This is a genomic window from Streptomyces sp. V2I9 (assembly GCF_030817475.1).
Classification (GTDB): Bacteria; Actinomycetota; Actinomycetes; order Streptomycetales; family Streptomycetaceae; genus Streptomyces.
The window spans coordinates 1161981-1623353 of record NZ_JAUSZJ010000002.1 but is presented as its reverse complement, the minus strand read 5'-3'; the positions used below and the strand labels follow the sequence as shown (position 1 = coordinate 1623353).

Sequence of the window (461373 nt, the reverse complement as noted above, 5' to 3'; positions counted from 1 at the left end):
AATGCCGGTCCTAGATGGATGGCCGTCTCCCCGGCCGCCGCGAGGCGACCGGGCGACAGAACCCGGCGTACAGGCCGGCTCGTCTGCCGCAGAGCCACGGAGGGCCTCGGACCAGCTGAACCGGCTGGTCCGAGGCCCTTTGGCGATGGGGCTGTGCACCAGCCCGTCCATGCGATGTAGGCCGGGACGTCCTGGAAGGGGGCCCGGTCGTGATCAGGCGGCACTGCCGTAAGGGTCGCGGATGCGGTGCCGGGCGGCGGCCGTGGCCAGGACTTCCCGGGGGTAGCGGGCGCCAGGAACGTAGTAACGGCCCTTCGTATTGCCCACGGGTGTCAGCAACTCCCGGCGCATCAGGTGCTGCATATCGCGCTGCGCCTGTTGCTCGCTGATTCCTTCTGATTTCTCGTACCGTGAACGGCGCACCCGTCCGGTCATCGCGACTTCATGCAGAGCGGTGACCTGGCGCTCGGAAACATCAAGGGCGTCTCGCCGTTCGTCCAGCTCGATCCAGCACCTATTGGATCGGTTCACGCGATGCTGCACGCTCTGGGTCTGCTCGTGATAGGCGCGCAGGTTGAACCGTACCCACGGGGCGGTGTCCCGCTTCGGGCTGTAGACAGGCCCGCCGACCTCGCGCAGCACCTTGTAGTAGTCCCACGTGTGTCCGGGCATTCCCAGCCATGCCTCGATGGAGGAGAACTCGGGCGCGAGAACACCTTCTCGGGAGATCAGGAGAGTTTGCAAAGAACGGGACATCCGGCCGTTGCCATCGGCCCACGGGTGGATCTTGACGAGATTGAAGTGCGCCATCGCCGCGCGTACCAGCGGATCGGAATCCATGTCGCCGGTGTTGAGCCAGTCGGTCAGCTCACTCATCAGACCGGCCACATCGTCTTCGTGGGGCCCTTCGTATTCCGTAGCGTGAGGATCGCCGACCGCGGTGATGAAGATCGGGCCCCGCCGCCACTGTCCGGCGGGCTTACGAGGGTGGTGGTGCCCTTGCAGCATCCAGTGCAGGGCGTTGAGCAGGCCCTTGCTGTACGCGAAATCGGGAACGCCGTGCAAGGACTGGATGTAGGTCATGGCTTGCTGGTAGGCGACGGTCTCCGCGCGGTTCGCCTCGGTGACGTCCACCTTCTCCTGGGCGTCGTCCATGAGGTCGGCGACGTCGCGGGCATCTACTTCATAGCCCTCGATGGTATTGGAGGCTGCGATGGCTGATGCGGTCAGATGGCGCCTCAGGTCGAGGGTCCACTTGGTGGGTGCTTGCTGCACGGCGTGGTGCAGTTCGCGACGCATCTCCGCGATCTCGTCCAGGACGTGATGGTCAGCAGCGGTGAGGAGAGGCGTCTCGTACAGCATGATGAAATGATACCCACAGGGTGTCATTCTGTCGACGGGGGGAGGTGGGTCGGCATTCGGGCGGGAGCCGTGACGCGGCCGCCGCGAGGCGACCGGGCGACAGAACCCGGCGTACAGGCCGGCTCGTCCGCCGCAGAGCCACGGAAAGGGCCTCGGACCAGCTGAACCGGCTGGTCCGAGGCCCTTTCCGTGCGGGTTCGTCTCGTGTTCTGATCAGCCGTATGACGGGCTATGGGGCCGCGCGCCGGCTCGGACACGAGGGCGTACGGCTGCGCCCGGCCACCCTGCAGGATGCCGAAGCCGTCACGCGGGTCTTTCTGGACTCCCGCGCCGCCGCCATGCCGTATCTGGCGCGGGTGCACAGCGACGAGGACACCCTCGCCTGGATCACCCATGTCGTGCTGCCCACCAGTACCGGGGTGTGGGTGGCCGAGGAGCGGGAGGGCGGGGACCTGCTCGGGTTCGCCGTGCTCGCCGGGGATGACGAGCTCGATCACCTCTATCTGCGGCCCGACGCGCTGCGGCGCGGGATCGGCAGCCGGTTGCTGGCCGAGGTGCGCGGCGCGGCGAAGGGCGGGCTCAGCCTGTACGTGTTCCAGCGCAACGCCGCCGCCCGTGCCTTCTACGAGCGGCACGGGTTCACCGCCGTCGCGTTCGACGACGGCGGTCGCAACGAGGAGAACGAACCCGACGTGCTGTACCGCTGGAGCCCGTGAGTCCGTGAGCCCGTGAGTCCGTGGACGGGTGGGCCCGTCAGCCGGTGATCCGCTGAGCGCCCGCGCCCGCGAGGGGCGGGTCAGATGACCGGCGGGCGGCCCAGTCGCGTCATCCGCCAGACCGTGGACCAGCGCATCGGGCGCCGCTCCCCGCACGGGGTGCGGACGCCCTCCGCGAAACCGCCCGCCCAGGCCCGCAGGCCCTTCGGGTCGCGGGTGCGGGCGAGGGTGAGCAGGGTCCAGGTGCCGAGGTAGGCGGGGACCAGGGGGAGCGGCAGGTTGCGGCGGGCCAGCCAGACGCGGTTGCGAGCCGTCATCCGGTAGTAGACCGCGTGCCGGGCGGGGGACGTCTTCGGGTGCTGGAGCAGCAGCTCGGGGTCGTACTCGACCTTCCAGCCCGCGTCGAGCGCACGCCAGGCGAGGTCGGTCTCCTCGTGGGTGAAGAAGAACTCCGCGGGCCACAGGCCGGTCTGGGCCAGCATCTTCATGGAGAACGCGTGGCCGCCGCCGAGGAACGCCGTCACCGGGCCGCCGCGCATCGGGTCGCCCGCCCGCAGCCGGGGCACGTGCCGCCGCTGGGTCTCGCCGTGCTCGTCGGCGATCCGGAAGCCGACGATGCCGAGCCGGTCGTCGGCCGCGAAGTGGTCCCGTACCCGGCGCAGCACGTCCTTGTCGACCAGCAGTCCGTCATCGTCCAGCTCGACCACCACGTCCACGTCGCCGATCTCGGCGAGCCGGCGCAGCCCCTCGTTCCGGCCGCCGGGGCAGCCGAGGTTCTCCGGCAGCTCGATGACGGTCACCCCGCCGTCGAGGTCTTCCAGACCGGGGGTGGCGGTGTAGTCGGGGAGAGAGGTGCCGTTGCCGATGATCACGAGCCGGGTGGGCCGGACGTCCTGCATGGCGACCGACGCCAGCAGCGCCTCGACCGCCTGCGGGCGGTCTCCCATGGTCACGATGGATACGCCGATGCGTGGTGCGGACAAGTTCGGTACTCCTGGAGCTCGGCTGCCGGTCGTCGATGGCTGGTCGGCAGCGGTGCCCGCGATCGTAACGCCTCGCTGTTCAGTTCGCGGCCGCCGCCCGGCCATCCACGGGCCCGTCGGTGTTCAGGAGCGCGTACACGGCCATGTCGCGCCGCTCGTCGCCCACCCGCTGCCAACCCCGCAACAGCCCCTCCCGGCGGAAACCGGTCTCCTCGGCGATCCGGGCGGAGGCGGTGTTCCACGGCTCGATGTGGAGCTGGAGGCGCGGGACGCCGAGGTCGCGCAGGGCCCACCCGGACACCGTGCGCAGTGCCGCGCGGGCGACGCCCTGGCCGCGCGCGGACGGGACGAGCCAGTAGCCGAGCGAGGCGCGCCCCTCGGGCAGCTCGTGCAGCCAGAGCCCGATCGCGCCGACCGGGCGCCGGTCACGGGAGCGGACGATGGCGAACGGGTACCCCGCGCCGGTGGCCGCGCGGTCCCACTGGCGGCGGACGAACGCCTCGGCGGCCACGTCGGAGTAGCGGGCCGGGATCGTGGTGATGAGCGGGATGTACGGATCGAGGGAAGCCTCGCGGACCAGCGGGAGGTCGCTCATCTCCCAGGGGCGCAGGACGAAGTCGGGTCCCGCGGACATGCTCGGCACGGTCAGCGGCGTGCGGGCGGGGCCGGGGGCCGGTTCGGTGCCGCCGGGGTCGGCATCGGTGAGGGCTCGGGGTTCGGAGGCAGGCTCGGGGGCGGATGCCATGGGCGTATTGTCCCGCCGCCGAGCCTGGCCCGCCGCTCAGGCCGCGCCGGTCGCCCCCCGCGGGCGCTTCGCTCCGGTCAGGAAGTACCCGGTGAGCAGTGCGCCGAGCAGGACCAGGGCGGAGTTGACGAGGATGGCGGTGGAGACTCCGGAGAGCACCGCCTCCGCCCCGGTCGCCGCCCCCGTCCGGGCGGTGACCACCGCGCTCATCACCGGGATACCCAGGGCGATACCGACCTGCTGGGTCATCGTCGCCAGCCCGGTGGCCCGCCCCTGCTCCTCGTCCGGCAGCCCGGACGTGGCCGTCACCATGAAGCCGACGATCATCAGCATGTTGCCCACGCCGCCGACGAAGGTGGCCGCCAGCAGCAGCCAGATCCACGCGCCGGACGTGCCGAGCGCCACCAGCGTCAGCGTGGCCCCGGCCTGGACAGTGCCGCCCAGCACGATGGCCCGCCGGTTGCCGAACCGGCCCACCGCCCGTCCGCCGAGCACTCCGCCGACGACCGTGCCGATGCCGAGGACGCCGAACGCGAGACCGGTGGCCAGCGCGGAGTAGCCGAGGACCTCCTGGAGGTACAGGGTGAGCAGGAACACCAGCGAGGTCTCGGTGACGAAGGCGATCAGCCCGGCGGCGTTGCCCCAGACGACACTCCGCCGCTTCAGGATGTGCACCGGGACGAGCGGGGCGGCGGCCCGCCGCTCGATGGAGACGAACGCGGCGAGCAGCACGGCGCCGGCGGTGAGGGCGGCCAGGGTCGTGGGGGCGGTCCAGCCGGTCTCGGCGGCCTGGCTGAGCCCGAGGACGAGCAGCAGCAGTCCGCCGGTGACGGTGGCCGCGCCCGGCACGTCCAGCCGGGGCCTTCGCTCCGGCCGGGAGTCGGTGATGGCGGACGGGGCCAGGGCCACCACCAGGGCCGCGACCGGTACGTTGACGAAGAAGGCCCAGCGCCAGGAGAGCAGGTCCGTCAGGAGGCCGCCGAGGATCGCCCCGGCGGTGAACCCGGCCGACATCAGGGCCCCGTTGAGCCCGAGCGCGCGTTCCCGCAGCGGCCCCTCCCGGAACGCGGTGGTCAGCAGCGCGAGTCCGGCGGGGGTGACGGCGGCGGTGGCCAGCCCCTGGAGCACGCGGGCGGTCAGGAGGACCTCGGGCGAGGTGGCGAGGCCGCCCAGCGCGGAGGAGAGCCCGAGGACGGCCATGCCGCCGATGAACAGGTTCTTGCGGCCGACGAGGTCGGCCACGCGGCCGAAGAGGAGGGTGAATCCCGCCGCGGCGAGCGCGAAGGACGTGGCGATCCACTGGAGGTGGGACAGGGAGAAGCCGAGCCCTTCGCCGACGACGGGCAGCGCCACGTTCAGGATCGAGAAGTCCACCGCGATCATGAACTGGGAGCCGAGCAGCAGTGCCAGGACGAGCTTCTGGCGGCCGGTCATGCGAGGGCCCGCGGTGTGCGGGCCGGCTTTGGCCCGTGCGGTGGGGACGGGTTCGGTGTCGGCGGCGGCGCCGGGAGCGGTGCGGGATGCGGGCATGGCGGGAGCGCCTTCCTGGGCAGGGGAGCCCTAAACGGTCCTATGGTTCCGTTAGGGTGGTGTCACCGTAACAGGGGGAGTGGCTTTAATGGAACTGGAGACCCGTTATGACGTCTGAAGGTCCCGACGCCGAGGGGCTGGAGCCCGGCACGGTGCGTCCTGGCGGCCGTACCGCCCGCGTGCGGGTGGCCGTACTGCGCGCGGCCGGGGACGCGCTGGCCGAGCACGGTTTCGACGGGCTCGACCTGGCCGACGTCGCCCGGCGCGCCGAGGTCGGCAAGACGACCGTCTACCGGCGGTGGTCCCACCCCGCCGGGCTGGTGGCCGATCTGCTCTCGGACATGGCGGAGCAGTCGGTGCCGCGCGCCGACACCGGGTCGGTCGCCGAAGACCTCCGGGCCAACGCCCGCCTGGTGGTGAGCACACTCACCGACGCCCGGCAGGGAGCGCTCTTCGCCGCCGTGATCGCCGCCGCCACCTGCGACCCGCGGACCGCCGAGGCCCTGCACCGCTTCTACGCGGTGCGGATCGGGGAGTGGTCGGGCTGCGTCGAGGCGGCGGTCGAACGCGGCGAACTGCCCGTGGGCACGGATCCCGGCGAGGTCGTCGCGGCGGTGTCGGCACCCCTCTACTACCGGCTGCTCGCCAGCGGCGCCCCGCTCGACGAGGAGGCGGCCGACCGGGCCGCCGCCGCGGCGGTCGCCGCAGCACGGGCGGGGGCGTTCGTGCGGTGAGACCGCGAGCCCGTGCGGTGCCGGGGGCTTCGGGTGGCGGACCGGGCCTCCGTGCCATGCCGGGGGCCGCGTGCGGTGGGGTCGGGCCTCCGTGCGATGCCGGAGCTTCGGGCGGTGGGGAAAGCTCGGGGCGGTGACCGGCTTCGTGGTCCCGGCGGGGCGTCGATAAAGTGCGGGAATGATATTCGGTAAAGCCGGGTTCGGGGGTGCCGTCGCCGACTTCGAGTCCGCGGTGACGGCGCAGGACGCCAAGCGGTTCCGCAAGGCGTTCGGCCGGTTGCAGGAGACCTTCGGCCAGGCCCGTGAGCCGGAGCTGCTGGACGGCGGGCCGCGGCTCGCCGCCGTACTGGAGCAGGTGCCGCCCGGCCCCCGTGCCGTCGTCGCCGTCCTCGTCGGGGCCTGTGTCGAGCGCGGCGCCGATGCCGGGCGCTGCGCACCGGCCGTGCTGGCCGGGCTCCGGTGGGCCCTGGAGCAGGCCGCCGCCTTCGCCGAGGCGTGGGCCGCGACCGGCGGCGGAGCCTTCCCGGCGCCGGACGACGGGGAGCCGGGCGCGGAGGCCGTCGCACGTACGGGGCTCGATCCGGCGCTCGGCTGGTGGACGCTCCGCTCGTGGGAGTCGGCGGCCGTCTCCCTCCTGAACGACCGGACCGTACGCGACGGGCTCGACGGCCGGAGCGGGCTGCTGCGTCCGCTCGCCGCCGTGGCGGAGGCGTCCGGCCAGGCGTTCACCTCCCTCGCCTACGCCCTCAGGGTGCTGGACGACGAACCCCTCGTCGCCCTCCACCGGCCGAGCCGCACCGGCTACCTGCTGCGGCTCTCCGGCATCGGGGACAACTTCCAGCTGCACACCCTGCTCGCCGACGCGCTCATCGGCGGCGGGCACGTGGAGGGCCGCGCGCCGGCGCCGCAGGAGGCGGCCGTCTGCCGGGAGACCCCCGGACAGGTGGAGACCGAGGGCTCCTTCGACCTGGTGGCTCCGGGCGGCGAGCCGGTCTGGAACGAGGGCGCGCCCGCCGACATCCCGGTCGTCGACGGTGTCCGGCTGCTGGTCCTGGACGATCCGTCCTGCCGGCGGTCCTGGCCCGCGGGCCGGTTCTTCCCCGGCATGCGGGGCGACCTCCTGCTGGAGCGCACCCTCGACCCGGAGGAGGCGGAGCGCTGGTACGCCCACGTCTGTCCGGTCGCCTCCTCGGTCAGGGAGCCCGCCGGGGCCGAGGGCGCCGCCGGCTGACGCCGCGCGTGACGCCCCCGCCCGCGTCAGCCGATCCGGGTGCCCGTTCCGCTGACCCGGACACGGAGGTCGCCCGCCCGCAGTTCCACGGTGAGCGTGCCGGGGCGGCCCAGGTCCGCCCCCTGGTGCAGCGTCAGCACCGCCGCCTCCGGCACGAGTCCCCGCTCCCGCGCGTACGCGCCGAACGCGGCCGCCGCCGCGCCGGTCGCCGGGTCCTCGACGACCCCGCCCACCGGGAACGGGTCGCGGACGTGGAAGACCTCGGGGCCCTCGCGCCACACCAGTTGCAGGGTGGTCAACTCCAGCCGGTGCATCAGCGCTTCGAGCCGCGCGAAGTCGTAGTCCAGCCGCGCCAGCCGCTCCCGCGTGGCGGCGGCGAGCACCAGGTGCCGGGCCCCCGCGTAGGCGATCCGGGGCGGCAGCGCCGGGTCGAGATCGGCGTCCGCCCAGTCCAGGGCGGCCAGCGCCTCCGCCAGGTCCGCCCCGGCGACCTCCTCGACGTGCGGGGCCACGCTGGTGAGGGTGGCGCGCAGCTCGTCGCCCTCGCGTGCGACGGTGACCGGCACCGGCCCCGCCGCGGTGGCGAACTCCAGGGTGCCCGGACCGTCCCGCTCCGCCAGGGCCAGCGCCGTGGCCACCGTGGCGTGACCGCAGAAGGGGACCTCGGCCTTCGGGCTGAAGTAGCGGATCGTGTACGCGCGCTCGCCGGTCCGCTCCGTCAGGAACGCCGACTCGCTGTAGCCCAGCTCCGCCGCGACGCCGAGCATCCGCTCCTCGTCCAACCCGGCGGCGTCCAGGACGACACCGGCGGGGTTCCCGCCCGCGGGGTCGGCGGAGAAGGCGGTGTAGCGCAGGACTTCGGGCCCGGAGTCAGGTGTCATGCACCTCTCCAACCGCGTGGCCACGCCCGTCATTCCCGCCCGCCGTCATTCCCGCCCACGCGTCCGGCCCGTCGGCCGCCTGCTCGCCGGGCCCGTCCGGCTCCCCCTCCCGCCCGGCGTGCGCGGGCGGTGACGCGGCACGGTCCGGTACACGGCGGGGGGCTGGTCGCGGCCCCCGTTCCGCGACCAGCCCCCCCCGCCCCCGACACGTCTGCCGCGTACGGCCGGTCAGTGGCAGTTCTTGACGCCCTTGTTGGCCTTGGTGGACTTCCCCCAGGAGCAGGAGTCCTGGAGCTTCCCGTTGGGCTTGATCAGCCGGGCCGTGTCACCGGTGTTGTTCCAGACGTACGAGCCCCGGTTCCAGTGCACGGTGCCCGAGACGTTCTTGCCCTTGCCGGTGCGCAGCTCGACCGTCTTGCCCGCGCCGATCGTGTAGCTGCCGAAGGTGTAGGTGTAGCCGGTCCTGTCCTTCACCCGGTAGCCCTTGAGCTGGACCTTCTTCTTGCCGTTGTTGTGGATGTTCACCCACTCGGCGTTCAGCGACTTCTTCGACCGGTCGTCCTTGCCGGGGCCGTCGTACTGGACGGTGCCGAAGTGCAGCCCGCCCTGGTGGGCGGCCGCCGTGGCCGGGGCCGCCGTGGCGAGGAGCGAGCCGGCCAGTGCGGCGGCCAGGGGCGAGCGGCGCAGCGGTGCGTATGCGCATGCAGTGTTCCTTCTGTGTCGTTCTGGTGAAGGTGTAACAGGATGCGATCATACGGACAGCGCAGGCTTGCTCGGTCGTGAGCGGAGAAATATGTAAATCCGGCCACTCAATGGCCAGTCCGGGCATCTTTCGATCGCTTGCGGGCGCGCCTGCATCAGGCCGCGTGTCCGCTCCCCGCCGCGCGTCCGCTCCCCGCCGCGCGTCCCGGCCCGGTGCGGGTTGCCCTCAGCCGCGTCCGACGTACGGCATGGTCGTCGCCATCACCGTGGCGAACTGGACGTTCGCCTCCAGCGGCAGTTCCGCCATGTGCGTCACCGTCCGCGCCACGTCCGCCGCCGCCATCACCGGCTCCACCGCCAGCTCCCCGTTGGCCTGGAGGATGCCGGTCCGCATCCGCTCGGTCATCTCCGTCGCCGCGTTGCCGATGTCGATCTGGCCGCAGGCGATCCGGTACGGCCGGCCGTCCAGCGACAGCGACTTCGTCAGCCCGGTGATCGCGTGCTTGGTCGCGGTGTACGCGATCGAGTGCGGGCGGGGTGCGTGGGCGGAGATCGAGCCGTTGTTGATGATCCGGCCGCCCTGCGGGTCCTGCTCCTTCATCAGCCGGTACGCCGCCTGCGCGCACAGGAACGCGCCCGTGAGGTTCACGTCCACCACCGCCCGCCAGTCCGCCACGGCGAGGTCCTCCAGCGGCACGCCGCCGGGGCCGAACGTGCCCGCGTTGTTGAACAGCAGGTCCAGCCGGCCGAACCGCTCCCGTACGGCGGTGAAGAGCGCGTCCACCTCGTCGGCGTCCGTCACGTCCGTGGTGACGCACAGCGCCTCCGTGTCCCCGGCCCCGGCCGCCGTCTCCGCCAGCGGTTCGGCTCGCCGGCCGGCGAGCGCGAGCGACCAGCCCGCACCCGCCAGGGCCAGCGCGACGGCCCGCCCGATCCCCGAGCCCGCGCCCGTGACGACGGCGACCTTCCGGCCGGTCCCGTCGGCCCGCCCGGCCCGCTCCTCCCGTCGGGCCGTCTCGCCCTGCCCGGACCGCCCTGTCCGAACGGCCTGCTCCGTCGGAACGGCCTGCCCCGCCTGCTCGCTCTGCTCCGTCTGCTCCGTGTTCATGGCCCGGCAGCGTACGGGACAGGTCCGTGCGCAGGGCACGTGGTGCTCATCGACCCGCCATGCGGATGTTGTGCACGCGACAACGGTGCGTCGTCACGTCCGGCTGCCATGAATCCCGACAACATCCGGGCTGAGGAGGGGCATATGTCAGCCGCACACACCGTCATGACGCCCGATCAGGACACGAGGGCCACCGAACTCCGCGCCGCCGCACGGCTGCTCGAGCAGGGAGTGGGACGCAGACGCTTCCTGACCGTCACCGGGGCCGCCGCCGCGCTCGCCTTCGCGGTCAACCTGCCCGCCGCCGGGACCGCGAGCGCCGCCGAACTCGACGCCCGCAGGATCAGCGAGGACCCGTTCACCCTCGGCGTCGCCTCCGGCGACCCGCACCCGTCGTCGGTCCTGATCTGGACCCGGCTCGCGCCCCGCCCCCTGGAGCCGGGCGGCGGACTGCCCCGCGCGCGGGTCGAGGTGCGCTGGGAGGTGGCCCGCGACGAGCGCTTCCGCCGCATCGAGCGGCGCGGATCGGTCACCGCCCACCCCGAGTTCGCCCACAGCGTCCGCGCCGACGTCCAGGGCCTCGGCTCCGGCCGGATCTACTACTACCGCTTCCGCACCGGCGCCTGGACCAGCCCGGTCGGCCGCACCCGCACCGCCCCGGCCCCCGGAGCCCGCACCAGCTCCCTGGCCCTGGCCGCCGTCTCCTGCCAGGCGTACCACGACGGCTACTTCACCGCCTACCGCCACCTCGCCGGTGAGGACGTCGACGCCGTCTTCCACCTCGGCGACTACCTCTACGAGTACGCCGTCAACGCCACCGGCGGGGCGCGCAACTACACCGACCGACGCCTCCCCGCGCACGTCAACCGCGAGACCGTCACCCTGGAGGACTACCGGCTGCGGTACGCCCTCTACAAGACCGACCCGGACCTGAGCGCCGCCCACGCCGCCCACCCCTTCGTCGTCACCTGGGACGACCACGAGACCGAGAACAACTACGCGGGCGGCACCCCCGAGAACGACGTGCCGCCCGAGGAGTTCCTGCTCCGCCGCGCCGCCGCGTACCGCGCGTACTGGGAGAACCAGCCGCTGCGCACCCCGCAGCGCCCCACCGGACCCGACATGCGGCTCTACCGCCGCCTGACGTTCGGCCGGCTCGCCCAGTTCGACATCCTCGACACCCGCCAGTACCGCAGCGACCAGGCGTACGGCGACGGCTGGCGCACCCCCGGCCCCGAGTCCGAGGACCCCGCGCGCACCATGACCGGGGCCGCCCAGGAGCGCTGGCTGATCGACGGGTGGCGCGCCTCGGACGCCACCTGGAACGTCGTCCCGCAGCAGGTCACCTTCGCCCGGCGGCGCGACGTGCCCACCGACGCCTTCAAGCTCTCCATGGACTCCTGGGACGGCTACCCCGCCTCCCGGCAGCGGCTGCTCGCCGGGGCCGACGCCGCCGGGGTGGACAACCTCATGGTCCTCACCGGCGATGTCCACGTCTCCTACGCCTTCGACCTCAAGAAGGACTTCGACGACCCCGCCTCGCGCACGGTCGGCACCGAGATCGTCACCACCTCGATCGCCAGCGGCAAGGACGGTGCGGACCGCCCCGCCAACTGGGAGAACCAGACCCGCGCCAACCCGCACCTCAAGCACTACAACGGGCGGCGCGGCTACGCGCTGATCACCCTCGGGGAGAAGGAGGCCCGCGCCGACTTCCGCACGGTCGCGGCCGTCACCACCCCCGGCGCGCCCGTCACCACCGTCGCCTCGTTCACCACCGAGGCCGGGAATCCGGGGCTCACCCCCGCGTGACCGGGCGGGTTCAGCGGTCCGCCGGATAGCGGACGCCGACGCGGTCCCGTACCGCGTCGAGCGTCCGCATCACCGCCAGCGACCCCTCCAGCGGCACGAGCGGGGACTCCGGCTCGCCCGCCCGCACCGCGCGCGCCACCTCGGCCGCCTCGTACTGCATGCCCGACAACCCCTGCGGGCCCGGCCCCGAGGTGATCGTCTCCGGCTCCGCGCCCGCCCGCCGCAGTACGAGGTGGTCCGGGTGGAAGAAGTCGCGCGGTACGTCGATCCGCCCGGCCGTCCCGATCACGGTGGCCGCCGTCGGGTGGTGGCCGACGATCGAACAGGACAGCAGCGCGGACGCCCCGGAATCCCAGCCGAGCAGCATGCCGGTGTTCAGGTCCACGCCCTCCGGCGACAGCAGCGCGTGCGCCGCCACCCGGTCCGGCTCGCCCAGCAGCAGATGCGCGAACGACACCGGGTACACCCCGAGGTCCAGCAGCGCCCCGCCGCCCAGGTCCGGATCGCGCAGCCGGTGCCCCGGGGCGAAGTCGCCCGCGAAACCGAAGTCCGCCTGGACGGTCCGGATCTCGCCGATCGCCCCGTCCCGGACCAGCTCCGTCAGCCGGCGGACCACCGGGTTGAGATAGGTCCACATGGCCTCCATCAGGAACAGGCCCCGCTCGCGGGCCAGCGCCACCAGCTCCTCCGCCTCCCGGCTGTTGAGCGTGAACGCCTTCTCGCACAGCACGTGCTTCCCGGCCCGCAGCGCGAGCGAGACCGCCGCGTGGTGCGCCGAGTGCGGGGTGGCCACGTACACCACGTCCACCGCGTCGTCGGCGACCAGCTCCGCCCAGCTCCCGTACGCACGCCCGATCCCGTGCCGCTCCGCGAAGGCCCGCGCCGACGCCTCCGTACGCGACGCCACCGCCACCACCTCGGCGTCCGGGAGCCGCTGGACGTCCGCCGTGAACGTCGCGGCTATGCCGCCCGTCGCCAGTACGCCCCAGCGCACCGTGTCACCCGTGCCCGCGCCGCCCGCGCCCGCGCCCGCTGCCCCAGCCATGCCCGCCACCCCAGCCCGCCCGAAAAGGTATCGACCACTCCGGCCGAGCTGAGAGCATAGATGCGGATTCAACGATGTGGAGATGAGAATGCCGGAGAGCGGCGGCAGCCGGGCCCAGCACGCAGAGATACCCCCCTCCGGGGACCGTCCCGGAACCGACCGCGCACCGGTCGTCCAGCACGGCGACGCGGGCGCGCTCTCCGTCGACCCGGCGGCACCGCAGGTCACCGCCCCGGCCGGGCTGCCCGACCCGGCGGGACCCTCCGGTGCGGCGGGTCCAGCGGGCCCGGCGGCGAAGGCCGCCCGGCGCACCGGCCTCCTGGTCACCCTGGTCCTCGGCGGACTCACCGCACTGCCGCCGCTGTCCATGGACATGTACCTCCCGGCGCTCCCGGCGGTCACCGACTCCCTGAGCGCCCCCGCCGCCACCGTCCAGCTCACCCTGACCGCCTGCCTGGCCGGGATGGCCCTCGGCCAGCTCGTCGTCGGACCGATGAGCGACCGCTGGGGCCGCCGCACCCCCCTGCTGCTCGGCATGGTCGTCTACGTCCTCGCCACCGCGATCTGCGCCCTGGCCCCCACCGCCGGACTCCTCATCGGCTTCCGCCTCCTCCAGGGGCTCGCGGGCGCGGCCGGCATCGTGATCGCGCGGGCCGTGGTGCGCGACCTGTACGACGGCGTGGAGATGGCCCGGTTCTTCTCCACCCTGATGCTGATCTCCGGCGTCGCCCCGATCGTCGCGCCGCTGATCGGCGGCCAGGTCCTGCGGATCACCGACTGGCGGGGCATCTTCGTCGTGCTGACCGCCGTCGGCATCGTGCTCACTCTCGTCGTGTGGAAGTGGCTGCACGAGACGCTGCCGCCCGCCGACTGCCACACCGGCGGGGTCACCGACGCCCTGCGCACCATGCGCGGGCTGCTCTCCGACCGGGTCTTCACCGGCTACATGGTGGTCGGCGGTCTCGCCTTCGCCGTCCTGTTCGCGTACATCTCCGCCTCCCCCTTCGTCGTGCAGGAGATCTACGGGGCCTCGCCGCAGACCTTCAGCCTGCTCTTCGGGCTCAACTCGATCGGCCTGATCGTGGTCGGCCAGATCAACGGCAAGCTCCTCGTCGGCCGGATCAGCCTCGACAAGGTGCTCGGCCTCGGCCTCGCCGTGATCGTGCTGGCCGCCGTCGCCCTGCTGCTCATGACCCTCGGCGTCTTCGGCGAGGTCGGGCTCGTCCCGGTCGCGGCGGGACTCTTCGTGCTGATGTCGGCGATGGGCCTGGCCATGCCGAACACCAACGCCCAGGCGCTGATGCGGACCAAGCACGCGGCGGGCTCCGCCTCCGCGCTGCTCGGCACGTCCTCGTTCCTCATCGGGGCCGTCGCCTCCCCGCTGGTGGGGATCGCGGGGGAGGACACGGCCGTCCCGATGGCCGTGGTCCAGGTGGTCTGCGCGGTGGCGGCGGTGGGCTGCTTCCTGTTCCTGTGCCGGCCCTGGCAGCGCGCCGGGCGCGAGGCCGGCGGCCTCTGAGGCGGGGTGCGCTGCGGCCGGTACGGACTCAGCCCGTGCGCGGGTAGCCGATCAGATGCGTGCGGTCCTGCCGGTCCGTCCAGCGGAACACCCCGACCCCGGTCGTCTCCGTGCCCGGCAGCCGCGCGTTGCGCGACAGCCGTTCGGTGCTCCACGTGGCGAAGTCCATCGCCACCGGGATACCGCCGCCGGACAGCGCCTCCGAGGCGTCCCGCGCGTTCTCGGCCCCGTACGCGATGCCGTCGTCGGTCACCGTCGCCAGGGTCAGGTGGGCGGCCCCTTCCTCGTCCTCGTAGCAGCGGCCCTGCTTCGCCTCCAGGTCGAAGGCCAGGTTCCCGGCGATCAGGTACTCGCCCGAGGGGGAGAGGACGGCCTGCGGATAGCGCCCCGGCTTTATGGCCGGCTTGTGGCACTCCACCGAGGTGAGCACCTCGCCGGTCGCCGCGTCGTGCACCGCCCACAGTTCGTGGGTCCCCGCCCGCTTGGTCTTCTTCGCGGGCGCCCACTTGGCCAGCACCTGGCCGGGGGTCACCGACGTCACCACACCGCTGGCCTTGTCGGTCCCCTTGGGCGCGACGTTCCGGCTGAACCAGCCGCCACGCACCCAGAACTCCCGCGCCCCGCCCAGCAGCACGCCTCCGGGGGTCTGCCCGTGCACCTCGGTGAGCTGCTTGCAGCCCGTGCAGCCCTTGGGGTACTTCAGCTTGTCCGCGGTCAGTTCGGACACCTCACCGGTGACCGGGTCCACCAGGGTGCTGTTCGCCTTCGCGTCGCTGATCACGATGTCGGGGCCGGTCGTATGGACGTCCGGGGCGCCGGACCACGGCACCTCGACGCGCTGCCGGTTCCCGTTCGTCACGTCGTACAGGTCGAGCGCGATGAAGGTGCTCGACGGCGACAGGCCGTCGCCGACCTTCCCGTACGACCAGGTCACGAAGAACTGCCGGTCACCCTTGGCCACCGTGGCCAGCTTGGGGTGGTGCAGCGGGTCCGGCTGCCGCCACGCCTTGCCCCGCCAGCCCAGCTCGCCCGTGGCGGTGTCCACGGTGCGCAGCCGGAAGCGGTTGTCCTTCGTCCGCTCCAGATAGGCCAGCTGGCCCGTCGTGTGGGAGACGGTCACATCGGGGGAGGCGCCGATGATCTCCCAGCCCCGGTCCGTCGCGTACTGCGGCGGGACGGTCAGCCGGGTGACCGGCCCGGCGCTCGGCAGCGCGGGCTTCGGCGTACCGGTCGCCGCACCGTTCTTCCCGTCGCCGTCGGGGTCGCCGCCACAGGTGGCCAGCAGCAGGAGCAGGGCGAGAAGCACCACCCCGCCGACCAGCGTCAGCCGCACGATCTTCTGCCTCATGGCTCCCCTGCCGGACCCTCTTGATCTGGTGCCGTCCACGCGCGGGCCAGCGTAGCAACAGGCCGGTGACCGTGTGCAGTTCGCCGGATTCCCGTTCCGTACCCGTTCCCCGGGCCCCTGGTGCGGGCCCGGCGCCGGGCCCGCGCCGCCCGTGCGTGTGCCGCCGTGCTGTACGTACGCGTGCCGCCCTGCTGCCCGTGGGCGTACCCGCCGTGCCGCCCGTGCGCGGTTCCCCGCGTCCCGCCCGGCCCCGGTGCAGCGGAATGCGGCCCACCGGTCACCGCCGCCTACAATTCGGCGGTGAACGTCACCCTCCCCACCGCCCAGACCCTGCGTGCGGCGCTGGCCGGACTGCTCGACGGTCTGCCGCCCAAGCAGGCCGCGCAGGCCGTCGACCGGCTGATCGCCAGCTACCGCGGGGAGACCCCGACGGACGCCCCGATCCTGCGGGACCGCTCCGACGTCGTCGCGTACGCCGCGTACCGGATGCCCGCCACCTTCGAAGCCGTACGGTCCGCCCTCGACGCCCTCGTCGAGGCCGCGCCCGGCTGGACCCCCGCCACGCACACCGATGTCGGAGGCGGCACGGGCGCGGCGAGCTGGGCGGTGGCCGGGGCCTGGGAGGGCCCGGCCACCACCGTCCTGGACTGGGCCGAACCGGCTCTCGCCCTCGGCCGCGAACTGGCCGAGGCGTCCGGGGCGCCGGGCCTCCGCGACGTCCGCTGGCAGCGGGCCCGGATCGGGGCGGCGCTGGAGCTGGACCCGGTGGACCTGGTCACCGTCAGCTACGTGCTCAAGGAGCTGACCGCCGCCGCCAGGACCGAACTGGTCGACGCGGTCGCGGCGGCCGGGCAGGCCGTGGTGATCGTGGAACCGGGCACCCCCGACGGGTACGCCCGGATCATCGAGGCCCGCGACCGGCTGGTCGCCGCCGGGCTGCGGATCGCGGCCCCCTGCCCGCACAGCGCCGCCTGCCCCATCGAGCCGGGCGCGGACTGGTGCCACTTCTCGGCGCGGGTCAGCCGCTCCTCCCTGCACCGCCAGGTCAAGGGCGGTTCGCTCAGCCACGAGGACGAGAAGTTCAGCTACGTCGTCGCCACCCGCTTCCCCGTCACCCCCGCGCCCGCCCGCATCACCCGCAGGCCGCAGATCCGCAAGGGCCAGGTGCTGCTGGAGCTGTGCACCCGTGACGAGGGGCTGGCCCGCACCACGGTCACCAAGCGCCACGGCGAGCTGTACCGGGCGGCCAGGAACATCGCCTGGGGCGATCCCTGGCCGCCGGAGAACTCGGACTGAGCGGCGTCCTGCCGGTCAGACGCGCAGCTCCTGCGTACAGCACTTCACGCTGCCGCCACCCTTGAGCAGTTCGCCCAGGTCCATCGGGATCGGCTCGAAGCCCCGGTCCCGCAGCGGGCCCAGGAGCCCCGTCGCCCCCTGCGGCAGCAGCACGTGCCGGCCGTCGCCGACCGCGTTGAGGCCGAACGCCGCCGCGTCCGCCTCCCGTGCGAGCAGCGCGTCGGGGAACAGCCGCCGCAGGACCGCCCGGCTCCCGGCGGAGAACGCGTCCGGGTAGTACATGATCTCGTCGGTCGCGGCGTCCAGGACGCACAGCGCGGTGTCCAGGTGGTAGTAGCGCGGGTCCACCAGGTCGAGCCCGACGACCGGCAGCCCGAAGAACTCCTGGGCCTCCGCGTGCGAGAGCGGACTGGACCGGAAGCCGCGCCCGGCCAGCAGGTACGAGGCGGTGACGGCGAAGTCGCCCTCGCCCTCGTTGACGTGCTCCGGCTCGTGGATCTCGGTGAAGCCGTGCTCCCGGAACCAGTCCCGGTGCGCCCCGGCCTCCGCGTACCGCTCCCGGTACGCGAACAGCGCGCCGAGCACCCGGCCGCCGATCACCGTGGCCCCGTTGGCGGCGAAGACCATGTCGGGCAGGTCGGGGCGCGGGTCGAGGAGGTCCACGGTGTGGCCGAGGGCCCGGTAGCGGTCGCGCAGGCCCTCCCACTGGGTCTGGGCCAGCGGCAGGTCGACGGGCTTGGACGGGTCCATCCACGGGTTGATGGAGTAGGTGACCCGGAAGTGTGCCGGGGCACACATCAGGTAGCGACGAGGGGTGGCGTCACGGTTCAATTCGGGCTCCTCGCGATCGGCGGCGGTGGCCGCGGAACGGTGGGATGCGCACGGCGTGTGCGTCTGCCCATGGTGGGCCCCGGGCGCGGGATGCGCAGTGAACCGATCAGGTGGTTTATCGGCCGGCCCATCGGGGGCGGTGCGCGGGTGGCGACCGGTCGTGACTCCCGTGCGACGGCCGGTCGTCCCGGCCGGGGGCCGGACGGCCGCACCGTCACCCCGCAAGACGATACGTATCGGCTCGTTCGGCGTTAGGGTGAGGCATGGCATCCACCAAGGCCCCCGACTCCAGCCGCCGCAGCGACCGCTCCCGCCGCGCGATCCACGACGCCGCCCTCGCCCTCGTCGCGGAGGTGGGGTACCGGCGCACGACGATCGAGGGTATCGCCGCGCGGGCGGGCGTCGGCAAGCAGACCATCTACCGCTGGTGGCCCTCCAAGGCCGCCGTGCTGATGGACGCCTTCCTGGACCTGGCCGGCCGCACCGCCGAGGAGGCCGGAGAGGGGGCCGACGAGGGGGTCGCCCAGGGAGGGCGGGCCGGCGCGGCGCGGTCCGGTGAGGGGGTCACGGGCTTCCCCGACACCGGGGACCTGGCCGCCGACCTCAAGGCCGTCCTGCGCGCCACCGTCGACGAGCTGAACGACCCGGTGCTGGAGGCCGTCACCCGCGCACTGACCGCCGAGGGCATCGTGGACGCGAAGCTCGGCGCCGAGTTCGTCCACCAACTGCTCGACCCGCAGCTCGCGCTGTACGTCACACGGCTGCGGGCCGCCCAGGAGGCCGGGCACGTGCGCGCCGACGTCGATCCCCGGATCGCCCTGGAGCTGCTCATCGGCCCGCTGATGCACCGCTGGCTGCTCCGGACCCTGCCGCTCACCCACGCGTACGCCGACGCGATCGTCGACTACGCGGTCGGCGGACTCGCCCCCCGGTCATGATCACCGACCGGTCGGCGTATCCGGTATGTGGCGACATCGGGCGTGATGGTGCTCACTCGGTGCAGTGGTCCACGGCCCCGCTGGTGAGCTCTGGCCACCCGAACCGCAGGATGGTGCGACCATGGACGGACAACGCTGAGGTGAACTGCTGAGGTGAGGGGATAGATGGGCGCCGATTCCGGTCGTTTCCGCGGCACAGAGAGCAGGATCTCCCAGTGGCTGCGGCGACGCCCCAAACCGTCAGGGGCCGAGACCGACGAGACGGCCAGAGTCGCGCTGCTCCTGGCGGTCGCCGACGCGGGCATGCCCATCGCCCCCGCCGCCCACCCCCTCGGATACCGATGTTCGTGCGAGCGCATCGGCTGTCCCACCCCCGCCCGGCACCCCGTCTCCTTCGCCTGGCAGACGCAGTCGACCACCGACCGCGCCCAGATCGAGCGCTGGGCCGCCGGCCAGCCGCTGGCCAACTTCATCACCGCGACCGGCATGGTCCACGACGTGCTGGACGTCCCGCTCACCGCCGGCCGGGAGGCCCTGGAGCGCCTTCTCGACGCGGGCGTCCACGTCGGCCCGGTCGCCCAGTCCGGCGAGGACCGGATGCTGTTCTTCACCGCCACCCGCGGCACCCCCGAGGACGAGGACGAGTGGTGGCCCTGCGAGCTGGACTGCCACCCCGAGACCATGGACGCCCATCCGGGCCTGCGCTGGCACTGCCGGGGCAGCTACGTCCTGTTGCCGCCGGCCCGGCTCCCCGGCGAGCTGGACGTGCGCTGGGTACGCGGCCCGGAGCATGAACTGCCCGACCCGCTGACCCTGCTGGAGACGCTCACCGACGCCTGCGCGCGGTACGCGGGCAGCGCCGAGCAGAGCGAACTGGACCACGACGCGGTGGCCTGGCCGCTGAGCCGGTAGGCCGTTGACACGTGAGCCGGGGCCGGTGGCCCGCTGACACGTGAAGGACGCGTCGGCGGGCTCGTGGGGCGCTGCCCCACGAGCCGTGACCGGGCCGGCCGCCGACGCGGTGCCGGCCCCCGCCGCGCCGCTACTCGCCCTTCGCCGCGACCAGCCCCGGCAACCGGTTCAGCATCCGCACCTTGCCGCCGCCGCCCGCGTCCGAGCCGGAACCGGCCCCCGCGGCGCGCGGCGGCACGTACACCAGCTGGCAGGAGACCCGTTCCTTGGTGAGGCTGCTGTTCACCTCGCCGGTGAGCAGCGCCTCGGTGTCCGCGTTCACCTCGGGCCGCAGCCCCTGTGCCGCGGTCTGCCGCTCGAAGTGCCGGCTGCTGAAGAAGACCAGCGCCCCGCCGTCCTCGGTGCGCAGCCCGAGCGGGGCGAACGCCGCGTCCGACAGCGGCTGGTCGACGTACTGGTACGTGAACCCCGGCCGCTTGGTGGTGCGACGCGTCTCGCGCCACCCCGTGGTCGACGACGAGGGGGCGAACACGTCCGGGGCGCCGCTCTGCAGATAGCCGGTGTACGACGGGCTCAGCTCGGCCGGTGCCACGGCCAGCGACTCGTCGCGCGGCTCCACCGGGGTGGCGAGACCGGCCTCGTCCAGGGTGAACTCCGGTACCTGCGACGGCGGGACGACCGCGAGGTACGCCGCCTTCCACAGCGCGTCGGGCCCCGACCGTACGAACACCACCAGCCAGCGGGTGTCCAGCTTCCCGCCGTCCTCGTCCCGGTTGGAGTCGGTGTCGGCGAGGAACCAGCGCGGCCACCCCGCCTTCTTGGGAACGACGAAGGCCGCGTCGTCGAGCACCAGTGGCTGATGCCGCTCGTTGCCTCCGGGGTTGTACGTCCGCCGAGCCTTCAGACCGGCCTGGTTGATCGCGCCGAGCGAACCCGTCACCCGGTCCGCGTCCAGCGCCGGGTCGAACGCCTTGTCCGCCGCGTTGTAGGCGTCGGTGAAGTCCTTGAGCGCCTGTGCCGCCTCGGACTTCTTCGCTCCGGGCAGCACTTCCCGCTCCCCGTGCACCGTCACACAGCCGCTCGCCGTCACGCACAGCACCGTCGCCGTCGCTATACCCGCCGCCAGCCGGCCCAGCCCAGGGTGTCTCGTCATCCGTTGCTTCCGCGCCTTCTGCATCCCGTCGCCCGCACTGACCGTCGAAACCCTACCGGGGCCGCCGACGGCGTGCGGGCGGACGAGGACCGGATGCAGTCCCCGTCACCGGCGCGGGCCACGGTGCCGGACCGGCTCAGGCCTGCCGTACCGGCACGATCAACGGCCTGCCGGTACGCGGATGAGGGAAGACCTCCACCGGATGCCGGTAGACCTCGCCGAGCAGCTCGTCGCCGAACACTGCCTCCGGCGGGCCCAGTTCCGCGATCCGCCCCTGGTGCAGCACGGCGGCCCGGTCCGCGTACGCCGCGGCGAGCCCCAGGTCGTGCAGGACGACCACCACCGCGTCCCCGGCGGCGGCCCGCTCCCGGCAGACCCGCAGCACCAGCTCCTGGTGGCGCAGGTCCAGGGCGGCGGTCGGCTCGTCGAGCAGCATCAGCGGAGCCCGCTGCGCCAGCACCCGCGCCAGCGCCACCCGCGCCTTCTCTCCGCCCGACAACCCCGAGAACGGCCGCCCGGCGAACCGGGTCACGTCGGTGGCCGCCATCGCCGCCGCCACCGCCGCGTCGTCCTCGTCCTCCCGCTCCGTACCGGCCCAGGGCGCGCGCCCCATCCGTACGACGTCCTCCACCGGGAACGGGAAGGACAGCGCGGCGGACTGCGGCAGCACCGAGCGACGCAGCGCCAGTTCGGGCGCGGACCAGCCGGTGGCCGAGCGGCCGTCGATCCGCACCTCACCGGCCCCGGCGGGCAGATCGGCGGCCAGCGCGGCCAGCAGAGTCGACTTGCCCGCGCCGTTCGGGCCGACCAGGGCGACCACCTCGCCCGCGTGCGCGGTCAGCTCCACGGAGTCCAGCACCTGCCGCCCGCCCAGCCGCACCGACAGCTCGACGGCCTCCACGGCGGGGGCGCCGACGGCGACGGGCGAGGGCAGCCGCCGGGGGCGTACGGCGAACAGGTCTCGCAGCGTCCTCATGCCCAACCACCTTGCCTACGACGGGTCCTGCGCAGCAGCCAGAAGAAGAACGGACTGCCGAAGAGCGCGGTGAGCACCCCGAGCGGCAGTTCGGCGGGGGCGGCCACCGTACGGGCCGCGAGGTCGCCCGCCACCAGGACCAGTGCCCCGCCGAGCGCGCTGCCCGGTACGAGGAAGCGGTGACCGGGACCGTTCGCCATCCGCAGCAGGTGCGGGACCAGCAGCCCCACGAACGAGATGATCCCGGCGACGGCGACCGCGGCGGCCGTCAGCAGCGCCACCACCAGCACCAGCACGATCCGCAGTCGCTCCACGTCCACGCCCAGGTGGCGGGCGGGTCGCTCCCCGAGGGCCAGCAGATCCAGCTTGCGGGCGTGGACCGGGGCGACGAGGAGCCCGGCGAGCGCGCACGGGAGGACGGCGAGCACCTTGGGCCAGGTGGCCTGGGCGAGCGAACCGAGCTGCCAGAAGGTGATCTGGGTGATCTGCGCGTTGTCCGCGAAGAAGAGGAACAGCCCGATCAGCGCGCCCGCGAAGGCGTTGACGGCGATGCCGGTGAGGATCAGCGTCACCACCTCGGTCCGGCCGCCCGACCGGGAGAGCGCATAGACGAGCAGCACGGTGGCCAGGCCCGCGACGAACGCGCAGACGGTGATGGTCCAGTTGCCGAAGAAGCTCAGGCCGAGCGCGATCGAAGCGACCGCGCCGACCGCCGCGCCCGCCGAGATCCCGATGACGCCGGGCTCCGCGAGCGGGTTGCCGAACACGCCCTGCATCAGCGCGCCCGCGCAGCCGAGGGAGGCGCCGACGAGCAGTGCGAGGACGACGCGGGGGAGCCGTACGTTCCACAGGACGCTCTCGCCGACCCGGTCGAGCGCGTGGCCGCCGAGCCCGGCCCGGTGCTGGACGGAGGAGAGGACGTCCCCGAGCGGGATGCTGTACGCGCCGATCGCGGCGGACAGCAGGCAGCCCAGGAGCAGGGCGAGCGTGAGCGCCAGGGTGAGCACGAACGTCCTGCGGCGGCGGCGGGGGGCCGGGCGGTGCGCCGGCCACGTCCGGGGTCGCCTCCGGGGCCGTCGCCCGGACGGGTTCCGGGGCAGGGGCCGTCTCCGGCGGTGTCCTCGGGGGTTCCTCCACGGCTCCGCCGCGTTCCTCGTACGAGGCCGAGGTCGTCACCGGCCCCCGCCGCCCTTCGCGTACAGCTGCTCGACGATCTCGGTGAGCACCCGGTCGGTGCGCGGCCCGTAGTTGAGCAGCATCCCGTCGTCCACGGTGACGACCCGGCGGTCCATGCCGGCCGGGGTCTCCGCGATGCCGGGGATCTTCACCAGCCCCTCCATGCCGCCGACCGACGCGAACCCCTTGGTCATCAGCAGGATCGCGTCCGGCGCGGCCTTGGCGAGCGCCTCGCTGGTGATGGCGGTGAAGTCCTTGTCCAGCCCGGACTCCTTGCCGGCGTCCACCGCGCCCGCCGCCTCCAGCAGCGAACCGGCCCCGGACTCCGCGCCGCCCAGCAGATAGACGGCGGCCGAACCGCGCAGATAGAGGAAGGCGACCCGCGGCTTCCTCCCATCGGGGGTGGCCGGAACGGCCGCCCGGACGGCCGCGATCCGGTCCTCGGTCCGCTTCTTCAGCTCGGCGCCCGCCGACGGTACGCCGAGGGCCTCGGCGACGGTGTCGATGCGGCGGCCGACGTCGGCCAGTTCCGTGGCGGGCTCGACGACGAGCAGCGGGATGCCCGCGTCGCGGATCTGGTCGATCGCCTCGCTCGGCCCGGTGGTGGTGTCGGCGAGGACGATCGTCGGCTTGAGCGAGAGCACGCTCTCCGCCGACACGTCATGGGCCCTCGTCACCACCGGGAGCTTCTCCGCCTGTTCGAAGGTGGCGGTGATGTCGCGCGCGACCACCTGCCGGTCGAAGCCGAGCGTGAAGACGATCTCGTTGAGTGACCCCGTCAGCGGCACGATCCGGTCGGTGGAGTCGATCGTGACTTTCGTGCCGTCCGCCGAGTCGACCGTCACCGGCAGCCTCGGCACGGGCACGGCGGCCAGCGGCTCGACCCGGTCCGCTGCGGCGGAGCCCTTGACGGACGAGGATGCCGGGGTGGAACTCCCGCCTCCTCCGCACCCGGTCAGCACCAGCGCGAAGGCCACCGCTGTGGTGAGGGCGGCGACCGCACTGCCTCGGGCCGGACGGCGGCGGGCGGCTCCTCCGGCGTCCGGGCCCGCGGGCCCCCCGGTCGCCCAGGGGGCGAAGTCCTGCGAGATGTGCACGGGGCACCGTCCTGTCGTTCCGAGGCGCGCGATGGGGCGTACCGGTGGGCGTACCGATGGGGGCGTACCGGCCAGCCGTACCGATGGGGCGGGCTGATGGGGCGTACCGGCGTGGCCCGCTGATGGAGCGTGCTGATCGGCCGTGCTGCTGAGGGGTGTTGAGGGTGTGGCTGAGGGCGGGTGGATACGTCGGGCGGGTGGAGGAGCTGGAGGGGTTCCGGCGCGGCCGACAGTAGCTTAGGTTAGCCTTACCTTTGTATCTAGTCCTCGGAGGGTCCCTCATGCCGTCGTCCAGATTCATCCGTGCGCTTGCCGTCGTGCTCCTCGCGGTCCTGCTGGGGGCCCTGCTCCCCGCCGCCGCGCAAGCGGCGAGCCGCACGGTGCAGGGCGGCCGACTGGACTGGGGCATCAAGTCCTCCTTCCAGAGCTACGTCACCGGGCCCATCGCGGGCGGCAGTTGGAGCCTGACCGGCGGCGCGGCCACGGTCGGCGGCAGCCGGTTCCGCTTCCACTCGGCGACCGGCTCCTACGACCCGGCCTCCGGAACACTCGCCTCCGGCTTCTCCGGCGGAGTGCACTTCACCGGCCACCGGAAGGCCGACGGCGGCCATGAGCTGGACCTCACCATCAGCCGCCCCACGATCCGGATCAGCGGCGGCAGCGGCATGCTCCACGCGGACATGGCCAGTACGGAGCGGGGGACCGGCAAGGTCACCCGGCGCTCCCAGGTCCCGCTGGCCCGGCTCGGCCTCGGCGGGATCGACATGAAGGGCGGTTCCACCCCCGTCGTCCTCACAGGCGTGCCCACCACGCTGACCGCCGAGGGTGCTTCCGCCTTCGCCGGCTACTACACCGCCGGCACCCCCCTCGACCCGATCGACCTCTCTGTCGACACCCGCGGTGCGGCAGCCGAGCCGGAAGCGTCCGCCCCGGAGAAGAAGGACGACGGCGCGCAGGGCGAGAAGGCGACGGCGGAGAAGAAGGCGGGCCGCTTCGAGGACGCCGCCGTCGACTGGGGTGTCCGACGCACCTTCCGCGAGTACGTCACCGGCCCCATCGGCCAGGGCGCGTGGACGCTCACCGGCGGAGCGCGGGACGGCGGGGCCCTGTTCCGCTTCCCGCAGGGCAAGGGCACGTACGACGCGAAGAAGCAGACGCTCGACGCGGACTTCGGCGGCAGTGTCCGCTTCACCGGCGAACACGGCCTCGATCTGACGTTCGCCGCCGTCTCCGTCTCCGTCTCCGAGGGTGAGGGCACCCTGTCGGCCGACGTCACCAGCGAGGGCAGAACCACGAAGGACGTCCCGGTCGTCACCTTCGCCGCCGAGGACTTCGCCCCGAAGGACGGCCTCGCCGCCCTCTCCGAAGCCCCCGCCACCCTCACCGCCGAAGGCGCCGAGGCGTTCGGCTCCCTGTACACGGCGGGTACCGCGATGGACCCGGTCTCGCTCGCCGTGACCGTCGACGAGAAGGCCGAACTGCCCGCGCTGCCCGACCTCGGCAGCGAACCGGCCGCGGCCGCCGAACCGGCGAAGAAGGTGGCGGAGCGGCCCTCCGCCGCACCGGCCGCCGCCTCCTCCGGCCCCGGCTCCGGCTCCGGACCGGACACGAGCGTCTGGGCGGCCATCGGCGGCGGTGTGCTGCTGCTCGCCGCCGGGGCCTTCTTCGCTCTGCGCCGTCGCGGGTCAGGACCGAGCTCCGGGACCGGGGCCGGGACCGCCGCAGGCTCCGACGCCGCCGCCACCTCGGGCTCCGAGACCGACGCGACCACGGGCTCCGATGCCCCCACGACCTCCTGACCCCGGCACCTCTGCGCGCCCTCATGGGCCGTCATCTCCCCACGGCCCCCCGCCCCTCCCCGTTTCGCACGGCCTCCCGCCCCTCCCCGTTTCGCACGGCCCCCTGCCCCTCCCCGTTTCGCAAGGAGACCCACCGACATGGCAGCAACACGCCACCCCCTGACCCTCGCCGCCGCCGTCGCCACGGCCGCAGCCCTGGGCGCGACCTTCGCCCTGCCCGCCCTCGCCGCCGAAGGCTCGCCCGAGGCCGCGCCCGCCCCGAAGCTGGAGCTGGTGGACGGCACGCTGGACTGGGGCGTTCTCGCGGACTTCCGCAGGTACGTCGCGGGTCCCATCGCGCAGGGCAGGATCACTGTCACGGACGGCGCCGAACAGGCCGCAGGCAACGGGGTGTTCACCTTCACCGACGGCAAGGGCTCGTACGACACCTCGACGCACGACTCCGACACGGCGTTCCGGGGAAGCGTCCGGTTCGAGGGCCACCACGGCGTGCTCGACGTCAGGATCGGCGACCTCAAGGTCCGTTCGGGCCGCGAGAGTGGCACCATCACCGCCGACTTCACCAGCAAGAAGATGGACGGCACCGTCGTCACCAAGGACGACGCCGTCATCGCCGATCTCGACATGACCGCCGCCGAGCCCGGCGGCGGCGCGGACGGCGCGATGGTCTTCGCCGGCATCCCCGCCACGCTGACCGCCGACGGCGAGGACGCGTTCGCCGGCTTCTACGAGAAGGGCAAGGCGCTCGACCCGGCGACGCTCTCGGTCAAGCAGGCGCCCAAGCCCCCGGTCACGCCCCCGGCCACCCCTCCCGCGACGCCGCCGGCCTCCGGCGAGCCCACCGGCGAACCGGGCACCGCGCCGGCCCCGTCCGCCTCCCGCGCCGACGATCCCGTCAGCGGCCCCGTGGTGGACGGCACCCTGAACTGGGGCGTCAAGGAGCGGTTCCGCGCGTACGTCCTCGGCCCGATCGCGCACGGCAAGGTCGAGACCAGCGAGGGTGCCGCCGTCTCCGGCGACGGCTACCGGTTCGGCAAGGCCACCGGCCGGGTCGACGCCGACAAGAACACGCTGAACGCCGCCTTCCGGGGCAAGGTGCGCTTCCTCGGCCACGAGACCTCCGGCGCGTACGAACTCGACCTCTCCCTCAGCAACGTGAAGGTCGACGTCAAGGGCACCAGCGGCAAACTCCTCGCCGACGTCTCCACCAAGCCGCGCCCGAGCCGGGCGAACCCGGAGCCCGCGGTGAAGGTCCTCACCGGCGTGCCCTTCGCAGACCTGAAGGTGCCCGCGGGTGCGCTCGCCGCCAAGGACGGCATCGTGCACCTCAAGGGCGTCCCGGCGACCCTCACCGAGGACGGAGCCAAGGCGTTCAGCGGCATGTACCCGAAGGGCGAGCGGCTCGACGCGCTGAACGTCGCGGTCTCCCTCGACCGGGACGCCCGGCTCCCGGACGGCTCGAAGGGCGGCTACGAGAACTGCGCGGCGGCCGAGGCGGCCGGAGCGGCCCCCGTCAAGAAGGGCGAGGCGGGGTACTCGACCGGCCTCGACGCGGACGGTGACGGCGTCGCCTGCGAGCCGGGCGAGTCCACCGGCGGCTCCGGCTCCACCACCGGCGGTGCGGCCACCGGCGGCGGTGGCACGGTCGGGGGCGGCTCCGCCGGCGGTTCGGCGGGAGGCTCCGGCGCCCTCGCCTCCACCGGCTCCGACCTCCCGGCCGGCGCCTTGATCGCCGCCTCCGGCGTCGTCGTGGCGGCCGGTGCCGGTGTCGTGTTCGCGGCGCGCCGCCGCCGTGACGTCACCTCCTGACCCACCCGCACCACCCCGCAGGGCCGTACCGGCGGTTCAGCCTCCCGGTACGGCCCCGCCGGCCTGCCCCCGCTCGGTTCCCGCCCCGTCGTCCGGCAGTGCTTGAATGCCCCCGTGAACGACTACGGCGTACCCCACGGCATCGACGTCCTGCGGGTGTTCTGCGGACCCGACGGCCGGCACGGCAACGCCCTGGGCGTCGTACGCGACGGACGCGGCCATCCCGACGAGGCGTCCCGGCAGCGACTGACCCGGCAACTCGGCTTCAGTGAGACCGTGTTCGTGGACGACCCGGAGCGCGGGCGGGTGGACATCCACACTCCGGGGCTCCGGCTGCCGTTCGCGGGCCACCCGCTGGTGGGCGCGGCCTGGCTGCTCGACCTGGAGGTCCTGGAGTTGTCGGTCGGGGAGGTGTTCGCGCGCCAGGACGGCGAGTTCACCTGGATCACCGCCCGGCCCGAGTGGGTCCCGCCGCGCACGCTCCAGCAGTACGCGAGCGCCGCCGAGGTGGAGGCGCTGTCGGGGCCGCCGCCGGGCGAGGGGTGGCTCTACGTCTGGGCCTGGGAGGACGAGGCGGCCGGGCGGGTGCGCGCACGGGCCTTCCCGAGGCGCGGGGAGGAGTCCGGGATCATCGAGGACGAGGCGACCGGCGGCGGCGGCCCTGCTGCTCAGCGCCCAGCTGGGTCGGGCCCTCAACATCACGCAGGGCCGCGGCTCCCAGATCCTCACCGCCCCCGCGCCGGACGGCACGGTGGAGGTCGGGGGTCGTGTCCTGATGGCCGCCCGGGGCGGCCACGGGCGGGGAACGCGAACGGCTCCACCGGTGTTCGCGGTGGAGCCGTAGGCCGTCACGCGTGCGCGCACGCACGGGAGTCGGGGGTCGGGGAGGACGTCGGCCTGGTGCCACGGCCACGCGTGCGCGCACGCACGGGAGTCGGGCGTTGACCGGGGCCTCGGCCGCGCGGCGGGGCCGCGCCTGCGCACGTACCGGGTCGCCCCCGGCCGCACCGCAGGTCCGCACCCGCGCACGTGCGGGGGCCGGATGCGCCTCTCGTGGTGCGCCGCCGTTCACGCGCTCAGCGGGAAGACCTCGCCCAGCTCGCGGAAGACCGCGGTGTTCAGCGCGAACGCCCGCTTGCACTCCTCGACGATCCGCTGCTTCTCCAGGTCGTCCGCGTCCACCGCGTCCAGCAGCTCCCGGTAACCCCGCTTGAAGGCGGCCGGGTTGGTGATCCTCTCGAAGACGTAGAACCGGACGCCGTCGCCCTTGCGCTCGAAGCCCCAGGTCTTCTCCGCCTTGTCGCGGATGATCTGACCGCCCGACAGGTCGCCCAGGTAGCGCGTGTAGTGGTGGGCTATGTAGCCGCCGGGCCAGGTGCGCGCGCACTCCGCGACACGGGCCGCGTACGCCGCCGTGGCGGGCAGGGGCGCGAGGCCCTCGCGCCAGTCGGCCCCGCGCAGATGCGCGAGGTCGCGCTCCAGCTCGGTGGAGCGCTCCAGCTCGGGCTGGACGAACGGACCGGCGACCGGGTCGTCGCGCAGGGCCTCCGCGCCCTCCTCCAGGGCCCGGTACACGAACCACAGCTGCTCGGTGTAGCGCGTGTACGCGTCGACTCCCAGCCGCCCGCCGAGCAGGTCACTCATGAAGGTCGAGGTCTCGGCCTCGGTGTGCTGCTCGTGCGACGCGGTGCGGATCAGCGTCGAGAACGGAGTGACGGTGGCGGTTGCGTCCAAGGCGGGCCTCCGGGGACCGAGGGGGACGGGAAGTCCAGAAAGCGGACGGAAGGGCCGGCGACCGACCACTGCGGCGGTGGTGCCGGCGCGTCCGATCCTCCTGCTTAGGCTTACCTAAGTCAACTGGTTCCCGACGGCCTGTCGGTAAAAGCCCGGACGTGAAGGGGCCGAAGGCGTCCTGGGGGCGCCGTGGGGGTGGTTCACGGAAGGGTGAGGATGTCCGCCCCGGCCTCCGTGACCACCAGGGTGTGCTCGAACTGGGCCGTCCGCTTCCGGTCCTTCGTCACCACGGTCCAGCCGTCCTCCCACATGTCGTACTCGTGGGTGCCCAGCGTCAGCATCGGCTCGATGGTGAAGGTCATGCCGGGCTGCATCACGGTGGTGGCGTGCGGGCTGTCGTAGTGCGGGATGATCAGGCCGGAGTGGAACGAGGTGTTGATGCCGTGGCCGGTGAAGTCGCGGACGACCCCGTAGCCGAACCGTTTCGCGTACGACTCGATGACCCGGCCGATCACGTTGATCTGCCGCCCCGGCCGGACCGCCTTGATGGCCCGGTTCAGGGACTCCCGCGTGCGCTCGACCAGCAGCCGGGACTCCTCGTCCACCTCGCCGCAGAGGTAGGTGGCGTTGTTGTCGCCGTGCACCCCGTCGATGTACGCGGTGACGTCCAGGTTCACGATGTCGCCGTCGCGCAGCACGGTGGAGTCGGGGATGCCGTGGCAGATGACCTCGTTGACCGAGGTGCACAGCGACTTCGGGAAGCCCCGGTAGCCGAGGGTGGAGGGGTACGCGTGGTGGTCGAGCATGAACTCATGGGCGACCCGGTCCAGCTCGTCCGTCGTGACGCCCGGAGCGATGTGCCGGGCGGCCTCCTCCATCGCCTGTGCGGCGATACGGCCCGCGACGCGCATCCGCTCCACGGTTTCGGCGTCCTGGACCTCCGGGCCGGTGTACGGCGTCGGAGCCGGCTTCCCCACGTACTCGGGGCGCCGGATTTTTCCGGGTACGGAACGGACGGGAGTGATCTCCCCTGGTACGAGAAGCGACTGGCCAGACATGTCAGCGAGTCTAACCAGCGGTGTCGGGGCACCATGGCGGTAAGGAAAGGAGCCGTCGATGGCCTTGTTCAAGAAGCGCACGGTGGGCAAACCGGGCGAGTGGTACTACTGCCTGGAGCACAAGAAGGTCGAGGAAGGCCCGGAGTGCCCGGCGCAGAACCGATTCGGCCCCTACCCCTCCCGCGAGGCCGCCCAGCACGCGATGGACACGGCGCGCGACCGGAACCTGGAGTGGGACACCGACCCCAAATGGCACGACGAGGACAAGGGGCCCTCCCGCCCGTCCGACGACTGAGGCCGTCCCGCCCGGTCCGGTCCTCCCGGTCCGGTCCGGGAGGACCGGACCCGACGCCGGCGCCCGAGGGGCGGGGCGCGGGACGGAGTCCCGGAGCCCGCGCCCCCCGGCGAGGGTCATGCCTCCGCCCGCGCCGCCCGCCTCCGGACCGCGTCCTCGTCCGTCTCGGAGTCGTACCGCACCAGCTTCGGCAGGGCCGCCGTCAGCAGCGCGACCGACGCGACGCACGCCACCCCGCCCGTCCAGATCGCCGACCGGGTCCCCGTCCAGCCCGCCATCGCCCCGGCCCGCACCTGGCCCAGCTGCGGGCCGACGCTGTACGACAGCACCTCGATGCCCGCCAGCCGGCCCCGCAGCTCCTCCGGGATCGTCTGGTTCCAGATCGTCGCCCGCCCCAGGCCGCTCAGCATGTCGCCCGCCCCCGCCACGGCCAGGCAGACCAGCACCACCCACACGCTGGAGAACCAGCCCGCCGCGGCGATCGCCAGCCCCCACGCGGCCGCGCCGAACACCACGAACAGCCCGTGCCGGCGTACCCGGCCCGTCCAGCCGCTGGTCAGCCCCAGCGCCAGCGAGCCGACCGAGCCCGCCGCGTACATCAGGCCCAGCGACCACTCCGCGTCCAGCTCGTCCGCCAGGAACGGGAAGATCGTGTTCGGGAAGGCGAAGAACATCGCGGCCAGGTCGATCGCGTACGTCCCCAGCAGTACCGGGCGGCTCCAGGCGTACCGCGCCCCCTCGACGATCCCGCGCAGCGACGGCTTCCGGGCGTCACCGGCCGGCGGGGCGGGGGAGAGCCGCAGGCAGAGCACGACGGAGACGGCGAACGTGCACACCGTCACCCCGTACGCCGTGCCGTGACCGGCGTACGCCACCACCAGGCCCGCCAGCGCCGGGCCCGCGATGGCCCCGATCTGCCAGCGCAGCGAGTTCAGCGCGGCCGCGGCCGTCTGCTGGGCGTGCGGCACGATCCGCGCCATGAGGGAGTCCAGCGCGGGCCGCTGGAGCCCGGCCAGCGCGGACACCCCGCCGGCCACCACGTACAGCGGCCACAGCAGCGGCTCGGGCAGCAGGGAGTTCACCAGCAGGATCGCGGCGAGCACGCCGAGCCCCGCCTCGGTGAGCAGGATGACCCGGCGTCGGTCGGCCGAGTCCGCGAGCGCGCCCCCGTACAGCCCGAACACCACCAGCGGGACCAGCTCCACCGCGCCCATCGCCCCGACCGCGAGCGGGGAGCCGGTGAGCTCCTTGATCTGGAGCGGCAGCGCGATGAGCGCCATGAAGCTGCCGAAGTACGTGACGAGGCCCTGGACCCACAGCAGCCGGAAGTCGGCCGAGGAGCGCCACGGCGCGAGGTCCGGGAGCAGGGCGCGGATCCGCCCCGGCCGCGGCGGGGCCGGGTCGGGCGGGGGCGTGGAGGGAGAGGGAGAGGGAAGTGCGGAGGTCACGAGGGGTCATCATCCGCACAACCGGGTGCGCCGGGCAAACAGATATCCCGCCCGCGAGCCCGGACCGGCGGATCGGCGGATCGGCGGACCGGTGGACCGGTGGCGGGTCCCGGCCGGCGCGGCGCGGAACAGGGCGACGCGTACGGCACCCACGGCCCGGCATCCTGCCCGCTCCCCCCGTACCGCCTCGGCCCCTCCGCTCCCTCGCCACTTCGCCGCCTCGCGCCTCGCCCCCTCACCCGAACGGAGGGCGGCGGGCGGTCGGCGCCCGGGGCCCGGCGGCGGTATTCCGGGTGCTACCTGGCAGTAGGGTCGGCCCATGACTACACAGGACAGCGGCAACGCGCCCAAGCCCCCCGCCAAGGACCCCTGGGACCTGCCGGACGTCTCCGGCCTGAGCGTCGGTGTGCTCGGCGGGACCGGACCGCAGGGGCGGGGCCTCGCCTACCGGCTCGCCCGCGCCGGGCAGAAGGTCACCCTCGGCTCCCGCGACGCGGCCCGCGCCGAGCAGGCGGCGGCCGAGCTGGGCTTCGGCGTCGAGGGCGCGGACAACGCCGAGTGCGCCCGGCGCAGCGACATCGTGATCGTCGCCGTGCCGTGGGACGGCCACGCGGCGACGCTCCAGGCACTGCGCGAGGAGTTGGCGGGCAAGCTCGTCATCGACTGCGTCAACCCGCTCGGCTTCGACAAGAAGGGCGCCTACGCCCTCAAGCCGGAGGAGGGCAGCGCCGCCGAGCAGGCCGCCGCCCTGCTCCCGGACTCACGGGTCACCGCCGCCTTCCACCACCTGTCGGCCGTGCTGCTCCAGGACGAGACCATCGAGGAGATCGACACCGACGTGCTGGTCCTGGGCGAGGCGCGGGCCGACACGGACATCGTGCAGGCGCTGGCGAGCCGTATCCCCGGTATGCGCGGCATCTTCGCGGGCCGGCTCCGCAACGCCCACCAGGTCGAGTCGCTGGTCGCCAACCTGATCTCGGTCAACCGCCGCTACAAGGCCCACGCCGGACTGCGCGCCACCGACGTCTGACGGAACCGCCCACCCGGCGTCCGGCCGTGATCTGTGCCGTGTGCCGTATCAGTGGGCCGTGGGCCGTGGGCCGTGTGCCGTGTGGTGCGTGGAGCGGTCCGGGACGCTCCCCAGGGGCGGGGCACATCGGGGCATGGGGGACACTGGGCGGGACCGTGACCGTTCCCGACAGGGAACGCGACCCGTTCCGACAGGAGTCGACCCCCATGCCCCGCATCGCCCTCTACGCTCTCGTCGTCTGCGTCCTCGCCGTCGTGGCGGCCGTGGTCTCCTTCGCCCGGGGCAGCCTGCTCGGGATCGTCTGGGTGCTCATCGCGGGGCTCTCGTCGAACATGACCTGGTTCTACGTCCGCAGGCACCGGCTGGCCACCGGCTCCGCCGCCGCCCCCGACGCGGCCTGAGCCTCCGGCCGTCCGGCTCCCGCCGCCATCGCTGCGGCCCTCCGGCGATCCGAGCCGCGCCACCCCGGCCTCCGCGCGGGCCGGCCCACCGCGCAGCCCGGTCGCGCAGGTCAGCCCACCGCGCAGCCCGGATCCTGCTCGTCGAAGAAGCTCCGCCAGAAGCGGTACAGGTCGTAGCCGCAGTACCGCTGGAACTCCTCCACGCCCAGCCCCCGCAGCAGCGCGTGGACCGCGTCGAAGAACACCGCGTTCACCTCGGGGACCCACAGCAGCGCGAACACCGCGATCAGCCCGAACGGCGCGATCGGCTCCACCTGGCGGCGGACCGTGTACGAGAGCCAGGGCTCGATCACTCCGTACCCGTCGAGCCCGGGGATCGGCAGGAAGTTCAGGATCGCCGCCGTCACCTGGAGCATCGCCAGGAACGCCAGGGCGTACTGGAACGCGCGCGGCACCCCGTCGAGCGCGTCCAGCCAGAACGGGGCCGTGCACACCACCGCGAACGCCACGTTGGTCAGCGGACCCGCCGCCGAGATCAGGCTGTGCTTCCAGCGGCCCCGGATACGGCCCCGCTCGATGTACACCGCGCCGCCGGGCAGCCCGATCCCGCCCATGATCACGAAGAGCACCGGCAGCACGATGCTGAGCAGCGCGTGCGTGTATTTCAGCGGGTCGAGCGTCAGATAACCCTTCGCCCCGACCGTGAGGTCCCCGCTGTGCAGCGCCGTCCGCGCGTGCGCGTACTCGTGCAGGCAGAGCGAGACGATCCAGGCCCCGGTGACGAACAGGAAGACCGCGAAGCCGGTGGAGTCGGCGAAACCCGTCCACACCGCCCAGCCCGCCACCGCGGTGACGGCGGCGATACCGAGGAAGACCGGACTGATCCTCCGGTCGCTCCGGGTGGCTGCTGTGGTCATCTGCGTCGGCTCCTGGGGGTCGGGTGAGCGGGGGCGGGGCGATACGCGTGCGGTGCGGGCTCGGGCTCGGGTGATCGTACGGTTCGGACGCAGGACGGTGCCGCACGGTCCGCCGCAGGGGGGAACGCGCGGTCCGCAGGACGGGAACGCCGGCGACCGCTTGTGGAGTTCCCCCCGGCCACCGTCGGCCCGCCGCCCGTCACGGACAATGGGCCCGTGCACTACTGCGTCCTCGGCACCACCCGCGCACTCCGCGACGACGGCACGGCCGTGGCCCTCGGCGGGGCACGGCTGCGCGCCCTGCTCACCGTCCTCGCCCTGCGCCCCGGCCGGACCGTACCGGCCGGGACCCTCGTCGACGAGGTGTGGGACGGAGACCCGCCCGCCGACGCGGCCGGTGCGCTCCAGGCCCTCGTCGGGCGGCTGCGGCGCGCCCTGGGCCACGGGGCGGTCGAGTCCGCGGAGGGCGGCTACCGGCTCGCCGCCGCGCCGGACGACGTGGACCTGTACCGGTTCGAGCGGCTGGCGGGGGAGGGGAGCCGGGCCCTGGAGGACGGTGACGCGGACCTGGCCCTCGCGGTCCTGGGGAGGGCGCTGGCCCTGTGGACCGGGCCCGTCCTCGCCGACCTGCCCGACCGGGCGGCCACCGCGTCCCGCTGGGAGACCCGCCGGCTCGACGCGCGGCGGGCCGCGCTCGGGGCCCTCCTCGCCCTCGGCAGGCCGGGGGAGGCGCTGCCGGAGCTGGCCGTGCTCTGCGACACCCATCCGCTCGACGAACCGTTCCAGGCGCTGCGCATCCGGGCCCTGCGGGACGCCGGACGCCCGGCCGAGGCGCTGGCCGCGTACGAGGAGGTGCGCACCCTGCTCGACGACCGGCTCGGCACCTCCCCCGGCCCGGCCCTGCGCTCCCTGCACGCCGAACTGCTGCACCAGGAAACGCCGCCCGGCCGGGGAACACCGCTCCACCGGGAGCCGGCCGCCCCGCCTGCTCCGGCCGCCCCACCTGCTCCGGTCGCCTCCCCGGCCGCCCCGGCCTCCGCGCTCACGCCTCCTCCCGCGCCCGGCAACCTCCGGGCCCGGCTGACCAGCTTCGTCGGGCGGGACTCCGACATCGCCGCCCTGCGCGAGGACCTCGGCCGCTCCCGGCTCGTCACCCTGCTCGGACCCGGTGGCGCGGGCAAGACCCGGCTGTCCCAGGAGGCCGCCGAAGCCGCCGCCGAAGCGTGGCCCGACGGCGTCTGGCTGGCCGAACTGGCCCCCGTCGACGACCCGGACACCGTGCCCGAGGCCGTCCTGACCGCACTCGGCGCCCGCGAGACCGTGTTGCGCGGCGCCGGGGCCGAGGAGTTGCGGGCCGGCGACCGCACCGCCGCCGACCCCCTCGTACGGCTCACCGAGCACTGCGCGCCGCGTCGGATGCTGCTCCTGCTGGACAACTGCGAGCACGTCATCGGGGCGGCGGCGACGCTGGCCGACCACCTGCTCTCCCGGTGCCCGCAGCTGACCGTCCTCGCCACCAGCCGCGAACCACTGGGCGTACCGGGGGAGTCGGTGCACCCCGTCGACCCGCTGCCCGACCCGATGGCGCTGCGGCTGCTCGCCGAGCGCGGGGCGGCGGCCCGGCCCGGCTTCCGTACCGACGCGGACGAGACGACCGCCGCCGCCTGCGCCGAGATCTGCCGCCGGCTCGACGGGCTGCCGCTCGCCATCGAACTCGCCGCCGCCCGGCTGCGGATGCTCACCCCCCGCCAGATCGCCGACCGGCTCGACGACCGTTTCCGCCTCCTCACCAGCGGCAGCCGCACCGTGCTGCCGCGCCAGCAGACCCTGCGTGCCGTCGTCGACTGGTCCTGGGACCTGCTGGACGCCGCCGAACGCGCCGTCCTGCGCCGGCTCTCCGTCTTCGCCGGAGGCTGCTCGCTGGCCGCTGCCGAAGAGGTCTGCGCCCTCCCGGAACCGGCCGACGGCGTCACCGTGGACCCCCTGGACGTGGCCGCCCTGCTCGGCTCCCTCGTCGACAAGTCGCTCGTGGTCGCCGCGCCCGGCGGGGACGGCGAGATGCGCTACCGGTTGCTGGAGACGGTCGGCGAGTACGCCGCCGAGCGGCTGGAGGAGGCCGCCGAACGGGACGCGGTCGCGCGCCGCCATCTGACCCACTACCGGGAACTGGCCAGGACCACCGGGCCGAAGGTGCGCGGCGCCGGACAGCGCGAGGCCATCGCGGCCCTCCAGCGCGAGTACGAGAACCTCCGCACCGCGCTCCGCCACGCCGTCACCGTCAGGGACGAGCACGAGGCGCTGGTCATCGTGCTGTCGTTGGCCTGGTACTGGATGCTGCGGGACCTGCGCTCGGACGCCGGCCAGTGGAGCGCGTCCGTGTCGGCGCTCGGCCCCGACCCCTTCGCCGCACCCGGCAGCCCGGTCCCGTCGCTCCCGGAGCGGCCCATCGACCGGCCGCCGCCGATGGACGACGAACAGCTCGCGGAGGCCCGGCGCGGGGTCGCCCTGCTCCAGCTGGCCGGTGCGGACCACGCGATCAGCGCCTGGTCGAGCCCGGAGGGCAAGGCGCGCCTGCGGATCGTCGCGGACACCTACCGGCCCGGCATGCCGCAGACCTGCCGTCTGCCCGGCATGCTGTGGCTGTTCGCGATCATGCTCACCGGTGACGAGGACCGGCTGTACACGGTGCTCGATGAGACGGTCCGGGCCTCGCGGGTGCACGGCGGCGAGTGGGAGCTGGGCAACGCCCTCCACACCCGCGCCAACATCTCGTCCAACAGCCCCGAGCGGGTGGCGGACGCGCGCGCCGACGCCGACGAGAGCCTTGCGATCTACACCCGGCTCGGCGACGACTGGGGCGCCGCCGAGGCGCTCTCCGCGCGGGGCGAGGCCAACGAGCGGGCCGGTGACTTCGCGGCGGCCCTGGACGACTACCGGGAGGCCGTGGAGTACGCGCGGAAGATCGGCGCCCAGAGCCAGGCGGCGCTGTTGCGGGCCCGGTACGCCGGATCCCTCATCGAGCTCGAACGGCTCCCGGAGGCCGAGGCCATCCTGCGTGACGTCACCAACGGCCGGCTGTCGGGCCATGAGGCGACGCCGATGGCCCGGATGCACCTGGCGCTCGTCCTCGGGCTCCAGGGGCGGGTGGGCGAGGCCCGGCAGCAGGCCCAGCTGGTCCGGGAGGACTTCAAGGATCGTGATGTCGCCATCTTCGGCGGGTTCGTCCACGGCGTGCTGGCCTGGCTGGACAACCTCGACGGCGACCACGCCTCCGCGCTCTCCAACGCGCTGACCGCGCTGGAGAGCGCGCGGGAGCCGCTGTCGATGATGGTGGCCCCGCAGATGCCGTCGGCCCATCTGACCGCTGTGGCGCGGGCGCTCGCCGGGTTCCGCGGCGCCGACGCGGCGCGGGACGCCGCCCGGCTGCTGGGGTTCCAGGAGACGCTGCTGCCGCAGGGGCACGTGCCGACGGTGATGGAGCGGCGCAACCTGGAGCTCACCGAGCAGGCCGTCCGGGACCGGCTCGACGACGAGGCGTACACGGCGGCCTACGAACAGGGCGGTGGCCTCACCCTCGACGAGGCCACCGCCCTGGCGGAGACGTACCGGCGGGCGCACCCGCCGCAGTGACGCCCGGCGGGGCGCACGCTCCGGCGCCCCGTCCGGCGCCCTGTACGTTCCGGCGCGGCATCCCCGCGCTCATGCCTTCCGGCGGAACGTGGACACGGCCAGCGGCGCCATCGCCAGCGTGATCGCGGCGGCCCAGGCGAGCGTCACCCAGACGGAGTCCGCGACCGGGCCGCCCATCATCAGGCCGCGTACCGCGTCCGCGAGGTTGGACAGCGGGTTGTAGTCGGTGAACGTCCGGAGCCAGCCCGGCATGGTCGTCGGCGGGGCGAAGATGGAGGACCCGAACTGGAGGGGCATCAGCACCAGCATTCCCATCCCCTGGACCGCCTGGGCCGTCTTCATGGCCAGCCCGAGCACGATGAAGATCCACATGATGGAGGCGCCGAACACCGCCGACAGGGCCACAGCCCCCAGCATGCCGAGCACCGACGTGCCCAGGGTCATGCCGAGGGCGAAGCCCATCGCGAGCAGGATGGCGATGGCGACCATCATCCGGCCCAGCTCGACCACGATCTTGGCGATGAGCACCGAGGAACGGGCGATCGGCATCGTCCGGAAGCGGTCCATGACGCCCTTGCGGAAGTCGTCGTTGACGCCGGTGCCCACCGCCATGGCGATGTTCATGCCCATCATCGCCATCAACCCCGGCACCAGGTAGTTCAGGTAGTCCTGCCGGTCCCCGCCGAGGCTGCCGCCGACCGAGCCGCCGAAGACGTACACGAACAGCAGCGTGAAGATGATCGGCATCAGAAGGACGTCGAACATCGACTCCGGGTCCTTCTTGATCTGGAGCAGATTGCGCCGCGCCAGGGCCCCGATGTGCCGGAGGTGGGACCGCAGCCCGATCCGGCCCTCCTCGGCCACCGGCCTGACCGGTGCGGTGCCCGCGGACCCGGCCGGGGCGGGGGGCAGTGTCATGGTGCTCATGCGGCGGCCTCCTGGGGAGCCTGGTCGGTGAGAGGGGTGGCCTTGTCGCCGGTGATCGCGAGGAACACCTCGTCGAGGCTGGGCAGAGCGGTGGAGACATGGGCGAGGGAGAAGCCCCGGACGCCCAGCACCCCGATGACGGCGGTCAGCTGCTCGTCGCTGAGGATCGGCACGTACAGCAGCCCCTCGTCGGGCACGGCCTGCGCCCCGGCGATCCCGTCGAGCCCGGCCTCCCGGATCGCCTGCGCCATCGCGGACAGCTCAGCGGGGTCCGACGGCCGGATCTGGAGCGTGCGCCCGCCGACCTTCGCCTTCAGCTCGTCGACCCCGCCCCGCGCGATGATCCTGCCCCGGTCGATGACCGTCAGCTCCGTGGCGAGCTGTTCGGCCTCCTCCATGTACTGGGTGGTCAGCAGGACCGTCGCGCCCTCGGCGACCATCCGCTGCACCTCGTCCCACACCTCGTTGCGGGTACGGGGGTCAAGACCGGTCGTCGGCTCGTCCAGGTAGAGGACCGCAGGGCTGCCGATCATGGAGGCGGCCAGGTCGAGCCGGCGGCGCATCCCGCCGGAGTACTCCATGCACGCCCGCTTGGCGGCCTCGGTGAGCGAGAACCGCTCCAGCAGCTCGTCGGCACGGGCCCGCGCCTGTGTGCGGGACAGGTCGAGCAGCCGCCCGATCATGTAGAGGTTCTCCCGGCCGGAGAGCTTCTCGTCGACCGAGGCGTACTGGCCGGTGAGGCCGATGGTCCGGCGGAGCTGCCGGGGCTGCCTCACCACGTCGTAGCCCGCGACGACCGCGTGACCGGCGTCGGGGGTGACCAGGGTGGACAGGCAGCGTACGAGAGTGGTCTTGCCGGCGCCGTTGGGGCCGAGCACACCGAGGACGGTGCCCTCGCGCACGTCGAGGTCCACCCCGTCCAGCGCTCTGGTCGCGCCGTAGTGCTTGACCAGCCCCCGCACCTCGACGGCGTTCCGGCCGCTGCCGGCGTTCTTGTCGATTCGTTCCATGTCCACCAGCAGACCAGCGCCCGCCGACAGACCACCGACAGCCCGCCGACAGGGGCTCCGGACGTGCGACAGCCCGCCGATGGGGGATGTCGGCGGGCTGTCGGTGGTGCGGGAAATGGCTGGTGGGAGCGGGTCTGCGCCGGACGCCCCGGAGCCCCGCGCGGGCGGTGCCGTGATGCGGCGGAGACCACGACTCGGCCGGGGCCGACACCCGGTCCCGCCGGCACCCGGAAGCCGTTCGGGCCGGGGGCCGGGGGAGGCCGCGGCTCAGTGGAAGGTGTGCTCCGCCGCCGGGAACGAGCCCCCGACGACCTCGTCCGCGAACTCCTTCGCCGCGTCGCCGAGCACCTGGCGCAGATTCGCGTACTGCTTGGTGAAGCGCGGCACCTTGCCGCCGGTCAGCCCGACCATGTCCGTGTAGACCAGCACCTGCGCGTCGGTCGCGGACCCGGCCCCGATGCCGACGGTCGGGATGTGCAGCGTACGGGTGACCTCGGCGGCCAGCTCGGCGGGGACCAGCTCCAGCACGACGGCGAACGCGCCCGCGTCCTGCACGGCCTTGGCGTCGCGCAGCAGCTGCTGGGCGGCTTCCTCGCCACGGCCCTGGACCCGGTAGCCCATCGCGTTGACGGACTGCGGGGTCAGGCCGATGTGGCCCATGACCGGGATGCCGGACTCGACGAGCAGCCGGATCTGTTCGTGGGACCGCTCGCCGCCCTCCAGCTTGACCGCGCCGACGCCCGATTCCTTGATCAGCCGGGTGGCGTTGCGCAGCGCCTGGACGGAGCCCTCCTGGTACGAGCCGAAGGGCAGGTCGCCGACGATGAGGGCGCGCTTGGTGCCGCGTACGACGGCAGCGGACAGCATGGCGATCTCGTCCATGGTGACCGGCACGGTGGTCTCGTAGCCGAGGTGGCAGTTGCCCATCGAGTCCCCGACGAGCATGACCGGGATACCGGCCTCGTCGAAGACGGACGCGGTCATCGCGTCGTAGGCGGTGAGCATGGGCCACTTCTCGCCGCGCTCGGTGGCGGCGGCGATGTCGTGGACGGTGATGCGGCGGGTGGACTTCCCTCCGTACAGCGCCTTGCTGCTGTCGGCGGACGGACCCGCGGGGGAGGACTGGTTCTGATTGCGTGCAGCCTGAAGCGACATGGCCGGTGGCTCCTTCGTCATCTCGAGGCGCCCTGACGGCGTCCCCGGATCCCTTCCATGGTGGCATCCCGCCCCGCCCCCCGTGAAGTGGGCCCGCACACAGGGCCGGGCCGCCGGAGGAATCGCCGTGCCCGAGTGTGCTCGTTCTGTCACAAGGCCGTGTGCCCCGCCCCGGCCCGGAACCCCCGGTCCCGTCCCGGTCGTCCTGCCTTCCGTACGCGTCGTCGGGCATCCGGCGGTCCGGTCGGCCGACAGGCCGACGGGCCTGCGGGCGGGGTCGGCGGCGGGAAGGGCGCCCCTCATCGCCTAGGGTCGGGAACGCGGCGATGTGCAGGGCAAGGCAGTGAGGACAAGCGCGATGGTGCAGGCGTACGGAGCGGACACGGACAACGGCAGCGCGGAGCAGCCCGAGGCCCGCGATTCACGCTTCCGGGCCCTGGGGCAGCGCCTGAGGAACGACCGGGGCATCTGGCGGCGCGGCATCGTGCTCGCCCTCTGCTCGGTCCTGCTGACCCTGCTGATGGGCGTCCACGCGCGGGTCCCCAACCGCCTCGGCAACCTCGGCAGCCTCGTCGAGACGTTCCTGCCGTGGGTCGCGCTCCTCATCCCCGTCCTGCTGGTCCTGGCCCTGGTGAGGCGCTCCGCGACCGCCCTGGTGGCGCTGCTGCTGCCCGTCGTGGTCTGGCTCAACATGTTCGGCGGCCTGATCACCGACAAGTCCGGCTCCGGCGGCGACCTCACCGTCGCCACCCACAACGTCAACGCCGGCAACCCCGATCCCGCGGGCACCGCCCAGCAGGTCGCCGGCTCCGGGGCGGACGTCGTGGCCCTCCAGGAACTTCCGGGCCGGCAGGTCTCCACGTACGAGAAGTCGCTGGCCGGCCGCTACCCGTACCACGCGGTCCAGGGCACCGTGGGCCTGTGGAGCAAGTACCCGCTGGCCGACACCAGGCCCGTGGACATCAAGATGGGCTGGACGCGGGCGATGCGTTCCACGGTCACGACGCCCGAGGGCGAGGTCGCGGTGTACGTCGCCCACCTCCCGTCCGTCCGGGTGAAGCTTCGGGCCGGGTTCACCGCCAACCAGCGCGACGACAGCGTCGACGCGCTCGGCGAGGCCATCGGTCACGAACGGGTGGAGCGCGTCATCCTGCTCGGGGACCTCAACGGCACCATGAACGACCGCTCGCTGAACGCGGTCACCGCGCAGATGCGGTCCACCCAGGGCGCGGCGGGCGACGGGTTCGGCTTCAGCTGGCCCGCCTCGTTCCCGATGGCCCGGATCGACCAGATCATGGTCAAGGGCGTCGAGCCGAAGGCGTCCTGGACCCTGGCGGCGACCGACAGCGACCACCTCCCGATCGCGGCGCGCGTGCGGCTGTGACGGCGATCGCGTCCGGCCCGGAGCTGTGACGGCCACCGCGTCCCGCCCGGAGCCGTGACGGCGACCGCGCACGCGCAACCCGCCGTTCACCGCGCGGCACACATCCTCTGCGACAATTTGTTTCAGTCGAATACATAACGAAGGCCCAGCCGTCGCCCGGCGTCCCTCCGAGGCGGCGGTTCTTCGTTCTGCCCCTGAACCGCGCATGACCGCGAAAGGCCCCTTCTCCATGCCTCTGGCCCTCCTCGCCCTGGCCGTGAGCGCCTTCGGCATAGGCACGACGGAGTTCGTCATGATGGGGCTGCTCCCCGACGTGGCGGACGACCTGGACACGTCCGTGCCCACCGCCGGATACCTCGTGTCGGCGTACGCGATCGGCGTCGTCCTGGGCGCGCCCCTGCTCACCGGCCTCGGCTCCCGCATCCCGCGCAAGAAGATGCTGCTGCTCCTCATGGCCCTCTTCACCGTGGGCAACCTGGCCTCCGCGCTCGCCCCGGACTTCGGCTGGCTGATCGCGGGCCGCCTCCTCGCCGGTCTGCCGCACGGCGCGTTCTTCGGCGTCGGCGCGGTCGTCGCCGCCCGGCTGGTCACCGAGGGCCGTCAGGCGCGGGCCGTAGCGACGATGTTCCTCGGCCTGACCGTCGCCAACATCGTCGGCGTCCCCGCCGCCACCCTCCTCGGCCAGCACCTTGGCTGGCGGGCCACCTTCCTCGTGGTCGCGGCGATCGGTCTGGCCGCGATGGCGGCCCTCGCCCGCCTGGTGCCCCCCATCCCGGTCGAGGCGCACCAGGACGTCCGCCGAGAAGTGCGCGCCCTCGGCGACCGCCAGGTGGTTCTCGGCCTCCTCACCGCGGTCTTCGGCTTCGCCGGCGTCTTCGCGGTGTACGCGTACCTCTCGGCCATGACGACGAAGGCGATGGGCTTCGGCGAGTCCTCCGTCACCCTGGTCCTGGCCCTCTTCGGCATCGGCATGACCCTGGGCGCCCTGGCGGCGGGCCCCCTCACGGACCGGGCACTGCGCCCGACCCTCTACGGATCGCTCGGCGCGCTCGCGGTGGTCCTCGCGGTGTTCCCCTTCACGGTGCACGTGAAGGGGGTGGCGCTGGTGATGGTGGTGCTGCTGGGAGCGGTGGGGTTCATGACGACGACCCCGCTCCAGATGCTGGTCATGAACAAGGCGAAGGATGCCCCGACCCTGGCCTCCGCCTCCAACCACTCGGCCTTCAACCTGGCCAACGCGGGCGGCGCCTGGCTGGGCGGAGCGGCCATCGCGGCCGGCTGGGGCTGGACGTCCCCGGCCCCGGTGGGCGCGGTGCTGGCGGTGACCGGCCTGGCGATCGCGGCCACGGCGGGCCGGCTGGACCGGGGGCAGGGGCAGGAATCCTGTGTGGTGGCCCGAGCGGCCCGTCCGGCGTGCGAGGAGAAGGCGGCCACCGACGCTGTCCGTCCGTGACCGCCCACCCGTTACGACGACTCGCGCCACCGGTTCGTGATCGGCAGCCGCCGGTCCTTCCCGAACCCCTTCGGCGAGATCTTCGTCCCCGGCGGATACTGCCGCCGCTTGTACTCCGCCGTATCGACCATCCGCAGCGTCTTCGCCACCAGCTCCGCGTCGAAACCGGCGGCCACGATCTCGTCGAGACCCTGATCCCGGTCCACGTACCGCTCCAGGATCGCGTCGAGCACCTCGTAGTCCGGCAGCGAGTCCGTGTCGACCTGCCCCGGCCGCAGCTCCGCGCTCGGCGGCTTGGTGATCGACGCCTCCGGGATCGGCGGGACCTGGCCCCGCTCCTCGGCCGCCCGGTTGCGCCACTTCGCCAGCCGGAACACCGACGACTTGTAGACGTCCTTGATCGGCCCGTACGCGCCGACCGCGTCCCCGTACAGCGTGGAGTAGCCGACCGCCAGCTCGGACTTGTTGCCCGGCGCCAGCACGATCTGCCCCTCCTGGTTGGAGATGGCCATCAGCGTCGTGCCGCGCAGCCGGGCCTGGAGGTTCTCCTCCGCGAGTCCGGTGAGCTCCAGCGACCCCATGTACGCGTCGAACATCGGCGCGATCGACACCGTACGGAAGTTGAGGCCGGTACGCCGCGCCAGTTCGGCCGCGTCGCCCTTGGAGTGGTCCGAGGAGTACTTCGACGGCATGGACACGCCGTAGACGTTCTGCGCGCCGAGCGCGTCGCACGCGATGGCCGCGCAGATCGCCGAGTCGATCCCGCCGGAGAGCCCGATCAGCACACTGCTGAAACCGTTCTTCGCGGCGTACGCGCGCAGCCCGACCACGAGTGCGGAGTAGATCTCCTCCTCGTCCTCCAGCCGCTCCGCGTACCCGCCCGCCAACTCCGGCTCGTACGCGTCCACGGGGCGGTCGGAGAGCACCACGTGGTCGATGCGCAGCCCGTCGTCCACCATGCCGGACGGCGCCTCGGCGGCCGCGGCGGGCAGCTCCAGGTCGAGGATGACGCTGCCCTCGGAGAACTGCGGGGCACGGGCGATGACCTCGCCCTCCCGGTCGACGACGATCGAGTCGCCGTCGAAGACCAGCTCGTCCTGCCCGCCGATCATCGCCAGGTACGCCGTGGTGCAGCCGGCCTCACGGGCCCGCTTGCGGACCAGCTCCAGCCGGGTGTCGTCCTTGTCCCGCTCGTACGGCGAGGCGTTGATGGAGAGCAGCAGTCCGGCGTCGGCGGACCGGGCGGCCGGGACGCGTCCGCCGTCCTGCCACAGGTCCTCGCAGATCGCGAGGGCCACATCGATGCCCCGGACCCGCACGACGGGCATCGAGTCGCCCGGCACGAAGTACCGGAACTCGTCGAAGACCCCGTAGTTCGGCAGGTGGTGCTTGGCGAAGTTGAGCGCGATCCCGCCGCGGTGCAGCACGGCGGCGGCGTTGCGCGGGGAACCGGCGGGCTGCCCGTAGCGCGCCGCGGCGTGCTCGGAGCGGTCCAGGTAGCCGACGACGACCGGCAGTTCGCCGAAGCCCTCCGCGTCGAGCCGGGCGGCCAGCGCGCGCAGCGCCTGCCGTGAGGCCTCGACGAAGGACGACCGCAGGGCCAGGTCCTCGACGGGGTATCCGGTCAGCGCCATCTCGGGGAACGCCACGAGGTGGGCGCCCTGCTCGGCGGCGTGCCGGGTCCAGTGGACGATCGCCTCGGAGTTGCCGGCGAGGTCGCCGACGGTCGAGTCGATCTGATTCAGTGCGAGGCGTAGTTGAGGCACGTCCGCCAGTGTAATCGTCTTTCTGACGCAATGCCCGCGCGGCTCGGTCGGAATGTGCCCGAGGTCACGGGAATCGCAGGTCGGGGCCGGTGTCCGGACGGCTCCGGTCCCGACCTGCGTCACGCCGCGAGGACGGACCGGAGCGTCAGGCCCGGTACCCGAGCACCGTCATCATCCCCGCCTCGGCGTGGTACACGTTGTGGCAGTGGACCATCCACAGCCCCGGATTGTCGGCCTCGAACTCGACGGTCAGCGACCGGTGCGGGAGCACGATCGCGGTGTCCTTGCGGGCCCCGGCGGCGTTCCCGCCCAGCGCGAAGGTGTGCCCGTGCAGATGCAGCGGGTGCCACATGGGCGTCGCGTTGTCGAAGACGAGGCGCACCCGTTCGCCCGCCTCCACCGGCCGCCGCCGCTTCGCGTCGTACGGCTGCCCGTCGAAGGTCCAGTCGTACGCCGCCATCCCGCCGGTGAGCCGCATGCGGATCGTCCGGTCCGGTGCCCGGTCGCTCAGCGCCACCGACGGGTCCGGGACCAGCCGCCCCGCCTCCACCAGCTTCCCGTCCAGCTCCTCGGGCCGTGCGGAGGCGGCGGGCGCGGCCCCGCTCCCGGTCCGCAGCACGGCGAGGCCGGCGGCCTTCTTCCCCTCGGCGAGCGCGGTCAGCGGGAAGACGCCGTCACCGGCGGTGACCAGGACGTCGTACCGCTCGCCCATCCCCAGCAGCAGCGCGTCGCCCGTGGTGTGCCGGACCGGGAAACCGTCGGTGTGCGTCACGGTCATCCGGTGCCCGCCGAGCGCGACCCGGAAGGCGGTGTCGCCGCCGGCGTTGATGATCCGCAGCCGGATGCGGTCCCCGGGCCGCGCGGAGAAGGAGGCCGGGTCGTTCGGCACCCGCCCGTTGACGAGGTAGTACGGGTAGGCCACGTCACCGGCGTCGCCCCCGAGCAGCTCACTGCGGGCCCCCATCATCATCCGCGGGGGCCCGCCGCGGTCCGCTTCCCCCGCGCCGCTGTCACCGGACATGGTGTGCGCGCCATGGTCCATCCCGCCGCCCATGCCGCCGGACAGTTCCTTCAGGACGGCGTCCGGGGTGGACCCCTCCACCCCGTCGACCCAGTCGTCGAGGACGACGACCCACTCCTTGTCGTAGGCCAACGGCCCCTTCGGGTCCTCCACGATCAGCGGTGCGTACAGACCCCGGTCCTGCTGGACGCCGGAGTGCGGGTGGAACCAGTACGTTCCCGGATGCGGCACGGCGAACCGGTAGGCGAAGCCGGCCCCCGGTGCGATGCTCCGCTGGGTCAGACCGGGGACCCCGTCCATGTCGTTGCGCAGGGCGAGGCCGTGCCAGTGCAGGGAGGTGGGCTCCGGCAGATGGTTGGCGAGGGTGAGCGCGAGCGTGTCGCCCGCCGTCACCCGCACCTCCCGCCCCGGCAGCCGGTCCCCGTACGCCCAGGAGGCGACAGTCCGTCCGCCGCCGAGGTCGAGCGGGGTACGGGTGGCGGTGAGGGACACCTCGCGTACGGGACCGGAGCCGCGCGCCGCCTCGGCCGCGCGCACCTCCTCGCCGCCGGGGGAGACGTAGGTACCGGAGTCCCGCACCCCGCCGGGGGAGTGCGTGCCGCCGTGGTCGCCACCGGCGTCGGAACAGGCGGTGAGCGCTCCGGTTCCGGCGACGGCGAGGGCTGCGCCGAGGACGGCGCGTCGGGTAAGTCGTGCGGACATGCTGAAGACACCTCTGACGTGCTGGTGATTCTGGGACAAAGGGGAGGGCGGAGGTGAGGCGCCCACTCCTATCTGCGCAGCACCGACACGGCGGCGAGCACCGGTATCGGGGGCGGCGGATCCGGCCGCCGCGCCGGCGGGAGCCCCGCATCCACCGGCGCACCGGTGGACGGTCCGGCGGCGCGCCGCCCGCGCAGCAGCCGGGCGCCGAGGAGGGCGAGCCCCCAGGCGCCGAGGACGGCGAGGCAGACGGAGAGCGGGTCCATGCCGCTCATGGGGGCGTCGTCGCCGGGACCGTGACCGGAGGCGGTGTGGAGGGCGGGGGAGCGGTGGGGCGGGGCAGTCGCCGGCTTCCGGGCTCCGGCGGCCGTGTGCTCGCCGGCCACGACGGCGTACGAGCGACCGGCCGGGGCGGTGGACGAGGGGCCGGCCGGGGCGGCGTACGAGGGGCCGGTCAGGAGGGGCGTCGAGAACGAGGCGGCCCCCGGACCGCTGTGCTCGGCCGGATGTCCCACCGTATGCATGGTGAGGACGCCGAACAGCAGGGCGGCGAACAGCACCAGTCGCCCGCAGGTCACGCCCCTGCTCCGCACCACGCCCGCCATGCGGGCCACCCTACCCCCGCCGGGTATACGGACGAGCGGCGGCCCGGCTCCCGTCTCCTCGCCGCCGGAGCGGGTGACGGGCGCCGGGCCGCAGGCGTACCGGTGCCTCAGGTGCGGGAGTAGACCTTCTCCGCCCAGCCGGCGATCTGCTCCTCGGTCAGGTGCTGCGCCAGATCGGCCTCGCTGATCATGCCGACCAGCTTCTTGTTCTCGACGACGGGCAGCCGGCGGATGCGATGGGTCTGCATCTCCTCCAGGACCGCGTCCACATCGGCTTCCGCCTCGATCCAGCGGGGCGTGCCCTGGGCGAGGTCGCCCGCCGTGATCTTGGCGGGGTCGTGCCCCTTGGCCACACAGCCGACGACGATGTCGCGGTCGGTGATGATGCCGACCATCCGGTCCGAGTCGCCGTTGGCCGAGACGGGCAGCGCGCCCACGTTGTGCTCGCGCATCAACTGCGCAGCACGGTCGAGCGTCTCGTGGGCCGGGATCCAGCGGGCCCCGCTGTGCATGATGTCTTTGGCGGTCGTCATGGGGGGTTTCCTCCTGCGTGCCGATGGCACTGCCGTACGGCCCCGAGCGCCACCCATCGTCACCGGCCCGATGGTGCGGCGCGACCGCAATCGCCCGTTCGGGTGGGCGGGGTTCCGTACCGCCCGGCCCTGCGGCACGGAACCCCGCCGCAGGGTGGGGAAGGCCGGGGAACGGCCCGCGAACCGGCGTACGGACACGGGCCGGAAGCCTCCTGCCACCCGGCCGTCGCGCCCGTGCGCGGCGGCCGTCGACCGATGCGGGTGGCCGCGTGCTCCCTCTCACATCGGGTGCGTAATGTGGGTGAAATCCCGGGTCGTGATACTGGCAGTGTCCCCCTACCCCGGGCGGTGGTGCACGGACCGTCTGAACTGCAAGGATGTGGCAATGGACAAGCAGCAGGAATTCGTCCTCAGGACCCTTGAGGAGCGCGACATCCGCTTCGTGAGGCTGTGGTTCACCGACGTCCTCGGGTTCCTCAAGTCCGTCGCCGTCGCTCCGGCCGAGCTGGAGCAGGCTTTCGACGAGGGCATCGGCTTCGACGGCTCCGCCATCGAGGGCTTCGCACGGGTCTACGAGTCGGACATGATCGCCAAGCCGGACCCGGGCACGTTCCAGATCCTGCCGTGGCGCGCCGAAGCTCCGGGCACCGCGCGGATGTTCTGCGACATCCTGATGCCGGACGGTTCCCCTTCCTTCGCGGATCCGCGGTACGTCCTGAAGCGCATCCTCGCCAAGACGTCGGACCTCGGCTTCACTTTCTACACCCACCCCGAGATCGAGTTCTTCCTGCTGAAGAACAAGCCGGTGGACGGCACCCGCCCGACCCCGGCGGACAGTTCGGGCTACTTCGACCACACGCCGCAGAACGTGGGGATGGACTTCCGCCGCCAGGCGATCACGATGCTCGAATCGATGGGCATCTCGGTCGAGTTCAGCCACCACGAGGGGGCGCCGGGCCAGCAGGAGATCGACCTGCGGTACGCGGACGCGCTCTCGACGGCGGACAACATCATGACGTTCCGTCTGGTGATGAAGCAGGTGGCGCTGGAGCAGGGCGTGCAGGCCACGTTCATGCCGAAGCCGTTCTCGGAGTACCCCGGTTCGGGCATGCACACCCACCTCTCCCTCTTCGAGGGCGACCGCAACGCCTTCTACGAGTCGGGTGCGGAATATCAACTCTCCAAGGTGGGCCGCTCGTTCATCGCCGGTCTGCTGCGGCACGCGGCGGAGATCTCCGCCGTCACCAACCAGTGGGTCAACTCCTACAAGCGCATCTGGGGCGGCTCCTCGCGCGCGGCGGGCGCGGGCGGCGAGGCCCCCTCGTACATCTGCTGGGGCCACAACAACCGTTCCGCCCTCATCCGCGTCCCGATGTACAAGCCGGGCAAGACCGGTTCGGCCCGCGTCGAGGTCCGCTCGATCGACTCCGGCGCCAACCCGTACCTCACGTACGCGGTCCTGCTCGCCGCCGGCCTCAAGGGCATCGAGGAGGGCTACGAACTCCCGGCCGGCGCCGACGACGACGTCTGGGCCCTTTCCGACGCCGAACGCCGCGCGATGGGCATCGAACCGCTCCCGCAGAACCTGGGCGAGGCGATCTCCCTGATGGAGAAGAGCGAACTGGTCGCCGAGACGCTGGGCGAGCACGTCTTCGACTTCTTCCTCCGCAACAAGAAGCGGGAGTGGGAGGAGTACCGCAGCGAGGTCACGGCCTTCGAGCTGAAGAACCTGCTGCCGGTGCTGTAGCGCGGGCCGGAAGCGGTACGACCCCGGCGGGAGGGTTCGGGACGCGGCGGGCACTGTCGTCCCGGACCCGCTCCGGATCCGCGTGGACCGCCGGGCGTCCCTGCCCTTAGCCTGACCGTCGTTCGAAGATCAACGGGGCGGGCGGGTCTCCGGAACGCCGCTCGCGGGGGATGTGCCATGCACAGGTGAGGGAGCGCGTGATGTCGGGCAGAGCTGGGCTCATCAAGCCGCTGGTGGTGATCGGACTCGTCCTGGGGGCGGTCGGGTCCCTCACCGCCTGGTTCCTGTCGTTCGAGGGCTATCTGCCGGGCGACTCCATGGTGCGGACCTGGGCCACCGCGAAGGACCGGCCCAGCGACGACAAGCCGAACCGCAATTGGGTCGTCGGGGACGTCGCCGTCCGCAGCCGGTTCGACGCGGTGACCGGCTTCGGCATCGCCGACGGGCAGAACGGGAAGAAGCTCTGGGAGTTCGTACCGCCCGGCCGTTCCCAGATCTGCGGGAGTGCTCCTCGTGCTGACGAGGGGGTCCTGCTGGTCGCGTACGGCACCGAGAGCAACGCCACCGCCAGCGGCGGGACGGGTGCACCGGGCAAGGCCACGGACAAGGGCTGTTCGACCGTCCGGGCCTTCGACGTGAAGGACGGGCGGGAGCTGTGGAGCGTCCCGCGGGCCGTCTCTGACGGCCGGTTCCCCGGGGACGGGTTCCTGGAGGCCGGACACGGCCTCGCGTTGGTCCGCCACGAACGGACCGAGCAGGAGGTGCGGAGGCCGGGCGGCAACCGTGCCCTGCGCGCCTTCGATCTCCGCACGGGCAAGGCCCGTTGGACGGCGGCCGTGCCCGGTACGTGCGGGGTGTGGGACACGCTCGTGGGCAAGGACCAGGTCCACGCCGTCCTCGCCTGCGGCGGGGAGGACGCGGACGATCCGGTATCCGCCGACGGCGGGGACGTCGAGCTGACGGCGGCCGCCTTCGACCGTGGCACCGGCGCCCTGAAGTGGAACGTTCCCCTCGATGCCCGGCGTCCCGTGTCCACGGACTCCACGGTGGCCATCGAGTCGGCCGACCCCTTGGTATTGCGGGTCGTGCGGTCCTCGAACGGGAACTCGGGCGAGGAGACGGGCGCGTTCATCGCCTTCGGCCAGGACGGGCGTCCTGGGCCGGGGGTCGAGCTGAGCGGTGACTACGGCCAGATCGACCGGGCGGAGGTCGTCGGCGAGCGGATGTACGCGCTGGCGTGGACCTACCACAAGGGACGGCACTACCGGCTCGTCGCCTTCGACCTGAAGACCGGCGAAGAGGTGTGGAACGAAGAACTGGACGAGCCCGCCGCCGGGCTGGCCGTCCGGGGCGACCGGGTCTCCGTGCTGTGCGAGTGGTCGACCCAGGCCAGCGCCATCACCGAGCTGCTCGTGTTCGACGCCGGCGACGGCGAGGAACTCGACGAGCGCCATTTCCGTGACGAGGCGCCCAGCGGTCACTTCTTCGAGCACGACGGGCGCATCATCGTCACCGGGGCGGCCGGTGGCCATGCCTTCACCGCGTTCGAGCGCTGGTGACACGGCCTTCTCCCGCAGCGTGACAGGCTGCCGCCCGAGGCGCGCGCCCTCGGCCCCGACCGTCCGGGGCCGGGGACGCGGCGGCCAGGTCAGTACCGGTGGCCCGGCCAGTGCGGGTCCTCCCAGCGTGCCGGGCCGCTGAGACCGACCAGGCGGATGCGGTGCAGCAGCCCCTCGCATCCCCTCCGGGTGCGCAGCCGTGTCGGCGCGTGGCGGACGAGCCAGGTCGAGAGCGCGCCGCGCAGCCCGCTCCCGTCCTCCTCGTCCCATGGGTCCCACGGCAGTTGATCGCCCAGCAGGCCGTACTCCCACGCGGCGGCGGCCTCCGCCAGGTGCCGGTCGGGCACCTCGTCGTCGAGTGACTCCCAGACGGCGAGCCAGGGGTCCATCGTGCCCGCGGCCTCGGCGCAGAGAGCGAGGAGTTCGTGCACGGGCACGGCGGGTGCCGGGTCCAGAAGGCCGCAGGCCCACCACGCGTGCAGGAACTCCCGGACCGCGGCGCTCTGGCGCGCGGGCCACCGCTGCCAGTGCCCTCGGGCGAACGAGCGGCCGACCTCGTACATGCCGAACAAGGGCTTCACCTCGCCGCCCACCAGCGCCCGTGCGAACTGGGGCAGGATCCGGCGCAGCACCGCCCCGTGGTCGTTCCAGTCGGGGGCGTCCCAGGTGCGGCGGAGGAGATCCGGGGCGAGGGGCACGCCGGGGGTCTTCAGCAGGGCCAGTTCCTCCGGGCTGCCCCAGTGACACGCGCACTGGACCTCGTCGGCGCGCGCGGTCATGCCGCGGAAGGCGGCGGCCAGCCCGTCCAGGGCGCGGTCGAGCCGGAGTCGGGCGGTGGTGATGTCGGGAAGCATGGTGAACGGCACGGCCTCGCGGGACTCCAGCGGGCTTCCGCCGGCCGAAGATCGCCACCTTACCCAGCCGGGCCGGCCGTGTCGCCGGAGTTGTCCGCGGCCGTACCCGGACCTGACCCGTGCCCGTACGCGGACCTGACCCGTGCCCGTACGCGTCGCGGGACGGTACGGGCACGGGCACGAGGGGAAGGCGCACGCCTCCTAGACCGGCGGCGTTCCCGGTGGGGACGGGGCGGGGGGCGGGTTGGGCAGTGGGGGGCCCGGGTCCGGTGGCAGGTTCGGGGGGCCGCTGCCGTGTCTGCCGTCGTTCGCGAGCTTGCGCGCGGTCAGGCCGTAGACGCCGAGGGGCGGGAACAGGTCGACCCGGCGCGGGTAGTCGCCCTCCGCGCACTCCTCGCAGAGCAGGTCGCGGCCTGCGGGGGTGTGCCGGGCGGCGGTGACCGGGGCGTTCCAGCACGCCTCGCAGGTACGGACGTCCGTCGGGGAAAGGGTGATCATCCGGGCCTCCCGGGCGTTGCCGGTAAGGCCGGGCGGGTGCTGCGCATCAGGTACCTCCGTGATGGATGGGGCCGATGGATGCGGTGGGGTCGATGGAGCTGATGGGGCCGATGAGGCGGACGGGGCTCATCGCCGGGTGTCCCGCCAGGCGCGGACGAGCCGTGTGGCGTCGGGGCAGTTCACGCCGGTCCGGCAGGCGGTGCAGGTCGTCGTGTGGCCGAGCAGGGCGCGGTAGGCCGTGTCGGGGGATTCGGTCGGGGTCACGTTCGCCTCTCTGCTGATCTCGGCCCAGACGTATTCGGAGGTACGGGTCAGCGTGTGCCCGTAGCGGTCCGCCGTGGCCAGCGCGGCGAGCACGGCCGCGTGGGCCGCCTCGGTCAGCTCGGCGGGGAGGTCGGCCTCGACACGGAAGACGTCCAGGCCGGCGATCTCCCGCGGTTCGCAGTCCGTGGCGGCGGCAAGCATGCCGGTCAGCGCCGCAACCCGCGCTTGTGCAGAGTGCACACTTCTCCCCCGGGGCCTCTTGTCACTCCATGTAATGCTGAGTATTCAGCTTCAACCTGATGGGTTAGCTTTGTCAACAGCGACGCCCATATCGACGCCGAACACACGGAGCTGCTCAAATGCCACGTGATAAGTCGTACTTGAAGGTGGCGGACGAGCTGCGGGCTCGCGTGCGGGCCGGTGAATGGGCGGTCGGGGACAAGCTGCCGTCCCGTGCGCGGTTCGCCGAGGAGTTCGGTGTCGGTCCGTCCGTGGCGCAGCGGGCGATGGAGCACCTGATCGTCGAGGGCATCCTCGAAGGCCGCGCCGGTTCGGGCACGTACGTCCGCCGGCCCAGGGAGCGGCGGCGCATGGTCCGCTCACGCCACAGCGAGCAGCGCGGCTCGGGCCCCTTCGCCTCGAACATGAAGGAGCTCGACCACGAGGCGGACTGGGAGTGCACCAGCGCGGCGCGCGTCCCCGCCACGGAGGACATCGCCGAACGGCTGGCGATCGAGCCGGGCGACCCCTGCGTCGTGACGGACTACGAGTTCCTCGCCGACGGCATGCCCGTCCAACTCGCCAAGAGCTGGGAGCCGATGGCCATCACGGACGGGACGCCCGTCCTGCTCCCGGAGATGGGCCCGCTCGGCAAGATCGGCGTCGTGGAGCGCATGCGGTCCATCGGCGTGGACATCGCCACCGGTATCGAGCTGGTCCGCCCGGCCCGCGCGACGCGGGAACAGGCCAACCTGCTCGGGATCTCCGTCGGCGACCTCGTCATCGCGATCGAGCGCACGTACTTCGACGACGAGGGCCGCCCCGTGGAGACCGCCGACATCGTCGTGCCGGACATCCGCTGGGAGATCGCCTATGAGATCCGCGTGAGGCGGCCGGGTTCCTGAGCCGGGCGCGGCCGCTCGCCCACCGGCGCGGGTCTCCCCGCGCTTCGCCGACGGCGGGCCGTGCTCGTCGCCGCCCGTGACGTCCGACGGCTCAGCACCCCGAGCAGTCCCCCGGCCGACGCCGGTCGCCTCATGTCCACGACCGGCGAGGCCGAGCCGGTGGTCGTCGCCCGCTTCCGCACCTGGTCCGCGTGCGGAAGCGGGCTGTTGTACTGTTACGACCCGCGCAGGCCCCCCACCGGGCAGACCCGCGCGCGATCCCCGTACACCACGGGGACGACGTGACCGACCGAGGAGGTGAGACCCATTACCGCTGGATCAGGCTGGGTGCTCACCCCGCGCGATCACGTCGTACGACCGGTAGTGATGACAGCCGCACCAGCGGCCCGCCGGACGCACTAGGACGATCGCCGAGCGCCCATCGGTTTCCCCGAAAGGCTCCGCTCGTATGTCCGTTCACCCCATCGGTTCCCTCTCCGACACCGTCCTCGCCCTCCGCCGCGCCGGCTGCGTCTTCGCCGAGGACGAGGCCCGCCTCCTGCACGAGGCCGCCGCCACCCCTGACGACCTGTCCTCCCTCGTCGAGCGCCGCGCCGCCGGGCTGCCGCTCGAACACCTCCTGGGCTGGGCGGAGTTCGGCGGCCGCCGCTACGCCGTGGGCGCCGGCGTCTTCGTGCCCCGCCGCCGTACGGAGTTCCTCGTGGCCCAGGCCGCCGCGCTCGCGCCCCGGAGGGCCGTCGTCGTCGACCTCTGCTGCGGTTCCGGTGCCCTGGGCGTCGCCCTCGCCGCCGCGGCGGACACCGCCGAACTGCACGCGTGCGATGTCGAACCCGCCGCCGTACGGTGCGCCCGGCGCAACGTCGGCGAGCTGGGGCACGTGTACGAGGGCGACCTCTTCGGCCCTCTGCCCGACACCCTGCGCGGCCGGATCGACGTACTCCTGGCCAACGTCCCCTACGTCCCCACCGGTGACGTCGCGCTCCTGCCCCCCGAAGCCCGCGTTCACGAACCGCGCGTGGCCCTGGACGGGGGCGGCGACGGGCTCGACGTCATGCGCCGGGTCGCCGCCGAGGCACCCGGGTGGCTCGCGCCCGGCGGCAGCCTGTTCGTGGAGGCGAGCGAGCGGCAGCGGGACACGGCGGTCGAGATCCTGCGCGCCGCCGGGCTGAGCCCCCGCGTCCTGGTCTCCGAGGAGTTGTACGCCACCGTCCTCGCCGGGACGAGGGAAACGGCGAAGAGCGCGACCGCACAGCTCACCGGGGCCGCCGCCACCCCGAACGCGGCACCGCACGACTAGGCTCGAAGGGCTGTGACGCGGCGACGGGGCCGTGGCACCGCGACACCACGCTACGCATTCGGTTCGGCTGGCAGGAGAGCACGGGATGACGACCGCGCCGGGGCGCAGAAGCAGCACGTTCACCAGACTGCTGCGGCACGGATTCACCGACCCGTCCGCCGCCGAGCAGCTCCTCGCCCTGGACGCCCTCGCCTCCGTACGGTCCGATCCGGTCCTGCTGGAGGCGCTCGGGGCCACCGCCGATCCGGACCTGGCCCTGCGCGGCCTGGTCCGGATCGTGGAGGCGGGGGAGGAGGGCGACCGGCAGGTACTGCTGGACACCCTCATCACCGCCAAACCCCTGCGCGACCGGCTCCTCGGGGTCCTCGGCGCCTCCGAGGCCCTCGGGGACCACCTGGCCCGGCACCCGCGCGACTGGCAGACGCTCGTCACGTACGAGGCCAGCGACCTGCACCCGGGCATCGCCGAGTTCGAGCGCGGGCTCGCCGACGCCACGGACCCGGACGCGCTGCGGGTCGCCTACCGGCGGTGCCTGCTCACCCTCGCGGCGCGGGACGTCTGCGGGACCACCGGCATCGCCCAGACCGCCGCCGAACTGGCCGACCTCGCCACCGCCACCCTGCGCGCCGCCCTCGCCATCGCCCGGACGGCCGCTCCCGAGGACGCCGCGCGGTGCCGGCTCGCCGTCGTGGCGATGGGCAAGTGCGGCGGGCGCGAGCTGAACTACGTCTCCGACGTCGACGTGATCTTCGTCGCGGAGGCGCGTGACGGGACCGACGAGACCAAGGCCATGCAGGCCGCCACCCGGCTGGCCGCCCACATGATGCGGATCTGCTCCGAGACCACCGTCGAGGGCACCATCTGGGAGGTCGACGCCAACCTCCGCCCCGAGGGCCGCAACGGGCCGCTGGTGCGCACCCTCAGCTCCCACCTCGCCTACTACCAGCGGTGGGCCAAGACCTGGGAGTTCCAGGCCCTGCTGAAGGCACGCGCCGTGGCCGGCGACCCGGAGCTGGGCGCGGAGTACGTGGAGGCGGTCTCCCCGCTGGTCTGGCAGGCCGCCGACCGGGAGAACTTCGTCCCCGACGTCCAGAAGATGCGCCGCCGCGTCGTCGACAACATCCCCGCCGACCGGATCGACCGGGAGCTGAAGCTCGGCCCCGGCGGCCTGCGGGACGTCGAGTTCGCGGTGCAGCTGCTCCAGCTGGTGCACGGGCGCAGCGACGCCTCCCTGCGCAGCGGCTCCACCCTGGAGGCGCTGCGGGAGCTCGCCGAGGGCGGGTACGTGGGGCGCGCGGACGCCGCCCAGCTCGACGAGGCGTACCGCTTCCTGCGCGCCATGGAGCACCGCATCCAGCTCCACCGGCTCCGCCGCACCCACCTGGTGCCCGACGACGAGGCCGACCTGCGGCGGCTCGGCCGCTCGCTCGGGATGCGCACCGATCCGGTGGCCGAGCTGAACAAGGCGTGGAAGCGGCACGCCTCCGTCGTACGGCGGCTGCACGAGAAGATCTTCTACCGGCCGCTGCTGGACGCCGTCGCCCAGCTCGCCCCCGGCGAGTCCCGGCTCAGCGCGAAGGCCGCCGCGATCCGTCTGGAGGCCCTCGGGTACGCCGATCCGGCCGCCGCCCTGCGGCACCTGGAGGCCCTCTCCTCCGGGGTGACGCGCAAGGCGGCCATCCAGCGCACCCTGCTGCCGGTGCTGCTCGGCTGGTTCGCGGACTCCGCCGACCCGGACGCCGGGCTCCTGGGCTTCCGCAAGGTGTCCGACGCGCTCGGCAAGACCCCGTGGTACCTGCGGCTCCTGCGGGACGAGGGCGCCGCGGCGGAGAACCTCGCCCGGGTCCTCTCCGCCGGCCGCCTCGCCCCGGACCTGCTCATGCGGGCCCCGGAGGCGGTGGCGATCCTCGGCGACCGGGAGGGGCTCACGCCCCGCACCCGGCCCCACCTGGAGCAGGAGGTGCTGGCCGCGGTGGGCCGGGCCGGGGACGCGGAGTCGGCGGTCGCGGTGGTGCGCGGGGTGCGCCGCCGCGAGCTGTTCCGTACGACCGCAGCCGACATCATCGGCTCGTACGGCACCGAGGACAGCCCCGCCGAGCAGGACCGCGGGGCCCTCGTCGACCGCGTCGGCTCGGCCGTCACCGACCTCAACGCCGTCACCATCGCGGGCGCGCTGCGGGCCGCCGTACGGGAGCGGTGGGGCGACACCCTGCCGACCCGGTTCGCTGTCATCGGCATGGGCCGCTTCGGCGGACAGGAGCTGAGCTACGGCTCCGACGCGGACGTCCTCTTCGTCCACCAGCCGCGCGAGGGCGTCAGCGACGAGGAGGCGGCCAAGGCCGCCAACGCGGTCGTCTCCGAGATGCGCCGGCTGCTCCAGCTGCCGACCGCCGACCCGCCGCTGCTGATCGACGCCGACCTGCGCCCCGAGGGCAGGACCGGGCCGATGGTGCGCACGCTGAAGTCGTACGACGCCTACTACCGGCGCTGGTCGCTGGTCTGGGAGAGCCAGGCCCTGCTGCGGGCCCAGCCGGTGGCGGGCGACGCGGAGGTGGGCCGCGCCTTCGTCGAGCTGATCGATCCGCTCAGGTACCCGATGGAGGGCCTCGGCGAGGACGCCGTACGCGAGATCCGCCGGCTCAAGGCGCGCATGGAATCCGAGCGGATGCCGCGCGGCGCGGACCCCACGCTCCACGCGAAGCTGGGGCGGGGCGGGCTGAGCGACGTCGAGTGGACCGTGCAGCTGATGCAGATGCAGCACGGATGGGCGGAACCGGGGCTGCGCACGACGCGGACGCGCGAGGCGCTGGCCGCCGCGTGCGCCGCGGAGCTGATCCCGGCGGAGGAGGCGCAGACGCTGGACGAGGCGTGGGTGCTGGCGTCGCGGGTGCGCAACGCGGTGATGCTCGTACGGGGGCGGCCGGGCGACACGTTCCCGTCGGAGTCGCGGGAGCTGGCGGCGGTGGGGCGGTACCTGGGGTACGAGCCGGGGCACGTCGGGGACATGCTGGACGACTACCGGCGGATCACGCGGCGGGCCCGCGCGGTGGTGGAGGAGCGGTTCTACGGGGCCGTGTCGTAGGGCCCCGACCCCGGCCACGGCCCCGGACCGGGGCGGTGCTGCTGGCCCCTCGGCGGGGCCCCGCCCCGGCCCCCGCTCCTCACGCGCCTGACGCGCCGGGCAACCAGGGGCCGGACGAGCCGGGAACGGTGTCCTCAGACGCCTGACGGGCTGGAGGAGCGGCGGTCCGCGTCGGCCCGGTCCCCGTGCTTCTCCGGCGCGGGCTTCCTGCCCCCCAGTCCTCTCAGGCGGCTCCTGCCGTCGGGGACCCACCGTGGCAGGTGCTGCGGCAGCGAGCCGTACCAGACACGGGAGACCGCGTAACCGAAGGCGAGGCAGATCATCCCGCCCACCGCGTCCAGCCAGAAGTGGTTGGCGGTCGCCACGATGACGACCAGGGTGAGCGTCGGGTAGAGCAGGCCCAGGATGCGGGCCCAGGGCGCCGAGGCCAGGGCGAAGATCGTCAGGCCGCACCAGAGGGACCAGCCGATGTGCATCGAGGGCATGGCCGCGTACTGGTTCGACATGTTCTTGAAGTTGCCCGAGGCCATCGAACCCCACGTCTCGTGCACGAGCACGGTGTCGATGAAGTTCACGCCGTTCATCAGACGGGGTGGGGCCAGCGGATAGAGGTAGTACCCGAGCAGCGCCACGGCCGTCGTCGCGAAGAGGACCAGCCGCGTCGCCGCGTAGCGGCCCGGATGGCGGCGGAACAGCCAGACGAGGACACCGATGGTCACGACGAAGTGCAGCGTCGCGTAGTAGTAGTTCATCGACACGATCAGCCACGTCACGGAATTGACCGCGTGGTTGACCGATTCCTCGAAGGCGAGGCCGAGCGATTTCTCCGCCGACCAGATCCAGTCCGCGTTGCGCAGCGCCTGGGCCTTCTGCTCCGGCACCGCGTTGCGCACGAGTGAGTACAGCCAGTAACTGACCGCGATGAGCAGGATCTCGAACCAGAGCCGGGGCCGGCCGGGCGTCCGCAGCGAGCGGAAGCGGGCCATGAGTCCCGACGTCCCGGAGGCCGGGGGAGTGGTGGAGGGCGCGGGGGCGGTGTCGGTGACCGCCTCGGCCGCGATGGGTGAAGAACCGGCCGTCGACCGGCCCTCCTGCGCTGTCACCTGTGTTTCACCCATAGGCAGAGAGTCTTCCATAGAGATTCCCCTGCCTTCGATCATCCCCCGGTCGGGTTCCGGTCGCACGTCCTGCGCCTCAAGGACGAGGAGCCGGCCCTGAGCCGCCTGCGGGTCCCGAGGCGGTCGAGCCGCGGACCACCAGCTCCGGCATGAAGACGAACTCGCTGTGCGGGGCCGGGGTTCCGCCGATCTCCTCCAGGAGCGTGCGGACGGCGGCCTGGCCCATCGCCGTCACCGGCTGCCGGATCGTCGTCAGCGGCGGGTCCGTGAACGCTATGAGCGGGGAGTCGTCGTAGCCCACGACGGAGAGATCGCGCGGCACGTCCTTCGAGAGCCTGCGGGCCGCCCGGATCGCCCCGAGCGCCATCATGTCGCTCGCGCACACCACCGCCGTGCAGCCGCGCTCCATCAGGGCCGAGGCTGCTGCCTGACCGCCCTCCAGCGTGTACAGGGAGTGCTGGATCAACTCCTCCACCTCGTCCGGGGCGAGACCGAGCTGCTCCCGCATCGTCGCGTGGAAGCCCTCGATCTTGCGGCGTACGGGGACGAAGCGCTTCGGGCCGACCGCCAGACCGATCCGGGTGTGGCCGAGCGACACCAGGTGGGTCACCGCCAGCCGCATCGCCGCCCGGTCGTCCGGGGAGATGAACGGGGCCTGCACCTTGGCGGAGAAGCCGTTCACCAGGACGAAGGGGACGCCCTGGCCGCGCAGTTGCTCGTAGCGCTGCATGTCGGCGGAGGTGTCCGCGTGGAGCCCGGAGACGAAGATGATGCCGGAGACGCCCCGGTCCACCAGCATTTCGGTGAGTTCGTCCTCGGTGGACCCGCCGGGGGTCTGGGTCGCCAGCACCGGGGTGTAGCCCTGCCGGGTCAGCGCCTGGCCGATGACCTGCGCCAGCGCCGGGAAGATCGGGTTCTCCAGCTCCGGGGTGATCAGGCCGACCAGCCCCGCACTGCGCCTGCGCAGCCGCACCGGACGTTCGTAGCCGAGGACGTCGAGCGCCGCGAGGACGGATTCGCGGGTGGCCGCCGCGACTCCGGGTTTGCCGTTCAGGACCCGGCTGACCGTTGCTTCGCTGACCCCCGCCTGAGTTGCGATATCGGCAAGCCGTGCGGTCATGGACGGGACTGTACCGGGCCGGTGTCCTCTTGCCCACCGTGTGCGGGGCGCTGCGGAGGGGGGCCGCGGCGGGCTTTCCGGCAACGTCTTGCAAGGACTTGCGGCCCTGGATCGCGCCCTGCGGTCGGATCGTCGCACTGCGGATACACCCGCTCCCGCCTGCGCCTGCCAGGGGTGGGAGGGGAGCGTCAAGGGGGTTGACGGCAACCTTGAGGACACGCGAATGTAACGATCACCAGCGCTTGCAGAAATCTTCCGCAAAGTCTTTCGGTCGTCTTTCATCCTTGTTACGTTCACGTCGACCCGGCGCCGCGACGGAGCGGTACGGCAGTTGAAGGAGTTCAGATGCGACGTGGCATAACGGCCACCGCCCTGGTCGCGGCCCTGGCGCTCGCGGCGACCGCCTGCGGCAGCGACGACGAGTCCGGCGGCGGCAAGAGCTCGGGCGAGCTCTCCGGCACGGTGACCTGGTGGGACACCTCCAGCGTCGGCAGCGAGGACAAGGTCTTCAAGAAGCTGGCCGAGGGCTTCGAGAAGCAGCACCCGAAGGTCGACGTCAAGTACGTCAACGTGCCCTTCGGCGAGGCGCAGAACAAGTTCAAGAACGCCGCCCAGGCCGGTGACGGCGCGCCCGACGTGATCCGCTCCGAGGTCGCCTGGACGCCGGACTTCGCCAACCTCGGCTACCTGGCCCCGCTGGACGGCACCGCCGCCCTGAAGAACGAGGACGACTTCCTCAAGCAGGCCGTCGCCTCGACGAAGTACGACGGCAAGACCTACGCCGTCCCGCAGGTCATCGACTCCATGGGCATCTTCTACAACAAGAAGATGTTCAAGGAGGCCGGCGTCGACGCGCCCGCCGACCTGGACGACCTCAAGTCCGTCGCCAAGAAGATCAAGGACAAGACCGGCAAGACCGGCCTCTACCTGCGCGGCGACGACCCGTACTACTTCCTCTCCTTCCTGTACGGCGAGGGCGGCGACATGGTCGACGCCGCCTCCAAGACCGTCACCATCGACAAGCCCGAGGGCGTCAAGGCGTTCAAGGCGGTCAAGGACCTGGTCGACGACGGCACCGCGAAGACGGATGCCTCGGACGGCTGGGAGAACATGATGCAGTCGTTCAAGAACGGCGACGTCGCGATGATGATCAACGGCCCCTGGGCCGTCGCCGACACCCTGACCGGCAAGGAGTTCACGGACAAGGACAACCTGGGCGTCGCCCCGGTCCCGGCCGGCTCCGCCGCCCAGGGCGCCCCGCAGGGCGGCCACAACCTCGCCGTCTACGCGGGCTCCAAGAACCTCGACGCCTCCTACGCCTTCGTCGAGTACATGACGTCCGTGGACTCCCAGGCCACCGCCGCCGGCGAGCTGAACCTGCTGCCCACCCGCACCTCCGCGTACGCCAAGAAGGAAGCGGTCGACAGCGAGATCGTCGGCTTCTTCAAGCCGGTCGTCGAGACCGCCGTCGAGCGCCCCTGGATCCCCGAGGGCGGCAGCCTCTTCGAGCCGCTGCGCGTCGAGTACACCAAGGTCCTCACCGGCCAGACCACGCCGGAGAAGGCCGCCAAGGCCACCGGCGACTCCTACCGCAAGCTCCTGAAGGACTGGAAGTAACAGGAAGGTTGGCCGACTGATGGCTGTCCACACCAGCCAGTCGGTGGTGAAGGCCGCGGGCGGGAACACCGCCCGCGGCCGGAGCCGCGGTACTGGCACCCCACCACCGAACCCCGGCCGCCTGCGGCGGGCGCTGTCGGTCCACTGGTACGCCTGGGCCATGGTCGCCCCGGTCGTCGTCGTGATCGGCGTGATCATCGGCTACCCGCTGGTCCGCGGCGTCTACCTCTCCATGACCGACGCCGACGAGCGCAACGTCGCCCGCTCCATCGGGGTCAACGAGATCCCCGCCACCTACGAGTTCGTCGGGGCCGACAACTACGTCGACGCCCTGACCGGCTCGCAGTTCCTCGGCACGCTCGGCTGGACACTGGTGTGGACGGTCTCCTGCGTGAGCATCACGTTCGCCCTCGGCATGGCCCTGGCGAACATCCTCAACCGCCGCATCGCCGGCCGCTCCGCCTACCGCATGGCCCTCATCCTCCCCTGGGCCATCCCCGGCTTCGTCTCCGTCTTCGCCTGGCGCTTCCTCTACAACGAGGAGCGCGGCCTGCTCAACAAGATCCTCGGCGGCGCCGGCATCGACGCCGTGCCGTGGCTGAACGATCCCGGCTGGGCCAAGTTCGCGGTCATCGCCGTCAACGTCTGGCTCGGCGTCCCGTTCATGATGGTGGCCCTCCTCGGCGGACTCCAGTCCATCCCCTCCGAGCAGTACGAGGCGGCGGAGATGGACGGCGCGACCGCCTGGCAGCGCTTCCGCCACATCACCCTGCCCGGCCTGCGCCCGGTCTCCACCACGGTGGTCCTGCTCTCCACCATCTGGACCTTCAACATGTTCCCGGTGATCTTCCTGCTGACCCGCGGCGGGCCCGGTGAGGCGACCCAGATCCTGGTGACCCAGGCGTACAAGTTCTCCTTCGAGATCAGCCCGCGCGACTACGCGCAGTCCTCCACGTGGGGCGTGCTGATCCTCGTACTCCTGATGCTCTTCGCCGTCGTCTACCGGCGAGTCCTGCGCTCCCAGGGAGACAACTGGTGACCACCGCGACCGACACCCCCGCCCGGCACGCCGTGCGCAAGGTCCGGCTGCGCGGCGAGCGCTCCCCGCTCGCCTCCGTCGGCCTCCACCTCACCCTGATCACCGCCTCGGTGATCGCGGTCTTCCCGGTGCTGTGGGTCCTGCTCACCTCGCTCAAGCCCGCCAAGTACGCGACCACCACGGACTTCTTCCGCGAGACCACGTTCGTCAACTACACGAACCTCATCCGCGACACCGAGTTCCTCAACTGGTTCGCCAACTCGGTGATCATCTCCGGGCTCTCCACCGTGATCGGCGTCTTCGTCGCCGCCACCACCGGATACGCCGTCAGCCGCTTCCGCTTCCCCGGCAAGCGCGGGCTGATGTGGACGCTGCTGATCACCCAGATGTTCCCGGTGGCCGTCCTCATCGTGCCGATCTACAACATCATGTCGAGCCTGGGGCTGCTCAACCAACCCGCCGGACTCGTCATCACCTACCTCACCATCTCGGTGCCGTTCTGCGCCTGGATGATGAAGGGCTTCTTCGACACCATCCCGCGCGAGATCGACGAATCGGGCGAGGTCGACGGCCTCACCCCGTTCGGCACCTTCTTCCGGCTGATCCTGCCGCTGGCCAAGCCGGGTCTCGCGGTCACCGCGTTCTACTCGTTCATCACCGCCTGGGGCGAAGTGGCCTACGCCTCCGCCTTCCTGGTCGGCGACGAGAACCTCACGCTGGCCGGCGGGCTCCAGAAGTTCGTCAACCAGTACGGGGCCCAGTGGGGCCCCATGACCGCCGCCTCCGTGCTCATCGCCATCCCGGCCGCCCTGGTGTTCCTCTTCGCCCAGAAGCACCTGGTCACCGGCATGTCCGCCGGAGCCGTCAAGGGCTGAGGGCCCTGGCCGCCAGCACCCGCACGCACCACCGCACTCGGCACGGCGGCGCCGGAAACCCCGACCCGGTCACCGGCGCCGCTCTCCACCCAGACACCCCAGGGACGACATGACCCAGCACCTCGCTGCCCCCTCCACCGGCACGTCCGACGACGCCACGGGCCACCGCACCGGCTGGTGGCAGGACGCGGTGATCTACCAGGTCTATCCGCGGAGCTTCGCCGACGGCAACGGCGACGGCATGGGCGACCTCGCCGGCGTCACCGCCCGCCTGCCCCACCTGAAGGACCTGGGCGTCGACGCGGTCTGGCTCAGCCCCTTCTACGCCTCCCCGCAGGCCGACGCGGGCTACGACGTCTCCGACTACCGGGCCATCGACCCGATGTTCGGCAATCTGCTGGACGCCGACGCGCTGATCCGCGAGGCTCACGGCCTGGGGCTGCGCATCATCGTCGACCTGGTCCCCAACCACTCCTCCGACCAGCACGAGTGGTTCAAGCGCGCCCTGGCCGAAGGCCCCGGCTCCGCCCTGCGCGAGCGCTACCACTTCCGCCCCGGCAAGGGCGCGGACGGCGAACTCCCGCCCAACGACTGGGAGTCCATCTTCGGCGGCCCCGCCTGGACCCGTACGGTCAACCCGGACGGCACCCCCGGCGACTGGTACCTCCACCTCTTCGCCCCCGAGCAGCCCGACTTCAACTGGGAGCACCCGGCCGTCGCCGACGAGTTCCGCTCCATCCTGCGCTTCTGGCTCGACATGGGTGTCGACGGCTTCCGGGTGGACGTCGCCCACGGCCTCGTCAAGGCCGAGGGCCTGCCCGACCTCGGCTCCCACGACCAGCTCAAGCTGCTCGGCAACGACGTCATGCCCTTCTTCGACCAGGACGGCGTGCACGAGATCTACCGCAGCTGGCGCACCATCCTCGACGAGTACCCGGGCGAGAGGATCGCCGTCGCCGAGGCGTGGACCCCGACCGTCGAGCGGACCGCCAACTACGTGCGCCCCGACGAGATGCACCAGGCGTTCAACTTCCAGTACCTCTCCACCGCCTGGGACGCCGCCGAGCTGCGCAAGGTCATCGACTCCTCGCTCGACGCCATGCGCCCGGTCGGCGCCCCCACCACCTGGGTGCTCTCCAACCACGACGTCACCCGGCACGCCACCCGGTTCGCCAACCCGCCGGGCCTCGGCACCCAGATCCGCACCCCCGGCGACCGCGAGCTGGGCCTGCGCCGCGCCCGCGCCGCCTCCCTGCTGATGCTCGCCCTGCCCGGCTCCGCCTACGTCTACCAGGGCGAGGAGCTCGGCCTGCCCGACGTCACCGACCTGCCCGACGAGGCCCGCCAGGACCCCTCGTTCTTCCGCGCCGAGGGCCAGGACGGCTTCCGCGACGGCTGCCGCGTCCCGATTCCGTGGACCCGCGAGGGCACCTCGTACGGCTTCGGCGACGGCGGCAGCTGGCTCCCGCAGCCCGCCGGCTGGGGCGAGCTGTCCGTCGAGGCGCAGACCGGCGTGGAGGGGTCCACCCTGGAGCTGTACCGGGCCGCCATCGCCGCCCGCCGCGACCATCCGGGCCTCGGCGCGGGCACGGACGTCGAGTGGCTGGACGCCCCCGAAGGCGTCCTCGTCTTCGCCCGCCCCGGCTTCGTCTGCACCGTCAACACCACCGGCGCCCCGGTCCGCGTCGCCGCCCGCAGCCGGGTGCTGCTCGCCAGCTCCCCGGTCACCGTGGACGGTGCCGAGGCCGAGCTGCCGGCCGACACCACGGTGTGGTGGACGGTGTGACACTGCCCGCGCCCAGGGCCGGGGCGGCCCCCCGCCTCGCCGACATCGCCGGACAGGCGGCGGTCAGCGAGGCGACGGTCAGCCGGGTCCTGAACGGGAAGCAGGGCGTCGCGGACTCCACGCGTCAGCGGGTGCTCGCGGCGCTCGACATCCTGGGCTACGAACGCCCCGTACGGCTGCGGCAGCGCAGCGCCGGGCTGATCGGACTGGTGACGCCCGAACTCACCAACCCGATCTTCCCGGCGTTCGCGCAGTCCGTCGAACAGGTGCTGGCCGGGCACGGGTACACCCCCGTGCTCTGCACCCAGCTGCCCGGCGGGGCCACCGAGGACGAACTCGTCGAGCAGCTCGTGGAGCGCGGCGTCGGCGGCATCGTCTTCCTGTCCGGGCTGCACGCGGACACCTCCGCCGACCCGGCACGGTATGCCGCGCTCACCGAGCGCGGCGTGCCGTTCGTCCTGATCAACGGCTACAACGAGCGCATCAGCGCCCCGTTCGTCTCACCCGACGACAACGCCGCCGTACGGATGGCGCTCCAGCACCTCGCCGACCTCGGCCACCGCCGGATCGGCCTGGCCATCGGCCCGCAGCGCTACGTCCCCTCCCGCCGCAAGCGCGACGGGTTCGTGGAGGCGGCCGTCTCGGTGCTCGGCATGGACCGATCCGAGGCCGAACCGCTCGTCTGCTCCACGCTGTTCAGCGTCGAGGGCGGCCAGGTGGCGGCGGGCGCCCTGCTGGACGCGGGGTGCACGGGCATCGTCTGCGGCAGCGACCTGATGGCCCTCGGCGTGGTCCGCGCCGCCCGGGGGAGGGGGCTCGACGTGCCCCGCGACGTCTCGGTGGTCGGCTTCGACGACTCGCAGCTCATCGCGTTCACCGATCCGCCGCTGACCACGGTGCGCCAGCCCGTGCAGGCGATGGCGGCGGCAGCGGTGGGCGCCCTGCTGGAGGAGATCGGCGGGAGCCCGGTGCAGCGCACGGAGTACGTCTTCCAGCCGGAGCTGGTGGTACGGGGCTCGACGGCGGCGGTCCGCGCGGGGGACTGACCAGGGCCGGGACCGGCCGGGACGCGGGTCCGGCCGGGCTCGGGACACGTACAGGAGAGGCACCAGGAGTCGGCCCGGGAAAGGGCCGGCGGGGAGTTGAAGCGACTCCGGGTGCCTCTCTTGTCGTGACCGGCCCGGTCGGCCGGGCGCGTGGAGTCCGGGGCCCGCACAACGGGACCAGGCCCCCCGGCCGACCGGACCGGAGTCGTCTGCAACGTAACAGGCCCGCAATATCTTGCGAAAGACCTTGCAGCGAGAAAACCGCCCTGTTTCGTGGATGTGAGCGGGAGATGTCCAAAGGGTTGACCGGTGACGGGCGGGCTCGTACGGTCTGCTCCGCGGCAAGGTTTGCATTCTTGCAGCAAGAACCTTCAGGAGCCTTGAGGGCATGGCGCGTTGCCGACTGAGGCTGCACCGTCACCCGCGTTTCCCCCACCCGCAGGAGGAAAGACATGGCACGCAGGCCCCTGTCTGCCGCGCTCGCCCTCGTGGCCGGCGCCGCCGTCCTCGTCATCCCCACCGGATTCGGCGCCGCGTCCCCCGCGCGGGCCGCCGCTCCGGGCGACAAGGACGTCACCGCCGTGATGTTCGAGTGGAAGTTCGCCTCCATAGCCAAGGCGTGCACGGACACCCTCGGCCCGGCGGGCTACGGCTACGTCCAGGTCTCGCCGCCCCAGGAGCACATCCAGGGCGGCCAGTGGTGGACCTCCTACCAGCCCGTCAGCTACAGGATCGCCGGCCGCCTCGGTGACCGGGCCGCCTTCTCCGCCATGGTCAACACGTGTCACTCGGCGGGCGTGAAGGTCGTCGCGGACGCCGTCGTCAACCATATGGCGGCCGGCGACGGCACCGGCACCGGCGGCTCCGCGTACACCAAGTACGGCTACCCGGGCCTCTACTCCGGTGCCGACATGGACGACTGCCGCTCCCCGATCGGCAACTACAGCGACCGCGCCAACGTCCAGAACTGCGAACTGGTCGGCCTCGCCGACCTGGACACCGGCGAGGAGTACGTGCGCGGCAGGATCGCCGGATACCTGAACGACCTGCTCTCGCTGGGCGTGGACGGCTTCCGCATCGACGCCGCCAAGCACATGCCCGCCGCCGACCTGGCGAACATCAAGTCCCGGCTGAGCAACCCGAACGTCTACTGGAAGCAGGAGGCGATCCACGGCGCGGGCGAGGCGGTCTCGCCCTCCGAGTACCTCGGCACCGGGGACGTGCAGGAGTTCCGTTACGGGCGGAGCCTCAAGCAGGTCTTCCTCGACGAGAACCTCGCCCACCTGAAGAACTTCGGCGAGGGCTGGGGCTTCATGGAGTCCGGGAAGTCCGGTGTCTTCGTCGACAACCACGACACCGAGCGCGGCGGCGACACCCTCACCTACAAGAACGGCTCCGCCTACACCCTCGCCAACGTCTTCATGCTCGCCTGGCCCTACGGCTCCCCGGACGTCCACTCCGGCTACGAGTTCAGTGCCCACGACGCCGGACCGCCGAACGGCGGCCAGGTGAACGCCTGTTACAGCGACGGCTGGAAGTGCCAGCACGCCTGGCGCGAGATCTCCTCCATGGTCGGTCTCCGCAACACCGCACGCGGCCAGGGAGTCACCGACTGGTGGGACAACGGCGGCGACCGGATCGCCTTCGGCCGGGGGACCAAGGCGTACGTCGCCATCAACCACGAGGGCTCCGCGCTCACCCGCACCTTCCAGACCTCGCTGCCCGCCGGTGACTACTGCGACGTCCAGTCCGGCAAGGGCGTCACCGTGAACGGCTCGGGCCAGTTCACCGCCACCGTCCCGGCCGGCACCGCCGTCGCCCTGCACGTGAACGCCCGCACGTGCTCCGGAGGCGGCGGAACCGGCCCCGGCACCGGGACCTCCGGCGCCTCCTTCGGCGTCACCGCCACCACGCAGCTCGGCCAGAACATCCACGTCACGGGCGACCGGGCCGCCCTCGGCAACTGGAACCCGGCGAACGCGCCCAAGCTCGACCCGGCGGCGTACCCCGTCTGGAAGCTGGACGTGGCCCTGCCCGCCGGGACCACGTTCGCCTACAAGTACGTCCGCAAGGACGCGGCCGGAAACGTCACCTGGGAGAGCGGCGCCAACCGCACCGCCACCGTCCCCGCCTCCGGCAAGGTCGCGCTGACCGCCGACGTCTGGCGCGGCTGACCCGTACCCCCTCCCAGCGGGCCGGTGGCGCTGCCACCGGCCCGCCTCCGCACCGCCCCACCCGCCACGCGGCTCTCTCTCCCGACCCACCGGCCGCCCCACTCCCGACCGACCGATCACGCCCCGAGGAGCACCCTCCGTGACCCGAACCACCCTGAGACGAGGGGCGGTGGCCGTCCTGTGCGCGGCGCTGCTGCCCGTCGTCCCTGCGGCCACCGCCGCCGCCTCGCCCCGGCCGCCGGCCCCGCCGTCGGACGCGAAGCTCGCCCGTGAGGCGGCCCGGCACGACCTCACGCGCGAGCAGTTCTACTTCGTGCTGCCCGACCGCTTCGCCAACGGCGACGCCTCCAACGACCGCGGCGGGCTGACCGGTTCACGCCTCGACCACGGCTACGACCCCGGTGACAAGGGGTTCTACCAGGGCGGCGACCTCAAGGGCCTGACCCAGAAGCTCGACTACATCAAGGGCCTCGGCACCACCGCCATCTGGATGGCCCCGATCTTCAAGAACCGGCCCGTCCAGGGCACCGGCAAGGACGCATCGGCCGGCTACCACGGCTACTGGATCACCGACTTCACCCAGGTCGATCCGCACTTCGGCACCAACGCCGACCTGGAGAAGCTGATCGACAAGGCCCACGCCAAGGGCATGAAGGTCTTCTTCGACGTCATCACCAACCACACCGCCGACACCGTCGACCACGCCGAGAAGGCCTACGGCTACAAGCCGAAGGGCGCTTTCCCCTACCTCGACCGGGACGGCCGTCCCTTCGACGACCGCGAAGGCGTGAAGAAGGTGGACCGGGACTCCTTCCCGTACACCCCCGTCCAGGCCCCCGGCACCGCCGCGAAGGTGCCGTCCTGGCTCGACGACCCGACCATGTACCACAACCGGGGCGACTCGACGTGGGCCGGGGAGTCCAACGAATACGGTGACTTCTCCGGGCTCGACGATCTGTGGACCGAGCGTCCCGAGGTCGTGCGGGGCATGGCGAGGATCTACGAGAAGTGGGTCCGCGACTTCGACATCGACGGCTTCCGCATCGACACCGTCAAACACGTCGACCTGGACTTCTGGACCCAGTGGGCCACTGCGCTCGACGACTACGCCGCGAAGCGCGGCCGGGACGACTTCTTCCTGTTCGGCGAGGTCTACTCCGCCGACACCGAGATCACCGCCCCCTACGTCACCCGCGGCCGGCTGGACTCCACGCTGGACTTCCCCTTCCAGGACGCCGCCCGGCAGCTCGCCTCCCGGGGCGCGTCCGCCGACAAGCTCGCCTCGGTGTACGGGAACGACTACCGCTACACCACCGACAAGGCCAACGCCTACGAGCAGGTCACCTTCCTCGGCAACCACGACATGGGCCGCATCGGGACCTTCCTGAAGCAGGACAACCCGGACGCCGGCGACGCGGAGCTGCTGAAGCGGGCCCGGCTCGCCAACGAGCTGATGTTCCTCGGCCGCGGCAACCCGGTCGTCTACTACGGCGACGAGCAGGGCTTCACCGGGGCGGGCGGCGACAAGGACTCCCGCCAGACCCTCTTCGCCTCGAAGACCGCCGACTACCTCGACGACGACCAGCTCGGCACCGACCGCACCCACGCCTCCGACGCGTACGACACCGCGCACCCGCTCTACCGCTCCATCGCCGCGCTGGCGAAGCTCACCGGGGAACACCCGGCACTGCGCGACGGCACCCAGATCGAGCGGTTCGCGGAAGGCCCGGTGTACGCCGCCTCGCGTATCGACACCCGGCGTCCGTACGAATACCTCGTCGCCTCCAACAACGGCACGACCCCGCGGACGGTCCAGCTCGCCACCGAGTCGGCCGGCATGGACTTCCGTACCGTGTACGGCGGTTCGGAGGTGGTGCGCAGCGGCAAGGACAAGAAGGCCACCGTCACCGTGCCCGCCCTCTCCAGCGTCGTGCTGAAGGCGGACCGGGCCGTCGGCGCCCCCGCCGCCGAGCCGGTGGTCTCGCTGAAGGCCCCGGCCGCCGGCGCGACCGGCACCGTCGAGATCGGCGCCGACGTGGACGGCGGGCAGCTCAACAGGGTCGTCTTCGCCGCGCAGGTCGGCAACGGGAAGTGGAAGACGCTCGGTTCGGCCGACCACGCCCCGTACAAGGTCACCCAGTACCTCGACGGGACGGTGAAGGCGGGCACCCCGCTGCGCTACAAGGCCGTCGCCGTCGACCGGACGGGCCGCACCTCCGGCGCCCTCGCCTCCACCACCGCCGGGCAGGCCCCGCCGAAGCCGAGGCCCGTCGCCGTCGAGCGCGACCGGGCCGTGGTCCACTACCGGCGCGCGGACGGCGACTACGACGGCTGGCAGCTGAAGTCCGGTGGGAGGACGGCCGAGTTCATCGGACGGGACGCCTACGGCGCGTTCGCCTGGGTCGACCTGGAGAAGGGCACCGACTCCGTCGCGTACACCGTCGAGAAGAACGGCACGGCGGACGGGCCGCAGCGGACCATCGACCTCGGCGTGACCGGACAGGTCTGGATCGAGCAGGGCAAGGACGGCCAGAGGACCGAGGCCCCCGAGGCCCCGCCGCAGGACACCGCCAAGGCGGTCCTCCACTACCACCGCCCGGACGGGAACTACGACGGCTGGGGGCTGCACACCTGGGCCGGGGCGAAGGAGCCCACCGACTGGGCCGAACCGCTGATGCCCGTGAAGAAGGACGCCTACGGGGTCACCTTCGAGGTGCCGCTCGTGGACGGGGCCACCACGCTCAGCTACATCCTGCACAAGGGCGACGAGAAGGACCTGCCCAGCGACCAGTCCCTCGACCTCGCCACCTACGGCCATGAGGTCTGGATGCTCGGCGGCAAGCCCGGCTACCTCCTCCCGCAGGCCGGTGGCGGCGCCGCCCCCGACCTGTCCAAGGCCGAGGCGCAGTGGATCGACGCGAACACCGTGGTCTGGAAGGTGAAGACCACCGACGCCACCAGCCAGCAGCTCGTGTACGCCCAGGAGGGCGACATCTCCGTCGTCGACGGGGCGCTCTCCCACGAGGGCCAGTGGCTGCGGCTCACGCCGGCCGCGCTGAGCGACGCCCAGAAGGCGAAGCACCCGCACCTGAAGGACTACCCGGCGTTCACCGTGGACGCCCGTGACCGCGACCGCGTCCGGGAATCCCTGCGCGGCCAGCTCGTCGCCACCCAGCGCGCCGCCAACGGCGCCCTGCTCGCCGCCACCGGCGTCCAGACGGCCGGAATCCTGGACGACCTGTACGGGAAGAAGGCGGCCTCCGCCCGGCTCGGGCCGGTCTTCGAGAAGTCGACGCCCACGCTCTCCGTGTGGGCCCCCACCGCCCGGACCGTCGCCCTCGAACTCGACGGCCGCACCGTCCCGATGAAGCGCGACGACCGCACCGGCGTCTGGTCGGTCACCGGGAAGAGGAACTGGCAGGGCAAGCCCTACCGGTACGCGGTGACCGTCTGGGCCCCCACCGTCCAGAAGGTCGTCACCAACAAGGTCACCGACCCCTACTCCACCGCCCTGACCGCCGACTCCGCCCGCAGCCTCGTCGTCGACCTCGCCGACCCGAAGCTCGCGCCGCGCGGCTGGTCCGGTCTGAGGAAGCCCGCCGCCACCCCGCTGCGGGACGCCCAGATCCAGGAGCTGCACGTCCGGGACTTCTCCATCACGGACCGCACGGCCAAGCACCCCGGTGAGTACCGGGCCTTCACCGACACCCGCTCGAAGGGCATGCGGCACCTCCAGAAGCTCGCCGACTCCGGCACCAGCTACGTCCACCTGCTGCCCGTCTTCGACATCGGGACCGTCCCGGAGAAGAAGAAGGACCAGGCGAAGCCCGGCTGCGACCTCGCCGCCCACGCCCCCGACTCCGAGAAGCAGCAGGAGTGCGTGAGCAGGGCCGCCGCCGAGGACGGCTTCAACTGGGGCTACGACCCGCTGCACTACACCGTCCCCGAGGGCTCCTACGCCTCCGACCCGGACGGCACCGCCCGCACGGTCGAGTTCCGGCAGATGGTCCAGGGCCTCAACCGGGCCGGACTGCGCACCGTCATGGACGTCGTCTACAACCACACCGTCGCCTCCGGGCAGGACGACAAGTCGGTCCTCGACAGGATCGTGCCCGGCTACTACCAGCGGCTCCTGGAGGACGGCACCGTCGCCACCTCCACCTGCTGCGCCAACACCGCGCCCGAGAACACCATGATGGGCAAGCTCGTCGTGGACTCCGTCGTCACCTGGGCGAAGGAGTACAAGGTCGACGGCTTCCGCTTCGACCTGATGGGCCACCACCCCAAGGACAACATCCTCGCCGTCCGCGAGGCGCTCGACTCCCTCACGCCCGCGAAGGACGGCGTCGACGGAAAGAAGATCATCCTGTACGGGGAGGGCTGGAACTTCGGCGAGATCGCGGACGACGCCCGCTTCGTCCAGGCCACCCAGAAGAACATGGCCGGCACCGGCATCGCCACCTTCTCCGACCGGGCCCGCGACGCCGTGCGCGGCGGCGGCCCCTTCGACGAGGACCCCGGCGTCCAGGGCTTCGCCTCCGGCCTCTACACCGACCCCAACGCCTCACCCGCCAACGGCACCCGCGCCGAGCAGAAGGCCCGGCTGCTCCACTACCAGGACCTGATCAAGGTCGGCCTCACCGGCAACCTCGCTGACTACACCTTCACCGACACCTCCGGGCGCACGGTCAAGGGCTCCGACGTCGACTACAACGGGGCCCCCGCCGGCTACGCGGCCGCGCCCGGCGACGCCCTCGCCTACTCCGACGCCCACGACAACGAGACCCTCTTCGACGCCCTCGCCTTCAAGCTCCCGGCCACCACCCCGGCCGCCGAGCGGGCCAGGGCCCAGGTGGTGGCCATGGCCGCCTCCGTCCTCTCCCAGGGGCCCTCGCTCTCCCAGGCGGGCACCGACCTGCTGCGCTCCAAGTCCCTGGACCGCAACTCCTACGACAGCGGCGACTGGTTCAACGCCCTGCACTGGGACTGCCGCGACGGCAACGGCTTCGGCCGGGGCCTCCCGCCCGCCGCCGACAACCGCGACAAGTGGCCGTACGCCAAGCCGCTGCTGGCCGCGACCGGCACGATCGCCCCGCGGTGCGCCCAGATCGACGGGGCGTCCGCCGCCTACCGCGACCTGCTCACCATCCGCTCCACCGAGAAGGAGTTCTCCCTGCGCACCGCGGACCAGGTCCGGTCCGCGCTCTCCTTCCCGCTCTCCGGCACGGACGAGACCCCCGGCGTGATCACCATGCGCCTCGGCAAGCTGGTCGTCGTCATCAACGCGGCTCCCACCACCGCCGAACAGCGGCTCGCCGCGCCGAACGGCAGGACGTACGCGCTGCACCCGGTCCAGGCCGAAGGCGCGGACTCCACGGTCAAACGAGCCAGGTACGACGGGAAATCGGCCACTTTCACCGTTCCGGGACGCACGGCGGCCGTCTTCACCCTGCGCTGACCTCTCGCCGCATTACGGTGACGGCAGACGTCGGCGACGGAGCCGCGACTGCCGTCCCGGTCCACCGGGCCGGTCCCTCCTCCCCGCACGGGGAAGCGGGACCGGCCCGGTGCGCGTGGCGGTCCGTCCGGGGCGGCCGGCCGACGCTTCCTGCTCCAGCGCGCGGACGGTGACGATGACCACGGTGGGACACCTCCCCGAGGAGACCAGCAGCTTCGTCGGGAGGCGGGCCGAACTGGTCCGGCTGCACGCCGCGTTGACCGTTCACCGGATGACCACCCTGGTCGGCACCGGAGGCGTCGGCAAGACCCGGCTCGCGCTCCGGGCCGCGCGCGCCGCCGCCGGCCGCTACGAGGACGGCGCCTGGTGGGCCGACCTCTCGGCGCTCCCCGACCACGGGCTGCTGCTCCCCACCGTCTCGGACGCGGTCGGACTGGCCGACCACAGCCTGCGGATGCCCGTCGAGACGCTCTGCGAGTGGCTGGAGGACAAGCACCTCCTGCTGGTCCTCGACTCCGCCGAACACCTCCGCGTCCCCTGCTCCCATCTGCTGGCGGAGGTCCTGACCACCTCACCGGGACTGACCGCCCTGGTCACCAGCCGTCAGCCGCTCGGCACGCGCGGCGAGCACGTCATCGCGGTGCCGCCGCTCCCGGTCGACGGCGCGCCCGACGCCCTCCAGCTCTTCGCCGACCGGCTGCGCTCCGCCGACCCCCGCGCCGGTCTCGACACCCCCGGTGACGAGGCGGCCGCCACCGAGATCTGCCGCCGCCTCGAAGGCATCCCGCTCGCCATCGAACTGGCCGTCGCGAGCATCGGCCGGTACAGCGTGGCCCAGCTCGCGGCCCGCGTCGGCAGCCGTTTCGACGTCCCCGCGCAGCACGGCGGCGGGCCGGCGGCGTGCGGCGGCTTCCCGAGGACGCCCGCCGCCTCCGGCCCTTCCGCCGGGGCTCCCGCGGCCTCCGGGGCTCCTGCGGCCTCCGGGACCCCCGCCGCCCTCGGGGCTTCCGCGTCCGACACCTCCCGGCTCGACCTTCCCGCCGACGCGACGGCCTGGCCCCGCCGCCACCGCACCCTGCGTACCGCCATCGGCTGGTCGCACGAGCTGTGCACCCCGCTGGAACGCCTCCTGTGGGCCCGCCTCACCCCGCTGCGCACCGACTTCGACGCGGCCGTCGCCCGCGAGGTCTGCGCCGGGGGCCCGCTCACGGAGGCCGAGGTGGACCGGGCGCTCCAGGGTCTCGTCGCCCAGTCCGTCGTCCAGCGTGACGGCGACCGCTACCGGATGCTCGACACCCTGCGCGAGTACGGCCGGATGTGGCTCACCGAGCTGGGGGAGGCCCGTGCCGCCGCCGACCGGCATGCCGCCGGCTTCCTGGGCCTCGCCCGCCGCGCCCACGACGGGTGGACCGGGCCCGACCAGGTGTCCTGGTACCACAAGGTGTCCGACGCCCACCTCGACCTCTGCGCGGCCCTGGAGCACCTGCTCGCCCACGACGTCGCCGGAGCCCAGGAGATGGCGGGACGGGTCGGCTTCTTCTGGGCCTGCTGCGGCCATCTCTCCGAGGCCCGGAACTACGCGCAGCGCGCCCTGGACGCGGGCCCGGTCGAGGGCCCCCACCGGACCAGGCTGCAGTGGGTCCTCGGCGTCGCGGCCCTGCTCCAGGGCGACTTCGGGACCGCCGAGAAGTACGCGGCTCTCTGCAAGGCCACCGCCCTGTACGACCGGAACGACGAGGGCATGCTCGGCGCGACGTACCTCTGCGGCCTCACCCTGCTGATGACGGGGGAGCCGGCCGCCGCCCGGGAGGCGGCCGAGCGCGTCCTGCGGATGACCGGCAGCGTGCCCGCGGACTCCGCCCACCGGCTGCGCTGCCGCCTCATCACGGTCTTCGCGCTCACCGCGCTCGGCCGGCTCACCGAGTCCGAGGCGGCGGCCACCGCGCTGCGCCGGGCCTGTGAACGGGCCGGCGAGTACTGGACCCGCTCCTACGTCGACTACCAGCTCGCCCTCATCGCCCTGCTCCAGGGCCGCCCGGCCGCCTCCGCCGCGCACGCCCGGTCGATGCTCGCGGGCAAGCACCGGCTCCGTGACAGCTTCGGCATCGCACTGGGCCTGGACCTCCTGGCCGCCGCCATCGCCGCCCAGGGCGCGGGCGCGCAGGCCGCCCGGGTCTACGGCACCGGCCACGCGTACTGGCGCATGGTCGGCCACCCCCAGCGCGGTACGCCCGAGCTGGGGCCGATCCGCGAGACCTGCGAGCTCCAGGCGCGGGCGGCCGTGGGGGACGAGGCGTACCAGCGGGCGTTCGACCGCGGCCGGACGGACAACGCGGAGGTCGGCCTCGCGGCGGCGCTGGCCACCGACCTCCAGGTCTGAGCCCGCCTCCGCGCCGTGGGCCGGCGCGCACGCCCGCGTACACCTCACGCTCCTCCGGCCGCCCGCACCCCCGGTGGTGCGCCCGCGCACCCGGTCATGCGCTCGCCCCGGATTCGTCCGCACGCGCCCCGGACTACCCGCGTCCGGCCCGGATGGGTAAGGTTAGGCATACCTAAGTAGTCGCTCAGGTGTCATCGATCCCCCTGGAGGCCCCGGATGCGTCCCACCCGCCCCCGCGCCACGCAGCCGACCCGCGCCGAACGCGTCCGGTCGATCCTGGCCGTCGCCCACTCCATGACGGTGGTCAGCGACGGGCTGCACACCGAAGTGCGCCGCCTGGACGGCGAGACCGCGATGGGCCACATCCACCTGCACGCCCCGGACGGCGCCGGCCACGCGCCGAGCGCCGAACGCGTCCCGGCCCGCCTGGAGTTCACGGACATCGCCCCCACCTCCGTACGCGACCGGCTGCGCGCCCGCGTCACGGTCACCGGGCTGCTCGCCGCCCCGTACGGCACCGGCGCCGAGCGGAGCACCTGCATGGAGTTCGGGCAGGCCGTCCTGGAGGACGCGGAAGGGCGCACCTTCGTCACCCTGGAGGAGCTGGAGGAGACGGACGCCGACCCCATCGCCGCGTGCGAGGCGGGCATGCTCACCCACCTGGTCGACGACCACGCCGAACTGGTCCCCCTGCTCCTGCGCCTCGTCCGCCCCCGTCCCGAGCGCGGCATGACGCGGGCGCTGCCGCTGGCGATGGACCGCTACGGGGTCACCCTGCGGCTCGAATACCCGCACACCCACGAGGACGTCCGGCTGCCGTTCCCCCGCCCGGTCACCGAGATCGACCAGGCGGGGCCGCAGATCCACGCCCTGCTGGCCGCCGCCCGCCGCGTCTCCCACCGCAACGGCCTGCCCGCCTGACCGGGGGCGTCGAGGTCAGCGCGGCAGCCGCTGCACCGGTACGGCGGGTACCGCCGGGGCGAGCGCCGAGAGCCGCGACAGCAGCTCCCCGAACGGCCCGTCCGCCGGCTCCTGGGACAGCACCCGCAGCACGATGCCCGCCATCTCCTGGTCGTACGCCGCGCTGACCGCGGCGAGCGCCGCGAAATCGTGCACCAGCTGCAACTCCAGCTCGGCGCGCGGGACACGCCGCCCGTCCAGCCAGAGCAGCGCCGTCGACTCGGCGAGGGAGACCCAGGAACGGACCACCACGACCAGCCGGGCGGGCGGTTCGCTCACCCCGAGATGCGCGATGATCTGCTCGTACGCGGCCTGCCGCACCCCGTCGATCATCGCGTTCGCCGTCGAGGAGCCGACCGCCGGCCCCCCGCGCATCAGCGCCGAGAAGCCGGGGCCGTGCTCGTCGACGAAGTCGAAGAAACGCCCCATCACCCGCAACAGCCGTGCTCCCAGGGGACCTTCGGGCGGCTCCAGGAAGCGGGCCGCCAGCTCGTCGGCGGCCCTCCGCAGCGCCGCCTCGTACAGGCTCTGCTTGCCGGGGAAGTAGTGGTAGACCAGCGGACGGGAGATCCCCGCGGCGGCGGCGATCTCGTCGATCGACACCTCGTCGGGCGAACGGCGGCTGAACAAGTCCAGCGCCACGCCGATCAGTTGTTGCCTGCGCTCGTCGACGCCCATCCTGCGCCGCACCCCGGTCGTCATACCCGACAGCCTATCCGGGGCGCCCGCGCATGCCTCACCGGCCCGCGAGGGCGCCGCGCCGGCCGGCCACGCCCTACAGGTCCAGCACCAGGCGCTCCCCCCGGCAGCGCGAGACGCAGATCAGCATCGAGTCGCCCCGCTCGCCCTCGGTCAGCAGGTCGTCCCGGTGGTCGATCTCGCCCTCCAGCACCCGCTGCTGGCAGGTCCCGCAGAACCCCTGCTCGCAGGAGTACGACACATGGGGCACGGCCGTGCGGACCGCGTCCAGCACCGACTGTCCGGCGGCCACCGGCACCGTACGCCCGCTGCGCCGCAACTCCACCTCGAACGGCCCGGAACCGGCCCCCGCCGCGCCCCCCGTCGCGGCCGAGAACCGCTCCAGGTGCAGCGCGCAGCCCTCGGGGAGCGCGGTGGCGACCGCGTCCATCAGGGGCTCGGGCCCGCAGCAGTACACGGCGGTGCCCGGGGCGAGGCCGGCGAGCGCCCCCGCGATGTCCGGGTGCCCGGCCTCGTCGCGGGCCACGACCGTGACCCGGTCCCCGTCCGCGCCGAGCTTCTCGATCTCCTCCAGGAACGGCATCGACGCCCGCGACCGCCCCCCGTACAGCAGCCGCCAGTCGGCCCCCGACGCGGCCAGCGCCCGCAGCATCGGCAGGACCGGGGTGATGCCGATGCCGCCGACGACGAAGAGGTACGCCGGGGCCTCGGCCAGCGGGAAGCGGTTGCGCGGCCCGCGCACCTCGACCTCCAGGCCCTCCTGGAGCTGCTCGTGCACCTCCCGCGAACCGCCCCGGCCGTCCGCGACCAGCCGCGTCGCCACCGTGTAGGCCCCGGAGTCCTCCGGATCGCCGCACAGCGAGTACTGGCGCACCAGACCGGACGGCAGCACCAGGTCCAGATGGGCACCGGGCGTCCAGGAAGGCAGATCGGGTCCCTCCAGCCGGAGTTGGACGACGCCGTCGGCGATCACGGTCCGCCCGGTGATGAGCAGCCGGCGGACCGCCGTCGCGCGCCGCTTCGAGTGGCCCGACACGGGCTCGGGCAGGGCGGGCAGCGGCCACAGCGGGGACCGGGCGATCCGGCGCTTCAGCGCCCGCCGGGTCAGCAGTGCCGCGCCCGAGACCAGCACGACGGTACGGAGACGGGGCAGAGCCATGGGTCAGGCCCCCTTCGCGGTCTCGGCCTCGGCGGCGAGGGCGGCGGGGGAGCGGGTCAGGTACTCCACGGCCTGGGCCGTACTGCCCTCCTGCGAGGGGTGGTAGGACCGGCTCAGATAGGTGGGGACGGACCGCAGGATCGCCCCCGTGCCGGGCAGCGTGCCCTGCTTCCCGCTCGCGTGGAACGCCTTGAACGACGCCTTGCCCTCCAGCGGCGTCGGGTCGTTCTCCATGAAGAAGCGGACGCCGCGCTGCCACAGGAACACCAGCGCCGAGAACGCCGTCGCCCAGGTGCGCACCCGCCGCCGGTAGCCCCCGTCCACGTGCATGAAGACGTCGAAGGCCACCGACCGGTGCTCGACCTCCTCCGCCCCGTGCCAGCGCAGCAGGTCCAGCATGGTCGGGTCCGCGCCACGGCGGTCCAGTGCCTCGGCGTTGAGTATCCAGTCACCGAGGAACGCGGTGTAGTGCTCGATCGCGGCGATCAGCGCCACCCGCTCCATCAGCCACCACCGCGACGCCCGCCCCGGTGGCAGGGTCCGGTCGCCGAGCAGCTTCTCGAAGAACCAGTCGACCTGCGCGGTGTACGGGGTCGGGTCGAGGCCCAACTCCCGCAGATGCGGCAGGACGTCGTCGTGCGCCTGGGAGTGCACCGCCTCCTGCCCGATGAACCCGATGACGTCCTCGCGGAGCCGGTCGTCGTGGATGTACGGGAGTATCTGCCGGTACACATGGATGAACCAGCGCTCCCCGGCCGGGAGCAGGAGGTGGAGCACGTTGATGGTGTGCGTGGTGAACGGGTCGCCGGGCACCCAGTGCAGAGGGGTCTTCTCCCAGGCGAAGGACACCTTGCGGGCCTTGAGAGGCGTCCGCTCCGACGCGACCGCCGCTGGCTGCGTGTTAGACATGGTGTCAATGTACTGACGGGTATGCGGGGGGACCAGGGGCGTGCACCGACTTCCGCCCCCCCCGTTCCGTCGCGGAAATCCGGGCGCGCTCAGAATGGCCGGGCACCATGATGGCCCGTATGGCCAATCCTGTGCGGGCCCGCTCCTTCGACGCCGTCGCCGCAGCCTGCGACGCGCACCGCCCCTCCTGTCCGCCGGCCCTCTTCGACGCCGTCGAGGAACTGGCCGGGCTGCCGCTCGCGGGCGCTCGGGTCGCGGATGTCGGTGCGGGGACCGGACTCGGCACCGCGCGGCTGTACGGGCGCGGGGCCGAGGTCACCGCGGTGGAGCCGGGCGACGGGATGGCCGGACAGTTCCGCCGGAGCCTGCCGGACGTCTCTCTGGTCCGGGGCGACGGGAACAGCCTGCCGCTGCGGACCGGCTCCATGGACCTGATCACGTATGCCCAGTCGTGGCACTGGGCCGACCCCGCCCGCTCGGTCCCGGAGGCCCGCCGGGTGCTGCGGGAGGGCGGGGCGCTCGCCCTGTGGTGGAACGACGGCGACCCGGCCGTGGAGTGGCTCGTCGGCCAGGAGGACCGGATGCGGGCGTTCTTCGGGGTGGAGGCCCCCGCCGTTCCGTCGCATGAGGCCCGCTTCCGGGCCGCGCTGCCCGACGGGCTCGACTCCCGTACCCGGCGGGTGGCGTGGAGCCGCCGCGTACCGATCGAGCGGCACATCGCCAACCTGGCGGCCTACTCCGACTTCCTGACGGGCGATCCGGTGGCGGTCCGGTCGTTCCTCGACCGCGAACGGGCAGTGCTGGAGGCCCTGTTCCCGGGCGGCGAGGTCGAGGAGGCGTATGTCGTGAGCCTTGCCGTGGCCCACCGCTGAGCCCGCTTCCGGGTGTGGTGCGGAACGGTCCGGTGGCTGTCCGGTGACGGTGACGACGGCTGCCGGATCGGCCCGCGCCGCGACCGGTCGCCGGCGGTCCGGAGGCGGCCGCGAGGCCGTGCGGCCGGCTCGGGGCGCGGTGGGGACCGCCGGGCCGCGACTCTCAGGCGAACGTGGCCAGTTGCGCGTCCACCGGGGCGCCCGTGAGCCGGTTGGCCAGCGTCGAGAGGGTGTACGCCCCGATGCCCAGCACCACTTCGAGGGCGTTCTGCTCGGTGTAGCCGTACGCCAGGAACTCCCGCAGGGCCGTGTCGTCCACCGCTCCCGCCGAGGCGATCACCTCCAGCGTGAACCGCCGTACGGTCTCCAGCCGTTCGTCGGGCAGTGCGGGACCCTCGGGGTCGCGCAGGGCGGCGATCAGCGCCGGACCGGCACCGAGGGAGGTCAGCTTCGCGGTGTGCATCGCGACGCAGACGTGGCAGTCGTTGCGCGTGGCCACGGTCATGATCAGGACCTCGCGGGAGAGCGGGTCCAGGGTGCAGGACTCGAAGATCGCGCTGATCTTCAGGAAGCCGTCCAGGGTGTGGGGCGAGGCGGCGAGCCGGGCGATGGCGGCGGGCCGGTAGCCCAGCCGCTCCGTCACCGCCTCCATGGCGCGTCGCGAGCCGGGCGGGGCGGTCTCGGGGGTGAGGTCGGGAAAGGGCATGGCGGGGCCTCCTTGTTCAGGGGCAGCTAGAGTCGACAACATGGTTGACGAAAATAAGGTAAATCAGGTTGTCGAACTCCGCAACGGTTTCGAGCTGCCCGTGCTCCTCTTCGCGGGCTTCCGCTCGATCATCGACGCCCTGCACCGGGACCTCGCCGAGCACGGACACCCCGGAACCCGCCCCGCGTACGGCTTCGCGCTCCAGGCGGTGGGCCGCGACGGCGCGGCCATCAGCGAGATCGGGCGGCGGCTCGGGGTCTCCAAGCAGGCCGCCGGGAAGACGGTCGAGAAGCTGGAGGCGCTCGGCTACGTCGAGCGCGCCCCGGACCCCGCCGACGGCCGGCGCACCCTGATCCGCCTCACCCCGCACGGCCTCGACCTGCTGACCCGCTCCGCCGAGGGCTTCGACCGGCTGCGGGCGGAGTGGGCGCGGGCGCTCGGCGAGGACCGGCTGGCCGCCCTGGAGGAGGACCTGCGCGCGATGGCTCCGGGCGGTGCCTTCCGGCTGGACGCGGCGGGCTGGTTCACGGGTTGAACGAAGGCGGCTCGGACGCCCCACCGATCAGCCCCGGTCCAGATAGGCCAGCACCGCCAGCACCCGCCGGTTGTCGTCGTCGGACGGTGGCAGGTCCAGCTTCCCGAAGATGTTCGACGTGTGCTTGGCCACCGCCCGCTCCGTGATCACCAGCTGCGCGGCGACGGCGGCGTTCGAGCGGCCCTGCGCCACCAGCTCCATCACCTCCCGCTCGCGCGGGGTGAGCCCGCCCATCGGCTCGTCCCGCGAACGGCGGTTCAGCAGCTGGGAGATGACCTGCGGGTCCATCGCCGTACCGCCCGCCGCCACCCGGCGTACGGCGTCGATGAACTGGTCCGCGTCGAAGACCCGGTCCTTCAGGAGATAGCCCACACCGCCGTCGCCGTCCGCCAGCAACTCCCGCGCGTACAACTGCTCCACGTGCTGCGAGAGCACCAGCACCGGCAGCCCCGGCCGGGCCCGGCGGGCGGCCAGGGCGCACTGGAGGCCCTCGTCGGTATGCGACGGCGGGAGCCGGACATCGACGACGGCGACGTCCGGCTCCAACTCGGCCAGTGCTCGCGTCAGTTCGGGACCGGTCTCCACCGCCGCCACGACCTCGAAGCCGTACGCCTCCAGCATGCGCACCAGGCCGTCGCGCAGCAGGAAGAGGTCTTCGGCTAGGACAACGCGCAAGGGATCTCCATGGTCACCATGGTGGGGCCGCCCGCAGGGCTGCTGACGGCCAGGACGCCGTCGAATGTACCCAGTCGCCGTTCGATTCCGCTCAGACCTGAGCCCGCTCCGACGACCGCACCGCCCCTGCCGTCGTCCGTCACGGATATCCGCAGCATCCCCTCCGCGTGGTGCAGGTCCACGGAGACCCGCTCCGCCTCCGCGTGCTTCACCGTGTTCGTCAGGGCCTCGCTCACCGCGAAGTACGCCGCCGACTCCACCGGGGCCTCCGCCCGCCCCGGCAGCTCCACCGTCACCTCGGCGGCGACGGGCAGCCGCAGCGCCAGCGCCCGCACCGCGTCGCCCAGACCGCGTTCGGCGAGGACCGGCGGATGGATGCCCCGCACCAGGTCCCGCAGTTCGGCCAGGGCCTCCGCCGACGACTCACGGGCCATCGCCAGCATCCTCTTCGCCTGCGCCGGGTCCTTCTCGATCAACGCCTCGACCGTGCCCAGGTTCATGCCCATCGCGACCAGCCGCGCCTGCGCCCCGTCGTGCAGGTCCCGCTCGATGCGGCGCAGTTCCGACGCGGCGGTGTCCACGGCCTCGTGCCGGGTCTCGGTCAGCCGCTCGACGCGCTGCGCCAACTCCTCGTGGTGCGCAGGCCCCAGCAGCGTACGGGCGAGCCGGAAGTGCGACCGCAGCACCGGCTCGGCGGCCCGCATCCCGACGTGGAAGAGCACCACGCCCAGCCCGAGGGCGGCCAGCCCGGTCAGCTGGCTGTCCACCGGTACGAACAGGTACCAGTACGGATCCTCCCGGAACACCCGCCACAGCCCCGCCGCCAGGACCAGCGCCTCGACCGGGTAGAGCATCAGCCCGGCGGCGACCACGGCCAGGACCGCGCCCGCCGTCATGTCCACCAGCAGCCACAGCAGGTCCCGCCAGGTCGCCGGGTCCTTCAGCATCAGCGTGGTGCGCTCCACCTGGCCCGCGACGCCCGGCCGGAGGTCGCTCGGGAGGGGCCGGTAGGGGACCGGGATGCGCACGGACGACCAGGTCGCCGCCCACAGCCGCCGCTGGTTGGCGTGCCTGCGGACCGCCTCCAGCACCAGCGGGGTGGTGAACACCCCGACGCCCAGCGGGATGAAGGCGATCGAGAGCACCGCGAACACGTACAGGGTGATGGACACCGCCAGCCCGACCACGGACAGGAACAGCCCCCGCGCCGCCGCCAGCGACGCCCCCCGCAGCCGTCCCGAGAACACCTTCATCACGATCCCTCTCCCCTCGCCGGAGCCCGGCCGATTCCCACTCCGGAGGCCAGTCTCGCCCGGCCCGGCCCCGCCGCGTCAGCCGGTCCGCCACCCGGAGGGGGTGTACCTGGCACCACCCCCGCATGCGCCCCCTACGCCTCCGGGACCGGGGGCTCCGACGGCTGGGGCGGTCCGCCCCCGATTCCTAGATTCGAAGCGCTCGAACCACTTACCTGACGCTTACCTCCGGGGGAGAGACCGTATGAGGCGCAACCTCGCCGCACGCATCGGCGTGTGGAGCACGCACCACCGCAAGACCGCCGTATTGGGCTGGCTGCTCTTCGTCGTGCTCGCCACGGGCATCGGCGGAGCCACCGGCATGGTCGAGATGACCGACGCGGAGAACGGAGCCGGGGAGTCCGCCCGCGCCGAGCAGATCCTCCTCGACGCCGGACTCGACAAGCCCGCCGGCGAACTCGTCATGGTCTCCGCCCCCGCCGCGGGCGACTGGAAGCCGGCCGCCGAAGCCCTGGCCGCCGCCGTACGCGGGACCGGCGAGGCACAGAACATCGCGCCGCCCGTCCCCTCCGCGAACGGCGAGGACGCCCTGATCGCCTTCGAGATGAAGGGCGACGCCGCCACCGCCCCCGACCGGGTCCAGCCCGTGCTGGACGCGGTCGCCGCCGTGGGCGAGGACCATCCCGGCGTCGAGATCCACCAGTTCGGCGAGGCCAGCGCGGGCAAATGGCTCGGCGACCTGCTGGCCGAGGACTTCCGGAAGGCCGAGTTCACCGCCGTACCGCTGGCCCTCGGCATCCTCGTCGTCGCCTTCGGCGCGATCGTCGCCGCCCTGCTCCCGGTCGGGCTCGCCCTCACCGCGTGCATGGCCGCCTTCGGCCTCCTGTCGATCGCCAGCCATCAACTGCATCTGTTCCAGACCACGTACTCGGTGATGTTCCTGATGGGCTTCGCCGTCGGCGTCGACTACTGCCTCTTCTACCTGCGCCGGGAACGCGACGAACGCGCCGCCGGACGCGACGCCGAGACCGCTCTGCGCATCGCGGCCGCCACCAGCGGCCGGGCGGTCCTCGTCTCCGGCCTCACCGTGATGGTCGCGATGGGCGGCATGTTCCTCTCCGGGCTCCTGCTGTTCAAGGGCTTCGCGCTCGCCACGATCATCGTCGTGTTCATCGCCATGCTCGGCTCGGTCACCGTCCTGCCCGCCCTGCTCTCCTGGCTCGGCGACCGCGTCGACGCCGGCCGCATCCCGCTGCTGAACCGCCGCGCCAACCACGGGAACACGGGCAGCGGCCGTATCACCGGCCGGGTGCTCGGCCCCGTCCTCGCCCGGCCCCGCACCTTCGCCGCCGCCGCCACCGTCCTGCTGCTCACCCTCGCCGCGCCCGCTCTCGGCATGAAGACCGCGTCCCTCGGTCTGGAGCAGCAGTTCGGCTCCGACTCCCGGCTCTCGATCGCCCACAGCCGCATCACCGAGAGCTTCCCCGGCGGCCCGGCCCCCGCCCTCGTCGTGGTCACCGCCCCCGACATCACCGCCCCGGAGGTGGGCAAGGCCCTCGGCGGCTTCGAGAACGTCACCGTCCACCGCGACCGGAACGTCGCCGAGTTCGAGGTACCCCTCCCGCGCGGCGACGCCGACCTCACCGAACTGCGCGAGAAGCGGCTGCCCGCCGCGTTCGACGGCACGGCGGCGAAGCCCCACGTCACGGGGGAGACCGCCGGATCGGTCGACTTCACCGACCAGCTCCGGCGCGGCATCGTCCCGGTCTTCGCCTTCATCACGGCGGTGACCTTCCTGCTGATGCTGTTCTGCTTCCGCAGCTACGTCGTCGCCGTCACGGCCATCGTCCTCAACCTCCTGTCGGTGGCGGCCTCCTACGGGGTGATGACCGCCGTCTTCCAGCACGGCTGGGGCGCGTCGCTCATCGGCTCGGAGGGGGTCGGCGCGATCGAGGCGTGGATGCCGCTGTTCGTCCTCGTCGTCCTCTTCGGCTTGTCCATGGACTACCACGTCTTCGTCGTCTCCCGCATCCGCGAGGCGCGCGGCAGCGGTCTGGACAACCGGTCGGCCATCGAGACCGGTCTGCGCCGGACGGCCGGGGCGGTCACCGGGGCGGCGGCCATCATGGTGGCGGTCTTCGCGGTGTTCGGCACCCTGTCCATGCAGGACATGCAGCAGATGGGCGTCGGCCTCGCCGTCGCGGTGCTGCTGGACGCCACCGTCGTACGGATGGTGCTGCTGCCCTCCGTGATGCTGCTGCTCGGTGAGCGCAACTGGCGTACACCGCGCGGGCTTTCCCGCCTGCCGAGCCTGGAGCACGAGGAACCGGCCGAGCCGGTGCACACCACCGTACGGGTCTGAGGTCTCCCGGACACGGGCGAACGGGTGGCCCCGGAGCACGGTTGACGGGGAACCGGGCTCCGGGGCCGCCGGTCGCGCGTACCGGCTCCGCACACCACCGGGTTCGGCGGTGCGGTGGCCCGACCGGCCGGTCAGGGCGTGTACTTGTACCCCACCCGCCGGACCGTCTGGATCGAACGGCGGTGCTCCGCACCGAGCTTGCGGCGCAGTCGTGCGACATGCACGTCGACGGTCCGCCCGTCGCCCACATGTCCGTAGCCCCACACCGTCGTCACCAACTGATCGCGGGTGTGCACCCGGTGGGGGTGCGCCACCAGGTGGGACAGCAGCTCGAACTCCAGGTACGTGAGGTCCAGGGCGACGCCGTCGACCGAGGCCGTGCGCCGGGCGGTGTCGATCCGGACCGGACCGGCCGGGGAGCCGTCGGCGGCGGCCTGACCCATCTCCCCGAACGCGGGCGGGTGCGGGGACGGGAGGCCGCCCGGCAGCGGGTGCGAGGCGGCGGCAGCCCCCGCGTGCGCGGGCTGCTGGTCGGCCGGCACCAGCACCAGGTAGCCGACCATCGGCGGCCGGCCGGGCAGGGCGGGCAGGGTGTGCGGCGGGGCGGGCAGCCAGGTGGCCCCCGGCGGAAGGAACCCGGCCACCTCGGCCGGGGCCGCGACCTCGTCGCGGTCGACCGCGCGCAGCCGGTGCCGCTTCGGATGGGCGGGCAGGGGGTGGGTCGTGGGACGGGCCGCAGCGGGTGCCGGGGACGCCGCGGTGGCGGCGGACGCGGCGGAGAAGGTACGAGTGTTCGCCATGAGGGTCAGCTCTTTCGCGCGAGGAGTCGTCAGGGACGGACCTACGTCGTACGCGCGGACCGAAGGCCGGGGTGAGCGGCTTTAGTGGGCCTGCGCGTTCCACGCGCGGCAACACACTCGGTCGAAGTCATGGTGCTGACGGGAAGGCCAGAACGGTTCGAGGTCGCTGCGACCCGACGCGATGTGCTGGAAGCTGGCCATGTCTCCCATTGAAGCAGAGATTGCGGCACCGCATCAGACTCCTCTCACCCGTCGATACGGACCCTCGGCGTTACGTTCCTCACGCCGGGCCTCACGCCGGGCCGGAGAACCACCCGCCACCCCATGCGAGGGGGCCCGCCGGTACGCCGGCGGGCCCCCTCGTACACACGTGGATCGGCGTCGGAGATCAGACCTGGCCGGCCTTCTCCAGCGCGGTGCAGCAGGTGTCGACGATCAGCCGCGTGACGACGTACGGGTCGACGTTGGCGTTCGGGCGGCGGTCCTCGATGTACCCCTTGCCGTCCTGCTCGACCTGCCACGGGATGCGGACCGAGGCGCCGCGGTCGGAGACGCCGTAGCTGTACTCGTTCCACGGGGCGGTCTCGTGCAGACCGGTGAGGCGGTCGTCGATGCCCGCGCCGTAGTTCTTCACGTGGTCCATCGGCTTGGAACCCTCGCCCAGCGACTCGCACGCGGTGATGATCGCGTCGTAACCCCCGCGCATCGCCCGCGTGGAGAAGTTGGTGTGCGCGCCCGCGCCGTTCCAGTCGCCCTTCACCGGCTTCGGGTCCAGCGTCGCGGAGACGCCGAAGTCCTCGGCGGTGCGGTACAGCAGCCAACGGGCCACCCACAGCTGGTCGGAGACCTCCAGCGGGGAGAGCGGACCCACCTGGAACTCCCACTGGCCGGGCATGACCTCGGCGTTGATGCCGGAGATGCCGAGTCCCGCCGCCAGACAGTTGTCGAGGTGCTTCTCCACGATCTCGCGGCCGAAGATCTCGTCCGCGCCGACGCCGCAGTAGTAGCCGCCCTGCGCGGCCGGGAAGCCGCCCTCGGGGAAGCCGAGCGGCCGGTGCCCGTCGAAGAAGGTGTACTCCTGCTCGATGCCGAAGATCGGCGCCTGGCCCGCGAACTGCTCGGCGACCGGACGCAGCGCGGCCCGCGTGTTGGACGCGTGCGGCGTCATGTCGATGTCGAAGACCTCGCACAGGACGAGGACGTCGTCACCGCCGCGGATCGGGTCCGGGCAGGTGAAGACGGGCTTGAGCACCCGGTCGGAGGCGTGGCCCTCGGCCTGGTTGGTGCTGGAGCCGTCGAAGCCCCAGACCGGCAGGTCCGCCACGTCGCCGGACGGCGTCCCGCCCATGATCTTCGTCTTGGAGCGCAGCTTGGCGGTCGGCTCGGTGCCGTCGATCCAGATGTACTCAGCCTTGAACGTCACGGTCGCCATCCTTCGCGGGTGCAGCGGTCTCTGCGGCGCAGCTTGGCAAGACGCGATTTCCCGTCCGTTGCCCGGATGTGAACCCCGTGTTACCGAGGCTTCCGGGCGGTTCCGGCCGTTGCGGAGGCCACGCCGGCAGCCCGCACGTGGTGGGACACGCGCCCCGCGACGGCGGCGGTCGCGTGGCGCGTGGCCACGGCCGCAGGACACGGGGGCCACGGCGGCGGGCCCGGAGACGGCCGTGGCGCCGGGGCGTCTGCCGAGCTCAGACATCCCCCTTGAGCAGCGCCCCGAACCCGGCCGCCCGTATCCGGCGCACCAGCTCCTCACGGCTCGCCCCCAGCGCGGCGGCCGCCCGGTCCAGCTCCCGGTCCGCCCCGGCCAGGGTCCGCAGCAGATGGCCCCGCCGGATCTGCGCGTCGGAGAGCCGGAACGTCTTGAGGTAGGCGACACGCCCCTTGTGGTCGGTGATCGTCTCCCCGATGTGCTGGCCGCTCCCGTCCCGGACGAACGGCGGCAGGAACCGCCACAGGGTGAACGACTTCATCCGGTACACCCGGTCGAACGTGTACGAGGCGTCCAGCAGCTCCCGCGCGAACAGGGTGTCGTGCGCCTCCTCCCACTCCCGCTGCCGCGCCAGCGCCGCCGCCCGCAGCTCACCGAGTCCGCCGATGTGCTCCTCGCCCCCGATCCGCACCGGAACCTCCGCCACCGGGGCCCCGTACAGCGCGTACTGGTGCACCAGCTCCCCGTAGAGGTCCTCCACCAGCGAGGCGTGCAGGAGGCGGTAGTCGTCCGGGTGCGGGACGACGAAGGAGGCGGCGAGCGCGTCGGAGACGTACACCATCACCCCGCACTGGCCCGGGTGGATCTCGAAGATCCGCAACGCGTCACCGAGCCCGCGCACGGACAGCCCGAGGTACGCGTCCTCCGCGCGCGGCGACAGCCCGGCGCGCAGGGCGGTGCGCGACCACTCCTCCCAGGCCGTGGAGGGCCCGCCGAAGTGCAGCGCGAGGTATCCCTCCAGCGCCAGATGCAGCGGCAGGAACCGCAGCCGGTCGCCCGGCCGCCGCTTGGCCATCCGGTGGTGCGGCACCGGCGGCAGGGGTACGGCGCGGGGTGCGTCGGCCCCGCCGAACTGGGTGCCGTACGCCGCCGATCGCCGCCCTCCCGCCGGCGCGGCAGCGCCTCCCCCCGCCCGACCAGTCCGCGACCAGACCGTGCGGGATGTAGGAGAGGTAGCGCTCCCGCGGCCCCAGCTCGACGATCCCCGCGCCCAGCCCCTCGTACACCTCGCGGTGCAGGCGCAGCCCCTCCACCGGCGCCTCGCGCACCAGCGGGACCAGCCGGACACCGCCCCACACCTGCGCGGGCCGCACGGTGAGCCCGGTCAGCTCCAGCCGGTTCACGTCCCGCCTCCCACTCCGGTGAACCGGGCCACCCGCCGGTCCAGATACGCGGACAACTCCTCCGGCCCCGACCGCCCCTCCGCGAACCGGGCGATCTCCACCAGGGCGGGCAGATCCTCCGCGTCGCGGATCCCGGCCGTCGCCACTCCCGCCGCCAGCCGCCGCACGTCGAACCCGGCCGTGTCGTATACGGGGTTGACGTGCACGACCGCCGTCCGGCGCGCCGGATCCAGTCGCTGCCGCCACACCCGCAGCACCTCGCCCGCCAGGCCCGCCGGAGCGTTGTCCCAGCCGTCCGAGACGATCACCAGCCGGTCAGGGACGGCCGCGCCCGGCGATGAGGGCGTCGTGCCGATCGCCTCGGGCCCGCCGGATGCGGCCCGATCGCCACGGCACCCCCCGGACTCCAGCGCGTCCAGGATCCGCATGCCCAGCGGGGTCGGCCCCCACGGACGGACGAGCAGGGCGTCGCCCGCGCCCGAGGTCCACAGCCCCCGGTACGCCCCCGGCGCGGCCAGCACCTCCAGCAGATGGTGGCAGGCCAGCGCCACGGCGAGCGGCCGGCGCCGCTTCTGCCCCGACCCGGAGGAGGAGAAGCTGTCGTCCAGCACCGCGTGCACCCGCCCCCAGCTCCCCGCGTGCGCACCCGCCGCCCGCCGGGCCGCCGCGCGCAGGGCGCCGGTCAGCTCGGCCCGGCGTTCCGCACGCTGCTCGAAGCTGAGCGACAGCACGTACAGAGCGAGCCGGGTCAGCGGCATCACGGTCAGATCCACGTCCACCACGGGGGAGCCGGGCCGCCGGACCGCCGCCCGCACCTCCTGTGTGCGCAGCCGCTCCAGCCGGGTCATCCGGGGCGCGGCCCGCTTCAGGAACACCTCGCGCTTCATCCCGTGCCGGCCGGCGAACCCCTCCGCGACGGTGAACGGCAGCTCGGACACGGCCCCCTGCTCGTAGTGGGCGCGCCGCCAGGCGTCCAGCATGCCGTGCTCGTACCGGCGCAGCCGTCCCGGCCGGAACAGGAACGCCCCGATCTCGGCCAGCGGTCCGGATCCGTCCGGGCAGGGCAGGTGGATGTGCCGGACGGCCGTCTTCAGCCCGGTCCGGTACTTCACCGCGTCATGACCCAGATCCGGCCGCGCCGCCAGCCAGTCCCGCATGATCGCCCGCGTGCGCCGGTTGTTGACCTTGGCGCGGCGCAGCTCACCGAAGAGGCGGTAGACGCGGGGCGGCGGGAGCAGCGCCAGCCGGGCGGCGATCAGCCGCCCCTCGGTGCGCCGCTCCTCGGGGCTCGCCTCGCCCGCGGTCTCCAGCAGCCCGCGCACGATGAGCGCGGCGTTGTGGTGATTGATGTCCAGGGCCAGCGAAGCGGCGTACACCCGGCGGTAGTTGACCCGTACGTAGGTGTGCAGGAACTCCAGGGAGAGCCGCTGTTCGTCGGCGTCCGAGCGGAACTCGCGCTGCCCGGTCGCGGTGATCGCCGCGTTCACGAACAGGAGGACGTCCTCGGCGGCGACGAGGTCGGCGGCGGGGCCGGTGACGACACCCGCGACGGGCTCGGGACCGACACCCGCGACGGGCTCGGGCGTGCTCGGGGTCCGGGGCGTGTTCACGGCTTCCCCCGGGTGGCGAACTCTCCCCATGACTCACCTTGTCGGAAACGGCAACGGCAACAGATACGGCAACAGATACGGCAACGCAGGCGGATATGCGGATACGGCAACGGAAGAGGAGACGCCGGCCGGGGAATGGAGGCGCGAACAGCGAAATCGTTGCTTCATAGGCAGGTCCCGGAAGTCGCAGCCGGAGTCCCGCGGCCGGCTCGGGAAACGTAACGGGGGATGCCCGCTCCGCGCCACCGCATTCGGTCCCGGTGAGGCCCCGCACGAGGCGGCGGGCTCGTCCCGGCGGGGTGGCCGGACCTCCGCGGGCTCTCCGTACGGCCACCCGGACCACCGGGCACACTGGCCCCATGGACTCAGCTGCCGACACCACCGCCAGCCCTCTGCGCATCGGCCTCCTCGGAACCGGCCCCTGGGCCCGCAACACCCAGGCCCCCGCGCTCGCCGCCCACCCCGGTGTCGAGCTGAGCGGGGTGTGGGGCCGCAGGGCCGAGGCCGCCGACGCCCTCGCCGCCGCCCACGGCGCCCGCGCCTTCACGGGGGAGGAGGGCATCGACGCGCTTCTGGAGGCGAGCGACGCGGTGGCCTTCGCACTGCCGCCGGACGTCCAGGCCCCGCTCGCGGTCCGGGCGGCGGAGGCGGGCCGCCACCTGCTGATGGACAAGCCGGTCGCCACGACGGTCGAGGGCGCCCGCGCGGTCGCCGACGCGGCCGAGGAGGCCGGGGTGGCGTCCGTCGTGTTCTGCACGCTCCGGTTCGCCCCGGAAACCGCGGCCTGGATCGCCGAACAGGCCGCGGTGGACGGCTGGTTCACGGCACACGCCCAGTGGCTCGGCTCGCTCTACGCGGAAGGTACGGCCAGTGAGTACGCCGACTCCCCGTGGCGGCGGGAGAAGGGCGGACTGTGGGACGTCGGCCCGCACGCGCTCTCCGTGCTGATCCCGGTGCTCGGCGACGTCGAGCACCTGACCGCCGCGCGGGGACCGGCCGACACCACGCACCTGATCCTGCGCCACACCTCCGGCGCGTCCAGCACGGTCACCCTCGGGCTGAGCGCCCCGCCCGGCGCGGCGGGCGTCGAGATCGAGTTCCGGGGCGAGCGGGGCACGGCGTCGATCCCCGGCTGGGACGGCGCGGAGGCCGCGTTCCGGGGCGCGGTGGACGCGCTGGCCGAAGCGGTGCGTACGGGGGTGCCGCACGCCTGCGACGCCCGCTTCGGCCTCCACCTCACGGAGCTGCTGGTGGCGGCGGAGACACAGGCGCGGGGGTAGGCACGGCCGCGGACCGGGACGCGGCCGCGGCCGGATGCGGCGTCGCGGCAGCGCACGGCCCGGCCGCCGGCAGCACACGGCACAGGGCCTCCAACGCCTCCGGGTAGCCGGCCTCGGAGGGCGTCGCGTACCCCACGACCAGGCCGTCGCGGACGGGGGCTCCGGCGCCGCCCGCGTGAGGGGCGCGCTCCGCGCGCGGGTGCAGATAGTCGCCCAGGCCCTCCACCGCGAGCCCCTGCCGGGCCGCCGCACGGACCACCGGACGTTCGGTGCCGGGCGGCAGCTCCAGCACCGCGTGGAGCCCGGCTGCGATCCCGGTGACCCGGACGTGCGGGGCCCGCCGCGCGAGCGCCGCCACCAGCTGGTCCCGGCGGCGGCGATGGCGCTGGCGCATCCGCCGTACCTGCCGGTCGTACGCGCCCGACTCGACGAAGTCCGCGAGCGTCAGCTGCTCGGTGGCGCTGGACCACTGCTCGCGGTCGCCCTTGGCCGCGACGACGGGCCCCACCAGCCGCTGGGGCAGCACCAGCCACCCGATCCGCAGGGTGGGGGAGAGGCTCTTGCTCACCGACCCCAGCAGCACCACATGCTCGGGGTCGAGTCCCTGGACGGCCCCCACGGGCTGCCGGTCGTAGCGGAACTCCCCGTCGTAGTCGTCCTCGACGACGAGCCCACCGGTGGCCCGCGCCCAGTCGACGACGGCAGCCCGCCGCGCGGCGTGGAGCGGTCCGCCGGTGGGGAACTGGTGGGCGGGCGTGAGGAGTACGGCACGGTCGCGGCGGGTCAGCCCGTCGACCAGGGCGCCGTCCGCGTCCACGGCGAGCGGCCGGGTGCCGACGCCGTGGGAGGCGAGGAGGCCGCGGTGGAAGGGCAGGCCGTACTCCTCCACCGCCCACGGGCCGCCGACCACCTGCGCGAGCAGCCGCAGCGCGTGCGCGGCCCCCGAGCAGAGGACGATGCGCTCCGGACCGGCCCGTACCCCGCGTACCCGCGCCAGATAGCCCGCCAGGGCCCGCCGCAGTTCGGGCCGCCCGTGCGGATCGCCGGGCCCGAACGCGTCGTCGGGGGCGGCCGCCAGCGCCCGGCGCGCCGAGGCCAGCCAGGCGGTCCGCGGAAAGGCCGAGGGGTCCGGCCGCCCCTGGACCAGGTCGTGGAGGGGGCGGGCGGCGGGCTCGGGGGTGCGCGGCCGGTGGACGGGGGTGACCGGGGCGGCCCGCTCGGCCACACGGGTCCCGGATCCCTGGCGGGCGGCGAGCCACCCCTCCGCGACCAGCTCCGCGTAGGCGTCGGCGACGGTGTTGCGGGCGAGGCCCAGGTCGGCCGCGAGGGAACGGTACGGCGGCAGCCTGGCGCCCGGTGCGAGTCGCCCGCTGCGCACGGCGTCCCGGAGGGCGGCCATCAGGACGGCGCGGCGGTTACCGGTCCCGGTAAGTTCCAACGGCAGATCGCTGCCCAGGATCTCGGCGGAATTGACCCATGTACCCATCAGAGAAACACACCCCGTACCCAGTCGCCTGTCGTCCTGGATTCGTACCCATGACGACGGCGGAGATCAAGACGAACGACCGCACCGCCGCGCGACCGCCACCGTCCGGCGCAACAACGCCACCGTGCGGCGGTACGGAGGACCGGACCGTCCGGGACAACGGTGACGAGGCCGCCCGGCGTACGCGGCCACGGGCCGCTCGGCACATCAGGGACGCGGGTCGTCCGGCACCACGGGGCGCGGGCCGTCCGGCGCAACGGGGCGCGGGCCGTCCGGCGCAACGACGTCGCGGGGAGCGGGCGACCGGCCACCGCGAAGGCCTGCTCGGACCCACGCCCCGGCCGCCCCACCACCTCCCGTCAGGAGGGCCCTCCTCTACCACCGGCGGCCCCACGCGGAGGCCCACCCCCGCGAGGCGGTCCGACACGACCCCGCCCGGCGCGACCCGCCCGTGAGGTCAGACACCGCGCCCCAGCGCGTCCCGTACCGCTTCCTCGCTGCGTGCCACCACGGCCGTGCCGTCATCGGCGGTGATGATCGGACGCTGGATCAGCTCGGGGTGCGCGGACAGGGCGGTGATCCACCGCTCGCGGGAGCCGCCGTCCCGAGGCCACTCCTTGAGCCCCAACTCTCCGGCCGCCGCCTCCCGGGTCCGCGTGATGTCCCACGGCTCCAGCCCGAGCCGGTCCAGCACGTCCCGGATCTCCTCCGGCGACGGCACGTCCTCCAGGTAGCGGCGGACGGTGTAGGCGGCCCCCTCGGCGTCCAGCAGCGTCACCGCGCCGCGGCACTTGGAACAGGCGGGATTGATCCAGATCTCCATGGGGCCAAGGTTACGCGAGGGACCGCCGAAACCGCCTCTGAGCAGGGGCGATTGTCAGTGGGGGGCAGTAGGATGGAGGGAGTTCGTGAGGGTTCCACCACGCTGCCAGGAGGATGCCGAATGGCTGTTGCCGCAGTCACGACCGAGCCGCTCGACCGACAGCTCCCGATGCCCTTCCACCCGCCGCTGCCCACCTCGCCCCCGAAGAAGCGCCTGCCCGCGGGCCGCCCCCGCGAGTGGTACGTCTCGCACAACCGCCGCCTCAAGGCCATGCGCCTGGCCATCGCTCTGCTCGACAGCGGGGTCTACCAGCCCTCCAGCGCCGGCAACCACCGGATACGGATCACCGCCGAGCGCCTGGGCATCCACCGGCCGTCCGACACCACCTGCCGCATGGTCCGCGCTCTGATCCGCTACGGCCGCTGACCCGGACCGAACACCGGCCGAACCCCCGCCGTACACCGGTCGAACGCCGCCCCCGGACCGTCGCGTCGACGTGTTCGGGGGCGGCGGCGCGCCGCCGGCCCGTAGGGCACCACGGCCCCGACCGAACAGGGGAGGGACGAAGGGGCATCGTCATGGCTGCCGATCAGTGGACGTCGGTCGTCTCGCTCGCCGGGGTCGCGCTGGGCGGCGGCCTGACCGCGCTCGCCCAGCGCGCCACCCAGCGCTCGGCGGAACGCGTCGAGGAGCGCCGCCAGGCGGTGGCCACGGCGGAGAGCCGCAGGGCCGAACAGACGGCCGTGCTCAAGGAGTTCGTCGCCAGTGCCCAGGCCGCCGAACGCGCCGCATACGGCCGCCCCGACCCATGGGGCGACGACGAGGACGGCTGGGTGACGCGGACGGGCCCCGTCATGACCGCACTGTGGACCGCGTCCGGCAACGTCACGCTCCTGTGCGACGAGGCCCTGCGCGAGCCGGTGAGGACGTACGGCCACGCGCTGAACGCCGCCGTCTGGCGCGACATCGGGGACGTCGAGGTCAACGAGCACCTGGAGGAGGCCAAGTCGCAGTTCATGGACGCGGCGCGGGCGAGCCTCGCCGGCTCCTGACCGGCGGAGCCACGACGGGTAGGCTCCCAGCCCCATGAAGGCATTGATCTCGGTCGACATGGAAGGCGTCTCGGGGATCGTCCACTCCTGCGAGACCAACCCCGAGCGCTACGACTACCAGCGCGGCCGGGAGGTGATGACGGCCGAGGCGAACGCGGTCGTCGCGGGTGTTCTGGACGCCGAGCCCACGGCCGAGGTGCTGGTCGCCGACGCGCACGGCACCTTCCGCAACCTGCTGCCGGAGCTGCTCGACCGCCGTGCCCGACTGGTACGGGGCAGGCCGAGGGCGCTGAACATGCTCGCCGGACTCGACGAGGGGACCGACGCGGCGCTGTTCGTCGGCTACCACGTGCGGGCGGGGGAGGGGCCGGGGGTGCTGGCGCACACGATGAACGGCGAGATCCTCGACGTACGGGTGACCGGCCGCTCGGGCGAGGACGTCCGGGCGACCGGCCGCGCCCAGGACCGGAACGGGCGGGCGGCGGGCCGCTCCCTGGGAGAGATCGGGCTCAACGCGGCCATGGCCGGCCACCTCGGCGTACCGGTCGTCCTCCTCAGCGGCGACGACGCTGCCTGCGCCGAGGCGGCCGCCCTCCTCCCCGGCACGGTCACCGTCCCGGTCAAGGAAGCCCTCGGCATGGCGGCCGCCGTGACGCTGCACCCGGAGGAGGCGCGGGACCGGCTGCGCCGGGCGGCGGCGGACGCGGTGGCCCGCCGCGCGGAGATCCCGCCCCTGACCCTCACCGGCCCCCTGGACGTGGAGGTCGACCTGGCAGGACCGCACACCGTCGATCTGGCGACCCTCGTCCCCGGTGTCTCGCGCGCCGGGGGCGCCCGCACGGTCGCCTTCACCGCCCCCGACTACGGGACGGCGTACCGTCTGATCCTGCTGCTCGCCCAACTCGCCACGATCGGACCCGCCTAGCCGGGCCCGGTACCGCCGCGCATCTCGTCCGCCGAGGTGGTGATGATCTCGGTGGCCCGCTCCAACCAGTCGGCGAGCACGGCGATCTCGTCGGGCCCGTACTCCGCGAACAGGGCGGCGAACCGCTGGTAGTTGGGGCCGTACACCTCGAAGATCCGCGCGGTGGAAGTCGGTTCGGCGACCACCCTGACGCGTCTGCGGTCGGCCGGGTCGCTCTGCCGGCGCACGTACCCGGCGCGTTCCAGCCGGGTGATGACACCGGTGATGGCGCCGGTGGTGAGGTGGGCGCGCCGCGCCAGCTCACCGGCGGTCGCGGCCGTCCCCGTGCCCTCGGCCTCCAGGACGAATCCCAGGCAGGTCAGATCGGTGATGTTGAGCCCGAGGCGGCTCGCGATGTCGTGCTGGGCGACGATCCCCAACGCCATCAGCCGGTCCATCCGGGCGTGCGCCTGCTCCGGGGTGGCGCGCGGCCGTTCCCGGGCGGCGTTCTGCCGCGACTTGCCGTCCACGCAGAAATTCCCTTAGCATCTAAGTAACTTAGTTCGTGAGATAAGCGGTCTCTCGTTCAGCCTACTGTCCGCTTCCGGGGGAGAGTCATGAGTGCACACGGCCACGTCGACCTGGGCCACACCGTCGCCGGCTGGGCGGGTACGGGGGTGGCGATCGCCGGCCTGACGCTCACCGGCGTCGCCGTGGTCGCGGTCTCCGTACCTCTGGCGCTCACGGGCGCCGGCGTCACGCTCGGCGCGGCGGTCCTGACCTGGCTCCTCCACCTCGCCGGCTGGGGCAAACCGGGCGGCCCCCGTCCCGAGAGCGAGTGGCCCTGGCGGGTACGGGACGGCGCGGCCCGGCAGGGGCATCCGGGCTGCGTGGGCTGCCGGCTGGCCGGACGCGGCGCGCGCCGGTCCGAAAACGCCTCGAACACCGCACGGGTTGCCTCTACTGTGACCGGGTGACGACCCAGGTGATCGTAGTGAACGGCGGCTCCAGCTCCGGCAAGTCCGGCATCGTCCGCTGCCTCCAGGCGGAGCTGCCGGACCCGTGGCTCGCCGCCGCGATCGACGCCTTCGTCGACGCGCTGCCCGCGTCGCTGCGCACGACAGGCGAGGGCATCGCGTTCGCTGAGGACGGTGGCGTGACCATCGGCGAGGAGTTCCGGAGGCTGGAGGCGGCCTGGCGCGAGGGCGTCGCCGCGATGGTCCGGGCGGGCGCCAGGGTGATCGTCGACGACGTGTTCCTCGGCGGCCCGTCCTCCCAGGAACCGTGGCGGCAGGCGCTCGCGGGCCTGGACGTGCTGTGGGTGGGCGTCCGCTGCGAGAGCGAGGTGGCCGAGGCGCGCGGGATCGCTCGCGGCGACCGCCCGAGAGGCATGGCCGCCGCACAGGCGGAGACGGTCCACCGGGGCGTGGTGTACGACCTGGAGGTGGACACCACGCACACGGAGTCCCTGGCCTGCGCGAGGACGATCGCGGCCCGCGTGACCTGACCCACCGGCCTGCCCCTGCTGACCCGGCTGGAGCGAGATGACCGATCTGTGGACCGGCGAGCGGGTACGCCTGCGAGGCATCGAGCCCCAGGACTGGGAGGGCTTCCGAGCCCTGGCCCTGCACACCGTGGACGCCCGGAACGCCGCCGTGGTCGACCCCCCGCGCTCGGACGAGAGCTTCCGCGCCCGGGCCGCCGAACGCGCGGGCCGCACCCCGGACCCGTCCGCGTACCAACTGGTCATCGAGACCCGCTTCGAGCACGCCTTCGTCGGCGCGGTGTCGGTGGGCGAGACGGACGCCCGCGCCGGCCGCTCCCGCACAGGTGTCGAGGTCACCCGCGAACACCGTCGCCAGGGCTACGCGGCGGAGGCCACGGAACTGGTCCTCACCTATATGTTCGCCGAACAGCGCAGCCACAAATGCGAGGTGGAGGTCTACGCCTTCAACGACGCCTCCCTGGCCCTCTACCGCAAGCTCGGCTTCGTCGAGGAGGGTCGCCTGCGCCAGCACGAGTACTTCGCGGGCACGTACCACGACGTGGTGCTGCTGGGCATCACGGCGGACGAGTACTGGGCGGGACGGGCGCGGCCTTCGCTGCGGTGAGGAGGAGACCATAATCGGGCAGCCGTGTCAGTGAGCCTCTTCGAGTTGGTCCCCGATCGGGTGATGGGACGTGAAGTGCAACGAGCGAGGCCCCCGGGCTGTTGATCGAGATGTCTGACGTCTCCATCACGTTGCTCGGGGGCCTCGTTGGTCGTCCATCCTGCCGCACTTGACCTGCCGCATGCACTCGTGGAGTGGGTCACCATGCTGATCGTCACCCGTGAGGGCGACCGGCGCTGCAAGCTCCGTCCGTCCCAGCGCGCGATGGTGGCACTGGTGTACCTGCGCGAACACACCACTCTCGCGAAGATCGCCGCCGGGTTCGGGATCAGCGAGTCCACCGCCCACGCATACACCAGCGCGGTCGTCGACCTGCTCGCCGCCCGTGCACCGGGCCTGCTGAAGACGCTGCGCGAGCACGAACCCGACTTCGTCCTGCTCGACGGTACCCTCGCCGAGTGCGACCGGGTCGGCGACGGCCGGGCCGACCACTCCCACAAACACCGGCGCCATGGTGTGGCCATGGTGTGAACGTGCAGGTCGTCACCGACCCCGGCGGCCGGCTGCTGTGGCTCTCGCCCGCCCTGCCGGACCGCGCCCATGACCTGACCGCGGCCCGCACCCACCGGATCATCCGGATCTGCGAGCGCCAGGGCGTTCCCATCCTGGCCGATCTCGCCTACCAGGGCGCCGGCCCGTGGCTGACCACCGGCATCAAACGCCGGCCCCTGCAGGAACTCACCCCCACCGAAAAGACCCTCAATCAAGCACTGGCCGCAGCACGAGCGCCCGTCGAACGCGGCGTCGCGAGGTTGAAGTCCTGGCGGATCTTCCGCAGGTCCCGATGCAGCCCCAACCGCATGACGTCAATCGCCAAGGCCATCCTCACACTGGAGCAGCAACGCTGAAGAAGCTCAGTGAGGGCGAGTAGATGCGTGCTTTAACAACGGCTAACACAATGAGGTGCATAGGCCGTGGTGGCCGTGTCCGCGTCAGGAGTTGGGCGTTGTTCGGGCATGGGGACTTCGCCGTGGATCGTGTCGGATGACCTGTGGGAGCGGATAGAGCCGCTGCTGCCGCGCAAGGAACGCCGGTTTCGGCACCCGGGACGGAGGCCGCTGCCGGATCGGCAGGTGTTGTGCGGCATCCTCTTCGTGCTGCACACCGGCATCCAATGGGAGTTCCTGCCGCAGGAGTTGGGCTTCGGCTCGGGCATGACCTGCTGGCGGCGACTACGGGACTGGAACGAGGTCGGCGTCTGGCAGCAGCTGCACGAAGTGCTGCTGGCCGAGCTCAACGCGGCGGCCCGCCTCGACTGGTCGCGTGCAGTGGTCGACTCCAGCCACGTGCGCGCCATAAAAGGGGGAGCCAGACGGGACCGAGTCCGGTCGATCGTGGCCGAACCGGATCGAAACACCACCTGATCACCGACGGACACGGCACACCGCTCGCCGTAATCCTCACGGGCGGCAACCGCAACGACGTCACCCAGCTCATGCCCCTCATCGACGCCATCCCACCCATCAGAGGCAGGATCGGACACCCGCGACGCAAGCCGGACTCACTCTTCGCCGACCGCGGATACGACCACGACATCTACCGCGACCAGGTCCGACAACGCCGCATCGTGCCGGCCATCGCCCGCCGCGGCACCCTCCACGGCACCGGGCTGGGAAGCTACCGCTGGGTAGTCGAGCGCAGTTTCGCCTGGCTCCACGGCTTCAAACGCCTCCGCATCCGCTGGGAACGACGAGCAGACATACACGAGGCCTTCCTCAAGCTCGCCTGCTGCTGCATCACCCACCGACAGATCAGCTCATTGTGTTAGCCGCTATAAATGCGCGAGGCTGTCGTGGGTGTTCACCGCAGAGAGGCCGACCAGGAGGGGCAGCCCGTCCGCGTCCGACAGGACGTGCATCCTGGAACCCGGCTTGCATCGGTCCACAGGGATCGGACCTGTGAGTTCGCGCCCTCTTTTTAGGCCGCAGATGCGCAGAGTCGAGCACCGTGCAGTAGGGGTCGAGCGGCCCCGGACACGGGCTTTCGACCAGATCAGAAACCTACGGGGGCCGTCGACTTCGATACCCCGAAGCACGGTGGCAGCGCCCGCCAGGCACATCCACTGACCAGGACGTAAACGATTGCGGCTGGCAGCGTCTCATCAGACATGCTCTGCGTCTCACCGTCCTGCGGCCACACCTTCGACGGCGAGACAGCCGCTCCGCGATCTCCCACATTCATCCGGAACAATCCAAATCCGCATACCTTGCCCAATGCCGAGCCTGACGAGTCAGCCCCACATTGGACACAGCCCCAGGGGTGGGCCAGCCTCTGCAATTACACAAAAGGCTCATCATGTTATATGCTGTCGGTTATTTTGTTCGAGTCTTGGGAGAGTGGCGCCCTCAGGGGCTAGAGGAACTCTTCTATGTCATGCTTCAATGCCATACGAAGTGGCACCTGGAGATTTTGATGGTCGCGGCAATGGTAACGGCCTGTGCCAGCATGTTGATTGCTGTCATGGCCTACTGGCTCAATCATCGAGGAGAGACGCGTAGATCTTTGAGGGAAGCGCGATTCAATCGGGTGAGCAGCCAACTCAAAGACCTCTACGGTCCGCTTCTAGTTCTTACTGAAACGAATGAGAAAGCGTGGATTGAATACCGAAGTTGCTACATGCCTGCCGATGTTGGGTTGGTCGGTGTGCCTCTCACGGATCTAGCGGAAGCGCAGTGGCGTATGTGGGTGGAGTCAGTTTTCGCTCCGACTGCCCAGAAGATGCGAGAGGTCATTACCGCGCGGGGCGATCTGATCATTGGAGGAGAGATGCCACCCGTGGTCCTGGAGTTCTGCTCTCATGCTGCGACCTATGATGCTCTATTGGCGAACTGGGATGTGGCTGGGCCTAGGAAATCTACGCTGATTCGCCATCCAGGTAGCAGGTTCTTGTCCTATGTTCGTGAGTCTTACGGATCGCTCAAGGCGGAACAGGCGGACCTGCTAAGGGCGGCACGGTAGGAGTTCCTGATGATCGTGATCCGGCAAGTCAGGGTCGTTCGATCGACTGGCACCGGAAATGGGTGGAGGGTGCTGTGAAAGTTTTCCTGAGCTGGTCCGGAGAGCGTTCGAAGAAGACGGCTGAAGCCCTGTGGACGTGGTTGCCGGATGTGCTTCAGTACGTCAGTCCGTGGCTTTCTAGCCTGGATATCTCCGCAGGTAGGAGAGGTGTTCGGGAGATTACTGACGAGCTGGCCGAAGCGAATTTTGGGATCATCTGTGCAACGCCTGAGAATCAATCATCGAACTGGATACATTTTGAGGCCGGGGCGCTTGCCAAGCAGGTCGATAACGGATTTGTTGTCCCTTTCCTTATTGGCATGAGAACCACGGACCTCGTCAGTCCGATCAGTCAGTTTCAGGCTGTCGTGGGGGATGACAGGGCAGATGTGCAGAAGTTGCTTTCCGATATTAATAGCGCCTCTGGCGAGTTGGCTCTTCCTCAGGAAAGGTTGAATCGATCATTTCAGCGCAGTTGGCCCGAATTCGAGAGCAAGATGAGGGGCATCAAGGACATTTCGTTGGGGGTTGATCCCCCAGCTGCAGTCAAACGATCAGGGGCTGACATGACGGAGGAAATTCTCCTCCTCTCGAGGCAGTTTGATCAGCGTCTGGCAGATCTCGAACGGAACGCGCTCCTGGGGAGAGAGATGCCCAGAAGGCCGCCCCAGGAGATTCGCCGAATTAGCGAAGAAAAGTTCATTGCGTCCTCATTCGCTAAGATCGGCTGGGAAGCTGTTCGCTCCACCTGGGAGGAAGACCGGGTGCTGATCATAGTGCAAAGATCAGAGAGGGCATCGCAATCCATATCTCACGACTTCGTCGATCGGCTCGCAAGGTCTCTCGGCAGGGAGGTGGTCGTGCTCGGTGAGACCGAACGGTGGGTTCTTCGCAGCAGCGATCTGCCTTGACCCTGCTCAGTTGGTCTCACGGAATTTCACCTGGACTGGAATCGGCATCTTCTCGCCTTTCCTCAGGCGTCGCAGGTGCAGTTCTCCTGCCCTTTGGGGTTCGACCCATGCATTCCATGCTTTGATGTAGATCGCCATCTGGTCCTGCATGGTCATCCTGCGCCTGGGACCCCGCTTCTGCGTCTCCCTCGGCACCTCTCGCAGTGCGAGCCTTGCGTCCCCCTCCTCCAGGCTCGCACCTGATTTAAGGCCTGAGACCCAGTCATCCAGGTTTGCGGCAGGCGCCGCATAGGTAGTGACGAAATAGCTTGCTGCTACCGCAGTCGGGCTGGCGAACAGATGAGCGGAAAGCTCTCTGCTAACGACTACTGCCTCCGTGTACCTGTCCCTGTCCGCATTGTACGCAGACAGAATTCGGTCATTTGATACGTGAGCCCGAGAGCCCCGCCATGGTTCGTTGGGCATAGTGTTGAAAAGAGTTACATGACGGATGGTGGAAGAAAGGAGGGGGCGATGCTTTGCTCCGGTGGACAACAGTGTATCTGCCCCGCTTCGGGGCTTTCCTGTGTCAAGAACCGGGAAGATCTCTCTTGGGAACCCGTGGAACACGTACATCTGCACGGGGATTCCGGCCTCGACGATCGCATGGAGTCGGTGTTGGCCATCAAGGAGACTGCCGGTCTCGTCGAAGGCGATTCCCTGGTGGGTCAGTCTCCATTCTTTACGGCGAATGGCGTCCGCCAAGGCGGCTACCCGCTCGGTATTGAGGCGCCGGTTCAAAGAATCCCGAGAAAGGAAGCTTGAAGCAATCTCGGGGGTCACCCAGCTAATCTGTGAAGTTACTCCCGTGGGTGGGTCATGGGGTCCGCAGGGCTCTTTGGGCTCTTCTGGATGTGCCATGGTGATCGTCATTTTGTGATCATAGAGCGACGTTGAGGCAGCGCCTTACCTGCGATCGAGAATGATCACATGTGATAGAAAGATGAAGCTTGATCTCTTTTCGTGTCCTGAATTGGTGCAATGCGTCTGTCGGTTACGTATGGAGGCTCTCCAATCGCGACACAGTTTGCTGCTGAGCTCGTCGCGTGAAGAGACCGGGTCTCAGGCACAGGTTGCTCCGTGCCCAGATTGCGCTGTTGTGCGCGGAGGACTTGGTGGACAGGGCCGCTCCCGGGGAGCGCTGTAGAAGACCACTGAAGAGCAGGTAGAAGCCCTGGCCCCCAGGCGTTCGAAGGGAACGAATCGGAGATCGCCCGCGGGATCGCGCACGAGTGGTTGCGCATCAAAAAAGGGGGTCACCACCACGCGTGCCTGGGTCGCCTTCTCCTACGCATGGGGCACCCCCCAGATCCGCCGGACTCAGTGGCAGATGGGGCTTGGTGCTGTCGTGGGCGGTGGGACCAGTGCCAGGCGTGATCGATCGAGGTTGGTCCGTGGTAAGCGAGCGGGCCCACCCGGAGACGCAGTTTGGGAAGGCTCGCCGGAACTGGCCTGGAGGACTGCTGGAGCGAGTAGCAGAGCGGCTGAGCGTACGACCGAGGGCCGCCGTCTTCCAGCTGGAGACGGCGGCCCTCGGCACCTCGGGCGCGGCGGCCCGAAAGTCGTTCTAGAGGTCGAAGTACAGCTCGAACTCGTGCGGGTGCGGGCGCAGCTGGATCGGGGCGATCTCGTTCGTGCGCTTGTAGTCGATCCAGGTCTCGATCAGGTCCGACGTGAAGACGCCGCCCGCCTGGAGGTACTCGTTGTCCGCCTCCAGGGCGTCGAGCACGGCCGGGAGGGAGGTCGGGACCTGCTGGACGTTGGCGTGCTCCTCGGGAGCCAGCTCGTAGAGGTCCTTGTCGATCGGCTCGGCCGGCTCGATCTTGTTCTTCACGCCGTCCAGGCCCGCCATCAGCAGCGCGGAGAACGCGAGGTACGGGTTCGAGGACGGGTCCGGGGCGCGGAACTCGACGCGCTTGGCCTTCGGGTTCGAGCCGGTGATCGGGATGCGCATCGCGGCGGAACGGTTCCGCTGCGAGTACACCATGTTGACCGGGGCCTCGAAGCCGGGCACCAGGCGGTGGTAGGAGTTCACCGTCGGGTTGGTGAAGGCCAGCAGCGACGGGGCGTGCTTCAGGATGCCGCCGATGTAGTAGCGCGCCATGTCCGAGAGGCCGGCGTAACCCTGCTCGTCGTAGAAGAGCGGCGAGCCGCCCTGCCACAGCGACTGGTGCACGTGCATGCCCGAGCCGTTGTCGCCGAAGATCGGCTTCGGCATGAAGGTCGCGGTCTTGCCGTTGCGCCAGGCGACGTTCTTCACGATGTACTTGAAGAGCATCAGGTCGTCGGCCGCGGCGAGCAGCGTGTTGAACTTGTAGTTGATCTCGGCCTGGCCGGCGGTGCCGACCTCGTGGTGCTGGCGCTCGACCTGGAGGCCGTTCTTGTCCAGCTCCAGGGAGATCTCGGCACGCAGGTCGGCGAAGTGGTCCACCGGCGGGGTCGGGAAGTAGCCGCCCTTGTAGCGGACCTTGTAACCGCGGTTGTTCTCCTCCGACCCGGTGTTCCAGGCGCCGGCCTCGGAGTCGATGTGGTAGAAGCTCTCGTTCGCCGACGTCTGGAAGCGGACGTTGTCGAAGACGTAGAACTCCGCCTCCGGGCCGAAGTACGCGGTGTCCGCGATGCCGGTCGAGGCGAGGTACGCCTCGGCCTTCTTGGCGATGTTGCGCGGGTCACGGCTGTACTGCTCGCCCGTGATCGGGTCGTGGATGAAGAAGTTGATGTTGACGGTCTTGTCGCGGCGGAAGGGGTCCACCCGAGCCGTGGACAGGTCCGCGCGCAGCGCCATGTCCGACTCGTGGATGGCCTGGAAGCCGCGGATCGACGAACCGTCGAAGGCCAGTTCCTCGGCCGGGTCGAACGTCGCTGCCGGGATGGTGAAGTGCTGCATCACCCCGGGAAGGTCGCAGAACCGGACATCGATGAACTTGACGTCGTTGTCCGCTACGTACTTCTGCACTTCGTCGGCGTTCTGGAACATCCAACTCCTCCTACTCCCGACCCGGGAGGGGCGGGGTTGTAGCTCGTTGTGCGGCCAGTGCGGGTGGCACACGCTGGTCCCGACCCTAGGCAGGCGTGATTTCCCGAGCGTGACCCATTTGTTTCGCCCAAGTTAACCGGGGTGATCGTGTGCGGCATCTCCGCGACTGTTTCCGATGCCCCGCCCGGCCGGGGGCAAACACGGGCGCAGTACCGTGGTCGGGTGGACAACAGGCAAGCAATCGGATCGTGGCTCTCGGGGCCCCGCGCGGCCGCCGAGGAGATGGGCGCCGACTTCGGCTACCGGGGCAAGGGGCTGGGGCTGCCCGAGGAGGGGCCGGGGGCGATCGCGCCGCTCGGCCGGCGTTTCGGAGCCCTCTTCATCGACTGGACGCTCTGCATGCTGATCGCATACGGACTGTTCGCCCGTGGTGACCAGCAGGCAGCGGGGAACTGGGCGCTCGGGATCTTCCTCGTGATGAGCCTGCTCACCGTCGGCACCATCGGCTGCACCCCCGGCAAGCGCCTCCTGGGCATCCGGGTCGTCGCCGAGGGCGGCGGGCGGCTCGGGTTCGGACGGGTCGCCGTACGGACCGTCCTGCTCGTCCTCGCGATCCCCGCACTCGTCTGGGACCGCGACGGGCGCGGCCTTCACGACCGGCTGGCCCGGGCCGTCCAGGTCCGGATGTGACCTCCGCCTCCGCGTAGGAGAGGGACCGGAGCCCTCCGTGCGGGAGAGCGGTGGGAGGCGCCCCGCGTGGAGATGCCGAAACGGGGCGGCCCGTGACCGACGATCGGTCACGGGCCGCCCCGTTTCATACGCCCTCCGGCGCGGTCAGCGCATCTTTCCGCCGCGCGGCATCCGCATGCCCTTGGGCATCGGGCCCTTCGGCAGCGGCATGTTGCTCATCAGGTCGCCCATCGCGCGCAGCCGGTCGTTGGTGGTGGTCACCTGCGGGCCGGTCAGGACGCGGGGGAGCTTCAGCATCTTGGTGCGGACCTTCTTCAGGGGCACCTGGCCTTCGCCGTTGCCGACGATGATGTCGTGCACCGGCACGTCCACCACGATGCGGGCCATCTTCTTCTTCTCGGACGCCAGGAGGCCCTTCACCCGGTTCGGGTTGCCCTCGGCCACCAGGACGATGCCGGCCTTGCCGACCGCCCGGTGGACGACGTCCTGGCTGCGGTTCATCGCCACGGCGGGGGTGGTGGTCCAGCCGCGTCCGATCCGGTCCAGGACGGCGGCGGCCGCTCCGGGCTGCCCCTCCATCTGCCCGAACGCCGCCCGCTCGGCCCGGCGGCCGAAGACGATCGCCATCGCGAGGACGGCCAGCACGAAGCCCAGGATGCCCAGATAGACCGGGTGACCGATCGCGAAGCCGATGCCGAGGAGGACACCGAACGTGACGATTCCGACACCCGCGACGACAAGACCGATCTTGCTGTCGGTCCGCCTGGTCATCTTGTAGGTCAGGGCGATCTGCTTGAGCCGCCCCGCGTTCTCGGCGCTGTCCGCGCCTTCAGTTTTTGCCTTCCTCGCCATGTACCGAAGTTTACGTGGCGGGCGGGCGGGCTAGGAACGGTGGTCGGCCACCGCGTCCAGGACGTACTCGGCCTCCACCCGGTCCTTGGCGCGGCGGCGGTCCTCCAGGACGGCCGTCCAGGCGTTGCGGCGGGCCGTGCGCTGGCCGCCGCTCAGCAGCAGCGACTCCACGGCGCGCAGGGCGGTGGTGACGGACGGAAGGGCGTGGGCGCGGACCGGTGCGGCCTGCATCGTGGTGTTCCCCCTCGGAACGGATGCGCCTGCGGGGCGCGGATGAGTGCGGGAAGCGGTGACCGTGGCGGCTGCGGCGGTGCGGCCGCCTGCGTACCCAGGGTCACTGTTCGGTGTTACCAGTGCGTGACCGGGCGGTCAAACACCAATGAAGCCCTGATTCCGGTGGCGTGCACGCCGAAGCGGTCCGTACGCGTCCCCGACCTGGGGAGAGCGCCGGACCGCTGCGGCCTCGCGGCTACCGCGAGACGGTCGCTCGTGACCGGATTCACACAGTCGGCGCGGCCTGGACGGTCCCGGCGGCGGGGGTGCTCCCGGCGGCGTCGCGCGCGTCCATCGCCTGCTGGAACAGACGCCCGGCGCGGTACGAGGACCGCACCAGCGGGCCCGACATCACACCGGAGTAGCCGATCGCGTCGGCCTCGTCCTTCAGCTCGACGAACTCGTGCGGCTTCACCCAGCGCTCGACCGGGTGGTGCCGGACGGAGGGGCGCAGGTACTGGGTGATCGTGATGAGCTCGCACCCGGCGTCGTAGAGGTCCTGGAGGGCCTCGCTGACCTCCTCGCGGGTCTCGCCCATGCCGAGGATCAGGTTGGACTTGGTCACCAGGCCGGCCTCGCGGGCCCGCGTGATGACCTCCAGGGAGCGCTCGTAACGGAAACCGGGGCGGATGCGCTTGAAGATCCGCGGCACCGTCTCCACGTTGTGCGCGAGCACCTCGGGGCGCGAGGAGAAGACCTCGGCGAGCTGCTCGGGCTCCGCGTTGAAGTCGGGGATCAGCAACTCGACCTTGGTCGCGCCTGCCTCCCGCTCCGCGGTGAGCGTGTGGATCTGGCGGACGGTCTCGGCGTACAGCCAGGCCCCGCCGTCCTCCAGGTCGTCGCGGGCCACGCCGGTGATGGTGGCGTAGTTCAGGTCCATGGTGACGACGGACTCGCCGACCCGGCGGGGCTCGTCACGGTCCAGCGCCTGCGGCTTGCCCGTGTCGATCTGGCAGAAGTCGCAGCGCCGGGTGCACTGGTCACCGCCGATGAGGAAGGTGGCCTCGCGGTCCTCCCAGCACTCGAAGATGTTGGGGCAGCCCGCCTCCTGGCAGACCGTGTGCAGCCCCTCGCCCTTCACCAGCTGCTGCAGCTGCTTGTACTCGGGGCCCATCTTCGCCCGCGTTTTGATCCACTCGGGCTTGCGCTCGATGGGGGTCTGGCTGTTTCGGACCTCCAGGCGCAGCATCTTGCGCCCGTCGGGTGCGACAGCGGACACTCCGGCTCCCCTTTGCTTTCTGCTGCGTCGGATCCGCGGGCTTCGCGTGGGTTCAGCGAGGTACTCGCGCGGTATTCGCTTTCGATTCTTCGGCGGACCCCAGGGTACGCCCCTACATCAAATGGTCCTACGTCCGGCCAACCTGCGGGCGGCAGGGCCTATTCCCGGCCGCAGGTACCGATCGGGGCTACCGGTCGGTACGCACCGGGGCCACCGGCCGGGCGCGTACGCCGGTGCGTACGGCCGGGGCCGCTACGCCGGCGCCGCCGCCTTCGGCTGCCCGACCTCGCGCGGTGCGAGGTCCGCGTCCTCCAGGACGTCCCGCAGGTGCTTCTCGACGACCGGCAGCACCTGCTCGATCGTGATCTCCCGGCCCAGCTCGTCGGAGAGCGAGGTGACCCCCGCGTCCCGGATGCCGCACGGCACGATCCGGTCGAACCAGGTGTTGTCGGGGTTCACGTTCAGTGCGAAACCGTGCATGGTGACGCCCTTGGCGACCCGGATGCCGATCGCGGCCAGCTTGCGGTCCTCGCGGCGCTGGCCGGCGTTGGAAGGGGCGTACTCCGGGCCGTTCAGCCGCGGGTCGAACTCCTCGTCCTGGAGCCTCGGGTCGAAGTCCAGCGAGAGCCCGCCCAGCGCCTGGCGCCGCTCGACCGGGTCGCCGAGCACCCAGACCCCGCTGCGGCCCTCGACCCGCGTGGTCTCCACGCCGAAGTCGGCGGCCGTGCGGATCAGCGCGTCCTCCAGCCGGCGCACGTGCGCGACGACGTCGACGGGGCGCGGCAGCTTCTGGATCGGGTAGCCGACGAGCTGGCCCGGACCGTGCCAGGTGATCTTCCCGCCGCGGTCGACGTCGATCACCGGCGTACCGTCCAGCGGACGCTCGCTGTCGGCCGTACGGCGTCCCGCGGTGTAGACGGGCGGGTGTTCCAGGAGCAGGCAGGTGTCCGGAACCCGGTCCTCGAACCGGTCCGCGTGCACCTCACGCTGCTTCTGCCAAGCCTCCGTGTACTCGACGGCCTGTTCGCCGAAGCCCAGACGGACGAACCGCAGCTCGCTCACCGATGCCTCCCTACGCGGGCTCCGTGTGACCGGAGGGGTGTCCCCGGAACGACGGCGCCCTGCACTGATCGTGCCCGTATCCACTGTACGGCCGTCACCCGAACGGCTCCCCGGCAGGTGGAACGGCCGTCTCCCGCGCTTCCACGTCTCGGGCGTTTTCGTCAGCTCCGGCCGGAATCCTCACACGATCGGATGAACGTGGAGCAAAGGGCGGCCATGACCCGTCCGGGGGCCGCTACATTCGCGCCGTTCCCATGAGGGCTGACCGGTCGGCCCCGAAGGCAGGAGACCGTACAGCTGATGTCGGAACGACCCCCGCAGCGCACGCCCAACCGCCGGCTCGCCTCGCTCATCGCGGAAGCCGGGTTCTCGCACGCGGGCCTGGCCCGCCGCGTCGATCAGCTCGGCCTCGAACACGGACTGGACCTGCGGTACGACAAGACCTCGGTCACCCGCTGGCTCCGGGGACAGCAGCCGCGCGGCACCACCCCCGCCCTGATCGCGGAGGTCTTCACCCGGCGGCTGGGGCGGCGGCTCACCGCTCAGGACCTCGGGCTGGACGCCTGCGCACCGGTCTACGCCGGGCTGGAGTTCGCGGCCACCCCCACCGAGGCGGTCGACATCGTCAGCGGTCTGTGGCGCAAGGACTCCGGCACCCACACCGAGCTCCGCAAGATCGCCTTCACCCCGGCGGGGCTCGTCGTCCCCAGCCGCGACTGGCTGATCGGCCGGGCCGACGAATCGGTGGCCCGCGACGCCGGGGCCGCCCGCCGCGCCGGGGGAGAGGCCGGGGCCGCCGCGCACGGCCGTACGGACGGGACACAGCGCACCGAGGTCCGGAGCCTGCCGCGCCCACCCGCCGGACACCAGCGCCCCGCACCGCCCGGACCGGCCGCCACGCATCCGGGCGGCGGGCACCCGTCCGCCGGGGCGCTGCCCGTGGTCCCGCGCCAGCGCCAGACGGACCGGGGCACCGGCCAGCGGGTCGGCGCCGGGGACGTCGCCGCGCTCCGCTCGGTCGGGGAGCTCTTCCGCACCCTCGACCACGCGTACGGCGGCGGCCACGCCCGGCAGGCCCTCGTGCGGTACCTGGAGCACGAGGCCGAGCCGATGCTCCGGGGCACGTACGGCGAGACCACCGGGCGGCGGCTGTTCGCGGCGGTCGCGGACCTGACCCGGCTGGCCGGCTGGACCTCGTACGACATCGCCGCCCACGGCCTCGCCCAGCGGTACTTCGTCCAGGCGCTGCGGCTCGCCCAGGCCGCCGGGGACCGGGGCTACGGCGCCTATGTGCTGATCACGATGAGCCGCCAGGCGGTCTACCTCGGGCACGGCAGGGAGGCCGTCCAGCTCGCCCGCGTGGCCCAGCAGGGCATCGGCTCGGCCGCTCCGCCGCTCGTCCAGGCGCTGCTGCACGCGGTCGAGGCGCGCGGGCACGCCGTGCTCGGCGAGGCCCGCTCCTGCACCGCAGCCCTGAGCCGGGCCGAACACGCCCTGGCGACCGCGCGCCCCGGCGACGAGACGCCGCACTGGGCCCGGACGTTCGACGAGGCGCAGCTCGCGGACGAGCTGGGCCACTGCCACCGCGACCTCCAGCAGTACCGGGCCTCCGCCCAGCACGCCGAGCGGTCCCTCCAGCTGCGCGCCCCGGCGTACGCCCGCAGCAGGCTGTTCTGCCGGGTGGTGCTCGCCTCGGCCCGTCTGGGCCTCGGCGAGCTGGAGCAGGCATGCCAGTTGGGCGCGGAGGCGGCACAGCAGGCGGCGGAGATGCGCTCGGTGCGCGCCGCCGAGTACGTACGAGCCTTCGAGCGCAGCCTGGAGCCCTACCGGGACGCGGTCGCCGTACGCGGCTACCGCGACCGGGTCGCCGCCCTCGGCTGACCTCCTCGGCCGCCTCCTGCGGAACCACGCGCACGGGCTCGCGCGGCCTCCGGCCGGGGGCACGCGTCCCTTCCGCCCCGCGGAGACCTGTGGGGAAGCGGCCGTGGCCCCGACAGGGCCCTCACGCGGCCTTCGGCCGGCGCGGGCTCCCCTCGTGAGCGCCCGGTACGGCCAGGTCGGTGAGGATCGCCTCCGCCGCCCGGCGACCCGAGTGCAGCGCACCCCGGACCGTGCTGGTGTCGCGGTGGTCGCCGCACACGTACAGCCCGGCCAGCACCCGCACCGGGCGGCGCGGATCGTGCGGGGCCTCCATCGCGGGCACCGCCTCCGGGTCGTGGTGGGACGCCAGCAGCTCCCAGCGCTCCGTCGGCACCCCGTACAGCGTCGCCAGATGCGCCCGCACCGAGCGGTCCAGGTCCGCCGGCGGGGTCCCGAGCACCGTCGAGGTGACCAGCGTCCGGCCCTCCGGCGCCCGAGCGGGGTCGACCGCGCTCATCAGCGCGGTGTGCGCCACCGGACCCGACCGGTCCCCGTCCAGCACCAGCGACCGGCCCGTGGAGGGCGGGGCGGGCGCGGTGTGGTGCAGGACCGTCACGGGGTGGAAGGCCGGCACCCGCAGACCGGGCAGCAGTTCGGCCGCCGCCCCGGCCCCGGTCGCCAGCAGCAGGGAACGGCACCCCAGCTCACCGTGTTCCTTGGTCCGTACGGAGGTGATGCCGACGGCCGTCACATGGACGCCCGTACGGACCGTCCCCGGCGGCAGCGAGGCCGCCAGCAGCTCCGGCAGCGCGAACGAACCCCCGGCCGGTACGCACAGCCCGCCGCGCGCGTAGTCCCGCAGCGCGAGATCGGCGCACCGGCTCGACGTGGTGAGCTCGGGATCGCTGAGCAGCGCCGTGAGCAGGGGGCGCAGGACGCCGTCCACCGTGCGGGCGGGCAGCCCCACCCCCGGCAGGGCCTCGGCGACCGTCCGCTCCGGGCGGGCCAGCAGCCGGGCCTCGTCCGTGGCCGCCAGCCGGGACAGGGCCGCGCCCAGCCGGGCCCGGTCGATCGCGCCGGTCACCACGCCGCCCCGGCCGCCGCCGCGCACCGGGGTGGCCGGATCGGTCCCGTACGCGCGCTGTGCGGCCCCGCGAGGTCCGGCAGACCCGGAAGCCCTGGACGTCAGCGAAGCCCAGGGCGCCTGGGGCGACCGCGGGGCGCGGGACGACGGGCGGGGGTCGCCCGGCGTCCGGGGGGCGCGATGGGGCCAGGGGGCGCTCGATCGGGTGCGTGCCGCCTTGAGTGCGCCCCTCGCGCTCCGTATGTCGCCGGTGAGCTGGCGGCGGCCCTCGCCGTGGACCAGGACCCCCGGCGCGAACTCCCGCAGCTCCAGGGGGCCGAGCCCCGGAGTGCAGGTCAGTTCGGGCCAGGAGCCGCTCAGCAACGGACCGAGACGGTCGAGCCGGAACCCGTCCACCTGGTCGGTGGCCAGGCGGCCGCCCACGCGGGGCTCGGCCTCCAGAACACTCACGTCGAGCCCCGCCCTGATCAGCAGGTGGGCCGCTGACAGGCCGGCGATCCCGGCCCCGATGATGATCACGTCTGCGTGGTGTGCCGTGTTGCGCACGTGCCCCTCCCCGAGTCGGTGCGACTGGTGGAGGGTTATTCCCCCCAACAGGCCCCCGGAAAGCCGGAGTTCGCATCGAGGCTAGGAGGATGGCTGATACCGGGTCAGACGCGCGCCGGGGAGCACCGGGGCACGGGGTCGCACACCGCCGCCCCGTGGAGCTCGGCCGCCTCAGTCCAGCGCGGCGCGGATCGCCCCGTCGATGTCGGGGAAGGCGAACGGGAAACCGGAGTCCAGCAGCTTCGCCGGGATGACCCGCTGGCTGCCGAGCACGTCCTCCGCGAACTCCCCGAGCGCCAGCCGCAGCGCGGGCGCCGGGGCGGGCAGCAGCGTCGGGCGGTGCAGCACCCGGCCCATCGCGGCGGTCACCTCGGCGTTGGTGGCCGGTTCCGGCCCGGTCAGGTTCACCGGCCCGGTCAGCGACGCGGTGTCCAGGATGTGGCGCAGCGCCGCGACGTGGTCGTGCAGCGCGATGAAGCTCCAGTACTGGCGGCCGTTGCCCAACTTCCCGCCCAGCCCCGCCCTGAACAGCGGGAAGAGCCGCCCCCAGGCCCCGCCCTCGCGGCCGACGACCAGGCCGGTCCGGGCGTGCACGGTACGCACGCCCGCTTCCTCGGCGGCGGCGGTGGCCGCCTCCCACTCCTCGCAGACCGAGGGCAGGAACCCGTGGCCGGGCGGCGCGCTCTCGTCCACCGGGGAGTCCCCGGTGTCGCCGTAGTAACCGATGGCGGACCCGGCGAGCAGCACCCGCGGTGGGGCGTCGAGCGAGGCGACGGCCTCGGCGACGGCGGCGGTCCCCAGGACCCGGCTGTCCCGGATCTCCCGTTTGTAGGCGTCGGTCCAGCGATGGTCGCCCACCCCGGCGCCGGCCAGGTGCACCACGGCGTCGCAGCCGACGAGCCCGGCCACGTCCACGTAACCCCGCTGGGGGTCCCACTCGACCTCGTCGCCGGTTCTGGCGGGCCGCCGCACCAGGCGGGCCACCTCGTGCCCGTCGGCGCGCAGCGAGCGCACCAGCGCCGCTCCGATGAGTCCGGACGATCCGCTGACGGCGATACGGGAGCTCGGCATGGGCTCATCCTGCCCCATGAAAGGGCTCGAACACGGGGAGCACCGCGTGGCACAGTGCTCCCATGGCCGTACCCCCCCTCCTTTCCGTCCGTCCCGCCGCGCCCGCCGACGAGGCCGAACTCGCCGAACTCGACCGGTCCACCTGGTCGACCCTGCACGCCGTCCTGCCCCGGCCGGTGCCTCCGTACGATCCCTTCTTCGAGGAGGGGCACCCGCCGCAGGACTTCTTCGTGGCGGAGGCGGTGGAGACGGAGGGCGGCGCCCCGCGCATCGCCGGGTACATACGCCTGGTCCCGCCCACCCCGCTCGCCTGCAACGCCCATGTGCGCCAGATACGCGGGCTCGCCGTGGCGACCTGGGCGCGCGGGGCCGGTGTCGGGCGGAGCCTGCTGCGCGCCGCGTTCGACGAGGCCCGCCGCCAGGGCGCCAACCGGATCACCCTGCGGGTCCTCGCCCACAACGAGCCCGCCCGCGCGCTGTACGCCTCGGAGGGCTTCGCCGTCGAAGGGGTCTTCCCCGGCGAGTTCTTCCTGAACGGGCGATACGTGGACGACGTCTGCATGGGCCGCTCGCTCGACCCCGCCTGACAGGGCCCGGAGGGCGGCGGTACCGGGCTCAGTGGGGTCCGAAGCGGTCCCAGAGCTCGGGGAAGCGGGCCGCGAGCGCGTCCTCCTCCTCGAAGTCGACCGGGGTGCCCAGCGGCTCGGCGGGCTGCGGCGGCAGCCCCAGATCCGGCGCGACCGCCCCGGTGAGCTGCTCGTACGCCTCGTCGGCCGCGTACCCCAGCTCCTCCCCGTCCCCGTCGATCTCCTCGTCGAACTCCTCCAGCAACTCCGCCAGGTCGTCCGGATCGTGCAGCGCCCCCTCGAATACCTCCCGCCCCTGGCCGATCAGCCAGCACCGGAAGTAGTCGAACGCGTCGTCGCTCGCCCCGCCCAGCAGCACGGTCGCCGCACCCCAGAGGTCCCAGCGGTAGGCGCGGTTGTAGCGGGCCTCGAAGTGCCGGGCGAAGTCCAGCACGGATTCGGGATAGAGCTGCACCAGCCGTTCCACCAGCAGGTCGGCGTGGTCCTCGGGGTCGCCGTCGGCGGCCTCGCGGGTGCTGTCGATGATCTCCCAGAATTCCGTTTCGTCCATCACGGGTCCAGCATCCAGCCTGCCGGGTGCTCCCGCACGCTCAGCCGCCGAATTGAAGCCTTTCAGCGATACATCTCGCGCAGGCGTTCGGCCGCCTCCGAGAACCGTTCCCGCAGTTCGACGGGTGCCAGGACCTCCAACTCGGGCCCCAGCGCCAGCAGCTGGCCGAAGGCCACGTCCGGCGACTCCACCGGCAGCGTGAGCGTCCGCCACCCGTCCCGGTCCGGTACGGACGCCTCCGCGAGCGCCGCCGCGGACGCCGCGCGGTCACCGGTGTACGCCAGCATCCGCGCCCCGCGCTCGGACACCCGTACGGTCACCTCCGTACGCAGCAGGGACCGGGCGAACTCGGCGGCCCGCTCTTCCCAGAAGCCGGGCAGATCGAACGTCTCGTCGCGCTCGAAGCGTTCCTCCGACGGCTCCACGGCGGTGAAGCGGTCGATCCGGTAGACCCGGAAGTCCTCGCCCGCCCGCGCGCAGAGGTACCAGACCCCGGCCTTGAGGACGAGACCGTACGGGGCCAGCTCCCGCGCCACCTCCGTACCGTCGTGCTCGCGGCCCCCGCCCCGGCGGTAGCGGACCCGGACCGTCCGGTCGTCCCGGACCGCGTCCGCGATCGGGGGCAGCAGCTCGGGGGGCTCCGGCTCGTGGTACCAGGACGGCGCGTCCAGGTGGAAGCGGCGGGCGGCGGAGGAGGAGGCATCGCGCAGGGAGGGCAGGAGCGCCGCCGACACCTTGAGCCGGGCGGCCGAGGCCGCGTCCTCCAGCCCCATCTCGCGCAGCGCGGCGGGGAGTCCGGAGAGGAACAGCGCCTCCGCCTCGTTCCGGTCGAGACCGGTCAGCCGGGTGCGGTACCCGCCGACGAGCCGGTAGCCGCCGGCCCGGCCGCGCTCCGCGTACACCGGGACGCCCGCGTCGGAGAGGGCCTGCGCGTCCCGCGTGACCGTACGCTCCGACACCTCCAGCTCGGCCGCCAGCTCGGCGGCGGTCATCGCGGGGCGGGCCTGCAGGAGCAGCACCATCTTGATCAGCCGGGCAGCGCGCATGGGCCCATTGTGGCGTCGGTGAGCGGTGAGCGGTGAGCGGTGAGCGGCGAGAACCGGAGAACCCCCGGCCGCCGGGCGGGCGCGCTGTCGGACGCGCCCGCCCGGTGACCGGGGGTTTCGGCTCGGCGGGGCGGCGGGGCTCAGAGGCCGTACCGCTCCCGTGCCTCCTTGACCGCCGAGGCCGGGACCTCGCCGCGCTTGGCGAGCTGGGCCAGCGAGGCCACCACGATCGACGGGGCGTCGACGCCGAAGTGGCGGCGGGCCGCGGCGCGGGTGTCGGAGAGGCCGAAACCGTCCGTGCCGAGCGAGGACCAGTCCTGCTCCACCCACTGGCTGATCTGGTCCGGGACCTGGCGCATCCAGTCGCTCACCGCGAGGACCGGGCCCGGCGCGCCGGAGAGCGCCTGCGTGACGTACGGGACCCGCGTCTCACCGCGGAGGAGGGCCTCGTCGGCCTCCAGGGCGTCGCGGCGCAGTTCGCCCCACGACGTGGCGGACCAGACGTCGGCCGTGATGCCCCAGTCGGAGGCCAGCAGCTCCTGGGCCTCCAGGGCCCAGTGGATCGCCGTACCGGAGGCCAGCAGCTGGAGCCGCGGCGCGTCCGCCGCAGCGGGCACGCCCTCCTTGAAGCGGTACAGCCCCTTGACGATGCCCTCTTCGACGCCCTCGGGCATCGCGGGCTGGGGCTTCGGCTCGTTGTAGACCGTCAGGTAGTAGAAGACGTCCTCGGCATCGGGGCCGTACATCCGCCGCAGCCCGTCCTTGACGATCACCGCGACCTCGTACGCGAACGCCGGGTCGTAGTTGAGCGAGGCCGGGTTGGTGGCCGCGATCAGGTGCGAGTGGCCGTCCGCGTGCTGGAGGCCCTCGCCCGTCAGGGTCGTGCGGCCCGCCGTCGCGCCGACGATGAAGCCCTTGCCGAGCTGGTCGGCGAGCTGCCACATCTGGTCCCCGGTCCGCTGCCAGCCGAACATCGAGTAGAAGATGTAGAACGGGATCATCGTCTCGCCGTGCGTCGCGTACGACGTGGCGGCGGCGATGAAGTCGGCCATGGCCCCGGCCTCGGTGATCCCCTCGTTGAGGATCTGGCCGTCCTTGGACTCCTTGTAGTACATCAGCTGGTCGCGGTCGACCGGATCGTACGTCTGGCCCAGCGGCGAGTAGATGCCGGCCGAGGGGAACAGCGACTCCATACCGAAGGTACGGGCCTCGTCGGGGACGATCGGCACCCAGCGCCTGCCGGTCTCCTTGTCCCGCATCAGGTCCTTCACCAGGCGGACGAACGCCATGGTGGTGGCCATCTCCTGCTTGCCGGACCCCTTGTACAGGGCCTTGAACGCGCGCTCCTCGGGCTGCGGCAGCGGCGCCGAGGCGTGCAGGCGGCGGGCCGGGGCGGGACCGCCGAGGGCGGCGCGGCGCTCCTGGAGGTAGCGGACCTCGGGGGAGTCGGCGCCTGGGTGGCCGTAGGGGACGAGGCCGTCCTCGAAGGCGCTGTCGGGGATCGGGAGGCCGAGCAGCTCGCGCATGCCCTTGAACTCCTCGACCGACAGCTTCTTCATCTGGTGGTTGGCGTTCTTGGACTCGAATCCCTTGCCGAGCGTGTAGCCCTTGACCGTCTGGGCCAGGATCACGGTCGGCGCGCCCTTGTGCTCGATCGCCGCCCGGTACGCCGCGTAGACCTTGCGGGCCTCGTGGCCGCCGCGCGAGGTGGAGAAGCACTCGGCGATCACCGCGTCGGTGAGCAGCTTCGCCAGTTCGGCGAGGGCGGGCTCGGCACCGAAGAAGTGCTCGCGGATGTAGGCCACGTCGCGGGTGGCGTACGTCTGGAACTGCGCGTCCGGGACCTCGCGCAGGCGGCGGAGCAGCGCCCCCCGGGTGTCCAGCTGGAACAGCTCGTCCCAGGCGTTGCCCCAGAGCGTCTTGACGACGTTCCAGCCGGCCCCGCGGAACTGTGCCTCCAGCTCCTGGACCACGCGGAAGTTGGCGCGGACCGGGCCGTCGAGGCGCTGCAGGTTGCAGTTGATGACGAAGGTCAGGTTGTCGAGCTGCTCACGGGAGGCCAGCGCGAGGGCCGCCGTCGACTCGGGCTCGTCCATCTCGCCGTCGCCCAGGAAGGCCCAGACGTGCGAGCCGGCCGTGTCCTTGATGTTGCGGTTGGCCAGATAGCGGTTGAAGCGCGCCTGGTAGATCGCCGAGAGCGGGCCGAGGCCCATCGACACGGTGGGGAACTCCCAGAGCCAGGGCAGCCGCCGCGGGTGCGGGTAGGAGGGCAGACCGTCGCCGCCCGCCTCCTGGCGGAAGTTGTCGAGCTGCCGCTCGCTGAGCCGGCCGTCCAGGAAGGCGCGGGCGTAGATGCCGGGGGAGGCGTGGCCCTGGATGTAGAGCTGGTCGCCGGAGCCGTCCCCCTCCTTGCCGCGGAAGAAGTGGTTGAAGCCGGTCTCGTAGAGCCAGGCTGCCGAGGCGAAGGTGGCGATGTGGCCGCCGACCCCGTACCGGGCGCCCCGCGTGACCATCGCGGCCGCGTTCCAGCGGTTCCACGCGGTGATCCGCGACTCCATCTCCAGGTCGCCGTCGAACGAGGGCTCGGCGGCGGTCGGGATGGTGTTGACGTAGTCGGTCTCCAGCAGCTTGGGCAGCGCGAGACCGGCGCCCTCGGCGTGCTGCAGCGACCGGCGCATCAGGTACGCGGCACGGTGCGGGCCGGCGGCCTTGGTGACGGCGTCCAGGGAGGCCGCCCATTCGGCGGTCTCCTCGGGGTCACGGTCCGGGAGCTGGTCGAGCTCGCTCGGAAGCTTTCCTACGGGGTCGGTCATGATCGCCGCCTTCCGGAGAGGAGGGGGGTGGAGAAGGCCCTGGCTGGCAGGACAGGGCGATGGGGCCGGTGGGCCCGCGAAGTGAACTGTAAGGCTCTGATCGATGATCGATCAAAGGGTGGAGGGCAAAACTTCTCGATAGGAAGAAAAGTGGCATGGGGTGCCTCGAAAAGGGGCACGGAGTGACGCGAAATTACGCGCAAAAGGGGTGATGACCTGCACGGAAGAGCGGACGCGACAGCAGATGATCGGGTGCCGACCGCCGCAGCGGGGGTGCCGGGCGCTTTGGGGAGGTGCTCGCCGGTCCTGAGGCCCTGGGGTCTGAAGGCCTGAGGTCTGAGGCCCTGAGGTCCTGCGCGTAGGGTCGCGCGCTCGGCGGCCTACGCGGTGGGTGTGGCGGCCTCGGGGGCCGGGGCGCAGCCCAGGACGTGCGCCTTCACCAGGGTGCCGATGTGCGGGTCCCCGGCGAGGAACGCGTCGATGAGCGCCTGGTGCTCCTCCGCGTACGACTTCTGCACCGTGCCCAGCCAGCGGATCGACAGGGCCGTGAACACCTCGATGCCCAGCCCCTCCCAGGTGTGCAGCAGCACCGCGTTCCCGGCGGCCCGCACCAGCTCCCGGTGGAAGCCGACCGTGTGCCGCACCTGGGCCTCGCCGTCCGCCAGCCGGTCCGCCTCGTACAGCGCGGCCACATGGGGCTCCAGCGCCGAGCAGTCCCGGCCCAGCACCGGGGCCGCCAGCTCGGCGGCGATCTGCTCCAGGCCGGCCCGGACCGGGTAGCTCTCCTCCAGGTCGGCGGCGGTGAGATTGCGGACCCGGACGCCCTTGTTGGGGGCCGACTCGATCAGCCGGAGCGTCTCCAGCTCGCGCAGCGCCTCGCGCACGGGCGTCTGGCTGACCTCCAGCTCGGTGGCGATGCGGCGCTCCACGATCCGCTCGCCCGGCTTCCAGCGCCCGCTGACGATCCCCTCCACGATGTGCTCGCGGATCTGTTCGCGCAGCGAGTGGACGACGGGCGGGGTCATGGAAGGCTCCTTCAGCGCAGACCTGTGCTGCCTACATCATCACGGCGGCGGGTCGGCCTCCTGTGGTGGTTAGACAATACGGCGGCGCCCCCGCCCGGAGAGGTTCCGGGCGGGGGCGCCGCTGGTGAGGCTGGTTACAGCCGGGGCGTTCAGAGGCCGAGCTCGACCTCGAACTCACCCGCCTCCAGGATCGCCTTGACCGAGGTCAGGTAGCGGGCGGCGTCCGCGCCGTCCACCAGACGGTGGTCGTAGGAGAGCGAGAGGTACGTCATGTCGCGCACCGCGATGGTCTCGCCGAGGTCCGGGTGGTCGATGACCACGGGACGGCGGACCGTCGCGCCGATGCCCAGGATGGCGGCCTGGTTCGGCGGGACGATGACGGTGTCGAACAGGGCGCCGCGCGAACCGGTGTTGCTGATGGTGAAGGTGGCGCCGGACATGTCGTCCGGCGTCAGGCCGCCACCGCGCGCCTTGCCCGCGAGCTCCGCGGTCTTCTTGGAGATACCGGCGATGTTCAGGTCGCCCGCACCCTTGATGACCGGGGTCATCAGACCCTTCTCGGCGTCCACGGCGATGCCGATGTTCTCCGAGTCGAAGTACGTGATGGTGCCCTCGTCCTCGTTGATCCGGGCGTTGATGACCGGGTGGGCCTTCAGCGCCTGGGCCGCCGCCTTCACGAAGAACGGCATCGGGGACAGCTTGACGCCCTCACGGGCGGCGAACGCGGCCTTCGCCTGGTTGCGCAGCTTCATCAGCTTCGTGATGTCGACCTCGACGACCGAGGTCAGCTGGGCCTGCGAGTGCAGGGCCTTCATCATGTTGTCGCCGATGACCTTGCGCATGCGGGTCATCTTGACCGTCTGACCGCGCAGCGGGGACGCCTCCAGCTTCGGCGCGGCCTTGGCGGCGGCCGGAGCGGCGGCGGGGGCCGGAGCTGCTGCGGCGGCCTTGGCGGCCTCCGCGGCGGCGACGACGTCCTGCTTGCGGATACGGCCGCCGACGCCGGTGCCCTTGACCGAGCCCAGGTCCACGTTGTTCTCGGACGCGAGCTTGCGGACCAGCGGCGTGACGTACGCGCCGTCGTCACCGGAGGGCGCGGACGGAGCGGCCGGAGCCGGTGCGGCGGGCTGCGCCGGGGCGGGAGCCGGGGCCGCGGGAGCCGCCGGGGCCGCCGGAGCGGGTGCCTCCTGCTTCGGGGCTTCCTGCTTGGGGGCTTCCTGGGCCGGAGCTCCCTGCTTCGGCGCCTCCTGCTTCGGGGCCTCCGGGGCGGGAGCCTCCTGCTTCGGAGCCGCGCCCGGCGCGCCGATCACGGCGAGCTTGGCGCCGACCTCGGCGGTCTCGTCCTCGCCGACCACGATCTCCAGCAGCACGCCGGCGACCGGGGCGGGGATCTCGGTGTCGACCTTGTCCGTGGAGACCTCGAGCAGCGGCTCGTCCTCGGCCACCTCCTCGCCGACCTCCTTGAGCCAGCGGGTGACGGTGCCCTCGGTGACGCTCTCGCCGAGCGCGGGGAGGGTGACGTCGGTGCCCTCGGCGGAGGAACCACCGGTGGCGGGCTCGGCGGCCGGGGCCGGGGCCTCGGCCGGCGGGGCGGCGGGCGCTTCCTCGGCCTGCGGGGCCGGGGCGGCGGCGGGCTCGGCGGCCGGGGCCTCCTGGGCGGCAGGGGCGCCGGAGCCGTCGTCGATGACGGCCAGCTCGGCGCCGACCTCGACGGTCTCGTCCTCGGCGACCTTGATGGAGGTCAGTACACCGGACGCGGGGGCCGGGATCTCGGTGTCGACCTTGTCGGTCGAGACCTCGAGCAGCGGCTCGTCGGCCTCGACGCGCTCGCCCTCGGCCTTCAGCCAACGGGTGACAGTGCCCTCGGTGACGCTCTCGCCGAGCGCCGGAAGGGTTACGGAAACCGACATGGTTTCAGTTGCTCCTTACGAAAATGCGGAAGTGGTCGGTCGTCGCGCCCGGGACCGGGGGTCAGTCGTGGGCGTGGAGGGGCTTGCCGGCCAGCGCCAGGTGAGCCTCGCCCATCGCCTCGTTCTGCGTCGGGTGTGCGTGGATGAGCTGGGCGACCTCGGCGGGCAGCGCCTCCCAGTTGTAGATCAGCTGGGCTTCGCCGACCTGCTCGCCCATGCGGTCGCCCACCATGTGGACGCCGACCACGGCACCGTCCTTGACCTGGACGAGCTTGATCTCGCCCGCGGTCTTCAGGATCTTGCTCTTGCCGTTGCCCGCGAGGTTGTACTTGAGGGCGACGACCTTGTCCGCGCCGTAGATCTCCTTGGCCTTGGCCTCGGTGATGCCGACGGAGGCGACCTCGGGGTGGCAGTACGTCACCCGCGGCACGCCGTCGTAGTCGACCGGGACGGTCTTGAGACCGGCGAGGCGCTCGGCGACCAGGATGCCCTCGGCGAAGCCGACGTGGGCGAGCTGGAGGGTCGGGACGAGGTCGCCCACCGCCGAGATCGTCGGGACGTTGGTCTGCATGTACTCGTCCACCAGGACGTAGCCGCGGTCCATCGCGACGCCCTGCTCCTCGTAACCGAGGCCCTGCGAGACCGGGCCGCGGCCGATCGCTACCAGCAGCACCTCCGCCTCGAAGGTCTTGCCGTCGGCGAGCGTCACGCGGACGCCGTCCTGGGTGTACTCGGCCTTGTCGAAGAAGGTGCCGAGGTTGAACTTGATGCCGCGCTTGCGGAACGCGCGCTCGAGGAGCTTGGAGCTGTTCTCGTCCTCGACCGGGACCAGGTGCTTGAGGCCCTCGACGATGGTGACCTCGGTGCCGAAGGACTTCCACGCGGAGGCGAACTCGACGCCGATGACGCCGCCGCCCAGCACGATCGCGGACTTCGGGACGCGGTCGAGCTTCAGCGCGTGATCCGAGGAGATGATCCGGTTGCCGTCGATCTCCAGGCCGGGCAGCGACTTCGGCACGGAGCCGGTCGCCAGCAGCACGTGGCGGCCCTGGACACGCTGGCCGTTCACGTCCACCGAGGTGGGGGAGGAGAGCTTGCCCTCGCCCTCGATGTAGTGGACCTTGCGCGAGGCGATGAGACCCTGGAGACCCTTGTACAGGCCCGAGATCACGTCGTCCTTGTACTTGTTGACGGCCTCCATGTCGATGCCCTCGAAGGTGGCCTTCACGCCGAACTGGGCCGACTCGCGGGCCTGGTCCGCGATCTCGCCCGCGTGCAGCAGCGCCTTCGTGGGAATGCAGCCGTTGTGCAGGCAGGTGCCGCCGACCTTGCCCTTCTCGATCAGGGCGACGTCCAGGCCCAGCTGCGCTCCGCGCAGGGCCGCGGCGTAACCGCCACTGCCACCGCCGAGGATCACTAGGTCGAAAACGGTGCTGGCGTCGTTCGCCACGTCACGTCCTCCATGCATGTGCGCCGTACGCCGGGCCCCGTCGCTGGGGTGTGACCGGCCGGTCGGCTGGTGTGCGGCCGCTTTTGTCTTCGGCCCTGTGGTGGGGGCCCTGTCCTGCCGAGAACCCATCTTCGCACTTGTCGACGGTGGGCGGGACGCGGGGCCCGGGTCCGGGACGGATCATCGTCCGTTCCGGAGGGTTACTGCTGCGTAGATACCGGGGGATCGAGCCGGTGTTCGTCCAGAGCGAAACCCCGGTCTCTTCTTACCGGTCCCGCCCCGACAACACCTGCGGCCCCGGACGTATGCCCGGGGCCGCAGGTACCGGCTGGCTGCTCCGGCTCAGCCGAGGTCGCCGTCGGCGGTGCGCTCGGCGAGGCGCACCAGGGTGCGGACCGCGGAACCGGTGCCGCCCTTGGGCGTGTAGCCGTACGGAGCGCCCTCGTGGAAGGCCGGGCCCGCGATGTCCAGGTGCGCCCAGGCGATGCCCTCGCCCACGAACTCCTTCAGGAACAGGCCGGCCACCAGGCCGCCGCCCATGCGCTCGCCCATGTTGGCGATGTCGGCCGTGGGGGAGTCCATGCCCTTGCGCAGGTCGGCGGGGAGCGGCATCGGCCAGGACGGCTCGCCGACCTCGTCCGCGATCTCGTGGATCGACGTACGGAAGGCGTCGTCGTTGGCCATGATGCCGAAGGTGCGGTTGCCGAGCGCCAGCACCATCGCACCGGTCAGGGTCGCCACGTCGACGATCGCGTCCGGCTTCTCCTCCGAGGCACGGGTCAGCGCGTCGGCCAGGACGAGGCGGCCCTCGGCGTCGGTGTTGAGGACCTCGACGGTCTTGCCGCTGTACATGCGCAGTACGTCACCGGGGCGGGTGGCGTTGCCGGAGGGCATGTTCTCGGCCAGCGCCAGCCAGCCGGTGACGTTGACCTTCAGACCCAGGCGGGCGGCCGTGACGACGGCGGCGAACACGGCGGCGGCGCCGCTCATGTCGCACTTCATCGTCTCGTTGTGGCCGGCCGGCTTGAGCGAGATGCCGCCCGAGTCGTAGGTGATGCCCTTGCCCACGAGGGCGAGGGTCTTCTCCGCCTTGGGGTGCGTGTAGGCGAGCTTCACCAGGCGCGGGCCGTTCGCCGAGCCCTGGCCGACGCCGAGCAGACCGCCGTAGCCGCCCTTGACGAGCGCCTTCTCGTCGAGGACCTGGACCTTGATGCCGTGCTCCTTGCCCGCGGCGGTGGCCACGGCGGCGAAGGACTCGGGGTACAGGTCGTTCGGCGGGGTGTTGATCAGGTCGCGGGCCCGGTTGATCTCCTCGGCCAGCGCCAGGGCGCGCTCGACGGCCGCCTTGTACGCCTTGTCGCGCGCCTTGCCGCCGAGCAGGACCACCTCGGCGAGAGGCTGCTTCGGACCGCTGTCCTCGGACTTCGCGCCCTTGGGGGCCAGCTTGTTCTCGCCGCCCTGGTAGGCGGTGAAGGCGTACGCGCCCAGGAGCGCGCCCTCGGCGACGGCGGCGGCGTCCTCGACCGTGCCGGCGGGCAGTGCGAAGCCCGCCTTCTTCGCGCCGGACAGCGCTCGGGCGGCGGTGCCCGCCGCGCGGCGCAGCGCCTCGCCGTCGTACGCGTCCTCCTTGTCCGGGACCGGACCGAGGCCGACCACGACGACGACCGGGGCCTTGAGGCCGGACGCGGCGGGCAGCTTGGTCAGTTCGCCCTCGGCACCGGTGGCGCCGAGGGTCTCCAGGACGGCGGCGAGCTTTCCGTCGAACGCCTTGTCCACGGCCTCGGAGCCCGGTGCGAGGACCAGACCCGTCTTCGGCCCAGCGCCCTTGGCGACGCCGACGACGAGTGCGTCGGCGCGCAGCGTCGCCGCACCGGCAGTGCTGAGAGTGAGAGCAGTCACGGTGGTGAAATCTCGCTTCCGTTGAGTTCAAGTTCGGTCGAGGGGTGGGCCGACCCTGCCCGGCGCATCGTAGACGCCCCGACGATGTGCCGGGAATGAGCCTACGCGCGCACTTTCCGCTCGGTGACGGCGGCGGGTCCTCCCCGCGCCGTTTCCGGCCGGTGAGGTGGTCCGGCACGGCCCGGAACGCCCGCCGCGGCGGTCCCCCGTCAGGCCCCGAGCGCCAGCACCACCAGGGCCGCCGTCGCCGCGGTCTCCCCGACGCCTCCGAAGACGTCCCCCGTGACCCCGCCGAACCGCCGGACGCAGTGCCGCAGCAGCAGTTCGGCCGCCGCGAGCGCCCCGAGCACCGCCGACGCGTGGTGCAGCGCCCCGTACGGACCGAACACCGTGCCCGCCGCCCCGCACAGTGCTGTCGTCACCGCCGCCGCGAGCAGCGCCCACCGGACCGGGACCGTCGACGCCACCGCCGCCCCGAGCCCCTCCGGCCGGGCGGGCGGCACCCCCTGACGGGACGCCAGGGTCAGCGCGAGACGGGCGGCGACGGCCGCCACGACGGCCCCGAGCGCCCCGTGCGCCCAGCCCTCCCCGTACAGCTCGAAGAGGACCGCGACCTGGGCCAGCAGGACCAGGAGCAGCGTGATGACACCGAACGGCCCAATGTCGGACTGCTTCATGATCCGCAGTGCGTCCTCGGCCGGCTTGCCGCTGCCGAGGCCGTCCGCCGTGTCCGCCAGACCGTCCAGGTGCAGCCCTCGGGTGAGGGCCGCGGGCACCGCGACGGAGGCCACCGCCGCGAGCAGCGGCCCCGAGCCGGCGAGCAGCGACAGCGAGCCGAGGGCGGCGGCGAGCAGCCCCACGACGAGTCCCGCGAGCGGGGCGCACAGCATCCCGGTCCGGGCGGTCGCGCGGTCCCAGCGGGACACGCGGACGGGGAGCACGGTCAGGGTGCCGAAGGCGAAACGTATGCCGTGGCTGTTCAGGGAGGTCACCGCGCGCAGGCTAGCCGCTGGGCCCCACCGATAGATTGGGCGAAACGCGCCGAACGCTGCGAAACCTGACGTATCGGGAGTGGGTGGGATGGGTCACTGGTGGCACGACAACATCGTGGAGCCCGGCAAGCTGCCGCTGCTCCTCGCGCTGACCGCCTTCGTCCTGACCTTCGCGGTCACCCGCACCATCACCCGCATGATCCGTGCCGGGAAGGGCCCGTTCCGCGACATCACGCCGGGCGGGGTGCACATCCACCACGTGGTGCCCGGAGTCGTGCTGTCGGTGGTCGGCGGGTTCGGCGCGGTGGCCAGTGGGCAGCACGGTGCGACCGCCGGGGTGTGCGCGGTGGTCTTCGGGGTGGGGGCGGGTCTCGTGCTCGACGAGTTCGCCCTGATCCTGCATCTGGACGACGTGTACTGGACCGAGGAGGGCCGCCGGAGCGTGGAAGCGGTCGTGCTGACCGCCTCGTTGGTGGCCCTGGTCCTGGCGGGCTTCTCGCCGCTCGGCGTGGACGACGTCACCGACGAGGAGCAGCAGAGCAGGGTCGGCCTCATCACGACGTACGTGATCAACTTCTGCTTCGTCCTGATCGCCCTGTTCAAGGGCAGGACGCGGATGGCGGTGGTCGGCACCCTCGTCCCCTTCGTCGCCCTGATCGGCGCGGTCCGCCTCGCCCGCCCCACCTCGCCCTGGGCCCGGCGCTTCTACCGTCACCGCCACCGGGCGCGCTCCCGCGCGATGCTGCGGGCCTACCGCCACGACGTGCGCTGGGCCGGGCCGCGCCGGAAGTTCCAGGACCTCATCGGCGGCGCCCCGGACCGGGTACCGCCGCCGCCCGCGCCGAGGCCCTGAACCTCCCCGGAGTCTCCGGCGCCTGATTCCAGGGCCCTCCGAAGAGGGGGCCGGGGCCACGCGGAGCCGGGTGCCGTCCGCGGGACGCCGGTCCCGTCCGCACGGGGGAGACCCGACAGGGAAAGCCGCGAGCGGCCGGGGGCGGCGGCTCTCAGGCTCTGCCGGGAGCGGCGGACCGCGCCTCGGGCTCGTCGGGCTCCGTGTCTTCCTCGTCCTCCCCGTCCACGGGCTTCTCCGGCTCACGCTCGGGGAGTTCGGCGGCCAGCGCCGCCGCGGCCCGCACCAGGGGCAGGGCCAGCAGCGCGCCGCTGCCCTCGCCCACCGTCACCCCGTGGTCCAGCAGCGGGGTCAACGCCATCCGGTCCAGCGCCTTCGTCTGCGCCGGCTCCCCGCTGGTCTGGCCCGCCAGCCACCAGTCCGGCGCCCGGAACGCGGCCCGCTGCGCCACCAGCGCGCAGGCGGCCGAGACCACGCCGTCCAGAATCACCGGCATCCGGCGCACCGCGCTCTGCAACAGGAACCCCGTCATCGCCGCCAGGTCCGCCCCGCCGGAGGCGGCCAGCAGCTCCAGTTGGTCACCGAGCACCGGCCGGGCCCGGCGCAACGCGTCCCGGATCGCCGCGCACTTGCGCATCCACGCCAGGTCGTCGATGCCGGCGCCACCGCGCCCGGTCACCACGGAGGCGTCCGTACCGCAGAGCGCGGCGACCAGGGTGGCCGCGGCCGTGGTCCCGCCGACGCTGAGGTCGCCGAGGACGACCAGGTCGGTGCCGGAGTCCGCCTCCTCGTCGGCGACGGCCATGCCCAGGCGGACCGCCTGCTCGGCCTCCTCCGCGCTCATCGCGTCCTCGACGTCGATGCGCCCCGATCCCCGCCGCACCCGGTGGCGGACCACGGACTCGGGCAGCAGCTCCGGATCGCAGTCCAGGGAGACGTCCACGATCCGCATCGGCACCGCGTACTGCCGGGCCAGCACCGCGACCGGGCTCGTGCCGTCGAGGGCGGCCCGCACCAGCGCGTGCGCGCTGCCCGCCGGCCGCCCGGAGACGCCCAGCTCCGCCACCCCGTGGTCACCGGCGAAGAGCACCAGGCGCGGCTGCTGGACGGCCCTGACCGGCACGGACTGCTGGGCGGCGCTGAGCCACTCGCCCAACTCGTCGAGCCGCCCGAGCGCTCCCGGCGGTACGGTCAGCCGCTCGCGCCGCTCCTCGGCATCGCGCCGCACACCCCCGTCGGGGCGTTGGATCAGGTCGGAGAAGTCGTCCAGGTTCACGGGGGTCTGCCTCGCGGGTCGTCACGTCGGGTCCGGGCACGGGAACCCGGCGGCGGGCCCCTGCCCGGAACAGTACCGGTCGCCCCACGACACGGCCCCGGCCGAGACCGGCCCCTTCCCGGCGTACGGACCCGGAAGGAACAGCGCCTCCGGCGTCCCGCTCGTCGGCACGCACCGGCCCACCGGCCGGCCCCCGAAGGGCTCCTCACCCCCGCAGCACCAGCGCCTGTCCCGCCACCACCAGCAGCACCTGCTCGCACTCCGCCGCCACCGCCGCGTTCAGCCGCCCCAGCTCGTCCCGGAACCGGCGCCCCGCCGACGTCGCCGGGACCACCCCCGACCCCACCTCGTTGGTCACCAGCACCACCGGCCGCCGGGTCCCGCGCACCGCGGCGACCAGCTCCCCGACCCGCTCGCGCAACGCCGCCTCGCCGCCCCCGTCGTGCCAGCGCTCGTCCTCCCAGGCCCCCACCCGGTCCATCGCGTCCGTCAGCCACAGCGACAGGCAGTCGATCAGCAGCGGCGGCCCGTCCGCCCGCAGCAGCTCCGCCAGTTCGCAGGTCTCCTCGGTCCGCCAGGCGCCCGGCCGGCGCTCCCGGTGCAGTCCGATCCGGGCCGCCCACTCCGGGTCCCCGTCACGGCGGCCACCGGTCGCCACGTACACCACCTCCGGGAACGTCTCCAGGCGCCGCTCCGCCTCCACCGACTTCCCCGACCGCGCGCCGCCCGTCACCAGCACCCGGCGCGGTACGTCCGGCACCGCGTGGTACTCACCCACCACCAGCGTCGTCCCGTCCGGCACCGCCCGCGCCCCGGCCGCCGCCAGCCGCCGATCCAGGGCCGGGCCCGGCGGGGCGTCGTGGTCCAGGTGGACCGCGATCACGTCGGTCGTCGGACCCGCCGCCCCCGCTGCCCGCAGCCGCGCCACCGCGTCGGGCCGTCCGATCACATCGCAGACGACCATGTCCAGCGGCCGTTCCACCCGCTCGGGCAGCCCGGCGGGCGCCGCCCCCGGCGGCAGGTACAGCAGCCGCTCGCCCTCCGGGGACGTCACCTCGTACCCGGTCCCCGGCGCATCCATCGCCACCGCCCGCACCCGGTGCCCGCTGATCAGCGTCAGGACCTGACCGTCCGGCACCCGCCCGGGGGCCGGCAGTGTGGGCGGCAGTTCGACGGCGGGTCCGTCGTGGGGGTGGGTCAGCAGCACCTGGCGTACGGCGCCCAGCGAACGCCCCGCCCGTGCGGCCGCGAACACGGCCCCCGGTGTGAGGTCGAGCAGCAGCGCGTCGTCGACCAGCAGCGCGGTCGCGGCCCGCGCCCACGGGCCGCGAGCCGAGGCGCAGACCGCGCAGGGGCAGGAGGGGTGCGGCAGCCCCTCGGGGGCTCCGGTGCCGAGCAGTGTCAGTTCCACCCCTTGATCCTCCCGTGTCCCCGCGCGAGGTGCGCGTCCGGCTACGCTTCGGGCAGCAACGTGACCCGGGAGGCTGACATGGCGTGGACGTGGCGGTTCGAGAAGTCCGACGGTACGGAGACGGAGCCGGCGCTGCAGCCGGAGGAGTTCACCACCCAGGGCGACGCGGAGTCCTGGATCGGTGAGTACTGGAAGGAACTCCTGGAGGGCGGCGCCGCACAGGTGACGCTCTTCGAGGACACGACCAAGATCTACGGCCCGATGAGCCTCCAGGCCGACGGCGCCTGACGCCCGGCCACGGAAGCGGGGTGGTGACCGCCGGAGCCCCGGCGGTCACCACCCCGTTCCGCTGACCGGAATCCGCGGTGCCGGCCACCGGGCACCGCGCCGGGCGGACTCCGCCCCGGCCCCGCCCGGTGGCGGACACCACCTCACGAACCGCTCGCTCAGCCGTTCACGGCGGACTTGAGCGCTTCGAGGTACTGGCTCTCCGACGGGATCGTGTACAGGTTCAGGTCTCCCTTGAAGGTGACCATGACCGGGCAGCTGGTGTCCTCGCCGACCAGCTCGACCGGTTCCCCGACCTGGTCGCCGGTGCGCGCCTCGTACACCGTGATCTCCACGGTGGCGCTCCGCATCCCGACCGACTCGCTCGTGAAGTCGCAGGTGGCGACCTCCTCACCGGCGTCGCTGTGCTCCGTGCACGCGACGAGTTCCACCTGGTCGGGATCCTCCGGGTTGAACGGGTCGTCGCTCTCGCCCGCACGGAGCGACACCTGCGACTGCGAGCTGTCGTCCTTCCGGGCGCTCTCGAACACGACGACGGGGTGCGGTCCCGAACCGGGTTCGTAGGCAGGGGCTCCGGGTATCTCGCGTCCTCCGCAGAGGGTGCCGTAGTCGTCGAGGGTCTTCGCCACCTGGTGCACGGGCCGCTGCATCCACTGGACGACCGCGTAGATACCGGCGGCGGGGAGGCCGACCACGATCAGCAGGGCGAGCACGCACCCGACCGTCCGCTTGGCAGGGCCCCACTCCTTGTCCTGCGTGCGCGAAGGTTCCCTGGGCGGGGACTGCTCGTTCAACGACTTCCTTCTCTCCTGAGCGGATGATCCGGGGCGGAGAGAACAACGGGTCAGCGGGCGCCGGCGACCACCGCCGCCCCGCGGGCCATCGCCTCGTCTCCCCCGCGAGGCCACCCGAGACGCTAGATGATCTGTCGTACCGCGACAAGGGGCTGCCTGGTCGTCACGCCCCCGGCCTCACTGCCCGTCAAGCCCCCCGGCCCCACCACCGGAAACGTCGACGGCTCCGCACCCGTGCCGGTGTGACCGGTAGGGGTGCGGAGCCGTCGAGGATTCCGTGGGACCGCTCAGATCTCCCCGAGCGTGACCTCCGCCGTCCGGCTGTCGCCGTCGCGCGTGTACGTCACCGTCACCTTCTGGCCCGGCTCGTCGTTCGCCAGCGCCTCGGAGAGCGAGGTGATCGTGGTGACCTCCACGTCCCCGATCTTCGTGATGGTGTCTCCGGGCCGCAGCCCCGCTTCGGCCGCCGCCCCGCCCCGCTCCACGCTGACCAGCGCCACCCCGGCGGGGCGGTAGTCGTCGTCGACGACCGTGCGGCCGGTGATGTCGAGCGCGGCCCGTCCCGAGTCGGTGACCTTGCCGTCCTTGATGATCTGGTCCGCGACCGTCTTCACCATCGAGACGGGGATCGCGAAGCCGATGCCCGGCGCCGCGCTGTCGCCCAGCTGCGGGTCGGTCGCCGCCAGGGTCGGGATGCCGATCACCCGGCTGTCCAGATCGACCAGCGCGCCACCGCTGTTGCCCGGATTGATCGCCGCGGACGTCTGCACCATGTTGGCGATCGTCGCCCCCGTACCGCCGCCCGACCGGCCCTCGCTCACGGTCCGGCCGAGCGCGGAGACGATGCCCTGGGTGACGCTGCTGGACAGGCCCAGCGGCGAGCCCATCGCCAGCACGATCTGCCCCACCTCGACCTTCGCCGCGTCGCCGAACTCCGCCGGCTTCAGCCCGTCCGGCACCTCGTCGAGCTTGATCACGGCCAGGTCCTGCTCCGGATAGGAGGAGACCAGCGACGCGCTCAGCACCGCCTCCCCGGTGGCGACGCTGACCTTGAACTTCTCCTCGTCGCCGACCACATGGGCGTTCGTGACGATGTGTCCCTTGCCGTCGTAGACGACCCCGGAACCGAGCCCTTCCGAGGCGTCGATCTGCACCACCGACGGCAGCACGTCGTTGATGACGTCCTTGTAGGCGGTCTCCAGGTCGTCGGGGGCGCGCTTCACCGACCCCTGCGCGGTGCCCGACGCGCTCGCCTCGGGCGCCGGAGCCGCCGGGCCCGTACCGGAGCAGCCGCCCGCCAGAGTGATCGCGCAGACGGCGGCGGAGAGGGGGATCAGCAGCCTGCGCGCCCGGCTGCGGGAAGGGGATGCGTCCATATCCGGAGTCTGGGGCCGGGCCCGTTCGGGTGCCCGCGCTGATGGGCCGAACGGGCGCGCGGGGGAGGGCGCACCCGACCGCGTACGCCGGGGCCCGCCGCGCGCCGGAGCGTGTCGGCCGCGCACGGGTCGGCCACGCACAACTCGGCCGCGTACGCCGGGAGACGTCAGCCGCGTACGCCGCACAGGTGCAGCAGTGCCGCCACACCCCGGTACGGGTCGGTGCGTCCGGCCCGGTCCTCCAGGGTCAGCACCCGTTCCAGCTCGTCGGCCGGCAGCTCCACGTCGTTGTCCACGGTGTCCGTGAACACGCGGACCCCGTACCAGGCGTGCAGGGGAGCGGCGATCCCGGCGAGCGTGGCGCGCAGGGCGTCGAGCCGGTCCGCGCGCACGGTGAGGCCGAGACGGTTGGTGTACGTGGCGGTGTCGAAGGCGGTCAGGGCTCCGGCGAAGTCACCCGAGAGCCCCGGCCGCATCGCCAGCGCGTCCGCGTTCCGCACGAGCAGGGAGAGGAGCCCGCCGGGGGCCAGCATCCGGGCGAGCCCGGCCAGCATGGGGTCCGGCTCCTCGACGTACATCAGGACGCCGTGGCACAGCACCACGTCGAAGCTGCCGGGCAGGAAGTGCACCCCGGTCTCACGGCCGTCGCCCTCGACGAGCCGGACCCGCTCACGGATGCCCTCCGGCTCGGTCGCCAGGGACTTCCGGGCGGCGGCCAGCATCTCGGCGTCCGCCTCCAGGCCGGTCACCGAGTGGCCGGCCCGCGCGAGCCGCAGCGCCTGGGCGCCCTGGCCCATGCCCACGTCCAGGACGCGCAGCCGCTGTCCGACCGGGAAGCGCCCGGCCATCTGCTCGTCGAGCTGCCGGGCGACCAGCTCCTGGCGGACCGTGTCGCGTATGCCGCCGAGACCCGCCGGCCACGCCGAGGAGACCCCGGTGAAGCCGGAGGTGTCCGTGCTCAGGGCCGCTCTCCGCGCTTGACCTGCGGCTTGGGCAGCCGCAGTCGGCGCATCTGGAGCGTGCGCATCAGGCCGTACGCCACGGCACCGCGCTTCGGCGTGTCCGGGAAGCGCTCGCGGAGCTGCTTCTTCAGGCGGAACCCCAGACCGATCGAGTCGATCACGATCAGGACGATCACGCCGAGCCAGAGCATCATCACGATGGCCTGCATGTTCGGCACCTGGATCACGCTGAGGACCAGGATGATCACGGCGAGCGGCAGGAACCACTCCGCGACGCAGAAGCGCGAGTCCACGTAGTCACGGACGAAGCGCCGCACCGGGCCCTTGTCGCGGACCGGGAGGAAGCGCTCGTCGCCCGACGCGAGCGCCTCGCGCTGGCGGGCCATGTCGGCCCGGCGCGCTTCGCGCTGGCGCTTCACGGCCGCCTTGCGGTCCGCCGGTGCGGCGGACGCGGCACGGCGGCGCTGCGACTGGGCCTCGCTGCGCTTGGGGGTGGGGCGACCCTTGGGAGCCTGCGGGTCGCGGGGCTGCTGGGAGAGGTCCGCCGTCACCTTGTCGGTGGGGGCCTTCTCTGTCTTGGCGCGGCTACGGAACACAAAACCCAAGGGTACGGGGTCGGCGCGCGGGCCCGGGAACGCGGGCGGGAACGATCCGGCAACGGAGGGCCGCCGACCGGGCCAGGCGACGGCCCCGACCGGGTGATACGGGGGTCAACCACCTGTTCCCGCACCCGACACCGCGCGTCCCGGAGCTTCACCTACACCCTGGGCGGGATCGTTTCCCTCGCGTACTCGTCCTTGGGGAGGAGCACATCCGCGCCCGAACAGTGCGGTAATAGAGACAGGGCCCGTACTGTGGGTTCTATCGGGAGTGCTGGAGCTCAGTCCGTCAGAAGGGGGCGCGCGAAGCCCATGAGCGGTGTCATGAAGCGTATGGGAATGATCTTCCGCGCGAAGGCGAACAAGGCCCTTGACCGGGCCGAAGACCCGCGCGAGACCCTCGACTACTCGTACCAGAAGCAGCTGGAACTGCTGCAGAAGGTGCGTCGTGGTGTCGCCGACGTGGCGACGTCCCGCAAGCGCCTGGAGCTGCAGCTGAACCAGCTGCAGGGCCAGTCGTCCAAGCTGGAGGACCAGGGCCGCAAGGCGCTGGCGCTGGGCCGCGAGGACCTGGCCCGCGAGGCGCTGTCGCGGCGTGCGGCGCTCCAGCAGCAGGTCACCGACCTGGAGACGCAGCACAGCACGCTCCAGGGCGAGGAGGAGAAGCTCACCCTCGCGGCGCAGCGCCTCCAGGCCAAGGTCGACGCCTTCCGCACGAAGAAGGAGACCATCAAGGCCACCTACACGGCGGCCCAGGCCCAGACCCGGATCGGCGAGGCGTTCTCCGGCATCTCCGAGGAGATGGGCGACGTCGGCCTTGCGATCCAGCGGGCCGAGGACAAGACGCAGCAGCTCCAGGCGAGGGCCGGCGCCATCGACGAGCTGCTCGCCTCCGGAGCCCTCGACGACCCGAGCGGCACGGCGAAGGACGACATCGCCGCCGAGCTGGACCGGATCTCCGGCGGCAGCGACGTGGAGCTGGAGCTGCAGCGCATGAAGGCCGAGCTGGCGGGCGGCTCCTCGCCCTCGCAGCAGGCCATCGAGGGCGGCGCCCAGGGTGGTGCGCAGCAGCCGCAGTCGTCCCCGCACAAGTTCGACAAGCAGTGAGGGCAGCGTCATGATCGTACGGATCATGGGGGAGGGCCAGGTCGAGCTGGCCGACAGTCATGTCGTCGAACTGAATGAGCTCGACGACGTCCTGCTCAAGGAGATGGAGAGCGGTGACGGACCCGGTTTCCGCACCACCCTCCACGCGCTCCTGGACAAGGTGCGCGAGCTCGGCAGCCCGCTCCCGGACGACTCCCTGGAGCCGTCCGAGCTGATCCTGCCGGCGTCCGACGCCACTCTCGAAGAGGTGCGCGCCATGCTCGGCGACGACGGGCTCATCCCCAACTGACCCGACGGCCCGCCCGGCGGCCCGCGACAGCCGCACCGGCACTCCCCGCAGTACACCCTGCCCCGCGCCCGGTCCGCCGGAGCGGGGCAGCGGTGCGTCCCGGCCCCGCCCGCCCCGCCTCCGGCCGCTTCCCGCGAAGGCGTACGGCTCCGAGGGGCGGCCGCGTACGGTAGCTGGTCGTGACCACCCTCTCGTCCGGCTTCGCGCGGGCCCGCCGCTGGCTCCGGGACCATCCCCTCGCGTTCGACGCGACGCTGGCGTTCTGCACCCTCTCCGCGATGATCTGCGGTTCCTTCGCCGCTCCGGGCGACTATCACGGGCCCCCCACCTTCGGAACCCGCACCCCCGAACTCTTCAGCGTCCTCCTGATGACGCTCTCCGCGATCGCCCTCGTCCTGCGGCGACGGCGCCCGATGCAGGTCCTCGCCGTCACCGGAGCGCTCTCGGTCACCGAGTACGTCCTGATGGAGCCGCCCGCCCCGGTCGTCATGAGCACGGTCATCGCCCTCTACACCGTCGCCTCGCGCACCGACCGTCCCACCACCTGGCGGGTCGGACTGCTGACCATGGGGGCGGTCACGGCCACCGCCATGCTCTTCGGCTCCACCCCCTGGTACAGCCAGGAGAACTTCGGCGTCTTCGCCTGGACCGGACTGGCCGGAGCCGCCGGCGACGCCGTACGCAGCAGGCGCGCCTTCATCGACGCCATCAGGGAACGCGCCGAGCGCGCCGAGCGCACCCGCGAGGAGGAGGCCCGCCGCCGGGTCGCCGAGGAGCGGCTGAGGATCGCCCGCGACCTCCACGACGTCGTCGCCCACCACATCGCCCTGGTCAACGTCCAGGCCGGGGTCGCCGCCCATGTCATGGACAAGCGCCCGGACCAGGCCAAGGAAGCGCTCGCCCACGTACGCGACGCCAGCCGCTCCGCGCTCAACGAGCTCCGGGTCACCGTCGGCCTCCTGCGCCAGCAGGGCGACCCCGAGGCGCCCACCGAACCCGCCCCCGGCCTCACCGTCCTCGGGGAACTGGTCGACACCTTCCGCAACGCGGGCCTCCCCGTCGAGGTGGCCTGCGCCGACCGCGACCGGCTGCCCGCCGCCGTCGACCTCGCCGCCTACCGCGTCATCCAGGAAGCCCTGACCAACGTACGCAAGCACGCGGGCGCGGCGGCCGCCGCCGAGGTGAGCGTCGTACGGGTCGGAGCCACCGTGGAGGTCACCGTGCTCGACAACGGCCGGGGGAGCGCGGGGCGCCGCCCCGCGACCGGACCGGGCGACGGCGGACCGGGCGGCCACGGTCCGGACGGCGGCGGTCCCGACGACGGCGTCGGACCGGAGTGCGGCGGCCACGGCCTGGTCGGCATGCGCGAACGCGTCACCGCCCTCGGTGGGAGCCTCACCGCCGGGCCTCGGTACGGCGGCGGGTTCCGCGTCCATGCGATCCTTCCCGTCGAAGCCCGCACGGGAGAACCGGAGCGGCCGGGCACGGCGGGCGGAACGGGGCTCCGCCGATGACCCGACCGATACCGACACCTGCGGCCGAGGCGCGGGAGGCGCCGATCCGGGTGCTGCTCGCCGACGACCAGGCGCTTCTGCGCAGCGCGTTCCGGGTGCTGGTCGACTCCGAGCCGGACATGGTGGTGGTCGGCGAGGCGGCCGACGGGGCACGGGCCGTGGAACTGGCGCGTGCCGAGCGCGCCGACGTGGTGCTCATGGACATCCGGATGCCGGGCACCGACGGGCTGGCCGCCACCCGCATGATCAGCGCCGACCCGGAGCTGTCCGCGGTGCGGGTGGTCATGCTCACCACGTTCGAGGTCGACGAGTACGTGGTCCAGTCGCTGCGCGCCGGGGCGTCCGGTTTCCTCGGCAAGGGCGCGGAGCCGGAGGAGCTGCTCAACGCGATCCGGATCGCCGCGGCGGGGGAGGCGCTGCTCTCCCCGGCGGCCACCAAGGGGCTCATCGCCACGTTCCTGGCCCAGGGCGGCAGCGGTACGTCGGCGGGGCCGGACAGCGCGGAGTACGCGGAACGGCTGGCGGCGCTCACCGGCCGCGAACGCGAGGTGCTGGTCCTGGTCGCGGGCGGCCACTCCAACGACCGGATCGGCGAGCGGCTCGCGGTCAGCCCGCTCACCGTCAAGACCCATGTGAACCGGGCGATGGCGAAACTGGGCGCGCGGGACCGGGCCCAACTGGTGGTCATCGCCTACGAATCGGGCCTGGTGCGCCCTCGGGCCGACTGACCGGTGGAGCACGGCGTACGGCGGTGTACTCCAACTGCGGTATGCGCGGCGAAAGAAAGCAGCCCGAGGGGCGACGTTTCGGCTGCGGGGGGCGGCGATAGTGGGACGGGGCGGGAGGGGTGGGCCCTTCGCGTTCCCCTCCTCGCCGAGCCCTCTGCCGCGTACGCCACAGAAGAGAGACCCCACCCATGTCCTGGCTGTCCAGATTCAGCCTCGCGCAAAGGGCCCTGATCGGGCTGATCTCGATGGTCGCGCTGGTCTTCGGCGCGATAGCGATACCGCAGCTCAAGCAGCAGTTGCTGCCCACCATCGAACTGCCGATGGTCTCGGTGCTGGCGCCCTACCAGGGTGCGTCTCCCGACGTGGTCGAGAAGCAGGTCGTCGAGCCGCTGGAGAACACCCTCAAGGCCGTCGACGGCGTCGAGGGCATCACCTCCACCGCCAGCGAGGGCAACGCCCTCATCATGGTCACCTTCGACTTCGGCGACGAGGGCACCAAGCAGCTCGTCGCGGACATCCAGCAGGCGGTGAACCGGGCACGCGCCCAGCTGCCCGCCGACGTCGACCCGCAGGTGATCGCGGGCTCCACGGACGACATCCCGACCGTGGTCCTCGCCGTCGCCTCCGACGAGGACCAGCAGGTCCTGGCCGACCGGCTCGACCGCGCCGTCGTCCCGGCCCTCCAGGACATCGACGGCGTCGGCCAGGTCACCGTGGACGGCGTGCGGGAACTCCAGGTCTCCGTCGTCCCCGACGACAAGAAGCTCGCCGCGGCCGGCCTGAACGCGGGCACGCTCGCCGGGGCGCTCCAGTCCGGCGGCGCCACCGTGCCGGCGGGCTCCTTCTCCGAGTCCGGCAAGAACCGCACCGTCCAGGTCGGCGGCCCCTTCACCTCGCTGCAGCAGATCGAGGACCTCCAGGTCGTCGCCGAGGACCCGGCGGGCGGCTCGGGCGGACCGGCGAAGCCCGTGCGCCTCGGCGACGTGGCCGAGGTCGTGCAGGAGCCGTCCACGGCGGTCTCCATCACCCGCACCAACGGCAGGCCGAGCCTCGCCGTGATGGCGACGATGGACAAGGACGGCAGCGCTGTCGTCATCTCGGACGCCGTCCGGGAGAAGCTGCCCGACCTCCGCAAGGACCTCGGCAGCGGCGCCGAGCTGACGGTCGTCTCCGACCAGGGCCCCGCCGTCTCCAAGTCGATCTCGGGCCTGACCACGGAGGGCGCGCTCGGTCTGGTCTTCGCGGTCGTCGTGATCCTGGTCTTCCTCGCGTCGATCCGCTCGACGCTGGTCACCGCGGTCTCCATCCCGCTCTCGGTCGTCCTCGCGCTGATCGTGCTCTGGACCCGCGACCTGTCGCTGAACATGCTCACGCTCGGCGCGCTCACCATCGCCATCGGCCGGGTCGTCGACGACTCGATCGTGGTCCTGGAGAACATCAAGCGCCACCTCGGCTACGGCGAGGAGCGCCACGCGGCGATCATCACCGCGGTCAAGGAGGTCGCCGGAGCGGTCACCTCCGCCACCCTCACCACCGTCGCCGTCTTCCTGCCCATCGGTCTGGTCGGCGGCATGGTCGGTCAGCTGTTCGGCTCGTTCTCACTGACCGTCACCGCCGCGCTGCTCGCCTCGCTGGTGGTCTCGCTCACCGTGGTGCCGGTCCTGTCGTACTGGTTCCTGCGCCCGCCGAAGGGCACCCCCGAGGACGCGGCGGAGGCCCGCCGCCTCGCCGAGGAGAAGGAGGCGGCCAGCCGGCTCCAGCGGATCTACGTCCCGATCCTCCGCTTCGCCACCCGCCGCCGGGTCACCAGCCTCGTCATCGCCGTCGCCGTCCTGCTCGGCACCTTCGGCATGGTCCCGCTGCTGAAGACGAACTTCTTCGACCCCGGCGAGCAGGAGGTCCTGACCGTCAAGCAGGAGCTGGCCCCCGGCACCAGCCTGGAGGCCGCCGACGAGGCCGCGCGCAAGGTCGAGGAGGTCCTCGCCGAGGACAAGGGCGTCAAGGACTACCAGGTCACCGTCGGCTCCTCCGGCTTCATGGCCGCCTTCGGCGGCGGCACCGGCTCCAACCAGGCGTCCTACCAGGTCACCCTGAAGGACGCGGCGGACTCCGAGGACGCCCGGGACCGCATCGACACGGCCCTCGGCAAGCTCGACGGGATCGGTGACACCACCATCGCCGCCGGTGACGGATTCGGCTCCCAGGATCTGAGCGTCGTGGTCAAGGCCGCGGACGGCGACGTCCTGGCGAAGGCGGCCGAGGCCGTCCGCACCGAGGTCGCCACCATCGAGGACGTCACCGACGTCCAGAGCGACCTGGCGCAGAGCGTCCCGCGCATCTCGGTCACCGCCAACGACAAGGCGGCCGCCGCCGGGTTCGACTCCGCCGCCCTGGGCGGCATCGTCGCCGGAGCCGTACGCGGTACGCCCGCCGGCTCCGCGACGCTGGACGACACCGAGCGCGACATCGTCATCCGCTCGGCGAAGCCGGCCGCCACCATGGCCGAGCTGAAGGCCCTGCCCCTCGGCCCGGTCGAGCTCGGCGACATCGCGGACGTGAAGCTCGTCCCCGGCCCGGTCTCGATGACCCGGATCGACGGCCAGCGCTCGGCGACGATCACCGCCAAGCCGGTCGGCGACAACACCGGCGCGGTCAGCACGGACCTCGCCAAGAAGCTCGACGCGCTGGACCTCCCCGAGGGGGCCACCGCCACCATCGGCGGCGTCAGCGCGGACCAGGAGGAGGCGTTCGGCCAGCTCGGCCTCGCCATGCTGGCCGCCATCGCCATCGTGTTCATGCTGCTGGTGGCCACCTTCCGGTCGCTCGTCCAGCCGCTGATCCTGCTGGTCTCCGTGCCGTTCGCGGCCACCGGGGCCCTGGCCCTGCTGCTCATCACCGGCACCCCGCTGGGCGTCCCGGCGATGATCGGCATGCTGATGCTCATCGGCATCGTGGTCACCAACGCGATCGTGCTGATCGACCTGATCAACCAGTACCGCGCCCAGGGCCTCGGCATCGTCGAAGCCGTCATCGAGGGCGGCCGCCACCGTTTCCGTCCGATCCTGATGACGGCCCTGGCGACCATCTTCGCCCTGCTCCCGATGGCGCTCGGCGTCACCGGCGAGGGCGGCTTCATCTCGCAGCCGCTGGGCGTCGTGGTGATCGGCGGCCTGATCAGCTCCACGCTGCTGACCCTGCTCCTCGTGCCGACGCTGTACGCGATGGTCGAGCTCCGCAAGGAACGCCGCGCCAGGAAGAAGGCCGCCAAGCGCGCGGCCAAGGAGGGGACGACGCCCGAGGCCCGGACGGAGGAGCCCCGCGAGGCCGAACCCGCCAAGGCCTGAACCGGGGAAACCCGGCAGCCCGAAGGGGCCCGTCCCCCCACACGTGTGGGACGGGCCCCTTCGGGTTTCCCGTCCGCCCGGCCGAGGGGGACGAAGGTGTCCCCGCGCGCCGGCCGACGGCGTACCCGCGGTCCTCAGGCCTCCCCGCCCAGCGCCTCGATGATCCGGCGCCACGTCTCCCCGTGCGGCTCGGGGCGGCGGAGACTCAGCTCCACCGTCTCCCGGACCAGGCGGGCGCGGGTCTCCTCCGGGGCCGCGTGCAGGATCGCGGCGAGGTCGCCCGGCTCGAAGCCGCCGGACGCCCCCGCCAGGACCAGGGCCAGCTGTGCGTGGGTCAGGGAGGAGAGCCGGTCGCCGAAGACCTGGCTCTCGATGCCGCCCCCGTGCATCAGCGCGACGCCGTCCCCGGCCTCCAACGCCCGGTCCACGTACGCCTGGAGAGCCGTCCGGTCCTCGACGAGGCGGTACGCGGCGTCCAGCCCCTCGGTGCGGCCGATGTCGAGCAGCGCGACGTGGGCCGGCGGGGTGCCGTCCGGCGGCCGTACGTTCAGCAGGCGCGGGTTCTCCTCCAGGTAGGCCCGCGACTCCTTCCAGTCCGTGTACTCCAGCCACTGCGCCACCTGCTCCTGGAGGATCAGCGCATCGTAGGCGGCGGTCACCCCGTGGGCGAGCACGGAATCCCGGAGCAGGGCGTGCCGCTGTGCGTCGCGCGGGTTCAGGATCGCCAGCTCGTCGAGGGCCGTCGCCGCCGCCCGGCCGGCGAGGACCTCCGCGTGGCGGGACCAGAAGTCGCGTGAGCTGGGCCAGTTCGGGGCGAACATCCAGGCGCCGACGACGTCCAGCGTCTCCGGCGGCAGGGCCAGCCAGTCCGGCACCGGCGTGAACGTCTCCTCCTCCCACACGGTGTGCACCGTCGCGGGATCGCCGTACGCGCGCAGCGCCTGCCGGGCCCGTACGGTCACGGCGTCCGCGCCCGCACCGGCCTCCGCGTCCTCGTCCAGCCACGTCACCAGCTCGTTCACCCCGATGGCGGGGCCGGGGTCGGGGCAGCGCAGCAGAAAGGCGCTCCGCTCCACGGTCAAACGGCGGGCGGTCGCCGGACCGGTCCCCGTGAACGCCTCCACGGCCGCGTCGAACTCCTCGACCGCCGCAGCGTGTTCGCCGGTACGGGCGAGGGCACGGGCCAGGTCGTCGAGAGCGGAGGCCAGGGCTGCGACGGAGAGGTCGCAACCGCCCGCGTCCTCCAGCGCCAGCGACCGGCGGAGCGCCGTCGCCTCCCGGAGCGCCTTCACCGCCGCCCCGGGGTCCCCGTTCAGCTCCACGTACGTACCGAGCACCTGGAGGGAGTCGGCGAGATCGGCCCGTACGGTGTCCCCTTCCGCCCGCAGCAGCTCCACCGCCTCCCGCGCCGGGGGCAGCGCCCCGTGCGGGTCACCGGTGGCGGCCAGGCTCCGGGCGAGGGTGCGCAGGGCGGCGGCGAGGCCGGCGCGGGCCGCCCCGGGGCGCCCGGCCGCCGGCTCGCGGTGGAGGGCGACGGCTTCCTCCGCCGCCCGCACGCCCTCGGCCGGGTCGCCGGCCCGGCCGAGATGACGGGCGAGGCCCTCCAGCGCCTCCGCCAGCTCCGGGCGGAAGGCGTCAGGCCGCTCCCCGGCGAGCGCCCGGTAGCGGTCACGTGCCTCCCGCGCCGCTTCGACCGCTCCGGACGCGTCGCTCACGGCCGCGCGGTGGTGTCCGAGGGCGCGGAGGGCGGCGGCGAGCCGGGGAAGGAAGGCGTCCGGCTCCTCCTCGGCGAGTCCCCGCAGGAGACCGACCGCCTCCTCGGCGTGGGGCACGGCCGCCACGCCTTCCCCGGTGTCCGCCAGCCGCGTGGCGTAGGACAGGAGGGCGGCGGCGAGCGCCGGAACGGATGCCCCCGGCCGCCCCTCCGTCACCAACTCGCGCTGGAGCCGCACGGACTGTCGCGCGAACGGCACCGCACCCGCCCGGTCCCCGGCGGCGGCGATGCGTTCGCCCAGCACGCCCATGGCCAGCGCCGACTCCGGCTGGAACGTACCGGGGCGCTGCACTCCGAGTTCGACGTAGATCCTCGCCGCCTCCTCGGCAGGGGGCAGGGCGGCACCGTGGTCCCCGGTGGCGGCGAGCCGCTCCGACCACCGGAGCAGGGCCCCGGCCAGGCCGGGCAGCCCGGCGGGGTCCCGCTCGGCGTCGGCCCGCAACCGCCGGACCTCCGCCCCGGCACGGGCCGCGGCGGCGTCGGCGGCGCGGACGTCGGCCGCGGTGACATCGGTGGCAGAGGCGCCGGCCGCGGTGGTGTCGCCGGCGGTGACCTCGGCTGCCCCCGCCTCCACCGGTGCGCCGGTTCCCCCCGTACGCCCTCGCGGGCCGACGCCTTCCGTACGCACCCGCGCGCCGACCTCGCCCGCCCCTGTCGCGGCGGCGGTCTCCGCCACGCGGCTCGGCGCGCCGGCCTCCCGCGCGGGCGCCGGTACACCCGCCGCTCCCGTGCCCGCCCGCGCGCCGCCCGCCGCACCGGTCACCGTGCCCCCGTCACGAACCCCGCGCGCCTCGTCGCCCGCACCTGTCCCGTGGCCCTCGTCCATCACGCCCGCCCCACCGTCCTCGCCGCTCATTCCGGTCAGCCTCATCGGCTCCGCCCGCAGGGTGCTCCGCTGCGGTGGGTAGCAGCGTAGTTACAGGCCGGTGTCATCGGCTGCCGTACGGAGGAACTGCCGTACGGGGGAAGTGCCGTGGCCGGGGCTGCGGTGGGGAGGAGCGGGCCCAGCTCGGCATGGCCGGTACGTGGAAGCCCCGGCGTGCCGACCTGCGGCACACCGGGGCTTCCGGGCGTTGCGGAGCGGACAGGTGCTCGTTCCCGAGCGGAGGGACGCTACGGCAGCGCCAGCATCCGTTCCAGCGCGAGCTTCGCGTACTTCTCGGTCTCCGGGTCGACCTCGATCCGGTTGACCAGCTTGCCGTCGGCGAGCGACTCCAGGGTCCAGACCAGGTGCGGCAGGTCGATGCGGTTCATCGTCGAGCAGAAGCAGACCGTCTTGTCCAGGAAGACGATCTCCTTGTCCTCGTCGGCGAAACGGTTCGCCAGGCGGCGGACCAGGTTCAGCTCCGTGCCGATGGCCCACTTCGAGCCGCGCGGGGCCGCCTCCAGCGCCTTGATGATGTACTCCGTCGAGCCCACGTGGTCCGCGGCGGCGACGACCTCGTGCTTGCACTCCGGGTGCACCAGCACGTTGACGCCGGGGATGCGGGCCCGGACGTCCTCGACCGACTCGACCGAGAAGCGGCCGTGGACCGAGCAGTGGCCGCGCCACAGGATCATCTTCGCGTCCCGCAGCTGCTCGGCGGTGAGGCCGCCGTTCGGCTTGTGCGGGTTGTAGACGACGCAGTCGTCGAGGCTCATCCCCATGTCCCGCACGGCCGTGTTGCGGCCCAGGTGCTGGTCGGGGAGGAAGAGGATCTTCTCGCCCTGCTCGAAGGCCCACTCCAGGGCCCGCTTCGCGTTCGACGAGGTGCAGATCGTGCCGCCGTGCCGGCCGGTGAACGCCTTGATGTCGGCGGAGGAGTTCATGTACGAGACGGGCACCACCCGGTCGGCGACCCCGGCGTCCGTCAGCACGTCCCAGCATTCGGCGACCTGCTCGGCCGTGGCCATGTCGGCCATCGAGCAGCCGGCCGCCAGGTCGGGCAGCACGACCGCCTGGTCGTCCGCGGTCAGGATGTCGGCGGACTCGGCCATGAAGTGCACACCGCAGAAGACGATGTACTCCGCCTCCGGGCGGGCCGCCGCGTCGCGGGCCAGCTTGAACGAGTCGCCCGTGACGTCCGCGAACTGGATGACCTCGTCGCGCTGGTAGTGGTGGCCGAGGACGAACACCTTGTCCCCGAGCTTCTCCTTCGCGGCGCGGGCGCGCGCCACCAGGTCCGGGTCGGACGGGGACGGGAGGTCTCCGGGGCACTCGACACCGCGCTCGCTCCTCGGGTCGGCCTCCCGGCCGAGCAGCAGCAGCGCGAGGGGTGTCGGCTGTACGTCCAGGGGCTGGGCCGTGGTCACGTCACGCACCCTTTCTTCTCTGCGTTCTGCTCTGCGCTTCTGCGAACGCGCCTTTTCGTCTATTTGACGCTATCTATGATAGCCGCTTCGTGTCACTTTGACGATGCCGATAGCGTCGATGTGACGCATCCCCTGGGCGACCGGGTGTGCGAGCATGAAAAGGAACAGACAAGCGCTTGGCCCGGAATGATTACGCGGGTCTGGCGGTTGAACCGTCGGCAAGCAGTCCGTACAACCCGGGAGAGAAGCAGATGTCCGTATCGGACGAGACCACCACCGTGAGCGACGGCATCCTCCTGTCCGACGCCGCCGCCTCCAAGGTCAAGGCCCTGCTGGAGCAGGAAGGCCGCGAGGACCTGGCGCTGCGCGTCGCCGTTCAGCCCGGCGGTTGCTCGGGCCTGCGCTACCAGCTCTTCTTCGACGAGCGCTCGCTCGACGGTGACGTCGTCAAGGACTTCGACGGTGTCAAGGTCGTCACCGACCGGATGAGCGCCCCGTACCTGGGCGGCGCCTCCATCGACTTCGTCGACACCATCGAGAAGCAGGGCTTCACGATCGACAACCCGAACGCCACGGGCTCCTGCGCCTGCGGCGACTCGTTCAGCTAGGCGCTGCGAGCGGGAACACGCGGCATACGGAGGCGGCCCCGGGAATCACTCCCCGGGGCCGCCTCCGTCATGTCCCTGCGCCCGTCCATCCGTGTGCCCGGGGCTCAGCCGCGGGGCACCGCTCCGCCGGAGGCCGCGTCGATCACCGTGCGGTCGCCCAGCGGCTTGTCCAGCGTCACCGTCCGGGTCAGCTCCTTGGCGATCATGATGCAGGCCTTCTTGTCCTCCTGCGGCTTCTCCGTGACCGTGATCCGCACCTGGCCCGCGCTCTCCTGCGCGCTCGCCGTGTACGTACTGCACACACCGCCCCAGAACGTCACCTCAAGGGTCCGCCCGTCCGCCCCGTACGACGTCACCTTCCGGTCCCCGGACGGCGTCGGGGTCCTTGGCCTCTCGATGAACTCCGGGTCCACCGCGATCCGGGTGACGGTGTCCTCCGGGCCGCCCGGGGCCTGCCGGACCGTGAACAGCCAGGACGGCACCAGCGTCGGCCGGCCCTCCACGTGGTTCAGCGCCAGGCCGAACGCCGCGGCCTCGACCGTCCGCTCCACCGGCGCCCGCTTGCCGTTCGACGGCACGCACCGGAGCTCGGACGGGGGCTTCGGCTCGCCCTCCAGCGGGACGGGAGTGGCGCACCCGCCGACGTCCCGGCCACCGTCGCCCTTCCCCCTGTTCTCCGCGTTCAACTGCTTCAGCGCCTCGTCCGCGCCGACCGTCGGGTAGGTGTCGCCCTTCTCCAGCGCCTTGAGATGGCCGCTGCCGCCGGTCACCCTGCCGTCCGGACCCACCTGGACGCCGGTCGACCAGCCGTACGTCGGGAGGCCGTCGATCTTCGGATCGGCGTTCACCACGCGGACGTCGCCCATCACCTGGCCGGCGTTCAGCGCCGCGTCGTCCTGGCCGGCCGCCTTGAGGACCGGGGCCGCGGCCGCCTTCGCCGCCTTCTCGCTCACCGGCTCGCCGCCGCCCGGCCCGGTGGGCCCGTTCGCGCACATCATCCCCGGCTCGCAGGGCTCGGACGGGGTGGTCGCGGCGAACGTCCAGGTGCCCGGCGCCTGCTTCGCCACCTTCAGGAGCGCGCCCGGCCCGTCCTCGTCGCCGACCACCCAGGACGTCCCCCGTGTGTGCGGCGTGCCGGGGATGCCCAGCGCCTTCGCCAGCCGGGCGACGTCGGCCGGGGCGACCGTCCCCTTCGCCACGTGGACCGCTGCCTCGTCCGGGCCGTCCGGGAGGTCGCCCGAGGCCCGGTAGACCACGGGCGGGCCGGACGGGTCCGGTTCACCGGGGGCGATGCCCGGAGGCGGGGTGTCCGAGGCCGAGGAGGCGACCCCCCGCAGGTCGGCGGGGGCGTCCAGGGTGAGCGGCCGGGCCTCGTCCTTCGCCGCCGCCCCGCCGTCCGCCCTGCCGCCCTCGTCGGAGGCGGTCGAGGCCCAGTACGCCCCGCCGCCTCCGGCCAGCAGGACCGCCGCGGCCACCGAGGCCACCGCGAGGCGCGGCCGCCGTCGCCGGGGACCGGTCACGTCGTTGTCGGGTCGCTCGGTGCTCACCGGATCGCTCCTTCGACTGCGTTGCCGTCGCGGTGCCAACCGCGTGTCCCCGGACGGGGGCACCGGTGGGACGGAGCGGGGGAGTGCGCGGTTCCACCGGCCGGGGGAAGCCCGGACGCGAGCGCCGCGCGGATCGCGCCGGTGCCGGCGCGGAAAGGCCGAAAGGCGACGCCGTCCGGCCGGTCCCGGCCGGCGCTCAGTCCCCGTACTCGGACATGGCGTCGATCAGCCGCGCCGACGAGGGCGGTACCGTCACCCCGTTGATCAGGGACGGCTTCACCGGCGCGGCGGCGTTCTTCGCGGGCTTCGTCCAGTGCGGCGCCATCCGTGCGCAGTCCCCGCGCAGGGCGGCCAGGCTCAATTCCGACTCGGGCAGTGCGGTGTGGTTCGACATATCCGCACCGTAACCACGGCCATGGTCAGGTAGAAAGCCCTACTATCGGGTAGTTTTCCCTTTTCCGGTCGCGGGGCTCACCCGGTAGCGTGAACTGTCACGTCGTCCCGGAGGGCGCACTCACGGCCCTTCGCCTTCCGCAGGAGCAGTCTCCCCGTGCGTATTGCTGTCACCGGCTCGATCGCCACCGACCACCTCATGACCTTCCCCGGCCGCTTCGCCGACCAGCTGGTCGCGGATCAGCTGCACACGGTCTCCCTCTCCTTCCTGGTCGACAACCTCGACGTGCGCCGGGGCGGTGTCGCCGCCAACATCTGCTTCGGGATGGGCCTGCTCGGCACCCGCCCGATCCTGGTCGGCGCCGCCGGGTCCGACTTCGACGACTACCGCGCCTGGCTCGACCGCCACGGCGTCGAGACCGGTTCCGTCCGGATCTCCGAGGTCCTGCACACCGCGCGCTTCGTCTGCACCACGGACGCCGACCACAACCAGATCGGCTCCTTCTACACGGGCGCGATGAGCGAGGCCCGCCTCATCGAGCTGAAGAGCGTCGCCGACCGCGTCGGCGGCCTCGACCTCGTCTCCATCGGCGCCGACGACCCCGAGGCGATGCTCCGCCACACGGAGGAGTGCCGCTCCCGGAACATCCCGTTCGCCGCCGACTTCTCCCAGCAGATCGCGCGGATGGACGGCGAGGAGATCCGCATCCTCCTCGACGGCGCCACCTACCTCTTCTCCAACGAGTACGAGAAGGGGCTCATCGAGTCCAAGACCGGCTGGAGCGACGAGGAGATCCTCGCCAAGGTCGGCCACCGTGTCACCACCCTCGGCGCCCGCGGCGTCCGGATCGAGCGGACCGGCGAGCCGGTCATCGAGGTCGGCTGCCCCGAGGAGGACACCAAGGCCGACCCGACCGGCGTCGGCGACGCCTTCCGCGCGGGCTTCCTCTCCGGTCTTGCCTGGGGCGTCGGCCTGGAGCGCGCCGCCCAGGTCGGCTGCATGCTCGCCACCCTGGTCATCGAGACGGTCGGCACCCAGGAGTACACCCTGCGCCGCACCGCCTTCATGGACCGCTTCACCAAGGCGTACGGCCACGAGGCCGCCACCGAGGTCCGCCAGCACCTGGCGTGATCAGCCGAGCCGGCGGACCGCGTAGGCCCAGCCCCGGTCCGCCCGCTCCTCGCCCACGTACTCCTGGCCCCGCATCTCGCACCAGGCCGGGATGTCCAGCCGCGCCGCCTCGTCGTCGGCCAGCACCGTCACCGTGGCGCCCACCGGTACCTCCCCGATCACCTTTGCGAGCTCGATCACCGGGATCGGGCAGCGGCGGCCCCGCGCGTCGACCACCAGGGGCGTGGCGGGGGCGGGGGAGCGAGGCGCCGAGAGCGGGGCGGCAGGGGCGCCGAACCGTTCGCGTACGCCGGCGACCACCTCGGGCAGCACCTCCAGGAAGCGGTCCAAGTCGGCCCCCGCGGTGCCCGGCGGCAGCGACACCCGGACGTTCCCCTCGGAGAGCACGCCCATCGCCGTCAGGACATGGCTCGGCGTCAGGGTGCTGCTCGTGCAGGACGAACCGGACGATACGGAGAACTCCCTCCGGTCCAGCTCGTGCAGCAGGGTCTCCCCGTCGACATAGAGACAGGAGAAGGTGACCAGGTGCGGCAGCCGCCGCTCCGGATCGCCCACCACCTCCGCGTCGGGCACCCGCTCGGCCACCACGGTCCGGATCCGGTCCACCAGGGCCCGCAGCCGTACCGCCTCGGCCGCCGCCTCGCTCCGCACCGCGCGCAGCGAGGCCGCCGCCGCCACGATCGCCGGCAGGTTCTCGAACCCCGGCGCCCGCCCGGACTCCCGCTCCCCGGCCGGCCCCGCGGGAGCGAAGCGGACCCCCTTGCGGACCGCGAGCAGCCCGACCCCGGCCGGACCGCCCCACTTGTGCGCGCTCGCCGTCAGCAGCGACCAGCCCGCCGGGACCGGCCCCCAGCCCAGCGACTGGGCCGCGTCGACCAGCAGCGGCACCCCGGCCTCCGCGCAGAGCGCGGCGACCCCGGCCACCGGCTGCTCGGTGCCCACCTCGTGGTTGGCCGACTGGAGGCAGGCCAGTGCGGTGTCCGCCCGCAGCGCCCCGCCGTACGCCGCCGGGTCCACCGCCCCCGTACGGTCCACCGGGACCTCGGTGACCGAGCCGCCCGCCGCCCGGTGGGCCGCCGCCGCATGGAGCACAGACGAGTGTTCGACCGCGGAGTGGGCCAGATGGCGGCCGACACGCCGACGGCCCGAAAGAGCCCCGGCAATTCCCGCGTGCACCGCCGTCGTCCCCGACGAGGTGAAGACCAGCTCGTCCGGGCGGCAGCCGACGGCCTCCGCCGCCGCCTCCCGGGCCGCGTCCAGCAGCAGCCGTGCCCGCCGCCCCTCGCGGTACAGACGGGCCGGATCGGCCCAGCCCTCGTCGAGTGCGGCAAGCAGGGCCTGGCGTGCGACGGGATGGAGGGGGGCGGCGGAGGCGGCATCGAAGTAGGGCACCCGGCCACGCTAGCCCGCCCCCGGCCCCGCCTCGCCGCGGGCCGCTCCTCCCGGACGGGCGAGGGGTCGTCAGATGGGGGCCGGAGGCCCGGATTCCACTCCATGGGGGTGTCCGGCGGCGCGTTGGGCACCCTCCCCGCGCGACCCCAAATAGCGTCCAGTAGGGTTTGGTCCGCATAAACATCCAAACCCCTGCCCGCGTCAGGGCCGGCGACCGACCAGAGACATACGGGCGCGCCGAACCGTGCGGGCGAGACTCTCGGGAAGGCGCTACGTGAGTCCCAACGGCTCCGACCGCTCGTCGCGGCGCCCGATGCGGCGGAAGCTGCCGCAGGTGCTGACTGCGGGCCTGGTCCTGGCGACGGCCTCCGGTTGTTCATACAACTGGGAGGATTTCCCCCGCCTCGGAATGCCCACACCGGTAACGGAAGAGGCCCCGCGGATCCTCTCCCTCTGGCAAGGCTCGTGGGCGGCAGCGCTCGTCACGGGTGTCCTTGTCTGGGGGCTGATCCTCTGGAGCGTCATCTTCCACCGGCGTAGCCGGACCAAGGTGGAGGTACCTCCGCAGACCAGGTACAACATGCCCATCGAGGCGTTGTACACAGTGGTTCCCCTCATCATCGTCTCGGTGCTGTTCTACTTCACCGCGCGAGACGAGTCGAAGCTCCTGGAGCTCTCCGACAAGCCCGCCCACACCATCAACGTGGTCGGCTTCCAGTGGAGCTGGGGCTTCAACTACATCGAGAAGGTGGACGGGCAGCCCGCAGCGGGCCCCGAGTTCCCCAAGGAGCTCGACGCCATCCCCAACCGGTTCCGTGAGGACTTCCCCGAGGGCGCCGGCGGCGTCTACGACGTGGGCATCCCCGGCACCCGCAACCCGCAGAACGGCAACCCGGGCCCGACCCTGTGGCTGCCGAAGGGGGAGAAGGTCCGCTTCGTCCTCACTTCGCGTGACGTCATCCACTCCTTCTGGGTGGTGCCGTTCCTCATGAAGCAGGACGTCATTCCGGGCCACACCAACGCGTTCGAGGTGACTCCCACCCGCGAGGGCACCTTCATGGGCAAGTGCGCCGAGCTCTGTGGCGCCGACCACTCCCGGATGCTCTTCAACGTCAAGGTCGTCTCCCCGGAGCGTTACCAGCAGCACCTCAAGGAGCTGGCTGAGAAGGGTCAGACGGGCTACGTGCCGGCCGGCATCGCGCAGACCGACCCGGCCAGGAATGCGGAGAAGAACCAACTGTGAGCATCCTCAACGAACCTCAGGGTGCCGCTCCGGCAGACGACTCGTACGAGGACGAGCTGCCCGTGCGGCGCAAGCAGCCGGGAAACATCGTCGTGAAGTGGCTGACCACCACCGACCACAAGACGATCGGTACGCTCTACCTGGTCACGTCGTTCGTCTTCTTCTGCGTCGGCGGACTCATGGCGCTCTTCATGCGCGCCGAGCTGGCCCGTCCGGGTACGCAGATCATGTCGAACGAGCAGTTCAACCAGGCATTCACGATGCACGGCACGATCATGCTGCTGATGTTCGCGACGCCGCTGTTCGCCGGGTTCGCGAACTGGATCATGCCGCTGCAGATCGGTGCGCCCGACGTGGCGTTCCCGCGGCTGAACATGTTCGCCTACTGGCTGTACCTCTTCGGCTCGATCATCGCGGTGGCCGGCTTCCTCACCCCGCAGGGTGCGGCCGACTTCGGCTGGTTCGCCTACTCCCCGCTCTCGGACGCGGTCCGTTCGCCGGGCGTCGGCGCCGACATGTGGATCATGGGTCTGGCCTTCTCCGGCTTCGGCACGATCCTCGGCTCGGTCAACTTCATCACCACGATCATCTGCATGCGCGCGCCCGGCATGACGATGTTCCGCATGCCGATCTTCACCTGGAACGTCCTGCTGACCGGTGTCCTGGTCCTGCTGGCCTTCCCGGTCCTCGCCGCCGCGCTCTTCGCGCTGGAGGCCGACCGTAAATTCGGCGCGCACATCTTCGACGCGGCCAATGGCGGCGCGCTGCTGTGGCAACACCTCTTCTGGTTCTTCGGCCATCCAGAGGTGTACATCATCGCGCTACCGTTCTTCGGAATCATTTCCGAGGTCATCCCGGTATTCAGCCGCAAGCCGATGTTCGGTTACATCGGCCTGGTCGCGGCCACCATCGCCATCGCCGGTCTTTCCGTGACGGTGTGGGCGCACCACATGTACGTGACGGGCGGCGTGCTCCTGCCGTTCTTCTCCTTCATGACGTTCCTCATCGCCGTACCGACAGGCGTGAAGTTCTTCAACTGGATCGGCACGATGTGGAAGGGGTCGTTGTCCTTCGAGACACCGATGCTCTGGGCCGTCGGCTTCCTGATCACCTTCACCTTCGGTGGTCTGACCGGCGTCATCCTCGCCTCGCCCCCGATGGACTTCCACGTCTCGGACTCGTACTTCGTCGTCGCGCACTTCCACTACGTCATCTTCGGCACCGTGGTCTTCGCGATGTTCTCCGGATTCCACTTCTGGTGGCCGAAGTTCACCGGCAAGATGCTGGACGAGCGGCTCGGCAAGATCACGTTCTGGACGCTGTTCGTGGGCTTCCACGGCACATTCCTGGTGCAGCACTGGCTCGGTGCCGAGGGCATGCCGCGTCGTTACGCGGACTACCTCGACGCGGACGGCTTCACCGCGCTGAACACGATCTCGACCATCTCCTCGTTCCTGCTCGGCCTGTCGATGCTGCCGTTCTTCTACAACGTCTGGAAGACCGCGAAGTACGGCAAGAAGATCGAGGTCGACGACCCATGGGGTTACGGCCGTTCGCTGGAGTGGGCGACGTCCTGCCCGCCGCCGCGGCACAACTTCCTCACCCTGCCGCGGATCCGTTCCGAATCCCCGGCGTTCGACCTGCACCACCCGGAGATCACGGCGCTGGAGCAGCTCGGCCACGACTCCGAGTCGGACAAGGCCCTCGCCGGCGGCAAGGAGGCAGGCAAGTGAAGATCCAGGGACAGATGTTCATCTGGCTGAGCGTCTTCATCCTCGCCATGGCCATCGTGTACGGCGTGTGGTCGAAGGAGCCGGTCGGCACCACGGCGCTCTTCCTGGCCTTCGGGCTGGCCGTCATGATCGGCTTCTACCTGGCCTTCACGGCCAACCGGGTCGACGCGATGGCCCAGGACAACAAGGAAGCCGACGTCGCCGACGAGGCCGGCGAGCTGGGGTTCTTCTCCCCGCACAGCTGGCAGCCGCTCTCCCTGGCGATCGGCGGAGCCTTCGCGTTCATGGGCGTCGTCTTCGGCTGGTGGCTCCTGTACTTCTCCGCCCCTCTGCTCCTGGTCGGCCTCTTCGGCTGGGTCTTCGAGTACTACCGGGGCGAGAACCGCACCCAGTGACACCGCACACCGTGCCACCGCCCCGGCGGTGACACGCGCTACACCACGAAGGGCCCGCATCGCCGAGAGCGACGCGGGCCCTTCCCTCGTTTGCAGTCACAGAACGCGCTGGAACGGATGAATCTTCCTAGCGTGGACGGCATGAACCACACGCCGCGCATCCGCACCGTAGTGAGCTGCACCCTGCTGGTCGTGACCCTCGCCGCGGGTGCGACCGCCTGTGGCTCCTCCGACGGCCACCCGCTCTCGACGAAGCCCTTCGACGCGAGCGACCAGGTCACCTTCAACGGCCCCTCCAGCGAGGAGAAGGCCGACCCCGACAAGCCCCTGGAAGTCACCGTCAAGGGTGACGAGGGGCGCATCACCGATGTCAGCGCCGTGGACACCGGCGGCCGCCACCTCGCGGGGGAGCTCTCCGCCGACGGCAGGCGCTGGCGCTCCACGGCCCCGCTCGCGGCCGGCACCGGATACACCGTCAGGGTCGCCATGGAGAACGGCGACGGCGCCCCCGGTGTCCGTACGCTCTCCTTCGGCACCTCGTCGCCCAAGAAGCTGCTGAAGGTCGCCTTCGGCCCGGAGGCGGGCACCTACGGCGTCGGACAGCCCATCACAGCGGAACTCAGCGCTCCGATCACCGACAAAGCGGCGAGGGCCACCGTCGAGCGCGCCCTGAAGGTCCGCTCCACCCCGGCGGTCACCGGCTCCTGGCACTGGGTCGACGACAAGAAGCTCCACTACCGCCCGAAGGAGTACTGGCCGGCGAACGCCTCCATCGAGGTGCGGTCCAACCTGGCGGGCATCAAGGTGACCAACGCGCTCTACGGAGCCGACGCCAAGCCCCTGAAGCTCACCACCGGCGACCGGATCGAGGCCATCACCGACGCCTCGGACCACTCGATGACGGTGCTCCGCAACGGAGAAGTGATCAACACCATTCCGGTCACCACCGGCAAGCCCGGTTTCTCCACCCGCAACGGCGTCAAGGTGGTGCTCGCCAAGGAGCAGTTCGTCCGTATGCGCGGGGAGAGCATCGGCATCGCGGCCGGCTCCTCCGAGTCGTACGACCTGCCGGTCTACTGGGCCACGCGGGTGACCTGGAGCGGCGAGTACGTGCACGCCGCCCCCTGGTCCGTCGGCTCCCAGGGCAGTGCGAACGTGAGCCACGGCTGCACCGGCATGAGCACGAGCAACGCCGAATGGTTCTTCGACACCGTGCGCGAGGGCGACATCGTCAAGGTCGTCGGCAGCGAGGGCGAGGACATGGACCCGTTCGGCAACGGCTTCGGTGACTGGAACCTCTCCTGGGAGAAGTGGCAGCAGGGCAGCGCCCTCCACGAGGGGGCGCCGGACAGCCCGCAGACCCTCCAGGCGGCCCGGCTGCGTCCCCACGTATGAGACCGGGCCGCGAGGACGCCGGACGCCCCCCTCGGGCCGTGGGGGCCGCTCAGGCCCCCACGGCGAGCCGCTGCCGCAGCAGCGCCGCCAGCGCGTCGGCGAACTCCACCGGCTCCACCGGCAGCGTCACCGCCGCCTCCGCACGGCTCCAGGTGGCCAGCCACGCGTCCTGCGGGCGGCCGATCAGCAGGAGCACGGGCGGGCAGCGGAAGATCTCGTCCTTGATCTGGCGGCAGACGCCCATCCCGCCGACGGGAGCCGTCTCCCCGTCCAGCACGCAGACGTCGACGCCGCCGGCGTCCAGCGCCGCGAGGACGGCCGGGAGCGTCGCGCACTCCAGGAACTCCACCGGTGGAACGTCCGCGGCGGGCCGGCGACCGGCTGCCAGCCGCACCTGCTCCCGGATGTTGGCGTCGTCGCTGTAGACCAGGACCGTGGCGGTCGCCTGCATTGTTCCTCCGTGACATCGACGTCGTCGGGGCTCTGGGGGCATGAACCGATGCGCGGATCGTACTCCGCCCGACCCGCCGTCAGCACCGGTAATGACGACGTTCCGATGGGCCGTTCGGCGCAGGGCGCGACCCCTGCGGACGGTACGGACACACCGAACGGCACCCCCCGGGGTGAGGGCGGGATAAGCGACCGACATAATGTCGGTCGTGGCGACAGCAACGACAGTAGAAACCGGGCACGCGCACCCGTCGGTCAATCGGCCGAACCTCACCAGCGTCGGAACCATCATCTGGTTGAGTTCCGAGCTGATGTTCTTCGCGGCCCTCTTCGCGATGTACTTCACCCTGCGATCGGTGATGGGACCCGATTACTGGAAGGAGATGTCCGGCCATCTGAACTTCCCGTTCTCGGCGACGAACACCACGATCCTGGTGCTCTCCTCACTCACCTGCCAGCTCGGCGTCTTCGCCGCCGAGCGGGGCGATGTGAAGAAGCTCCGCACCTGGTTCATCATCACGTTCGTGATGGGTGCGATCTTCATCGGCGGCCAGGTCCTGGAGTACACCGAGCTGGTGAAGGACGCGGGGCTCTCCCTCTCGTCCGACCCGTACGGCTCGGTGTTCTACCTGACCACCGGCTTCCACGGTCTGCACGTGACAGGCGGTCTCATCGCCTTCCTGCTGGTCCTCGGCAGGACGTACGCGGCCAAGAGGTTCACCCACGATCAGGCCACCGCCGCCATCGTCGTGTCCTACTACTGGCACTTCGTCGATGTCGTATGGATCGGCCTGTTCGCAACGATCTACATGATCAAGTAACCGGGCTCGCACCCGCCCACCATCGACGCAGAAGATCCTGACACCGGGGTAATCCGTGAAAAAGCTCTCCGCACGACGACGCCATCCGCTGGCGGCGGTCGTCGTACTACTCCTCGCGCTGGCGGCTACCGGGGGGCTGTACGCCGCGTTTGCGCCTGCGGGCAAGGCGCAGGCCGATGAAACCGCCCAGTCCCTCGCCATCGAAGAGGGCAAGAAGCTCTACGCCGTAGGCTGCGCCAGCTGCCACGGCACCGGCGGTCAGGGCACCACCGACGGGCCGTCCCTCGTGGGCGTGGGCTCCGCCGCCGTGGACTTCCAGGTCGGTACGGGCCGTATGCCCGCGCAGCAGCCGGGCGCCCAGGTACCGAAGAAGAAGGTCATCTACAGCCAGGCGCGAGATCGACCAGCTCGCGGCGTACGTCGCGTCGCTCGGCGCCGGTCCGATCACGCCGACCGACAAGCAGGTCGACCCGGCGGGCGCGGACGTCGCCAACGGCGGCGAACTGTTCCGCACCAACTGCGCTCAGTGCCACAACTTCACCGGTAAGGGCGGAGCCCTGACGGAGGGCAAGTACGCACCCGACCTCGAAGGTGTGAGCCCGAAGCACATCTACGAGGCCATGCAGACCGGCCCGCAGAGCATGCCCTCCTTCCCCGACACGACGATGCCGGAGCAGGAGAAGAAGGACATCATCGCGTACATCGAGACCGTGAACGGTGATGAGACGGAGAGCCCCGGCGGTCTGGCCCTCGGCGGTCTCGGCCCGGTCAGCGAGGGTCTGTTCGCCTGGATCTTCGGACTCGGTGCCCTCGTCGCAGTCGCCGTTTGGGTCGCGGCCCACACCGCTAAGGCCAAGAAGTCATGAGTAGCCAACAGAATCCAGAAGACAACCTGCCCGATGAGCAGGAGACCGCGCACGGCGCGGTGGAGCGTGCGGACGACGCGTTCGCCGATCCGGGGCTGCCGGCCCACCAGCCGCGCATCCAGGACCTCGACGAACGCGCCGCGAACCGCTCGGAGCGGGCCGTAGCGTTCATGTTCACCCTCTCGATGCTGGCGACGGTGGGCTTCATCGCCTCCTACGTCATCTTCCCGGTGGACAAGATCGTCTACATCTGGCCCTTCGGCCATGTGAGCGCGCTCAACTTCTCCCTGGGTCTGACCCTGGGCGCGGCGCTCTTCTTCATCGGCGCGGGAGCCGTCCACTGGGCGCGCACCCTCATGTCCGACGTCGAGGTCGCGGCCGACCGTCACCCGATCGAGGCGACGCCGGAGGTCAAGGCCCAGGTCATGGCCGACTTCGCGGCCGGTGCCGAGGAGTCCGCGATCGGCCGCCGCAAGCTGATCCGCAACACCATGTTCGGCGCGCTGGCCCTGGTGCCGCTCTCCGGTGTGGTCCTGCTGCGCGACCTCGGTCCGCTGCCGGAGAAGAAGCTCCGCAAGACCCTCTGGGCCGAGGGCAAGCAGCTCATCAACATGAACACGATGAAGCCGCTCCGCCCCGAGCACATCACCGTCGGGTCGCTGGCCTTCGCCATGCCCGAGGGGCTCGACCCGGAGGCGCACGACTTCCAGACGCAGATGGGCAAGGCCGCCCTGATGCTCGTCCGCATCGAGCCGGACGACATCAAGGACAAGCGCCAGCGGGACTGGGCCCACGAGGGCATCGTCGCGTTCTCCAAGGTCTGCACCCACGTCGGCTGCCCGATCAGCCTGTACGAGCAGCAGACGCACCACGTGCTCTGCCCGTGCCACCAGTCCACCTTCGACCTTTCCGACGGCGCTCGCGTCATCTTCGGTCCCGCCGGCCACCCCCTTCCGCAGCTGCGGATCGGTGTCAACAGCGAGGGCAACCTCGAGGCGCTCGGCGACTTCGACGAGCCCGTCGGTGCTGCCTTCTGGGAGCGCGGATGAGTACTGCGACGACAAACCCCTCCGCCGCCGAAACGGCGAGCGGGCGCAAGGCCCCGGCGGGCGAGCGGGTCGCCGACTGGGCGGACGGCCGACTGGGCATCTACGGCCTGGCCAAGGCCAACATGCGCAAGATCTTCCCGGACCACTGGTCCTTCATGCTCGGTGAGGTCTGCCTCTACAGCTTCATCATCATCATCCTCACGGGTGTGTATCTGACGCTGTTCTTCCAGCCGAGCATGGGCGAGATCGTCTACCACGGTCCGTACGAGCCCATGCAGGGCATCCGGATGTCCGAGGCGTACGCCTCGACGCTGAAGATCAGCTTCGAGGTCCGCGGTGGTCTGCTCGTGCGGCAGATCCACCACTGGGCCGCGCTGATCTTCCTGGCCGGCATGTTCGTGCACATGATGCGCGTCTTCTTCACGGGCGCCTTCCGCAAGCCGCGCGAGATCAACTGGCTGTTCGGCTTCCTGCTGTTCGTGCTCGGCATGTTCACCGGGTTCACCGGCTACTCCCTCCCGGACGACCTGCTGTCCGGTACGGGTGTCCGCTTCACCCAGGGCGCGATCCTGTCCGTGCCGATCGTCGGCACGTACATCTCGATGTTCCTGTTCGGCGGCGAGTTCCCCGGCCACGACTTCGTGGCCCGGTTCTACTCGGTCCACATCCTGCTGCTGCCGGGCATCATGCTCGGCCTGCTGGTGGCCCACCTGATCCTGGTCTTCTACCACAAGCACACGCAGTTCGCGGGTCCCGGCCGGACCAACAAGAACGTCGTCGGCATGCCGCTGCTGCCCGTGTACATGGCGAAGGCCGGAGGGTTCTTCTTCCTCGTCTTCGGCATCATCGCGGTCATCTCGGCCATCGCCACGATCAACCCGATCTGGGCCATCGGCCCCTACCGGGTCGACCAGGTGTCCACCGGCGCCCAGCCCGACTGGTACATGGGCTTCGCCGAGGGTCTGGTCCGTGTGATGCCGGGCTGGGAGATCAACCTGTGGGGTCACACGCTCGTCCTGGGCGTGTTCATCCCGCTGGTCGCCTTCGGCCTGGTGCTCGGCGTCATCGCGCTCTACCCGTTCATCGAGTCCTGGGTCACCGGCGACAAGCGCGAGCACCACATCCTGGACCGCCCGCGCAACGCCCCGACGCGTACCGCGTTCGGCGTCGCCTGGATCACGGCGTACTTCGTCGGCCTCATCGGCGGCGGCAACGACCTGTGGGCCACGCACTTCCACCTGTCGATCAACGCCATCACCTGGTTCGTCCGGATCTTCTTCTTCCTCGGACCGGTCATCGCGTTCATCGTCACCAAGCGGATCTGCCTCGGCCTCCAGCGCCGCGACCGGGACAAGGTGCTGCACGGACGCGAGTCCGGCATCATCAAGCGCCTGCCGCACGGTGAGTTCGTGGAGGTCCACGAGCCGCTCAGCCCCGCGCAGCTGCACACGCTCACGGCGCACGAGCAGTACAAGCCGCTCGAACTCGGCCCCGCGGTCGACGAGAACGGCGTGAAGCGCAAGATCTCCCCGGTGCAGAAGCTGCGCGCCAAGCTCAGCAAGGGGTTCTACGGCGAGGGGAACCAGATCCCCAAGGCGACCCCCGAGGAGTACAAGGAGATCAGCGAGGGCCACGGCCACCACTGATCCCCTGAACCGATCGCCACCGTGAGAGCCCCGTCCAATCGCCGGACGGGGCTCTTCGCGGTCCCCGGCGCTGGATAGGGTGGAGCCGATCCTTCTGACCGGCTGTGGACCCTGGAGCGGACCATGAACGTGGTGACCCCGAGCGGCGGCGACGGCGTGGCGGCCCCTTCCTGGCCCGGCCTCCTGAACCCCCTGCTGCGCGGCGAGGACCTCAGCTCCGAGGAGACCGCCTGGGCCATGGACCGCATCATGAGCGGCGAGGCGACCGACGCGCAGATCGCCGGGTTCGCCGTGGCCCTGCGGGCCAAGGGCGAGACCGTCGAGGAGGTCACCGGGCTGGTCCGCGCGATGTACACCCACGCCAACACCATCGAGGTGCCGGGCCGCACGGTCGACATCGTCGGCACCGGCGGCGACCTCGCCAAGACGGTCAACATCTCGACCATGTCCGCGATCGTCATCGCCGGCACCGGCGCCAAGGTCGTCAAGCACGGCAACCGCGCCGCCTCCTCCGCCAGCGGCTCCTCCGACGTGCTGGAGAAGCTCGGCGTCAATCTGGAGCTGACTCCGCGGCGGGTCGTCGAGGTCGCCGAGCAGGCGGGCATCACCTTCTGCTTCGCCGTGAAGTTCCACCCCGCCCTGCGCTACGCGGCCAAGGCCCGCAAGGAGCTCGGCGCGCAGACCACGTTCAACATCCTGGGCCCCCTCACCAACCCGGCGCGGGTCCGCGCCCAGGCGGTCGGCGTCGCCGACGCCCGGATGGCGCCCATCGTCGCGGGTGTCCTGGCGGAACGGGGCAACAGCGCCCTGGTCTTCCGCGGCGACGACGGACTGGACGAGCTGACCACCACCGCCACCTCCCGCGTCTGGGTGGTCCGCGACGGCACGGTCCGCGAGGAGGCGTTCGACCCGCGCGACGTGGGGCTGCCCATCGTCCCGGTCGAGGCCCTGCGCGGCGCGGACGCCTCGTACAACGCCGATGTGGCCCGCCGCCTGCTGGACGGCGAGGGCGGTGCGGTACGCGAAGCGGTCCTGCTCAACTCGGCGGCGGCCCTGGTCGCCCTCGATCCGGGGACCGGGACGCTGGCCGAACAGCTCGCGGCGAAGATCGCGGTCGCGGCCGACTCCATCGATTCCGGGGCGGCCAAGCGCGCTCTGGAGCGCTGGGTGGCGGTCAGCAACGCCTGACCACGCCGGAGGGGCACTCCGGCGCACGCGGTATGAACGAGGGCGCGGTCCGGATGCCGGACCGCGCCCTTGCGCGTGTGCCCACGTATGGCAAGATGCTGCGCAGGTCATGAGTGACAGCGACTACGGCCCCGGCCCGCTGTCCGGCAACCCTCCGTCCGTGGCGGGGTGCCCCGGGTGAAGACCAGGCCGTAGGCAGCGAGGTCTGCGGCAAGCGCGGGCCCCTCGGCATCCAGCGGATGTCAGCCCCCGGGGTCCTGGTCCCTAGGGAGCCTTCTGTGAGCACGCGAATGCGCTAGGGCTTGTCGCCCTTCTTCCGCGCACCCTTCTTCCTTCCTCCTCCCTGCGCTGCCGCGTACCGCCGGCGCATGGATTTCGCCTGCCTGTTACGGGAGTTCGCCATGTCTGTCACCACCGCTGCCCTCGACCCGTCGGTTTGTGCCCCGCTGCCCGTTCTGGGCCAGGACGTCACCGTTCCGCTCGTCACCGGCGGTGAGGTCACCTACGCCGCGCTCGACTACGCCGCCAGCGCGCCGGCTCTCCAGCGGGTCTGGGACGACGTCGCCGCGTACGCCCCGTACTACGGCAGCGTCCACCGCGGCGCCGGCTACCTCTCGCAGCTCTCCACCGACCTCTTCGAGAGCAGCCGCCGTACGGTCGCGGAGTTCCTCGGCTGCCGCGACGACGACCAGGTGGTCTTCACCCGCTCCACGACCGACTCCCTCAACCTGCTGGCCGCCGCGCTCCCCGCCGACTGCCAGGTCTTCGTGTACGAGACCGAGCACCACGCCTCCCTGCTGCCCTGGCGCGACGCCCGCGTCACCTACCTCGACGCGCCCCGTACCCCGGACCGGGCGGTCGAGATCCTGGAGCGCGCGCTGGCCGGCCGCGACCCCTACGGTCCCGCCCTCGTCTGCGTCACCGGCGCCTCCAACGTGACCGGCGAGCTGTGGCCGGTGAAGGAACTCGCCGCCGCCGCCCACGCGCACGGTGCCCGGATCGTCCTGGACGCCGCCCAGCTGGCGCCGCACCACCCCGTGGACATCGCCGAACTGGGCGTCGACTGGGTCGCGTTCTCCGGCCACAAGCTGTACGCGCCCTTCGGCTCCGGCGTCCTGGCCGGCCGCGCCGACTGGCTCCGGGCCGCCGAGCCCTACCTCGCCGGCGGCGGCGCGTCCCGCACGGTCGCCCGCCGCGCCGACGGGGGCGTGGACGTGGACTGGCACACCACCGCCGCCCGCCACGAGGCCGGTTCGCCCAACGTCATCGGCGTCTACTCCATCGCCTCCGCCTGCAAGGCCCTGACCGAGGCGGGCTTCGACCACCTGGTCGCGCGGGAGCAGGAGCTGGTCTCGCGGGTCCTCGACGGGCTGGCCGAGGTGCCCGAGGTGCGGGTGCTCTCCCTGTTCGGCGACGACGCGCCGCGGGTCGGTGTCATCTCCTTCGTGGTGCGCGGCTGGAACAGCTCGCACTTCGCCGCCGCCCTCTCCGCGGAGTACGGCATCGGCGTCCGCGACGGCCTGTTCTGCGCCCACCCGCTGGTGCGCACCCTGCTCGGCAGCGACCCGCAGGAGCCGGGGGAGTGCGGGGCGCCGGAGGCGGAGCCGGGGGAGAGGTCCCTGAACGCGATCCGGGTGAGCTTCGGCGCCGGTACGCCCGACGAGCACATCGACCGCTTCCTGCGCGCGGTCACCGAGCTGGTCCGCGACGGAGCCCGCTGGAACTACCGCACCGAGGACGGCCGCTGCGTCCCGGACCGCGGCGAGGCCGCACAGGTCTGAGGGTCGGCCGCGGGGAAACACCCCGGCCGGGGGAACATCGGGGTCAGGGGGTGTACCGGCCCTGATCCGTCGGACGCCCCCTACGCGTCGAGGCCGATGGCGAAGGCGGCCTCCAGGTCGTGCTGGGAGTACGTCCGGAAGGCCACGTGGGTGTCGGTCCCCTCGACGCCGGGGATCTTGCTGATCCGGCCGGGGATGATGTCCGCGAGGTCGTCGTGCCGGGCGACACGGACCATGGCGATCAGGTCGTAGGTGCCGGTGACGGAGAAGACCTCGCTGACGCTGTCCAGGGCGGCGATGGCCTCGGCGATCTCCGGAATCCGGTCCACGCTGGTCTTGATGAGCACGATCGCGGTGATCACGGCTGGCTGTCTCCCTCGGTGGCCGTGGCTGGAACCTTCACTCTAGTCCTCCGCCCGTGGAGTCCCCAGGCGCACAGGAACCCGGCCGCGAACCCCGCCACATGCGCCAGATACGCCACCCCCGGTCCGCTGCCCGCGCTCTGCGCCGCCGCCCACTGGAGGGCGAACCAGAAGACCAGCACGATCCAGGCGGGGAAGCGCAGCGGCAGGAAGAACAGGAACGGGAACAGGCTGGTCACCCGCGCCTTGGGGAAGAGGTACAGGAACGCGCCGAGGACCGCGGAGATCGCCCCCGACGCCCCCACCAGGGTCTGCTCGGAGTCCACGTGCGCCGCCGCGTAGCAGACCAGCGCCGCATAGCCGCAGCCCACGTAGAACAGCGCGAACCGCACCCTGCCCATGCGCTCCTCGGCCATCGCGCCGAACACGTACAGGAACAGCAGGTTCCCCAGCAGGTGCAGCCAGCTCCCGTGCACGAACAGCGCGGTGAACGGCGTGATCAGCGCGTGTGCCGATCCCTCCCACAGCTCGGCGGGGATCACTCCCCACCGCTCGAAGTACGCGGCCCGGGCGGCGAGCAGCGCGTCCTCGCCCCGGTGGGTGACGCCGCCGAACCCGGAGAGCGGGCTGATCAGGAACACCACGCCGCAGGCGGCGATGAGTCCGTACGTGACCGGGGCGCCGCTCGCCGCCGCCGCGTCCCGGATCCTCCCGGCCGTGGTCCGCCGGTCCGCCTGCCGCCACTCGATCATGTACAGAGCATGACGTACCCGTGCGGACCGGGAGGGAGCGCCTCGCCGGGCCGGTGCCCATACGCGAGGCCGTAGGGTTACGCCAGGACTTCCGCAGTTCGACGGCGCACCGCGAGATCCTTGACGTAGACAGGTGGAGTCGCGGCGGCGCACCCGGCGCGGACTCCTGGCGACGACGAAAGAGGACGCAACGATGACGACGGTTCCCCTGCCGACCGACGGGACCCGCTGGCGCTGCACCCTGTGCGGCAATCTCACGCGCTTCGACGTGACCCGTTCGTCGAAGGTCGTGGAGTACGTCCACCTCGACCTGGCCGGTGAGCCGAGTGTCGAGGAGCGGGAGGTGGTCAGTGAGACCATCGAGTCGGTCCGCTGCCGTTGGTGCAATGCGGTGGACCAGATCGAACTGGTGGACAAGCCGGGCGCCGCTTCCTGAGGAGCGGGCCCTTCACGTATATGGGGTGACGGACGGTGGAACAGCCGACCAGCGGCGCCGGACCGGCCGATGAGGCCGACGGCGGTGCAGAGGTGCTCGGCCGTCCGCTGCCCGAGGGTGTGCGACGGCGGGTGATCGCCCTGGTCGCGGATGCCTTCGGTGGTCTGACCGTCTCCGAACTGCCCGCCCAGCTGCGGCAGTACGCCAGATTCACCCCGACCCGGCGCGCGAAGTTCGCGGGGAACGCGATGGCCGCCGCGCTGGCGGGCGACGCCGCCTTCCGGCAGCGGATCGGGGAGCGGCTCGGCCAGTCCCAGCCGGAGCTGGCCGCCGCCCTGGAGGCGGGTTCGCCGCCCGCCGCAGCAGATCCCCTCGATGTGGCCGCGGCCGCCTACGTGTTGCGCCCGGTCGGCTGGGTCAAGCTGGTCGAGGCCGCCGGCGAGGAGGCTCAGCGCGCCGACGCGGAGCGGGCGGACGAGGAGACCCGGCGCGAGCTGGACCATCTGCGCGAGGAGCTGGAGCGGGCCCGCGCCCACACCCGCGCCGAGACCGAACGGCTGCGCACCGAGCTGGAGGCGACCCGCAAGGAGGCCGAGTCGCTGCACCGCAAGCTGCGCAGCGCCCAGAGCGAGGTCAAGCGGGGCGAGGCCGCCCTGCGTCGCAGCGTGGCCGAGACCGATGCCGTACGGGCCGAGTCGGCCGCCCAGCTCTCCGCCGTGGAGAGCGAGTCGCGGCGGCTCAAGGGGCGGCTGGGGGAGGCCGAGGCGGCCCTGGAAGCGAGCCGCCGGGCGGCCCGCGAGGGGCGGTCGGTGGAGGACATGCGGCTGCGGCTGCTCCTGGACACCGTGCTGGACGCGGCCTCGGGGCTGCGGCGTGAGCTGGCGCTGCCCCCGGCGACGACGCATCCCGCCGACACCGTGGACGCGCTGGAGCCCGGCCGGATGTCGCCCAAGGACATCGCCGCCCGAGCTCTTTCGGAGACCGACCCGGCCCTGCTGGACCAGCTGCTGGCGCTGCCGCAGGCCCACCTCATCGTGGACGGCTACAACGTCACCAAGACCGGCTACCCCCAGATGCCGCTGGAGAAGCAGCGGTTGCGGCTGCTGGGCGGGCTCTCGGTGCTCGCGGCGCAGACCGGCGCCGAGATGACCTGTGTCTTCGACGGGGCCGAACTGGCCGCCCCGGTGCTGCTCGCGCCGCCGCGCGGCGTGCGGGTGCTGTTCAGCAAGCCCGGTGTCACGGCGGACGAGGTGATCCGCCAACTCGCCCGCGCGGAGCCGCCGGGACGGCCCGTGGTGGTCGTCTCCACGGACCGGGAGGTGGCGGACGGCGTGGCGAAGGCCGGGGCGCGGCCGGTCGCGTCCGTCTTGCTCCTCAAACGTCTTTCGCGCGTCTAAAGGAGTTTGGGTGGCATGTGTGACATGCCGGATTTCTGGGAACGTACCGTCAAGTCGCCGCTACACGCGGTGGGGTGAGAGTAAAGAAGTACCTGGTGTGACGAGAAAATTCCTGTGAGGATTTGAACTGATCACAAGATGGTCACTAGGGTCAGGCCTCGAACCTTCGCACGGTTGATCACCCATCGGGGGTGGCGGCGGAGGAACCGCCGAATCCGTCATGTGCACGGAGCCGGGGATTTCTTCCCCCACTTGCCCGGTAGGCGGCTGAGGAAGAAGGAGCTCGCCTCCGTGGCGTCCCACCGTCGTCCCAAGCAGCCGAGCCGTGCCCGTGTCACCGTGCTCACCGCGACTGCCGCCGCCGCCGTGGCCCTGACCTCCCAGGCCGCCCACGCCGACCCCAAGCCGAGCAAGAACGAAGTCAAGGCGAAGGTCGACAAGCTCTACCACGAGGCCGAGGCCGCCACCGAGAAGTACAACGGTGCCAAGGAGCAGCAGGACAACCTGAAGAAGGAAGTCGACGCGCTCCAGGACAAGGTCGCCCGCGGTCAGGCCGAGCTCAACACGCTGCGCACCGAACTCGGTTCGATCGCCACCGCGCAGTACCGCTCCGGCGGCATCGACCCCTCCGTGGCCCTCTTCCTCGCCTCGGACCCGGACAGCTTCCTCGACCAGGCCTCCGCGCTCGACCAGCTGACGGTCAAGCAGACGGAGTCGCTGCAGAAGATCCAGTCCAAGCAGCGCACCCTCGCCCAGCAGCGCAAGGAAGCCCAGGACAAGCTCGGCGACCTCGCCGACGTCCGCAAGGCGCTCGGCGAGAACAAGAAGAAGTACCAGGCCAAGCTCGCCGACGCCCAGCAGCTCCTCAACACGCTGACCCAGGCCGAGCGCGCCAAGATGAAGCAGGAGGAGCAGCGCGCCAGCCGCGACGCCGGCGACCGGGTCCAGCTCGGCAACGAGGCCCCCGCGTCCAACCGCGGCGCCGCCGCTCTGGCCGCCGCCGCCACCCAGCTCGGCAAGCCGTACGTCTCCGGCGCCACCGGCCCCAACGCCTACGACTGCTCCGGCCTGACCCAGTGGGCCTTCGCCCAGGCGAACGTCCACATCAGCCGGACCACGTTCACCCAGCACAACGACGGCACGAAGATCGGCCGCAGCCAGCTGAGGCCGGGCGACCTGGTGTTCTTCAACAACCTGGCGCACGTCGGCTTCTACGCCGGCAACAACCAGATCCTGCACGCCCCGAAGCCGGGCACCGTCGTCCGCTACGAGTCGATGGACTACATGGGCACCTTCCAGTTCGGCGTCCGTATCTGACGCCGGAGCGCATCCGGGAAACCCGCCACGGCACGCCCGAACGAGGGATCCCCGCGCACCACGCTGACACCCCCGCCCCGCCGGAGACCGAGGTCACCGGCGGGGCGGCGGCGTCGGGCCACCCTTGCGCGACCGGCGCGGTCTTTGGCCGCCGCGTAGTCGGCCGATTACTGTCTGGCTGCTGCGCAGCTCCCGGACCCCGTCCGCCCGCCCGGGCGGCAGGGGCTGCGCACCACCGCGTCAGCGGAAGGGAGTGCGGCTACCTGTGGTGTCCCATCGCCGTTGCACACAGTCCGGCTTCACGAGAGGCGTTCGCGTCACGGTCATCTCGGCGGCCGCCGCCACCGCGGCGGCGACGCTGACCGCGGCCCCGGCGAGCGCCGACCCGAAGGAGACGCGGCAGAGTGCGAAGGCCGCCGTCGACCGCCTCCACGAGGAGGCCGAGCGGGCCACCGAGCGGTTCAACGCGGCCGGGGAGCGGGTGGACCGGCTGCGCGGCGAGGCGGACCGCGCCCTGGACGCCACGGCCCGTGGCCAGGAACGCGTGAACCGGATGCGCAACGAGCTCGGCGCGATGGCGGGCGCCCAGTACCGCACCGGCTCCATCGACCCCTCGCTCGCGCTGCTGCTCTCCGCCGACCCCGACACCTACCTGGAGCAGGCCGCCGCCCTCGACCGGGCCGGGGCCCGCCAGGCCATGACCCTGGACAAGCTGCGGCACGCCCAGCGCACGATGGCCCAGACCCGCGCCGAGGCCACCCGCGCCCTGGCCGACCTGGAGCGCAACCGGGCCGCCGTCGCCCGCCACAAGCGCGCCGTCGAGGGCAAGCTCCGCGAGGCCCGCCGGCTGCTCGACTCGCTGCCGCCCGAGGAACGCGCCTCCTTCGACCGGGCCTCGCGCTCCGGCCGCGACGACGTGTCCGGCCTCTCCGGCCTCGGCCCCGCGTCCGGCCGCGCGATGTCCGCCGTCGCCGCCGTCCACCAGGCGCTCGGCAGACCCTATGTCTGGGGCGCCAACGGCCCTTCCGGATTCGACTGTTCCGGCCTGATGCAGTGGGCCTACGCCCAAGCCGGGGTGAGCCTGCCCCGCACCTCCCAGGCCCAGCGCTACGCCGGCCGCATGGTGCCGCTCTCCCGAGCGCAACCCGGCGACCTGGTCGCCTACCGGGCCGACGCCAGCCACATCGGCATGTACGTCGGCAACGGCCAGGTCATCCACGCCCCCTACCCGGGCGCAGCGGTCCGCTACGACCCGGTCGGCATGATGCCCGTCTCCTCGGTCACCCGGATCTGACCGTACGATCGGCTGGTGGCCCTACGAGGACGTGACGCGCGCGGGGGAGACCCCCGGACGCGGCGGCGCGCGGCGGGTCCGCTGCTCGCCGCGCTCCTGACCGCGTCCGCCTGCGCGTCCCCCGGCGATCGGGACGCCTCCCTCACCACCGGGGTCCTCGACGCCACCCTGGAACGCCGCGCCGCCGCCGTCCTCGCCCACGACCGGGCCGGCTACCTCGACGCCCTCGCGCCGGGGGCCACCGCGCTGCGGGCCGCCCAGCGCACCGAACTGGACCGGCTCGCCGACGTACCCCTGAAGTCCTGGACGTACGACGTCAGGGGCATCACGCAGCAGGACGGGCGGCGGGCCGCCGCCGAGGTGGAGCTGCGCTACCGGATCGACGGCTACGACACCGCCCCCGTCGCCACCCGCCGCGTCCTGGAGCTGAAGCGCGACGGCGACCGCTGGTACATCACCGCCGACCGGCCCGCCAAGGGCGCCTCCGGGCAGCTGTGGCAGCAGGGGGACGTGGAGGTCGTCGAGGGCGACCGCAGCATCGTCCTGGGCGTCGGCCGGAGCGCCGAGGAGCTCCGGCAGATCGCCGACACCGTGGACCTCGCCGTCCCCGCCGTCTCGGATGCCTGGCCGCGCCCCTGGACCCGCCGGGTGGTGGTCCTGGTCCCCGAGTCCGTGGAGGCCATGGCGAAGCTGCTGGGCTCGCCGGAGACGGCCTACCGGGGCATTGCCGCCGTCACCACCGGCGAGGTCGGCGGCACCGGTCGGCGTCCCGCCATCGCGGACCGGGTCATCGTCAACCCGCAGGCGTACGCCACGCTCGGCAGCTTCGGGCAGCGGATCGTCCTGACCCATGAGACGACCCATGTCGCCACCCGGACCAGCACCTCGACGGCCACCCCTGTCTGGCTCTCCGAGGGCTTCGCCGACTGGGCCGCCTACCGGGGCGAGGACCGGGCCGCCGACACGATCGCCCCCGAGCTGGCCGAGACCGTCCGCGCCGGCCGGACCCCCGCGGGGCTCCCCGCGGACCGGGACTTCGGCTTCGACGGCGACCCCGCGAAGCTGGCCGGGGCCTACGAGGGCGGCTGGCTGGCCTGCGCGCTGATCGCGGAGCGGTGGGGCAAGGAGAAGCTGATCGCCTTCTACGAGACCGTCGGCGCGCACGACGGGCGCGAGGGAGCGGTGGAACAGGCGCTGGAGGCGGTGCTCGCCACCACCCTCGACCGGTTCACCGCCGACTGGCGCGACTACCTGGCCACCCGGCTCGGCTGACCCCCGGCCACCGCCGCCCGGTCACCGGGCCTCCCCGGCACCGTCGACCGCCACAGCCGCCGCGCCGCGATCAGCGAGGCCGCCACCAGCAGCCCGTTCCGTACGACGAGGAGCGCCACGCCCCACGCGTCGCTCGCCACCACCTGGCCGAAGCCGATCGGGAACTCCAACAGCGTCACCCCCGCCGACACCACCACCAGGACGGCCGGCAGCGTCATCGCCGCGCCCCGGAACACCAGGCAGGCCGCGGCCAGCCCGACCAGCCACACCACGTACTGCGGGCTGATCACCCGGCTGGTGACCGTGAACAGCAGCACCGCCGTGAACGCCGCCTCGGCCGGGGTGTGCACCGTGAAGGTCCGGGCCCGCAGCCGCCACACCAGCAGCCAGACCAGCGCCAGGGCCGCGAGCCCCAGCGCAAGCGTCGACACCAGCTCCACGTGCGGTCCGAGGAACTCCAGCGAGCCGTACCGCAGCTCCACCCGACCCTCCCAGCCGAAGTGCCGCGCCACGTGGAAGACCAGCGCCCCCAGCGACTCGACCTCGGTGCCCCGGTCCCGCTGGAAGGCCAGGAACGCGAACGCCCCCGGCATCCAGAGCGCGAACGCCGCCGCGAGCCCCGCAGCGCCCAGCGCCGCCGCCCCCCAGGCCGCCCGTGTCGGCCACCCCTTGCGCACCCCCACCAGCAGCAGCACCGGCCACCCCTTCAGCAGCGCCCCGAACGCGGCCAGCACCCCCAGCGCGCGGGGCTCCCGCACCCCGGCCAGCAGCGCCGCCACCGCGACCGCCGTCACCATCAGGTCGTAGCGGGCGTAGACCGTCGGCCCCAGCAGCGGCACCCCCACGACCCACACCCACGCGCCCGCGGTTCTCGTGCCGGGCCGCCGCCCCGCGTACAGCAGCAGCACCACCACCAGCGCGTCGCAGACCAGCACCAGCACGAAGAGCGCGGTCGCGTACTCCCAGAACGGCAGCAGGGCGGGGGAGAGGATGGCCAGCGCCGCGCCGGGCGGGTACTGCCAGGTCACGTCGTCCAGCGGATACGTGCCGGTCAGCAGGGTCGCGTACCAGGCCCGGTAGATCACCGAGACGTCCACCGTGACGTCCGGGCCCGCCACCGTGACCACCTTGAACACACAGGCCAGCAACCAGGCGCGGGTCAGCGCCCAGACCGCGTACGGCCACGGCCCCGCGCCCGTGGGTGTTCGTCCCGTCATCGCCGCACCCGTCCGTCGTTCGTCCCGGTCGCCCCCCGGCGGCTCATGATGCCGACGGGAGTCCTCGGAAGCGGTGAAGCGCGGCCGTTCGGTACTGTCGGCGGCGATGGACAAGACCTTGATCGTGACCAACGACTTCCCGCCCCGCCCCGGCGGCATCCAGGCGTTCCTGCACAACATGGCGCTGCGTCTGGACCCCGACCGGGTCGTCGTCTACGCCTCCACCTGGAAGCGCGGTGAGGAGGGTGCGGCGGCCACCGCCGCCTTCGACGCCGAACAGCCGTTCACCGTGGTCCGCGACCGCACGACGATGCTGCTGCCGACCCCGCGCGTCACCCGCCGGGCCACCTCCCTGCTGCGTGAACACGGCTGCACCTCCGTCTGGTTCGGCGCCGCGGCCCCGCTCGGCCTGATGGCCCCGGCGCTGCGCCGCGCGGGCGCCCGCCGGCTCGTCGCCACCACCCACGGCCACGAGGCCGGCTGGGCGCAGCTGCCCGCCTCCCGGCAACTGCTGCGCAGGATCGGGGAGGGCACGGACACGATCACCTATCTCGGTGAGTACACCCGCTCCCGGATCGCCGCCGCCCTCACCCCGGACGCGGCCGGACGCATGGTCCAGCTCCCGCCCGGCGTCGACGAGAAGACCTTCGACCCGGCCTCCGGCGGGGACCGGGTCCGGGCCGGCCTCGGGCTCGCCGACCGCCCGGTCGTCGTCTGCGTCTCCCGGCTGGTGCCGCGCAAGGGCCAGGACACGCTGATCCTGGCCATGCCCGCGATCCTCGCGCAGATCCCGGACGCGGTGCTCCTGATCGTCGGCGGCGGCCCGTACGCCAAGGACCTGGAGCGGCTCGCCGAGGAGACCGGGGTGCGGGACGCGGTGCGCTTCACCGGTCCGGTGCCCTGGGCGGAACTGCCCGCGCACTACGGCGCCGGGGACGTCTTCGCGATGCCCTGCCGGACCCGGCGCGGCGGCCTCGACGTGGAGGGGCTCGGGATCGTCTACCTGGAGGCGTCCGCGACCGGGCTGCCCGTGGTGGCCGGAGACTCGGGCGGCGCCCCCGACGCGGTGCTCGACGGCGAGACCGGGTGGGTGGTGCGCGGCGGCAGCGCCGAGGACGCCGCCGACCGGATCGTCACCCTGCTCGGGGACCCGGAGCTGCGGCAGCGGATGGGGGAGCGTGGCCGGGCCTGGGTCGAGGAGAAGTGGCGCTGGGACCTGCTGGCGGAGAAGCTCAAGACCCTGCTGTGAACGGTGGCCGTAAGGACGCCGCAGGGGCCCGCGCCTGATCGCCAGGCGTGGGCCCCTGCGTACGCGTGGGACCGCTCAGCCGCGGTAGATCGACTCCACCTCGTCCGCGAAGTCCTTCGCCACGACGTTCCGCTTCAGCTTCAGCGACGGCGTGATGTGGCCCGCCTCTTCGGTGAACTGGGCGGGCAGGATACGGAACTTGCGCACCGACTCGGCCTTGGAGACCGCCGCGTTCCCGTCGTCCACCGCACGCTGCACCTCGGCCAGCAGCTCCGCGTCCTCGCGCAGCGACAGGGCCGTCGAACCGGCCGGCTTGCCATGCTCCTCGGCCCAGCGGCTCAGGAACTCCTCGTCCAGCGTGACCAGCGCGCCGACGAACGGGCGGCCGTCGCCGACCACCATGCACTCCGCGACCAGCGCGTGCGCCCGGATGCGGTCCTCGATCACCGCCGGGGCGACGTTCTTGCCGCCCGCCGTCACGATGATCTCCTTCTTGCGCCCGGTGATCGCGAGGTAGCCGTCCTCGTCGAGGGTGCCGATGTCCCCGGTGTGGAACCACCCGTCGGCCAGCGCCTCGGCGGAGGCCGCCTCGTTGTTCCAGTAACCGGTGAACAGGTGCTCGCCGTGGAGCAGCACCTCGCCGTCGTCCGCGATCCGCACCACCGAGCCGGGCAGCGGCTGGCCGACCGTGCCGATCTTCGGCCGGTCCCACGGGTTGAACGCGGTGGCCGCGCACGACTCGGTCAGGCCGTAGCCCTCCAGGACGGTGAAGCCGATGCCCCGGTAGAAGTGGCCGAGCCGCTCGCCCAGCGGGGCGCCGCCGGAGATCGCGTACTCACCCCGGCCGCCGAGGACGGCGCGCAGCTTGCCGAAGACCAGCTTGTCGAAGAGCTTGTGCCTGAGCCTCAGCCCCAGGGCCGGGCCCTGAGGGGTGCTGAGCGCCCGGCTGTAGGCGATCGCCGTGTCGGCGGCCCGGTCGAAGATCTTGCCCTTGCCGTCCGCCTGCGCCTTGGCGCGGGCCGCGTTGTAGACCTTCTCGAAGACCCGCGGCACGCCCAGGACCAGTGTCGGCCGGAACGCGGCCAGCTCGTCGGTGAGGTTCTTGATGTCGGGGACGCAGCCGAGCTTGATCGGGGCCATCACCGACGCCACCTCGACCAGCCGGCCGAAGACGTGCGCGGCGGGCAGGAACAGCAGGACCGAGCAGTCGCCCGTACGGAAGAGGGGCTTCAGCCGCTCCACCACGTTGCCGCACTCCGCGAAGAAGCTGCGGTGGGTGAGCACACAGCCCTTGGGGCGGCCCGTGGTGCCCGAGGTGTAGACGATCGTCGCCGGATCGTCCGCCTTGGCGCTGCGCATCCGCAGGTCAGCGGTCTCGTCCGAGACCTCGGCCCCCGCCCGGCCCAGCGCCTCCACCGCGCCGTCGTCGATCTGCCACACATGGGCCAGATCCGGCAGCGCGTCCCGTACGGAGGCCACCGCGGCGGCGTGCGCGTCGCTCTCCACGAGCACCGCCACCGCCCCGGAGTCGCCGAGGATCCACTGCACCTGCTCCGCGGAGCTGGTCTCGTACACCGGCACGGTCACCGCGCCCGCGCTCCAGATCGCGAAGTCCAGCAGCACCCACTCGAAACGGGTACGCGACATCAGGGCGACCCGGTCGCCGGGCTGCACCCCCGAGGCGATCAGTCCTTTGGCGGCGGCTCTCACCTCGGCCAGGAACTGGGTGGCGCTGACGTCCGTCCAGACGCCGGCCACCTTGCGGCTCATGACCGCGACATCGGGATGCTGAGCGGCATTGCGGCGGATGAGATCCGTCAGGTTGCCGTCCGTCGGGACCTCGTACAGGGCCGGAAGGCTGAACTCGCGCAAGACTGCTGCTCCTCATCGGGCTCCGGTGCCACGGCTCTGTGTGACGCACCGGCTGCTGTCCAGGAATGGCGGGTGCTCAGTGGGGTGAGCACGACTGGACTGCCCGGACGTTACCCACCGGTACTCGGTTCCGGATAGGGGGTTCCGGCCAGATGTCTTATGCATCACACAGATAAATGGCCCTTTCGCGCACAGTAGTCCACCGCTGTCCCGGCGTGGAAGTAACCGCAGGTCCGGGCGGTCTACCCACGGGCTGAGCGGGCGATCTAGGGTGATCCCATGCGAGGCAGCGAACCGGACGACGGGGGCTCGGCCGCCCGGTCCACCCGGATCCACGTGGTCAGCGACGTGCACGGCAACACCGAGGCCCTGGCCCGCGCCGGGGACGGCGCCGACGCCCTGATCTGCCTCGGTGACCTGGTGCTCTTCCTCGACTACGCGGACCACTCGCGCGGCATCTTCCCCGATCTGTTCGGCGTGGAGAACGCCGACCGCATCGTCGCCCTGCGCACCGCCCGCCGTTACGACGAGGCCCGCGCCTTCGGCCGCGCACTGTGGGCGGGCCGCGACCGCAACGCGGAGATCCTCGACGCGGTGCGCAGGCAGTACGCCGAACTCTTCGCCGCCTTCCCGACGCCGACGTACGCCACCTACGGCAACGTCGACGTCCCCGGCCTCTGGCCCGAGTACGCCCGCCCCGGCACCACCGTGCTGGACGGCGAGCGCGTCGAGATCGGCGGCCGGGTCTTCGGCTTCGTCGGCGGCGGCCTCAAGACCCCGATGAACACCCCGTACGAGATCAGCGACGAGGAGTACGCCGCCAAGGTCGAGGCGCTCGGCGAGGTCGACGTCCTCTGCTCGCACATCCCGCCCGAGGTCCCCGAGCTGACGTACGACACCGTCGCCCGCCGCTTCGAGCGCGGCAGCCCCGCCCTGCTGGAGGCGATCCGCGCCACCCGTCCTCGATACGCGCTTTTCGGCCATGTTCACCAGCCGCTGGTCCGCCGGATGCGCATCGGCGCCACCGAATGCGTCAACGTCGGCCACTTCGCCTCCACCGGGACGCCCTGGGCGCTCAGCTGGTGAACGCGGGGCACAGGGCCGTGGACCGCGGCGCCCCGCGCACGCGATAGCCTGCACAGCGGCAGGCTCCTGCCGAACGCGACCGGTTACACCGCACTGGAGGGCCACGGCGATGGCTGAACACACCAGCTCGAGCATCACGATCGAGGCGGCACCGGCCGACGTCATGGGCGTGATCGCCGACTTCGCCCGCTACCCGGAGTGGACCGGCGAGGTCAAGGAGGCCGAGGTCCTCTCCACCGACGGCCAGGGCCGCGCCGAGCAGGTCCGCCTCGTCCTGGACGCCGGCGCGATCAAGGACGACCACGTCCTCTCCTACACCTGGACCGGTGAGAACGAGGTCAGCTGGAGCCTCGTCAAGTCCCAGATGCTGCGTTCCCTGGACGGCACCTACGCCCTCACCCCGCTCGCCGGAGGCACGCGCACCGAGGTCACCTACCGGCTCGCCGTCGACGTCAAGATCCCGCTGCTCGGCATGATCAAGCGCAAGGCCGAGAAGGTCATCATCGACCGCGCCCTCGCCGGTCTCAAGAAGCGCGTCGAGTCCGCCCCGCGGGCCTGAGTCCCGTGCGCACGGTCCTGGTCACCGGCCCCGGCGGCGCGGGCCGGACCACCGTAGCGGCGGCCACCGCCCTGGCCGCCGCCGACGGCGGCGCCCGCACCCTGCTGCTCTCCGCCGAGGCCGTACCCGGCTTCCCGGCGGCCACGGCACCCGTCCGGGTCACGGACCTGCTCGACCACGCCCGCATCGACTCCGGCGAACACTTCCGCGCCGAGCTCACCGAGCTCCAGGACCGCGCCTCCGGCATCCTGGACCTGCTCGGCGCGGGCCGGCTCGACGGCGAGGAGCTGACCGAACTCCCCGGCTCCCCGCAGCTCGCTCTCCTGCACTCTCTGCGCCGCGCCGCCGTGGGCGACTGGTCCGGCTACGACACCCTCGTCGTCGACCTCCCGCCGACGGCCGAGGCCCTGGCCCTGCTCGCCCTCCCGGAACAGCTCCGCCGCTATCTGCGCCGACTGCTGCCCGCCGAACGCCAGGCCGCCCGCGCCCTGCGCCCCGTCCTCGCCCAGCTCGCCGGGGTCCCGATGCCGGCCCCGTGGCTGTACGAGGCCGCCGCCCGCAAGGACGCCGAGCTGGCCGCCGTACAGGCCCTCGTCGAGGACCGGGCCACCACGCTCCGGCTGGTCGCGGAGCCGGGCCCGGCCGCCGAGGACGCCCTGCGCACCGCCCGTACCGGCCTCGCCCTGCACGGGCTCCGAGCCGACCTGCTGGTCGCCTCCCGTGTGCTGCCCCGCCACTCGCCCGACCCCTGGTTCGCCGGACTCGCCGCACAGCAGGAGAAGTGCCTGGACCACTGGCGCCAGGACCTCGCCCCGGACCTCCCCGTGCACGAGTCCGCCCACGCGGGCCGCGACCCGTACGGCCCCGGCGACCTCGCCGCGCTGGAGATCCCCGCCCCCGACCGGCGGACGCCGGGGCGGGCCGGCGACCCCTGGTGGACCGAGGAGGAGCGCGACACCGAGGACGGGACCGCCACCCTCACCTGGTGCCTGCCGCTGCCGGGAGCCGTCAAGGAGCAGCTGCGCCTGGTCCGCCGGGGCGACGAACTCCTCCTGACCGTCGGCCCCTTCCACCGGATCGTCCGCATCGCCTCCGCGCTCCGCCGTTGCACCGTCTCCGGCGCGGCCCTGGCCGACGGAGTGCTGCGGGTGCGGTTCACACCCGATCCCGCCCTGTGGCCGCGCACCACCTGAACCGCGTGCGGCCGTTCGGGTAACGTCGGTGGTACGTGAACCGCAGGCCGACCGTCGGCCGCCCGCGTCGCAGGAGCCCGCCATGAGTGAAGCCACCGACCGTCCCGTGGACGGCGACGCGTGGGCCGACGCCTGCGCCGAGGACCTCGCCGCCGAGAAGGCCCGCCGCCGCGCCCGGTACGGCACCCCGCCCGGATCGGCCGCCGAGGAGCTGCGCAAGCTGGTCGACGCCGTCGCCGACAAGGTCTCCTCGCTCCGGACCCCGCTGCTCGGCGCAGCCGCCCAGGGCGCGGTCCAGCAGGCCATCCGCCAGGCCAGGTCCGCCGTCGAACCCGTCATCGAACGCAACCCGCAGGTCTTCGACCACCTCGCGGCCGCCGGCAGCGAACTGCTCGCCGCCTACCGTTCCGCGGTCGAGGGCCAGGAGGGCCGCTGGACCCGCACCACCGAGGGCGCCTCGGGGGCGGGCCCCGCGCGGAAGGCCGCCGACGGCCCCGCCGACCCCCGCGACGACGGCCCCTCCGGCACCGAACGCATCGATCTGGACTGACCGGTTCGCCGCTCCCCACCGCCCGGACGCGACGGCCGGGACCCACCGGCTCCGGCCGGGGCGGGGCGCGGCCTCGGGTACGGTTGGCCCTAGCGGGGCTCGACCGAAACTGAGGGATTCATGGGACTCACCATCGGCGTCGATATCGGCGGCACGAAGATCGCGGCTGGAGTGGTCGACGAAGAGGGCCGGATCCTCTCGACGTTCAAGGTGGCGACCCCGCCGACGGCCGAAGGCATCGTCGACGCGATCTGCGCGGCGGTCGCCGGGGCGAGCGAGGGGCACGACGTGGAGGCCGTCGGCATCGGCGCCGCGGGCTACGTCGACGACAAGCGCGCCACCGTCCTGTTCGCACCCAACATCGACTGGCGTCACGAGCCGCTCAAGGACAAGGTCGAACAGCGCGTCGGCCTGCCCGTCGTCGTGGAGAACGACGCCAATGCCGCGGCCTGGGGCGAATACCGCTTCGGGGCCGGCCAGGGCCACGACGACGTCATCTGCATCACGCTCGGCACCGGCCTCGGCGGCGGCATCATCATCGGCAACAAGCTGCGCCGCGGACGCTTCGGCGTGGCCGCCGAGTTCGGCCACATCCGGGTCGTCCCGGACGGTCTGCTCTGCGGCTGCGGCAGTCAGGGCTGCTGGGAGCAGTACGCCTCCGGCCGCGCCCTCGTCCGGTACGCGAAGCAGCGCGCCAACGCCACCCCCGAGAACGCCACTGTGCTCCTCGGCCTCGGCGACGGCTCCGTGGACGGCATCGAGGGCAAGCACATCAGCGAGGCCGCCCGCCAGGGCGACCCGGTGGCGGTCGACTCCTTCCGTGAGCTGGCCCGGTGGGCCGGTGCCGGACTGGCCGACCTCGCCTCGCTGTTCGACCCGTCCGCGTTCATCGTCGGCGGCGGCGTCTCGGACGAGGGAGAACTGGTCCTCGACCCGATCCGCAAGTCGTTCCGGCGCTGGCTGATCGGCGGCGAGTGGCGTCCCCACGCCCAGGTGCTCGCCGCCCAACTCGGCGGCAAGGCAGGGCTGGTGGGCGCGGCCGACCTGGCCCGCCAGGGCTGAGGTCTCCGCGGTACGACGCATCGGACGCCCGCCGCCGCCCTCCGGGGCCGCGGCGGGCGTCCGTCGTATCGTGGCCCGCATGGTCCTGACGCCCCTGCCCGACTCCCGTACCGAGGCGGACGGTTCAGCCGTCATCCGCGTGCTGAGCTACAACATCCGCTCGATGCACGACGACACCGCGGCGCTGGCGCGGGTCATCCGCGCCTGCGCCCCCGACCTGGTCCTCGTCCAGGAGGCCCCGCGTTTCTTCCGCTGGCGCAAGGCGGCGGCCCGGCTCGCGAAGAGCAGCGGTCTGGTGGTGCTGAGCGGCGGGGCCACCGCCGCCGGTCCCCTGCTGCTGTGCTCGCTGCGGGCGACCGTCGAGCGCACCGAGGACGTTCTGCTGCCGCTCACCCCCGGCCTGCACCGCCGGGGCTTCGCCACCGCCGTGGTGCGGATCGCCGGGGCCCGGCTCGGGGTGCTGAGCTGCCACCTGAGCCTCCAGGGCGACGAACGCCTCGCCCAGGCGGACCTGCTCCTGGAGCGGCTGGCCGCGATGGGCGTGGAGCACGCCGTGGCGGGCGGCGACCTCAACGACGTACCGACCGGGAAGGCGTTCCGGCGCCTCGCCGGGCCCCTCCAGGACTGCCGGGCCGTCGCCCCGTGGGGCGGCGAGCCGACGTTCCCGGCCGACGAACCCCGTAAGCGCATCGACGCGGTCTTCGCGACACCGGGCATCGAGGTGCTCGGCTGCGGGGCGCCGTCCGGGCTGCCCGGCGTGAGCGAGGACGACCTGAGGGCGGCCACGGACCATCTGCCGGTCCTGGCCGCCCTCAGGGTCCCCGCCGCGAGGTGACTACACGACCGCGCCGCGCCCCGGATCGTCGTAGCCGTCGTCATCGTCGTCGTGCGGCATCCGGGCCACCAGGGTGGCGAAGCCGCCGAGGAAGCCGCCGATGCACAGCGTGGTGAGCCACCACGTCATCTCCCACTGGAACAGCACCGCGACCAGCATCAGCACCGGCCCGCCGATCACCGCGAGCCAGGCGAACTTCGCCGTGACGTCGGCCTCCGGCAGCGGCGGCGGTTCCGGGGGCACGAAGTGGCCCTCGTCCCCGTCGTCCGGTGCGTCGACGCCGTCGTCCTTCGACTCGGGCAGCTCGTAGTCGCGCGGGCCGGCGACTCCGGGCGCGAAGACCACCGAACTGCCCAGCGGCTTCTTCTCCGGCGGCTTCGGGGGCGTCTTGCCGGACCCCTTGTCCACCGGGCTCCCGGCCGAGCCGTCCGGCCCCACCGCGTTGCGCTGGTCGTCGTCGAGCAGGGCCAGGTCCTCGACCGACTTGAACGGCTTGGCGCCCGGCGGGTCCGGCGGCTCCTCCCCGTACCCCGCGACGATCGCGGCCCACGCCGCGTCCTCGTCGATCGCCCGTTCCTGCTCCGCTCCCTCGGCCCCGGCCGGCTTCGCCGTCCCCTCCGGGACGGCCGCCGGCTCCGTGGGGCGCGGTTCGCGCTCCTCGTCGCCGCTCGTGCGCTCCGCGTCCTGCTCAGCCACCGGACGTGCTCCCCTTCATCCCGACGCTCGGTGCGAGACGGCCGATGAACCGGTAGCTCTCATCGAAGATCCGCTCCGCGTCATGGTCCAACGTCGCGACGTGGTAGCTCTGTTCCAGCAGGATCTCCTCGACGTCCGTGGACGAGATCCGGCTCAGGATCCGCGCGCTGTCGGCGGGCGGCACGACATGGTCCTGCGGGCTGTGCAGCAGCACCAGCGGCTGGGTCACCTGGGGCAGCTCCCGGTCGACCAGCGCCAGGAACGTCCGCAGCGAGTGGGCCGCGTGCAGCGGCACCTTGGTGTACCCCACCTCGTGCGATCCGGGCAGCGCGATGTCGTCGGCCACGCCCTTCGTCGTCCGCACCAGATGGCGGGCGACCGGCAGCGCGTACGCCGAGAGGCCGTGCACCTTGTTGGCCGGGTTGACCAGCACCAGGCCGCTGATCGCGTCGCCGTGCCTGGCCGCGAGCCGCAGGGAGAGCGCCCCGCCCATGGAGAGCCCGAAGACGAAGACCTGCTCGCACTTCTCCGCGAGGACGCGCAGCTCCCGGTCCACCTCCGCGTACCAGTCCTGCCAGCCGGTGACCGCCATGCCCTCCCAGCGGGTGCCGTGGCCCGGCAGCAACGGCAGCGAGACCGTCAGCCCGCGCTCGGCGAGGTGGTCGGCCCAGGGGCGCAGCGACTGCGGGGATCCGGTGAAGCCATGACAGAGGAGGACGCCGACCTCTCCGCCCTCGTGGCGGAACGGCTCGGCTCCAGGGAGGACCGGCACCAGGGTCTCCTGTTCGTGGGACGGGGCGGGGGGAGGACGCACCTGGGGGAGTGCTTGACGGATGACTTCACCGTACGCGACCGGACCGACACCGACCAGGGCCGTCACGGCCCCGTGAAGCGCCCGGTCCGGCCCCGGCGGGGGCCGGACCGGGCAGGGGCGGGGACGGCCTCACAGGCTAAGGTCTACGGACAGCACACAGGAGGCACCAGAGTTGATCTACGGCGCAATGAAGTTCTCCATCGGCGGGTCCCTGAAGCTCGCCTTCCGGCCGTGGGTGGAGGGCCTGGAGAACATCCCCGAGCGCGGTCCGGCGATCCTCGCGAGCAACCACCTGTCGTTCTCCGACTCGTTCTTCCTCCCGGCCGTACTGGACCGCAAGGTCACGTTCATCGCCAAGGCCGAGTACTTCACCGCCCCCGGCGTCAAGGGCAAGCTCACCGCTGCCTTCTTCAAGGGCGTCGGCCAGCTCCCGGTCGACCGCTCCGGAGCGCGCGGCGCGGGCGAGGCGGCGATCAAGGCCGGTATCCAGGTCGTCGAGAGCGGCGGCCTCTTCGGCATCTACCCCGAGGGCACCCGCTCGCCCGACGGCCGCCTCTACCGGGGCAAGCCCGGCGGTCTGGCCAGGGTCGCGCTGGCCACCGGAGCGCCCGTCATCCCGGTCGCCATGATCGACACCGAGAAGATCCAGCCGCCCGGCCAGGTGGTGCCCAAGCTCATGCGCCCCGGCATCAGGATCGGCAAGCCGCTCGACTTCAGCCGCTACCAGGGCATGGACGGCGACCGCTTCATCCTGCGCTCGGTGACCGACGAGGTCATGTACGAGATCATGAAGCTCTCCGGACAGGAGTACGTCGACATCTACGCCACCGCCGCCAAGCGCCAGATCGCCGACGAGGCGAAGGCCAAGGCCGAGGAGGCCAAGCGGGAGCGGAAGCAGGCGGCCGCGAGCGACGAGAACGGAACGGAACGGTCCGGCGCGTAACCGCGTCGTCCACCGTCCGAGGGGTGTGCCATGGCCAAGCGTGAGCGAGTCGTACGGATGTCGGTCGAGCTGCCGCTGTGGCGTGCGCTGACGGGTTACCGCGTGCTGACCGTGATCTACGCGGTGCTGCTCGCCGCCTTCGGGCGGGACAAGTTCGAGCGGCCCTGGGTGGCCGCAGCGTACCTCGGCTTCCTCGTCGTCTGGACGATCGCCACCCTGCCCAAGGTCCGCTCGGCGGCCAACTGCACCAAACGCTTCCTCGGCGCCGACCTCGTCGTCGCGCTGGCCGGCATCCTGATCACCCCGCTCGCCGACCTCGACTCCCAGACGTTCGACGGACCGACGCTGCCCTCGATCTGGACGGCGGGATCGGTCCTCGCCTTCGCCATCAAGGGCGGCTGGCGGTGGGCGGCCTTCGCCTCCACCTTCGTCGCCGCCGCCAACATCATCCAGCGCGGCGACCCCAGCCGGGACACCTTCCACAACGTCCTGCTGGTCTGGGTCGCCTCCATCGCCATCGGCTACGTCGTCGAGGTCGCCCGCGCCAGTGAGCGCACCCTGGCCCGCGCACTGGAGATCGAGGCCGCCACCCGCGAACGCGAACGGCTCGCCCGCGACATCCACGACAGCGTGCTCCAGGTTCTCGCCATGGTGCAGCGCAGGGGCACCGCGATCGGCGGCGAGGCGGCCGAGCTGGGGCGGCTCGCCGGGGAGCAGGAGGTCGCCCTGCGCACCCTGGTCTCCAGCGGTCTGGTGCCCCCCACGCGGGTCTCCGAGGACGCCGCCGACGGGGCCGTGGTCCGCACGGTCGAGGACGACGAGGACGACGGCCCCGGCGACGAGGCCGCCTGTGATCTGCGCGCCCTGCTCGCCCCGCACGCCGCAGCCCGTACGAGCTTCGCCGAGCCGGGCACCCCGGTGCTGCTCCCCGCCGCCTCGGCGCGGGAGCTGGCCGCCGCCGTCAGCGCCGCCCTGGACAATGTCCGGGTGCACGCGGGGCCGGACGCCCGGGCGTGGATCCTGGTCGAGGACGAGCCGGACGAGGTGATCGTCACCGTCCGGGACGACGGTCCCGGCATCCCGGAGGGGCGGCTCGCCCAGGCCGAGGGCGAGGGACGGCTCGGGGTGGCGCTCTCCATCCGGGGCCGGCTGCGCGACCTGGGCGGCACGGCAGAGCTGATCTCGGTGCCCGGACAGGGCTGCGAGGTCGAGTTGAAGGTTCCCAGAGCACCGAAGGTTCACCGGGGGAAGGCAGGATCGGCCCGATGAGTACGCGGAACGCAGCAAACACAGCACAGGACGAGCAGGGGGCCGGCGGCCGGCCCATCAGGGTCATGGTCGTCGACGACCATCCGATGTGGCGCGACGCGGTCGCCCGCGATCTGACCGAGTCCGGCTTCGACGTGGTCGCCACCGCAGGCGACGGGCCGGGCGCCGTCCGCCGGGCGGGGGCCGTGGGCCCGGACGTCCTCGTCCTCGACCTGAACCTCCCCGGCATGCCCGGAGCCCGGGTCTGCAAGGAGCTGGTCGGCGCCCTTCCGGGCCTGCGGGTCCTGGTCCTCTCCGCCAGCGGCGAGCACGCCGACGTCCTGGAGGCCGTGAAGTCCGGGGCCACCGGCTATCTGCTGAAGTCCGCCTCCACCCGCGAGCTGGTCGAGGCCGTCCGCTCCACCGCCGCCGGGGACCCCGTCTTCACCCCGGGGCTGGCGGGCCTCGTCCTCGGCGAGTACCGCCGGCTCGCCTCCGACCCCGCCCCCGCCGCGTCGAACGAGCCCAAGGCCCCGCAGCTCACCGAGCGGGAGACCGAGGTGCTGCGGCTGGTCGCCAAGGGACTCTCGTACAAGCAGATCGCCGAGCGCCTGGTCATCTCCCACCGCACCGTCCAGAACCACGTGCAGAACACCCTCGGCAAGCTCCAGCTGCACAACCGGGTGGAGCTGGTGCGGTACGCCATCGAGCGCGGCCTCGACGACGTCTGACCAGGCGGGCTCGGGGGCGGGGCCGTATATTCGCGCGTGTACGGCCCTGCCCGCGCACAGTTCCGGATCGGGAGACCCCGTGGAAGTCCTGGCCTTCGGTGTGCAGTCCGACGAGAAGCCCCTGATCGAGAAGGCGTTCGCGGGACTCCACGAGGTCCGCTGCCTGGACGTCTTCCTCAACCGGGACACCGCCCCCATCGCGGCCGGCTACGAGGTCATCTCCACGAGCGTCAACGCCGACCTGAGCGCCCCGGTGCTGCGGACGCTCGCCGCCGGCGGCACGCGGATGATCGCCCAGCGTTCCACCGGCTTCAACAACATCGACCTGGACGTCGCCGAGCGGCTCGGCCTGCGCGTCGCGCGGGTCTCGTCCTACTCGCCGTACTCGGTCGCCGAGTTCGCCTGGACGCTCGCCCTGGCCGTCAACCGGCGCGTCATCCGCGCCGCGAGCCGCACCCGCGACTTCGACTTCCGCCTCGACGGGCTGCTCGGCCGGGACATGCGCGGCCGGACCGCCGGGGTGCTCGGCACCGGCAAGATCGGTGAGGCCTTCACCCGCATCGCCCACGGCTTCGGCATGAAGCTGCTCGGCTGGGACGTGGCGGAGAACCCGGCCTGCGCCGAGCTGGGCATGGAGTACGTGGCGAAGGAGCGGCTGCTCGCCGAGGCCGACCTGATCAGCCTGCACGTACCGCTGCTCCCCGCCACCCGGCACCTCATCGACGCGGCCGCCCTGAAGGCGATGAAGGACGACGCGATCCTCGTCAATTCCAGCCGCGGCGGTCTCATCGACACCGCAGCCCTGGTCACCGAACTGCGCGCGGGCCGCTTCCTCGGCGTCGGGCTCGACGTGTACGAGGCGGAGACGGGGCTGTTCTTCCTCGACAAGTCCCTGGAGGGCATCGACGACGACACCCTGGCGAGGCTGGTGACCTTCCCCAACGTGATCGTCACCTCCCACCAGGCGTACTACACCGAGGACGCGGTGGGCCAGATCATCGACGCGACCGTCACCAACGTCGCCGACCACCTGGCCCGCCGCTCCAGCGAGAACGTCCTCGTGCCGAGGGAGTGACGCCCCTCGTCGCACAGCTCGCCTCCGACAGCCCCGCCGTGCTCCTCAGCCCGCCACCGGCAGCCCCGCCAGCAGCTCCGTCACGATCACCGAGCCCCGTACGGTCAGCACCGACTCCGGGTGGAACTGCACCGAGGCGAAGCCCGGTGCCCGCAGCGCGTGCAGCTCGCCGCTCTCCTCGTCGCGGCTCACCTCGATCCCGTGCGCGGCCAGCTCGGCGGCGGCCGAGGCGTCGCACCGCGCGGTGAAGCTGTTGTAGAAGCCCACCGTCTCCGGCCGCCCGAACAGCTCGATCCTGGTCTGCGCCCCCTGATACGGCACCGCCTTGCGGACGATGTCCAGCCCCAGCTCCGCCGCGATCAGCTCGTGTCCCAGGCAGACCCCCAGCACTCCGTGCCGGTGGTCCCGCACCAGCTCGGCCGCGATCTCCCGCAGCAGCCGCATCTTCGGGTCGGCCGGATCGGCCGGATTCCCCGGACCGGGGCCCAGCACCACGGGCCCCGCGTGCGCCCGGACCGCCTCCCGCAGTCCCGGCTCGTCATGGCGGCGCACCGAGACGTCCAGCCCGGAGGCCCGCAGCAGATGGGCCAGCATCGCGGTGAACGTGTCCTCGCCGTCCACCACCAGCGCGTGCCCGGAGAGGTCCTGGACGCGCTCCTGCATCCGCAGCCAGAACGGGGCGAGCGAGCCGCGCCGGCCGTCCAGCGCCGCCCGTACCCGAGGATCGGCGGCCAGCCGCGGCCGGTCGGCCTCCGCCGCCGGCCGGCCCGGCCGCACCCCGAGGGCGGCGAGCACACCGGCCGCCTTGGCGTGCGTCTCGGCGACCTCGCTCTCCGGGTCCGAGTGGCGTACGAGCGTGGCCCCGACCGGCACCCGCAGCGAGCCGTCGGGCGCGATGTCGGCGGTACGGATCAGGATCGGCGAGTCCAGCGTCTGCGCCCCGCTCGCGTCCCGGCCCAGCAACGCCAGCGCCCCCGCGTAGTAGCCGCGGCCCCCGGACTCGTACCGCTCGATCACCCGGCACGCGTTCTGCACCGGGGAGCCGGTGACGGTCGCCGCGAACATCGTCTCGCGCAGCACCTCCCGCACGTCCAGCGAGGACTTCCCCCGCAGCTCGTACTCGGTGTGCGCGAGGTGCGCCATCTCCCTGAGCCGGGGACCGACCACCACCCCGCCCCTGTCGCCCACCGTGCACATCATCTTCAGCTCCTCGTCGACCACCATGGACAGCTCCTCGCTCTCCTTGCGGTCCCCGAGGAACGCCAGCAGGCTTGTCGCCGTGGGCCCCCCGTCCGGGTAGCGGTAGGTTCCGCTGATCGGGTTCATCACGACCGTCCCGCCGGACATCCGCACGTGCACCTCGGGGCTGGCCCCGACCAGCGTCCTGGCCCCGGTGTGCACCACGAACGTCCAGTACGCGCCCCGCTCGCCCGCCAGCAGCCGCCGGAACAGCGCCAGGGCGTCCGCCCGCCCGAACCCGGCGATCTCACCCCGGAACGTCCGCCGGATCACGAAGTTCGCGCCCTCGCCCTGCCCGATCTCGTCGCGGATCACCCGCCGGACGATCTCCGCGTACTCCCCGTCCGGCACGTCGAAGCCGCGGTCCTCGACCCTCACGTCGTGGGCGGGCAGCGCCGCCAGCACCTCCGCGAGCCCCAGCTCGTGACTCTCCTCGGCGACCAGCACGCTCAGCGGGGTGCCGTCGTCGCGCACGTCGAAGCCGCGCTCGGCGATCTGCCGGAACGGCACCAGGGCCAGTGCCGGGGACGTGCCCACCGGCAGGTCGGCCAGCCGGTCCACCTCCCGCACCCCGCCGACGAGCAGTTCGACGTGATCGTGGTCACGCCCGGGGGTCCGGCGTCGCAGCAGGGCGAACGGCGGGGCGTCCTCGGCCAGCAGCCGCCGGACGAGGGCGGAGGCGGAGGGTGACGCTGTCTGGGACATGGGAGCGGGTTCCTTCCGGACGGCCCGTGCGGGGATCCGCGGGGGATCGGCACGGGTTCACTGGGAGAGGAACGGCCTGACGAACGCAGAGAAGGCCGCCCCTCGGGCGGCCTTCGCGAAGTGTCAGCGCGATGATTCAGCGGGCCGCCGGATGAGCGGTCCACCACCAGTTCTGGATCGAGAGCTGGATCTGTTGCGTCGACATGCCCCGACCCTAGCGGACGATCCCGGCGCCGGAGCGGGTGTCTCATCTGTTGAGCGATCGGATGGACGCCCTCCGCGACCCCGTAATGTTGGGCACGTGACCGTGAACGCCAATACCTCCGTCGCCGGTGGCAACACCTGGCGAGACCTTCCCGCGGCGCAGCAGCCCGAGTACCCCGACTCCGAGGCGCTGCGCGATGTACTCGCGGACCTCGCGTCGTATCCGCCGCTCGTCTTCGCGGGCGAGTGCGACCAGCTGCGCGCCCGTCTGGGAGCCGTCGCCCAGGGCGAGGCGTTCCTGCTGCAGGGCGGCGACTGCGCCGAGGCCTTCGACGCCGTGTCCGCCGAGCACATCCGGGCCAAGCTGAAGACGCTCCTCCAGATGAGCGCCGTGCTGACCTACGCCGCCTCCGTGCCGGTCGTCAAGGTCGGCCGGATCGCGGGCCAGTACTCCAAGCCGCGCTCCAAGCCGACCGAGACCCGCGACGGCGTGACCCTGCCGACCTACCGCGGCGACTCGGTGAACGGCTTCGCCTTCACCGAGGAGGCACGGATCCCGGACCCGGCGCGGCTGAAGCAGATGTACCACGCGTCCTCCTCCACGCTGAACCTGGTGCGCGCCTTCACCACCGGCGGTTACGCCGACCTGCGCCAGGTCCACGCCTGGAACCAGGACTTCGTGAAGTCGTCCCCGGCCGGCCAGCGCTACGAGGCCCTGGCCCGCGAGATCGACAACGCGCTCAACTTCATGAAGGCGTGCGGCACCGACCCGGCCGAGTTCAAGGCGGTCGAGTTCTACGCCTCGCACGAGGCCCTGCTGCTGGACTACGAGACGGCGCTCACCCGCACGGACTCGCGCACCGGCGAGCTGTACGACACCTCCGGCCACATGGTCTGGATCGGTGAGCGCACCCGCCAGATGGACGGCGCGCACATCGAGTTCGCCTCCAGGGTCCGCAACCCGATCGGCATCAAGCTCGGCCCGACGACCACCGTCGAGGAGGCGCTCGGCTACGTCGAGCGCCTGGACCCCGAGCGCGAGCCCGGCCGGCTGACCTTCATCGTCCGCATGGGCGCCGACAAGGTGCGCGACAAGCTCCCCGAGCTGGTCGAGAAGGTCACCGCTTCCGGCGCGACGGTCGTCTGGGTCACCGACCCGATGCACGGCAACACCTTCGAGGCCGCCTCCGGCCACAAGACGCGCCGCTTCGACGACGTCCTGGACGAGGTCAAGGGCTTCTTCGAGGTCCACAAGGCCCTCGGTACCCATCCGGGCGGCATCCACGTGGAGCTGACCGGCGACGACGTCACCGAGTGCGTGGGCGGCGGTGACGAGATCTTCGTGGACGACCTGCACCAGCGCTACGAGACGGCCTGCGACCCGCGTCTCAACCGCAGCCAGTCCCTCGACCTGGCCTTCCTCGTCGCCGAGATGTACCGCGACCAGTAAGGAATTCCCGGCATACGCACCTGTGGGGCACGGATCCATGTGATCCGTGCCCCACAGTCGTCTCCGGGCCTTTTACGCCGGTTGAGCGACGGGTAAGGTTAGGTTAGCCTCACCGTGGAAGCGGGACGGCACCCGTGACCGATCCGCAGGGAGGTGAACCGCATGTACGTCTGTTCCTGCTTCGGCGTCACGGAAGCCCAGGTCAAGAAGCATGCGGACGCCGGAGCCTGCACCCCCCGGCAGATCGCCTCCGCCTGCAAGGCCGGAACCGACTGCGGTGGATGCGTGCGCCGTATCCAGGCACTGCTCGGCCGGGGCGACTGCGCCCGCCGTGAGCTGCTCGACCAGCGGCAGGAGCCCGCCACCGTCGGCGCGGCCGGGGACGTACGCCTCCCGGAAGCGGCCTGATCCCTCAGCTCTCCGGCTGCTCGATCAGCTGCGCGATGTAGAGCGGCTCACCCAGCTTCTCGACCAGCTCCAGCTGTGTGTCGAGGTAGTCGATGTGGTGCTCCTCGTCCGCCAGGATCGACTCGAAGATGTTCGCCGACGTGATGTCGCCCTTGGCGCGCATCACCTCGATCCCCCGCTTGAGGCGGTCGATCGCCTCCACCTCGACCTGGCGGTCCGCCTGGAACATCTCGGTGACCGTCTGCCCCACCCGGACATGGAAGAGCCGCTGGTAGTTCGGCAGCCCCTCCAGGAACAGGATCCGGTCGGTGAGGATCTCGGCGTGCTTCATCTCGTCGAAGGACTCGGCGCGGGTGTACTTGGCGAGCTTGGTCCATCCGAAGTTGTCCTGCATCTTGGCGTGCAGGAAGTACTGGTTGATGGCGGTCAATTCGGCAGTCAGCTGCTCATTGAGAAACTCAAGGACCTCGGGGTCGCCCTGCATGGCAAAGGCTCCTTCCAACCGGTGATCGAACTGGCGAGTTGGCCAGATCCTCGCACCGCGCTCAGCGACCGTCCAGTAAGTGCACGCTTAGTACGAGTTGCCCCGATGGTGGTCCGCCCTGGTCATGACCACCCCTGCCTGTCTGTCACCATGGAGGCATGGGTCAGCCGGAAAGCCGGGAGAACCGCGCAGCAGAACAGTCGGAGCTTCCGCCGGGACAGCGACTGCAGCGCGGATGGCCGGTCACCCATTACGGGCCCGTTCCCAAGTTCAAGCCCGACCGCTGGGAGTTCCGGGTCTTCGGGGCCACCGCCGACGGCGGCAAACACTGCTGGGACCACCAGGAATTCACGGCGCTGCCGTTCTCCTCGGTCGTCGCCGACCTGCACTGCGTGACGAAGTTCAGCATGCTCGGCGCGGAATGGGGCGGCGTTCCCGCCCGCACGGTCCTGGAACTGGCGCCGCCCGCCCCCGAGGCCACCCATGTGATGGTCTGGGCCGAATACGGCTTCTCGTCGAATCTGCGCATGGCCGACTTCGCCGCCGACGGCACCCTCTTCGCCACCCACAAGGACGGCGAACTCCTCACCGCCGAACACGGCTTCCCGCTCCGCCTCGTCGTCCCGCACCTGTACGCGTGGAAGGGCCCGAAATGGGTCCGGGGCATCGAGTACATGACCACCGACCGGCGCGGCTTCTGGGAGGAACGGGGCTACCACAACATCGGTGACCCGTGGTCCGAGCAGCGCTACTCCTACCAGGAAGAACCCGGGGACGGCCCCGAGCTGTAGCCCCTACGGCCGGGGTGCGCCGCGCAGCTCCTTCAGGCGGGCCACGTCCGCCGCGTGCCCCTCCCTGCCGCCGGGCGTCTCGATGATCAGCGGTACGCCCTCGGTCGCCGGATGCGCGAACAGCTGGCCGAAGGGCTCCGCCCCGATGTGACCGGCCCCGATGTTCTCGTGGCGGTCCTTGTGGGCGCCCACGACGTCCTTGGAGTCGTTGGCGTGGATCAGCTTCAGCCGTCCCGCGCCGACCGTCTCCACCAGCAGGTCCAGCGTCTGCCGCATACCCGACGGGCCGGTCAGATCGTGGCCCGCCGCGTAGATGTGGCAGGTGTCCAGACAGATCCCCAGCTTCGGGTGGGAGTCCAGCGCCTCGAAGTACGGCCCGAAGTCCCAGGTCCGCGAGCAGAGCGAGGAGCCCTGGCCGGCCGTCGACTCCAGCAGCAGATCCGGGTCGTCGTCACGGGTCAGCTCGTCCAGCAGCGGGAGCATGTACTCCCGCACCTGGGCCAGCGCCTCCGCGCGCGGCCGCCCGCCGGTCGCGGAACCGGTGTGCACCACCACGCCCAGCGCGCCGATCTCCCGTGCCCGCCGCAGTGAGTGGCGCAGGGAGTCCACGGACTTCTCCACCGTGGCCCCGGTGTGCGAGCCGAAGTTGATCAGGTACGGGGCGTGCACGTACGCGGGGATCGAGGCGGCCGCGCACCCGGCGCGGAACAGCTCGTCCTGTACCGGGTTCCCGGCGGGCGTCGCCCAGCCGCGCGGGTTGGCCACGAAGACCTGCACGGTCTCCGCCGCCAGCTCGCGGGCGTACTCCAGGCCGACCTTGGCGAGGCCGCCGGCCACCGGGACGTGGCCGCCCACCGGGTTGCGCGGGGTGTGCATGTGGTTCTAGAGCCCCTTGGTCCTGATGGTGATCGTGGACCCCTCGGGGGCCTGCTCGCCGCCGTCCACGGACTGGTCCGCGATCGTGTCGCTGAAGGAGAGGAACGGACGGTCGACCTCCACCTCGAAGCCGGCCTCCTCCAGGGTGCTCCGCGCCTCGTCGACGTTCCGGCCGGTGACGTCCGGGACGTCCAGCATGCGGGGGCCCTTGGAGACGGTCAGCTCGATCGTGTCGCCCTCGGCGGCCTCGGTCCCCTCGCCGGGGGACTGCTCGGCGATGTCGCCCTTCGCCTCGGGGGAGTGAACCCGGCCGGGCAGCACCTCGGCCCTGAGCCCCTCGGCCTCCAGCTCGGCGGTGGCATCCTGGACGGAGAGCCCGGTGACGTCCGGGACGTCGATCGGGGCGCCCTTGCTGACGACGAGCGCCACGGCCGTGTCCGGGGTGCGGTCGGTGCCCGCGCGGGGGTCCGTGCGGACCACCTCGCCGCGCGCCACGTCCTCGCTGAACTCCCTGGTCACCATGCCGGGCGCGAGGCCCACCTTCTTCAGGGAGCGCCGGGCGTCCGCGAGGGAGCTGCCCACCACGTCGGGCACCCGCACGATCTCAGGGCCTCGGGAGATCACGAGCTTCACCGAACCGTTGCCCCGGATGCGGTCGCCCGGCGCGGGGTCGCTGCGCACGACCGCACCCCGCTCGACGCTGTCGCTGAAGACCCGGTCCACGCCCCGGAGGTCGAGCCCGGCCCCGGCGATCCGCCGCTCGGCCTCCTGCTGGGTCTGGCCGAGCAGCGAGGGCACCCGGGTGAACTGCCCGGAGTTGATGTACCAGACACCTGTGCCGATGCCCAGCGTCAGCAGGACGGCGGTGAGCACCAGGATCAGCGTGCGGTGCGCCCCGCCGAACGGGCCGCGCCGCAGGAGCGGTCGCCGGGGGGCGGGCCCCGCGGGCGGCGTCTCCAGGCGGCTGGTGCGGTGCACGGCCCCGGCGTCGTCCGCCGGGAGGGCGCGGGGGATCACGCTCGTGCGGTCGTCCGCGCCGTCATGCGTGTCCGACAGCGCCTGCGGCGGTACGGCGTCCAGCTCGGCCCCGGTCATCCCGGCGCGGGCCTCACGGGCCTCGGCCAGCAGCAGCACCGCGTCGTGCGGGCGCACCTCGGGATTGCGGGCGGTCGCGCTCGCCACCAGGCTGTCCAGCGCGACCGGGAGCCCGGGCACGACGGCGGAGGGGGGCGGGACGTCGGAGTTGAGGTGCTGGTAGATGACCTGGGCGGCGTTCTCACCGGTGTGCGGCTTGGCGCCGGTCAGCATCTCGTACAGCACGACGCCGCAGGCGTACACGTCACTGCGGGTGTCGGCCGAACCGTGCTCGATCTGCTCGGGGGCGAGGTACGACACGGTGCCCAGCAGCGAACCGGTGGTGTCCGTGGCCGTGCCCACCGCCCTGACCAGGCCGAAGTCGGCGACCTTCACCCGGCCGTCGTCCCCGATCAGGACGTTCTCCGGCTTCATGTCGCGGTGCACGAACCCCGCCCGGTGCGCCGCCCCGAGCGCGGCGAGGACCGGCTCCAGGATGTCCAGCGCGGCCCGTGGCCGCAGGGCCCCGCGCTCGCGCAGCACGTCCCGCAGGGTGCAGCCCGCCACGTATTCCATCGCCAGGTAGACGTACGCCCCCTGGGCGCCCTGGTCGAAGACCGCGACCACGTTGGGGTGCGCGAGGCGCGCCACCGACTTGGCCTCCCGGATGAAGCGCTCGACGAAGGAGACGTCGGTGGCGAGCGCCGGGTGCATCACCTTGAGGGCGAGCACCCGGTCCAGGCGGGTGTCCACGGCCCGGTAGACCGTGGCCATCCCGCCGACGGCGATGCGCGCCTCAATGCGATACCGGCCGTCGAGCAGCTGCCCGACGAGAGGGTCCTGGAGGGTCGTGTCCACCCCGAGAGTCTACGAGCCGCCTCCGACACCCAGGACGGGCCGGGGCGCTCCCGCGGCCGATCTGCAGCCGATCCGTGACAGGGACACGCCCGCGGTGGGCGGGGCCCCTGTCGGCGGGGGTGGGACCCCGGAACGTAGGGGAGACCTCAGAACGACGGGCGCTCCGGGTCGAGCACCGCCCTCCCCGCCACCGGGGACGACGCCTCGGCGAAGTGGCGGCGCGGAATCCGGCCCGCCCGGTACGCGAGCCGCCCGCCCTCCACCGCGTGACGCATCGCACCCGCCATCAGCTCGGGCTCCTGGGCGCGGGTCACCGCGGAGGCGAGCATCACCGCCGCGCACCCCAGCTCCATCGCCTGCGCCGCGTCCGAGGCGGTCCCGGCCCCCGCGTCGAGGATCACCGGCACCCCCGCCCGCTCCACGATCAGCTCGAAGTTGTGCGGGTTGCGGATGCCGAGCCCGGAGCCGATGGGGGAGCCCAGCGGCATGATCGCCGCACACCCCACGTCCTCCAGTTTCCGGGCCAGCACCGGATCGTCGTTGGTGTAGGGCAGCACCACGAACCCGTCGTCCACCAGCGTCTCCGCCGCGTCCAGCAGCTCGATCGGATCGGGCAGCAGGGTCCGCTCGTCGGCGATCACCTCCAGCTTCACCCAGTCGGTGCCGAGCGCCTCGCGGGCCAGCCGTGCGGTCAGCACCGCCTCGCCTGCCGTGAAGCAGCCCGCGGTGTTCGGCAGCACCTGGATGGAGAGCCGCTCCAGCACCGAGAGCACCGAACCCCGCACGCTCGGGTCCAGCCGGCGCATGGCGACCGTGGTCAGCTCGGTGCCGGAGGCGATCAGCGAACGCTCCAGCACCTCCAGGCTCGGCGCCCCGCCGGTGCCCATGATCAGCCGGGAGCCGAAGGAGGCGGGGCCCAGCGTGAAGACGTCGTCCGACACGGTCAGCCTCCCTGTACGGCGGTCAGGACCTCGACGCGGTCGCCCTCGCCGAGCGTGGTGGCGGCCCACCGGCCGCGCGGGACGACGCTCTCGTTGACGGCGGCGGCGACCCCGGCGCGGGCCGGGGTGAGCGTGGCGACCAGGGTGCCCAGGTCGGTCCCGGCGGGGACGGCACGGGCCGCCCCGTTCACGGAGACGGTGACGTCCCCTCCCGCGGCCTCCGGTACGGCGGCGGCTCCGGGCGCGGAGGCGGTCGCGGGAGCGGTGGCTACCGGTACGGCGGTGACTTCCGGTCCGGCGGGCTGCTGGTTCATGCGGGCTGCTCCTGGGGTACGAGGGCGGCGGCGGGCTCGAAGCGGCCGGGGGAGAAGGGGGCGGACCGCCCGGGGCAGCTCGCCGGTGGTCAGCGCGTCGGCCATCGCGTCCCCCGTGACGGGCGTCAGCAGCACCCCGTTCCGGTGGTGGCCGGTGGCGAGCAGCAGACCGGGCAGGGCGGTCGGGCCGAGGAGCGGGGCGTTGTCCGGGGAGGCGGGGCGCAGCCCGGCGCGGGTCTCGGTCAGTGGCAGTTCGGTGATGCCGGGCACCAGTTCGTGGGCGTCGCGGAGCAGCTCGTACACCCCGCCGGCGGTCACCGTCGTGTCCCAGCCCATCTCCTCGCTGGTGGCGCCGACGACCAGTTCGCCGTTCTCCCGCGGGACGAGGTAGAGGTCGCCGCCCCGGACCACGGCGCGCACGGTGCGGCTGAGGAAGGGGGCGTACGCCGGAGGCACCGTGAGCCGCAGAACCTGGCCCTTCACCGGGCGTACCGGCGGTACGAGCTCCGGCGGCAGCCCCGCGAGCCGGCCGCTGAGGCTGCCCGCCGCGAGGACGACCTGGTCGGCCGCGAACTCCGTGCCGTCGCCGAGCAGCGCCCCGGCCGCCCGGCCCCCGGCGACGGTGAGCCGCTCGGCGGTCGTCCGGCGGAAGGCGACCCCGGCCCGCTCGCACGCGGTCAGCAGCGCCGCGGCGAGGCGGCGGGGGTCCACCTGGTGGTCCCCGTCGACACGGAGGCCGCCCCGGACGCCCGGAGCGAGCATCGGCTCCAGGCGGCGGCACTCACGGCCGCTCAGCCAGACCGACTCCAGACCCGAACGCTCCTGGAGGGCGTGCAGTTCCCGCAGATGCGCCCGGTCGTCGGAGTCCAGCGCCACGGCGAGCGTGCCGCAGGTCCGGAAGCCGGTGTCCCGGCCGCTTGCCTCCTCCAACTCCTCGACGAACGCCGGATAGCGAGCGGCGGAGTCGAGGTTGAGGCCGAGCAGCAGCTGTTCGCCGTAGTGCAGTTCGGTGACGGCGGCCAGCATGCCCGCCGCGACCCGGGCGGCCCCGCCGCCCGGCTCCGGATCGGCCACGGTGACGGTCAGCCCGCGCTGGGCGGCCCGCCAGGCGGTGACCAGGCCGATGACGCCGCCCCCCACGACGAGGACGTCCGCTCCGTTCGGTCTCGGGGTTCGCGCGACCCCGGAGGTGTTTCCCGCGACGTGCATGGGTGTCCAGCCCCTCCCTTCGCCGGCATGACCCGGATCAGGTGCGTACGGTCGGAGGCCGGCCAGCCTCCCTCTCAGCCCGGTGCGTCCGGGCTCCCGCGAGTGTTCTACCGTGGCCACCCTAAACCCCGCCGCCCACCGCCCAGCAGGGAGAGCCAGCCGCCATGGCCCGTTCGCTCGACGGACTCGTCCTCGCACCCGTCGCCGACCAGGCTCCCGGCCAGGTCGGAACCCGCACCCGGTTCGCGTACCACGAGGAGGGCGGCCGGATCTGGGCCGAGTACGCGGGCGGCGACGTGATCCGCGGACACCTCGTCGGCACGCGCGACGGAGACGCGCTGGACTTCCGCTACGTCCAGCTCGAGCAGGACGGAAGCACCTCGTCCGGGCACTGCCTCTCCACCGTCGTCGACCTCCCGGACGGCCGGGTGCGGCTGGAGGAGCGGTGGGCGTGGGAGTCCCGCGAGGGCAGCGGGACCAGCGTGGTGGAGGAACTGCCGTCCTGACGCGCTGTCCTGCCCTCGCCCTGACGTCCGGGGTCCCGCCCTCCCGGGGTCCGGTGTCCCCGGAGCCGCCTGCCTGACGACTCGTCAGGTGATTAAGGTGGACAGGTGAGCGAGCAGCAGACGGAGAACAACCCCGCCCGGAACGTCGTGATCGTCGGAGCGGGGATGGCCGGTGTGCAGAGCGCCGTCGCCCTGCGCGAGGCGGGCTTCGCCGGGTCCGTGACCCTGATCGGCGCCGAACCCCACCAGCCCTACGACCGCCCGCCGTTGTCCAAGGCCGTGCTGCTGGGCAAGGCCGAGGACTCCGCCTTCGACGTCGACTTCGAGGCGCTGGACATCGCCCTGCGCCTCGGCCTGGACGTCACCGCCCTGCGCGCCGCCGACCATGTGCTGGACACCGTCGAGGGGCCCGTGCCGTACGACGCCCTGATCATCGCCACCGGCGCGGAGCCCGTCGCCCTGCCCGGCGCCGAGGGCGTGCCCGGAGTCCATCTGCTGCGCACGCTCGACGACGCCGCCCGGCTGCGGCCCGTCCTGGAGCGGCGGCACGACGTGGTCGTCGTCGGAGCGGGCTGGATCGGCGCGGAGTTCGCCACCGCGGCCCGCGCCGCGGGCTGCGCGGTCACCGTCGTCGAGGCCGCCGCCCGCCCGCTCGCCGGAACCCTGCCCGCCGAGGTGACCGCCCCGATGGCCGCCTGGTACGCGGAGAGCGGTGCCGAACTCCTCGCCGGGGTCCGCGTCGAACGCGTCGAGGAGGGGGCCGTCGTCCTCGCGGACGGCCGGACGCTGCCCGCCGGGGCCGTGGTCGTCGGCATCGGCGCGCGTCCCGCCACCGGGTGGCTGGCCGGCTCCGGGGTCGTGCTCGGCCCGGACGGCTCGGTCACCGCCGACAGCGCGCTGCGCACCTCGCTGCCCGACGTGTACGCGGTCGGGGACTGCGCCTCCTTCCCCTCCGCCCGCTACGGCACCCGGCTCCTGGTCCACCACTGGGACAACGCCCTCCAGGGCCCGCGCACCGCCGCCGCCTCGGTCATGGCTGCCGGGACCGGCGCGCCGCTGCCCGTCCACGACCCCGTCCCGTACTTCTGGTCCGAGCAGTTCGGCCGCTTCGTGCAGTACGCCGGCCACCACGCGGACGCCGACACCCTGCTGTGGCGCGGCGACGGCGCGGACGCCGCCTGGTCCGTGTGCTGGCTGCGCGAGGGCGCGCTGGTCGCGGTGCTGGCGGTGGGCCGCCCGCGCGATCTCGCCCAGGGGCGCAGGCTGATCGAGTCGGGGGCCGCCCTCGATCCGGAGAAGGCGGCCGACCCCGCCGTACCGCTGAAGTCCGCCGCTCTCTGAGAGGATCCGCCGCTCCCGGCGGCCCGTGGCCCACCGTGGTCCGCCCCCCTTACGGTCGGCCCGGCTACCGGCTGTCGGTCCTGGATGGCACGCTTGTCCTCGTGACCGAGATTGACGCAAAGACCGATGCTCTCGTCCCTGCCTGGCTCCACCTTCCCGACATCGCCGAGATGCTCGACATCGAGGTGACGCGTGTGCGCCAGCTGGTCAAGGAGGGCCAGCTCATCGCCGTACGCCGTGGGGAGAACCGGACGCTCCAGGTGCCCGCCGCCTTCATCGACGGCGACAAGGTGGTCAAGGGCCTCGCAGGCACCCTGACCCTCCTGAAGGACGACGGCTTCTCCGACGAAGAGATGCTGGAGTGGCTCTTCACTCCCGACCCGACCCTGCCCGGCACCCCCGCGCAGGCGCTGAGCGAGAATCGCGGGACGGAGGTGAAGCGCCGCGCCCAGGCGCTCGCCGTCTGACCGATACGACCGGAAGCGGAGCACGGGCCGCCCGAAGCGGCCCGTGCACCGTCACGACCACGGGGGAGCGCCACCGATGTCCACGACCCGCGAGCAGCTGTCCGACGCGCGCCTCTACCTGTGCACGGACGCCCGCAAGGACCGGGGCGACCTGCCCGCCTTCCTGGACGCCGTGCTCGCCTCCGGCGTCGACATCGTCCAGCTCCGGGACAAGGGCCTGGAGGCCGCCGAGGAGCTGGAGCACCTCGCCGTCCTCGCCGACGCCTGCCGCCGGCACGGCAAGCTCCTCGCGGTGAACGACCGCGCCGACGTCGCCCACGCCATCGGCGCCGACGTCCTCCATCTCGGCCAGGGCGACCTGCCGGTCCCCGCCGCCCGCGCGATCATCGGCGCTGGCCGGATCATCGGCCGCTCCACGCACGCCGAGGCCGAGGTCGACGTGGCCGTCGCCCAGGAGGGCGTGGACTACTTCTGCACCGGCCCCTGCTGGCCCACCCCCACCAAACCCGGCCGCCACGCCCCCGGCCTCGGCCTCGTGCGCTACGCGGCCTCGCTCGACCAGCCGCGCCCCTGGTTCGCGATCGGCGGGATCGACGCGGGCAACCTGGACCGGGTGCTGGACGCCGGGGCCCGCCGCGTCGTCGTCGTCCGGGCCGTCACCGAGGCCGCCGACCCGGCCGCCGCCGCCGCCGAACTGTCCCGCCGCATCCGGGCGCGCGCGCTCTGAGATCCGGGCGCGGGCGCCCCGAGTGCCCGGCCCGGCGACCCCCGCGCCGCGCGGGCGGCTGTCCGAGGACTGGACAACAGTCCGGCAAAACGAGACAAAGTTCCCCTCTCTGGTTGGGGGAGTGTCCACACCCTGGTTAACCTCCCCTCATGGCCCTCGGCACACCCTCCACCAGGACGGATCACGCGCGCACCGTGCGTGACCTGCTAGCGACCGGTAAGACGTCGTACTCCTTCGAGTTCTGGGCGCCCAAGACGGAGAAGGGCGAGCGGAACCTCTGGAACGCGCTGCGCCGGGTCGAGGCGGTCCGCCCGAGCTTCGTCTCCGTGACGTACGGAGCCGGAGGCTCCACCCGCGCCGGGACGGTCAAGGCCACCCAGGAGATCGCGGCGGACTCCACGCTCACCCCGGTCGCCCACCTCACCGCGGTCAACCACTCGGTCGCCGAGCTGCGCAACATGGTCGGCCAGTACGCGGACGCGGGCATCAGGAACATCCTCGCGGTGCGCGGTGACCCGCCGGGCGACCCGATGGGCGAGTGGGTCGAGCACCCGCAGGGCGTGAAGTATGCGGCCGACCTGGTACGGCTCATCAAGGAGTCGGGCGACTTCTGCGTCGGCGTCGCGGCGTTCCCGGAGATGCACCCCCGGTCCACCGACTGGGAGACGGACATCGGTCATTTCGTCGACAAGTGCCGGGCGGGCGCGGACTACGCGATCACCCAGATGTTCTTCCGCCCGCAGGACTACCTCCGGATGCGTGACCGCGTGGTCGCGGCGGGTTGCGAAACGCCGGTGATTCCCGAGGTCATGCCCCTCACGAGCGTCAAGCAGCTGGAAAAGTTCTCCCAGCTCAGCAACGCGACCGTGCCCGAGTCGCTGAAAGAGCGCATCCTCGCGGCCAAGGACGATCCGGCCGCTGTACGCTCCATTGGCATCGAGTTCGCAACGGAGTTCTGCGCGGAGCTGCTGTCCGAAGGTGTACCCGGACTGCACTTCATCACGCTCAACAACTCGACGGCTACGCTCGAAATCTACGAGAAACTCGGACTGCACAAGCAGTCGTGACCGGTCGTATCCGCCGCCGACGCGGCTACGGCCGCAGGAGGGGGCGGGCGTGGGCTGGACGGTCCTCTACATCGCATTCGGTCTGGTGGCCCTGTGGCTGCTGGGCGAGGTGCTGTTGCAGTACAAGGCGCGACTGCGGTGGCGGCTCCTCGCCTTCGCCGGGTTCCTCGGCGTGGTCGCCGGGGTGCTGCTGTCGTCGGTGCCGGTCATCGTCATCGGCACGCTCGCCTTCGCCACCGGCCAGGCTTTCGTGACGCTGTCCTTCCGGCGCGGCTTCTCCACCGGCTGGGCCATCGGCGGGAATCCGGGCGAGAGCCGCCGGCGCAGGTCCGGCGGCGAGGGCGCCGCGGTGAAGGACCCGACCCTGGAGGTCTCCGGCCTGGAGATCTCGGACGGCGAGCCCGCCGGGTACGACACGCCCCCGGCCGCGCCGCCCACGCCGTCCGTCTACGCCCCGCAGCCGATGCCCGACGACACCGGCCAGTACGGCGTCTACGGGGCCACCGGTCACGGCACGAACGCCGACGGCGGCCAGACCCCCGGCCACGACACCTCCCCTCCGGCCCAGCCGCAGTACCCCGCGTACGACCCCTACCCCGGCTACGAACCGCAGCCGGCCCAGGACCCCTACGCGGGAACGTACGACTACGGCGCCGACCCGCAGAGCTACGCCGCCTACTCCGACCCGTACATCGGCACCACCAACGGAGCCCCCTCCTACGGGGGTTACGACGGTTACGGCCACGACGGCCACAACGGCCAGGGCGGGCAGCAGAATTACGCCGACCCGTACGGCCGGAGCCACGGCTCGGAGCAGTACGCCACCGACACCCCGCCCGGCGGGGTGTGGGTCCCGCAGCAGCGTGACGCCGAGCAGTACCCCCCGATGCCGCCGGAGCAGCCCGCCGGGCCCACCCCGTACGGCAACGGCTACGACACCGGCCAGAACGAGCAGTACCGCTACTGAGACCGTTCCGCCGCCGGGGGCCGCGCCACCCGGCGGCGGAACGGTCTCAGCGGGAGCCCCGGAAGCCGTCGCCCTCCACCACGAGCCCGGCCACCAGGGCCCCCGACATCCCGGCGTGCGCGAGCCCGCCGCCGGGGTGCGCCCAGCCGCCCGCGAGGTACAGCCCCGGCAGCCGGGTCAGGTTGCCCGGATGCAGATACGCCCCCGCCGCCCCGGCCAGCGCGGGCGGCGGTACCGCACCGCCCTCGGCCCCCGTCTCCGCCTCGGTCTCCGCGGGCGTGCGGATCTCCGTGCGCAGGATCCGCTCCCGCAGCCCCGGAACGGCTGCCGCCGCCCGCTCCACCAGGACCTCAGCGAACCGCCGCCGCACCTCGGCGTCCCGCCAGTCCACCGGACCCTGCGGGGCCACTGTCGCGGTCAGCGTCACCGCCTCGTGCTCCGCGTCCGGCCGGGTCGCCGGATCGTCGGGCCGCAGCACGGTCACCGTGGGGTGCGCGGCGACCCGCCCCCCGAACACGGCCTCCTGCTCCGCCGCACCGCGGGCGCTGTGCACCACGGTCCGGTGCACCGCGTCCGCCTCCCGGCCCCCGCGCAGCGACAGCAGCACCGAGAACCGGCCCGCCGCGCCCGCGCCGGAACCCGGCCGGACCGCCACGTCGTCCGCGCCCCGCACCGGCCGGTCCGGCACCAGTCCCGCGTGCGGCCGGACCCCGAGCACCACCCGGTCGGCCTCGGCCACCGTGCCGTCCGCCAGCTCCACGCCGGCCGCCCGGCCGTCCTTCTCGACGACCCGGACCACCTCGGCCCCGAAGACGAACGCGACCCGGCGGGCCACGCACCGCTCGTACGCCGCGCGGGCCAGCTCCCGCATCCCGCCCATGACGTACCAGCTGCCGAAGGTCTGCTCCATGTACGGCAGCAGCGCGGCGCTCGCGGGTGCGGTGCGCGGGTCGAGACCGTGGGCGAGCGCGTACCCGTCCAGCAGGGCGGCCAGCCGGGCGTCCGCCAGTTCCCACGCGCCGATCTCCGCGACGGTGCCCGCCTGCCGGGCCGCGCGCAGCAGCCGCCGCTGCCGCACCGCCGGATACGGATCGCGCCCCAGTACCTGATGGTCGGAGCGCAGGGGCTCCTCCAGGAGCGGTCGCCGCGAGCGGTCCCAGGCGTCCCGCGCCCGGTCCATGAAGTCGCTCCAGCGCGCCCCGGCGCCCGCGCCCAGAGCCCCGTCCAGGGCGGCGGCCACGCCGGCCCGCGAGGCGTTGGGCAGGGACACCGCCGTGCCGTCCGCGAAGAGATGGCGGCTCGCCGGATCGACCTGGGTCAGCGTCACGCACTGCTCCAGGGACTCCTTGCCGGTCTTCACGAACAGGTCCCGCTGGACGGCGGGGAGGTGCAGCAGTCCGGGCCCGGTGTCGAAGACGAAGCCGTCGTGCTCATGGCGGCCGACCGAGCCGCCGTAGTTCGCGGACCGCTCGTAGACCGTCACCTTCTCGCCCGCGACGGCGAGCCGGGCGGCCGCCGCCATCGCGCCCGTACCGGCGCCGATCACCGCAATGCGTGCCATGCCGGTGACTCTACCGACCGGCGGCGAAGGCGTGGCCGGGAGGCCGGGCCCGCCCCCGGGCCAGGCGTTTCCCCTCCCGCCGCCGGACCCGGCGGCAGGAGAAGAGGGTGCGGGGCGGTGCCCTGAGTACCCGTACCTAGCACCACAGATGAGTACCCGCGCGGATGGGCCCCCACCGGCGCGGACGGCAGAGTGATGACCACGGAAGGGGCGCTGCGCCGGGACCGCCGGCACGGGGCGGCGGAACGGCGCGGTACCCCTGACGCAACGGGGGTGCACGACGGAGGCCCGGGGACCACGGGGGACATACGGGGTCACGGGGAACGGGTTTCCGGAGGTACGGAAGACGCCGGCACGGTGGAGTTCACGGGGGAAGCGAACTCCGGCGGCCGGCGTCTTCGACGTTGCCGTACGTACTCCGCGCCCGGTCGGGCGCTCCGGCGGGCTCCCGGACGGACCCGCCGTCTCAGCGCCCGCTGACCCGGCCGTGCAGCAGCAGGGACAGCGCCGAGTGCACCTCGTCGATCGAGCGCTCCGGCTGGAACGCCTGCCAGTCCAGCGCCGCCACCAACACCATCCCGACCAGGGCCGCGGCCGTCAGCGGGATGTCGATCTCCTCGCTCAGCTCACCGCCGCGCACCGCGTCCCGCAACACGTCCTCGACCACCGCGACGGCCTCCTGGCGCACCACCAGCAGCGTGGACTGCCAGGCGCGGGTTGGTGCGCCACAGCTCGGCCACGTACAGCTGGGTGAAGGCCGGGTAGCGGTCGATGAAGGCGAGTCCGGCGCGGATCATCGCGTCCAGCGCCTCGACGCGGGTGCCGCCGCGCTCCGCGCACTCCTCGGCGGCGGCCCGCAGCGAGGCGGTGAGCAGCCCCACGCCGTGCCGGAGCAACTCCTCGAACAGCTCGGTCTTGCTCTTGAAGTTGTAATAGACCGTGCCCTTGGCGACCCCGGCCCGCTCGGCGATCTCGTCGACGGTGGTGGTCGAGAAGCCCTTCTCGGCGATGAGCGTCACCGCCGCCTCGTAGAGCTTCTGCCGGGTGGCCTGGCGGCGGGTGCTGCCACTGCTTTCCATGGAGGGGATTCTTCCAGGCCGCGGGGCGACCGGCGGCTCGACCGCGGGCGCGCTCACAGGCTCAGCTCCGGGTGCAGCCGGCTCAGGCTCCACACCTGCTTGCGGCGGGCGGTGAACGCGGTCAGGGCGAGCGCGCCGACGGTGAAGGCCGCCAGCACCGCGCAGCCCAGCCAGACCGGGGTGAGCGGACCGCCCGTGATCAGCCTGCGCAGCCCCTCGACGACGTACGTCATGGGCAGGTACGGGTGGATCGCGCCGAAGAAGCCGGGGCTGGTCTGCACGGGGTACGTGCCCCCGGCCGAGGTCAGCTGGAGCATCAGCACCACCAGCACCAGGATGCGCCCGGCCGCCCCGAAGCAGGCGTTCAGCCACTGCACGATCGCGGCGAAGCAGCAGGTCACCAGCGCCAGGAAGCCGATCGTTCCGGCGGCGTGGGTCATCTGGAGGCCGAGGCCCCAGTGCAGGACGGCCATCAGGGCGCCGACCTGGAGCGTGCCGATCGCGGCGACCGGGAGCCAGCCGGCCAGCGCGATCCGCCAGGAGGAGGCCCCGGCGGCGAGCGCCCGCCTGTTGAGCGGCTGGATCAGCATGTACGCCACCATCGCGCCCACCCACAGGGACAGCGGGATGAAGTACGGGGCGAAGCCGGTGCCGTAGTTGGGGGCCTCGTGGAGGGACCGGGAGGCGAGCTTGACCGGGTCGGCCATGACCTCGGTCCGGGCGTCGCGGTCCTTCTTGTCGTAGTCCGGGATCTTGTCCACGCCGTCGTTGAGCCCCTGGGCCAGTGCGGTCGAACCGTCGCCGAGCCGGAAGAGACCGCCGTCCAGGTTCTCCGCGCCGGTCTTCAACTTGCCGACCCCGGTGTCCAGTTCGCTGGAGCCGGTCTGTGCCCCGCCGAGGCCGGTGTGCAGCGCCTGCGCCCCCTTGGCGACCTTGTGGGCGCCGGTGTTGAGCTCGTTGACCTTGGTCACGGCCGCCGCCAGGTCGTCGTCCAGCGTCGGTGCGCGCTTCGCGAGGTCCTCGGCCTGCTTCTGGAAGGCGGTGAGCTGGGTGCTCAGCTTCTTCAGGTCGCCGTTCTGGTTGGTGACCAGGGTGTTCACGTCGGCGGAGACCTTCGCGACGTCGGCGGCCGCGGTCTCGGCGCGCTCCAGTGCCGGGCAGGCGGTGGCGTCGGGCTCCTCGGCCTCCTCGCACTGCGTGCGGTGGATCTCGGTCAGCTCGTCGGCCGCCTTCTTCGCGCCGGACGCGGCGGTGGGCGCGCTCTTCACCAGCAGGTCGAGGTTGTGCCGCACGGCGGCGGAGGAGTCGGCGACCAGCAGGGCCGTGTCGCGGATGGACTTCCCGTTGTCCTGGAAGAAGGGCCGTACGTCACCGGCGATCCCGTTGACCTTGTCAGCCAGGACCTGGGTGCCCCCGGCGACCTGGCCGGAACCCGTGGCGAGCTCGCGCGAGCCCTGGTTCAGCTTGACGATGCCGTCCGAGAGCTTCTTGCTGCCCGCCTTGGAGTCCTTGAGGCCGTCCGCGAGGTCCTCGGAGCCCTTCTTCGCCTTCGATATGCCGCCCTTGAGGTCGTCGGCGCCCTTGGCCGCCTCGGCGGTCTTGTCGTGCAGATCGGAGAAGTTGATGAAGATGCGGTCCAGGAAGGACCGGGAGGCGTTCGTGGAGGCGGCGTTGCGGACCTCGCCGAAGACGGTCCGGGAGATCTGGCCGACGATGTAGTTGTTGGCGTCGTTCGTCCGGACCTGGAGCGCGCCGGTCTCGGGGGAGTCCCCGCCGCTGGAGGCGATCTTCCTGCTGAAGTCCGGCGGCATCGTCAGCGAGAGGTAGTACGTGCCCTCCTCGACGCCCTTCTCGGCCTCGGCGGAGCTGACCTCGTGCCAGTCGAACACCCGCGAGTCGAGCAGCTTCTCACTGATCTCGTCCCCGGCGGCGAGGCGCTTGCCGTCGGTGGTGGTCCCCTTGTCGTCGTTGACCAGGGCGACGGGCAGCTTGTCCAGCTTTCCGTACGGGTCCCAGAACGAGCACAGGTACAGGGCGCCGTAGAGCAGCGGCAGGAGCAGCAGGGCCACCAGCGCGGCGGCCGGCAGCTTCCCCCTGCCGAACCGCTTCAGCTCAAGCGCGGCCAGTTTCGGCGAACGCATCGGCCGTCTCCTCGTCGGTGGTGGTCGGGTCGTCGGTGGGCGTGGACGTCCGCACGTCGGCCGCGGACGTGTCGTCGGCCGCGCGGGCGGTGCGGACGACGAGCGCGTCCTCGGGGGCCTCGCTGCACACGGCGAGCACGGTCGTCCCGGCCTCCGCCACGGAGCGCAGCAACGCCCAGGCGTGTGCGCGTTCGGTGTCCGACAGCTTGAGGTCGGTGTCGTCCACGGCGAGCAGGCGCGGCTTGCCGATCAGCGCCAGCGCCACCGACAGCCGCAGCGCCTCCAGCCGCTCCAGATCGCGTACGGAGGTGCGTCCCGCCTTGGGGAGCGTGGCGAGGTCGAGGCCCGCGGCATCCAGGGCCTCGTCGACGCGGGCCTTCGCGGCGGCCCGGCGCTCGGCGCGCGGGCGCAGCAGGCCGCGCAGGGAGGCGGCGTAGCGGCCCTGGAGAAGGGCGCGTTCGCCCAGGTGCTCGGCGACCGTGAAGGCCGGATCCAGTTCGCTGACCATCGGGACCGGCCCCAGCGCGGCGATCGCGCGGACGGCGGCGGCCTGCCGGGGCAGCCGCAGGCCACCGGTCTCGGCGTGGCCCTCGGTGGTGCGCATCCGGCCGGTCAGGGCGAGCAGCAGGCAGGTGCGTCCCGAACCGGACGGCCCCTCGACGGCCACCAGCGTCCCCGGCTCGGCTCTGAACGTCACGTTCCGGAAGACCCAGCCGCGCGGTCCCTTCAGTCCCAAGCTCTCGGCGGCGACCGCCGCGCCGTGCGGGCTCTCCACAGACCCTCCCCTTTATGAACTGACCAGTCAGTGCAAAAACTAGTCCGAACACGCGCCCGAGGCAAAACGGGAGGTCAGCGGGGTGGAAGAACCGATTGTCAGTGGTGGTTGCCACCATGGACACAGACGGCCACGGAGCCGTCACACGACGACAGGAGGTTCGTCATGGCCAGCTCGTCCGCAGCCGCCGCCCCGCGGCGCCGCGCAGGCAGCCCTGCCCCCTCACTGACCGGTCCTGCCGGCGATGTCCACCCCGTCCTGCGCCGCACCACGGCGCCGCCCGCCGCCCTCGATCTGCTCGCCAAGGCCCGCTCCGGCCTCGACGAGGCCGCCGTGCTCCACGAGCCCAACGAGCGGTACGCCACCGCACACCTCGCCGCCCTGCGCACCGCCGCGGCCGTGCTGGCCGCCCGGGGCCGGCCCGAGACGAACAAGCGCCGCCGCGACCGCATCCGCAGCGCCTGGGAGGTCCTCCCGGAGATCGCCCCGGAGCTGACCGAGTGGAGCGCCCTCTTCGCTGCGGGGGCCGACCGCCGGGCCCGCGCCGAGGCCGGCATGCCGGGAGCCGCCAGCGGGCGCGACGCCGACGACGTGCTGCGCGACGCCGCGATGTTCCTGCGCCTGGTGGAACGGCTCCTGGTGCTCCAGCCCGCCCTGCCGCAACCACGCGCGGAGCGGCCGGGCGGCGGGTGATCCGGGGCCTGCCGCGGCACCACCGCCCTACGGCGGCGACGGCGGGCCGGCGCCGCACCCTCGGCGGCGGTGCGAGGCCATAGGGTGGTGACCGCTCACCACCACCGCACTGTCCACGCTCCGCCGTCCCCGGCGGCACCGTGTCGAGGAGTCATCTGCCGTGTCGGACCAGCCGCGCCCCCGCGCCTCCCTTCGTACCGCCGTGGTCTGGGAGGTCCTCAAGGACGCCCTGGACCGCCAGGCCGAGGCGGTCGGCAGGGACGCCCTGGACGTCCTGGACACCGGGGGCGGCACGGGCAACTTCGCCGTGCCCGCGGCCCGGCTCGGCCACCGCGTCACTGTCGTCGACCCCAGCCCCAACGCGCTCTTCGCGCTGGAGCGCCGCGCGGCCGAGGCCGGAGTGGCGGACCGGGTCCGGGGCGTCCAGGGCGACATCCTCGGACTGTTCGACGTCGTCGACCGCGACGGCTTCGACGCGGTGCTCTGCCACGGCGTCCTGGAGTACGTCGACGAGCCCGCCGCAGGCGTACGCAACGCGGCCGAGGCGCTGCGCCCCTCCGGCGCGCTCAGCCTGCTGGCCGCCGGAGTGGGCGGCGCCGTCCTGGCCCGCGCGCTCGCGGGGCACTTCACCGAGGCCCGCCAGGCGCTCACCGACCCGGCCGGCCGCTGGGGCGAGGGCGACCCGGTGCCCCGCCGGTTCACCGCCGATCAGCTCTCCGGACTGGTCTCCGACGCCGGTCTGGAGATCGCCGCGGTGCACGGCGTCCGCGTCTTCGCCGACCTCGTGCCGGGCGTCCTGGTGGACACCGAGCCCGGCGCGGTGGAGGCCCTCCTCAAGCTCGAAGCGGCCGTCGCCGAGCAGCCGGCCTTCCACTCCGTCGCCACCCAGCTCCACGTTCTGGGCGAGAAGCGCCGCTGATCAGCAACGCAGCGACGGGACGGAGTCGGGCTCAGGACCCCCGCACCGCGCGCGAGCCCCGTATGATCGGGTGACACCATCCGGCATGGCGGAACGGTCGTCGGGGAATCTACGCCTCAGCAGCCGAGCCGACATAGCGGTCCGGACTGGCTGAAGGCTAGAGGGCGGGTTTCACGGGGGCGAATCCCTGCCTATCCTGGAAGGGCCGCATACCGGTCGCCCCCGCGGCCGACGACGAGGAGGATCCCGTGCCGCTCTCGGAGCACGAGCAGCGCATGCTCGAGCAGATGGAGCGAGCGCTGTACGCCGAAGATCCCAAGTTCGCGACAGCGCTCGAGGGAAGCGGACTGCGTACGTACACCCGACGAAGGGTCTACCAGGCGGTCGCAGGCTTCCTGGTGGGTATCGCGCTCCTCATGGCCGGAATGGTCGCCCAGCAGATCTGGATCAGCGTGGTGGGGTTCCTCGTCATGCTCGGTTGTGCCGTGCTCGCGGTCACCGGATGGCGCAAGGCGCCCAAGCCCGGTGAACAGCAGCCGGCCGCCGCAGGCGGCGGGGACAGCGGCGCGAGCCGCCGACCGAGACAACGCCGGTCGATGATGAACCGCATCGAGCAGCGGTGGCAGCGCCGCCGCGACGAACAGGGCCAGTAGAACGCCACGGCCCTGTTCTTCTTCACAGGGTCCGGCGATGGCGCGAGGTACGACACCGACGGGTGAGGGGCGGCCGCAGGAATGCGGCCGCCCCTCACCCGTTGCCGGACGGAGCCGCCCGCGGTGGAGAGTGCCGCGGGCGCCCTCGGCCCGAGCCCCAGCGCCGTCGCCTCCGCCCTCCGCAGGGCGCGCCTCCGTTCCCGCCGGGCCGTCGCTCCCGTTCTCGCGGAGGCTCGGTCCGCCGTCCGCCTCAGCCGTGCTGGCGTGCGAGGCGGCGCAGCCGGGCCGGCCAGCGGCCGGCTCCCGGGCGGCCGGACCAGCGCTCCGCGAGCGTCGCCCGCCGGTCGGCGACGGCCCACACCACCCGGACGGACGATCGGGGCAGGAACATCGCCCGCAGCCGGTCCCCCCGGTCCGCCGCCGCCTCGAGACCCGCCCGTACCGCGAGGACGTCGTCGGCCTGCCCCGCCGTGGGGCGCGGCTCGGGGGCGTACAGCACCTGCTCCACCGAGCCCGCGATCCGGTGCACGGCCTCGGCCGCCCCGGTGTCGAGCCGGCCCAGCCGTACGATCCTGGCCGCCGCCTTCCGGGGCGTCAGCGACTCGTCCGGCGCGATGCCGTGGTCCCAGGCCGTGTCGGTGACCTCCCGCCAGGCGGCCAGCGTCCGCGCCGCGGCGTCGGCGGGCGACCGGCCCCCGGAGCCCAGCCGCCGGCTCCGCGTCCGGGTCCGCCACAGCAGCGGTGACAACGGCAGAACCAGCACCACGACCGCCGCGAGGGCGACCAGCAGCACCGTCCCGGCAGGGGTGCCCCGGTCGGAGGGCAGCGCCGCCCCCGGCTCCTGCGAGGGGCCGCAGCCACCCTCCTGGCGCAGCTGCGGCGGGCAGCTGTTCTCGGTGGAGGGCGCGGCGGACGGCTCGGCCGAGGCGGCGGCCGAGGGCTCGGCCGCTTCGCTCACGCTGTCCGTGGGCACCTCGGGCCGGGTCCACGACGGGGTGCTGCCCCGGCTCGGGGTGGGCTCGAAACGGGTCCACCCGACACCCTCGAAATACAGCTCGGGCCAGGCGTGCGCGTCACGCAGTCCGACCGAGATCGCCCCGTCCGACTTCATGGTGCCCGGAGTGAAGCCCACCGCGACCCGCGCCGGGATGTCCAGTGTCCGGGCCATCGCCGCCATCGAGAACGAGAAGTGGATGCAGAAGCCCTCCTTGTCCCGGAGGAACCGCTCGATGGCGGACGTTCCGGTCCCCGAGGTGACCGACGTGTCGTACGTGAAGCCGCCCTCCGAGGCGAACCAGTCCTGGAGCTTCACCGCCCGCTCGTAGGCGTTGGCCGAGCCCCCGGTGACCCGCTCGGCGGTCTCGGCGACCACGGCGGGCAGCGAGTCGGGGACCCGCGTGTACTCGCCGAGGAGCTTCTCCGGCGGCGCACCCGCGGCCGCGAGCTGCCCGGCCGTGGGCTCGACGACCAGGCTGCCGACCTCGTACCGCGCGCCGCGCGTGGTCTGCCCGTCGTCGCCGACCAGGGTGCGGCCCTCGGGCTCGTACCGCCAGCGCCCGCCGATCCGGACCTCGCTCGCCGGGTAGGGGAGCGGCAGATACGTCTGCTGGTAGGAGCGCGAGGCGGAGATGTTCGTCCGGACCTCGGTGACGGAGACGTCCCCGCCCAGCCCGTCCGGCTGGGGGAGCCGGTCCGGCACGTCCGTCAGCCGGCGGGTGGAGGAGCGCCACTCGCTGCCGTCGAACTCGTCCAGGGCCAGGATGCGGAGGTAGAGGTCCTGCGGGTTCTCGATGTTGCTGCGGTACGTCATCACCTCCCGGTTCTCCGGCTGGTTGAGGTTGTTCTGCAACGAGACCAGCGGGTTGACGGCGGAGATGGTGCCGCCGCCGCTGCCCCGGCCGTTCCCCGGTCCGCTGCCGCCCAGCAGGCCGTTGTCCAGGGCGGGCAGGGCCAGCGGGGCGACCAGGGCCACACCGAGCGCCACGGCACCGATCCGCCGGCCGGTGCGGACGGGGGAGGACCCGCCGCGCACCCCGGACAGCCCGTCCGCCAGACCTCCCGTGGTCCGCGAGGCGCCGCCGAAGACGCGACCCCACTGGGAGAGCCGGTCCCGGCCCTCGGCCAGCAGGAGCAGCAGATATCCGGCGGCGGCCAGCACGAACCACAGCCGGCCCGCGCCGCCGTCCGAGAGGCCGGCCGCGACCGAGTACAGCGCGAGGAGGGGCAGCCCGGCCGGGGCCGCGCTGCGGAAGGTGACCGCCATCGCGTCCACCGCGAGACCGATCAGGAGGACACCGCCGACCACCATCAGCTCGATGCCGTCGGTCAGCGGAGCCGGAATGGCGTACGTGCCGACGTCCTCCCCGCCCGCCACCAGCAGCTCGCCGAGCCGTACGACGGCGGCGGGCCCCGGCACCACGCCGAACAGAGCCTGGTCCCGCGCGAACACCAGCGTCAGCAGCACCAGCGTGACCAGCGTCTGGACGGCGACCGTCAGCGTCCTGGCCAGCGGCGCGCGGCGCGCGAGGGCACCCACCCCGCTCTGGACGCCGAGCAGCACGGCCGCCCGCACCAGCCAGCCGGCCTCCTCCACCAGCGGGATCAGCGCACCCGCCGCCAGCAGTGTCGCCGCGTAGGCACACAGCGCCAGCCTGGTCCGCCCGCTCATGACCATCCCCCCGCGAATCCCGTCGGCCCGCCGCTCGGGGCGGGCGGCGTGTCCGAGCGCATCCCGCCTGCCAGCTCCCACAGATCGGGCAGTTCGTCGCCCGGCTCCACCGGCACCGCGGTCCAGCCCGACTCGCGCAGCCGCCGCAGCCGCTCCTCGGCCCGCCCCGCCCCGCCCGCCTCACCGGCCCAGGCGGCGCTGTCCAGTACGAAGGCCACCCCCGCACCGGCGCGCTGCCGCATCCGGGCCGCCACCGCCGCCTGTTCCTCGTCCAGATCGCCGAAAAAGGCGATGAGCAGTCCCTCGTTGCCGCCGCGCAGCACGTCGTGGGCGCGGGAGAGGCCCCCGCCGTCGGAATGGCCGACCACCGCGAGCGTGTCGAGCATCAGCCCCGCCGAGTCCGCCGACTCCTGGGTCGATCCGGCGAAACCGCCGGTCCCCTCGCCGGGCACCGCGTTCCCGTCGTCGGTGAGCAGCCGGACGGCGAAGCCGCGCTCCAGCATGTGCACGAGGGCGGAGGCCGCCGCCGAGACCGCCCACTCGAACGCCGAGTCGGGCCCGGCTCCCCGGTAGCCGACCTGCCGGGTGTCCAGCAGGACCGTGCACCTGGCCCGCTGCGGCTGCTCCTCGCGGCGCACCATCAGCTCGCCGTGGCGCGCGGTGGAGCGCCAGTGGACCCGGCGCAGGTCGTCGCCGTGCCGGTAGCCGCGCGGAATGATGTCGTCCTCCCCGGCGAGGGCGAGCGAACGCTGCCGCCCGTCGCCGTACCCGGACGCCTCGCCCGCCAGCCGCAGCGCCGGCAGCGGCACCGTGCGCGGGATGACGACGAGGGTGTCGTACGCGCTGAAGGAGCGGGTCAGCTCACACATCCCGAACGGATCGCCGAGCCGCAGTTGCAACGGGCCGAGCGGATAGCGGCCGCGCAGGTCGGAGCGGACCCGGTAGGACACCTCGCGGCGGCCGCCCGCCTCCACCCGGTCCAGGACGAAGCGGGGGCGCGGACCCAGCACGTACGGCACCCGGTCCTGGAGCATCAGCAGGCCGGTGGGCAGCCGGGAGACGTTCTCCATCCGCAGGTGCACGCGGGCCTCCGCGCCCGCCGGCACGCGGGACGGTGAGAGCCGCCGGGTCCCCGTCACCCGGTAGCGGGTGCGGTAGAGCGCGGTCACGCAGACCAGGGGCAGCACGGCGAGCAGCAGCCCGACCCGCAGCAGATCGCTCTGGCCCAGGACATACGCGCAGGCGGCGGCGGCCAGACCGGCGGCCAGGAACGAGCGGCCCCGCGTGGTCAGTCCGCCCAGGGCCGTGCGGAGGCCGCCCTTCCGGTCACCGTCCTCGACGGCGCCGGGCTCGCCGGCCGCCATCACAGCCGCCGTGTCCCGGACTGCTGGTGGTACAGCGGACGGCCCTGCTGCCGCGCGGGCGGCGCGGTGCCGTCCGGCGAGGTCGGCACGGGGATGCGCTGGACGATCTCCAGCACCACCTGTTCCGCCGTGCGGCGGTTCAGCTGGGCCTGGGCGGTGGGCAGCAGCCGGTGCGCGAGCACCGGGGTGGCCAGCGCCTGGACGTCGTCGGGCAGGGCGTAGTCGCGGCCGCTGAGCGCGGCGGACGCCTTCGCGGCGCGCAGCAGGTGCAGCGTCGCGCGCGGGGAGGCCCCGAGCCGGAGGTCGGGATGGCTGCGGGTGGCCGCCACCAGCTCCACCGCGTAGCGCCGCACTGCTTCGGCGACGTGCACCGTACGCACGGCGTCGATCAGCTTCACGATGTCGTGGGCGTGGGCCACCGGCCGGAGGTCGTCCAGCGGGGAGAGGCCCCCGTGCACGTCGAGCATCCTGAGCTCGGCCTCGGGGCCCGGATAGCCGATGGAGACCCGCGCCATGAAGCGGTCGCGCTGGGCCTCGGGCAGCGGGTAGGTGCCCTCCATCTCGACCGGGTTCTGGGTGGCCACCACCATGAACGGGTCGGGCAGTTCGTAGGTGTGCCCGTCGATGGTGACCTGGCGCTCCTCCATCGACTCCAGCAGCGCCGACTGCGTCTTCGGCGAGGCGCGGTTGATCTCGTCGCCGATCACGATCTGGGCGAAGATGGCCCCCGGCTTGAACTCGAAGTCCCGCCGCTGCTGGTCGAAGATCGACACCCCCGTGATGTCGGAGGGCAGCAGGTCCGGCGTGAACTGGATGCGCCGCACCGAGCAGTCGATGGACCGGGCCAGCGCCTTGGCCAGCATGGTCTTGCCGACGCCGGGGACGTCCTCGATGAGGAGATGTCCCTCGGCGAGCAGCACCGTCAGCGATAGCCGTACGACCTCGGGCTTGCCCTCGATCACACTCTCCACCGACCTGCGCACCCGCTCAGCTGTGGTGGTCAGATCAGTGAGGCTCGCTCGATCGTCATAGGTCGTCACCCGGCCCTCCTCGGCCCTTCTGCGCAGGGGCCGCCGCGCGTGCCCGCGTGGCCCACCCCGAAGAAATCGGACACTCCGCGGAAGGCCCGGGGAACGTCACACCCGCATTCTTGTTGCCGTTACCGCTTCGTGTCACTCGCCCGTGGACAAGTGGGTGCGAAAAGGCGGTGTCTGTCACGATTCCGGCGCCGTGAGGCACGGCGATGCGTGCGTGAGGTGCGGTGGAGGGCCGGGAAGCGAGGGGGATCCGTTCAGGAAACGGAGTCGATCTCCCGCAGCAGACCGGTGGTCACGTCGAAGACGAACCCGCGCACGTCGTCGGTGTGCAGCAGGAAGGGCGAGGTCCGCACCCGCTGCATCGACTGGCGTACGTCCTGGTCGGCGTCCTTGTACGCCTCCACGGCCCAGGCCGGCCGCTGGCCCACCTCGTGCTCCAGGTCGTTGCGGAAGTCCTCGGTGAGGGACTCCAGGCCGCAGTTGGTGTGGTGGATGAGGACCACGCTGCGGGTACCGAGCGCCCGCTGGCTGATGGTCAGCGAGCGGATCACGTCCTCGGTCACCACGCCGCCCGCGTTGCGGATGGTGTGGCAGTCGCCGAGTTCGAGGCCGAGCGCGGCGTGCAGGTCGAGACGGGCGTCCATACAGGCGACGACGGCGACCTGGAGGACGGGGCGGGCGTCCATGCCGGGGTCGCGGAAGTCCTTCGCGTACGCGGCGTTCAGCGCGACGAGGCGGTCGGTGACCTGCCCCCCCTCGCGGACCGCCGGAGCGGAGGACGTCACGGACTCGGCAGGGGAGTGAGCGGAAGTCGACATGGTGACGACGGTAGCCCTCCCACCTGGCACGAGGGGCTGTGAGAGCGGACAAAGAACGTCAACACGACTTGTTGTGAGCTAACCCACAGGGCGTTGGGAAGCGTCCGTTCGGGTGAGGCCGCCGCATCCGTACGGGTGGCGCGACGCGCTGCGCGGTTCGTTGATCGCGCATCGATCGAGTGGCAGGGTGGACTAAAGTAACGCGAAGTCACCATCCACCTCCGTACGCACGGCCCATCGCACCACCCGCACCATCTGCACCTCCTGCATATTCCGTTTTTCCCCCGTGATGTGCGGCGTACGTGCGGCCCGGCCCTCTCCCGCTCCCGGTCGGCCGACGCCACTTCCCCGGCGCCGGCGGACCTCCCCTTCGGAGCGGGCGGGGACCAGGACGTACGTGCCGGCCGAACGGGACAGAGCCTGAGAGGGCGCATTGAGCCAGACCCGACACGTCCCGGTGATGCTCCAGAGGTGTCTGGACCTGCTGGCCCCGGCTCTCCAGGACCCGGACCACCCGGAGCCCGTGGTCGTCGACTGCACCCTCGGGCTCGGCGGCCACAGCGAGGCCCTGCTCGCGGCCTTCCCCACCGCCCGGCTGATCGCCCTGGACCGCGACAAGGAGGCGCTCCGCCTCTCCGGCGAACGGCTCGCCCCCTACGGCGACCGGGCCACCCTCGTCCACGCCGTCTACGACGAACTCCCCGAGGTCCTCGCCCGGCTCGGCGTCCCCAAGGTCCAGGGCGTGCTGTTCGACCTCGGCGTCTCCTCCATGCAGCTGGACGAGGCCGACCGCGGGTTCGCGTACGCCCAGGACGCCCCGCTCGACATGCGCATGGACCAGTCCACCGGCATGGGCGCCGCCGAGGTCCTCAACACCTATCCGCCCGGCGAACTGGTCCGCATCCTGCGCGCGTACGGCGAGGAGAAGCAGGCCAAGCGGATCGTCTCCGCCGTCGTCCGCGAGCGCGAGAAGGAACCCTTCAGCAACAGCGCCCGGCTCGTCGAGCTGATCCGTGACGCGCTCCCGCAGGCCGCGAAGCGGACCGGCGGCAACCCCGCCAAGCGGACCTTCCAGGCCCTGCGCATCGAGGTCAACGGCGAGTTGAGCGTCCTGGAGCGGGCCATCCCCGCCGCCGTCGACAGCCTCGCCGTCGGCGGCCGTATCGCGGTGCTGTCGTACCACTCGCTGGAGGACCGGCTGGTCAAGCAGGTCTTCGCGGCCGGCTCCGCCAACACCGCGCCCCCCGGACTGCCGGTCGTCCCCGAGCGCTACCAGCCCCGGCTGAAGCAGCTCACCCGAGGCGCCGAGCTGCCCACCGAGGAAGAGGTCGCCGAGAACCGGCGCGCCGCCCCCGCCCGGCTGCGCGGCGCCCAGCGCATCCGCGAGGAGGAGCGATGAGCACCGGACGCCGGCACCGCCCGACGGCCGGCGCCGAGGGAGCCGTGCGGTGAGCAGGCCGGCCGCACCGCTGAAGGGGCGGGCCGCGAGGCTCGCCCGGCTGATGCCGTCCACCGGGCCCAGCACCGCGGCCCGCACCCCCTTCGTCCTCCTGGTCGTCCTCCTCCTGGGCGGCGGACTGATCACCCTGCTGCTGCTGAACTCGGCCCTCAACGAAGGCTCGTTCCGGCTGAGCGAGCTCAAACGGGACACCACCGAACTCACCGACGAGCAGCAGGCCCTCCAGCGCGACGTCGACAGCCGCTCCCAGCCCGACGCCCTGGAGCGCCGCGCCCGCGAGCTGGGCATGGTCCCCGGCGGCAGCCCCGCCTTCCTCGACCCCGACGGCACGGTCCGCGGCAAGCCCACCGAGGCCACCGCCCCGCCACCGTCGCCGACCCCCAGCCCCACCCCGAGCGCCGACGCCCCACCGGACCCCGACGCGCCCACGCCCGGCCCCTCGGCCTCCGGCACGACCGCCGGACCCTCCGGCTCCGCTCCGCCCTCCGGGTCCGTACCGGCGCCCGGCCCGGCGGCCGCCCCTTCGGCGGCGAACAGCCCGACCCCGACGAGCCCCGGCAGGTGACGCAGTGCCGCCCAAGGATCCGCCGCGCCGCCGCGTACCCGGCCCGGCCCGCCCCCGCAGCTCGGCCCCCCGCTCCGGCGCGCGCCCGCAGGCCCGCCGCCCACGCCCCCCGGCGGGCGGCGCCACCCGGCGCGGAAAGGCACCGCGCTCCCTGCGGCTGGGCAGCCCGCGCCCCCGGCTGCGGCTGGTCGGCCTCGGGCTGACGCTGGTCATGCTCGCCTTCGTGGCGCGGCTCCTCCAGGTCCAGGCCGTCGACGCCCACGCGTACGCGGCCAAGGCCCAGAAGAACCGCTACCTGGAGTACACGGTCGCCGCCGAGCGCGGCGAGATCACCGACCGCAAGGGCGTCGCCCTCGCCACCAGCGTCGACGCGCACAACATCACGGCCGACCCCAAACTCTTCACGCCCGGGGAGAGCAAGGCGCCCGACGCCCCGCAGCAGGCCGCCGCCCTGCTCGCCCCGATCCTCGGCAAGGACGTCAGGAAGCTGACCGAACAGCTCTCGGCCAAGAGCCGCTACACCGTCCTCGCCCACCGGCAGACCCCCCAGGTCTGGAAGCAGATCAAGGACCTCAAGGCCGTCTTCGCCGAGAAGGCGTCCGAGGACAAGCTGAAGGGCGGGCCGGGGGCCAACGTACTGGCCGGCGTCCTCCAGGAGCCGACCACCCGACGCGTCTACCCCAACGGGGGCCTGGCCGCCGGGATACTGGGCTTCGTCAGCGCCGACGGCAAGGGCGGCGGCGGTCTCGAATCCCAGCTGAACAAGGAGCTCGCGGGCGAGGACGGCAAGATCCGCTACGCCCAGGCGGGCGGCCGCCGGGTCCCCACCGCGGGCAGCAGCGAGGTCCCGGCCGTGCCCGGCTCCGACATCGAGCTCACCATCGACCGTGACATCCAGTGGGCCGCGCAGAAGGCCATCAGCGACCAGGTCGAGAAGTCCAAGGCCGACCGCGGCTACGTCATCGTCCAGAACACGAGGACCGGCGAACTGCTGGCCATGGCCAACGCCCCCGGTTACGACCCCAACGACCTCTCGCAGGCCACCTCGGCCTCACTCGGGAACGCGGCCCTCCAGGACGTGTACGAGCCCGGCTCCACCAGCAAGGTCATGTCGATCGCCGCCGTACTGGAGGAGGGGGCCGCCACCCCCGGCACCCATGTGACCGTCCCCAACCGGCTGCACCGGGGCGACCGCCTCTTCAAGGACGACGTCGACCACCCCACCTGGTACCTCACGCTCAACGGGGTGCTCGCCAAGTCCAGCAACATCGGCACCATCCTGGCGACCGGTCAGCTCGGCAAGACCCAGGCGGAATCGAACAAGGTCCTCCACGACTACCTCCGCAAGTTCGGCATCGGCAGGAAGACCGGGCTCGGCTATCCGGGCGAGTCGCCCGGTCTGCTGGCCCACCCGAAGGACTGGTCGACCTCGCAGCAGTACACGATCCCCTTCGGCCAGGGCCTCTCCATCAACGCCGTCCAGGCCGCCTCGGTCTACTCCACCGTCGCCAACGGAGGCGTACGGGTCGCCCCCACCCTCGTCCGCGGCACCAAGGGCTCCGACGGCCGCTTCACCCCGGCCGAGGCACCCGAGGAGACGCGGGTGGTCAGCGAGAAGACCGCCAGGACCCTGGCGGCCATGCTGGAGTCCGTCGTCGACGACCGGGAGGGGACCGGCACCAAGGCCGCCATCCCCGGCTACCGGGTCGCGGGCAAGACCGGCACGGCCAACCGGGTCGATCCCGTCCGCGGCGTGTACAAGGGCTACACCGCCTCGTTCGCCGGCTTCGCCCCCGCCGACGACCCGCAGATCACCGTCTACTGCGCGATCCAGAACCCCACCAAGGGGAGCTATTTCGGCGGTCAGATCTGCGGCCCGATCTACAAGCAGGTCATGGAGTTCGCGCTCAAGTCGCTCCAGATCCCACCGTCCGGCAGCAAGCCGCCCCGGCTGCCGGTGTCCTTCGAACCCGGCGAGTGAACAGGGGGATGCGCGAGCATCTCCTCCAAGGGAACCCTCAGTGACAACCATCACCCCCGACCCCGGGAACCGGAACGCGAACCACCGGAACCGGGGAGCCTCGCTTCGCGGGAGCCCGCACCGGCCCGGTACGCTCACCGCCGTGCCCCACGCTGATCAGTCCCAAACCTCTCAGAAGGACGCGCCTGTGACCTACCCGGGAGCGCCCCGACCGGACCGGCTCCGGCCCACCCCCCTCGGCGAGCTGGCCGGCCGGCTCGGCGTCGAAGCCGCCGGGGACGGCGACGTCACCGGCATCACGCACGACTCACGGGCCGTGCGCCCCGGTGACGTGTACGCGGCCCTGCCCGGAGCGCGCCTCCACGGCGCCGACTTCGCGGCCCAGGCCGCGGGCCTCGGCGCCGTCGCCGTCCTCACCGACCCCGCCGGCGCCGAACGCGCCGCTGCCACCGGCCTGCCGGTCCTGGTCACCGAGGACCCGCGCGCCGTGATGGGCGAGCTGGCCGCCGACATCTACGGGCGGCCCGGCATCGGCCTGCTCCAGATCGGCATCACCGGTACCTCGGGCAAGACCACCACCGCGTACCTCGTCGAGGGCGGCCTGCGCGCCGCCGGCCGCCCCACCGGACTGATCGGCACCGTCGAGATGCGGATCGGCGACGAGCGCATCAAGTCCGAGCGCACCACCCCCGAAGCCACCGACCTCCAGGCCCTGTTCGCCGTCATGCGCGAACGCGGTGTCGAGGCCGTCGCCATGGAGGTCTCCAGCCACGCCCTGGTGCTCGGCCGGGTCGACGGCTGCGTCTTCGACGTCGCCGTCTTCAACAACCTCAGCCCGGAGCACATGGAGTTCCACTCCGGCATGGAGGACTACTTCCAGGCCAAGGCCCAGCTGTTCACCCCCGAGCGCAGCCACCGCGGCGTGGTCAACTTCGACGACGAGTACGGCCGCAGGCTCATCACCGAGTCCGGCGTCCCGGTCACCACCTTCTCCGCCGAAGGCCACCCGGACGCCGACTGGCACGCGGAGGACGTCGAGGTCGGGCCCCAGGACAGCACCTTCACCGCCGTCGGCCCCCGGGGGGAGCGGATCACCGCCCGCGCCCCGCTGCCCGGCCCCTTCAACGTCGCCAACACCCTCGCCGCGATCGTCACGCTGGCCGTCGCGGGCGTCGACCCGCAGACCGCCGCCGACGGTGTGGCCGCCGTGCCCGGCGTGCCGGGCCGGCTGGAGCGGGTGGACGCCGGACAGGGCTACCTCGCCGTCGTCGACTACGCGCACAAGACCGACGCCGTCGAATCCGTCCTGCGCTCCCTGCGCAAGGTCACCGAGGGCAAGGTGCACATCGTCCTCGGCTGCGGCGGCGACCGCGACACCACCAAGCGCGGCCCGATGGGCGCCGCGGCGGCCCGCCTGGCCGACACCGCCGTACTGACCTCCGACAACCCCCGCTCCGAGGACCCCCTCGCCATCCTCTCCGCGATGCTCTCCGGCGCCGCCGAAGTGCCCGTCCACGAACGCGGCGACGTCCTGGTCGACGCCGACCGGGCCGCCGCGATCGCCGCCGCCGTGGCCCGCGCCGAACCCGGCGACACCGTCCTGGTGGCGGGCAAGGGCCACGAGCAGGGCCAGGACATCCACGGTGTGGTCCGGGCCTTCGACGACCGCGAGGTCCTGTACGCAGCAATCGAGCGGTCCCTGGCGCATCCCGGCGCCGGCCGTGCCCCTCACCACGAGAACAACAGTCGGGGATGACCAAGTGATCACCCTTTCCCTCGCCGAGATCGCCGAAATCGTCGGCGGGCAGTCGCACGACATACCGGATCCGTCCGTCACCGTGACCGGGCCCGTCGTCATCGACTCCCGCGAGGTCGCGCCCGGCAGCCTGTTCGCCGCGTTCGCCGGCGAGCGGGTCGACGGCCACGACTACGCCCGGCGCGCCGTGGAGGCGGGTGCGGCAGCCGTCCTGGCGGCCCGCCCCGTCGGCGTTCCGGCCATCGTCGTGGACGACGTCGTCGGCGCGCTCGGAGCCCTCGCCCGTGCCGCCGTGGAGCGCCTCGGCACCACCGTCGTCGCCCTCACCGGATCGGCGGGCAAGACGTCCACCAAGGACCTGATCGCCCAGCTCCTCCAGCGCAAGGGCCCGACCGTCTGGACGCCGGGCTCCCTCAACAACGAGATCGGTCTGCCGCTCACCGCCCTGACCGCCACCCCCGAGACCGAGCACCTGGTCCTGGAGATGGGCGCGCGGGGCATCGGCCACATCCGGTACCTCACCGAGCTGACCCCGCCCCGCATCGGCCTCGTCCTCAACGTCGGCTCCGCGCACCTCGGCGAGTTCGGCAGCCGGGAGGCCATCGCGCAGGCCAAGGGGGAGATGGTCGAGGGCCTCCCCGAGGACGGCTGCGCGGTGCTCAACGCCGACGACCCCCTCGTCCGCGCGATGGCCTCGCGCACCAAGGCCCGCGTTCTGCTCTTCGGAGAAGCGCCCGAAGCGGACGTACGGGGCGAGAAGGTCCGGATGACCCCCGACGGGCGGCCCTCCTTCGAGCTCCACACACCCACCGGGTGCAGCGACGTGACCATGCGCCTGTACGGTGAGCACCACGTGTCGAACGCGCTCGCCGCGGCCGCCGTCGCCCATGAGTTGGGCATGTCCGTGACCGAGATCGCCGAGGCGCTCTCGGAGGCGGGCACCCTCTCCCGCTGGCGCATGGAGGTCACCGAGCGTCCGGACGGTGTGACCGTCGTCAACGACGCCTACAACGCCAACCCCGAATCCATGAGAGCCGCACTGCGCGCGCTGGCCGCCATGGGTCAGGCCCGAGGGGCCGACGGGGGACGCACCTGGGCGGTGCTCGGTCAGATGGCCGAGCTCGGTGACGCGTCGCTCGCCGAGCACGACGCGATCGGGCGGCTCGCCGTCCGGCTCAACGTCAGCAAGCTCGTCGCTGTCGGGGGGAGAGAAGCCTCCTGGCTGCAACTGGGCGCATATAACGAGGGTTCGTGGGGTGAGGAGTCGGTGCACGTGTCCGACGCACAGGCGGCCGTCGACCTGTTGCGCAGTGAACTGCGCCCGGGAGACGTCGTGCTGGTGAAGGCGTCCCGGTCGGTCGGCCTGGAGAAGGTCGCCCAGGCACTGCTGGAGAACTCGACCGAGGGCGAGGTCGCCGGCCGATGAGGCAGATCCTCTTCGCGGGGGCCATCGGGCTCTTCCTGACCCTGGTCGGCACCCCGCTGCTGATCAAGCTGCTGGCCCGCAAGGGCTACGGGCAGTTCATCCGGGACGACGGCCCGCGCACCCACGGCAGCAAGAAGGGCACGCCCACGATGGGCGGTATCGCCTTCATCCTGGCGACGATCATCGCGTATCTCCTTGCGAAGGTCATCACGGGTGAGGACATCCGCTACTCGGGCTTCCTGGTGCTCTTCCTCATGGCGGGCATGGGCCTCGTCGGCTTCCTCGACGACTACATCAAGATCGTCAAGCAGCGTTCGCTCGGCCTGCGGGCCAAGGCGAAGATGGCCGGGCAGCTGATCGTCGGCATCGCCTTCGCGGTGCTCTCGCTCCAGTTCCCCAACTCCATGGACTACACCCCGGCCTCCACCCGGATCTCGTTCGTCGAGGACTTCGGCTGGTCGATCGGGCCGGTGCTCTTCTGCGTCTGGGCCCTGTTCATGATCCTCGCCATGTCCAACGGTGTGAATCTCACCGACGGACTCGACGGACTGGCCACCGGAGCCTCGGTGATGGTCTTCGGCGCCTACACCTTCATCGGCCTCTGGCAGTTCCAGGAGTCCTGCGCCAACGCGGACAACCTGACCAACCCCAACGCCTGCTTCGAGGTACGCGACCCGCTCGACCTCGCCGTCGTCGCCGCCGCCCTGATGGGCGCCTGCTTCGGCTTCCTGTGGTGGAACACCTCGCCCGCCAAGATCTTCATGGGCGACACCGGCTCGCTCGCCCTCGGCGGCGCCCTCGCGGGCCTCGCGATCCTCTCCCGCACCGAGTTGCTGCTCGCCATCCTCGGCGGCCTCTTCGTGATGATCACCATGTCCGTGGTCATCCAGGTCGGTTCGTTCAAGATGACCGGCAAGCGGGTCTTCCGGATGGCGCCGCTCCAGCACCACTTCGAACTCAAGGGATGGTCCGAAGTCCTCGTCGTGGTCCGGTTCTGGATCATCCAGGGCATGTGCGTGATCGTCGGACTCGGCCTCTTCTACGCGGGATGGGCAGCCAAGAAGTGAACACCGTGGACTGGCAGGGCAAGCACGTCACCGTCGCCGGGCTCGGCGTCAGCGGAATCCCCGCCGCCAGGGCCCTGCACGAGCGCGGCGCGCTCGTCACCGTCGTCAACGACGGCGACGACGAACGCGCCCGCGCGCAGGCGTCCGAACTGGAGGCGCTCGGCGTCACCGTGCGCCTCGGCGACGGCGCGACCCTGCCGCCGTCCACGGAACTCGTCGTCACCGCCCCCGGCTGGCAGCCGGACAAGCCGCTCTTCCTGGCTGCCGCCGAGGCGGGCGTCCCGGTCTGGGGCGACGTCGAACTGGCCTGGCGACTGCGCGGCGACAACGGCAGGAAGCCCGCGCCCTGGCTCGCGGTCACCGGCACCAACGGCAAGACCACCACCGTACGGATGCTGGCCTCCATCCTGGAGGCCGCGGGCCTGCGCACCGCGGCCGTCGGCAACATCGGCGTATCGCTGCTGGACGCGGTCCTCGGGGAGACGGAGTACGACGTCCTCGCCGTGGAACTCTCCAGCTATCAGCTGCACTGGGCGCCCTCCCTGCGCGCCCACTCCGCCGCCGTCCTCAACCTGGCCCCGGACCACCTCGACTGGCACGGCTCGATGGAGGCGTACGCCGCCGACAAGGGGCGGGTCTACGAGGGCAACACGGTCGCCTGCGTCTACAACGTGGCCGACCCGGCCACCGAGGACCTGGTCCGCGAGGCCGACGTCGAGGAGGGCTGCCGGGCCATCGGCTTCACCCTCGGCACCCCCGGCCCCTCGCAGCTCGGGGTGGTCGACGGCATCCTCGTCGACCGGGCGTTCGTCGCCGACCGCCAGAGGCAGGCCCAGGAGCTGGCCGAGGTCGCCGACGTGAACCCGCCCGCCCCGCACAACATCGCCAACGCCCTCGCGGCCGCCGCCCTGGCCCGCGCCTTCGGTGTGGAGCCGTCCGCCGTCCGGGACGGGCTGCGCGCCTTCCGGCCGGACGCCCACCGCATCGAACACGTCGCGGACATCGGCGAAGTCGCCTACGTGGACGACTCCAAGGCCACCAACACCCATGCCACCGAGGCGTCCCTGGCCGCCTACGACTCCATCGTCTGGATCGCCGGCGGACTGGCCAAGGGCGCCACGTTCGACGAGCTGGTCACCGGCGCGGCGAAGCGGCTGCGCGGGGTCGTGCTGATGGGCGCCGACCGCGCGCTGATCCACGAAGCCCTGACGCGACACGCCCCCGAAGTCCCGGTGGTCGACCTCGACCGGACCGACACTGGGGCGATGTCCGAAGCGGTCGCGCGGGCCGCCGAACTCGCCCGGCCGGGCGATACGGTACTGCTGGCCCCGGCCTGTGCCTCGATGGACATGTTCACCAACTACAACAAGCGGGGCGAGGCGTTCGCGGACGCGGTCCGCGCACGCGCCGACGAGACCGCCTGACCGACCGGGCCTCCGCGCCCACGGGTCATGGGCCCCGGGCACGAGCAGTGGAGGGGACAGCGACCATGCCGGCCGACGAGAGATCCGCCGTACGGCGGTGGAGCGGACGAACCCCGGCTCCCCGCCCCCTCACCGCGGCGGCCGCCCCCGCCGGCGTACCCCTGCCTCCCGGCCTCGCCCTGCGCGGCCGGCTCGCCACCGGGTCCCGGCGGCCCGAGGCCCCTCGCGGCTCCGGACGCGGCGGGTCCGGCTCCCGCACCCCGCGCACCGGACGCGGCGGCGGTCCGCGCCGGACCTACGAGCGGGCACGGCGGGCCTGGGACCGGCCGCTGACCGCCTATTACGTGATCCTCGGCTCCAGTCTCCTGATCACCGTGCTGGGCCTGGTGATGGTCTACTCCGCCTCGATGATCCAGGCGTTGAACATCAGCAAGCCCGCGACGTACTTCTTCGGCAAGCAGTTCGTCGCCGCCGTCATCGGGGGCGGCCTGATGGCGGCCGCCGCCCGCATGCCGGTGAAGCTGCACCGCGGACTGGCCTACCCGATACTGATGGGCACCGTCTTCCTGATGGTCCTGGTCCAGGTGCCGGGGATAGGGATGTCGGTCAACGGCAACCAGAACTGGATCTACCTGGGTGGCCCGTTCCAGCTCCAGCCCAGTGAGTTCGGCAAGCTCGCCCTCATCCTGTGGGGGGCGGACCTGCTGGCCCGCAAGCAGGACAAGCGGTTGCTGACGCAGTGGAAGCACATGCTCGTGCCGCTCGTCCCGGTCGCCTTCATGCTGCTCGGACTGATCATGCTCGGCGGCGACATGGGAACCGCGATCATTCTCACGGCGATCCTGTTCGGCCTGCTCTGGCTGGCCGGCGCCCCCACCCGGCTCTTCGCCGGTGTGCTCGGATTCGCCGCCGTCATGGCGTTCCTGCTGATCTGGACCAGCCCCAACCGGATGTCCCGGCTCTCCTGCATGGGCATCGTCGGCGAACCCGATCCGGAGGACGGCTGCTGGCAGGCCGCCCACGGAATCTACGCGCTGGCCTCCGGCGGATGGTTCGGTTCCGGGCTCGGTGCGAGTGTGGAAAAATGGGGCCAACTCCCTGAACCCCACACCGACTTCATCTTCGCGATCACCGGTGAGGAACTGGGCCTGGCGGGGACGCTGTCCGTGCTCGCCCTGTTCGCGGCTCTAGGCTATGCGGGTATCCGCGTGGCCGGACGCACGGAGGACCCCTTCGTCAGGTTTGCCGCGGGAGGCGTGACCACCTGGATCATGGCCCAGGCCGTGATCAACATCGGTGCGGTGCTCGGCCTGTTGCCGATCGCCGGTGTCCCGCTCCCGCTGTTCTCCTACGGGGGGTCGGCCCTGCTGCCGACGATGTTCGCGGTCGGGCTCATGATCGCCTTCGCGCGGGAGGACCCCGCCGCGAAGGCGGCCCTGGCCATGCGGAAGCCCGGGGTGAGATGGAAGACGATGAGACGGCGCGTCAAGAAGCGTCCGTCCGGAGAGCGGTGAATTTCGGTGCATGTCGTACTCGCCGGCGGGGGGACCGCCGGACACATCGAGCCCGCGCTTGCCCTCGCAGACGCCCTGCGCAGGCAGGACCCGACCGTGGGAATCACTGCCCTCGGCACGGAACGCGGACTGGAGACCAGGCTCGTGCCCGAGCGGGGGTACGAGCTGGCGCTCATCCCCGCGGTCCCGTTGCCCCGTAAGCCCACGCCCGAGCTGATCACCGTTCCGGGCCGGCTGCGCGGCACCATCAAGGCGGCCGAGCAGGTCCTGGAGCGCACCAAGGCGGACTGCGTGGTCGGCTTCGGCGGCTACGTCGCACTGCCCGGCTATCTGGCCGCCAAGCGGGCCGGGGTGCCGATCGTGGTCCACGAGGCCAACGCCCGGCCGGGCCTGGCCAACAAGATCGGCTCGCGGTACGCGCACGGGGTCGCCGTCTCCACCCCGGACAGCAAGCTGCGCGGCGCCCGCTACATCGGCATCCCGCTGCGCCGCACCATCGCCACCCTGGACCGCGCGCGGGTCCGCCCGGAGGCCCGCGCCTCCTTCGGCCTCGACCCGAACCTGCCCACGCTGCTGGTCTCCGGCGGCTCGCAGGGCGCGCGTCACCTCAACGAGGTCGTCCAGCGGGTCGCGCCGCTGCTCCAGCGCTCCGGCATCCAGATCCTCCATGTGGTCGGCCCGAAGAACGAATTGCCGCGAACCGACAACATGCCCGGAATGCCGCCCTACATCCCGGTACCGTACGTGGACCGGATGGACCTCGCGTACGCCGCGGCCGACATGATGCTCTGCCGCGCGGGCGCGATGACCGTGGCCGAACTCTCCGCCGTCGGGCTCCCCGCCGCCTACGTCCCGCTGCCCATCGGCAACGGCGAACAGCGGCTCAACGCCCAGCCGGTGGTCAACGCCGGCGGCGGCCTGCTGGTGGACGACGCGGCGCTCACCCCTGAGTGGGTGCAGGGCAACGTCCTGCCGGTACTGTCGGATCCGCACCGGCTGTACGAAATGTCCCGCGCCGCGGCCGAGTTCGGCCGGCGTGACGCCGACGACCTGCTCGTCGGCATGGTGTACGAAGCGATCGCCTCACGCCGCTAGGCGTGCGGCGCGATGCGGTGCGGACCCGGGGCGCGCGTCCCGGGTCCGGCGAAGGAGCGAGCGTGGCCGGACCGACGACCGCCCAGCGCGGCGCAGCCGGACGGGCGGACAGCTCCGCCCGCCCGCCGCACATCGGCCCCGAGGGGCCCCGGATCAGCCGTCGTCTGCTGCTGGTCCTGATCGGCGTCGCGGCCGCCCTGCTCGCCGCGTTCGTGGTCTGGGCGCTCTACGGCTCCTCCTGGTTCCGCGTCGAGAAGGTCCGCACGAGCGGCGTCGAGGTGCTGACCCGTGAAGAGGTGGAAGCGGTTGCGGCGACTCCGGTCGGCGCTCCGTTGGCCTCCGTGGACATCGACGCGATGGAGCGCCGATTGCGCCAGAAGTTGCCTCGTATCGACACAGTTGATGTCGTTCGGTCATGGCCGGACGGAATCGGCCTTAAGGTGACCGAGCGGAAGCCGGTCCTGTTGGTCGAAAAGGACGGGAAGTTCGTGGAGGTGGACGCCGAGGGCGTGCGCTTCGCGACCGTGGCCGAGGCGCCGGAGGGCGTGCCCCTCCTGGAGTTGAAGCCCGAACCGTCCGCGAGTCTGCGTCGCTTCGGCGAGGACCGCCTGCTGCGCGAAGCGGTCCGGGTCGCGGGAGACCTTCCCGACGGCGTGGCCGCGGACACGGAGGTGGTCCGGGTCGTCTCGTACGACGACATCTCCCTGCGTCTCACCCGCGATCGTGAGGTGATGTGGGGGAGCGGCGAGGACGGGTCGGTCAAGGCGCGCGTCCTGGACGCGTTGATGATGGCGTCCCCCAAAGCAGGACACTTCGACGTAAGCGTCCCCACCGCCCCGGCGGTTTCGGCGAGTTGACGGGCATTTGTGCTGGCCAGCACCCTGGTTGGTCAGCGCTACGGGTGATCACATAGGGTGAAAAGAAAAACGGGAGGTTCGGCGTGTTCGTTGAACGTGCGCCACTTGTCGACTTAGTGTCCTGTTCGGAAGAGTCCAGGAAGCAGACACACTGTTAACCCTAAACTTGAACGTTAGGGTTTGGGTCGGCGTTCGGACCGTCCCCATCGACATCAGTCGTCGCCGCGGGGCCACCGCAGAGCGACGACACGTAACTCGAGGCGAGAGGCCTTCGACGTGGCAGCACCGCAGAACTACCTCGCAGTCATCAAGGTCATCGGTGTCGGCGGCGGTGGTGTCAATGCCATCAACCGAATGATCGAGGTCGGTCTCAAGGGCGTCGAGTTCATCGCGATCAACACGGACGCGCAAGCCCTGTTGATGAGCGACGCCGACGTCAAGCTCGACGTCGGCCGTGAACTCACCCGGGGCCTCGGCGCCGGGGCGAACCCGGCCGTCGGTCGTAAGGCGGCAGAGGACCACCGTGAGGAGATCGAGGAGGTCCTCAAGGGGGCCGACATGGTCTTCGTCACCGCCGGAGAAGGCGGCGGCACCGGCACCGGCGGCGCACCCGTCGTCGCCAACATCGCACGCTCGCTCGGCGCCCTGACGATCGGTGTGGTCACCCGCCCGTTCACCTTCGAGGGCCGGCGGCGCGCGAACCAGGCGGAGGACGGCATCGCCGAGCTCCGCGAAGAGGTCGACACCCTCATCGTCATTCCCAACGACCGCCTGCTGTCCATCTCGGACCGCCAGGTCAGCGTCCTCGACGCGTTCAAGTCGGCCGACCAGGTGCTGCTCTCGGGCGTCCAGGGCATCACCGACCTCATCACCACCCCCGGTCTGATCAACCTCGACTTCGCCGACGTCAAGTCGGTCATGTCCGAGGCCGGATCGGCGCTCATGGGCATCGGCTCGGCGCGCGGCGACGACCGTGCGGTGGCGGCGGCCGAGATGGCGATCTCCTCGCCGCTCCTGGAAGCCTCCATCGACGGCGCCCGCGGGGTCCTGCTCTCCATCTCCGGCGGCAGCGACCTCGGCCTCTTCGAGATCAACGAGGCCGCCCAGCTGGTGAGCGAGGCGGCCCACCCCGAGGCCAACATCATCTTCGGCGCCGTCATCGACGACGCCCTGGGCGACGAGGTACGGGTCACCGTGATCGCCGCGGGCTTCGACGGCGGACAGCCGCCGGCCCGCCGGGAGAACGTGCTCGGCGCGAACAGCGCCAAGCGGGAGGAGCCGGCCGCCCCGGTCAGGTCCTCCACCCCGGAGCCGGTGCGCCCGGTGGGCGGACTCGGCTCCGTACCGCCGCGCGAGGAGAGCCCGGCCCCGGCCGAGCAGCCCGCCCCCGCGCCGGCCGCGAGCGAGAGCACGCTGCCGCCCGTCTCCCCGCCGCACGTCCCGACGGCCCGTCCCTACCAGGACACCCAGGCCGAAGAGCTGGACGTACCGGACTTCTTGAAGTGATAGGGCAGCACCGGGCGGTGGCCGTCACGGGCAGCGCTCACTTCGCCTTCACCGACCGGTGGGGCGGGGTGAGCGCCGCTCCGTACGGTGAGCTCAACCTCGGCGGCGCGGTCGGAGACGACCCCGCCGCCGTCGGCGCGAACCGGGAGCGTGCCGCCCGTGACCTCGGCATCGATCCGGCCCTGGTCGTCTGGATGAACCAGGTGCACGGCCGGGACGTCGCCGTGGTGGACGGGCCCTGGGGAGCGGACGCGGAGATTCCGGCGGTGGACGCGGTGGTGACCGCCCGGCGCGGGCTGCCGCTCGCGGTCCTCACCGCCGACTGCACGCCCGTCCTGCTCGCCGATCCGGCCGCCGGAGTCGTCGGGGCGGCGCACGCCGGGCGGCCGGGACTGGTCGCCGGAGTCGTGCCGGCCGCGGTCGAGGCCATGGTCGCGCTCGGCGCACAACCCTCCCGGATCACCGCGCACACCGGACCGGCCGTCTGCGGTCGGTGTTACGAGGTGCCGGAGGCGATGCGTGCCGAGGTCGCCGAAACGGTTCCGGGCACCTGGTCCGAGACGAGCTGGGGCACTCCGGCGGTCGACGTCACCGCAGGGGTGCACGCGCAGCTCGACGCCCTGGGGGTCACGGACCGGCACTCCTCGCCGTACTGCACCCTCGAATCGGGCGACCACTTCTCGTACCGACGCGACCGCATCACCGGGCGGCTCGCCGGATATGTCTGGTTGGACTGATAGGGCATGACGGACCGTAAGGCTCAACTCGCCGCGAATCTCGCGCACGTGGAGGAAAGGATCGCCTCCTCCTGTGCGGCGGCCGGTCGCAAGCGTGAGGACGTGACCCTCGTCGTGGTCACCAAGACCTATCCCGCGAGCGATGTGCGGATCCTGCGGGAACTCGGTGTGCGCCATGTCGCGGAGAATCGTGACCAGGATGCCGCCCCCAAAGCCACCGCTTGTGCGGATCTGTCGCTGACATGGCACTTTGTCGGACAACTCCAGACGAACAAGGTTCGTTCTGTGACCAGTTATGCCGATATCGTGCAGTCGGTGGATCGTCTCAAGCTGGTCACCGCGCTCTCCGCCGCCGCGGTGCGCGGTGAACGCGAACTCGGCTGCCTGATCCAGGTGGCCCTGGACGCCGAGAGCGGCGCGCGCGGTGAGCGCGGCGGCGTCGCGCCGGACGGGGCCGAGGAGTTGGCGGCCGCGATCGCCGAGGCCCCAGGACTCCGGCTCGACGGTCTGATGACCGTGGCTCCGCTGGCCGGTGAGTACGCCGGGCGGCAACGGGCCGCGTTCGAGCGGCTGATGGAAATCTCGTCCCGCCTGCGCGCCGGTCATCCGGCTGCGAACATGGTCTCCGCAGGTATGAGCGGGGACTTGGAGGACGCGGTGGCGGCCGGGGCGACACATGTACGCGTCGGTACGGCGGTACTCGGAGTCCGACCCCGGCTCGGGTAACGTCGCGGAGCAGGTCGGACCACAGCAGAAAATATGGTCATTCCCGCTCTTGGCGGGCAGGCCACCGTGGATCGCGGGCACTTGGTGACGAATGCCGATCCATCACAGAGCGGAGGACTCGGAGCATGGCCGGCGCGATGCGCAAGATGGCGGTCTACCTCGGCCTCGTGGAGGACGATGGGTACGACGGTCCGGGGTTCGACCCCGACGACGAATTCGAACCTGAGCCGGAGCCCGAGCGCGACCGGCGGCGGCACCAGCCCCCGCACCAGGTGGAGCGGGACCGGGAGCGCGAACGTGAGCGTGAGCGCGAAAGGGACGAACCGGTACGAGTGGTGCAACCTCCCGCCCCGCGGGAGCCGGTTCAGCTCCCCGCGGAAAGCGTGCGACCCGCCCGGATCGCACCCGTGGCATCCATCACACCTGAACGCCCGAACATGGAGAAGAACGCACCGGTGATCATGCCCAAGGTCGTGTCCGAGCGGGAGCCGTACCGCATCACCACGCTGCATCCCAGGACCTACAACGAGGCCCGTACCATCGGGGAACACTTCCGTGAGGGCACTCCGGTGATCATGAATCTCACGGAGATGGACGATACGGACGCGAAGCGACTTGTCGACTTTGCCGCGGGACTCGTCTTCGGTCTCCATGGCAGCATTGAGCGCGTGACGCAGAAGGTGTTCCTGTTGTCGCCTGCTAACGTCGATGTCACGGCGGAGGACAAGGCCCGCATCGCAGAGGGCGGATTCTTCAACCAGAGCTGAGAACACGACACCGGGAACGACCCGGCCGAGAGGCCGGTGCCGGCCGCGAGGCCGGAGCTGACGAGAGCCAGGGGAGAGGGAAGCGCGAGACATGGGCGTCGCACTGGATGTGGTCTATATCGCGCTGATGTGTTTCCTCATCGTGCTGATCTTCCGGCTGGTCATGGACTACGTCTTCCAGTTCGCACGTTCATGGCAGCCCGGCAAGGCGATGGTGGTCGTTCTGGAGGCCACCTACACGGTCACCGATCCACCGCTCAAGCTTCTGCGGCGGTTCATCCCGCCGCTGCGTCTCGGGGGCGTGGCACTCGACCTGTCCTTCTTCGTTCTGATGATCATCGTCTACATCCTGATCAGCGTTGTGGTCAGGTTGTGAGCGATACGGTCTTGCCGACTGCCGACGACTACGTAGAGGTGAAGAAGAGATGCCGTTGACCCCTGAGGACGTGCGGAACAAGCAGTTCACGACCGTCCGCCTCCGAGAAGGCTATGACGAGGACGAGGTCGATGCCTTTCTCGACGAGGTCGAATCGGAGCTGACCCGTCTGCTCCGTGAGAACGAGGACCTGCGTGCCAAGCTGGCCGCCGCGACGCGTGCCGCCGCGCAGAACCAGCAGCAGCAACAGCAGCAGGGTATGCGCAAGGCTCCGGAGCCGCAGGACCGGCCGGGGGCCCCCGTGCCCGCCGCCATATCGGGACCGCCGCAGCAGCAGCAGCAACCGCAGATGGGTCCGCCCCAGCTGCCCGGTGGCGCGCCGCAGCTGCCCGCAGGTCCCAGTGGCCATGGCCCCCAGGGTGGCCACGGTCCCGGTCCGCAGGGCCCGCACGGCCCCGGCCCGATGCAGGGCGGTCCCATGGGTGGCCCGATGGGCGGCCCCATGGGTCAGCACCCCCAGCAGCAGATGCAGCAGCAGATGCAGCCGCCGCAGATGCAGCAGCAGGGCCCCGGTGGCGACAGCGCCGCCCGTGTCCTCTCGCTGGCGCAGCAGACCGCCGACCAGGCGATCGCGGAGGCCCGTTCCGAGGCCAACAAGATCGTCGGCGAGGCGCGCAGCCGCGCCGAGGGACTGGAGCGGGACGCCCGTGCCAAGGCGGACGCCCTGGAGCGGGACGCGCAGGAGAAGCACCGCGTGGCGATGGGCTCGCTGGAGTCGGCCCGCGCGACGCTGGAGCGCAAGGTCGAGGACCTGCGCGGCTTCGAGCGCGAGTACCGCACGCGGCTGAAGTCCTACCTGGAGAGCCAGCTGCGTCAGCTGGAGACCCAGGCGGACGACTCGCTCGCTCCGCCGCGGACCCCGGCGACGGCTTCGCTGCCGCCGTCCCCCTCGCTGGCCCCGGCCGGTGCGGGTGCGATGGGTCACTCCATGGGCAGCTCCAGCCACGGTGGTCACAGCGGCCAGCAGATGGGCGGCGGCCAGTCCATGGGCGGTGCGCCGTCCTACGGCGGGCAGCAGCAGATGTCGCCCGCGATGACGCAGCCGATGGCTCCGGTGCGGCCGCAGGCGCCGCAGCCGATGCAGCAGGCGCCGTCGCCGATGCGGGGATTCCTGATCGACGAGGACGACAACTGAGCGGAGCGCGCTCGCTGAGCGCGTAGCCGTCGGCAGGCTGAAGGGCCGGGCCCCGGGGTTTTCCCCGGGGCCCGGCCCTTTGCCGTGGGCGGGCGGCTGTTGTGGGCGAGGGCAGGGCCGGGGGGTGGGAGCGGGCCGGGGGGTGGGGCGCCTGCGGCGAGCTGCTTCCCCTACCCGCCCCTTCCCGAAACCGGGGCGCTGCCCCGGACCCCGCTCCTCACGCGCCGGAGGGGCTGGAGGGGGGTAGGGCTCGGCGCCGGGTCTCCCTCCTCAAGCGCCCGAGGGGCTGGGGGGTAGGGCGCTGCCCCGGACCCTGCTCCCCAAGTGTCGGAAGGGGCTGGAGCCAGGGCGCTGCCCCGGACCCCGCTCCCCAAGCACCGGAGGGGCTGTATGTTCCAGCCTCTCGGCGTTCGAGGCGCGGGGGTTCGAGGGCGGGGCCATTGAGCCGGGTACGCGGAGGGGCCCGCCGGAACGGATTCCGGCGGGCCCCTCCGGTCCTGCGGGCAGCCCCTACCGCTTGCGCAGGCGGAACGTGAGCGCCAGGCCCTCGTCCTCGAAGGGCTCGCCGTACGTCTCGTCGGCCTCGCCCTGCGCGTAGTCCGGGGCGAGCACCTCCTCGGAGATGAGGGGGGCGTGCTCGGTGAGGGCCTCGACCGTCGCGGGGGACGTCGAGGTCCAGCGGACGGCGATACGGTCCGCCACGTCCAGGCCGCTGTTCTTGCGGGCCTCCTGGATCAGGCGGATCGCGTCACGGGCCAGGCCCGCGCGGCGCAGCTCCGGCGTGATCTCCAGGTCCAGGGCGACCGTCGCGCCCGAGTCGGAGGCGACCGACCAGCCCTCGCGCGGGGTCTCCGTGATGATGACCTCGTCGGGGGCCAGGGTGATCCGCTCGCCCTCCACCTCCACCGACGCCGTACCGTCGCGCAGGGCCAGGGAGAGCGCTGCCGCGTCCGCGTTCGCCACGGCCTTGGCCACTGCCTGGACGCCCTTGCCGAACCGCTTGCCCAGGGCGCGGAAGTTGGCCTTCGCCGTCGTGTCGACCAGCGAGCCGCCGACCTCGGAGAGCGACGCCAGGGAGGTGACGTTCAGCTCCTCCGTGATCTGGGCGCGCAGTTCGGGAGAGAGCGCCTCGAAGCCGCTCGCCGCCACCAGCGCGCGGGACAGCGGCTGACGGGTCTTCACCCCCGACTCGGCGCGCGTGGCCCGGCCCAGCTCCACCAGGCGGCGCACCAGCGCCATCTGGGAGGAGAGCGCCGGATCGACCGCCGAGACGTCCGCCGTGGGCCACGACGACAGGTGGACCGACTCCGGGGCGTCCGGCGTGACCGGGACGACCAGATCCTGCCAGACCCGCTCGGTGATGAACGGCACCAGCGGGGCCATCAGCCGCGTGACCGTCTCGACCACCTCGTGCAGCGTGCGCAGCGCCGCCTTGTCGCCCTGCCAGAAGCGGCGGCGCGAGCGGCGTACGTACCAGTTGGAGAGGTCGTCCACGAACGCCGAGAGCAGCTTGCCGGCGCGCTGGGTGTCGTAGCTCTCCAGCGCCACCGTCATCTGGTCCACCAGCGCGTTGAGTTCGCTCAGCAGCCAGCGGTCCAGGACCGTGCGGTCCGCCGGGGCCGGGTCGGCCCCGGAAGGCGCCCAGCCGGAGGTCCGCGCGTAGAGGGCCTGGAAGGCGACCGTGTTCCAGTACGTCAGGAGCGTCTTGCGGACGACCTCCTGGATGGTGCCGTGGCCCACCCGGCGCGCCGCCCACGGGGAGCCGCCCGCGGCCATGAACCACCGCACCGCGTCCGCCCCGTGCTGGTCCATCAGCGGGATCGGCTGGAGGATGTTGCCCAGGTGCTTGGACATCTTGCGGCCGTCCTCGGCGAGGATGTGGCCCAGGCAGACCACGTTCTCGTACGACGACTTGTCGAAGACCAGGGTGCCGACCGCCATCAGCGTGTAGAACCAGCCGCGGGTCTGGTCGATGGCCTCCGAGATGAACTGCGCCGGGTAGCGGCTCTCGAAGACTTCCTTGTTCTTGTACGGGTAGCCCCACTGCGCGAACGGCATCGAACCCGAGTCGTACCAGGCGTCGATGACCTCCGGGACGCGGTACGCCTCCAGCTGGCAGTTCTCGTGCGTGCAGGTGAAGGTGATCTCGTCGATGAACGGGCGGTGGGGGTCGAGGGACGACTGGTCCCTGCCCGTCAGCTCCGTCAGTTCGGCGCGCGAGCCCACGCACGTCAGGTGGTTGTCCTCGCAGCGCCAGACCGGCAGCGGCGTGCCCCAGTAGCGGTTGCGGGACAGCGCCCAGTCGACGTTGTTGTTCAGCCAGTCGCCGAAACGGCCGTTCTTCACCGATTCCGGGAACCAGTTGGTCTTCTCGTTCTCCTGGAGCAGCCGGTCCTTGACGGCCGTCGTCCGGATGTACCAGGACGGCTGCGCGTAGTAGAGCAGTGCCGTGTGGCAGCGCCAGCAGTGCGGGTAGCTGTGCTCGTACGGAACGTGGCGGAAGAGCTTGCCGCGCGCGTCCAGGTCCGCGGCGAGCGTCTCGTCCGCCTTCTTGAAGAAGACGCCGCCGACCAGCGGCAGGTTCTCCTCGAAGGTGCCGTCCGGGCGGACCGGGTTGACCACCGGGAGGCCGTAGGAGCGGCAGACCACGAGGTCGTCGGCGCCGAACGCGGGGGACTGGTGGACCAGACCCGTACCGTCCTCGGTCGTGACGTACTCGGCGTTGACCACGTAGTGCGCCTCCGCCGGGAAGTCGACCAGGGCGAAGGGGCGCTCGTAGCTCCAGCGCTCCATCTCCGCGCCGGTGAACGACAGGCCGGTCGGCTCCCAGCCCACGCCGAGCGCCTTCTCCAGCAGTGGTTCCGCGACGACGAGCTTCTCCTCGCCGTCCGTCGCGACGACGTAGCGGACGTCGGGGTGGGCGGCGACCGCCGTGTTCGAGACCAGGGTCCAGGGCGTGGTCGTCCAGACCAGCAGCGACGCCTCGCCGGCCAGCGGGCCCGATGTCAGGGGGAAGCGGACGAAGACCGAGGGGTCGACGACCGTCTCGTACCCCTGGGCCAGCTCGTGGTCGGACAGGCCGGTGCCGCAGCGGGGGCACCAGGGGGCGACCCGGTGGTCCTGGACCAGCAGGTCCTTCTTGAAGATCTCCTTCAGCGACCACCACACGGAGTCCACGTACTCCGGGTCCATCGTGCGGTATGCGTCGTCCAGGTCGACCCAGTAGCCCATGCGGGTCGTCAGCTCGGCGAAGGCGTCGGTGTGCCGGGTCACCGACTCGCGGCACTTGGCGTTGAACTCGGCGATGCCGAACGCCTCGATGTCCTTCTTGCCGTTGAAGCCCAGCTCCTTCTCCACCGCCAGCTCGACCGGCAGGCCGTGGCAGTCCCAGCCCGCCTTGCGGCCCACGTGGTAGCCCTGCATGGTGCGGAAGCGGGGGAAGACGTCCTTGAAGACGCGGGCCTCGATGTGGTGGGCGCCCGGCATGCCGTTGGCGGTGGGCGGGCCTTCGTAGAAGACCCACTCGGGGCGGCCCTCGGACTGCTCCAGGCTCTTGGCGAAGACCTTGCTCTCGCGCCAGAAGTCGAGCACGGCGTGCTCCAGCGCGGGCAGGTCGACCTGGGCGGGTACCTGGCGGTACTGCGGCGATGTCATGTGCGGCTTCCTCCGGCGGATGTCTTCCACTTCCGTCGGAGGGACGAGAGCGTCTCGGCTCCCGCGGTACCACCCTCCTTGGCCGCGGGCGTGCGCCCGTGGCCCCCTCATTGGGGTGCGATGCCGGGTCTAGTGGCCCTGTGCCGTGGAATCCACGGTCCGGGGTGTTCTTCCGGCGGCTCCGGGGTGATCTTCACGACGCGCTCGCCCCCGGGCTTCCACCGTCCCCGGGTCGCTCACGGCTGCGTACGGCGCTACTCGTCCCGTCGATGCCTCTCGCTGGGGCCAGTGTACGGGCCCGTAGGGCGAGCGCCCACCGGGTTGTCGGGCGCGCGGGCGTGACCCGTGTGGCGGGACGGGGCGCGCGGACCTGCGGACGGGGCACGCGAGCCGGATTACCCGGCGGTGAGCTGGGCACAACGGTGGGAGGTGCGCCACGACCGGACGCGGGGGAGGGGGAGAGGGCGGCGTGCCCCGTTGCCGCGGGGCTGGAGTCGATTTATCGTCCCAGCACGATTCGCGTGCAAGATCACAATATGTGAAGGGGCCGCGGCCATGGTGGCGAAGAAGACGGCGGACGAGACCGCGGCCGAGCACGACGGCCCCCGCGAGCCACCGGCCGGGGAAGCGGCCGGGCCCGCGAGGAGGACGGCGAAGAAGGCCGCGAAGAAGACGGCCGGCGGGAGCGCGAAGAAGGCCGCCGCCAAGAAGGCGGGGGCGAAGAGGACGGCCGCGAAGAAGACCGCGGCACGGAGGACGACGGCCGGTACGAAGCCGGCCGGCGAGCAGGCCGCACCGGCGGCCACGGAGGCGGCCCCGGCCGCCGAGCAGATGGGAGCCCCCACGGTGGTAGCCAAGAAGAGCGCGAGCCGTTCCGCAGCAGGTGCGCAGGCCACGGCCCCTGTGCCGCCGGCCCGCGCCGCCGCCCCCGACGAGCTGGCCGTCCGGCCCGGCGAGGACCCCTGGACGCCGGACGAGGTCACCGAGGCGCGCACCCTGCTGACCAGCGAGATCCTGCGGCTCCGCAGCGAGCTGGAGGCGTCCGGCGCGGCGCTGGCCGGGCTGATGCGGGACTCCGGCGACGGGGCGGGCGACGACGAGGCCGACACCGGCACCAAGAACATCACCCGCGAGCACGAGCTGTCGCTGGCCGCCAACGCCCAGGAGATGCTGGAGCAGACCGAGCGGGCACTGGCCCGGCTGGAGGCGGGGACGTACGGGCTCTGCGAGGTGTGCGGCAAGCCGATCGGCAAGGCGCGGATGCAGGCGTTCCCGCGGGCCACCCTGTGCGTCGAGGACAAGCAGAAGCAGGAGCGGCGCGGCTGATCCGTACAGGTGTGTCGTACCCTCATCCGAAGGCAGGCACCTAGGGTTGAGGGACTCACGTGGCAGAGGCGGAGCGCATCATCGGTACGCCGGACGATCCCGAGGCCGAGGGCACGGGCGAGGGCGGCAGCACGGCCGCCGACGCCGCCGTGAACGCGGGCCGGGGCAAGCGGAAGATCCTCGTCCTGCTGAGCGTGGCCGTCGTGGCCTATCTGCTGGACCTGGTCACCAAGATGATCGTGGTCGCCAAGCTGGAGCACCAGCCGCCGATCGACATCATCGGGGACTGGCTGCAGTTCCGGGCGATCCGGAACGCGGGCGCCGCGTTCGGGTTCGGCGAGGCGTTCACGGTGATCTTCACCATCATCGCCGCCGGTGTGATCGTGGTCATCGTCCGGCTGGCCCGCAAGCTGCACAGCCTGCCGTGGGCCATCGCCCTGGGGCTCCTCCTGGGCGGTGCGCTCGGCAACCTCACCGACCGCCTCTTCCGGGCGCCCGGCGTGTTCGAGGGCGCGGTGGTGGACTTCATCGCCCCCAAGCACTTCGCCGTGTTCAACCTGGCCGACTCCGCCATCGTGTGCGGCGGCATCCTCATCGTCATCCTCTCCTTCAAGGGGCTGGACCCCGACGGGACCGTCCACAAGGACTGACCGGGCCGCGCGGGCGGCGTTCCGCGCAAGGCATACTCGACAGGTGAGTACGCACCCCGAGATCCGCACCCTGCCCGTACCGGACGGCCTGGAGGGCGAGCGCGTCGACGCCGCCATCGCCCGTATGTTCGGTTTCTCCCGCACCAAGGCCGCCGAGCTGGCCGCCGCCGGGAAGGTCCAGGTGGACGGTTCGGTGGCCGGGAAGTCCGAGCGGGTCCACGGCGGCGCCTGGCTGGAGGTGGAGATGCCGCAGGCCGCTCCGCCGGTCCAGATCGTCGCCGAGCCCGTCGAGGGCATGGAGATCGTCCACGACGACGACGACATCGTGGTCATCGTGAAGCCGGTCGGCGTCGCCGCCCACCCCAGCCCCGGCTGGACCGGCACCACCGTCATCGGCGGCCTCGCCGCCGCCGGCTACCGGATCTCGACGTCCGGCGCCGCCGAGCGCCAGGGCATCGTCCACCGCCTCGACGTCGGCACCTCCGGCCTGATGGCCGTCGCCAAGTCCGAGCGGGCCTACACCCTGCTCAAGGCGCAGTTCCGCGACCGGGTCGTCGAGAAGAAGTACCACGCGCTCGTCCAGGGCCACCCGGACCCGATGAGCGGCACCATCGACGCCCCCATCGGACGCCACCCCACCCACGACTACAAGTGGGCGGTCACCGCCGAGGGCAAGCCGTCGGTGACCCACTACGACCTGATCGAGGCCTACCGCTCCGCCAGCCTCCTCGACATCAAGCTGGAGACCGGCCGCACCCACCAGATCCGGGTCCACATGTCCGCCCACCGCCACCCCTGCGTGGGCGACCTGACCTACGGCGCGGACCCCACGCTGGCCAAGCGCCTCGGGCTGACCCGGCAGTGGCTGCACGCCGTCCGCCTGGGCTTCGAGCACCCGGCCGACGGAAGCTGGGTGGAGTTCTCCAGCGGCTATCCGGCCGACCTCCAGCACGCCCTCGACGTGATCGCGGCGGAGAGCCAGTGACGTCCGCGCCCTCCCCGTACACCGTCCGCAGGGCCGTCGAGGAGAGCGAGCTGGCGGCCTGCTTCCAGGTCCGCAAGGACGTCTTCGTCGGCGAGCAGAACGTGCCCGAGGAGCTGGAGTACGACACCTGCGACGCGACCGCGGTGCACGTCCTGGCCGTCGCGGCGGACGGCACCGCGCTCGGCACCGGACGGCTGCTGCACGGCGCGGACGCGGCCGGGAAGACCGGCGGCGACCCGGACGTCGGCTCGCTGGGCCGCCTTGCCGTGGGCCGGGAGGCCCGTGGCCTCGGGGTCGGGGCGGCGCTGGTGAGGGCCATCGAGGACGAGGCGCGCACGCTCGGTCTGACCGCCGTCGACCTGCACGCCCAGACCCACGCCCTCGGCTTCTACGAACGGCTCGGATACGTCGCGTACGGCCCCGAGTTCCCCGACGCGGGCATGCCGCACCGCGCCATGCGGCGGAAGATCCGCCCGGCCTGAGCGCCGGAAGAGGGGGGTATCGCCCGAATCGCGTACCGGGCGTGGCAGGGTGGATCCCTGTTCGGCCGCTTGTGACCCGCCGGACCCGCACGCTCCGGAAGGCCCTCCGTGGAACAGATGTCCCTCCTGCTCCTGCTGCTGCTCGGAGCCGTGGTCACGGTGCCGCTGGGCGACCGGCTCGGGCTGCCCGCGCCGGTGCTGATGACCCTCGCCGGCATCGCGATGGCCTTCATGCCGTTCGTGCCGAACGTCGACATCCCGCCGGAGATCATCCTCCCCGCCCTGCTTCCACCGCTGCTCTACGCGACGGTGCAGCGCACCTCCTGGCGGCAGTTCGCCGCCAACCGCCGCCCGATCTTCCTGCTGGCCGTGGCGCTCGTCTTCGTCACCACGGCCGCCGTCGCCGCGGTCGCCCACTCGATCGTGCCGGGGCTGCAGATCGCCGCGGCCGTCGCGCTCGGCGCGCTCGTCGCCCCGCCCGACCCGGTCGCCGCGACGGCCGTGGCGGGTTCGGTGGGGCTGCCGCGCCGTCTGGTGTCGATCCTGGAGGGCGAGGGCCTCTTCAACGACGTGACCGCCATCGTGCTCTACCACGTGGCCATCGCCGCCGCCGTCGGCGGCACCTTCTCGCTCCCCGAGGCGTTCGGGCTGCTGGTCCTCTCCGCCGTCGTCGCCGTGGTCGTCGGGCTCGCGCTCGGCTGGCTCACCATCAAGGTGATGAACCTGCTCGGCGACGCCACCCTCCAGGTCGGCCTGACCCTGCTGGTGCCCTTCGTCGCCTACGTCCTCGCGGAGGAGCTGATGGGCTCCGGCGTGCTGGCCGTCCTGACCGTCGCGCTCTTCCTCGCCGAGCACACCGCCGACGCCGACGACGTGCTGGGCCGGCTCACCGGGCGTACCTTCTGGGACATCGTCGACACCCTGGTCACCGGGGTGGCCTTCGGGCTGATCGGCCTGGAGCTGCACACCGTGTTCGGCACCGCCGACGGGCACGCGCTGGAGATGGTCGGCTGGGGACTCGTGATCGTCGGCGTCGTCGTCGGCGTACGGCTGCTGTGGCTGCTGCCCGCGACCTGGCTCGCCAAGCGGCTGCACACCCGGCGGGACGTCAGCGAGGAGATCCCCACCAGCTGGCGCGAGACCGTCGTGATGTGGTGGGCCGGTATGCGCGGGGTGGCCTCCGTCGCCCTGGCGCTGGCGATCCCGCTGGAGACCGACGACGGGCAGCCCTTCCCCGGCCGCGACGAGATCATCTTCATCGCCTTCGCCGTGATCATGGTCACCCTGGTCTTCCAGGGGCTCACCCTGCCCTGGCTGGTGCGCAAGCTGAAGGTCCGGGCCGACACCGCCGCCGAGGAGGCCCTGGAGCGGGAGCTCGCGATCCGGGCCGCCAAGGCCGCCAAAGGCCGCCTCAAGGAGATCCAGGAGGCCGAGGACTTCCCCGAGGACGTGCTGGAGCGGCTCCAGCGCGCCGCGTACGACATCGGGGCGCGGATCAGCCCCGACATGGTCGACGAGGAGCGGCGCGAGGCCTACGCGCAGCGGGCGAAGCGCTTCAAGGCCATCAGCCGGGTCCAGCGCGAGATGATGTCCGCCGCCCGCCACGAGGTGCTCTCCGCGCGCAGCGAGCCCGGCTCCGACCCGGAGGTCGTGGACCGGGTGCTGCGGTACCTGGACGTGCGCTCACTGCGGTGAGCCGAGGGCTCCCGCCCGTCGGGACGGACGGGCGCCCTCCGCGCCGGTCAGCCGCGGCCCGTGCGCGGGGCCGGGTCGGCGGACGACGAGGTCCCGTTGCGGCTCGCCCTGCCTTCCGCGCCCGTCAGCTCCGCCCACTGCTCACCCGGCGGCAGCACGGCCGGCGCGGTGGCGATCCGCGGCAGCGCGTACGGGTGGTGGTCCCGCAGCCAGCCGATCAGCTGCTCGCGCACCGCGCACCGCACCGTCCAGATGTCGTCCGCGTCCTTCGCCGTGACCACGGCCCGTACCTGGATCGTGGACGGCGTGGTGTCCGTGACCGCCAGCGACCAGTCCCGGCCGTCCCAGGCGGCGATGTCCCCGAGGAGGTCGCGCAGTTTCTCCCGCATCGCGGCGACGGGAGCGGAGTGGTCGAGGTGGAAGAAGACCGTGCCGGTCATCTGCACCCCGCCGCGCGACCAGTTCTCGAACGGCTGGCTGGTGAAGTACGAGACCGGCATCGTGATCCGCCGCTCGTCCCAGGTCCGAACCGCCAGGAACGTCAGGGTGATCTCGTCGATCGTGCCCCACTCGCCGTCCACCACCACGGTGTCGCCGATCCGCACCATGTCGCCGAACGCGATCTGGAGCCCGGCGAAGAGGTTGCCGAGCGTGGACTGGGCGGCGACACCCGCGACGATGCCGAGCAGACCGGCCGACGCCAGCATCGACGTCCCGACCGCCCGCATCGGCGGGAACGTCAGGAGCATCGCGGCGATCGCGACCACCATGACGATCGCTATGACGACCCGCTGGATCAGCGTCACCTGGGTACGGACCCGGCGGACCCGCGCCGGGTCGCGGGTGGCCGTCGCGTACCGGGCGTAACTCGCCTCCACGACCGTCGCCGCGATCCGTACCACCAGCCACGCCGAGGCGCCGATCAGCACCAGGGTCAGCAGCTGGCCGATCCCGGCCCGGTGCTCCCACACCCAGTCGATCCTCGTCTGGCGGTAGCTGCCGCGCAGCAGCGCCGTGATGATCACCACCTGCAGCGGAGGCCGGCAGCGGCGCAGCAGGCCCCACAGCGGGGTCTCGTGGTGACGGCTGTCGGCCCGCCGCAGCAGCCGGTCGACCACCCAGCCGACCAGCAGCGTGACCACCACGGAACCGCCGATGACGATCAGCGGGCGCAGCACGCTCTCCATTCGCTCGTCCTCCCAGAGGTAGGGCGGCCCATGAAGGGTGCGAATGGCACCATGGGCCTCATGAACATCATGCTCTTCCACTCGACGTACGGGCTGACGCCCGCCGTGCACGCGGCTGCCGCACGCCTCAGGGACGCCGGCCATGAGGTGCGCGTGCCCGATCTGTTCGAGGGGCACACCTTCGACACGGTGGAAGAGGGCATGGCCCACAAGGAGGAGATCGGCAAGGACGAGCTGCTCAGGCGTGCCGTGCTGGCCGCCGCGCCCTACTCCGACCAGGGTCTCGTCTACGCCGGCTTCTCCTTCGGGGCGGCGACCGCGCAGACCCTGGCGCTCGGCGATGCGAAGGCCCGCGGACTGCTGCTGTTCCACGGCACCTCGGACATCGCCGAGAACGCCTCGGTGGACGAGCTGCCCGTCCAGCTGCACGTCGCGGACCCGGACCCCTTCGAGTCCCACGACTGGCTGAACAGCTGGTACCTCCAGATGCAGCGCACCGGCGCGGACGTGGAGATCTACCGCTATCCCGGAGCCGGGCACCTGTTCACCGATCCGGACCGGCACGACTACGACCGGGCAGCCGCCGAGCAGACCTGGAAGGTCGCGCTCGGTTTCCTGGCCACGCTGTAGAGGCGCGGAGAACGCGGGAACCCGGCGTCCCCCGGCGGTCGGACCGCCCGGAAACGCCGGGTTCCACGGAGTCCCGGCAGGGCGTTACGCCTTGAGCGCCTTGTCGATGGCCTTGGTGAACTCGTCGGCCGTCATCGGAGCGTTCTCGCTGCCCTCGGCCGTGATCTTCTTGTCGTCCATCATCAGGGTCGGGGTGCCCTGCACCCCGCTCTTGTCGAACGTCTTGGACATCTTCATCGCCCAGGCGTCGTACGTGCCGTCCTCGACGTTCTTCCGGAAGTCCTCGTTGCCCTTCAGCGCGTCGACCGAATCCGCCACCTCGATCAGGTAGCTGTCCTTGGCGAACTTGTCGTCGCTCTCCGCGGGGTGGAACTTCGCCGAGTACAGGGCGGCCTTGTACTCCATGAACGCCTCGGGGCTCACGTCCAGCGCCGCGCCGAGCGCGCTCAGGGCGTTCTTGGAGCCCTCGCCGTTGTCGGTGTTGTCGATGAAGGTCGCACCGACGTACCTGACCTTGTACTTGCCGGCCTCGACGTCCTTCGAGACGGTCTCGCCGACGCCCTGCTCGAACGTGGCGCAGACCGGGCAGCGCGAGTCCTCGTACAGCTCCAGCGTCTTCTTCGCGCTCGGCTTGCCGACCACCACGGTGGTGCCGTCCTCGCCCGAGGTGTTCTTCGGCGCGGTGACGTTCTTCGCGTCGGCGGCCTCCTCCCAGGCGCCCGGCTTGTTCAGCTGCATCACGCCGAAGCTGATGCCGCCGATCACGGCGAGGGCCGCGACGACCGAGCCCGCGACGACGAGCTGCTTGCGGGTCTTGTCCTTCTTGGCCTGGCGCTCGCGCTCGGCGCGCAGCCGCTCGCGGGCCGCAGCCTTGTTCGCCTGGGTGTTGCGCTTGCTCATGATCGTTCTCCGTGGGTGCGTGTGGGGCGTGAAGGGGTGCTGCCGTCGTCGCGCCGCCGTGCTCTCAGGCAGCGGCGTACGTCACGGGTGGCGGGCCCCTGCGCCCCACGCAGTGCACGAGGAAACGGGTGGCCGCCGGCGGGTACGGCCGCCCGGCGGGCCGGGAGCGGCGGGCCGAGGACCGGACGCCCGCGCCGGCCACCGCGACCGCCGTCAGGAGCGGCCGGAACGCCAGCAGGGCCGCCGTGCGCACCAGCCCCGCGAGGGCCGCCTCGCCGCGCCGCAGCCAGGCCGCGGCGAGCAGCCCGACCGCCACATGCGCGACGAGCAGCAGCCACGGAACGGCCGGACCGGGATGGGCCAGCAGCGCCGCCGCGCGGTCGCCCGCCCCGGCCACGTCGGCCAGCGGGGTCCCCACCGCGCCGACGCCCGCGATCCGGGCGCCGCCCGTGCCGACCTCGCCGCCGCACAGCACGTCGAAGCCCACTGCGCGCAGCGGGCCCGCGACCGGGCCACCGGCCGCCCCGTAACAGAGGTGCTGGCCCGTGGTGAAGAGCGTGTCGGCGGCCAGCTCCAGCGGGACCAGCAGCCCCGCGATCGCGCCGAAGCCGCGTTCCCGGCCGGCCAGCGCGTAGGCCACGGCGAAGACCGCGGCTGCCAGCAGCGCGACCGCGGTCAGCGGCAGGGGGACGCGGGAGAGCAGCACATGGGACGCCGTGGACAGGGTGACGACGAGCGCGGTGAAGACCGCCGCGCGCGCGACCCTGAGCTGCGTCCCTGAGATGTCCATCGCCGGAAAGTGTGTCATGCGCCGAGGTAAGCGGACCTTAAAAGAGGCTGAGAGTCCGCAGGGCGGCCGGGGCCCATCGTGGCGGCCCCGCGGATCAGGCGGGCCCCCGCAGCCCCGGAATCCTCCCGTTGCGGAAGAGGTCCACGAAGATCCGGTGGTCCGTGCGGGCCCGTGCCCCGTAGCTGTGGGCGAAGTCGACCAGCATCGGCGCGAAGCCCTCCTCGTCGGCGGCGATCGCCGCGTCGATCGCCCGCTCCGTGGAGAACGGCACCAGTGAGTGCCCGCTCTCGTCGTCCGCCGCCGCGTGCATCGTGGCCGTCGCCCGGCCCAGGTCCGCCACGACCGCCGCGATCTCGTCCACCTCGTCGATGTCGGACCAGTCCAGGTCGACCGCGTACGGAGAGACCTCGGCGACCAGCTGGCCGGCCCCGTCCAGCTCGGTCCAGCCCAGCCAGGGGTCCGCGTGCGCCTGGAGCGCCCGCTGCGAGATCACCGTGCGGTGCCCCTCGTGCTGGAAGTACTCCCGCACGGCGGCGTCCGTGATGTGCCGGGAGACCGCCGGGGTCTGCGCCTGCTTGAGGTAGATCACGACGTCGTTCTCCAGGGCGTCGCTGTTGCCCTCCAGCAGGATGTTGTACGAGGGCAGACCGGCGGAGCCGATCCCGATGCCCCGGCGGCCCACCACGTCCTTGACCCGGTAGGAGTCGGGGCGGGCCAGGCTCGACTCCGGCAGCGTCTCCAGATAGCCGTCGAAGGCGGCGAGCACCTTGTAGCGCGTCGCGGCGTCCAGGTCGATCGCCCCGCCGCCCTCGGCGAAGCGGCGCTCGAAGTCCCGGATCACCGTCATCGAGTCCAGCAGCGAGAACCGGGTGCGCGACCGGGCCGCGCGCAGCGCGCCCAGCAGGGGGCCGTCCGCGGTGTCCAGCGTGAACGGCGGCACCTCGTCGTTCTTCGCGCCCGACGCCAGGGCACGGATCCGCTCGCGGTACGCGGCGGCGTAGATCCCGACCAGGTCGGTGATCTGCTCGTCCGACAGGGCCTTCGCGTACCCGATGAGCGCCACGGAGGCGGCGAACCGCTTCAGGTCCCAGGTGAAGGGGCCCACGTACGCCTCGTCGAAGTCGTTGACGTTGAAGACGAGGCGTCCGTTGGCGTCCATGTAGGTGCCGAAGTTCTCCGCGTGCAGATCGCCGTGGATCCACACCCGGCCGGTGCGCTCGTCCACGTACGGGCCGCCGTGCCGCTCCCGCCCCAGATCGCCGTAGAACAGGCAGGCGGTGCCCCGGTAGAAGGCGAAGGCCGATCCCGCCATCTTGCGGAACTTGACCCGGAAGGCCGCCGGGTCGGCGGCCAGCAGCTCCCCGAAGGCGGTGTCGAAAACGGCGAGAATCTGCTCCCCGCGCTGCTCCGCGCCGGTCTGCGTCTCCGACATCTCTGACTGCCTCCTGCTGTAGCTGGCGTACGGGACCGAACCGCGGATCGGCGTGACCGAGTGCATGACAAAACGGACACGGGTCCCGCCCTCTCCAACGCTCGGCGGGAGCCGGGAGTGCCCGTCGTCCGACTCCGTCACGTCGTAGACTTCCACGCTGTCCCCCCGTCCGTCATCGCCCGACTTCCCGGAGGCCCGACGCCGTGACCAAGCCGCCCTTCACGCACCTGCACGTTCACACCCAGTACTCGCTGCTGGACGGTGCGGCGCGGCTCAAGGACATGTTCGAGGCGGCCAACGAGATGGGCATGACGCACATCGCGATGACCGACCACGGCAACCTGCACGGGGCGTACGACTTCTTCCACTCGGCGAAGAAGGCGGACGTCACGCCGATCATCGGGATCGAGGCGTACGTCGCCCCGGAGTCGCGCAAACAAAAGCGCAAGGTGCAGTGGGGGCAGCCGCACCAGAAGCGCGACGACGTGTCCGGATCCGGTGGGTACACCCACAAGACGATCTGGGCGTCCAACAAGACCGGGCTGCACAACCTCTTCCGGCTCTCCTCCGACGCGTACGCCGAGGGCTGGCTCCAGAAGTGGCCCCGGATGGACAAGGAGACCATCTCCCAGTGGTCCGAGGGGCTCATCGCCTCCACCGGCTGCCCCTCGGGCGAGGTGCAGACCCGGCTGCGGCTCGGCCAGTTCGACGAGGCGGTCCAGGCGGCATCGGACTACAAGGACATCTTCGGCGAGGGCAAGTACTTCCTGGAGCTGATGGACCACGGCATCGAGATCGAGCGCCGGGTCCGCGACGGGCTGCTGGAGATCGGCAAGAAGCTGAACATCCCGCCGCTCGTGACGAACGACTCCCACTACACGTACGCCCACGAGGCCACCGCCCACGACGCCCTGCTCTGCATCCAGACCGGCAAGAACCTCTCGGACCCGGACCGCTTCCGCTTCGACGGCACCGGCTACTACCTGAAGACGACGGACGAGATGTACGCCGTCGACTCCTCCGACGCCTGGCAGGAGGGGTGTGCCAACACTCTCCTGGTCGCCCAGCAGATCGACACCACCGGCATGTTCGAGGCGAAGAACCTCATGCCGAAGTTCGAGATCCCCGAGGGCTTCACGGAGATCACCTGGTTCCAGGAGGAGGTCCGGGCCGGCATGGCCCGCCGCTTCCCCAACGGGGTCCCCGACGACCGGCAGAAGCAGGTCGAGTACGAGATGGACATCATCATCCAGATGGGGTTCCCGGGGTACTTCCTCGTCGTCGCCGACTTCATCATGTGGGCCAAGAACAACGGCATCGCGGTGGGCCCCGGCCGTGGTTCGGCGGCCGGTTCGATCGTGGCGTACGCCATGGGCATCACCGACCTCGACCCGATCGAGCACGGGCTGATCTTCGAGCGGTTCCTCAACCCCGAGCGCGTCTCCATGCCCGACGTCGACATCGACTTCGACGAGCGCCGGCGCGTCGAGGTGATCCGGTACGTGACCGAGAAGTACGGCGCCGACAAGGTCGCCATGATCGGCACGTACGGCAAGATCAAGGCGAAGAACGCCATCAAGGACTCCGCCCGTGTCCTGGGCTACCCGTACGCGATGGGCGACCGCCTCACCAAGGCCATGCCCGCCGACGTCCTCGGCAAGGGCATCGACCTCAACGGCATCACCGACCCCAAGCACCCGCGCTACAGCGAGGCGGGCGAGATCCGGGCGATGTACGAGAACGAACCGGACGTCAAGAAGGTCATCGACACCGCCAAGGGCGTCGAGGGCCTGGTCCGGCAGATGGGCGTGCACGCCGCCGGCGTCATCATGTCCAGCGAGCCGATCGTCGACCACGCCCCCGTCTGGGTCCGGCACACCGACGGCGTCACCATCACGCAGTGGGACTACCCGCAGTGCGAGTCGCTCGGCCTGCTGAAGATGGACTTCCTCGGCCTGCGCAACCTGACGATCATGGACGACGCCATCAAGATGGTGAAGTCCAACAAGGGCATCGACCTGGAGATGCTCTCCCTGCCGCTGGACGACCCCAAGACGTACGAACTGCTCTGCCGCGGCGACACGCTCGGCGTCTTCCAGTTCGACGGCGGGCCCATGCGCTCCCTGCTGCGCCAGATGCAGCCCGACAACTTCGAGGACATCTCCGCCGTCTCGGCCCTCTACCGGCCGGGCCCGATGGGCATGAACTCGCACACGAACTACGCGGAGCGCAAGAACGGCCGCCAGGAGATCACCCCGATCCACCCGGAGCTGGAGGAGCCGCTCAAGGAGGTCCTCGGCCTCACCTACGGCCTGATCGTCTACCAGGAGCAGGTCCAGAAGGCCGCCCAGATCGTCGCCGGGTACTCGCTCGGCGAGGCCGACATCCTGCGCCGCGTGATGGGCAAGAAGAAGCCCGAGGAGCTGGCGAAGAACTTCGTCCTCTTCGAGAAGGGCGCCAAGGAGAAGGGCTTCTCCGACGCGGCGATCAAGGCGCTGTGGGACGTCCTGGTGCCGTTCGCCGGGTACGCGTTCAACAAGGCGCACTCGTCCGCGTACGGGCTGGTCACCTACTGGACCGCCTACCTCAAGGCGAACTACCCCGCCGAGTACATGGCCGCCCTGCTGACCTCGGTCAAGGACGACAAGGACAAGTCCGCGGTCTACCTCAACGAGTGCCGCCGTATGGGCATCAAGGTGCTCCCGCCCAACGTCAACGAGTCGCTGTCCAACTTCGCCGCCCAGGGCGACGACGTGATCCTCTTCGGCCTGACCGCGATCCGCAACGTGGGCCAGAACGTCGTCGACTCGATCATCCGGTCCCGCAAGGCGAAGGGGAAGTACAGCTCCTTCCCCGACTTCCTGGACAAGGTCGAGGCGGTCGTCTGCAACAAGCGCACCGTCGAATCGCTCATCAAGGCCGGCGCCTTCGACGAGATGGGCCACACCCGCAAGGGGCTGGTCGCCCACCACGAGCCGATGATCGACAACGTCGTGCAGGTCAAGCGCAAGGAGGCCGAGGGGCAGTTCGACCTCTTCGGCGGCGGCGAGGAGGAGAGCGGCGAGCCGGGCTTCGGGCTCGACGTGGAGTTCTCCGACATCGAGTGGGAGAAGGCCTACCTGCTCGCCCAGGAGCGGGAGATGCTCGGCCTGTACGTCTCCGACCACCCGCTGTTCGGTCTGGAGCACGTGCTGTCCGACAAGGCCGACGCCTCGATCTCCCAGCTCATGGGCGGGGACTACTCGGACGGCTCCGTCGTCACCGTCGGCGGCATCATCTCCGGCCTCCAGCGCAAGATGACCAAGCAGGGCAACGCCTGGGCCATCGCCACCGTGGAGGACCTGGCGGGCTCCATCGAGTGCATGTTCTTCCCCGCCACCTACCAGCTGGTCTCCACCCAGCTCGTCGAGGACACCGTCGTCTTCGTCAAGGGACGCCTCGACAAGCGTGAGGATGTGCCCCGGTTGGTGGCCATGGAGATGCAGGTCCCCGACATCTCCAACGCGGGGACCAACGCGCCCGTCGTCCTCACCATCCCCACGGTGAAGATCACCCCGCCGATGGTCACCCGGCTCGGCGAGGTGCTCAGCCACCACCGGGGCGACACCGAGGTGCGCATCAAGCTCCAGGGCCCCCGCAAGACCACGGTCCTGAGGCTCGACCGGCACCGGGTCAAGGCCGACTCGGCCCTCTTCGGCGACCTGAAGGTGCTGCTCGGCCCGTCCTGCCTGGCCGGCTGAGCCAGGACCCGGAACACGCCATGACGAGGGGGGCGTCCCGCACGGGACGCCCCCCTCCGGTGTCCGGTGACCGCGAGCGGCCGACGCGTCAGTTGTGGCCGAAGCGCCGCTGGTGCTTGCGCGCCACGTCGGACGGGCTGCCCTGGGCCTGAGCCTGCGTCTGGGTCTGCGACTCGAACGACGTCGACTTGGCCTGCTCCGCACTACGCTCCGACGCGGACGCGCGGTCGTGCTGGCTGCCCTGCTTGCGGTTCTTGTTCTTGGCCATGGTGAATGCCTCCTGTGGGGAGTCCTGGCTGTCCAGGACCGCTGTCAGACTCACATAGCCCCGCAAACAGTGCATGTTGGATCATTACTGTGCGTAAGGTGCCTCGGGTGGCCGGCCGATTCCGGGGCGCCGCCCGGTCCGCGCGCCGCCCCTCCTCCGCCGTTTCGTCTTCTTTCCGCCTTCTTTCACCATTCCTCTCCCGATCCGCCACGCCGATGATCGAGTTCCGGCCGTCAAGCCCCGCGCGGTCGGGCAGACTCGAAGGAAACCCTGGGTAAGCGGGCCCGGTCACCCGGGAACGGGCCGCTGAACCGTTCCCGAGTTCTGGAAGAGGGTGGAACGCGTGGACCGTTGCGTCGTCCTGGTGGACGCCGGCTACTTGCTGGGCGCAGCCGCGAGTCTGCTGGCCGGAGAGCCCGCCCGTTCCCGCATCACCGTGGACCACACCGCCCTCATCCAGGGACTGCGCGAGCGCGCCGAGGCCGACACCCAACAGCCGCTGCTGCGCATCTACTGGTTCGACGGGGCCCCCGACCGGGTGCCCCAGCCCGAACACCGCCGGCTCCGCGTGATGCCCCGCGTGACCGTACGGCTGGGGGCCCTGACCCGCAGCGACGGGCGCTGGGCGCAGAAGGGCGTCGACGCCGCCATGCACGCCGAGCTGACCGAACTGGCCCGCAACCGGGCCTGCTCCGACATCGTCCTGGTGACCGGCGACGGCGATCTGCTGCCCGGACTGATGTCCGCCAAGGAGCACGGGGTCGCCGTCCACCTCTGGGCGGTCCAGGCGGCCGACGGCGACTACAACCAGTCCGAGGACCTGGTCGCCGAGGCGGACGAACGCCGGGTGCTCGACCGGGCCTGGATCACCAAGGCCGTACGCGCCAAGGACACCGGCGGCGCCTGCGCCCCGCAGCCCGTCACCCGGCCCGAGATCGCCGCGATCCTCTCCGCCCCGCTCCCCGAGGCGGCGCTCGCCGCCTCCGCCGAACGCGCCTCCGAGGCGGCCCGTGCCGCCTCGGGCGGGGGCGGCGCCCCGGTCCCGGCCGAGACCACGCCCGCCGCCGCGTCGGCCGCTCCCGAAGTGCCTGCCCCCACCGGCCACCGGGGCGTCCCCACCCCCAAGGATCTGGCCGCGCTGCGCGCCCATGCCGCCCACCCGGACCGCCCGCAGCCGACCCAGCCCGCCAACGCCACCCTGCGCTGGTCCTCCGACAAGGGGTGGGTGGAGCGCGGCGGCCTCGGCGAACCCCCGGAGACCGCCTCCCTGCCGACGCTCGCCCAGGTCACCAGCGCCGAACAGCGCTGGGCGGACCGGGAGGAGGACATCACCACCGTCGGCGGCGACCCCTTCGAGGTGGGCCAGGTCTTCGCCCGCCGCTGGATGGAACGCCTCCCGGAGACCGTCCACCTCCAGAAGCTCTCCACCATGTACCCGCGCATCCCGCACCGGATCGACGGCGAACTCCTGCGGTACGCGGCCCGCTTCGGGCTCCTCGCCCACAAGGACGACCAGATCGACGAGCACGACCGGTACGCGATCCGGGCCGGTTTCTGGCGGGAGATCGACGTGCGGGCCGCCGCCGAGCACGTACCGGCGGGGGAGTAGCCGCTCGCCCGGGAGGGCGGCGCGGGACGGCCCCGGGCGCGAACCGGGGCATGTGACCCCGTACCCTCGTACCTCGTGAGTACGGGCACAGCACAGGCGCAGCGGGACACCGGCACCGTGTGCGCGGTGCGCGATCTGGTCAAGACCTATCCCGCGACGCGGGGCCGCCGCGGCGCCCCGCCGACGCCCGAGGTCCGCGCCACGGACGGCATCGGCCTGGACATCGGGCGCGGCGAGATCTTCGGACTGCTCGGCCCCAACGGCGCCGGCAAGTCCACCCTGGTCCGCCAGCTCACCGGTCTGATGCGCCCGGACTCCGGCAGCGTCGAGGTGCTGGGCCACGACCTCGTACGCCACCCCGAGCGGGCCTCCCGGCTGATCGGCTACCTCGGGCAGGAGTCCACCGCCCTCGACGAGCTGACCGTCGCGCTCGCCGCCGAGACCACCGGCCGGCTGCGTGGCCTCCCCGTCCGCGAGGCCCGCGCCGAGCGCGACGCGGTCCTGGAGGAGCTGGGCCTCACCGCGCTCGCCGGGCGGCCCCTGAAGAGGCTCTCCGGCGGCCAGCGCCGCCTCGCCTGCTTCGCCGCCACCCTGGTCGGGGACCGGCCCGTCCTGGTCCTCGACGAACCGACCACCGGCATGGACCCGGTCGCCCGCCGCGCCGTCTGGGCCGCCGTGGACCGCCGCCGGGCGGAGCGCGGGGCCACCGTGCTGCTGGTCACCCACAACGTCATCGAGGCCGAGACGGTCCTCGACCGGGTCGCCGTCCTCGAACGCGGCCGGGTCATCGCCTGCGACACCCCCGCCGGACTCAAGGAGCGGGTCGCCGGGGAGGTCCGCGTCGAGCTGGTGTGGCGCGAACGCGCCCCGCTGGACGTCCCCGAGGTCGCGGCGCTCCGGCCGTCCGCCCAGGAGTCCGGGCGGCGCTGGGTGCTCCGGCTCGGCCCCGACGAGGCGCGGGCCGCGGTCGCCGCGGTGACGGGCGGTGCGGCCTTCGCCGCGCTCGACGATTTCACCCTGGCCACGCCCAGCCTGGAAGATGTCTACCTCGCGCTCGGCGGAGACGCGGCCGACGCGACCAAGGGGCTGGTGAAGGCGTGAGCGGCACGACAGGCCCGAGGAGTCCGGACGGCGCGGACCGCGCGGTGCCCGCCGGGGACGTACTCGGCCGGGACGGACACGACAGGTGGGACGGGTTGGACGTGTGCGTGGGGAGCGGCCGCAGGTGACGAGCATCATTCCGGCCAGGACCGCACCGTCGCGCGTCCGGCCCGCGCCCGGTCCCTCGGACCCGGCGTCCGCCGCCCGTACGGAACCGGCCCCCCTCGCCCCGCGCGCCCGGCTGCTGCCCTCGCTGGCCGCCGTCTACCGCGCCCAGCTCTCCCGTGCGCGGGTGGCCCGCATCCCCCTGCTGTTCGTGGCGACGTTCCAGTCCGTCGGGATCATGATCCTGATGCGGGGTGTCGTGGACGGCGGCGCGGAGGCGCGTGCCGTGGTCGCGGGTTCCAGCGTCCTGGTCGTCGCGTTCGTCGCGCTCAACCTGCTCGCCCAGTACTTCGGGCAGCTGCGCGCGAGCGGCGGACTCGACCACTACGCGACACTGCCGGTGCCGCCCGCCGCGGTGGTGCTCGGGGCGGCCGGCGCGTACGCCTCGTTCACCGTCCCCGGCGCGGTCTTCACCGCGATCACCGGAAGCGTGCTGTTCCAGCTGCCGCTGACCCATCTGTGGGTCCTGGTCGCCGTCGTCCCGCTCTCCGGCGCCGCCCTGGCCGGGCTCGGCGCGGCGCTCGGGCTGCTCGCCCCGCGCCCGGAACTGGCGACCCTGCTGGGCCAGCTCGGGATGTCGGCCGCCCTGCTGCTCGGGGTCCTGCCCGCCGAGCGGCTGCCGGGGCCGGTGGGCTGGGCGCGCGACCTGCTGCCCTCGACCTACGGGGTCGAGGCGCTGGCCCGCTCCTTCGACGCCCGCCCGGACTGGGGGCTCATCGCGTTCTTCCTGGTGATCTGCGCGGCGGTGGGGGTGCTGTCGCTGGCCGTCGCCACGTGGGCGTACCGGCGCGCGGCCGTACGGTAGCGCTCCCGTCGGTACGGGGCGCCGGTCTCCACGCGGGACGTACGGCGCCGGGCGGGCCCGTGTGCGGTATCCGGTGAGGCGCCGCACAGGGTGGCCTGGCACGATGGCACGGTGACCGCACCTCTGACGCCGCCCGACCAGCCCGGCCCCCACGACCCGTGGCAGGCCCCGCCCTCCGGCTCCCACCCCACGCCCTCCTCGGGCTCGCCGGACGACCCGGACACGGCGACGGAACTCCGTCAGGCCGCCCTCGTCGCGGTCCTGGTCGCGCTCTCGGGCATCGCGCTCGGGCTGCTGTGGCTGTGGCTCGCGCCGCGCGTCCCGCTGGTCTCGGACGACACGGCCGTCTTCCTGAAGAACAGCGAGGGCGAGGAGGCGATCGGGGCGGACGGAACGTTCGTGCTGCTGGCCCTCGGCTTCGGCGTGCTCACGGCGGCGGCCGTCTTCTGGCGGCTGCGGCGCGGAGGCGTCCTCGTGGTCATGGGGCTGGCCCTGGGCGCGCTGCTCGCCTCGCTGATCGCGTGGCGGGTCGGCGTCTGGCTCGGACCGTCCTCCGACGTGGTGGGGCGGGCCAAGGAGGCGGGCCGGGGCGTGACGTTCGACGCTCCGCTGGAGTTGCACGCGGTGTGGGCGGCGGTGCTGGCGTGGCCGTTCGCGGCGATGGCGGTCCATCTGCTGCTGACGGCGGCGTTCGGACCGCGGGACCCGGAGCCGGAGTGGGCGGGGTTCTCGGGGTACTACGACGGGGCCGTGCAGGGGCCCCTCGCGGGGCCGGGGTCGGCTTCCGGGCCGTCCGGAGGGTCGCCGTCGCCGCCGTCCGCGGGTGGGGGCGGGGCGGCCTAGGGTCGCCTGCGGCGGACCTGTTTCCCCTTCCCGGAACCGGAGACCCGTCTCTTCCCGGAACCGGGGCTCCGCCCCGGACCCCGTTCCTCAAGCGCCGGAGGGGCTGGAAAGCCGGCTCGGCGGCGGGGCCGGACAACCGGTCCGCCGGAAGGACCGTGGGGCTACGGGGGCCTCGCTCCTCACGCGCCCCGCGCGATCTCCGCGAACACCGCCCCCGTCAGCTCCGCCAGGTCCGTCGCCGCCAGCTCCACCTCCAGGCCCCGGCGCCCCGCCGACACGCAGATCGTGGCGTGGGCGCGGGCCGAGGCGTCCAGGACCGTGCGCAGGCGTTTGCGCTGGCCGAGCGGGGAGATGCCGCCGCGTACGTAGCCCGTGGTGCGTTCCGCGGCGGCCGGGTCCGCCATCGTGGCGCGTTTGCCGCCGACCGCCGACGCCAGCGCCTTGAGGTCCAGCGAGCCGGCCACCGGGACCACCGCGACCGTCAGCTCGCCGTCCACGTCCGCGACCAGGGTCTTGAAGACCCGGTCGGGGGAGACGCCCAGAGCCTCGGCGGCCTCCTCGCCGTACGAGGGGGACGCCGGGTCGTGGTCGTACGCGTGGACCGTGAAGGCCGTGCCCGCCGTGCTCAGAGCGACGGTGGCGGGGGTGCCGCCCGCCTGCTTCTTCGGCTTCTTCGCCACCGGGGGAGTCCTCGATCAGTTGGGGTGGGTGGGGGCCCGCGTCAGGTCGGCCGCGGGCAGCGAGGGCAGATGCCGGATGACCGCGGTCTCCTTGCGCAGCAGCGTCAGTTCCTCGCGCAGCCGGGTCGCGGTGTCCGGGGCCTGGAGCAGCCGCTGCTTGGTGGGGACGTCCAGGACCGTGGCCGCGGCGACCAGGTAGGAGACCACCGACGGGTCGTCGGGCAGCTCGGCGCCGGTCGCCAGCGAGCGTTCGCTCGCCCCGGCCAGCCGCTTCTGGTAGGCGCGGAAGGCCCGCAGGACGCCCTCGGAGAGCGCTCCCGCCTCGTCCCCCTCGTCCTCGCCGGGCGGTTCCTCCGTGACGTCCTCGACCTCGGCGGTCAGATACGGGCCGCTCGACTCGACGGACAGCAGCCTCACCCGCGTGGTGCCGGTGGCCAGGACCTCGAAGCTGCCGTCGGCGCGCTCGCGGATCGTCGCCGCGTCGGCCACACAGCCGACCCGGTGGAAGGTCTGGATCGGATCGGGGCCGAAGCCCTCGGCCGGGGCGCGCTCGATGATCGGGGCGGGCGCGGCGGGGTCCGGCATGCCGGTGCCCGTCGCGGCCGTCTCGCGGCCGTCGCGGATCGCGACCACGACGAAGCGGCGAGGCTCGTCCTCGTCACTTTTCAGCAGCTCCCGCATCATGGCGCGGTACCGCTCCTCGAAGACGTTGAGAGGCAGCACCAGGCCGGGGAACAGCACCGCGTTGAGCGGGAAGAGGGGAAGGCGGGCGGTGGTCACAACGCTCAAGCGTAATGGCCCCGCGGGCGTCCGTGGTCGGCCCGGCTGCGCGACGGGGCCGGGGAGGCCGCCCGGAGCCGCGCGCCGTCCCGTGCGTCGAGGAACCGGCCGAGCGCGTCGTCGGACACCGACGACCACGGGAACGACGTCGCGTGGCGGCCGATCATGTGGAACTGGTGCACCGCCTCCGTCCAGCGGCCACGGGCGAGCAGCACGTACGCGAGGAGGTTGCGGACCTCCGCCGGCCACAGGTCGCCCGGCCGGTAGGCGGCGGAGAGCCTGATCGCCAGGTCGGCCGCCGCGTCCACGCGGTCCTCCAGCACCGAGGTGGTCCGGCTCGCCGCCCGGGAGTCCAGGAGCAGCGCGAAGGCCGCCCGGACCGGCAGGGCCTGCACCAGGGAGTCGGGCCGCGCGTCCTCGGCGGCCCGCTCGGCGAAGTCGAAGCACTCGCGGTGCGAGCCGTACCAGGCGGCGGAGAGGTAGCGCAGCGCCGCCACGTGGCAGCCGTAGTGGTGTGCGGAACGCCGTACCGCCTGCTCCCACAGCGACTCGAAGGCGGTGTGGGTGGCGTGGGTGCCGCGCGCGTGGTCCAGGGCGAGCCGCCACGGCACGGGGTCGCGCGGGTCGGCGTCGGCGGCGGCGGTGATCAGCGGGGCGACCTCGCGCAGCCGTTCCGCGCGGGCGGGCGACTCCCAGGCCCGCCGGACCGACAGCTCCGCCTTGACCAGCAGGGCGTCCGGGTCGCGCGGGGCGGTGGCCAGCCAGTCGACGAGCCAGCCGTCCCGGTTGCGGGCGAAGGTGACGAGCCGGCCGAGGTAGCGGTCCCGGTTCTCCCAGTCCGCCGCCTCCCGCGTGGCGGCGAGCAGCCCGGCGGCCGGTTCGTGGTCGCCCAGGGCAGCGGCGACCAGCGCGGGGGAGAGCCGCTCGTCCGGGGCGTCGAGCAGCACCGCGTCATCCGCGGCCGCCGGCCCGGCGGACAGCGGAGAACTGTGCCGGACCATGCGCGCGGTACGGAGCAGAGCGCGAAGGAATGCCATGGTGCAGACCATTGAAAAGCGCTGGTGAAGGGCGCGCCAGAGGCATGCTGTGAAGCTTCTGTGCCGAGTGGAGGGGTTGTATCGGGCCGGGTCAAGAAAGGGCAAAGGAAATGCCCGTAGATGGCTTGATCACGCCCATCCGGAGTGCTGGCGCACCCCGCTGGACGCCGGGCCGGGGCGGCCGGTCCCCTCGGGCCCGATCGCCCGTGTCCGTGGGCCGGAGCCCCTCCGGCCGGGCGTCGCGCGCCCCGCGCGACGCCCTCCGCGTCAGCCCCTGCGGAGCATCCGGGAGGCTCCCGCCGCCACCGTGGTGGCCAGAACCCATCCCACCAGCACCAGACCGGCCGCGGCCCACTGCCAGGCGTCCTCCATCCGCCAGTAGCCGTCCTGCCCGAGGTTGATCACCGGGATCAGCAGATCCAGCGCGTACAGGGCCGGGTTCCACTGCGGATGCTCCGTGCCCTTGATCGACGGCGGATCGTGCTGCGCGAAGGCCGCCGTGCCCGCCGCCCACAGCACCGCCATCCAGACCGCCGCCCGCCCCGGCCGGTAGCCGTACGCCACCATCCAGTCCTGGAGGTACCCCCACGCCTTCGCGGCGGGTGGGAGCGTCTCGCGGCGGCGGCGCTGCTTGGCCAGCAGCACCTCGCGCGCGTCCGCGTCCTCCCCGCAGCTCCGCATCACCGCAGCCAGCCGCTCGTACGGCTCGGGGACGTACTCCGGCGTCGCGGCCTGCACCCACTCCAGCCGCCGGGAGAGCGGGAAGTGGCCGTAGGGGACCAGGTTCTCGTAGACGAAGCCGCCCATCGCCAGGCCGCCGGGGCCCGGCCAGCTCGTCGACAGGTCGATCAGCGTCACCACCTTCGCGCCGTTCAGCACGACCCGGCCCTCCTCCGGGCGCTCCGCGTTGAACCGCAGCTCAGGAGTGACGATCCTGCGCAGCGACAGCTCCTCCTGCCGCGTCAGGGTGAACCGGGCCTTGTGCAGGTCCACCGCGTCCCCGAACCGCCCGTCGTCCAGCCGCACCCCGCCCCGGCACTCGAAGATCTGCGACCGGGTGCCGCGCGCCGGGGTGGGGGCGTAGACCACGCCGTACGGGGGAGTGGTGCCCTGGTTCCCCGTGTCGACGCTCACCCACGCCTCGGTCATGTAGAGCGTGCGCTCCACCGTCAGCTGCGGGGCGTTCAGCGCCCGGCGGTCCTCCGCCGCGCGCAGCCGGCTGCCGCGCAGGGACAGCGAACCGCCCACCTTGGTCCCGCGCAGACTCAGCTCGCCCAGCGTCTCGATCATCTCCGCCTGGAGGTCCTGCGCGACCGTCATGCCGTCCCCGACGACGGCCCGCCCGTGCCGGTCCGGGCCGACGCTGAGCTGGTTGATCAGGAGGTCCGTCCCGATCTGGGCGTCGGTCAGCCGGATGCCCCGGTCGACCCGGCAGCGCGGCAGATGCAGATCGCCCTCCGTCTGCAGCCGCGCCGCCTCCAGCCGGGGCAGCGCGCAGCCCACCAGCCGCAACGTCGTGAAATGGCACTCCGGGAGCACCACCTCCTGCTCGAAGCGGCAGCCGGTCAGCTCCACGTACGGAGAGACCCGGCCGCCCGCCAGATCCAGCTTTCCGGTGATCCGCACCCCTCGGAGCTTCAGCGCCGCCACCCGGCCGGGCCGGGCGGGCGGGCCGCTCAGCAGCAGCCGCGCCACCGTGCGCGCGCCGACGCTCCGCTCCGGCCCCCAGGCGTGCGGGGCGAACGGGTCGTTGCGGGTCGGGTCGTAGGTCCGTAAGTCGTAGGTCGTCCCGTTGCGGAAGGACTGCCACATGCCCAGCTCCGCTGCGCTGAGGCCGTCCGGGATGTCGCCGTCGTGCGGCTCGGTCACGGCCGCTCCCTCCGTGCACACATGCTGTCGTGCCGTCATGCCTTCGTGGTGCACACATGCTGTAGGGCCGTTATTCCCGTGTGTGACGCCGTGGAAGCCCGTGGTCAGCGGTGACGGCCGGACATGGCCGAGACACGTATCAGCCAGTGGTGCGGACGGCCGGTATCAGCCAGTGATACGGACGCCCGGCGGCTCCGGGCGGTCTGAGAGAATTGCCGTGTGATCTCTCGAATCGATCTGCGCGGCGACGTCCTCCCCGAGGGCGGAGCCCTGCGCGACCTGCTGCCCCGTGCCGAGTTCGACGTGGAAGCCGCCCTGGAGACGGTACGGCCCATCTGCGAGGACGTACGCCATCGTGGTTCCGCGGCAGTGATCGAGTGGGGAGAGAAGTTCGACGGTGTCCGGATCGCGTCGGTGCGGGTGCCCGCCGAGGCCCTCACCCGCGCCCTGGAGGAGCTGGACCCGGCCGTCCGGGCGGCGCTGGAGGAGTCGATCCGCCGCGCCCGCCTCGTCCACCGCGAACAGCGCCGCACCACGCACACCACCCAGGTCGTCCCCGGCGGCACCGTCACCGAGAAGTGGGTCCCCGTCGAGCGCGTCGGGCTCTACGTCCCCGGAGGCCGCTCGGTCTACCCCTCCTCGGTCGTGATGAACGTCGTCCCGGCCCAGGAGGCGGGCGTCGAGGGCGTCGCCGTCGCCTCCCCGCCGCAGAAGGACTTCGGCGGCCTGCCGCACCCCACGATCCTCGCCGCCTGCGCCCTGCTCGGCGTCGACGAGGTGTACGCGGCGGGCGGCGCCCAGGCCGTCGCGATGTTCGCGTACGGCACCGGGGACTGCCCCCCCGTCAACCTGGTCACCGGCCCCGGCAACATCTACGTCGCCGCCGCCAAACGCCTCCTCAAGGGCCGTATCGGCATCGACGCCGAGGCCGGGCCCACCGAGATCGCGATCCTCGCGGACGCCACCGCCGACCCCGCGCACGTCGCCGCCGACCTGATCAGCCAGGCCGAGCACGACCCGATGGCCGCCGTCGTCCTGGTCACCGACTCCGAGGAGCTGGCCGCCGCCACCGAGGCGGAGCTGGCCGTGCAGGTCGCCGCGACCAAGCACGTCGAGGACCGCGTCGCGCCCGCCCTCGCCGGCCGCCAGTCCGCCATCGTCCTGGTCTCCTCGGTCGAGGACGGCCTCACGGTCGTCGACGCCTACGGGGCCGAGCACCTGGAGATCCAGACCGCCGACGCCGCCGCCGTCGCCGACCGGGTCCGCAACGCCGGGGCGATCTTCGTCGGCCCCTGGTCCCCGGTCTCCCTCGGCGACTACTGCGCCGGCTCCAACCACGTCCTGCCCACCGGCGGCTGCGCCTGCCACTCCTCGGGCCTGTCCGTGCAGTCCTTCCTGCGCGGCATCCACATCGTCGACTACACCCGCGACGCGCTCGCCGAGGTCACCCATCACGTCGTGGCCCTCGCCGAGGCGGAGGACCTCCCCGCCCACGGCGCGGCCCTCAAGGCACGTTTTGCCGAAGGCGAACTCGACGAACACCGTGGCTGGAAGGTCCCGCAGCAGTGACGAACGACCCCGCCCCCCGCGACGCCCGGGACGAGCTGCCCGTCCGCGACGAACTGCGCGGCCGGTCCCCGTACGGAGCGCCCCAGCTCGACGTCCCCGTACGCCTCAACACCAACGAGAACCCCTATCCGCTGCCCGAGGCCCTGGTCGAGCGGATCGCCGAGCGCGTCCGCGAGGCCGCCCGCGGCCTCAACCGCTACCCCGACCGGGACGCCGTCGAACTCCGCACCGAGCTGGCCCGCTACCTGACGCGGACCGCCGGACACCAGGTCACGGCCGCCCACGTCTGGGCCGCCAACGGCTCCAACGAGGTCCTCCAGCAACTGCTCCAGACCTTCGGCGGACCCGGCCGCACCGCGATCGGCTTCGAACCCTCGTACTCCATGCACGCCCTGATCTCACGGGGCACCGGCACCGGCTGGATCTCCGGGCCGCGCGACGACGACTTCACCATCGACGTGGACGCCGCCCGCGCCGCCATCGCCGAGCACCGGCCCGAGGTCGTCTTCATCACCTCGCCCAACAACCCCACCGGCACCGCCGTCGGGGCCGACACCGTCCTCGCCCTGTACGAAGCGGCCCAGGCGGCCGGACCCTCGATCGTCGTCGTCGACGAGGCGTACGGAGAGTTCAGCCACCACCCCTCGCTGCTCCCCCTGATCGAGGGCCGCCGCCACCTGATCCTCTCCCGGACCATGTCCAAGGCGTTCGGCGCGGCGGGGCTCCGCCTCGGCTACCTCGCCGCCGACCCGGCCGTGGTCGACGCCGTCCAGCTGGTCCGGCTGCCCTACCACCTCTCCTCCGTCACCCAGGCCACCGCCCTCGCAGCGCTGGAGCACACCGATACGCTGCTGGGGTACGTCGCCCAGCTCAAGGGCGAGCGCGACCGGCTGGTGGCCGAGCTGCGCGCCATCGGTTACGAGGTCACCGACTCGGACGCCAACTTCGTCCAGTTCGGCCGCTTCGACGACAGCCACGCCGTCTGGCAGCAGATCCTCGACCGGGGCGTCCTGGTCCGGGACAACGGCGTACCGGGCCGGCTGCGGGTCACCGCCGGCACCCCGGAAGAGAACGACGCGTTCCTCGATGCGGTACGCGAACTGAAGAAGGAGCACGACGCATGAGCCCCCGCGTAGGCCGCGTGGAACGCACCACCAAGGAAACGTCCGTGCTCGTCGAGATCGACCTCGACGGCACCGGAAAGGTCGACGTCGCCACCGGGGTCGGCTTCTACGACCACATGCTCGACCAGCTCGGCCGCCACGGCCTCTTCGACCTCACGGTCAAGACCGAGGGCGACCTGCACATCGACAGCCACCACACCATCGAGGACACCGCCCTCGCGCTGGGCGCCGCCTTCAAGCAGGCCCTCGGCGACAAGGTCGGCATCTACCGCTTCGGCAACTGCACCGTCCCGCTGGACGAGTCGCTCGCCCAGGTCACCGTGGACCTCTCCGGCCGCCCCTACCTGGTGCACACCGAGCCCGAGAACATGGCCCCCATGATCGGCGCGTACGACACGACGATGACCCGGCACATCCTGGAGTCCTTCGTCGCCCAGGCGCAGATCGCCCTGCACGTCCACGTCCCGTACGGGCGCAACGCCCACCACATCGTCGAGTGCCAGTTCAAGGCGCTCGCCCGCGCCCTGCGCTACGCCGCCGAGCACGACCCGCGCGCGGCCGGCATCCTGCCCTCCACGAAGGGTGCCCTGTGAACGGCCTCAACACCATCCTGATCGTCGTCGGCCTCTTCCTCGCCGGCGGCGTCTACTCCTTCGCCAAGCAGGGGATGCCCAAGGGCGTCATCGTGCTGCTGTCGATCGGCTCCGTGATGTGCCTGGTGGCGGGCATCCTGCGGATCCAGGGACTCTGGGACTGAGGGCGGGCACGTGATGAGCGAGTACGACAAGAAGGCCATGCCATGACCGACACCAAGAAGGTCGTCGTCTTCGACTACGGCTTCGGCAACGTCCGTTCCGCCGAGCGGGCCCTCGCCCGCGTCGGCGCGGACGTCGAGATCACCCGCGACTTCGACCGCGCCATGGCCGCCGACGGGCTGCTCGTCCCCGGCGTCGGCGCGTTCGCCGCCTGCATGGAGGGGCTGAAGCGCGCCCGCGGCGACTGGATCATCGGCCGCAGGCTCTCCGGCGGCCGCCCCGTCATGGGCATCTGCGTCGGGATGCAGATCCTGTTCGAGCGCGGCATCGAGCACGGCGTGGAGACCGAGGGCCTGGACGAATGGCCCGGCACGGTCGGCCCCCTGAAGGCCGACGTCGTTCCCCACATGGGGTGGAACACCGTCGAGGCCCCCGAGGACTCCCGGCTCTTCGCCGGTCTGGACGCCGACGCGCGCTATTACTTCGTGCACTCCTACGCGGCGCACGACTGGTCCCTCGAAGTCACCAACGCCAAGATCCGGGCCCCCCGGGTCACGTGGTCCACGTACGGCGAACGGTTCGTGGCCGCCGTGGAGAACGGCGCGCTGTGGGCCACCCAGTTCCACCCCGAGAAGTCCGGCGACGCCGGCGCCCAGCTGCTGACCAACTGGATCGAGACGCTGTAATGCCGAAGCTTGAACTGCTCCCCGCCGTCGACGTCCGCGACGGCCAGGCCGTCCGCCTCGTCCACGGCGAGTCCGGTTCCGAGACCTCCTACGGCTCCCCGCTGGAGGCCGCCCTCGCCTGGCAGAGCGCCGGCGCCGAGTGGCTGCACCTCGTGGACCTGGACGCCGCCTTCGGGACCGGCGACAACCGCGCCCTGATCGCCGAGGTCGCCGGGGCCATGGACATCAAGGTCGAGCTGTCCGGCGGCATCCGCGACGACGCCTCGCTCGCCGCCGCCCTCGCCACCGGCTGCCGCCGCGTCAACCTCGGCACCGCCGCCCTGGAGACCCCCGAGTGGGTCGCCAAGGTCATCGCCGAGCACGGCGACAAGATCGCCGTCGGCCTCGACGTCCGGGGCACCACCCTGCGCGGCCGGGGCTGGACCCGTGACGGCGGCGACCTGTACGAGACCCTCGCCCGCCTCGACTCCGAGGGCTGCGCCCGCTACGTCGTCACCGACATCGCCAAGGACGGCACCCTCCAGGGCCCCAACCTGGGCCTGCTGCGCGACGTCTGCGCCGCCACCGACCGGCCGGTCGTCGCCTCCGGCGGGGTCTCCTCGCTCGACGACCTCCGCGCGATCTCCCTCCTCGTCCCCGAGGGCGTCGAGGGCGCGATCGTCGGCAAGGCGCTGTACGCCAAGGCGTTCACGCTGGAAGAGGCGCTCAAGGCGGTCGCCGCATGAGCGGCGCCCCCGCCTCCGTACGCCGGATCTCCACCGGCGCCCCCCGGGAGGAGAAGTTCGGCTACTCGCGCGCCGTCGAACTCCCGAACGGGCTCGTCCTGGTGGCCGGCTGCACCTCCGTGATCAACGGCGAGATCGCCGCGGGCTCCCCGTACGAGCAGGCCGTCACCTCCTTCGACGTCGCGTTCGCCGCGCTGGAGCAGGTGGGCCTCGGCCGCGAGGACGTCGTCCGCACCCGGATGTACATCACGCACGCGCGGGACGTGGAGGAGGTCGGCCGCGCCCACAAGGAGCTGTTCGACGCCGTGCGCCCCGCCGCCTCGATGATCATCGTGTCCGGCTTCGTGGACCCGAGCCTGGTCGTCGAGGTCGAGGTCGAGGCGTACCGGGGAGGTGCCCGATGAGTCTCGCCGTACGGGTCATCCCCTGCCTGGACGTCGACAACGGCCGGGTCGTCAAGGGCGTCAACTTCCAGAACCTGCGCGACGCGGGCGACCCCGTCGAGATGGCCACGCTGTACGACGCCGAGGGCGCCGACGAGCTGACCTTCCTGGACATCACCGCCTCCAGCGGCGACCGCGAGACGACGTACGACGTGGTCCGCCGCACCGCCGAGCAGGTCTTCATCCCGCTCACGGTCGGCGGCGGCGTCCGCACCGCGGACGACGTCGACAAGCTGCTGCGCGCCGGGGCCGACAAGGTCGGCGTCAACACGGCCGCCATCGCCCGCCCCGACCTCATCCGTGAGATCGCCGAACGCTTCGGACGCCAGGTCCTGGTGCTCTCCGTGGACGCCCGCCGCACCCCGCAGGGCACCTTCGAGGTCACCACGCACGGCGGCCGCAAGGGCACCGGCCTCGACGCCGTCGAGTGGGCCCACCGGGCCGCCGAGCTGGGAGCGGGGGAGATCCTGCTCAACTCGATGGACGCCGACGGCACGAAGGACGGCTACGACACCGAGATGATCGAGGCGGTGCGGAGGCACGTCTCCGTCCCCCTCATCGCCTCCGGAGGCGCCGGCGGCCTCGCCGACTTCGCCCCGGCGATCGGCGCGGGAGCCGACGCGGTGCTCGCCGCCTCCGTCTTCCACTTCGGTGACCTCCGCATCTCCGAGGTCAAGGGCGCGCTGCGGGAGGCGGGCCACCCGGTCCGCTGAGGCGCCGCCGAGCGGTACCGGCGGTGTCACCGGTCCACCGAGACCGGTGATACCGCCGATGCGTGTCCACGGGACGCGGGGCGAGAGTGGCGACCGTCGGCGAGCGAACGCCGGCCGCCGCCACGGCGCGCGTCCCGCGGCCCTCGGACGAGGGGCCGCGGACCCGCGCGTGGTGTGGTCCGTCACCACCGAGAGGATCCCCCCGTGCAGCAGCACCTCCTCCCCTCCGGCACCCTCCCCCCGCGCCCTTCCCGCCCGAGCCGCGTCCGTACGCCGATGGGCCTGATGGCCGCCGGCGCGGCCACCGCCGGTCTCCTGATGACCGCCCTGGCCCCCGGCGCCCGGGCCGCCGACAACCCCTACGAGCGCGGCCCGGCCCCCACGAACGCCTCCATCGAGGCGAGCCGCGGCTCCTACGCCACGTCGCAGACCTCCGTCTCCTCCCTCGCCGTGAGCGGGTTCGGCGGCGGCACCATCCACTACCCGACCTCCACCGCCGACGGCACCTTCGGCGCGGTCGTCGTCTCGCCCGGCTTCACCGCCTACGAGTCCTCCATCGCCTGGCTCGGGCCGCGCCTGGCCTCCCAGGGCTTCGTGGTCTTCACCATCGACACCATCACCACGCTCGACCAGCCGGACAGCCGGGGCCGCCAACTCCTCGCCGCCCTGGACTACCTGACCCAGCGCAGCTCGGTACGGAACCGGGTCGACGCCTCCCGGCTCGGGGTGATGGGCCACTCGATGGGCGGCGGCGGCAGCCTGGAGGCCGCGAAGAGCCGCACCTCGCTGAAGGCGGCGATCCCGCTGACCGGCTGGAACACCGACAAGACCTGGCCCGAACTGCGCACGCCCACCCTCGTGGTGGGGGCGGACGGCGATACGGTCGCGCCCGTCGCCACGCACTCCGAACCGTTCTACGAGTCGCTGCCGGGCTCGCTCGACAAGGCTTACCTGGAACTGCGCGGCGCCTCGCACTTCACGCCGAACACCTCCAACACGACGATCGCCAAGTACAGCATCTCCTGGCTGAAGCGCTTCATCGACGACGACACCCGCTACGAGCAGTTCCTCTGCCCGCTGCCCGCGCCGAGCCTGACCATCGCGGAGTACCGGGGGACCTGCCCGCACACCGCGTAGGGTCCTTCGTGCCCCGCCGTCCCTGCCGCGCTGTGCTCCGGCACAGCGCGGCAGGGCCCGCACTGGGCGCGCGCACCGCACCGGGGAGTCCGCGCGCGCCACCCGGACGGGGCGCTTCCCGGCCCGCCGACGCGACCGTACCGTGCCGGTGTGACCTCATCGACGACCGTGCGCAGTCCGGGCCGGCTGTACGGCCGGGACGATGAACTCGCCGCTGTGCACAGCTTGTTGGACGCATCCTGGCGGGGCCGTGAAGGGGCGATCGTCCTGAGCGCGCCACCGGGCCTCGGCCGTACGGCACTGCTGCGCGCGGCCGCCGACGCACACCGGGACCGAGGTCCCGTGCTGTACGCCACGGCCGCCCGCCCCGACCGGTCCGCGACCGGTGACGGGCCGGACGGGTCGTTCGCCCCGCCGACCGCCGCCGCGTACCCCGTCATGTCGCCGGAGGCGCTGGCCGCCCGGCTGCGGGAGCCGCGGAAGCGGTGGGCACCGGACGACGGGCGGCCCCTGCTGATCTGCGCCGACGACACGCACGTCTGGGACCCGGCCTCCCGGACCACCCTGGCCGCCGTGGCCCACGGACCGGGCGCGGGCAGCCGGACCGCCGTCCTGCTCACCGCCGCCGACGGGGCCGCCCCCTTCGCCGGACTGCCCACGCTCCGCCTGGGGCCGCTGGACGCGGAGGCGGCCTCGGCGCTCCTGGACCGGCTCGCTCCGGGCGCCGGTACGGACGTGCTCGACCCGGTCGTGCGCGCCGAACTCCTCCGCGAGGCGGCCGGAAACCCCCGGCTGCTCGTCGGGCTCACCGACCGCCTCACCCCGGACGAACTCGCGGGACGGGCCCCGCTGCCCTACCCCCTGCCGGGCGGCGAAGCGGTACTGGCCGCCCACGCCGCACGCCTCGACGGCCTCCCGGCCCCGGCCCGCGCCCTGCTCCTGCTCGCCGCGGCGGCCCAGGAGCACGAGCCGGACGGCGCCGGGGCGGACGCTCTGCTCCTGCTGCGCGCGGGCACCCGCCACGGGCTGTCCCGCAGCTTCCTGGACCGCGCCCTGTCCGGCCTCACCGGCGTCGGTGGCCTCCTCCAACGCGCGGGCAGCCGCGTCCACTTCGCCCACCGCCTGATCGCCCCCGCCGTCCTCCGCCACACCCCCTGGCCCCACCGCCGCGCCGCCCACGAACTGCTCGCGGCCCTGCTGACGGAGGCCGCGGACCGGACGCCGGAAGACTCCGCTTCCGGCCGGGCCCGCGCGGCCGGCCCCGGCGGCCGGCCCTCCACGCGCGCCGGCGACGACCGGGTCCTCCCGGAACCGGCCGACCGGGGGGCCGGGGAGGCCGCCGCCCGAGCCTCCACGGAGGCTGCCGCCTCACGGACGCGGGATGGGGCTGCTCCTGTGGCCCCGCCGGACGGCCCCGCTGCCGGGTTCGTGCCGGGCGGTCCCCCTGCCGGGTTCTCGCCGGACGGCCCGGCTCCTGTGGCCCCGCCGGGCGTCTCCGCCCCCGTGCCTCTCGCCGCGCTCGTCCAGCGGGCCTGTGCCGCGCCGGGGCCGGACCCCGTGCTGGCCGCCCGGATCGAGGCGGCCGCCGTGGCCCCCCGGCCGCATGCCGAACGCTCCGCCGCCCTCGTCCGTGCCGCCCGGCTCTCCGCCGGACCGGCCCTGCGGGCCGCCCGGTTCGCCGCCGCGGCCGAGCAGGCGCGACTGGCGGGTGACCCGTCCCTGGCCCGCGCCCTGCTGGCCAGGACCGGGTCGCGGGCGGCCGGTGCGGCGAGCCCCTCGGGCGGGGGCTCGCGGGGCCTGGCGTCCTACGTCCACGGCATGCTCGCCCTGCGCTCCGGGCCCGCCGCCGACGCCCACGAAGCCCTGCTCGCCGCGGCCGAACTGCTCGGGCCCGACGACCCCCGCACACCCGACGCCCTCCTCGGTGCGGCCGAGGCCGCCTGGGCGGCGGGGGACGCGCTCGGCTACCTCGGTGCCCTCGACCGGCTCGCGCCCACCTCGCCGGAGGGGAGCCTGGAGGACTACCGGGCCGGTATGGCCGCCGTGCTGGAGGGCCGTACCGCCGAAGGCCACGCCCGGCTCCGCCGCTGCCTCGACCCCGCCGGGAGCCCCGCCCGGAACCCTGCCGGGGACGCCGGAGGCCCGGCCGAACTGCTGCGGGCCGGGGTCGCGGGGCTGGTGCTCGGGGACATCGGCGCCGCCTGCCGGGCGGGAGCGCGGGCGCTCGCCGCCCTCCGGACGCGGGGCCCCGACGCGCTCCTGCCCCAAGCGCTCGAACACCTCGCCTACGCGGAACTGCGGGCCGGGCGGCACGCCGGTGCGCGGGCCCACGCGTTGGAGGGGCTGCACGCCGCCCGGCGCGCGGGGCAGCCCAACAGCTCCGCCCGACTGCACGCCGTCCTCGCGCTCGCCGCGTCGGTCGAGGGCCCCGCCGAGGCGTGCGCCGCGCACGCGGACGCCGCGCTGGCCGGGGCCGCGCCGAACGGGCTGGTCCAGGCCGCCACCCTCGCCACCTGGGCGCGGGCCCGCGCGGATCTGGCGTCCGGACGGCCCGGCGAAGCGGCCGCCCGGCTCGCCCCCCTGATCGGGACCGGGCCGGGCCGGGGCCACTTCGCCGTCCGGACACTCGCCGTGCCCTGCTGGGTCGAGGCCGCGGTCCTGGCGGGACGGCCGCCGGAGGAATCCGGAGAACTGCACGCCGCCGTCGACGCGTTCGCCTCCTGGGCGGCCCGGACCGCCGATCCGGGAGCCCCCGCCCAACTGGCCCGCTGCCGTGCCCTGCTGGCCCCCGCCGACGAGGCCGACGCCCGATACGCGGAGGCCCTGGCCCACCACGGCCGGGCCGACGGCGACTTCGAGAGGGCCCGCACTCTGCTGCTGTACGGGCAGTGGCTGCGACGCCGCCGGCGTACCCGCGAGGCGCGCGGGCCGCTGCGCGACGCCCTGGTGGCCTTCCAGCGCTGTACGGCCCGTGCCTGGGCGGAACGGGCGGCCGGAGAGCTGCGGGCGGCGGGGGAGCCGGCCGGGAGCCCGCGGGACGCGGGGGACGAACCGCTGGCCGCACTCACCCCGCAGCAGCAGCGCATCGCCCGCTGCGTCGCCGAGGGGGCCACCAACCGCGAGGTGGGGCTGCGTCTTTCGCTCAGCCCGCGCACGGTCGACCACCACCTCCGCAATGTCTTCGCCGCCCTCGGCATCCGCTCCCGCACCGAACTGGCCCGGCTGCTGCGCCCCTGAGCCGCCGGGCGGCCCGGAGGTTGCCGGACCGTGATGACGAGTTCGCGCAGACCTCTAGGTACCGACCGGGCGGTATGCCATTCTGCGGGCGTCAGGATCGTCTCGCCGCGCTCATGCCCGCCGGGCCGGGGACGCCGTACGCCGGGCCCGCCGTTCGCGCGGCCGGCCGAATCCGGGTGGAGGCCGCCATGCCACAGGTCGTACGTTCGCGGATCGGGTCGCCGCACGGAAGGTACCCGGCGTCCCGCGCGCCGGTGCCTCCGTTGCCGGAGCGCTTCCGGTCGCTGGCCGACCGGGAGGCGGTCGAGGTGCTGCACCGGGCCGCCCGGGTCCTCGTCGCGTCCCTCCCGAGCCTCACCGACCGGCTCGTCGAGGCCCTGCACGCCGAGGAGCCCGCCTACCGTGCGGTGATCGACTCCGGCCGGGCCGAGATCTGGCAGGAGGTGCACCACTCGCTGCGGCACAACGTCGGCTCGCTGCTCCAGCCGCGGGAGTTCCGGGAGGCCGCCCACCGCACCTCCCGCTGGATCGGTGAGATCCGCGCCGGGCAGGGCATGCCGCTCGACGCGGTCCTGCACGCCTTCCGGATGGGCGGCGCGATGGTCTGGCAGGGCCTCGTGGACGAGACCGCGCGGCGCGACCCCGACGACGTGCGGCTGCTCGTCCATGTCGCCGCCGACGTGTGGAACTTCGTCGACGAACACTGCGGCATCGTCGCGGACGCCTACCGGCAGGCCGAGCGGCGGCTGACCTGGCGGCGCGAGAACCGGCAGCGGCTCATGGTCGCCGCCCTGCTCGACGGGACCGCCCGGATCGCGGACCTCGCGGAGGCGTCCGCGATGCTGGGGCTGCCGGAGCAGGGCCGGTACGCGGTACTCGCCGTGGCCGCCGCCGACGGGGGCAGGACGGTCCCCGCGGCTCCGGCCGGGCCGGGGAGCGCACCCGACGGACCGGGAACGGCACCGCGCGGGCCGGGGAGCGCACCCGACGGACCGGGGGCCGCGCCGGGCGGTTCCGGTTCCGCCGCCCGGCCGCCGCTCCTGCTTCCCGCCGCCTCGGGCGCCGCACCGCTCTGGCACCCGGGCCCGGACGCCGAGTTCGCGATCCTGCCGCTGACGGGAGGGCCCGGCGAACTGGGCGCGCTGGCCGCCGGGCTAGACGTACCGGCCGGACTCCGGGCCGGGATCGGCTCCGCCGTGGAGGGGCTGGCCGCGCTCGGCGAGGCCCGGCGGCTGGCGGAGACCGCGCTGCGCGCCTGCCCCGCGTCCGGGGGCGCTGTCCTGCTCGACGAGCACCTCCCGGACGCCATGGTCGTCGCCTCCCCGGACCTCGCCGGGGCGCTCGCCGACCGGGTGCTGGGGCCGCTGGACCAGCTGGACCCCGCCGACCGCGACGTCATCGTGGAGACCCTCACCGCCTGGCTGGACGCGGACGGCTCGGCGCAACGGGCGGGCGCGCGGCTCTACTGCCACCGCAACACCGTCCTCAACCGCCTCCGCCGCTTCGAACAGCTCACCGGCCGCTGCCTCACCCGCCCCCGCGACGCGGTCGAGATCTCCCTCGCCCTGGCCGCGCGACGGCTGCGCGGCGCGTGAAACGCACCCCACCACGCCCCGCCGAACCGGCCCGCCGCGCCGCTCCGCCCCGCCTCACAGCCCTCCGCCGCGCCGGGCCGCCCGGCCGAGGGCTACATCCCCAGCTCCGCCATCCGCAGCCGCTCCACCGCCGCCTCCTCGCCCTCCACCTGGACGTCCGCGGCGTCCTGCCGCCCGAACGCGTACAGCAGCAGCTCGCCGGGCTCCCCGGTCACCGTCACCACCGGGACCCCCTTGTGCGCCACCGCCGTCCGTCCGTCCGGACAGCGCAGCACCAGCCCCACCGGGGACCGGCGGCCCAGCAGCCGGGCCGTCTTCTCGAGCCTCGACCAGAGCACATCGGAGAAGACCGGGTCCAGTTCACGGCGCGACCAGTCCGGCTGGGCCCGGCGCACGTCCTCCGTGTGGACGAAGAACTCCACCGTGTTCGCCGCCTCGTCGATCTGCTTGAGGGACATCGGGGAGAACCGCGGCGGACCGGTGCGGATCAGCTGGATCAGCTCCTCGTAGGGCTTCGCCGCGAACTCCGCCTGCACCCGCTCCAGCCGGGGCCTCAACGCCCCGACCAGCAGCCCGCCCGCCGCGTCCGCGCGACGTTCGCGGACCACCACATGGGCGGCCAGATCGCGGGTCCTCCAGCCGTCGCACAGGGTCGGCGCCCGGGGACCGGCCGCTTCCAACAGATCGGCCAGCAGGAGACGTTCACGCTTCGCATGGGTCGACATGTCCGCCAGCGTACGACCGTGACCCGGCGTCCGCCCAGTGGACACCGGGCCGGGCGGCGTTCCCCGCCACGGCACAATGGGCCCATGACGAGCACGCCCGGCGCCACGCCGCCCGCCAGCAGCCTCGACCCGGCCGTCGCCGCCCGCCTCAAGCGCGGCGCGGACGGTCTGGTCCCGGCCATCGCGCAGCAGTACGACACCGGCGAGGTGCTGATGCTCGGCTGGATGGACGACGAGGCGCTGCACCGCACCCTCACCACCGGCCGCTGCACCTACTGGTCCCGCAGCCGCCAGGAGTACTGGGTCAAGGGGGACACCTCCGGCCACGTCCAGCACGTGAAGTCCGTCGCCCTGGACTGCGACGCCGACACCGTACTGGTCAAGGTCGACCAGACCGGCGCGGCCTGCCACACCGGCGACCGCACGTGCTTCGACTCCGACGTCCTGTCCCTCCTCGACCGCTAAGGTCCGGCCATGGATCTCGACACCTTCCGCAAACTGGCCGTCGACCGGCGCGTCGTCCCCGTCAGCCGCCGCCTCCTCGCGGACGGCGACACCCCGGTCGGGCTGTACCGCAAGCTCGCCGCCGAACGCCCCGGCACCTTCCTCCTGGAGTCCGCGGAGAACGGCCGGACCTGGTCGCGCTACTCGTTCATCGGCGTCCGCAGCGCCGCCACCCTCACCGCCCGCGACGGAGAGGCCCACTGGATCGGCGTCCCGCCCGTCGGCGTCCCGGCCGACGGAGACCCGCTGGAGGCGCTGCGCGCCACCGTCGAGACCCTGCACACCCCGCGCGACCTGGTGAGCGACCTGGGCCTGCCGCCGTTCACCGGCGGCATGGTCGGCTACCTCGGCTACGACATCGTCCGCAGGCTGGAGAAGATCGGCGAGCACGGCGGCGACGACCTGCGACTGCCCGAGCTGACCATGCTCCTCACCTCGGACCTCGCCGTCCTCGACCACCGGAACGGCACCGTCCTGCTGATCGCCAACGCGATCAACCACAACGACCTCGACACCGGGGCCGACCAGGCCTACGCGGACGCCGTCGCCCGCCTGGACGCGATGGAGCGGGACCTGCGCCGCCCGGTCGAGAGCGCCCCCGCCACCCTGCCCCCGTCCGAACTGCCCCCGTACACCGCACGCTGGGGCGGTGACGCCTTCCAGGACGCCGTCGTCGACATCAAGGAGCGCATCCGGGCCGGGGAGGCGTTCCAGGTCGTCCCCTCCCAGCGGTTCGAGACCCCGTGCACGGCGAGCGCCCTGGACGTCTACCGGGTGCTGCGGGCCACCAACCCGTCCCCGTACATGTACCTCTTCCGCTTCGACGGGTTCGACGTCGTCGGCTCCAGCCCCGAGGCCCTGGTCAAGGTCGAGGACGGCCGCGCCATGGTCCACCCCATCGCCGGCACCCGGCACCGGGGCGCCACCCCGCAGGAGGACCAGGCGCTCGCCGAGGAACTGCTCGCCGACCCCAAGGAGCGCGCCGAGCACCTGATGCTCGTCGACCTCGGCCGCAACGACCTGGGGCGGGTCTGCGAACCGGGCAGCGTCGAGGTCGTCGACTTCATGTCGATCGAGCGCTACTCCCACGTGATGCACATCGTCTCCACCGTCACCGGCCGCGTCACCGACGACCGGACCGCCTTCGACGTGCTCACCGCCTGCTTCCCCGCGGGCACCCTCTCCGGCGCCCCCAAGCCGCGCGCCATGCAGATCATCGAGGAGCTGGAGCCGAGCCGCCGGGGCCTGTACGGGGGCTGCGTCGGGTACCTGGACTTTCGCCGGGGACTCCGACACCGCCATCGCCATCCGGACCGCCCTGCTCCGCGACGGCACCGCGTACGTGCAGGCCGGGGCCGGGGTCGTCGCCGACTCCGACCCGGTCGCCGAGGACACCGAGTGCCGCAACAAGGCGGCGGCCGTGCTCCGCGCCGTCCATACGGCCAACCGGCTCCACGACCGCTGAACCGGTAGGGGATAGTGGAAGGCGTGAGTGCCGTCCCCGTACCCCAGCCCCGAACCGCCGACCCCGCCTCCGCCCCCGACCCGGCGGGGAGCCGCCGCAGTCTCGCGGCCGCCCTGCTCCTCGGCGCGGCCGGCGCGACCGTCGTCCTCCTCGCCTCCGGACAGACCTGGGCCGAGGGCGACGCGGCCACCGGCGGTGGAGCCCTCCCGCTCTCCGTCGACGGCCGGGACGTCACCGGCGTCCCGGCGGCCCTGGCCGTCGTCGGCCTCGCCGCCCTGGTCGCCGTCTTCGCCGTACGCGGCGCGGGCCGCCGGACCGTCGCCGCCCTGCTCGCCCTCAGCGGCCTCGGGGCCGCCGTCAGCGCGTGGGCCGGCGCGTCCGACAGCTCGGCCCTCGACGAGGAGGCCGCCAGAACCACCGGTGACACGGCGGCCACCATCGGCGCCCTCAGCCACACCGGCTGGCCCTACGTCACGGCCGTCGGCGGCCTGCTGATCCTGCTGGCCGGGCTCCTGGCGCTGCGCCACGGCGCCCGCTGGCCCGCCATGTCCGGGAAGTACGAGCGCGACGGCACCCCGCGCCCCGGCAGGACGCCCCGGACGGCCCCCGACCCGGACCGCCCCGAGGACCTGTGGAAGGCCCTGGACCGGGGCGAGGACCCGACGCGCGGGTGACCCCAGGCTCACCTCCCGCGGCCCTGTACGGGACAATGGGAGCGAGCCGTCCCCCGGGCGGCGGCCACACGTATCAGCGCCACCCACGGCGCAACACCAACGAGGAGCAACTCATGGCGGGCACGAGCCACGGACACACCCCGGCCGCCTGGACCGGTGTCATCATCTCGTTCATCGGCTTCTGCGTCGCAGGCGTCTTCATGGTCGCGGCCAACCCGCTCGGCTTCTGGGCCGGTATCGCCGTGATCTTCGCCGGTGGCCTCGTGGGCCTCGCCATGAAGGCCGCCGGTCTCGGCATGCCGAAGGAGTCGGCCGAGATGGTCGAGGCGCGGGCGCGTGCCGGCCGGGCGCAGGCTTCTCACTGACCCCGGCCGCCGGCCCGTCCCGGCGACCGACACGCGGAAAGGCGCGGCCCCACCGGGCTGCGCCTTTCCGCGTCGACGGGGGACAATCGGCGGGTGGACGCCTCGCCAACCCCCTCCGCCGCCGCCGAGTCGCCGGACCCCGACGCCGCCCCGCGGCCGGACGCCCCGCAGCCGGTGCCCGACCCCGCCGTCGGCCACGCCCCCGATCCGGCCCGCCCGGAGGCCGCCCCGCAGGGCGTCGGCCCCTGGAACCTGCCGCTGACGGTCTGCCCGGCCCCGGACGCGGCTCCGGTCCCGACCCCGTACGCAGCCCCCGATCAGCACGTCCCGCACGCCGCGCCCGGTACACCGGCGGCACCGGGGGGCCCGTACCCCGCCGGGGCCGCGTCTCCCGCCCCGTACGCCCCCGGTCTCGCGCGGGCCCGGCGGCCCGAGCCTCCGGCGCACCCCTCCCGGCTCCGCCGCCTCGCCGTCCCGGCGGGCATCCTCGCCGCGGTCGCCGGGGCCTTCGCGTACGTCGGCGCCGTGGACCCCAACGAGGGCGGGCACTACCCCGTCTGCCCGCTGCTCAAGCTGACCGGCGTCCTCTGCCCCGGCTGCGGCGGACTGCGCAGCGCCCACGCCTTCATCACCGGCGACCTCGGCGCGGCGTTCTCCGCCAACGCGATCGCCACCGCCGGCTACTTCCTCTTCGCCGCCGTCTGGGCCCTCTGGCTGGTGCGGGCCTGGCGCGGCCGACCGCTGCGGATCGGCCTGGCCCCCGCCCACCTGTGGGCTCTGGGCGCGGTCCTGGCGGTCTTCACCGTCGTCCGGAATCTGCCGTTCGGCTCGGCGCTGGCCCCCTGAAACGACCGGGCCGGCCACCCGGACATGCCCGGGTAGTGGGATGCGGTGTGGCCGGATGCGGGCCCCGGGCCCTGCTGCGGATACCATCGGTACGGCTGATCCTGTTCCCTCATCACCGTTCCGGAAGGGGGCCGCTCGCGTGAGTGTGCTCGACGAGATCATCGACGGCGTACGCGCCGACCTCGCGGAGCGGCAGGCGCGCGTCAGCCTCGACGAGCTGAAGGAGCGCGCCGCCCGCGCCCCCCGGGCCAAGGACGGAGTCGCCGCCCTGCGCGGCGAGGGCGTCACCGTCATCTGCGAGGTCAAGCGCTCGTCCCCGTCCAAGGGGGCCCTGGCCGCCATCGCGGACCCCGCCGCGCTCGCCGCGGACTACGAGGCGGGCGGCGCGTCGGTCATCTCGGTCCTCACCGAGGAGCGCCGCTTCGGCGGCTCGCTCGCCGACCTGGAGGCCGTCCGTGCCAAGGTCGACATCCCGGTCCTGCGCAAGGACTTCATCGTCACCTCGTACCAGCTGTGGGAGGCCCGCGCCTACGGCGCCGACCTCGCCCTGCTGATCGTCGCCGCCCTCGACCAGGAGGCCCTGGTCTCCCTGATCGAGCGGGCCGAGTCGATCGGGCTCACCCCGCTCGTCGAGGCGCACGACGAGGAGGAGGCGGAGCGCGCCGTGGACGCCGGAGCCAGGATCATCGGTGTCAACGCGCGCAACCTGAAGGACCTCAAGGTCGACCGCTCCACCTTCGAGCGCGTCGCCCCCGAGATCCCCGACCACATCGTCAAGGTCGCCGAGTCCGGTGTCCGGGGCCCGCACGACCTGATCGCGTACGCCAACGCCGGCGCCGACGCCGTCCTGGTCGGCGAGTCCCTGGTCACCGGCCGCGACCCGCGCGCCGCCGTCGCCGACCTGGTCGCCGCGGGCGCCCACCCGGCGCTCCGCCACGGCCGCGGCTGACCGGGGCCCGACGATCATGACCGACCGCCCCCCGCACCGCACCCGGCCCGGCCTCCGCCGTGCCGAGGTCCCGGTCCGGGACCCGCACGCCCCGCTGGCGCGCGGGTGCCGGCCGCGCGGCTGCCGCGCCCCCGCCCGGCGGGTGCACGGCCGACGCGTGCGGTACGTCATCGGGGACGAGCCCGGCCAGGTCAACGGCATGCGATGGCGCACGGGGTCCGCGCCGTAGCGAGCCCCGGCCGACGTACCGCACCACCCCCTTCTCCTTCCGTACGTACGACCGCACCTCCGTGACCGCACCCCGGTCGCGGAGGCGCTCGCTGCCCGGCGCATACGGTGAACCCACCCGCTGCCATGCCAAGGAGCACGCCGCATGTCGTCCGACTTCTTCATCCCGGACCCCGAGGGTCTGATCCCCAGCGCCGAGGGCTATTTCGGCGCGTACGGCGGCAAGTTCATCCCGGAGGCGCTCGTCGCCGCCGTGGACGAGGTCGCCGTCGAATACGACAAGGCCAAGGCCGACCCCGCCTTCGCCGCCGAGCTCAACGAGCTCATGGTGAACTACACCGGCCGCCCCAGCGCGCTGACCGAGGTCCCGCGGTTCGCCGAACACGCGGGCGGCGCCCGGATCTTCCTCAAGCGCGAGGACCTGAACCACACCGGCTCGCACAAGATCAACAACGTGCTGGGCCAGGCGCTCCTCACCAAGCGCATGGGCAAGACGCGGGTCATCGCCGAGACCGGGGCCGGCCAGCACGGCGTCGCCACCGCGACCGCCTGCGCCCTCTTCGGCCTCGACTGCACCATCTACATGGGCGAGATCGACACCCGGCGCCAGGCGCTGAACGTCGCGCGGATGCGGATGCTCGGCGCCGAGGTCGTCGCCGTGAAGTCCGGCTCGCGGACCCTGAAGGACGCCATCAACGAGGCGTTCCGCGACTGGGTCGCCAACGTGGACCGCACGCACTACCTCTTCGGCACGGTCGCGGGACCGCACCCCTTCCCCGCGATGGTCCGCGACTTCCACCGCGTCATCGGCGTCGAGGCCCGCCGCCAGCTCCTGGAGCGCACCGGCCGCCTCCCGGACGCGGCGGTCGCCTGCGTCGGCGGCGGCTCCAACGCCATCGGCCTCTTCCACGCCTTCATCCCCGACGCCGGAGTCCGCCTGATCGGATGCGAACCCGCCGGGCACGGGGTGGAGACCGGCGAGCACGCGGCGACCCTCACCGCCGGGGAACCCGGCATCCTGCACGGGTCGCGCTCCTACGTCCTCCAGGACGACGAGGGCCAGATCACCGAGCCGTACTCCATCTCGGCCGGTCTGGACTATCCGGGCATCGGCCCGGAGCACTCCTACCTCAAGGACGTCGGGCGCGGCGAATACCGCGCCGTCACCGACGACGCGGCCATGCAGGCGCTGCGCCTGCTCTCCCGCACCGAGGGCATCATCCCGGCCATCGAGAGCGCCCACGCGCTCGCCGGCGCCCTGGACCTCGGCAAGGAGCTGGGCCCGGAGGGGCTCATCCTGGTCAACCTGTCGGGCCGCGGTGACAAGGACATGGACACCGCCGCCCGCTACTTCGGGCTCTACGACACCGACGCCGCCGTCGAGGCGGACGCGGCCGGCGACCGCGCCGAGATCGAGGGGGACGCCAAGTGAGCGGCAACATCGAGCTGTTGAACACCACCCTCGCCGGTGCGAAGGCGGCGGACCGGGCGGCGCTCATCGCCTACCTCCCGGCCGGCTTCCCGACCGTGGACGGCGGCATCGAGGCGGTCAAGGCCGTCGTCGCGGGCGGCGCGGACATCGTCGAGGTCGGACTTCCGCACAGCGACCCCGTCCTCGACGGTCCGGTCATCCAGACCGCCGACGACATCGCCCTGCGCGGCGGCGTCCGGATCGCCGACGTGATGCGCACGGTCCGTGAGGCGTACGAGGCCACCGGCGTCCCGATCCTGGTCATGACGTACTGGAACCCCCATCGACCGCTACGGCGTCGAGCGGTTCACCGCCGAACTGGCCGAGGCGGGCGGCGCCGGGTGCATCCTGCCCGACCTGCCGGTCCAGGAATCCGCGCTGTGGCGCGAGCACGCCGGGAAGCACGGCCTCGCCACCGTCTTCGTCGTCGCCCCCAGCAGCCGGGACGCCCGCCTCGCCACCATCACGGCGGCCGGCAGCGGCTTCGTCTACGCCGCGTCCCTGATGGGCGTCACCGGCACCCGCGCCTCGGTCGGCGACCAGGCCCGGAACCTGGTGGAGCGCACCCGCGCCACCACCGGCATCCCGGTCTGCGTCGGCCTCGGCGTCTCCGACGCGGCGCAGGCCGCCGAGGTCGCCGGCTTCGCGGACGGGGTGATCGTGGGATCGGCGTTCGTCAAGGCCATGCTGGACGCCCCCGACGAGGCGGCGGGCCTCGCCGCCGTCCGCTCCCTCGCGGGTGAACTGGCCGAGGGCGTTCGAAAGCGCTGACCCCTCGCATCACCCGAACGGATGGATTGTGGGCCGGGGAGGCGCGTAGGCGCCTCCTCGGTTCGTTCCCCTGGGTGTGAGCGACAAGATCCCAGAGGGAAACAGAAGCGCGCGTGAGCGCCTGGCCCAGCAGCGCGAGCAGGAGAAGGGGCGCGAGAAGCGCCGTCGGACGCTGATCGTCGCCTCGGCGGTGGTCGGGGTGCTCGGCCTGGCCGCCGTGGTCGGCCTGATCGCGGCCAACGTGGGCAAGGACGGGGGCGAGGACACCGCGTCCGGACCCGCCATCGCCCCGTCGGGCGCGTCCGGCGAGGACGCGTTGACCCTGCCGGTCGGCGCGGCCGACGCCCCGTCCACCCTCACGATCTGGGAGGACTTCCGCTGCCCCGTCTGCGCCCAGTTCGAGAACGCACTCCGCGACGCCGTCGCGGAGCTGGTGAACGACGGCCAGGTCAAGGTGGAGTACCACCTCGCCACGATCATCGACGGCAACCTCGGCGGCTCCGGCTCGCTGCGCGCCGCCAACGCCGCCGCCTGCGCCCAGGACGCCGGCAAGTTCGCTCCGTACCACGACGTCCTCTTCAGCAACCAGCCGCCCGAGCCGGACGACGCGTACGGCAGGAACAGCCGGCTGATCGAGCTGGCCGGGAAGGTCCAGGGGCTCGACACGCCGGAGTTCCGCAGCTGTGTGGAGGACGGCGACCACGACAGCTGGGTGAAGAAGTCCGACACGGCGTTCCGCGAGGGCGGCTTCCAGGGCACGCCGACCGTGCTGCTCAACGGGGAGTCGGTCTTCCCGGCCAAGGACGGCGAGCAGATCTCCCCGGCGGCCCTGAAGAAGTGGGTCCTCGCGGCCAACAAGGGCAAGAAGCCGGGCACCGCCGCCCCGGCCGAGTCGCCGGGAGGAGCCGCCACGGCCGACGAGTCCGCCGACCCGGCCGCCCCGTCCCCGGCCGCCGGGCCCTGACCGGGCCGCGGACCCGTCCGTGACGCGGTCCCCGTTACCCAGACGTTGCCGGGTGGCTTGCCGTACCCACCGCCCGGCAGGGTAGCGTCGACCTCGCCATGAACCTTGCCTCCATTCCCAGTCCGTCGACCGGCGTGATCGAGCTCGGCCCGATCCCGCTCCGCGGCTACGCGTTCTGCATCATCATCGGTGTCTTCGTCGCCGTCTGGTTCGGCAACAAGCGCTGGATCGCCAGGGGCGGCAAAGCCGGCACCGTGGCCGACGTCGCCGTCTGGGCGGTTCCCTTCGGCCTCGTCGGCGGCCGGCTCTACCACGTGATCACCGACTACCAGCTGTACTTCAGCGACGGTGAGAACTGGGTCGACGCCTTCAAGATCTGGCAGGGCGGCCTCGGCATCTGGGGCGCCATCGCGTTCGGCGCGGTCGGCGCGTGGATCGCCTGCCGCCGCCGGGGCATCCCGCTGCCGGCCTGGGCCGACGCGCTGGCCCCGGGCATCGCCATCGCCCAGGCCATCGGCCGCTGGGGCAACTGGTTCAACCAGGAGCTGTACGGCAAGCCCACCGACCTCCCCTGGGCGCTGGAGATCAGCGAGGGCACGAACCGGGTCGCCGGGACGTACCACCCGACCTTTCTCTACGAGTCGCTGTGGTGCGTCGGTGTGGCGCTGCTCGTCATCTGGGCGGACCGCCGCTTCCGGCTCGGCCACGGCCGGGCGTTCGCGCTGTACGTCGCGGCCTACTGCGCCGGGCGCGGCTGGATCGAGTACATGCGGGTCGACGAGGCCCACCACATCCTGGGCCTCCGCCTGAACGTGTGGACCGCGATCGTCGTCTTCGTCCTCGCCGTCGTCTACATCGTGGTCTCCGCGAAGATCCGTCCGGGCCGTGAGGAGATCGTCGAGCCCGACCGGACCGCCCCCGCGAAGGCCTCCGACGAGGACGGCTCCGGCAAGGACGGTTCCGGCGAGGACGGTTCCGTGGAGACGGACGCCGCCGAGCAGGACGCCGAAGCGAGGAAGGACCCGTTCACGAAGGACGAGGCGGGGGAGCCGGGCACGGGCCTCACCGCCGGAAGCACCGAAGCGGCGGCCGAGAAGAGCTGACCGGGCGGTGGCCGGAAAGCACCGGCCGCCCTCCCCGCCGCACCACCCGCTCGCCGGGCGGGCCCGCAGTCTCAGGCCCGCCCGGCGAGCGCGATCGTACGACGGGCGGACGCCACCACCGCCGCGTCCACGAACCTCCCGTCCGGCAGGGCCAGCGCGCCCCCCTCCACCGCTGACGCCGCGACGATCTCCTCGGCCGCCTCCACCTCCTGGGCGGTCGGCAGGAACGCCCGCTCGATCACCTCCAGCTGGCGCGGGTGGATCGCCGCCCGGCCCAGCATCCCGAGCGCCCGCCCCCGCCCGCACGACGCCCACAACCCGTCCAGGTCCCGGACGTCCGGGAACACCGACTGGACCGGTGGCGGAAGGGCCGCCGCGCGGGCCGCCACCACGACCCGGCCGCGTGCCCAGTCCAGCCCGGCGTCGTCCCGCACCCCGAGATCCGCCCGCAGGTCCGCCTCACCCAGCGCGATGCCGTGGACGCGGTGGTGGGCCGAGGCGATCGAGTACGCGTGCTCGATCGCGAGCGCCGACTCCAGCAGCGGGTACAGCGGCACCCCCGGCGCCACCGCCGCCACATGGTGCACCGAGACCGCGTGGGTGATCTTCGGCAGCCGGAACGCGGCCAGGCCCGGCAGCCCCGCCAGCGCCCGGATGTCGTCCTCGCCGTGTACCCGGACATGGACCGGTACGGCGTCGGGGGCCGCGGTCACCTGGTCGCCGAGGAGCTCGGCGGTGGCGGCGCGCGCGTACTCCTTGCGGTCCGGGGCGACGGCGTCCTCCAGATCGACGATCACCACGTCCGCTCCGGACCCCAGCGCCTTGGCCACCACCTCCGGACGGTCCCCGGGCACGTACAGCCAGGTCAGCGGCGGCCGGACGGCGTCGGGCCGCGGGTCCTCCGGCAGCGGCGGGAGGGGTGGCACCCGGCCGGTCACAGCGCCCCCTGGTCCCGCAGCGCGGCGATCCGGGTCTCCGTGAGGCCGAGCCCGGTCAGGATCTCCTCGGTGTCCGCGCCGTGCGGGCGGCCCGCCCACCGGATTCCGCCGGGGGTCTCCGAGAGCCGGAAGAGGACGTTCTGCATCCGCAGCGGCCCCAGCTCCGGGTCGTCGATCTCCGCGAGGGTGCCCAGCGCCCGGTACTGCGGGTCCTCCATCACCTCCCGTACGTCCTGGATCGGCGCGACGGCCGCCTCCGCCTTCTCGAAGGCGTCCAGCACCTCGTCACGGTCGTGGCGGGAGATCCAGTGGCCGACCGCCGCGTCCAGCTCCTCGGTGTGCTCGGCGCGGGTGGAGCCCGAGCCGAACCAGGGCTCCCCGATCAGCTCCGGGCGGCCCACCAGGCGCATCACCCGCTCCGCGACGGACTGGGCGGAGGTGGAGACCGCGACCCAGTGGCCGTCGGCGGTGCGGTAGGTGTTGCGCGGGGCGTTGTTGCGGGAGCGGTTGCCGGTGCGCGGCTGGACGTAGCCGAGCTGGTCGTACCAGAGGGGGTGCGGGCCCAGCACGGTGAGGATCGGCTCGATGATCGCCAGGTCCACCACCTGTCCCGCGCCGGTCTTCTCCCGCCCGGCGAGCGCCGCCATCACCGCGTACGCCGTAGCCAGCGCCGCGATGGAGTCCGCGAGCCCGAACGGCGGCAGCGTCGGCGGCCCGTCCGGCTCCCCGGTGATCGCCGCGAACCCGCTCATCGCCTCGGCCAGCGTCCCGAATCCGGGGCGGTGCGCGTACGGACCGAACTGGCCGAAGCCGGTGACCCGTGCCAGCACCAGGCGCGGGTTGACCGCGTGCAGCTCCTCCGGGCCCAGTCCCCAGCGCTCCAGGGTGCCCGGCCGGAAGTTCTCGATGATCACGTCGGTTCCGGCGGCCAGCCGGAGCAGTACGTCCCGGCCGCCGGGCGCGGACAGGTCGAGGGCCAGGGTGCGTTTGTTGCGGCCGAGCAGCTTCCACCACAGGCCGACCCCGTCCTTGGCGGGCCCGTGCCCGCGCGAGGGGTCCGGCTTGCGGGGGTGTTCGACCTTGATCACGTCGGCGCCGAAGTCCCCCAGCATGGTGGCGGCGAGGGGTCCGGCGAAGAGGGTGGCGAGGTCGAGGACCTTCAGCCCGGTCAGCGGTCCTGCCATGGTGGCGCTCATGGGGCCTCGATCTCGCTGCGGTAGGGCATGGACGTGGACGCGCCGGGCTTCTGGACACAGAGCGCGGCGGCCGAGGAGGCGAACGCCACGGCCTCGGCCACCGGCCGCCCCTCGCCGAGGGCCACGGCCAGCGCCCCGACGAAGGTGTCCCCGGCCCCGGTCGTGTCGACGGCGGTCACCGAGGGGGCCTCGAACAGCACCGGCTCGCCGCCCCGTGCCGCGTACAGGCAGCCCTTCGCTCCGAGCGTGATGATCACCTCGGGCACCTTCCGCAACAGGATCTGGGCAGCGGCGTGCGGCTCGTCCTGCCCGGACAGCTCGGCGGCCTCGTGCTCGTTGGGGACCAACAGGTCGATGTGGTCGAAGAGTTCGTCGGGCAGCGGCTGGACGGGGGAGGGAGTGAGGATGGTCCGTACGCCCTGGGCGTGGGCGGCGCGGGCCCCTTCGACGACGGCGGGCAGGGGGAGTTCGAGCTGCATCAGCAGCAGTTCGGAGGCGGCGACGGCCGCGATCTCGCCGGGGCCGAGCGCGGTGACGGTCCCGTTCGCTCCGGGGACCACCACGATCGCGTTGGACCCGGTGTCGTCGACCACGATGTGCGCGGTGCCGCTGGGGCCCTCGGCGGTGTGCAGCAGATCGGTGTCCACCCCCGCGTGTTCGAGGCCGTCGCGCAACCGCGCCCCGTACGCGTCGTCCCCGACCGCGCCGATCATCATCACCTCCCCGCCCGCGCGGGCGGCGGCGACGGCCTGGTTGGCGCCCTTGCCGCCGGGGATCGTCCGGAACTCCCGTCCGGTGACGGTCTCGCCGCGTCCGGGGGCGCGGGCCGTGTAGGCGACGAGGTCCATGTTGGTGCTGCCGAGCACCGCGATGCGGGTCATGGGCGCAGAGCCTCCTGGTGGGTCAGTGCGGCGAGGGTGTCGAAGCCGACCCGGTCGAATCCGGGGACGGAGGTGGCGAGCCGGTTCTTCAGCGGAGCCGTCCACCGTTCGGGCAGGGCGTCCGGGTCCCCGGTCAGCAGTCCGGCGATGGAGCCGGCGCTCGCCCCGTTGGAGTCGGTGTCCCAGCCGCCGGAGACCGCGTTCCCCACGGACCGGGTGAAGTCGCCGTCGGCGTGGGTGAGGGCGGCGGCCAGCAGCGCGGCGTTGGGCAGGACGTGCACCCAGTGGTGCGTGTCGGCGTAGACGGCGTGCAGCCGGTCCACGACGGCGTCGAACTCCCTTTCCGTACGGGCTGTTTCGATGCCGAGGCGGATCGCGCGGGCGTAGCGGGAGTGCGGCGGCACCACCCGCAGCCCGGCGGTCAGGCAGCCGTGCACGTCGCTCTCGCCCCCGGCGGCGACGGCGAGCGCGGCGGCGATGAACATCGCTCCGTACACCCCGTTGCCGGTGTGGGTGAGGACCGCGTCGCGGTGGGCCTGGGCGGCGGCTCCGGCCGGGTCGCCGGGGTGGGTCCAGCCGTGCACGTCGGCCCGGATCTGCGCGCCGATCCACTCCCGGAACGGGTTGCGGCGGCGAGCGGTCTCGGGGGGCTCGACGCCGGCCAGGAGGTTGCCGTACGCGACGCGCTCGGCGGTGAAGGTCCGCCCGGCCGGAAGCTCGTCCAGCCAGAGCCGGGCCAGGTCGGCGGTGGTGAAGGCGCGCCCGTGCCGCTGGAGCAGCAGCAGGGTGAGCACAGGGTGGTCGAGGTCGTCGTCCTCCGGCATGCCGTCGATGTTCTCGGCGAGCGACGTGGAGGCCGAGCGACGGTTCCAGGGGTGGGCGGCGAGCAGTTCGGCGGGCACGCCGCGTCCGGTGAACCAGGTGGCGAGCGGCCAGTTGCCCGTGGCGCGGGCGAGCGCGCGGATGCCGTCCAGGGGCAGCTTCTCGACCGGCTTGCCGAGCAGGCAGCCGGCCGCCCGGCCCAGCCAGGCGGCGTGCAGCCGGTCCCGGCCGACCGTGAATCCGCTCTCCGGCGGGCCGGGCCAGTGCGGGCAGGCGGCCACGATCGCGTCCAGCCCGGTCGGCTCGTCGGCGGCCAGCGGCGACGTCGACAGGGCCAGCTCGTCGAGGAGCCGGACGGCGAGCGCGCGCAGCCGGGCCGGTGCGGGCGGCTCCGAGGCGCCGGCGCGGTCCGGGGCGGGGGAGCCGCCGGCCGCGTACCACCGCTCCGCGATCTCCCGCGCGTCCCGGCCGTCCTGCGCTGCCTGCCGCAGCTCGTGTCCGACCAGGTCCTCGGGCTGCACCCAGGTGAGGCGGACGTCCGGGGGGCGGGGCGGGCGGACGCTCACCGCTCACCGGCCAGCGCGGTGAACGCCTCCTCGTGGGACCGGCGGCGTTCCAGGTCGCGGGCGAAGACCTGCCGGGCCACACGGGCCAGGGTGCGGGCCGGAGCCTCCAGGTCCAGGCGGCTGGCTTCGGCCACCGCGGACGCCCAGTCGGCCGGGACCTCGCCGCCCAGCGCGCCCGCGATAGCGCCGCTCATCGTGGCGATGGAGTCGCAGTCGCGCCCGTAGTTCACCGAACCGAGCACCGTGCGCCGGTAGTCGCCGCCGCCGACCAGCAGCATCCCGAGCGCGATGGGCAGTTCCTCGATGGCGTGCAAGCGGGACGGGCGGCGCGCGCCGAGCCGGGGGCTGCGGTAGTCGGGGCCCACCGTGTCGAACGGTTCCACGGCCGCCCGCAGCGGGACGAGCGCGGACTCGGCGTCGTCGTGGTGCGCGGCGACGTCGCAGACCGCCTCGATCGCGGACCGGGTGCCGTCCTTGGCCAGGGCGAGGGCGGCGTCGATCACCGTGTCCGGGGTCGCGTCCGGGTGGCAGGCGGCGGCGACGGCGGCCGCGAAGACCCCGGCGGCCTCCCGCCCGTACGACGACTGGTGCGGCGCGGCGACCTCCAGGGCCTCGGCGTAAGCGGCCTCCGGGCGGGCCGCGTTGACCAGGCCGACCGGGGCCATGTACATCGCCGCCCCGCAGTTGACGATGTTGCCCGCGCCGGCCTCGCGCGGGTCCACGTGTCCGTAGTGCAGCCGGGCCACGATCCACTTCTCCGCCAGGAAGATCCGCTGGAGCGGCAGCGCCTCGGCCTCCAGCTCCGGGATCCAGCGCGGTGCGAGCAGATCCGGGACGAGGTGGTCCGCGACGGCGTACGCGTCGAGGTGGTCGCGGACCTTGTCGTACACGCGGATCAGCGCGTGGGTCATCAGGGTGTCGTCGGTGACGTGGCCGTCGCCCTTGTGGTACGGGGCGATGGGGCGCGCGGTGCGCCAGTCCTCGCCGTACCAGGGGCCGACGATCCCGGTCACCCGTCCGCCGTGGCGCTCGACGATCTGCTCGGGGGTCCAGCCCTCGACCGGGCCGCCGAGCGCGTCGCCGACGGCCGCGCCGACGAGGGCCCGGCTGATGCGGTCATCGAGTCCGGGCGTGCCGGGGGAGAGCGGTGGTGTCGCGGGGGCGGGCGTTGCCGCCATGGCCGTTGTGGGCGTCATGCCGGAATTGTCCACCCGAGGTGGCCGGTTCCGTGGCTGCCAGCAGCCCGGCGAGTTCGATCAGGTCCGTGCCCGCGAGCCGGGGCAGCGCGCACCCCGCGAGCGTCCGGCACGCCTCGCGCCACCCCGCCGGCACGGCGGTGACCGAACCGACCGCCCCGGTCAGCGCCCCGGCCAGGGCGGGAGCCGAGTCGGCCACCCGCGAGAGGCAGGCTGCGGCGGGGACCGCCTGGGCGATCTCGCCCCGCGCGGCGGTGGTGAGGGCGAGGGCGACGGGCACGGTCTCGGCCGCCGCGATCCCGTAGCTGTAGACGTGGTCCACGATCTGGTGCTCCAACACCGGGACCAGGGCGAACGCCCCGGCCGGCTCGTCGGCGAACTCGCGGGCCAGGCGGACCGCGTGCGCGGCGTTGCGGGCGATCTCGGTGCCCTCGGGGAGCTGGTCGAGGGCGGCGTTCACGACGGTGTTCACGTCCGCCCCGGCCAGCGCCACGGCGATCGCGGCGGCCATGGCCCGCGCCCCGTGCACCCCGTCGCCGTCCTGGGTGTAGCGGGCGTCGAACTCGGCGAGCGCGGCGGCCTCCGCCGGATCGCCCGGATGGACCACGGCGAGGACGGCCGCCCGGACGCAGGCGGCGTCGTCGAAGTAGTGCGGGTTGTCGTGGCCGGTGGCGGGGGGCCGCAGCCCGGCGGCCAGGTTGCCGAGACCGGCCCGCACCGAGATCCGGGCCCGCAGCGGGAGCACCGCCGCCTCCACCTCGGGGGCCCGCGCGCTGGCGGCGGCCACCGTGGCGGCGAGCGCGTTCCAGGCCCGGTCCACCGCGTCCCGCATCCGGCGGCCGCAGGAGAGGGCGGCCGCGTCGTCGGCCGCCGCCAGCACCGTGCGGGCGGCGAACGCGGCCCACTCGGCGTCGTCGGACGGGCCGAGCCGCAGCGGCTCGGGCGGCTGGTTGAGCGCGATCGGCACCGGGAGGGTGGTGGTGGAGTTCTGCTCGGCGAAGGTGTCCAGCTCGCGGGTGAGCCGCCGGGTCCACTCGGGCATCCGGGCCGCCCGGTGCCGGGCGGCGGGCCATCCGGCGGCGTCCCCCGCCGCGAGCCCGAGCAGCAGCCCCTCGATCCGGGCACGGCGCGTGGGGGTGGGGGTGGTGGGGGCGGTCGCGTCGGGTGCGGTCGTGGTCATCGCCGGTCCTCCCGTGGGTCTCGTGGCCGGGCGGCTGCCGGCCGTTCCGTGCGTGGCCGCGGTCGTCGCCGGTCACGCCGAGGACACCGTGGCCCGGCCTCCTCGCGCGCGGCCGTGGTCACCCCCCCTCCTGCCGTACCGGGGCGAAGGAGACCGCCGTGGACGCCGGGCCCCGTACGGCCGAAGGCCCGGGGAGGCCGCCGCTCCACTCCCGTACGGACCCCGCCGGGACGGTCGCGGCCGGGCGCTCCTGGGTCTCGCGGTGCTCCGGGGCACCGCTGCCCTCCGCGGCCCCGGGGTCCTCCCGGGTCTCGGGGTGCTCCGGGGCCTCGGGGTCCTCCGGGGTCAGCAGCTCCGCGATGTCCAGCACGTGGTAGCCGCGCATCGAGGGCAGGCAGCTGCCCCGGACCGGTCCGATCGCCTTCGCCCACTCCGGCGGGACGGCGCTCTCCCCGTGCAGCGCCCCGGCGAGCGCTCCGGCCACCGCCGCCGTCGTGTCCGCGTCCCGGCCCATGTTGACGGCCGTCAGCACCGCCGTCCGGAAGTCGCCGCGCGCCGCCGTGAACGCCCCGAACGCCAGGCCCACCGCCTCCGGCGCGAGGTCCGTCCACGGGTAGCCGGCGATCACCACCGCCGAGCGCACCGCCCGCTCCATCGTGAGCCGGTCGGGGTAGGGCCGCTGGGCCGCCGCGACCGCCCGGCGCAGCGACCGGGCCGTCCAGGAGTCCATCGGGACCACCGAGAGCGCGGCCGCGATCACCGAGGCGAGGCCCGAGCCGACCATCGCCGCCGCCACCCCGGCCGCCACCGCCTGGCCCCCGTAGATCCCCTCGCCCTCGTGGCTGACCCTGCCGTCCACCGCGACCAGCCGGGCCGCTTCGGCGGGTCGGCCCGCCGCGAACACCCCGAAGGGGGCCGCCCGCATGGCGAGCCCGTCGCTCCAGGCGTGCCGGTGCTGGGCCGAGATCGGCGCGGCCAGGCCCCGGCGCAGGTTCTCCAGGGTGCCGCGCTCGCTGAACCCGGCTCCCCGGAACGGGCCCTCGTCCAGGTCGGCGATCCAGTGGTGCCAGGCCCGCTCCACATGGGACACGTCGAGCGCCGAGCCGTGCCGGGCGAGCAGCAGCCCGGAGAAGATCGCGTACTCCGTGTCGTCGGTGCCCGCCGGGTCATCGCTCACGAACCCCTCGATCCGCCCCCAGCGGTGGCGGATCTCGGAGGGCCGCAGATTCTCCGCCGGGGCCCCGAGCGCGTCCCCGACCGCCAGCCCCAGCAGTGCGCCCCTGGCCCGCCCCCGGCCGGCCGCCGCGCCCCTCGTGTCGCCGTTCACCGCGTCACCGTTCACCGCGCCGCCCTTCCGCTCGTCCGGCGGGACCGGTCCGAGCCCGGAGCGGCGTCCGCGTCCTGAACCGGTCCGTCTCCGGGCCCTGTCCGCATCTGTGCCACGCGGCGGCCCGAGAGAGGCGGAAAAGGCGCGGAAAGGGGCTGGGTGGATGACGGCCGGGATAGCTGAGGCTCACCTTTCTTTGCAGGTCAGAGGGGGTATAGGTCAGCCTTGCCTTGCTGGCGGAGGTCACCCGGACGGCGTAGTTTGGACTTTGTCGAAAGTTATACGCGCAGGGGAGCGGCGGGTGAAGTCCGCCGTGACGAGGGGAGAGGCACGCCGTGGCCATCATCGAGACCGAAGCCGTCCTGCACGAGGCGCACCGGGACAACCACACCCACCGGGACGTGAACGGCGGCTGGCTGCGCCCCGCGGTCTTCGGGGCGATGGACGGTCTGGTCTCCAACCTCGCCCTGATGACCGGGGTGGCGGGCGGTGCGGTCTCCCAGCAGACCATCGTGATCACCGGCCTCGCGGGGCTCGCGGCCGGGGCCTTCTCCATGGCGGCGGGCGAGTACACCTCCGTCGCCTCCCAGCGCGAGCTGGTCGAGGCGGAGCTGGACATCGAGCGCCGCGAACTCCGTAAGCACCCCACCGACGAGATGGCGGAGCTGGCCGCGCTCTACGAGTCCCGCGGCGTCGACGCCCCGCTGGCCCGCGAGGTCGCCCGGCAGCTGTCGCGCGACCCCGAGCAGGCGCTGGAGATCCACGCCCGCGAGGAGCTGGGCATCGATCCGGGCGACCTGCCCTCCCCGCTGGTGGCCGCCGTCTCCTCGTTCGGCGCGTTCGCCCTGGGCGCGCTGCTGCCCGTCCTGCCCTACCTCCTGGGCGCGAGCGCCCTGTGGCCCGCCGTGCTCCTGGCCCTGGTCGGACTCTTCGCCTGCGGTGCCGTCGTGGCACGGGTGACGGCCCGCAGCTGGTGGTTCAGCGGCCTGCGCCAGCTCGCCCTCGGCGGAGCGGCGGCGGCGATGACGTACGGCCTGGGCACCCTGTTCGGCGTGGCGGTCGGCTGATTCCGGGGCGGCCCGCGGCCGGGCCGGGCGGGCCCGGTGGGCGGCGGAACCGGGCCGCCCGAACGGCGCAACGGCCCCCCTCCCCGTGTGACGTACGTCTTGGCGCCTGCCCCTGGGCGGGACGGACCACGCGGCCGTAAAATGAGACGCTATGCAGCGCTACACATAAGTAGCCATTACCCGGTGGTTTCGTTTCCTCGGCCGCCGGGCAAGAGCCGTAAGCACCGCAGGCAACGACGCCTGCTCTCTGCGACTCCCCGGGCGCCGATCGTTCCGACAGCGACCCACTCCTGGTACGTCCGGTCACCTCTGGTCATCCAGTCGTCCCTGACTCCCATGATGTCCGCATGTTGGAACGAGCCTTCCGCTTCTTGAGAAGCGCCCCATCATGTAACCTGCACGAAATTTCGCAGAGGGCCAACGTCGTCCCTCGGCACTGCACATGCCACGACGACGACGGGAGAGCCGATGCGTATCGACGCCTGGTCGCCCATGGACGGTCGCCCCGCCCAGCAGGGGATGTACGACCCCCGTAACGAGCACGACGCCTGTGGCGTCGGGTTCGTGGCCACTCTGACCGGTGTGGCCAGCCATGAGCTGGTCGAGCAGGCGCTGACCGTGCTCCGCAACCTCGAACACCGCGGTGCCACCGGCTCCGAGCCCGACTCCGGCGACGGCGCCGGCCTCCTCTGCCAGGTCCCCGACGCCTTCCTGCGCGCCGAGACCCCCTTCGAACTTCCCGAGGCGGGTTCGTACGCCGTCGGTATCGCCTTCCTGCCCGCCGACGGCACCACCGAGGCCGTCCGCACGATCGAGACGATCGCCGCCGAGGAGGGCCTGACGGTCCTCGGCTGGCGCGACGTCCCGGTCACCCCGGCTCTGCTCGGCAACGGCGCCCGCGCCACCATGCCCGCGTTCCGCCAGATCTTCGTCGCCGACGGCGAGTCATCGGGCATCGTCCTGGACCGCAGGGCGTTCGTCCTGCGCAAGCGTGCCGAGCGGGAGGCCGGGGTGTACTTCCCCTCGCTCTCCGCCCGCACCATCGTCTACAAGGGCATGCTCACCACCGGGCAGCTGGAGCCGTTCTTCCCGGACCTCTCCGACCGCCGCTTCGCCTCCACCGTCGCGCTGGTCCACTCCCGCTTCTCCACCAACACCTTCCCCAGCTGGCCGCTGGCCCACCCGTACCGCTTCGTCGCGCACAACGGCGAGATCAACACGGTCAAGGGCAACCGCAACTGGATGAAGGCCCGCGAGTCCCAGCTCGCCTCCGAACTCTTCGGCCCGGACCGGCTCGACCGGATCTTCCCCGTCTGCACCCCGGACGCCTCCGACTCCGCCTCCTTCGACGAGGTCCTGGAACTGCTCCACCTCGGCGGACGCTCGCTGCCGCACGCCGTGCTGATGATGGTCCCCGAGGCGTGGGAGAGCCCCGAAGCCAAGAACGCCATGGATCCGGCCCGGCGCGCGTTCTACCAGTACCACGCCACGATGATGGAGCCCTGGGACGGCCCGGCCTGCGTCACCTTCACCGACGGCGTCCAGGTCGGCGCGGTCCTCGACCGCAACGGTCTGCGCCCCGGCCGCTACTGGGTCACCGACGACGGCCTCGTCGTGCTCTCCTCCGAGGTCGGCGTCCTGGACATCGACCCCGCGAAGGTCGTCCGCAAGGGCCGCCTCCAGCCCGGCCGGATGTTCCTCGTGGACACCGCCGAGCGGCGCATCATCGAGGACGACGAGATCAAGGCGTCCCTCGCCGCCGAGCAGCCGTACCAGGAATGGCTGGAAGCCGGCGAGATCGAGCTGAGCGACCTGCCCGACCGCGAGCACATCGTGCACACCCACGCCTCGGTCACCCGCCGCCAGCAGACCTTCGGCTACACCGAGGAAGAACTGCGCGTCATCCTCGCACCGATGGCCCGCACCGCCGGCGAACCGCTCGGCTCGATGGGCACCGACTCCCCGATCGCCGCGCTCTCCGAGCGCCCCCGGCTCCTCTTCGACTACTTCACCCAGCTCTTCGCCCAGGTCACCAACCCTCCGCTGGACGCCATCCGCGAGGAACTGGTCACCTCCCTGCGCTCCTCGCTCGGCCCCCAGGGCAACATCCTGGAGCCGACCGCGGCCGCCTGCCGCAGCGTCACGCTGCCGTTCCCGGTGATCGACAACGACGAGCTCGCCAAGCTGATACACATCAACGCCGACGGCGACATGCCGGGCATGAAGGCCGCCACCCTCGCCGGCCTCTACCGCGTCGGCGGCGGCGGCGCAGCACTGGCCGCCCGGATCGAGGAGATCCGGGCCGAGGTCGACGCCGCCATAGAGGACGGCGCCCGCCTGATCGTCCTCTCCGACCGGCACTCCGACGCCGAGCACGCGCCGATCCCCTCGCTGCTGCTCACCTCCGCCGTCCACCACCACCTCATCCGCACCAAGCAGCGCACCCAGGTGGGCCTGCTGGTCGAGGCCGGGGACGTCCGCGAGGTCCACCACGTCGCCCTGCTCATCGGTTACGGCGCCGCCGCAGTCAACCCGTACCTCGCCATGGAGTCCGTCGAGGACCTGGTCCGCGCCGGCACCTTCATCGAGAACGTCGACTCCGAGCAGGCCATCCGCAACCTGATCTTCGCGCTCGGCAAGGGCGTCCTCAAGGTCATGTCCAAGATGGGCATCTCCACCGTCGCCTCCTACCGGGGCGCCCAGGTCTTCGAGGCCGTCGGCCTCGACGAGGAGTTCGTCGCCACGTACTTCAACGGCACCGCCACCAAGATCGGCGGCGCGGGGCTGGACGTCATCGCCAAGGAGGTCGCCGCCCGGCACACCAAGGCGTACCCCGCCTCCGGCATCGCGGCCTCGCACCGCGCCCTGGAGATCGGCGGCGAGTACCAGTGGCGGCGCGAGGGCGAACCGCACCTGTTCGACCCGGAGACGGTCTTCCGCCTCCAGCACGCCACCCGCAACCGGCGCTACGACATCTTCAAGCAGTACACGGAACGGGTGAACGAGCAGTCCGAGCGCCTCATGACGCTCCGCGGCCTCTTCGGCTTCACCTCGGACCGGGCCCCGATCCCCCTCGACGAGGTCGAGCCCGCCTCCGAGATCGTCAAGCGCTTCTCCACCGGCGCCATGTCGTACGGTTCCATCTCCCGCGAGGCCCACGAGACCCTCGCCATCGCCATGAACCGGCTCGGCGGCAAGTCCAACACCGGCGAGGGCGGCGAGGACCCGGAGCGGCTGTACGACCCGGAACGCCGCTCCTCCATCAAGCAGGTCGCCTCCGGCCGCTTCGGCGTCACCAGCGAATACCTGGTCAACGCGGACGACATCCAGATCAAGATGGCCCAGGGCGCCAAGCCCGGCGAGGGCGGCCAGCTTCCCGGCCACAAGGTCTACCCGTGGGTCGCCAGGACGCGTCACTCGACGCCCGGCGTCGGCCTCATCTCGCCGCCGCCGCACCACGACATCTACTCCATCGAAGACCTCGCGCAGCTCATCCACGACCTGAAGAACGCCAACCCGCGGGCCCGCATCCACGTGAAGCTCGTCTCCGAGGTCGGCGTCGGCACGGTCGCCGCCGGGGTCTCCAAGGCCCACGCGGACGTCGTCCTCATCTCCGGCCACGACGGCGGAACGGGCGCCTCCCCGCTCACCTCGCTCAAGCACGCGGGCGGCCCCTGGGAGCTGGGCCTCGCCGAGACCCAGCAGACCCTGCTGCTCAACGGCCTCCGCGACCGCATCGTCGTGCAGACCGACGGCCAGCTCAAGACCGGCCGCGACGTCGTCATCGCCGCCCTGCTGGGCGCCGAGGAATTCGGTTTCGCCACCGCGCCGCTCGTCGTCTCCGGCTGCGTCATGATGCGCGTCTGCCACCTGGACACCTGCCCGGTCGGCATCGCCACCCAGAACCCGGTCCTGCGCGACCGCTTCTCCGGCAAGGCCGAGTACGTCGTCAACTTCTTCGAGTTCATCGCCGAAGAGGTCCGCGAACTCCTCGCCGAGCTGGGCTTCCGCTCCATCGAGGAGGCCGTCGGCCACGCCGAACTCCTCGACACCGACCGGGCGATCACCCACTGGAAGGCGCAGGGCCTCGACCTCGCCCCGATCTTCCACGTGCCCGAGCTGCCCGAGGGCGCGGTCCGCCACCGCATCGTCGAGCAGGACCACGGCCTGCCCAAGGCGCTCGACAACCAGCTCATCAAGCTGGCCGCCGACGCCCTCGGAGCACCGAGCGCCGAGGCCGCGCAGCCGGTCCGCGCCCAGGTAGCGATCCGCAACATCAACCGGACCGTCGGCACCATGCTCGGCCACGAGGTGACCAAGAAGTTCGGCGGTGCGGGCCTGCCCGACAACACCATCGACATCACCTTCACCGGCTCGGCCGGCCAGTCCTTCGGCGCGTTCGTGCCGCGCGGGATCACCCTGCGCCTGGAGGGGGACGCCAACGACTACGTCGGCAAGGGCCTCTCCGGCGGCCGGGTCGTCGTCCGCCCGGACCGGGGCGCCGACCACCTCGCCGAGTACTCCACCATCGCCGGCAACACCATCGGCTACGGCGCGACCGGCGGCGAGATCTTCCTCCGCGGCAGCACCGGCGAACGCTTCTGCGTCCGCAACTCCGGGGCGCTCGTCGTCTCCGAGGGCGTCGGCGACCACGGCTGCGAGTACATGACCGGCGGCCACGCCGTCGTCCTCGGCGAGACCGGCCGCAACTTCGCCGCCGGCATGTCGGGCGGCGTCGCCTACGTCATCGACCTGAACCGCGACAACGTCAACGTCGGCAACCTCGGCGCCATCGAGGAGCTGGACGACACCGACAAGGAGTGGCTGCACGACGTCGTGCGCCGCCACCACGAGGAGACCGCTTCCACCGTCGCGGAGAAGCTCCTCGCCGAGTGGGACAGCGCCTCCGGAGGCGCGTCCCGCTTCAGCAAGATCATCCCGTCCACGTACAAGGCAGTGCTCGCCGCCAAGGACGCCGCTGAGCTCGCCGGTCTCTCCGAGCAGGAGACCACCGAGAAGATGATGGAGGCGGCGACCCATGGCTGACCCCAAGGGCTTCCTGACCACCGGGCGCGAGGTCGCGAAGACCCGCCCCGTGGCCGAGCGCGTCAAGGACTGGAACGAGGTCTACGTTCCGGGCTCGCTGCTCCCGATCATCAGCAAGCAGGCCGGCCGCTGCATGGACTGCGGCATCCCGTTCTGCCACAACGGCTGCCCGCTCGGAAACCTCATCCCCGAGTGGAACGACTACGCCTACCGCGAGGACTGGACCGCCGCCTCCGAGCGGCTGCACGCCACGAACAACTTCCCGGAGTTCACCGGGAGGCTGTGTCCGGCCCCCTGCGAGTCGGCGTGCGTGCTCGGCATCAACCAGCCCGCCGTCACCATCAAGAACGTCGAGGTCTCCATCATCGACAAGGCGTGGGACAGCGGCGACGTCACCCCGCAGCCGCCCGAGCGCCTCTCCGGCAAGACCGTCGCCGTCGTCGGCTCGGGCCCGGCCGGACTCGCCGCCGCCCAGCAGCTGACCCGGGCCGGCCACACCGTCGTCGTCTACGAGCGCGCGGACCGTATCGGGGGCCTCCTCCGGTACGGCATCCCCGAGTTCAAGATGGAGAAGTCCCACATCAACCGCCGCATCGAGCAGATGCGCCTGGAAGGCACCAAGTTCCGTACGGAGGTGGAGATCGGCCGGGACATCGACGCCGCGAAGCTCCGCCGCCGCTACGACGCGGTCGTCATCGCGGCCGGCGCCACCGTCTCCCGCGACCTGCCGGTCCCCGGCCGCGAGCTGAACGGCGTCCACTTCGCGATGGAGTACCTGCCGCTCGCCAACAAGGTGCAGGAGGGCGACCTCACCGTCTCCCCGATCCACGCCGGCGGCAAGCACGTCGTCGTCATCGGCGGCGGCGACACCGGCGCCGACTGCGTGGGCACCGCCCACCGCCAGGGCGCGGCCTCCGTCACCCAGCTGGAGATCATGCCGAAGCCGGGCGAGGAGCGGAACGCGAACCAGCCCTGGCCGACCTTCCCCATGCTCTACAAGGTCACCTCCGCGCACGAGGAGGGCGGCGAGCGGGTCTACTCCGTCTCCACCACCCACTTCGAGGGCGACCAGGACGGCAACGTCCAGGCCCTCCACCTGGTGGAGGTCGAGTTCAAGGACGGTAAGCTGGAGCAGAAGCCCGGCACGGAGCGGCGCATCCCCGCCCAGCTCGTCACCCTCGCCATGGGCTTCACCGGAACCGACCAGTCCAACGGTCTGGTCCAGCAGTTCGGCCTGGAGCTCGACCAGCGCGGCAACGTCGCCCGCGACGAGCACTACGCGACCAACGTCGACGGCGTCTTCGTCGCCGGTGACGCGGGACGCGGCCAGTCGCTGATCGTCTGGGCGATCGCCGAGGGCCGCTCCGCAGCCCGCGGAGTGGACCGCTTCCTGACCGGGACCAGCGCCCTGCCGGCCCCGATCCGCCCGACGGACCGGTCCCTGCTGGTCTGAGCACCACCTCCGGGTCCCCCCGGCCCACGCGGCCAGGAGGGAGCCCCCACCACACGTCCCGTACAACGGCGTACGGAACTGAACGCGGCGCCTGCCTGTCCCCGACCGGACACCAGCGGGCGCCGTGGCGCGTCCGGGGCCGGTACGGGCCCGCCGGAACACCTTTCCGCCGGGCCCGTACCCCTCCGCCCTCAGCCGCCCGTCAGCGCCGACGTCTTCGCCACCACCGCCAGGGCGAACAGCCCCAGCAGCACCAGGCCGCCCGCCAGCTGGGCCGGCCGGACGCGCAGCTTCCGCGGGGCGAAGGCGAGCCCGTACGTCACCAGGGCCCCGGTCAGCAGCCCGCCCAGGTGCCCCTGCCACGAGGTGAACGCGGCCGAGATCAGCATCCAGATCAGGAACCCGGCCATGAAGCGGTTGACCGCCGCCATGTCGTGGCCGAGCCGCCGGTGGATGACCCAGTACGCGGCGGCCAGCCCGAAGACCGCACCGGACGCGCCGACCGTCGAGGTGTCCGGGGCCAGGAGGTACACCAGGACCGAACCGCCGACCGCCGACAGCAGGTACAGCGCCAGATACCGGGCCCACCCGAGCTGCCCCTCCACGGCCCGGCCGATGTTCCACAGCGCGAACATGTTGAACACCAGGTGCATCACCCCGAACGACGCGTCCGGCGGCATGTGCAGGAAGGCCCCGGTCACCAGCCGGTACCACTCGCCGTCCGCGATGCCCGTCAGCTCGTACCCGGGGAACGTGTCGCCCCGGTAGTAGTACTGCTCACCGTCCGGCCCCGTGAGCGCCGCCCCGAGCACCGCGAACCGGCCCACGATCTCCGGCCGGACCACCTCGCCGACATAGGCCAGGATGTTGAGCGCCATCAGCACGTACGTCACCACCGGCGCCGTCGCCCGCGACACCGCGCCGCCGAAGACCGTACGGGCCTGCCGCACCGACCGCTGCCCCTCCTTCACGCACTCCACGCAGTGATGGCCGACGGCGGCCTCGCGCATGCAGTCCGGGCAGATGTAGCGGTCGCAGCGCGTGCAGCGGACATACGTCTCGGCGGACGGATGGCGGTAACACGCGGGGGCGGCGGCGGCCTCCATGGCCGGCTCCTTCACTGGGGGTGGGCAACGGGGCCGGTGGGGGCGGCGGCGATCAAGATAGCGAACCGGTACGCCGGTCCTGGAGGCCGGGGGCCGCCCCGGCGGGTGGCCTACGCTCGGGGGCCGGGCGGCACGGCACGGGAGAGGCCGCGCCCGACGACCACCACGCGGACACGGCCCCGAGGCCGGAACGGGGGACCCCCACCATGACCGTACGCATCCTGCGCGCCGCCGACCGCGCGCCCGTCCCCTGGAAGAACGGCGGCGGGACCGTCCGGGAGATCGCGGCCGCGCCGCAGGGCGCAGGCCCCGACGCCTTCGACTGGCGCGTCAGCCTCGCGGACGTCACCGCCGACGGGCCGTTCTCCGCCTTCCCCGGCGTGGACCGCGTCCTGACCGTGGTCGAGGGCGCGGGCATGGACCTCGTCGTCGGCGGTGAGCACCACATCGTCGACGAGCCCCTGTGGCCGCACGGCTTCCCCGGCGACCTGCCGACGGAGGGCTTCCTGCTGGGCGGCCCGGTCCTCAACCTCAACGTCATGTACCGCAGGGCCCGTGTCCGCGCGGAGACCGCCGTCGTCTGCGGCACGGTCCGCCTGCTTCCCCCGGAGGGCGGCGCGGTGCTGGCCGTCTCCCTGGACGACGGCGCGGAACTGGAGGGCGCCGGCGTCCGGCTGGACCGTTACGACGCGGTGCTGGCGACCGGGGCGTCGCCCGGCGTGCTGCGGACGATGGGCCGGGCGGCACTGGTCACGGTCTCGGCCGGGTGACCGGCCGGCCGGCGGGGCGGGACATATCCGGCTGACGGGTCCGCGGCCGCGGGATACGGTCACCCCCATGGCCGCCTCCGTATCCCGACCCACCGTCATCCGCCGCTACGCCCCCGCGGACGAGACCGCCGCGATGGACGTCTGGTCCCGCGCCGGCCGGGCGGCCCACCCCTTCGTCCCCGGCGAGGGCGAGGGCGAACGCGCCCGCAAGATGCGCGAGATCTACCTCGTCCACGCCGAGAACTGGGTCGCCGATGCGGACGGCCGTGTGGTGGCTCTCCTGGGCCTCCTGGGGGCCGAGATCGGCGGCCTCTTCGTGGCTCCGGAGGCACAGGGCACCGGGGTGGGCAGGCGTCTGGTCGAACACGCGGCGGCGCTGCACGGCTCACTGACCCTCGACGTGTACGAGAAGAACACCGGGGCCCGGAGCTTCTACGCCCGGATGGGCTTCGTGGAGGAGAGCCGCCGCGTCGACGAGGAGTACGACGAGGTCATGCTGAGGCTCATCCGGCCGGCCCCGGCGGACCTGGCCCGAGAGGCGGTCACGGCGTTCGGCCCGGCGTGATCGTCCGCCGGGCGCGGTGAAACGTGATCGTCCGCCTGTCGCGGTGAAAACCGACAGGAGATGTCGGGTATCCGGTGTTCCATGGCGTCCATGACGACTTCATCGCCCACCCCCGCCCCCGCTGCCGTTTCCTGGGACGGCTTCGCCACCGCCGAGCCCGACTTCGCCGACACCGTGCGGCGGCGCTTCCGCCTCTACAAGCACCACGTCCTCGCCACCCTCCGGAAGGACGGCTCGCCCCGGCTCACCGGCCTGGAGGCCGACTTCCGCTTCGGTGAGCTGCTGCTCGGCATGATGCCGAACTCGCTCAAGGCCCTGGACCTGCGCCGCGACCCCCGCTTCGCTCTCCAGGCCAATCCGGGTCCGGACGCCGAGATGAACGACGGGGACGTGCGCGTCAGCGGCCGGGCCGTGGAGATCACCGACCCCGCGGTCATCGCCCGCTTCATCGAGGAGGCGGCCCCGCCGGAGCCCTTCCACCTCTTCCGGACCGAGCTGACCGAGGTCGTCCGCATCGGGCTCGACGGCGAGTCGCTGGTCATCCGGTCCTGGCGGCCGGGCCGCCCGCTGCGCACCGTACGACGGACCGGGGACGACGCCCCGGCGGTCGAGGCGCCCTGAGCCGACGGACGCGGCGCGGGCGGACCCGCGCACCCGGCCGCGCCACCTCCCGTACGCCCTCCGGTCGGCGAAGTCTCACCCTCCCGGCGTGGCCGGCCCCACCACGGGAGGGGAGGACGTGCTACTGTTGTCCGCGTTGCAGTTTTGGTACCCATGAACATTATGTGCGCCTGACGGGAATGCTTCCTCAGGCGCATTATTGTTTTCCGGCTTTCTCCGGATGGGGCTCAATGCGGCGACTTGGAATTCGTAAAGTGCGGATTTCCGGCACTGCACCTGTTTTAGGAGAATGACATGGCCACCGGCACCGTGAAGTGGTTCAACTCGGAAAAGGGCTTCGGCTTCATCGAGCAGGACGGCGGCGGCGCCGACGTCTTCGCCCACTACTCCAACATCAACGCCTCCGGCTTCCGCGAGCTGCAGGAGGGCCAGAAGGTCTCCTTCGACGTCACGCAGGGCCAGAAGGGCCCGCAGGCCGAGAACATCGTCCCGGTCTGATCACCGGACGCGTACCTCGCTGACCGGGGCCCGCACCTCACGGTGCGGGCCCCGGTTTGTGCTGTCCGAGCAACGACCTCGTTGCACCCATCCGTTTCCGTGCGCACATCCTGGGGGCGCACGGAACGGCCGGACCGGCACACCCCGCAGTCACCCATTCGGCAGTTGCCCAGGAATCCCCCAGGAGGGCAATTCCGTATGACCAGCTCCGAACGCCAGGACCGCACCCCCCGCTCCCGTCCGGCCCGTGGCCGGGGACGCGGCCAGAGCGGCCAGACCCCGTCGAACGGCTCCCAGGCCCCGTCGGGCGGCCGACGTTCCCCGGCCTCCTCGAACGGCCAGGGCGGCGCGCCCCGCTCCCGGACCCAGGGCGGCTCCAAGGCCCCGGCCCGCCGTCGCGCCACCCCGCCGCAGGGTGAGTTCGCCCTGCCCGAGACCGTGACCCCCGCGCTGCCCGCCGTCGACGCCTTCGCCGACCTCGACATGCCCGCCGCGCTGCTGAAGACCCTCGCCGCGCAGGGCGTCACCGAGCCGTTCCCGATCCAGGGCGCCACCCTGCCGAACTCGCTGGCCGGCCGGGACATCCTCGGCCGGGGCCGCACCGGTTCCGGCAAGACGCTCGCCTTCGGCCTGGCGCTGCTGGCCCGCACCGCCGGCCGCCGCGCCGAGCCGCGCGCCCCGCTCGCCATGGTCCTCGTCCCCACCCGTGAGCTGGCCCAGCAGGTCACCGACGCGCTCACCCCGTACGCGACCGCCGTCAACCTGCGGCTCGCCACCGTCGTCGGCGGCATGTCGATCACCAAGCAGTCCGCCACCCTGCGGCGCGGCGCCGAAGTGCTCGTCGCCACTCCGGGCCGGCTCAAGGACCTCATCGAGCGCGGCGACTGCCGGCTGGACGAGGTCTCCATCACCGTCCTCGACGAGGCCGACCAGATGGCCGACATGGGCTTCATGCCGCAGGTCGTCGCCCTGCTCAAGCAGGTCGAGACGGACGGCCAGCGGATGCTGTTCTCCGCGACCCTGGACAAGAACATCGACCGGCTCGTGAAGATGTTCCTCACCGACCCGGTCGTGCACTCGGTCGACCCCTCCGCCGGCGCGGTCACCACCATGGAGCACCACGTGCTCCACGTCCTCGACGAGACCGACAAGAAGGCCGTCGCCACCAAGATCGCCGCCCGCGAGGGCCGGGTGATCATGTTCGTCGACACCAAGCGCGCCGCCGACCGCTTCGCCAAGCGGCTGCTCGCCAGTGGTGTACGGGCGGCCGCCCTGCACGGCGGGCGCTCGCAGCCGCAGCGCAACCGGACGCTGGACCAGTTCAAGAACGGTCAGGTCACCGCGCTCGTCGCGACGAACGTCGCGGCGCGCGGCATCCACGTCGACGACCTCGATCTGGTCGTCAACGTGGACCCGCCCACCGACCACAAGGACTACCTGCACCGCGGCGGGCGCACGGCGCGCGCCGGGGAGTCCGGCAGCGTCGTCACCCTGGTGCTGCCCGACGAGAAGCGCGAGATGACCCGCCTGATGCAGGACGCGGGCATCGCGCCCCGCACCACGCGGATCACCTCCGGCGACGCGGAGCTGAGCCGGATCACGGGGGCCCGTGAGCCGTCGGGCATCGCGGTCGTGGTCGAGGTCCCGCAGCCGACGCCGCCGAAGCAGCGGACGCGGTCGGGCGGCTCGGCGGGCTCCTCCGGCGGGGGAGCGGTGCGCTCCGGCAGCCGGGGACGGGGCCGGCGGGGCTCGGGCGGCGGCGGGGGCACCGGCACCGGCGCCGGCACCGGGGGGCGTTCGGCCGGGGGCGCGGGCCGCTCTGCCGGCACCCCGCGTTCGGGCGCCGCTCCGCGGGGCCGTCGGGCGGCCTAGCGGTACTTCACGCCGTCGGACGGGCGCCCTTCCCACCGGGGAACCGCTTCAGCCGTGGCGCGGGTTGCTGATCCTCCCGCGCCGGACGCACCGGACGCCGGACGCGCCGCACGGGCCGGGTGACGACCGCCCGAAAACCGATGGCGCGGCCCGGCCGACCGTGGAGAGGATCACCTCCATGCGCCCCTTCCTGGAGACCGCCCGGCTCGTGCTGCGCCAGGTCACGCCCGACGACGCCGCCGACCTGTTCGCCCTCGACGACGACCCCGAGGTCATGCGGTACATCAACGGCGGCCGTCCGGCGAGCCGCGAGGACATCCGGGACCGGACGCTGCCGAGGCTCCTCCACACCCACCCGTGCACCGGGACCCACGGCTACTGGGCGGCGCGGCGCAAGGACACCGGAGCGTTCCTCGGCTGGTTCGAGCTCCGGCCGCTGGACGACCTCGACCCCACCGTGGTGGAACTGGGCTACCGGCTCAACCGGGCCGCCTGGAGGCACGGATACGCCACCGAAGGCGCGCGGGCCCTGGTGGACAAGGGGTTCACCGACCTCGGCGTCCGGCGGGTCACCGCGAACACCATGGCGGTCAACACGGGGTCGCGCCGCGTGATGGAGAAGACGGGCCTGACCTTCCTGCGCGCCTACACCGACGACTGGCCCGAGGTCATCGAGGGCTCCGAGCACGGCGAGGTCGAGTACGAGCTCACCCGCGAGGTATGGGCGGCGCGGGCGGCGAAGCAGGCCCCGGCGGAGGCGGCGGGGGAGCACGGCCGGTAACGGCATGCGCCCCGGCCGACGCCTCCCCGCGCGGCCCTCGCGCCTCCTCATGCGGCGCCCCGAGCCTCCTCGCTCGGCCCCCGAGCCTCCTCATGCGGCGCCCCGAGCCTCCTCGCTCGGCCCCCGAGCCTCCCACCCCTCCAGCAGCGCCGCGATCTCACCGTGCCCCGTGTGCTGGTCCACGCCGGCCGTCGGCACCCCGTCGCGGAGCAGCTCCACGGCGATCGTCTCCTCACCGTCGCGCCGTTCCCGCCGGGTCACCGTCTCGATGCCGGAGCCGTAGCCCTCCTCCAGCCGCTGCCGCAACTCCCGCTCCGCGTCGAGCGCGGCGATGCGCCGCGCCTCGGCCGACGCCAGGACGACCACGGCCTCCTGCCCCTCGGCCCCCGCGCCGTGCGCGAGCAGCGCCTTCACCGTGCGCACGGACCCCCGCCGCGCGCCCAGCACCAGCATCGCCTCGCCCTGCGGGCCCGGCAGCAGCGGGTCCGCGCCCCCGGCGAGGAGCGCCTCGACCGTGGGAGCGTGCCCCAGACCGACCGCCCACCGCAGCGCCGTGAAGCCGAACTGCTCGCGCAGATCCGGCCGCGCCCCGGCGGACAGCAACGCGTCCACCACCTCGGTGTGCCCGCCGCACGCCGCCCCGCACAGCGGAAGATCGCCCGCCTCGGGGCCGCTCGCCCGGTCGGGGTCGGCCCCCGCCGCGAGCAGCAGCCGTACCGCCTCGGGGCGGTCCTGGACCGAGGCCAGATAGAGCGCGGTCGTGCCCTCCTCGTCGCTCGATTCGGCGGAAGCGCCCGCGCGCAACGCCCGTACGACCGCGTTCTCATCCTCGTACAGCGCGTCGAACAGGCTTGGTTCGTCCCTGATCGGCTCGTTCGTCATGCTTCGACCCTAAGGGGGACCGCCGACAACACTCCTGCTCAGGTGTCGCACTCCAGGCGTGTACGGCACAGCCCGCACCGCGCGCTGAACCGGCCCCGGACCGGGACCCGGATGCGCTGGTGGCAGGTGGGGCACGGGAAGGAGACCCGCAGCCCCTGGACACCGTTGTCGAAGGCGTACGGAACACTCGGGTCGGGTACGGCGCCGGGGTGCTCCTGCGCGTACCGCCGGTCCTTGGCGTAGCGGCGGCGGCCGGCCCAGCCCGCGGCGGTCAGCGGCGGCCGGCGCAGATCGCGCAGCGCCCGCTCCCGCCCCCGGGTGTACGCGGTGTACGCCCGGGGGCTGGTGAACCAGGGCGAGGGGTCCTCGCCGAACGCGAACGCCCGCTTGGCCAGGACGTATCCGAACTCCTCCGGGGTCAGGTAGCCGAGTTTCTGGCGGGAGACGGCGTCCTCCCGGAACGCGTCCAGCAGGAGCCAGCCGGCTCCGAGGTAGGCCGTCACCGTGTCGGTCAGGATCTCGTTGGCGCGGGTGCCGGGGAACTCCAGGCCGAGCCGGTGCAGCAGCACATGGGTGACCTCGTGCGCGAGCGCCGCCCCGATGTCCCGGCGGTGGGTGCGGAAGCGGTCGTTCAGCTCGATGAAGTACTCGGGCCCCGCGGTGAGTTCCACGCTCGCCGCGTGTTCCATCGCCCGGAAGCCGACGATCACGCGGGCATCGGGCAGACGGAGGTGCTGGACCAGGGAGCGCGCCACCCGCTGGGCCCCCAGATGCAGGTCCTCGTGGTCCGCGAAGGCCGCGTCGGCGGGTGCGAGGCTGGTGGCGTAGGCGTGGACGCCGTCCGCGGAGAGCCGTCGGTAGAGCGCGGTGACGGCGGAGCGGACCGTGTCCAGGTGCGGAAAGCCATGGACGACGGGTGCGCCCGGAGGGCGGTTCGCCACGTCGGAACCCCCCATCTGCGACGGTCGACTCCGTGACGCCGGCACCCTGGTGCCGACGGGTCCCCACTGTATGCCGCAGCCGTGCGAAGAGGGCGCGCGATGGGGTCGTGTGCGGCGCGATGGGGTCCCGCGCAGGGGCCGTGCGGCGGGCGGGCCGGGGCGGTTCCGCACGGTGGGGGAGCGGGCCCGGAGAGGCGTTGGGCGGGTCGAGGCGCGCGGTCGTCCGTGCAGCCGGATGCCTGGCTGAAAGAGTGTGGCTGGAAAGTGCGCCTTGTGGCAGCGGTCACGCGGCACCGATAATCGGAGTGTCCTTGTCAGGTGCATGACCTTCTGTGCCGCGGTGCGGGAGGTCGTCATCCGGCCGGGACACGCGTGCCGGACCACGCGACCCACAGCACTCCAGCACGCACGCACGTGTCGAACTCCCGCTCCTGCGCGCAGCGCTCGTACGCCGTGCGGCGCCGCCGTGCGGGCGTCCCCACCCACTGATCCGTACGGGGACTCCTGCACGGCGACACGGCACGCCAACCCCCCACAGCGACCCCCCACACGAAACCCCCCACGAAAGAAGGCATCCGTGAAGCTTCTGAGCGTGCTGAAAAGGTGCTCCGTCGCCGTAGCCGCCGTCGCCCTCGCGTCCGTCAGCCTCCAGCCCGCGTCCGCGGCCCCCCAGCCGATCGTCGGCGGAGAGCGTGCCGAACAGGGCGAGTTCCCCTTCATGGTCCGGCTCTCCATGGGCTGCGGCGGCGCCCTCTACACCCAGGACATCGTCCTGACCGCCGCCCACTGCCTGGACGGATCGGGCGACGACACCTCGATCACCGTCACCGGCGGTGTCGCCGACCTGGAGTCGCCCGACGCCGTCCAGGTCCGGTCCACCAAGGTCCTCCAGGCCCCCGGCTACAACGGCACCGGCAAGGACTGGGCGCTGATCAAGCTCGCCCAGCCCATCGACCGGCCCACGCTGAAGATCGCCACCGACGACACCTACGACGAGGGCACGTTCACCGTCGCGGGCTGGGGCGCCGACCGCGAGGGCGGCAGCCAGCAGCGCCACCTGCTGAAGGCCGAGGTCCCGTTCGTCTCCGACGCCGACTGCCGGAGCGCCTACAGCAACCTCGTCCCCGCTGAGGAGCTGTGCGCCGGCCTCCTCGACACCGGCGGCGTCGACAGCTGCCAGGGCGACTCGGGCGGCCCGATGTTCCGCAAGGACGACTCCGACGAGTGGATCCAGGTCGGCATCGTCAGCTGGGGCCAGGGCTGCGCCCGTCCGAACTACCCCGGCGTCTACACCGAGGTCTCGCACTTCGCGGCCGACATCGCCGCCGCGGCCGACTCGCTCTGACCCACGCCGGGCGGCCGGCTCGCTCCGGCGAACGCGAGTCGGCCCGCCCGGCTCCCACCCGTGCAGGGGGCGGCCGCCCGGCTCCGACGAGGCCCGCCCGCCCGGCCCCGACCACCCGGTCACCGGACGTGGGGCCGGTCACCGGACGTGAGCCCGGTGACCGGATGACGGCCGAGGGCCGATCAACTCCGCACCACGCCGGGGGCGTCCGAGATCACGGGCGCCCCCGGACCCAGCTCCACCCGCGGCTCGCCCGCGTCCTCCAGCTCCAGCACCCACACCTCGTTGACACCCGCCCGGAGCACCGGGCCCGGCACATACAGGGTCCGCTGCGGGCCCACCGACCAGTAGCGACCCAGGCAGAAGCCGTTCACCCAGACGAACCCCCGCGTCCAGCCCGGCAGTTCGAGCCCCGCGTGATCGAGGACCGCCGCACCCGAAGCACGCGAGGCCCCCGAAGCCACCGCCGCGTCACCCGCCGCGCCCTCCACCGTGAACGTCCCCCGGAACAGGCCCGTCCGCCCCGCGTCGCCCGCCCCGGCGGCCGACGCCACCGGCGCGAACGGCACCGCCGCCACCGCGTCCGCCCCCTCGAACGCGTCCAGCCGCAGCCCCCGCGCGCGTACCCCGTGCAGATACTGCCGCTCGTGCAGCACCCCGCCCGTGACGCCCTTCGGCTCCCCCAGGCGCGGACCGTAGTTGACCCGGCCCAGCGACTCCACCCACAGCTCGACCTCCGCCGGACCCGCCACCGGCTCCGGCAGCGTCCCGGACTCCTCGGTCAGCACCCCGGCCCGGACCCCGTCCACGGAGACCACCGCCCGGTCCCGCAGCCCCGACACCCCCAGCGGATACGGCTGCCGCGGCCCCGGCACCGCGACCCGGTAGCGCACCAGGCCCCGGTCCACACCCAACTCCTCGAAGGTCGGCGGCACCCCCGACTCCGTCTCCGGGTCGCCCAGCGCCTCCAGTACGTCCCCGAGCCCGGCCCACTCCGCCAGCTCCACCCGCCGCACCGCCCCGGCGAGCCCGACCGGCTCCGGCGGCAGCGCGGGCAACGGGCCCTCGGCGTACTCCTGGAGAACCTTCCGGAACAGCCGGAACTTCTCCGTCGCCCGCCCGTACTCGTCCACCGGCGCGTCGTAGTCGTACGACGTCACCGTCGGCTGGAACACCCCGTCCTGCACCGGACCGGACCGGTTCGCCCCGGCCCAGCCCGCGAAGTTCGTCCCGCCGTGCGCCATGTAGACGTTCACCGACGCCCCGCACTCCAGGATCTCCCGCAGCGCCCCGGCCGCCTCCTCCGCGTCCCGTCGCACCGGCTCGGCCCCCCAGTGGTCGAACCAGCCGCACCAGAACTCCATGCACATCGACGGGCCCTTCGGCTGATGCCGGCGCAGCACCTCGAAGCCCTCCCGCGCCCCCGAACCGAAGTTGGCCGTCGCGAGCAGCCCCGGCACCGAACCGCCGGTCAGCATGTGGTCCTCCGGACCGTCCGACGTGAACAGGGGAACCGTCACCCCGCACTGCCGCAGCAGCCCCGCAAGCCACTCCAGATACACGGCGTCGCTGCCGTAACTGCCGTACTCGTTCTCCGCCTGGACGAGGATCACCGGGCCGCCACGGGACGCCTCCCGTCGCACCACCTGCGGCAGCAGCGCGCGGAACCACCGCTCCACCACCGCCCGGTACTCGGCGTCCCGCGTCCGCACCCGCCGCCCGAACCGGCCCGTCACCCACACCGGCAGGCCCCCGTTCTCCCACTCGGCGCAGATGTACGGGCCCGGCCGCACGATCGCCCACAGCCCCGCCCGCTCCACCGCGTCCAGGAACCGGCCGAGCGCCTCCACGTCCCGGACCTCGCCCTCCCGGCGCTCGTGCAGATTCCACGGGACGTACGTCTCGACGCAGTTCAGCCCCATCGCGGCGAGCATCGCAAGCCGGTGATCCCACTGCTCCTCGTGCACCCGGAAGTAGTGCAGGGCGCCCGACAGCAGCCGCACGGGCCTCCCGTCGAACCGGAAGCAGTCGTCGCCCACGGTGAAGTCGGTCATGGTGCTCGTACGCTCCTGTGCTCGGCCGCGCCGCGGCCCTCGGGTCGAGTGGTCCGACCACTGTCACCTCTGGCGCGCACCGGGTCCATGGACAAAGATCGCTGTTGATTGGACGCAACGGACCCGCCGGTCCGGGCACGAGGAGCCACCCGGGAGGGAAGGACCGCGATGTACCACACCTGGATGCGCTTCTTCACCCCGAGCCCGCTCCACCACCGCCTGGGGCTCGTCTGCCTCGGCGTCGGCCTCCAGCACGGGGCGCTGCCCACCGTCGGCCCCCGCACCCTCGACCACCACGTCGCCGTGATCGTCCACTCCGGCACCGGATGGTTCAAGGGCCCCGACGGCCGCCGCACCCCGGTCACCGGCCCCAGCCTCATCTGGCTGACCCCCGGAACCCCCCACCACTACGGAGCCGACCCCGGCGCCGGCTGGGACGAGAGCTTCGTCGACTTCACCGGACCCGCCACCACCACGTACACCGAACTCGGCTACATCGAGCCGGACCGCCCCCTCGTCCCGCTCTCCGACACCGCCGCCCCGCGCGCCGCCGTGGGACGCATGGTGCGCGCCGCCCGGCGCGGCAACCCGCTGCTGGAGGTGGAGACCGCGGCCGCCGTCCACGAACTCCTCGTCTCCCTGCGCCGGGCCCGCGCCGGCATCGGCCCGGACGGCGACCCGGTCCTCCAGGCGCTGGCCCGCGACGCCTACCAGCCGCTCACCGTCGCCGAGCACGCCGCCCGGCACGGCATGACGGCCGCCGAACTGCGCACCGTCGTACGGCGCGGCGCCGGCTGCAGCCCCAAGGACTACCTGCTCGGCATCCGGCTGGGCCGGGCCAAGGAACTCCTCGCCGCCACCGACCTCCCGGTCGCCGCCGTGGCCCGCCGCGTCGGCTACGACGATCCGGCCTACTTCTCCCGCCTCTTCGCCCGCCGGGTCGGCACCGCCCCCGTCCGCTTCCGCGAGCAGCAGGGCCGCAGCGTGCCCGGCGGCTGGAGCGACCAGGTGCCCGACCCCGACGATCCGCCGACGATCGCCACCTGACGGCGGCGGTCTAAGCTCGCTGACCATGAGTACGAGCGAGATCGACGCCTCCGTCCAGGCCGAGCTGAGCCGGCTGCGCGAGAGCATCGACAACATCGACGCCGCCGTCGTCCACATGCTGGCCGAGCGTTTCAAGGCCACCCAGCAGGTCGGCCGCCTCAAGGCGGACCACCGGCTGCCGCCCGCCGACCCCGCGCGCGAGACCCGCCAGATCGCCCGGCTACGGCAGCTGGCGCAGAGCGCGAACCTGGACCCGGCGTTCGCGGAGAAACTGCTGAACTTCATCATCGCCGAGGTGATCCGCCACCACGAGCGCATCGCCGAGGAGACGGAGAACGGCGCCGGAGCCTGAGACGGCGCGGAAGCCCCTCCCGGCCCCGTGCCCGCCGCCGGAGCGGCGGATGCCGAGCAGCCGTCAGAACGACGGGTGGTGCGGCGACGGCTGAGGCTGGGCCGGCTGAGGCTGCGACGGTCCGTGGACGTCGAGCCGGTCGTACGCCGCCGGGTACGGGACCGTACGCCGGGGCGTCGCCGTACCGGGGGGCGTGGGTGTTCCGTGGTACGGGGACGGACCGGGGGGCGTGGGTGTTCCGTGGTACGGGGACGGACCGGGGGGCGTGGGTGTTCCGTGGTACGGGGACGGACCGGGGGGCGTGGGTGTTCCGTGGTACGGGGACGCTCCGGGGGCCGTGGGTGTTCCGTGGTACGGGGGCGGACCCGCGTGCGCGGCCCCGAAGCCTGCGGGCCGCCCGGCGTCCGGGTTCCGCGGGGCCTCCGGCGCGGCGGGGGCCGCCCACTCGCCCTCACCGAGCACGAGGATCGGGTCGAACATCACCACGACGGCCGCGAGAAGCAGGAACGCCAGGGGCCCGACCATCATCGGCAGCACGATCGAGACCGCGGAGTCACCGCCGAGCGTCTGCGAACCGTGGGACTGGTGCAGCCGCACCGAGAGGCCGCTCATCCCCGTGTAGTGCATGCCGGTGACGGCGACGCCCATCACCAGGGACGCGCCGAGACTCGGCAGGAATCCCTTGACCGACACGGCCGCCCACAGGGCGGCGGTCGCGGCGACGACCGCGATCAGGACGGAGAGCGTGACGGCCACCGTGCTGTATTCCAGCCGCCCGTTCATCCGCATGCCCGCCATGCCGATGTAGTGCATGCCCGCGACCCCGAGCCCGGTGGTCAGGCCCGCCGCCAACAGCGCCGTACGGGTCGCCCCCCGGTAGCCCACGATGAAGACGCCCGCCCCGACCACCACGATCGCGACGACGAGGCTCAGTACCGTCTGCCGGAGGTCGTAGGAGATCGGCGTCTCCGCCACGTGGAAGCCCATCATGGCGACGAAGTGCATCGTCCAGATGCCCGAGCCGATGGCGGCCGCGCCGAGCGCGAGCCAGCCGGGCTTCCACGAGGTGTCGTTGCGCAGGGAGCGGATGGTGCAGCGCAGCCCCAGCGCGCTGCCCAGACAGGCCATCACGTAGGCCACCACGGGGGTCACGGCGCCGTAGGTGAAACCGTCGATGGTTCCGTGCATGGGCAGGCTGCTCCTTGGCGTGAGAAAGATGAGGAGGAAGAAAGGAAGGTGGGGACGCGGTGTGACCATAGAGTCGACTTTTCGCCTGACCAAATCCGATCGAAACGGATCTGGCCAAAAGGGGAGCAAACGCCTTATCTGACGGTCGATTAGGGGTAAATCGGGTCCGCCAGCCATGTGATCAAGACACTGGTTTCGGTGGCCCGCTCCGTACGCGAAGCGCCCGGCACGGGCCACGACGACCTCTCCCGACTTCTCCTCCCCGACCTTCCTTCCCGGACCCCCGGCCCGCCCCTCCCCGAACCGTCCCCCTCTCCGAACCGTCCCCTCCCCGAACCGTCCCCCTCTCCGGGCCTCCCTCCTCCCCACCTCCTCCTCCGGGCCGTCTCCGCGCCGGCACTTCCCGTCCGCCGGATCCGCCCCGTCAGCGGAGGCCCCGGACCGGGTCCGCCCTGCGAGAACCCCGCTGCGCCCTCCGTCCCCCGTACGGCAGCATGGGGCCATGTCCGTACTGACGCGCGACGAAGCGCAGACCCGAGCCCAGTTCCTCGACGTGGAGCGGTACACGATCGCCCTCGACCTCACCACCGGCGAGGAGACCTTCGACTCCCGCACCGCCATCCGGTTCACCGCCCGGGCGGCCGGAGACACCTTCGTCGAGGTCAAGCCCGCCACCCTGCGCTCGATCAGCCTCGACGGACAGCCGCTCGACCCCGCCCTCCTCGACGGCAACCGCTACCCCCTCACCGGCCTCACCGCCGGCCCCCACGAACTGCGCGTCGACGCCGCGATGCACTACTCCCGCACCGGCGAGGGCATGCACCGCTTCACCGACCCCACCGACGGCGAGACCTACCTCTACACCCAGCTCTTCATGGAAGACGTCCAGCGCGTCTTCGCCGCCTTCGACCAGCCCGACCTCAAGTCGGTCTTCGCCATCGACGTCACCGCCCCCGAGGGCTGGACCGTCCTCGGCAACGGCGTCGCCGAACACACCGGGGAAGGGCGCTGGACCATCGCCCCCACCCCGCTGATCTCCACCTACCTCGTCGCCGTCGCCGCCGGCCCCTGGCACTCGATCACCACCGAACACGCCGGACTGCCCTTCGGCATCCACTGCCGCCGCTCCCTCGCCCCCCACCTGGACGCCGACGCCGACGAGATCCTCGACATCACCCGCGCCTGCTACGACCGCTACCACGAGAAGTTCGACGAGCCCTACCCGTTCGACTCCTACGACCAGGCCTTCGTCCCCGAGTTCAACGCGGGCGCCATGGAGAACCCCGGACTCGTCACCTTCCGCGACGAGTTCGTCTACCGCTCCGCCGTCACCGACACCGAACGCCAGACCCGCGCCATGGTCATCGCCCACGAGATGGCCCACATGTGGTTCGGCGACCTCGTCACGTTGACCTGGTGGGACGACATCTGGCTCAACGAGTCCTTCGCCGAGTACATGGGCTACCAGACCCTCACCGAGGCCACCCTCCCCCGAGCCGTCAACTCCGCCCGCGCGGGCGAGGCCCCGTTCCCCGACACCTGGGTCGACTTCGGCGTCGCCCGCAAGGGCTGGGGCTACGACGCCGACCAGCGCCCCTCCACCCACCCCGTCGCCCCCGACCCGGACGCCGTGCCCGACACCGCCTCCGCCCTCCTCAACTTCGACGGCATCAGCTACGCCAAGGGCGCCTCCGCCCTGCGCCAACTCGTCGCCTGGCTCGGCGAGAAGGACTTCCTGGCCGGCATCAACGCCCACTTCGCCCGCCACAAGTTCGCCAACGCCACCCTCGCCGACTTCATCGACAACCTGGCCTCCGCCACCGACCGCGACGTCCACGCCTGGGCCGAACAGTGGCTGCGCACCACCGGCATCGACACCCTCACCGCCGAGGTCGGAGCCCTCGAATCCGCCGAGCCCGCCACCCCCGCCCCGAACAACGCCGGCCAGTCCTGGACCCTCACCGTCACCCGCGACGGCTCCCGCCCCCACCGCATCACCGTCGGCGCCTACGACCACGCCCTGAACACCCAGGCGGGCCCCGGCCACCTCGCCCTGCGCGACCGCTTCGAGATCGACGTACCCGGCGACGGCACGCCCACGGTCCGCCCCGGCCACCGCCCCGCCCTCGTCGTCCTCAACGACGGCGACCTCACTTACGCCAAGATCCGCCTGGACACCGCCTCCTGGGACACCGTCCTCGCCGGCCTCTCCGGCATCCCCGACGCCCTCACCCGTGCCGTCCTGTGGAACACCGCCCGCGACATGGTCCGCGACGGGGACCTGGACCCCGCCACCTACCTCGCGACCGCCCGCACCCACCTCCCGTACGAGAGCGACCTCGCCCTCGTCCAGGGCGTCCTCACCTTCGCCGCCGGACAGATCGCCGACCGCTACATCGCCCCCGAGAACCGCCCCGCCGCCCTCGCCACCCTCGCCGACCTCTGCCGCGACCTCATCCGCCGCACCGAGGACGGCTCCCAGCCGGGCCTGCGCCTCATCGCCGTACGCCACTTCATCGACGCCGCCACCCAGCCCGACACCCTGCGCAACTGGCTCGACGAAGGCACCGTCCACGGCGGACCCGAGCTCGACCCCGAACTGCGCTGGCGCATCCTCACCCGGCTCGCCGCCCTCGGCGCCACCGACGAGAAGGCCATCGCCGCCGCCCTCGAAGCCGACCCCAGCGCCTCCGGCCGCGAAGGCGCCGCCCGCTGCCGCGCCGCCCTGCCCACCCCCGAGGCCAAGGCCGCGGCCTGGGACGCCCTGTTCACCGACGACACCCTCTCCAACTACCTCTTCACCGCCACCGCCCAGGGCTTCTGGCAGCCCGGCCAGGAGGACCTGCTCGCCGCGTACGTGCCCCGCTTCTACCCGGACGCGATCGCGCTGGCAGCCCGCCGGGGCCCGGCCATCGCCGAGGCCGCCGGACGCTACGCCTTCCCCGCCTACGCCATCGACGCCGAAAGCCTCGCCACCGGCATCCGCGCCCTGGAGGACCCCGACCTGATCCCCGCCCTGCGCCGCAAGCTCGTCGACCAGCTCGACGACCTCCGCCGCGCCCTCGCCGTACGGACGGCCGCCGCCACGAACGGCTGACCCGCCGCACACGGCCGCGGGACGGGGAGACCGGCCCCCGCCCCGCGGCCGTGTCCACGCGGACGGTCAGGAGAGCGCAGGCGGCAGGAGAACACGGCAGCCGGGGGAGCGCACCCGCGGCCGGGCACGTACACGGGGCCCGGGTGCCGGTGCACCCGGAGGTACGCGGACGCGCCGGCCGCCCGCACCGCCCCCGCCCTCGACGTCCTGAGCGGTACGCGGAGGTGCCGCCCGCACCGCCCCCGCCCTCCGGCGCATCGCCCCGGCCGTCGTCCGCCGCACCGCCTGTCACCCGCAGATCGGCCAGCGGCTCCGCGTGGCCCGCCGACACCCCCGGTGAGGATCGTCCGCGCCCCCGCAGCGGCTCCGCCCCCGGACCGGCCCATGGGCAGGGGACGGCCGAGCCCCCGCCGCGCCGTCACGAGACCCGCGCGCCGCGACACCGCCGCCTGCTGCGCGTGACCAGCGGCCTCGGCCCCCACTCCGGCGGCCCTCCCCGAGACCGGCCCCGCGCCTGCCGGCCCTTTGGCTGCCGATCCTGCTGGTCCGGTGGTCCGGTGGTCCCGGACCACCCTGCCATCCCACGCGCGCCGGTCCCCTGCGTGCCGGCCCCGCACGCGATGGCCCCGTACCCCCTCCGGCCCGGTGCGTGTCGGCCCCGTACCCGCTGGTCCCGTGCCCCCGGCCCCACGCCCGCCCTCACGCCGACCCCGGCCCCGCGCCCGCCCGATCCCGCGCCCCACCCAGGTCACACCGGTCCGCGCCCGCTGGTTCCCGGCCCCACCGAGCTCGCGCCCCGGCCCCGCGCCCGCCAACTCCGGGCCCCACCGAGCCGCACCCGTACACCCGTCCAGCAATCGCACGCCGATACCACCCCAACCCACCCCGATCAGGTCACACCGCCCACCAGTGCCCCATTCGGGTCCTGATCGTTGGGCTCTTCGGCCGCACCACCCGAAACCGGGAGCAGCTGGCATGTCCACCCCGCCCGCACGTGAAGGACCGTTCCGCCCATGCCCACCATCCCGCCCCTCGCCGGAGGCACCACGGGCCCCGCCGCCCTGCGCCCCCTCCTCGACACCGTCCTCACCGCCCTCCACGACGGCGCCACCCTCCGCGACGGACCCCTCCCCGCCGGCGGACCCGAAACCGTCGCCCTCCGCACCCGCGCCGCGGCCCACCCCCTCATCCCCGACCACGGCACCGGCCCCCACCACGCCCTCGCCACCCTCGTCACCGCACTCGCGGCAGGCGCCGCCGACCCCGCGCACCCCCACTGCACCGCCCACCTCCACACCCCGCCCCTCGCCCTGGCAGCCGCCGCCGACCTCGCCGCCAGCGCCCTCAACCCCTCCATGGACTCCTGGGACCAGGCCCCCGCCGCCTCCACCCTCGAAGCCGACCTCACCGCCGCCCTCGCCGCCGAGATCTACCCCCACACCCCCTCACCCGACGCCGTCATCACCACCGGCGGCACCGAAGCCAACCAACTCGCCCTCCTCCTCGCCCGCGAACGCCACGGCCCCGTCCAGACCATCTGCGGCACCAACGCCCACCACAGCATCGCCCGCGCCGCCTGGCTCCTCGGCCTCCCCACACCCATCGCCATCCCCACCCCCCACGGCACCCTCGACCCCACCGCCCTCGCCACCGCCCTCACCGAACACCACCGCCCCCACCTCGTCGTCGCCACCGCCGGCACCACCGACACCGGCGCCATCGACCCCCTCGACACCATCGCCGACCTCTGCACCGCCCACGGCGCCGAACTCCACATCGACGCCGCCTACGGAGGCCCCCTCCTCCTCAGCCCCACCCACCGCCCCCTCCTCCACGGCCTCCACCGCGCCCACAGCGTCACCCTCGACCTCCACAAACTCGGCTGGCAACCCGCCTCCGCCGGACTCCTCGCCGTACCCGACCACCACCACCTCACCCCCCTCCACCACCACGCCCCCTACCTCAACGCCGACGACGACACCGAAGCCGGCCTCCCCGACCTCCTCGGCCGCTCCCTGCGCACCACCCGACGCCCCGACGCCCTCAAGATCGCCGTCACCCTCCACGCCCTCGGCCGCGACGGACTCGCCGACCTCATCGACCGCACCATCACCACCGCCCACCACCTCGCCGACCTCATCACCACCACCCCCGGCCTCGACCTCTACGCCCGCCCCACCATCAGCACCGTCCTCTTCCGCCCCACCGGAGCCGACGACCACACCGTCGCCACCATCCGCCGCACCCTCCTCGACCGCGGCCACGCCGTCCTCGGCCGCGCCCACACCGCAGACCGCCTCTGGCTCAAAGCCACCCTCCTCAACCCCCACACCACCCCCCAGAACCTCCAAACCCTCATCGACCTCATCACCCACACCACCCGCGAACTCCTCACCCACCCCACCGCCACCACCGGCGCACCCCAACCCACGGAAAGCGACACCCCGCGATGACCGACCGGCCCACCCCCGAACCCGACCAGCCACACGACCTCGTCGGCATCGGCATCGGCCCCTTCAACCTCTCCCTCGCCGCCCTCGCCCACGCCATCCCCGCCGCCCCCGGCACCCGCCGCCCCCTCGCCGCGACCTTCTACGAACAACGCCCCGCCTTCCACTGGCACCCCGGCCTCCTCCTCGACGGCGCCAGCCTCCAAGTCCCCTTCCTCGCCGACCTCGTCACCCTCGCCGACCCCACCAGCCCCTGGAGCTTCCTCAACTACCTCCGCACCCGCGACCGACTCTTCCCCTTCTACTTCGCCGAGCGCTTCCACATCCAACGAGCCGAATACGACGCCTACTGCCGCTGGGTCACCGAACAACTCCCCGGACTCCACTTCGGCCACCAGGTCGACGCCGTCCGCTGGAACACCGACCGCGCCCTCTTCGAAGTCGACTTCACCCAGATCGACCGCGACGGCGAAGCCGAAGCCCTCGGCCGCGCCTACGCCCGCCACATCGCCCTCGGCATCGGCACCGAACCCTTCGTCCCCGACCCCCTCAAACCCCTCGCCGAAGCCGAAGGCGTCCCCGTACTCCACTCCGCCGACTACCTCCGCCACCGCGAACGCCTCCTCACCGCCGACCACATCACCGTCATCGGCTCAGGCCAGTCCGGCGCGGAAATCTTCCTCGACCTCCTCCGCGCCCGACCCGAAGGCGCCGAAAACCTCCACTGGCTCGCCCGCACCCAGGCATTCGCCCCCATGGAGTACTCCAAACTCGGCCTCGAACACTTCACCCCCGACTACAGCCGCTACTTCCACGCCCTCCCCGAAACCGCCCGCGACGAACTCGTCCCCCGCCAATGGCAACTCCACAAAGGCATCGACGCCGACACCATCGCCGCCATCCACGACGAGCTCTACCGCCGCACCCTCCACGGCGGCTGGCCCGACGCCACCCTCACCCCCGGCGTCCACGTCCGCACCGCCGGCCGCCTCGCCGACACCCGCGTCGAACTCCACCTCGAACACACCCAGCAAGGCATCCGCACCCGCCTCACCACCGACGCCGTCATCCTCGCCACCGGCTACCGCGAACGCCCCCTCGACGCCATCCTCGGCAGCCTCCACCCCTACCTCAGCCGCGACGCCTCCCACCGCCCCCGCATCGACGACCAGTACCGACTCGTCCTCGACCCCACCGTCACCGGACACGTCTACGTACAGAACGCCGAACGCCACACCCACGGAGTAGGCGCCCCCGACCTCGGCCTCGCCGCCTGGCGCAGCGCCACCATCCTCAACAACCTCACCGGCGCCAACCCCTACCCCCTCCCCGAACGCACCGCCTTCACCACCTTCGGCCTCACCCCCCAACCCCCCACCATCCCCACCCAGGCACAAGGCCCCCACCACCTGACCCGGACCCACTAGCGGACCCCCGGACGACGAACGGCCCGGGACCCCCACCAAGGAGACCCGGGCCGAACCAACAAACCGTGCGACAACCAGAGCTACGGGAAAACAGGCGCCCCCTCACGCGTCAACCGCCACCCCACCGACGCGAACGCGGCCGGGTCCACCGACCCCTTCGCCCGCACCCACCCGATGATCGTGTTCCGAATCTCGTCCGAATCCGCCCACACCTGCCGCGCACCCGGCACATGCGGGAAATTCCCGCCCCCCGACGCCCGGTAGTTGTTCACCGCCAACACGAACCGCGCCGCCGGATCGATCGCCTTCCCCTCGAACGACAACCCCACGATCCGCGAACCCACCGGCCCAGCGATATCGACGTCGTACGTCACACCCGACACGGCGTCATAGTTGTAGTCCGGAATCCCGTCCGCGTTCGTCAGCTTCGCCGTGTCCACCGGACCACCCGCCGGAGTCCGCACGTAATACCGCGCCGAATACTCCAGGTAATCCTTCAGCTGGGCGCCCGTGATCAACCGCGCCTCCAACGTGTTCTCGAACGGATACAGCCCCGCCGCATCCTTGATCGTCACATCACCGGCCGGAATCCCCGCCCTGCGCGAGAAGCACGACGCCTGCGACAGCACCGGCAGGCCGGCGAACTCACCACCCGCCAGACCCGCCCTCACCGTCTCCGTCTGCACCTGGTTGATCAGATCGATGATCGGCTCGTCCTTCCACGGCGCGTCCGCCGTCGACATCGCCACCACCGACGTACCGATCACCTGGTTGACGTACTCCACCACCTTCCGGTGCTCCCGCCGCAACAGCGACGTCACCTTCGGGTCCTCCGGCACCGTGTTGGAGTTCAGCACGCGGGAACCGGCCTTCTCCACCGTCCAGCGGCCCCGCTCCCACACCAGATCGAAATCGAACAACGTCAACCGCTGCCCCCACTTCGCCGGCTCCGAGAGCACCACCCGCTTCCCGGTCTCCCTGTTCGTCACGAAATGCTCGGCGATCTCCACATGCGCGTGCCCCACCAGAATCGCGTCGATCCCCGGCACCTGCTCCGCCACCAACGCCGCCGCATTCTCCACATACGGCAACTGATCACCCCACGACGACGTCCCCGACGAACCCGAATGCGCCGACACGATCACCACATCCGCCCCCATCGACCGCAGCTTCGGCACCCACTTCGCCGCCTGCTCCTCCAGACCCGGGAAAACCATCCTCCCGCCCACATTCGCCTTGTCCCAGATCGCCACACCAGGATTCGTCAACCCCAGCACCGCCGCCCGCACATCACGCCCCCACGGCGTACGCATCCGCTTGATCACATACGGCGCGAACGCCGGCCGCAACGTCTTCGCATCCAGCGCATTCGCCCCCAGCAGCGGAAAATCACACTGCTCCTCGAACTTCCGCAGCACCGGAATGCCGTAATTGAACTCATGATTCCCGAGCGCCGCCGCGTCATAGCCGATCGCATTCATCGCCCGCGCCATCGGATGCACCGGACCACGCCGCGCCGTGATCGGATCAACCTTCGCGTAGTAGTACGACAACTGCGTGCCCTGAATCGTGTCACCCGCATCGATCAACAGCGTGTTCCCACGACCCTTCTCCCGACGCACCTCATCCACCAACGTCGAGATCTTCGCCAGACCGACATCGTTGTGCGCGGAGTCGTCGTACTCCCTGTCCGTGAAGTAGTCCCAGTTGAAGACATTCCCGTGCAGGTCCGTCGTCCCCATCACCGTGAACGAATACCGCCTCGGCGGACGCCCATGGCCATGACCGGGCCTCGCCTCCGCCGCAACGGAAGGAGCCGCGACGGCCCCGCCCGCCATCGCCACACCCGCACCGACGGCGGCCGAACGGCCCAGAAAGTTCCTGCGGTCCAACGGCATCTCTGCACTCCTCATCCAGTAGGGCAACGCGCGTAGATCATGGCCCACCAGCCACCCCCCACAACACCCCACACACGTTTCGATCCGATGACCACCCGACACCCACCACGACACACCACCCCATGCCACAGTGAACACATGACCCACACCCCCGCAACCACCCACCACCCCTACGGAACCCCCACCACCCCCCACGCCACCGTCCGCGGCGAAGCCCACCTCGAAACCGACCCCGAAATCGCCCACATCACCATCACCCTCACCGCCCGCGGCACCGACCGCCGCACCACACTCGACGACCTCACCCACCGCAACACCACCACCCTCGACCTCATCAAGACCTACGGCGACACCATCGAAAAACTCGAAACCGGCACGCTCACCATCCGCCCCGAACTCACCCGCCACGGCCGCGCCGAACGCATCCGCGCCTACCACGGCACCATCCAACTCACCGCCACCCTCAACGACTTCACCACCCTCGGCGAACTCGTCACCCGCCTCGCCGACCACGACCTCACCCGCATCGACGGCCCCTGGTGGGCCCTGCGCCCCACCTCACCCGCCCACGCCGCCGCCCGCCGCCAAGCAGTCCAGGACGCCCTCCGACGCGCCCGCGAATACGCAGACGCCCTCGACACCCGCGTCGACGCCCTCCTCGAACTCCGCGACACCGGCACCCACCACACCCCCACGGCCCCCGCCGCCTTCACAGCCCGCGCCATGCCGTTCGGAGCCGCCGGCACCGAAGCCGCCACCGACACCGCCCCCATCGACCTCGAACCCGTACGCCAGACCGTCGACGCCCAGATCGAAGCCACCTTCACCCTCATCCCCCCCGCACCTCGGATGAACGCTCATCGGAGCACCCCGCCGCACAATTCAACACTTGTCAATAACCCTTCATACAAAGGTCGTTGAGGTGTCACGCCGAGCCACATACCTACCCGTAGGTAAGGATTAGGCTCGAACCATGCGCCGAGCGAAAATCGTCTGCACCCTGGGACCCGCCACCGACACATACGACCAGATCAAAGCCCTGGTCGAAGCGGGAATGGACATCGCCCGCTTCAACCTCAGCCACGGCACCTACGCCGAACACCAAGAACGCTACGACCACGTCCGCAAAGCCTCCGAAGAAGTCGGCCGCAGCGTCGGCATCCTCGCCGACCTTCAAGGCCCGAAGATCCGCCTCGGACGCTTCCGCGAAGGCCCCGTACTCCTTGAACGCGGCGACACCTTCACCATCACCGTCGAACCCCTCGACGGCCAAGGCACCGGCGACATCTGCGGCACCACCTACGACGGACTCGCCGCCGACGTCACCACCGGCGAACGCATCCTCGTCGACGACGGCCGCGTCACCCTCGAAGTCACCGGCGTCGAAGGCCCCCGCGTCCACACCACCGTCATCGAAGGCGGCATGGTCTCCGACAACAAGGGCCTCAACCTCCCCGGCGTCGCCGTCTCCGTCCCCGCCCTCTCCGACAAAGACATCGACGACCTCCGCTGGGCCCTGCGCACCGGCGCCGACCTCATCGCCCTCAGCTTCGTCCGCACCGGACACGACATCGACGACGTCCACCGCATCATGGACGAAGAAGACCGCCGCCTCCCCGTCATCGCCAAAGTCGAAAAACCCCAAGCCGTCGACAACATCGACGACATCGTCGCCGCCTTCGACGGCATCATGGTCGCCCGCGGCGACCTCGGCGTCGAAATGCCCCTGGAACAAGTCCCCATCGTCCAGAAGCGCGCCATCAAACTCGCCAAACGCAACGCCAAACCGGTCATCGTCGCCACCCAGATGCTCGACTCGATGATCGACAACTCCCGCCCCACCCGCGCCGAAGCCTCCGACGTCGCCAACGCCATCATCGACGGCACCGACGCCGTCATGCTCTCCGGCGAGACCAGCGTCGGCAAATACCCCATCGAGACCGTCCGCACCATGTCCCGCATCGTCGAAGCCGCCGAGGAAGACCTCCTCGCCAAGGGCCTCCCACCCCTCACCGAACGCAACAAACCCCGCACCCAAGGCGGCGCGGTAGCACGCGCGGCAGCCGAAATGGGCGACTTCCTCGGCGCGAAATTCCTCGTCGCCTTCACCCAGAGCGGCGACACCGTCAAACGCCTCTCCCGCTACCGCTCACCCATCCCGCTCCTCGCCTTCACCCCCGACGAGGCCACCCGCGCCCAGCTCAACCTCACCTGGGGCGTCGAGACCTTCCTCGGCCCGAAGGTCGACTCCACGGACGCGATGGTCGCCCAGGTGGACGAGGAACTGCTGCGCATCGGCCGCTGCGAGAAGGGCGACGTGGTCGTCATCACCGCCGGCTCCCCGCCCGGCGTCGCCGGCTCCACGAACCTGGTCCGCGTCCACCACATCGGCGAGGACGACAGCCCGAAGTAGGACAGCTCAGTATTTCGGCCCGACGTGCGCATCCATGAGGGCGACGGATGCCCGTCGGGCTACGGAGATGTTGTAGGGCTTCCCCGCGCGGGTGCAGTGCGTCCAGACGATGCCCAGCGCGTCGAGGGTGTCGGTGTAGAGGCGGCGGATGTCGTCGGAGACGTTGGTGAACCAGTAGCGGGGATACTCGTAGCGCTTGCGTTCACCACCGACCACGCGAGTCGTCCAGTTGGTGAGCCGACAGCCGTCGGAGTGGATGAGACCTCGGACGAACTGCCAGGGACAGTTGTCGACGATCCTCTGCTGCCAGGGCTCCAGGACGATCTCTCGCTCGTGCTTCCTGCCCGGACCGTGCTGCGGGAAGTAGCAGACGAGGTGCTTCGAGTACACCTTGATGTTGTGGCAGCCGGTCCGGCGGACGCGGCACGTGGCGTTCTCCGGGAAAACCTTGCCTAAAGCGGCCCCCGCCTCGTTCTGGATGCCTGGCCAGGCATCGTCCAGTGTGATCATCAGGCTGGGTGCTCGGTGAGTCGAATGTTGGCTGATGTGGCCGTCGCCCAGGTAGAGCCCGAGCAGGTAGGCGTAGGCGGGCTCGACCAATGCGGTGCCGTCGCAACGGTGGCACGACGGGTTGTGCGCCCCAGGGCACTCTCCACGCTGGGAACGGTCCATATGCAGCCAGTACGAGACGGTGCCGCGAGGCACGCTCAGTCGGCGAGCCACTTCGGCGTTCCTGATGCCGCTCCTGAGGAGGGCGACAGCTTGTTGGCGCACTTCAGTGCTGTGTGCGTTCATTCGCCCACTCTTGGCGGAGAGGGACGACTGTGAGCAGCAAAAAGCGGATGTTCACGCGAAAGTGAACATCCGCTCTGCAGGTTGTGCCGGGTATGGGATTCGAACCCACATGTCCTTTCGGACAGAGGTGTTTGAGACCTCCGCGTCAACCAATTGCGCCAACCCGGCGTGGTGACCGAACAGCAGTGTACCTGGTGACAGAAGGCGGCAGCGGATAGGTAGGCTGCTTCGCAGCAGCGCCTGCCCCATACCGAGGAGCCCCGTGACCACCCCCGAGTCGCCCCAGCCCGTTGACGCCGCCGACGACGACCAGTCGCACGTCCCGCCGCTGACGACCCGCGTCGTCATCGCCGAGGACGAGGCGCTCATCCGCCTCGACCTCAAGGAGATGCTGGAGGAGGAGGGCTACTCCGTCGTCGGGGAGGCGGGCGACGGGCAGCGGGCCGTGGAGCTGGCCCGTGAGCACCGGCCGGACCTGGTCATCCTGGACGTGAAGATGCCCGTCCTCGACGGCATCTCCGCCGCCGAGAAGATCGCGGGCGAGTCCATCGCCCCGGTCCTCATGCTCACCGCGTTCTCGCAGCGCGAGCTGGTCGAGCGGGCTCGGGACGCCGGGGCCATGGCGTACCTGGTGAAGCCGTTCAGCAAGAGCGACGTGGTGCCGGCCATCGAGATGGCCGTCTCCCGGTTCGCGGAGCTGAAGGCGCTGGAGAGCGAGATCGCGGACCTTTCGCAGCGGCTGGAGACCCGGAAGCTGGTGGACCGGGCCAAGAGCATCCTGCAGACGGATTACGGGCTCTCCGAGCCGGCCGCGTTCCGGTGGATCCAGAAGACGTCGATGGACCGCCGGATGTCGATGCAGCAGCTGGCGGAGGCGCTGATCGCGGACGCCGAGGAGAAGAAGAAGGCGGCCGAGTAGCGCCGTACGGACCAGCCGGAGAGGCCCGCACCCCGGACGATCGGGGTGCGGGCCTCTCGCGTACGGCAGGGTGTCAGTCCTCGCCGAGGTAGGCCTTGCGGACCGACTCGTCGTGGAGCAGGTCGGATCCGGCGCCGGAGAGGACGATCTTGCCGACCTCCATGACGTGGCCCTGGTCCGCGAGGGACAGGGCGGCCTGGGCGTTCTGCTCGACGAGGAGGATCGTGGTGCCCGCCGCCTTGAGCTCGACGATGGTCTCCATGATCTTCTGCATCATGATCGGGGAGAGCCCCATGGAGGGCTCGTCGAGCATGAGCAGTTTGGGCTGGGACATCAGGGCGCGTCCCATGGCGAGCATCTGCTGCTCGCCGCCGGAGAGGGTGCCGGCGGCCTGCTTGCGGCGTTCCCCGAGGATGGGGAAGAGGTCGTAGGCGCGCTGGACGTCCTTCTCGATGCCTGCTTTGTCCGTGCGGAGGAAGGCTCCGAGCTGGAGGTTCTCCGCGATGGTGAGGCGGGGGAAGATGTGGCGGCCTTCGGGGGAGTGGGCGAGTCCGAGCGCGACGATCTTGTGCGCGGGGACGTTGCCGAGGGGTTTCCCGTCGAAGGTGATGCGTCCGCCGGAGGGCTTGAGGAGCCCGGAGAGGGTGCGCAGGGTGGTGGTCTTGCCCGCGCCGTTGGTGCCGATGAGGGTGACGACCTGGCCGGCCTCGACGGAGAAGGAGATGCCCTTGACGGCTTCGATCTTGCCGTAGGCGACGCGGAGGTCTTCGACCTCGAGCAGGGCGGTCACTGGGTTTCCCCTTCCGTGCGGGTGGTGCTGTGCGCCTCGGCTGCTTCGACCTCGGCGAGTTCGTCGGCGCCGGGGGCGCCTTCGAAGGGGGTGCCGAGGTAGGCGGCGACGACGCGTTCGTCGGCCTGGACCTCGCCGGGGGAGCCCTCGACGAGCTTTTCGCCCTGGACGAGGCAGGCGACGCGGTCGCAGAGGTTGAAGATGAAGCGCATGTCGTGCTCGATGACGAGGACGGCGATGCCCATGTCCCGGATGGCGAAGATGAGCTCTTCGGTGACGCGGGTTTCCTGGGGGTTCATGCCGGCGGTGGGCTCGTCCAGGAGGAGGAGGCCGGGGTCGCTGGCGAGTGCGCGGGCGATCTCCAGCTTGCGCTGGTCTCCGTAGGGGAGGTTGCGCGCGAGGTGGTCGGCCTTGTCCTGGAGGCCGATGAACTCCAGGAGTTCCATGGCGCGTGCGTGGGAGGCGGCTTCGGCCTTCTTGAAGCCGGGGCCGCGCAGGAGGGCGGACCAGAGGCCCTCCTTGGTGCGGGTGTGGCGTCCGACGAGGACGTTCTCCAGGACGGTCATGTTGGCGAAGAGCCGGATGTTCTGGAAGGTGCGGGCGATGCCTGCCTGGGTGACGAGGTGGGGCTTGGGCGGCAGGACGGTGCCCTTGTAGCTGACCTTGCCCTCGGTGGGGACGTAGAGGCCGGTGAGGCAGTTGAAGAAGGTGGTCTTGCCGGCGCCGTTGGGGCCGATGAGCCCGACGATCTCGCCTGCTGTGACGGTGAGGTCGACGTTGCGTACGGCGGTGAGTCCGCCGAAGCGCATGGTGACGCCGCTCGCGTCGAGCACCGTGGTGGCGGTTTCGGTCGTGGTGGTCATGGTGGTCACGCCCCCGCCTTCGTGGTGCCGGGGGTGGTGCCGGCCAGTTTTTCGTCGGGTACGTCGAGCTGGCCGGTGTCGTGGTACTCCAGCTTGGCCCGGCGGTTGGCGATGAGGCCTTCGGGGCGGAAGCGCATGAGGAGGATGAGGGCCAGGCCGAAGCCGAGGAGTTGGTAGTCCGAGAGGAACTGGAGCTTGGCCGGGATCATGTAGAGGAGTGCCGCGCCGATGAGGGGTCCGCTGATGGTTCCCATGCCGCCGAGGATGACGGCGGCGAGGAGGAAGGCGGAGTTGGGCGGTACGGGTCCGGCGAAGACGTACATCTCGGGGACGACGGTGCTCTGGACGTGGGCCTGTACGGTGCCGGCGATGCCGGCGAGGGTGGCGCCGAGGGCGAAGGCGATGAGTTTGACGCGGAAGCCGTTGATGCCCATGGCGGTGGCGGCGGTCTCGTCCTCGCGGATGGCGACCCAGGCGCGGCCGATGCGGGAGCTGCCGGCTCGGCTGAAGACGAGGACCACGAGGATCATCGCGAGCAGCATGAGCATGTAGTAGTTGGCGTAGGCGCCGAGTTCGAAGCCCAGGACGGTGTGGGATTCGCCGAAGTCGTATCCGAAGAAGTTGAGGTCGGGGATGTTCGGTACGCCGTTGGGGCCGTTGGTGACGCGTGGTCCGGAGACGCCGTCGAGGTTGCCGACGGCGATGCGGAAGATTTCGCCGAAGCCGAGGGTGACGATGGCGAGGTAGTCGCCGCGGAGGCGGAGGGTGGGTGCTCCGATGACGACGCCGAAGATGAGGGAGACGACGGCGCCGGTGAGGACGGAGGCCCAGAAGGGGAACTGGACGCCGAAGGCGGATGCGCTGGTGCCGGAGACGAGGGCGGCGGTGTAGGCGCCGACGCCGAGGAAGGCGACGTATCCGAGGTCGAGGAGTCCGGCGAGGCCGACGACGATGTTCAGGCCCAGTGCCACGGTCGCGAAGATGAGGATGTTGACCGCGATGAGGGTGTACTGGTCGGTGGTCTGGGTGAACGGGAAGACGGCTGCGGCGACGAAGGCCGCGGCGACGGCGATGGAGCGGTACTTCGTGGTGAGCGCGGAGAGGCGGGCCATGAGGCCGGCCTTGAAGAGTGCGGCCACGGCGAAGGCGGTGATGATCATGTAGCCGGTGAAGAGTTCGGGGTATTCGGTGTCGATGCCGTAGGTGACGACGAAGAGACCGATGCCGAAGGCGGCGACGATGATGAGGATTTCGGCCCAGGAGGGGAGTTCCTTGGGGCGTCCGGGCGCTGGGGCGCGGAGGCTGTTGAGGAATCGGTCGAGGGTGTTGGGCCGGGCGGTGTCGGTGATGGGTTGGTCGTGCGGGAGGCCGAGGGACGCGGCGACGGTGATGATCGCGCCGGTGAGGGCGAGCCAGGCGCCGGGTTCGAGGTTGACGACTCCGCCGAGTTCGACGGAGATGGCGCCGACGGTGAAGCCTGTGGTGCCGAGGACGCCGAGTGCGGCGAGTCGGACGGGGCTGTTGGTGCCGCCGGGGGTGAGCCAGCCGAGGCCCTTGATGCCGTAGCCGGAGAGGGCGAAGAGCAGGGTGAGGGCGGCTCCGACGAGGGTGAGGACCTGGAGGCCGCCGGGGTAGCCGGTGACGGTGAGGTCGCCGGGGAATTTGGCGGTCCAGGTCCAGGCGAGGAAGGTGGAGCCGAGGGTGAGGGCGGCTCCGATGGTGGTGGCCGCGCGGGCTGCCGCCGTGGGGATGGCGAGGAGGGGCGTCGTCTCGTGGGTCTGGGTGGTCATCGGTATCACGCCCGATCCGTGACGCGCTCGCCGAGTAGGCCTTGTGGCCTGACGAGGAGGACGACGATGAGGAGGACGAAGGCCCAGACGTTGGCCCAGGCGCCGCCGCCGAGCTGCTGCATGCCGGGGATCTCTTCGATGTAGGCGATGGAGAGGGCTTCGGCGAGGCCGAGGACGACGCCGCCGACCATGGCGCCGTAGATGTTGCCGATGCCGCCGAGGACGGCGGCGGTGAAGGCCTTGAGTCCGAGGATGAAGCCCATCTCGAAGTTGATCTGGCCCTTGTCGAGGCCGTAGGCGACCGAGGCGACGGCGGCGAAGGCGGCGCCGATGGCGAAGGCCATCACGATGATGCGGTCGGTGTTGATGCCCATGAGTTTGGCTGTGTCGGGGTCCTGGGCGGTGGCCTGCATGGCGCGGCCGCTGCGGCTCTTGGCGACGAAGAGGCCGAGGGCGAGCATGCAGAGCGGGGCGAGGACGAGGACGAAGGCGTCGGCGCGCTGGAGGTAGAGGTTGTCGAGCAGCTTGAAGGATTCGCCTTGGAACTCGGGGAAGCTGCGGGGCTTCTTCGCGTCGGGGTAGAAGCCCCAGATGAGCTGTTGGAGCACGATCGAGAGGCCGATCGCGGTGATGAGCGGGGCGAGGCGGGGGGCGCCGCGCAGGGGCCGGTAGGCGAACCGTTCCGCGGCGGTGGCCACGGCGACGGAGGCGATGGCACCACCGATGATCATGAGCGGGATGGCGAGCAGGAGGGTCGTCCCGCTGGGGAGCATGATGTAGGTGGTGAGGGCGCCGAAGCCCCCGATCATGAAGATCTCGCCGTGGGCGAAGTTGATGAGCTGGACGATGCCGTAGACCATGGTGTACCCGATGGCTATGAGGCCATAGAGGGCGCCCAGGGCAAGGCCGTTGGCCAGCTGTTGCGGCAGTTCGTGCACCGCAGGGCCTCCGATGAGCTTGTCGGATATGACTCCGCGCGAGGGCGCTGTTTGCGCCCTCGCGCGGATGGGGTCAGGTGGGGCGGGGCTGTGCGGGGGTCAGTCTTCGAACGTGGCGCTCTTGACGTCCTTCCAGGCGCCCTTCTGGACCTGGTAGACGGTGAGCTGCTTGTTGGTGGTGTCGCCGTTCTCGTCGAAGGAGACCTTGCCGGTCACGCCGTCGAAGGAGACCTTGGCCATGGCTTCGGTGACCTTGGCGCGGGCGTCTTCGGGGAGCTTGCCGTCGTTGTCGGCGACGACGGCCTTGACGGCCTGGATGATGGCCCATCCGGCGTCGTAGGAGTAGCCGCCGTAGGCTGCGTAGGGGTCCTTGTAGCCGCCGGCCTTGTAGTCCTCGATGAACTTCTTGGCGGTCGGGAGGGCCTCGACGGGGTAGCCGATGGAGGTGGCGTAGTCGCCGTCGTTGGCTTCGCCGGAGGCGCTGATGAAGGCGGGGTCGTAGATGCCGTCGCCGCCCATGGTGGGGATCTTGGCGCCGGTCTTCTTGATCTGGTCGGAGAGGAGGCCGCCCTCGGGGTACTGGCCGCCGTAGTAGACGGAGTCGGCGCCGGAGCTCTTGACCTTGTCGGCGGTGCTGGAGAAGTCGGTCTCCTTGACCGTGACGTGGTCGGTGCCGACGACCTTGCCGCCGAGGCGTTCGAATTCGGCGGAGAAGATGGCGGCGAGGCCGGCGCCGTAGGTCTGCTTGTCGTCGACGACGTAGACCTTCTTCTTCTTGGCGTCGTTGTAGAGGTACTGGGCGGCGAACTTGCCCTGGACGACGTCGGTGGCGCAGGTGCGGAAGTAGGTCTTGAAGGGGCGCTTGATGTCGCCCTTGCCCCAGTTGTCGCCCTGGCTGAGCGCGGGGTTGGTGTTGGCCGGGGAGACCTGGGCGAGGTCGGCCTTCTCGAAGACTCCCTGCATGGACTGGGCGACGCCGGAGTTGAGGGGGCCGACGGCGCCGAGGACGTCGGTGTTGCCGACGAGCTTGGTGGCGTTGGCCTGTCCGGAGGCGGGGACGGCCTGGTCGTCGAGGGCTTCGATCTTGAACTCGATGCCGGGGACTTCGTTGTTCTTGTTCGCGGTCTTGGCCGCGAGGTCCACGGAGTTCTTGATTCCCTGGCCGAGTGCGGAGAGGGAGCCGGTGAGGGGCGCGTCGACGCCGATGACGACGGTGGTCTTGCCACCGCTGTCTCCGTTGTCCTTGCTGCCTTCGTCGCGCGACCCGCAGGCGGTGAGCGTCAGTGCTCCGGTGGTGAGCACTGCGGTGAGTATGTGCAAAGAACGGTGTCGCACGAGAGGGTCCTTTCCCTGGCGCGGCGCTCCTCGGGCATGAGGTGCCGTGATCTTCGCCGGGCCGTACTGGGTTGGTACAGGGCCGTGCAGCAGACGCGCCCGGCGGCGCGGTGACTGGCCGTGACTCTAAGCGCAGCCGGGGGTCATCGGGATGGGTCGGCGGCGGATGTGACTCTCTTGTTATGCCCTTGAGCAAGGCTTGAGCTTCCTGTGAGGACATGTGCCGGTTTCGCCTGGACTGCGAGGGGACCACATGGTGAGAACGCGCAGCTCTGCTAAGGGGCTTGGGGTGATCTTGGTGCTGTCGCGCGGGTCGGGGCGCGTGTGGGCCGGGGAGGGGGTGGCGGGGGGTGCGGGGGTGGGGGCGGGGGTGTTTCGTGTACGGCACAGTTGTTACGCAGTGTTACCTGTGTGGGGTGTGTGTGCCGTGCCGCCGGGGCGGTGTCGCTGTTGCAGCAGGTCATGGAACGGGCTGTGCCGTCAAGGGTGTTGACCGTGTGTTTCCTTCAACTTGCCGTGTCTGCCTCGGATATGGGTGTGCGTCGTCCGGAATGCGGTGCGGTCGTGGTGGGGGTGCGTGGGTGTGGTGGCGTGGTCGCGGAGGGTGGTCGGCGGGCGGTTGTGCGGGGGGTGCGCTGTAGCCCGGCTGTACGGGTCGTTCTACGGCGGGTCCGTACCGTGCGGGTGTCCTGGCGCGGGGCTTGCCGAGCGGAGTGCCGGGTGTCCTTGTTCGCGGCCTGTGGGAGGAATGGCTCATGCTCTCTGCGATGAACCGTGTGGGTGACCGGGTGCTCGCGCGTCTGGTTCCGAAGGCGAACGCCTCGGCGGACGCCAGCTTCTGGGAGTACTGCTACTGCACGGCCGACTGGCGGAAGATCTACCGGCTCTGTTACATCGTCGCCGGCCGGACGGCGTGCGGTGAGTGTTCGAGCGTGCGCTACATCGGTTGCTGAGGCTGCCGGGGAGGGCCGCCGTGCGTGCCGTGTGCCGCACGGCGGGGTCCGGGCCGGTGGTCCGGTCGAGTCCGGGGGGTCCGGGGGGTTGATCACATGACGTATCTCGTGCTGTTCTGCCGGGTTCTGCTGGCGGGGGTGTTCCTGGCGGCGTTCGTCGGGAAGGTCCGCAGTGCGGCGGCCTATCGTGAGTTCGCGGGCTCCGTGGTGCGGTTGGGGCTCTTTCCCCGGCGTGTGTCGCGGGTGTGCGCGGCCGTGGTGGTCGGTGTGGAGTTCCTGGTGCTGGTCCTGCTGGTTCCGGGGCGCACGGTTCCCGCCGGGTTTCTGGCGGCTGTTCTTCTGCTCGGCGCCTTCGCCGCGGGGATCGTGCTGGCGCTGCGGGCCGGCGGGTCCGCTCCGTGCCGGTGTTTCGGGGCGTCGTCCGCTCCGCTGGGGCGGGTCCATGTGGTGCGCAACCTGATTCTCGCGGTGGTGGGCGCCGGTGGGCTGGCGGCCGCGGTCACGGGTGCCGGGGCGGCGTGGCCGCCCCATGCGGGTGGTGTGGCCGTCGCCGGGGTGGCGGCCGTGCTCGGGGTGTTCCTGGTGGTGCGCCTCGACGATCTGATGTCCCTTTTCCGTCCCGACCTGTGATGCCGGCCGCGGGTGAGTGAGCCGGTGCGACCGAGGTGGTTCTCATGATGTTCGTTGTCGCGGCCCTGGTGCTGGTGGGTGCGCTGTGCGTGTTCGACCTGGTGCTGACGTTCGCGGTTCTGCGCAGGCTGCGGGAGCACACGGCCGAGTTGGAACGGCTCGCGGAGCGGCCTTCGTTCGCGCCGTACGATCCCGGGGTCCTGGTGGGCCGTGCGCTGCCCGGGGCGGTGGCGGCGCAGGCGCCCGATCTGGTCGCGTTCTTCGACGCGCAGTGCGACACCTGCCATGAGCACGCGCCGGGGTTCGCGGCGCGGGCGCGCGGCCGGGCGGCGCTGGCGGTGGTGTCCGGCGAGGGGCGTCGGGCGGAGGAGTTGGCGGCGCTGGTGGCGGACGACGCGGTCGTGCTGCGGGACGAGGTGGCGGCCGGGGCGGTGAGTGCGCTGGGGATCGAGGCGTTCCCGACGTTCCTGGCTGTCGGTCCGGACGGTGTCGTGGTGCGGGCGCACACGGATCTGGCGGTGCTGGGCGAGTCGGCGGCGGTGTGAGCGTGGTGCGGCCGATCGCCGGGGCCGCCGGTGAGCGCAGGGGCCCGCGGTGGCTGGTGCGCCACCTGGTGGCGGCCTGGCTGCTGTGCTGGCGGGCCGGGCGGCTGCCGGCGGCGGTGTATCTCCTGATCATGGTGGTTTCCGGCCTTCTTCCGACGGCGACGGCGTGGTTCACCAAGTTCATCGTCGACGACCTGGCCGCGGGCCGTGCGGACGAGGTGGTCCGGTGGGCGGTGGCGCTGGCGGTGGTGGGGTTGGCGGCGGGTGTGCTGCCGCATCTGTCGACGTATCTGCAGAACGAACTGGCCCGCAGGCTCGACCGTTCGATGCAGGACCGGCTGTACCGTTCGATCAACGGTTTCCGGGGCCTGTCGCGGTTCGAGGATCCGGAGTTCCGCAATGACCTGAGCATGGCGCTGCAGGCGTCGGGCGGTGCGATGGGGCCGGTCACCACGGGGCTGTTCGACACGGTGCGCAATGTGATCACGCTGGTGAGTCTGTTGGGGACGCTGACCGTGCTGAGCCCGGTGATGGCGGCTCTGGTCTCGGCGGCGGCGGTACCGGCGCTGATCGCGCGGCTGGTGCTGTCGAGGCAGCGGGTGACCATGCTGGCGGGGGTGTCGGCGTCGGCCCGGCGCCAGATCTTCTATTCGCTGCTGATCACCGATGTCCGGGGGGCCAAGGAGACGAGACTGTTCGGGCTGGGGGATTTCCTGCGGGAGCGGATGCTCGGTGAGCTGGCGGTCCGGCAGTCGGGGGAGCGGGCGGTGGACCGGCGCGAGGCGCGTACGCAGTCACTGCTGGCGCTGCTGTCCACCGTGGTGGCTGCCGTGGGTCTGCTGTGGGCCGTGCGCGCGGCCGCGCGGGGTTCGCTGAGCGTCGGTGATGTCACGGCGTTCGTCGCGGCGGTGGGGGGGACCCAGGCGGCCCTGGCCGGTCTGGTCGACAACGTGGCCTTCGCGCACCAGGCGCTGCTGGTGTTCGGCTACCACGACAAGGTGACCTCCCTTCCCGATGATCTGCCCGTCCGGTCGGAGGCGGTGGCGGGGGAGCTGTCCGGGCTGAGGGCCGGGATCGAGCTGCGGGACGTCTGGTTCCGTTACGACGAGGACCATCCGTGGATTCTGCGGGGGGTCGATCTGACGCTGGCCAAGGGGAGTTCGGTCGCGCTGGTGGGGCTCAACGGGGCGGGCAAGAGCACACTGATCAAGCTGCTGTGCCGGTTCTACGATCCGACGAGGGGGCAGATCCTCTGGGACGGGGTGGACATCCGCGACGTGCCTGTGGAGGAGTTGCGGCGTCGGATGAGCGTCCTCTTCCAGGACTACATGTGCTACGACCTGACCGCCGCCGAGAACATCGGTGTGGGTGACCTGGAGGCACTGCCGGACCGGGGGAGGCTTCAGGAGGCGGCCCGGCGGGCGGGGGTGGACGGGGTGGTGGCGGGGCTGCCCCGCGGCTACGACACGTTGCTGAGCCGGATCTTCACCGATCAGGCGGAGGACGATGAGGACGGGCAGGCGGGTGTGGCCCTGTCCGGGGGGCAGTGGCAGCGGCTCGCGCTGGCCCGCACGCTGCTGCGCGACCGGCGTGACCTGCTGATCCTGGACGAGCCGAGTGCCGGTCTGGACGCGGAGGCGGAGTACGAGATCCACCGGGGGCTGCGCGAGCAGCGCGCCGACCGCACCAGTCTGCTGGTCTCCCACCGGCTCGGCGCCGTCCGGGAGGCGGGGACCATCGTGGTGCTGGAGGACGGGCGGATCGTGGAACGGGGCAGCCACGAGGAGCTGATGGCGCGCGCGGGCACGTACGCGAAGCTGTTCTCCATCCAGGCGGACGGCTACCGCGATACGGACGAGGCGCGGGCGGTGGTCTCCTGAGCACGGTCCTGCCGGGTCGTGCCGGGCGGTCGGGGAGCGGGCGGGGTCACGAGGGCGCGTCCTCGCAGGCCGCCAGTTCCCGTGCGAAGAGCCGGGTGAGGACGGGCATGTCGAACTGTTCCCGGCCGACGGACCGCAGGAGGCCGACGCCGAGGAGTTCCTCCAGGAGGAGTTCGGTGTCCGGCAGGGGGGTGCCGATCGTCTTCGCGGCGAGCCGTCCGTCGAAGGGCCGGTCCAGCAGGCCGAGGCACTTGAAGGCGAACGCGGCGGAGCGCCGGCCGGCGGTGCGCGGCAGGGCGGCGTAGCTGAGGGTGTATCCGGAGCGCATGGTGAGTCCGGCGACCTGGAGCTGGTCGAGGCGTTGCCGCGGGTCGCGGAGCCGGTCGGCGACGTCCGCGAGGAGCCGGTCGGGGCGGTTCGTGCAGCGCGCGCCGATGATGCTGAGAGCCAGTGGGTTTCCCTGGCACAGGCGGGCGATCTCCGCGGCCGGTCCGGGTTCGGCGGTGACCCGGTCCCGGCCTGTCAGCTCGGCGAGGAGTCTGACGGAGTGCTCTGCGTCCAGGGGGTGCACGGGGATGCGGACGGCGTCCAGGGTGGGCAGGGTGCCGATGCCGGTGATGAGTACGGCGCAGTGCGGACCGGCGGGCAGGAGGGGGTTGACCCGGCCGTGTGCGGGCACGTTGTCGAGGACGATCAGGACGCGCCTGTCCGCGAGTACGGACTGGTAGGTGGCCGCCGCCTCGTCCGCGGAGTCGGGTATCTCGTGGCCCGGCACTCCCAGGGCCTTGAGGAATCGTTTCAGGGTGTCGGTGGGTCCGGGCGGCCGGGTGTCCGGTCCGCCGCCCCGCAGGTCGGCGTAGAGCCGGCCGTCGGGGTAGGAGCTGCTCACGGAGTGGGCGACCCGCAGGGCCAGAGCGGACTTTCCCGAGCCGGGAGGGCCGTGGAAGAGGACCACCGGTGCCCCGACGGTCTCTCCGGCCTGAGCGCGCAGAGCGCTGCGCGCCTGGTCCTGTTCCGGTCGGCGGCCGACGAACACCGCTGATTCGCGGGGGAGTTGGCGAGGTGCGTCGGTGGTTTTCGCGGTGGTGCCCCCGGCCGGCCGGGCGGTCGTGCGGGCGGGTGAGAGCGAGGCGGCGCGGCGCAGGACGGCCTGGTGGGTTTCGAGGAGTTCCGGGCCCGGATCCATGCCGAGTTCGCGGCGCAGCACGTCCCGCGCCTCGGTGAACGCGGTCAGCGCGGCGGCGGCGTCGCCGCTCCGGTAGAGGGAGACCATCAGCTGGCTCCTCAGCCGCTCGCGGAGCGGATGTCTCCGGATGATCCGGCGCAGGGGTTCGATCAGCGACGCCCCCTCGCCGAGGGCGAGTTCGGCGGCGATGTGGCTCTCGAAGGTGTGGAGGAGGTTCTCGCCGAGTTCCTCGGCGACGCCTCGCAGGACGGGTCCCTGGGGCACGTCTTCCAGGGGGTCCGCCTGCCAGAGGGCGAGGGCGCCGCGGTAGGCGCGGGACGCCTCGGTCATGTCCTGGCGTGCCGCGGCCCGCCGGCCCTTCTCGGTGAGGGCTTCGAAGCGGGCGGAGTCGAGTTCGTCGTCGGTGATGCTGAGGGTGTATCCGCGGTGTCCCGTGGTCAGGCGTGGGTGATCCGGGTGGTCCAGCGGGCGCAGCAGCCGCCGGAGTTGCATGATGTACGTCCGCAGATTGGGCACCGCCGAGCGGGGTGGCGCGCTGCCCCAGACCTCGTCGGTCAGTGCGGCCACCGGCACGGCCCGTCCCCGGTGTGCGATGAGCATGGCCAGGACGGTTCGCTGCTTGTCGGCGGGGACGTGGATCGGGTGGCCGTCGCGCGTGATCCTCAGAGGCCCCAGGAGTCCGAAGCGGACCGCGGGGGTCTGCGGACGTCGCCCCAGGTCGTCGCTCACAGCGCGGGACCGCCCAGTCTGCGGGTCGCCACGCCGAGCATCCGGTCCGCGGAGAAGAGGCCCCGGTGCCGGGAGTCGATGCTGTCGGGGTTGTCCCCGAACACCACGAGGGTGCCGGCGGGGACCTCGGTCAGACCGTCCGCGCCCGGTATGCCGGCCGGGACGGGGTCACCGGGGACAGCGGCGGCGCGTTTGATGTTCCAGGCGGATCCGTCGAGGGATTCATAGTGGTTCCGTGTCCGCGGAGGGAGCAGGACGACAATGTCGCCCGAGCGGATCCGGTCTATTCCGCGGCGTTTCACCACGACCTGGTCCCCGGGCGAGAGAGTGGGTTCCATGCTGGTTCCCTCGATCGTCACCACGGTGAACCGCCTGCGCAAAAGAAGTGCGGCCGAAAGGCACGCCACGACCGCCGATGCGATTCCGCCCGTCACCCAAAAAGCCTGCATCTTCCCACCCTGTCAGCGGTTCGGACCGGATGATCTTGCATGGGGGTCCGGGGCTTGTCAATCAATATTCGGGGGAGCGGTTCGGAAAGCGATGCATCCGGAATCCCGTTCTCCGGAATCCCCTTCTCCGGTCTGGGCTGCGGCGGTGCGGGCGCGGGTGGCGTCGCCCGCGGTTATATCCAGAATGTACGGGATTCGATATTCGATCCTGCTAGCTTCTGCCTGATTCGTCGCATCTGCATTTCCGCTGAAAAGGAGACGCTGTGATCGGAATGATGAGTTCGGTCGGGGACAGGATTCTGGGCAGGCTCGTGCCCCGGACGGTGGCCAAGGCGGACACCACGTTCGAGAAGATCTGCTACTGCAAGAAGACCCAGGGTTTCTACTACCGGCAGATCTGCCATGTGGTCGGCGGCTACACCTCCTGCGGGACCTGTTACCTCAGCTCCCCGTGCCTGCCCTCCTGACGTCTGTGCCCGTGCGGTGAACGGCCTGCCGGCCTCGGTCGGCAGGCCGTTCCGCGTGCTGCGACGGGTCAGTCCGCCCCGGGCCGGGGGGCGTCGCGCAGGAGGCAGGTGAGGCGTGCGGTGCAGACCCGCTTGTCCTGTTCGTCGGTGATGACGATCTCGTACGTGGCGGTGGAGCGGCCCCGGTGCACGGGGGTGGCGACGCCGGTGACGAGGCCGCTGCGGGCGCCTCGGTGGTGGGTGCAGTTGAGGTCGACGCCGACGGCGATCCTGGACGCGCCGCCGTGGAGCATGGAGCCGATGGAGCCGAGGGTCTCCGCGAGCACGGCGGAGGCGCCGCCGTGCAGGAGTCCGTAGGGCTGGGTGTTGCCTTCGACGGGCATGGTGCCGACGACGCGGTCGGCGGCGGCCTCGACGATCGTGATGCCCATGCGTTCGCCGAGGTGGCCGGCGGAGAAGAGGGCGGGCAGGTCGACGCCGAGGGCCGCGTACTCGTCGATGACGTCCTGCGGGAAGAGGGGTTCGGTGTGCTCGCCCATGGGTCCGGCTCCGTTCGGGTGCGCTGGTTCGTTGCTGTCCGCACCGTTCCTATCAGACGGCTGAGCGAACGCTCAGGGGTGCGGGCCCTCAGGCGTTCCGGGTGTTCTCGACGCGGATGACGACGGACTTGCTGGCCGGGGTGTTGCTGGTGTCGGCCGTGGAGTCGAGGGGGACCAGGACGTTGGTCTCCGGGTAGTAGGCGGCGGCGCAGCCCCGCGCGGTGGGGTAGTGGACGATGCGGAAGCCGTCGGCGCGGCGCTCGACGCCGTCCTTCCATTCGCTGACGAGGTCGGTGTACGCGCCGTCGGGGAGGCCGAGTTCGGCGGCGTCCTCGGGGTTGACCAGGACGACGCGGCGGCCGCCCTTGATGCCCCGGTAGCGGTCGTCGAGGCCGTAGACGGTGGTGTTGTACTGGTCGTGGGAGCGCAGGGTCTGCAACAGGAGCCGTCCGTCGGGGAGTTCGGGGTACTCGACGGGGGCCGCGGTGAAGTTGGCGCGGCCGGTGGCGGTGGGGAAGCGGCGCTCGTCGCGGGGCGCGTGGGGGAGGGCGAAGCCGCCGGGGCGGGCGACGCGGGCGTTGAAGTCCTCGAAGCCGGCGACGACGCGGGAGATGCGGTCGCGGATGGTGGCGTAGTCCCGCTCGAACTCCTCCCACGGGGTGCGGGAGCCGGCGCCGAGGACCGCGCGCGCGAGGCGGGCGACGATGGCCGGTTCGGAGAGCAGGTGGGGGCTCGCGGGGGCGAGGTTGCCGCGGGAGGCGTGGACCATGCCCATGGAGTCCTCGACGGTGACGAACTGCTTGCCGCTCGCCTGGACGTCCTTGTCGGTGCGGCCGAGCGTCGGGAGGATCAGGGCGCGGGCCCCGGTGACGGCGTGGGAGCGGTTGAGCTTGGTCGAGACGTGGACGGTGAGGCGGGCGCGGCGCATCGCGGCCTCGGTGACGGCGGTGTCGGGGGTGGCGGCGACGAAGTTGCCGCCCATGGCGAAGAAGACCTTCGCGTCACCGTCGCGCAGCGCCCGGATGGCGCGGACCACGTCGTAGCCGTGGTGGCGGGGCGAGGTGATGCCGAACTCCTGGTCGAGGGCGTCGAGGAAGGCCGGTGCGGGGCGTTCGAAGATGCCCATGGTCCGGTCGCCCTGGACGTTGGAGTGGCCGCGCACCGGGCAGACCCCTGCGCCGGGGCGGCCGATGTTGCCGCGCAGCAGAAGGAAGTTGACGACCTCGCGGATGGTGGGCACGGAGTGCTTGTGCTGGGTGAGGCCCATGGCCCAGCAGACGATGGTGCGTTCCGAGGCGAGGACGAGCGAGAGGGCCTGCTCGATCTCGGCGCGGGTGAGGCCGGTGGCCCGCAGCGTCTCGTCCCAGTCGGCCGCTTCGGCGGCCTGGGCGAACTCCTCGTAACCGTGGGTGTGTTCGGCGACGAAGGCGGTGTCGACGGCCCCTTCGGCGGCCAGGATCAGCTTGTTGAGGAGGCGGAAGAGGGCCTGGTCGCCGCCGATGCGGATCTGGAGGAAGAGGTCGTTGAGCGGGGTGCCCTTGAGCATGCCGTGCGGGGTCTGGGGATTCTTGAACCGCTCCATGCCCGCTTCGGGCAGCGGGTTGACCGAGATGATCCGCGCCCCGGACTTCTTGGCCTTCTCCAGGGCGGACAGCATGCGGGGGTGGTTGGTGCCGGGGTTCTGTCCGGCGACGATGATCAGGTCGGCCCGGTGGAGATCCTCCAGGGAGACGCTGCCCTTGCCGACGCCGATGGTCTCGGTGAGGGCCGAGCCGGAGGACTCGTGGCACATGTTGGAGCAGTCCGGCAGGTTGTTGGTGCCGAACTCGCGGGCGAAGAGCTGGAGGAGGAAGGCGGCCTCGTTGCTGGTGCGGCCGGAGGTGTAGAAGAGCGCCTCGTCGGGGGAGCCGAGGGCGGTCAGCTCCTCCGCGATGATCGCGAACGCCCGCTCCCAGGTCACCGGCTCGTACCGGTCGCCGCCCTCGGGGAGGTACACCGGCTGGGTGATCCTGCCCTGCTGGCCGAGCCAGTAGCCGCTGCGCTCCGCGAGGTCCGCCAACGGGTGGGCGGCGAAGAAGGCGGGGGTGACGCGGCGCAGCGTCGCCTCCTCGGCGACGGCCTTCGCGCCGTTCTCGCAGAATTCGGCGGTGTGCCGCTTCTCGCCCTCGGGCCACGCGCAGCCGGGGCAGTCGAAGCCGTCCTTCTGGTTGACCTTGAGGAGTGTGCGCGCGGTGCGGCCCACCCCCATCTGCTGCCGGGAGATGCGCAGGGAGTGGGCGACGGCGGGCAGCCCGGCGGCGGCGTGCGGGGCCGGTCCGACCGTCGGGGCGTCCTGGACCGGGTCACCGGTCGGCGGCTTGGTGGCCATGATGCTGCTCCCCTTCGAGCGCTTCTTCCACGGGTCTGTGTCCTCTCCACCGATCCTGTCACGGCCGTGCGGGGCCGTGGAGGTCCGCATTGTCGGTGGGCCGTGGCAGGATCGGGGGCGTGGCTGAGACGGCATCGAAGAAGACGGCAGACAACCGACCGCGCCTGCTCCTCATGGACGGGCACTCCCTGGCGTACCGGGCGTTCTTCGCCCTGCCCGCGGAGAATTTCACGACGGCGGTGGGGCAGCCGACCAATGCCGTGTACGGCTTCATGTCGATGCTGGCGAACACCCTGCGCGACGAGGCGCCCACGCACTTCGCGGTCGCGTTCGACGTGTCCCGCAAGACGTGGCGGTCCCGGGAGTTCCCGGAGTACAAGGCGAACCGCTCCAAGACCCCCGACGAGTTCAAGGGGCAGGTCGAGCTGATCGGGGAGCTGCTGGACGCGATGCACGCGGACCGGTTCGCGGTGGACGGGTTCGAGGCGGACGACGTCATCGCGACGCTGGCGACCCGGGCCGAGGAGGCCGGGTTCGAGGTGCTGATCGTCACCGGCGACCGGGACTCCTTCCAGCTGATCACGGACAACGTGACCGTGCTGTACCCCACCAAGGGGGTCTCCGAGCTGACCCGGTTCACCCCGGAGAAGGTCGTCGAGAAGTACGGGCTCACCCCCCGGCAGTACCCGGACTTCGCCGCCCTGCGCGGCGACCCGTCGGACAATCTGCCGAGCATCCCGAAGGTCGGGGAGAAGACCGCGGCGAAGTGGATCAACCAGTTCGGTTCCTTCGACGAGCTGATCGCGCGCGCCGACGAGGTCAAGGGCGTGGCCGGGCAGAATCTCCGGGACCACCTGGACGCGGTGAAGCTGAACCGGGTGCTGACCGAGATGGTCCGGGACGTGGAGCTGCCGAAGACCCCGGCCGAGCTGGAGCGCGCCCCCTACGACCGCACGGCGGTCACCGGCATCCTCGACATACTGGAGATCCGCAACCCGAGCCTGCGCGAGCGCCTGCTCGCCGTCGATCCGGGGGCGGCGGAGGCCGAGCCGCCCGCGCCCGCCGCCGGGATCGAGCTGGACGGGGCCGTGCTCGGCTCCGGCGAGGTCGGCCCGTGGCTGGAGGAGCACGGGGCGCAGCCGCTCGGCGTCATGACGGTCGACACCTGGTCGCTGGGGGCCGGCACGGTCACCGAGGTCGCGCTCGCCGCCGCCGACGGTTCGGCCGCCTGGCTGGACCCGACGCAGCTGGACGAGGCCGACGAGCGGGCGTTCGCCGCGTGGGTCGCGGACCCTTCCCGTCCGAAGGTGCTGCACAACGCGAAGAACGTGATGCGGGTCTTCCCCGAGCACGGCTGGCAGCTCGAAGGCGTCACGATGGACACGGCGCTCGCCGCGTATCTGGTGAAGCCGGGCCGCCGCTCGTTCGCCCTGGACGCGCTGGCCGTGGAGTATCTGGGGCGTGAGCTGGCCCCGGCCGCCTCCGCCGACGGGCAGCTGGCCTTCGGCGCGGACGACCGGGCCGAGCAGGACGCCCTGATGGCGCAGGCCCGTGCCGTGCTCGACCTGGGCGACGCGTTCACCGTCCGGCTGAAGGAGGTGGGCGCGGCGGAGCTGCTGCACGACATGGAGCTGCCGACCTCGATCCTCCTGGCCCGCCTGGAGCGGCACGGGATCGCCGCCGACCGGGCCCATCTGGAGTCCATGGAGCAGCAGTTCGCCGGGACCGTGCAGCAGGCGGTGAAGGAGGCGCACGCGGCGGTCGGCCGCGAGTTCAACCTCGGTTCGCCCAAGCAGCTCCAGGAGATCCTCTTCGGCGAGCTGGGCCTGCCGAAGACGAAGAAGACCAAGACGGGGTACACGACGGACGCGGACGCGCTGGCCTGGCTGGCCGCGCAGACCGAGCACGAGCTGCCGGTCCTGATGCTGCGCCACCGCGAGCAGGCGAAGCTGCGGGTCACCGTCGAGGGGCTGATCAAGACGATCGCCGCCGACGGCCGCATCCACACCACGTTCAACCAGACGGTGGCGGCGACCGGCCGGCTCTCCTCCACCGACCCCAACCTGCAGAACATCCCCGTCCGCACCGACGAGGGCCGGGCGATCCGCCGGGGCTTCGTCGTCGGCGCGGGCTTCGAGACGCTGATGACGGCGGACTACAGCCAGATCGAGCTGCGGGTGATGGCCCACCTCTCCGAGGACGCCGGTCTGATCGAGGCGTTCGCGTCCGGGGAGGACCTGCACACGACGGTCGCCTCGCAGGTCTTCGGCGTGGAGAAGGACGCGGTCGACGCGGAGATGCGCCGCAAGATCAAGGCCATGTCCTACGGCCTGGCCTACGGCCTCTCCGCGTTCGGCCTCTCCCAGCAGCTGAACATCGACCCCGCCGAGGCCCGCGTCCTCATGGACACCTACTTCGAGCGGTTCGGCGGTGTACGGGACTACCTCCACCGGGTCGTCGAGGAGGCCAGGGCCACGGGCTACACGCAGACGATCCTCGGCCGCCGCCGCTACCTCCCCGACCTGAACAGCGACAACCGCCAGCGCCGCGAGGCCGCCGAGCGGATGGCGCTCAACGCCCCGATCCAGGGCACGGCCGCCGACATCGTGAAGGTGGCGATGCTGCGGGTGGACAAGGCGCTGCGGGAGGCGGAGCTGACCTCACGGATGCTGCTCCAGGTCCACGACGAAATCGTCCTGGAGATCGCGGAGGGCGAGCGGAAGCGGGTGGAGGAGATCGTGCGCCACGAGATGGCGAACGCGGTCGAACTGCGCGCCCCGCTCGACGTGTCGGTCGGCGTCGGCACGGACTGGGAGTCCGCCGCGCACTGAGCGAGCGGCGACCCGTGCGTCACAGGTCGGGCCCGGAACCGCGTCCCGGTTCCGGGCCCGACCCGCGCCGGGGCCTACCCCCGGCCGGCCGCCGCTTCCGTACGGGGCTCATCGGCTCGGGGCTCCTCCGTACGGGACCGGCCCGCCCGGTCCTCCTCCCGTACGGACACGGACGCGTCCGGGCGCGGGGCGTTCGCACCCGGCCGGTGTCCGTGTCCTCGCCGCGGTCCTAGCAGCATCCACACCCCGTACAGCAGCAGCCCGGCCGCCAGTCCCGCCCCCGCGCCGAAGCAGGCCGTGGGGATGATGTCGAGCGGGCTCTCCACCCCGCCGAAGTGGGCGTACCAGCGGAGGCACCGGTGGATGACGCCGGCCGCCACGCACAGCGCCAGCAGACCGAGGGCGCCCCACCGCTCGCGGCGGCCGAGCACCAAAACCTCCTGCGGCGCCGGGGCCGGTGCGGTCCGCCGCAGCCCGGTCGAGGCGAACCAGCCGATGACCACGAGGGCCAGCGCCGAACTCCCGTACTGGGCGAGCTGGTACCCCGGAAAGCCGCCGAAGGTACGGCTCAGCACCGGCACCAGCTCCGTGCCCCACCGGCTGTGGTGGGTGAACGCGTCCCACACGACATGGGTGGCCGCGCCCAGCGCCCCGGAGACCGCGAACCGCAGCCACGCGGACGGCCCGAACGATGCCCGCGTCCACCGCTGTCCCCGGACGAAGGCGTGGACGCGGCCCCGCACCTCTGTCGGCAACAGCGCCACCAGCGGCTCCCGCAGCAGCGCCCACACCGCGACCAGCACCGCGGCGATGGCCACGTTCACCGTGACGATCCCGGTGAAGGTGTGGGTGAACGACCCGAACTCCATCGCTCCGGGCACCACCGTGTCCGCGAAGTAGGTGACGTCCGGGGCGAACGAACCGGCGACGAGCGCCGACGGGTACAGGGGCCACCGGGGGGGTCCCGTTCCGGCGGATCGCCGGGAGCACGGCGGCGGCATGACTGAGCGTGAACGGCATGGCGGCAAGTATGCGGGACCGTTCGGACGCCCTTCCGTGGCCCGGAGAACAACGTGCGGCCACGAACGTGAAAAAACAGTAAGAAGCGGTCAGGGCTCGGTGTTCCGCCCGCACCAGGTGCCGTAGGGTCGCTGAAGTCGTTGCGCTGGGGAGCGCGAGCAGCCTTCGAGGGGGAGGGACCGGAACGTATGGCAGCGCACATTCGCCGACGTCTGCGCAAGGGGGCCACGACCACCGCGGTGGCGGCGGCCGCCGTGGCGGCGCTCGCGGCTTCGCAGGCGCCCGCGGCGACCCTGGCCGACGGGGCCGGTGGCAACGCTGACCCCCGGGCCGCGGGGGAGGACACCGCGAGCGCCGGGAACGACGGCGCGGCGACCGGCAACTCGCCCTACTACACCGACCTTCCGCCCCTGGTCACGCCGGGCGGGCCCGGCTCGTCCAGCAGCCTCCCGGCGGCCGGCAGCGCGGAAGCGGGCATCCCGGCGACGATCCTCGCCGCGTACAAGCAGGCCGAGGGGACCGTCGCCACCACCGATCCCGCCTGCCGGCTGCCCTGGCAACTCCTCGCGGCGATCGGCAAGGTCGAGTCCGGCCAGGCACGCGGCGGCCGCGTCGACGCCGACGGCACCGCCAGCCCCCGCATCCTCGGCCCGGCCCTCAACGGCCAGGGCTTCGCCCTGATCAAGGACACCGACGGCGGGGCCTACGACGGCGACGCGGTCCACGACCGCGCGGTCGGCCCGATGCAGTTCATCCCGTCGACCTGGGCCTCCTGGGGGCAGGACGCCAACGGCGACGGCCGCAAGGACCCGAACAACATCTACGACGCGGCGCTCGCCGCGGGCCGCTACCTCTGCGCCAACGACCGCGACCTGGCCGTCGGAGCCGAGCTCGACCAGGCCGTGCTGAGCTACAACCGGTCGCGGGAGTACCTGAACACGGTCCGCTCCTGGTTCTCCTACTACCAGCGCGGTACGCACGAGATCCCCGACGGCACCGGCACGCTGCCCACCACCCCGAGCACCCCCGTCCCCACCCCGAGCTCACGTCCGGGCACCGGCCCGAGCGCGACGCCCAGCCCGAAGCCCTCCCCGTCCAAGCCGGGCGGCAAGCCGGGCACAGGGACCTCGAAGCCCGGCGACGGCTCCACCGGCCCGGCCCCGAAGCCCCCCGCTCCGAAGCCGCCCGCCCCCAAGCCGTCGCCGCCGTCCGAGACCTTCGGCTCCCTGGAGAACGCGGGCACCGGCCCGCTGCGCGCCACCGCGGGCAGGACGTTCGACGAGCGGGTCTCCGTCCGCGCCCGCAACGCGCTCGGCGCCCCGCTCGCCCGGGTGCCCGTCACCTTCACCGTCACCGGCGACACCGGCACGCTCTTCGCCGGCGGCAGGAAGGCCGTCACGGTACGGACCGGGGCCGACGGCACCGCCACCGCACCGGAGCTCCAGGCCGGCGAGAAGGCCGGGGAGTTCACCGTGACCGCCGTCGCCGGGACCGGCCGGCCGCGCACCCTGACCTACGCGGCGACCGTCACCGCCCGCCAGGCAGACGCGATCGCCCGCACCGACGACAAGGCGCTCGTCGCCGCCCCCGGCGAGAAGTTCGCCGACGCCGTCACCGTCGCGGCCACCTACCAGGACGCCGCCGCCGCCGGAGTGGCCGTCACGGCCACCATGGTCAAGGACCGCGCGGGCACCACCGACAACGACAAGGGCCCGTACTTCAAGGACGCGGCGGGCAAGCCCGTCCGTACGCTCACCGGCCTGACCACGGATGCCGAGGGGAAGCTGCGCCTCCCGGAGATCTACGCGGACGACGCCGAGGGCACGTACCTGCTGCGCCTCACCACCGAGGGCGGCGCCTCGGTCGTCGTCGAACTCACCGTCAAGGCACCGGAGGGGACGGCCCCGGAGGCGACGGAGCCCCCCGAGGCAGCCAAGCCCTGACCCCGCTCCCGGCGCTTCTCCGGCACCGCAGCCGCACAGCCCCTCCGCCGCCCGGCCGAGGGGCTGTCCGCCGGGTTCCCACCGCACGCCCCGGCGGCTACGGCATCGCGGCGGCAGGTCGCGGGGCCTTCGGCTCGGATCGTGCCGGACCCCGCGAGCCCGGCACGATCCGGACGAGAGGTCCTGGCTAGCCCTGCCGCTTGAGGCGAGCCGTGGTGAAGCGCGTCGCCGGTACGGTCGCGGGATCCTCCGGCCACGGGTGCTTCGGGTAGCGGCCGCGCAGCTCCGCCCGCACCGCCCGGTAACCGTCCTGCCAGAACGACGCCAGGTCGGCCGTGACCGCCGCCGGCCGCCCGGCGGGGGAGAGCAGATGCACCAGGACCGGCACCCCGGCCACCCGCGGCGTCTCGGACAGCCCGAACAGCTCCTGGAGCTTCACCGCGAGGACGGGCTGCTCCCCGCCGTACTCCACCCTGATCCGCGACCCGCTCGGCACCTCGATCCGCTCCGGCGCCAGCTCGTCCAGCCGGGCCGCCTCACCCGACGCCCACGGCAGCAGCCGCCGCAGGGCCTGGCCCGCGTCGATCCGCCCCAGATCGGAGCGCCGCCGCGCCCGTGACAGCTCCGGCTCCAGCCACGCGTCCGGACCGGCCACCAGCGCCCCGTCCGACACGTCCGGCCACGGCGGGCCCAGCACCCGGTGCAGGAACGCCAGGCGCGACCGCAGCTGCTCGGACTCCCGGCTCCAGCGCAGCAGCCCGGTCCCCTCGCGCCGCAGCCCCTCGACCAGTGCCTCGCGCACCAGCTCCGCCGAGGGCTGCTTCAGCGGCCGTACCGCCAGCTCCACCGCACCCAGCCGGTCCACCGAACGGGCCACCACGTCGCCGTCCGCCCAGTGGACCTCCTCGCCCCGCACCCGCAGCCGCCCGGCCGCCGCCAGGGCCGTGGCCTCGTCGATCACCGCCGCCAGCCGCACCCGTGCCGACGCCGCGTGGGAGGGCCGGTCCGCGACCGCCACCGCCAGCCAGGGCGCGCCGCGCAGCCGCGACCCCTCCCGCGGCTCCGCGCCCGTACCCGACACCATCAGGAACGCCCCGTCGCCCCGAGCACGCGCCACCCGCTCCGGAAAGGCCGCCGCGGCGACGAGCCCGACGGCCGCGTCGTCGGACAGCCCGGCGGAAGCACCCCCGGACCCGGCCCCCGAGCCGTGCCCCGTGCCCCGGTCGGACCCGGCCCCCGGCTCCGGACCCAGCGACGACGACAGGCGGCGCACCTCCTGCTTCCAGCGAGCCGCGTACCCGTCCTGGCCCCTGCGGGCCGTCCGCAGCGCCGCGGCGAGATCGTCCCCGTACTCCCTCGGCGGCTCCTCGCTCAGCAGCGCCACCACCTCCGCCGCCCGCCGGGCCCCGACCTCCGCCGCGCCGTCCAGCAGGGCCCGCGCCAGCCGGGGGTGCAGCCCCAGCCGGGACATCCGTACGCCGCGCCCGGTGACGCGGCCGTCCGCGTCCACCGCGCCGACCGCCGCCAGCACCTCGCGGGCCGCGCCCATCGCCCCGGCCGGCGGCGGATCCAGCAGGGCGAGCGAGGAGGCGTCCGGGTCGCCCCAGCACGCCGCCTGGAGTGCGAACGCGGCGAGGTCGGCGACCTTGATCTCCGGGGCGGGGAAACGTGCGAGCCGCCCGTCCTCGGCCTGGTCCCAGCACCGGTACACCGTCCCCGGAGCCTCCCGGCCCGCCCGCCCCGCGCGCTGCCGCCCCGCCGCCTGCGAGGCCCGCACGGTCGTCAGGGCGCTCAGCCCGCGGGCATGGTCGGTACGGGGCTCGCGCGCGAGGCCCGAGTCCACCACGACCCGGACGCCCGGCACCGTCAGGGACGACTCCGCCACCGAGGTCGCCAGGACCACCCGCCGCCGCCCGGCGGAACCGGCCAGCACCGCGTCCTGCACCGCCGCCGGTGCCCGCCCGTGGACCGGGAGGACCTCCGCGTCCACCCCCGCGAGCTGCCCGGCGACCCGGCCGATCTCGCCGACGCCCGGCAGGAAGCAGAGCACGTCCCCCTCCCGCTCCGCGAGCGCCCGACGCACGGTCGCCGCCACATGCGTCAGCAGCGCCGGATCGACCCTCATCCCGTGCGGAGGCCGCACCGGCCGGGCGGGCGGGGCCCAGACCACCTCCACCGGGTACGACACGCCCCCCGCCTCGACGACCGGGGCGTCGCCCAGCAGTCGAGCCCAGCCCTCCGCGTCGGTCGTCGCGGACGCCGCGACCAGCCGCAGATCGGGCCGGATCGCCTCCCGCACGTCCAGCAGGAAAGCGGCGGCCGTGTCCGCGTCCAGATGCCGCTCGTGGCACTCGTCGATGATCACCGCGTCCACCCCGGCGAGCTCCTGGTCCCGCTGGAGCCGCTGGAGCAGCACCCCGGTGGTCACGACCTCCACCACCGTCCCCCGCCCCACCACGCGCTCGCCGCGCACCGTGAAGCCGACCCGCTCGCCCGGCCGCTCGCCCAGCAGCCAGGCCATCCGCCGCGCCGCGGCCCGCGCGGCGATCCGGCGCGGCTCGGCCACCAGCACCCGGCGCACCGGGCCGTCCCCGGTCAGGCCGGCCAGCACCAGCGGGACGAGCGTGGTCTTGCCGGTGCCGGGCGGGGCGCACAGGACGGCGACGCCCCGGTCGTCGAGCGCCCGCTCCAGGGCGGGCACGGCGGTGCGGACGGGCAGGCGGTCCAGGGCTTCGGTGCGGATCACGCCCCCAGTGTCGTACGGGCGCGCCCGGCGCGGGGCCGCCGCCCCGGACCGGTCAGTCCCGTTCGCAGACGAAGATCGCCGTGCCCGGGATCAGGTTGCCGCGCAGCGGGGACCAGCCGCCCCACTCCTGGTGGTTCCACGCGGGCCATTCCGGCTCCACCAGGTCGACCAGCCGGAAGCCGCCCGCCACCACGTCCCGGACCCGGTCGCCGAGGGTGCGGTGGTGCTCCACGTAGACGGCGGTCCCGCTCCCGTCCTGCTCGACGTAGGGGACGCGGTCGAAGTAGGAGGCGGCGACGGACAGGCCCTCGGGTCCGGGCTCGTCCGGGAACGCCCAGCGGATCGGGTGCGTCACGGAGAACACCCAGCGCCCGCCGGGCCGCAGCACCCGGCGCACCTCGCGGAACACCTGGACGGGGTCGGCGACGAACGGGACGGCCCCGTACGCGGAGCAGGCCAGGTCGAAGGAGCCGTCGCGGAACGGCAGCCGGCCCGCGTCCGCCTCGACCAGGGGCACGTCCCCGCCGATGCGCAGGGCGTGCTGGAGCTGGCGGTGCGAGAGGTCGAGGGCGACCGGGCGGGCGCCCTGGTCCGCCAGCCAGCGCGAGCACTGGGCTGCCCCGGCCCCGATCTCCAGTACGTCGAGGCCTCTGAGCGCCGCGGCGGGCCCCAGCAGGGCGGCCTCCGCCTCGTCCAGCCCCTCCGGCCCCCACACGAAGCGGTCGTCCCCCAGGAACCCGCCGTGATCGCTCTGGTACTCGTCGGCGTTCCGGTCCCACCAGCCCCGGCTGGCCCGGCTGCTCTCCGCCTCGCCTGCGGGGCGGCGGGTGGCCTCCGGCTCGGCGGATTCCGCCGCTTCCGCGGAGTAGGTCCCGTGGATCTCTTGGCTCATCGTGCCCGTCGTTGTAGTTTGCCTTCACCCGCCGCGCGCGGTACGTACCAGGGGGGCATCCCTCCGGGACGGACCCGTGTCCGCGACGACGTGCCGTGATGTTCCCGGGCCGACGCGGCCTCGGAGAACACGAGTTGCGCCGGGAATGGGGCGTTCCGCCCCGGGTGTGCGCCTTCGCGCATTGACCCTGTCCGGCTGCCCCCGTATGCTACAAGTTGCGCTGCGAGCCTGCGCGCTTCAGACCTAGCAGGCCGCGCTCGCGTCTGTTGCATGTCCCCTCGGTTGTCGAGGCGTCTCTCCGGAAACGGATTGCGCGCTTTCCAGGCTGTCCGGCTTCTGCAGAGGCGATACGGGCTTTCGGCGTAGCAGTACCTACGACTCTCTGTCCGTACCGGAGCCCTTTCCCACATGACGAGCAGCACCGAGACCACCGCCACCACTCCGCAGGTTGCGGTCAACGACATCGGCGACGCGGACGCGTTCCTCGCGGCGATCGACGAGACGATCAAGTACTTCAACGACGGCGACATCGTTGATGGTGTCATCGTCAAGGTTGACCGGGACGAGGTTCTCCTCGACATCGGTTACAAGACCGAAGGTGTCATCCCGAGCCGCGAGCTCTCGATCAAGCACGACGTCGACCCGAACGAGGTCGTCAAGGTCGGCGACGAGATCGAGGCCCTGGTTCTCCAGAAGGAGGACAAGGAAGGCCGCCTGATCCTCTCGAAGAAGCGTGCTCAGTACGAGCGTGCTTGGGGCACCATCGAGAAGATCAAGGAAGAGGACGGCATCGTCACCGGTACCGTCATCGAGGTCGTCAAGGGTGGTCTCATCCTCGACATCGGCCTCCGCGGCTTCCTCCCGGCGTCGCTCGTCGAGATGCGTCGTGTCCGCGACCTCCAGCCCTACGTGGGCAAGGAGCTCGAGGCGAAGATCATCGAGCTGGACAAGAACCGCAACAACGTGGTCCTGTCCCGCCGCGCCTGGCTCGAGCAGACCCAGTCCGAGGTTCGCCAGACGTTCCTCACCACCCTGCAGAAGGGTCAGGTCCGCTCCGGCGTCGTCTCCTCGATCGTCAACTTCGGTGCCTTCGTGGACCTGGGTGGCGTCGACGGTCTCGTGCACGTCTCCGAGCTGTCCTGGAAGCACATCGACCACCCCTCCGAGGTCGTCGAGGTCGGTCAGGAAGTCACCGTCGAGGTCCTCGACGTCGACATGGACCGCGAGCGCGTCTCCCTGTCGCTCAAGGCGACGCAGGAAGACCCGTGGCAGCAGTTCGCCCGGACGCACCAGATCGGTCAGGTCGTCCCGGGTAAGGTCACCAAGCTCGTTCCGTTCGGTGCGTTCGTCCGCGTCGACGAGGGCATCGAGGGTCTGGTCCACATCTCCGAGCTGGCCGAGCGCCACGTGGAGATCCCGGAGCAGGTCGTCCAGGTCAACGACGAGATCTTCGTCAAGGTCATCGACATCGACCTCGAGCGCCGTCGCATCAGCCTCTCGCTGAAGCAGGCCAACGAGTCCTTCGGTGGCGACCCGGCCTCGGTCGAGTTCGACCCGACCCTGTACGGCATGGCCGCGTCCTACGACGACCAGGGCAATTACATCTACCCCGAGGGCTTCGACCCCGAGACCAACGACTGGCTCGAGGGCTTCGAGGCGCAGCGCGAGGTCTGGGAGACCCAGTACGCCGAGGCGCAGCAGCGCTTCGAGCAGCACCAGGCCCAGGTCATCAAGTCCCGCGAGGCCGACGAGGCTGCTGCGGCCGAGGGCGCTGCCGCCCCGGCCGGCGCTGCTCCGGCCGCCTCCGGCGGCAGCGGTGGCGGCGGCTCCTACTCCTCGGAGTCGGCGGACAACTCCGGCGCCCTGGCGTCGGACGAGGCCCTTGCCGCGCTGCGCGAGAAGCTCGCGGGCGGCCAGAGCTGACGCTCTGACCCCGGCGGCCGATCGGCTGCGGTAGCTGTACAGCGGTAGGTGAGGCCCGCTCCCTTCGGGGGGCGGGCCTCACTCGCGTCCACGGGAGCCGGGGCGGCTACGGGGTGACGGCGATGTTCGTCAGCCCCTTGCCGCCGGTGACGGTGTTGCTCGCGTACACCGTCGTGCGGCACGTGGAGCTGTGGTGGGTGACGTTGACGGCGAGCTGCTTGTCGCCGGTGGCCCCGGTGAGGTCCGAGGAGTTGTTCCGGAAGACGGTGCCGCAGCCCCAGCCGCTCTGCTGGGTGTGGGTCTCGTAGCCGTTGTTGGTGGTGCGGGAGCCCTTGTTGCCCTCGACCAGCACGTTGTTGCCCTTCACATCGACCCAGGAGTCGTCGTAGTTGGCGCCGGTCAGTCCGTCGCCGTCGAAGGTGTTGCCGATGATCCGTGCACCGGTCGTGCCCTCCTTGATGTCGACGGACTCGCCGCCGACGCCGGGCCCGATGATGTTGTTCAGGATCTGCGCGTTGTCGCTGCGGTCGGAGAGGCCGCCCGCCGAACCCACGTACACGCCCTCGCCCATGCCGCGCCCGTTCTGGCCGGTGTCGTGGATCCGTGAATTCTTCAGGACGCCGTCCCTGCTGGAATTGCGGAAGTGGACGCCCTCCATGTCCAGGTCGTGCACGGTCACCGAATCGATCACGACCCCGTTCGCCGCATCGGCCATGATGCCCTTCTGGCCGCCCTTGACCGTGATCCCCCGGACGGTCCAGTACGAGGCGCCGTTCAGGTGCAGTCCGTACCCGCCGCCCGCGGCCAGGACGGCCTTGCCGGAGCCGGTGAGGGTGATCCGCGCCCCGGAGGAGCCCGGCCGGGTGGCCTTGAAGTTCCCGGTGTAGGTGCCGTCGGCCAGCCGGATCGTGTCGCCGGGGGAGACGCCCGCGAGCGCCGTCTTGAGCTGGGCCGCGGTGCTCACGTCGATGACCGCGGCGTGCGCGGGACCGGCACCGGCCAGGGTGAGGCCGCCCGCGGTGAGGGCGGCGGCGAGCAGGACGGTGAGGGGGGAGCGGGTGCGCATGGGGGGCCTTCCCGTCGGGGGAGTCGCATCCGGAACGTGCGTACAGGGGCTCTCTCGTCCATGACCGCGGAGCGTGGTGCCGGACGAGACGCCCAGTGACGGTAGGGACGGCGCGCGGGCCCGTCAAGGTCCGGACCAGGATCGGTGCGCGGCGACGCCGGCGAAACATCCGTACGGGCGGGGCGGCTGACGGGCCGTGACCCGATCCCGGCGGGGAAAGGTCCGGGCACGGGGAATGCCCGCGCCGCCGGTCGCGTTCTCGTCTAGGAACACGAGGAGGAGCGGTAACCGTGCCTGATCCGCAGAGTTTGTACGAATGGGAGCCGAAGGGCCTGGCCGTCGTCGACATGGCGCTGGCACAGGAGTCGGCCGGCCTGGTCATGCTCTACCACTTCGACGGCTACATCGACGCGGGTGAGACCGGCGAGCAGATCGTCGACGGCCTGCTGGAGATGCTTCCGCACCAGGTCGTCGCGCGCTTCGACCACGACCGGCTCGTGGACTACCGCGCGCGGCGTCCCCTGCTCACCTTCCGGCGTGACCGCTGGACGTCCTTCGACGCCCCGACCCTGGAGGTCCGGGTGGTCCAGGACGCCACCGGCGCGCCCTTCCTGCTGCTGTCGGGCCCGGAACCGGACGTGGAGTGGGAGCGGTTCGCCACCGCCGTCCAGGAGATCGTCGAGCGCCTCGGCGTCCGGCTCGCGGTGAACTTCCACGGCATCCCGATGGGCGTCCCGCACACCCGCCCCGTCGGCATCACCCCGCACGGCAACCGCACCGACCTGATGCCGGGCCACCGCAGCCCCTTCGACGAGGCGCAGGTGCCCGGTTCGGCCGAGGCCCTCATCGAGTACCGGCTGATGGAGGCCGGCCACGACGTCCTCGGGGTCGCCACCCACGTACCGCACTACGTGGCCCGCTCCGCCTACCCGGACGCGGCCCTCACCGCCCTGGAGGCGATCACCGCCGCGACCGGCCTGGTGCTGCCCGCCCTCGCGCACACCCTGCGCACCGAGGCGCACCGCACCCAGACCGAGATCGACCGGCAGATCCGCCAGGGCGACGAGGAACTGGTCTCCCTGGTCGAGGGCCTTGAGCACCAGTACGACGCCGTCGCCGGCTCCGAGACCCGCGGCAACCTGGTCGCCGAACCGGCCGACCTGCCGTCCGCCGACGAGATCGGCCGCGAGTTCGAGCGCTTCCTCGCCGAACGGGAGGGCGAGGGCTGAGCGCCCCCGCCCGGCCCGTAGGCTGCGGCCCATGCTGAAAGTGGGCCTGACCGGTGGTATCGGCGCCGGCAAGAGCGAAGTGTCGCGGCTGCTCGTCGAGCGAGGGGCCGTCCTGATCGACTCCGACCGGATCTCCCGCGAGGTCGTCGAGCCGGGTACGCCCGGACTCGCGGCCGTCGTCGAGGAGTTCGGGCCGGGCATCCTGACCGTTGAAGGAACCCTGGACCGCCCGGCGCTGGGCACGCTCGTCTTCGCCGACGACGAACGCCGGGCCGCGCTGAACGCGATCGTCCACCCTCTGGTCGGCGCCCGCGCGGCCGAGCTGGAACGGGCGGCCCCCGAGGACGCCGTCGTCGTCCACGACGTGCCGCTCCTCACCGAGAACGGGCTCGCTCCCTTCTACGACCTGGTCGTGGTCGTCGACGCCGCCGCGGAGACCCAGCTCGACCGGCTCGTACGGCTGCGCGGTATGACCGAATCCGACGCCCGTGCCAGGATGGCCGCCCAGGCGACCCGCGAGGAGCGCCGTGCCGTCGCCGACCTGATCGTGGACAACGACGGTTCGCGCGAGGCGCTGGTGTCGCGGGTCGACGCGGTCTGGGACGAACTGGTCCGCAGGGCGGCCGCCGCCCGCTGAGCCGGGCCGGGGGACCGTCCGGGAACCCCGGCCACGGAGCGGTCCGGCTCACGGCCCGCCGGAATACCGGAGCCGGAGCGGACGTTGAGAGGGCGCGCACGAGGGAAGCGTGCGCGGCCGCGGGCGCCGCGATGGCGCGCGTCCGGGGAGCGCGCGAGCTTCGCGGGAACCAGGACAGGAAAGGACGCGATCGTGCCCGAGAGGAATCCGGAGACCGACGTCATCGACTTCCGTGCCGCCGAGCGACTGCTCGACGCGCGGGACCCCCGCGGCGCCGTCAAGCTCCTCGACTCGGTGATCGCCGCCCACCCGGAGAACACCGCCGCCCGGCTGCTGCGGGCCCGTGCCTTCTTCGCGGCCGCACAACTGCGCCCCGCCGAGCTCGAGTTCGAGCTGGTGCTGGAGCGTGAGCCGGACAACGCGTTCGCCCACTTCGCCCTGGCCCGCACCTTCGAACGCTCCGGCAGCCCGGAGCGGGCGACCCGGCACTTCCGCCTGGCGGCGGCGCTGGACCCGCAGCCGGAGTATCTGCGCGCCGCGAAGTTCGACGAACGGTCCTGAGGAGCCGGCCGGTCCGGTCAGCGCGGCGGCCTGCGCGGGCGGCCGTCGCCGCGGTCCGGCTCGTACGGCGGGACGTCCCGGCCCGGCTGGAAGTGCGCACCCTGGCGCATGCGGTACGTCACCACGCAGAGGTCCACCACCGTGAGCAGCAGTACCACCCCGCACGCCGCCGCCCAGCCCGGCCGTCCGTTCAGCGCGAAGGCCACCAGACCGAAGAGGGCCCAGGCCGTTCCCCACAGGCTCAGCCAGAGCCGTAGCCGCAGCGGACTGCGGGCGGTCGTGGGTTCACTGCCGGTACGCATGGCGATCACCTCACTTCCCAGCATGGACCCACCCGGCGGCGGACGCGGAGTGGAGCGGCCCGCAGGGCCGGGAACACCCGGCCGGAACCGGCTCGGCGGCGGTCGGCGGGGAACCGGGCCCGGAGGCGGATCGTTGGTTCCCCATGAGCGAATCACTGGTACGTGAGGGATACGCGGGGACCGGTCCCGGAGCCATCACACCGGACGGCTGCGCGGTGGAGCTGTACCGCCGGCTGGCCGTGGGCGAGGAGCCGGACGTGATCGCCGGCGTCGCCCCGGCCGGGGCGAGCCTGCTCGAACTGGGGTGCGGCGCCGGGCGGGTGACGCATCCGCTGGTGGAGCGCGGTTTCCGGGTGACGGCGGTGGACGAGTCGCCGGAGATGCTGGAGCAGATCGCCGGGGCGCGCACGGTGCGGAGCCCTATCGAGTCGCTGGACCTGGGTGACGAGCGGTTCGACGTGGTGCTGCTCGGCTCGTTCCTGGTCCACGCGGGCGAGCACCGGGTGCGCGACGGGATGCTGCGCGTCTGCCGTGCCCATGTACGGGACGACGGGATCGTCCTCGTCCAGCGCGAGGGCGTGGCGCACCGGTCGGAGCTGCCGTGGGAGCGGACCGACGCGTCGGGCTGCCTGATCCGGATCGTCTCCGCGGACCCGGTGGGCGACGGCGTGCGCTCGGTGCGCGCCGAATATCACGTCGACGACGCGCGGTGGACGCAGACCTTCCTGTCGCGCGAGTTGTCCGACGAGGAGCTCGCCGGGCATCTCGCGGCGGCCGGACTCGCGGTGGAGCGCACCCTCACCGACGACGGCACCTGGCTGCTCGCCCGCCCCGTGCCCTGACCGGCGGTCCGCCCGTGCCTCCGCGGGCGGCGGCGCTCCCCGGCCTGTCGCCCGTCCGCGCACGAAGCCGGGCGGTGCTTCTCGGGGCTGCCGCCCGTCCGCGCACGCACGAGGCCGTGGCCGCGCCACCGGCCGCCGCACGTCAGTGCACGAAGCTGTAGCTGCGCCACGGGCCGCTGCCCGGCGCCGTCACATCGCTGAACCGGGTCGGCACGTACGTCGTCCCGCGTCCCGTGCAGTCGCGGGTGCGGTACAGGATCACGTCGACCAGCGTCCCGTTCTCCACCTCGTGGGCTCCCGCCGGGGCGATCCGGTGGCAGCCGCGCACCGAGGGGCTGTTCACCTGCACCACCGCTTCGCGCTCCGTCGTGTACGTCACCGGGCCCACGGCGGTGCGGCCGAGGCCGGAGCAGCCGGTGGCGGCGAGGGCGAGGAGCGAGACCCCGGCGGCGACGCCGAGACGGCGCCGGCGGCGGGATGCGGTAGCGGTCACGGACATGGGCGGGTCCTCGTCTGCTCGTCCGGTGCTCGTCCGGTGCGTCGAATACGTCGGGAAGACGTGCTGGCGCTGGTCACCCTGCCCGCTCCGGAGGGGCCCGGCATCCCGTGCGCGGCCGACCGGGCGAGCGGTGGGGCGGCGGGGAAACGCCGACGGTCGTCACCGTACGTGTCCGGACCGCCCGCCGGACGGGCTGCCTTCCGGTCCGCCACCTTCCGCCGCTGACCTGGGCTGATGAGCCGGGAGTCCGGAGTGTCAGACCTCCCGCCTAGACTCGCGGCATCGGCGCGATCCGTGCTGGAGACGAGCCGGCAGCGATCGTCGGGACGAGCGGAGAGGGGGTGGCGGACATGACGGCACGACCAGACCAGGGGGGTGCCGGGGGCGGCGCGGAGGACGCGCCCCGGACCGCCGACACCGCCCGTCTGCTGCGCCGCGCGGCGGTCTTCCTGCCCGGCGCGGTGCCCAGGGACGGCCGCATCGCCTTCTGGGACCCGGACACGGTGGACGCCGAGCTGTGGCGGGACGAGGGGGCGCGAGCGACGGCCGGGACGCCCTACGGCCCCGCCGACGCCACCGCGCGCCCCGACCCCGTCCCGTACACCCCCGGCCGGCTGACGGTCGTGCGGGCGGACCCGGCGGCGGGCGCCGGTGGCGTGCGCGCCACCGGGTCGCCCGTGGCCCTGCTGTCCGTGGCGGACGCGCTGCCCCTGCTCGTACGGGCCCGGCACCAGGCCGCCGCGCACCCCGCCACCCGCTGCTGGGGCGCGGCCGCACTGCACGCCCTGCACCTCGTCGCCCGCGGCAGGCTCCTGCCCGGACTCACCGCGGGCGGCCACGACGCCTGGCGGGCGGGCCCGCGGGACGCCGAGGACGTCGCGCATCTGCGGGCGGTCGCCGCCGCCCTGCCGCCCGAGGGGCACGCGGTCCCCGTCCCCGGCGCCGGGCCTCCCCGCCTGCCCGACGCCGAGGCGCTGGTCGGGGCGTTCCTGGACGCGGTCGCGGACACCCTGCCGCGCACGCCCGCCGCCGCGTACGCGATGGGCGCCCCGTTCGCCGCCCGCGAGGCCCAGCACCTGCCGCACGCCGCGGCCTGGGCCGTCGAGGTGGCCTCCGGCCTGGACGCGGGCGTGCGCATCTCGCTGCGCCTGGACCTCTCCGCGTACGAGCTGTTCGACACCGCGGACACCTCCGCGCTCACGGCCGCCCGCGAGGAGGCGGAGGCCGGTGGTGGGCCGGGTCCGGCCGCGCACGCGGACGACCCGGCGGTCCGCCGTGCCGCGGCGGCCGTCGTGCAGGTCCACAGCCTCGCCGACCCGACCTACGTGGTGGACGCGGCGACCCTGTGGGCCGGCGCGGCGGGCGAGCCGTTCGGGTCGCGCTCGCAGGTCGACGCGGTGCTGGCGGTCCGCCGCGCCGCCCGCGTCTGGGCCCCGTTGGAACGGCTCCTGGGGCAGCCGGTCCCCGACGTGCTCGCCCTCACCGAGGACGAGCTGTACGCACTGCTGAGCGACGCCGGGGCCCGGCTGGCCGCCACCGGCGTCGAGGTGCACTGGCCGCGTGAGCTGGCCCGATCGCTAACCGCCACCGCCGTCGTGCGGCCCGCACCCGGATCGGCCACCGACGGCACGTCCTTCTTCGACGCCGAGCACCTCTTCGCCTTCGACTGGCAGCTCTCCCTGGGGGACGACCGGCTGACCGAGGCGGAGATGGACACCCTGGCCGAGGCGCACCGCCCGGTGGTGCGGCTGCGCGACCAGTGGGTGGTCGTCGACCCGGCCCTCGTCCGCAAGGCGCGCAAGCGGGAGCTGGGGCTGCTGGACCCGGTGGACGCGCTGGCCGTCGCCCTCACCGGCAGCGCCGAGGTGGACGGCGAGCGGGTGGAAGCCGTCCCCGCCGGGGCGCTGGCCGCGCTCCGGACGCGCATCCTCAGCCAGGACTCGGCCATCGAACCGCCGCCCGGCCTCGACGCCACCCTGCGCGACTACCAGCTGCGCGGTCTGGCCTGGCTGGACCGGATGACCTCGCTCGGGCTCGGCGGCTGCCTCGCCGACGACATGGGCCTCGGCAAGACGATCACCCTCATCGCCCTCCACCTGCACCGGGCTCACCCCTCGCCCACCCTCGTGGTGTGCCCCGCCTCCCTCCTCGGCAACTGGCACCGCGAGATCAACCGCTTCGCCCCCGGCGTGCCGGTGCGCCGCTTCCACGGCGCCGACCGGACCCTGAGCGACCCGGACGGCGGCTTCGTCCTCACCACCTACGGGACCATGCGCTCCAGCGCCGCCGAGCTGGCCCGGCAGAGCTGGGGCCTGGTCGTCGCGGACGAGGCGCAGCACGTCAAGAACCCGCACTCCTCCACCGCCAAGGCGCTGCGCACCATCCCCGCTCCGGCACGGGTCGCCCTCACCGGCACCCCCGTCGAGAACAACCTCTCCGAGCTGTGGGCGCTCCTCGACTGGACCACGCCCGGACTGCTCGGCCCGCTCAAGACGTTCCGGGCCCGGCACGCCCGGATCGTGGAGAACACGGACACCGCGGCCGGCCTCGGCAACGAGGAGGCCGTCGAGCGGCTGTCCCGGCTGGTGCGCCCCTTCCTCCTGCGGCGCAAGAAGTCCGACCCCGGCATCGCCCCCGAGCTGCCGCCCAAGACCGAGACCGACCACCCCGTCTCCCTCACCCGTGAGCAGGCCACGCTCTACGAGGCGGCCGTCCGCGAGACGATGGCGCAGATCGAGGCGGCGGAGGGCATCGCCCGCCGGGGCCTGATCATGAAGCTGCTGACCTCGCTCAAGCAGATCTGCAACCACCCCGCGCAGTATCTGAAGGAGGAGCCCACCCGGCTCACCGGCCGCTCCGGCAAGCTCGCCCTCCTCGACGAACTGCTCGACACCATCCTGGCCGAGGACGGCTCCGTGCTGATCTTCACCCAGTACGTGGCGATGGCGAGGCTCCTCTCCGCGCACCTGGCCTCCCGCGCGATCCCCTCCCAGCTCCTGCACGGTGGTACGCCGGTGCCCGAGCGGGAGCGGATGGTGGACCGCTTCCAGTCCGCCGAGGTGCCCGTCTTCCTGCTCTCCCTCAAGGCCGCCGGCACCGGGCTGAACCTCACCCGCGCCGCCCACGTCGTCCACTTCGACCGCTGGTGGAATCCGGCCGTCGAGGAGCAGGCCACCGACCGCGCCTACCGCATCGGCCAGACCCAGCCCGTCCAGGTCCACCGGATCGTCGCCGAGGGCACGGTGGAGGACCGGATCGGTGAGCTGCTGGAGTCCAAGCGGGCCCTGGCGGACGCGGTGCTCGGCACCGGGGAGAGTGCCCTGACCGAGCTGAGCGACCGCGACCTCGCGGACCTCGTCGCGCTGCGGAGGCCCGCATGAGCCCCCGTCCCACCACGGGCCCCGCCGCCCGCCGGTCCGCGCCCCGCGCGCGGATCGGCCCGGACGACCTGCGGCGCACCTTCGAGGCGGTGCCCGCCCGCACCTCCGCCGAGGGCGAGCCCTTCGCGGCCAGCTGGTGGGGCCGGGCCTGGGTGGACGCGCTGGAGTCCCTGTCGATGGACGAGGCCCGCCTCGCCCGCGGCCGCGCGTACGCCGACGACGGCCAGGTCGCGGCGATCACCGTCACCCCCGGCCGGATCGTCGCCTATGTGCACGGCAGCCGGGCCCGCCCGTACCGCGCCGAACTGCGGCTGCGCACCTTCACCGACCCCGGCTGGGAGGCCCTGCTCGACGCGGTCGCGGCACGGCCCGGCCATCTGTCCGCGCTCCTGGCCAAGGAGATGCCGCACGCCCTGGCCGCCACCGCCGAGGAGGCCGGGGTCCGGCTGCTGCCCGCCGCCGACGACCTCGACCCCAGCTGCACCTGCCCCGACCACGGGCGGCCCTGCAAGCACGTCGCCGCCCTCTGCTTCCAGACGGCGCTGCTCCTCGACAGCGACCCGTTCGTCCTGCTGCTGATGCGGGGCCGGGGCGAGCGCGAGTTGCTGGACGCCCTGGGGCGGCGCAACGCCGAGCACTCCGCGCGCGAGCGCCCCGCCGCCCCGGACGTCCCGTCCGTCGCCGCACGCGACGCCTTCGCCGTCCGCTTCCTGCCCCCGCTCCCCGCCCCCCTGCCCGTCCCGCCGCACCCCGGCCGGCCGCCGTCGTACCCCGAGCTGCCCGGCGCCCGCGACCCGCTGGGTCTCGACCACCTCGCCACCGACGCCGCCGCCCGCGCCCACGCCCTGCTGGCCACCGGGCGCGATCCGCTGGCCGGCCTCACCGCGTGGCAGGACGCCGTCCGCCTCGCCGCCTCCCGCCCGACCGCCGGGCTCACCGCCACCACCCGCGCGCTCTACCGGGAGCTGGCGTACGCCACCGGCCGCACCACCACCGACCTGGCCCGCGCCGTGGCCGCCTGGCGGCAGGGCGAGGCGGAGGGGCTGGCGGTCCTGGAGACGCCCTGGGACCCGCCGGCCGGCCCCTTCGACCGGGCCAGGCCCGCGCTCGCCGCCACCGGCCACCCGCGCTTCACCCCCCGGCGCAACCACCTCACCCACCCGGACGGTTCGCTCCAGCTCCGCCTCGGCCGGGACCTGCGCTGGTACGGCTACGAGTCCGACCCCGGCGCCGGGGACTGGTGGCCGCGCGCCGCACCGGACGCCGACCCCGTGACCGTCCTGGAGGCCCTGCTGGCCGGTGACTCCGTCCCGGAGGCCGCCGGGTACGACGACCCCCACTACGTACGGTAAATCCCTTGGCCGGCGGGAAGTTGATCCTGTTACCGTCCTCGACGTGGCGAAACTCAATCAGATCATCGCAGTGGAGAAGGGCGTCAAGACCAAGGCGCACCAGGACCTGACGGCAGCGCACCACGGTCTCCAGAAGGCCGCCCTGCTGGCCGGGATCTCCCGTACCTACCAGCCCAAGGACGAGGAGGGCGAGCAGCTTCCGCCCGAGTCGACGCTGGTCCAGGTCAAGGCGGAGGACGTGCTGCGGCAGACCGCGGCCACGCTGACCCGCCTCTTCGATGTGACCGCCACCAAGGACTGGGCGAACTGCACGGCCCGCGCCGATGTGACGGTGGACGGCCGGGTGCTGGTGAGCCAGGTGCCGGTGTCGTATCTGCTCTTCCTGGAGAAGCAGTTGACCGACCTCAACACCTTCGTCCGCAAGCTGCCCGTGCTGGACGCGGCCGAGGCGTGGGTGCAGGACCCGTCGACCGACTCCTGGAAGACCGAGCCGGTCCGTACGCTCCGCACCAGGAAGGTGCCCCGCAACCACGTGAAGGCGGAGGCCACCGACAAGCACCCGGCGCAGGTCGAGGTGTACTACGAGGACGTCCCGGTCGGCTACTGGACGACCGTCAAGTTCTCCGGGGCGCTGCCCGCGCGGCGCGTCAACGAACTGCTGGACCGGATCGAGAGGCTTCAGCAGGCCGTGAAGTTCGCCCGCGAGGAGGCCAACGGCGCGGAGGTCACCGACCAGCGGGTGGGTGACGCGGTATTCGGTTACCTCTTCGGGTGACCGACCATGGATTCCCCGGCCGCCTTCCGTGGGGGCCGGGGTGCGCGAGGAGCGCAAGCTGAAACTGAGGCTTGTCGTGAAGGCGCGGTTCCCGTGGAGGTTCGAATCCTCCCTCCGGCACGGGCCGGAGTAGCCCAAGTCAGGCAGAGGCAGACCGCCGTCAATCTCAGACTCTTGCTCCAGACTCAGCATGCGCCGCCGATCGCCGGATCGAACGGGCTCGGGCCCGCGCGCGTCGAGATGCCGGTTCAAGTCCGGCCCGCAGAGCTCCGATCTGCGGTGGTCCAAAGGCAGGACGCGACGACATCATGACTGATCCGAACCCTTAAACGTGCCGGCGTGCGAGATGGGCGGCAACCACAGGGCCCGGAGGCCGGCTACGCCTCCGGGCCCGCTCCCGTCTCCGGGGCGGGCCCTCGTGGCGGGCGGGGACGGACTACCGGCCTTGTGCGGGCGGGACGGACTATCCGGCCTTGTGCGGACGGGACGGGCTACTGGCGGTATCCGCTCAGGAAGCGTCCGATGCGGCTGATCGCCGCGTCGAGGTCGTCGGCGTGCGGGAGGGTCAGGATGCGGAAGTGGTCCGGGCGCGGCCAGCTGAAGCCCGTGCCCTGGACCACCTGGATCTTCTCCCGCAGCAGCAGGTCCAGCACGAACTTCTCGTCGTCGACGATCGGGTGCACCTTCGGATCGATGCGGGGGAACGCGTACAGCGCGCCCTGCGGCTTGACGCACGAGACGCCGGGGATCTCGTTCAGCCGCTCCCAGGCGCGGTCGCGCTGCTCGTGCAGCCTGCCGCCCGGCGCGACCAGCTCCCGGATGGACTGCCGGCCCCCGAGCGCGGCCTGAATGGCGTACTGCGCCGGGGCGTTGGGGCACAGCCGCATGGAGGCCAGCATGGTCAGGCCCTCCAGGTAGTCGCGGGCGTGCTGCCGGGGGCCGGAGACCACCATCCAGCCCGACCGGAAGCCGGCCACCCGGTACGTCTTCGACAGGCCGCTGAAGGTGAGGCAGACCAGGTCCGGGGCGAGGACCGCCGCGCTGTGGTGCTCGGCCCCGTCGTACAGGATCTGGTCGTAGATCTCGTCCGCGAACACCATCAGCCCGTGGCGCCGGGCCAGATCGAGGATGCCCTCCAGGATCTCGCGCGGGTAGACCGCGCCGGTGGGGTTGTTCGGGTTGATGATCACGACGGCCTTGGTGCGGTCGGTGATCTTCGCGGCCATGTCGGCGAGGTCCGGGTTCCAGTCGGACTCCTCGTCGCAGACGTAGTGCACGGCCTTCCCGCCCGCGAGCGTGGTCACCGCCGTCCACAACGGGAAGTCCGGGGCCGGGATCAGCACCTCGTCGCCGTCCTCCAGCAGCGCCTGCACGGCCATGGAGATCAGCTCGGAGACCCCGTTGCCGAGGAACACGTCGTCCACGCCGACCTCGGTCAGCCCCATCGCCTGGTAGCGCTGGACCACCGCGCGCCGGGCCGAGAGGATGCCGCGCGAGTCGGTGTAGCCGTGGGCCTGCGGCAGCATCCGGATCATGTCCTGGACGATCTCCTCGGGCGCCTCGAAGCCGAAGAGCGCGGGATTGCCCGTGTTGAGCCGGAGCACGCTGTGGCCCGCCTCCTCCAGGGCGTTGGCGTGCTCGATGACCGGGCCCCGGATCTCGTAGCAGACCTCGTTGAGCTTGCTGGACTGCCGGAACTCCATGCGCTGCCTCCCGAGCCGAATTGCGATACTTGGTTTTACCAAGCTTGAGCTTGGAAAGTCCAACAACATGTCTAGACTGCGTCGCATGCCACGTCAGCAGCAGCCGCCAGCACGCCCCGCCCGCCGCCGGAGCTACGACCAGTTCGACGCCACCGCCCGCGCCCTCGACTCCGTGGGCGACCGGTGGACGCTGCTGATCGTCCGTGAACTGCTGGGCGGCCCCCGCCGGTACACGGACCTCCACGCCGACCTGCCCGGCGTCAGCACCGACGTGCTGGCCTCCCGCCTCAAGGACATGGAGCAGGGCGGACTGGCGCTGCGCCGCAAACTTCCGCCCCCCTCGGGCGCGTCGGTCTACGAGCTGACCGAGCGCGGCCACGGCCTGCTGCCCGTCCTCACCGCCCTCGCCGCGTGGGGCGCGCCCGCCCTCGCCGAGCGCCGCCCCACGGACGCGGTCCGCGCCCACTGGTTCGCCCTGCCCGTGCTCGGAGCCCTCGCCGGACTCACGCGGGAGGGTGTTCTCGAAGTCCGGCTCGACGAGGGCGAGTTCCACCTGCGGGTGGGCGGGGGAGCGGGGCCGGTGCTCGCGGGGGCGCAGACGCCGGGCGCGGTGTACGGATACGGCCCCGCCGAACGCCCCGACGCCCGGATCACCCTGGACGCGGAGGTGTGCCTGGAGCTGGCGCAGGGGACGACGACGTTCGTGGAGGCGGTGAAGGACGGCCGTGTGGAGGTGACCGGTCAGGGCCCGCTCGCCGCGGAACTGCGGGGGAGCGGGCCGCCGGGTCGCGCCGGGGCCTGAAGTCCTGGAGCGGGCTCGGGGGCCTGAAGTCCCGGAGCGGGGCCCCCTCGGGCACCTCCGCCGACCGGGCGTCCTCCGCCGGTCCGGGTGCTCTTCCACCGGTCCGGGTGTTCTTCCGCCCGTACGGCGATGATGGAACCGTGCGACTCGAAGCGATCACCCGCGAACGGCTGGCCCGCGAACTGGCCCGGCACGGCGACGGGCTGTCCGCCGCCGACGGCGGGTCCCGCCTCGCGTTCGGCATCGACGGCGCGCCGGCCGCCCGCACCGGCGAGACGGCCGAGCGCCTGGCCGAGGAGGTGAGGCTGCTCGGCCGCTCGGTCCTCGTGGTCCCCACCGAGGGGTTCCTGCGCCCGGCGAGCCTGCGCTACGAGTACGGGAAGCGGGACCCGGACGCGTACCTCGACGGCTGGTACGACACCGGGGCGCTGTGGCGCGAGGTGTTCGGGCCGCTGGAGGCGGGCGGCTCCGGCCGGGTGCTGCCGGACCTGTGGGACCCCGTGACGGACCGGGCCACCCGCACCCCGTACAGGGAACTGCCCGAGGGCGGGGTGGTGATCGTGCACGGCCCGTTCCTTCTGGGGCACTGGTTCCCGTTCGCGCTCGGCGTCCACCTGCGCCTGTCCCCGGGTGCGTTGCGGCGCAGGACGCCGGAGCCGGAACGCTGGACCCTGCCCGCCTTCGCCCGGTACGAGGACGAGGTGGGGCCCGCGGAGCGCGCGGACGTGGTGGTGCGGGCCGACGATCCGGCACACCCTGCCTGGTCGGGGCTGCCCGGAGGGGAGTGAGCCCGTCGCTCCCGTCGCCGGCTCGCCGACACCCGTCAGCGAGCCGCCGGGGGAGGCCGGCCGCCGACGGTGGCGACGGCCGCCGCCCCCGCGCGGCAGCCCTCGGCCGCCGCCGACCGTTCGTCCGCCCCGGCCAGGAGAGCCGCCAGGAACCCGCCGGTGAACGCGTCGCCCGCGCCCGTGGAGTCGACCGGAGCGCGCACGGACGGAGCGGCGACGCGGCCGACGACCTCGCCTCCGGCGGCCACCACGGCTCCGGCCGCGCCCAGGGTGACGACGACACGCGGGAACCGGCGGCTCAACTCGACGGCCGCGGCTTCCGGTTCGGGCAGCCCGGTGAGCACCCGTGCCTCGTCCGCGTTCGGCAGCACCAGCTCCGCCCCGTCCACGTACTCCAGGAACCGCCGCGGCCCCAGGGCGCCGAGGAACCCGGCCGACGCCGGGTCCACGCTCACCGGAACGCCCCGCTCCACGGCGGTCCGCAGGGCGAGGAGCGAGGCGGCCCGGCTCACCGGGGCGAACAGCGGGTAGCCCGAGAGGTGCAGCCGTCCGACGCCCGCCAGCATCGCGGGCGCGAAGTCCTCGGCGGCGAGCCGCAGCACCGCCCCGCCGTCGGTCAGGAACGTGCGCTCGGCCCCCGCGTCGACCAGGGCGATGACGGTCGCCGTCGGCACCTCCTCGTCCACGGCGAGGTACGCCCGTACGCCCGCCCGCTCCAGCGCCTCCCGGTGCCAGTCGGCGGACTCCGCCCCCGCCCTGGCCATCAGCCGGACGTCCGGACAGCCCGAACGCACCGCCCAGCAGGCGACGTTGGCCCCCGCGCCGCCCGGCAGGGTGCGGATGCGGGCCTTCGTGTCCGTACCGTGGGCGAGGGGCGAGCCGTGCCGCGCCACCACGTCCGTCACCACCTCGCCCACCACGAGGAGGCCTGAGCCCGGAGCCACCGGGCCTCCGCCGCTGAACCCGTCACCGCGTCCGTTCACCGGGTGCCCGTCAGCGCGCCCGTTCCGCCGGGCTCCGCCGCCGCGACCGCGATCCGCGCCGCGAGCGCCACGTTCCCGCGTACGGCCGCGAGGTTCGCCTCCAGCGACGCGCCTCCGGTCCGCCGCATCAACCGGTCCAGCAGGAACGGCGTCACGCCCTGCCCCGAGACGGACCGCTCCCGGCACGCCTCCAGCGCCTCCGCCAGCGCCCGGTCGTGCAGCAGCGGATCCAACTGCTCATGCTCCGGTACGGGGTTGGCGACGATCAGCGCGGTGGGCGGCCCGCCCAGCGCCTCCTTCGCCCGGATCACCTCCACCACCTCCTCGGGGCTGTGCACCGTCCAGCCGACGGGTTCGCCCGAACTGCTCAGGTAGAAGCCGGGGAAGTGTTCGGTGCCGTACCCGACGACGCCGACGCCGAGGGTCTCCAGACGCTGGAGGGTCGCCGGGACGTCGAGGATCGACTTCACCCCCGCGCACACCACGGTGATGCCGGTACGGGCCAGCAGCCGGAGATCAGCCGACTCGTCCTGGTTCGCGGCCCATTCCCGGTGCACGCCGCCGAGTCCGCCCGTGGCGAAGACGCCGACGCCCGCCCGCGCCGCCAGGAACGCCGTCGCGGACACCGTCGTGGCCCCGCTCGCACCGGAGGCCAGTGCCGGGGCGAGATCGCGGTGCCCCAGCTTGCGTACCGAAGCGTCGCCGGCCACCCGCTCCAACTGCTGCGCGTCCAGACCGACATGGGCACGGCCGTCCAGCACGGCCACGGTGGCGGGCACGGCGCCGGCGGACCGGACGAGTCCTTCCAGTTCCAGGGCCACGGACAGGTTGCGGGGGCGCGGCAGGCCGTGCGCGATGATCGTCGACTCCAGTGCCACGACGGGCAGCCCCGCGCTCAGAGCGGCGCGCACCTCCGCCGAGAACACCGGCTCGTACCGTTCGGGCGAGTTCAGAGGCATGCCCCCATCCCTGTCGCGGACGGCGGGGGCGCAAACCACGGGCGGATACCTTGTGGCGGGTCCTGGTCACCAGGTGGCCGGAAGTGGTCGCTAAGGTGACCGGCCATGACGACATACGACCAGGCCCCCGCTTCCTTCGCCGTACACATCCCGGACGCCGAACTCGTTCCGGAACCACTCGATCCGTCGCAGATCGTCTCGGGCGAGCCCGTGGTGACGGGCAAGGTGCTGTGGGAATCGCCGGACGGCAAGCAGATCCGGGGCATCTGGCAGATCACGCCCGGCGTGGTCACCGACACCGAGGCGAACGAGCTGTTCGTGGTCGTCGGCGGGCGGGCGACCGTCGCGGTCGAGGGCGGGGCGACGCTGGAGATCGGCCCCGGGGACGTCTGCGTCCTGCGCGCGGGCGACCGGACGACCTGGACCGTGCACGAGACGCTGCGCAAGGCGTACCACATCAGCCTCTGAGGCCATCGACGTCTCCGATGAGCCTGCGACGCTTCTCACGGCTCACGGCTCACGGCTCACGGCTCACGGCTCACTTCACGGCTGTCGGCGGCCCGGTCAGGTGGCGTCGGGGCCGGCCGCCTCCGGACGCCGCAGGCCGCGCCGCAGGACGAGCGCGGCGACCGGCAGGAGCAGCGCGGCGGCGATCGCGTTGAGGGGGCCGTACCCCCACTGGGCGACGATCACCCCGGCCGTCGCACCGCCGATGCCCGCCGCCGCGTTCATGGTCAGGTCCGACAGCCCCTGCACCGCCGCCTGTGCCGACCGGGGCACGGCGTCGGTGAGCAGCGCCGAACCGGCGATCATCCCCGCCGACCAGCCGAGGCCCAGGACGAACAGACCCGCGGCGGTCTGCCCGTGCCGGGGCCCGGCGGTGCCCGCCAGCAGCGCGGCGCAGCCCAGCAGCCCGACGGCCAGCCCGATCACGGCCGGTCGGCCGAACCGGTCGGCCAGCCACCCCATCACCGGCGAGAACGCGTACATGCCCGCGATGTGCCCGCTGATCACCAGTCCGATCAGCTGGAGTCCGGCGCCGTGGCGGCCCAGATCGACGGGGGTCATGACCATGATCGACACCATGGCGGTGTGCGACACGGCGACCGTCACCAGCGCGAGGCGCGCCGTCGGCGACTCCCTGACCGCCGCGATTCCTGCGGCGAGGGAGCGCTTCGGCGGACCCACGGGCCCCTCCGGGGCCAGGGCGCGCGCGGTGAGCAGCGGGTCCGGGCGCAACGCGAGCGCCACGACGAGCGCGGCGACCAGGAACACGGCGCCCGAGCAGAGATACGGACCGGCCGCCTCCGGCACCGGCGTACCGCGGAACAGGCGGCTCGCCGGAGCCGAGATGTTGGGGCCCAGCACCGAACCGATCGTGGTGGCCCAGACGACGGTGGAGATCGCCCGCCCCCGCCGCTCCGGCCCCACCAGATCGGCCGCCGCGAACCGGGCCTGGAGACCGGCCAGCGATCCCGCGCCGAACGCGGCCATGCCGAGCAGCAGCAGCGGGAAGCTGGAGCGCATCGTGGCGACGACGACCAGCCCACCGCCCAGCGCGCCGATCAGATAGGCGAGGACCAGGCCGGCCCGGCGGCCCCGCGCGGTCATCAGCGCGGCCAACGGCAGCGACAGCAGCGCGGTGCCGACGACGGACGCGGTCGGCGCCAGCCCGGACAGCGCCTCCGACCCGCTCACCTCGGCGGCCAGCATCGGTGCCAGGGCGATACCGACGGCCACGCCGAGGCCGCCGAGTATCTGGCTGACGACGAGCACGGCCGAGGTCCGGCGCTGGAGAGCGGGCAGACCGGCGGCGGTGACCTGGGGGAGCGAGAGGGGGCGCGTCACCGGCGCAGTGTGCCATCACGCGGCCACCGCCGTTCACCCGGGAGGGTGAAAGAGGCGCCCCGGCGAGCGGGGAACGGCTCAGAACAGCGGCTGCGGCAGGACCCCCTCCAGCGCCAGCAGCTGCCGTTTGGTCTCCAGGCCGCCTCCGAACCCCCCGAGGCCGCCGTCGCTCTCCACCACCCGGTGGCACGGCACCACCACCGGCAGCGGGTTGGCCCCCATCGCCGCGCCCACCGCCTGCGCCCCCTCCGGCCGGCCGACGCGGGCGGCCAGCTCCCCGTACCCGACGACCGTCCCGTAGGGCACCCCCCTCGCCAGCTCGCGGAGCACCTCGCGGGGGAACCCGCCGGTCAGCGACCAGTCCAGAGCGAGGTCGAAGGCGTGGAGCCCGCCCGCGAAGTACGCCGCGAGCTGCCGTACGGGCTCCGCGAGCCGTGGCGAGCCGGGCGCTTCGACCGGCTCCGTGCCGAACCGGGTCCGCAGCCGGTCGAGGACCGTGTCGCGCACGGCGGGGCGCGCGTGGAAGGACACGCTCACCAGACCGGTCGCGGTCGCCGCGAGCATCAGCGGACCGATCACGCTGTCCACGACGGCCCATGCGACGGCCGGACCCCGGACGGCCGGGCCCTCGCCCGTCCCGTAGCTGTTCATACCGCCACCGTACGACCCGCCACCGACAGCGACGGGCCGGACGACGGCCGGCCCGCCCCCGCCACGTCAGCTCGTCGCGTCGCGCACCACGTCGGGGAAGTTGGTGATGATCCCGTCGACCCCCAGATCACGCGCCTTCACCGCGTCCGCCGCCTTGTTCACCGTCCAGGTGTTCACCCGCAGCCGCTTGCCGTGCGCGCCCTTGAGCCGCTGGACGGCCGCCACGTAGTCGGCGCCGATCGTCGCGTACGAGGGGTTGATCTGATCGGTGAACGCCGCGTACGAGGGCAGGTCGGCCACCGCCGGGGTGCCCAGGAAGCCGGTCGTGACGTCCGGGCGCAGACGGTGGATCTCCTTGACGCTGTCCGCGCCGAAGCTCTGGATGACCAGCCGGCTGCGCACGTGGGAGCGGTCCAGCCACCCCGAACGACCCAGCGTCCGGATGATGTCGTGCTCGATGCCCGGATAGGTCGCCGGGCTCTTGATCTCCAGGAGGAGCTTCTGCCGGTTGCGCTCCAGGCGGTCCAGGAACTGGGTGAGCGTCGGAATCCGCGCCCCGGCGAACTGCGTGCCGAACCAGCTGCCCGCATCCAGTTTCGCCAGCTCCGCCGCGGTGAAGTCCTTGACCGCCCAGGGGGCACGGTCGGGGAAGACCTGCTCGACGTCCGTCGTGCGCTTCAGGCCGGTGTCGTGCAGCACGACGAGAACGCCGTCGCGGGTGCGGTGGACGTCGTTCTCGACCCAGTCGATGCCGAGCGCCTCGGCGGCGTCGACGGCGGCGAGGGTGTTCTCCGGCGCGTAACCGGACGCTCCCCGGTGGGCCACGACGACCGGGTCCGCCCGCTGCGCGGAGACCTGGTCCGGCGCCTCGGGCCGGTCGGCGGGCAGCAGCAGGGCGCCGGCGCCGAACAGGGCGGCGGCCGTGGCGGAGACGGTTGCGGTGCGGACGAACACGGGGACTCCTCACGTCGGGAGTGTGCGGACACGCAGAGAGTGACAGCGCCCCGCCAACGCCCGGCGGGGTGGCGATGGCCGTGACATGAACGGAACCTTCGGTACCGGGTGCCACCACGGGCTCCCGGCACCGACGCGTGCCGATAGGGTGGGGGTTCTTTGTCTGTCTGCCGGGACTCGCCCCTTGGGGACCTTCCTCGACCCCGGGCTGTCTCGAAGGGCGTACGCACATGCAGGGAACGGTCGACGGATTCACCTACGGACTGGTGACCCCGGTCGCGGCGTTCCTCATGGCCGCCCTGGGAGCCGCCCTCGGGCTCCGCTGCACCACCCGGTCCCTTCGTACGACACGTGGCCGCCGGGCCGGCTGGCTGGCGCTGGGCTCGCTGTCCATCGGCTCCGGGGTCTGGACGATGCACTTCGTCGCCATGACCGGTTTCACCGTCCGGGAGACCCCGATCTCCTACGACAAGCCCCTCACCTTCGCCGGCCTGGCCGTGGCCGTGGTGATGATCGGCATCGGCATCTTCATTGTCGGGTACCGGGGCGCGACCCGCATGGCGCTGATCACCGGCGGCACCATCACCGGCCTGGGCATCGCGTCGATGCACTACCTCGGCATGGCGGGCATGCGCATGGACGCGCGGTTCGCGTACGACACCCCGCTCGTCGCCCTCTCGGTGCTGATCGCCGGATGCGCCGCCACGGGCGCGCTGTGGGCGGCCGTCACCCTCCGGGGAGCCCTCTCCGGCCTCGGCGCGAGCATCCTGATGGCCGTCGCGGTGACCGGGATGCACTACACCGGCATGGCCGCACTCGACGTGCACCTCCACCTGCCGCCGACCCTGCCGTCCGACCTGGCCGACGTCCTGCCCGGCGACCGGCCCGCCGAGATCATCGGCCCCATGCTGGTCGGCCCCGGCTGCTTCCTGCTCCTGGCCGCCGTGGTGCTCCTGTTCGACCCCGGCGCGGTGACGGGCGAACCGGCCGGCCGGGACCCGCGCGCCGGATGGCCCTCGGGCCCCGCCCCGGCCCCCCACCAGCGACGGCCGGGGCGGAGCACGGTCCGGGACGAGGCGCTGCGCACCGTCCGGGAGAACGCGCGGCGTCTCGTCCGGGAGGACGCCGGCAGCGCCCGCCGCCGCTGATCCGAGGCCGTTGTCAGTGGCGCGCCGTACGGTGGATGCATGCGGCCCGTTTCCAAGATCGAACGTTCGGTGCGGCCTTTCGAGGTCGTCAGTCCCTATCAGCCCAGCGGCGACCAGCCGGCGGCCATCGCCGACCTGGAGCGACGCATCCGCGCCGGCGAGAAGGACGTCGTCCTGCTCGGCGCGACCGGCACCGGCAAGTCGGCGACCACCGCCTGGATGATCGAGAAGCTGCAGCGCCCCACCCTGGTGATGGCGCCGAACAAGACCCTCGCCGCCCAGCTGGCCAACGAGTTCCGCGAGCTCCTCCCGAACAACGCGGTGGAGTATTTCGTCTCGTACTACGACTACTACCAGCCCGAGGCGTACGTCCCGCAGTCGGACACCTACATCGAGAAGGACTCCTCCATCAACGAGGAGGTCGAGCGGCTGCGGCACTCCGCGACGAATTCCCTGCTCACCCGGCGCGACGTCGTCGTGGTCGCCTCCGTCTCCTGCATCTACGGCCTCGGTACGCCGCAGGAGTACGTGGACCGCATGGTCCGGCTCGACGTCGGCGAGGAGATCGACCGGGACCAGCTGCTGCGCCGTTTCGTCGAGATGCAGTACACCCGCAACGACCTGGCGTTCACCCGCGGCACCTTCCGGGTCCGGGGCGACACCATCGAGATCTTCCCGGTCTACGAGGAGCTCGCCGTCCGCATCGAGATGTTCGGCGACGAGATCGAGGCCCTGTCCACGCTCCACCCGCTGACCGGAGAGATCATCAGCGAGGACCCCATGGTCCACGTCTTCCCCGCCAGCCACTACGTCGCCGGACCCGAGCGCATGGAGAAGGCCGTCGGCGGCATCGAGCGGGAGCTGGAACAGCGCCTGGCGGAGCTGGAGAAGCAGGGCAAGATGCTGGAAGCCCAGCGGCTGCGCATGCGGACCACGTACGACATCGAGATGCTGCGCCAGATCGGCACCTGCTCCGGCGTGGAGAACTACTCGATGCACTTCGACGACCGCGCCCCCGGCACGGCGCCCAACACCCTCCTCGACTACTTCCCGGACGACTTCCTGCTCGTCCTGGACGAGTCCCACGTCACGGTCCCGCAGATCGGCGCGATGTACGAGGGCGACGCCTCCCGCAAGCGGACCCTCGTCGACCACGGCTTCCGGCTGCCCTCCGCCATGGACAACCGGCCGCTGAAGTGGGAGGAGTTCCTGAAGCGGATCGATCAGACGGTCTATCTCTCCGCCACGCCGGGGAAGTACGAGCTCTCGCGCGGCGACGGGTTCGTCGAGCAGATCATCCGCCCCACCGGCCTCGTCGATCCCGAGGTCGTGGTCAAGCCCACCGAGGGCCAGATCGACGACCTGGTCCACGAGATCCGCAAGCGCACCGAGCGGGACGAGCGGGTCCTGGTCACCACGCTCACCAAGAAGATGGCGGAGGACCTCACCGACTACTTCCTGGAGCTCGGCATCCAGGTCCGGTACCTGCACAGCGACGTCGACACGCTGCGCCGCATCGAGCTGCTGCGCGAGCTGCGCTCCGGCGAGTACGACGTGCTCGTCGGCATCAACCTCCTGCGGGAGGGCCTGGACCTTCCCGAGGTGTCGCTCGTGGCCATCCTCGACGCCGACAAACAGGGCTTCCTGCGCTCCGGCACCTCGCTCATCCAGACCATCGGCCGCGCGGCCCGCAATGTCTCCGGCCAGGTCCACATGTACGCGGACAAGGTGACTCCGGCCATGGCGCAGGCGATCGACGAGACGAACCGCCGGCGCGAGAAGCAGATCGCCTACAACACCGAGCGGGGCATCGACCCCCAGCCGCTGCGCAAGAAGATCAACGACATCGTCTCGACCATCGCCCGCGAGGAGATCGACACCGAGCAGCTCCTCGGCACCGGGTACCGGCAGGGCAAGGAGGCCAAGGCCCCGGTTCCCGCGCTCGGCGGCAGGGCCGCCAAGGGCGGGGCGAAGGGCAAGGCGGCCAGGACCGGCGAGGTGCGCGGCGACCGGCCCGCCACCGAGCTGGCCGGGATCATCGAGGAGATGACCGACCGGATGCGGGCCGCCGCCGCCGACCTCCAGTTCGAGGTGGCCGCCCGGCTCCGCGACGAGGTCGGTGAACTGAAGAAGGAACTGCGTCAGATGAAGGAAGCGGGGCTCGCCTGATCCGGGCTGCCCCCGCGGGCCGTGCACCGGTGCCGGGCGGTGAGGGGCCGCTTCCGGCGCCGGTGCACGGCCCGCTCCCACCGCATCCGGCCCGCCGCGCCGGGTGTGTTGCAAGACCGACACAAAAACGGACCGAACCTCCTGCCGCCGGGGGTGGGATGCGTAGGGTGCGGGAAACCGCACACGGATGGTTGCGGGGCAACGCCGAGAGGGGACAGCGCGTGACGGTCAACATGACCAAGGGTCAGGCCATCAACCTGCAGAAGAGCGACGGGGGGACCCTGACCGCGGTGCGGATGGGGCTCGGCTGGCAGGCGGCTCCGCGCCGAGGCCTGTTCGGTTCGCGCACCCGTGAGATCGACCTGGACGCCTCGGCGGTGCTCTTCGCCGACAAGCAGCCGGTCGACGTCGTCTTCTTCCGGCACCTCGTCAGCGACGACGGCTCGGTCAAGCACACCGGCGACAACCTGGTCGGCGGCGCGGGCTCCGGCGGCGACGACGAGGCGATCCTCGTCGACCTCCAGCGGGTGCCGGTCCACATCGACCAGATCGTCTTCACGGTGAACTCCTTCACCGGGCAGACGTTCCAGGAGGTACAGAACGCCTTCTGCCGCATCGTCGACGAGACCAACGGCCAGGAGCTCGCCCGGTACACGCTGGACGGCGGCGGCCAGTACACCGCCCAGATCATGGCGAAGGTGCACCGCGCGGGCGCCGGCTGGCAGATGACGGCCCTCGGGAACCCGGCCAACGGCCGCACCTTCCAGGACCTGATGCCGTCGATCCTGCCGCACCTGTAGATCCCGGCACCGAGACAGACGTGCGGGGGCGGCCGCCAGGGCACGGCCCACGGGCATCGCCCCCGTACCGCACCGTGGCAACGCGGCACGGCACCAACACAGCACCAGCATCAACACAGCACCGCATGAGCACGGCACCGCGCCCGTCGGCGCGCGGGCCATCGTCGAGGGGGACAGCGCAATGACGGCCGAACTGGTCCGGGGGCAGAACCACACCCTGCCCCAGACCCGTCTGGAGATCCGGGTGTCGGCCGGCACGCCCGTCGTGGCCGGGGCCACCCTCGGCGACGAGCGGGGCACGGTGGGCGGCGCCGAGCGGATCGTCCACCCCGGCTCACCCCAGCTCCCCGGTCTCGAGGTCTCCCAGCAGGCGGCGGCCGACCACCGGCTCGCCGTCGACCTGGAGGCCCTGCCCGCCGGCGTCCACCGCGTCACCGTCCTGCTCGCGCTGCCCGCGGTGGCCGGCGGTCCGACGCGGTTCGGCGCCGTCCCCGCCCCGTTCGTCGCCGTCACCGGGCTCGACGGCGACGAGATCGCCACCTTCACGCTCACCGGCCTGGATGCCGAGTCCGCGGTCAGCGCCCTGGAGCTCTACCGCCGGCAGGACGCCTGGAAAGTCCGCGCCGTCGGGCAGGGGTACGCCGGGGGGCTCGCGGACATGCTCGCCGACCAGGGTGTGAACGACGCGGCCGGACTGGCCGCCGCCATCCAGGAGGCCGTGACCCGCGGCCTGGCGCGCTCGGTGACCCCGCCGCCGCGCACTCCGGGGGGCGACCGCGTACGGCACACGGCGGGCCCGGCCGACCAGCTCCCGCCCACGCCGCCCACGGCCCCGGAGCCCCCCGAGCCGCTGGCCGACCCCGCCACCACGGCCCCGCCGCACCCCGCCCGGTCGCACCCCGCTCCGGAGCCGGACGGCGCGGGCCCCGCGACCGGCGGCCCCATCGACTACGCGCACCCGCGACGGCAGCACGCGGCGCCCCCGTCGCCCCCGCCCGCCGCGCCCGCCGCCCAGCCCGGACAGGCCGCCGAGCCGGTCGCGGGCGACGCGACCGGCTGGTCGATGGACGAGCGCCTCTACAACCAGATCTGGGGCATGTTCGAGGATCTCGCCCGCGCCGTCGCCGCCTACCGCAGCGCCGTGGACTTCGCCGAGTCCCGGATGGACCAGGAGCTCGACCGGGCCCTGTCCGACCCACGCAACCGGATCGGCGGCGCGGGCGACCGCGCCCGCGACCAGGCCCGCGCCAAACGCGACGAGCTGGCCTCGCGGGCCCGCGAGGCCCTCGACCGGGACCTGGCCCAGCTGGCAGCCGAGGCGGCCGTCGTCGAGCCCGCGCTCCCGGCCGCGTACGCCGGGTGGGGGAACCCCGTCTGGCACGCCCACCGCGTTCCCATGGAGATACCGATGGCCCTGCGCATCGGCGATCTCCACCTTCCCGAGCGCCCCGACCTGCGCATCCCGTTGCTGGTCCGGCTGCCGCTGGAGCGCGGGATCTGGGTGGACAGCGGCCGGACGGCGTCCGAGGCCGCCGCCTCGACGGACACCGGCCATCTGCGCCGGCTGGCCATGGAGAGTGCCGTCGCCCACGCGGCGCGGCTGCTGGCGGTGTACCCGCCGGGGGAGTTCTCGGTGCACGTCATCGACCCGGCGGGTTCGGCCGCCGGTCCGCTGGCGCCGCTGGTCGAGGCGGGCGTCCTCGCCGGACCGCCCGCCTCCGGGGCCCGGGGCGTGGCCGCGGTGCTCACCCATCTCACCCGGCGGGTGGACCTGGTGCAGATGGCGGTGCGGGCCCGCGCGGCCGACTCGCTCCCGCCCGACCTGGACACCGGCGAGCAGCTGCTGGTGGTCAACGACTTCCCGCACGGTTTCGACGACCGGGCCGTCACCCAGCTCCGCTACCTCGCGGACGAGGGCCCCTCGGTCGGGGTGCACCTCATGATGGTCGCCGACCGCGAGGAGGCGAGCGCGTACGGGCCGGTGCTCGACCCGCTGTGGCGGTCGCTGCTGAGGGTCACCCCGGTCTCCGACAGTCATCTCGCCGACCCCTGGGTCGGGCACGCCTGGACCTACGAGCCCCCGGCGGTCCCACCGGGCAGCAGCGTCCTCGAACAGGCCCTCGCGGCGGTCGCGGCAGCCCGCCGAGCCGCCGGACGCTGACCGGGCACACCAAACTCACACGATCCCCACCTGCGTGTTTGACGATTTCTTTACCGTTTTCTTTACCAGCCCTTGGTGGTGCCTGTACTCTTCGACGAACGGAGGGGAGTACTCCTTACGCGACGTCCCGTCAATACGGACCGTTATCGGTCCCGGGGCGCCGGTCCCGGCACACCTCGTGTGCGGGATGGAAGAGACCTCCGGCAGCGACGACGCTGATCAGTAGCCGTAGCGAACTGCCGGAGGCGCAGTGGACGTTTCATGGACCGTATGGGCCCTGACCATCTTTGGTCTGTCGGCCCTCATCGCCGTCGACTTCTTCATCGGGCGCAAGCCCCATGACGTGTCGACCAAGGAAGCCGGAATCTGGACGGTCGTCTGGATCGTGCTGGCCGTCCTCTTCGGACTCGGCCTCATGGTGTTCGGCGAGAGCAAGGCGTCCGGCGAGTTCTTCGCGGGATTCATCACCGAGAAGTCGCTGAGCGTCGACAACCTCTTCGTCTTCGTCCTGATCATGGCGAAGTTCTCGGTGCCCTCCCACCTCCAGCAGCGGGTTCTGCTGATCGGTGTGCTGATCGCCCTGGTGCTCCGCGCGATCTTCATCGCGGCCGGCGCCGCCGTGATCGCGAACTTCTCGTGGGTGTTCTACATCTTCGGCGCGTTCCTGATCTACACCGCCTGGAAGCTCATCCAGGAGGCGCGGGCCGACGAGGAGGACGAGGAGTTCGAGGAGAACCGCCTCCTGAAGTCGATCGAGCACCGCTTCGGCGTCGCCGACAGGTACCACGGCACCAAGCTCTTCATCCGCGAGAACGGCAAGCGCGTCCTGACCCCGCTGATGGTGGTCATGCTCGCCATCGGTATGACCGACGTGCTGTTCGCGCTGGACTCGATCCCGGCGATCTTCGGCCTGACCCAGGACCCGTACATCGTCTTCACGGCCAACGCGTTCGCGCTGATGGGCCTGCGCCAGCTGTACTTCCTCATCGGCGGTCTGCTGAAGAAGCTGGTCCACCTCAGCTACGGCCTGTCGGTCATCCTCGGCTTCATCGGCGTCAAGCTGGTGCTGCACGCCCTGCACGAGTCGGGGGTGCACGTGCCCGAGATCTCCATCCCGTTCTCGCTCACCGTCATCTGCGGTGTCCTGGTGATCACCACGATCACCAGCCTCATCGCCAGCAGGAAGACGGCCGCGGCCGAGGCGGAGGAGGCGCGGAAGGCGGAGTCCGCCGGCCCGGCCGGCGAGGAGAGCAAGACCCTCAACTGACCCGTGGCCGCCCCGGCGGCACAGGGACGGACCGGCAGCGGCCGGGGCGGAGACGGCGAAGGCCGTTCCACCCCGGCCGCTTTCGTGTGCGTACGGGTCCGGGGCCGTCCGGGCGGACGGCGCGGGGGAGCCGCTACCAGCCGCGGGCGCGCCACTCGGGCAGCTGCGGGCGCTCGTCACCGAGCGTGGTGTCGCCGCCGTGACCCGGATAGACCCACGTCTCGTCGGGGAGCCGGTCGAACAGCTTCGTCTCCACGTCGTTCAGCAGGGCCGCGAACGCCTCGGGGTCCTGGCGCGTGTTCCCGATCCCGCCGGGGAAGAGGCAGTCCCCGGTGAACAGGTGCGGGGCGCCGTAGGGGTCGTCGTAGACCAGGGCGATGGAGCCCGGCGTGTGCCCGACCAGGTGGCGGGCGGTCAGCTCGACCCGGCCGACGGTGATCGTGTCGCCGTCCTCGACCAGGACGTCGGTCGGCACGGGGATGCCCTCGGCGTCGTAGCGGCCCGCGTACGTCCGCGCGCCGGTCGCCCCGACCACCTCGGCCAGCGCCTGCCAGTGGTCCCCGTGCCGATGGGTGGTGACGACGGAGGCGATGCCGTCGTCACCGATCAGCGTGAGCAGGGTCTCCGGCTCGGCGGCCGCGTCGATCAGCAGCTGCTCGCCGGTGGCCCGGCAACGCAGCAGATACGCGTTGTTGTCCATCGAGCCGACGGCGACCTTGGAGATCATCAGGTCCGTCAGTTCGTGCACGCTCGCCGGTCCGCCGACCTTCACCGCTCCGCTGTACGTCATGCGGCTCAGCCTATAGCGGGGGCAGCACGGGCAGGGGGCCCCCGGCCGAGGTCAGGGCGGAGCCGTCACGGCGGCCGCTGAGCCAGCCCAGCAGCTCGACGGCGGACCCCTGCACGGTCACCAGGGCGTCGGGCGGGCCGCCGCCCGTGCTCCAGGTGCGGCCGTCCTGGTCGGTCAGCGCGGTGGCGGGCACCTCCTGGTTGCCCAGGAACCGGTCGGCCAGGAAGGCGATCTCCCGCTCCGTGAACTCGGCGGGCAGGTCCTCCAGCTCGTAGCCGATGCCGAGGTCGACGTGGTGCAGCTCCACCTCGATCCAGCGCCGGAAGGGCACCCGGGCCGCGGAGTCCGTGACCCCGTTGCGCAGGGCGACGGTGCGGGTCCAGTCGGCCGGTTCGGCCGCGACGGCGAGGAGGCCGTCCGCGCTCTCCCGCAGGTCCTTCAGCTGCTCGGCCGCAGGACGGGCGGCACCGGCGGCGATATCGGCGTCGCGGGTTTCGCTGCTCGCGTACATCGGAAGTCCCCGGAGAACATTTCCGAGCGCGTCGGCGTTACGTGACAGGTGGGTCAGGACATGGCCCCGACTCCATCCGGGCAACCGTGACGCCTCGCCGATCGAGGCGTTGTCCAGTCCACCGGCTGCGTCGAGCAGCCGTTCGGTCGCCCTGCGTACAGCTTCCAGGTCGTGCGCATGATCAATCATGCGGCCGAGCCTAGCTCCGCCACTCATTCGGGTGAAGGAGTCCTGGGGCAGCCGTAAATCGAATGTGCGTGCTATACGCTCGGGGTCGAAAGCCTCTGACACTGCTGTGGCGCCCCCCCTACGCTGGGAGAGGGGCTCAGTTCCCCCGCTTCTCTCTAGAAAGGTGCGGACCGGCGTGGCCGACCGTCTCATCGTCCGTGGCGCGCGCGAGCACAACCTGAAGAACGTCTCGCTCGACCTGCCCCGCGACTCCCTCATCGTCTTCACCGGGCTGTCCGGGTCGGGCAAGTCCTCCCTCGCGTTCGACACGATCTTCGCCGAGGGGCAGCGCCGCTACGTCGAGTCGCTCTCCTCGTACGCCCGGCAGTTCCTGGGCCAGATGGACAAGCCGGACGTGGACTTCATCGAAGGCCTCTCCCCGGCCGTCTCCATCGACCAGAAGTCGACCTCGCGCAACCCGCGCTCGACGGTCGGCACGATCACCGAGGTCTACGACTACCTCCGGCTCCTCTTCGCGCGGATCGGCAAGCCGCACTGCCCCGAGTGCCACCGCCCCATCTCGCGCCAGTCGCCGCAGGCCATCGTGGACAAGGTTCTCGGCCTGCCCGAGGGCAGCCGCTTCCAGGTCCTCTCGCCGCTGGTGCGCGAGCGCAAGGGCGAGTTCGTCGACCTCTTCGCCGACCTCCAGACCAAGGGCTACAGCCGCGCGCGGGTGGACGGCGAGACCATCCAGCTCGCCGAGCCGCCCGTGCTCAAGAAGCAGGAGAAGCACACCATCGAGGTGGTCGTCGACCGCCTCACTGTCAAGGACAGCGCCAAGCGCCGGCTGACCGACTCGGTCGAGACCGCGCTCGGCCTCTCCGGCGGCATGGTCGTGCTCGACTTCGTCGACCTCCCCGAGGACGACCCCGAGCGCGAGCGGATGTACTCCGAGCACCTCTACTGCCCGTACGACGACCTCTCCTTCGAGGAGCTGGAGCCGCGCTCCTTCTCCTTCAACTCGCCCTTCGGCGCCTGCCCCGACTGCACCGGCATCGGCACCCGCATGGAGGTCGACCCGGAGCTCATCGTCCCGGACGAGGAGAAGTCCCTCGACGAGGGCGCCATCCACCCCTGGTCCCACGGCCACACCAAGGAGTACTTCGGCCGCCTGATCGGCGCGCTCTCCGAAGCGCTCGGCTTCCGTACGGACATCCCCTGGGCCGGGCTGCCGCAGCGCGCCAAGAAGGCCCTGCTGTACGGACACAAGATCCAGACCGAGGTCCGCTACCGCAACCGGTACGGGCGCGAGCGCGCCTACACCACGCCCGCCTTCGAGGGCGCCGTGCAGTTCGTCAAGCGGCGGCACACCGAGGCCGAGAGCGACTCCAGCCGGGAGCGCTTCGAGGGCTACATGCGCGAGGTGCCCTGCCCCACCTGCGAGGGCACCCGCCTCAAGCCGATCGTGCTCGCGGTGACGGTGATGGAGAAGTCCATCGCCGAGGTGTCCGCGATGTCGATCAGCGAGTGCGCCGAGTTCCTCGGCCGCCTCAAGCTGAACGCCCGCGACAAGAAGATCGCCGAGCGGGTGCTCAAGGAGGTCAACGAACGGCTGAAGTTCCTCGTCGACGTCGGCCTGGACTACCTCTCGCTGAACCGCGCGGCCGGCACCCTGTCCGGTGGCGAGGCCCAGCGCATCCGGCTGGCCACCCAGATCGGCTCCGGCCTGGTCGGCGTGCTGTACGTCCTGGACGAGCCGTCCATCGGCCTGCACCAGCGCGACAACCACCGGCTCATCGAGACCCTGGTCCGCCTCCGCGACATGGGCAACACGCTCATCGTCGTCGAGCACGACGAGGACACCATCAAGGTCGCGGACTGGGTGGTGGACATCGGCCCCGGCGCGGGTGAGCACGGCGGCAAGGTCGTGCACTCCGGCTCGCTCAAGGAACTGCTGGCCAACAAGCAGTCGATCACCGGCCAGTATCTGTCCGGGAAGCGGTCGATCCCGATGCCGGACGTCCGCCGGCCGGTCGACCCGGCCCGCAGCCTCACCGTGCACGGCGCCCGCGAGAACAACCTCCGGGACATCGACGTCTCCTTCCCGCTCGGCGTCCTCACCGCCGTCACGGGTGTCTCCGGCTCCGGGAAGTCGACCCTGGTCAACGACATCCTCTACACCCACCTGGCCCGCGAGCTGAACGGCGCCAAGTCGGTCCCGGGCCGCCACACGCGGGTCGACGGCGACGACCTGGTCGACAAGGTGGTGCACGTCGACCAGTCCCCGATCGGCCGGACCCCCCGGTCCAACCCGGCGACGTACACCGGAGTCTTCGACCACGTCCGCAGACTGTTCGCGGAGACGATGGAGGCGAAGGTGCGCGGCTATCTGCCGGGCCGCTTCTCCTTCAACGTCAAGGGCGGGCGCTGCGAGAACTGCTCCGGTGACGGCACGATCAAGATCGAGATGAACTTCCTGCCCGACGTGTACGTCCCGTGCGAGGTCTGCCACGGTGCGCGCTACAACCGGGAGACCCTGGAGGTGCACTACAAGGGCAAGTCCATCGCCGAGGTGCTGGACATGCCGATCGAGGAGGGCCTGGAGTTCTTCGAGGCCGTCCCGGCGATCGCCCGTCATCTGCGCACCCTCAACGACGTCGGCCTCGGCTACGTCCGGCTGGGGCAGTCCGCGCCGACCCTCTCCGGCGGCGAGGCGCAGCGCGTCAAGCTGGCGAGCGAACTCCAGAAGCGCTCCACCGGCCGCACGGTCTACGTCCTGGACGAGCCGACCACCGGTCTGCACTTCGAGGACATCAGCAAGCTGATCACCGTGCTGTCCGGTCTGGTGGACAAGGGCAACACGGTGATCGTCATCGAGCACAACCTCGACGTCGTCAAGACCGCCGACTGGGTCGTCGACATGGGCCCCGAGGGCGGCAGCGGCGGCGGTCTGGTGGTCGCGGAGGGAACGCCGGAGCAGGTCGCCTCGGTGCCCGCCAGCCACACCGGGAAGTTCCTCCAGTCCATCCTGGACCCGGACCGGATCGCGGAGGCCGCGGTGCCCTCGGGCCGTACGGCGCCCCGCAAGGCGGCCGCCCGCAAGGCCGCGCCGGCGAAGAAGACGGCGGCGAAGAAGGCCGCGACATCCAAGGCCGCCACGAGCAAGGCGGCCACCGGCAAGACGGCCGCCGCGAAGAAGGCCACCCGCGCGCGCACGTCCTGAGCGCCCGTCCGTCCCGCCCGTCCCGCCGGATCCACCACTCCGGCGGGACGGGCGGCCCGGTCGCGGGGCCGGTGATCCCCGCCGGTATGGTCGGTTCTGTCACCGGGCCGCGGGTTCGCCCCGCCGACCCACGCCGTCCGGCGGCCCGGCCCTCCCGCGATCCTTCGTGATCCACCCCGAACAACGTCCCGTGGAGCTCGCATGCCCGGTCTGCCCGCCGCCCGCCGTACCGTGCTGAAGGGCGCCGCGCTCGCCGGTGCCGCCGGGCTGGGAGCGGCCGCCTGTTCCACCGACTCCAAGCTCGGCCACGCCAAGAACCCCACGCCGACCGCTCCCGTGGACCTCGGGGCCGCGTCGGAGGTGCCCGTGGGCGGCGCCAAGCTCTACCGCGAGCAGCGGCTCGTGGTCGTCTGCCCGGCGAAGGGCGAGTACAAGGCGTTCAGCGCCCAGTGCACCCACGGCGGCTGCGTCCTGGACAAGGTCGAGGGCACCGAGGGCCACTGCCCCTGCCACGGCAGCCGCTTCGACATGACCACCGGGCAGCCGGTGAAGGGACCGGCCACCGTGCCGCTGCCCGCCGTTCCGGTCACCGCCGAGGGCGGAAAGCTCGTCGCGGGCCCCGAGGCCTGAGCGGGCTCCGGCCGGCTCCGACGCCCGAGCGCGGTCCGGCCGGCCCGGCGCCTGAACTGGCTTGCGCCGCACCCGGCGCCTGAGCGGGGCCTCATCGCCGCCCGCCCCGCCCCCGCCGCTCACTCCCAGTCCCAGTCGATCCCGATCAGGCCCGGCCGTACGTCCTCCTCCACCAGGTGGACGGTCCGGTGGCGGCCGGTCAGGGTGAGGTCCGCGCGGGCCCCGCGCGACGACCCGGCCGACGCCTGGGCGAACCGGCGGCACCGCACCGGAAGCGCGGCCTCGTCGAAGCCGACCTGGAGCACGTACTGGCCGCCCCCGAAGGTGAAGCCGCGTACGTACTCGTCGCCGGCCCCGCCCGTACCGTCCTCGAAGCCGTAGCCGAAGAGGTATGTCTCCCCCGACCGCAGTCGCGTGTCGAACAGCAGCTCCGCCACCAGCACCCCCGCCTCCCGGTCCCACCGGACCCGGCCCGTCCGGCAGTTCTCCAGGGCGCGCACCGCGATCCGCGACGGGTCGCACCCCGGATCGCCCCGGTGCACCGCCAGGTAGCGGTCCACGCCGTCGCGGTGCGCCCGCACCACGTGCCGGGAGGTGCGGCCCGCCAGCTCCCGGCGGGCCCCGATCCGTACCCGTTCCTGGTGGCCCACCGTGTGCAGCCCGCCGTCCACCGGTGACTCCATCGCCGCGAGGAGCCGCTCCACCGACCCGGACGCCTCCATGAGCGACCGGTACGAACGCCCCGGCGGACGGTCCCCCTCCGCCGGGGCGTCTCCGTCGCGCAACAGCCGCAGCAGTGAGCCGTCCGGCAGCGACAGCACCTCCTCCAGCGCCCGGACCGCCCGCAGCGACTCGGCCCGCCGGGGGCGCCGCGCCCCCTGCTGCCAGTAGCTGAGACTGGTCACCCCGAGCTTGACGCCCCGGTGCGCCAGATGGTGCTGCACCCGCTGGAGCGGCAGCCCGCGCACCGACAACGCCGTACGCAACGCCACATGGAACGGTCCGGTCCGCAGCACCTGCGTCAGTTCGGTCTCGGTCTGCCGCACTGCGGGCCTCCGGTGAACGTTCACGTGGGGAGTGGCGACACCGACCGCCGGGGACGCGGGGGAGCAGGTGACCGGGGCCGGGCCGTTCACACGGACGCCGTGCCGTTCACACCGCGATGTCACCTCGCATTGAAGCGTGTTGACCTGCTCCGGACAACGCCGGATGCTCATCGTCAGCGTCCGGACGCGCTCCTCCGATCCCCACCCCCGCATTGGGAGGAACGCCATGCGCACCCGAAGAGTCAGGCCCGGAAGGTCCTCGTTCACCGCCCTCCTGGCCGCCGTCCTGCTCGCCGTCCCCGCGGGCACCGCCACCGCCGCGCGGGCCCCGGCCGGCTCCGCCGTCGCCGCCCAGCGGCTCGACATCACCATGCAGGCGCAGCAGCAGAGCAACTGGTGCTGGGCGGCCGGAGGCAACACCATCGCCGCCTGGTTCGGCCGTGCCTACAGCCAGAACCAGTTCTGCAACGCGGCCTTCAACCGGGGTCAGAACACGCAGTGCCCCAATTCGCAGGCCACCCTCGGCAACGTCCAGACCGGTCTGTCCTGGGCCGGGGTCAGGCCCGGCAGCTACGTCACCGGCTGGCTGCGCTACCCGACCGTACAGACCGAGATCTCCGCCCGGCGGCCGATCGAGACCCGTATCCAGTGGTCCTCCGGCGGCGGCCACATGCACGTCGTCCACGGGTACGACGACGCCAACAGCTGGGTCTACTGGGGCGACCCGTGGCCCTCCAGCAACCGCTACAACTGGGCCTCGCACGCCTGGTACGTGAACAACAACGAGTTCTCCTGGACCCACTCGCTCTACCGGATCGGGGCGTGAGGACATGAACTCCACCACCCGGCACACCGACACCACCCGGCACACCGGAGCCGCCCGCCGCATCGCCGTCGCCGCCGGGCTGACCGCGGCGGCCCTGTTCACCGCCACCGCCCCCGCCCTCGCCGACGACGGCGGCCCCGCGCCGGTGAAGCTGACCGCCACGACCCTCGAAGCGGCCCACGAGGCCGCCATCGAGCCCGCGACCCTCGACACCGTCTCCCGGTTCTTCGCCCGCGAGGGCACGGTGAGCGCGAAGGCGAGCGCACCCCGGATCGAGGGGAAGGCCGTCCCCGTCCGAACGCTCTCCGCCGCCTTCGTCGCCGGGAGGGCCGGTGCCGCCCCGAGCACCCTGGACCACCTCGCCAGCACGGCCGTCTCCTCGGACGGCCGGAAGGCGTCGCTGTGGACCGTCCCCGGCGCGGACGGCAGTGCCGACTGGCAGGTGGTGAACATCGCCACCGGCGACGACGAGGCCCGCTATGCCGCCCGAGGGGCCCGCGCCCTGCCCGGCGGCACCGTCTTCCGCGAACCGCAGATCGACGCCTGGTACGTCCACGACGCCTCGCGGGTGCTCCCGCTGGACGAGGATGCCAGGACCGCCGTGGGCGTGAAGGGCACCACGCTCGACGCCTACCGCGCCCGCGTCCGGCAGGCGTACGGGGACAAGCTGCCCGGCTCCGGCTACGCCCGCTCCGGCAAGGCGGGCGGCTACGGACCCGAGGCGGCCACCGGCCAGGCCCCCGCCACCGGACAGGTCCCCGCTCCCGTCCAGGGCCCGGTCCCGGACGCGGCCCCCGCCGCGGGCCCGGCGCTCGCCGACGCGGCCCGGGGCCCCGACACGGCGCTGACCGCCGTCTCGGCCACCGCGGGCGCCGGAGCGCTGCTCGCCCTGGCGCTGACCGGGGCCGCCGCGCTCCGCCGACGCGGCCGTACCGGGCGATCCCCGGCCGCGGGCGCCTGAGCGGCGGGCCCACCGGCCCACCGGCCCGCAGGACCGCGCTCCGGGGTGCGCACACCCCTCCCCGGCGCCCCGGAGCGCGGCACCACCCGAGGACGACGTGCTGTCACTGCCCGCAAGTAGGGTGTGAGACATGGCAGACCCCTCCAGCTACCGCCCCAAGCCGGGACAGATCCCCGACTCCCCGGGGGTCTACAAATTCCGCGACGAGCACCGCCGGGTGATCTACGTCGGGAAGGCCAAGAACCTGCGCCAGCGTGTGGCCAACTACTTCCAGGACGTGGCCAACCTCCATCCCCGCACGCGCACGATGGTGACCACCGCGGCCTCCGTCGAGTGGACGGTCGTCTCCACCGAGGTCGAGGCGCTCCAGCTGGAGTACACCTGGATCAAGGAGTTCGACCCCCGGTTCAACGTGAAGTACCGCGACGACAAGAGCTATCCGTATCTCGCGGTCACGCTCGACGAGGAGTTCCCCCGCGTCCAGGTGATGCGCGGCGCCAAGAAGAAGGGCGTGCGCTACTTCGGTCCGTACGGCCACGCCTGGGCGATCCGCGAGACCGTCGACCTGATGCTGCGGGTCTTCCCCGTCCGCACCTGCTCGGCCGGGGTCTTCAAGAACGCCGAGCGCACCGGCCGCCCCTGCCTGCTGGGCTACATCGGCAAGTGCTCGGCCCCCTGCGTCGGCCGCGTCACCCCCGAGGAACACCGCGAGCTGGCCGAGGACTTCTGCGACTTCATGGCCGGCCGCACCGGCACCTACATCCGCCGCCTGGAGAAGGACATGATGCGGGCGGCCGAGGAGATGGAGTACGAGCGGGCCGCCCGTCTCCGCGACGACGCCGAGGCCCTCAAACGGGCCATGGAGAAGAGCGCCGTCGTCCTCGCCGACGCCACCGACGCCGACCTGATCGCCGTGGCCGAGGACGAGCTGGAGGCCGCCCTCCAGATCTTCCACGTGCGCGGCGGCCGGGTGCGCGGCCAGCGCGGCTGGGTCACCGACAAGGTCGAGGCGGTCGACACCTCCGGTCTCGTCGAACACGCCCTCCAGCAGCTGTACGGGGAGGAGCGCGGCGACGCCGTCCCCAAGGAGGTCCTGGTCCCCGCCCTGCCGGAGGACCCCGAAGCGGTCTCCCAGTGGCTCGCCGAGCGCCGGGGCTCCCAGGTCAGCCTGCGCATCCCGCAGCGCGGCGACAAGAAGGACCTGATGACCACCGTCCAGCGCAACGCCCAGCAGGCGCTCGGACTGCACAAGACCAAGCGGGCCTCCGACCTGACCACCCGCTCCCGCGCCCTGGAGGAGATCGCCGAGGCGCTGGGGCTCGACGCCGCCCCGCTGCGCATCGAGTGCTACGACATCTCCCACCTCCAGGGCGACGACGTGGTGGCCTCCATGGTGGTCTTCGAGGACGGGCTCGCCCGCAAGAGCGAGTACCGCCGCTTCCAGATCAAGGGCTTCGAGGGCCAGGACGACGTCCGCTCGATGCACGAGGTGATCGGCCGCCGCTTCAAGCGCTACCTCCAGGAGAAGGAGCGCACGGGGGAGTGGGAGGAACAGCCCCCGCCCGGAACCGGCCCGTCCGCCGCCGGCCCCGCCGCCACGGGCACCGCGGGCGGCCCCACGGATACCGGCCCCGAAGGCCTTGACGGCCCCGCCGCCACCGGCCCCGTCCCCGCCCCGGCCCTCGCCCCCGCCTCTCCGGACGACGTGACCGAGCCCCGCGAGGACGACGGCCGCCCCAAGCGGTTCGCCTACCCGCCCCAGCTCGTCGTCGTCGACGGCGGGCAGCCGCAGGTCGCCGCCGCCCGGCGCGCCCTGGACGAGCTGGGCATCGACGACATCGCCGTCTGCGGCCTCGCCAAGCGGCTCGAAGAGGTCTGGCTCCCCGACGACGACGATCCCGTCGTCCTGCCCCGCTCCAGCGAGGGCCTCTACCTCCTCCAGCGCGTCCGGGACGAGGCCCACCGTTTCGCCATCACCTACCAGCGCGCCAAACGCGCCAAGCGCCTCCGCTCCAGCCCCCTCGACGACGTGGCCGGCCTCGGCGAGACCCGGAAGCAGGCCCTGATCAAGCATTTCGGCTCGGTGAAGAAGCTCCGGCAGGCGACAATCGACGAGATCTGCGAGGTCCCCGGGATAGGGCGAAGGACGGCGGAATCGGTGGCCGCCGCCCTCGCCTCGACCACTCCCGCGGCACCTGCCGTGAACACGGCCACAGGAGAGATCATCGAAGAGGACGACGGGGGCAGCTCATGACCGAGAACAGCCGTACGACCGCACAGAACGCCGCAGAACGAGCAGACGGAGCAGCAGACGTGAGTACGAACGCCCCGAACGAGACGGGTGAGGCGGCCATCCCCGAGCTGGTGATCATCTCCGGGATGTCGGGCGCCGGCCGCAGCACCGCCGCCAAGTGTCTGGAGGACCTCGGCTGGTTCGTCGTCGACAACCTGCCGCCGGCCCTGATCCCCACCATGGTGGAGCTCGGCGCCCGCTCGCAGGGCAACGTGGCCCGGATCGCCGTCGTGGTCGACGTGCGCGGCCGCCGCTTCTTCGACAACCTCCGCGAATCCCTCGCGGACCTGGAGGCCAAGCACGTCACCCGCCGGATCGTCTTCCTGGAGTCTTCCGACGACGCCCTGGTCCGCCGCTTCGAGTCCGTCCGCCGTCCGCACCCCCTCCAGGGCGACGGCCGCATCGTCGACGGCATCGCGGCCGAGCGCGACCTCCTGCGCGAGCTGCGCGGCGACGCCGACCTGGTCATCGACACCTCCAGCCTCAACGTCCACGAGCTGCGGGCCAAGATGGACGCCCAGTTCGCGGGCGAGTCGGAGCCGGAGCTGCGGGCCACGGTGATGTCCTTCGGCTACAAGTACGGCCTGCCCGTCGACGCCGACCTCGTCGTCGACTGCCGCTTCCTGCCCAATCCGCACTGGGTCCCCGAACTGCGCCCCTTCACCGGGGTCAACGAGGAGGTCTCCGACTACGTCTTCGACCAGCCGGGGGCCAAGGAGTTCCTCAACCAGTACACGGAGCTGCTCCAGCTGATCGCCGCGGGCTACCGCCGCGAGGGCAAGCGCTACGTGACCATCGCGGTCGGCTGCACCGGCGGCAAGCACCGCTCCGTCGCCATGTCGGAGAAGCTGTCCGCCCGGCTCGCCGCCGAAGGCATCGAGACCGTTCTCGTCCACCGTGACATGGGGCGAGAGTGACCGGACGCAACCTGCGGATGCGGCGCCTGAGCCGCGCCGGCTCGGCGCTCTCCGGCCGCAAACGCGGTGCCCAGCCCAAGGTCGTCGCACTCGGCGGCGGCATGGGTCTCTCGGCCTCCCTGACGGCGCTGCGCCGGATCACCGGTGATCTCACGGCCGTGGTCACCGTCGCGGACGACGGCGGCTCCAGCGGCCGGCTGCGTGAGGAGCTGGGCGTGCTGCCCCCCGGTGACCTGCGCAAGGCGCTCGCCGCGCTGTGCGGCGACGACGACTGGGGCCGCACCTGGTCACGGGTGGTCCAGCACCGCTTCGAGTCCAAGGGCGAGCTCCACGGGCACGCGGTCGGCAATCTGCTGATCGTCGCCCTCTGGGAGCAGCTCGGGGATCACGTCCAGGCGCTCGACCTGGTCGGCAGGCTGCTCGGCGCGCACGGCCGGGTGCTGCCGATGTCGGCGGTCCCGCTGGAGCTCCAGGCGCTGGTCAAGGGCCACGACCCGGAGCTGCCCGACGCGATCGTCACCGTGCGCGGCCAGGCCACCGTGGCGCTCACCCCCGGCGAGGTGCAGTCCGTGCACGTGGTCCCGCCCGACCCGCCGGCCGTCCCGGAGGCCGTGGAGGCGGTCCTGGACGCCGACTGGGTGGTGCTCGGCCCCGGCTCCTGGTTCTCCTCCGTGATCCCCCACCTCCTGGTGCCCGAACTGCTCGACGCGCTGGTGACCACCAAGGCCCGCAAGGTCCTCTCGCTGAACCTCGCCCCGCAGCCCGGTGAAACAGAAGGCTTCTCACCGCAGCGTCATTTGGAGGTTTTGGGGCGACACGCCCCTAAACTCGCCTTGGACGTGGTGCTGGCCGACGAGGCCGCCGTGCCCGATCGTGACTCCCTGGCCGACGCGGCCCAGCGGCTCGGGGCCGCGGTCGAGCTGGCGCCGGTGGAATCGCCCGACGGCGTTCCGGTCCATGATCAGGAGCTGTTGGCCGCCGCGTACGACCGTATTTTTCGGATGCATGGAAGGATCGGCCCATGGCGATGACGCCAGCGGTGAAGAACGAAATCTCTCATCTTCCCGTCACCCGGACCTGCTGCAGGAAGGCGGAGGTCTCGGCGATTCTTCGGTTCGCGGGCGGGCTGCACCTGGTGAGCGGCCGGATTGTGATCGAGGCGGAGCTGGACACCGGCAACGCCGCCCGCCGCCTCAAGCGCGACATCCTGGAGATCTTCGGGCACAGCTCGGAGCTGATCGTGATGGCCCCCGGCGGACTGCGGCGCGGCTCGCGCTTCGTCGTACGCGTGGTGGCGGGCGGCGACCAGCTGGCCCGCCAGACCGGACTGGTCGACGGCCGCGGGCGCCCGATCCGGGGCCTGCCCCCGCAGGTGGTCTCGGGGGCCACCTGCGACGCCGAGGCGGCCTGGCGCGGCGCCTTCCTCGCCCACGGTTCGCTCACCGAGCCCGGCCGCTCCTCCTCGCTGGAGGTCACCTGCCCCGGTCCGGAGGCGGCTCTCGCCCTGGTCGGGGCGGCCCGTCGGCTCTCCATCGCCGCCAAGGCGCGCGAGGTGCGCGGTGTGGACCGGGTCGTGGTCCGCGACGGCGACGCGATCGGCGCCCTGCTGACCCGCCTCGGCGCGCACGACGCGGTGCTCGCCTGGGAGGAGCGGCGGATGCGGCGCGAGGTCCGCGCCACGGCCAACCGCCTCGCCAACTTCGACGACGCCAACCTGCGCCGCTCGGCCCGCGCCGCGGTCGCCGCCGGTGCGCGGGTGGGCCGCGCCCTGGAGATCCTCGGCGAGGAGGTTCCCGAGCACCTCGCCGCCGCGGGGCGGCTGCGCATGGAGCACAAGCAGGCGTCCCTGGAGGAGCTGGGCGCGCTCGCCGACCCGCCGCTGACCAAGGACGCGGTGGCTGGCCGGATCCGGCGACTGCTGGCGATGGCCGACAAGCGGGCCCAGGACCTCGGCATCCCGGGGACCGAGTCGACCCTGAGCGAGGAGATGGCCGACGGACTGGTCGGCTGAACGGGCGGCCCCGGCCGGTGTCGTCGCCCCCCCACCGGACCGACCGGGCGACCTCGGTCCCGGCGGGCGTCACCGGCGGCCCCGGACCCGGCGTGACCCGGTTCCCGGACGGCGAAACGGAGGTCCGTACTCCTACCGGCGAGTATGGACCTCGGGTCGTGTCCGGTGGCGCGGAGGGGCCCTCTCGATGTCACCTCCCGGCCCCCGGAGAGGTAGGGTCGGAAGCGGTCGGGGACATCCCTATACAACTCGCCGGCGTCGAAAACCGGCGTACCTAACGAGGAGATCGGTTCGTGACGATCCGCGTAGGCATCAACGGCTTCGGCCGCATCGGTCGCAACTACTTCCGCGCGCTGCTCGAGCAGGGTGCGGACATCGAGATCGTGGCTGTCAACGACCTGGGTGACACTGCGACCACGGCTCACCTGCTGAAGTACGACACCATCCTGGGCCGTCTCAAGGCAGAGGTCAGCCACACCGCCGACACCATCACCGTCGATGGTCACACCGTCAAGGTGCTCTCCGAGCGCAACCCGGCCGACATCCCCTGGGGTGAGCTGGGCGTCGACATCGTCATCGAGTCGACCGGCATCTTCACCAAGAAGGCCGACGCCGAGAAGCACATCGCGGGCGGCGCCAAGAAGGTCCTCATCTCGGCTCCGGCCAAGGACGAGGACATCACCATCGTGATGGGCGTCAACCAGGACCAGTACGACGCGGCCAAGCACAACGTCATCTCCAACGCCTCCTGCACCACCAACTGCGTGGCGCCGATGGCCAAGGTCCTCGACGAGAACTTCGGCATCGTCAAGGGCCTGATGACGACGGTCCACGCGTACACCAACGACCAGCGGATCCTGGACTTCCCGCACTCGGACCTGCGCCGCGCCCGCGCCGCCGCCGAGAACATCATCCCGACCACCACCGGCGCCGCCAAGGCCACCGCCCTGGTGCTCCCGCAGCTCAAGGGCAAGCTCGACGGCATCGCGATGCGCGTCCCGGTCCCGACGGGCTCCGCCACCGACCTCGTCGTGACGCTGGCGCGCGAGGTCACCAAGGACGAGGTCAACGCCGCGTTCAAGAAGGCCGCCGACGACGGCGCCCTCAAGGGCTTCCTGACGTACACCGAGGACCCGATCGTCTCCTCGGACATCGTCGGCGACCCGTCGTCCTGCACCTTCGACTCCTCCCTGACCATGGTCCAGGAGGGGAACTCGGTGAAGATCCTCGGCTGGTACGACAACGAGTGGGGCTACTCCAACCGCCTCGTCGACCTCACGGTCTTCGTCGGCGAGCAGCTCTGATCCTCGGGTCGGCAGGCACAACGATGTGAACTGAGGGGCTCGACCGGCGCAACGACGCGCCGGTCGAGCCCCTTAGCATGCTCATCGGTCCTTCCAAGGAGTAAACGGAACAGATGAAGACGATCGACGAACTTCTCGCCGAAGGGGTCGCGGGCAAGCGGGTATTCGTCCGCGCCGACCTCAATGTGCCGCTGGACGGCACCACGATCACCGACGACGGCCGTATCCGCGCCGTGGTCCCGACGATCGCCGAGCTCGCCGAAGCCGGCGCGCGCGTCGTCGTCGCCTCGCACCTCGGCCGCCCCAAGGGAGCCCCGGACCCGGCCTTCTCGCTGGCTCCCGTCGCCGCGCGTCTGGGCGAACTCCTCGGCACCGACGTCGCCTTCGCCACCGACACGGTCGGCGAGTCCGCCCGCGCCGTGGTCGCCGGCCTCGCGGACGGCCAGGTCGCGCTCGTCGAGAACCTCCGCTTCAACCCCGGCGAGACGTCGAAGGACGACGCCGAGCGCGGCGCCTTCGCCGACCGGCTGGCCGAGCTGGCGGACGTCTACGTGGGCGACGGCTTCGGCGCGGTGCACCGCAAGCACGCCTCGGTCTACGACCTCCCGGCCCGGCTCCCGCACTACGCGGGCTACCTGATCGCCACCGAGGTCGGCGTCCTCAAGAAGCTCACCACCGACGTCGCCCGGCCCTACGCGGTCGTGCTCGGCGGCGCCAAGGTCTCCGACAAGCTCGGCGTGATCGACCACCTGCTGGAGCGGGCCGACCGCATCCTCATCGGCGGCGGCATGGCGTACACCTTCCTCAAGGCCCAGGGCTACGAGGTCGGGAGCTCGCTGCTCCAGGAGGACCAGATCCCGGCCGTCCAGGAGTACCTGCGGCGCGCGGAGGAGAAGGGCGTGGAGTTCGTCCTCCCCGTCGACGTCGTGGTCGCCCCGTCCTTCCCGGACCTGAAGACCAAGGCCCCGGCCCACCCCACCACGGTCGCCGCCGACGCCATGCCGGCCGGCCAGATGGGGCTGGACAACGGCCCCGAGACCAACAAGCTCTACGCATCGAAGCTCGCCGACGCGGCCACCGTCTTCTGGAACGGCCCGATGGGCGTCTTCGAGCACCCCGACTTCGCCGACGGCACCCGCGCGGTCGCCCAGGCGCTCGTCGACTCCCCGGCCTTCAGCGTCGTCGGCGGCGGCGACTCCGCCGCGGCCGTCCGCATCCTGGGCTTCGACGAGAATGCTTTCGGACATATTTCGACCGGTGGTGGCGCGAGCCTCGAATACCTCGAGGGCAAGACGCTTCCCGGGCTCGCCGCACTGGAGGACTGACCTTTCATGACCACCCGCACCCCGCTGATGGCGGGCAACTGGAAGATGAACCTCAACCACCTCGAGGCCATCGCCCACGTCCAGAAGCTCGCCTTCGCGCTGACCGAGAAGGACTACGAGGACGTCGAGGTCGCCGTCCTCCCGCCCTTCACCGACCTGCGCTCCGTGCAGACCCTGGTCGACGGCGACAAGCTGAAGATCAAGTACGGCGCCCAGGACATCTCCGCGCACGAGTCCGGCGCGTACACCGGTGAGATCTCCGGCTCCATGCTCGCCAAGCTGCGCTGCACCTACGTGGCCGTCGGCCACAGCGAGCGCCGCCAGTACCACGGCGAGACCGACGAGCTCTGCAACGCCAAGGTGAAGGCCGCCTACCGGTTCGGCCTGACCCCGATCCTCTGCGTCGGCGAGGGCCTGGAGGTCCGCAAGGCCGGTGACCAGGTCGCGTACACCCTCGCGCAGCTCGACGGCGGACTGAAGGACGTCCCGGCCGAGCAGGCCGGGACGATCGTCATCGCCTACGAGCCGGTCTGGGCCATCGGGACCGGCGAGGTCGCCACCCCCGAGGACGCCCAGGAGGTCTGCGGCGCTATCCGCGGCCGGCTGGCCGAGCTGTACTCGCAGGAGCTGGCCGACGCCGTCCGCATCCAGTACGGCGGCTCGGTGAAGTCCGGCAACGTCGCGGCCATCATGGCGCAGCCCGACGTGGACGGCGCCCTGGTCGGCGGCGCGGCGCTGGACGCCGACGAGTTCGTCAAGATCGTCCGCTTCCGCGACCAGTGAGTATGCGGTAGCGCGGATCCGTCGTACCCTTGCGGGGGCCGGAGGGGCTGACACCCTTCGGCCCCCGGTGCACGTACACGCAGTAGTCAAGAATTCCGGAAAGTAGGGACCAGCCGTGGTTTTGGCGTTCCAGATCGCTCTGATCGTCTTCAGCCTGCTGCTGATGCTGCTGGTGCTCATGCACAAGGGCAAGGGCGGCGGCCTCTCCGACATGTTCGGTGGCGGAATGCAGTCCTCCGTCGGTGGCTCCTCGGTCGCCGAGCGCAACCTCGACCGGATCACCGTCGTGGTCGGCCTGATCTGGTTCGCGTGCATCGTCGTCCTCGGCCTGCTCATCAAGCTGGACGGCTGACGCGTCGTCGGCGCATCCGGTGAGCGTGTAACTCCTTTCACTGGACGTGCGTTGGGCCTTACGTAGACTGGGGCATCGCTCGAGCACCATCACGCAGGGAGTTACGACCGTGGCAAGTGGCAACGCGATCCGGGGAAGCCGGGTCGGAGCGGGGCCGATGGGGGAGGCCGAGCGGGGCGAGTCCGCGCCGCGTCTCCGCATCTCCTTCTGGTGCTCGAACGGGCACGAGACGCAGCCGAGCTTCGCCCATGACGCGCAGGTGCCGGACACCTGGGACTGCCCACGCTGCGGCTTCCCGGCCGGCCAGGACAAGGACAGCCCGCCCGATCCGCCCCGCACCGAGCCGTACAAGACGCACCTGGCGTACGTACGCGAGCGGCGCAGCGACGAGGACGGCGAGGCGATCCTCGCCGAGGCCCTCGCCAAGCTCCGCGGCGAGATCTAGCGCCCCCGTCCCACGGACCCACCAGCTTCTCACCGGCCGGACACCCCACGGGTGTCCGGCCGTGTCGCGTTCCCGCGCCACCGGCCCACCGCCACCGTCGCCGGCCACCTCGATCAATTAGGTTGGAAGGGCAGCGGGGATGCTGAGCAACGAGAAGAAACGGGCTGATATCCGGGATGAACGCAGCAAGCCGAACCAAGCTCAACCAGATGCCCGAGTGGACGGCTCTCGCCGAGCACCGTGAGGAGCTCGGCGCACCCCAGCTGCGCGAGCTGTTCGCGCGGCAGCCGGACCGGGGCACCGCCTACTCCCTGCGGGTCGGCGACCTCCACCTCGACTACTCCAAGCACCTGGTCACCGACGAGACGCTGCGCCTGCTGCGCGACCTCGCCGCCGCCACCGGGGTCGCCGAGCTGCGGGACGCCATGTTCCGCGGTGAGAGGATCAACACCACCGAGGACCGGGCCGTCCTGCACACCGCGCTCCGCGCCCCGCGCGACGCGGTGATCGAGGTCGACGGCGAGAACGTCGTGCCGGCCGTGCACGCCGTCCTGGACAAGATGGCCGCCTTCGCCGACAAGGTCCGCTCCGGGCAGTGGACCGGCCACACCGGCCAGCCGGTCAGGAACATCGTCAACATCGGCATCGGCGGCTCCGACCTCGGCCCCGCCATGGCCTACGAGGTGCTGCGCTCCTTCACGGACCGCGACCTCACCCTCCGCTTCGTCTCCAACGTCGACGGCGCCGACCTCCACGAGGCCGTCCGGGACCTCGACCCGGCCGAGACGCTGTTCGTCATCGCCTCCAAGACGTTCACCACGATCGAGACCATCACCAACGCCACCTCCGCGCGGGACTGGCTGCTCACCGAGCTGAAGGCCGGTCAGGACGCCGTCGCCCACCACTTCGTGGCCCTGTCGACCAATGCCGAGAAGGTCGAGGAGTTCGGCATCGACACGGCCAACATGTTCGAGTTCTGGGACTGGGTCGGCGGACGCTACAGCTACGACTCCGCGATCGGCCTCTCGCTGATGGTCGCCATCGGCCCGGACCGCTTCCGCGAGATGCTCGACGGCTTCCACCTCGTCGACGAGCACTTCCGCACCGCCCCCGCCGAGGAGAACGTCCCGCTCCTGATGGGCCTCCTCGGCGTCTGGTACGGCAACTTCTTCGACGCCCAGTCGCACGCGGTGCTCCCGTACAGCCACTACCTGTCCAAGTTCACCGCGTACCTCCAGCAGCTCGACATGGAGTCCAACGGCAAGTCCGTCGACCGCGAGGGCGACCCGGTGGAGTGGCAGACCGGGCCGGTCGTCTGGGGCACCCCCGGCACCAACGGGCAGCACGCGTACTACCAGCTGATCCACCAGGGCACCAAGCTGGTTCCGGCGGACTTCATCGGCTTCGCCGCGCCCGTCCACGACCTGCTGCCCGGTCTGATCGCCCAGCACGACCTGCTGATGGCCAACTTCTTCGCGCAGACCCAGGCCCTCGCCTTCGGCAAGACGCCCGAGGAGGTCCGGGCGGAGGGCGTGCCCGAGGAACTGGTCCCGCACAAGACGTTCCGGGGCAACCACCCCACGACGACGATCCTCGCCGACAAGCTGACCCCCTCGGTGCTCGGTCAGCTCATCGCGCTGTACGAGCACAAGGTCTTCGTCCAGGGCGCGATCTGGAACATCGACTCCTTCGACCAGTGGGGCGTCGAACTCGGCAAGGTCCTCGCCAAGAAGATCGAACCGCTGCTCACGGAGGGGGACGCGGCAGCCGACGCGGGGCAGCTCGACAGCTCCACCGCGGCCCTGGTCGACGCCTACCGGACGCTGCGGGGGCGCTGACCCGATGACACCGGGGGAGGGGGCGGCGGTACGGCTGCGGCCGCCGCGCAACACGCTGGACGAGCGCGCCGTGGGCTGGTGGCGGACCCAGTGCCTGCTGCTGACGGCCGCGCCCGTCGTACCGCTCGCGGTGCTGGGCGCGCTGATCGCGCCGGCCCGCTTCTGGCTGCTGCTGCCCGCCGCGGTCCTGGCGGCGGCGGGCACGGCGGCCGCCGTCCTCCTCCCCCTGTGGTGGTTCCGTACGCACCGCTGGGAGGTCACCCGGGACGCCGTGTACGTGCGCACCGGGTTCTTCCGGCGGGAGTGGCGGATCGCCCCGATGTCCCGGATCCAGACCGTGGACACCGTGCGGGGCCCGCTGGAGCAGCTCTTCCGGCTGGCCACGGTCACCGTCACCACCGCCTCCGCCAAGGGCGCGGTACGGATCGCGGGGCTGGACCACGAGGTCGCCGCCGACCTCGCCCAGCGGCTCACCCGCATCACCCGCGACACCCCCGGCGACGCCACATGAGCACCGCCGCCCCGCCCGCCGACTGGCACCGCCTCGACCCCCGTACGGTCCTGGTCACCGCCCTCGTCGCGGCCGGAGTCGTCGGGGGCGCGGCCGTCCCCGTCACGGTCGGGCTCACCCGGTGGTTCAGCCTCCCGGCCGCCGTGCTCCAGGTGCTCTCCGCCACCGTCCTGGTCATCGGCGCCGCGGCGGGCGCCGACCGGATCCGGTGGCACCGCACCCGCTACCGGATCGGCGAGGAGCACGTCGACCTCCACACCGGCCTCCTGATCGTCAAGCGCCGCTCCCTGGCCCGCGGCCGCATCCGCACGGTCGATCTCACCGCCAACCCGATGCTGCGCCTCCTCGGCCTGGTCACCGTCCGGATCGGCACCGGCGAGCAGGGCTCCGAGTCCTCCCTCGAACTGGACCCGGTGACCCGCGCCGAGGGCGAACGGCTGCGCCGCCTCCTCCTGGAGCGCGCCGTCACCGCACCGACCACCGTCCACCGCGAGGGCGAACTGGCCGTCCTCGACCCCCGCTGGATCCGCTACGCCCCGGTCTCCTTCGTCGCTCCCATGCTCGGCGGGGCCGCCGCCGGGGCCGTGATGCAGGTCAGCGACTGGGTCGGGGTCCGGGGCGAGGTCATCGCGTGGGTCGGCGACCTCCTCCGGGAGGTCCCCTTGCTCTGGACGATCGTCGTCCTGGCCTTCGCCGCCCTGGTCGCGGGCGTCGTCGGCGCGCTCGGCCTCTGGATCGAGATGTGGTGGAACTACCGCCTGGAGCGCGAGCCGGGCGGCACGCTGCGGGTCCGGCGCGGCCTGTTCACCTCCCGCTCCATCTCGGTCGAGGAGGCCCGGCTGCGCGGCGTCGACCTGGTCGAACCGCTGGGCGTGCGGCTGTTCGGCGCGGCCCGTCTGGACGCCATCACCACCGGCCTCGCCAAGGACCACGAGGCCCGGAACGCCGACCACAACACCCTGATCCCCGCCGTGCCCCGGCCTCGCGCCGACGCCGCCGCCGCCGACGTCCTGCGCGAGGCGGTCGCCCCGACCGGCGCCGCGCTCACGCCGCACCCGCCCGCCGCCCGGGGCCGCCGGCTGCGCCGGTCGATCGCCGCGGCCCTCGGCCCGGTCCTGGTCCTGGCGCTCCTCGGGGCGCTGCTCACCCCCGTGCTGCTGTGGATCGCGCTCGGCTGCGCGGCGGTGGCCCTCCCGGCGGCGGTGGCGCTCGCCCTGGACGCGTACCGGGGGCTCGGGCACGCGCTCGCCGGCCGCTACCTGGTCACCCGCTCCGGCACGGTCCGTCGCTCGACGGCCGCGCTGGAACGGACGGGGGTGATCGGCTGGACGGTCAGCCAGTCGGTGTTCCAGCGCCGGGCCGGGCTGCTGAGCGTCACGGCCACCACGGCCGCCGGAGGGGGCGCGTACACGGTGTACGACGCCGACGCGGCCGAGGGCCTCGACTTCGCCGCCGAGGCCGTACCGGGCCTGCTGGAACCGTTCCTGGAGCGCACCGGCCCACGGTAGGGCCGGAAAACTCGCGCGCGCCGCGTCCCGGGCCCGGCCTATCCTGACCGCCGCCGTCCGCACGGGGACGGACCGAGGGAGAGGCGGCCGGGTGCCGGACGTGTACCAGCTCATGATGGACGCCGAGTTGAGCAAGGCGTTCGACGTGTGGTCGGGCTATCTGAACAGCCGGACCGGTGAGGACTCCGGGGCGCGCGCACGGCTGCGCGACACCCTGGAGTCGGCCCGTGCGGCGGCCGCCGACGGCGAACTCGCCCACGCGCGTGCCCTGGTGGCGGAGATGTACGACGAGGCGTACGAGGCCGGCCTCCGCTGGGCGCCCGCGCGGCCCACGCCCGAGGAGGCGGACCGCGAGGCCCGTGACTACGTCAAGGACGAGCTGCGGAACGTGTTCACGGTGCACCGGCGCGAGGAGCTCGACACCATCGGGATCTGCCTGAGCGTCACGAGGCGGAGCTTCAGGGCCCTTCCCGATCTCGACGCCGCCACCCGCCACGACATCGCCTACATCTGCGCCCGCGCCGGGATGGCCCTGGACCTGGCCCACGCGACGGCGGCGCGGCGGGAGCTCGAACGCCTGGAGGCACTCGCGCGACGGCTGGGCGCGAGGCCCTGACGGTCGCCGTCGTACGCCTCAGCCGCCGTGCGTCGTGTCGATGACGCAGAAGCGGTTGCCCTCGGGGTCGGCGAGCACCACGAAGTCCGGGTCCGGCGGGTACAGGTCCCATGCGACCCGCTCGGCCCCGAGTCCGATCAGCCGCTCGACCTCGGCCTCCGGGGTGTCGGAATAGAGGTCGAGGTGGACGCGGGGGACCTCCTGCACGGGAGAGGCGGAGCGTCCCAGCGCCACGCCGACGCCGGACCCTTCGACCGGGACCAGCACCACCCAGTCGTCCGTCCCCGGCTCGCGCTCGGTGTACGCGAGCGCCGCCTTCCAGAAATCGGCGGCCCGCGCCACGTCGGCCGCGCCCATCACCACGGTTCCGATATGCACCATGGGACGAGCCTTTCACGCCAGGACACGCCGTGAGGCCCGGACCGCTCGGAAAGCGGGCCGGGCCTCAGGGATGTCAGCGCTCAGGCGGAGGCCGGAGGGTAGAGCGCGCGCGGCAGCCGCGAGGCCGCCGCCGCGTCCAGCAGCCACAGCGTGCGGCTGCGGCCGTACGCGCCCGCCGCCGGGGCCTGGACCTCCCCGGCCCCGGACAGGGCGATCGCCGCCGCTTCCGCCTTGTCCTCACCCGCCGCCAGCAGCCACACCTCACGCGCCGCGCGGATCGCGGGCAGGGTGAGCGAGACGCGCACCGGCGGCGGCTTGGGGGCGCCGTGCACACCGACGACGGTGCGCTCGGTCTCCCGTACCGCGGGGAGCTCCGGGAAGAGCGAGGCCACATGCGTGTCCGGGCCGACGCCCAGCATCAGCACGTCGAACACGGGCACCGGCCCGTGGTCCTCGGGAGCCGCCGCGGCGGCCAGTTCGTCGGCGTAACCGGCCGCCGCCGCGTCCACGTCGTCGCCGTACGGGCCGTCGGACGCGGGCATCGCGTGCACCCGCGCCGGGTCCAGCGGCACCGCGTCGAGCAGCGCCTCGCGAGCCTGGGTGACATTGCGCTCCGGGTCGCCCTCGGGCAGGAACCGCTCGTCGCCCCACCACAGGTCCAGGCGCGACCAGTCGATCGCGTCCCGCGCGGGCGCGGCGGCGAGCGCGGCCAGCAGCCCGTTGCCGTTGCGTCCGCCGGTCAGCACCACCGAGGCGTGGCCGCGGGAGGTCTGGGCGTCCACGATCTTCGTGATCAGCCGGGCCGCCGCGGCCTGCGCCATCAGCTCCTTGTCGCGGTGGACGACCAGTTGGGGAGGGGTCACTTCGACGCCGCCTTCTTGGCCGGGGTCTTCTTCGCGGCCGGGGCCTTGGCCTCGGCGGCCTTCTCCGCCTGCTCCACCCGGTCCTCGATCGGCGCGGCCGTGACCTCGCCGCCCGCGTGCAGCCGGTCCACGCCGAACTTCACCGCCGAGGCGTAGGTGTTGTCCGGGTCGAGCCGGCGCAGCTCCTCCGCCAGCAGTTCGGCGGTGTCACGGCGCTTGAGCGCCACGGCCCGGTCCGGCTGGTTCTGCATGGAGAGCGTGGCCAGCGAGCCGTCGGCCCGGTCCAGGACGATGACGCCGTTCTTCGTCTCCATCCGGACCGCCGTGAGACCGGGGCCCTCGGAGAGCGTGCGTTCCACCGGTACGTCGAGCCGGTCGGCGAGCCACATCGCGAGCAGCTCGCAGCTCGGGTTGTCGCTCTCGCCCTCGACGGTCGCGCCGATGACCTCGGCCGGCTGCTGGTCCAGCGCGGCGGCCAGCATCGAGCGCCACGGGGTGATCCGGGTCCAGGCAAGATCCGTGTCGCCGGGGCTGTACGTCGCGGCCCGCACCGCCAGCTCGTCGAGCGGACGCTCGGCCGAGTAGGTGTCGGTGATCCGCCGCTGGGCCAGCGCCCCGAGCGGGTCCTTCGCCGGGTCGGCGGGGGCGCCCTCGGGCCACCACACCACGACCGGGGCGTCCGGCAGCAGCAGCGGCAGGACCACCGACTGGGCGTGGTTGGCCAGCTCGCCGTGGAGCCGCAGCACCACGGTCTCGCCGGTGCCCGCGTCGGAACCGACCCGGACCTCGGCGTCGAGCCGGGCGTCCCGGCGGGCCCGCGGCGAGCGGCTGACCCGCTTGATGACCGCGATGATCCGCGACGGGTGCTCGCGGGAGGCGTCCCCGGCCGACTTGAGCGCGTCGTACGCGTTCTCCTCGTCGGTGACGACGACGAGCGTGAGCACCATGCCGATGGCAGGGGTGCCGATCGCCCGGCGGGCCGAGACCAGCGCCTGGTTGATCTTGCTGGACGTGGTTTCCGTGAGATCGATCTTCATGGCCGCCTCCAGCTCCGTCCGTCACGTGCGAGCATCTCGTCGGCCTCGGCCGGACCCCAGGTGCCGGCCGGGTACTTCGCCGGCTTGCCGTGCTTGGCCCAGTACTCCTCGATCGGGTCGAGGATGGTCCAGGAGAGTTCGACCTCCTGGTGGCGCGGGAAGAGGTTGGCGTCCCCGAGCAGGACGTCCAGCAGGAGCCGCTCGTACGCCTCCGGGCTGGACTCCGTGAACGACTCGCCGTAGGCGAAGTCCATCGTGACGTCCCGGACCTCCATCGAGGTGCCCGGCACCTTGGAGCCGAAGCGCACGGTGACGCCCTCGTCGGGCTGGACCCTGATGACCAGGGCGTTGCCGCCCAGCTCCTCGGTCGCGCCCGACTCGAAGGGCAGGTAGGGCGCGCGCTTGAAGACGACCGCGATCTCCGTGACCCGGCGGCCGAGCCGCTTGCCGGTACGCAGGTAGAAGGGCACGCCCGCCCAGCGGCGGTTGTTGATCGTCAGCTTGATCGCCGCGTAGGTGTCGGTCGTCGACTTGGGGTCGATGCCGTCCTCCTCGCAGTAGCCGAGAACCTCCTGGCCGCCCTGCCAGGCGTGCTCGTACTGGGCGCGCACGGTGTGCAGCCCCAGGTCCTCGGGCAGCTCGACGGCGGTGAGCACCTTGAGCTTCTCGGCGACCAGGGCCTTCGGGTGGAAGGAGCCGGGCTCCTCCATCGCGGTCAGCGCCAGCAGCTGGAGCAGGTGGTTCTGGATGACGTCACGGGCGGCGCCGATGCCGTCGTAGTAGCCGGCCCGGCCGCCGATGCCGATGTCCTCGGCCATCGTGATCTGTACGTGGTCGACGTACGACCGGTTCCAGATCGGCTCGAACATCGTGTTGGCGAACCGCAGCGCCAGGATGTTCTGGACCGTCTCCTTGCCCAGGTAGTGGTCGATCCGGAAGACCTCGTTGGGCGGGAAGACGTCGTGCACGAGCTGGTTGAGCTCCTGCGCGCTGGCCAGGTCGTGGCCGAAGGGCTTCTCGATGACGGCACGCCGCCAGGACCCCTCCTTCTGGTCCGCCAGGCCGTGCTTCTTGAGCTGCTGGACGACCTTGGGGAAGAACTTCGGCGGCACGGACAGGTAGAAGGCGTAGTTGCCTCCGGTGCCCTGCGCCTGGTCCAGCTCCTGGATGGTGTCCTTGAGCGTCTCGAACGCCTCGTCGTCGTCGAAGTTGCCCTGGACGAAGCGCATCCCCTGGATGAGCTGCTGCCAGACCTCCTCGCGGAACGGCGTACGGGCGTGCTCCTTGACGGCGTCGTGGACGACCTGGGCGAAGTCCTCGTCCTCCCAGTCGCGGCGTGCGAAGCCGATGAGCGAGAAGCCCGGCGGCAACAGGCCGCGATTGGCCAGGTCGTAGACGGCAGGCATCAGCTTTTTACGGGACAAATCGCCCGTGACGCCAAAGATGACCAGGCCCGACGGCCCCGCGATGCGCGGGAGCCGTCGGTCCTGTGCGTCACGGAGCGGGTTGGCTCCGGGAACAGCAGACAAAGTGGTCAGCCCTCCGAGGGGGCGAGGCGCGAAAGCTCCGCCTCGGTCGACTTGAGCAGGTCGTTCCAGGACGCCTCGAACTTCTCGACGCCCTCGTCCTCCAGCAGCCGCACGACGTCGTCGTAGGAGATGCCGAGCTTCTTGATCGCGTCGAGGTCGGCGCGTGCCCGGTCGTAGCCGCCGGCGACGGTGTTGCCGGTGATCTCTCCGTGGTCGGCCACCGCTTCCAGCGTCGCCTCCGGCATGGTGTTGACCGTGTTCGGCGCCACCAGCTCGTCGACGTACAGGGTGTCCTTCAGCGACGGGTCCTTGACGCCGGTCGAGGCCCACAGCGGACGCTGCTTGTTGGCCCGCGCCTTGTCCAGGGCCGCCCAGCGGTCGGAGGAGAAGACCTCCTCGTACGCCTCGTAGGCCAGGCGCGCGTTGGCCAGGGCGGACTTGCCCTTGGCGGCCTTCGCCTCGTCGGAGCCGATCGCGTCGAGACGCTTGTCGATCTCGGTGTCCACACGGGACACGAAGAACGAGGCCACCGAGTGGATCTCGGACAGGTCCAGGCCCGCGGCCTTCGCCTTCTCCAGGCCCGCCAGGTAGGCGTCCATGACCGCGCGGTAGCGCTCCAGCGAGAAGATCAGCGTCACGTTGACACTGATGCCCCGCCCGATCGTCTCGGTGATCGCCGGGAGACCCGCCTCGGTCGCCGGGATCTTGATCAGCGTGTTCGGCCGGTCGACCAGCCAGGCCAGCTGCTTGGCCTCGGCGACGGTGGCCGTGGTGTCGTGGGCCAGGCGCGGGTCCACCTCGATGGAGACCCGGCCGTCCTGGCCGTCGGTGGCGTCGAAGACCGGGCGCAGGATGTCGGCGGCATCGCGGACGTCCGCCGTCGTGATCATGCGCAGGGCTTCCTCGACGGTGACCTTGCGGGCGGCGAGGTCGATGAGCTGCTGCTCGTAACCGTCGCCCGAGGAGATCGCCTTCTGGAAGATCGACGGGTTGGTGGTGACGCCGACGACGTGGCTCTGGTCGATCAGCTCGGCCAGGTTGCCGGATGTGATCCGCTTGCGCGACAGGTCGTCGAGCCAGATCGCCACGCCCTCGTCGGAGAGGCGCTTGAGTGCGTCTGTCATGAGTTGCATCTCCTACTAGTGGTGTCCACCTGCGTCAGCGCGCGGCGGCTTCGAGGGATTCCCGCGCGGCGGCGGCCACGTGCTCGGGGGTGAAGCCGAACTCGCGGAACAGCACCTTGGCGTCCGCCGAGGCACCGAAGTGCTCCAGCGAGACGATCCGGCCCGCGTCGCCCACGTACCGGTACCAGGTGAGGCCGATGCCGGCCTCGACGGCGACCCGCGCCTTCACCGAGGGCGGCAGGACGCTGTCCCGGTAACCCTGATCCTGCTCCTCGAACCACTCCACGGACGGCATCGAGACGACGCGGGTCGGCACGCCGGCCGCCTGGAGCTGCTCGCGCGCCTCGACGGCGACGTGCACCTCGGAGCCGGTCGCGATGAGCAGCACCTGCGGCTCCGCGTTCTGCCCGTCGGGCCCCTCGGCCTCGAACAGGACGTACCCGCCCCTGGCCGCGTCCTCGTTCGCCTCGTACGTCGGCACGCCCTGGCGGGTCAGCGCCAGGCCGTGCGGGGCGCCCTTGCCGAACACCTTGGTGTAGCGGCGCAGGATCTCGCGCCAGGCGATGGCGGTCTCGTTGGCGTCGGCCGGGCGCACGATGTTCAGGCCCGGAATGGCGCGCAGCGAGGCCAGGTGCTCGACCGGCTGGTGGGTCGGGCCGTCCTCGCCCAGGCCGATGGAGTCGTGCGTCCACACGTAGGTCACCGGCAGGTGCATGAGGGCGGAGAGCCGCACCGCGTTGCGCATGTAGTCGGAGAACACCAGGAAGGTGCCGCCGTAGATGCGGGTGTTGCCGTGCAGCGCGATGCCGTTCATGGCGGCGGCCATGGCGTGCTCGCGGATGCCGAAGTGGATCGTCCGGCCGTACGGGTCGGCCTCCGGCAGCGGGTTGCCCGCCGGGAGGAACGACGACGTCTTGTCGATCGTCGTGTTGTTCGAGCCGGCGAGGTCGGCGGAGCCGCCCCACAGCTCGGGCACGGTCTCGCCGAGCGCCTGGAGCACCTTGCCGGAGGCGGCACGGGTGGCCAGGGACTTGCCGGGCTCGAAGACGGGGAGCTTCTCCTCCCAGCCCTCGGGCAGTTCGCCCGCGGCGATCCGGTCGAAGGAGGCGGCGCGCTCCGGGTTGGCGGTGCGCCAGGCGGCGAACGCCTTGTCCCACTCGGCACGGGCCTCACGGCCGCGGTCCAGGGCCTGGCGGGTGTGGCCGATGACCTCGTCGGAGACCTCGAAGGTCTGCTCCGGGTCGAAGCCGAGGACCCGCTTGGTCGCGGCGATCTCGTCGTCGCCGAGCGCCGAGCCGTGCGCGGCCTCGGTGTTCTGGGCGTTCGGGGCGGGCCAGGCGATGATCGAGCGGGCCGCGATGAACGAGGGACGGCCGGTCTCGGCCTTGGCCGCCTGCAGCGCCGCGTACAGACCCGCCGGGTCCAGGTCGCCGTTGGGCAGCTGGTCGACGCGCTGGACGTGCCAGCCGTACGCCTCGTACCGCTTGAGCGTGTCCTCGGAGACCGCGGTCTCCGTGTCGCCCTCGATGGAGATGTGGTTGTCGTCCCAGAGCAGGACCAGGTTGCCCAGCTTCTGGTGGCCGGCCAGCGAGGACGCCTCGGCGGAGATGCCCTCCTGGAGGCAGCCGTCACCCGCGACGACCCACACCATGTGGTCGAAGGGGGAGGTGCCGGGGGCCGCGTCGGGGTCGAAGAGACCGCGCTCGTAGCGGGCGGCCATCGCCATGCCCACCGCGTTGGCGACGCCCTGGCCGAGGGGGCCGGTCGTGGTCTCGACGCCGGTGGTGTGGCCGTACTCCGGGTGGCCCGGCGTCTTGGAACCCCAGGTGCGGAAGGCCTTCAGGTCGTCCAGCTCCAGGCCGTAGCCGGCCAGGTAGAGCTGGATGTAGAGGGTCAGGCTGGAGTGACCGGCGGAGAGGACGAACCGGTCGCGGCCGGTCCACTCGGCGTCCGCGGGGTCGTGCCGCATCACCTTCTGGAAGAGGGTGTAGGCGGCAGGCGCGAGGCTCATCGCCGTGCCCGGGTGGCCGTTTCCGACTTTCTGTACGGCGTCCGCGGCGAGGACACGGGCGGTGTCCACGGCCCGCTGGTCCACATCGGTCCACTGGAGGTCTGTGGTGGTCGGCTTGATGCTCACCCTGAGTCAGGGCTCCTCTCCACTGTCGTAAACCGGTGACGGTTGCCGCACCGGGCGCTGTCGAGCCTACCTCCGTTGACAGGCACGTTTTCCGTGCACTTTCCAGGGTGTGGGCGACCCGTGGAGTTCGCCTCCCGGCGGAACGAGCATCCGGTGAACAGTCACCCCCAACACGACCCCACCCCCGCGAAGGACGGTGTACCCCCAACGTCTAGAGTGGTCGAGTTCGCGCAAGTCTTCACCGGGCCTCGTCGGCCGGAGCTTGCTGGGATTTCTCTGTCAGGGGTGTGCGTGACGGCCGTCGAGTCCCGACCCGCAGGGGTCGCCTTGACTCCCAGCCCAGGGGGCCATCGCCCGTTCGGGGCCCGCGTCAAGGCATTCGTGGCGCTGACCAAGCCACGGATCATCGAGCTGTTGCTCATCACCACCGTTCCGGTGATGTTCCTCGCTGCCCGGGGTGTACCCGACCTGTGGCTCGTTCTCACTACCACCATCGGGGGATATCTCTCCGCGGGCGGCGCGAACGCGCTCAACATGTACATCGACCGCGACATCGACGCGCTGATGGACCGCACGTCCCAGCGCCCGCTGGTCACGGGCATGGTCAGCCCCCGCGAATGCCTCGCCTTCGGCATCGCCCTCGCGGTGATCTCCACGCTCTGGTTCGGCCTGCTCGTCAACTGGCTGTCGGCCGCACTGGCGCTCGGCGCCCTGCTGTTCTACGTCGTCGTCTACACGATGCTGCTGAAGCGCCGCACCTCCCAGAACATCGTCTGGGGCGGCATCGCGGGGTGCATGCCGGTCCTCATCGGCTGGTCGGCCGTGACGAACACGGTCTCCTGGGCCGCCGTCATCCTCTTCGCCGTCATCTTCTTCTGGACGCCGCCGCACTACTGGCCCCTGTCCATGAAGGTCAAGGACGACTACGCCCGTGTCGGCGTACCGATGCTCCCGGTCATCGCCTCCAACCAGGTCGTCGCCCGGCAGATCGTCCTCTACAGCTGGGTGATGGTCGCCGTCTCGCTGCTCCTCACCCCGCTGGGCTACACAGGCTGGTTCTACACCGCGGTGGCGCTGCTCTCCGGCGGCGCCTGGCTCTGGGAGGCCCACGGGCTGCAGAACCGGGCCAAGGCCGGGGTGACCGGGGCCAAGCTCAAGGAGATGCGGCTGTTCCACTGGTCCATCACCTACGTCTCCCTGCTCTTCCTCGCCGTCGCGGTGGATCCCTTCCTCCGCTGACGTCTCCGCTTCCGGCGACGGGCGGGTCGCGTGGCACAAGCCACGCGACCCGCCCGTCGCCAGTTCATCTACCCGTCGGTAGCATCCTGTTCATGGCAGAGACGGCAGCAGACGCAGCGGACACCGAGCAGACCTCACGGGCGGACGCCAGGAAGGCGGCGCGCGCCGAGCGCAGGGCGGCGAAGCTCGCCCGCGAGATCGGCGCCTTCGCCAAGGAGCACGGCGGCGCGGAGGGACAGCTCGCCTACATCGGCCAGGCGGGCGCCCGCATCGTCCTGGTCGGCCAGGACGGAGCCTGGGGCGACCTGGTGGCCCCGACCTACGCCGTGGCCGAGAGCGCGGCCACGAAGTCCGGCATCACGATGCACGACGAGTTCGACGGCGAGTTCGCGCTCAAGGTCCGCACGGGCCGGTACGAATGGTCCCGGATGGCCGGCATCCAGGTCGGCGGGCCCTCCAACGACGGCTGAGCCGCCTCTGGGAGTGCGTACGGATACGGCGAAGGGGCGGCGGGCATCAGGCCCGCCGCCCCTTCGCCGTACCGGTGGCTCTCAGCCCGCCGTGGCGGGCGCCTTCTCCGGCTGCTCGGCGGACGGCCCGGGCAGCGGCGCGGACGTCTCGTCGCCGCGCTCGCGCATGCTCATCAGCAGGCGGATCACCGCGATCCACAGGATGGCCGAGCCGAACATGTGGATGCCGACCAGGATCTCGGGGACGTCGCTGAAGTACTGGACGTACCCGATCGCGCCCTGGGCGAGCAGCACGAGCAGCAGGTCGCGGGCGCGAGCGCGGGTGTCGGCGGGGGCGTCCACCACCCGCAGCGCCAGCCACATCGCGATGGCCAGGGCGCAGACCACCCAGGCGGCGATGGCGTGGACATGGGCGGCGGCCGACCAGTCCCAGGGCATGCGCGGTACGTCGCTGCTGTCGCCCGCGTGCTTGCCGGAGCCGGTCACCGAGGTGCCCAGCACGATCAGGACGACCGTGGCCGCGACGATCGCCCACGCCAGCCGCCGTACCGGGAGCGGCGCGCGGGGGCGCGGCGGGCCGTCGCCCTCGCCGATCCGCACCCAGGTGATCACGGTGAGGGCGAGGAGCGCGTTGGCGAGCAGGAAGTGCCCGGCCACCGTCCACGGGTTGAGCCCCGCCCAGACGGTGATGCCACCGAGGACGGCGTTGGCCAGCACGACCCAGAACTGCGACCAGGCCGGCCGGGTCAGCTTGCGGCGGCGGGGCTTCATCGAGCTGACGGCGACGATCGCCCAGCCGACGGCGGCCGACAGCACATAGGTCAGCATGCGGTTGCCGAACTCGATCGCGCCGTGCAGTCCCTGTTCCGGGGTGGCGAACAGGCTGTCGTCGGTGCACTTGGGCCAGGTGTCGCAGCCGAGGCCCGAACCGGTGAGCCGGACGGCCCCGCCCGTGACGATGATGAAGACGCTCATCACGACGGCGGAGAGCGCGGCGCGCTTCACCACCCGGATGGACGGCGTCCAGCGCTTGGCGATGAGGGAGATGGGGGTTTCCACGCCGACCATCGTAGGACGGGGCTTGTGCACGATTTCACGAGGGGTGGGTTCGTACCCGGATGCCCGGACAAGTCCAGTGGTAAGGCCCGCCCGGCGTCACTCCCAGCGGAAGAACTTCGCCGCCGCGCCGAGCCCCAGCACCGCCCACACCGCCAGGATCACGGCCTGGGCCCACGGCATCGGCGCGCCGTGCTGGAGGACGTCCCGCAGCCCTTCGGAGAGCGCCGAGACGGGCAGCAGCTCCAGCGCCGGCCGCACCGCGGCCGGGAACTTGTCCAGCGGCACGATGACCCCGCCGCCGACCAGCAGCAGCAGGAAGACCAGATTGGCCGCGGCGAGCGTCACCTCGGCCTTCAGCGTCCCGGCCATCAGCAGCCCGAGCCCGGAGAACGCGGCGGTGCCCAGGACCAGGAGCAGCAGCACGGAGAGCGGGTCGCCGTGCGGCGACCAGCCCAGCGCGAAGGCGATCGCCGTCAGCAGCACGATCTGGAGCACCTCGGTGACCAGCACCGACAGCGTCTTCGCGGTCATCAGGGCCCAGCGGGGAAGCGGAGAGGCCCCGAGCCGCTTGAGGACCCCGTAGCGGCGCTCGAAACCGGTGGCGATGGCCTGGCCGGTGAACGCGGTGGACATCACGGCGAGCGCCAGGATGCCCGGAGCCAGGAAGTCCACCGGCGCGCCCGCACCGGTGTCCACGACGTCGACCGCGCTGAACAGCATCAGCAGCAGTGCGGGGATGATCACCGTCAGCAGCAGCTGCTCGCCGTTGCGCAGCAGCATCCGGGTCTCCAGCGCGGTCTGCGCGGCGATCATCCGGGGCAGCGGGGCGGCGCCGGGGCGCGGGGTGTACGTACCGGCGCTCATGCGCGCAGCTCCTTGCCGGTCAGTTCGAGGAAGACGTCCTCCAGGGTGTGCCGCTCCACGGAGATGCCCTCGGGCATCACGCCGTGCTGGGCGCACCAGGAGGTCACGGTGGCGAGCAGCTGCGGGTCGACGTTCCCGGTGATCCGGTACGTCCCCGGCAGCGGCTCGGCCGTCCCGGACCCGTCGGGCAGCGCCTTGAGGAGGGAGCCGAGGTCGAGTCCGGGCCGGCCGGTGAAGCGCAGGGTGTTCTCCGCGCCACCCCGGCACAGCTCGTCCGGGGTGCCCCCCGCGATGACCCGGCCGGCGTCGATGATCGCGACGTCGTCGGCGAGGGCCTCGGCCTCGTCCATGAAGTGGGTGGTCAGCACCGCGGAGACCCCGTCGGTACGCATCTCGCGCACCAGGTCCCAGGTGGCACGCCGGGCCTGCGGGTCGAGCCCGGCGGTCGGTTCGTCCAGGAAGAGCAGCTCGGGCCGTCCGACGACCGCCATGGCCAGGGAGAGCCGCTGCTGCTGGCCGCCGGAGAGCCGCCGGTAGGCCGTCCGGCCGCAGTCGCCGAGTCCGAGGCGTTCGATCAGGGCGTCCACGTCGAGGGGGTGGGCGTGCAGCTTCGCCATGTGGCGGAGCATCTCGTCGGCCCGCGCCCCGGAGTAGACGCCGCCGGACTGGAGCATCACCCCGATCCGCGGACGCAGCCGTTCCGCGTCGGCGACCGGGTCGAGGCCGAGGACCCGCACGGTGCCCGCGTCGGGGCGCCGGTACCCCTCGCAGATCTCGATCGTGGTGGTCTTCCCGGCGCCGTTCGGGCCGAGGACGGCGGTCACCGCGCCCGCCCGGACGACCAGGTCGAGGCCGTTCACCGCGGTCTTCGCGCCGTACCGCTTGACCAGGTTCCCGACCTGTACGACGGGCTCGTTCTCCATGGCGCACCAGTCTAGGCAGCACACCGGGACGGGGGTCCCGCGGGGCCGGATTAGGTAACCCTAAGTGACGAACCGCACCGTAGATCATTCCGGACCGTGGTTGTCAGGGTCGAACGAATTACGCAACAATGGTGTTGTGAAATACGACGGACGGGCTCCCCAGGAGGAACTCACGACCGGTGAGCGCTCGACGCGCAACCGGGTCGCGCGCTCCATCCTGGACCACGGCCCCTCCACCGTCGCGGATCTCGCGGGGCGGCTCGGCCTCACCCAGGCCGCCGTCCGCCGCCACCTCGACGCCCTCGTCTCCGACAACGTCGTGGAGGCCCGTGAACAGCGGGTCTACGGGGCGCGGACCCGCGGCAGGCCCGCCAAGGTGTTCGCCCTGACGGACTGCGGCCGGGACGCCTTCGACCAGTCCTACGACAAGCTGGCCGCCGACGCCCTGCGCTTCATCGCCGACGCCGGGGGGGACGAGGCGGTCATCACCTTCGCCCGTGCCCGGATGGCCGCGATGGGCGAGACGTACCGCGCGGCGGTCGAGGCCGCGGAGCCGCAGGGGCGCACCGAGGCCCTGGCCAAGGCCCTGTCCGCCGACGGGTACGCTGCTACGGCGCGAAGCGCGCCCGGCCCCCAGCAGGGCGAGCAGCTGTGCCAGCACCACTGCCCGGTGGCGCACGTCGCCGAGCAGTTCCCACAGCTGTGCGAGGCGGAGACGGAATTCTTCTCCAGCCTCCTCGGGACCCATGTGCAGCGTCTGGCCACCCTCGCCCACGGCGACGGCGTGTGCACGACATACGTGCCGCGCAGTGGCCACACGGCACCCCCACAGACCACCCATTCAGCATCTGCAAGCACGGCCGGGAGGAACCCCGCATGACGCTCCCCACGGAGACTACCCACCCTGAGCTCGAGGGTCTGGGTACGTACGAATTCGGCTGGGCCGACTCCGACGCGGCAGGCGCGGCGGCCAAGCGCGGCCTCTCCGAGGAGGTCGTCCGCGACATCTCGGAGAAGAAGAACGAGCCCGAGTGGATGCTGAAGCTGCGGCTCAAGGGCCTCAAGCTCTTCGGCAAGAAGCCCATGCCGAACTGGGGCTCCGACCTGTCGGGCATCGACTTCGACAACATCAAGTACTTCGTGCGGTCCACGGAGAAGCAGGCGGCCTCCTGGGAGGACCTGCCCGAGGACATCAAGAACACCTACGACAAGCTCGGCATCCCCGAGGCGGAGAAGCAGCGCCTCGTCGCCGGTGTCGCCGCGCAGTACGAGTCCGAGGTCGTCTACCACCAGATCCGCGAGGACCTGGAGGAGCAGGGCGTCATCTTCCTGGACACCGACACCGCGCTGAAGGAGCACCCGGAGCTCTTCAAGGAGTACTTCGGCACCGTCATCCCGGTCGGCGACAACAAGTTCGCGTCGCTGAACACGGCCGTGTGGTCCGGCGGCTCGTTCATCTACGTGCCCAAGGGCGTCCACGTGGACATCCCGCTCCAGGCCTACTTCCGTATCAACACGGAGAACATGGGCCAGTTCGAGCGGACGCTGATCATCGTCGACGAGGACGCCTACGTCCACTACGTCGAGGGCTGCACCGCCCCGATCTACTCCTCGGACTCGCTGCACAGCGCCGTGGTCGAGATCATCGTCAAGAAGGGCGGCCGCTGCCGCTACACGACCATCCAGAACTGGTCGAACAACGTCTACAACCTGGTCACCAAGCGGGCCGTGGCCTACGAGGGCGCGACCATGGAGTGGGTCGACGGCAACATCGGCTCCAAGGTGACCATGAAGTACCCGGCCGTCTACCTGATGGGCGAGCACGCCAAGGGCGAGACCCTGTCCATCGCCTTCGCGGGCGAGGGCCAGCACCAGGACGCCGGGGCCAAGATGGTCCACATGGCCCCGAACACCTCCTCGAACATCGTCTCCAAGTCGGTGGCGCGGGGCGGCGGCCGTACGTCCTACCGCGGACTGATCGAGATCGGCGAGGGCGCGCCGGGCGCGAAGTCCAACGTGCTCTGCGACGCTCTGCTCGTCGACACGATCTCCCGCTCGGACACCTACCCCTACGTCGACGTCCGCGAGGACGACGTGTCGATGGGCCACGAGGCGACCGTCTCCAAGGTCTCCGAGGACCAGCTGTTCTACCTGATGAGCCGCGGACTCACCGAGTTCGAGGCCATGGCGATGATCGTGCGCGGCTTCGTCGAGCCGATCGCCAAGGAGCTGCCCATGGAGTACGCCCTGGAACTCAACCGGCTGATCGAGCTGCAGATGGAGGGTTCGGTCGGCTAGGACCTCACCCGAGGACCACCGGGACGGCCGCTCGCGGCCGTCCCCGCCCCACCGAATCCCCCGAGTACGTGACTGAAGAAAGCGAGCACTACGACAGCCATGGCTGAGGCTCAGAACACTCCGGCGGGCTCCACCACCGCCGGCTCCATCGCGGTGGCCGCCGAGTCGACCGTCGCCACCCGCATGAGCGCACCCCCCTCCTTCGACGTCGCGGACTTCCCCGTCCCGCACGGCCGTGAGGAGGAGTGGCGCTTCACGCCGCTGGAGCGGCTGCGCGGGCTGCACGACGGCACCGCCGTCGCCACCGGCAGCGGGGTCAAGGTCGCCATCGACGCCCCCGAGGGCGTCACCGTCGAGACCGTGGGCCGCGACGACGCCCGGCTCGGCAAGGCCGGCACCCCGGTGGACCGGGTGGCCGCCCAGGCGTTCAGCTCCTTCGAGCAGGCCTCGGTCGTCACGGTCGCCAAGGACACCGTGCTCAGCGAGCCGATCCGGATCGCCGTGCACGGTGAGGGCGGCACCGCCTACGGCCACCAGCTCATCGAGCTGGGCGCGTTCGCCGAGGCCGTCGTCGTCATCGACCACACGGGTGACGCGGTGCTGGCCGCCAACGTCGACTACGTCCTGGGCGACGGTGCGAAGCTGACCGTCGTCTCCGTCCAGGACTGGGACGACACGGCCGTCCACGTCGGCCAGCACAACGCGCTGATCGGCCGGGACGCCTCCTTCAAGTCGATCGTCGTCACCTTCGGCGGCGACCTCGTCCGCCTGCACCCGCGGGTCGCCTACGCGGCCACCGGCGGCGAGGCGGAGCTCTTCGGTCTGTACTTCACCGACAAGGGCCAGCACCAGGAGCACCGCCTCCTGGTCGACCACAACACCCCGCACTGCACGTCCAACGCGGTGTACAAGGGCGCCCTCCAGGGCGACGGCGCGCACGCCGTCTGGATCGGCGACGTCCTCATCCAGGCCGCGGCCGAGGGCACCGACACCTACGAGATGAACCGGAACCTCGTCCTCACCGACGGTGCCCGGGTCGACTCCGTGCCCAACCTGGAGATCGAGACCGGCGAGATCGTCGGCGCCGGCCACGCCTCGGCGACCGGCCGCTTCGACGACGAGCAGCTCTTCTACCTCCAGTCGCGCGGTATCCCGGCCGAGGAGGCCCGTCGCCTGGTCGTGCGCGGCTTCTTCGCCGAGCTGGTCCAGCAGATCGGCCTTCCGGACGTCGAGGAGCGGCTGATCGAGAAGATCGAGGCCGAGCTGAAGGCGTCCGTCTGATGGCCTTCGTCAAAGCCTGTGCGCTGAGCGAGCTGGAGGACGACACCCCCAAGCGGGTGGAGCTCGACGGCACGCCCGTCTCCGTCGTCCGCACCGAGGGCGAGGTGTTCGCGATCAACGACATCTGCTCGCACGCGAACGTCTCCCTCTCGGAGGGCGAGGTGGAGGACTGCGCGATCGAGTGCTGGCTGCACGGATCGTCGTTCGACCTCCGCACCGGCAAGCCGTCCGGCCTTCCCGCGACGCGCCCCGTCCCCGTATATCCCGTAAAGATCGAAGGGGACGATGTGCTCGTCTCCGTCACCCAGGAGTCCTGAGTCACCCATGGCAACGCTTGAAATCCGCGACCTGCACGTCACCGTCGAGGCCGACAACGCCACGAAGGAGATCCTCAAGGGCGTCGACCTGACCGTGAAGCAGGGCGAGACCCACGCCATCATGGGCCCCAACGGGTCCGGCAAGTCCACCCTTGCGTACTCGCTGGCGGGTCACCCCAAGTACACGATCACCGGTGGCTCGGTCACCCTGGACGGCGAGGACGTCCTGGAGATGTCCGTCGACGAGCGGGCCCGCGCAGGCCTGTTCCTCGCCATGCAGTACCCGGTCGAGATCCCCGGCGTCTCGGTCTCCAACTTCCTGCGCACCTCCGCCACCGCCGTCCGCGGCGAGGCCCCCAAGCTGCGTACGTGGGTCAAGGAGGTCAAGGAGACGATGGCCGGGCTCCAGATGGACCCGTCCTTCGCCGAGCGCAACGTGAACGAGGGCTTCTCCGGCGGTGAGAAGAAGCGCCACGAGATCCTCCAGCTGGAGCTGCTCAAGCCGAAGATCGCCGTCCTGGACGAGACCGACTCCGGCCTGGACGTCGACGCGCTCAAGACCGTCTCCGAGGGTGTCAACCGGGTCCGCGCGACCGGCGAGGTCGGCACGCTGCTGATCACGCACTACACCCGCATCCTGAAGTACATCAAGCCCGACTTCGTGCACGTCTTCGCGGGCGGCCGGATCGCGGCCTCCGGCGGCGCCGAGCTGGCCGACCAGCTGGAGAACGAGGGCTACGAGGCCTACACGAAGGGTGGCGCTTCCGCGTGACTGACGCCCGACAGGGGCTCTCCGGCCTCCTCGACACCGAGGCGATCCGCAAGGACTTCCCGCTCCTGGACCGCACGGTCCACGACGGCAAGAAGATCGTTTACCTGGACTCCGCGGCGACCTCGCAGAAGCCGCGCCAGGTCCTCGACGCGCTCAACACGTACTACGAGCGCCACAACGCGAACGTGCACCGAGGCGTCTACACGATCGCCGAGGAGGCCACCGCGCTGTACGAGGGCGCCCGCGACAAGGTCGCCGCCTTCATCAACGCGCCCAGCCGCGACGAGGTGATCTTCACGAAGAACGCCTCCGAGTCGCTGAACCTCGTCGCGAACATGCTCGGGTGGGCGGACGAGCCCTATCGGGTGGACAGCGACACCGAGATCGTCACCACGGAGATGGAGCACCACTCCAACATCGTGCCGTGGCAGCTGCTCGCGCAGCGCACGGGTGCGAAGCTGAAGTGGTTCGGCATCACCGACGACGGTCGGCTCGACCTGTCGAACATCGACGAGATCATCACCGAGAAGACGAAGATCGTCTCCTTCACGCTGGTCTCCAACATCCTCGGCACTGTGAATCCGGTCGAGCAGATCATCCGCCGCGCCCAGCAGGTCGGCGCGCTGGTCTGCATCGACGCCTCGCAGGCGGCGCCGCACATGGTGCTCGACGTGCAGGCGCTCCAGGCGGACTTCGTGGCCTTCACCGGCCACAAGATGGTCGGTCCGACCGGCATCGGCGTCCTCTGGGGACGGCAGGAGCTCCTGGAGGACCTGCCCCCGTTCCTCGGCGGCGGCGAGATGATCGAGACCGTGTCGATGCACTCCTCGACCTACGCCCCGGCGCCCCACAAGTTCGAGGCGGGTACGCCCCCGATCGCCCAGGCCGTCGGCCTCGGCGCGGCCGTGGACTACCTCTCCGCGATCGGCATGGAGAAGATCCACCAGCACGAGAAGGCGATCACCGAGTACGCGGTGCGGCGCCTCCTGGAGGTCCCGGACCTGCGGATCATCGGCCCGGCCACGGCCGAGGACCGCGGGGCGGCGATCTCCTTCACGCTCGGCGACATCCACCCCCACGACGTGGGCCAGGTACTCGACGAGCAGGGCATCGCCGTCCGCGTGGGCCACCACTGCGCCCGCCCGGTCTGCCTGCGGTACGGAATTCCCGCGACGACGCGAGCGTCGTTCTATCTGTACTCCACGCCCGCCGAGGTCGACGCCCTGGTGGACGGTCTGGAGCACGTACGGAACTTCTTCGGCTGAGGGTTGACTGGTGAAGCTTGATTCGATGTACCAGGAAGTGATCCTGGACCACTACAAGCACCCCCACGGGCGCGGTCTGCGGGACGGTGACGCGGAGGTCCACCACGTGAACCCCACGTGCGGCGACGAGATCACGCTCCGGGTGAAGTACGACGGCGAGACCATCGCCGACGTGAGCTACGACGGCCAGGGCTGCTCCATCAGCCAGGCCAGCGCCTCCGTGCTGAACGAGCTGCTCGTCGGCAAGGAGCTGTCCCAGGCGCAGAGGATCCAGGAGGCCTTCCTGGAGCTGATGCAGTCCAAGGGGCAGCTGGAGCCGGACGAGGCGATGGAGGAGGTGCTGGAGGACGCGGTGGCGTTCGCCGGCGTCTCCAAGTACCCCGCCCGGGTCAAGTGCGCGCTGCTGAGCTGGATGGCGTGGAAGGACGCGACGGCCAAGGCGCTGTCCGAAGGGAAGACCGCATGAGCGACAACGAGACCGCGACCATGAAGCCGGCCTCCGAGGAGGAGGTCCGCGAGGCGCTGTACGACGTCGTCGACCCCGAGCTGGGCATCGACGTCGTCAATCTGGGCCTGATCTACGGCATTCACGTCGACGACGCGAACATCGCCACCATCGACATGACCCTGACGTCCGCGGCCTGCCCGCTGACCGATGTCATCGAGGACCAGGCGAAGTCCGCCACGGACGGCATCGTCAACGAACTCCGGATCAACTGGGTCTGGATGCCGCCGTGGGGCCCGGACAAGATCACCGACGACGGACGCGAGCAGCTCCGCGCGCTGGGCTTCAACGTCTGACACCTCCCGGACACGCACGGACGCACGTCCCGGACGCGCAGATACGGCCATGCCCGCCAGGCAGACTGGCGGGCATGGCCGTATCCATGTACCACATCGCCGTGGACGCCCACGACCTGCCGCTCATGGCCCGCTTCTGGAGTGCGGTGCTGGACTGGCAGGTGCTCTTCGAGCACGAGAGGGAGATCGTCATCGGCGCGCACGGGACCGCGCTGCCGGGCAGGTGCTTCCTCCCCGTGCCGGAGGGGAAGACCGTCAAGAACCGGCTGCACATCGACCTGACGCCGGACGACCAGGACGCCCGAGGTCGAGCGCATCCTCGCGCTCGGCGCCCGGCGGGCGGACGTCGGTCAGGGGCCGGACGCCACCTTCGTGGTGCCGGCCGATCCCGAGGGCAACGAGTTCTGCGTGCTGCGCCCCAAGCGGATCCTGACCGACTGAGCGGACCCGGCCCGCCGAGTGGTCCGGGACCGGCCGCGTGGGCCCGGACCGTCGGGCGGTCCCGGCCGGACCGGGCCGGCCGCGCCCCCGGCCGCACCGTGACCGGCCGGGACCGCGTTCCGGTCAGCGGTGGGCGGGCGGCGGCGGTCCGTACTGCTCGGGCAGGGGCGCCGCTCCCGCCGCCTCCACCAGGACCGGGCCCAGGTTCTCGGTCCGCATGCGGAGGTCCACGTACAGCAGGCCGACCACCAGCGGCGGAAAGACCGCGGTGAACAGCTGGGAGATCAGCTGGCTGACGAACGACATCACGATCAGGCCGCCGAACAGGGCGATCAGCTCCCCCTCGCTGGGGTCGGCGCCCATCTCCGCGGGGTCGAACATGCCGGGGAGCATGCCGACCGCCTGGAACGGCAGCTGGATCATGTAGCCGATCGCCCCCGCCAGCAGGTACGCGAGCAGGCCGATGCCGAACACCCGCCACCAGTTCCCGCGCACCAACTGCGCCGAGCGGCGCAGGGCGGCGACCGGGCGCTGGTCTTCGAAGACCACGACGGTCGGGGCCAGGGAGAACCGTACGTAGAGCCAGGTCGCCAGGGGGCCGAGAAGCAGGGCGCCGACGAAGCCGGTCACCATCAGCGGCACGACGCCGTCCTCGTCGCCGAGCGTCGCGGTGTAGATCACCAGTCCGACGAAAGCGGCCGTGAACAGCGCTATCGGGACGATCATGATGAGCCCGGCCAGGAACACCGTGCCGATGATCGACCAGACCCGCGACCACGCGCGGCTCCAGACGGTGCCGAAGCTGATCGGCCGGCCCAGGACGGCCTCCTGGAGGACCACGGGGGCCGCCGCCTGCACCACGGCCGAGGCCAGCAGGAAGACGACCATGCCGAGGAGCATGAGTACGCCGAACGCGATGCCGAGCGGGACCAGTTCCGAGGCGTCCGGCGAGCTGGAGGAGGGGGACGTCAGCGCGTCCCACTGGGTTGCGACGGCGGAGGCGGCGACCACCAGCGCGACGATCATCACGAGCGTCGCCGCGCCGAACAGCGTGAGGGCCACCCCGATCAGCGGCTTCCAGTACCGCCCGAGCGTCGAGAAGGCGCCGCTGAGCATGTCCGAGACCCTCAGCGGCGCCAGGGGTATCACCCCCGGCTTGGGCGGTGCCGCCCACCCGCCGTTCCAGCCTCCGCCCGGTCCCTGTGCGCCCCCGTGGAAGGGTCCCCCTCCGTGAGGCGCGCCCCCGTACGGGCCGCCGCCCCACCCTGCGTCCTGCGCCACTGCGTCTCCGTCATGTCGTCGGCCCGGTGCCCGGGCCGTGTGGTCGGTCGGCACACCGTAGCGTCCCGGACGTGGGCCGATGATATGTACGGGTGTACGCAACGCTGGGTACAGTCGTCCCCATGGGATACGCATACGGCCTGCTGGCCGCCGCCATCGCCGCGGAGGTGGCCGGGACCACGGCCATGAAGTACAGCGAGGGCTTCACCCGCCTCTGGCCCTCGCTCGGCACCGTGCTGGGCTACCTCATCGCCTTCACCCTGCTCGCGCAGACCCTCAAGACGCTCTCGGTGGGCACCGCGTACGCCATCTGGGCCGGCGTCGGCACCGCGGCCGTCGCCCTCATCGGCATCCTGTTCCTCGGGGAGTCCGGCAGCCCGGTGAAGATCGCGGGCGTCGCCCTGATCGTCGCCGGGGTCGTCGTGCTCAACCTGGGAGGAGCCCACTGATGGCCCGCCGGTACGACCCCGACCGGCGGACACGGATCATCGACGCGGCGCTGCGCGTGATCGCGGCCGACGGCATCGCCGGTCTCAGCCATCGCACCGTGGCCGCCGAGGCCGACGTGCCGCTCGGCTCGACCACGTACCACTTCGGCTCCCTCGACGAACTCCTCGTCGCCGCCCTGCGCCGGTGCAACGAGAACTTCGTGCGGACCCTGCGCGACAGCACCGCCCTGACCGGACCCGACGGGCCGGCCGGCCTCGCGGACGAACTGGCCCGGCTGCTGGACCGGTGGTTCGCCGCCGAGCGCGGGGCGATCGAGCTGGAGTACGAGCTGTACCTCGCGGCCCTGCGCCGCCCCGCGCTGCGCCCCGTCGCCGCCGAGTGGACCGAGGAAGCGGTCGAGCTGCTGTCCCGGCGCACCGACCCCGACACCGCCCGCGCCCTCGTCGCGCTCATGGAGGGCGTCTGCCTCCAGGTGCTGCTGGCGGGCGGCACGTTCGACGCCGCGTACACCCGCGGGATGCTGGCGAGGATCGTGGCGGGCGGCGACTGAACGGCTTCCCGGTCCGGGCTTCGGCTCCGGTCGGGCGTGGGCTCGACGTCCCGCGTCGCGGTCCGGCGCGTCGCGGTCCGGCTCAGTCCGTCCGGCGGCGTACCGCCTCCAGCGCCTCCCGCACGCTCGCCTCGATGTCCGTGATCGGGTACAGCACCTCGCGGATCATCCGTTCCCGGTCCACCACCAGCGTCAGCCGCTTCAGCCGGCTCACCCCCGCCGCCCGGAACGTCGGCAGGCGCAGCGCCGCCGTCAGCGTCAGGTCCGCGTCCGAGAGCAGCGGGAAGCGCAGCCCCTCCTTCTCCGCGAACGCGCGCTGTTCGTCCGGGCGTTGCGCGGACACTCCGTGCACGGTCGCCCCCGCCGCCGTGAACTCGGCCAACTGGTCGCGGTACGTGCACGATTCGAGGGTGCAGCCGCTCGCCCCGGGGATCTCCGCCCAGCCCGGCGGGTAGGCGTCGCGGCGTGCGTACGCGCTGGGGAAGCAGTACAGGACGGTGTACGGGGTGTCGGCGACCGGGTCGCGGGGCTCGCCACCGTCCCCCGGCAGCAGCAGATCCGGCAGCCGCGTCCCCTTGAGCGCCCGTACCCGGTCCGCCTCCCGCGATGCCTCCGCCGTCGTCGCCATCGTCTCCCCTTCTCCCAGTACCCAGGTGTCGCCCCAGTCCTGGAGCGCGATCAGCACGGGCAGCAGCGCCCGGCCGCGCGGGGTGAGGCGGTACTCGTAGCGGACCGGGCGGTCCTGGTACGGCTCCCGAACCAGCACGCCGGCGTCGACCAGCAGCCGCAGCCGCTCGGTCAGCACCTTGCGCGAGACGCCCAGCTCCTGCTGGAGCGCGTCGAACCGGTGCAGCCCGCGCGCGGTGTCCCGCACGATCAGCAGCGTCCACCAGTCGCCCACGACGTCCAGGGCCCGGGCGATCGAGCAGTCGGCGTCGGCCAGGCTGGTGCGCTGAGGCATGTCGTTCCTCCGTCGTGGCCGCGGCCCGCCCCACCCCGCCCGGGACCGGCCGTCGTACGCCCCGCCCCGTCCGGGGCCTTTCGGTTGACCCCGATGGAATCATGCTGCCCTAGTCAGTTCCCATAAGGAACTCGCTGCGTGGTGCGGTGGTTCCCGGACGCACGGGGGTGGAGGGGGATGGGCATGCTGCGCGGAGTGCCGCGAACGGTACGGCTGCTGGCACTGGGGGCGTTCCTCAACGCCGTCGTCAGCTTCACCTTCGTCTACCTCTTCGTGTACCTCGTCGGACCGCGCGGACTGACCGTCACCCAGGCCGGAGTGATCAGCGGTGTCGGCGGCGTCGGCCTGGTCGCGGGGAACTTCACCGGCGGCTGGTTCGGCGACCGCTTCGGCCACCGCCGCGCCCTGCTGACCGGGGCCTGCGTCAGCGGGGCGGCGCTCGTCGTCCTGCCCGCGCTCCCGGTCGCCGCCCTCTACGGAGTGCTCCCGGTCGCCCAGTACGCCGCGGGCGTCGTCCGGGCCGCCAACGCGGCGCTCGTCGCCGTCTCCGTACCCGGGGGCGGCCGCCGCCGGAGCTTCGCCCTCACCCGGTTCGCCGCCAACGGGGGGTTCGCCATCGGTCCGCCGCTCGGCGCCCTGGTCGCCGCGCGCTTCTCGTACGACTGGCTCTTCGTCGCGGACGGCGTCGGCACCCTGCTCTTCGCCGCGTACGCCGCCCGCATCCTGCCCGCCCGCGGCAGCGCCCACTCGGCGCCCGTCCGCGACCCGGACGCCCCCGGCCTCCGGCGCGAACTCCGCGCCAGACCCGCCGTCCTGGTACTGCTCGCCGCGATCGTCGTCGTCGACCTCGTCTATCGGCAGCAGTACTCGACCCTCCCGGTGCTCCTCGCCGACCACGGCCACTCCACCCAGTTCTACGGCTGGCTGCTCGCCATCAACGGCGGCGTCATCCTCTGCCTCGAACTGCCCGCTGCCCACGCCCTGCGCCGACGCGCCCCGCTCGGCCTCGTCGGCGCCGGACTGCTGCTCGTCGGGCTCGGCTACGCCCTGCTGATCCCCGGCGCGGGCGTGATCCTCGCCGTCGCCATGATGCTCTCGCTGACGCTCGGAGAGATCCTCTACAAGACCCCCGCCACCGCCTACGTCGCCGACCAGGCGCCCGGCCACGCCCAGGGCCGCTTCCAGAGCCTGTACGCCGGTGCGTCGATCAGCGGCCAGGTGCTCGCCCCGCCCCTGGGAGCCGCCGTGTACGCCGCAGCCCCCGCCCTGCTCCGGCCGCTCTGCGCCGTGCTCGCGGCGGGCGCGGGGGCGGCGGTGCCGGCGGCGCGGCGGCTGCCGGGTCAAGGGGAGCGGTCCCCGCGCGCGGGGAAGGGGCCGCACGCCGAGACCGGTTCGCCCGAGCGGGCTCCGGCCGGTTAGGTTGCTGTTCATGACCGACACGATTTCCCAGGGTTCTGCCCGCCCCACCGGCGCCGTCGCCGCCGGCCTCGCCACCGTCGCCGGTGACGGCACCGTCCTCGACACCTGGTTCCCCGCCCCCGAGCTGACCTCGGACCCCGGCCCGGCCGGCACGACCCGTCTCAGCCCGGACGAGGCCCTCAACCGGCTCGGTGAGGGCGCCGCCAAGGCCATCGGCGTGGACGCCCGGCGCGGCGTCGAGGTCGTCGCCGTGTCCACGGTCATCTCCTCCCTCGACGACAAGCCGCTCGACGCGCACGACGCCTACCTGCGTCTGCACCTGCTCTCGCACCGGCTCGTCCGCCCGCACGGCCAGAACCTCGACGGACTCTTCGGCCTGCTCGCCAACGTCGCGTGGACCTCGCTCGGCCCGGTCGCCGTCGACGACCTGGAGCGGGTCCGCCTCAACGCCCGAGCCGAGGGCCTGCACCTCCAGGTCACCTCCGTCGACAAGTTCCCGCGCATGACGGACTACGTCGCCCCCAAGGGCGTCCGTATCGCGGACGCCGACCGCGTCCGCCTCGGCGCGCACCTCGCCGCCGGAACCACCGTCATGCACGAGGGCTTCGTCAACTTCAACGCGGGCACGCTCGGCACCTCCATGGTCGAGGGCCGTATCTCCGCGGGCGTCGTCGTCGGTGACGGCTCCGACATCGGCGGCGGCGCGTCCACCATGGGCACCCTCTCCGGCGGCGGCACCGAGCGCATCGTCATCGGCGAGCGCTGCCTGGTCGGCGCCGAGGCGGGCGTCGGGATCGCGCTCGGCGACGAGTGCGTCGTGGAGGCCGGGCTGTACGTCACGGCCGGCACGCGCGTCACCCTCCCGGACGGCCAGGTCGTCAAGGCCCGCGAGCTCTCCGGCGCCTCCAACATCCTCTTCCGCCGCAACTCGGTCACCGGCACCGTCGAGGCCCGGCCGAACAACGCGGTCTGGGGTGGCCTGAACGAGGTCCTGCACGCCCACAACTGAGGCCACCGCGCGGGGATGTCCGGCCGGGGCCCCACAGCCTCGGCCGCGCCCCCGGGTCCTCCCTCTCAGGCCGCGAGGAGTTCCTCGTACGCCTTCCACAGCCCGTCGGCCGCCTCGCGCCCGGCGGGCTGCAGCGGTTCCCGGACCGGGCCGGCGTCCAGGAGCGCCTTCGCGGTGACGGTGCCGGGGAGGCCGCTCGCCATCATCAGTTCGGTGAGGCGGACCGTGAGGCCGTTCAGCCGGGCCGCCTCGTCGGGGCGGCCCGCGTCGAACGCGTCCAGCGGGGCCCGCATCCGCCGCGGGACCACGTTCGCCACCGTACTGACATAGCCCGCGCCGCCCACCGCGTACAGCGGCAGGTTCAGCTCCTCGCAGCCCGAGTAGTACGCCAGCGAGGTGCGGGCCATCACCTTCGTCGAGCCGAGCAGGTCGTAGGCGCAGTCCTTCACCGCCACCACCCGCGGGTGCTCCGCCAGCCGCAGCAGGGTCTCCGGCTCGATCCGGACGCCCGTACGGCCGGGGATGTCGTACAGCATCAGCGGCAGGCCCGAGGCGTCCGCGATCCGTAGGAAGTACCCCTCCACGGCGGCCTGCGGCGGGCGGCTGTAGTACGGGCTCACCACCAGCAGCCCGTCCGCCCCCGCCTCCTCGGCCCCGCGCGCCAGACGCAGGGCGGTCGCGGTGTCCGGGCCCCCGACCCCGGAGAGCAGCGGCACGCCGTCCCCGACCTCCGCCCGAACGGCCCGCAGCAGGGCCGACTTCTCGGCGTCCGTCGTGGTGGGGGACTCGCCCGTGGTGCCGCTGAGGACGATCCCGTCGCAGCCCTCCGCCATCAGGCGGGCGGCGTGCGCACGGGCGGCGTCCGGGTCCAGCGCCCCGGTGGCGGTGAAGGGCGTGATCATGGCGCAGAGAGCGCGGCCGAAGGGGCGCGGTGCGGTGGCGGTCATGTCCGCAGTGTCGGCCCCCGGAACCGGGAAGGTCCACTTAGATCTCCTTGCGGTGAACGGCAAGGGATGCTGAAGAGTCCGGGGGTGCGTCCGTTTCCCTCTGCCGTGATCGAACGGAGGGACGGCCGCGTCCCGTCTTCCGGCGCGGGCCCTTCCCCGGAGGACTACGACACCCGGCTGATGGACGAGCTCGACACGACGGCCTGACGTACCGGACGCGGCACCCTGAAGCCGGACGTTCCCGGACGCTACAGCGCCCGGCGGAACGGCCTTGACCTCAACCGGACTTGAGATGTGACGGTGGTGGTCGTGGCGCACCGCCCGGTGCGCACGAGAGGGGAAGACCGCCATGACCGCGCACCTGACCGACCGTCCGGACCCCGCCCGCCCCGACGCCGTGATCGCCAAGGCCAGCACCTGGAACGTGGGGACACCGCAGCGGCAGCGGGAAGCCGTCGACGCCATCCGGAAGGTCTGGCAGAGCCGGGAGTGGCCGCACCCCGGACTGCTCTCGTACAGCGTGTACACGGGGGAGGACGGCGCGACGCTGCTGCACTACTCCCAGTGGACCGGCGAACAGGCCTACCAGGAGCTCGTCCGGGACAGCCGGGACGCCCGCAACGCCGAGATCGACGCCGCGGTCCCCGGCATCGAGCGCGTCGGCATCCACACGTACGAGCTGTACCGCTCCGGGCTCCGGGCCGAGGCCGACACCCGCAGGACCGGCTGCGTCGTGATCGTCGACGTCGAGTTCGACGGGCCCGACCCGGCCCGCCAACGCGACTGGGTGGACCGCGTGTTCGAGGCGCTCGGCGAGGAGAGCGAACTGCCCGCCGGCGGGATCGCCGCGCACTTCCACGCGAGCACCGACGGCACCCGGGTCCTCAACTACGCGGAGTGGGAGAGCGCCGATCACCACATCGCGGCCCTCGCCGCACCCGGCGAGGGCATCGGCTCCCCGTCCCCGCTCTGGGAACGCGTCCAGAAGTATCCGGGCATGACCGGCGGCGGCGTGAACCGCTACACCCCGGCGCTCAGCATGGAACCCGGCGCGGACCGGCAGGGATGAGGCGGAAGGGGCACGGTCGGCGGGCCGGCGGACCCCCTCGAGTGGTGGGCGGCATGCGGTGAATTGCGTCTAGGCTGGGGCGGCTGAACCGCGTACGCCTTCCGTACGCTCCGAGCACGCACCGAGGAGAATCCCCGATGTCCGCTGAGCGCCCCTCCCTGCCGCCGGTGCGGCTGAACTCCGAGGCCGAACTGGCACGGGAAGCGCTCGCCGCTCCGCTGCTGGTCCGCGCCGTGCGGCTCGCCCGCTGGGCCGGACCGGACACCCGGGTCGGCGCGGGCGGCGAACTCGTCGAGGCCCAACTGCCCGCCGCCGCCGAGCACCTCGGGCTCGCGGCGGACGAGGACGGCGCCGCGTACGCCAGCGAGGCATGGCGGCTCGCCGTGGACACCGGCCTCCTCGACGTCACGGACCCCGAGGAGGCCGCCCGCCCCGACGGCGCGGAGGCCGAGGGCACCGTCACCGCGGGCGAGAACCTGGCGCTGCTCACCGCAGGGTCACCGCAGGACGTCCTGGCCATCTGGCTCGACGGCCTGGACGCCGTGCACGCCGACGCGACCGCGCCCTTCCTGGACGACTTCGCCGAACTCGTCGGCGAGGACGGCTCGATCGACTTCGAGGCCCTGGACTGGGACCCGGAGGCCGAGGCGGAGTTCCTCGACGGTGTGCTCGGCAACCTCTACCTGCTCACCCTCGCCGACACCGGCGCGGGCGAGGAGCCGGTCCCCCTACCGGCCCTGGCCGCGTCGATGATCGTTCCCGACGACATGGGTGAGCCCACCGACGACATCCTGGAGCAGGTGTCGGAGGCGATGATGCGACTGGACGACCAGTTCCGGCTGCTCGAACCGATCGGGATCGTCGAGTACCGGCCGGTCGACGAGGCGCTGCTGGTCGAGGAGGGCGAAGCGGCGGACGGCTCCGCCACGGGGGCCGACGACGAGGACGTCACCCGGTACGGCATGGTCAAGCTCACCCCCCTCGGGCTGTACGGCGTCCGGACCCGGATGCTCGAGGCCGGAGTGGACGCGCCCGCCGTGGGCGACCTCGCGGACAAGGATGCGCGGGCCCTTCTCGACGGCATCGCGCACTACCCGGAGTCCGCAGCCCGCGCCGAGGTCCAGCTCTGGCTCGCGGGCCGCGGCGCCGGTGACCCGGTGGCGGCGGCAGCCGAGCTGCTGGCCGCCGCGCGCGGGGCGGACGAGGACGCGCCGCTGCGCCGCCTCCACTGCCAGCAGGCCCTCGCCCTGGCCGGTCCCGAGGCGGAGCCCGCCGTACGCGCGGTGCTCGACGACCCGGAACTCGGCGGCCTGGCCCGCGTCTGGCTGGCGGAGCGCGGCGCCGCCGACGTGCCCGCACCGCCGGAGGAGATGATCTTCTGGCTGGCCGTCGACACCATCGCCGCCCAGCTGGACGCCGACGGGGAGCTGGACGAACTCCAGGGCCTCGTCGAGGGCCTGTCCACCCAGCACAGCGGCTTCTTCGACGAGGTCTGGCGCGTCGACCACCCGGCCACCGCCGACGTCCTGGAAGCCATGGGCCGCCTGCACGGCGACAAGAAGGCCGCCAAGGAGGCCCGCAAGGCGGCGTTCAAGGCCCGTTCCCGCGCGGGCGGCTGAGGACCGGGGGGCAGGACCGAGGGGCGCTGCGACGGGCGGGCCGGGACCGAGGCGCCCCAGCCGTCCGACGGCGTGCTCCCCCGCCTTCTCGTCGTGGCGGGGGTGGAGGCGGCCTTCCGTGAAGCGGGGGAGCGGGCCACGGGGGCCGATCCCCCGCGTGGGTCACCTGTGCGGTCCGGACGCCGATCAGCACAGCTCGACCGACCCTCCTCAAGGGTGTTCTTGGCGTCGGGGACGCGCTCATGGGTTCCGGGGGCTCTCCGGTGCCGCGTTCCGGCGTTTCCGCAGTTGGAGACGGGTGCGGGCGCCCGTCGGCCGGGGAGAGCGCTGGTTACGATCCGGTATTTCTGAGGGCCCCGGACTTCGGCGGGCATGGCGTCGGGGCATCGCAGGGCGCATACTCGTAGCAATGAAACAGTCAGCCGGCTCCCGGCGTCACCTGCCGTCCAGTCCCTTCAACCGCCCGGCCCAGGAGGCCCCACCGGTCGAATGCTTCGATGTGGGCGACAGGGTGTCGCACGACCAGTTCGGGCTCGGCAGGATTCTCGCTGTCGAGGGTGACAACGATGCGGTCCTCATCGATTTCTCGGGGCGCCAGGGAAGGATCCTGAGCCCTTACTCCAAGCTGACCAAGCTCTGAGCGGCGGGGTGCGGCGGACCCCGTCCGCCGCCCGTCCCCACCTCTCGTCTCCCGGACCGGGGCGCCCGAAGTGACTTCGGGCGCCCCGGACTGCTGCCGGGGTCCGGCTACAGGGCCTGCGCGGCGGGCTTCACCATGCCCCGCACGGTGCGCGACTTCACGAATTCGCCGATCGCGGTCATCTCCCACTCGCCGGTGAACTGCTTGATCAGCTTGGCCATCATCACGCCCGTCTGCGGCTCAGCGCCGGTGAGATCGAAGCGGACCAGCTCCTCGCCCGACGCGTCGTCGATCAGCCGGCAGTACGCCTTGGCGACCTCGTTGAACTTCTGCCCGGTGAAGGAGTTCACCGTGAAGACCAGGCCCGTCGCCTCCGCGGGGATCCGGCCCAGATCCACCATGATCACCTCGTCGTCGCCCGCGCCCTCACCGGTGAGGTTGTCCCCGGAGTGCTGGATCGCGCCGTTCAGGATGGTCAGCTTGCCGAAGTAGCAGCTGGCCAGGTGATTGCGGTTGGGCCCGTAGGCGATGACCGAAGCGTCCAGGTCGATGTCCTTGCCGCGGAACGCGGGCTCCCAGCCCAGGCCCATCCTGACCCGCGAGAGCAAGGGCGCGCCGCCCTTGACGAGGGAGACGGTCTGGTTCTTCTGGAGGCTGACCCGGCCCTTGTCGAGGTTGATCTTCCCCGAGCCCGCGGGCGCCGCGGGGGCCGGGGGAGCGGCCGGGGCGGGCGGAGCGATCCGCGGGTCCACGGGGGCGGCCACCGGAGCGGGGGCGGACGGCGGGGACGGGGCGACCGGGGCGGGGGCCGCCTGTGCGGGCGGGGCGGCGGGGGCTGCCGGCTCCTCGACCGTGACGCCGAAGTCCGTGGCGATCCCGGCCAGCCCGTTCGCGTAACCCTGGCCGACCGCGCGTGCCTTCCAGGCCCCGTTGCGCCGGTAGACCTCGATGACCACGAGCGCCGTCTCGGCGCCCAGCTGCGGCGGGGTGAAGGTGGCGAGCGCGCTGCCGTCGTCCGCGTCGCGCACGGTGGCGGTGGGCTCGATGCCCTGGAAGGTCTGGCCCGCGGCGTCCGGGCTGGCGGTGACGACGATCTTCTCGATGCCCCGGGGGACGGCCGCGGTGTCCACCACGATCGCGTCGGGCGCGGAGCCCCCGCCGGAGCGGTACGTCACGCCGGAGCCGGAGGGCTGGTTGTAGAAGATGAAGTCGTCGTCGGAGCGCACCTTGCCGTCGGCGGTGAGCAGCAGGCCCGAGACGTCGAGCCGCACCGGAGCGGCGACGTCCACCGCCACACGGACGGCGGAGAGGGGGAGGTTCGAGCCGGGGGTCATTGCGGTCATGCACGGGGTAACGAACGACCCGGCTTTGCCGTTCCCTTACCTTCGGCCGTCCGGACGACGACCTCCGGCCCGGCCTCAGCGGCGGTTGCGCGGGTGGTCGCGGGCCGCCCGCTCGTTGCCGTGCTTGTACGCCCCGGTCCACCGCGCCATCACCAGTTGGGCGTCGCCCGAGCCCACCTCGGCCAGGAACTTCTCCGCCCGGCCGCCGCGCAGGGTGCCCGCGGCACGGCCGTGATGAGTGATGGTGACGCTCCGGTCACCCTGCTGTTCGTACTGGAATCCGGAAGGTTTCGGCATGCCCGCATCCTGCCCGGCCCGTCGCGCCCGTGTCATGTGGATTTCCGGCCCCCGGCCGTCGTTCCCGCCGTCGTCCGGGCCCCGCTCAGACGGTCCCCGGCGTCCCCCGATCGGTGTCCGCCCTCCCGCGATCGACGTCGGAGCGGACGGCGGGGGCCCCGCGTCGTGCTCCCACCGCCAGTGCCACCGCCGCCAGCACCCCCAGCCCCCCGGCCACCGCCGTCAGCGCCCGTACGTCCACCACCGCGACGAGCCCCGCACCCAGCGCCAGGGCCACCGCGTTGGGCGCGGTCATCAGCGAGCCCGCCGTCGCCGCCGTACGCCCCAGCACCGCGTCCGGCGTCTCCCGCTGCACCGCCGTCGTCGCCGCGATCAGGACGCACGGCAGGCCGAACCCGATCGCCGCGCTCGCCGCCAGGGCCGCCACGTCCAGCGGCACCGTGCGCGCCACCACCGCCAGCCCGAACAGCGCCATCCCGCCCGCCGCGAACACCCGCTCCGGCAGCCGGCGCAGCAGCGGCCCCACCAGCAGCCCCACCGCCACGGAACCCGCTCCCTGCACCGCGTACAACACCCCCGCGTACGCGGGCGCGTGGCCCAGCACATCGTCGAGGTACGCGAAGGTCACGGCCCCGTTCACCCCGGCCAGCAGCATCGTGACCGCCCCCGCCGCGACCAGCGGGCGCAGCACGGCCGAGGCGCGGATCCGCCGCAGCCCGGCGGCGAGTTCATCGCGCCAGGACTCCGCCCGCTCCGGGCCCCGGACGCGCGGGGCCTCCCGCACCGGCAGCCGGGCGAAGACCAGGGCGGCCAGCACGCACGTCGCCGCGGCCGGCAGCGCCACGGCCGGGCCGCCGAACCGCGTGTACAGGCCCGCGCCCGCCAGTGGCGCGACCAGCTTCATGCCCTCGTTGGCCGTCATCCGCAGCCCGTTGAAGTCCGCCAGCAGCGACGCGGGCACGGTCCCCGCGACCAGCGCCGACTCCGCCGCGTCGAGCAGGACGCCGCCCGCCCCGTAGAGGACCAGCACCACGAAGACCAGCCAGACCGTGCGACCCGAGTCCACCAGCAGCAGCGTGGACAGCAGGCAGGCCATCGCCAGGTTCACCCGGACCAGCAGCGCCCTGCGTCCCACCCGGTCCGCGAGCGCGCCGATCGCCGGTCCCGCCGGCACCGGGGCCCACATCGCGCACACCGTCAGCGCCGCCAGACTGTTCGACCCGGTCAGTGACGTGACCCAGATTCCCGCCGTGAGCCACATCGCCGACGTACCGAAGCCGGAGACGACCACCCCCGCCAGATACCGCCCCGCCACCGGGTCCCGCAACACCCGCGCCGCCGCTGTGCCGTCCGTTCCGCCCATGCCGCTCCGGCCTCCGCATCGTGATCCGCGCCCCTGTGGTGCGGCTCATGCTGCGGAGTAAGGCGGTGCGACGGCATCGGGCGGATTCCCTAGCCGTCCGTGCGGCCGGGGGGCCGGGGCCGTCGGACGGTCCGCGAGCATCCCGCCCGGTCCGCTCGTTCACCGCTCCAGCGCCGCCTTCATCATCTTCTGCGCGATCGGCGCCGCCAGCCCGTTTCCGCTGACCTCGGAGCGCGCCGAGCCCGAGTCCTCGACGATCACGGCCACCGCGACCTCCTGGCCGCTCCCGCGGTCCTTCGCGTACGAGGTGAACCAGGCGTACGGGGTGTTGCTGTTGTCCACGCCGTTCTGCGCGGTGCCCGTCTTCCCGCCGACCTCGGCCCCGGGAATCCGGGCGTTGGCTCCCGTGCCCTCCTCGACGACCGTCACCATCGCACTCCGCAGCTGCTTCGCCGTGGACTCCTCCACCACCCGCTCCGTGTCGTCGTCGCCGGTCTCCTCCAGTACCGTGCCGTCCCCGTCCGTCACCCGCGACACCATGTGGGGCGCGGCCAGTTCACCGCCGTTGGCCAGGGCCGAGGTGACCATCGCCATCTGGAGCGGGGTCGCGGTGACCTCGAACTGGCCGATCCCCGTCAGCGCCGTCTGCGCCTTGTCCATCCCGGTCGGATACACGCTCCTCGCCGCCCGCACCGGGACGTCCAGCTTCTCCGTGTCGAAGCCGAACGCGTCCGCCATCTCCTTCACCTTGTCCTGGCCGAGATCGACGGCCGCTTTCGCGAAGACGTTGTTGCAGGAGTACTGGAGCGCGGTGCGCAGGGTCGCGTTCTCGCAGGGGGCGGACGCGTTCTCGTTGCGCAGGACGGTGCTCGTGTTCGGCAGGGTGTACGGATCGGGGCTGTCGGTGCGCTCGTCGACCGAGCCGTACAGCCCGTTCTCCAGTGCCGCCGCCGCGACCACCAGCTTGAAGGTGGAGCCCGGCGCCAGCGGCTGCCGCAGCGCCCGGTTGACCAGCGGCTTGTCCTCGTCGTCCAGCAGCGCCTTCCAGGCGTCGCCGTCCCCCGTCCCGCTGATCTTCGAAGGGTCGTACGAGGGGGTGGAGACCATGCCGAGGATTCGCCCGGTGCTCGGGTCCATCGCCACCGCGGCGCCCTTGTCGTCGCCGAGCGCCTCGTAGGCCGCCTTCTGGACGTCCGGGTCGATGGTGGTGAGGACGTTGCCCGGCGTCGCCTGCGCGCCGGTGAGCAGATCCTTCGGGTTCTTCAGCCGGTCGTCCGTGCCGTCCAGGACGTCGCCGTAGATCCCTTCGAGCTGGGTCGCCCCGTACGCCTGCGAGCTGTAGCCGGTGACGGCCGCGTACAGCTCACCGTGGGTGTACGTGCGCTTGTACCGGAGGTCGCCACCCGTGGTCCCCTTCGATCCGGTGACCGGCGAACCGGCCACGATGATGTCCCCGAGCGGATGCGCGTACTGCGCGATCGTCTTCCGCCGGTTGTGCTCGTCGTCCGCGAGCGCCTTGGCCTGGTAGCCCTGCACCCATGTCGCCCGCACCAGCAGGGCGAGCACCAGGAGCAGGCAGAAGGCCGAAGCGCGCCTGATTGTCTTGTTCATCCCGCTGGAGGGACGAGCGGGATGCCTCCGGACGTTCCTGATCGTGCCGTTTCTCACCCTTTTCTCACCCGGTGCGGGGACGGCTTTCCCTCTGGTGCGCGAGGACTGTCCCACCCGGCGCGCGGAGGCCGGAGCCCGCTTCTTCCGCAGAGGAACCGGCTTTCCGCGAACCGGAGCGGCAGGCTCAGCCCGGAGTGATGAAGCCGGACGTGTACGCCGCGATGACGGCCTGGGTGCGATCGCGGGCCCCGGTCTTCGCGAGGACCGCGGCCACATGCGTCTTCGCCGTCGCCGGTCCCACCGAGAGCCGCCCCGCGATCTCCGCGTTGGTCAGCCCCGCCGCCATCAGCCGCAGGACGTCCGCCTCGCGTCCGGTCAGCCGCGCCGCCCACGCCGGGGCGGCGGCCGGCCGGCGCGCGGCGTGCTCGGCGGCCAGCGTGCGCACCGCCGCCGGATACAGGAGCGAATCACCGCAGGCCACCAGGCGCACCGCCTGCACCAGTTCCTCGGCCGCCGCCCGCTTCAGCAGGAACCCGGCCGCCCCGGCGCGCAGCGCCTCGTACACGTACGCGTCGTTCTCGAAGGTGGTCACGACGACGATCCTCGGCGGGTCCGCCGACGTGGCGAGGATCTGCTCCGTGGCCCGGATGCCGTCGATCTCCGGCATCCGTACGTCCATCAGCACCACGTCGGGGCGCAGCTCCCGCACCACGGAGACGGCCTCCGCGCCGGTGGCCGCCTCCCCGACGACCTCGATGCCCTCCTCGGCGTCCAGGATCACGCGCAGCGCCGTACGCACCATCCGCTCGTCGTCCGCCAGCACCACCCGCACCGGGCCCCCGCTCATCGCCGCCCCTCCGATCCCGTTCCGGCCGTACCCGTCCCCGTCGTACCCGTCCCCGTCGTGTCCGTGCCCGTCGTGCCCGCGCGTGCGCCCGATGCCGTCAGCGGCAGCCGGGCGGTCAGCCGCCAGAAGTCTCCGTGCGCGCCCGCCTCGGTCCGGCCGCCCAGCAGGACGGCACGCTCCGCGACGCCCCGCAGCCCGCGGCCGCCTCCGGGGCGGGCCACGGCGGGCCGTTCGCCCAGCGGGTTCTCCATCACGATCTCCAGCTCCCTCTCCCGTACCGCGACCAGCAGCCGTACCGCCGCGCCCCCGCCGTGCCGCAGGGCGTTGCTCAGCCCCTCCTGGACGATCCGGTACGCCTCGCGCGAGACGTCCGGCCGCACCACGCGCGGGTTCTCCGGGTCGCCCTTCCGCTCGTACGCCACCGGCACCCCGCAGTGCGTCAGCAGCCCGCCGAGCGCGTCCAGCCCCGGCCCGTGCGCCGCCCCCTCCTCGTCCGGCTCCCCGTCCCGCCGCAGCAGCCCGAGGACCGCGTCCAGTTCGCCGACCGTACGCCGCGTCGTCTCCTCGATGGCCGTCAGCGCCTCGCGGACGAACTCCGGATCGCGGTCCAGGACCCGGCGGGCCGCCCCCGCCTGGAGGGTCACCGCGCTCAGCGCGTGGCCCACCGAATCGTGCAGTTCCCGCGCGAGGCGGTTGCGTACCGCCAGATCCGCCGCCCGGCGCTCGGCTGCGGCCAGCCGGTCCTCCGGCGTCGGCCCCAGCAGCACCGTGGCCCGCCGGGCCAGCACCTCCCCGGCCGCCGCGACGGCCAGGGCCAGGGCCACCAGCATCGCGATCCCGGCGACCGGTGCCAGGGCCAGGACCCACGGCTCCCGCAGCGGTTCGGGGCCGTCGAGCAGCCAGGACGCGCGCAGCCCCGCGAAGAACGGCAGGGCGGCCACCGCCACCGCGAACGGCGGCAGCGCCAGCGTGCACCCGCTGACGATCCCGCCGAGCGCCAGGTGCAGCGTGTACCAGCCGGCCGTACGCACGCGGGCCTGCCGGGTCCGGGCCGGCCCGTCGGCCAGCAGGGCCGGCGGAACCCCGCACAGGGCACGCGCGGCGGCCACGCACAGCGGCCGGACGAGGGCGAAGAGGCCGGTGACCGCCGCCATCGGCAGGGCGAGGGCGAACGCGGCCGACTGGGCGGGCAGCGAGGAGAAGAGATGCTTCCCGCCGCCCGCCATGCCGACCAGGACCGTGCCGACGAGGAAGTACGGCATCAGCAGCGCGCCGCCGATGATCAGATGCAGCCACCGCAGCCGTGCCCGCCGGCCGAACAGCACGCGGATCGCCCTCATGGCAGCCGCTTCTCGCGGGGCGCGGGGTGTGCGGGGCCAGCGGCAGGGGACGGGCCGGGGACGGAGACGGGCCGGACCGCCGAGCGCTCCGCGAAGAAGTGCGCGCCCAGTGTCACGATGAGCGCCCCGGCCAGCATCTGCACAGCGTAGATCACCACCATCACCGTTGTCGGCCGGTCCGCCCCGTCGCCCGCGCTCGCCAGCGCGGCGAGCGTGAGCCAGCCGCCCCAGCACGCCGTCTGGGCCGAACCGGCCCAGGCCAGGGCGAGCGGCAGCCGCAGCGGCATCCGGCCGCCGCGCCGGAAGGCGAGCAGCAGGACCCCGACTGCGGCGCAGACGATGAACGCCGCGTCGACCGCTTCGAGGACGTGGAAGTCGCTCGTGCGGGCCGCTGCCCGGCCCGCGTCGAGCCCGGCGGTCGAGCCCGCGGCCCACAGCAGGTGGACGGCGGCGGGGATCGGGGCCAGCACCGCCACGGCGACGGCGGTCGCGCGCAGGGCGGGGGCGGTCGCGCTCTCCGGTACGTCCCGCAGCCGCCCCTGCCACAGGTGTCCCCAACGCTCCCTGGCATACAGCACGAAGAGGGTGCCGAGCGTGAGGCCCTGGAGGATGAAGCCGCCGTAGACGACGCCGAAGACCCACGGTTCGAGGAAGGGCTCGGCACCCCCGTCGGCCGCCGGCCGCCCCCCGTCACCGCCGAGGAGCCGTGCGGCCAGCTGGAGCGGGTAGGCCGTCATGATCGGCAGCAGCAGTCCGCTCGCCACCCACAGGGGCAGCGCCAGCAGCCAGGCGGGCACCCGCGCGCCCCACGGCCGGGTGAGGAGCAGCGCGAGGACGACGACCGCGGAGTCCATCACCACCGTGGCCGCGTTGGCGACGGCCAGCGGGGTGCCGCCGTCCAGCAGGCCGCTGCCCTCGGGAATGCCGACCCGGCTGCCCGCCGCCCAGGCGACCTTGAGGGCGATGTAGGGCACACAGGACGCGATGGCGACGGCCCGGAGCGCGGACCGCGCGCGGCCGGCGCGGTACGGAGGTGGGGCGGCGGGGTACTGGGGTGTCCCGGGGCTCTCCGAGGACGGCTCGGGGCCGGACGCGCGTGGCTCGGGGAGAGTGCTGCCGCCGGGGCGCTGGTTCGCTGTCATGGCCTCAGCCTTCCGCGCGGCCGGCCCCGACGCCTCCTGCCCGGCGACGATCCGCCTCCGCCGCGCGGGGGAGACGGACGGTCCGCTGGTACAGCCTCGCGGGGCCGCCGTCCGGTGGTTCTCACCGCACGGCGGCCCCGGCCCCTGTCGCGTCGGGCCTCAGCCGCAGGTTCCCCTGCTGACCGAGCCGGCGATGTTGTCCCATGCCGGGTTGACCGCCCTTGCCGGAGGACCCTTCGGCCTATTCGAGCCAGGTGCCGACGACCCGGTCGCCGAGGTCGCACCATGCGGTGCTCTTCGCGGGCGCCCAGACGTAGGGCCCGTAGTGCACGTAGCGGTTACCGCCCAGGGTTTCGCACCTGATCGCCTGGCGGTAGCGGCCCGAGTCGCACCAGCCGCTGTTCCCGTAGTGCCCCCCGCTGCCGTGCTCCGGCTGGCCCCAGCACGCCTGCTGGACGGAGGCGCCCGACGCGGGAGGCGCCGTGGAGGGGGAGGGGCCGCTCGCCGCGGCGCCCGGTGCGAGGGCCGCGACCCCCGCCAGGACGAGTGCCGTCGAGGCCAGCATCCCCGTGACGCGCTTTCTGATCATGTGATTCCCCCAGAGGTCGACACGTTCGTGGAACGTGTACGAGAGGTTGGTCCGTCGCCCGTTCCGTCCGGGCGGCTGTTGGTCGTTCCGTGTTCGAACGTAGGAGTCGGCGAAGGGGAGCCGCCAACATTTCGACGGCTGTCAAAAGGAGCCGGACCGTGGGAACAAGAGGGGCCGGGCCGTGGGAAGTTCCCCTCGTGCCGGCCGGGTCGTCCCGTCAGACCGGGGGGCACCCGTCCAGCAGGGCCATGCCCAGCGTGGTGACCGTGTGCACGGCCGCCTTGCCCTCGCGGCGGGTGGTGAGCAGACGCGCGTTGCGCAACGCCGCCGTGTGGTGGGTCGTGGTCGCCGGCGAGATGCCCAGGAGGCCGGCCAGGTCCGTCGTGCGGCGCCCGGCGACGGCCGCCCGCAGGACCGCGGCCCTGGTACGCCCCAGCAGATCGTCGAGCGGGTGGACGGCGGACTTGCCCCCGCCTTCCCACAGGGCGGGACAGGGCGGAGCGTAGCTCGGGGCGGGGACGGCCAGCGTGGGCGGCCGGGACGGATCGAGCGGCGGGAGGAGCAGTTCGATCTGGTCGGTGGAGAACATCGTCGGGGCGATGACCAGACCGCGCCCGTTCAGATGGACGTCCTCGTCGCGCGGATGGGCCACCTCCAGCACCGGGGGCCGCCAGCGGGCGGCCGAACCGCCGAGCACGGCGAGGAGCCGCTCGACCCCGCCGTCCGCCATCGCGCGCACGTACCCGGCCCGGACCTCACCCAAATGGGAGCGGACCCCGCTCCAGTACGGGGCGACGGTCACGCGGTGGCAGGCCCGGAGTGCCGAGGCCACCTGGAGGCGGGCCTCCCGCGTGCCGTCCAGCAGTCCGCGGGCCCACGTGCGGTGCGTGGGGCGGAAGCCGATGTGCTCCAGCTCGACGCGCAGCAGGGCCCCGGGCGCCGCCATCCAGATGTCCACCGCCTCGTCGATCGACGGCGTGGAGCCCATCAAGGACATCGCGTCGACCAGGGGGCCCCGCGCGGGCATCAACGCCGCGAGCGGGCCCGCCCGGTCACCCAGCCGTCCGCGAACCGACACCTGCCAGCCGCGGAACGCGAGCCCCGCGTCGCGGTTGCTCAGCATCCGTACGCTGTCGAACGTCTCCGCCGCCACGCCGATCGTGGGGGCCACACGTGTCCGGGCCAGATCCTCCGCCGTGAAATGGATGCGTTTCACCGAGCGCCCCGTCCTCCGCGCCACCGTCCGGTCCCGGTCATTCTTCCGACCTGGGCATAAGCCGCGCAACGGCCGAATCAGGCCATGGTCGACGGTCCTCGCCGTGTGAGGGAGGGGCGGTTCCTACGCGTGCAGCGTGACCAGGACCTCGTCGATCTCCTCGCCGCGCGCCCGGGCGAACCCCCGGTCCGCACCGGTCACCACGAAGCCGCACTTCTCCAGCACCCGGCGCGAGCCGAGGTTGTCGGCGGCTGCCCGTGCGTGCAGCGGACGTGTGGGCGTCTCGTCGAGGTAGGCCCGCAGAGCGGCCGTCGCCAGGCCGCGGCCCCAGTGCGCGCGGTCGATCCAGTACGTGATCTGGCGGTCGCCGGGCTCCCCGTACTCCCCGACGTGGCCCACCGCCGTCCCGTCGGCCACCACCGTGCGCATCACCACGTCCGACGAGGAGCGGATACGCGCCCAGTGGGCGTCGAACGCGGCCCGGTCGGTGGGGTCCTTCGCGGTGAACGCGGCGACACGGGTCGCCTCGGGGTCGCTCATCCAGGCGAAGAACAGCGGCAGATCCTCGTCCTGGACGGGGCGCAGCGCCGGCCCGGCCGCCGGAGCCTCCGGACGGGGAGCGCGAGCCGCCTGAGGGTGCCGGGCGGGGCATGGGGTCGAGGCCCGGTCGGAGGCGCTGCGCAGGACGCAGAACTCGTTGCCCTCGGGGTCGGCGAGGACCGCCCAGCCGGAGCCGTCGGGCTTCCGCCGATCGCTTACGAGCGTGGCTCCGAGGGACAGCAGCCGCTCCACCTCCGGTTCGCGCGAGGTGTCCGGGCGCAGGCACAGGTGGATCCGGTTCTTGGCCACCTTGGGCTCGGGGACCTGGTTGAAGTACAGCGCCGGGCCCTCCGCCAACCGCACCTGCGCCTCCGCGACACCCGGTCCGTCCTCCGGATGCAGCGGGCAGCCGGTCACCTCGCTCCAGAACCGGGCCAGCCCGTAGGCGTCCGCACAGTCGATTGCCACGTTCTGCACCACCGAGATCATGCGCGTGAGTTTCCCCGATCCCCGAAGGGGAAGCCAGCGAGTTGCCTCAGGAACGGGAATCACCTGGTCAGCTCCGGTGTTCGTACCGGAGAACAGGCGCACGGACGAATCCTTCGCGCGCCCCGTGAGTCCCGGAGAGAAGAAGAGTCATGCGTGTCGAGATCTGGTCGGACATCGCCTGCCCGTGGTGCTACATCGGCAAGGCCCGCTTCGAGAAGGGGCTCGCGGCGTTCGCCCACCGGGACGAGGTCGAGGTGGTGCACCGGTCCTTCGAGCTCGACCCCTCCCGCGCCAAGGGGGACACCGCGCCCGTGATCGACATGCTGGCCCGGAAGTACGGCCGCACCCGTGAGGAGGCGGCCGCGATGGAGGCGAATGTCGCGGCCAACGCGCGGGCCGAGGGCCTCGGCTACCGCGTCGAGGGCCGTGACCACGGCAACACCTTCGACATCCACCGGCTGCTGCACCTGGCCAAGGCCCGCGGCCGCCAGGACGAACTGCTGGCCCTCACCTACCGGGCGAACTTCGCGGAGGAGCGCTCCGTCTACGACGACGGGGTGCTGCTCGCCCTCGCGGTGGAGGCCGGACTCGACGCCGACGAGGCGCGGGCGGTGCTCGCCGACCCCGAGGCGTACGCCGACGACGTCCGCGCCGACGAGCGCGAGGCGGCCGAACTGGGGGCCGGAGCCGTGCCGTTCTTCGTCCTGGACCGGCGCTACGGGATCTCCGGCGGCCAGCCCGCCGAGGTCTTCGTCCAGGCGCTGGAACAGGCGTGGAAGGACCGTTCCGCCACAGCCCTCACCGACATCGGCGGGGACGCGGGGACCTGTGACGCGGAAGGGTCCTGCGAGATCCCGCGGAACTGAGCCGGTGCGGGCCGGGCGAGCCCGAGCCGTGGGGACGCGGGCGCGCGCGCCGGAACCTGAACCCGTGCCGGAGATCGCCGGGTTCGCGCCCTACGCGTCCCGCCGCACGCCCCCGGGGTCGCGCCTCGCGTTCCCCGCCCCCGCCTCCACGTCTCGCCTCGCGTCCCGTGTCCCGCCCGCCGTGTCGGCGTCCCTTCGGCATCCCGCCTGACTCTGCGTGATTGACTGCGCGTCGCGGGGGCCGCAGGCTGGCCGTATGACGATCCTCGCGCCCATCCCCGCGGCAGCCGTCGAGTTCGCGCCGGAGGTCACCTACCTCAACACCTCCAGCTGGGGTCTGCTGCCCCGCCGGACGATCGCCGCCGTCAAGGCCCTGGCCGACGAGAACGCGGCGGGCCGCCGGGTGGGCGCGGGCAGCCTCGACGCGGTGGAGGCGGCGCGGGCCGGTTTCGCCCGGCTGGCCGGGGTCCACCCGGACCGGGTCGCCACCGGCAGCTCCGTCGCCGTGCACGTCGGCCTGGTCGCCGCGTCCCTGCCGCCCGAGGCCGAAGTCCTCTGCCCCGAGGGCGAGTTCTCCTCCGTGGTCAGCCCGTTCGCGCTCCGCGGTGATCTGCGGATGCGGTACGTCCCGCTCGACGGCCTCGCCGCCGCCGTACGCCCCTCGACCGCGCTCGTCGCCTTCTCCGCCGTGCAGTCGGCGGACGGCCGGGTGGCCGACCTCGCCGCCGTCCGCGCGGCCGCCGCCGCGCACGGGGCCCGGACACTGCTGGACGCCACCCAGGCGGCGGGCTGGTTCCCGCTGGACGCCGGGGCGTACGACTACACCGTCACCGGCGGCTTCAAGTTCCTGCTCTGCCCGCGCGGCACGTCGTTCCTCACCGTCACGGAGGAAGCGCAGGAAACCCTGCGGCCCCTCTTCGCCGGGTGGGTCTCGGCCGGGGCGCCCTGGGCCGACAACTACGGCCCGCTGAAGCGCCTCGACCCGACCGCCCGAGGTTTCGACGAGCCGCCGGCCTTCCTCTCGTACCACGGGGCCGAGCACTCCCTCGCGCTGCTCGCCGAGGTGGGTGCCGACACCCTGTACGCACACGCCACCGGGCTCGCCGCCCGGCTGCGCGCGGGGCTCACCGGGCTGGGGCACGCGGTGGTCCCGGGGGAGTCGGCCATCGTCTCCGTGCCGGGCCTGGCGGGCCGTCAGCCCCACCTGGCCGACGCCGGGATCGCGGTCTCCGCACCTGCCGGGAGCCTGCGGATCTCCTGTCACCTCTACAACACCGAGGCCGACACCGACCGGGTGCTGACGTTCCTGGCCTGACCGCCCGACCGCCCGACCGCCCGACCGCCTGGTCCGCACCGGCTGATCCGCTGACCGGCCGACCCGTGCGGATGCCGCTGTGCCCGGCCGGATCCGCAGGGAACCGGCTCAGCGGCGGTCCGGGCAGTCCATGGTCTCCTGGCAGAGGTTCTCCTCGACCTTCGACAGCAGCCGGACCAGTTCGTCGCGCTCGGCCGGGTCCAGGCCCGCGAGCGTCCGCTCCTCCAGCCTGCCCCAGGCAGTCTCGACCGCGGTGTGCAGCGCGCAGCTGTCGTCCGTCGCCTCGACCAGCACCGCCCGCCGGTCGGCCGGGTCGGGACGGCGGTGCACGTGCCCGGTCTGCTCCAGCCGCTGGAGCATCTTCGTGACCGTGGACGGGTCCAGCTCCAGCGCCCTGATCAGCTCCGTCTGGCGGACGGCCCCCCGGTCCCACAGGTGCGTCATCAGCAGTTCCTGCCCCGGATAGAGGCCTACCCCCTTGAGCGCCTTGCCCGCCGCGATCCGGTGCAGCCGGGCGACCCGCGTGACGGCGTGGCCGGCGGGCCCGCCGAGCGCCGCCGTGGGCGGGGCGCCGGTACAGGCGTCCGGCACGTCGGTACAGGCGTCTTCCGCGGGGGTGGCGCGGCCGGTGGTCATGGCGGGCTCCTGGGGTCCTCGGGCGGAGAGCGGCGGCTCTCGGGGGCGGCTTCCGATGATGCCCGACGGTTTCCCACGACTTTACCTTGGTCGGCCAATGAATGGGCTACAGTGACGTCCGGCGGCGATAGTTGGCCGACCACATACTTTCTTGGGAGCCCTCATGACCACCGCTTTCGACCCGATCGACCTGGCCGGCACCCCGCTCGCCAACCGCATCGTCCTGGCCCCGATGACCCGCAGCCGGGCGGGCGAGGGCGGCACCGCCACCGAGCTGACCGCCACGTACTACGCCCAGCGCGCCTCGGCCGGACTCGTGATCACCGAGGGCATCCAGCCGTCCGCCGTGGGCCAGGGCTACCCCTCCACGCCCGGACTGCACAGCGCCGAGCAGATCGCCTCCTGGCGCCCGGTCACCGACGCGGTGCACGCCGAGGGCGGCCGGATCTTCGCCCAGATCATGCACGCGGGCCGCATCGGCCACCCGGACCTGCTGCCCGACGGTCTCGTCCCCGTCAGCGCGTCCGCGGTCAGGGCCGAGGGGCAGGTCTACACCCCCACGGGGCCGAAGAGCTTCGTCGAGCCGCGCGAGCTGACCGACGCCGAGGTCCGCGCGACCGTCGGCGACTTCGTCACCGCCGCCCGCAACGCGGTGGAGGCCGGGTTCGACGGTGTCGAGCTGCACGGTGCCAACGGCTACCTCATCCACCAGTTCCTGGCGCCCGACACCAACCGTCGCACCGACGCCTGGGGCGGCTCCGACGAAGCCCGCACCCGCTTCGCCGTCGAGGTCGTCAAGGCCGTCGCCGCCGCGATCGGCCCGGAGCGCACCGGACTGCGCATCTCACCCGGCAACCCGTTCAACGGTATCGACGAGCCCGCCCCGGAGGCCACGTACACCGCGCTGGTGCGGGAGATCGACCCGATCGGCATCGCCTACCTGCACATCCTGGAGGCGACCCCGATCCGCGAGCTGACCCTTGCCCTGCGCAAGGCGTTCTCCGGGGCCCTGGTCCTCAACGCGCACACCGACGGACCCACCGGACCCGGCGACCACACGGTGATCGACGACGGCATCGCCGACCTGATCTCCTACGGGGCGCTCTTCCTCGCCAACCCGGACCTGCCCGCCCGGCTGAAGGCGGGCGGCCCGTTCAACACCCCCGACCCGGCCACCTTCTTCGGCGGCGGCGCCAAGGGGTACACCGACTACCCGGCGCTGGACGCCGTCTGATCCGCCGGCGGCCGCCCGTCCCACCGCCACGAGGCGCGGCGCGGGTGGTCCGGCAGTTCGGCGCGACCGGTGGCCCACAGCAGGACGGCCCACCGGTCACCGCCCGCCGGCGCGTCCGGGAAGAGCCGGGCCAGTACCCGGTCGCAGAGGTCCCGCGGCGGCGACCACTCCAGGCCGAGACCCTCCGCCAGGTCATGGGTGTGCACCAGGGTCTCCACCACGCCCATCGCGGCGAAGCCCTCCGGGTCGGAGACCCCGTACCCGTGGTACGAACGCGTCGTGGGCGGCGTCGTCCGGGTCATCGAGGCCAGCAGCGCCCCGCTCGCCTCCAGCGTGGCCAGCAGCCCGGCGGGACCGGCGTCCCGGTCGGCGAAGACCGCGTTGTACGGCCCGCCCTCCCGCTCGGGCGCCCACCGGTAGGGCACGTCCCGGTCCAGCGGAGGCGTACGGGGGCCCAACTGCGCGGCATACGCGAACAGATCGTCGCTCAGGTGCTCCGCCGTCTCCCAGCAGGTCCAGGTCAGGCCCCCGGCGGGCGCGTCCCAGCGGTCCGCCGGGGCCCCGGCCAGCACGTCCACCGCGAGCCGCACCGCCGAGGTCACGTCGTCGGCGGTCACCGGCAGCCGGGTCCCGGACAGCGCCGCCCGCTCGGCGGCGGAGCACTCCACGCAGAACTCGTTGCCCTCGGGGTCGGCCAGCGTCGCCCAGCCGCGCCCGTTCGGCTTGCGGTGGTCGGCCACCAGGGTCGCGCCGAGCGCGAGCAGCCGCTCCACCTCCTCGTCGCGGGAGCGGTCCTGCGGCTGGATGTCCAGGTGGACGCGGTTCTTGGTCCGCTTCTCGTCGGCCACCTGGACGAAGAGGACGGCCGCGCCGGGGGCCTCGACCAGCGCCTCCGGGTCGCCGGGAACGTCCTCGTCGGAGACCCGCGCGCCGAGCACCCGGGCCCAGAAGGTGGCGAGCGCGTAGGCGTCGGCGCAGTCGATCGTGATGTGGCGTACATGGGAAGTCATGGCGCACACCCTCGCCGCCGGAGCCCGTCCCGGTCCAGCGAGTTACGCGCCCGACCCGGTCCCGGCACGTCACCGGCGCCCCGGTTCCCGACCGCGCGGAGGGCCGGGACGGCGTACCGTCCCGGCCCGGACCGATCGTGCCCCGCGCTACCTCACCGGGGTGAAGTCCCGCGCCCCGATGAACTCGGGGCGGCGGATCGGAGCCGCGAAGGGCTCCTGCGCCTCGTTCTCCACGCTGTTGAAGACGATGAAGACATTGCTGCGCGCGTACGGGGTGATGTTGTCGCCCGACCCGTGCATGGCGTTGCAGTCGAACCAGGTCGCCGAACCGGCCTTGCCCGTGAAGAGCTTGATGCCGTGGCGGTCGGCCATCCCGGTCAGCGCCTCGTCGGACGGGGTGCCGGCGTCCTGCATCTGGAGCGACTGCTTGTAGTTGTCCTTCGGCGTCTCGCCCGCACAGCCGAGGAACGTCTTGTGCGAACCGGGCATGATCATCAGCCCGCCGTTGGTGTCGAGGTTCTCGGTCAGCGCGATCGACACGGACACCGTCCGCATGTTCGGCAGACCGTCCTCCGCGTGCCAGGTCTCGAAGTCCGAGTGCCAGTAGAAGCCCGAGGCGCCGAAGCCCGGCTTCACGTTGATCCGCGACTGGTGGACGTACACGTCCGAACCGAGGATCTGGCGGGCGCGGCCCACCACCCGCTCGTCGCGGACCAGCCCGGCGAAGACCTCGCTGAGCTTGTGGACCTCGAAGACGGACCGGACCTTCTGGGACTGCTTCTCGACGATCGAGCGCTCGTCGGCGCGGATCGCCGGGTCCGAGACCAGCCGGTCCAGCTCGGCCCGGTAGACGGCGACCTCGTCCGGGGTGATGAGCTGATCGACGGTGAGGAAGCCGTCGTGCTCGTAGCTCTGGAGGTCCTTGGCGCTGATCGGACCCGGTGCGCCCGGCGCGGACCAGATGACCGGGTCCTGGCGGGGAGTGGTCATCTCGGCGGCGCCGCGCGAGGGATACAGATCGGCGCGTACTTCGGTGGTCATGGTGGTTCAGGCCTCCTCGGTCAGCAGGGGGTAGACGCCGTTCTCGTCATGATCCTCCCGTCCGGTCACGGGGGGGTTGAAGACACACACGCAACGGAAGTCCGTCTTGGGCCGCAGGGTGTGCCGCTCGTGCCCGTCCAGCAGGTACATGGTGCCGGGCGTGATCCAGTGCGTCTCGCCGGTCTCGTCGTTGGTGAGCTCGGCCTCGCCCTCGGTGCAGAGCACGGCCTCGATGTGGTTCGCGTACCACATGGAGGTCTCCGTACCCGCGTAGAGCACGGTCTCGTGGAGCGAGAAGCCCACCTTCTCCTTGGCGAGCACGATGCGCTTGCTCTCCCAGGTGCCGGACGCGGCCTTCACATGCCGGTCGGTGTTCTCGATGTCACTGAACGATCGGACGATCACGGTGAGCTGTCGCCTTTCTCTTCTCTGCGCGGGCCCCGGACCTCGCGGCCCGGGGCCCTTCCTTCTTCGCCTGCCCCGGCAGCGCCGGGTCAGGCCGTCTCGCGGACGCAGCGGGCCAGCGTGCGCAGGCCCTCGTCCAGCTCGTCGGGGGTGATGGTCAGCGGCGGCAGCAGCTTGACGACCTCGCTCTGCGGGCCGGAGGTCTCCAGCAGGAGCCCCAGCTCGAAGGCGCGGGCGCAGACCGCGGAGGCGCGCGCCGGGTCCTCGAACTCCATGCCCCACACCAGGCCCCGGCCGCGGAACCGCGCGGTCGGCTCCTCGCCGCAGATGGCCAGCAGCGTCTGCTCGATCTGCTCGCCGCGGGCCAGGGTCTGCTTCTCCATCTGGCCGTCCGCCCAGTACGCCTGCAGCGCGGCGGCGGCCGTGACGAAGGCCGGGTTGTTGCCGCGGAAGGTGCCGTTGTGCTCGCCCGGCTCCCAGATGTCCAGCTCCGGCTTGAACAGGCAGAGCGACATCGGCAGGCCGTAGCCGCTGATGGACTTCGACAGCGTGACGATGTCCGGGGTGATCCCGGCCTCCTCGAAGGAGAAGAAGCCGCCGGTCCGGCCGCAGCCCATCTGGATGTCGTCGACGATCAGCAGCATGTCCTGGCGGTGGCACAGGTCCTGGAGCGCGCGCAGCCACTCGGCGCGGGCGACGTTGATGCCGCCCTCGCCCTGGACCGTCTCCACGATCACGGCGGCGGGCTTGTTCAGCCCGGAGCCCTGGTCCTCCAGCAGCCGCTCGAACCAGAGGAAGTCCGGGACCTGGCCGTCGAAGTAGTTGTCGAACGGCATCGGGGTGCCGTGCACCAGCGGGATGCCGGCCCCGGCGCGCTTGAACGCGTTGCCGGTCACGGCGAGCGAGCCCAGCGACATGCCGTGGAAGGCGTTGGTGAACGAGACGACGGACTCGCGGCCCTTGACCTTGCGGGCCAGCTTCAGCGCCGACTCGACGGCGTTGGTGCCGGTCGGGCCGGGGAACATCACCTTGTACGGCAGGTCGCGCGGGCGCAGGATCACGTTCTGGAACGTCTCCAGGAACGCGCGCTTGGCGGTGGTCGCCATGTCCAGGCCGTGGGTGATGCCGTCACGCTCGATGTAGTCGATCAGCGCACGTTTCAGCACCGGGTTGTTGTGGCCGTAGTTGAGCGAGCCGGCTCCGGCGAAGAAGTCCAGGTAGGAGTGGCCGTCCTCGTCGGTCAGCCGGGCGCCCTGGGCGCGGTCGAAGACGGCGGGCCAGCCGCGGCAGTAGCTCCGGACCTCGGACTCCAGGGTCTCGAAGACGCTCAGTGCGGGCGGGGTGATGGTCACAGCGGATCTCCTGCGTGAGGGGGTGTGACGGGCAGTGGTCTGGTGCTCCCCGCCGCACGGATGCGGCCGGGACCGCGCCGGGTGGTCGGCCGGCGCGAAAAGTCGTGGGACCGGGGCGCACGGGCCGGGTGCGCCGGCCGGTGGGCCCGCGGATCGGCGGCGTACGGGTCGGGTACGCCGGTGCCCGGACCGGGGCGGCTCAGGTGGCGAACGGGCCTATCCGGTAGAGCACCTCGGGCAGGTGCGTGTCCTCGGGGAACAGGTCGCCGTCGAAGAGCACCTCCCGCTCCAGTCCGACGTCGTGTCGCTGGGCGTAGGAGGTGAACAGCCGCTCGGAGGCGGTGTTGTCCGGCGTGATCGTCGTCTCCACGGACGACAGGCCCTGGTCGGCGGCGACCCGGACGGTCAGCGCGTCCAGCAGCGCGGCGGCCAGTCCCTTGCCCCGGTGGGCCTGGTCCACGGCCACCTGCCAGACGACGAGGGTCTGCGGACGGTCGGGCCTGATGTAGCCCGTCACGAAGGCGATGGGCTCGCCGTTCTCGCCGCGGGCGACTGCGGAGGTCGCGGCGAAGTCACGGCACCACAGCAGGTAGCTGTACGAGGAGTTCAGGTCCAGGACCTCGGAGTCGCGGGCGATGCGCCAGATCGCGGCTCCGTCCTCCACTCGCGGTGCATCGATACTGAGGAATTCACTTCGGGCACGGGCAAAATCTGCTGGTGCGGCGGTCATGCGAATTGAATTTACCCAGCAAATTCCTAAATTGCATCGACGTGAGGGGTTGGACGCGGCGCCGCCGTGTGTTATCAGGCGTGCGCGAGGATCCCGGCGACTTGGGGGCAGTTTCCGGCCCTTTGTCCTGAATTAATCGGGCATAATGCCGCCCGTGTGGAGTCGGTCACAGGGTGGTAACTCTCGCGGAACCTGTCCGAATCATGAAGTTCGAGGCCGGAAAAAACTGCCCCGTTTAGGTGACGGAAAAGCGGGCAAAAGAATGTGGGAAGCTGCTTTTCGATAAAGCAGCTTTCCGCACGAGGAATATCAGCGACCCGGCCACGTTTCCGAAACGGCCCGGTGGGCAGCCTCGATATCGACCCGCAGGCCCCCGTCCGCCAGTGCCGCCCCCACCGCCGCGAGCGAGGACAGCACCGCGCCCCGCGTCGCGTCCGGACCGTAGTGGTTGACCCGGATCATCTCCTTGGACAGCGCCCCGCCGCCCGCGACGAGCGGCAGCGCGGGGTCCGCCGCCAGCGCGTGCGCGACCAGCGCGGCCGCGTCCGTGCCCGCCGGCACGCGCAGCGTCGTGGCCACCGGGGCCGCGTCCCGCGCCTCGTGGACGTACGGCTCCAGGCCGCCGCCCAGGGCCTCGGCCCCGGCGCGGGTCGCCGCCGCGGCCGAGGCATGGCGGGCCGTCACCGTCTCCAGCCCCTCCTCCTCGATCCGCGCCACACACGCCTCCAGCCCCAGCATCTCCAGCTGTGCCGGTGCGTGCGGCAGAGCGGCGCGCCCGCCGTCGATCCAGCGCTCCTTCCAGTCCAGGAGGGAGAGGTAGGAGCGGCGCGGGGCGGCCGGGTTGGCGGCCATCCGCTCCCAGGCCCGCTCGCTCACCGACACGGCCGACACCCCGGCGGGCCCGCCCATGGCCTTCTGCGCGCCGATCACGCACAGGTCGACGCCCCAGGCGTCCGGCAGCAGCGGCTCGGCGCCCACCGAGGCGACCGCGTCCAGCATGAACAGCGCGCCGTGCGCCCGGACCACTTCGCCGATCTCCGCGACCGGGTTGGTGTTGCCGGTCGCCGCCTCCGCGTGCACCAGCGAGACGAAGTCGATCTCGGGGTGCGCGGCGAGCGCCTCGGCGACCTGCTCGGCGGTCACGGCGGTGTGGAAGGGCACGGTGAGGTCGACGACGTGCGCGCCGCAGTCCCGCAGCCAGTTGCCGAAGGTCTGCCCGTACGGTCCGGTGACCACGTTCAGCGCGGTCGATCCGGGGCGCGCGCCGCCGCGGATGCAGCCCTCCAGCGGCAGCAGAGCCTCGCCCTGGGTGATGACGACGTCCTGCTCGGTGGCCAGGAGCGCGGCCACCCGCCGTTCGATGGCCGCGAAGTGCGCGGCGGTCAGCGGGGGAAGGTCGAGGAAGGGGTGCGTCACGGCGGGGCTCTCTTCGGTGTCGTTCGTAGGGCGGCGGGCTCCGGGCCCGCCGACGTGTTTCCCGGGCCCTGGCAGCCTACCGACGGCCTCGTACAGTGCGGCATATGAGTGATCAGGTGGAGCAGCGGGTGCTGCGGGTGAAGGGCCGGGTGCTGGTCGGCCCGGACGAGGTGCGGGACGAACTGTGGGCCGTGGACGGCCGGATCACCTACGAACGGCCGCCGGGTGCGGACGGGGCCGCGACGGTCCGGGGCTGGGTGCTGCCCGGTCTGGTCGACGCGCACTGCCACGTCGGCCTCGACCGGCACGGCCCGGTGGACGCGGCGACCGCCGAGCGGCAGGCGCTCGCCGACCGGGAGGCCGGGACCCTGCTCATCCGGGACGCCGGATCGCCCTCCGACACCCGGTGGATCGACGACCGCGAGGACCTGCCGAAGATCATCAGGGCCGGCCGCCACATCGCCAGGACCCGCCGCTACATCCGTAACTACGCCCATGAGATCGAGCCCGGTGACCTCGTCGCGTACGTGGCGCGGGAGGCCCGGCGCGGGGACGGCTGGGTCAAGCTGGTGGGGGACTGGATCGACCGCTCCGCCGGGGACCTGACGGCCTGCTGGCCGCGCGGCGAGGTGGAGGCGGCCATCGCCGAGGCGCACCGGCTCGGCGCGCGGGTCACCGCTCACTGCTTCGCCGAGGAGTCGCTCCGCGACCTGGTGGAGGCGGGCATCGACTGCGTCGAGCACGCCACCGGCCTCACCGAGGACACCATCCCGCTCTTCGCCGAACGCGGCGTAGCGATCGTCCCGACCCTGGTCAACATCGCCACCTTCCCCGATCTCGCGGCGGGCGGCGAGGCCAAGTTCCCCCGCTGGTCGGCCCATATGCGGCAGTTGTACGAACGCCGCTACGACACCGTGCGCGCCGCGTACGACGCCGGCATCCCGGTCTACGTCGGCACCGACGCGGGCGGCTCCCTGGCGCACGGACTGGTCGCGGGTGAGGTCGCCGAGCTGGTCAAGGCGGGCATCCCGCCCCTGGAGGCCCTCTCCGCCACCGCGTGGGGGGCGAGGCGCTGGCTGGGGCGGCCGGCGCTGGAGGAAGGCGCTCCGGCGGACCTGGTCGTGTACGACGAGGACCCGCGCGCGGACGTCCGGGTGCTGGCGGCGCCCCGGCACGTGATGCTCGACGGGCGGGTGGTCGGGTGACGGACGGGAGGCGGCGGCGCCGGGGAGCCGGGGTGGAACGGCGCTGCCGGGTGCCGGGTTGACGCGTGGTGACGGACACGTTCCCGGCTCGTTGAGCACTTCTGGGCGCGGCGGGGTCCACTCGAACGCCCGGTGGGCTTCTCCGACCGGTGACCGGGGGATCGAGTGACAGCAGGGAACGCGTGTGCCGAAAGATTCGAATGTGCGCGCGGAAACCCCCCTTTGGGGTGAACTCACGCCAGGTGTCCGTCAGTTCACCCTCAGTGCGTAAAGATTCACGGAGTCGACGCCGCCGGCGCGGGCGATGTCCCCCATTGGGCCGCGCCGGTGGCTCCATGTCTCCTGTGAGGGTTCCACCATCGTGAACAGCAACACCTGCCGTCTCGCCGCCCTGGCGGTCGCTGCCCCGGTCGTCCTGCTTGCCGCCGTCCCCGCGCACGCAGCCCCGGCGACGCCCACCACCGGCGAGGGCCGGGCGAGCGCGGTCGTGCTCCGTGCCGGGCTCGACGTCTCACTTCTCGACAAGGCCGTCCACGTGCCCCTCAAGGCCACGCTCAACGAGGTGCACGCCCCCGCCGCCGCCGGGAGGACCGCGCTGAGCGTGAACGTGGAAGGGGTGGAGGGCGGAGCTCCGGTCAGCGTCCTGCGCGCCGACGTGGCCACCGCGAACGCCACGGCCGACGGGCACCGGGCCGAAGGGGCCACCCAGCTGGCCGAGGCCAGGATCCATGTCCCCGGACTCGCGGCGCTCCCGCTCGTCGAGGTCGAGAAGGTCACCTCCCGGGCGGTCTGCGAGGCGGGGAAGAAGCCCGTGGCCGCGTCGAACGTGCTCGGCCGTGTCGCGGTCCTGGGCAGGAAGGTGACGCTCAGCGCGGGCGGCCCGACGCGGGTGTCGGTGCCGGGGGTGGGAGAGGTCTCCCTCGACCTCTCCACGACGGTCACCACCGAGCGGACCGCCGCCGCCACGGCGCTCCGGCTGAAGGTCGCGGTCAACCCGCTCAAGCTCAACGTGGCCGAGGTGAACGGCGAGGTCACCCTCGCCGAGGCGACCTGCGAGACCCCGCAGGGCCCGAAGACCCCCGAGAGGCCGGGTTCCACGGACGGTTCCACCGAGGGCGGCTCCACGGGCGGCGACAGCGGCGGTGACGGAGGCACCGGGGGCGACCAGGGCGGCAGGAGCGACGGCGGCATCGGCGGCGATGACGTGAAGACGCAGACCGGCTCCGACACGGGCACCGCTCCCGCCGGGGCCGCCCTCGCGGAGACGGGCGGCAGCTCCGCCACCCCGTACATCGCGGGCGGCGCGGCCCTGCTGCTGGCCGTGGGCGCGGGCGCGACGGTGCTGGCCCGCAGGCGGGGCACCGGCCGGAACTGACCGGGCAGGACGCCGTAACGCGTCCGGGGCGGGGTCCGGCACCGGCACCGGGCCCCGCCCCTCGGCACTCCGCCCAGCCGCCCCGTGAACCCTTCTCGGTACTCGGCCCGGCCGCCCCGTGAACCCTCGTCGGCACTTCGCCCGGCCGCTGACCCTCCCGTGCCTCCGGCCCGGCCGCCGAGGCCCCCTCGCGGTCGCGCCCCGGCCGGGCGGAAACCCTTCGACGCCCCGCCCGCAAACGGGGCCCGTCAGCGCCCCAATCGTGCGGGCAGCGCCTGCACCGCCTGGTCGAGCGCCTGGAGGAAACGATTGGTCGTGGCCCGGTCGCGGACCGCGAGCCGCAGCCACTGCGGCCCCAGACCCGGAAACGTGTCCCCGCGCCGGGCAGCGAAGCCCAGCAGCCGCAGCCGCTCCCGTACCTCCGCCGCCCGCTCCAGCCGGACCAGGACGAACGGCCCCCTGGCCTCCTCCACCACCTCGACCTCGCTGAACTCGGCCAGCCCGGCGAGCAGATGGGCCCGGTCCACCGTGATCCGGTCCGCCGCCCCGGCCGCCTCCACCAGCGCCCGCGGCTCCATGCACGCCTCGGCCGCCGCCAGCGCCGGGGTGGAGACGGGCCACAGCGGCTGCGCCTCGGTGAGCAGGGCCACCGTCCCCGGCTCGGCCAGCACGTAGCCGATCCGCAGCCCGGCCAGCCCCCACGTCTTGGTCAGGCTGCGCAGCACCACCAGCCCCGGAAGGTCCGTCCGCCCGCACAGCGCCTCGCGTTCGCCCGGCACCACGTCCATGAACGCCTCGTCGACCACCAGCGTCCGCCCCGGCCGCGCCAGCTTCTCCAGCAGCGCCGCCGGGTGCAGCACGGACGTCGGGTTCGTCGGGTTGCCGACCACCACGAGGTCCGCGTCGTCGGGCACCGCCGACGGATCGAGCCGGAAGCCGTCCTCGGCGCGCAGCAGGACCCGCCCCACCTCGTGCCCGGCCGCCCGCAGAGCGGCCTCCGGCTCGGTGAACTGCGGGTGCACCACGACCGGGCGGCGCGCCGGGAGGGCCCGCGCGATCAGGACGAACGCCTCGGCCGCGCCCGCCGTCAGCAACACCCGCTCCACCGGCAGCCCGTGCCGGTCGGCGACCGCGGCGCGGGCCGACGACCCGTCGGGATAGGCGGCGAGCGAGGTGAGGGACGCGGCTATCCGCTCGCGCAGCCACTCCGGGGGCGTGTGGGTCCGGACGTTCACGGCGAGATCGGTCAGCTTCTCGCCGCGGACCTCCGCGTCGCCGTGGTGACGCAGGTCGGGCCCGGCGGTCTCGGTGTTCGTGGGGGGATTCATGGCAGCCATGGTGAACGGGCGGGAGCCCGCCGTCACCGGTGAGGTGGAATTTTTCCTGCCCGAAACACCGGAAGCGGTGGGAGCGCCCGGATTCCGCCGGGCCACCGCACAGGTCACCGTCCCCCGTGCTGCTGCCTTCCCGCCGGAGCCCGTCCCGTCCGTGCTCGGCCCGGCCGGGGCACTGGTCTTCGGGACCACCAGCTCGTCCGCCTCGATCAGCGCCGCCGCCTCGGCGACCGACGGGGTCCCCACCGCCGTGGCCACCGCGCCCGAGGGATGCGGCACCCGGACCACGGCCAGCGCCGCGGCCGGATGGGTCCGCACCGGCACCCCGAGCAGGGCCGCCGCTCCCACGATCCCCGGCTCGTCCCCCTTGACGTCGACCGTCGCGACTTCCACCACGTCCGCCGCGGTCAGCCCCGCCCCACTCAACGCCGCCTCGATGAGGGCGAACACCACCTCGCCGGGAACGCCCCTGCGCGCACCGACCCCCACCACGAGACTGCGGGCGCCGGACGAGGGTCCGGGGCCGACGGATGCTCCGGTCATGGCGGAGTCCTGCCTTTCAGGTCGTACGACGCGGTGGTGCGGGGGAGGGGACCAGCCCCCTCCGTATACGGAACGCGGGGCGGGCGGTACGGAACACGGGACGGGTGACGCGGCCGGCGGCGTACGAGGGCGGAGGCCGGAGGGGCGCGGCGGACCCCTCCGGTAAGGACACCCCGGGATGCGGAGAACGGGCCCGATCGGCTAGCAAGGGCCCATGGCGGTGTTCGTCGCGCTCGGCGCGTTCCTGATGACCCTGGCCGGCGGCTGGGTCGCCCGACGCATCACCGACCGCCGCCATCTGGTGCTCGGCCTCGCGGGCGGCCTGATGCTCGGCGTCGTCGGCCTCGACCTCCTGCCGGAGGCGATCGAGGCCGCGGGCGAGCCGGTGTTCGGGGTGCCGGCCGCCCTGCTGCTGTTCGTGGGCGGCTTCCTGGTGGCCCACCTGGTCGAGCGGCTGCTCGCCGTGCGCCAGGTGGCACACGGGGCGGCGGGCCGGCACGGGGAGCGGGTACCGCAGGTGGGGCTGACGGCGGCCGCCGCGATGGTCGCCCACAGCCTGATGGACGGCGTCGCGCTCGGCGCCGCCTTCCAGGTCGGCGGCTCCATGGGCGTGGCCGTGGCACTGGCGGTGATCAGTCATGACTTCGCCGACGGGTTCAACACGTACACCCTCACCAGTCTTTACGGGAACACCCGCCGCAAGGCGCTCCTGATGCTGTTCGCGGCCGCGGTGGCACCGGTCGTGGGCGCGGCGACGACGCTGCTGTTCACCCTTCCGGAGGAACTGCTCGGCGGCTATCTCGGCTTCTTCGGCGGAGCCCTGCTCTACCTGGCCGCTGCGGAGATCCTTCCCGAGGCGCACCACACCCATCCCGCCCGCTCCACCCTTCTCTGCACCATCGGGGGCGTGGGCTTCATCTGGCTGGTCGTCGGCATCGCCGAGTGAGCCACGCGTACGCTCCCGTACGTTCTCATACGCCCTGACACGCCCCCCCCCGTGGGGACGGCGCTACCGGGCCCGGCAGTGCGCCACGAACCGCTGGGCCACCTCGGGCGACGCCGCCCAGTGGGTGTGCAGATAGCTCGCGTGCGCGCCCCGTTCGACGTACCCCTCGACCCGCCGCTCCGGCTGGTGCAGGCCCCAGGCGGGCGTGGCCCCCGCCCCCGGCTCCAGGACCGTGCGGTGGAACTCGTGCCCGCGCATCCGGGTCCCCGCCACCGCCAGCACGCTGTCGGAGACGGCCACCGCCTGCCGGTATCCGAGGGTCAGCCGCTCGGACATCCGGGCCTCGGCGTCGAGCACCCCGCACATCGGCTTCCCGTCCAGCTCCCGCGCCAGATACAGCAGCCCCGCGCACTCGGCGGCCAGCGGGGCCCCGCTCCGGGCCAGCTCCGTGACCGCCCGCCGCAGCGGCCGGTTGGCCGACAGCTCGGGGGCGTACACCTCCGGGAAGCCGCCGCCGATCACGATTCCCGCCGTCCCCGTCGGCAGCTTCTCGTCCCGCAGCGGGTCGAAGGTCACGACCTCCGCCCCGGCCGCCGTCAACAGTTCGGCGTGCTCCGCGTAGGCGAAGGTGAACGCCGCCCCGCCCGCCACGGCGACGACGGGCCGGGGCCCCCGCACCGCGTCGTACGACCCCCGCGCCGAGGCGTACGCGGGCTCCCACGGCGCGTCCGTCAGCGCGGGCGCCGTCCGCGCCAGCGCCATCAGCGCGTCCAGGTCGCACCCGGCGCGCACCCGCTCACCCATGGCGCGTACGGCCTCCACCGCCTCCGCCCCGCGCTCGGCCACCGGGACGAGCCCCAGATGGCGCGAGGGCGTCGCAACCTGCGGAGCCCGCCGGAGCACGCCGAGCACCGGCAGCCCCGACTCGTCCAACGCGTCCCGCAGCAGCGCCTCGTGCCGGTCCGAGGCCACCTTGTTCAGGATCACCCCGCCGATCCGCACCTCCGGGTCCCAGGAGGCGAACCCGTGGACCAGGGCCGCCACCGACCGGGACTGCGAGGAGGCGTCCACCACCAGCACCACCGGGGCCCTGAGCAGCTTCGCCACCTGTGCGGTGGACGCCAGCTCGCCCTGCCCCGAGGCCCCGTCGTACAGCCCCATCACGCCCTCGACCACGGCGAGGTCGCACCCCGCCGACCCGTGCGCGAACAGCGGGGCGATCAACTCGGGTCCGCACATGTACGCGTCGAGATTCCGGCCGGGGCGGCCCGTCGCCAGGGAGTGGTAGCCCGGATCGATGTAGTCCGGGCCCACCTTGTGCGGTGAGACGGCGAGCCCGCGCGCGGCGAAGGCGGCCATCAGACCGGTGGCGACGGTGGTCTTGCCGCTGCCCGAGGCCGGAGCGGCGATGACCAGACGGGGCGCACTCACCACTCGATGCCCCTCTGGCCCTTCTGCCCCGCGTCCATCGGGTGCTTGACCTTCGACATGTCGGTCACCAGATCCGCGGCCTCGACCAGCGCGTCCGGCGCGTTGCGGCCGGTGATCACCACGTGCTGGGTGCCGGGCCGGTTCCGCATCACCTCGACGACCTCGTCGGTGTCGATCCAGCCCCAGTGCAGCGGGTAGGCGAACTCGTCCAGCACGTACAGCTTGTACGTCTCGGCCGCCAGGTCGCGCTTGACCTGCTCCCAGCCCTCGCGCGCCTTCTCCTCGTTGTCGAGCTGGCCGTCGCGCTGGACCCAGGACCAGCCCTCGCCCATCTTGTGCCAGTCGACCGTGCCGCCCTCTCCGCTCGCGCCGAGCACCTTGAGCGCGTTCTCCTCGCCGACCTTCCACTTCGCCGACTTCACGAACTGGAACACCCCGATCGGCCACCCCTGGTTCCACGCCCGGAGCGCGAGACCGAAGGCCGCCGTCGACTTGCCCTTCCCGATGCCCGTGTGGACGAACAGGAGCGGGCGGTTGCGCCGCTGACGGGTGGTGAGCCCGTCGTCCGGCACCGATGTCGGCTGTCCCTGTGGCATTAAGCGGCCCTCCCGGCTGCGGTGACGTCCTTGACGAGCCCGGCGATCGAGTCGGCCCGCAGCTCGTCGAGCGTGACGGCGGTGCCTCCCAGTTCGCGGGCGAGTTCCCCGGCGAGGCCGAGGCGTACGTACCCCGACTCGCAGTCCACGACGACCGAGGCCGTCCCCTCCGAGCGGTGCAGCCGGCCGGCCCGGCCGGCGAGCGCCACGGGCTCCGGGCCGCCGGTCGCCCGGCCGTCCGTGACCACGACCAGCAGGGGCCGCCGCGACGGATCGCGCAGGCGCTCCACCCGCAGCACGTCGTGGGCCTTGAGCAGCCCGGCGGCCAACGGGGTGCGGCCCCCGGTCGGCAGCGACTCCAGCCGGGCGGCGGCGGCGTCCACGGACGAGGTCGGCGGCAGCGCCACCTCGGCCTCCTTGCCCCGGAAGGTGACCAGGCCGACCTTGTCCCGCCGCTGGTAGGCGTCGAGCAGCAGCGACAGCACGGCCCCCTTGACCGCGCTCATCCGCTGCCGGGCGGCCATCGACCCGGACGCGTCCACGACGAACAGCACGAGGTTGCCCTCGCGCCCCTCCCGGACCGCCTGCCGCAGATCGTCCCGGCGCACCACGAGCCCGCGCCCGCTACGCCCGCGCGCCCGCTGGTGCGGCGCGGCGGCCCGCACGGTCGCGGCCAGGTGCAGCTTGGTCAGTGCCCCCTCGGGCCGCCGGGCGCCGGTCGTGCGCCCGTGCTCGGTACGGGCGCGGGAGCGCCGCCCCGCAGCGCCTTCCCCCAGCCCCGGCACGCTGAGCATCTTCGCCCGGAACGGCTCGGCGGACGCCACCGGCCGCTGCTCGCCCCCGGCGGGCCGACCGGGGGCGCCGGGCGCGTCGGGCGCGCTCCCGGGGGCCTCTGACGGCATGTCGTCCGAGCCGCCCTCGGCGTGCGGCGGGGTACGGTCCTCGCCGTCGGCCTGCGGGGGCACACCGCCGCCCCCGCCGCCGTCACCCCCGCCGTCCGGGCCGGGATCGTCGTCGTCCGGCCCGCCGTCCGGCCCGCCGGCCTCGTCCAGGGTCCGGTCGAGCTTCTCCTCGTCCAGGCCGGGCGCGTCGAACGGGTTGCGGCGGCGCCGGTGGGGGAGCGCCAGCAGCGCGGCCTGCCGCACGTCGTCGGCGGTGACCTCCTCGCGCCCCGCCCAGGCGGCCAGCGCGGTCGCGGTACGGGCCATCACGATGTCCGCCCGCATCCCGTCGACCTCGAACGCGGCGCAGGTCGCGGCGATCTGCCGCAACACGCCGTCGCCCAGCACGACCCGCGGCAGCAGGGCGCGCGCGACGGCGATCCGCTCACGCAGCGCGCCCTCCTCCTCGGCCCAGCGCGCCGTGAACCCCTCGGGATCGTCGTCGTACGCGAGCCGCCGCCGTACGACCTCCACCCGCTCGTCGGTGTCGCGGGAGGCCGAGACCTCCACGGTCAGGCCGAACCGGTCCAGCAACTGCGGCCGCAGCTCGCCCTCTTCCGGGTTCATCGTCCCGACCAGCAGGAACCGCGCCGCATGCCGTACGGAGACACCCTCGCGCTCCACGTACGAGGCGCCCATGGCCGCCGCGTCCAGCAGCAGGTCCACCAGGTGGTCGTGGAGGAGGTTGACCTCGTCCACGTAGAGGATGCCGCGATGCGCGTCGGCCAGCAGCCCCGGCTCGAACGCCTTCACGCCCTCGGAGAGCGCCCGCTCGATGTCCAGCGCCCCCACCAGCCGGTCCTCCGACGCGCCGACGGGCAGCTCCACGGTCCGCGCCGGACGCGACACACCGGCCGCCTCCGCGTGCGGCCCGTCGGGACACGCCGGATCAGGGGAGACGGGATCACAGGAGAACCGGCAGCCGGGGACCACGGAGACCTCGGGCATGAGCGCGGCGAGCGCCCGCACGGCGGTGGACTTGGCGGTCCCCTTCTCCCCGCGCACGAGGACCCCGCCGACAGCGGGGCTGACCGCGTTCAGCAACAGCCCGAGCCGCAGGTCGTCCTGCCCGACGATCGCGGTGAAGGGATACGGCGTACTCACTTGGCCTCCTGGTCGACATGAACATCAGCAACCCCGAACGCGGCGGACCGGGCGTTCTCGTCCTCCCGGGCCTTCCGGGCCTCTCCCACCGCCGCCGGGCTCCCCGCTCCCCATCCCTCCGGCGACCGGGGAGCGGGGTCCCGGACCGTGCCCCGGCTCTCCGGTGCACCCGCCCCCGCGACCCCGAGCGCCCCCGTGCCCCCGCCGGCCGCCGGCAGGGCGGGCGCCCCCGGCGGCACGAACGGCAATCCTCCGGGCGCGCCCCCTTCGATCAGCCGCCACAACGCGTCCGTGTCCGCGTGCTCCTCGACCAGATCCCCGAGCCGGTCCAGCTGCTCCTCGCGCAGCACCGCGAAGCTCGTGTCCGGCGCCGGTACGAACCGCCGCCCGGCGGCCCGCGCCACCTCCGCCAGGAACCGCCGCCGGAACGCGTCGCTCTCCAGCGACCCGTGCCAGTGCGTCCCCCACACCGCACCCACCCGGCATCCGTCCAGGAACGGCTCCCCGC

At 72.4% G+C, this 461373-nt stretch carries 387 protein-coding genes, 1 tRNA gene, 1 other RNA gene, 19 pseudogenes and 2 riboswitches (2 of these 410 running past the window's edge); of the genes and pseudogenes, 228 read left to right on the top strand and 180 right to left on the bottom strand.

Translation table 11 applies throughout. The features are described from left to right. An RNA gene (gene rnpB, locus QFZ71_RS07245) (RNase P RNA component class A) lies at positions 1-86 on the top strand (it extends 322 nt beyond the left edge of the window). A 127-nt stretch (positions 87-213) separates the two neighbouring features. On the opposite strand, the gene QFZ71_RS07240 is transcribed toward rnpB, so the two are convergent. Further along, the gene (locus QFZ71_RS07240) at positions 214-1362 is read right to left on the bottom strand and encodes a Fic family protein (RefSeq protein WP_307667434.1); all 1149 of its coding nucleotides are present in this window, start codon (positions 1360-1362) and stop codon (positions 214-216) included. Positions 1363-1583: 221 nt separating this feature from the next. On the opposite strand from QFZ71_RS07240, the gene QFZ71_RS07235 reads away from it, so the two are divergent. Further along, entirely contained in the window at positions 1584-2078 is a 495-nt protein-coding gene (locus QFZ71_RS07235; protein WP_307667433.1) for a GNAT family N-acetyltransferase, read from the top strand. Positions 2079-2158: 80 nt separating this feature from the next. Here QFZ71_RS07235 and QFZ71_RS07230 read toward each other — a convergent pair whose 3' ends face one another. From QFZ71_RS07230 to QFZ71_RS07220, 3 genes are all read right to left on the bottom strand, one after another. Then, positions 2159-3061 carry a glycosyltransferase family 2 protein gene (locus QFZ71_RS07230; RefSeq protein ID WP_307667432.1) on the bottom strand — a complete coding sequence of 301 codons (903 nt, stop codon included), beginning with the start codon at positions 3059-3061 and terminating at the stop codon, positions 2159-2161. Between the two features lie 79 nt (positions 3062-3140). Beyond that, a complete protein-coding gene (locus QFZ71_RS07225) occupies positions 3141-3695 on the bottom strand; it encodes a GNAT family N-acetyltransferase (RefSeq protein WP_307671360.1) in 555 nt (184 codons plus the stop codon). 147 nt (positions 3696-3842) lie between these two features. Next, positions 3843-5336 carry an MFS transporter gene (locus tag QFZ71_RS07220; RefSeq protein ID WP_307667431.1) on the bottom strand — a complete coding sequence of 498 codons (1494 nt, stop codon included), beginning with the start codon at positions 5334-5336 and terminating at the stop codon, positions 3843-3845. Between the two features lie 107 nt (positions 5337-5443). Between QFZ71_RS07220 and QFZ71_RS07215 the strand changes: the two genes are divergently transcribed. Then, positions 5444-6070, top strand: coding sequence for a TetR/AcrR family transcriptional regulator (locus QFZ71_RS07215; RefSeq protein ID WP_307667430.1), 627 nt, complete (start codon positions 5444-5446; stop codon positions 6068-6070). A gap of 178 nt (positions 6071-6248) precedes the next feature. Continuing rightward, positions 6249-7301: a hypothetical protein gene (locus QFZ71_RS07210; protein WP_307667429.1), complete on the top strand. Its 1053-nt coding sequence runs from the start codon at positions 6249-6251 to the stop codon at positions 7299-7301. A 26-nt stretch (positions 7302-7327) separates the two neighbouring features. Here QFZ71_RS07210 and QFZ71_RS07205 read toward each other — a convergent pair whose 3' ends face one another. The 3 genes and pseudogenes from QFZ71_RS07205 to QFZ71_RS07195 form a co-directional block, all read right to left on the bottom strand. After that, the gene (locus QFZ71_RS07205; protein ID WP_307667428.1) at positions 7328-8182 is read right to left on the bottom strand and encodes a PhzF family phenazine biosynthesis protein; all 855 of its coding nucleotides are present in this window, start codon (positions 8180-8182) and stop codon (positions 7328-7330) included. Positions 8183-8410: 228 nt separating this feature from the next. Then, positions 8411-8885: pseudogene (locus QFZ71_RS07200) on the bottom strand (lamin tail domain-containing protein). 225 nt (positions 8886-9110) lie between these two features. Then, entirely contained in the window at positions 9111-9992 is an 882-nt protein-coding gene (locus QFZ71_RS07195; RefSeq protein ID WP_307667427.1) for an SDR family oxidoreductase, read from the bottom strand. 144 nt (positions 9993-10136) lie between these two features. Here QFZ71_RS07195 and QFZ71_RS07190 point away from each other — a divergent pair, with 144 nt between their 5' ends. Continuing rightward, the gene (locus tag QFZ71_RS07190) at positions 10137-11804 is read left to right on the top strand and encodes an alkaline phosphatase (RefSeq protein WP_307667426.1); all 1668 of its coding nucleotides are present in this window, start codon (positions 10137-10139) and stop codon (positions 11802-11804) included. 10 nt (positions 11805-11814) lie between these two features. Here the strand turns inward: QFZ71_RS07190 and QFZ71_RS07185 are convergent, their stop codons facing one another. Further along, on the bottom strand, positions 11815-12849 hold the full coding sequence (locus tag QFZ71_RS07185; protein ID WP_307667425.1) for a Gfo/Idh/MocA family protein: 1035 nt from the start codon (positions 12847-12849) through the stop codon (positions 11815-11817). Positions 12850-12937: 88 nt separating this feature from the next. On the opposite strand from QFZ71_RS07185, the gene QFZ71_RS07180 reads away from it, so the two are divergent. Then, on the top strand, positions 12938-14368 hold the full coding sequence (locus QFZ71_RS07180; RefSeq protein ID WP_307671359.1) for a multidrug effflux MFS transporter: 1431 nt from the start codon (positions 12938-12940) through the stop codon (positions 14366-14368). Positions 14369-14396: 28 nt separating this feature from the next. Here the strand turns inward: QFZ71_RS07180 and QFZ71_RS07175 are convergent, their stop codons facing one another. Next, a complete protein-coding gene (locus QFZ71_RS07175; protein ID WP_307667424.1) occupies positions 14397-15716 on the bottom strand; it encodes a hypothetical protein in 1320 nt (439 codons plus the stop codon). A 300-nt stretch (positions 15717-16016) separates the two neighbouring features. Between QFZ71_RS07175 and QFZ71_RS07170 the strand changes: the two genes are divergently transcribed. Next, the gene (locus QFZ71_RS07170; protein WP_307667423.1) at positions 16017-17012 is read left to right on the top strand and encodes a small ribosomal subunit Rsm22 family protein; all 996 of its coding nucleotides are present in this window, start codon (positions 16017-16019) and stop codon (positions 17010-17012) included. A 15-nt stretch (positions 17013-17027) separates the two neighbouring features. Here the strand turns inward: QFZ71_RS07170 and ddaH are convergent. Further along, positions 17028-17864, bottom strand: a pseudogene (ddaH, locus tag QFZ71_RS07165) (dimethylargininase); the annotation flags it as partial. Between the two features lie 242 nt (positions 17865-18106). Between ddaH and QFZ71_RS07160 the strand changes: the two are divergent. Both QFZ71_RS07160 and QFZ71_RS07155 read left to right on the top strand, forming a co-directional pair. After that, the gene (locus QFZ71_RS07160) at positions 18107-18781 is read left to right on the top strand and encodes a TetR/AcrR family transcriptional regulator (RefSeq protein ID WP_307667421.1); all 675 of its coding nucleotides are present in this window, start codon (positions 18107-18109) and stop codon (positions 18779-18781) included. 165 nt (positions 18782-18946) lie between these two features. After that, positions 18947-19693 (top strand): bifunctional DNA primase/polymerase, encoded by a 747-nt coding sequence (locus QFZ71_RS07155; protein ID WP_307667420.1) that lies wholly within the window; start codon positions 18947-18949, stop codon positions 19691-19693. A gap of 130 nt (positions 19694-19823) precedes the next feature. Here QFZ71_RS07155 and QFZ71_RS07150 read toward each other — a convergent pair whose 3' ends face one another. From QFZ71_RS07150 to QFZ71_RS07135, 4 genes are all read right to left on the bottom strand, one after another. Beyond that, a complete protein-coding gene (locus tag QFZ71_RS07150) occupies positions 19824-20846 on the bottom strand; it encodes a hypothetical protein (RefSeq protein WP_307667419.1) in 1023 nt (340 codons plus the stop codon). Between the two features lie 136 nt (positions 20847-20982). Further along, positions 20983-21822: a heme ABC transporter ATP-binding protein gene (locus tag QFZ71_RS07145; protein ID WP_307667418.1), complete on the bottom strand. Its 840-nt coding sequence runs from the start codon at positions 21820-21822 to the stop codon at positions 20983-20985. Further along, complete coding sequence (locus QFZ71_RS07140) at positions 21819-22922, bottom strand: iron ABC transporter permease (RefSeq protein WP_307671358.1); 1104 nt, start codon at positions 22920-22922, stop codon at positions 21819-21821. The genes QFZ71_RS07145 and QFZ71_RS07140 overlap by 4 nt, the downstream gene beginning before the upstream one ends. A gap of 72 nt (positions 22923-22994) precedes the next feature. After that, positions 22995-24095 carry a hemin ABC transporter substrate-binding protein gene (locus tag QFZ71_RS07135; RefSeq protein WP_307667417.1) on the bottom strand — a complete coding sequence of 367 codons (1101 nt, stop codon included), beginning with the start codon at positions 24093-24095 and terminating at the stop codon, positions 22995-22997. A 281-nt stretch (positions 24096-24376) separates the two neighbouring features. On the opposite strand from QFZ71_RS07135, the gene QFZ71_RS07130 reads away from it, so the two are divergent. From QFZ71_RS07130 to QFZ71_RS07120, 3 genes and pseudogenes are all read left to right on the top strand, one after another. Beyond that, positions 24377-25894: an HtaA domain-containing protein gene (locus QFZ71_RS07130; RefSeq protein WP_307667416.1), complete on the top strand. Its 1518-nt coding sequence runs from the start codon at positions 24377-24379 to the stop codon at positions 25892-25894. Between the two features lie 138 nt (positions 25895-26032). Beyond that, positions 26033-27703 (top strand): HtaA domain-containing protein, encoded by a 1671-nt coding sequence (locus QFZ71_RS07125; protein ID WP_307667415.1) that lies wholly within the window; start codon positions 26033-26035, stop codon positions 27701-27703. 114 nt (positions 27704-27817) lie between these two features. Continuing rightward, positions 27818-28547, top strand: a pseudogene (locus QFZ71_RS07120) (PhzF family phenazine biosynthesis protein). Between the two features lie 224 nt (positions 28548-28771). Here QFZ71_RS07120 and QFZ71_RS07115 read toward each other — a convergent pair. Next, positions 28772-29437, bottom strand: coding sequence for a heme oxygenase (biliverdin-producing) (locus QFZ71_RS07115; RefSeq protein WP_307667414.1), 666 nt, complete (start codon positions 29435-29437; stop codon positions 28772-28774). 200 nt (positions 29438-29637) lie between these two features. Next, positions 29638-30495: a type I methionyl aminopeptidase gene (map, locus tag QFZ71_RS07110; protein ID WP_307667413.1), complete on the bottom strand. Its 858-nt coding sequence runs from the start codon at positions 30493-30495 to the stop codon at positions 29638-29640. A 58-nt stretch (positions 30496-30553) separates the two neighbouring features. Here map and QFZ71_RS07105 point away from each other — a divergent pair, with 58 nt between their 5' ends. Then, a complete protein-coding gene (locus tag QFZ71_RS07105) occupies positions 30554-30790 on the top strand; it encodes a hypothetical protein (protein ID WP_307667412.1) in 237 nt (78 codons plus the stop codon). A gap of 116 nt (positions 30791-30906) precedes the next feature. Here QFZ71_RS07105 and QFZ71_RS07100 read toward each other — a convergent pair whose 3' ends face one another. Next, positions 30907-32166, bottom strand: coding sequence for an MFS transporter (locus QFZ71_RS07100; protein WP_307671357.1), 1260 nt, complete (start codon positions 32164-32166; stop codon positions 30907-30909). Positions 32167-32557: 391 nt separating this feature from the next. Between QFZ71_RS07100 and npdG the strand changes: the two genes are divergently transcribed. Further along, positions 32558-33268: an NADPH-dependent F420 reductase gene (gene npdG, locus QFZ71_RS07095; protein WP_307667411.1), complete on the top strand. Its 711-nt coding sequence runs from the start codon at positions 32558-32560 to the stop codon at positions 33266-33268. Positions 33269-33474: 206 nt separating this feature from the next. Beyond that, a complete protein-coding gene (locus tag QFZ71_RS07090; protein WP_307667410.1) occupies positions 33475-33669 on the top strand; it encodes a hypothetical protein in 195 nt (64 codons plus the stop codon). 110 nt (positions 33670-33779) lie between these two features. On the opposite strand, the gene QFZ71_RS07085 is transcribed toward QFZ71_RS07090, so the two are convergent. Further along, positions 33780-34586, bottom strand: coding sequence for a site-2 protease family protein (locus QFZ71_RS07085; protein ID WP_307667409.1), 807 nt, complete (start codon positions 34584-34586; stop codon positions 33780-33782). Positions 34587-34802: 216 nt separating this feature from the next. On the opposite strand from QFZ71_RS07085, the gene QFZ71_RS07080 reads away from it, so the two are divergent. Further along, positions 34803-38216, top strand: coding sequence for a BTAD domain-containing putative transcriptional regulator (locus QFZ71_RS07080; RefSeq protein WP_307667408.1), 3414 nt, complete (start codon positions 34803-34805; stop codon positions 38214-38216). A 69-nt stretch (positions 38217-38285) separates the two neighbouring features. On the opposite strand, the gene QFZ71_RS07075 is transcribed toward QFZ71_RS07080, so the two are convergent. The 3 genes from QFZ71_RS07075 to panB form a co-directional block, all read right to left on the bottom strand. After that, positions 38286-39143, bottom strand: a complete 858-nt coding sequence (locus tag QFZ71_RS07075) for an ABC transporter permease (protein ID WP_307667407.1) — start codon at positions 39141-39143, stop codon at positions 38286-38288. After that, on the bottom strand, positions 39140-40153 hold the full coding sequence (locus QFZ71_RS07070) for an ATP-binding cassette domain-containing protein (RefSeq protein WP_307667406.1): 1014 nt from the start codon (positions 40151-40153) through the stop codon (positions 39140-39142). The genes QFZ71_RS07075 and QFZ71_RS07070 overlap by 4 nt, the downstream gene beginning before the upstream one ends. Positions 40154-40420: 267 nt before the next feature. Next, complete coding sequence (gene panB / locus QFZ71_RS07065) at positions 40421-41308, bottom strand: 3-methyl-2-oxobutanoate hydroxymethyltransferase (protein WP_307667405.1); 888 nt, start codon at positions 41306-41308, stop codon at positions 40421-40423. 358 nt (positions 41309-41666) lie between these two features. On the opposite strand from panB, the gene QFZ71_RS07060 reads away from it, so the two are divergent. Beyond that, positions 41667-42692, top strand: a complete 1026-nt coding sequence (locus QFZ71_RS07060; protein WP_307667404.1) for an endonuclease/exonuclease/phosphatase family protein — start codon at positions 41667-41669, stop codon at positions 42690-42692. Between the two features lie 229 nt (positions 42693-42921). Further along, the gene (locus tag QFZ71_RS07055; protein ID WP_307667403.1) at positions 42922-44145 is read left to right on the top strand and encodes an MFS transporter; all 1224 of its coding nucleotides are present in this window, start codon (positions 42922-42924) and stop codon (positions 44143-44145) included. Positions 44146-44156: 11 nt separating this feature from the next. Here the strand turns inward: QFZ71_RS07055 and QFZ71_RS07050 are convergent, their stop codons facing one another. The 4 genes from QFZ71_RS07050 to QFZ71_RS07035 all read right to left on the bottom strand — a co-directional run bounded on the left by QFZ71_RS07050 (position 44157) and on the right by QFZ71_RS07035 (position 48772). Continuing rightward, positions 44157-45911 (bottom strand): NAD+ synthase, encoded by a 1755-nt coding sequence (locus QFZ71_RS07050; protein ID WP_307667402.1) that lies wholly within the window; start codon positions 45909-45911, stop codon positions 44157-44159. Between the two features lie 145 nt (positions 45912-46056). Then, positions 46057-47634: a multicopper oxidase family protein gene (locus QFZ71_RS07045; protein ID WP_307667401.1), complete on the bottom strand. Its 1578-nt coding sequence runs from the start codon at positions 47632-47634 to the stop codon at positions 46057-46059. Positions 47635-47702: 68 nt separating this feature from the next. Further along, positions 47703-48239, bottom strand: a complete 537-nt coding sequence (locus tag QFZ71_RS07040; protein ID WP_307667400.1) for a hypothetical protein — start codon at positions 48237-48239, stop codon at positions 47703-47705. Between the two features lie 107 nt (positions 48240-48346). Further along, positions 48347-48772, bottom strand: coding sequence for a CBS domain-containing protein (locus tag QFZ71_RS07035; protein WP_307667399.1), 426 nt, complete (start codon positions 48770-48772; stop codon positions 48347-48349). 385 nt (positions 48773-49157) lie between these two features. Here QFZ71_RS07035 and glnA (QFZ71_RS07030) point away from each other — a divergent pair, with 385 nt between their 5' ends. Continuing rightward, complete coding sequence (gene glnA / locus QFZ71_RS07030) at positions 49158-50519, top strand: type I glutamate--ammonia ligase (RefSeq protein WP_307667398.1); 1362 nt, start codon at positions 49158-49160, stop codon at positions 50517-50519. Between the two features lie 200 nt (positions 50520-50719). Beyond that, the gene (locus QFZ71_RS07025) at positions 50720-52078 is read left to right on the top strand and encodes a PQQ-binding-like beta-propeller repeat protein (RefSeq protein WP_307667397.1); all 1359 of its coding nucleotides are present in this window, start codon (positions 50720-50722) and stop codon (positions 52076-52078) included. An 89-nt stretch (positions 52079-52167) separates the two neighbouring features. On the opposite strand, the gene QFZ71_RS07020 is transcribed toward QFZ71_RS07025, so the two are convergent. From QFZ71_RS07020 to QFZ71_RS07010, 3 genes are all read right to left on the bottom strand, one after another. Continuing rightward, positions 52168-52944: a hypothetical protein gene (locus tag QFZ71_RS07020; RefSeq protein ID WP_307667396.1), complete on the bottom strand. Its 777-nt coding sequence runs from the start codon at positions 52942-52944 to the stop codon at positions 52168-52170. A gap of 189 nt (positions 52945-53133) precedes the next feature. Continuing rightward, positions 53134-53430: a hypothetical protein gene (locus QFZ71_RS07015; RefSeq protein ID WP_307667395.1), complete on the bottom strand. Its 297-nt coding sequence runs from the start codon at positions 53428-53430 to the stop codon at positions 53134-53136. A gap of 126 nt (positions 53431-53556) precedes the next feature. Further along, complete coding sequence (locus QFZ71_RS07010) at positions 53557-53895, bottom strand: hypothetical protein (RefSeq protein ID WP_307667394.1); 339 nt, start codon at positions 53893-53895, stop codon at positions 53557-53559. Positions 53896-54053: 158 nt separating this feature from the next. Here QFZ71_RS07010 and QFZ71_RS07005 point away from each other — a divergent pair, with 158 nt between their 5' ends. The 4 genes from QFZ71_RS07005 (at position 54054) to QFZ71_RS06990 (ending at position 59197) form a co-directional block, all read left to right on the top strand. Next, positions 54054-54818 (top strand): GntR family transcriptional regulator, encoded by a 765-nt coding sequence (locus QFZ71_RS07005; protein WP_307667393.1) that lies wholly within the window; start codon positions 54054-54056, stop codon positions 54816-54818. Positions 54819-54950: 132 nt separating this feature from the next. Beyond that, on the top strand, positions 54951-55103 hold the full coding sequence (locus QFZ71_RS07000; protein WP_307667392.1) for a hypothetical protein: 153 nt from the start codon (positions 54951-54953) through the stop codon (positions 55101-55103). 163 nt (positions 55104-55266) lie between these two features. Continuing rightward, entirely contained in the window at positions 55267-56115 is an 849-nt protein-coding gene (locus QFZ71_RS06995) for a putative protein N(5)-glutamine methyltransferase (protein WP_307667391.1), read from the top strand. A gap of 85 nt (positions 56116-56200) precedes the next feature. Then, positions 56201-59197, top strand: coding sequence for a bifunctional [glutamine synthetase] adenylyltransferase/[glutamine synthetase]-adenylyl-L-tyrosine phosphorylase (locus QFZ71_RS06990; protein ID WP_307667390.1), 2997 nt, complete (start codon positions 56201-56203; stop codon positions 59195-59197). Positions 59198-59331: 134 nt separating this feature from the next. Here the strand turns inward: QFZ71_RS06990 and QFZ71_RS06985 are convergent, their stop codons facing one another. Beyond that, on the bottom strand, positions 59332-60315 hold the full coding sequence (locus QFZ71_RS06985; protein WP_307667389.1) for a phosphatase PAP2 family protein: 984 nt from the start codon (positions 60313-60315) through the stop codon (positions 59332-59334). A 76-nt stretch (positions 60316-60391) separates the two neighbouring features. Next, positions 60392-61435: a LacI family DNA-binding transcriptional regulator gene (locus QFZ71_RS06980; protein WP_307667388.1), complete on the bottom strand. Its 1044-nt coding sequence runs from the start codon at positions 61433-61435 to the stop codon at positions 60392-60394. A gap of 345 nt (positions 61436-61780) precedes the next feature. Between QFZ71_RS06980 and QFZ71_RS06975 the strand changes: the two genes are divergently transcribed. The 9 genes from QFZ71_RS06975 to QFZ71_RS06935 all read left to right on the top strand — a co-directional run bounded on the left by QFZ71_RS06975 (position 61781) and on the right by QFZ71_RS06935 (position 78731). Beyond that, entirely contained in the window at positions 61781-63052 is a 1272-nt protein-coding gene (locus QFZ71_RS06975; RefSeq protein WP_307667387.1) for an extracellular solute-binding protein, read from the top strand. A gap of 19 nt (positions 63053-63071) precedes the next feature. Then, positions 63072-64091 (top strand): carbohydrate ABC transporter permease, encoded by a 1020-nt coding sequence (locus QFZ71_RS06970; protein ID WP_307667386.1) that lies wholly within the window; start codon positions 63072-63074, stop codon positions 64089-64091. Next, positions 64088-64966, top strand: a complete 879-nt coding sequence (locus tag QFZ71_RS06965) for a sugar ABC transporter permease (protein WP_307667385.1) — start codon at positions 64088-64090, stop codon at positions 64964-64966. Before QFZ71_RS06970 ends, QFZ71_RS06965 begins: the two co-directional genes overlap by 4 nt. Before the next feature lie 109 nt (positions 64967-65075). After that, positions 65076-66752, top strand: coding sequence for a glycoside hydrolase family 13 protein (locus tag QFZ71_RS06960; RefSeq protein WP_307667384.1), 1677 nt, complete (start codon positions 65076-65078; stop codon positions 66750-66752). Continuing rightward, positions 66737-67798 carry a LacI family DNA-binding transcriptional regulator gene (locus QFZ71_RS06955; protein WP_307667383.1) on the top strand — a complete coding sequence of 354 codons (1062 nt, stop codon included), beginning with the start codon at positions 66737-66739 and terminating at the stop codon, positions 67796-67798. Before QFZ71_RS06960 ends, QFZ71_RS06955 begins: the two co-directional genes overlap by 16 nt. Before the next feature lie 452 nt (positions 67799-68250). Then, positions 68251-69972 (top strand): carbohydrate-binding module family 20 domain-containing protein, encoded by a 1722-nt coding sequence (locus QFZ71_RS06950; protein ID WP_307667382.1) that lies wholly within the window; start codon positions 68251-68253, stop codon positions 69970-69972. Between the two features lie 139 nt (positions 69973-70111). Then, positions 70112-75430 carry a pullulanase-type alpha-1,6-glucosidase gene (pulA, locus tag QFZ71_RS06945; RefSeq protein ID WP_307667381.1) on the top strand — a complete coding sequence of 1773 codons (5319 nt, stop codon included), beginning with the start codon at positions 70112-70114 and terminating at the stop codon, positions 75428-75430. 175 nt (positions 75431-75605) lie between these two features. Then, complete coding sequence (locus tag QFZ71_RS06940; protein WP_307667380.1) at positions 75606-77810, top strand: regulator; 2205 nt, start codon at positions 75606-75608, stop codon at positions 77808-77810. Positions 77811-78026: 216 nt separating this feature from the next. Then, on the top strand, positions 78027-78731 hold the full coding sequence (locus QFZ71_RS06935; RefSeq protein ID WP_307667379.1) for a DUF2470 domain-containing protein: 705 nt from the start codon (positions 78027-78029) through the stop codon (positions 78729-78731). Between the two features lie 15 nt (positions 78732-78746). On the opposite strand, the gene QFZ71_RS06930 is transcribed toward QFZ71_RS06935, so the two are convergent. The 3 genes from QFZ71_RS06930 to QFZ71_RS06920 all read right to left on the bottom strand — a co-directional run bounded on the left by QFZ71_RS06930 (position 78747) and on the right by QFZ71_RS06920 (position 81537). After that, a complete protein-coding gene (locus QFZ71_RS06930; RefSeq protein ID WP_307667378.1) occupies positions 78747-79472 on the bottom strand; it encodes a TetR/AcrR family transcriptional regulator in 726 nt (241 codons plus the stop codon). Positions 79473-79545: 73 nt separating this feature from the next. After that, on the bottom strand, positions 79546-80628 hold the full coding sequence (locus tag QFZ71_RS06925; RefSeq protein WP_307667377.1) for a PDR/VanB family oxidoreductase: 1083 nt from the start codon (positions 80626-80628) through the stop codon (positions 79546-79548). 3 nt (positions 80629-80631) lie between these two features. After that, positions 80632-81537 carry a metal-dependent hydrolase gene (locus tag QFZ71_RS06920; protein WP_307667376.1) on the bottom strand — a complete coding sequence of 302 codons (906 nt, stop codon included), beginning with the start codon at positions 81535-81537 and terminating at the stop codon, positions 80632-80634. Positions 81538-81656: 119 nt separating this feature from the next. On the opposite strand from QFZ71_RS06920, the gene QFZ71_RS06915 reads away from it, so the two are divergent. After that, positions 81657-82409 (top strand): class I SAM-dependent methyltransferase, encoded by a 753-nt coding sequence (locus QFZ71_RS06915; RefSeq protein ID WP_307667375.1) that lies wholly within the window; start codon positions 81657-81659, stop codon positions 82407-82409. Between the two features lie 163 nt (positions 82410-82572). Here QFZ71_RS06915 and QFZ71_RS06910 read toward each other — a convergent pair whose 3' ends face one another. Then, complete coding sequence (locus QFZ71_RS06910; protein ID WP_307667374.1) at positions 82573-83115, bottom strand: carboxymuconolactone decarboxylase family protein; 543 nt, start codon at positions 83113-83115, stop codon at positions 82573-82575. A gap of 40 nt (positions 83116-83155) precedes the next feature. Between QFZ71_RS06910 and QFZ71_RS06905 the strand changes: the two genes are divergently transcribed. Further along, the gene (locus tag QFZ71_RS06905) at positions 83156-83650 is read left to right on the top strand and encodes a MarR family winged helix-turn-helix transcriptional regulator (RefSeq protein WP_307667373.1); all 495 of its coding nucleotides are present in this window, start codon (positions 83156-83158) and stop codon (positions 83648-83650) included. Positions 83651-83677: 27 nt separating this feature from the next. Here the strand turns inward: QFZ71_RS06905 and QFZ71_RS06900 are convergent, their stop codons facing one another. Both QFZ71_RS06900 and QFZ71_RS06895 read right to left on the bottom strand, forming a co-directional pair. After that, positions 83678-84325 carry a response regulator transcription factor gene (locus tag QFZ71_RS06900; RefSeq protein ID WP_307667372.1) on the bottom strand — a complete coding sequence of 216 codons (648 nt, stop codon included), beginning with the start codon at positions 84323-84325 and terminating at the stop codon, positions 83678-83680. Beyond that, entirely contained in the window at positions 84310-85578 is a 1269-nt protein-coding gene (locus QFZ71_RS06895; protein ID WP_307667371.1) for a sensor histidine kinase, read from the bottom strand. The genes QFZ71_RS06900 and QFZ71_RS06895 overlap by 16 nt, the downstream gene beginning before the upstream one ends. A 244-nt stretch (positions 85579-85822) precedes the next feature. Between QFZ71_RS06895 and QFZ71_RS06890 the strand changes: the two genes are divergently transcribed. After that, on the top strand, positions 85823-87940 hold the full coding sequence (locus tag QFZ71_RS06890) for an MMPL family transporter (RefSeq protein WP_307667370.1): 2118 nt from the start codon (positions 85823-85825) through the stop codon (positions 87938-87940). Positions 87941-88071: 131 nt separating this feature from the next. Here QFZ71_RS06890 and QFZ71_RS06885 read toward each other — a convergent pair whose 3' ends face one another. From QFZ71_RS06885 to QFZ71_RS06870, 4 genes and pseudogenes are all read right to left on the bottom strand, one after another. Beyond that, on the bottom strand, positions 88072-88740 hold the full coding sequence (locus tag QFZ71_RS06885) for a winged helix-turn-helix domain-containing protein (RefSeq protein WP_307667369.1): 669 nt from the start codon (positions 88738-88740) through the stop codon (positions 88072-88074). 388 nt (positions 88741-89128) lie between these two features. Further along, positions 89129-90163, bottom strand: coding sequence for a glutamine synthetase (gene glnII / locus QFZ71_RS06880; RefSeq protein WP_307667368.1), 1035 nt, complete (start codon positions 90161-90163; stop codon positions 89129-89131). Positions 90164-90428: 265 nt separating this feature from the next. Next, positions 90429-91572: pseudogene (locus tag QFZ71_RS06875) on the bottom strand (hypothetical protein). Continuing rightward, on the bottom strand, positions 91569-93182 hold the full coding sequence (locus tag QFZ71_RS06870; RefSeq protein ID WP_373465086.1) for a hypothetical protein: 1614 nt from the start codon (positions 93180-93182) through the stop codon (positions 91569-91571). The pseudogene QFZ71_RS06875 and the gene QFZ71_RS06870 overlap by 4 nt, the downstream one beginning before the upstream one ends. 359 nt (positions 93183-93541) lie before the next feature. Here QFZ71_RS06870 and QFZ71_RS06865 point away from each other — a divergent pair, with 359 nt between their 5' ends. Then, entirely contained in the window at positions 93542-94462 is a 921-nt protein-coding gene (locus tag QFZ71_RS06865) for a Gfo/Idh/MocA family protein (protein ID WP_307667367.1), read from the top strand. Here the strand turns inward: QFZ71_RS06865 and QFZ71_RS06860 are convergent. Together QFZ71_RS06860 and QFZ71_RS06855 are read right to left on the bottom strand one after the other, a co-directional pair. Then, positions 94419-95948: a PLP-dependent aminotransferase family protein gene (locus tag QFZ71_RS06860; protein WP_307667366.1), complete on the bottom strand. Its 1530-nt coding sequence runs from the start codon at positions 95946-95948 to the stop codon at positions 94419-94421. The genes QFZ71_RS06865 and QFZ71_RS06860 overlap by 44 nt on opposite strands. Before the next feature lie 457 nt (positions 95949-96405). Beyond that, positions 96406-96771, bottom strand: a complete 366-nt coding sequence (locus QFZ71_RS06855; protein WP_307667365.1) for an ArsC/Spx/MgsR family protein — start codon at positions 96769-96771, stop codon at positions 96406-96408. 120 nt (positions 96772-96891) lie between these two features. Between QFZ71_RS06855 and QFZ71_RS06850 the strand changes: the two genes are divergently transcribed. The 3 genes from QFZ71_RS06850 to QFZ71_RS06840 all read left to right on the top strand — a co-directional run bounded on the left by QFZ71_RS06850 (position 96892) and on the right by QFZ71_RS06840 (position 98748). Further along, complete coding sequence (locus tag QFZ71_RS06850) at positions 96892-97197, top strand: hypothetical protein (protein WP_307667364.1); 306 nt, start codon at positions 96892-96894, stop codon at positions 97195-97197. 152 nt (positions 97198-97349) lie between these two features. Further along, positions 97350-97823, top strand: a complete 474-nt coding sequence (locus tag QFZ71_RS06845) for a hypothetical protein (RefSeq protein ID WP_307667363.1) — start codon at positions 97350-97352, stop codon at positions 97821-97823. Between the two features lie 34 nt (positions 97824-97857). Next, complete coding sequence (locus tag QFZ71_RS06840; RefSeq protein ID WP_307667362.1) at positions 97858-98748, top strand: M55 family metallopeptidase; 891 nt, start codon at positions 97858-97860, stop codon at positions 98746-98748. Here the strand turns inward: QFZ71_RS06840 and QFZ71_RS06835 are convergent. Further along, positions 98745-99257, bottom strand: a complete 513-nt coding sequence (locus QFZ71_RS06835; RefSeq protein ID WP_307667361.1) for a MarR family winged helix-turn-helix transcriptional regulator — start codon at positions 99255-99257, stop codon at positions 98745-98747. The genes QFZ71_RS06840 and QFZ71_RS06835 overlap by 4 nt on opposite strands. Before the next feature lie 87 nt (positions 99258-99344). On the opposite strand from QFZ71_RS06835, the gene QFZ71_RS06830 reads away from it, so the two are divergent. From QFZ71_RS06830 to QFZ71_RS06810, 5 genes and pseudogenes are all read left to right on the top strand, one after another. Next, positions 99345-99704: an HGxxPAAW family protein gene (locus QFZ71_RS06830; protein ID WP_307667360.1), complete on the top strand. Its 360-nt coding sequence runs from the start codon at positions 99345-99347 to the stop codon at positions 99702-99704. After that, the gene (cpt, locus tag QFZ71_RS06825; protein ID WP_307667359.1) at positions 99701-100234 is read left to right on the top strand and encodes a chloramphenicol phosphotransferase CPT; all 534 of its coding nucleotides are present in this window, start codon (positions 99701-99703) and stop codon (positions 100232-100234) included. The genes QFZ71_RS06830 and cpt overlap by 4 nt, the downstream gene beginning before the upstream one ends. Positions 100235-100271: 37 nt before the next feature. Then, positions 100272-100838 carry a GNAT family N-acetyltransferase gene (locus QFZ71_RS06820; protein ID WP_307667358.1) on the top strand — a complete coding sequence of 189 codons (567 nt, stop codon included), beginning with the start codon at positions 100272-100274 and terminating at the stop codon, positions 100836-100838. Positions 100839-100985: 147 nt separating this feature from the next. After that, a pseudogene (locus QFZ71_RS06815) lies at positions 100986-101746 on the top strand (transposase family protein). 91 nt (positions 101747-101837) lie between these two features. Then, a pseudogene (locus QFZ71_RS06810) lies at positions 101838-102666 on the top strand (IS5 family transposase). 18 nt (positions 102667-102684) lie between these two features. Here the strand turns inward: QFZ71_RS06810 and QFZ71_RS30435 are convergent. Both QFZ71_RS30435 and QFZ71_RS30430 read right to left on the bottom strand, forming a co-directional pair. Further along, a pseudogene (locus QFZ71_RS30435) lies at positions 102685-102816 on the bottom strand (IS5/IS1182 family transposase); the annotation flags it as partial. 48 nt (positions 102817-102864) lie between these two features. Further along, positions 102865-103101: pseudogene (locus tag QFZ71_RS30430) on the bottom strand (transposase); the annotation flags it as partial. Positions 103102-103930: 829 nt separating this feature from the next. Between QFZ71_RS30430 and QFZ71_RS06800 the strand changes: the two are divergent. After that, on the top strand, positions 103931-104806 hold the full coding sequence (locus QFZ71_RS06800; protein ID WP_307667357.1) for a TIR domain-containing protein: 876 nt from the start codon (positions 103931-103933) through the stop codon (positions 104804-104806). Positions 104807-104812: 6 nt separating this feature from the next. On the opposite strand, the gene QFZ71_RS06795 is transcribed toward QFZ71_RS06800, so the two are convergent. Both QFZ71_RS06795 and glnA (QFZ71_RS06790) read right to left on the bottom strand, forming a co-directional pair. Continuing rightward, positions 104813-105718, bottom strand: a complete 906-nt coding sequence (locus QFZ71_RS06795; protein WP_307667356.1) for a hypothetical protein — start codon at positions 105716-105718, stop codon at positions 104813-104815. Positions 105719-106412: 694 nt separating this feature from the next. Continuing rightward, on the bottom strand, positions 106413-107822 hold the full coding sequence (glnA, locus tag QFZ71_RS06790) for a type I glutamate--ammonia ligase (protein WP_307667355.1): 1410 nt from the start codon (positions 107820-107822) through the stop codon (positions 106413-106415). 282 nt (positions 107823-108104) lie between these two features. Between glnA (QFZ71_RS06790) and QFZ71_RS06785 the strand changes: the two genes are divergently transcribed. Next, positions 108105-108512, top strand: coding sequence for an RDD family protein (locus QFZ71_RS06785; RefSeq protein WP_307671355.1), 408 nt, complete (start codon positions 108105-108107; stop codon positions 108510-108512). Between the two features lie 144 nt (positions 108513-108656). On the opposite strand, the gene QFZ71_RS06780 is transcribed toward QFZ71_RS06785, so the two are convergent. The 4 genes from QFZ71_RS06780 to lipB form a co-directional block, all read right to left on the bottom strand. Next, positions 108657-109364 (bottom strand): DUF4191 domain-containing protein, encoded by a 708-nt coding sequence (locus QFZ71_RS06780; RefSeq protein ID WP_307667354.1) that lies wholly within the window; start codon positions 109362-109364, stop codon positions 108657-108659. Between the two features lie 30 nt (positions 109365-109394). Next, positions 109395-109595: a hypothetical protein gene (locus QFZ71_RS06775; RefSeq protein ID WP_019764439.1), complete on the bottom strand. Its 201-nt coding sequence runs from the start codon at positions 109593-109595 to the stop codon at positions 109395-109397. Between the two features lie 268 nt (positions 109596-109863). After that, on the bottom strand, positions 109864-110856 hold the full coding sequence (gene lipA / locus QFZ71_RS06770; RefSeq protein WP_307667353.1) for a lipoyl synthase: 993 nt from the start codon (positions 110854-110856) through the stop codon (positions 109864-109866). Between the two features lie 252 nt (positions 110857-111108). Next, on the bottom strand, positions 111109-111918 hold the full coding sequence (lipB, locus tag QFZ71_RS06765; RefSeq protein ID WP_307667352.1) for a lipoyl(octanoyl) transferase LipB: 810 nt from the start codon (positions 111916-111918) through the stop codon (positions 111109-111111). A gap of 300 nt (positions 111919-112218) precedes the next feature. Here lipB and QFZ71_RS06760 point away from each other — a divergent pair, with 300 nt between their 5' ends. Continuing rightward, a complete protein-coding gene (locus tag QFZ71_RS06760) occupies positions 112219-113799 on the top strand; it encodes a regulator (protein ID WP_307667351.1) in 1581 nt (526 codons plus the stop codon). A 121-nt stretch (positions 113800-113920) separates the two neighbouring features. On the opposite strand, the gene QFZ71_RS06755 is transcribed toward QFZ71_RS06760, so the two are convergent. Together QFZ71_RS06755 and QFZ71_RS06750 are read right to left on the bottom strand one after the other, a co-directional pair. Continuing rightward, positions 113921-115408 (bottom strand): FAD-dependent oxidoreductase, encoded by a 1488-nt coding sequence (locus tag QFZ71_RS06755; RefSeq protein WP_307667350.1) that lies wholly within the window; start codon positions 115406-115408, stop codon positions 113921-113923. A gap of 171 nt (positions 115409-115579) precedes the next feature. Further along, positions 115580-116479, bottom strand: coding sequence for a TIGR01777 family oxidoreductase (locus QFZ71_RS06750; RefSeq protein ID WP_307667349.1), 900 nt, complete (start codon positions 116477-116479; stop codon positions 115580-115582). A 62-nt stretch (positions 116480-116541) separates the two neighbouring features. Between QFZ71_RS06750 and QFZ71_RS06745 the strand changes: the two genes are divergently transcribed. Beyond that, a complete protein-coding gene (locus QFZ71_RS06745; RefSeq protein ID WP_307667348.1) occupies positions 116542-117066 on the top strand; it encodes a GNAT family N-acetyltransferase in 525 nt (174 codons plus the stop codon). A gap of 28 nt (positions 117067-117094) precedes the next feature. On the opposite strand, the gene QFZ71_RS06740 is transcribed toward QFZ71_RS06745, so the two are convergent. The 8 genes from QFZ71_RS06740 to QFZ71_RS06705 all read right to left on the bottom strand — a co-directional run bounded on the left by QFZ71_RS06740 (position 117095) and on the right by QFZ71_RS06705 (position 128751). Next, entirely contained in the window at positions 117095-117616 is a 522-nt protein-coding gene (locus tag QFZ71_RS06740; RefSeq protein WP_307667347.1) for a DUF4240 domain-containing protein, read from the bottom strand. Positions 117617-117678: 62 nt separating this feature from the next. Next, positions 117679-118662, bottom strand: coding sequence for a YafY family protein (locus tag QFZ71_RS06735; RefSeq protein ID WP_307667346.1), 984 nt, complete (start codon positions 118660-118662; stop codon positions 117679-117681). Positions 118663-118802: 140 nt separating this feature from the next. Beyond that, entirely contained in the window at positions 118803-121475 is a 2673-nt protein-coding gene (gene aceE / locus QFZ71_RS06730) for a pyruvate dehydrogenase (acetyl-transferring), homodimeric type (protein WP_307667345.1), read from the bottom strand. A gap of 380 nt (positions 121476-121855) precedes the next feature. Beyond that, positions 121856-122500 carry a GntR family transcriptional regulator gene (locus QFZ71_RS06725; protein WP_307667344.1) on the bottom strand — a complete coding sequence of 215 codons (645 nt, stop codon included), beginning with the start codon at positions 122498-122500 and terminating at the stop codon, positions 121856-121858. A 149-nt stretch (positions 122501-122649) separates the two neighbouring features. Continuing rightward, positions 122650-124410, bottom strand: a complete 1761-nt coding sequence (gene sucB / locus QFZ71_RS06720; RefSeq protein WP_307667343.1) for a 2-oxoglutarate dehydrogenase, E2 component, dihydrolipoamide succinyltransferase — start codon at positions 124408-124410, stop codon at positions 122650-122652. A 61-nt stretch (positions 124411-124471) separates the two neighbouring features. Next, entirely contained in the window at positions 124472-125860 is a 1389-nt protein-coding gene (gene lpdA / locus QFZ71_RS06715; protein ID WP_073769416.1) for a dihydrolipoyl dehydrogenase, read from the bottom strand. Positions 125861-126202: 342 nt separating this feature from the next. After that, a complete protein-coding gene (locus tag QFZ71_RS06710) occupies positions 126203-127759 on the bottom strand; it encodes a leucyl aminopeptidase (protein WP_307667342.1) in 1557 nt (518 codons plus the stop codon). Between the two features lie 209 nt (positions 127760-127968). Beyond that, positions 127969-128751, bottom strand: a complete 783-nt coding sequence (locus tag QFZ71_RS06705) for an adenosylcobinamide-GDP ribazoletransferase (RefSeq protein WP_307667341.1) — start codon at positions 128749-128751, stop codon at positions 127969-127971. 88 nt (positions 128752-128839) lie between these two features. On the opposite strand from QFZ71_RS06705, the gene QFZ71_RS06700 reads away from it, so the two are divergent. Further along, positions 128840-129604, top strand: a complete 765-nt coding sequence (locus QFZ71_RS06700) for a hypothetical protein (protein ID WP_307667340.1) — start codon at positions 128840-128842, stop codon at positions 129602-129604. Between the two features lie 151 nt (positions 129605-129755). Here QFZ71_RS06700 and cobT read toward each other — a convergent pair whose 3' ends face one another. Further along, positions 129756-130877: a nicotinate-nucleotide--dimethylbenzimidazole phosphoribosyltransferase gene (cobT, locus tag QFZ71_RS06695; RefSeq protein ID WP_307667339.1), complete on the bottom strand. Its 1122-nt coding sequence runs from the start codon at positions 130875-130877 to the stop codon at positions 129756-129758. A 205-nt stretch (positions 130878-131082) separates the two neighbouring features. After that, positions 131083-132288 carry a bifunctional adenosylcobinamide kinase/adenosylcobinamide-phosphate guanylyltransferase gene (locus tag QFZ71_RS06690; protein ID WP_307667338.1) on the bottom strand — a complete coding sequence of 402 codons (1206 nt, stop codon included), beginning with the start codon at positions 132286-132288 and terminating at the stop codon, positions 131083-131085. A gap of 78 nt (positions 132289-132366) precedes the next feature. Here QFZ71_RS06690 and QFZ71_RS06685 point away from each other — a divergent pair, with 78 nt between their 5' ends. After that, positions 132367-132576 (top strand): hypothetical protein, encoded by a 210-nt coding sequence (locus tag QFZ71_RS06685; RefSeq protein WP_010057779.1) that lies wholly within the window; start codon positions 132367-132369, stop codon positions 132574-132576. A gap of 158 nt (positions 132577-132734) precedes the next feature. Here the strand turns inward: QFZ71_RS06685 and QFZ71_RS06680 are convergent, their stop codons facing one another. The 4 genes from QFZ71_RS06680 to QFZ71_RS06665 form a co-directional block, all read right to left on the bottom strand. Next, entirely contained in the window at positions 132735-133370 is a 636-nt protein-coding gene (locus tag QFZ71_RS06680; protein WP_307667337.1) for a hypothetical protein, read from the bottom strand. 287 nt (positions 133371-133657) lie between these two features. Next, positions 133658-134746 (bottom strand): S1C family serine protease, encoded by a 1089-nt coding sequence (locus QFZ71_RS06675; protein ID WP_307667336.1) that lies wholly within the window; start codon positions 134744-134746, stop codon positions 133658-133660. A gap of 167 nt (positions 134747-134913) precedes the next feature. Next, a complete protein-coding gene (locus QFZ71_RS06670; RefSeq protein WP_373465085.1) occupies positions 134914-135594 on the bottom strand; it encodes a class I SAM-dependent methyltransferase in 681 nt (226 codons plus the stop codon). A 110-nt stretch (positions 135595-135704) separates the two neighbouring features. After that, positions 135705-136304: a DUF3043 domain-containing protein gene (locus tag QFZ71_RS06665; RefSeq protein WP_307667335.1), complete on the bottom strand. Its 600-nt coding sequence runs from the start codon at positions 136302-136304 to the stop codon at positions 135705-135707. Between the two features lie 327 nt (positions 136305-136631). Between QFZ71_RS06665 and QFZ71_RS06660 the strand changes: the two genes are divergently transcribed. The 5 genes from QFZ71_RS06660 to QFZ71_RS06640 all read left to right on the top strand — a co-directional run bounded on the left by QFZ71_RS06660 (position 136632) and on the right by QFZ71_RS06640 (position 143289). Continuing rightward, positions 136632-137414, top strand: coding sequence for a PspA/IM30 family protein (locus QFZ71_RS06660; RefSeq protein ID WP_307667334.1), 783 nt, complete (start codon positions 136632-136634; stop codon positions 137412-137414). 10 nt (positions 137415-137424) lie between these two features. Beyond that, positions 137425-137703 carry a hypothetical protein gene (locus QFZ71_RS06655; RefSeq protein WP_307667333.1) on the top strand — a complete coding sequence of 93 codons (279 nt, stop codon included), beginning with the start codon at positions 137425-137427 and terminating at the stop codon, positions 137701-137703. A gap of 179 nt (positions 137704-137882) precedes the next feature. Continuing rightward, on the top strand, positions 137883-139217 hold the full coding sequence (locus QFZ71_RS06650; RefSeq protein ID WP_307667332.1) for a sensor histidine kinase: 1335 nt from the start codon (positions 137883-137885) through the stop codon (positions 139215-139217). Then, a complete protein-coding gene (locus tag QFZ71_RS06645; RefSeq protein WP_307667331.1) occupies positions 139214-139945 on the top strand; it encodes a response regulator transcription factor in 732 nt (243 codons plus the stop codon). The genes QFZ71_RS06650 and QFZ71_RS06645 overlap by 4 nt, the downstream gene beginning before the upstream one ends. A gap of 188 nt (positions 139946-140133) precedes the next feature. Next, positions 140134-143289 (top strand): efflux RND transporter permease subunit, encoded by a 3156-nt coding sequence (locus tag QFZ71_RS06640; protein ID WP_307667330.1) that lies wholly within the window; start codon positions 140134-140136, stop codon positions 143287-143289. 134 nt (positions 143290-143423) lie between these two features. On the opposite strand, the gene QFZ71_RS06635 is transcribed toward QFZ71_RS06640, so the two are convergent. Both QFZ71_RS06635 and nadA read right to left on the bottom strand, forming a co-directional pair. After that, positions 143424-145919, bottom strand: a complete 2496-nt coding sequence (locus QFZ71_RS06635) for a tetratricopeptide repeat protein (protein ID WP_307667329.1) — start codon at positions 145917-145919, stop codon at positions 143424-143426. A gap of 257 nt (positions 145920-146176) precedes the next feature. Then, complete coding sequence (gene nadA / locus QFZ71_RS06630) at positions 146177-147355, bottom strand: quinolinate synthase NadA (RefSeq protein WP_307667328.1); 1179 nt, start codon at positions 147353-147355, stop codon at positions 146177-146179. A 251-nt stretch (positions 147356-147606) separates the two neighbouring features. On the opposite strand from nadA, the gene QFZ71_RS06625 reads away from it, so the two are divergent. Beyond that, positions 147607-147963 (top strand): iron-sulfur cluster assembly accessory protein, encoded by a 357-nt coding sequence (locus tag QFZ71_RS06625; RefSeq protein ID WP_030118057.1) that lies wholly within the window; start codon positions 147607-147609, stop codon positions 147961-147963. Between the two features lie 104 nt (positions 147964-148067). On the opposite strand, the gene QFZ71_RS06620 is transcribed toward QFZ71_RS06625, so the two are convergent. Both QFZ71_RS06620 and QFZ71_RS06615 read right to left on the bottom strand, forming a co-directional pair. Beyond that, positions 148068-149510 carry a hypothetical protein gene (locus QFZ71_RS06620; RefSeq protein ID WP_307667327.1) on the bottom strand — a complete coding sequence of 481 codons (1443 nt, stop codon included), beginning with the start codon at positions 149508-149510 and terminating at the stop codon, positions 148068-148070. Positions 149511-149706: 196 nt separating this feature from the next. Beyond that, positions 149707-149904, bottom strand: a complete 198-nt coding sequence (locus QFZ71_RS06615; RefSeq protein WP_307667326.1) for a hypothetical protein — start codon at positions 149902-149904, stop codon at positions 149707-149709. A 156-nt stretch (positions 149905-150060) separates the two neighbouring features. Here QFZ71_RS06615 and QFZ71_RS06610 point away from each other — a divergent pair, with 156 nt between their 5' ends. Further along, positions 150061-151035, top strand: a complete 975-nt coding sequence (locus tag QFZ71_RS06610; protein WP_307667325.1) for a carbohydrate kinase family protein — start codon at positions 150061-150063, stop codon at positions 151033-151035. On the opposite strand, the gene QFZ71_RS06605 is transcribed toward QFZ71_RS06610, so the two are convergent. Further along, positions 151036-152427: a cysteine desulfurase/sulfurtransferase TusA family protein gene (locus tag QFZ71_RS06605; protein WP_307667324.1), complete on the bottom strand. Its 1392-nt coding sequence runs from the start codon at positions 152425-152427 to the stop codon at positions 151036-151038. Positions 152428-152701: 274 nt separating this feature from the next. Here QFZ71_RS06605 and coxB point away from each other — a divergent pair, with 274 nt between their 5' ends. The 4 genes from coxB to QFZ71_RS06585 all read left to right on the top strand — a co-directional run bounded on the left by coxB (position 152702) and on the right by QFZ71_RS06585 (position 157193). Further along, positions 152702-153670 (top strand): cytochrome c oxidase subunit II, encoded by a 969-nt coding sequence (gene coxB / locus QFZ71_RS06600; RefSeq protein WP_307667323.1) that lies wholly within the window; start codon positions 152702-152704, stop codon positions 153668-153670. Then, positions 153667-155403 (top strand): cytochrome c oxidase subunit I, encoded by a 1737-nt coding sequence (gene ctaD / locus QFZ71_RS06595; RefSeq protein WP_307667322.1) that lies wholly within the window; start codon positions 153667-153669, stop codon positions 155401-155403. The genes coxB and ctaD overlap by 4 nt, the downstream gene beginning before the upstream one ends. Then, a complete protein-coding gene (locus tag QFZ71_RS06590) occupies positions 155400-155798 on the top strand; it encodes a cytochrome c oxidase subunit 4 (protein WP_307667321.1) in 399 nt (132 codons plus the stop codon). The genes ctaD and QFZ71_RS06590 overlap by 4 nt, the downstream gene beginning before the upstream one ends. A 141-nt stretch (positions 155799-155939) precedes the next feature. Then, positions 155940-157193, top strand: a complete 1254-nt coding sequence (locus tag QFZ71_RS06585; protein WP_307667320.1) for an Ig-like domain-containing protein — start codon at positions 155940-155942, stop codon at positions 157191-157193. A 49-nt stretch (positions 157194-157242) separates the two neighbouring features. Here the strand turns inward: QFZ71_RS06585 and QFZ71_RS06580 are convergent, their stop codons facing one another. Then, positions 157243-157644, bottom strand: a complete 402-nt coding sequence (locus QFZ71_RS06580; protein WP_307667319.1) for a hypothetical protein — start codon at positions 157642-157644, stop codon at positions 157243-157245. 199 nt (positions 157645-157843) lie between these two features. On the opposite strand from QFZ71_RS06580, the gene QFZ71_RS06575 reads away from it, so the two are divergent. From QFZ71_RS06575 to QFZ71_RS06550, 6 genes and pseudogenes are all read left to right on the top strand, one after another. Beyond that, positions 157844-158464, top strand: coding sequence for a heme-copper oxidase subunit III (locus tag QFZ71_RS06575; protein WP_073769395.1), 621 nt, complete (start codon positions 157844-157846; stop codon positions 158462-158464). Positions 158465-158519: 55 nt separating this feature from the next. Further along, positions 158520-159330: pseudogene (locus tag QFZ71_RS06570) on the top strand (c-type cytochrome). Continuing rightward, a complete protein-coding gene (locus tag QFZ71_RS06565; RefSeq protein ID WP_307667318.1) occupies positions 159327-160379 on the top strand; it encodes a ubiquinol-cytochrome c reductase iron-sulfur subunit in 1053 nt (350 codons plus the stop codon). Before QFZ71_RS06570 ends, QFZ71_RS06565 begins: the two are co-directional and overlap by 4 nt. Beyond that, on the top strand, positions 160376-162025 hold the full coding sequence (locus tag QFZ71_RS06560; RefSeq protein WP_307667317.1) for a ubiquinol-cytochrome c reductase cytochrome b subunit: 1650 nt from the start codon (positions 160376-160378) through the stop codon (positions 162023-162025). Before QFZ71_RS06565 ends, QFZ71_RS06560 begins: the two co-directional genes overlap by 4 nt. A gap of 123 nt (positions 162026-162148) precedes the next feature. Then, positions 162149-163213, top strand: a complete 1065-nt coding sequence (trpD, locus tag QFZ71_RS06555; RefSeq protein ID WP_307667316.1) for an anthranilate phosphoribosyltransferase — start codon at positions 162149-162151, stop codon at positions 163211-163213. A gap of 105 nt (positions 163214-163318) precedes the next feature. Next, a riboswitch (SAM riboswitch) is annotated at positions 163319-163436 on the top strand. 178 nt (positions 163437-163614) lie between these two features. Continuing rightward, positions 163615-164994: an aminotransferase class V-fold PLP-dependent enzyme gene (locus QFZ71_RS06550; RefSeq protein WP_307667315.1), complete on the top strand. Its 1380-nt coding sequence runs from the start codon at positions 163615-163617 to the stop codon at positions 164992-164994. 80 nt (positions 164995-165074) lie between these two features. Here QFZ71_RS06550 and QFZ71_RS06545 read toward each other — a convergent pair whose 3' ends face one another. Then, the gene (locus QFZ71_RS06545) at positions 165075-165356 is read right to left on the bottom strand and encodes an Lrp/AsnC family transcriptional regulator (RefSeq protein WP_073218007.1); all 282 of its coding nucleotides are present in this window, start codon (positions 165354-165356) and stop codon (positions 165075-165077) included. Next, entirely contained in the window at positions 165353-166108 is a 756-nt protein-coding gene (locus QFZ71_RS06540; protein ID WP_307667314.1) for a rhomboid family intramembrane serine protease, read from the bottom strand. Before QFZ71_RS06540 ends, QFZ71_RS06545 begins: the two co-directional genes overlap by 4 nt. Positions 166109-166301: 193 nt before the next feature. Here QFZ71_RS06540 and QFZ71_RS06535 point away from each other — a divergent pair, with 193 nt between their 5' ends. The 5 genes from QFZ71_RS06535 to QFZ71_RS06515 all read left to right on the top strand — a co-directional run bounded on the left by QFZ71_RS06535 (position 166302) and on the right by QFZ71_RS06515 (position 171824). Next, the gene (locus tag QFZ71_RS06535; protein ID WP_030121791.1) at positions 166302-166544 is read left to right on the top strand and encodes a hypothetical protein; all 243 of its coding nucleotides are present in this window, start codon (positions 166302-166304) and stop codon (positions 166542-166544) included. 35 nt (positions 166545-166579) lie between these two features. Further along, on the top strand, positions 166580-167941 hold the full coding sequence (locus QFZ71_RS06530) for an NYN domain-containing protein (RefSeq protein ID WP_307667313.1): 1362 nt from the start codon (positions 166580-166582) through the stop codon (positions 167939-167941). A 291-nt stretch (positions 167942-168232) separates the two neighbouring features. Continuing rightward, a complete protein-coding gene (locus QFZ71_RS06525; RefSeq protein WP_307667312.1) occupies positions 168233-169258 on the top strand; it encodes an NlpC/P60 family protein in 1026 nt (341 codons plus the stop codon). Positions 169259-169523: 265 nt separating this feature from the next. Then, positions 169524-170552, top strand: a complete 1029-nt coding sequence (locus QFZ71_RS06520; RefSeq protein WP_307667311.1) for a C40 family peptidase — start codon at positions 169524-169526, stop codon at positions 170550-170552. Positions 170553-170567: 15 nt separating this feature from the next. Then, positions 170568-171824, top strand: a complete 1257-nt coding sequence (locus tag QFZ71_RS06515) for a hypothetical protein (protein ID WP_307667310.1) — start codon at positions 170568-170570, stop codon at positions 171822-171824. On the opposite strand, the gene QFZ71_RS06510 is transcribed toward QFZ71_RS06515, so the two are convergent. Beyond that, the gene (locus tag QFZ71_RS06510; protein WP_307667309.1) at positions 171800-173041 is read right to left on the bottom strand and encodes a glycosyltransferase 87 family protein; all 1242 of its coding nucleotides are present in this window, start codon (positions 173039-173041) and stop codon (positions 171800-171802) included. The two genes, QFZ71_RS06515 and QFZ71_RS06510, sit on opposite strands and share 25 nt — an antisense overlap. A gap of 106 nt (positions 173042-173147) precedes the next feature. Here QFZ71_RS06510 and QFZ71_RS06505 point away from each other — a divergent pair, with 106 nt between their 5' ends. Continuing rightward, complete coding sequence (locus QFZ71_RS06505; RefSeq protein ID WP_307667308.1) at positions 173148-174290, top strand: glycosyltransferase family 4 protein; 1143 nt, start codon at positions 173148-173150, stop codon at positions 174288-174290. Positions 174291-174365: 75 nt separating this feature from the next. Here QFZ71_RS06505 and QFZ71_RS06500 read toward each other — a convergent pair whose 3' ends face one another. Further along, the gene (locus tag QFZ71_RS06500; RefSeq protein WP_307667307.1) at positions 174366-176162 is read right to left on the bottom strand and encodes a long-chain fatty acid--CoA ligase; all 1797 of its coding nucleotides are present in this window, start codon (positions 176160-176162) and stop codon (positions 174366-174368) included. 279 nt (positions 176163-176441) lie between these two features. On the opposite strand from QFZ71_RS06500, the gene QFZ71_RS06495 reads away from it, so the two are divergent. The 6 genes from QFZ71_RS06495 (at position 176442) to QFZ71_RS06470 (ending at position 181447) form a co-directional block, all read left to right on the top strand. Then, positions 176442-177248 (top strand): metallophosphoesterase, encoded by an 807-nt coding sequence (locus QFZ71_RS06495; protein WP_307667306.1) that lies wholly within the window; start codon positions 176442-176444, stop codon positions 177246-177248. Between the two features lie 109 nt (positions 177249-177357). After that, positions 177358-177807 (top strand): SRPBCC family protein, encoded by a 450-nt coding sequence (locus tag QFZ71_RS06490; RefSeq protein WP_307667305.1) that lies wholly within the window; start codon positions 177358-177360, stop codon positions 177805-177807. Positions 177808-177812: 5 nt separating this feature from the next. Then, positions 177813-179000, top strand: a complete 1188-nt coding sequence (locus QFZ71_RS06485; protein ID WP_307667304.1) for an ArsA-related P-loop ATPase — start codon at positions 177813-177815, stop codon at positions 178998-179000. Between the two features lie 82 nt (positions 179001-179082). Then, the gene (locus QFZ71_RS06480; protein WP_307667303.1) at positions 179083-179550 is read left to right on the top strand and encodes a DUF5304 domain-containing protein; all 468 of its coding nucleotides are present in this window, start codon (positions 179083-179085) and stop codon (positions 179548-179550) included. A gap of 120 nt (positions 179551-179670) precedes the next feature. Continuing rightward, positions 179671-180612 carry an ROK family glucokinase gene (locus QFZ71_RS06475; RefSeq protein WP_307667302.1) on the top strand — a complete coding sequence of 314 codons (942 nt, stop codon included), beginning with the start codon at positions 179671-179673 and terminating at the stop codon, positions 180610-180612. A gap of 79 nt (positions 180613-180691) precedes the next feature. Further along, positions 180692-181447, top strand: a complete 756-nt coding sequence (locus QFZ71_RS06470; protein ID WP_307667301.1) for an endonuclease/exonuclease/phosphatase family protein — start codon at positions 180692-180694, stop codon at positions 181445-181447. Here QFZ71_RS06470 and QFZ71_RS06465 read toward each other — a convergent pair whose 3' ends face one another. Both QFZ71_RS06465 and QFZ71_RS06460 read right to left on the bottom strand, forming a co-directional pair. Next, a complete protein-coding gene (locus QFZ71_RS06465) occupies positions 181448-182143 on the bottom strand; it encodes a hypothetical protein (RefSeq protein ID WP_307667300.1) in 696 nt (231 codons plus the stop codon). Further along, positions 182136-182915, bottom strand: a complete 780-nt coding sequence (locus QFZ71_RS06460; protein ID WP_307667299.1) for a carboxylesterase — start codon at positions 182913-182915, stop codon at positions 182136-182138. Before QFZ71_RS06460 ends, QFZ71_RS06465 begins: the two co-directional genes overlap by 8 nt. A 229-nt stretch (positions 182916-183144) precedes the next feature. Between QFZ71_RS06460 and QFZ71_RS06455 the strand changes: the two genes are divergently transcribed. The 4 genes from QFZ71_RS06455 to QFZ71_RS06440 all read left to right on the top strand — a co-directional run bounded on the left by QFZ71_RS06455 (position 183145) and on the right by QFZ71_RS06440 (position 186954). Beyond that, the gene (locus tag QFZ71_RS06455) at positions 183145-183900 is read left to right on the top strand and encodes a 1-acyl-sn-glycerol-3-phosphate acyltransferase (RefSeq protein ID WP_307671353.1); all 756 of its coding nucleotides are present in this window, start codon (positions 183145-183147) and stop codon (positions 183898-183900) included. Positions 183901-183930: 30 nt separating this feature from the next. Then, positions 183931-185169 carry a MacS family sensor histidine kinase gene (gene macS, locus QFZ71_RS06450; RefSeq protein WP_307667298.1) on the top strand — a complete coding sequence of 413 codons (1239 nt, stop codon included), beginning with the start codon at positions 183931-183933 and terminating at the stop codon, positions 185167-185169. Beyond that, a complete protein-coding gene (locus tag QFZ71_RS06445; protein WP_307667297.1) occupies positions 185166-185879 on the top strand; it encodes a response regulator transcription factor in 714 nt (237 codons plus the stop codon). The genes macS and QFZ71_RS06445 overlap by 4 nt, the downstream gene beginning before the upstream one ends. Before the next feature lie 79 nt (positions 185880-185958). Next, complete coding sequence (locus QFZ71_RS06440) at positions 185959-186954, top strand: 2-hydroxyacid dehydrogenase (protein WP_307667296.1); 996 nt, start codon at positions 185959-185961, stop codon at positions 186952-186954. A 45-nt stretch (positions 186955-186999) separates the two neighbouring features. On the opposite strand, the gene QFZ71_RS06435 is transcribed toward QFZ71_RS06440, so the two are convergent. Together QFZ71_RS06435 and QFZ71_RS30425 are read right to left on the bottom strand one after the other, a co-directional pair. After that, entirely contained in the window at positions 187000-188898 is a 1899-nt protein-coding gene (locus QFZ71_RS06435) for an anthranilate synthase family protein (protein WP_307667295.1), read from the bottom strand. A 136-nt stretch (positions 188899-189034) separates the two neighbouring features. Continuing rightward, positions 189035-189103 carry a trp operon leader peptide gene (locus QFZ71_RS30425; protein WP_106973636.1) on the bottom strand — a complete coding sequence of 23 codons (69 nt, stop codon included), beginning with the start codon at positions 189101-189103 and terminating at the stop codon, positions 189035-189037. Positions 189104-189205: 102 nt separating this feature from the next. Here QFZ71_RS30425 and QFZ71_RS06430 point away from each other — a divergent pair, with 102 nt between their 5' ends. Continuing rightward, positions 189206-190552: a class II 3-deoxy-7-phosphoheptulonate synthase gene (locus QFZ71_RS06430; protein ID WP_307671352.1), complete on the top strand. Its 1347-nt coding sequence runs from the start codon at positions 189206-189208 to the stop codon at positions 190550-190552. Positions 190553-190714: 162 nt separating this feature from the next. Beyond that, entirely contained in the window at positions 190715-190960 is a 246-nt protein-coding gene (locus tag QFZ71_RS06425) for a bacterioferritin-associated ferredoxin (protein ID WP_307667294.1), read from the top strand. Between the two features lie 4 nt (positions 190961-190964). On the opposite strand, the gene bfr is transcribed toward QFZ71_RS06425, so the two are convergent. After that, positions 190965-191444: a bacterioferritin gene (gene bfr, locus QFZ71_RS06420; protein ID WP_307667293.1), complete on the bottom strand. Its 480-nt coding sequence runs from the start codon at positions 191442-191444 to the stop codon at positions 190965-190967. Positions 191445-191602: 158 nt separating this feature from the next. On the opposite strand from bfr, the gene QFZ71_RS06415 reads away from it, so the two are divergent. Continuing rightward, positions 191603-192235, top strand: a complete 633-nt coding sequence (locus tag QFZ71_RS06415; RefSeq protein ID WP_307667292.1) for a sulfite oxidase-like oxidoreductase — start codon at positions 191603-191605, stop codon at positions 192233-192235. Positions 192236-192238: 3 nt separating this feature from the next. On the opposite strand, the gene QFZ71_RS06410 is transcribed toward QFZ71_RS06415, so the two are convergent. From QFZ71_RS06410 to thiO, 5 genes and pseudogenes are all read right to left on the bottom strand, one after another. Then, positions 192239-193111: a deoxyribonuclease IV gene (locus QFZ71_RS06410; RefSeq protein WP_307667291.1), complete on the bottom strand. Its 873-nt coding sequence runs from the start codon at positions 193109-193111 to the stop codon at positions 192239-192241. A gap of 6 nt (positions 193112-193117) precedes the next feature. Beyond that, positions 193118-195043, bottom strand: a complete 1926-nt coding sequence (pknB, locus tag QFZ71_RS06405; protein ID WP_307667290.1) for a Stk1 family PASTA domain-containing Ser/Thr kinase — start codon at positions 195041-195043, stop codon at positions 193118-193120. A 146-nt stretch (positions 195044-195189) separates the two neighbouring features. Continuing rightward, a complete protein-coding gene (locus QFZ71_RS06400) occupies positions 195190-195984 on the bottom strand; it encodes a thiazole synthase (protein ID WP_307667289.1) in 795 nt (264 codons plus the stop codon). A gap of 2 nt (positions 195985-195986) precedes the next feature. Then, positions 195987-196169 (bottom strand): annotated as a pseudogene (thiS, locus tag QFZ71_RS30420) (sulfur carrier protein ThiS); the annotation flags it as partial. A gap of 125 nt (positions 196170-196294) precedes the next feature. Further along, positions 196295-197507: pseudogene (gene thiO / locus QFZ71_RS06390) on the bottom strand (glycine oxidase ThiO). Beyond that, a riboswitch (TPP riboswitch) is annotated at positions 197505-197617 on the bottom strand. (Overlaps the previous pseudogene by 3 nt.) Before the next feature lie 54 nt (positions 197618-197671). Between thiO and QFZ71_RS06385 the strand changes: the two are divergent. The 6 genes from QFZ71_RS06385 to QFZ71_RS06360 all read left to right on the top strand — a co-directional run bounded on the left by QFZ71_RS06385 (position 197672) and on the right by QFZ71_RS06360 (position 202582). Then, entirely contained in the window at positions 197672-198013 is a 342-nt protein-coding gene (locus QFZ71_RS06385; RefSeq protein WP_307667287.1) for a hypothetical protein, read from the top strand. Between the two features lie 165 nt (positions 198014-198178). Next, positions 198179-199354, top strand: a complete 1176-nt coding sequence (locus QFZ71_RS06380) for an NAD(P)/FAD-dependent oxidoreductase (protein WP_307671351.1) — start codon at positions 198179-198181, stop codon at positions 199352-199354. Positions 199355-199455: 101 nt separating this feature from the next. Continuing rightward, positions 199456-199821: an Rv2175c family DNA-binding protein gene (locus QFZ71_RS06375; protein ID WP_307667286.1), complete on the top strand. Its 366-nt coding sequence runs from the start codon at positions 199456-199458 to the stop codon at positions 199819-199821. 76 nt (positions 199822-199897) lie between these two features. Beyond that, positions 199898-200548, top strand: coding sequence for a thiamine phosphate synthase (gene thiE, locus QFZ71_RS06370; protein ID WP_307667285.1), 651 nt, complete (start codon positions 199898-199900; stop codon positions 200546-200548). A gap of 149 nt (positions 200549-200697) precedes the next feature. Continuing rightward, positions 200698-201615: a methylenetetrahydrofolate reductase [NAD(P)H] gene (gene metF, locus QFZ71_RS06365; RefSeq protein ID WP_307667284.1), complete on the top strand. Its 918-nt coding sequence runs from the start codon at positions 200698-200700 to the stop codon at positions 201613-201615. 49 nt (positions 201616-201664) lie between these two features. After that, positions 201665-202582: a hypothetical protein gene (locus tag QFZ71_RS06360; RefSeq protein WP_307667283.1), complete on the top strand. Its 918-nt coding sequence runs from the start codon at positions 201665-201667 to the stop codon at positions 202580-202582. Between the two features lie 46 nt (positions 202583-202628). Here QFZ71_RS06360 and QFZ71_RS06355 read toward each other — a convergent pair whose 3' ends face one another. The 4 genes and pseudogenes from QFZ71_RS06355 to QFZ71_RS06340 form a co-directional block, all read right to left on the bottom strand. After that, positions 202629-204143 (bottom strand): NAD(P)/FAD-dependent oxidoreductase, encoded by a 1515-nt coding sequence (locus QFZ71_RS06355; RefSeq protein ID WP_307667282.1) that lies wholly within the window; start codon positions 204141-204143, stop codon positions 202629-202631. Positions 204144-204609: 466 nt separating this feature from the next. Next, positions 204610-205222, bottom strand: a pseudogene (locus tag QFZ71_RS06350) (TetR/AcrR family transcriptional regulator). 53 nt (positions 205223-205275) lie between these two features. Next, the gene (locus tag QFZ71_RS06345; protein ID WP_307667281.1) at positions 205276-207363 is read right to left on the bottom strand and encodes a YhgE/Pip domain-containing protein; all 2088 of its coding nucleotides are present in this window, start codon (positions 207361-207363) and stop codon (positions 205276-205278) included. After that, entirely contained in the window at positions 207335-208138 is an 804-nt protein-coding gene (locus QFZ71_RS06340; protein ID WP_307667280.1) for an ATP-binding cassette domain-containing protein, read from the bottom strand. Before QFZ71_RS06340 ends, QFZ71_RS06345 begins: the two co-directional genes overlap by 29 nt. A 165-nt stretch (positions 208139-208303) precedes the next feature. On the opposite strand from QFZ71_RS06340, the gene QFZ71_RS06335 reads away from it, so the two are divergent. The 3 genes from QFZ71_RS06335 (at position 208304) to QFZ71_RS06325 (ending at position 210403) form a co-directional block, all read left to right on the top strand. Continuing rightward, entirely contained in the window at positions 208304-208831 is a 528-nt protein-coding gene (locus tag QFZ71_RS06335) for an SAV_6107 family HEPN domain-containing protein (protein ID WP_307667279.1), read from the top strand. Between the two features lie 160 nt (positions 208832-208991). Continuing rightward, positions 208992-209750: a methyltransferase gene (locus tag QFZ71_RS06330; RefSeq protein WP_307667278.1), complete on the top strand. Its 759-nt coding sequence runs from the start codon at positions 208992-208994 to the stop codon at positions 209748-209750. Positions 209751-209998: 248 nt separating this feature from the next. Continuing rightward, on the top strand, positions 209999-210403 hold the full coding sequence (locus QFZ71_RS06325; protein ID WP_030117797.1) for a DUF3040 domain-containing protein: 405 nt from the start codon (positions 209999-210001) through the stop codon (positions 210401-210403). A 250-nt stretch (positions 210404-210653) separates the two neighbouring features. Here the strand turns inward: QFZ71_RS06325 and QFZ71_RS06320 are convergent, their stop codons facing one another. From QFZ71_RS06320 to QFZ71_RS06305, 4 genes are all read right to left on the bottom strand, one after another. Further along, the gene (locus QFZ71_RS06320) at positions 210654-213071 is read right to left on the bottom strand and encodes a DUF3488 and transglutaminase-like domain-containing protein (RefSeq protein ID WP_307667277.1); all 2418 of its coding nucleotides are present in this window, start codon (positions 213069-213071) and stop codon (positions 210654-210656) included. Continuing rightward, positions 213068-214435 (bottom strand): DUF58 domain-containing protein, encoded by a 1368-nt coding sequence (locus QFZ71_RS06315; RefSeq protein WP_307667276.1) that lies wholly within the window; start codon positions 214433-214435, stop codon positions 213068-213070. Before QFZ71_RS06315 ends, QFZ71_RS06320 begins: the two co-directional genes overlap by 4 nt. Then, positions 214435-215475, bottom strand: coding sequence for a MoxR family ATPase (locus QFZ71_RS06310; RefSeq protein ID WP_307667275.1), 1041 nt, complete (start codon positions 215473-215475; stop codon positions 214435-214437). The genes QFZ71_RS06315 and QFZ71_RS06310 overlap by 1 nt, the downstream gene beginning before the upstream one ends. Before the next feature lie 251 nt (positions 215476-215726). Then, positions 215727-216290, bottom strand: coding sequence for a carbonic anhydrase (locus tag QFZ71_RS06305; RefSeq protein WP_307667274.1), 564 nt, complete (start codon positions 216288-216290; stop codon positions 215727-215729). A gap of 433 nt (positions 216291-216723) precedes the next feature. Between QFZ71_RS06305 and rsmH the strand changes: the two genes are divergently transcribed. The 16 genes from rsmH to QFZ71_RS06225 all read left to right on the top strand — a co-directional run bounded on the left by rsmH (position 216724) and on the right by QFZ71_RS06225 (position 234741). Beyond that, the gene (rsmH, locus tag QFZ71_RS06300; protein WP_307667273.1) at positions 216724-217689 is read left to right on the top strand and encodes a 16S rRNA (cytosine(1402)-N(4))-methyltransferase RsmH; all 966 of its coding nucleotides are present in this window, start codon (positions 216724-216726) and stop codon (positions 217687-217689) included. A gap of 49 nt (positions 217690-217738) precedes the next feature. After that, positions 217739-218314, top strand: coding sequence for a septum formation initiator family protein (locus QFZ71_RS06295; protein WP_307667272.1), 576 nt, complete (start codon positions 217739-217741; stop codon positions 218312-218314). Positions 218315-218318: 4 nt separating this feature from the next. Continuing rightward, positions 218319-220295, top strand: coding sequence for a penicillin-binding protein 2 (locus tag QFZ71_RS06290; RefSeq protein WP_307667271.1), 1977 nt, complete (start codon positions 218319-218321; stop codon positions 220293-220295). Between the two features lie 40 nt (positions 220296-220335). Then, on the top strand, positions 220336-222051 hold the full coding sequence (locus QFZ71_RS06285; protein ID WP_373465084.1) for a UDP-N-acetylmuramoyl-L-alanyl-D-glutamate--2,6-diaminopimelate ligase: 1716 nt from the start codon (positions 220336-220338) through the stop codon (positions 222049-222051). Positions 222052-222055: 4 nt separating this feature from the next. Continuing rightward, positions 222056-223477: a UDP-N-acetylmuramoyl-tripeptide--D-alanyl-D-alanine ligase gene (gene murF, locus QFZ71_RS06280; protein ID WP_307667269.1), complete on the top strand. Its 1422-nt coding sequence runs from the start codon at positions 222056-222058 to the stop codon at positions 223475-223477. Further along, complete coding sequence (mraY, locus tag QFZ71_RS06275) at positions 223474-224544, top strand: phospho-N-acetylmuramoyl-pentapeptide-transferase (protein WP_073769342.1); 1071 nt, start codon at positions 223474-223476, stop codon at positions 224542-224544. Before murF ends, mraY begins: the two co-directional genes overlap by 4 nt. Next, positions 224526-225968 carry a UDP-N-acetylmuramoyl-L-alanine--D-glutamate ligase gene (gene murD, locus QFZ71_RS06270; RefSeq protein ID WP_307667268.1) on the top strand — a complete coding sequence of 481 codons (1443 nt, stop codon included), beginning with the start codon at positions 224526-224528 and terminating at the stop codon, positions 225966-225968. Before mraY ends, murD begins: the two co-directional genes overlap by 19 nt. 65 nt (positions 225969-226033) lie before the next feature. Then, complete coding sequence (ftsW, locus tag QFZ71_RS06265; RefSeq protein ID WP_307667267.1) at positions 226034-227482, top strand: putative lipid II flippase FtsW; 1449 nt, start codon at positions 226034-226036, stop codon at positions 227480-227482. Positions 227483-227488: 6 nt separating this feature from the next. Next, positions 227489-228577, top strand: a complete 1089-nt coding sequence (murG, locus tag QFZ71_RS06260; RefSeq protein WP_307667266.1) for an undecaprenyldiphospho-muramoylpentapeptide beta-N-acetylglucosaminyltransferase — start codon at positions 227489-227491, stop codon at positions 228575-228577. 62 nt (positions 228578-228639) lie between these two features. Further along, on the top strand, positions 228640-229434 hold the full coding sequence (locus QFZ71_RS06255) for a cell division protein FtsQ/DivIB (RefSeq protein ID WP_307667265.1): 795 nt from the start codon (positions 228640-228642) through the stop codon (positions 229432-229434). Positions 229435-229710: 276 nt separating this feature from the next. Next, on the top strand, positions 229711-230940 hold the full coding sequence (gene ftsZ, locus QFZ71_RS06250; protein WP_307667264.1) for a cell division protein FtsZ: 1230 nt from the start codon (positions 229711-229713) through the stop codon (positions 230938-230940). After that, positions 230937-231677, top strand: a complete 741-nt coding sequence (gene pgeF / locus QFZ71_RS06245; protein WP_307667263.1) for a peptidoglycan editing factor PgeF — start codon at positions 230937-230939, stop codon at positions 231675-231677. The genes ftsZ and pgeF overlap by 4 nt, the downstream gene beginning before the upstream one ends. 6 nt (positions 231678-231683) lie before the next feature. Further along, entirely contained in the window at positions 231684-232403 is a 720-nt protein-coding gene (locus QFZ71_RS06240; RefSeq protein WP_307667262.1) for a YggS family pyridoxal phosphate-dependent enzyme, read from the top strand. 125 nt (positions 232404-232528) lie between these two features. Next, complete coding sequence (locus QFZ71_RS06235; protein ID WP_307667261.1) at positions 232529-233170, top strand: cell division protein SepF; 642 nt, start codon at positions 232529-232531, stop codon at positions 233168-233170. A 91-nt stretch (positions 233171-233261) separates the two neighbouring features. Beyond that, positions 233262-233546, top strand: coding sequence for a YggT family protein (locus QFZ71_RS06230; protein ID WP_006123846.1), 285 nt, complete (start codon positions 233262-233264; stop codon positions 233544-233546). A 49-nt stretch (positions 233547-233595) separates the two neighbouring features. Continuing rightward, positions 233596-234741: a DivIVA domain-containing protein gene (locus tag QFZ71_RS06225; protein ID WP_307667260.1), complete on the top strand. Its 1146-nt coding sequence runs from the start codon at positions 233596-233598 to the stop codon at positions 234739-234741. Positions 234742-235251: 510 nt separating this feature from the next. On the opposite strand, the gene ileS is transcribed toward QFZ71_RS06225, so the two are convergent. Continuing rightward, positions 235252-238395 (bottom strand): isoleucine--tRNA ligase, encoded by a 3144-nt coding sequence (gene ileS, locus QFZ71_RS06220; protein ID WP_307667259.1) that lies wholly within the window; start codon positions 238393-238395, stop codon positions 235252-235254. A 555-nt stretch (positions 238396-238950) separates the two neighbouring features. On the opposite strand from ileS, the gene QFZ71_RS06215 reads away from it, so the two are divergent. The 5 genes from QFZ71_RS06215 to QFZ71_RS06195 all read left to right on the top strand — a co-directional run bounded on the left by QFZ71_RS06215 (position 238951) and on the right by QFZ71_RS06195 (position 243533). Then, a complete protein-coding gene (locus tag QFZ71_RS06215; RefSeq protein WP_307667258.1) occupies positions 238951-239721 on the top strand; it encodes a TraR/DksA C4-type zinc finger protein in 771 nt (256 codons plus the stop codon). Positions 239722-239780: 59 nt separating this feature from the next. Further along, entirely contained in the window at positions 239781-240371 is a 591-nt protein-coding gene (gene lspA / locus QFZ71_RS06210; RefSeq protein WP_307667257.1) for a signal peptidase II, read from the top strand. Between the two features lie 43 nt (positions 240372-240414). Next, positions 240415-241356 (top strand): RluA family pseudouridine synthase, encoded by a 942-nt coding sequence (locus tag QFZ71_RS06205; protein WP_307667256.1) that lies wholly within the window; start codon positions 240415-240417, stop codon positions 241354-241356. Beyond that, positions 241353-241838: a GNAT family N-acetyltransferase gene (locus QFZ71_RS06200; RefSeq protein ID WP_307667255.1), complete on the top strand. Its 486-nt coding sequence runs from the start codon at positions 241353-241355 to the stop codon at positions 241836-241838. Before QFZ71_RS06205 ends, QFZ71_RS06200 begins: the two co-directional genes overlap by 4 nt. A 108-nt stretch (positions 241839-241946) precedes the next feature. Further along, complete coding sequence (locus tag QFZ71_RS06195) at positions 241947-243533, top strand: Na+/H+ antiporter (RefSeq protein ID WP_307667254.1); 1587 nt, start codon at positions 241947-241949, stop codon at positions 243531-243533. Positions 243534-243580: 47 nt separating this feature from the next. Here QFZ71_RS06195 and QFZ71_RS06190 read toward each other — a convergent pair whose 3' ends face one another. Further along, positions 243581-244720: a mechanosensitive ion channel family protein gene (locus tag QFZ71_RS06190; protein WP_307667253.1), complete on the bottom strand. Its 1140-nt coding sequence runs from the start codon at positions 244718-244720 to the stop codon at positions 243581-243583. Positions 244721-244771: 51 nt separating this feature from the next. On the opposite strand from QFZ71_RS06190, the gene QFZ71_RS06185 reads away from it, so the two are divergent. Then, on the top strand, positions 244772-245350 hold the full coding sequence (locus QFZ71_RS06185; protein ID WP_307671350.1) for a dienelactone hydrolase family protein: 579 nt from the start codon (positions 244772-244774) through the stop codon (positions 245348-245350). Positions 245351-245434: 84 nt separating this feature from the next. Here the strand turns inward: QFZ71_RS06185 and QFZ71_RS06180 are convergent, their stop codons facing one another. From QFZ71_RS06180 to QFZ71_RS06170, 3 genes are all read right to left on the bottom strand, one after another. Beyond that, positions 245435-246250: a DsbA family protein gene (locus tag QFZ71_RS06180; protein ID WP_307667252.1), complete on the bottom strand. Its 816-nt coding sequence runs from the start codon at positions 246248-246250 to the stop codon at positions 245435-245437. A gap of 64 nt (positions 246251-246314) precedes the next feature. After that, the gene (locus QFZ71_RS06175; protein WP_307667251.1) at positions 246315-247040 is read right to left on the bottom strand and encodes a hypothetical protein; all 726 of its coding nucleotides are present in this window, start codon (positions 247038-247040) and stop codon (positions 246315-246317) included. 94 nt (positions 247041-247134) lie between these two features. Next, positions 247135-248472, bottom strand: a complete 1338-nt coding sequence (locus tag QFZ71_RS06170; RefSeq protein ID WP_307667250.1) for a DUF2252 domain-containing protein — start codon at positions 248470-248472, stop codon at positions 247135-247137. Between the two features lie 203 nt (positions 248473-248675). Between QFZ71_RS06170 and dnaE the strand changes: the two genes are divergently transcribed. Next, positions 248676-252212 (top strand): DNA polymerase III subunit alpha, encoded by a 3537-nt coding sequence (dnaE, locus tag QFZ71_RS06165; RefSeq protein WP_307667249.1) that lies wholly within the window; start codon positions 248676-248678, stop codon positions 252210-252212. A gap of 88 nt (positions 252213-252300) precedes the next feature. On the opposite strand, the gene QFZ71_RS06160 is transcribed toward dnaE, so the two are convergent. Next, positions 252301-252480 carry a hypothetical protein gene (locus tag QFZ71_RS06160; RefSeq protein WP_307671349.1) on the bottom strand — a complete coding sequence of 60 codons (180 nt, stop codon included), beginning with the start codon at positions 252478-252480 and terminating at the stop codon, positions 252301-252303. A 334-nt stretch (positions 252481-252814) separates the two neighbouring features. Between QFZ71_RS06160 and QFZ71_RS06155 the strand changes: the two genes are divergently transcribed. From QFZ71_RS06155 to QFZ71_RS06140, 4 genes are all read left to right on the top strand, one after another. Beyond that, positions 252815-254089, top strand: a complete 1275-nt coding sequence (locus QFZ71_RS06155) for an NYN domain-containing protein (RefSeq protein ID WP_307667248.1) — start codon at positions 252815-252817, stop codon at positions 254087-254089. 117 nt (positions 254090-254206) lie between these two features. Next, complete coding sequence (locus QFZ71_RS06150; protein ID WP_307671348.1) at positions 254207-255190, top strand: ABC transporter ATP-binding protein; 984 nt, start codon at positions 254207-254209, stop codon at positions 255188-255190. A gap of 124 nt (positions 255191-255314) precedes the next feature. Further along, the gene (locus QFZ71_RS06145; protein WP_307667247.1) at positions 255315-256160 is read left to right on the top strand and encodes an ABC transporter permease; all 846 of its coding nucleotides are present in this window, start codon (positions 255315-255317) and stop codon (positions 256158-256160) included. 90 nt (positions 256161-256250) lie between these two features. Continuing rightward, positions 256251-257003, top strand: a complete 753-nt coding sequence (locus QFZ71_RS06140; protein WP_307667246.1) for an ABC transporter permease — start codon at positions 256251-256253, stop codon at positions 257001-257003. A gap of 179 nt (positions 257004-257182) precedes the next feature. On the opposite strand, the gene ybaK is transcribed toward QFZ71_RS06140, so the two are convergent. The 4 genes from ybaK to QFZ71_RS06120 all read right to left on the bottom strand — a co-directional run bounded on the left by ybaK (position 257183) and on the right by QFZ71_RS06120 (position 261369). Continuing rightward, positions 257183-257683 (bottom strand): Cys-tRNA(Pro) deacylase, encoded by a 501-nt coding sequence (ybaK, locus tag QFZ71_RS06135; protein WP_307667245.1) that lies wholly within the window; start codon positions 257681-257683, stop codon positions 257183-257185. A 15-nt stretch (positions 257684-257698) separates the two neighbouring features. Continuing rightward, entirely contained in the window at positions 257699-258463 is a 765-nt protein-coding gene (locus tag QFZ71_RS06130; RefSeq protein WP_307667244.1) for an LON peptidase substrate-binding domain-containing protein, read from the bottom strand. A 5-nt stretch (positions 258464-258468) separates the two neighbouring features. Beyond that, positions 258469-259512: a hypothetical protein gene (locus QFZ71_RS06125; RefSeq protein WP_307667243.1), complete on the bottom strand. Its 1044-nt coding sequence runs from the start codon at positions 259510-259512 to the stop codon at positions 258469-258471. Between the two features lie 255 nt (positions 259513-259767). Next, the gene (locus QFZ71_RS06120) at positions 259768-261369 is read right to left on the bottom strand and encodes an oxidoreductase (RefSeq protein WP_307667242.1); all 1602 of its coding nucleotides are present in this window, start codon (positions 261367-261369) and stop codon (positions 259768-259770) included. A 219-nt stretch (positions 261370-261588) separates the two neighbouring features. Between QFZ71_RS06120 and hisD the strand changes: the two genes are divergently transcribed. From hisD to QFZ71_RS06065, 11 genes are all read left to right on the top strand, one after another. Beyond that, positions 261589-262938: a histidinol dehydrogenase gene (hisD, locus tag QFZ71_RS06115; protein WP_307667241.1), complete on the top strand. Its 1350-nt coding sequence runs from the start codon at positions 261589-261591 to the stop codon at positions 262936-262938. Beyond that, on the top strand, positions 262935-264062 hold the full coding sequence (locus tag QFZ71_RS06110; protein WP_307667240.1) for a histidinol-phosphate transaminase: 1128 nt from the start codon (positions 262935-262937) through the stop codon (positions 264060-264062). The genes hisD and QFZ71_RS06110 overlap by 4 nt, the downstream gene beginning before the upstream one ends. Next, on the top strand, positions 264059-264655 hold the full coding sequence (gene hisB / locus QFZ71_RS06105; RefSeq protein WP_307667239.1) for an imidazoleglycerol-phosphate dehydratase HisB: 597 nt from the start codon (positions 264059-264061) through the stop codon (positions 264653-264655). The genes QFZ71_RS06110 and hisB overlap by 4 nt, the downstream gene beginning before the upstream one ends. Then, entirely contained in the window at positions 264652-264819 is a 168-nt protein-coding gene (locus tag QFZ71_RS06100; protein WP_199876430.1) for a hypothetical protein, read from the top strand. Before hisB ends, QFZ71_RS06100 begins: the two co-directional genes overlap by 4 nt. 42 nt (positions 264820-264861) lie before the next feature. After that, positions 264862-265503, top strand: a complete 642-nt coding sequence (gene hisH / locus QFZ71_RS06095) for an imidazole glycerol phosphate synthase subunit HisH (protein WP_307667238.1) — start codon at positions 264862-264864, stop codon at positions 265501-265503. Next, positions 265503-266228 (top strand): bifunctional 1-(5-phosphoribosyl)-5-((5-phosphoribosylamino)methylideneamino)imidazole-4-carboxamide isomerase/phosphoribosylanthranilate isomerase PriA, encoded by a 726-nt coding sequence (gene priA, locus QFZ71_RS06090; protein WP_073769309.1) that lies wholly within the window; start codon positions 265503-265505, stop codon positions 266226-266228. Before hisH ends, priA begins: the two co-directional genes overlap by 1 nt. Continuing rightward, positions 266225-266632 (top strand): RidA family protein, encoded by a 408-nt coding sequence (locus QFZ71_RS06085; protein ID WP_307667237.1) that lies wholly within the window; start codon positions 266225-266227, stop codon positions 266630-266632. Before priA ends, QFZ71_RS06085 begins: the two co-directional genes overlap by 4 nt. Next, positions 266629-267384: an imidazole glycerol phosphate synthase subunit HisF gene (gene hisF, locus QFZ71_RS06080; RefSeq protein ID WP_307667236.1), complete on the top strand. Its 756-nt coding sequence runs from the start codon at positions 266629-266631 to the stop codon at positions 267382-267384. Before QFZ71_RS06085 ends, hisF begins: the two co-directional genes overlap by 4 nt. Before the next feature lie 204 nt (positions 267385-267588). After that, positions 267589-268521: an alpha/beta hydrolase gene (locus QFZ71_RS06075; protein WP_307667235.1), complete on the top strand. Its 933-nt coding sequence runs from the start codon at positions 267589-267591 to the stop codon at positions 268519-268521. A gap of 150 nt (positions 268522-268671) precedes the next feature. Then, positions 268672-271758: a LuxR family transcriptional regulator gene (locus QFZ71_RS06070; protein ID WP_307667234.1), complete on the top strand. Its 3087-nt coding sequence runs from the start codon at positions 268672-268674 to the stop codon at positions 271756-271758. A 188-nt stretch (positions 271759-271946) separates the two neighbouring features. Further along, entirely contained in the window at positions 271947-273353 is a 1407-nt protein-coding gene (locus QFZ71_RS06065) for a CdaR family transcriptional regulator (protein WP_307667233.1), read from the top strand. Positions 273354-273445: 92 nt separating this feature from the next. Here QFZ71_RS06065 and QFZ71_RS06060 read toward each other — a convergent pair whose 3' ends face one another. Continuing rightward, entirely contained in the window at positions 273446-274078 is a 633-nt protein-coding gene (locus tag QFZ71_RS06060; protein ID WP_307667232.1) for a TIGR03085 family metal-binding protein, read from the bottom strand. An 84-nt stretch (positions 274079-274162) separates the two neighbouring features. On the opposite strand from QFZ71_RS06060, the gene hisI reads away from it, so the two are divergent. From hisI to lgt, 11 genes and pseudogenes are all read left to right on the top strand, one after another. Continuing rightward, on the top strand, positions 274163-274543 hold the full coding sequence (gene hisI / locus QFZ71_RS06055) for a phosphoribosyl-AMP cyclohydrolase (RefSeq protein ID WP_307667231.1): 381 nt from the start codon (positions 274163-274165) through the stop codon (positions 274541-274543). Positions 274544-274552: 9 nt separating this feature from the next. Then, positions 274553-276047: pseudogene (locus tag QFZ71_RS06050) on the top strand (anthranilate synthase component I). Between the two features lie 14 nt (positions 276048-276061). Next, on the top strand, positions 276062-276721 hold the full coding sequence (locus QFZ71_RS06045; protein WP_307667230.1) for a TIGR02234 family membrane protein: 660 nt from the start codon (positions 276062-276064) through the stop codon (positions 276719-276721). A 113-nt stretch (positions 276722-276834) separates the two neighbouring features. Next, the gene (locus QFZ71_RS06040; RefSeq protein WP_307667229.1) at positions 276835-277086 is read left to right on the top strand and encodes an HGxxPAAW family protein; all 252 of its coding nucleotides are present in this window, start codon (positions 276835-276837) and stop codon (positions 277084-277086) included. Between the two features lie 258 nt (positions 277087-277344). Continuing rightward, a complete protein-coding gene (locus QFZ71_RS06035) occupies positions 277345-277932 on the top strand; it encodes a DUF2752 domain-containing protein (protein ID WP_307671347.1) in 588 nt (195 codons plus the stop codon). A 139-nt stretch (positions 277933-278071) separates the two neighbouring features. Further along, positions 278072-278881, top strand: coding sequence for an indole-3-glycerol phosphate synthase TrpC (gene trpC, locus QFZ71_RS06030; protein WP_307667228.1), 810 nt, complete (start codon positions 278072-278074; stop codon positions 278879-278881). Positions 278882-278897: 16 nt separating this feature from the next. After that, complete coding sequence (gene trpM / locus QFZ71_RS06025) at positions 278898-279110, top strand: tryptophan biosynthesis modulator TrpM (RefSeq protein WP_307667227.1); 213 nt, start codon at positions 278898-278900, stop codon at positions 279108-279110. Between the two features lie 144 nt (positions 279111-279254). After that, positions 279255-280541, top strand: coding sequence for a tryptophan synthase subunit beta (trpB, locus tag QFZ71_RS06020; protein WP_307667226.1), 1287 nt, complete (start codon positions 279255-279257; stop codon positions 280539-280541). Further along, a pseudogene (gene trpA / locus QFZ71_RS06015) lies at positions 280538-281351 on the top strand (tryptophan synthase subunit alpha). Before trpB ends, trpA begins: the two are co-directional and overlap by 4 nt. 76 nt (positions 281352-281427) lie before the next feature. Beyond that, on the top strand, positions 281428-282315 hold the full coding sequence (locus tag QFZ71_RS06010) for a thioredoxin domain-containing protein (protein WP_307667225.1): 888 nt from the start codon (positions 281428-281430) through the stop codon (positions 282313-282315). Between the two features lie 98 nt (positions 282316-282413). Further along, a complete protein-coding gene (lgt, locus tag QFZ71_RS06005; RefSeq protein ID WP_307667224.1) occupies positions 282414-283418 on the top strand; it encodes a prolipoprotein diacylglyceryl transferase in 1005 nt (334 codons plus the stop codon). Positions 283419-283489: 71 nt separating this feature from the next. Here lgt and QFZ71_RS06000 read toward each other — a convergent pair whose 3' ends face one another. The 7 genes from QFZ71_RS06000 to QFZ71_RS05970 form a co-directional block, all read right to left on the bottom strand. Further along, complete coding sequence (locus tag QFZ71_RS06000) at positions 283490-284356, bottom strand: CoA ester lyase (RefSeq protein ID WP_307667223.1); 867 nt, start codon at positions 284354-284356, stop codon at positions 283490-283492. Further along, positions 284353-285552: a CaiB/BaiF CoA-transferase family protein gene (locus tag QFZ71_RS05995; RefSeq protein WP_307667222.1), complete on the bottom strand. Its 1200-nt coding sequence runs from the start codon at positions 285550-285552 to the stop codon at positions 284353-284355. Before QFZ71_RS05995 ends, QFZ71_RS06000 begins: the two co-directional genes overlap by 4 nt. Next, a complete protein-coding gene (gene rbsK / locus QFZ71_RS05990; protein WP_307667221.1) occupies positions 285549-286433 on the bottom strand; it encodes a ribokinase in 885 nt (294 codons plus the stop codon). The genes QFZ71_RS05995 and rbsK overlap by 4 nt, the downstream gene beginning before the upstream one ends. Continuing rightward, entirely contained in the window at positions 286430-287821 is a 1392-nt protein-coding gene (locus tag QFZ71_RS05985; RefSeq protein ID WP_307667220.1) for an ADP-ribosylglycohydrolase family protein, read from the bottom strand. The genes rbsK and QFZ71_RS05985 overlap by 4 nt, the downstream gene beginning before the upstream one ends. Further along, positions 287818-289017 carry an ADP-ribosylglycohydrolase family protein gene (locus QFZ71_RS05980; protein WP_307667219.1) on the bottom strand — a complete coding sequence of 400 codons (1200 nt, stop codon included), beginning with the start codon at positions 289015-289017 and terminating at the stop codon, positions 287818-287820. Before QFZ71_RS05980 ends, QFZ71_RS05985 begins: the two co-directional genes overlap by 4 nt. After that, on the bottom strand, positions 288938-290197 hold the full coding sequence (locus tag QFZ71_RS05975; protein ID WP_307667218.1) for an ADP-ribosylglycohydrolase family protein: 1260 nt from the start codon (positions 290195-290197) through the stop codon (positions 288938-288940). The genes QFZ71_RS05980 and QFZ71_RS05975 overlap by 80 nt, the downstream gene beginning before the upstream one ends. A 118-nt stretch (positions 290198-290315) precedes the next feature. Next, on the bottom strand, positions 290316-291524 hold the full coding sequence (locus tag QFZ71_RS05970; RefSeq protein ID WP_373465083.1) for an ADP-ribosylglycohydrolase family protein: 1209 nt from the start codon (positions 291522-291524) through the stop codon (positions 290316-290318). Positions 291525-291859: 335 nt separating this feature from the next. Here QFZ71_RS05970 and QFZ71_RS05965 point away from each other — a divergent pair, with 335 nt between their 5' ends. The 3 genes from QFZ71_RS05965 (at position 291860) to QFZ71_RS05955 (ending at position 299090) form a co-directional block, all read left to right on the top strand. Further along, positions 291860-292591 (top strand): VIT1/CCC1 transporter family protein, encoded by a 732-nt coding sequence (locus QFZ71_RS05965; RefSeq protein WP_307667217.1) that lies wholly within the window; start codon positions 291860-291862, stop codon positions 292589-292591. Positions 292592-293059: 468 nt separating this feature from the next. Beyond that, positions 293060-297637 (top strand): glutamate synthase large subunit, encoded by a 4578-nt coding sequence (gene gltB, locus QFZ71_RS05960; RefSeq protein WP_307667216.1) that lies wholly within the window; start codon positions 293060-293062, stop codon positions 297635-297637. Continuing rightward, on the top strand, positions 297630-299090 hold the full coding sequence (locus QFZ71_RS05955; RefSeq protein WP_307667215.1) for a glutamate synthase subunit beta: 1461 nt from the start codon (positions 297630-297632) through the stop codon (positions 299088-299090). Before gltB ends, QFZ71_RS05955 begins: the two co-directional genes overlap by 8 nt. A 191-nt stretch (positions 299091-299281) precedes the next feature. Here QFZ71_RS05955 and QFZ71_RS05950 read toward each other — a convergent pair whose 3' ends face one another. Next, positions 299282-300196, bottom strand: a complete 915-nt coding sequence (locus tag QFZ71_RS05950) for a rhomboid family intramembrane serine protease (RefSeq protein WP_307667214.1) — start codon at positions 300194-300196, stop codon at positions 299282-299284. A gap of 206 nt (positions 300197-300402) precedes the next feature. On the opposite strand from QFZ71_RS05950, the gene QFZ71_RS05945 reads away from it, so the two are divergent. From QFZ71_RS05945 to QFZ71_RS05920, 6 genes are all read left to right on the top strand, one after another. Further along, complete coding sequence (locus tag QFZ71_RS05945) at positions 300403-300966, top strand: HutD family protein (RefSeq protein ID WP_307667213.1); 564 nt, start codon at positions 300403-300405, stop codon at positions 300964-300966. 67 nt (positions 300967-301033) lie between these two features. Further along, positions 301034-301531 carry a GNAT family N-acetyltransferase gene (locus QFZ71_RS05940; RefSeq protein WP_307667212.1) on the top strand — a complete coding sequence of 166 codons (498 nt, stop codon included), beginning with the start codon at positions 301034-301036 and terminating at the stop codon, positions 301529-301531. 81 nt (positions 301532-301612) lie between these two features. Next, the gene (locus QFZ71_RS05935) at positions 301613-302152 is read left to right on the top strand and encodes a pyridoxamine 5'-phosphate oxidase family protein (RefSeq protein WP_307667211.1); all 540 of its coding nucleotides are present in this window, start codon (positions 301613-301615) and stop codon (positions 302150-302152) included. Between the two features lie 294 nt (positions 302153-302446). Continuing rightward, positions 302447-302650, top strand: a complete 204-nt coding sequence (locus QFZ71_RS05930) for a cold-shock protein (RefSeq protein ID WP_030583235.1) — start codon at positions 302447-302449, stop codon at positions 302648-302650. 198 nt (positions 302651-302848) lie between these two features. After that, positions 302849-304522 carry a DEAD/DEAH box helicase gene (locus QFZ71_RS05925; RefSeq protein ID WP_307667210.1) on the top strand — a complete coding sequence of 558 codons (1674 nt, stop codon included), beginning with the start codon at positions 302849-302851 and terminating at the stop codon, positions 304520-304522. A gap of 178 nt (positions 304523-304700) precedes the next feature. Further along, positions 304701-305303 (top strand): GNAT family N-acetyltransferase, encoded by a 603-nt coding sequence (locus QFZ71_RS05920; RefSeq protein WP_307667209.1) that lies wholly within the window; start codon positions 304701-304703, stop codon positions 305301-305303. 90 nt (positions 305304-305393) lie between these two features. On the opposite strand, the gene QFZ71_RS05915 is transcribed toward QFZ71_RS05920, so the two are convergent. Then, on the bottom strand, positions 305394-306185 hold the full coding sequence (locus tag QFZ71_RS05915; RefSeq protein ID WP_307667208.1) for an ankyrin repeat domain-containing protein: 792 nt from the start codon (positions 306183-306185) through the stop codon (positions 305394-305396). 38 nt (positions 306186-306223) lie between these two features. Beyond that, on the bottom strand, positions 306224-307141 hold the full coding sequence (locus QFZ71_RS05910; protein WP_373465082.1) for a hypothetical protein: 918 nt from the start codon (positions 307139-307141) through the stop codon (positions 306224-306226). Between the two features lie 562 nt (positions 307142-307703). Here QFZ71_RS05910 and QFZ71_RS05905 point away from each other — a divergent pair. Continuing rightward, positions 307704-308471, top strand: a complete 768-nt coding sequence (locus QFZ71_RS05905; protein WP_307667206.1) for a trypsin-like serine protease — start codon at positions 307704-307706, stop codon at positions 308469-308471. A 182-nt stretch (positions 308472-308653) separates the two neighbouring features. Here the strand turns inward: QFZ71_RS05905 and QFZ71_RS05900 are convergent, their stop codons facing one another. Next, positions 308654-310525 (bottom strand): beta-galactosidase family protein, encoded by a 1872-nt coding sequence (locus QFZ71_RS05900; protein WP_307667205.1) that lies wholly within the window; start codon positions 310523-310525, stop codon positions 308654-308656. 168 nt (positions 310526-310693) lie between these two features. On the opposite strand from QFZ71_RS05900, the gene QFZ71_RS05895 reads away from it, so the two are divergent. Together QFZ71_RS05895 and QFZ71_RS05890 are read left to right on the top strand one after the other, a co-directional pair. After that, positions 310694-311572: an AraC family transcriptional regulator gene (locus tag QFZ71_RS05895; protein WP_307667204.1), complete on the top strand. Its 879-nt coding sequence runs from the start codon at positions 310694-310696 to the stop codon at positions 311570-311572. Positions 311573-311597: 25 nt separating this feature from the next. After that, the gene (locus QFZ71_RS05890) at positions 311598-311924 is read left to right on the top strand and encodes a chorismate mutase (protein ID WP_307667203.1); all 327 of its coding nucleotides are present in this window, start codon (positions 311598-311600) and stop codon (positions 311922-311924) included. A gap of 297 nt (positions 311925-312221) precedes the next feature. On the opposite strand, the pseudogene QFZ71_RS05885 reads toward QFZ71_RS05890, so the two are convergent. Continuing rightward, a pseudogene (locus tag QFZ71_RS05885) lies at positions 312222-313112 on the bottom strand (MHYT domain-containing protein); the annotation flags it as partial. A gap of 502 nt (positions 313113-313614) precedes the next feature. Here QFZ71_RS05885 and pepN point away from each other — a divergent pair. The 3 genes from pepN to QFZ71_RS05870 all read left to right on the top strand — a co-directional run bounded on the left by pepN (position 313615) and on the right by QFZ71_RS05870 (position 320086). Further along, positions 313615-316209: an aminopeptidase N gene (gene pepN / locus QFZ71_RS05880; protein ID WP_307667202.1), complete on the top strand. Its 2595-nt coding sequence runs from the start codon at positions 313615-313617 to the stop codon at positions 316207-316209. Between the two features lie 1013 nt (positions 316210-317222). Beyond that, a complete protein-coding gene (locus tag QFZ71_RS05875; RefSeq protein ID WP_307667201.1) occupies positions 317223-318662 on the top strand; it encodes an aminotransferase class V-fold PLP-dependent enzyme in 1440 nt (479 codons plus the stop codon). After that, a complete protein-coding gene (locus QFZ71_RS05870; protein WP_307667200.1) occupies positions 318659-320086 on the top strand; it encodes a lysine N(6)-hydroxylase/L-ornithine N(5)-oxygenase family protein in 1428 nt (475 codons plus the stop codon). The genes QFZ71_RS05875 and QFZ71_RS05870 overlap by 4 nt, the downstream gene beginning before the upstream one ends. A gap of 80 nt (positions 320087-320166) precedes the next feature. Here the strand turns inward: QFZ71_RS05870 and QFZ71_RS05865 are convergent, their stop codons facing one another. After that, entirely contained in the window at positions 320167-321984 is a 1818-nt protein-coding gene (locus QFZ71_RS05865) for a bifunctional UDP-sugar hydrolase/5'-nucleotidase (RefSeq protein ID WP_307667199.1), read from the bottom strand. A 138-nt stretch (positions 321985-322122) separates the two neighbouring features. Between QFZ71_RS05865 and QFZ71_RS05860 the strand changes: the two are divergent. Together QFZ71_RS05860 and pyk are read left to right on the top strand one after the other, a co-directional pair. Further along, a pseudogene (locus tag QFZ71_RS05860) lies at positions 322123-322824 on the top strand (SIMPL domain-containing protein); the annotation flags it as partial. Positions 322825-322957: 133 nt separating this feature from the next. Continuing rightward, positions 322958-324397: a pyruvate kinase gene (pyk, locus tag QFZ71_RS05855; protein ID WP_307667197.1), complete on the top strand. Its 1440-nt coding sequence runs from the start codon at positions 322958-322960 to the stop codon at positions 324395-324397. A gap of 6 nt (positions 324398-324403) precedes the next feature. Here the strand turns inward: pyk and QFZ71_RS05850 are convergent, their stop codons facing one another. Beyond that, on the bottom strand, positions 324404-325192 hold the full coding sequence (locus QFZ71_RS05850; protein ID WP_307667196.1) for a helix-turn-helix domain-containing protein: 789 nt from the start codon (positions 325190-325192) through the stop codon (positions 324404-324406). Between the two features lie 84 nt (positions 325193-325276). Then, positions 325277-325360, bottom strand: a tRNA-Leu gene (locus QFZ71_RS05845). A 94-nt stretch (positions 325361-325454) separates the two neighbouring features. On the opposite strand from QFZ71_RS05845, the gene QFZ71_RS05840 reads away from it, so the two are divergent. Continuing rightward, a complete protein-coding gene (locus tag QFZ71_RS05840) occupies positions 325455-326111 on the top strand; it encodes an ANTAR domain-containing response regulator (protein ID WP_307667195.1) in 657 nt (218 codons plus the stop codon). A gap of 73 nt (positions 326112-326184) precedes the next feature. Here QFZ71_RS05840 and QFZ71_RS05835 read toward each other — a convergent pair whose 3' ends face one another. The 5 genes from QFZ71_RS05835 to QFZ71_RS05815 all read right to left on the bottom strand — a co-directional run bounded on the left by QFZ71_RS05835 (position 326185) and on the right by QFZ71_RS05815 (position 331827). After that, a complete protein-coding gene (locus QFZ71_RS05835; protein WP_307667194.1) occupies positions 326185-326901 on the bottom strand; it encodes an ABC transporter ATP-binding protein in 717 nt (238 codons plus the stop codon). Further along, positions 326898-327764, bottom strand: coding sequence for an ABC transporter ATP-binding protein (locus QFZ71_RS05830; protein WP_307671346.1), 867 nt, complete (start codon positions 327762-327764; stop codon positions 326898-326900). The genes QFZ71_RS05835 and QFZ71_RS05830 overlap by 4 nt, the downstream gene beginning before the upstream one ends. A gap of 5 nt (positions 327765-327769) precedes the next feature. Next, positions 327770-329554: a branched-chain amino acid ABC transporter permease gene (locus tag QFZ71_RS05825; RefSeq protein WP_307667193.1), complete on the bottom strand. Its 1785-nt coding sequence runs from the start codon at positions 329552-329554 to the stop codon at positions 327770-327772. Between the two features lie 5 nt (positions 329555-329559). Next, positions 329560-330492 (bottom strand): branched-chain amino acid ABC transporter permease, encoded by a 933-nt coding sequence (locus tag QFZ71_RS05820; RefSeq protein WP_307667192.1) that lies wholly within the window; start codon positions 330490-330492, stop codon positions 329560-329562. Between the two features lie 99 nt (positions 330493-330591). Further along, positions 330592-331827, bottom strand: a complete 1236-nt coding sequence (locus QFZ71_RS05815) for a branched-chain amino acid ABC transporter substrate-binding protein (RefSeq protein WP_307667191.1) — start codon at positions 331825-331827, stop codon at positions 330592-330594. Positions 331828-332594: 767 nt separating this feature from the next. Between QFZ71_RS05815 and QFZ71_RS05810 the strand changes: the two genes are divergently transcribed. The 4 genes from QFZ71_RS05810 to QFZ71_RS05795 all read left to right on the top strand — a co-directional run bounded on the left by QFZ71_RS05810 (position 332595) and on the right by QFZ71_RS05795 (position 335835). Then, positions 332595-332780: a hypothetical protein gene (locus tag QFZ71_RS05810; RefSeq protein WP_307667190.1), complete on the top strand. Its 186-nt coding sequence runs from the start codon at positions 332595-332597 to the stop codon at positions 332778-332780. A gap of 96 nt (positions 332781-332876) precedes the next feature. After that, positions 332877-333410 (top strand): MauE/DoxX family redox-associated membrane protein, encoded by a 534-nt coding sequence (locus tag QFZ71_RS05805; protein ID WP_307667189.1) that lies wholly within the window; start codon positions 332877-332879, stop codon positions 333408-333410. Positions 333411-333454: 44 nt separating this feature from the next. Then, a complete protein-coding gene (locus tag QFZ71_RS05800) occupies positions 333455-333955 on the top strand; it encodes a hypothetical protein (RefSeq protein ID WP_307667188.1) in 501 nt (166 codons plus the stop codon). A gap of 2 nt (positions 333956-333957) precedes the next feature. Next, the gene (locus QFZ71_RS05795; protein WP_307667187.1) at positions 333958-335835 is read left to right on the top strand and encodes an ABC transporter ATP-binding protein; all 1878 of its coding nucleotides are present in this window, start codon (positions 333958-333960) and stop codon (positions 335833-335835) included. A 46-nt stretch (positions 335836-335881) separates the two neighbouring features. Here QFZ71_RS05795 and QFZ71_RS05790 read toward each other — a convergent pair whose 3' ends face one another. Both QFZ71_RS05790 and QFZ71_RS05785 read right to left on the bottom strand, forming a co-directional pair. Then, a complete protein-coding gene (locus QFZ71_RS05790) occupies positions 335882-337750 on the bottom strand; it encodes an AfsR/SARP family transcriptional regulator (RefSeq protein WP_307667186.1) in 1869 nt (622 codons plus the stop codon). After that, on the bottom strand, positions 337747-338199 hold the full coding sequence (locus tag QFZ71_RS05785; RefSeq protein ID WP_307667185.1) for a S26 family signal peptidase: 453 nt from the start codon (positions 338197-338199) through the stop codon (positions 337747-337749). The genes QFZ71_RS05790 and QFZ71_RS05785 overlap by 4 nt, the downstream gene beginning before the upstream one ends. Before the next feature lie 54 nt (positions 338200-338253). Between QFZ71_RS05785 and QFZ71_RS05780 the strand changes: the two genes are divergently transcribed. Then, positions 338254-338466, top strand: a complete 213-nt coding sequence (locus QFZ71_RS05780) for a hypothetical protein (RefSeq protein WP_307667184.1) — start codon at positions 338254-338256, stop codon at positions 338464-338466. A 5-nt stretch (positions 338467-338471) separates the two neighbouring features. Further along, positions 338472-338666 carry a hypothetical protein gene (locus QFZ71_RS05775; protein WP_307671345.1) on the top strand — a complete coding sequence of 65 codons (195 nt, stop codon included), beginning with the start codon at positions 338472-338474 and terminating at the stop codon, positions 338664-338666. 68 nt (positions 338667-338734) lie between these two features. Here QFZ71_RS05775 and QFZ71_RS05770 read toward each other — a convergent pair whose 3' ends face one another. After that, positions 338735-339205 (bottom strand): PaaI family thioesterase, encoded by a 471-nt coding sequence (locus tag QFZ71_RS05770; RefSeq protein ID WP_307667183.1) that lies wholly within the window; start codon positions 339203-339205, stop codon positions 338735-338737. A gap of 88 nt (positions 339206-339293) precedes the next feature. After that, entirely contained in the window at positions 339294-341573 is a 2280-nt protein-coding gene (locus QFZ71_RS05765; RefSeq protein WP_307667182.1) for an FdhF/YdeP family oxidoreductase, read from the bottom strand. 119 nt (positions 341574-341692) lie between these two features. Between QFZ71_RS05765 and polA the strand changes: the two genes are divergently transcribed. Next, complete coding sequence (gene polA / locus QFZ71_RS05760) at positions 341693-344404, top strand: DNA polymerase I (protein WP_307667181.1); 2712 nt, start codon at positions 341693-341695, stop codon at positions 344402-344404. Between the two features lie 74 nt (positions 344405-344478). Here the strand turns inward: polA and QFZ71_RS05755 are convergent. Further along, positions 344479-345424, bottom strand: a pseudogene (locus QFZ71_RS05755) (DUF4184 family protein). 188 nt (positions 345425-345612) lie between these two features. Between QFZ71_RS05755 and QFZ71_RS05750 the strand changes: the two are divergent. Continuing rightward, entirely contained in the window at positions 345613-347367 is a 1755-nt protein-coding gene (locus tag QFZ71_RS05750; protein WP_307667180.1) for a lytic murein transglycosylase, read from the top strand. Positions 347368-347554: 187 nt separating this feature from the next. On the opposite strand, the gene hrpB is transcribed toward QFZ71_RS05750, so the two are convergent. Both hrpB and QFZ71_RS05740 read right to left on the bottom strand, forming a co-directional pair. Further along, positions 347555-350113 carry an ATP-dependent helicase HrpB gene (hrpB, locus tag QFZ71_RS05745; RefSeq protein WP_307667179.1) on the bottom strand — a complete coding sequence of 853 codons (2559 nt, stop codon included), beginning with the start codon at positions 350111-350113 and terminating at the stop codon, positions 347555-347557. 52 nt (positions 350114-350165) lie between these two features. Continuing rightward, on the bottom strand, positions 350166-351005 hold the full coding sequence (locus QFZ71_RS05740) for a class I SAM-dependent methyltransferase (protein WP_307667178.1): 840 nt from the start codon (positions 351003-351005) through the stop codon (positions 350166-350168). A gap of 408 nt (positions 351006-351413) precedes the next feature. On the opposite strand from QFZ71_RS05740, the gene rpsA reads away from it, so the two are divergent. Further along, positions 351414-352928, top strand: a complete 1515-nt coding sequence (gene rpsA / locus QFZ71_RS05735) for a 30S ribosomal protein S1 (protein WP_006123726.1) — start codon at positions 351414-351416, stop codon at positions 352926-352928. 106 nt (positions 352929-353034) lie between these two features. Here the strand turns inward: rpsA and QFZ71_RS05730 are convergent, their stop codons facing one another. Next, positions 353035-353994: a nitrous oxide reductase family maturation protein NosD gene (locus tag QFZ71_RS05730; protein ID WP_307667177.1), complete on the bottom strand. Its 960-nt coding sequence runs from the start codon at positions 353992-353994 to the stop codon at positions 353035-353037. A gap of 290 nt (positions 353995-354284) precedes the next feature. Between QFZ71_RS05730 and QFZ71_RS05725 the strand changes: the two genes are divergently transcribed. The 3 genes from QFZ71_RS05725 to QFZ71_RS05715 all read left to right on the top strand — a co-directional run bounded on the left by QFZ71_RS05725 (position 354285) and on the right by QFZ71_RS05715 (position 356421). Continuing rightward, positions 354285-355223, top strand: a complete 939-nt coding sequence (locus tag QFZ71_RS05725) for a PAC2 family protein (RefSeq protein WP_307667176.1) — start codon at positions 354285-354287, stop codon at positions 355221-355223. A gap of 31 nt (positions 355224-355254) precedes the next feature. Next, a complete protein-coding gene (coaE, locus tag QFZ71_RS05720; protein WP_307667175.1) occupies positions 355255-355860 on the top strand; it encodes a dephospho-CoA kinase in 606 nt (201 codons plus the stop codon). Between the two features lie 192 nt (positions 355861-356052). Continuing rightward, positions 356053-356421: a tetratricopeptide repeat protein gene (locus tag QFZ71_RS05715; protein ID WP_307667174.1), complete on the top strand. Its 369-nt coding sequence runs from the start codon at positions 356053-356055 to the stop codon at positions 356419-356421. Between the two features lie 17 nt (positions 356422-356438). On the opposite strand, the gene QFZ71_RS05710 is transcribed toward QFZ71_RS05715, so the two are convergent. After that, positions 356439-356747, bottom strand: coding sequence for a DUF6343 family protein (locus QFZ71_RS05710; RefSeq protein WP_307667173.1), 309 nt, complete (start codon positions 356745-356747; stop codon positions 356439-356441). 119 nt (positions 356748-356866) lie between these two features. Between QFZ71_RS05710 and QFZ71_RS05705 the strand changes: the two genes are divergently transcribed. After that, positions 356867-357565, top strand: coding sequence for a bifunctional 2-polyprenyl-6-hydroxyphenol methylase/3-demethylubiquinol 3-O-methyltransferase UbiG (locus QFZ71_RS05705; protein WP_307667172.1), 699 nt, complete (start codon positions 356867-356869; stop codon positions 357563-357565). 142 nt (positions 357566-357707) lie between these two features. Here QFZ71_RS05705 and QFZ71_RS05700 read toward each other — a convergent pair whose 3' ends face one another. Further along, the gene (locus QFZ71_RS05700; RefSeq protein ID WP_307667171.1) at positions 357708-358064 is read right to left on the bottom strand and encodes a hypothetical protein; all 357 of its coding nucleotides are present in this window, start codon (positions 358062-358064) and stop codon (positions 357708-357710) included. 350 nt (positions 358065-358414) lie between these two features. On the opposite strand from QFZ71_RS05700, the gene QFZ71_RS05695 reads away from it, so the two are divergent. Genes QFZ71_RS05695 through QFZ71_RS05685 form a run of 3 tightly spaced genes read left to right on the top strand, consistent with a single transcriptional unit; the run spans position 358415 to position 363571 of the window. Then, on the top strand, positions 358415-361444 hold the full coding sequence (locus QFZ71_RS05695; protein ID WP_307667170.1) for a DEAD/DEAH box helicase: 3030 nt from the start codon (positions 358415-358417) through the stop codon (positions 361442-361444). Next, positions 361441-362796 (top strand): SWIM zinc finger family protein, encoded by a 1356-nt coding sequence (locus QFZ71_RS05690; RefSeq protein WP_307667169.1) that lies wholly within the window; start codon positions 361441-361443, stop codon positions 362794-362796. Before QFZ71_RS05695 ends, QFZ71_RS05690 begins: the two co-directional genes overlap by 4 nt. A 43-nt stretch (positions 362797-362839) precedes the next feature. Continuing rightward, positions 362840-363571, top strand: a complete 732-nt coding sequence (locus QFZ71_RS05685) for a hypothetical protein (RefSeq protein ID WP_307667168.1) — start codon at positions 362840-362842, stop codon at positions 363569-363571. 491 nt (positions 363572-364062) lie between these two features. Here the strand turns inward: QFZ71_RS05685 and QFZ71_RS05680 are convergent, their stop codons facing one another. Beyond that, the gene (locus QFZ71_RS05680) at positions 364063-365274 is read right to left on the bottom strand and encodes a pyridoxal phosphate-dependent aminotransferase (protein ID WP_307667167.1); all 1212 of its coding nucleotides are present in this window, start codon (positions 365272-365274) and stop codon (positions 364063-364065) included. Between the two features lie 85 nt (positions 365275-365359). On the opposite strand from QFZ71_RS05680, the gene QFZ71_RS05675 reads away from it, so the two are divergent. Together QFZ71_RS05675 and QFZ71_RS05670 are read left to right on the top strand one after the other, a co-directional pair. After that, positions 365360-366076: a helix-turn-helix domain-containing protein gene (locus tag QFZ71_RS05675; RefSeq protein ID WP_307667166.1), complete on the top strand. Its 717-nt coding sequence runs from the start codon at positions 365360-365362 to the stop codon at positions 366074-366076. A gap of 140 nt (positions 366077-366216) precedes the next feature. Next, positions 366217-366864, top strand: coding sequence for a uridine kinase (locus QFZ71_RS05670; RefSeq protein ID WP_307667165.1), 648 nt, complete (start codon positions 366217-366219; stop codon positions 366862-366864). A 35-nt stretch (positions 366865-366899) separates the two neighbouring features. Here the strand turns inward: QFZ71_RS05670 and QFZ71_RS05665 are convergent, their stop codons facing one another. Next, on the bottom strand, positions 366900-367847 hold the full coding sequence (locus QFZ71_RS05665) for a carbohydrate kinase family protein (protein ID WP_373465081.1): 948 nt from the start codon (positions 367845-367847) through the stop codon (positions 366900-366902). After that, entirely contained in the window at positions 367844-368806 is a 963-nt protein-coding gene (locus QFZ71_RS05660; protein WP_307667162.1) for a pseudouridine-5'-phosphate glycosidase, read from the bottom strand. Before QFZ71_RS05660 ends, QFZ71_RS05665 begins: the two co-directional genes overlap by 4 nt. A gap of 105 nt (positions 368807-368911) precedes the next feature. Between QFZ71_RS05660 and QFZ71_RS05655 the strand changes: the two genes are divergently transcribed. Beyond that, on the top strand, positions 368912-369274 hold the full coding sequence (locus QFZ71_RS05655; protein ID WP_307667161.1) for a cupin domain-containing protein: 363 nt from the start codon (positions 368912-368914) through the stop codon (positions 369272-369274). Positions 369275-369370: 96 nt separating this feature from the next. Here QFZ71_RS05655 and QFZ71_RS05650 read toward each other — a convergent pair whose 3' ends face one another. The 3 genes from QFZ71_RS05650 to QFZ71_RS05640 form a co-directional block, all read right to left on the bottom strand. Beyond that, positions 369371-370582, bottom strand: coding sequence for an MFS transporter (locus QFZ71_RS05650; protein ID WP_373465184.1), 1212 nt, complete (start codon positions 370580-370582; stop codon positions 369371-369373). A 150-nt stretch (positions 370583-370732) separates the two neighbouring features. Next, positions 370733-371305, bottom strand: coding sequence for a methylated-DNA--[protein]-cysteine S-methyltransferase (locus QFZ71_RS05645; protein ID WP_307667159.1), 573 nt, complete (start codon positions 371303-371305; stop codon positions 370733-370735). Positions 371306-371371: 66 nt separating this feature from the next. After that, positions 371372-372259: a glycerophosphodiester phosphodiesterase family protein gene (locus QFZ71_RS05640; protein ID WP_307667158.1), complete on the bottom strand. Its 888-nt coding sequence runs from the start codon at positions 372257-372259 to the stop codon at positions 371372-371374. 230 nt (positions 372260-372489) lie between these two features. Here QFZ71_RS05640 and QFZ71_RS05635 point away from each other — a divergent pair, with 230 nt between their 5' ends. The 5 genes from QFZ71_RS05635 to QFZ71_RS05615 all read left to right on the top strand — a co-directional run bounded on the left by QFZ71_RS05635 (position 372490) and on the right by QFZ71_RS05615 (position 379804). After that, a complete protein-coding gene (locus QFZ71_RS05635) occupies positions 372490-373407 on the top strand; it encodes an MHYT domain-containing protein (protein WP_307667157.1) in 918 nt (305 codons plus the stop codon). 39 nt (positions 373408-373446) lie between these two features. After that, positions 373447-375576: an excinuclease ABC subunit UvrB gene (gene uvrB, locus QFZ71_RS05630; RefSeq protein WP_307667155.1), complete on the top strand. Its 2130-nt coding sequence runs from the start codon at positions 373447-373449 to the stop codon at positions 375574-375576. Between the two features lie 221 nt (positions 375577-375797). Next, positions 375798-376376, top strand: a complete 579-nt coding sequence (locus tag QFZ71_RS05625; protein ID WP_307667154.1) for a TerD family protein — start codon at positions 375798-375800, stop codon at positions 376374-376376. A 181-nt stretch (positions 376377-376557) separates the two neighbouring features. Continuing rightward, a complete protein-coding gene (locus QFZ71_RS05620; RefSeq protein WP_307667153.1) occupies positions 376558-378537 on the top strand; it encodes a TerD family protein in 1980 nt (659 codons plus the stop codon). Positions 378538-378787: 250 nt separating this feature from the next. Beyond that, complete coding sequence (locus QFZ71_RS05615; protein ID WP_307667152.1) at positions 378788-379804, top strand: TerC family protein; 1017 nt, start codon at positions 378788-378790, stop codon at positions 379802-379804. Positions 379805-379937: 133 nt separating this feature from the next. Here QFZ71_RS05615 and QFZ71_RS05610 read toward each other — a convergent pair whose 3' ends face one another. Then, positions 379938-380594, bottom strand: coding sequence for an MBL fold metallo-hydrolase (locus tag QFZ71_RS05610; protein WP_307667151.1), 657 nt, complete (start codon positions 380592-380594; stop codon positions 379938-379940). 10 nt (positions 380595-380604) lie between these two features. Further along, a complete protein-coding gene (locus QFZ71_RS05605; RefSeq protein WP_307667150.1) occupies positions 380605-381294 on the bottom strand; it encodes a maleylpyruvate isomerase family mycothiol-dependent enzyme in 690 nt (229 codons plus the stop codon). 175 nt (positions 381295-381469) lie between these two features. On the opposite strand from QFZ71_RS05605, the gene uvrA reads away from it, so the two are divergent. Together uvrA and QFZ71_RS05595 are read left to right on the top strand one after the other, a co-directional pair. Next, positions 381470-384496: an excinuclease ABC subunit UvrA gene (gene uvrA / locus QFZ71_RS05600; RefSeq protein ID WP_307667149.1), complete on the top strand. Its 3027-nt coding sequence runs from the start codon at positions 381470-381472 to the stop codon at positions 384494-384496. A 201-nt stretch (positions 384497-384697) separates the two neighbouring features. Then, positions 384698-385126, top strand: coding sequence for a Rieske (2Fe-2S) protein (locus QFZ71_RS05595; protein ID WP_307667148.1), 429 nt, complete (start codon positions 384698-384700; stop codon positions 385124-385126). Positions 385127-385245: 119 nt separating this feature from the next. Here QFZ71_RS05595 and QFZ71_RS05590 read toward each other — a convergent pair whose 3' ends face one another. Next, positions 385246-386172 carry a hypothetical protein gene (locus QFZ71_RS05590; RefSeq protein ID WP_307667147.1) on the bottom strand — a complete coding sequence of 309 codons (927 nt, stop codon included), beginning with the start codon at positions 386170-386172 and terminating at the stop codon, positions 385246-385248. 226 nt (positions 386173-386398) lie between these two features. Between QFZ71_RS05590 and QFZ71_RS05585 the strand changes: the two genes are divergently transcribed. From QFZ71_RS05585 to QFZ71_RS05515, 15 genes are all read left to right on the top strand, one after another. Then, positions 386399-386998, top strand: coding sequence for a papain-like cysteine protease family protein (locus QFZ71_RS05585; RefSeq protein ID WP_307667146.1), 600 nt, complete (start codon positions 386399-386401; stop codon positions 386996-386998). A gap of 4 nt (positions 386999-387002) precedes the next feature. After that, entirely contained in the window at positions 387003-387959 is a 957-nt protein-coding gene (locus tag QFZ71_RS05580; protein WP_307667145.1) for a hypothetical protein, read from the top strand. A 130-nt stretch (positions 387960-388089) separates the two neighbouring features. Next, a complete protein-coding gene (uvrC, locus tag QFZ71_RS05575; protein ID WP_307667143.1) occupies positions 388090-390213 on the top strand; it encodes an excinuclease ABC subunit UvrC in 2124 nt (707 codons plus the stop codon). Continuing rightward, positions 390210-391169, top strand: coding sequence for an RNase adapter RapZ (gene rapZ / locus QFZ71_RS05570; RefSeq protein WP_307667142.1), 960 nt, complete (start codon positions 390210-390212; stop codon positions 391167-391169). The genes uvrC and rapZ overlap by 4 nt, the downstream gene beginning before the upstream one ends. Further along, entirely contained in the window at positions 391166-392200 is a 1035-nt protein-coding gene (yvcK, locus tag QFZ71_RS05565) for a uridine diphosphate-N-acetylglucosamine-binding protein YvcK (RefSeq protein WP_307667140.1), read from the top strand. The genes rapZ and yvcK overlap by 4 nt, the downstream gene beginning before the upstream one ends. After that, complete coding sequence (gene whiA / locus QFZ71_RS05560; protein ID WP_307667139.1) at positions 392191-393180, top strand: DNA-binding protein WhiA; 990 nt, start codon at positions 392191-392193, stop codon at positions 393178-393180. Before yvcK ends, whiA begins: the two co-directional genes overlap by 10 nt. Before the next feature lie 293 nt (positions 393181-393473). Further along, on the top strand, positions 393474-394484 hold the full coding sequence (gap, locus tag QFZ71_RS05555; RefSeq protein ID WP_307667138.1) for a type I glyceraldehyde-3-phosphate dehydrogenase: 1011 nt from the start codon (positions 393474-393476) through the stop codon (positions 394482-394484). A 113-nt stretch (positions 394485-394597) separates the two neighbouring features. After that, positions 394598-395809 carry a phosphoglycerate kinase gene (gene pgk, locus QFZ71_RS05550; protein WP_307667137.1) on the top strand — a complete coding sequence of 404 codons (1212 nt, stop codon included), beginning with the start codon at positions 394598-394600 and terminating at the stop codon, positions 395807-395809. A gap of 6 nt (positions 395810-395815) precedes the next feature. Then, positions 395816-396592 carry a triose-phosphate isomerase gene (gene tpiA, locus QFZ71_RS05545; protein ID WP_307667135.1) on the top strand — a complete coding sequence of 259 codons (777 nt, stop codon included), beginning with the start codon at positions 395816-395818 and terminating at the stop codon, positions 396590-396592. A gap of 115 nt (positions 396593-396707) precedes the next feature. Next, entirely contained in the window at positions 396708-396944 is a 237-nt protein-coding gene (gene secG / locus QFZ71_RS05540) for a preprotein translocase subunit SecG (protein WP_030118084.1), read from the top strand. Between the two features lie 109 nt (positions 396945-397053). Next, positions 397054-397389: an RNA polymerase-binding protein RbpA gene (locus QFZ71_RS05535; protein WP_073217477.1), complete on the top strand. Its 336-nt coding sequence runs from the start codon at positions 397054-397056 to the stop codon at positions 397387-397389. 176 nt (positions 397390-397565) lie between these two features. Next, entirely contained in the window at positions 397566-399227 is a 1662-nt protein-coding gene (gene pgi, locus QFZ71_RS05530) for a glucose-6-phosphate isomerase (protein WP_307667134.1), read from the top strand. A gap of 4 nt (positions 399228-399231) precedes the next feature. Then, on the top strand, positions 399232-399738 hold the full coding sequence (locus QFZ71_RS05525) for a PH domain-containing protein (protein WP_307667133.1): 507 nt from the start codon (positions 399232-399234) through the stop codon (positions 399736-399738). Further along, on the top strand, positions 399735-401246 hold the full coding sequence (locus tag QFZ71_RS05520) for a PH domain-containing protein (RefSeq protein ID WP_307667132.1): 1512 nt from the start codon (positions 399735-399737) through the stop codon (positions 401244-401246). The genes QFZ71_RS05525 and QFZ71_RS05520 overlap by 4 nt, the downstream gene beginning before the upstream one ends. A 91-nt stretch (positions 401247-401337) precedes the next feature. After that, on the top strand, positions 401338-401862 hold the full coding sequence (locus QFZ71_RS05515; RefSeq protein WP_307667131.1) for a hypothetical protein: 525 nt from the start codon (positions 401338-401340) through the stop codon (positions 401860-401862). Between the two features lie 18 nt (positions 401863-401880). Here the strand turns inward: QFZ71_RS05515 and QFZ71_RS05510 are convergent, their stop codons facing one another. From QFZ71_RS05510 to tkt, 6 genes are all read right to left on the bottom strand, one after another. Continuing rightward, the gene (locus tag QFZ71_RS05510) at positions 401881-402243 is read right to left on the bottom strand and encodes a VOC family protein (protein ID WP_307667130.1); all 363 of its coding nucleotides are present in this window, start codon (positions 402241-402243) and stop codon (positions 401881-401883) included. Between the two features lie 80 nt (positions 402244-402323). Beyond that, positions 402324-403106 carry a 6-phosphogluconolactonase gene (pgl, locus tag QFZ71_RS05505; protein WP_307667129.1) on the bottom strand — a complete coding sequence of 261 codons (783 nt, stop codon included), beginning with the start codon at positions 403104-403106 and terminating at the stop codon, positions 402324-402326. After that, positions 403103-404143 (bottom strand): glucose-6-phosphate dehydrogenase assembly protein OpcA, encoded by a 1041-nt coding sequence (opcA, locus tag QFZ71_RS05500; RefSeq protein WP_307667128.1) that lies wholly within the window; start codon positions 404141-404143, stop codon positions 403103-403105. The genes pgl and opcA overlap by 4 nt, the downstream gene beginning before the upstream one ends. Next, a complete protein-coding gene (gene zwf / locus QFZ71_RS05495) occupies positions 404140-405672 on the bottom strand; it encodes a glucose-6-phosphate dehydrogenase (protein WP_307667127.1) in 1533 nt (510 codons plus the stop codon). Before zwf ends, opcA begins: the two co-directional genes overlap by 4 nt. A gap of 5 nt (positions 405673-405677) precedes the next feature. Then, the gene (gene tal, locus QFZ71_RS05490) at positions 405678-406796 is read right to left on the bottom strand and encodes a transaldolase (RefSeq protein ID WP_307667126.1); all 1119 of its coding nucleotides are present in this window, start codon (positions 406794-406796) and stop codon (positions 405678-405680) included. 34 nt (positions 406797-406830) lie between these two features. Next, positions 406831-408933, bottom strand: a complete 2103-nt coding sequence (gene tkt / locus QFZ71_RS05485) for a transketolase (RefSeq protein ID WP_307667125.1) — start codon at positions 408931-408933, stop codon at positions 406831-406833. Positions 408934-409218: 285 nt separating this feature from the next. Here tkt and QFZ71_RS05480 point away from each other — a divergent pair, with 285 nt between their 5' ends. Together QFZ71_RS05480 and QFZ71_RS05475 are read left to right on the top strand one after the other, a co-directional pair. Then, entirely contained in the window at positions 409219-410172 is a 954-nt protein-coding gene (locus tag QFZ71_RS05480; protein WP_307667124.1) for a heme o synthase, read from the top strand. 92 nt (positions 410173-410264) lie between these two features. Further along, entirely contained in the window at positions 410265-410642 is a 378-nt protein-coding gene (locus tag QFZ71_RS05475) for a hypothetical protein (protein ID WP_307667123.1), read from the top strand. A gap of 81 nt (positions 410643-410723) precedes the next feature. Here QFZ71_RS05475 and QFZ71_RS05470 read toward each other — a convergent pair whose 3' ends face one another. From QFZ71_RS05470 to QFZ71_RS05460, 3 genes are all read right to left on the bottom strand, one after another. After that, positions 410724-411710: a heme A synthase gene (locus QFZ71_RS05470; protein ID WP_307667122.1), complete on the bottom strand. Its 987-nt coding sequence runs from the start codon at positions 411708-411710 to the stop codon at positions 410724-410726. A gap of 87 nt (positions 411711-411797) precedes the next feature. Next, entirely contained in the window at positions 411798-412565 is a 768-nt protein-coding gene (locus QFZ71_RS05465; protein ID WP_307667121.1) for an ABC transporter permease, read from the bottom strand. Continuing rightward, a complete protein-coding gene (locus QFZ71_RS05460) occupies positions 412562-413488 on the bottom strand; it encodes an ABC transporter ATP-binding protein (protein ID WP_307667120.1) in 927 nt (308 codons plus the stop codon). The genes QFZ71_RS05465 and QFZ71_RS05460 overlap by 4 nt, the downstream gene beginning before the upstream one ends. A 136-nt stretch (positions 413489-413624) precedes the next feature. Between QFZ71_RS05460 and QFZ71_RS05455 the strand changes: the two genes are divergently transcribed. From QFZ71_RS05455 to QFZ71_RS05415, 9 genes and pseudogenes are all read left to right on the top strand, one after another. After that, complete coding sequence (locus QFZ71_RS05455) at positions 413625-414368, top strand: metalloregulator ArsR/SmtB family transcription factor (protein WP_307667119.1); 744 nt, start codon at positions 413625-413627, stop codon at positions 414366-414368. Next, positions 414365-415786, top strand: coding sequence for a Fe-S cluster assembly protein SufB (sufB, locus tag QFZ71_RS05450; RefSeq protein ID WP_307667118.1), 1422 nt, complete (start codon positions 414365-414367; stop codon positions 415784-415786). Before QFZ71_RS05455 ends, sufB begins: the two co-directional genes overlap by 4 nt. 99 nt (positions 415787-415885) lie before the next feature. Continuing rightward, positions 415886-417067, top strand: a complete 1182-nt coding sequence (gene sufD, locus QFZ71_RS05445) for a Fe-S cluster assembly protein SufD (protein WP_307667117.1) — start codon at positions 415886-415888, stop codon at positions 417065-417067. Next, positions 417067-417384 (top strand): bifunctional 3-phenylpropionate/cinnamic acid dioxygenase ferredoxin subunit, encoded by a 318-nt coding sequence (locus QFZ71_RS05440; protein WP_014156911.1) that lies wholly within the window; start codon positions 417067-417069, stop codon positions 417382-417384. Before sufD ends, QFZ71_RS05440 begins: the two co-directional genes overlap by 1 nt. Before the next feature lie 7 nt (positions 417385-417391). Continuing rightward, entirely contained in the window at positions 417392-418156 is a 765-nt protein-coding gene (gene sufC, locus QFZ71_RS05435) for a Fe-S cluster assembly ATPase SufC (protein WP_307667116.1), read from the top strand. Continuing rightward, positions 418153-419421 carry a cysteine desulfurase gene (locus tag QFZ71_RS05430; RefSeq protein ID WP_307667115.1) on the top strand — a complete coding sequence of 423 codons (1269 nt, stop codon included), beginning with the start codon at positions 418153-418155 and terminating at the stop codon, positions 419419-419421. Before sufC ends, QFZ71_RS05430 begins: the two co-directional genes overlap by 4 nt. Before the next feature lie 10 nt (positions 419422-419431). After that, positions 419432-419887 (top strand): Fe-S cluster assembly sulfur transfer protein SufU, encoded by a 456-nt coding sequence (sufU, locus tag QFZ71_RS05425; protein WP_307667114.1) that lies wholly within the window; start codon positions 419432-419434, stop codon positions 419885-419887. After that, entirely contained in the window at positions 419884-420222 is a 339-nt protein-coding gene (locus tag QFZ71_RS05420) for a metal-sulfur cluster assembly factor (RefSeq protein WP_306340368.1), read from the top strand. The genes sufU and QFZ71_RS05420 overlap by 4 nt, the downstream gene beginning before the upstream one ends. Before the next feature lie 74 nt (positions 420223-420296). After that, positions 420297-420663, top strand: a pseudogene (locus tag QFZ71_RS05415) (VOC family protein). Between the two features lie 123 nt (positions 420664-420786). On the opposite strand, the gene QFZ71_RS05410 reads toward QFZ71_RS05415, so the two are convergent. Next, complete coding sequence (locus tag QFZ71_RS05410; RefSeq protein ID WP_307667113.1) at positions 420787-421779, bottom strand: hypothetical protein; 993 nt, start codon at positions 421777-421779, stop codon at positions 420787-420789. 287 nt (positions 421780-422066) lie between these two features. Between QFZ71_RS05410 and QFZ71_RS05405 the strand changes: the two genes are divergently transcribed. Further along, positions 422067-422393 (top strand): multidrug efflux SMR transporter, encoded by a 327-nt coding sequence (locus QFZ71_RS05405; RefSeq protein WP_307667112.1) that lies wholly within the window; start codon positions 422067-422069, stop codon positions 422391-422393. Next, entirely contained in the window at positions 422393-422944 is a 552-nt protein-coding gene (locus tag QFZ71_RS05400; protein ID WP_307667111.1) for a TetR/AcrR family transcriptional regulator, read from the top strand. The genes QFZ71_RS05405 and QFZ71_RS05400 overlap by 1 nt, the downstream gene beginning before the upstream one ends. 82 nt (positions 422945-423026) lie before the next feature. On the opposite strand, the gene QFZ71_RS05395 is transcribed toward QFZ71_RS05400, so the two are convergent. After that, positions 423027-423905: a winged helix-turn-helix transcriptional regulator gene (locus tag QFZ71_RS05395; protein ID WP_307667110.1), complete on the bottom strand. Its 879-nt coding sequence runs from the start codon at positions 423903-423905 to the stop codon at positions 423027-423029. 177 nt (positions 423906-424082) lie between these two features. Here QFZ71_RS05395 and QFZ71_RS05390 point away from each other — a divergent pair, with 177 nt between their 5' ends. Together QFZ71_RS05390 and dapD are read left to right on the top strand one after the other, a co-directional pair. Beyond that, complete coding sequence (locus QFZ71_RS05390; RefSeq protein ID WP_307667109.1) at positions 424083-425324, top strand: MFS transporter; 1242 nt, start codon at positions 424083-424085, stop codon at positions 425322-425324. Positions 425325-425334: 10 nt separating this feature from the next. Further along, positions 425335-426333 carry a 2,3,4,5-tetrahydropyridine-2,6-dicarboxylate N-succinyltransferase gene (gene dapD, locus QFZ71_RS05385; protein ID WP_307667108.1) on the top strand — a complete coding sequence of 333 codons (999 nt, stop codon included), beginning with the start codon at positions 425335-425337 and terminating at the stop codon, positions 426331-426333. Between the two features lie 65 nt (positions 426334-426398). Here dapD and QFZ71_RS05380 read toward each other — a convergent pair whose 3' ends face one another. Then, on the bottom strand, positions 426399-427280 hold the full coding sequence (locus QFZ71_RS05380) for a 4-hydroxy-tetrahydrodipicolinate synthase (protein ID WP_307667107.1): 882 nt from the start codon (positions 427278-427280) through the stop codon (positions 426399-426401). 349 nt (positions 427281-427629) lie between these two features. Here QFZ71_RS05380 and QFZ71_RS05375 point away from each other — a divergent pair, with 349 nt between their 5' ends. The 3 genes from QFZ71_RS05375 to QFZ71_RS05365 all read left to right on the top strand — a co-directional run bounded on the left by QFZ71_RS05375 (position 427630) and on the right by QFZ71_RS05365 (position 430608). After that, the gene (locus tag QFZ71_RS05375) at positions 427630-428349 is read left to right on the top strand and encodes an antibiotic biosynthesis monooxygenase (protein ID WP_307667105.1); all 720 of its coding nucleotides are present in this window, start codon (positions 427630-427632) and stop codon (positions 428347-428349) included. A 137-nt stretch (positions 428350-428486) separates the two neighbouring features. Then, entirely contained in the window at positions 428487-429968 is a 1482-nt protein-coding gene (locus tag QFZ71_RS05370; protein ID WP_307667104.1) for a hypothetical protein, read from the top strand. 409 nt (positions 429969-430377) lie between these two features. Continuing rightward, positions 430378-430608 carry a hypothetical protein gene (locus tag QFZ71_RS05365; protein ID WP_003969918.1) on the top strand — a complete coding sequence of 77 codons (231 nt, stop codon included), beginning with the start codon at positions 430378-430380 and terminating at the stop codon, positions 430606-430608. Positions 430609-430715: 107 nt separating this feature from the next. Here QFZ71_RS05365 and QFZ71_RS05360 read toward each other — a convergent pair whose 3' ends face one another. From QFZ71_RS05360 to QFZ71_RS05310, 11 genes and pseudogenes are all read right to left on the bottom strand, one after another. Next, positions 430716-431951 (bottom strand): TerD family protein, encoded by a 1236-nt coding sequence (locus QFZ71_RS05360; RefSeq protein WP_307667103.1) that lies wholly within the window; start codon positions 431949-431951, stop codon positions 430716-430718. Between the two features lie 75 nt (positions 431952-432026). Then, on the bottom strand, positions 432027-432248 hold the full coding sequence (locus tag QFZ71_RS05355) for a hypothetical protein (protein ID WP_307667102.1): 222 nt from the start codon (positions 432246-432248) through the stop codon (positions 432027-432029). Positions 432249-432333: 85 nt separating this feature from the next. Then, positions 432334-433611, bottom strand: coding sequence for an MFS transporter (locus tag QFZ71_RS05350; RefSeq protein ID WP_307667101.1), 1278 nt, complete (start codon positions 433609-433611; stop codon positions 432334-432336). A gap of 159 nt (positions 433612-433770) precedes the next feature. Then, entirely contained in the window at positions 433771-435222 is a 1452-nt protein-coding gene (locus QFZ71_RS05345; RefSeq protein ID WP_307667100.1) for a penicillin-binding protein 2, read from the bottom strand. A 184-nt stretch (positions 435223-435406) separates the two neighbouring features. Beyond that, positions 435407-436069 (bottom strand): response regulator transcription factor, encoded by a 663-nt coding sequence (locus QFZ71_RS05340; protein ID WP_307667099.1) that lies wholly within the window; start codon positions 436067-436069, stop codon positions 435407-435409. After that, positions 436066-437409 (bottom strand): sensor histidine kinase, encoded by a 1344-nt coding sequence (locus QFZ71_RS05335; RefSeq protein ID WP_307667098.1) that lies wholly within the window; start codon positions 437407-437409, stop codon positions 436066-436068. Before QFZ71_RS05335 ends, QFZ71_RS05340 begins: the two co-directional genes overlap by 4 nt. Beyond that, positions 437406-438551, bottom strand: a complete 1146-nt coding sequence (locus QFZ71_RS05330; RefSeq protein ID WP_307667097.1) for a hypothetical protein — start codon at positions 438549-438551, stop codon at positions 437406-437408. The genes QFZ71_RS05335 and QFZ71_RS05330 overlap by 4 nt, the downstream gene beginning before the upstream one ends. A 241-nt stretch (positions 438552-438792) precedes the next feature. Then, the gene (locus tag QFZ71_RS05325) at positions 438793-439140 is read right to left on the bottom strand and encodes a hypothetical protein (protein ID WP_307667095.1); all 348 of its coding nucleotides are present in this window, start codon (positions 439138-439140) and stop codon (positions 438793-438795) included. 217 nt (positions 439141-439357) lie between these two features. Beyond that, positions 439358-440356, bottom strand: a complete 999-nt coding sequence (locus tag QFZ71_RS05320) for a helix-turn-helix transcriptional regulator (protein ID WP_307667094.1) — start codon at positions 440354-440356, stop codon at positions 439358-439360. 123 nt (positions 440357-440479) lie between these two features. Next, positions 440480-440941 (bottom strand): GNAT family N-acetyltransferase, encoded by a 462-nt coding sequence (locus QFZ71_RS05315; protein WP_307671344.1) that lies wholly within the window; start codon positions 440939-440941, stop codon positions 440480-440482. Positions 440942-441010: 69 nt separating this feature from the next. After that, positions 441011-441385, bottom strand: a pseudogene (locus QFZ71_RS05310) (VOC family protein); the annotation flags it as partial. 149 nt (positions 441386-441534) lie between these two features. Between QFZ71_RS05310 and QFZ71_RS05305 the strand changes: the two are divergent. Continuing rightward, entirely contained in the window at positions 441535-442251 is a 717-nt protein-coding gene (locus QFZ71_RS05305) for a DsbA family oxidoreductase (RefSeq protein WP_307667093.1), read from the top strand. A 256-nt stretch (positions 442252-442507) separates the two neighbouring features. After that, positions 442508-443566, top strand: a complete 1059-nt coding sequence (locus QFZ71_RS05300; RefSeq protein ID WP_307667092.1) for an aminotransferase class V-fold PLP-dependent enzyme — start codon at positions 442508-442510, stop codon at positions 443564-443566. Positions 443567-443674: 108 nt separating this feature from the next. Here the strand turns inward: QFZ71_RS05300 and QFZ71_RS05295 are convergent, their stop codons facing one another. After that, positions 443675-444202, bottom strand: coding sequence for a MarR family winged helix-turn-helix transcriptional regulator (locus QFZ71_RS05295; protein WP_307667091.1), 528 nt, complete (start codon positions 444200-444202; stop codon positions 443675-443677). A gap of 163 nt (positions 444203-444365) precedes the next feature. On the opposite strand from QFZ71_RS05295, the gene QFZ71_RS05290 reads away from it, so the two are divergent. Continuing rightward, positions 444366-445436: an alkene reductase gene (locus QFZ71_RS05290; RefSeq protein WP_307667090.1), complete on the top strand. Its 1071-nt coding sequence runs from the start codon at positions 444366-444368 to the stop codon at positions 445434-445436. Here QFZ71_RS05290 and QFZ71_RS05285 read toward each other — a convergent pair. From QFZ71_RS05285 to QFZ71_RS05260, 6 genes are all read right to left on the bottom strand, one after another. Beyond that, the gene (locus QFZ71_RS05285) at positions 445412-446446 is read right to left on the bottom strand and encodes a VOC family protein (RefSeq protein WP_307667089.1); all 1035 of its coding nucleotides are present in this window, start codon (positions 446444-446446) and stop codon (positions 445412-445414) included. The two genes, QFZ71_RS05290 and QFZ71_RS05285, sit on opposite strands and share 25 nt — an antisense overlap. 147 nt (positions 446447-446593) lie before the next feature. Further along, positions 446594-447487 (bottom strand): ectoine hydroxylase, encoded by an 894-nt coding sequence (gene thpD, locus QFZ71_RS05280; RefSeq protein WP_307667088.1) that lies wholly within the window; start codon positions 447485-447487, stop codon positions 446594-446596. Positions 447488-447493: 6 nt separating this feature from the next. Beyond that, positions 447494-447892, bottom strand: coding sequence for an ectoine synthase (locus tag QFZ71_RS05275; RefSeq protein WP_307667087.1), 399 nt, complete (start codon positions 447890-447892; stop codon positions 447494-447496). Positions 447893-447981: 89 nt separating this feature from the next. Further along, complete coding sequence (gene ectB / locus QFZ71_RS05270; protein WP_307667086.1) at positions 447982-449244, bottom strand: diaminobutyrate--2-oxoglutarate transaminase; 1263 nt, start codon at positions 449242-449244, stop codon at positions 447982-447984. A gap of 199 nt (positions 449245-449443) precedes the next feature. Beyond that, the gene (gene ectA / locus QFZ71_RS05265; RefSeq protein WP_307667085.1) at positions 449444-449974 is read right to left on the bottom strand and encodes a diaminobutyrate acetyltransferase; all 531 of its coding nucleotides are present in this window, start codon (positions 449972-449974) and stop codon (positions 449444-449446) included. Between the two features lie 309 nt (positions 449975-450283). Then, entirely contained in the window at positions 450284-451390 is a 1107-nt protein-coding gene (locus QFZ71_RS05260; RefSeq protein WP_307667084.1) for an alanine--glyoxylate aminotransferase family protein, read from the bottom strand. 104 nt (positions 451391-451494) lie between these two features. On the opposite strand from QFZ71_RS05260, the gene QFZ71_RS05255 reads away from it, so the two are divergent. Beyond that, a complete protein-coding gene (locus QFZ71_RS05255; RefSeq protein WP_307667083.1) occupies positions 451495-452595 on the top strand; it encodes an amidohydrolase family protein in 1101 nt (366 codons plus the stop codon). 361 nt (positions 452596-452956) lie between these two features. Continuing rightward, entirely contained in the window at positions 452957-453970 is a 1014-nt protein-coding gene (locus tag QFZ71_RS05250; protein WP_307667082.1) for an SCO1860 family LAETG-anchored protein, read from the top strand. Positions 453971-454218: 248 nt separating this feature from the next. Here QFZ71_RS05250 and cobC read toward each other — a convergent pair whose 3' ends face one another. After that, positions 454219-455847, bottom strand: a complete 1629-nt coding sequence (gene cobC, locus QFZ71_RS05245) for an Rv2231c family pyridoxal phosphate-dependent protein CobC (RefSeq protein WP_307667081.1) — start codon at positions 455845-455847, stop codon at positions 454219-454221. A 214-nt stretch (positions 455848-456061) separates the two neighbouring features. Between cobC and QFZ71_RS05240 the strand changes: the two genes are divergently transcribed. Further along, a complete protein-coding gene (locus tag QFZ71_RS05240) occupies positions 456062-456793 on the top strand; it encodes a ZIP family metal transporter (RefSeq protein WP_307667080.1) in 732 nt (243 codons plus the stop codon). 63 nt (positions 456794-456856) lie between these two features. On the opposite strand, the gene QFZ71_RS05235 is transcribed toward QFZ71_RS05240, so the two are convergent. The 4 genes in view from QFZ71_RS05235 to QFZ71_RS05220 are tightly spaced (each overlapping or abutting the next) and all read right to left on the bottom strand, a layout consistent with a single transcriptional unit that may run on beyond the window. Then, positions 456857-458227 (bottom strand): cobyrinate a,c-diamide synthase, encoded by a 1371-nt coding sequence (locus tag QFZ71_RS05235; protein WP_307667079.1) that lies wholly within the window; start codon positions 458225-458227, stop codon positions 456857-456859. Beyond that, positions 458221-458820: a cob(I)yrinic acid a,c-diamide adenosyltransferase gene (cobO, locus tag QFZ71_RS05230; protein ID WP_307667078.1), complete on the bottom strand. Its 600-nt coding sequence runs from the start codon at positions 458818-458820 to the stop codon at positions 458221-458223. Before cobO ends, QFZ71_RS05235 begins: the two co-directional genes overlap by 7 nt. Continuing rightward, positions 458820-460865, bottom strand: coding sequence for a putative cobaltochelatase (locus tag QFZ71_RS05225; protein WP_307667077.1), 2046 nt, complete (start codon positions 460863-460865; stop codon positions 458820-458822). Before QFZ71_RS05225 ends, cobO begins: the two co-directional genes overlap by 1 nt. Beyond that, positions 460862-461373, bottom strand: partial view of a cobyric acid synthase gene (locus tag QFZ71_RS05220; RefSeq protein WP_307667076.1) — the final stretch only. The gene runs 1216 nt beyond the window's last position; the window shows 512 of its 1728 coding nt (coding positions 1217-1728); its start codon lies beyond the right edge, outside the window; its stop codon occupies positions 460862-460864. The genes QFZ71_RS05225 and QFZ71_RS05220 overlap by 4 nt, the downstream gene beginning before the upstream one ends.

What these genes read in the sequence shown, in the direction of transcription:
- QFZ71_RS06725 (WP_307667344.1), bottom strand. Translation starts at nt 122,500, where the DNA reads ATGACCCCGCCCGTCGTCCACTCGCTGCGCGAACAGATCCGCGAGCAC.
- QFZ71_RS05395 (WP_307667110.1), bottom strand. Translation starts at nt 423,905, where the DNA reads ATGCCTCAGCGCACCAGCCTGGCCGACGCCGACTGCTCGATCGCCCGG.
- QFZ71_RS05465 (WP_307667121.1), bottom strand. Translation starts at nt 412,565, where the DNA reads ATGAGCGCCGGTACGTACACCCCGCGCCCCGGCGCCGCCCCGCTGCCC.
- pgi (WP_307667134.1), top strand. Translation starts at nt 397,566, where the DNA reads ATGAACGCAGCAAGCCGAACCAAGCTCAACCAGATGCCCGAGTGGACG.
- rbsK (WP_307667221.1), bottom strand. Translation starts at nt 286,433, where the DNA reads ATGACCCGCATCGCGGTGCTCGGCAGCACCAACATGGACCTCGTCGCC.
- QFZ71_RS06415 (WP_307667292.1), top strand. Translation starts at nt 191,603, where the DNA reads ATGGGTCAGCCGGAAAGCCGGGAGAACCGCGCAGCAGAACAGTCGGAG.
- QFZ71_RS06975 (WP_307667387.1), top strand. Translation starts at nt 61,781, where the DNA reads ATGCGACGTGGCATAACGGCCACCGCCCTGGTCGCGGCCCTGGCGCTC.
- QFZ71_RS06550 (WP_307667315.1), top strand. Translation starts at nt 163,615, where the DNA reads ATGTCTGTCACCACCGCTGCCCTCGACCCGTCGGTTTGTGCCCCGCTG.
- QFZ71_RS06040 (WP_307667229.1), top strand. Translation starts at nt 276,835, where the DNA reads ATGGCGGGCACGAGCCACGGACACACCCCGGCCGCCTGGACCGGTGTC.
- ileS (WP_307667259.1), bottom strand. Translation starts at nt 238,395, where the DNA reads ATGACATCGCCGCAGTACCGCCAGGTACCCGCCCAGGTCGACCTGCCC.
- QFZ71_RS05645 (WP_307667159.1), bottom strand. Translation starts at nt 371,305, where the DNA reads ATGAACAGCTACGGGACGGGCGAGGGCCCGGCCGTCCGGGGTCCGGCC.
- QFZ71_RS06575 (WP_073769395.1), top strand. Translation starts at nt 157,844, where the DNA reads ATGTCGGTCGTGGCGACAGCAACGACAGTAGAAACCGGGCACGCGCAC.
- QFZ71_RS06700 (WP_307667340.1), top strand. Translation starts at nt 128,840, where the DNA reads ATGGGTCACTGGTGGCACGACAACATCGTGGAGCCCGGCAAGCTGCCG.
- QFZ71_RS07235 (WP_307667433.1), top strand. Translation starts at nt 1,584, where the DNA reads ATGACGGGCTATGGGGCCGCGCGCCGGCTCGGACACGAGGGCGTACGG.
- QFZ71_RS06490 (WP_307667305.1), top strand. Translation starts at nt 177,358, where the DNA reads ATGGCTGAACACACCAGCTCGAGCATCACGATCGAGGCGGCACCGGCC.
- QFZ71_RS05785 (WP_307667185.1), bottom strand. Translation starts at nt 338,199, where the DNA reads ATGCAGGCTTTTTGGGTGACGGGCGGAATCGCATCGGCGGTCGTGGCG.
- QFZ71_RS05935 (WP_307667211.1), top strand. Translation starts at nt 301,613, where the DNA reads ATGGCGTCCATGACGACTTCATCGCCCACCCCCGCCCCCGCTGCCGTT.
- QFZ71_RS05610 (WP_307667151.1), bottom strand. Translation starts at nt 380,594, where the DNA reads ATGACGTACAGCGGAGCGGTGAAGGTCGGCGGACCGGCGAGCGTGCAC.
- QFZ71_RS05370 (WP_307667104.1), top strand. Translation starts at nt 428,487, where the DNA reads ATGTCCGCTGAGCGCCCCTCCCTGCCGCCGGTGCGGCTGAACTCCGAG.
- QFZ71_RS06495 (WP_307667306.1), top strand. Translation starts at nt 176,442, where the DNA reads ATGCGAGGCAGCGAACCGGACGACGGGGGCTCGGCCGCCCGGTCCACC.
- QFZ71_RS06750 (WP_307667349.1), bottom strand. Translation starts at nt 116,479, where the DNA reads ATGCCGAGCTCCCGTATCGCCGTCAGCGGATCGTCCGGACTCATCGGA.
- QFZ71_RS06425 (WP_307667294.1), top strand. Translation starts at nt 190,715, where the DNA reads ATGTACGTCTGTTCCTGCTTCGGCGTCACGGAAGCCCAGGTCAAGAAG.
- QFZ71_RS06385 (WP_307667287.1), top strand. Translation starts at nt 197,672, where the DNA reads ATGGCCCGTTCGCTCGACGGACTCGTCCTCGCACCCGTCGCCGACCAG.
- QFZ71_RS05995 (WP_307667222.1), bottom strand. Translation starts at nt 285,552, where the DNA reads ATGAGCGCCACCATGGCAGGACCGCTGACCGGGCTGAAGGTCCTCGAC.
- QFZ71_RS07000 (WP_307667392.1), top strand. Translation starts at nt 54,951, where the DNA reads ATGTCCACGACCGGCGAGGCCGAGCCGGTGGTCGTCGCCCGCTTCCGC.
- gltB (WP_307667216.1), top strand. Translation starts at nt 293,060, where the DNA reads ATGCGTATCGACGCCTGGTCGCCCATGGACGGTCGCCCCGCCCAGCAG.
- QFZ71_RS06895 (WP_307667371.1), bottom strand. Translation starts at nt 85,578, where the DNA reads ATGAAGGTGTTCTCGGGACGGCTGCGGGGGGCGTCGCTGGCGGCGGCG.
- QFZ71_RS06910 (WP_307667374.1), bottom strand. Translation starts at nt 83,115, where the DNA reads ATGCCCTTTCCCGACCTCACCCCCGAGACCGCCCCGCCCGGCTCGCGA.
- rpsA (WP_006123726.1), top strand. Translation starts at nt 351,414, where the DNA reads ATGACGAGCAGCACCGAGACCACCGCCACCACTCCGCAGGTTGCGGTC.
- QFZ71_RS05420 (WP_306340368.1), top strand. Translation starts at nt 419,884, where the DNA reads ATGAGCGACAACGAGACCGCGACCATGAAGCCGGCCTCCGAGGAGGAG.
- QFZ71_RS06980 (WP_307667388.1), bottom strand. Translation starts at nt 61,435, where the DNA reads ATGACCGCACGGCTTGCCGATATCGCAACTCAGGCGGGGGTCAGCGAA.
- QFZ71_RS06840 (WP_307667362.1), top strand. Translation starts at nt 97,858, where the DNA reads ATGAAGGCATTGATCTCGGTCGACATGGAAGGCGTCTCGGGGATCGTC.
- QFZ71_RS06335 (WP_307667279.1), top strand. Translation starts at nt 208,304, where the DNA reads ATGGCCAGCTCGTCCGCAGCCGCCGCCCCGCGGCGCCGCGCAGGCAGC.
- QFZ71_RS06235 (WP_307667261.1), top strand. Translation starts at nt 232,529, where the DNA reads ATGGCCGGCGCGATGCGCAAGATGGCGGTCTACCTCGGCCTCGTGGAG.
- hisF (WP_307667236.1), top strand. Translation starts at nt 266,629, where the DNA reads ATGAGTCTCGCCGTACGGGTCATCCCCTGCCTGGACGTCGACAACGGC.
- QFZ71_RS07205 (WP_307667428.1), bottom strand. Translation starts at nt 8,182, where the DNA reads ATGACACCTGACTCCGGGCCCGAAGTCCTGCGCTACACCGCCTTCTCC.
- QFZ71_RS06240 (WP_307667262.1), top strand. Translation starts at nt 231,684, where the DNA reads ATGACGGACCGTAAGGCTCAACTCGCCGCGAATCTCGCGCACGTGGAG.
- QFZ71_RS06930 (WP_307667378.1), bottom strand. Translation starts at nt 79,472, where the DNA reads ATGACGACCGGGGTGCGGCGCAGGATGGGCGTCGACGAGCGCAGGCAA.
- QFZ71_RS06180 (WP_307667252.1), bottom strand. Translation starts at nt 246,250, where the DNA reads ATGAGCAAGCGCAACACCCAGGCGAACAAGGCTGCGGCCCGCGAGCGG.
- QFZ71_RS06065 (WP_307667233.1), top strand. Translation starts at nt 271,947, where the DNA reads ATGCCACAGGTCGTACGTTCGCGGATCGGGTCGCCGCACGGAAGGTAC.
- QFZ71_RS06675 (WP_307667336.1), bottom strand. Translation starts at nt 134,746, where the DNA reads ATGGACGCATCCCCTTCCCGCAGCCGGGCGCGCAGGCTGCTGATCCCC.
- QFZ71_RS05875 (WP_307667201.1), top strand. Translation starts at nt 317,223, where the DNA reads ATGCCCACCATCCCGCCCCTCGCCGGAGGCACCACGGGCCCCGCCGCC.
- QFZ71_RS05730 (WP_307667177.1), bottom strand. Translation starts at nt 353,994, where the DNA reads ATGCGCACCCGCTCCCCCCTCACCGTCCTGCTCGCCGCCGCCCTCACC.
- QFZ71_RS07010 (WP_307667394.1), bottom strand. Translation starts at nt 53,895, where the DNA reads ATGCTTGCCGCCGCCACGGACTGCGAACCGCGGGAGATCGCCGGCCTG.
- QFZ71_RS05825 (WP_307667193.1), bottom strand. Translation starts at nt 329,554, where the DNA reads ATGACCACCCAGACCCACGAGACGACGCCCCTCCTCGCCATCCCCACG.
- QFZ71_RS06445 (WP_307667297.1), top strand. Translation starts at nt 185,166, where the DNA reads ATGAGTACGCGGAACGCAGCAAACACAGCACAGGACGAGCAGGGGGCC.
- QFZ71_RS05870 (WP_307667200.1), top strand. Translation starts at nt 318,659, where the DNA reads ATGACCGACCGGCCCACCCCCGAACCCGACCAGCCACACGACCTCGTC.
- ectA (WP_307667085.1), bottom strand. Translation starts at nt 449,974, where the DNA reads ATGACCGCCGCACCAGCAGATTTTGCCCGTGCCCGAAGTGAATTCCTC.
- QFZ71_RS05460 (WP_307667120.1), bottom strand. Translation starts at nt 413,488, where the DNA reads ATGGAGAACGAGCCCGTCGTACAGGTCGGGAACCTGGTCAAGCGGTAC.
- QFZ71_RS07195 (WP_307667427.1), bottom strand. Translation starts at nt 9,992, where the DNA reads ATGAACACGGAGCAGACGGAGCAGAGCGAGCAGGCGGGGCAGGCCGTT.
- QFZ71_RS05770 (WP_307667183.1), bottom strand. Translation starts at nt 339,205, where the DNA reads ATGGGCGAGCACACCGAACCCCTCTTCCCGCAGGACGTCATCGACGAG.
- QFZ71_RS06735 (WP_307667346.1), bottom strand. Translation starts at nt 118,662, where the DNA reads ATGCGCGCTGCCCGGCTGATCAAGATGGTGCTGCTCCTGCAGGCCCGC.
- QFZ71_RS06060 (WP_307667232.1), bottom strand. Translation starts at nt 274,078, where the DNA reads ATGTCGACCCATGCGAAGCGTGAACGTCTCCTGCTGGCCGATCTGTTG.
- glnA (WP_307667398.1), top strand. Translation starts at nt 49,158, where the DNA reads ATGGACAAGCAGCAGGAATTCGTCCTCAGGACCCTTGAGGAGCGCGAC.
- QFZ71_RS05330 (WP_307667097.1), bottom strand. Translation starts at nt 438,551, where the DNA reads ATGACAGCGAACCAGCGCCCCGGCGGCAGCACTCTCCCCGAGCCACGC.
- QFZ71_RS05290 (WP_307667090.1), top strand. Translation starts at nt 444,366, where the DNA reads ATGACCACCGCTTTCGACCCGATCGACCTGGCCGGCACCCCGCTCGCC.
- QFZ71_RS06785 (WP_307671355.1), top strand. Translation starts at nt 108,105, where the DNA reads ATGGGCGCCGACTTCGGCTACCGGGGCAAGGGGCTGGGGCTGCCCGAG.
- QFZ71_RS05240 (WP_307667080.1), top strand. Translation starts at nt 456,062, where the DNA reads ATGGCGGTGTTCGTCGCGCTCGGCGCGTTCCTGATGACCCTGGCCGGC.
- QFZ71_RS07160 (WP_307667421.1), top strand. Translation starts at nt 18,107, where the DNA reads ATGGCATCCACCAAGGCCCCCGACTCCAGCCGCCGCAGCGACCGCTCC.
- QFZ71_RS05335 (WP_307667098.1), bottom strand. Translation starts at nt 437,409, where the DNA reads ATGAGGGCGATCCGCGTGCTGTTCGGCCGGCGGGCACGGCTGCGGTGG.
- QFZ71_RS07090 (WP_307667410.1), top strand. Translation starts at nt 33,475, where the DNA reads ATGCCCCGCATCGCCCTCTACGCTCTCGTCGTCTGCGTCCTCGCCGTC.
- QFZ71_RS05305 (WP_307667093.1), top strand. Translation starts at nt 441,535, where the DNA reads ATGCGTGTCGAGATCTGGTCGGACATCGCCTGCCCGTGGTGCTACATC.
- QFZ71_RS05705 (WP_307667172.1), top strand. Translation starts at nt 356,867, where the DNA reads ATGAGCGAATCACTGGTACGTGAGGGATACGCGGGGACCGGTCCCGGA.
- QFZ71_RS06565 (WP_307667318.1), top strand. Translation starts at nt 159,327, where the DNA reads ATGAGTAGCCAACAGAATCCAGAAGACAACCTGCCCGATGAGCAGGAG.
- bfr (WP_307667293.1), bottom strand. Translation starts at nt 191,444, where the DNA reads ATGCAGGGCGACCCCGAGGTCCTTGAGTTTCTCAATGAGCAGCTGACT.
- cobO (WP_307667078.1), bottom strand. Translation starts at nt 458,820, where the DNA reads ATGCCACAGGGACAGCCGACATCGGTGCCGGACGACGGGCTCACCACC.
- hisI (WP_307667231.1), top strand. Translation starts at nt 274,163, where the DNA reads ATGACGAGCACGCCCGGCGCCACGCCGCCCGCCAGCAGCCTCGACCCG.
- QFZ71_RS05750 (WP_307667180.1), top strand. Translation starts at nt 345,613, where the DNA reads ATGGCAGCGCACATTCGCCGACGTCTGCGCAAGGGGGCCACGACCACC.
- QFZ71_RS06685 (WP_010057779.1), top strand. Translation starts at nt 132,367, where the DNA reads ATGGCGTGGACGTGGCGGTTCGAGAAGTCCGACGGTACGGAGACGGAG.
- QFZ71_RS07150 (WP_307667419.1), bottom strand. Translation starts at nt 20,846, where the DNA reads ATGACGAGACACCCTGGGCTGGGCCGGCTGGCGGCGGGTATAGCGACG.
- hisB (WP_307667239.1), top strand. Translation starts at nt 264,059, where the DNA reads ATGAGCCCCCGCGTAGGCCGCGTGGAACGCACCACCAAGGAAACGTCC.
- QFZ71_RS06865 (WP_307667367.1), top strand. Translation starts at nt 93,542, where the DNA reads ATGGACTCAGCTGCCGACACCACCGCCAGCCCTCTGCGCATCGGCCTC.
- QFZ71_RS06560 (WP_307667317.1), top strand. Translation starts at nt 160,376, where the DNA reads ATGAGTACTGCGACGACAAACCCCTCCGCCGCCGAAACGGCGAGCGGG.
- trpD (WP_307667316.1), top strand. Translation starts at nt 162,149, where the DNA reads ATGAACGTGGTGACCCCGAGCGGCGGCGACGGCGTGGCGGCCCCTTCC.
- QFZ71_RS05525 (WP_307667133.1), top strand. Translation starts at nt 399,232, where the DNA reads ATGACACCGGGGGAGGGGGCGGCGGTACGGCTGCGGCCGCCGCGCAAC.
- QFZ71_RS07220 (WP_307667431.1), bottom strand. Translation starts at nt 5,336, where the DNA reads ATGCCCGCATCCCGCACCGCTCCCGGCGCCGCCGCCGACACCGAACCC.
- QFZ71_RS05360 (WP_307667103.1), bottom strand. Translation starts at nt 431,951, where the DNA reads ATGACCGCAATGACCCCCGGCTCGAACCTCCCCCTCTCCGCCGTCCGT.
- QFZ71_RS07125 (WP_307667415.1), top strand. Translation starts at nt 26,033, where the DNA reads ATGGCAGCAACACGCCACCCCCTGACCCTCGCCGCCGCCGTCGCCACG.
- QFZ71_RS05325 (WP_307667095.1), bottom strand. Translation starts at nt 439,140, where the DNA reads ATGATCAGAAAGCGCGTCACGGGGATGCTGGCCTCGACGGCACTCGTC.
- thpD (WP_307667088.1), bottom strand. Translation starts at nt 447,487, where the DNA reads ATGACCACCGAAGTACGCGCCGATCTGTATCCCTCGCGCGGCGCCGCC.
- QFZ71_RS05740 (WP_307667178.1), bottom strand. Translation starts at nt 351,005, where the DNA reads ATGAGCCAAGAGATCCACGGGACCTACTCCGCGGAAGCGGCGGAATCC.
- QFZ71_RS06645 (WP_307667331.1), top strand. Translation starts at nt 139,214, where the DNA reads ATGACCCGACCGATACCGACACCTGCGGCCGAGGCGCGGGAGGCGCCG.
- QFZ71_RS06170 (WP_307667250.1), bottom strand. Translation starts at nt 248,472, where the DNA reads ATGTCGGAGACGCAGACCGGCGCGGAGCAGCGCGGGGAGCAGATTCTC.
- QFZ71_RS06475 (WP_307667302.1), top strand. Translation starts at nt 179,671, where the DNA reads ATGGGACTCACCATCGGCGTCGATATCGGCGGCACGAAGATCGCGGCT.
- tal (WP_307667126.1), bottom strand. Translation starts at nt 406,796, where the DNA reads ATGACAGACGCACTCAAGCGCCTCTCCGACGAGGGCGTGGCGATCTGG.
- QFZ71_RS06640 (WP_307667330.1), top strand. Translation starts at nt 140,134, where the DNA reads ATGTCCTGGCTGTCCAGATTCAGCCTCGCGCAAAGGGCCCTGATCGGG.
- QFZ71_RS06160 (WP_307671349.1), bottom strand. Translation starts at nt 252,480, where the DNA reads ATGGCCAAGAACAAGAACCGCAAGCAGGGCAGCCAGCACGACCGCGCG.
- QFZ71_RS07005 (WP_307667393.1), top strand. Translation starts at nt 54,054, where the DNA reads ATGCCACGTGATAAGTCGTACTTGAAGGTGGCGGACGAGCTGCGGGCT.
- QFZ71_RS05340 (WP_307667099.1), bottom strand. Translation starts at nt 436,069, where the DNA reads ATGAGCGGGGGCCCGGTGCGGGTGGTGCTGGCGGACGACGAGCGGATG.
- QFZ71_RS05695 (WP_307667170.1), top strand. Translation starts at nt 358,415, where the DNA reads ATGACGGCACGACCAGACCAGGGGGGTGCCGGGGGCGGCGCGGAGGAC.
- QFZ71_RS05470 (WP_307667122.1), bottom strand. Translation starts at nt 411,710, where the DNA reads ATGGTCGGCGTGGAAACCCCCATCTCCCTCATCGCCAAGCGCTGGACG.
- QFZ71_RS06540 (WP_307667314.1), bottom strand. Translation starts at nt 166,108, where the DNA reads ATGATCGAGTGGCGGCAGGCGGACCGGCGGACCACGGCCGGGAGGATC.
- QFZ71_RS06505 (WP_307667308.1), top strand. Translation starts at nt 173,148, where the DNA reads ATGGACAAGACCTTGATCGTGACCAACGACTTCCCGCCCCGCCCCGGC.
- whiA (WP_307667139.1), top strand. Translation starts at nt 392,191, where the DNA reads ATGGCGATGACGCCAGCGGTGAAGAACGAAATCTCTCATCTTCCCGTC.
- aceE (WP_307667345.1), bottom strand. Translation starts at nt 121,475, where the DNA reads ATGACCGACCCCGTAGGAAAGCTTCCGAGCGAGCTCGACCAGCTCCCG.
- QFZ71_RS05345 (WP_307667100.1), bottom strand. Translation starts at nt 435,222, where the DNA reads ATGAACAAGACAATCAGGCGCGCTTCGGCCTTCTGCCTGCTCCTGGTG.
- QFZ71_RS07025 (WP_307667397.1), top strand. Translation starts at nt 50,720, where the DNA reads ATGTCGGGCAGAGCTGGGCTCATCAAGCCGCTGGTGGTGATCGGACTC.
- QFZ71_RS06185 (WP_307671350.1), top strand. Translation starts at nt 244,772, where the DNA reads ATGGGCCTCATGAACATCATGCTCTTCCACTCGACGTACGGGCTGACG.
- QFZ71_RS06305 (WP_307667274.1), bottom strand. Translation starts at nt 216,290, where the DNA reads ATGTCGACTTCCGCTCACTCCCCTGCCGAGTCCGTGACGTCCTCCGCT.
- QFZ71_RS06925 (WP_307667377.1), bottom strand. Translation starts at nt 80,628, where the DNA reads ATGGCTCTGCCCCGTCTCCGTACCGTCGTGCTGGTCTCGGGCGCGGCA.
- QFZ71_RS07035 (WP_307667399.1), bottom strand. Translation starts at nt 48,772, where the DNA reads ATGACGACCGCCAAAGACATCATGCACAGCGGGGCCCGCTGGATCCCG.
- QFZ71_RS05390 (WP_307667109.1), top strand. Translation starts at nt 424,083, where the DNA reads ATGGGCATGCTGCGCGGAGTGCCGCGAACGGTACGGCTGCTGGCACTG.
- sufC (WP_307667116.1), top strand. Translation starts at nt 417,392, where the DNA reads ATGGCAACGCTTGAAATCCGCGACCTGCACGTCACCGTCGAGGCCGAC.
- QFZ71_RS05365 (WP_003969918.1), top strand. Translation starts at nt 430,378, where the DNA reads ATGAAACAGTCAGCCGGCTCCCGGCGTCACCTGCCGTCCAGTCCCTTC.
- QFZ71_RS05300 (WP_307667092.1), top strand. Translation starts at nt 442,508, where the DNA reads ATGACGATCCTCGCGCCCATCCCCGCGGCAGCCGTCGAGTTCGCGCCG.
- QFZ71_RS06470 (WP_307667301.1), top strand. Translation starts at nt 180,692, where the DNA reads ATGGTCCTGACGCCCCTGCCCGACTCCCGTACCGAGGCGGACGGTTCA.
- pgk (WP_307667137.1), top strand. Translation starts at nt 394,598, where the DNA reads ATGAAGACGATCGACGAACTTCTCGCCGAAGGGGTCGCGGGCAAGCGG.
- QFZ71_RS06820 (WP_307667358.1), top strand. Translation starts at nt 100,272, where the DNA reads ATGACCGATCTGTGGACCGGCGAGCGGGTACGCCTGCGAGGCATCGAG.
- QFZ71_RS06960 (WP_307667384.1), top strand. Translation starts at nt 65,076, where the DNA reads ATGACCCAGCACCTCGCTGCCCCCTCCACCGGCACGTCCGACGACGCC.
- QFZ71_RS06970 (WP_307667386.1), top strand. Translation starts at nt 63,072, where the DNA reads ATGGCTGTCCACACCAGCCAGTCGGTGGTGAAGGCCGCGGGCGGGAAC.
- uvrB (WP_307667155.1), top strand. Translation starts at nt 373,447, where the DNA reads ATGCGGCCCGTTTCCAAGATCGAACGTTCGGTGCGGCCTTTCGAGGTC.
- opcA (WP_307667128.1), bottom strand. Translation starts at nt 404,143, where the DNA reads ATGAAGATCGATCTCACGGAAACCACGTCCAGCAAGATCAACCAGGCG.
- QFZ71_RS07085 (WP_307667409.1), bottom strand. Translation starts at nt 34,586, where the DNA reads ATGACCACAGCAGCCACCCGGAGCGACCGGAGGATCAGTCCGGTCTTC.
- QFZ71_RS05285 (WP_307667089.1), bottom strand. Translation starts at nt 446,446, where the DNA reads ATGACTTCCCATGTACGCCACATCACGATCGACTGCGCCGACGCCTAC.
- panB (WP_307667405.1), bottom strand. Translation starts at nt 41,308, where the DNA reads ATGTCGCTTCAGGCTGCACGCAATCAGAACCAGTCCTCCCCCGCGGGT.
- coaE (WP_307667175.1), top strand. Translation starts at nt 355,255, where the DNA reads ATGCTGAAAGTGGGCCTGACCGGTGGTATCGGCGCCGGCAAGAGCGAA.
- QFZ71_RS06435 (WP_307667295.1), bottom strand. Translation starts at nt 188,898, where the DNA reads ATGTCCCAGACAGCGTCACCCTCCGCCTCCGCCCTCGTCCGGCGGCTG.
- QFZ71_RS06510 (WP_307667309.1), bottom strand. Translation starts at nt 173,041, where the DNA reads ATGACGGGACGAACACCCACGGGCGCGGGGCCGTGGCCGTACGCGGTC.
- QFZ71_RS06845 (WP_307667363.1), top strand. Translation starts at nt 97,350, where the DNA reads ATGGCTGCCGATCAGTGGACGTCGGTCGTCTCGCTCGCCGGGGTCGCG.
- QFZ71_RS06855 (WP_307667365.1), bottom strand. Translation starts at nt 96,771, where the DNA reads ATGGAGATCTGGATCAATCCCGCCTGTTCCAAGTGCCGCGGCGCGGTG.
- QFZ71_RS07060 (WP_307667404.1), top strand. Translation starts at nt 41,667, where the DNA reads ATGGTGCAGGCGTACGGAGCGGACACGGACAACGGCAGCGCGGAGCAG.
- QFZ71_RS06670 (WP_373465085.1), bottom strand. Translation starts at nt 135,594, where the DNA reads ATGGCCGGGCGCTTCCCGGTCGGACAGCGGCTGCGCGTCCTGGACGTG.
- sufB (WP_307667118.1), top strand. Translation starts at nt 414,365, where the DNA reads ATGACGCTCCCCACGGAGACTACCCACCCTGAGCTCGAGGGTCTGGGT.
- QFZ71_RS05675 (WP_307667166.1), top strand. Translation starts at nt 365,360, where the DNA reads ATGCCACGTCAGCAGCAGCCGCCAGCACGCCCCGCCCGCCGCCGGAGC.
- QFZ71_RS07070 (WP_307667406.1), bottom strand. Translation starts at nt 40,153, where the DNA reads ATGGAACGAATCGACAAGAACGCCGGCAGCGGCCGGAACGCCGTCGAG.
- QFZ71_RS05605 (WP_307667150.1), bottom strand. Translation starts at nt 381,294, where the DNA reads ATGATTGATCATGCGCACGACCTGGAAGCTGTACGCAGGGCGACCGAA.
- QFZ71_RS05710 (WP_307667173.1), bottom strand. Translation starts at nt 356,747, where the DNA reads ATGCTGGGAAGTGAGGTGATCGCCATGCGTACCGGCAGTGAACCCACG.
- hisH (WP_307667238.1), top strand. Translation starts at nt 264,862, where the DNA reads ATGACCGACACCAAGAAGGTCGTCGTCTTCGACTACGGCTTCGGCAAC.
- QFZ71_RS07185 (WP_307667425.1), bottom strand. Translation starts at nt 12,849, where the DNA reads ATGGCTGGGGCAGCGGGCGCGGGCGCGGGCGGCGCGGGCACGGGTGAC.
- macS (WP_307667298.1), top strand. Translation starts at nt 183,931, where the DNA reads ATGGCCAAGCGTGAGCGAGTCGTACGGATGTCGGTCGAGCTGCCGCTG.
- QFZ71_RS06660 (WP_307667334.1), top strand. Translation starts at nt 136,632, where the DNA reads ATGAAGCGTATGGGAATGATCTTCCGCGCGAAGGCGAACAAGGCCCTT.
- QFZ71_RS07145 (WP_307667418.1), bottom strand. Translation starts at nt 21,822, where the DNA reads ATGAGGACGCTGCGAGACCTGTTCGCCGTACGCCCCCGGCGGCTGCCC.
- QFZ71_RS06455 (WP_307671353.1), top strand. Translation starts at nt 183,145, where the DNA reads ATGAAGTTCTCCATCGGCGGGTCCCTGAAGCTCGCCTTCCGGCCGTGG.
- QFZ71_RS05620 (WP_307667153.1), top strand. Translation starts at nt 376,558, where the DNA reads ATGACGGCCGAACTGGTCCGGGGGCAGAACCACACCCTGCCCCAGACC.
- QFZ71_RS06885 (WP_307667369.1), bottom strand. Translation starts at nt 88,740, where the DNA reads ATGGCGAACACTCGTACCTTCTCCGCCGCGTCCGCCGCCACCGCGGCG.
- QFZ71_RS05945 (WP_307667213.1), top strand. Translation starts at nt 300,403, where the DNA reads ATGACCGTACGCATCCTGCGCGCCGCCGACCGCGCGCCCGTCCCCTGG.
- QFZ71_RS07210 (WP_307667429.1), top strand. Translation starts at nt 6,249, where the DNA reads ATGATATTCGGTAAAGCCGGGTTCGGGGGTGCCGTCGCCGACTTCGAG.
- QFZ71_RS06760 (WP_307667351.1), top strand. Translation starts at nt 112,219, where the DNA reads ATGTCGGAACGACCCCCGCAGCGCACGCCCAACCGCCGGCTCGCCTCG.
- trpB (WP_307667226.1), top strand. Translation starts at nt 279,255, where the DNA reads ATGTCGTCCGACTTCTTCATCCCGGACCCCGAGGGTCTGATCCCCAGC.
- QFZ71_RS05355 (WP_307667102.1), bottom strand. Translation starts at nt 432,248, where the DNA reads ATGCCGAAACCTTCCGGATTCCAGTACGAACAGCAGGGTGACCGGAGC.
- QFZ71_RS07215 (WP_307667430.1), top strand. Translation starts at nt 5,444, where the DNA reads ATGACGTCTGAAGGTCCCGACGCCGAGGGGCTGGAGCCCGGCACGGTG.
- tpiA (WP_307667135.1), top strand. Translation starts at nt 395,816, where the DNA reads ATGACCACCCGCACCCCGCTGATGGCGGGCAACTGGAAGATGAACCTC.
- QFZ71_RS05930 (WP_030583235.1), top strand. Translation starts at nt 302,447, where the DNA reads ATGGCCACCGGCACCGTGAAGTGGTTCAACTCGGAAAAGGGCTTCGGC.
- QFZ71_RS06585 (WP_307667320.1), top strand. Translation starts at nt 155,940, where the DNA reads ATGAACCACACGCCGCGCATCCGCACCGTAGTGAGCTGCACCCTGCTG.
- QFZ71_RS05585 (WP_307667146.1), top strand. Translation starts at nt 386,399, where the DNA reads ATGCGCACCCGAAGAGTCAGGCCCGGAAGGTCCTCGTTCACCGCCCTC.
- pepN (WP_307667202.1), top strand. Translation starts at nt 313,615, where the DNA reads ATGTCCGTACTGACGCGCGACGAAGCGCAGACCCGAGCCCAGTTCCTC.
- QFZ71_RS05810 (WP_307667190.1), top strand. Translation starts at nt 332,595, where the DNA reads ATGAACCGTGTGGGTGACCGGGTGCTCGCGCGTCTGGTTCCGAAGGCG.
- ftsW (WP_307667267.1), top strand. Translation starts at nt 226,034, where the DNA reads ATGCCGGCCGACGAGAGATCCGCCGTACGGCGGTGGAGCGGACGAACC.
- QFZ71_RS06635 (WP_307667329.1), bottom strand. Translation starts at nt 145,919, where the DNA reads ATGAGCGGCGAGGACGGTGGGGCGGGCGTGATGGACGAGGGCCACGGG.
- QFZ71_RS05975 (WP_307667218.1), bottom strand. Translation starts at nt 290,197, where the DNA reads ATGACCACGACCGCACCCGACGCGACCGCCCCCACCACCCCCACCCCC.
- QFZ71_RS07075 (WP_307667407.1), bottom strand. Translation starts at nt 39,143, where the DNA reads ATGAGCACCATGACACTGCCCCCCGCCCCGGCCGGGTCCGCGGGCACC.
- QFZ71_RS05765 (WP_307667182.1), bottom strand. Translation starts at nt 341,573, where the DNA reads ATGGCCACCAAGCCGCCGACCGGTGACCCGGTCCAGGACGCCCCGACG.
- QFZ71_RS05595 (WP_307667148.1), top strand. Translation starts at nt 384,698, where the DNA reads ATGCCCGGTCTGCCCGCCGCCCGCCGTACCGTGCTGAAGGGCGCCGCG.
- QFZ71_RS05580 (WP_307667145.1), top strand. Translation starts at nt 387,003, where the DNA reads ATGAACTCCACCACCCGGCACACCGACACCACCCGGCACACCGGAGCC.
- rapZ (WP_307667142.1), top strand. Translation starts at nt 390,210, where the DNA reads ATGACCGAGAACAGCCGTACGACCGCACAGAACGCCGCAGAACGAGCA.
- QFZ71_RS07190 (WP_307667426.1), top strand. Translation starts at nt 10,137, where the DNA reads ATGTCAGCCGCACACACCGTCATGACGCCCGATCAGGACACGAGGGCC.
- pyk (WP_307667197.1), top strand. Translation starts at nt 322,958, where the DNA reads ATGCGCCGAGCGAAAATCGTCTGCACCCTGGGACCCGCCACCGACACA.
- QFZ71_RS05690 (WP_307667169.1), top strand. Translation starts at nt 361,441, where the DNA reads ATGAGCCCCCGTCCCACCACGGGCCCCGCCGCCCGCCGGTCCGCGCCC.
- sucB (WP_307667343.1), bottom strand. Translation starts at nt 124,410, where the DNA reads ATGTCGGTTTCCGTAACCCTTCCGGCGCTCGGCGAGAGCGTCACCGAG.
- QFZ71_RS06985 (WP_307667389.1), bottom strand. Translation starts at nt 60,315, where the DNA reads ATGGGTGAAACACAGGTGACAGCGCAGGAGGGCCGGTCGACGGCCGGT.
- QFZ71_RS06850 (WP_307667364.1), top strand. Translation starts at nt 96,892, where the DNA reads ATGGCTGTTGCCGCAGTCACGACCGAGCCGCTCGACCGACAGCTCCCG.
- thiE (WP_307667285.1), top strand. Translation starts at nt 199,898, where the DNA reads ATGTCCACGACCCGCGAGCAGCTGTCCGACGCGCGCCTCTACCTGTGC.
- QFZ71_RS05830 (WP_307671346.1), bottom strand. Translation starts at nt 327,764, where the DNA reads ATGACCACCACGACCGAAACCGCCACCACGGTGCTCGACGCGAGCGGC.
- map (WP_307667413.1), bottom strand. Translation starts at nt 30,495, where the DNA reads ATGTCTGGCCAGTCGCTTCTCGTACCAGGGGAGATCACTCCCGTCCGT.
- QFZ71_RS06905 (WP_307667373.1), top strand. Translation starts at nt 83,156, where the DNA reads ATGGTTGACGAAAATAAGGTAAATCAGGTTGTCGAACTCCGCAACGGT.
- QFZ71_RS06860 (WP_307667366.1), bottom strand. Translation starts at nt 95,948, where the DNA reads ATGGGTACATGGGTCAATTCCGCCGAGATCCTGGGCAGCGATCTGCCG.
- sufD (WP_307667117.1), top strand. Translation starts at nt 415,886, where the DNA reads ATGGCTGAGGCTCAGAACACTCCGGCGGGCTCCACCACCGCCGGCTCC.
- dapD (WP_307667108.1), top strand. Translation starts at nt 425,335, where the DNA reads ATGACCGACACGATTTCCCAGGGTTCTGCCCGCCCCACCGGCGCCGTC.
- QFZ71_RS06410 (WP_307667291.1), bottom strand. Translation starts at nt 193,111, where the DNA reads ATGCACACCCCGCGCAACCCGGTGGGCGGCCACGTCCCGGTGGCCGGC.
- QFZ71_RS06580 (WP_307667319.1), bottom strand. Translation starts at nt 157,644, where the DNA reads ATGCAGGCGACCGCCACGGTCCTGGTCTACAGCGACGACGCCAACATC.
- priA (WP_073769309.1), top strand. Translation starts at nt 265,503, where the DNA reads ATGCCGAAGCTTGAACTGCTCCCCGCCGTCGACGTCCGCGACGGCCAG.
- QFZ71_RS06830 (WP_307667360.1), top strand. Translation starts at nt 99,345, where the DNA reads ATGAGTGCACACGGCCACGTCGACCTGGGCCACACCGTCGCCGGCTGG.
- QFZ71_RS05940 (WP_307667212.1), top strand. Translation starts at nt 301,034, where the DNA reads ATGGCCGCCTCCGTATCCCGACCCACCGTCATCCGCCGCTACGCCCCC.
- QFZ71_RS06175 (WP_307667251.1), bottom strand. Translation starts at nt 247,040, where the DNA reads ATGGACATCTCAGGGACGCAGCTCAGGGTCGCGCGCGCGGCGGTCTTC.
- QFZ71_RS06225 (WP_307667260.1), top strand. Translation starts at nt 233,596, where the DNA reads ATGCCGTTGACCCCTGAGGACGTGCGGAACAAGCAGTTCACGACCGTC.
- murD (WP_307667268.1), top strand. Translation starts at nt 224,526, where the DNA reads ATGGGCAGCCAAGAAGTGAACACCGTGGACTGGCAGGGCAAGCACGTC.
- QFZ71_RS06345 (WP_307667281.1), bottom strand. Translation starts at nt 207,363, where the DNA reads ATGCGTTCGCCGAAACTGGCCGCGCTTGAGCTGAAGCGGTTCGGCAGG.
- QFZ71_RS07055 (WP_307667403.1), top strand. Translation starts at nt 42,922, where the DNA reads ATGCCTCTGGCCCTCCTCGCCCTGGCCGTGAGCGCCTTCGGCATAGGC.
- QFZ71_RS05890 (WP_307667203.1), top strand. Translation starts at nt 311,598, where the DNA reads ATGAGTACGAGCGAGATCGACGCCTCCGTCCAGGCCGAGCTGAGCCGG.
- QFZ71_RS07040 (WP_307667400.1), bottom strand. Translation starts at nt 48,239, where the DNA reads ATGGCGGGCGTGGTGCGGAGCAGGGGCGTGACCTGCGGGCGACTGGTG.
- QFZ71_RS06745 (WP_307667348.1), top strand. Translation starts at nt 116,542, where the DNA reads ATGGCCGTACCCCCCCTCCTTTCCGTCCGTCCCGCCGCGCCCGCCGAC.
- QFZ71_RS05655 (WP_307667161.1), top strand. Translation starts at nt 368,912, where the DNA reads ATGACGACATACGACCAGGCCCCCGCTTCCTTCGCCGTACACATCCCG.
- QFZ71_RS05895 (WP_307667204.1), top strand. Translation starts at nt 310,694, where the DNA reads ATGTACCACACCTGGATGCGCTTCTTCACCCCGAGCCCGCTCCACCAC.
- QFZ71_RS06740 (WP_307667347.1), bottom strand. Translation starts at nt 117,616, where the DNA reads ATGGACGAAACGGAATTCTGGGAGATCATCGACAGCACCCGCGAGGCC.
- QFZ71_RS05910 (WP_373465082.1), bottom strand. Translation starts at nt 307,141, where the DNA reads ATGGGGGGTTCCGACGTGGCGAACCGCCCTCCGGGCGCACCCGTCGTC.
- QFZ71_RS05800 (WP_307667188.1), top strand. Translation starts at nt 333,455, where the DNA reads ATGATGTTCGTTGTCGCGGCCCTGGTGCTGGTGGGTGCGCTGTGCGTG.
- QFZ71_RS06890 (WP_307667370.1), top strand. Translation starts at nt 85,823, where the DNA reads ATGAGGCGCAACCTCGCCGCACGCATCGGCGTGTGGAGCACGCACCAC.
- QFZ71_RS07180 (WP_307671359.1), top strand. Translation starts at nt 12,938, where the DNA reads ATGCCGGAGAGCGGCGGCAGCCGGGCCCAGCACGCAGAGATACCCCCC.
- QFZ71_RS05680 (WP_307667167.1), bottom strand. Translation starts at nt 365,274, where the DNA reads ATGGAGTTCCGGCAGTCCAGCAAGCTCAACGAGGTCTGCTACGAGATC.
- QFZ71_RS05980 (WP_307667219.1), bottom strand. Translation starts at nt 289,017, where the DNA reads ATGACGCCCACAACGGCCATGGCGGCAACGCCCGCCCCCGCGACACCA.
- trpM (WP_307667227.1), top strand. Translation starts at nt 278,898, where the DNA reads ATGACCGACCGCCCCCCGCACCGCACCCGGCCCGGCCTCCGCCGTGCC.
- QFZ71_RS05440 (WP_014156911.1), top strand. Translation starts at nt 417,067, where the DNA reads ATGGCCTTCGTCAAAGCCTGTGCGCTGAGCGAGCTGGAGGACGACACC.
- QFZ71_RS06190 (WP_307667253.1), bottom strand. Translation starts at nt 244,720, where the DNA reads ATGGAGAGCGTGCTGCGCCCGCTGATCGTCATCGGCGGTTCCGTGGTG.
- QFZ71_RS06480 (WP_307667303.1), top strand. Translation starts at nt 179,083, where the DNA reads ATGAGTGAAGCCACCGACCGTCCCGTGGACGGCGACGCGTGGGCCGAC.
- QFZ71_RS07240 (WP_307667434.1), bottom strand. Translation starts at nt 1,362, where the DNA reads ATGCTGTACGAGACGCCTCTCCTCACCGCTGCTGACCATCACGTCCTG.
- npdG (WP_307667411.1), top strand. Translation starts at nt 32,558, where the DNA reads ATGACTACACAGGACAGCGGCAACGCGCCCAAGCCCCCCGCCAAGGAC.
- QFZ71_RS05510 (WP_307667130.1), bottom strand. Translation starts at nt 402,243, where the DNA reads ATGGTGCATATCGGAACCGTGGTGATGGGCGCGGCCGACGTGGCGCGG.
- cobC (WP_307667081.1), bottom strand. Translation starts at nt 455,847, where the DNA reads ATGACCGGAGCATCCGTCGGCCCCGGACCCTCGTCCGGCGCCCGCAGT.
- QFZ71_RS06935 (WP_307667379.1), top strand. Translation starts at nt 78,027, where the DNA reads ATGCGTCCCACCCGCCCCCGCGCCACGCAGCCGACCCGCGCCGAACGC.
- QFZ71_RS06775 (WP_019764439.1), bottom strand. Translation starts at nt 109,595, where the DNA reads ATGCAGGCCGCACCGGTCCGCGCCCACGCCCTTCCGTCCGTCACCACC.
- QFZ71_RS05350 (WP_307667101.1), bottom strand. Translation starts at nt 433,611, where the DNA reads ATGGGCGGAACGGACGGCACAGCGGCGGCGCGGGTGTTGCGGGACCCG.
- QFZ71_RS05660 (WP_307667162.1), bottom strand. Translation starts at nt 368,806, where the DNA reads ATGCCTCTGAACTCGCCCGAACGGTACGAGCCGGTGTTCTCGGCGGAG.
- QFZ71_RS06380 (WP_307671351.1), top strand. Translation starts at nt 198,179, where the DNA reads ATGGCCGGTGTGCAGAGCGCCGTCGCCCTGCGCGAGGCGGGCTTCGCC.
- QFZ71_RS07105 (WP_307667412.1), top strand. Translation starts at nt 30,554, where the DNA reads ATGGCCTTGTTCAAGAAGCGCACGGTGGGCAAACCGGGCGAGTGGTAC.
- QFZ71_RS06995 (WP_307667391.1), top strand. Translation starts at nt 55,267, where the DNA reads ATGTCCGTTCACCCCATCGGTTCCCTCTCCGACACCGTCCTCGCCCTC.
- QFZ71_RS06990 (WP_307667390.1), top strand. Translation starts at nt 56,201, where the DNA reads ATGACGACCGCGCCGGGGCGCAGAAGCAGCACGTTCACCAGACTGCTG.
- QFZ71_RS06795 (WP_307667356.1), bottom strand. Translation starts at nt 105,718, where the DNA reads ATGACGATCACCATGGCACATCCAGAAGAGCCCAAAGAGCCCTGCGGA.
- QFZ71_RS05635 (WP_307667157.1), top strand. Translation starts at nt 372,490, where the DNA reads ATGCAGGGAACGGTCGACGGATTCACCTACGGACTGGTGACCCCGGTC.
- QFZ71_RS05805 (WP_307667189.1), top strand. Translation starts at nt 332,877, where the DNA reads ATGACGTATCTCGTGCTGTTCTGCCGGGTTCTGCTGGCGGGGGTGTTC.
- QFZ71_RS05865 (WP_307667199.1), bottom strand. Translation starts at nt 321,984, where the DNA reads ATGCCGTTGGACCGCAGGAACTTTCTGGGCCGTTCGGCCGCCGTCGGT.
- QFZ71_RS06615 (WP_307667326.1), bottom strand. Translation starts at nt 149,904, where the DNA reads ATGTCGAACCACACCGCACTGCCCGAGTCGGAATTGAGCCTGGCCGCC.
- QFZ71_RS05520 (WP_307667132.1), top strand. Translation starts at nt 399,735, where the DNA reads ATGAGCACCGCCGCCCCGCCCGCCGACTGGCACCGCCTCGACCCCCGT.
- QFZ71_RS05915 (WP_307667208.1), bottom strand. Translation starts at nt 306,185, where the DNA reads ATGACGAACGAGCCGATCAGGGACGAACCAAGCCTGTTCGACGCGCTG.
- QFZ71_RS06940 (WP_307667380.1), top strand. Translation starts at nt 75,606, where the DNA reads ATGACCACGGTGGGACACCTCCCCGAGGAGACCAGCAGCTTCGTCGGG.
- QFZ71_RS05255 (WP_307667083.1), top strand. Translation starts at nt 451,495, where the DNA reads ATGAGTGATCAGGTGGAGCAGCGGGTGCTGCGGGTGAAGGGCCGGGTG.
- QFZ71_RS05400 (WP_307667111.1), top strand. Translation starts at nt 422,393, where the DNA reads ATGGCCCGCCGGTACGACCCCGACCGGCGGACACGGATCATCGACGCG.
- QFZ71_RS06125 (WP_307667243.1), bottom strand. Translation starts at nt 259,512, where the DNA reads ATGGTCTGCACCATGGCATTCCTTCGCGCTCTGCTCCGTACCGCGCGC.
- QFZ71_RS06950 (WP_307667382.1), top strand. Translation starts at nt 68,251, where the DNA reads ATGGCACGCAGGCCCCTGTCTGCCGCGCTCGCCCTCGTGGCCGGCGCC.
- QFZ71_RS06920 (WP_307667376.1), bottom strand. Translation starts at nt 81,537, where the DNA reads ATGTCTAACACGCAGCCAGCGGCGGTCGCGTCGGAGCGGACGCCTCTC.
- QFZ71_RS05850 (WP_307667196.1), bottom strand. Translation starts at nt 325,192, where the DNA reads ATGAACGCACACAGCACTGAAGTGCGCCAACAAGCTGTCGCCCTCCTC.
- QFZ71_RS05925 (WP_307667210.1), top strand. Translation starts at nt 302,849, where the DNA reads ATGACCAGCTCCGAACGCCAGGACCGCACCCCCCGCTCCCGTCCGGCC.
- QFZ71_RS06780 (WP_307667354.1), bottom strand. Translation starts at nt 109,364, where the DNA reads ATGGCGAGGAAGGCAAAAACTGAAGGCGCGGACAGCGCCGAGAACGCG.
- QFZ71_RS05950 (WP_307667214.1), bottom strand. Translation starts at nt 300,196, where the DNA reads ATGGAGGCCGCCGCCGCCCCCGCGTGTTACCGCCATCCGTCCGCCGAG.
- QFZ71_RS06315 (WP_307667276.1), bottom strand. Translation starts at nt 214,435, where the DNA reads ATGGCGGCCGGCGAGCCCGGCGCCGTCGAGGACGGTGACCGGAAGGGC.
- lgt (WP_307667224.1), top strand. Translation starts at nt 282,414, where the DNA reads ATGAACCTTGCCTCCATTCCCAGTCCGTCGACCGGCGTGATCGAGCTC.
- QFZ71_RS05410 (WP_307667113.1), bottom strand. Translation starts at nt 421,779, where the DNA reads ATGCTCAGCGGCGCCTTCTCGACGCTCGGGCGGTACTGGAAGCCGCTG.
- QFZ71_RS05380 (WP_307667107.1), bottom strand. Translation starts at nt 427,280, where the DNA reads ATGACCGCCACCGCACCGCGCCCCTTCGGCCGCGCTCTCTGCGCCATG.
- QFZ71_RS07175 (WP_307667424.1), bottom strand. Translation starts at nt 15,716, where the DNA reads ATGAGGCAGAAGATCGTGCGGCTGACGCTGGTCGGCGGGGTGGTGCTT.
- QFZ71_RS06355 (WP_307667282.1), bottom strand. Translation starts at nt 204,143, where the DNA reads ATGGCACGCATTGCGGTGATCGGCGCCGGTACGGGCGCGATGGCGGCG.
- QFZ71_RS05920 (WP_307667209.1), top strand. Translation starts at nt 304,701, where the DNA reads ATGCGCCCCTTCCTGGAGACCGCCCGGCTCGTGCTGCGCCAGGTCACG.
- QFZ71_RS06215 (WP_307667258.1), top strand. Translation starts at nt 238,951, where the DNA reads ATGGTGGCGAAGAAGACGGCGGACGAGACCGCGGCCGAGCACGACGGC.
- QFZ71_RS06535 (WP_030121791.1), top strand. Translation starts at nt 166,302, where the DNA reads ATGACGACGGTTCCCCTGCCGACCGACGGGACCCGCTGGCGCTGCACC.
- QFZ71_RS07045 (WP_307667401.1), bottom strand. Translation starts at nt 47,634, where the DNA reads ATGTCCGCACGACTTACCCGACGCGCCGTCCTCGGCGCAGCCCTCGCC.
- QFZ71_RS06655 (WP_307667333.1), top strand. Translation starts at nt 137,425, where the DNA reads ATGATCGTACGGATCATGGGGGAGGGCCAGGTCGAGCTGGCCGACAGT.
- QFZ71_RS06320 (WP_307667277.1), bottom strand. Translation starts at nt 213,071, where the DNA reads ATGAGCGGGCGGACCAGGCTGGCGCTGTGTGCCTACGCGGCGACACTG.
- QFZ71_RS05900 (WP_307667205.1), bottom strand. Translation starts at nt 310,525, where the DNA reads ATGACCGACTTCACCGTGGGCGACGACTGCTTCCGGTTCGACGGGAGG.
- QFZ71_RS07155 (WP_307667420.1), top strand. Translation starts at nt 18,947, where the DNA reads ATGGGCGCCGATTCCGGTCGTTTCCGCGGCACAGAGAGCAGGATCTCC.
- glnA (WP_307667355.1), bottom strand. Translation starts at nt 107,822, where the DNA reads ATGTTCCAGAACGCCGACGAAGTGCAGAAGTACGTAGCGGACAACGAC.
- uvrC (WP_307667143.1), top strand. Translation starts at nt 388,090, where the DNA reads ATGGCAGACCCCTCCAGCTACCGCCCCAAGCCGGGACAGATCCCCGAC.
- QFZ71_RS05375 (WP_307667105.1), top strand. Translation starts at nt 427,630, where the DNA reads ATGACCGCGCACCTGACCGACCGTCCGGACCCCGCCCGCCCCGACGCC.
- QFZ71_RS06085 (WP_307667237.1), top strand. Translation starts at nt 266,225, where the DNA reads ATGAGCGGCGCCCCCGCCTCCGTACGCCGGATCTCCACCGGCGCCCCC.
- QFZ71_RS05955 (WP_307667215.1), top strand. Translation starts at nt 297,630, where the DNA reads ATGGCTGACCCCAAGGGCTTCCTGACCACCGGGCGCGAGGTCGCGAAG.
- QFZ71_RS06625 (WP_030118057.1), top strand. Translation starts at nt 147,607, where the DNA reads ATGTCCGTATCGGACGAGACCACCACCGTGAGCGACGGCATCCTCCTG.
- QFZ71_RS05775 (WP_307671345.1), top strand. Translation starts at nt 338,472, where the DNA reads ATGATGAGTTCGGTCGGGGACAGGATTCTGGGCAGGCTCGTGCCCCGG.
- QFZ71_RS06230 (WP_006123846.1), top strand. Translation starts at nt 233,262, where the DNA reads ATGGGCGTCGCACTGGATGTGGTCTATATCGCGCTGATGTGTTTCCTC.
- QFZ71_RS06915 (WP_307667375.1), top strand. Translation starts at nt 81,657, where the DNA reads ATGGCCAATCCTGTGCGGGCCCGCTCCTTCGACGCCGTCGCCGCAGCC.
- QFZ71_RS07015 (WP_307667395.1), bottom strand. Translation starts at nt 53,430, where the DNA reads ATGATCACCCTTTCCCCGACGGACGTCCGTACCTGCGAGGCGTGCTGG.
- metF (WP_307667284.1), top strand. Translation starts at nt 200,698, where the DNA reads ATGGCCCTCGGCACACCCTCCACCAGGACGGATCACGCGCGCACCGTG.
- QFZ71_RS07225 (WP_307671360.1), bottom strand. Translation starts at nt 3,695, where the DNA reads ATGTCCGCGGGACCCGACTTCGTCCTGCGCCCCTGGGAGATGAGCGAC.
- mraY (WP_073769342.1), top strand. Translation starts at nt 223,474, where the DNA reads ATGAGGCAGATCCTCTTCGCGGGGGCCATCGGGCTCTTCCTGACCCTG.
- QFZ71_RS05295 (WP_307667091.1), bottom strand. Translation starts at nt 444,202, where the DNA reads ATGACCACCGGCCGCGCCACCCCCGCGGAAGACGCCTGTACCGACGTG.
- QFZ71_RS07130 (WP_307667416.1), top strand. Translation starts at nt 24,377, where the DNA reads ATGCCGTCGTCCAGATTCATCCGTGCGCTTGCCGTCGTGCTCCTCGCG.
- QFZ71_RS05700 (WP_307667171.1), bottom strand. Translation starts at nt 358,064, where the DNA reads ATGTCCGTGACCGCTACCGCATCCCGCCGCCGGCGCCGTCTCGGCGTC.
- QFZ71_RS05405 (WP_307667112.1), top strand. Translation starts at nt 422,067, where the DNA reads ATGGGATACGCATACGGCCTGCTGGCCGCCGCCATCGCCGCGGAGGTG.
- QFZ71_RS05475 (WP_307667123.1), top strand. Translation starts at nt 410,265, where the DNA reads ATGGCAGAGACGGCAGCAGACGCAGCGGACACCGAGCAGACCTCACGG.